Here is a 461,373-nt window from a genome sequence, read left to right on the forward strand (position 1 = left end):
TGAAATGGCTCAACCGGATAGTGCTATTGTTTATTATAAACGTGTACTGCTACACCAAAATGAGGCTGACAAACCAGTTCTAGCCTTGAGTTACAATGCACTAGGTGTTGCATTTCAAAGGCGCGGCCTTTTCGACAGTAGTATCCACTATTATGAAGGTGCCTATTTGCTTTACAACGAATTAGGTGATTCTGCAAATTCCACCACAGTAGACACCAACCTTTCCGGTATTTATAAAAATAAGGGCTTGTATGAAAAGGCGCTGGAATATTCCTTTAATGCGTTGGAAAAACTCGAAAGAATGAAACCAGATAGGGCACTGGCGTCTTGTTACAATACTATTGGTGCTATTTATTCCAACACAGGCGATTTTCATAAAGCCCTGATTTATTATCGCAAATCATTAAATGTTCGAAAGCTAATTGGTTATCAAAAAGGAATCGGGCAATCGTTAAACAATATAGGTGAGGTACATATTAGTTTGGTACAATATGACAGTGCGCTTTTCTATTTAAAGAAATCGCTGAAAATAAGAGAGGATATTGGCGAGAAAGCACCAGTCGTTTTAAATAACCTGGGAGAGGTTCAGTTAAAGTTAAATAATTATAATGAAGCTGAAACTTATTTTCAACAATCGCTGATATTGCAAAAAGCAGCCTATGATCAGTCGGGACAGTTGGAGGCACTGCTTAGCATCTTGAAGATTAAAATACTGAAGGGTGATGTAACACAAGCTGAAAAAATTATTAAAGAAATTGATGGACTTGTTTATCAGGTAGGTTCACTCAAATACCTGAAGCAATTCTTAGAGTTGAAAGTAAAAGTATTTGACTTGAAAAAGGATTTTAAAAATGCCTTCCAATCTTCACAGGATTTACTGGTTATAAAAGACAGCTTGCTCACCAAAGAGAAAGCTGAAGCGCTGCTCAACATGCAGATACGCTATGAAACTGAGCAAAAGGAACAACAAATTGATTTACTCGAAAAGGAACAAGTTCTTCAAAAACTTGAATTGGAGAAAAACAAACTTTGGATTGAGGGTTTAATCATCAGTGCATTACTATTGCTGGTAATAGCCTTGTTGGTGTTTTTGCAATTCAAATCATCCCAGAGAAATAAAAAGAGAAATGATTTTTTGCTGAAAGAATTGAATCACCGTGTAAAAAACAACTTACAGATTCTTTCAAGTCTCTTAACCTTACAGTCGCAAGAGTTAACTGATGCCAGTGCCATTAGCGCTGTAAAGAGCAGTGAAGGCCGGGTTAACGCCATGGCGCTGATTCACAAAAAGCTGTACACTGAAAATCAAAATCAGCAGATCAATATTAAGGAGTATATAAGTGAATTAACTCAATATCTCGCGCAATCTTACGGTTTTAATAATAGGGGATTGGTTACTCATCTTGACATAGATGAGATTCAATTGGAAGTTGATAAAGCTATTCCTCTTGGATTGGTTATTAATGAATTACTTAGTAATGCCTTTAAATATGCCTTTGATGGAAAAGACAAACCTGAGTTAACAGTTAATCTTAACTTCAACGGCACACACGCTTTAATTGTACTGATTCAAGACAACGGTTCAGGCATGCCAGAGAATACAGAATCATCCGCCTCTTTTGGACTGAAGATGGTGCGAACACTGGTGAAGGAGTTGAAAGGTAAAATGACTATTAAAATTGAAACCGGAACACAAATATTACTGCAAATCCCTATATAGTGTATGGAAAATATAAAAGTACTTATTGTAGAAGATCAATCACTAATAGCAGCAAGCATCGCTTCAACACTTAAACAGCACGCGCTGGAAGTTGTTGCTATCAGTGATTCAGGGGAAGAGGCTATTGAAAAAGTAGGGGAAGTTAAACCTGATCTGATTCTGATGGATATAGAGTTATCAGGTGCTCTTGATGGTATTGCAACGGCTAAATTTATTCAGGACAAATACGATATTCCTATTATTTACCTTAGCGACTACACCGATCAGAAAACAGTAGACAGAGCCAAGAAGACTATGCCTGCCAACTACTTATCAAAACCCTTTATGGCGCTTGACTTAATACGTGCCATTGAAATCGCCTTTCATAATGCAAATCAGGCAACAAAATCCGAAACAAATCAGATTTTGAAAGACCGTATTTTTTTAAGAGTTGATAATCAATCTTTTATTAAACTGGACTATGATGATATTTTGTACCTCGAAGCTGATCGTGCTTATTGTTGTGTTGTAACAACACAAAAAACCTATAAACTGGCTAATAATATGAAGCATATTCACGAACAGCTTAATAACCATCAATTTGCGAAAGTACACCGCTCATTTATTGTCAATGTAAATAAGATTACTTCGCTGGAAGGTAATACACTTCATCTTGATTCACATGAAGTACAAATGAGTATGGAATTTAAAGAGGATTTGCTGGAGCGGTTAAAACTGGTAAGGTAGGTTTCGGAAAGAATATACTGTATTTCGGAAAAAGGATTTAGTTCTTGTAAAGTGTTTGTTTATAGTTGTTATACTGTAAAATTAGATAATGCCCAAAGCATACGAATACGATGCCTTTATCTCTCATGCGGTAGAAGATAAGATACCTATTGCCAATGAGCTTTGCGATCGCCTTCAAAAAGCTGGCTTGAAAATCTGGTATTCAGGACGTGAGTTGAATGCTGGTGACAGTATTTCAGCTACAATCAGTGATGGATTAAATCAATCAAGATTTGGAATTGTTATTTTAAGCAAACACTACATTTCAAAAACCTGGACAATACGCGAGTTTTATCATTTCATGGCCAGAGAAAAAGAAGGTCAAAAAGTGATTCTCCCTGTTATGTACAACGTGGGTCTGGAGGATCTTGCACAAAAGGATTTAACCATGGCCGATCGCTTTGGTATTAAAGCAGAGCAGGGGCTTGACCATGTGGTTAGCCGACTGTTGGAAGCCATTTCCAAGGAAAAGGATTCAGAGAAAAAAGTAAAACATGGTAGTAGACGATGGCTGAATATTGGTCTTGCTGTTTCAATACTCCTGGCGCTTGGTTATGTCGGTAAAACAATTTTAACGAAGACTAGTGAAAAGCCTACTATCGAAAGTATGGAGGCAGCAGTAAAAGCACGCGTAGCGGCAATGGAAAATACAATTCTGACAACCAACTTGTATAATATCAAAAAAGCAGGAGCAAAACCAACCACTATCGAGAGCATTGATTCACTATATACGGCTTTTAAAAATATGAAGTCTTATTACCGGAACGAGTATGAATTCAACAATGGACTTACAACTGTGCGTGCAAAGAAAAATGTTGCAGCTATTTTGCAAACAGATGTAGAAGCATTACGTCCTGCCAACGCCTATGGTCTGATACTTCCTCAAATTTTTCTTTTACAGAAGGGACAATCGGTAAAGTACACCTTGCTCAACACACAACCCTTACATTATTCAATTTCTGAAAGCCGCCAACTAAATGATTCTACCTATTCTATACTCGTTAAGTACGACAACAATATTCGGCTTATTGAAGTAGACCTTACATTTGCTGAAAAGGCTTCTGGTATGAAAAAGCACCAGATGTTACTGATGGGTTTTCGCCATGAAGAAGTTTATTCTTTACTAAAACGTAAAGGTATATGGAGTTTGACTGATAAATGATATCCATTGGGAAATGGAAAATAGCGATTAGGAAAATTATAGGACTAGTCTGGAAAATTTATTTCGTTGTAATCGCCAGATATTATTCCTTCATACCATAAATGTAAATTTTAAATTATGGGAAAAACTGGTGAAAAATGTCAGCAGAGTGGTATTTATAGATGCAGCATGCACTCATCATATGAGATACCTCTTTCAAAGGGTGAAACTTTTCCTCCATGTAATAGTGGTGGTGGTTCACATGCAGCTACATGGATTTTAGTGCGAAAAGCTTGAGTCTCCGTTATCAGAAGCGGGTAAATCTGGGTAAGGGCCTTGGCTTGAATGTAAGTCCATCCGGACTTACACCAAGCTATAGAACCAAGCATGGTTCTATTAGCACAAAAGGTTTCTCCATTCGTACAGGTATAAGCGGACTTAGTTTTCGCAGCAGTTGGGCAAGAAGTAAAGAGGGGTTGGTGTTGATGCTGCTCTTTGGCATTATTCTTATAGGAGGCTTAGTAATTTATAACCTGATTCACTTTGTGCTTTACCTTTTTAAAAGACTTTATCATTTTATTCAAGATAAGCGTCAACAACGCGAACTAAAACGAATGAGTTGAAACTAAATGGTTCAAAATGATGAGACATCTACACCATATTTACTTTGTAGTTTTGCTCTTTGCTTGCGCATATACAAGTGTTGAAGCACAGACGGTTTACATAACGAAGACAGGTGTAAAATATCACCTTTCTACCTGTCATTACCTGAAATCAAAAATTAAAATCTCATTACCAGAGGCAGAAAAGCAAGGCTACACACCTTGCAGTTATTGCAAGCCATCAAAGACTCTTCAACGTAATAGCAATAAGCAAGTAATCAAACCAGATTCTACAGCACTAGAGCAGAAGAAAACAAGTTCAAGTCAATGTCAGGGAACTACGCAGGCGGGCACCAGGTGCAAGCGCATGACTACCCATTCCAGTGGCTATTGCTATCAGCATCAATAGTACGGGAAATAGAAGTGGTGCTTTCGGAAGAAAAATCGAGGACACGGGAAATATAAATTTCAATAATGGATGTGCCTGTGTTACTTCAGTTCAGTAAAGAATAGTATGCTTAGACTTTTTATAGTTATTGCCACCTTGCTTTTGTTTGGAAAATGTGAAACACAAAATCAGACACTTTGCCCTGATGCTGAATGTGCCGACTATATTACTCAACAAGCTGCACAGGCTGCTTACGATCGTGACAAAGAATGTTTGAGGGAATTGGATAAAGATAATGATGGAATAGCCTGCGAGCACTTACCTGCTTCCGGTGGCGGAACAGGTTGCCCCACAACAGCCAACTGTGGTTGTTCTAATAAGAACCAGAGCGCTTGTGCCAGTGCTTGCTGCAAGTGGGTGGTGGGGACTGGATGTAGATGTAAGTAGATAAAAAAACAAAAATTTGAATAATATGAATAATATACTGCTTTTAGGGATTGGCGGGACTGAAGCATTTGTCATGCTCTTACTTGGTCTCGCAATTATTATAATCATATTTCTAGTGCTCCGCGGCTTAACACTTTGGTATTGGAAAATTGATACCATCGTTTCTTATCAAGCCAAGCAGATTAAGTTGTTGCAGGAGATACTTGAAGTTTCTAAGAAACAGAATGAAAATGTAAATAGTTGATTTATGATATACTACGTAAATGATGAGGCACAAAAAAATGGTGACCACGAGGTTCACACTGCTACATGTTTTTACCTCCCGAAAAGCAAAACATATTTAGGGGATTTTGCTTCGTGCAAACCAGCGGTACAAATTGCAAAAAAGAAGTATCCCCAGAGCAACGGATGTTTTTATTGTTCAAAGGATTGTCATACTACCTAGTATGTCTTCTCAACGAAAGAGATTCTATACAGGTAAAGTTCGCTATGAATCTCTTAGAAATACGAGGTATAAGAGTATAACCTATGGCAAAAGTTCCTTTTCAGAAGGTGAAGACGAAACAGGGAAGAAACCTGCTCATGGGACTTATGGAGCATTACTTTTTGATAAGCGTTGGGTTACTAAAAGAGCTGAGATATTGGTACGGGATAATCATCAATGCGTTATTTGTTCCACACGGGAAAATTTACAGGTACATCACAGACAGTATCATTATGTAAAAGCGCTAGAGCAGTTTAAAGCTCCATGGGATTACGATAATTACCTTATGATTACCCTTTGTGAGCGATGTCACTCAAGAGGCCATGACAAATTTAAAGTACCAAATGTTTATCTATAATGGGTTTGTTTAGTTTGTTTCGAAGGAAGCCGGAGGAATCAGATGAAAGATCAGATACCATTTCCAACAGCATAGTTGAAGAGAAAGTTGTAGGCGAATACAAACAACCAGATTCTGAACAGGTACTTCCTGAAATCCGAGAGGAAGTTTTTATTGAATATGAAAAACCTAGAAAGTCAACTATGAATAACAGTGAAACGGGTTCAGAAGTAAATAACTTGCAGACCTTGTACAAATTTCTTGAAAAGAGCTACGAAAAGGAAGGCTATGAAGACGCCCTAGTCAACCCTGATACGAGCTATTTAAAGCAAAATATTCTTAAGATTCAAAATGAACTTAGTTTAAATATAGCAAAAGTAAAAACATATTATTCTAGTCACTTGCGCCAGATCAATTTCCACATTGAGACAAGAAAGCGTAATGGCATGATCGAAATCGTAGAAGAGTTAGTGACACATCGGGAAACAATAGAAGAGGAAATAAATACAGTTGCAATTATCGAATCCGATGCCAAAAATAACGAAGGTTTATGCTCGAATTTGTTCCTTAGTTATACCAGGGGATTCAATAATGGTTTTGCAGCCATTACCTATAATAAGATTCTAGGATTATCAAATGATAGCGAATGAAGCATTTTCCACTACGACAGCAATGGATTAAATTAGGTTGTTTCCTCACAGGTTATAATCCTAACATATTGGCAGGATGCAGTGAGATATCTACTAAACGTGTTCTGCGGTATACTTCAGCAATTACCATTATCTGTTTTTTATGGGCATTTATTGGTTATTGTTTCTCTAGCCGCTACCTAAAGCTTGATTGGTACTATTCAATTGTTAGTGCTTTGTTTGCTATTACAATAGTAGTTCAAATTGAACGTCAGGTTATTCTATCACCTAAAGGAAATAATCTTCCGCTAGTTTTTAGAATGGTAATAGCTCTATTAATGGCTATCATCGGATCAGTGATCATCGATCAGATAATGTTCAAGGATGACATTGAGCAGCAAAAGATTATTATGATGGATGATAAAATAAAGGTGGTGTTGCCTGCTAAATCCGAGGAACTCAAGCGCCAGATTCGTTCTATTGATTCAGCAGTCATGCAAAAGGAAAATGAAAGAAGCCATTTGATTGATGACATTAACAAGCATCCTACAATAACTATCTTTTCAAAGAAAACCACCCAGCTAAATCCTGTTGGAAACAAGGCAGATAGTTTAAAGAAAGAAACAGTAGTCAGAGCTTCCCAACAAATTCAAAATCCGAAGATGAATCTTTTGAAACCATTAGATGATCAAATAGCAAGTTTGCGTGACGAAAAATATAAGAAAGACAGTTTGCTTTTAATGTTAAGGCCTTCAGTTGAAGCTGAACTTAAAGAGAAAGTAGGTTTTCTAGACGAATTAGACTTGATGTTCCAAATTTTAGGAAATTCGAATATAGCATTAATCACCTGGTCAATCTGGTTTTTACTTCTTCTAGGACTCGAGCTATTTATTGTTGTGAGTAAACTTAATGAGCCAGAAACAGACTACGACAAAATGCTTGAACAACAAACCCTATTGCATTATAAGAGGATAGAGTTATTAGGGAAGCATTGAATGATATTTGTTAACGATCTACTCTAATCATCTTCTCTCAATATCAACAATAAAGAAGGAGAACAAGTCCATAATATTTGAAATCATTATATGATACAATACTGGCGAATTATAGTCGCTTTCATTTTCTCCCTTTTCATCATTACTTTCAAAAAATATTTTTATACAATTATAAAGCATACATCTATGCTTTACACTTATACTTCTATGCCTTTGTCTTATATGCAAGGAGATTGACACAAGCAGCCTGATTTGTGTTGCTACAAAATGTATTTACTTTTAGGATATAGTAATTTGTATCTCTTTTGCATTCAATCTTAGATAAAATGTCATATCCACATGTATTACTCGACCATGTTCAGCTTATCTTACTCTTGCTAGGCGAGGAGCTTAAGAGCTATAAGTTTTTCAGCACACTGCGCAGCATAGGTTTAGATGATGCCTTTTTTCAATCCGATCTCGGCAGTTTTATTCTCGTTAAAGTCGGCCTCGATGAAGACAGTAATGAAGTACAGGATAGGTACTACCACTTGCTGGCACAATACAGCGAACCTTTACAAGCCTCAGAAGCTTCCGTTCGCGAGTGTGCCTTTAGCTGTTATCTGGCTTTGGTGGCAAAAGCTTAGTACAGTCAAAGCAGGGTAGGATGCTAAAACAGTATACAAACCAAAGGATATGATCCATAATCACTCTATTTTTCACGAATTTTTACCTGCTGTCGATGGCTGATAGCTAACTAATATTACCAGTTTGTTAAGTTTGCTTAACCTGACCTTAATCAGCCAAAACCTACCTTAAAATTTTGCTTTTTGCATTTTTTTAGCGCTTTGATCAAATGGATATTTTTAATGTTTTCTTAATCATACTTTTCGCTACCGCTTCGGTAGATTTGATTGTAGGCGTAAGCAACGATGCCGTTAATTTCCTGAACTCGGCCATAGGCTCACGTGTAGCCTCTATTCGTATCATTTTAGTGGTGGCCAGTGCCGGCATTCTGTTGGGAGCATTCTTCTCAAACGGCATGATGGAGGTTGCCCGAAACGGTCTTTTTAATCCGGAGTACTTCACTTTTCGTGAAGTGATGTACATATTTCTGGCAGTGATGATCACCGATGTGATTCTGCTTGATATCTATAATAATCTTGGGCTGCCTACTTCAACCACCATATCCCTGATTTTCGAATTATTGGGTGCTGCTTTTGTTGTAGGTATTTTAACTTCCCTCGACCGGGGCATTAGCTGGTTTGAAATCCCTTTCAGTAACATCCTGAATTTTTCCGGAGCCATCACAATTGTCAGTGGTATTTTTCTCTCAATTTTTTTAGCCTTTTTCGTTGGTTCATTTGTGCAATACATTTCAAGACTTGTATTCACGTTTTCATTAAAAAAATCAATTAAAAAATACGGGGCCGTATTTTCAGGTTTAGCCATCACTACCATTTTTTACTTTCTACTGATCAAGGGTGTTAAAGGCAGCATATTCATAAATGGTGATCAGGCTAATTGGATAGTAACCAACAGTTGGATCATTACGCTTATCTCATTTTTTGTTTGGAGTATAGCCATTCAGTTGCTTCTCAAGTTTACCAACATTAACCCGCTCAGGGTAGTGGTGTTGTTCGGCACTTTTGCATTAGCCATGGCTTTTGCCAGCAACGACCTGGTTAATTTTATAGGTGTAGCTATTGGTGGTCTGGTGTCATTTCAGTCATGGCGTGCTTCTGGCCAGTCTGCAGATGAGTTTAACATGGGTGTTTTGAATAACCAGTTGGCAACACCAGCATGGATATTAATTGTGGCGGGCGTTACCATGATGCTTACGCTTTGGTTTAGTGCCAAAAGCAGAAAAGTAACCGAAACAGAAGTCTCCTTAGGCAGACAGGATGACGGAGATGAGCGGTTCAGGTCTACCTGGTTTTCGAGAATAGTAGTAGGTGGGGCAATTTACGCAGGCACATTTATTCAATACCTGATACCACGCATGGTGTTGGCAAGTATTGATAAAAGGCTTACCAAGCCTAAACTGAAAAAACAGGAAAATGAAAAACCTGCTTTTGATCTGGTACGGGCATCCGTTAATCTTTTAGTAGCAAGTATTTTGATTGCCCTGGGCACCTCTATGAAACTTCCGTTGTCCACAACCTTTGTTTCTTTTATGGTGGCTATGGGTAGTTCTTTTGCAGATCAGGCTTGGGGTAGAGAAAGCGCAGTATACCGTGTGGCTGGTGTGCTGCAGGTGATTGCCGGATGGTTGGTTACGGCATTAATTGCTTTTCTAATGAGTGGCCTGCTTGTTTTAGTAATTTATGAAACAGGGGCAGTCGGAATTTTTTCATTAGCAATATTAGCCGCCTTCCTACTTATTCGCAGCCACATTGTTTTTACACGCAAACAAAAGACGGAGAAATTGAGTAACCAGTTGTTTTCAGGCGAGCCGCAGAGCATAAAGCAGGCGATTGAGGAGAGTAAAGAACTGACAATTAAAAATCTGAAATTGGCCAACAAGGTTTATGTCGCCTGTCTTGATGCAGTGGCTGTGGGCAAACCGAGTATTCTGATTCGTGCACAGCATAAGAATAAAGATTTTTGGGAACAGAACAGTAAACTGCAAAACAAGATTATTAAGTACGTAAGAAAAATGCCCAAGGCCGACCGGCCATTGAGCAGAATGTATATTTTACTTTTTAATCACATACAGGATCTACAACAGAGTATTAAACTTATCAGCGATAGTTGTTTAGATCATTTGGATAATCATCACTCAGTGCCATCAGGCGAATATTTGGAGGCAGCTAAGGAAATAGAAACATTACTGACCACTTATGTTGAGGGAATATGTGGAGCAATTATGCAACCGGACAATAATCAGCATGAACACTTCCTGTCTATACAAAACACACTATCTTCAAAACTGAGTAAAGCATTAGACCTGATAATTAGCGACATACAGCAAAAAGAAGTTGGCAATAGGATTGGCCGTTTGCAGACTAAACTTTTACTTGAAACAAAAGACATACAAGATACCCTTACCGGAATTTACAACTTGTATAGAGACATTGGGCGATAGAAAACTGTTGACAAAGGATGTAACTGATGTTAGTTGTTGAAACTAAACTAAATTATCTATAACAGATTTACATTAGCTTTGCAAGTTCTGAGTTAATTGCCTGGTTAATGATTTATGTAGTAGGAATTGTAATAACACTCTTTCTGTCCTTTATCCTTTTTACAAAAAGAGATAAAACTTTCGCTGATAATATTCTGTTTATCTGGTTATGCGTTATTTCCATACAGTTGAGTTTGTTTGCGATAATTTCATCTCAGGAATATTTACAATTTCCATACCTGCTTGGACTTGAAATCCCTATTCCATTATTGCACGGGGTATTTCTTTTTATCTACACAAGATTACTCACTTCTCAGCAGCGAACTTCATGGAAAGGATTACTACATTTTATACCTTATACCCTGGCTTTTATAGCAACAATCCCTTTTTTACTATTAAGTCCACAAGAAAAAGTAAATGTTTATCGTAATGAGGGAGAAGCCTATGCAATACTAACAGGTATTATCTTTTTTGGAATTATTGTTTCGGGAATAACGTATACCATTTTGTCGCTTAAGGAATTAGTAAAGCATAGAAACAAAATCAAGAATAATTATTCTTATACAGAAAAAATAAATCTGCAATGGCTTTTCTGGTTAATCATAGGATTGTCGTGTATTTGGGTGATCGTATTTTTTGCAGATGATAAATACATTTTCTCCTCGGTTGTTTTATACGTATTATTTATCGGGTACTTTGGAATAAAGCAGGTTGGCATTTTTACTAATCAATTGCCTGTTGAGCAGCCGCTACCTGCATCGACTGAGCAGCCAGCTGTAGCCAATAAATTGACTGAAGATTCGAAATATGATAAGGCTGCACTTACTGACCAACAGCTTAAAACAATTCATTACGAGCTGATGCAATTGATAACACAAAAAAAGGTGTACCTGATGCCCGAACTTACCCTTGGAATGGTTTCTCAACAGCTAAATGTGCATCCGAATATACTTTCGCAGGTGATTAATAGGGTAGAGCAAAAGAACTTCTTTGATTTTATTAATACCTTAAGGGTTCAGGAATTTAAGGAACGAGTAGCAAAACTCGAGCACGAGAAATATACCCTGCTGGCCCTTGCTCACGAATGTGGGTTTAATTCAAAAACTTCCTTCAATAGAAATTTTAAGAGCATTACTGGCAGTTCTCCCTCCGAGTACCTTAAAGACCTTAAAGTAGTATTGAATTAATAGCTTCAATGCTCACTTCTTAGGTTCACTTTTTTCAATAATCTGATTTTTAATGGATTACCACTGAAAGGCTATGTGCTTTAAATGGGTGCCACCTTACATTTTGGGGCGATTACCCTTTGTAGTTCTATGATTTTTGAGTCAAATTTTAATTGTTAAAATATGAACTTAAAAATCCTGACTATTACAGCAATGACTTGTGTATTGTCTATGTCTTGTGAAAATGAGCAATACATAAACAAATCAGGTAATCTCGTACCTAAAACAGTTGAGGAAGATCCCAACCTGCCGTCTGTCGTTGTAAATGGAACCGTTTTACATGCTGAAGCACACGGAAACAGTGTAAACCCGATGGTTGTGTTTTTACATGGCGGCCCGGGTTCAGACTATAGAAACGGACTGAATGCAAAACAATTGGCTGAGAGCGGATATTATGTGGTTTTCTACGACCAACGCGGTACCGGCTTATCTAAAAGGCATCCTAAAGAATCGTATTCCATCCAGTTGTACCTCGATGACCTTGCTGCTGTTATTCAGTACTATCGAACATCTGCTAATCAAAAAGTATTTCTGTTCGGGCATTCCTGGGGTGCCATGCTAACTGCAGCTTACATCAATGCCTATCCGGATAGAATTGATGGAGCCATTTTCGCAGAAGCAGGCGGTTTCAATAAGCAGTTGCTGGATGAGTACGGGGAAACAAGCCGTAGATTAAAGCTTCTGGCTGAAACAACTAGTGACGTTTTCTATTATGACCAATTCCTGACCGGACGAGAAAAGGATCATGAAATATTAGATTACAAAATGGCACTCGCTTCAAGCTTTTCTTATGCTAAAGGAAATGAAGAGGGAGTTGAAACAGCCTCTCCATTTTGGAGGAATGGCGCTGTCGTGTTACGAGCCTTTGTTGATATTTCTGAAAATGACGGTTTTGATTTCACAACAAACCTTAATCAGTATGCTACCCAAACATTGTTTCTGTATGGCGAAAATAATAAGTCATATGGATTAAAGTTCGCGCAAAAAGAAGCAGCCTTTTTCTCAAACACGGAAATAGTACAAATTGATGATACCGGCCATGAAATGATTCACAGCAAATGGAATTTGGTATATCCTGTAGTAGTTGACTATTTAAACAAATTGAATTAAAATCATGAAAACCAGATTAATACTAATAACACTTCTTTACCTGTTCGGAATGCATTCAACTCATGCACAGACTATGAATTGGAAAACGCTTGGTGAGTCAAAACATATCGTAAATGTTGGTTTTGGATGGGATCATAGTCTGTCGTACAATGTTGGCTATGTGTATCAGATCAAATCTAAATTGCCGCTTATTCTTAATGCTAACTTTTCGATACCATCCGGAGATAACCTGGTGGATGATTTTAAGACAAAAATAGGTGGTCAACTGGTTGTCTTGAATAATGAAAAACTTAAGGGCAGTGTTTCATTGCATGGAATTTTCAGAAGATACGAGAATCCATTGGTACGATTAGTCAATTTTGGTAGTGAAATGAAAGGCGTATTTGGCTACTATAAAACCAATTACTTTGTAGCTGGCGAATTTGGTTTTGATAAAGCCATTGTAACGCACTTTAAACATTCGGAACTATTCAAGGATAATGTTTATGCCGAGGTGACTGATGGTTGGTACCAACCTTCAACAGGCGGTAACTTTAATTATGGTATTCAAACAGGTTATTCTTTTAGTAGATATGACTTAACACTCAATATTGGTAAGGTTGTAACGCAAGACTTTAAGACCACGCCATTAATTCCTTTTTATTTTATGCTTGGCTTCAATTATAAACTAAAGTAATGGACTCTATTATAATCTAACACCACACGAGTTAAGTTAAGAAACTGTCTATAAATTACCCGTTGTTCAATCAGCGTCTCCAAAGAGGCGCTGATTTTTTTAAGTAGGTGATAAAAAGCTGGTAAAGGAAACGGTGTTGGTTTTGTGTAATACAGCATAAATATTATCTTGTATTGCTTAAATCGTATTTCTCCCTGTTTGTATGTATTTGATTAGATTTGTATTGATTACAATCTTATTGCTCCCTGCTATAGTTTTTATCACCACTGCTCAGGATCCTGAAACGGTGGCATTTAATCAGCAGTTAACTTTCACCTGCGATAATAACTTTCTTTTGTTTAATGGTGAAGATGGTTACTATACCAGTGGTTTATTTGTACGGTATGATCGCCTGCGAAACAAACCATCGCCTAATGTTGTAAAACAGGTTTTCTCTTATGAGCTGGCGCAACAAATTTATACAGCACACAGTAGAAAAATATTACCCAATCCTACGCAGCAATTTCCTGGTGGTTTAGATGAAATAGACCGCCCGATTGCGGGATATCTCTATGTTAAAGCCTCGCTCAGCTCTGTTTTTAAAAATAGTAAATTACTTGCAGTAGGATTAAGTGTTGGTAGTATTGGCAATAATTCTTTTGGTCGTGAGTCTTATGCCTTTTGGCACCGTGTAATTGGAGTAAAGGAACATTGGAATTGGGTATGGGATTATCAGGTAGAGGATTCCTGGGGTGCGAATGTGCATGGTACTTTTGCTGCGCCCTTGCTTAATAAGACTAAACACTTTCAGATTACCCCGATTTCTAAGGCTACGGTGGGTACAAGTTTTACAGATTTCACACAAGCTGTAATGTTGCAGTATGGAAAGTTATTGTCTATTGCTGGAAGCAGTTACTGGAATACAAGATTAGCAGCTTCTCCAAATGCAGAAAGTAGTCGTACTGAACTGTTTGTATATTACAAGCCCGCGCTTAGTTACCAGTTGTATAATGCCACCATAGAGGGAGGTAGGTTTAATGAGATACAACAAGGTATAATTGCAGCGCCTGAACCTTTGGTGTTGGCACATGAATTTGGAGTGCGTTTTTCTACTTCACGATATTGTTTGGCCTATCAATTAGTTTTGCAAAGTAAAGAAGCTAAGAGTCAGTTTAGGACTCACGCCTATGGAAGTTTAGTAGTAGCATGTCGTTTTGGAAGTCAAAACAAGCGTTGAATCAATAACCAATATAAACCCTTCGGTTAGTTTGTGTATTAACGAAAAAGATAGGATTGCACAAACTTTTAAACTCTAATTCATGTCTTTACCTAAAATCCGTCTGACCGCTGTTTAATTTAGTATTCAGCGGTCTGAAGGATAGGGCTACTTTTTTTGTTACATCAAAATTTGTTGGCGCAAACTTTTCTATACAACACTAATTTTATTTCATCTTACAGACCTATAGTTGTAAGTGTTTTACTATAACTGGAATCACCAAGGCTATTTAATATAGCTGCGGATTGTCGGAGCATATATTGATCTAATCGCTCGACTGTTTTGTTTTCAGCAATGTTTATTATCGCCTGATCGTAGTAGAAATTGAATAATTGCTCGGTGAAATCTTGAGCAAACTTAGTATTACCAAGTTCAATCAGCAATTCTGCAACGTATAAATCAGTGAAGGAAGGAAGTAAATGTGGATAGTGTAATTTTTCTAATGACACTTTGATTACCTCAACGGCTTTTTCATTATCACCTTCCAAAATATAAGCTTCGGCTAATGTGTTAAAAGCTTGTCGCAGCGGCACGATCATGCGGGCATGGTAATCTTCATAATTAAAGTTGACTTGTTTATCAGCTAGGTTGGAGAAGTCTGTTAATTCAATAAGATTTTTATAAGTTAAATCGATGTTTACAGCAGGACCATTTTCACTTTTCGTTGGAGATAATCTGTAGAGTAAGCCTTCTTGCACCAAATAAGGTTCTAATTCAATACCCAAACCATTCATAGAAGTAACATTAAAATAGAAAGGCCTCTTCCATTCATTGCTTACGATCAGGTCAAGTATAGCCAATGCATTTTTCTCTAGGTAATTTCCGCTTACTCTTAAAAAGAGTGGTTCGGCAGAATAATTTGATGTTTTTAGTTTTAATAAACGTGAAGGCAATAAGTGGTAAGCATCGTCTTTTCCAGTAACGACTTTTAATGCCGGATGTTCTGCGCTGATCAGACTCAGGTACTGCTGCACATCGATTCCTTGTTTAATTTTGTCATCGATATAGAGTACATCATTTAATCCGTACTGATGATAATCTTTTTCAGTTAGCGTGAGTTGTAACGGAGCTGATTTATAGTACTGTTTTTTTAGTTGGTTAATGTACCAGTCTGTATTAAAATAGCTCAATACCACTACACGAACATCGGTTCTAAACCCTTCAACCTCTTGTAAGTACCAAAGTGGAAAGGTATCGTTATCGCCACCCGTAAACAGTACAGCATTAGGCGCACAAGTATTTAGCATCGCTTTGGCATAATCCATTTGAAAGGTTCTGCCAGCTCTAGTATGATCATCATAGTTTTGATAACACATCCAGACGGGAAGCAATAGACCTATCGCAGCACCTAGTGTCAGGGCAATGCCAGGCTTGCGGAACAATTGTACAATCGACAATACACCCAGACCTACCCAAATGGCAAAAGCAATGTACGAAGCAACATAAATGTAATCGCGTTCGCGTGGTTCAATAGGGGGTGAGTTGAGGTACAGCGCCAGTATTAAACCTGTGCAGAGAAAGAATACAAGGTTGACAATAAATCCTTTCTTATCCTTTCGAAACTGTGTCCACGCACCAATTATACCCAGCATCAACGGTATCATCCAATACTGATTTCGAGCACGTTCGAAGTTGCCTTTGCTTAACCTATCCCAGGGCTTGAGCCAGGCACTATCTTGAATATCACTTTCTCTGCCAACAAAATTCCATAGCAAATAGCGTAAATACATATGGCCAATCTGATAGCTGAGCATGAATTTTATGTTATAAGCAAAATTTGGTTTTTCGTTGGGTTTCATCCCCATCCATTGGCGATAGGCTTCAACGTGGTGTGCATCCCGACTGTACATACGGGGTAAAATAGTTTGTCTCGATTTTTCAAATTCATAATTTGCTCTGTTGCCTGCTACTTTGTATCCACTATCATCTTTGTAATAAGCTTTATTCTTCGTTGTTACATTTTCAATTTTTGCATCAAAGTAGGGCCCATACAACAATGGACTTGAACCATACGACTCTCTGTTCATGTAAGCTTTAATCTGGTATAGATCTTCGGGATTGGTTTCATCGATTGGTGGATTCTGATTAGACCTGATGAAGAGCATGAGATATGGCAGAAAACCTAGTATAAGAAAAATGACAGCCCAGGTATACATTTTATACGTATTGAATTTTATCAGTAAGAAATAACAGGCTATCACAAAAACAAACAGCAATATGAAAACACCTGAGTAAAAGGGGAGTCCAATATTATTAACAGCAATGCGATCAAAAGTAAAAGCAAGATCGAAAATGCCAATAGCCACAAAACGGTTGATCAATAAAACAAGTACTAAACCCAATCCAATCTTAAGCAGTGCAGGAAATAACCTGAAATGGTTATCTTTTGTGTACCACACAAATGGAAGTATCGGCAAGACAAGTAAGCACATGGGATGAATGCAATAGGCCAACCCACTCATGTACGCCAGTAATATGAAAAGTCGGATACGAAGGGATTCTTCGCTATCCACAGCTTTTAGCATGATCCAAATGAGCAGTAAAAGGAAGAAACTGGCAATACCATAGGTTTCAGCCTCGACTGCGGTATACCAGAAAGTATCGGAAAAGGTGAGGCATAAACTCCCGCAGAGTGAAGCCAATATTAAAACAATGTGATACCAACCCTGTTGAGACGACATCAGTTTTGTGCCAAAGTGAACGATGATATGGTAGACCATGAAAACAGCTAAAGCAGAAAAGAATGCACTCATCGAATTTACAAACCAAGCAACTTCCTGTACATCGGGAGCTAGCATTGAGAATAATCTTCCGAATAGTAATGAAAGCGGTGTGCCGGGTGTATGAGGCACTTGCAGTTTATAAGCCGAGGCAATAAATTCAGCGCAATCCCATAGACTAGCAGTTGGTTCCAGGGTAATCAAATAGGTTATCAATGCAATTAAAAAGACAAGTAAGCCGATGGTATTTTTCCAACTAAACCAATGCATACTATTTTTCTTTAAACCTGCTATATTTTCAATACCTATAATACCAAGTACAGGTAGAAAGAATCCAAAGAGTAAAAGGGGAGGTGCCACCCATAGAGTGGCTATGCCAAATCCGTTCGCTTCCGTGTCGAATGCCATGCATAAATAGGCGGTAAAAATCAGAAAGGCTGAAATGGCAAAGAGAATAATACTTCTTGTAGAAAACATAGTAATGGTTTGTTCGTACAAGTCTAGTGTTATTGAATAGGCAGGAATGTTAACAAGTGTAAAGAAGTGTTAACAGAGACGCGATGCTCGCGTCTCTTCGATGCTCGCGTCTCTACTATAAACCCAAGCATTGGGTCTTTGCGTTAACGAAGTGTTAAAAACCAACATCAACCAAAATTAAAGACCTATTCCTTTTGGCACTGAATATAAAATCTGCAATTTGGGAGCAGGATTAAGCATTATGATCTGCATTTTAATATCAATCAATCTGCTAGTCCGTTTTGATACCATTAAGTTTGAAATAACAAAAATTAACCTCCAATGCCATCCGTCAGACCGCTCTATTGCGCATCAAACAGCGGTCAGACGGATTTTAGGTAAAGACGTGGACTAGCATATTAATAAACTAGTGAACTATGAAAAGCAAGTATCTTAGGAGCATAATCATTTGGGGAACCTTCCTGTTAATTTGCCTTTTCAGCGTTCAATTATATTGGTTTAATAGGGCTTTTGATGTAGCCGAAAAGCAATTTGATCACACCGTACAAGTGGCATTGAAGAAAGTTGCGGATTCAGTGGCGAAGGATACAGAGATTAAAAAATTATCCTCAAACTTCTTTCTGGCTACCACCGAGAGTGAACTCAATAGCGAGGAAATTGATAAGCTGGTAAAAAATGAATTTGAGTTACGCAGCCTTACTTTAGATTATGAGCTTGGTATCTATAATGCAGATGATGATACCCTCGTGTATGGAAATTACGTAGCGGCCACAAGACAAAAGTTATATAACGATAAAAATGAATCTGTTGAGGCAGGTGGTGCGAAGAACTTAGCCATATATTTTCCTGGAAAAAGAAGTTACCTGGCTGCAGAAATGAAAATCTGGATATTCTCCACTGCCATTCTTTTGCTCATGTTTACTTTCTTCGCCTATGCCATTGTTTCCTTATTACGGGAGCGAAAATTCTCGGAGCTTAAGAACGACTTCATCAACAACATGACCCACGAGTTCAGAACCCCAGTAACCAATATTGGCATTGCTGCGGAAATTCTGAAAAAGAAAGCACATGTGGATAATCAATTGTATATAGATATACTGATGAAAGAGAACGAAAAGTTGCGGCAGAAAATCGATCAGGTGTTACTGGGGGCTTCGGTAGACCAACTGAAACGTCCGTCATTGGCGCAGTTAAATCTTCACCAGTTGATTATTGATTGTGCAGAAGCTTTCCATTTCAAATTACAACAGAGAAATGGTGATATTCAGTTAGAGTTTAAAGCAGCGAATCCAGAGATTATAGGCGACCGTGAGTTGTTAACACAGGCCATTGCCAATTTAATAGATAACGCAGAAAAGTATTCGCCACAGAACCCAAGTATAATAGTGCGCACACAAGATACCGGCAAGGGGGTTGAAATTCAGGTAATTGACAAAGGTATTGGTATTGAATCTTCAATGACCAAAAAAGTGTTCGATAAGTTTTTCAGGATCTCTACTGGTGATGTACATAATGTAAAGGGTTTTGGACTAGGGCTTAATTTTGTAAAGCAGGTTATAGACTCGCATAAGGGTCATGTTAATTTATGGAGCGAACTGAACCAAGGAACCGAAGTAAGAATATTGTTACCGAAATGATGAAGCAACGCGAAATAATGTTGGTGGAAGATGATGAAAGCCTGGGCTTTCTAATTAAAGATTCATTAGATGCACATGGTTGGAAAGTAAAACACTATTCAAGCGGTGAGCAGGGGCTAACTGCTTTTCATAATAACCAATTCGACCTTTGTATTTTGGATATCATGCTTCCACAACAGGATGGTATTTCACTGGCTACAGAAATTAGAAGGTATAATCAGCATGTGCCTATCGTGTTTTTAACAGCTAAGAGCCAAACGGAAGACCGTATTCGTGGATTTCAGTCGGGTGCTGATGATTACGTGTGTAAACCCTTTAGTATTGAAGAATTTAAATACAGATTGGAAGCTATTTTGAAAAGAAGTCATGAAGATGATACTACCAGCAAGCATTCTGTATTGAAACTTGCCAATACAACATTAGATATTCATAATTTACTTTTGAATGCCAACGGAACCACTACACGCCTCACTCATAAAGAATGTAAATTGTTACAATTGTTTTTAAGACATGCTGGTAAGCTTATAGAGCGAGAGGTTTTTCTGAAGTCCATTTGGGAGGACGATGGATTTTTTGTGGCACGCAGTATGGATGTTTTCATTTCCAAACTACGGAAATACCTAAGTACTGATAAGCAGTTGCGCATTGAGAACGTCAGGGGAGTAGGTTATATTTTGAAAGTAGGAATGGAGCTGATGGTTGATTAGCGCTTTCGTGCTTGATCAAAAGACATTCTGCTCGCTATCTAAGGTTTAGTCTAATTTTATCAATCTAATTCTATGAGATCGGCACTCATTTAGCTTATTTTAGCCGGATGTTGGTAAAACTATAGATCATGATCACTAATATATTTGGATTCTTGTTTTGCGCTGCATTGATTACTTTTAGTGGGATTAAATTATCTAAGTATGGTAATCTTTTGGCCGAGCTTACAGGGTTAAGCAAAGCGTGGATTGGTTTAGTCTTAATGGCAACTGTAACTTCATTGCCGGAATTAGTAACAGGACTGAGCGCAGTTATTGTAGTGAAGGCACCTGATTTGGCTGTCGGAAATATCTTAGGTAGTTGTGCCTTTAATTTATTGATTCTTTCGTTGCTTGATGTAATGGTCAAAAAGCCAATTATATCCCTTATTAGAACAAGTCATCTTATTACTGGAGCGTTCAGCATAATATTATTATGTACTGTTGGTGTTGCGCTATTACTAACTGACGTAACACCCAATCTATTATGGTTAAGTCCATTTAGTATTTTGATAACTTTACTATATTTTGCTGCTATACGTGGAGTCTTTTTGCATGAAAAGACTCATCCATCTGTGGATGATATAAAGCCAAGTGCTAATTCTGAAAAGATCAGCATGTTACGCGCAATATCAATATATAGTATTCATGCTGTTTTGGTGATTCTGGCAGCGTTATTTTTACCTTACTTTGGTGAAAACATCGCACAGCAAACAGGTATAAGTGATTCATTTTTTGGAACTTTATTTCTAGCTATAATTACTTCCTTACCGGAGCTTGTGATTTCTATTTCCGCTTTAAAAATGGGAGCTTTGGAGATGGCAATCGGTAACCTATTAGGAAGCAATGTTTTCAATATTTTGATACTAGCGATTACTGATATTTTTTATACGGCTGGGTCATTGTTTGAAAGTCTGTCTGAAACACACATGCTATCTGTTTTTATATCAATTATGATGACTGCAATTGTTGCACTCGGTTTTGTAACGCGTCCTGAAAAAAAGCTTTGGCGTTTGAGTCAGGATGGTTTCATGATTTTAATTTTATATATCGGGTTGGTAATAATTTTATTTCTTAAGGGATAATTTCATCAAGACTGTATACGATAAACACTACCCCGAAAACTGTTTTCGAAAACGCTCAGGTGTTATGTGTAAGTATTTTTTAAAATAGCGACCGAAATATGAGTTGTCAACAAAATTAAGTTGGTAGGCGATTTCAGCCACCGACAATTTTGTGTGTGCCAGCAAACGCTTGGCCTCAAGCAGTACACGTTGCCGTATCAATCCTCCAGCAGATTTACCAGATTTCTTTTTGCAAATGGCGTTAAGATGATTCGGTGTAATGTTTAACAATGCAGCATAGTCCTTCGGTGCTCGCATGGTTACATAATTTTTCTCAATCAACTCCTGAAAAACAAAAAGTAAATCCTGATTAAGGTTTTCATCTGGTGCTACACCAATATATAAACGCGATGCACGTACTAATAAGGTTCCAATAGAGTAGAATATAGCATCACGACTAAAGGTATCCTGGAGTTTTGCTTCACCTTCCATAAAGCGAAGTTCTTCTTGCCAATTTTCTGATTCTGCAGCACTTAAATCGATAAAGCAGGGTTGATCCAATCTAAACAGTGGCCAGTTACTCATAAGCTTGCGGCCTTTAGATAAAGCAACAAAGCCATCGGTGAAGAGTACAACAAAGCCTTTGATATTTATCAGCTGATTCCAGGCATGCACCTGACCTGGGGCAATTAAGAATAAGCGATTAGGTTTTAAATCGTAAGTGGTAAAATCAATATCGTGACTGCCACCACCACCTGTAACCAAAATGAAAGTGTAGAAAGAATGTCGATGAGGCGCCTTTAGGTGCTCAATGTCCTTCGCAAAATATTCAAACCTGAAAAACTCAAAATCCCTCGCTTCTTCTTCAGTGCTTACTGTTCGAAGCGATTCAATGGAGTAGGCGGGTATTTCGTCAATAAAATCAGTCATCAGTAAAAAGTGCCATAATAGCTCGTTTTTCTTCCACAGTCTAATGGTTATTATGGCCTAAATTTGCATAAAAATAAGGAATATTCTATTGTCACTGTAAATAAGTACATTATGGAAGCTTACGAAATACGAAAAATTCTGGTGCCGGTCGATTTTTCTCCGATTGCCAGCAATGCACTTGAAACGGCCATAGCCATGTGCAAGCGTCAATTGTCTACGCTTACGCTGATTTATGTAATTGAGAATTCATACTTATTGTTTCCACCTGAAGCGGGTGGTGCTGGCGCTGAAGTTTTTCCGAAGCTACAGAAAGATGCAAACGACAACCTTGCGAATTTATGTAAGGAGTTACGGGTGAAACATGATATAGTAATTAATCACATAGTGCAAGCAGGAAATCCTGCCGATGAGATTTGCCGTTGGGCGCTGCATAAAAAATATGATCTGGTGGTAATGGGCACACATGGTGCTTCTGGTTTACGTGAGTTCTTTCTAGGTTCTAATGCTTACCGTGTTGTAAAAAATGCGCCTTGTCCGGTCATGACTATTCCGGGTACTCAGCAGTGGCTTGATTTTAAGAAAATACTCTTCCCAATACGCATGGTGCCTCATGCCTTGGACAAGTATGAATATGTGCGTCCGATTATCCGTAAGAATAGCTCTACGCTGTTAGTAGCCGGTATTGTTAAAAAGAATGATACTGGTGATTTCATTGAAATGAAAAAACTGGTGGATACTGTTAGAAACAGGATTACGGAAGACGATGTTGAGTGTAACAGCGAAGTACACAATTGTGAGAATGTAGCAAGAGAAGTGTTAGACATAGCCAATGCTGTTAAAACAGATTTAATTGTAATTACGGCTACACTGGATAACTCGCTGAAGGATTTCTTCCTTGGGCCTTATACACAAGATATTGTTAACCATGCTAAAGTACCTGTGCTGAGTATACGACCGCAACAAGGTATTGATCCAAATGTGGAAATGGAGAGTATAACGAGTACTTCTTTGCCTTTACAACCTTGGGCGCTCTCTTAAGCACCAATAATTATTTAATACGAGTATCAATTAATCTAATCACTCACTACTAAATTATTACATGAACTTTGCAAGCTATTTCGAAACAGTTAAGAATAACCTGATAAACTGGTTAAGCGATGATGGCCTTAAAGTACTGGGAATTGCCATTGCTGCATTTATTATTATTAAAGTAGTTAATAAAGTAATCAAGAAATCACTTAGAGTAATGCTGGCCGTGAGACGCGAAGCAGAAAGTTTAGGTGAAGTCAAACGCCAGCAAACACTGGAACGCATAATGATGGGCGTGGCAACTGTGAGCATTTCAACAATTGCCTTGTTAATGGTATTGCAACAAATGGGTTTAGATATTGGCCCCATATTGGCAGGTGCTGGCATTGTCGGACTAGCAGTAGGTTTTGGTGGACAGTATCTTATCCGTGATATTATAACAGGCTTGTTTATTGTATTGGAAAACCAATACAGAATAGGCGATGTTGTTAACCTGGACGATACAGGTGGGTTAGTAGAAGACATAACATTGCGAATGACTACGTTACGGGACTTGAACGGTACTGTGCATCATGTGCCACATGGGGATATCAAACGTGTGGCAAATTTGTCAAAAACCTTTTCGCGCGTAAACATGAATATTGGCGTTAGTTACAGCGCTGACCTGGATCAGGTTGTGACCGTAATCAATAGGGTAGGCAATGAATTAGCCCTTGATGAAGCCTGGAGTGAAAAAATTATTACACCACCACAGTTTCTTCGTGTTGATGATTTTGGAGATTCTTCTATTGTTATAAAAATTGTTGGTGAAACCCAACCTATAAAACAGTGGGAGGTATCCGGGGAATTTAGAAAACGTATTAAAGCAGCCTTCGATAAGGCTGGAATAGAAATCCCTTTTCCGCAACGTGTTATTCATCAGGCTACAGTGGCTGAGTAATAGTTCCTTGGTTTAATACTCCTTTAAACGTTAACAACAAATTACTTCTCTAAGCAAAAATTCATGTCAGACAAAACATCAAGATTACTTATTATTTCGAACCGTTTACCCATTCAATTAACAGAACGAGGTAGTAAGGTAAGCATGCGCGAAAGTGATGGAGGTTTGGTGAGTGCCCTGAAGAGTTACTTTGACAAAACAGCTACAAGCAACTTGTTCTCAGAAAAAATATGGATTGGTTCAGCGGACTTTCCCGAAGAACGATGGACGCGCTATAAAGCAAAAAATACCGGTGGAGCAACATTTGAGATAGAGCCACTATTTGTTCCGGCAAAAGAGTATAACCATTACTACAATGGCTTTTGCAATGCTACACTCTGGCCATTATTTCATTACTTTCCCAGTTATACAGAGTATTCAGACGATACCTTCAAAAGTTATGAGGAAGTAAATGAATTGTTTAGTGAAAAAATTCTCTCTATCCTAAAACCAGGAGATACTGTCTGGATACACGATTATCAACTCATGCTGCTGCCGGGAATGATCCGCGAAAAGAGACCTGATGTATCCATCGGTTTTTTCTTGCACATTCCTTTTCCGTCATATGAGATTTTTCGTTTGCTGCACAATCGTTGGAAAGAAAGAATTATCCATGGTTTGTTAGGAGCTGATTTAATTGGTTTTCATACACATGAATATGTGCAGCATTTTTTAGACAGCGTTCAGCGAACGATCGGTTTAACCCACAAGTTCAGGCAATTAAACTGGCAAGGCAGAAAGGTAAAAGCCAACATTTTTCCATTGGGCATTGACTACGAGAAATTTCATGACATGCCTGATACACCTGAAGTTAAGGAAGAGAAGAAAGCAATTATTGATAAGTTTGGACAGCTCAAGGTTATCTTCTCAGTAGACCGACTCGATTATACGAAAGGCATTACACACAGGCTTTCTGGTTTTGAACGCTTTCTTGAGTTATATCCTGCGTGGCGTGAAAAAGTTATTTTTATTTTAGTTGTTGTTCCCTCACGTCAGATCATTTCTAAGTATAACGAACGTAGAAAAATGATTGAAGAGCAAGTGAGTCGGATTAATGGGCGATACAGCACCTTGCAATGGCAACCCATTCTATATCGCTACAACACACTCAAGTTTTGGGAGCTTAATGTTATGTATCAGGTGGCGCATGCTGCACTGATTACTCCTTTACGCGATGGTATGAACCTGGTAGCAAAGGAGTTTGCAGCAAGCAGAAAGCAACAAGATGGTGTTTTGATTTTGAGTGAACTGGCAGGAGCGGCCCATGAGATGACCGAAGCCATATTGGTAAATCCAACAGATAAAAATGAAGTAGCACATGCTATTTCGCACGCTTTGGGCATGGACCATGGTGAACAGCGTGAAAGAATGATTGAATTGCAGAAGCGACTAAAGAAGCAGAATGTTGTAAACTGGGTAGCTTCTTTTTTCGATGATTTAGATGCTATTACAAAAGCGCAACGCAATGCAGTTACGGTGTTGCTTAGTGATAAACATATATTAAACATCAAGGAAGGATTTGAAAAAGCAAATACAAGACTAATATTTCTCGACTATGATGGAACACTGGTCGCTTTTCAATCTTCACCGGAGGCAGCAGTCCCTTCATCAGAATTATTGAACTGGCTTAAGGCAGCAGCTTTAAATCCACAGAATCAAATCGTTATCATTAGTGGTAGAAATTTAGATGCATTAGAAAAATGGTTTGGAGATTTGCCGATTCATCTCATTGCCGAACATGGTACACGTATACGACAAGTTGGAAGTGATCGGTCAACAGAAACAATCGCCCCTTTTGTAGATAAAGAATTAATACGCGATACCTTTGAGATGTTTACAGAACGCTGCCCCGGATCATTCATAGAAGAGAAGCGACACTCCCTTGCCTGGCATTACCGAAATGTAGATGAAAAAACAGGATTTCTTCATTCAAGAGAATTAATGGATTGTCTTTTTCATCTATTGAGAAACTCTTCATTTAACCTGATCGATGGTAATAAAGTAATTGAGGTGAGACCTTCTACTGTTGATAAAGGCACCGCTGCTTTGCTCTTGAAACAACAAATTAATCCAGATATAACCATTGCCATAGGCGATGATGTAACTGATGAAGACATGTTTGAAGCTTTGCGAGAAGATGCCATCACTATAAAAGTAGGTGAGGGGGAAACAAAAGCAAAGTACAGATTACCCGCACAACAACATGTTAATCCTTTTCTTCAAACTGTAATTAAACGCATTAATGACTAAACATCAATACAATCTGGGAGTTATTGGCAATTGTTCTTACCTGGCTTACATAGACAAACAAGCGAGTATAAAATGGTTATGCTGGCCACGCTTCGATTCATCTTTTGTATTTGGTTCTCTGCTCGATAACGAAAAAGGAGGAGAGTTTTCCATACAACCTGAAGGTGAGTTCACGACCGAGCAATTTTATTTTGAGAATACCAACGTACTCTGTACTGAATTTACAACGCCACAGGGTAGGTTCAGGGTATTGGATTGCGCACCAAGATTCAATCAGTACGAAAGAACCTTTCGACCGCTTATGCTTGTGCGTAAAATTGAAATACTGGAAGGGGCACCTTCAATTAAGATTGTTTGTAACCCACGAACAGATTATGGTCAAGGTGGGTCTGCACATGTAGTGGGCAGTAACCACATAACCTTTACCGGTTACGACACCCCCATGCGACTTACAACGAATGCATCGTTGAGTTATATACAAGAGCAAACTTCTTTCATCCTGAATAAAAGCCTTTACCTGGTACTCACTTATGGTGAACCTTTGGAAGCGCCATTAAAAACAACTGCTGAGGATTTCATTAACAAGACCATAAGGTATTGGCAGGATTGGATTAAGAGTACTTACATCCCTGATATCTATCAGGCGCAAGTAATCCGTTCCGCCCTCGTGCTTAAGTTACACCAGTATGAAGATACAGGAGGCATCATCGCTTCCGGAACTACCAGTTTGCCAGAGCATGATGGTAGTCAGCGTACATGGGATTACCGCTACTGTTGGTTCAGGGATTCTTACTACACATTAAAAGCCTTTAATGAGATTGGTCATTTCGATGAACTTGAAAAGTACTTCGAGTTTATAGAAAACATACTTATGCGTAATCAGGAACGAATAAGTCCTTTATATACTATTAAAGGGGAGGAGCCACCTGAAGAGATTCATCTTCCTCTGGCTGGTTATTTAGACAATCAACCAGTACGCATTGGTAACAAAGCTTTTGAACAAATTCAGAATGATGTCTACGGGCAGATTCTTGTTGGTTTACTCCCCTTGTTTACAGACAAGAGATTAACGCTTAATAAGAGAAGTTCATTTCGTCCACTTATTGTAAGGCTGCTGGATTGGATAGAAAAAACCATGGACGAACCAGACGCAGGTTTGTGGGAGTTTAGAAATGTTAAACAAGTACACACCTACACCTTGCTTTTTCATTGGGCAGGATCGGAGGCTGCTTGTAAGCTGGCAAGAATACTTAAAGATGAGGAGTTGTTTGAAAAAGCAGACCGACTACGTAAGCAGGCAGCTATTCAATTAGAAATGTGCTACGATACCGAACGTAAGGTGTATTCTCAGGCCATGGGGGTTACGCATCTCGATGCCAGCACACTTAAGATGATCACCATGAATTATCTTGATCCAACGTCAGAGAAAGCAAAACTTCATTTAAGAGAATTAGAGAGCCTGTTGAAAACCGAACAGGGTTTATTTTACAGATACTTACATCCTGATGATTTTGGTAAACCGCATGCAACGTTTCTGGTATGCGCATTTTGGTATGTAGATGCGCTGGCATGCGTGGGGAGGGTAGACGATGCCCGAAAAACCCTTGATACGATCTTATCCTTTTCTAATCACCTGGGTATCTTCAGTGAAGATGTAGGTTTGGATGGTTCGCAATGGGGTAATTATCCGCAGACCTATAGTCATGTAGGATTAATCAATGCTGTGTTCAGAATTGCCAAGAAAATGGATTTACCGGGCTACTTAAATTAATAGGTCAAGTATCGCCTTCCACAAGGGACGATACGAACTTTTGATCTCAGTTTTATTCGGTTCTATTTTCCACCAAGCTAAGCACATTTACGAATTGGAGGTGTGCCGTTGATGCTCCTCGTCTCCTGCGGGAGGCGGGGAGTGGACAATGTTTGTTTACACCATGTCAAGTATCGTCTCCCGCTTCAGGGAGATACGAACATTTGAAATGTATTCAAGTGATGAAGGCCTATTACTTTATAATGTGCTGATTATTAGCATATAAGAAGGGCTGAGCTGCAACAGCTTCAAAGAACTTATAAATGGCAAAACTACCTTTCTGAAAGCTTTTAAGTTGCTTTAAATCAATGATTTGATTTAACCAAACAATTAAATAGGTTTCCTTTTTGAGCATTGGGATAACTGTCGATACACCACGGAATCCCCACCAATTATTAGTAATTAATATGTGCGTTTGTTGGTTATAACCATTCTCCAAAAATCAGAAGGCAAAATCAAGTAAGGATAAAAATTGAAACTTAGTATATCGCTTTAATCCTTATTAATCCAAATTTTTAATTGCTACGCTTCAAGGGGTTGTAATCTAAAAAGCTTTGCAATTTGAGAATGCAAATGGAAACTTTAGGGATATTCTGGAATTGATTAATACTACTAAACAAGATTAGAAAGTTGAACACATGCCATAAGTTAGAAACTGTCTGTAATTTAGTGGTTGGTAAATGTTATCTTTCAATTAATATTGGGTTACAGTAAATGGTCTTGCTATAGCTCAATAGCATCGATTAACGATAGAACTTAGCCCCTATGAAATTCCTTAGCAAGCGCCAAGATCAATTTGATTATGAAGCTGAGCGCACGTGTTTAACATGTGATAATAAATTTCAAGGCAAATATTGTGGTAGATGTGGAGAGAAGATATTACTACCAGAAGAAAAATCTATCAGGGAGGTTCTTGGCGGAATTCTTAACGCCTTTACTTTTCTAGAAGGAAAGTTCATTAGAACATTAAGCTTAATTATTAAAAATCCAGGTAAACTATCTAAGGATTTTGCAGCAGGTATTCGACAGCCCTACATGAAACCTGTTTCTATTTTCTTTGTAGCCAATTTTATTTTCTTTCTCTTTCCGTTCATGACTAGCAATTCTTTAAGTACACCATTGCAATATCAATCTACCATGTTGGTTTATGGTAAGTATGCGAAAAGTATTATTGACAGTAAAATAGTTGACGAACAAATAGCCTTTGAAGTTTTAGCTAAACGCTACAAAACAAAATCCGATAGCTTAGCTAAAATGTTGATAGTGATAATGGTGCTGCTTGCTGCCATACCGTTAGCATTGCTGAATTATTCTTCCAAACGATATTTTGCTGATCATGTTTACCTTTCATTTGAACTTAATGCATACTTTTTATTTGTGAATATGATAGGCTTATCTATTTTTTTAATGATGTTGGTGGCTGTGTTTGATATGCTTCAACTACCTCCTCTTCAAATAAGTGATAAATTCTTTGGTTTCGTCTCACCTTTAATTCTTTTATATTTCATTATTCGAGGTTTTAAAACCCATTATGGATACAAATGGGTTACCGCAACTTATAAATCTTTGCTAATGTTATTGTCATTGTATATAGCGAATATTATTTATAAAGGAATTTTATTCTACATATCTATACGAACAATTTAAGTTACAATTTGGTTTTTTCAGTATGTGCCTCATTTTTTTATCCCTCAATAACCACCCAAAATACAAACTCATTGTCGCGGCTAACCGCGATGAATTCTATCAACGTAAAACAGCAGCAGCAGAATTTTGGCCTGATCATCCTGAAATTTTAGGTGGTCGCGATTTAGAAGCCAGCGGTACCTGGATGGCCATGAACAAAAATGGCCGCGTGGCCTTGGTAACAAATTACCGCGATTTAAATAATCTTAAACAAACAGCACCTTCACGAGGCGCGTTGGTTTCTGATTTTTTGCTAACTGACATACACGCTAACGATTATTTACAAGGCATTGAACCGAAAGCGTCTGTGTACAATGGTTTTAATTTGTTAGTAGGTAATACTGATGAGCTTTATTATTTATCAAATTACAAACGAGGCATTGAGAAACTGAATAATGGTATTCATGGTTTAAGTAATGCTTTGTTAAATACCCCCTGGCCAAAGATAGAAAGGGGTAAAGAGCATTTTGCTTCATTTATCGACAAGCAAGATGTTGACCCTGAGGTTTTATTCAATATGCTTTACAACGAAGAGCGAGCAGCGGATGCCTTGCTACCAGATACGGGCGTGGGGATTGAGCGTGAACGTATGCTGTCTGCTATGTTTATTAAAAGTCCCAACTACGGCACGCGATGCTCTACCGTAATGCTTGTAAATCATAATAATCACGTGCAGTACTATGAACGTGTATATGATCTGCAAACTTTTGCATACAGTACCCGTACTTATGAGTTATTTGTGTAGCACCTCGGTGATATTTAAAAAATGCTATACTAAGAAGGCAAAGCCGTTGATTACAATACAATCCGTCAGACCGCTGAATACTGAAGCAATCAGCGGTTAGACAGGTCTGAGGTAATGGCATGCCTAACTATATTTTTTAATTCTTATCCGTAATTTCAAGTATGAGTAAAAAATCCAAATTGCCTTTTGCCTTACGTTCTATACAGTGGTTATTTCCTAAGGTTGAAGCCGTTTCACCTGTATTGGCTGCTCGTTGGTTTCAGCACTTATTTTTTACACCGATTCGTTACAAGTCGCCCGAAAAAGAACTAGAGATTGCGCGTAGTGCTCAACAATACAAACTTCTTGTGGGAGAAAAGAATATTCAAATTTATACCTGGGGTGAGGGCGTTTCTGTTTTAATGATCCACGGTTGGGCAGGCAGAGGTACACAGTTCAGAAAGTTTGTTGAGCCCTTTACAGCACAAGGCTTCAAGGTTGTAGCCATTGATGGTCCGGCTCATGGAAAAAGTGATGGCAGCAAGACTGAAATTATGGAGTTCGCCAGGGTAATAGAAAGTGTGTACAATAAAGAACAAGCCGTAGCCATTATTGCCCATTCATTTGGGGGGGTGGCAAGCTTGTATGCCATGGCAAACGGACTTCAAAACAAAGTTCAGATTAATATTGCCAGCCCAACTATTGGGGAAGAAATCATAAAATCCTTTCTTAAAGCATTAAAGGCCTCAGAACGAATAGGTAAATTGTTTCGCGACTTTATTCTTAAGCAGACAGGCAAGCGTTTTGAAGAATTTTCTGCCCTTGAGATAGTCAAGCAAATACCTCATGAATTTGATCTTATGCTTGTGTATGATGAAGACGATGATGAAGTGACCATGGAGCATGCTCATGCCATTAAAAAGGTTTATCCACAGGCCAATTTATTCCAAACCAAAGGGTTAGGGCATAATAGGATTCTGAAAGAGGACAGGGTGATTAACCGTTGTGTAACATTTATCCAGCAAAAAACGTCAATACAGCAATAATTTTGATCTGAAATTGTAATTTTTAAGACTTAACGCTACTTATTATACATGAAAATCATCGAAACCAAGAACATTTCACGCGAGTACAAAATGGGTGATAACATTGTGCGTGCTTTGCAGGATATTTCCATTACCATCGATAAAGGTGAATATGTGGCCTTTATGGGCCCTTCAGGTTCTGGTAAGTCAACCTTAATGAACATCGTAGGCTGTTTGGATACACCCAGTGGTGGATCGTACATTCTAAATGGTCAGGAGGTAAGCGATATGACAGAGAATGAACTGGCCATGGTACGCAATAAAGAAATTGGTTTCGTTTTTCAGACTTTTAACCTCTTGCCAAGAGCTTCCGCTTTGGAAAATGTAGCCCTTCCGCTTGTTTATGCCGGATACGGTAAATCAGATCGTGAAGAAATAGCAATGGAAGCACTAAAAAGTGTTGAATTGGATAACCGTTGGCACCATAAGCCTAACGAATTATCAGGCGGACAGAGACAACGTGTGGCCATTGCCCGAGCTTTAGTGAATAGCCCCTCTATTATATTGGCAGATGAACCTACTGGTAACCTCGATTCTAAAACATCGTACGGAATCATGAACCTATTCCAAGAGCTTCATGATAAAGGTAATACCATCATTATGGTGACACACGAAGATGATATTGCTCACTATGCGCATCGTATTATCCGTTTGAAAGATGGTTTGATCGAGTGGGATAGAAAGAATGAAAATGTAAACAGGGGAGAACCTGTTGAACACTAATCCTGTTTCAGTGTTGAAAGTCAATATCCTTTTTGGATATTGTTCATCATTTTGAAACGCTTATGAAAATCTATACAAAGACAGGAGATCAGGGAACGACATCATTGTTTGGAGGCAAACGTGTGTCTAAATCAGATTTACGTATTGATACATACGGCACAGTAGACGAATTAAATTCCTACATCGGTTTGCTTAGAGATCAGGAAGTGAACCAGAAACGGCTAAATGATTTACTGGAAGTTCAAGACCGTCTTTTCACTATTGGCTCTATACTTGCCACTGAGCCTGGTAATCAAAAAGTTAAAATTCCTCACATTCAAGAAAACGACATTGATTTCTTGGAGAAACGTATGGATGAAATGGATGCTAACCTTCCACCTATGCGATTTTTTGTGTTACCGGGCGGGCATCAATCAGTTTCATTTTGTCATATCGCCAGAACAGTATGCAGACGCGCTGAACGTTTAACGATTGCACTTAATGAAACCGATACGGTAGATCCATTGGTTATCAAATACCTCAATCGCTTATCAGATTATATTTTTGTGTTATCCAGAATGATGTCACAAGAACTTAATATTTCAGAAAGTCCCTGGAAACCAAGGATGTAGCTTTTCTACTTTCTATTCAATGTCGTTTATATAAGCTTCCATATTCATCCTCTCCTTTAGAGCGGAGTTGGTGGTGAGGCAAGAAAATGGCTTAACTCAACGACATTCACTCCCAAATTCCTAACAATCGTTAGTCGTCTTCGGATTATTAAATTATCTTGCCGAAAAATCAGTAAAACGACATGATAGCCACTGAAAAGATCAGCATTCAAAAAGTATCGAAAAGCCGTTTACCGGAAATTGATTTTTCCAACATCCCTTTTGGAAAGATTTATACAGACCACATGTTTTTGGCTGATTATAAAGAAGGCGAATGGCAGAATTTCAGAATTGTGCCCTATGGCTATATGCCTATTAGCCCGGCAACACCAGCCTTGCATTACGGCCAATCTATTTTCGAAGGTATGAAAGCCATTAAAAGTAAAGACGGATCGGCCTACGTTTTCAGGGCACTCGATAACTGGAAACGCATGAACATTTCTGCTGAAAGAATGTGCATGCCATACATACCCGAAGAACTTTTCATGGAGAGTTTAAGCGCTTTAATAGAGCTAGACAGATCATGGATACCAACTGCCGAGGGTAGCTCACTCTACATCAGACCTTTTATGTACTCTGCTGACGAGTACATCGGTATAAGACCATCAGAGAATTTCACTTTTCAAATTATACTTTGCCCGGTAGGTTCTTATTATTCAACTCCGGTAAAAGTAAAAATTGAGAAACACTATACAAGAGCAGTTGCAGGAGGAACCGGTTTTGCGAAAGCAGGCGGTAACTACGGAGGTGCTATTTACCCTGCTAAAATGGCGCAGGATAAAGGTTACCATCAACTTGTTTGGACAGATGGTGTTGAGCACAAATACATTGAGGAATCAGGAACCATGAACGTAATGTTTGTGATGGACAATACGTTGATCACACCAGCGTTAAGCGATTCAATTTTGGCAGGTATTACACGCGATAGTGTTTTGAGCCTTGCACGTCATTGGGGCATGAAAGTAGAGGAGAGAAGAATTTCTGTAGATGAATTAATAGCCGGCTTGGAAAAAGGAATAGTTACAGAAGCCTTTGGTGCAGGAACAGCAGCTACAATAGCGCATATTGAATTGATTGGACACGAGGGCAAAGACTATCACCTTCCTCCAATAGAAAAACGTGAATTTTCTAATAGAGTTTATAAAGAACTAGATGCTATAAAAAGCGGAAGTCAGCCTGATCCATTTGGATGGATAACAAAAATATAAATAAAAAGCGCCTTTAGTCAGGCGCTTTTTTTATTTTAAGACGATGATAAGATTCTTTCTCTTTGTGTTTTTGTTGGTTAGCATCAACAGCTTGTGTCAAAACCAATTACTGATCATTAAAAATGACAGAGTGATAGTGCGTTACCAGCCAGGTGATGAATTCGTGTACAAGCGAAAAAGCAAGAAGGAGAAGACGCGTTCTTTCATTATATCCATAAATGATTCAACTATTGTTACCAACGTAGATACAATAGCTACACATCAGGTTGAACGAGTTTATTTCAAACAAGGCAACTTTCTAAACGTTGTAGGTGGCTTTTTGGTAACAGGAGGTGTTCTTATTTTTTTAGTTGATCAGGTAAACGTACTATTTGTCCAAGGAGATGAGGCTTCTATTAACGAAAATGTAGCCACAATTAGTCTTGTTTCTATTGGCATAGGATTACCAATGATGTTAGCAAAGAAGAATGCGCACAGGGTTGGTTTTAAAAAGAGATTAAGAATCATCGACCGCAATTCCCCATTTTACTATACTGAATCACGTTTTCAACCTAAAGGATATATTTCACCTCACATTCCCAGAAATTAATACCTTTGCCAAAAATTTTTTATCATGACAAACGAGCAAATCAAAGACCTTAAGAACCGCGTGGTTGCCTTAAGGCGATATCTTTGACTACGATCGCAAGAAAGTAGAAGTAATTGATCAGGAGCTGATCACTCAACAAGCCGATTTCTGGAATAATCCTAAGCAAGCTGAGGCTACGTTGAAAACCATGCGATCTGTGAAAGTGTGGACAGATGCCTTTGATGCTGTAAATAAACGCGTAGAAGATTTAGAGGTGCTTAACGAGTTTCATGATGCTGGTGATGCATCTGATGAAGAACTGGAACAAGAATATCAAAGAACAGCCAAGGCAGTTGAAGAACTAGAGTTTAAGAAAATGCTTAGCCGAGATGAAGATCAGTTAAGCGCCATTCTTGAAATCAACCCTGGAGCTGGTGGTACCGAAAGTAACGACTGGGCAGATATGCTCAACCGCATGTATATTATGTGGGGTGAAAAGAGTGGTTACGATGTAAAGCAAATTGATTACCTGCCTGGCGAAGTTGCTGGCATGAAATCTGGTACGTTGGAGATAGACGGGCCTTTTGCTTACGGTAAGTTGAAATCTGAAATTGGTGTTCATCGTTTGGTTCGCATTTCTCCCTTCGACTCAAATGGTAGAAGGCACACTTCTTTTGCCTCTGTTTTTGTCTATCCTAAAGTTGACGATACAGTTGAAATTGAAATTAACCCAAGCGATGTCGAATTGCACACCTCTCGCTCAGGTGGAGCTGGTGGACAGAATGTAAACAAGGTTGAAACCAAAGTACAGCTTACACATAAGCCGACTGGTATCGTAGTAGTATGCCAGGTGGAACGTTCACAGCATGCAAACCGCGAACGAGCCATGCAAATGCTAAAGTCGCGCTTGTTCCAAATGGAAATGGAAAAGCGTAACAGCGAACGCGATAAAGTAGAGGCTGGTAAAATGAAAATTGATTTTGGTTCACAGATTAGAAATTATGTGTTGCATCCTTATAAATTAGTGAAAGATGCAAGAACCGCTGTAGAACGCACAGATGCACAAACGGTGTTGGACGGAGATTTAGATGATTTTATAAAAGCATTTTTATTGGAAGCACAAGAGCAATCAAGTACAAAAAATTAAGTTAATTCTTGAACATGTTTAAGCTCATATTAAGTTTATGCCTTCTGAGTTCTATGGCTTTTAGTCAGGCTAAACTTGTGGAGGGTAAAATCATAGATAAGGATACAAAACAACCAATACCCTTTGCTTCCATAGGCCTCTTGGGTACTAGCAAAGGCACAAGCTCTAATTTAAATGGTCAGTTCTCATTATCAGTTATTGATAACTTTTCAATTCGTGTAAGCTGTCTTGGTTATAGAACATTACAATTAGATAGTATTCCTAAAGATCAATTTGTTATTGTTGAACTAGAACCCAGTGCCACCCAATTAAAAGAAATTGTTGTTTTTAATAAACAGGTTAATGCTCGAAAAGTTGTTAATAAAGCATTCCGATCAATCTCTGATAATTTTAACACGGATCCTTTCTTTCAGAAATTCTTCTACCGGCATTATTGCAAGGACGACTCAGTTTACGGAAGACTGATAGAGGCATCAGTTGACGTGTGGAAACGAAAAGGGTATAAGTCAACGCAAAGTGTGGCGGGTATTACTGATGAAATACGTGTAACACAATTGCGTAGGAGTTTTGATATGACAAAGGCTTCTCAAGGGCATACACCAATTGCTATTAAAAATATTTTACAAGCTGATATTGCAGGTTATCAGGCGAATGCACCGAGTGATCATATTTCTTTTTTTGCTGAAGTAAGCAGTTTAAAAGCAGACGCAGGCAAGTACGATTTTACTTATGAAGGCCTTACTTATTATGATGGCAAAGAAGTGTATGAAATTGGCTACAACCTTCGAAAAGATTCTGTACTCACAACACAAGGGTACGAGTTGCGTCCTGGTAATAAAGGTTCACTCTTTATTTCAACTAAAGACTATGTGTTTGTTAAGCTTGTTGATGTTAAATTCTGGGACCAGGATACGATAAAAACGACTACTTACTATACCCCTTACAAAGGCAATTATTATCCATACCACTTAATAAGAGATGGTAATAGTGTAGCAAGAAATGGCAGCACCCATTTGTTTCACGTTGAAATGATGGCTACAGAAATTTTAACGGAAGGCTTTGAAACATTCTATGGAGACGAACCAGGAAAATTCGACCTACTTAAAATACCGCATGACTCTATCTACTGGAGTAACAATACTATTTTAAAAACTACTCCACTGGAAGACGTAATTATCAGCGATTTGGGTGGAGGAGAATCTTTGTCCGAACAATTTAAGCGATACCAACACCAGGAATTAAATCAAATTGAGAGTGGTAAAGCAGATGATAGGTTCAACTGGTTTAAAAACGAAAATAAAGATAAGAAGATTATCTATTTAACTTTCTGGAATAGTGATTGCCTGTTATGTCTTCAACAAATAGAATATCAGAAGAAGTTGATTAAAAAATATAAAGAGAATGTCGCATTTGTCTTGCTCTCTATAGATAAAGATGAAGCTAAATGGAAACGTACAATAGAAAAATACAATTTGAAAATTGATGGTTTTACTAACTTCAGAATAGGAGAGCAATCAACCATTTCACAAATGTATAACTTGACTCAGATTCCTCGCACAGTTATTATTGATAAAAGCGGAAACGACTTTAAAGTCAATGCTGGTCTTCCCAATGATGTTGCGTTGAAGAAAGATTTTGATTTATTAATCAGTGATAAAAACGAGTAGCTCAACAAAAATTTATACAACACAGTTTTGGCTGGTATGCTTAAGCGCGGCTCTTTTCTTCGCCAGCTTTAATATGCTAATACCTGAGTTATCCGCTTACCTCACATCTCTTGGAGGTGGAGAATACAAAGGTCTAATCATTGCACTATTCACTTGTACGGCTTTATTATCCAGACCATTTAGCGGAAAGCTGGCCGATACCGTTGGTAGAGTTCCTGTGATGATGTTTGGTGGAGTTGTCTGTATTATCTGTAGTCTATTATATCCTTTACTTACTTCGGTATCCGGATTTTTATTATTACGCTTAATGCATGGTTTCTCTACAGGTTTTACACCTACAGGTCTTACAGCTTATTTGTCGGACATTATACCTGCACACAAAAGGGGAGAAGCAATGGGAATGTTGGGAACCGCAGGCTCTGTTGGTATGGCTGCAGGTCCTGCCATTGGTGGTGTTATTGCAAATCAATTTTCACTGAATTCACTTTTCTATACTTCCTCATTATTCGGATTTATATCAATTATTATTCTACTCTCTATCAAAGAAACACTAAGTAATAAAAAGCAATTTTCCAGGACATCGTTAAAATTAAAGCAAAAGGATTTATTTGAGCCACTGGTTTTAGTGCCTTGCATCATCATGCTGTTGTCAGCCTATGCATATGGTGCAGCCTTTACCTTACTACCTGATTTGGGAGATTATGTTGGTATAAAGAATAAGGGCTTACTATTTACTTTCTTAACAGTTGCTTCTTTAGCTGTCCGTTTGATAGCAGGCAAAGCTTCTGACCATTTTGGAAGGGCTAATATATTGAAAGTCTCAACCATGCTTATCGCTTTAGGTATGCTTGTAATAGGTTTAGGTTCAACACCTGCGCATATTATGATTGGTGTATCCATCTATGGAATGGCACAAGGCATGACCTCGCCAACTTTGTTTGCCTGGGCTACCGACTTAAGTGATGAAAACTTTAAAGGAAGAGGTATCTCCAGTCTCTATATTTTTATGGAGGCAGGTATTGGTATTGGGGCACTGTGTTCCGGTTTTATTTACGCCAACAATCCAAAAAATTTATTCTTATCATTTGCGATTTGCTCGAGCTTTAGTGTTGTTGCTTTTCTATATTTAATGTTCGTAAAAAGGGCCGAAAAAATTACTATTTGAAATTGCTTATACATGAAAAAGTTAGCGCTGGCATTGTTTCTACTGGCTTCCGCCACAGAACTTACTGCACACTTATTTAATTGGCCAACTGTACGTCATTTCTCTAAGCCGTTGTTGATGGCTTTTTTGGGACTTTACTATTATTTATCAGTAGAAAAAAGTGAGTTATCCAAACTGGTTGTTCTTGCATTGGTCTTCTCCTGGGGTGGTGATGTTTTGCTTATGTATCAGCCTAAACATGAATTGTATTTTATTTTCGGACTAGCTTCATTTTTGGCAGCACACCTTTTTTACATTTTTACGTACAAGCAATTTAGAAGCGAGGATACTAGTAATGCATTGATGGGTGTTCAGCGCTTTCGATATTCGTTTCCCGTTATTTTAGCTGGCACAGGGCTAATTACTGTTTTGTATAATCATCTGGGTGATTTAAAAATACCGGTTGTAATATATGCCTTGGTATTAGTGCTGATGGTATTGAATGCTCTATTTCGTTTTGGCCGCACAAGTTTGAGCAGTTTTTCAATGGTTTTTTTTGGTGCTACACTTTTCATGATTTCTGATTCGCTCATTGCCATAAATAAGTTTCTGATGCCAGTGGCCAACAGTGGCTTATGGGTAATGATAACTTATATTACCGCTCAATACCTAATTATTGAGGGTTTGCTCAAGCATAAACAATAAAGGCTGCTTCATTCCTGAAGCAGCCCATATCTTGCGTCTTGTGTCTTACTACTTACGTCTTATATTTAACATCAAAACTTCCTTACAGAACCACTACCAGCCGCATTGCTATTTACTCTTTTTGGATCGCCTTTATAGCGCACATCCCCACTTCCGGCAATGCTCACATTTAATTCGTCCTTAACATGGATATAGACATTACCTGAGCCCGCCACTTTAATGTCGCAGACCTCAACTTCAAAATTTTCACCTTTTATACTACCTGAACCGCTTATCCTGCTGATCAATTCCTTGGCACGACCATCCACAATAATTTTACCAGAGCCTGCAATACTAAAAGATGATTTCCCTGTTATTTGCACTGAGGCAATTACATCACCCGAACCACTAATATCACTTTCAAAACTGTGGGCACTTGCTTTCAGTTCAATGTTTCCAGATCCGGAAACATCACTTTCCAAATCACCACCTACGGTAGCTTCAACCTTTAATGAACCAGAGCCACTAACTTTAAGATCTAATTCATCTGTTTTAATAGCATTCTGGCCAATGATATCACCAGAGCCAGAGACTGCCAGGCCAGTAATGTTTTCAACTGTTATGTAAACAGTAATATCATCATCATCTTTCCAGTTCCAATTATTCCACCGCTCTTTGGGTCTTATACTTAATTTGTCCCCTTCAACTATGGTTTCATACTTGTTCAGGGTTTCTTGGTTACCTTCTAATTCTACCTTTTGAGGACTTCCTTGCTTAATATAAAGCTTACCTCCGCCTCCAAAACCTACTTTTTTAAAAGTGCCAACATTTCTGGTTTCTTTTTTCTGAGCCAGAGCACTTAAGCTGATCAATAAGACTGCCGTTAATATGAATATTCTTTTCATCTTGTTTTGGGTTATTACTAACCATAGACGCGGTTAAAATGCTGAGGTTGCACGCAGCATTACATTAATTTACTTTATTTGCGAATCATGACCACATCTTACCGAACGGTTATAAGTAAGTCTGCAGGGCAGTATAAAGAGAAGGGTAGCAAGTTTTTGGCTTTTTGCTATCCTGTAGCAAATGAGGAGGAGGTAAGTGGCCATCTGGCTTCCTTGCGCAAGGAGTACTATGATGCCAGACACTATTGCTATGCATGGGTGTTGGGGGTTGATCAATTAAGACACAGGGCTAATGATGATGGAGAGCCCAATCATTCAGCTGGTGATCCAATTTTAGGACAAATCCGCTCAAAGGATTTGACCAATACACTAATTGTTGTAGTGCGTTACTTTGGTGGTGTTAAACTCGGTGTAGGTGGTTTAATTAGTGCATATAAATTAGCTGCAGAAGATGCGCTTAATAATGCAATTATTGAGGAAAAAACAGTTACCGCAACCATCAAGCTTTACTTTCCTTATGAGAGTACAAGTGAGATTATGAGGATTATTAAAGAATTTGATTTAAAAATTCTGGAACAGACTTTTGATGAAGCGTGTTACCTGCTGCTGGAAGGAAGTGTGATTGATATACCACAGGCATTAGAACGTTTTGAGCTTTTGAAAAAGTTAGGTGTTAAACTGGCAATTGAAAGTTAGTTCTGAAATACATTTAAATTTATAGTATTGTCGATCAATGAAAAAGTTGATTATGTGTTTCTTATCCATCAATTAATTTTAATGACTTCAGAATATTTCAAAATGTTCTATTTTTATTAAAGAAAATTCAAAACAGGCGATGCATACCCTGATAGTGCCGAAAATGTTTTAGGTGGCTTGTTAGATGGTACTTTATCTATTGAGACAGAAGTATTAGAAAATGGAGATTTTGGATTAGTTGATCCTACGGAGGTGAAGAACATTTTACTTGAACTAATAAAGGTAGATTTGAACGAAGTTAAAAAAAAGGTTCAGGATGCCGATCCAGATGAGCTTGAAGAACAAGAAGTGGACGATTGGGAAATACTTACCGATGACAATGAAAATCCGGAGAAAGTCTTAATGTCGGATATTAAAAGGCTTGTTAAACTTTATAAAGATGCAGAACAAAATGGATTAGGTATTGTGATGTTATACATTGTGATTAAACATTGAGATGTCACAAGAAATAGAAGTGGTCGAAGAGCGTATATGTTCTAGATTTTAGAACAATTCATTCTTCCAATTTGCCAAATGATATAAATAACGGTAGCATTAACCCATGATTTTACCTGAGTTTGGGAAAGCATAGAATTGTTTTAGTATCCTAAATAACTAAAACTTGATAATTAAGTCGTTCCTTAAATTGGGGGCCATGTATTCATTGTTTTCAATCTAGCTATATTGCATGCTTCAAAATAATTTGTTGCATGAATACAAATCGACAAGCTGCTGTAGGTTTTATTTTTATTACGCTACTGATAGATGTTACAGGCTTAGGCATTATCATTCCTGTTATGCCCAAGCTAATACAAGAACTTACTGGTGGCACAAATAGCGAAGCAGCTAGCTATGGCGGTTGGCTCATTTCAGCATATGCCATTATGCAATTCTTATTTGCGCCCATTATGGGTGGCTTAAGCGATCGCTATGGCAGAAGACCCGTGTTGCTTGCATCGCTCTTCGGGTTTGGTATTGATTATCTTTTTCTGGCTTTAGCACCAACACTGGCGTGGCTTTTTGTGGGACGTATTATAGCAGGCATCATGGGTGCGAGTTTTACCACTGCAGGAGCCTACATGGCTGATATAAGCACCCCCGAAAAACGGGCCCAGAACTTTGGGATGATCGGTGCAGCTTTTGGTTTAGGTTTTATCATCGGGCCTGTTATTGGTGGTTTGTTGGGTGGCATGGGCTCTCGTGTACCCTTTATTGCAGCAGCGGTACTAACATTGATCAATTGGTTATATGGTTATTTTATTCTTCCTGAATCTTTAAGCCAGGAGAACAGAAGAGCTTTTGAATGGAAACGAGCAAATCCAATAGGGACACTGAAAAGTTTGTTTCGCTATCCTGTTATAACTGGTTTGCTTGTTTCTCTATCATTTGTATATATCTCTTCCCATGCAGTACAAAGCAATTGGGCTTATTATACCATCGAAAAATTCAAGTGGACGGAAACCATGATTGGTATTTCGTTGGGTGTAGTAGGACTTGTTTTTGCAATTGTGCAAGGTGGACTAATCAGGGTAATTATTCCAAAGTTAGGGCAGGAGCGGAGCGTGTACGTTGGCTTGGCGTTGTATGCTGCGGGCTTTATATTATATGCGGTTGCAACGCATAGTTGGATGATGTATGCCTTTACAATTGTTTATTGCATGGGAGGTATTGCAGGACCGGCTTTGCAAGGTATTATGTCAGGGATAGTGCCGGCAAATGAACAAGGCGAGCTTCAAGGAGGCTTTACTAGTCTGATGAGCCTTACTTCAATTTTCGGTCCCTTTATAATGAATGGCTTATTCTCTTATTTTACAGGACCAACAGCACCCTATTACTATCCAGGTGCCGCACTTGTATTGGGAGCTGTGCTTACCATGATTAGCGCAATTTTTGCGAGAAGAACACTTAAGAAATCGATGCTGTAAATTTAGTTTTTAAGTACTTTGAATTCTACCCTGCGGTTTAATTCTCGTCCTTCTTCTTCGTCATCATTGCTGGCTAATGGTCTTGATTTACCATAACCCACAGCAGTAATTCTTCTGGAATCTACACCCTTCTTCACTAAGTAATCTTTCACGGCTTCTGCTCTTCTTTTTGAGAGACGCATGTTCACTTCTTTAGATCCATAATAGTCAGTGTGGCCGCCAATCTCAACAGTGAGGTTGGTGTTTTGCTGCATCATGCTCAGTAACTTATTCAATTCAGGATAAGCCTCAGTAGTGAAAGTAGCTTTATCAAAGTCAAAGTAAATATTACGAAGTATGGATACTGAGCCAACCTGCAGTTTTCGCATATTAACAGTGCGGCTAATGCTCTTCGGATTAGCAGATGCACCATCTAACTTAACATTTATGTTTTGGAAAGAGTATCCTTCAACTTCTACAGCCAAACGATAGTCTCTAGTTTGTGCAGCACTGATGGAGAAAATGTATTCTCCAGGTCCATTGCTCTTCATAGGCACAATAATGTTGTCTCTTAACCCTTTCAATGAAATCCTTGCCTCAAGGGCGTCATTAGTGGTGGCATCAGCAACCTTAACAGTGAACGTAGACGGTAATACTTGTTTAACTGGCTCCTTAACAGGTTCCTTAATCGGTTCTTTTACAGGTTCCGTTACCATGACTACCGGCTCCTCTTTTACGGGTTCCTTTACCGGTTCAGTGACAACCGCCACTGCTACCGTATCTTTTTTAGGAGGATCAACTTTAGGAGGTTCAGGTTTTTTAGTTTCTGCTACTGTTGGCTCAGGGTCAGTAATCATATAAATGTCAGTGTACCCAATACCATCTTCCCTTACCGATGAATAATAGGCTCGCTTACCATCCTTACTTCGCACATAGAAAACATCATCATCAGGTGTATTGATGGGATAGCCGAGGTTTTCTGGTTCAGACCATTCTTCAACATTACCCTTTACTGTAAGTGTAGATTTAAAAATATCGTATCCACCCATGCCTTTACGACCTTCAGTACTAAAGTACAGTGTTGTCTGATCGTAATCTATAAAGGGACTAGTATCATCGGCAGTGCTATTAATTTTGGGACCAAGGTTTTTTGTATTACTCCACTCGCCTTTCTCATTTTTGGTGGCTTTGTAAATGTCCAAGCCTCCATAACCTCCAGGTCTTCTGCTGGAAAAATAAAGCGTTTTCTCATCCCTCGAAATTGAAACAGAATTCTCTTCGTAACTTGAATTTATAGTTCCTGGCAAGGGTTCCGGTGGCATCCATTGCCCATTAATACGTTCTGAGGCATAAATATCTCCAGCATTATCATCGTTATAGATAAAAAGTGTATTACCATCTGAAGAAAGCGCAAGATTTGAGTCATGGTAAGGGGTGTTTACCTGGCTACCAATATTTTTTGCTCTAGTCCAAGTATTACCAGATTTAGTAGCAATAAAAATATCTTCATATGGTTTGTTATCCTCAAACACATCCTGATTTATGTTGTCGTCTTTCCTTCTGGAGGTGAATACAATCTCGTCTTCGTCTTCATTTAATACGGGCGCATAATCTTCGTATTCTGAGTTGATTTGATTACCAATATTAATAATGGAGAATTTGCCAGGATTATTAATAAACTCTTTTCCGTTTTGACATTCGAAAATTCTCCTTTCAACCTCTGCGGGCAATACCCGATCTTTACCTTGATAATTGGGTTTGCTTTTCAGTTTGTTCTGATAACGAGTATAGAAGTCAATAGCTTTATCAAATTCTTCTCCGTATTGATAGCTTTGTCCTATCCAGTATTCAAGTGCAAAATTATAAGCAGGATCGCGTTGATAAACCCTTAGGAAATACTTTACTGCTAAAGATTTGCCAATGGTTTTTAGTCTGAGCTCACCTGCAGAAAAATTTGCCTTTAGGTTATTGGGATCATAATTGGCTGCAATTTCCATCTGATCTCTTGCATCGTCTGCAGCGAGATTTGCTTCCAGTATCATCTCAGCTTGTAACTGGTATTCCTTTGATAAGGCTACACTGTCCTGATCCTGAGCACTTACTTGAGCGAAAAGACCTAGTGAAGCAGCTAAAAAAATAATACTCCTTAGTTGGGGCATCGCTTAAAAAATTTAATTGCTCTTAAAAATATCACTTTTTAACGTTTCTGAGCACACTAAGGTAGAAAAAACTCCTAACTTTCAAAGCTTTTTAATATTCGTAAAGAGTCAATTGTTATACAATTAGGATTTTATGGTGCAAGTAATACTTTAAGTGTGATGGAGATTCTACAAGCGACTTTTATTTCAAGTGTGGCCGACCTAGCAAAATGCCCCCCACCAGATAAGCCTGAATTTGCTTTTATAGGCCGCTCCAATGTGGGTAAATCTTCGCTGATTAATATGTTGGCTAATCGCAAACAGTTGGCAAAGACCTCTAATAAGCCTGGTAAGACACAGACAATCAACCACTTTATCATCAACGATATTTGGTATTTAGTTGATTTACCCGGCTATGGTTACGCCAGTGTGAGTAAGAGCCTCAAAGCAGGTTTTGGAAAAATCATCGATAACTATGTGTTAAAGCGCGAAAACCTCGATTGCCTTTTTGTACTTCTTGATGCTAGATTAGAGCCCCAAAAAATTGATCTTAGTTTTTTGGAGTGGGCAGGTACTGCAGGTGTTCCTATTGCCCTTATTTTTACCAAAAGCGATAAGCTATCTGCTAATGAGCTTTCCAAAACCATGAAACGCTTTAAAGATGTGCTAACACAATATTGGGAAGAGGTACCCCCAAGTTTTATTACATCAGCAGAAACCAAAAGAGGGCAGGCAGAAGTGCTAAACTTCATTGATGAAGTAATCCGCAATTCTCAGGAAAATAAATAGCTTTGCCCGCTAATTTAAATTTGATATGACACTTTCAGAAATAGCCACCATTACTGGTAAAAGCACATTGTACAAGGTTTTAAAACCTGGCAAGGCAGGCGTAATACTTGAATCTTTAGACGATACAAAGACAAAAATTATGGCTAATGCTAGTCATCGTTTGTCTGTGCTCAGTGAAATTTCTATTTACACGACTACAAAAGAAGGTACTATTCCTTTGGAAGATGTGCTAAAGAAAATAAATAAAGAATACGGAGCAGACTTAGGTTTAGATGCTGATGCAGCAAATAACGAACTGAAAGCTTTCCTAAAATCTGTTGTACCCGACTATGACGAAAGCCGTGTTTATGTTTCGGATATGAAGAAGCTTGTACGTTGGTACGGTGTTTTGTTAAAACACGTACCTGAAATATTCGAAGAAAAGGAAGAGAAGAAGGAAGATTAATCAATTTCAAATTTCAAATCTGAAATTTGAAATTGTTAAAGAAGTGACTCAGCTTTTTCTACCATCTCTTTAGAACCTACATAGAAAGGAACCCGCTGGTGCAAACTGGTGGGTTCTATATCTAAAATCCTATTCTTTCCATCAGTAGCCTTACCGCCCGATTGCTCGGCTATAAAAGCAAGTGCATTGCATTCGTACATTAAACGCAATTTACCGTTACTATCTTTTGCAGTAGAAGGATAAATGTAAATACCTCCCTTTAACATATTTCTGTGAAAGTCTGCAACTAATGATCCAATATAGCGGGCGGTGTATTTTTGATCTTTGCAGTATTGAACATACTTTTTCACACCTTCACTAAAAGAATTCGCAGAACCTTCATTGATAGAGTATATCCTTCCATCTTCAGGCATGATTAATCTTTCTTTGGATAAAAAGTACTCACCCAGGCTTGGCTCATGCGTAAAACAATTCACACCATGTCCTGTGGTGTAAACCAACATAGTACTGGACCCGTAAAGTATATAACCGGCTGCTACCTGTTCGCTGCCTTTTTGTAGAATATCTGCTTCTGTTATCGGAGTACCAATCGGGCTCTTTCTTCTGTACACTGAAAAAATGGTTCCGATAGAAACGTTAACATCAATATTGGAAGAACCATCCAATGGATCAATAGCGATTACATATTTACCATTATTATTAAGATCGGTAAAGCTTTCTTCTTCTTCTGAAATCAGTGCACAAACTTCTCCGCCTTTTGCTAAAGCCCTTGTAAAACGAATATTGGCCAATACATCAAGCTTTTGCTGATCATCACCAGTATTGTTTTGTGAACCAGCACCTCCCATAATATCTATAAGGCCTGCTTTATTGATTTCGCGGTTTACCACTTTTGATGCAAGGGCGATGTCTCTGAGTAACTGCGATAGCTCCCCACTGGCATAGGCGAATTCATCCTGATTATTCTTGATAAAGCGATCAAGGGCAATTCCGATCGATTGGGCGATGCGTGAACTCTCCATTCTTGGTGAGTTTGCTTTAAACGTAGTACTTTGCGTGCTCATATTAGTTGACAAAGATAGATCGCAAACGTTTTAGTACAATCAAATGAGGGTTTTTAAGTTTGGCGGAGCTTCTGTTAAGAATGCTCCTGCCGTTGTTAACACAGCTTCCATTATTCATGCCAATGTTAATGGGCCATTAATGGTAGTAGTATCAGCTATGGGTAAGACTACCAATGCTTTAGAACTAATTGTTAATGCGATACTAAGTAAACAAGATTATAAAAACGAACTACAGCGTCTTAAAGATTACCATTTAAATATTACTAATGAGCTTTTTAAGGCTGAACATCCTATCCATAAAGAGATAATTACTGTATTTGACTCAATTGATGACCTTAGTATTAAATCATTTTCGGAAGATCAGCTCTACGATCAGGTAGTGTCATTGGGGGAAATTTTATCTACACTTATCGTTGCTGCTTATGTTAACCAAAATGGTGACAAGTGCACATGGTTGGATGCCAGAGAATTCATTAAAACAGATTCGAATTATCGGGAAAGCAAAGTGGATTGGGATAGCAGTAAACTGGCCATGACAAGTATCAATTTTGAAGTTGTCAAATGCTATGTAACACAAGGCTTCATTGGCAGATCCACTGATGGATTAACCACTACTTTAGGCAGGGAGGGATCAGATTTTACGGCAGCTATTTTTGCTTCCTGTTTAGATGCAACGTCAGTAACTATTTGGAAAGATGTTCCCGGTGTTATGAATGCCGATCCTAAGCGTTTACCGGCTGCCATCGTTTTTGAAGAATTGCCATTTAAGGAGGCTGCCGAAATGACTTATTATGGCGCTTCTGTTATTCACCCAAAAACTATTAAGCCACTTGCGAATGCCGGAATACCTTTATTGGTTAAAAACTTCGACAATCCTAAACTGCCGGGCACACGTATCCATGAATGCAATGTAGATGATTTACCACCATTGATTGTCTTTAAAGATAACCAGTGCCTAATCTCTTGTAAAGTAGTCGATTATACATTTATAGATGAAGCACAGCTAGGTATTATCTTTAAAGCACTTGCTGAGTTAAGTATTAAAATAAACCTGATGCAGAACTCAGCTATTTCATTTTCATTTTGTGTAGATTTTAGAGAGAATAAAATATTGAAATTGATTGAGAGCCTGCAGCATCACTTCGAAGTTTATTATAATACAGGATTAACCCTGATTACCATAAAAAATTACGATGAAAAAACTTTTGATTTCTACAGAAAGCAGAAGGGAGTAATGCTGGAACAATCTTCGCGATCTACTTTACAGGTTTTAATTAAAGCTTAAGTTCATTTTGGAGTTGAATAACGAGTTGTTCGTTGGCTCTCTCTAGTATATCAAATACATTTTGAAAATCTTGTTCCTCTCCATAGTAAGGATCAGGCACTTCCTCAGCATCAGCCATAGGATCGTATCCACGCATTAGTTTTATTTTATCACTATGCTTGTATGCATTGGGCAAACGATGGATGTTGCGTAGATTGCTATCATCCATGGCTAATATTAAATCGAATTGCTCAAGGTCAGTGTGGTGGAGTTGTCTTCCAAGGTGATCGATATTAACACCATTTTTATGTGCGTTGCTAATGGTGCGTGGATCAGGCGTTTTACCAACATGATAGTTAGCTGTTCCACAAGAGGCTACATGAAAATATTTTGTTAATCCCTTCTCTTCAATCTTTTTCTTGAAGATAGCTTCTGCCAGTGGTGAGCGACAGATGTTGCCAAGACAAACAAATAACACTTTTGTAGTAGAGGAGTCCATAATGCTCAAAAATAGGACTATGGGTTACTCAAGGCAACTTTCTTGTATTAAAAGCATAAGCAAAACGATCACCTTTTTTTGAAAAGCCCCAACTAGAAAGACGGGGCTTTTCGCTTTTTTATACTCTTTGGTTGACGTAAGTTAGCGGAATAAATCGACCATCATGGAATTCATCAAGCTTACTGAACAGTTCGAAAAGCATGTCGCACTGATTGAATTAAACAGGCCCAAAGAGCTGAACGCACTTAACCTGCAATTGATGCAAGAACTAAGGGATACGCTAAAGCAATTAGATAACAATACCGAAGTAAGAGCGATTATCATTACTGGAAATGAACAGGCCTTTGCCGCGGGGGCAGATATTAAGCAAATGGCTAATAAGACTGCAATTGATATGCTATTAATAGATCAGTTTAGCACTTGGGATCAGATCAGAAAAACTAGAAAACCAATTATTGCGGCAGTTTCTGGTTTTGCCTTGGGTGGTGGATGTGAACTTGCCATGACCTGCGATATGATTATTGCATCGGAAACCGCGAAATTCGGACAGCCAGAAATTAAAATAGGGGTAATGCCCGGAGCTGGAGGCACGCAACGTCTTACAAAGGCCATTGGCAAAGCAAAGGCCATGGAACTTGTATTAACAGGCAGGTTTTTATCAGCTGAGGAGGCTAAAAGCTACGGGTTGGTTAATAAGGTTGTGCCTGTTGAAATGTATATGTTTGAAGCCACTCAATTAGCAAAAGAGATTGCAGCGATGTCGCCAATAGCCACTATGTTGGCCAAGGAAGCAGTGAACAGATCGTTTGAGACTTTTTTAGATGAAGGTTTGCACTTTGAACGGAAGAACTTTTACCTGGCGTTTGCTTCAGAAGATCAGAAGGAAGGTATGGCAGCTTTTGTGGAAAAACGGAAGCCAGACTTTAAAGGAAAATAGAAATAAAAAAAGAGACTGTGCTTGTTAACACAGTCTCTTTTTTGTTAATAAGATTTTTATCTATCGCACAGAAAGACCTAAGCCTACAGTTAGTGTGCTATACTTTTGTAAAGTGTAATCAGCATGGATTGTTAAAATCAAGAGTTTCAATCTTAAACCGGCAGTCATACGTGGACTTACTACTTTTTCTTCAACACTTACAGGGTCTTTAGTTTCAGTAGAACCATTGCCATCAAGATCGTATTGTCCTTTTACACTTAGTGAAGAAGTACCAGTTCCAAAGCCAATAGCGGCATAGGGGGTTAATACTGATATTTTTTTAGAAATGATAGCCTGCACACTGGTTCCCTGCACTGTAAATTCTCCTCTTTGTGAACCGTCATCGTTAAAGGCAACGCCAATATCCATTTTAGAATAAGCAATCATCGCAGATAAATCAAAAGGCAACATTTTAATGCCTGGAATGTGTTGTTTAATATCATGCAAAACACCAAAGCCTATCATTTTTATCTGACCATCACCAAAATCAATCTCTGGAGTCCAACGTACTTTTAATTCAAAACCTTTTGGAAGACCAATACCTGCATTAAATACTGGAACCGGAACACGACCATTTAAGTAGTCATCAAAAACATCAGTTCCTTGCGGTCCGTCAAAGTTGGTTCCAGGGATAGGAACATCAGTATTCGGATCTTTTGATGCATAGGTAGGCGCAGCGGCTTTACCAAAAATTGTAGGGACACTACCCGTTCCTGTAGCTGCTCCACCGCTAGTAGTTCCTGTTAAATAGATATTATTCAATCTACTATTGTCTACAGTGTAGGTTCTGTCAGCACCCGGTATAGTAACCATAGCTGCAGAAAGGGTGAAGTCAATTCCGCCAATTTTATGAGGTTTGGCTGTATTGTACCAGCCCTGATTAATACCGGCTGCGTAGGTGCGTAGGAAAGGACTGATATAACCTTCTGCCAGGTATTTGGCATCAGCTTGTGAACCTCTTAAAAGTTCACCAAGGTCTCCCTGAGCAAAGCCAGTTTGAGCGCCTGCCATCATTACTGAAAGGGCAAGTATTTTTGCGATAGGTTTCATTCTTTTTTGTTTAAGGTATGAAATAACTAATAAAAACGATAGCAACATCAGAATCAATAAAAAAAGTAGTAGACAAAGTCCTTTTTCTATTTTTGCAGCATGAATTTCATTTATAACCTGTCGATTAAAGTCATTTCAGGTCTTTTTGCCATTGCCTCTATTTTCAACTATAAAGCTAAGCTATTTGTAAATGGCCGAAAAGGCTTAATCAAAAAGATTAGTGCAGAACTAATGCAGAACACAGCCCCGGTACTCTGGATTCACTGTGCTTCTCTAGGTGAGTTTGAACAAGGAAGACCTATTATTGAAGCTTTTAAGAGGGAGTTGCCTACATATAAAGTGCTACTAACATTTTTCTCCCCATCTGGATATGAAGTAAGAAAAAAATATGCTTTGGCTGATTGGGTTTACTATTTACCCATGGATTCAAAAAGTAATGCCTGCCAATTCGTTGATATAGTAAAACCTACGCTGACAATTTTTGTAAAATATGAGTTCTGGTTTCATTATAGTAACGAACTGCACAAACGATCAATTCCATTGATATCAGTTGCCTCCATCTTCAGAAAAGATCAGTTATTCTTTAAATCTTACGGAAGCTTTTACAGGAGTATATTAACCAAGTTTTCCTATTTTTTTGTTCAGAATCAATTATCTCAGGATTTATTAAAGAATATTGGTTTAACAAATGTGTCTATTGCCGGTGATACTCGTTTTGATAGAGTAAATGCTGTTGCTAATTCTTCAGAACCACTTCCAATTGTTTTGAATTTTAAGAATGATACAAAGTTAATGGTAGTTGGAAGTGCCTGGCCGGAAGATATGGAGGTATTGTCTCCTTTTATTAATGAACAAGGTTCAAAGCTTAAATTTATTATTGCACCACATGAGATCAGTGAGCCTTCATTAAAACAGATTGAATCTCAATTAGCACAAAAGTATATACGTTATTCACAGGCTACTTCAGACATAGAACAATTTAATGTGCTTATTATTGATAATATAGGTTTATTATCAAGACTGTATAGATATGGTGAGTTTGCTTTTATAGGCGGAGCGTATGGAAAAGGTTTACACAATATTTTGGAAGCAGCTTGTTATGGAATCCCTGTATTTTTTGGCAACAAAAATTTCGAGAAATTTCAGGAAGCAAAAGATTTAATTAACAGGGGAGGAGCATTCGATATTGCTGATTATAGTGACCTGCTGACTAAATATGAAATGGTGAACGTTCCTGAAAACTTTTTGCTTGCTTGCGAAGTAACCAAATCGTATGTTCAGGAAAACCTGGGTGCAACTGATAAGATTATGAAATACTGCCATTCAATTATCAAAGTATGAAAGGGCTGGTGCTAAAATCTACGGGCAGTTGGTATTTGTTATTGGGTGAGGATAATAAACGTTATCAGGCGAGGATACGTGGTAAGCTCAGGCTCGAAGGGATTAAAGAAACCAATCCTGTGGCCGTTGGTGACTATGTTATGTTTGATATTGAAGGTGAGGAGGGGATAATTTCAGATATTGTTGATCGTGAAAATTACATAGCCAGACAGTCTGTAAAAAAAACTGGGCATTCTCATATTCTTGCTGCCAATGTGGATCAAGCTTTGTTGGTGGTAACATTAGCTTTTCCCAGAACTTCATTAGGCTTTATTGACCGTTTTATTGTTTCCGCTGAGTCGTTCAGAATTCCTCAGGTAATTGTATTTAATAAATCAGATCTTTTAACTGAAGAACAGCAAGCAGAAGCGGAGGATCTTATGAAACTTTATCAGCGCCTAGACATACGTTGCCTGCAGACCTCCGCAACCAAAGCTGATCAACCAGAATTAGAAAAATTGCTACAGCATAAAAAGACGCTTATTTCTGGCCATTCAGGTGTTGGTAAGTCAACATTGATTAACCAACTCTCGAAAAACATTCAGCAAAAGACAAGCGAGATTTCTGATTTCTCAGCTAAAGGAACACACACTACCACCTTTGCAGAAATGTTTCAGTTAAATGAACATACGTTTATCATTGATACACCAGGTATTAAAGAACTAGGCTTAGTAAATATGGAGCCTGAAGAACTCTCTGATTATTTTGTAGAGATGCGCGCACTCCGATCGTCTTGTAAATTTGGTGGGCGTTGCTTGCACATCAATGAACCGAAATGTGCAGTGCGTGAGGCGGTCACTAACGGAGCTATTGCGCAAAGTCGGTATGATAGTTATTTGAGTATGGTAAGAGGAGATGATAATAGGAAGTAGTTGTTATCTTCTAGTGAATTTTTCAAGTGACTGTATATACGATCAGGAATAAAAAAAAACGGTACAGCAAGTGTGTAAAAATGAAAAACCCTATAGTCAGTGGTAGATAAAGTGACGTGGCCCACCATTTTCTTTTGTATACTTTGCTTATGGCTTTCCAGGTATAGATTAAAATAGCAGCTCCGAAAAAAAATTTAATGCCTGAAAGCAAACCAGTGGAAAGAAAAGATAATAAGTGCCTATCAATAGCAAGTACCAAACCTACAGAAAGGGCAATCAGTAAGATGAAACCAAGAAGGTGTAAGGCAAATAAAAAATTGTCAGCATAAAAATACTTATTCCTATAGAAGAGTAAGAATAGAAAAACTGCCATTATTGGAATATGAAATATGATTAAGCTGTTAGCATATACAGCGCTCTTTTTATTGTAAACTTCTGAGTAAGCTTCAAGTGAAATGTTTTTAGTAGCTAGTTTATTTATAACCATTTCATTGGCGAAGCCACGATAAGGCGAAAAATGCGTTTGCTCATACAAGGTTTGATTAAAGTCTGAAAAGGGCGTGTACCAGAAATAGAAAAGATTGATTAGTAGAAAAAGTGAAAAGGGAGGCATCCATCTTTTGCGTCTGCCCTCTATCATGTCAATAGTTAGCTTGCCAGGTTTTGTAAATAATGTCCAGATGTTTTTTAAGAAATTATTTTCCAAAAAGAATGCTGAGCCAAAAAACTGAAATATGAAATGTTTTAGCGTTCGCTCTTCTGGTTCGAGAATTTTTTGTCCGCATGCATGACAGAATTTGCCATGAAGTGTTGTATTGCAGTTCAAGCAGTAAGTGACTGATTTAGTCATATTGCATTTTATTATTTTCTTGAAACAATTTGAAGTAAAGCCAAACTAACTGCCAGTTTAGAAGGCGAATATTCATCCTTATCTCGTATTTTATTCTTCTGTTTAATGCCTGTTTTTCTTCATCTGCTCTATTAAGACACATTATTTTTTTACAAATAAGATAAGTGCTGTATTGGTGGTTAGAGCGTAAAGAAAATTGCTTGTGCGACAAAGAGCCCGGTACAACTCTCCGTTTTATAAGCGCTTCAGATGAATAACAGTATTTCCATTTGCGTGAAGACCGGATCCATAAGTCGAAGTCTTCATAACTAAGTTCTTCATCGTAACCGTTCAACTCCTGAATTAATGCTTTGCGAAACATCATGGTAGGGGAACAGATGAAATAGCGTTCAATTAAATCTTTATAAATGTCCCCATGTGGAATACTTTCGTGAGGAAATTTGTCTGAATGAAGACCAAGCTGCCTACCTTCAGCATTAATGATTATAGCATCACTAAATTGTAGACCATAATCTTCTCCGCATTTTTCTAAGGTATCCAGCCCTTTTTTAATCCTTTCAGGGAGTAACACATCATCCGCAGCCAAATCAATTATAAAATCACCATTTGCACTTGCTAAAGCAATATTTAAGGCTTTGCAACTGCCTACATTTTCGGAAAGACTGATGTATTGTATACCAGGATGTTGACTTACAAATTCTGTGATCACTTTTTGACTGCCATCAGTACTGGCATCGTCAACAATAATCAGCTGTATATTGGTATACGTTTGTTGCAAGACCGATTGTAGTGCCTCTTTAACAAAAGCTTTATGGTTATGACAAAGACAAATAACAGAAACCAGTTGCATACTCAGTCATCAAGTTTCTTTTGGAATGTAAATTTAGTATTATGGGTTGCGCCAAGATGTTGTTTAAAAGCAAGTAAATTGAAATTAGGTTTACCCTGTAAAGTAGCTGTTCCAAGATCAAGTATCTTGATTTTGTTTTGAAAGCTGTAGTGGTAAATCCCTTCTATCAACATAACCACTGGACTTACTTTTTTATAAGCAGGGTTGTGATCATAATAAAAAGTATAGAGAATAGTTGGACTTACTTTTATGGCAATACAAGCAGCTACATATTCTTTGTTAAGTTTTATCGCAAAAAGCTGCAGTGCACCAGGTATTGTTGCTAGTAGCTTTTTTAGCTCTTTCAATGGCATCGATAATGCGTATTGCTTCTCCGTTCTACAGGCTTCAATGAAGTTATATACTTCTGTAAGTTTATTCGATTTTAATATTTCGAAAGTAAAATTCTCCTTTTTGGCTTGCTTGAGTTTGCGCTTTTCCCAGGCGTGCAGTTTAGATTCATAATTATCCGTGTCTACCAATATTAGATTGGCTGCTTCGGCATTAACAATAGAGAAACCAAGATTAAGGAGCAAGGTGTTAACGATAGCATTATTGCCTGGCTGATAACCATCAGGACTTTGCTTAATAGAAAGCTCCCTAATTCCTTTCGCTTTTAAATCGTTAACAATATATTGGACAAAATCATGAAGTACTATAGCATCCAGTCCTGCAACAAACTCAATCGAACCAAATGGTGCTTTTAGTGGAGAGGATGCTTTTTGTTTTTCAAGGTGCAGCCATACAAAAGCTACGCAGTCCTTATTTTTATCCATTGCATAATAACATTTCCAACCGTCTTTTGATTGAAGCTGGACGTGATTATAAGTATTGAATAAAAATTGGGCTGCAGGTTTGTAGTTACCCGAATGGAATGTGAAATTTTTCAATTAGTAGGGTATGCCTAACTTTTTATAAATAAAATGCATAAGCCATGCGGGGCCAACCAATAAAAATTGAAGGTCCTTAAAAAACGAAGGTTTCTTCCCTTCCACTTTATGTCCATAGAATTGCCCTATCCAGGCAACAACAAAAATAATGATACTAACCATCCACAGTGGAGCAATATCAAAAGACACTATGACTTTAGCCAAATAGAGACAAAGCAAAGCGAATAGCACCATGCCAATGCTTAAGGGGATGGAGAGCGAAACATAATAAGCTGTAACTACAATCAACGTAACGGTTGCCCAGTTGGCATAAACATTTCCCTCACCAAGAAATGATTGTACAAAGCCAGACGGGATCGATGCAATCAGACCAATAATGCTGAAGAAAATAAGCGGCACACAAATCCAGTGAATGGTTTTGTTGGTTGCATTCTGATGGCTTTCTCCATATTCAGAAAGGAGTTGATCTATCTTTCTCATAGTATTCGTATTTGAATGGTACTAAGATAATAAAACTAGGCTTTGGTTTTTACTTTTGCCCAATCCTTTACCTGCCAAAAAACTTTACCTGTAGTCAAGTGATTTCCTTTGCTATCGTGAATCTTCACTTCGCAGGGAATAATAACAGATTCTTGTTGCATTAATGGCTGATAGATTTTTTCTTTCAACCATTCTTCAGAAATGCTAAACGAAGCAAAGGCATCCATTTTACCCTGGTAGTGGTAGTCCATTTCAAGTCGTTGCATGATTAAGCGGTATTTTTTCGCATCAAGTCGTGAAATCAATAAAAAGCCAGTTGTAAATTCAGATACAGTGGCCATAGCGCAGGCATGTATCCCACGTATATGGTTAAAATTTTTTCTTCTATAAGGTAGTAGTGTTTTTAAACTGTAATCGTTAACCTCAACAATTTTGAAACCATGTGGCTTATTAAAAGGTATCATCCGGTCGAGTGCAAAATTGAGTATACCTCGATAGAATGATGATGTTTTTGCTTTTTCGACTAACTTATTGGGGTCTAACATAGTGCTTAATTGATTTGGGTAAGTTAAGGGAAATTCTGTTTTTGCATCCTTAAATTTTCCATTTTAAATAATCTTCCTGATTCTTAGAACCAATCAGGAAGAAGGATTCAATGTTAACTATTATGAAAAAAGTAATCGTTTTGGGTGCAGGTTTGGTTGGCAAAGTAATGGCAGCTGACCTGGCTAAATCATTTGATGTAACAGCAGTAGATTATAGTCAGGATGCACTAAATGAAGCCGCCAAGCTTGCGGTTAAAACCAAGCAAGCAGATCTTTCTAATTTGACAGAACTGAGCCAACTACTAAAACCTTTCGATCTGGTTGTAGGAGCGGTGCCGGGTTTTATGGGATTCAATATTGCTAAAACTGTTATTGAAGCAGGCAAAAATATGGTCGATATTTCCTTTTTTCCTGAAGATCCATTTTTGCTAGATGATTTAGCGAAGAAACATGGGGTAACCATAGTAACAGACTGTGGAGTGGCTCCGGGAATGGGCAACATCATTTTGGGCTATCATAATAAGCGCATGCAAATTCAGCAATACGAATGCCTGGTTGGTGGTTTGCCGCTGGTGCGCGAATGGCCCTACGAATATAAAGCTGTGTTTTCACCAATAGACGTTATTGAAGAATATATTCGTCCGGCCCGCTATGTACAAAATGGTGCGCTGGTTGTTAAAGAGGCTTTGTCAGATCCGGAACTTGTTCATTTTGATGATGTTGGCACACTTGAGTCCTGGAATTCCGATGGACTTCGATCTCTAATCAGAACTATGCCGAATATTCCCAATATGATTGAAAAGACTTTGCGTTATCCGGGGTGTATTGAATACCTGCGGGTACTACGCGAGACAGGTCTTTTCTCTTACGAAGAAATTGATGTGAAAGGTATTAAAGTAAGACCGGTAGATGTAATGGCTAAGCTGTTATTTCCAAAGTGGAAATTAAAACCAGGTGAAGAAGAGTTTACTGTAATGCGCATTGTAATGGAAGGTGAAGAAGCAGGGGTGAAAAAGCGTTATCAATACAATTTGCTAGATCGGACTAATAATGGAACCTTATCGATGGCGCGCACTACCGGCTATACTTGCACAGCCGTTGTACACCTGATAGCAGATGGTAGTTATAGTCGTAAAGGCATTAGTCCTCCAGAGTTTTTAGGAGAAGAAAAAGCACATTTTGACTTCATTTTAAGCTATTTGAAGGAGCGGGAGGTTCATTATTCAATCTCCTGAGCAATCATATTTTTTGTATCTTCAAGCCTTTATTTTGTTCATTTGACCTTATTTTTTCATGACTGAAACCAAGCGTGTTCCTGCTCTTTGGCAGGCTCTCATCCCCATAGCTGTTCTGGTGTTATTATTGGCGGTTAATGTGATCATTTTTGGAGTTGATGCAACGGGAGGTCCCAATCAGGTGGCCATGGTAATTGCAGCGGGTGTTGCGGGTTTATTCTCTATTAGTCTTGGTTATAAATGGTCGGAAATTGAACATAGCATTGTTAAAAGCATAAGCTCCGCGATGGCAGCTATTCTTATTTTGATGGTTATTGGCGCTTTGGCCGGTACATGGTTACTAAGCGGAATAGTGCCAGCCATGATTTATTACGGTCTTAAAATTTTGAATCCAACCATCTTCTTATTTGCAGCAACCATTGTTTGCTGTATTGTTTCGGTAGCAACCGGTAGCTCGTGGAGCACAGTAGCAACAGTGGGTATTGCATTATTAGGCATTGGAAAAACCCTTGGAATTTCTGAGCCCCTGGTTGCGGGAGCCATTATTTCTGGGGCCTATTTTGGCGATAAAATGTCGCCATTGTCGGACACGACCAACCTAGCGCCCGCTATGGCTGGCACAGATTTATTCACGCACATCAAGTATATGATGTACACCACGTTCCCTACACTGTTAATTACTTTGATAGTTTTCTTTATATGGGGTTTTACTTTAGATACAACTAATACAGCTACAGAAACGGAAGCTGTTTTGAAGGCTATTGATTCAGCTTTTAATTTAAATCCCATACTCTTTGTAGTTCCGGCCATCGTTATTTTTATGATTATAAAGAAGGTACCTGCATTACCTGCTCTACTGGTTGGTTCTTTATTGGGCGGTATTTTCGCTATAATTTTTCAACCACATATAGTTAATCAGGTTTCGGGGATCACAACAGATTTTGCTAAATCATCTTTTCTGGCAGTAATGAAGTCAATGTCAATCAGTACCTCAATTCAAACTGACAATGCCATGATTTCAGGCTTACTCTCATCAAAAGGTATGTATGGCATGATGAATACTATCTGGTTGATTATTTGCGCCATGATGTTCGGAGGAGTAATGGAATCTTGTGGTATGTTACGTGTTATCGCTGAACGCATCATCCTGTTTGCACACTCTACTGGCTCGCTGGTGGCATCTACGGCTGCGACTTGTATATTCTTCAACCTTACCGCATCCGATCAATACATGGCCATTGCTGTGCCAGGTAGAATGTTTGCCGAGACCTACCGCAAGCGCGGACTTAAACCAGAGGTGTTGAGCAGAACACTGGAAGATTCAGGCACTGTTACTTCTGTGCTGATACCTTGGAATACCTGTGGAGCTACGCAATCAAGCGTGTTGGGAGTTTCAACGTGGGCCTATGCGCCTTTCGCAATTTTTTGTTACATCAGTCCGCTCATGACGGTGCTGCAGGCATATTTGAATTTTAAGATCAGACGGTTTAGTGATGATGGGGCAAAACAAGCTTAACGAGGACAATATTTTTACCAATTCCATAACGCACGAAGAGATACAGACTTTACCACTTCAGGCGTTTAAGGGTCACGTTTCTGTTATTACAGATCCTGTAAAACTTACGCGGTCACTAAAGGAGATGGAAAAAGCCATCCATTTGGGTTTTGATACAGAGACCAGACCTGCTTTTGTAAAAGGACAGCGATATAATGTTGCACTCTTACAGTTTGCCACAGAGGAGAGGGTCTGGCTGGTTCGCTTACAGCAAACTGGTTTTATTCCTGAACTCAGAGCTTTTCTAGAGAATACAAATGTGCAAAAGGTAGGTGTGGGATTAAGAGATGATTTAAATGCTTTACAGCGCTTGCAACCCTTTTCACCCGGTGGTTTTGTAGAGCTTACCCAACTTACCAGACAAGTAGGTGTAGAAGTTGAGAGTGTAAAAAAACTAACTGGCCTTCTTTTGGGTTTTAGAATATCAAAGAGTGCACAAACTTCCAATTGGGAGGCACCAACGCTTACCGAAAAGCAAATAGAGTATGCTGCAACGGATGCCTGGGTGTGTTTACAGATGTATAGAAAAATTGAACAGCGATTATAACATGGCGGTAGTACCCTATAAAGAAGAGAGCGGAAGTAAGAAGGAACAAGTGGCTAAGATGTTTGACAACATTAGTCATCGCTATGATTTTCTTAACCATTTTTTAAGTTTAGGCATAGATAAAGGTTGGCGGAAAAAGGCCATCAACTTTTTAAAGCCTTTTAAGCCTAAGATGATGTTGGATGTAGCCACCGGAACAGGTGACTTTGCTATACAAGCGTTGGATCTCAACCCTGATAAGATTATCGGTGTTGATATATCTGAAGGTATGCTCAATGTGGGTAGAAAAAAAATGGTTGATCGTGGGTTCAGTCATAAGATTGAGATGAAATCAGGCGACTCTGAGAACTTACCTTTTGATGACAATACCTTTGACGCAGTTACAGTAGCATTTGGTGTACGCAATTTTGAAAACCTTGAAAAAGGATTAGCCGAAATAAGGAGGGTATTGAAGCCTGAGGGCAGGGTAGTGGTTTTGGAGTTTTCAAAGCCGGGTTCATTTCCTTTTAAACAGTTGTATGGATTCTATTTTAAGAATGTATTGCCAAGGGTAGGCAGTTGGTTATCTAAAGATAGTGCTGCCTATACTTATTTGCCGGAATCAGTTGATGCCTTTCCATACGGAAAAGATTTTTTGAACGTTCTAAACAAGGTTGGATTTGCTGAGACAACAGACAGGCCATTAACATTTGGGATAAGTTCAATTTATACAGGTAAAAAATAAGATGCGGCAGTTTTTTTCGACAGATATATTTTTAGTGGCCTCACCAAGGCTTTATAGATTTTTTGTCGTCTTGTTTTTAATTGTGTTGTTGTCAATTCAGTTGGCAACAGCCCAATACTATACCAACAAAAGACACGAGAATAAAAACAACCCAAATTACGATCAGCGTAAGAAGTTAACCTATGGTTTTTTAATCGGGTTGCACACAACTGCTTATCAGATAAAATATTCAGATGCCTTTGTAACACCTGCTTTTGATTCAGTTTATTCTGTTGATCCTGAGTGGAAACAGGGTTTTGTTTTGGGCTTTATAGTTAATTATAAAGTAGCTGAATTTTTAGACCTAAGAATCACACCTCAGGTGGCTTTCTATGAACATCAGTTAGCTTATCGTTATTTACGAACCACTGGGCAGCCCACAAATGAACAAGTCATTGAAACAACAATGGTTGAACTACCGATATTGGCAAAATATCAATCCATTAGAAGAGGTAATTTTAGAATGTATATGATTGGAGGAGTGAAACCAGGCATAGAGGCTTCCGGTAAAAAAGAACTAGATGCGATTACCAGTAGGTTGAGTGTGCGCGAGTTTAATCTGGCGCTCGAGGGTGGGGTAGGCTTCGATTTTTATTATCCCTTGTTTAAGTTTTCACCTGAGATCCGTTTTTCAAGAGGTATTAACAATTTGTTAAAAGATCCTAACAACCCTTTCGGACAACCACTTTCGAGAATCAATACCAATACTATTACTGTTTACCTGGTTTTTCAATAATGACAAAACGCATTGCACTGATTACAGGCGCTACATCCGGCATAGGCGCTGCAACGGCCAGGCTATTGGCTAAGAACGATTTTAAACTAATCCTTTGTGGTCGTAGGGCTGAGCGCTTACAGTTGATTGCAGATGAACTAAAGAACCTTACTGAAGTACATACCTTAAGTTTTGATGTGCGCGATCAGCAAGCAACTGCTAAAGGATTACAAAATCTTCCTGCAGATTGGAAAGCCATTGATGTGTTGATCAATAATGCCGGTAATGCACATGGACTTGATCCGATACAAACGGGTGTTATTGCTGATTGGGATGCCATGATTGATATCAACGTTAAAGGCTTGTTGTATGTGTCAAAAGAAGTGATTCCCGGCATGACAGATCGCAGACAAGGACATATCATTAATATAGGATCTATAGCTGGTAAGGAAGTATATCCGAATGGCAATGTGTATTGCGCTAGCAAATTTGCGGTGGATGCACTTACCAAAGGCATGCGTATGGATCTTAACCCTTTCGGGATAAAGGTAACAGGTATACATCCGGGCATGGTAGAAACTGAGTTTTCGGTAGTTCGATTTAAAGGGGATGAAGAAAAGGCCTCTACGGTTTACAAAGGCTTCGAACCACTCAAACCGGTAGATATAGCAGACGTTATTTTATACACCCTACAGGCACCCGCTCATGTGGTGCTTGCGGATATCACCATCTTCCCGACAGCACAGGGGAGTGCTTCTATGGTGAAGAGGAGCTAGGGTAGCATAATTCAATAGATAAATTCAGCCCAGCGGATAATTGACAATGGTCAATGGACAATTGTCAATCTATGCTTGTGTAAAATAGGTTAACCACTATTGTCAATTGTACATTGTCAACTGTCAATTTTAGCTAATTAAATTAATAAGGTTAAAGATGATTCCTCAGACGAGTCTTTCTAGAGTAGCGTCATCAATCTCATGGCCACCATCGAAAGTAATTACCTCAGCGGGTACGTTCAGTTTTTGTGTCAATGTTTCCATGTGTACAAGTCTTTCATCGTTCAGAAAAGGATCTTGTTTTCCATATACCAGCTGAATTTTCTTATTAAGCAACACTTCATGGCCTTTGGCAAAGTCCATGTCGTCAGGGAACATGCCTGCCCATAAGAGTAGTCGGTTAAATTGTATTTGATTCTCCAACACCCAACGAGAAGCTGTTGCAGCACCTTGAGAAAAACCAAGCACCGTGATGTCAAGGTCTTTTCGATCTGCAATTTCTTGCTGATAGATTGTATTGAGATAAGTCAAATAGTTTTCAATATCAACTAGGCGGTTTTCGCGCGTCATCCAGGTAGCACCAACCCGCTGACTGCCGCCCTGACTTCGTTTTGTTACATCTTCGATATAAAAGCGGGAGAGGCCCTCTGGCGCAATTACGTAGATGCCCTTTTCTTCAAGGCTTTTGAATTTTCTCAAAAAGTATTCTGCTAACTGACCGTAACCGTGTAAGACAAACCAGACTTTTTTTGTATTGACATCAATGCTACCAGAAACTTCATATCTAGCCGTAAAATCAAATCTTATCACTTTTTTCATAGAAATGTTTTAGTCCGATAGTGCAAGACTAAAGAATACTTAATTACATCATCTTTAACTAAAACAATTTATTATGAAGGCACTGGAAAATTTTGAAAAATTTCAGATCGATCAAGAATCGCTTCGGAAAGTAAAAGGTGGAACAAGCTATTACTTTGCTCTATTCCCAGATGGTTGGCACTTGTGCTCAATAGATAACAACGGAAATGCCGTAGATCACGGTCTGGTTCATATTTTCTAATTACTGCCAGATTATGTTACAGGGAGATAAGCCTCGCCCTGTAATTTTAGCCTTAAAAGACTTTCAAAATCCATGTTACCACTGCCTCCTTTGATTTTCTTTAGGTCAGAGCTAATCAATATTTTTAGGCTAAAGGACTTTTCATAATAAAAAGTCTCTCTTAATCTAGAAAATGAAATAGGAGCGTTAAGCTCCTCTCTCATTTCCCGAATATGTTCCATTAGAACACTTCTTGATATACCTAATTTCTTTGAAAAATCTGAAGCACTTCCAGTTGATTCTTTCTCTATCAACTTATGTATTCTTTCAATTCTATCTAGGTATTTAAGAAGTCCCATTTATCTTTTAAATCCTAAGGCACTTCCACCGCAGTATGAAGCGGAACCATCAAAAGTGTATTGGATGTAATAGATACCGGTAGCATTGCATGGATAGGCAATAGAAGAAAAGAATTGTCCATTGGCTTTGCTTGATGCAACCTTATTTCTGTTAGAGTCATAAAGACTTACAACAATACCGTCATTATTAGCACCGTTAGCACAAAGGTTAATAAGATATTGTGTGCCTTTTGTAAATACGTAGCTATATTCTACTTTGTCTTTAGTGCCGCCAACGCCATCTATCTTATAGCTCTTTAAGAAATTGAAACCCCCAGCTAATTTAGGAATGCACTGGTTGCTTAGTCCTTCGGCATCACACTGTCCGATTACCGTTGCTGAACTGGCAAACAAAACAAGGAATGTAAAAACGATTAACTTTTTCATATTGGTATTGAAAGTATGCTTAGTTGATAATTTTATTTCTAACCGCTTTTATGGCACTGCCAATGCCAGCAATGTTTTCGGGAGTAATATCGATAGTAGTCGTGCTGTTATCTTTAATGATCATAACACCGTCAACAACTTCAAAAGTTGATTCCTTATAAGTGTAAGTAATGTTCACTTTTTCGTACTCCTTTTTCACTGCTTCCATGTCATTCAACAATGATGCCATATTAGGATCCGAGTCTTTGTAGAAAGAAAGGAGCAGCATAATATTCTCTAAAATTACCTTTTGTTCGCCAATAGTTTCCTGTAATTGTGTGTTGGCAAGGTTAGATTGAGCCACATTGCATACAATATGAACTGCTTCCAACCAACCACCTGCTAAAAGCAAAATGCTAAGGTTGGCTCTACTTTGTGTTTGTAAATAGTGGTTTATGCTATTAAAGTTTTGGGTAGTAATCAAAAGCAAAGAATCAAGGTTTTTGCTATTGGTCGCAAGTCTTCCGATAGTCTCAATATCAAAAAACTGACCAATGTTTAAACCATCGGCTAGATCCTTTATAGATGCCATGTACTTTACGCCATCTTGATTTTGCTCATAGATGTTGGTGTAACCCAAGTCCGTACCATAGATTCCCAAATTTAGAGCCTTCTTGTAAGATGAATTGTACTTAGAAAGGTTATCGGGGGTATTTAAGTATGATACATTATACTTTTGGCCTGACTCCTTCAATAAAACAGAAATTTCAAGAGGGGCAGGGATTTGTTGAAGAATATCACCTATTACTTCTTCCGAAATGGATGGTCCTTCAACTTTAGCGGAATCAAGGCTTTCGAGAAACTCAGTCTCTGAAGGTTTTTTCCCACCGCAGGCAGCTAAAGTAGCTGCTAGTATTACAATTGATAGTTTTACAATTCTCATATTGAAAATTTGACTGTACAAAGTTATAAAATCGCCCTTCCTAACCAAACGCTCTTTTACTTCTTGCCAGGTAGTTTAATGTTCAGATTTAGATTACTGGCCTTATCCAAACCCTTTTTGAGCAGCTCGAAATATAGGGTAATATATAGGATCAACGACATTAACCAGATGACAATTAAATCAAACCAGAAAGTGTCTATTTGCGCCCCCAGAAAGTTTTTATAGGGAGCAAAAAACTGTGCCCTGTAATCCAACGGACCTTTGGTTTTAGGATCCATGAAGACAGGGTTAATCTGCTGGATAAGTTGGCCATCATATTCTATGATGCGATCCTTTACTGAGATATTCATTACCAGATCAGCCAGGCTTTCATTGTAATACCTATTCTTGAAGTCGTTAAGGTTATAGTCCATTTCCTTGTTGCTCTCGAAATAGGCAATCATACGTTCGCGCAAGGCAATTTTCTGGTTATACGTTTTTTGATACAGCTCTTTGTAATCAGCCAAATAGGTCTCGATACTTTTATAGGTTGCTGTTGAGTATCCCTTTGCTGTTAAAGCTTTGTCCAGGTCGATTTGTTCCAAACCGTTTTTAAAGGGCTCGTGCTTAATTTCCTCTTTTAGTATCTGCAGTTCTTTATCAACAATGCTTAATATAGAATCATTTTTACTTTCGAAGTGATCATTAGCATAACGATTTCTTTTCTTGAGTTCTTCTACCAGAAAAGCAGTTTTAAAATCGGCTTGTGCCTCTTCCTTTTCCAGTGAATAATAAGGCGCTTCATAGCTGTTATTCTTAAATTGATAAACAGCCAGGGCTTCGTATGCCCATCGGGAAGCCATCATATCAGCAATAACTGGTACTTTACCCTTTGTACTAATAATATTGTTAAGCTTATCAAAACTAAATAATAAACCACTCAGAATCATTTGAGGAATGAGTAGGAGGGGAATCATTACATAGACCGTTACAGCTGAGTTGAAGGCTGAAGAAATATTAAGCCCTAAAATATTAGCAAAACAAGATGTTGTGAAAAGCACAAACCAAAAGGGGAGGAGCATAGCCCACTCTATTTCTAAAATCAGGTTGCCGATCAATACAAAAGTTAGCGTTTGTAATGCAGAAAGTGAAAATAGAATAATGATTTTTGATTGCAGATAACTATTCCAGCTTAAGTTCAGGAATGATTCACGTTTAAGAATTTTCCTGTCTCTGATGATTTCCTCAGCACTCACGGTTAATCCCATGAAAAGCGCTACGATAATTGACATCAGCATAAATGCCGGGAAGTTGTCATTAAAGCGGAACATATACTCTCTTCCACCAGGTGCACTTCTATACTTTATAATAAAAGCAAGAATAGCGGCTAATAAAGGCGCTTCCAGTAAGTTAATGAGTAGGTATTGCTTATTGCTGAGTTTAGCAAGCGTATCGCGAGTAGTAAAAATTAAAGTCTGCTTCCATTTACTTGGTAGGAATAGCGATTGAGCAGGTGCTTCTTTGATGTCTTCAACACGGCTAATCTTGAAACGCTCAGCGTATAAATCGTACCACTGTGGTGGACTTACTTTTCGCTTATTAGTTGGCTGACCGTATTCATCAACAACCTTTGCCTCAATAATATTGAAAATTTGTTCAGGGTTTACATTACCACAAGTCTCACATTGACCACGGTTGCTGTCTACCTGATGGGTTGATTTTTTAAAATAAGTAACTGCTTCAACTGGAGGGCCATAATAGGCAGGGTAGCCACCCGTGTCCATAATGATCATCTTATCAAACATTTTATAGATGTCTGACGATGGTTGGTGAATAACAACGTAGATCAGTTTTCCCTTTAAGGAAAGTTCTTTAAGTAAGTCGATTACGTTTTCAGAGTCACGTGACGATAAACCTGAAGTAGGTTCATCGAGGAATAGTACTGCCGGTTCGCGAATCAATTCAAGGGCGATATTAAGACGCTTACGCTGACCACCTGAGATAGTTTTCTCCAGGGGATTACCCACTTTTAAATCTTTACGCTGATCGAGGCCCAGGTTTTCCAATACCTCCATCACACGCTGATGCAATTGCTCTTCGGTAAAGTTTGCGAAGCAAAGTTTAGCGTTGTAGTAAAGGTTTTCGTAAACTGTTAATTCTTCAATGAGTAAATCATCTTGTGCTACATAACCGATAACACCTTGAATCTTATCTTTCTCTTCAAAAATATTGAAGCCGTTAATAATGATTTCGCCTTTGGTTGGTTTAACCAAACCAGCTAAAACATTTAACAAGGTTGTTTTACCTGCACCACTGGCGCCCATTATACCAATGAGTTTACCAGGCCCTTCGGCAATCATTACATTACGTAGACCAATGGCTCCGTTAGGAAACTGCAACTCGTCAATACGTGCATTGAAAGAAAGTCTCGCAGTTTTAAGTTCTTCATTAAAGTTGGCAACGGTATCGCTATAGTAGATAGCGTTACCAGCCTGTGTTTTGATGGTGCTGCCAGGCGAGAATAGATAGAGTCTGCCCATGCTCATGGGGAAGCCATTGAGCATGTTTATTTCCGGGCCAAGGTACCGGACAAAGAACATATCAACACTTTGCACACGCATAAAAAACAGAAGACCTTCTACATGTCCGTGCAAGTGATGGTAAACAGCATTAGGATCTTTGTCACCTTCTTCTACAACAAGTATATCGGTAAATTGTAAGGCTTGCTTGTCGGCACCGGTAATAAAACTTTCTATGAGGTTGTACTCAGTTTCTACAATGTTAAATACAGTAGATACCGTATTGATAATTTCTTTGCGTTGGGGGGAGAAGTTTTTATCCACACTTACCAGTTCCAAAAGCTTGGTTAATACAACTACTTTTTGCTTTTGGGTAAGCGTTTTATTGATCTTCTTACAAATACCAAGTGTGCGAACAGAGTCCTTAACGGAAGTTAGTTTCTTTTTACCATCCTCTTCTTCGGTTTTTCCATAGCCCACAAACTCATCGTACAGTGCTAGGTATTCCTTCACTGTATCCTGATCTAATTCAGTCTGGAAGAAGTTAATTACATATTGTCGCTCGCGCTCTGTAACCCCACCATCTTGTTTGGTAATAATGGCAAAAAGCTGGGTTAACGCCTTGAGTATTTCCTCACTCATCCTCTATAAATTAAAAAATTCAAGATTAGAGATTCAAAATTTACCAATGAACCCTCAATCTTGAATTGTGAATGTTGAATCTTGAATTATTAGTAGGTTTTGAATTCAAAAGGGATCTCAACCAATTCAGAGAATTCCTGTCCGGCTTCTTCCATATCCTCATCGTCTTCATGGAAATACCACACGATTTTCATTCCTTTAATATCCTCTAATGCAGAGAGTACATCAAGAATAAGTTTAGAAGATGCAGTATTGAAATATTCCAGTTTTAGTGTAAACTCGGTTGATGGGTTGGGATCTTTACCGTAGCTGGTGATCCAATCAATAACAGGACGATAAAATTCAGCAGAATCTTCTGGCAACGAACGGCCTGAGATCTCGAAAATACCATTCTTTTTATCGAGCATTATTTTTGGTGTATCTTCTGATCCTTCGAGATTAAGAATTTCCATTGTATGTACAGTTTATAGAGTTCAACATTTTTTTGATTAGGCTTCGCGCGGTACGTTAACCTTTAAGCAGAAGAAATTATATTCGGCATTCATTTCAGGGAAATCAAATTCTAATTTCTCGCCTGACTTACGTGCCATGTCAACAAAGCCAAGTCCTGCACCACCTTTTTCAGAGATTTGAGTGTTCTTGATGATCTCTTTATACATCTCCTTTAGACCTTCTTTATCCAGCTGGTTCAATTCATCTAGCTTGCGCTTCAGATCAGCGGTGACCGATTTTTTAATTGGGTTCCCAGTCATGATAGAGTAGCGATCGGCCTGTTTACCGATCATAAAAATAGCGCTTTGGCTTGTCAGGTTTCCGGCCGCGGCATTGGCTTCGCTACTGTGCTTAACAATGTTTTGTAGCGACTCAACCATTACGTTGAATACCTTCCTTTTAATACCTGATTCTTCTCCCGAGGAATCAAGGTTGCGTTCAGCCATTGCAAGAATTGACTTTGTGGTTTCCTGGGTGAATTCCCCCTGGTAAACGATAATCAGGTTCTGCGCCATCATGGCGTTGTGCAAGTCGTAGATGTAGTTCATTGGCCCATTGTGGGTTAAGTGGGAATGAGATAAAGTTAACTAAGTTTTACTATTTCAGTGCCCTTTCGGGCTCAAATCTGCATTATTTTCTAAACTTTTCTAAGTTTGGCTTAAGTAGGTGATCAAAAGTTTTTAATCAACCTGCTGTAGACCTATTCTATTTAAAATTTTAGTATTGTTCGACTAAAAATAAACTGGTTTATAACCACTTGATTTTCTTGATACTTCTCTGATTGGCCTCACTTCTACCTCTCTCCAAAGGAGAGAAATAACAGAATCAAGAAAATCAAATGGTTAAATAGGGTTTATCAATTTTAGTCGGACAGTAGTGTTAAAATTTAATACCAATCAAGAGTACGTCATCTGTTTGTTTTTGCTCGCCTCTCCAGTTCTCCCACTCTTCATCAAATATAGTATGGGCATCAGGCATAGGCAACTTGTGTACCCGTTCTATAACCTCCCTTACTTTTTTAGGACCAAACTTGCGCCCTTCCGGTCCGCCAAACTGATCAGGGAATCCATCAGAGCTAAAGTAAATGGAATCGCCTTTGCCCAGTGTAAGCTTGGTATTCGTAAAGTTGGTTTGGTTTTTATAAATACCACCACCTATCGGGAACTTGTTACCTTTTACCTCCTCCATTACACCATTCTTCATGGCATAAAGCGGACGGTGTGCACCGGCATATTCAACTTCACGGGTATCCATATTAATCTTACACAATGCGATGTCCATACCATCTTTGGTAGTGGAGTCTTCATCTTGACGAAGGGTTTTAGTGACACCCTCATCTAATAAATCCAGAATAATACCTGGTTCGGTAATTTTCCGGCTTCGCACAATATCATTTAGTAAGAAATAACCAATCAATGAAAGCAAGGCACCTGGTACTCCATGACCTGTACAGTCAACGGCTGCAATATAAATGTCTTCTTTTACCTGCATGTACCAAGGGAAGTCACCACTTACTACATCTCTTGGCTTATATAAGATAAAGGAGTCGGGTAGGGTCTTATTGATTACTCGGTTATTTGGTAAGATAGCAGTCTGGATACGTTTAGCGTAGTTAATACTTTCTGTGATCTTCTTGTTTTTGTTCTGGATTTCAAGTTCGATCATCTTACGCTCTGTAATATCATGCGATACAACAAGCACCGATTCTAATTTACTATTCTCATCAAATTCGGGGATGGCGTTTACCTGCATAACGCGTTGACCGAGTTCTGAAGGGAAGTCCATTTCAGTAGCTACTGTTTTGTTAGTCGTGTTTACTTCCTCCAATACCCTTAACCAACCATCGATAATCGCTTTGTCGATATCTGTTTCCTGCATTTTTCTATTGAGGAACAATGAAGGCTTCTGACCTGTATAAGATTCTATAACCGGGTTGATGTAGGAGATGGCTTCGTTCTCCAGACGTGTAATAAGGTCGGGAGAGTTTTCGGATAGCGCCTGCATTTTAGAACGCATACGTGTTTCCTGTTCAGCTCTTCTACGTTCAGTAATGTCGCGTGAGTTAAGGATGAAACCGTGAATGGCCGGATTCGACATGGCGTTCGTACCAGTAGTTTCTATCCAGATAAATTCACCACTCTTAGTTTTGTATTCGTATTGAACGGAAGCTCTTTCCTCAGGATGTTCTCTAAGTTTTTGGAAGAAGCCCTTCATTACTTCATGATATTCAGCTTTTACATTTTCGATATCGCTGTGGCCGATTAACTCTTTTTGTTCGTAGCCCAGAATGGTTTCAACAGAAGGAGAGATGTAACGGATCGATTCATCATCTTCATAGATGGTAATAACCTCAGAAGCATTTTCGAGCAATAACTGCATTCGTTTTTGCGTACGATTTACCTCTTCAATTTGCTCTTCCAGCTTTTTGTTAGAGCGCTCCAACTCTTCGGAGGTAGCCTGCATCTCTTCAGCGTTCTGACGCAATACTTCGCCTTTCTCCTGAAGTTCGTTACTCATTTTTTGAGACTCTTCCAGTAAGTTGCGAGTACGTTCGTTTACTTTAATATTAAAGATGGTTCGCGCCAAAATCAAACTTAATTCTTTTACAAAGTTGATCTGAGATGGCGTGAATTTTTTGAAGCCTGCAAATTCCAGCACACCATATACTTCTTCATTGGTAATTAGTGGTACAATGAGTAAAGCTGTTGGGCGCTGGTCACCTAACAAGCCTGAAGTTAGTGTTACATATTCATCAGGAATTTCGGTTCTTACAATGGTGTCTTTTTCTGCTACTGCTTGTCCTACTAAGCCTTCCGCAAAGCGGAAAGAACGTTTCAGGTATTTTTTACGGCCATAGGCATAGCTGGCGCGCATTTCAATTAGCTTTTGTGCTTCATCATCATCGTTCACCACATAGAAAGCACCTTGAATGGCTTCAATTTTATCAAGGATAAACTTGATAACATCATCGCCCATGCCTTCAATGCTATCGTGCATACGTAACACCTCACTGATACCAGCCACACCACGCACGATCCAGTTTCTTTCGTTATCGCGCTTTTCATTTTCTACCAGATTCTGGCGCATATTAATCAGCGACATACCCAGCAAATCGTTTTCGCTGGCTGGTGTAAAATGCGAATCGTATTTACCTTCTCCGATGCGCTGAGCAAACTGGGCATTGTTTTTAAGTGTTACTACCAGTTCGTCTACTTTGTAGGCCATTTGGCCAAACTCATCTTTGCTATGTTCTTCAGTGGTTTCGGGTAGAACACCTTGTGCTACAAGATTAAGTGTGTTGCGTACATCTAGTAGGGGGCGTGTTAGAGCACGGGATAATGTCATGGTAAGCAAGAGTGCAAGTGTCATGATGCAAATGCCAGCATACATAAAAACGCGTGTTAGACTTCCATCTATGGAATCAGCTTCGGCTTTTGAAATCTTAGTTAATAGTACCCAACCGGTATTGTCAATTTTTTTCAGGATACGATAAACTTCTTCGCCTCTTGTATCTTTTGCCTGATGCAACTTTTCTTTTGCCTTGTCTTCAGTCTGAAGTGTTTCAACCAATTCTTTATTTTCGACTACGCGTATTGGGCCATTAGGATCAAGGCGAGTAGGGGTAATAATGGTGAAGGTTTTAAGTATGGGGTCTTGGCGAAGTAAAATGGTTTCACCGGTTTTCCCCAGACCTGTATAATTTGTCAGGTAAGCATTCAGGTCGTTTAAGGAGTAGCGGATAACAATCAGTTGCGTTTCTCCACCGATCTCAATAGGGGCAGTTGCAAAACCGAAGTAATCCTTTGCTTCCTTATAAACAGCGCTAAAATAAAATCCCATTCTACCCTTGTCGAATGTAGCTCCATCAGGGTCAGTGAAGTTACCAGCTTCACCTTCTGTTGATTTTATAATACTTCCTTTCGGTGTAATTATCATTATGGATTCAAAGCCAAAGAGCTCTTTCTGAGTCTGTAAAAATGAAATTACAGGGTCAGCACCTGCCAGACTATCGCTTTCACTTTCGTCAGCAGCTTCATCTCCACCACCAAACATATCCATCAGGTCCATACCACCTTCTTCTGGGGCAGGAGAATTCTGATTTTTAAGCACATCGGAGTTTTGAAGAATGACAAGTGCTTGTTTAATGCGTTCTGCTTGTTGATCTACATAATCCGATTTTGTTTCGGCCAGTGCACCCAGTGTTGCAGCATACTTTTCGTAAATATTTTTCTTATTATAATCCTGAGTGAAGAAACTAATAGCCACTATGGCAAGTCCTGTAAGCAGTAATACTAGCAGACTGATCTTCGTACTTATTTTTATATTCTTCAGCATAATATCTTACCCGTTTGCGCTTAAAAGGTTAGCAGCATCTTCTACAAATTTTCTTTGATTCTCGGTGAGTGGCTTAAAGCTGGATAGCTCCCAAACACCAACAACTTTTTCATCTTTCTTCAATGGTGCAATTAACAAATAACGTGGAGAGGCCATGCCTAGTCCCGATGCTATTTTCATGTAGCCCTCAGGGACTTCATCTATATACAAGGTTTTACCTACAACAGCTGACTGACCAATAAGACCTTCGCCTAGATCGAACTTTACACTTGTATTTTCACCAATGGTGAGTGCATAACCACCTGATAACTCAATCCACCTTTTGTCATCTTCTTCCTTTAAAGTGTAAAGTGCTCCTTGCCCTGATTCAAGTTGCCTGCAAATGGTTTTCAATGCCTGTAATGTAGCATCCTTTCCACCTTTCTGTGCAATTTGTTTAATTTCTGTCAGGTCGATATTACCATCTTCTGTATTAGACGACTGAGTATTATCGCTGTTATTGCTGTTCGACTTTTCTTTGAAAACCAATATTTCCTTTTTGTTTCGAAGCGCAATGATTAATGAAGCACCACCAAGGAGTGCGCTCAGGCCCATAAAAAACCAAACCTGCCCTGTATTTTCTGTTTGAAGGGAATAAACCGAATAAGCAGTTGCTCCTAGTCCTAAAACAAAGAGTACGGCAAGGAGAAGGCTTATACGGTGAGGATCAATTGCTTTCATCATTATTTGTATTGCTTGTCTAACTCTTTAAAAAACTCCACAATTTGGTCAACCTTTAGGACATGATCAATTTTTGTTACAGCTAAGGCAGCTTTTGGCATAGTATCAATCATGCATTCGCTAGGCTCCTGAACAATAGTTAATCCACCCCGCTCACTAATATGCTTCATACCTAAGGCACCATCTTTATTAGCACCTGACAATAAAATACCTATCAGCTTATCTTTATACACATAAGCACAAGTGCCCAGGGTAATGTCTATTGCCGGGCGGGAGTTGTTCACCATTTCCTCAGTTGACATGGCAAAGTAATTCCCCAATTCTACTGACATATGGTAGTTAGCCGGTGCCAGGTAGATACCGCCCTTTTTAATCGATTCTTTATCATAAGGTTCCGTTACGGGCGACACGCTTTTTAACGACAAAGCTTCCACGAAGCCATGGCGAACATGCTTTAGCCTGTGTAAAGCCATTATGATTGGTAATGGAAAATTCTTCGGCAACTGCGAGAGGATTTTTATCATCCCCTGAAAGCTGCCTGCTGAACCTCCAATTACAACCGCCTTATAGCTGTTATCTAAATTGAATTTGTTCATCGCTGACAACTTCGCTTAGTCTTTTATCTTTTTATAAACCTTCTCTTCATTATTTACCACAATAAAGCGGCTTGCATAATCGCACCAAATCAATGATTCTTTGGAGCCGATGGCCAGGTATCCATACCTGAACAAGCTTTCGTGGAACTTCTTCAGCACCTCATTTTGGAGGGTTTGATTGAAGTAAATCATGACATTGCGGCAAAGGATGAGGTCGAATTTGTTGAAAACTTCGCCCATTACCAGGTCATGTTTTCTGAAGGAAACATTCATAAGCAGGTTTTTATCGAACGCTGCATTGCCATTTTCCTCTTTATAATAATCTTTTAAGCTTTTTGTGCCTTGAAAGCGTATGTAGTTTTTCTCATTCAGTTCCATACTCTTCAATGAGTAAGTTGCCGCTTTGGCACGTTCAATAATGTTAGTATCTAAGTCGCTGGCTATGATGGTAACATCCTGGTGTATCCCCATTTCTTTTAAAAGAATAGCCATGGAAACAACTTCTTCTCCAGAGGAACAGCCGGCATGCCAGATTTTAAACTGCTTATGATTTAGCATAATACCGGGGATAATTTCCTCGCGTAGAATGCGCCAGAAGCCCGGGTCTCGAAACATTTCTGTTACGTTAACGGTGAGTTCGTCCAGAAATTCGTAGATAAACCCCGGATTATCAGTTAGCTTTTTGATAAGTCCATCAACGTTCAGTTTTTTAAGTTCCAGAATGCGCAAGACCCTGCGCTTGAATGATGACATCGCGTAGTTGCGAAAGTCGTATCGGTATTTTTGGAAAATTACTTCCGTTATCCGCTTGAGGTCTGCAATGTCAATGTCCTGCATAGAGAACGGTTTAGCTCGGTTTAAGTCAATGTTTTAGTGCCTTGCCAACACATTATCGATACAAGCCACTAACCCACATAAATGGGAAAACAAGATAGTTATTTGATGTAAATCGCTAACGATTTTATAATTAAAAATGAGTTTTAGTTTTCAATGTTAGTCAAAGCATAAGATGGGGAGTCTGTAGTTATGACAAAAGTACAAAGGCAATTATAAGCAAAATGCTGATAAGAAGAATACTTGTGTTATCAACATAATGACTATTAAAAGCGTAACTACCTGATTATTTGTTTTTTAGACTCTCCTGAGTCATTCGTAAGGCTTCCAGCTGTATACGAAGGTCATGCTCAACCGATTCAAGACCTTTGCTTGTTGCAGATTTTGCCCCTGGTTTTTCAAGGGAGGCAATCGTTTGCTGGTAGCCTACTTCTTTTTGCTGCATTTCATCCTGCATGGCAGATAGACGTTGCATATTTTGTCGGAGGCTCTGCTCTTGCTCTTTAAGTGCCTCTGATTTTCTTTCCGCCTCAATCAGCATCTCTTTCATACCCGCAGACTTATAGGCAATGGTTATAATATCCGCTACAGATTTTGCAAAATCAACTTCCTCGGGTGACCATGGCTTTTGAATGCCCTGATGCTCGCAGCAAATAACGCCTCCAACCTTTCCGTTTATAAAAAATGGAACATCCAGCATTGATTTAATATTAAGTACATCGAGATATCCGGTTTTAAATTCGGCAATGGCTTCATGGTTAAATGCATCTTGGGCAACGATTACTTCTTCTGTTTCAATTGACTCGAAGTAACGGGGTAAATCTTTTTTATAAAGCGTCATGCCGGCAGTGAAACTATTCTTTTCCTGTTCATAGAGTTTTACAAGCTCTATGCTTTTTGTTTCACTATGGTAAGCCCAAACGGCTGATCGTGTTATACCAAATCTTTGTGTAAGTGATTTGGTCACTGCTTCAAGTGCCAAACTCAAATCTCCATTCTGAACATGTTCGTTGCGTGTTAGGTCAAGCAGTAGTTTACGATTAGCCAGGATTTCCTCAGCTTTGCGGGATTCCAACTTGAGTAGTTCTTCACTTTTGTTTTTCAACAACACATCATTAGTAATGTCTTTTGTGAACACACAAGCACCCATTATTTCATTTTCCTGATTGTAAACGGGTGTGGTGGTAATTTCATAATGTTTACCGAAGTACTCTTCATTGAAAACAATTGTTTCGCCATGGAATACACGATCGTATCTATCTTTAACTGCGGCACGATCTCCTTTGGTAAACGAAAAGACATCCATGCCTTCTTTCAACTCAATACCCTGTACTTTAAAACTCTGGTAAATGAATTTGTTGATTACCGCTACCTTATAATTGCGGTCTATGGTCATCATGGCATCTTTAGCTGCATCAAGAATGCTACGCAGGTAAGCTTCTTTGTCTTGCGATTCTTTGGCCACACGTTCCATACTTTCTTGCGTGGCCTGTAACTCTTCCATGTTCTGGCGCATCTCCTCTTCCTGTGCGCGCATTTCCTCAGCTTGTTGCTGTGACTGGTCTAGTAAGATACGCGTGCGCTCGTTAACCTTAACGGCAGAGAAAGTAGAAGCAATGCTCTCGCCAATTTTTTCACAAAAGACGATTTCATGTTGTTCAAAATCCCTGAATGATGCAACCTCAAGAACACCCACTACTTCTTGTTCAATTTTTAGGGGAACAAGTATCAGTGTGTGCGGGTTTGCTCCTCCTAATCCTGAGGTAATGGTGATGTAATTTTTAGGAATTTTCTTGAGATGTATGGTTGCTTTTTCAAGATATGCCTGACCTACCAAACCTTCGCCAATGGCAATTTTACGTGTCAGGTATTTCTTTCTTTCAAAGGCATAAGAGGCTTTAAGTTCGAGAAATTTATTGTTTTCGTCTTCATCATTTAAGATGAAAACACCACCTTGATTCGCTTTTAAATATTTAACAACGAAGATAATAACTTCTTCAGATAGTTTGGTCATGTCGTGGTTGGCAGTACGCAATAACTCACCGAAATTTGCAAGACCTTCGGTTGCCCAAACACGCTTTTTCTCTTCCTCGGCACTGGCTTTCATTTGAACCTTCATGCTTACGAGTTCGCCAGCCAGGTTTTCTTTATTCAGATCGAAAGTTTCATCAGTGATACCCTCCAGACGGGCATTGAAATTACCCTTGCCAATTTCTCTTACAAATTCCGTTGCATAGCGAAGGTTATCTGTAATGTCGGACACAACATTATCAGAATTAAATGGTTTTCCGTTATTGAGCAACTGTTCGCGATTGCTATTGTCGAGCGCTTTCAATTGCAATACCTTGAGTTTCTCAGTCTTTCTGATTTGGATGAGAAACAATACAAGAAAAGCCATAATGACTGGACCAATGATGTATGCAGCAATAGTAGCTGCCAGTATGGTGAGTATTAACACTAAGATAATGCTTGCACCTAGGAGTACTTCCGAAGAATTCTTTTTTATCCAGGTAATAAAATCGCGCCCCATATAAACAGCTTATTGAAAGCCGAATATATCTAAAATCAACTTAATAAGCCGATGGATTTTTGAATAAAATATTTACTTGGTTACGGGCAGTTCCATAAAGTTTTAAATGGCAAGAATCCCTGGGTTTTATTACTTATAGTTCTTCTGAGCTTCGCTTATAGAACGACTGTCTCTTTCAGCTTTAGGATTTACATTCAAAGCGAATGATTGTATTTTTTTAATGCCTGTAAGCCTGGTTTATAAATTAACCTTGCTGAAAGCAAAAGGAAGCAATGAAGCAGCAGAAGGCGCCACAACCCATTCATGATCATGAGATAACATAATAATTTCGAAAGGAGTCGCCTGACGTTTCTCGCTTTCCAACATGACTTGGCGACAGCCACCGCAGGATGCTGCAGGTGTCAATTCTTTATGGTCTTTCTTGCGGGCTACAATAACAACCTTCTTTATTTTTTTATCAGGATGTTGAGCATTAGCTGAAAAAACTGCTAGTCGCTCAGCACATAATCCGGCAGGGTAGGCTGCATTTTCCTGATTGGTGCCCAGTATTACATTACCATCTTCCAGTAGTACAGCGGCAGATACATGAAAGTTTGAATAAGGTGCATAGGCATGTTCTAGCCATTCCGTAGCGCGATGTGCCAAGTATTGTGTTTCAGGATCTAAAACATCCAGGCTTTTAAAATATTTAAAATCACTCATGAAGACTGTAAGTTAAGCAAAAAAAGTATAAGGATATCAACGTTGTATTTGACGTTCGAAACAAGAAAAAATTACAGTAATTTGCTGCTCATGAAATGTATACTTGTACTGGGTGCCGGTCGCTCTTCTTCCTGTTTAATAGATTATTTGCTTAAAGAAGCAAAGCTTAATGATTGGCATATTGTGGTAGGGGACTTATCAGTTGAAGCGGCCAGAGAGAAGGTTGGAGAACATAAGAATGGTGAAGGCATATTCTTCTCCATTGATGACGTAGCCTTGAGCAGCACATGGATTGCTAAAGCCGATTGCGTTATTTCACTATTGCCAGCATTTTTACATCTCAAGGTGGCTATGCTATGCCTTGAATTGAACAAGCATTTACTGACGGCCAGTTACATCTCGCCTGAAATGAAGGCAATGCATGAAGAGGCAGTAAAGAAGAATTTGTTATTCCTCAATGAATGTGGTCTTGATCCCGGCATCGATCACATGAGTGCTATGCTGATTATTGATAAGATTCACGATAAGAAGGGCAAGCTTATTTCATTTGAATCGTATACTGGTGGCTTGATTGCACCTGAGACTGATCCTGAAAATCCATGGCGATATAAATTTACATGGAATGCACGCAATGTAGTAATGGCTGGACATGGTACAGCCAGGTTTTTGGAAGCTGGACAATTTAAGTACGTACCTTATCAGCAATTGTTTACAAGAACTACATCAATAGAAGTGCCTGGCTTTGGTGCCTATGAAGGTTACGCCAATAGAGACTCGTTGCAATATATTGATACCTATGGATTAAAGGATATCCGTACCATGATACGCGGTACCCTGCGTAACAAAGGCTATTGCGATGCATGGAATGTATTAGTTCAATTGGGCTGTTGTGATGAAGGCTATGTTTTGGAGAACCTACCTGCAATGACGCACCAATCCTTTATTGAGACATATCTTAGGTCGGGTTCAGGTACAGTTGAAGATCGTTTGTGCCAACAGTTTAAACTAGATAAAGAAGGTGAGGAGATTAAACGTTTACGATGGTCTGGTTTCTTTTCTGATGAAAAAATAGGGATGATGAAGGGGACGCCAGCTCAGGTGGTTGAACACATTCTGTCAAAGCGCTGGACTTTATCACCACTGGATAAAGATATGATAGTGATGTGGCACAGGTTCATTTATTCAATAGGTGATCAGTTATATGAAGTGCAAGCCTCACTGGTTGCTAAAGGTGATGATTCAATATCTACGGCTATGGCTAAAACAGTTGGATGGCCACTGGCTATTGCCGCCAAACTTTTGATGTTGGGCAAAATTACGGAACGTGGTGTTTGTATGCCCATAATGCCATCGTTGTATGAACCAATATTAGAAGAGCTTGATGGCTTAGGTATTCGTATGCATGAAGATGAGAGGAGGATAAAATAATACTAGTTTCTTTTCAGTTTTGTATAAGTAAGTAAGCTAAGTGGTAGCGATGCCAGGAAAAGAAATGTCAGCTTGCTGTCTTTTGTTATCAGATAAAAAAGAAGACTTATTAATCCATAATAAACAGGTGTAGTAAAAACTCCCAGGGCAAACTTTACTGAACTGATAAACTGCGGGTCTTTGATTTTATTTTTAATTAAAGCCTTTATCCACCAATACTGAAGTCCATGCGATAGATAGACATAGAGTTGTATTGGCAGAAGTAGAATTGAAAGCACGGTATTAGGCTTCTTTACATCCGATTTTTCAGGATATTGAGCTGCCACTTTGCAGTCGGCATCAAACTGCTTGATCATATCTGAATGATATTCTCTGTTACTGATTAAATGTTGTTTTCGCTCGAGGTACTCACTTTCAGGTTTTAAATCTAAAGCAAGTGATTTAATAGCTTTATACGCCTCTTCAACCAGCAAGTCGAGTTTCTCTCTTTCAGTTTCTGCCTTTGCAATAATGGAATTAACCGATAGTGAATCACCAATGTTGAGAAGTACACGCGCATTAAAACCATGATGTTCAGTGTAATGAATACCGAAGGGAACGATGCGCAAGGGTACATCAGGATGCTGGCTATTAAACATTAGGGCTAAACGCGCAAAGCCTTTTTGAAAATTACGCATGCTCCACGGTTCATTGTGATTGGCCTCAGGGAAAAGCAGAATTACTTCATCCTTTTTCATCAGATCAACACAATCTTGTAAAATGATGTCGTTGTTTTTAAGTGTACCAAAACCATCGCGAAAGCGGTAGATTGGTTTAAGGTGAAGAATGCTTAATAATTTGGCAGCCCATGGTTTATTAAAAACACCAGCTCTGGTTAAATAATATGGATTTCGTGATCCAGAGCAAGTCATGAGAATAGCATCAATAAACGCATTTTGATGATTGGCTATAAAAATGAGTGGCCCCTGAGTTGGTATTTTTTCTTTACCCTTTACCTGCCACTGCTGATAATAAAATCTTAGACCAAGGCTGCAATACGATTTTAAGAAACGATAGGTAAAAGAAGGATTCATGTAGATTGAAAGATCGCTTTACGCCTGATTAAATAAGAAAAAACAAAACCACTGATTAAATGCCAAACGCCCCACCAGGCAGCTACTAATGCCATGGAGCCATTTCCATCAAAAAATGTGAAGATCAGTACAAGACCAAGTCCTGAGTTCTGTATACCGGTTTCTATAGCAATTGTTCTATTAACAGCCTCGTCATTTTTTAACAGGTAACTAAAAAGGTAAGCACCCATTAATCCAAGTGCATTGTGTAATACAACAATCCAGAATACGGTTAATATATGGTTGGTAAAGGCTTCTTGGTTATTGTAAAGTGCCACCAGTATAAAGGCAATCAACATAATTATAGATAAGATTCTTACTGTCTTTGCAATTTTTAAAGTTGTTTCGCTTAAATAATGTGCGAAAAGCATGCCTGCTAAAAGTGGTAGTAGTAAAATACCAATCATGTTGTAGAACAAATCGAAAAAATTAATTTCAAATGATTTGATGTGAATACTTAATTCAGGAAAGATTGAAGCCCAGGTAAAAAAGCTAAGTGGAGTAAGTATAAATGCGAAGAGTGATGAAAAGGCAGTAAGAGTTACAGATAAGGCAAGATTTCCTTTTGCTAACAATGTAAAGAAGTTTGAAGCATTGCCCCCTGGGCAAGCAGCAACTAAAATCATTCCTAATGCCAACCCAGGTGCGGGCTCGAAGAGATAGATTAAAACAATAGTACCAAGTGGAAGCAAAAGGTATTGAGACAAGAATCCGGTTAGGAGTGCCTTTTTATTATTGCGCAATTGAAAGAAATGAGCGGGCTTTATTTCCAGGGCAACCCCAAACATAATAAAAGCCAAGCACAGATTTAGCGCAAACAGGGAAGAAGGAGAGAAGTGCAGTTGTGGTTCCACTCGCTTAATTTGTTTGAAAGATAAAAATATCTTTTCAATTTAAACCCTGCTCGTAGCCAATATCGGCAGGCAAGTGTGTGCCATTTGCGGCATTAACGGCCAACTGGTCACAACGCTCATTTTCAGGATGTCCGGCATGGCCTTTTATCCAGGTGAAACGAGGTTTTAATTTTTTGTGGAGTGGTATATAACGAAGCCATAAATCTACATTGGCTTTGTCTTTAAAGTTTTTCTTTTCCCAGTTCCATAGCCAGCCTTTCTCCACTGAATCAACTACATATTTGGAATCAGAAAATATCATGACAGGCAAGTCATTTTTCTTAATGGCCTCTAATCCCGTGATTACAGCCAGAAGCTCCATTCTATTATTGGTTGTTAAACGAAAGCCCTGTGATAGCTCTTTTTCGTGGGCACCAAATTTAAGAATAGTACCAAAACCCCCAGGCCCAGGATTGCCCTGTGCGGCCCCATCCGTATAAATGCGGATCATGCTTAAAAGCTAAAATTACTTTTGAAAATCTTAACAGCAATGGCGAGTAGAATTACACCAAATACCCGCCTTAATACTGCGAAGCCAGATTTACCGATTACACGTTCAAGCCAGGCCGATGAACGCAAAACCAGATATACAAAAGCAAGATTTACCACAATGCCAACCAATACGTTGACCTCGGCATACACCGCACGTAGCGATAAGATTGTTGTTAAAGTTCCGGCACCTGCAATTAAGGGAAAAGCCAACGGTACAACCGATCCAGAGCCCGAAGCTTCCGGATCATCTTTGATTAGTGTGATACCCAGAATCATTTCCATGGCTACTATAAAAATCACTATGGCACCAGCCACAGCAAACGAAGCGACATCCAGGCCAAAAAGTTTTAAAATGGATTGACCAAGGAATAAGAAGCCTACCATTAATACAGCTGAGATAATGGTTGCTTTTTCAGATTGAATGCGCCCCTCTCTTTTTCGAATGATGATAATAAAAGGGATAGATCCTAAAATATCGATTACAGAGAAAAGGATCAGTGATACTGAGAATATTTCCTTGAGGTCTAGCATGGCGCAAATTTACTATTTATTTTATGTGTAGCTTCATTTGCCACAGATAACACAGATTGCCACAGAAAGAATTTTAGTTATCTGATACTTTTGGGAGACCCTAGATATTTTGATAGCAGTACTTTGGCAAAGAAAATTCCTTTACCAATACCCTTGTCTGTATTTTATTTTGACTTGAAATCCGATAAAAACTTTTGCAATGCCTTAATTTCTTTGGTTTGAAGTGCAGGGAAGTTGGCTATTCGAAAAGTAGTTGACTTCAGGTCCCCATATCCCTCGCCAAGTATGTAACCTGCCTTTTTTGCTTTTGATTTTATTAAGCTTACATTGAATGGATCAGATATAATGGGCAGTACAGTTTGCGACTGTACAGCGGAATTTTCAATCAGCAGACTTAAACCTTTTTGCTTTTGTATGAAATCTTTCCATTGTTTAAATCTTGCTTGCGTTTGTTTGTGAATGGCTTTAATACTTTCCTGTTTCTCCATAACCCGCATGAGTAAGTAAATGGCCAATACATTAGGAGTATGCGTAGTTTGCCAAACTTCCATCATGTTAACCATGGCTGGTAAGCTGTTATAATGAAGTCGCTCGTTAAGGTTGCGAACTCTTTCAATAGCTTTAGGAGAACAAACCATCACAGCAAGACCTGCAGGTAAGCCAAAGCATTTTTGAACGGAAGCAAACCACACATCTGCCTGTTTAAAATCCAAGAATATACCAGCCATTGACGAAGTGGCATCTACTGCAATGATAGCTCCAGGGTTGTTTGACCTGAAGCGCTTAAGGATATCGTTGCTTACCTGTGTACCATTGCTGGTTTCGTTTTGGGTAAGACAGATTAAAGCCTGTTGATAAGGAAATACGTATTCTTCTGGATGTAATGCCTCTTCCCGGCTAAAAAGGATGCCCTCTGCCTGATGATTTAAGGCAACAGTATAATCAAACCATTTTTTACCAAATGCCCCGTTGAAAAGATGATAACTCTTTTCGCCACTAAGGGATTGTGCCAGAATTTCCCAACATTCGGTAGCAGACGAAGTATATAGAATGGTGTAGTTTTTAGGAATAGAAAGTTTTTGCTTGAGCAGTCGATCAGTTTTTTTGGCCAAGGCAATAAACTCCGGACTTCTGTGATTTATGCTTACAATACCTTCTTTCACTGCATCCTTAACATAGGCAGGAATGGTATCATAAACGCGTGAGGGGCCAGGATAGAAAGAAACCATTTTATAAATTCTTGTAACGTTCAAAATATTCAATGGCCATCGCATAGCCTTCTAATCCGAAACCAGAAAGCAGTCCAATGCATTTTGATGTAATCAGACTTTTATGCCTGTATTCTTCTCGTGCATAAATATTGGAAATATGAACCTCGATCGTCTTTATTTTAACAGCACCTAAAGCATCGTGCAAAGCAACGGAAGTATGGGTATAGGCACCGGCATTCAGAATAATACCATCAAATGAAAATCCTACTTCATGAATTTTGTTAATCAGCTCACCTTCAATGTTGGATTGATAATAGTGAAGCTCATTTGCAGGGAAACGTTTTTGTAGTTCCTCAAAATAATTATTGAAATCACGACTTCCGTATATGCTTTCCTCTCTTACCCCCAATAGGTTAAGGTTGGGGCCATTAATAATTTGGATTTTCATGCTCCAAATTACAATGTTTTAGAAGCTGATAATGCGTAAAACTTATTTTTTTGTTTGAAAAGTTAGTCGTTAAGACCCCAATCGTATTCCAGGTAAGAAATGTCTGCCTTGTTCGATAACTGAACTTTGGAATGGTTGTTTATAAAGCTTCTGACGCTTGCGCCTTTCTTATTAAAATCCATACTATACCATTTAAAAATCAGACTCAGCTGCCCTTTATCAGCGGTTATCTTGTTTCTAAATGAATCGGCAAGGTATGCGCTTGATTGTTTATTCAGTTGTGCATTGAGTTTGTCAGCCGTGTATGCTTCATTCAGTAAAATGGGGCATGACTTGCTGGCACAAACGAGTGCCATGTGTATGCGAGGATCGTCAAAGTTCTTTCTAAGCTGGCCATGCTCAATATTGTTCAGGTCCATTTTCTCTTTTCCGATACGAATAAACTTGATGTCCCATGGCGTGTTTACAAAAGGAATTTGAACCTTGCTGCCTATATCTTTGATGCTTGCGATAGGATAGTAGTTAATAACCAACTTTATGGTAAAGGCATTGTAAGCGTTAATCCAATATGCCATTTGTTCGTTTTTGGTCCATGTTGTGGGATTGGGTGCATTCTTACTGATGATTGTTAGGTATTGATTCAACACAACCGAATCTTTTATGAAACCCTTGTAATTCACCCTTCCCTCGGGTGAAACATGCTTTTTTAACAAAGCATCATAGATGGCATGCGAGGGTGAGCCTGTTTGTGACCAGCTTTCTGTAGATAAGTTGAAAAGTATAAATAACAAAATACTACCTCGTAGGGCGTTACCTATGTTTATTTGAGAATTTATCATTAGTCTGTTCAACATTGTTGAAGAATACTTAGTTTTGGACGACTGCATATATGAGATCACTATTTTTACTAACAACTATACTTCTATTGGGGTTCAACTTTTATGGCTATTCTCAAAATGATACAATTAACGATGTGCGAAATTTTGACATAAAAGTGGCTGGAGTAATTGTAGGTGAAATGAAAGCCACCAAAAAGCACGAAGACACAATTACCCATTACACCATTAACAGCAAAGTAAAGTTCTGGTTTTTCGTAACTGTGGCTATTGAGCACACGGCTGAGGTGCTATATTATAATGATAAACTGATTTACTCTAAGTCTACCTCTGTTACTAACAATGGTACTTATCTAAGTACAATAATTTGGAATAAGGATAAATACGATGTTGAAGTGAATACTTATGATTACGTAAACAAAAGGAGTATTAACAAAGTAATAAAACATAATGTGGCAACGCTCTATTTTGAAGAACCAAAAGCAGTGAAAGAGTTATTATTAGATAGCTTTGGTGAAATGGCTACTGTAACAACAACTAAGGTAGGAACGTATCTGGTTGAAGTAAGTGGGAAAAAAAATTACTTTGAATATAAAGATGGAAAGCTTGTACTTGCCAATGTGCATAGCAAATTTAAAAATTATAATGTAGTCGCCCGGGCCTATGACGATTAGCGTTATTATTCCAACGGTAAATGAGGATGCGATTATTAGTGAAAGAATTTATTTTATCCGTGAACATGGGGGATCAACTGTAGTAGAGATAATTGTATGCGATGGCGATAGTGATGATGAAACTGTTATGCGTGCAGAGAAAGCCGGTGCACGGATTATTCGTTGTGCCGAACGAAACAGGGCCCTGCAGATGAATGCTGGGGCAGAACATGCCAAAGCTGATGTACTTTATTTTGTTCATGCAGATACGCAGTTAAACAGTAGCTTTGTAACAGATATATCAGGTGCTCTGACTAATGGTTTTGTCTCCGGTTGCTATCGCTATGTATTTGATTCAGAAAAGCTTATGCTAAAAGTAAATGCCTGGTTTACCCGATTCGACCTTATGTTTTGCAGGGGAGGAGATCAGACGCTTTTTGTGAAGAAAGAGGTGTTTAGAGCTTTAAATGGCTTCAATGAAAGTTTCGTGATCATGGAAGACTATGAATTTTTAAAGCGTGTGCAACAACAAGCCTCATTTCTGATCATTCCAAAATATGTAATTGTTAGTTCGCGTAAATATAATGACAATTCATGGTTAAGGGTTCAGTTCAGTAATCTGGTGGCCTTTTCCATGTATCGTTTTAAAATGTCACCAAAAAAAATTAAGATTGCCTACAAAAAAATGCTTAACTATCGGCACGATGGAATATGTAATTAGTGGAATACAACAGGTTGGTATAGGGGTTAGAGATGCTGAAGAGGCGTGGACTTGGTACCGTAAGCATTTTGGTTTTGATGTACCTATTTTTAAGGATGCCGCACGTGCTTCTTTGATGACACGTTACACATCGGGCATAGCTGAGACCCGTTATGCAATTTTGGCGATGAACCTGCAAGGCGGAGGGGGCTTCGAAATTTGGCAATATACCTCTAAGGAGCCCGTTGCAGCATCAGCTAAGCATGTTTTAGGAGACACTGGCATATTTGCGGTTAAACTTAAGTCGAATAATGTAGAACAATCCTATCAGTCACTTAAGAGTAAAGGCGCACATGTTTTAGGTAAACCAGAGAAATCACCTGATGGCCGGATGCATTTCTTTGTGGAAGATCCATATGGTAATTTATTTGAAATAACAGAAGGGCACAGTTGGTTTAAGCGTGGTACTTTCCCAAATGGTGGCGTAAGCGGTGTAGTTATTGGCGTATCCGACATGGAAAAAGCACTGCCACTATATAAGAATATTCTAGGGCACCAGTCTGTATGTTATGACAGCACGCAGAAATTCAGCGATCTGGAGAATCTGGAGGGAGGAAAGGATACTTTCAGAAGGGTGCTTTTAAAAGTTTCAGGTCCATGCCGAGGTGCATTTGGTAACTTACTGGGTAGTACTGAGATTGAATTGGTTGAGACAAAAGAACGTAAACCAGCCAAAATTTATGAAAGCAGAAACTGGGGCGACCTGGGTTTTATCCACGTTTGCTTCGATATAAGAGGCATGAAATTGTTGGCGAAGAAATGTACAGAAGTGGGCAATGCCTTTACAGTCGACAGTAGTAATTCTTTTGATATGGGTAAAGCAGCAGGGCACTTCTCTTACATTGAAGACCCTGATCAAACCCTTATCGAGTTTGTGGAAACACACAAATTACCAATTATTGAAAAACTTGGTCTTTTCCTGAATATTAAAAACAGAGCTCCTGAAAAGCCGCTACCTAACTGGATGTTGGGTATGTTGTCGTTAAACAGAGTTAAAGATTAGTAAGTTATTTCTTAATTAACTGATTATTTGTTTTGTAAGTAACTCAGCCATCTACAAACATTAGTTTGGTGTAACTTGTTGTTATACTAACTCAAGATATTATTTTCTTGATGATTCGAGCCAGATTTAAGGTATGCAATGTGTACTTTTTTGGTATTGAGAAATAATGCTGAGCTTAGTTAAGACATCAATTGCTGTTGATAAATGAATAAAGGTCTGTTAATCTTTTGTCTGTTGCTCACTGGCACAGCAGAAGCTCAAAAATACAATTCTACCAAGGGAAGTATTTCCTTTCTATCCGATGCTTTAATTGAAGACATTGCCGCAGAGAACACCGCTGCATTGGCAATCCTTGATGCAAGTTCTCGACAATTGGCTTTCTCTGTCCCAGTAAATGAATTTCAATTCGAAAAGAAGCTCATGCAAGCGCATTTTAATGAAAAGTACCTGGAAACAGAAAAATATCCCAAAGCTACTTTTCAAGGTTCACTTTCAGATTTTTCAATGACCAGCAAAGCTTCGCAACAAGTAACAGCCAAAGGTAAACTTACGATACATGGTGTTACTAAAGATGTTCAGATTCCAGGAACGCTTCTAATAGATGCAAAGAGTGAAATAAAAATCAATGCTGCTTTTGTTGTGGCATTAAAGGATTACAATGTTAAAATACCGAAATTGCTTTGGGAGAATATTGCAGAAGAGGTAAATGTTAAAATTGATTTTACACTACAACCTAAATAGTTAAGCAATGTCATTGAGTGTTAGGTCTGCATTAAAATTATTTAGCGTATCTGTTTTATTAATGTTAGTTGTTGATGCTACTGCGCAAGATGACTTACTTAAAGAATTAGAAGAATCAGCGCCAGTAAAAGCGGTTTACACCGAAGCAACATTTAAAGGAACAAGGGCTGTTAATGGCCACTCAATAGAGACAAAACGAGCAGGGGAGTTAGAATTTTTGATCAGTCATCGTTTTGGTAGACTTAATTCAGGTGCCTATGAATTTTGGGGACTTGATCAGGCGTTTATCAGGATAGGTTTTGAATATGGTATTAATGATCGCTTAGGAGTGGGCATTGGACGTAATTCATTTAACAAAATTTATGATGGTTATGTTAAGTACAAAGTACTGCGTCAACAAATTGGTATAAAAAACATTCCTGTCACCATCACAGCCTTTTCAAGTTTAGCAATACAATCAGTACCTCGCGCCAGCGATAAGCCTGATATTTTGTTTAGTGACCGACTGGCCTATACTGCGCAATTACACATCGGAAGAAAGTTCTCTCAAAATCTATCACTGCAACTATCGCCAACAATTATTCATACCAACTTAGTCGATCAGCAAATATTGAAGAATGATCAATATGCGCTTGGAATAGCTGGAAGATATAAGTTAACCAGAAGTCTTTCACTTAATGCTGAATATTATTACCGTGTAGATCCTGTAGAACAAACGCCTTACTACAATTCATTAGCTTTTGGCTTGGATATTGAAACGGGTGGTCATGTATTTCAATTGATTGTCTCTAATACACAAGGTATGGTTGAGCGAACTATTATTAACGAAACAGAAGGCGATTTTTTAGCAGGCGATATCCACTTTGGATTTAATATTACACGCACGTTTCAACTTGTTAAATAATTTCAAATTTGAAATTTGAAATTTAAAATTGAAGAGACACATCCCCGTTAATGGGAAACCCTGTGCATGTTAGTATTCTTCCTTTAGCAAGATCAGCATCGGTCAATACTTCATTGCGTTGCATCCACACTTCCCCCTTTGTGCAAGTGGCTGCACAAGCGCCACAACGACCAGCTTCACAACTATAAGGCAAATCGATTCCATTCTCTTTTGCGGCTTGCAAAATATTAATTGGATATTGAGTAGTTATTTTATGCATTATCCCTTCAAACTGAATAAACACATTATGCCTATTTGTTTCAGGAGGAAGGGTTTGTTGGCGTGCAGGTGGTGTGTGGAAGACTTCTTTGAATACTTGAGTGGGCGGAATACCTTGAGCAATTAATGTAACTAATGCCATCTGCCGGTAATCTAGTGGGCCACATACATAAGCTAAGGTTTTTGAAGGTTGCTCAACATAAATTTGAAAGAGTTCTTCCAATACACTTTTGCCTAATCGCGCACGCATTAAGTTTTTTGCATCGCTAAACAAAAATTCTATTTGCAGTCGTTCTAAGAACTTATTTTGCAGTTCTCTTAACTCAGTTAAAAATACGGTACTCTTTTCATCATGGTTACTATAAATCAAAATCAGTCTCAAGTATGGCTGAAAGTGCAACACTTCTTTTATTATTGAAATCAGAGGCGTGATGCCACTGCCAGCTGCCAATAATAAGACAGTGTTAAATTGAGTTGTTTGTTTTGGTAAAGTGAATAGACCTGAAGCGCCATTGCTCAATACATGGTCACCCACTTTTAGATCATCAAAAAACCAGCGTGATATTTCCCCATTATTGATCCGCTTAACAGTTATGGTAGGGAAGAGATCAAGAACCGGATGCGAGGAGAAAGAATATTGTCTGCGTATTTCTTCCGTTAACCCTTTTTTAATAATAGTTAAAAACTGACCTGGTTGGTACAATAACTTCTGATGATTTTCGAAAACAAATGACTTTGTATCAGCTGTTTCTTCTCTTATCTCCTTTACTTTTAATTCAAACATCTTTAACAATTTCAAATTACAAATTTCAAACTTGAAACTTGTAATTAATTAATCTATTTACCAAACGCTATTCCCTTAGCCATTTTAGGAAAGATAAGTCCATGAAAGGGGAGCACGGCATACCAATACAATCGTCCCCAAATACCCAGCGGTCGAAAGGTAGCAGTTTGAATAAGAACTTTTTTACCTGCATGTATCTTTAGTTTAAATTCAAGCCACGCTTCACCCGGCAATTTCATTTCAGCATATAATAAAAGTCTGCCTTGTTCCTTGTCTGCGACCAACACTCTCCAAAAATCCAGAGCATCACCAGGTTTCAAATCGTCTTCACTTCTTCTGCCCCTTCCTAGTCCTACACCACCAACCATTTTATCAGCCACACCACGCAAGCGCCACATCCAGTTTCCAAAGAACCAACCCTTTTCTCCACCAATTCCCCACAGTCTTTTAATAATCACTTCATTTGTATCGGTGTAGGGAACAACGCGTTTATCCAGGAAGCATCCAAAATAAGGAACCTCAACATAATTTAAGAACTGCGAGTTAATGGATGGGTTATTGACTGCATCCTTCCAACTTGAAATTACATTCCGTTGTTGAATCTTACCAAATGCCATTTTAAGTGCTTCCTCGTAAGTAAATAAGTGTATGGGCACAAGTTTTTGTATGGCATCATCCTTACACACCACTTCATTACGCAGACTACTTACTAACGTTTTAGCAAGAGTTAAGGAGGTAGAAGTAACAAAATAAAGCCAATGAGAAGAAAGCTTAGGAGAAAGAACGGGCACAGGAATAATCCAGCGCTTTAACTTTCGGATGCGTGCGTAAGTCATCAGCATATCATGATAACTGAGTACATCTTTACCGCCCACATCAAAAGTTTGATCATAAACAGCAGGCTTAAGTAGTACACCACGTAGGTATTCAATGATATTGCGTATGCCGATGGGTTGACATTTTGTTTTTAGCCATTTCGGGGCCACCATTAGCGGTAATTTTTCTACTAAGTCGCGAATAATTTCGAACGAAGCACTACCCGAGCCTATAATAATGGCTGCCCGTAAAACGGTTAGCGGTGCTTTAGCCGATTTTAGAATTTCTTCAACTCCTTTGCGGGAGCTTAGGTGTTTAGATAGCTTACTGTCATTAGCAATACCGCCTAAGTATATAATTTGTTGCGCTGAGGTTTTATCGCAATACCTGATAAAATTATTTGCTTGTAAAGCTTCTTGTGATTGAAAAGAACTAAGGTTATTACCCATAGAATGCACCAGGTAATAGGCAGCATCAATATCAGTGGTCAAGTGTTGAAGTGAATTGGCATCTGTTAAATCGCCCTCCAGGACTTCAATATTTTTCAGGTGTGCTTCTGAAAAATCATCAAAGTCGAAACGTCTTTTATCGCGCACTAAGCAAAGTACATGATGTCCGTCTTCCACCAGTACAGGCAGTAAGCGTCTTCCTATGTAACCAGTTGATCCTGTAAGAAGTATTTTCATATAGTGCGCATCTGCTGTTAGTAACAGCAGATAGCTCGGATAGTTAATTATTCAGCCAAGGCTTCTTTGTACGTTTTTAAAACACGATCTCGAGCAAAGGTGTGATCAACAATTGGAGTAGGGTAGTCAGGGGTACCAAATTCGGGTACCCATTTTTTAATGTACTCGAATTTGGGATCAAATTTTTGGGTTTGCAACGTAGGATTAAACACGCGGAAATAAGGAGCGGCATCGCAACCTGAGCTCGCTGCCCATTGCCAGCCACCATTGTTTGCGGCCAAATCAAAGTCTAGTAATTTTTTAGCAAAGTATGCTTCGCCCCAACGCCAGTCTATTAATAAATGCTTGGTTAAAAAGCTAGCTACAATCATACGCACACGATTATGCATAAAACCAGTAGTATTCAGCTCGCGCATACCGGCATCAACGATAGGGTAACCCGTTTTGCCTTCGCACCATAAGGCAAATCGTTCTTCATCTTTGCGCCACGGAATATTGTCGTATGCGGGTTTAAAGGCTTTATCTACAATATGTGGAAAATGCCACAAGATCATGTGGTAAAAGTCGCGCCAAATGAGTTCGTTTAACCAAACTTCATTTTTCTTCACTGCTATCTGTGCAAGCTTTCTAATACTCACTGTGCCAAAGCGTAAGTGTACACTTAGGCGGGTTGTTCCAACTATCGCAGGAAAATTACGTTGCGTATCATATTTTTCAATGATACTTTGTTTGATGATGCGCTCTGGAAAAGTCGCTTCTACATCTTCAAAGCCCAAACTTTTTAAAGATGGAATTGAAATAGCTTCGCATTGTTTAAAATGCGAAAAATACTTTTCAGTAGGATAGCTCTTTAAATAAAACTTGTTCAGTTTTGCTTTCCATTTGCGACTGTATGGTGTAAAAATAGTATAAGGTTTACCATCATCTTTTAATACCTCATCTTTTTCAAAGATCAGTTGATCTTTATAGGTTTTAAAATCAATTGCTTTAGTGCTTAAGATATTGCTAACTGTTGCATCACGCTCTAAAGCGTAAGGCTCATAGTCATGATTGGTATAAACAGCTTTAGGATTTAATTTTTGATAGATGTCTACAGGATTACCATGTAAGACTAATAATGAAGAGCCAAGCTTGATAAGTTCTTCGTGTATTTGCATTAAACTCTGATGAATGAATGCAACACGTTTATCAGCCTTATCCTCGAGTTTATCCAGGATAGTTGAATCAAAAATGAAGAGTGGAAGAACGGATTTATTTTCTTTGAGTGCGTAATAGAGTGCCGCGTTGTCCTGCAGGCGCAAATCTCTCCTTAGCCAAACGAGGGTAGTATCTTTGCTGACTAACTTGTTAAGATTTTGAGTTTCTAAGGTTTTCAATTTCTTTTTCGAGTTTATCGATGGCTTCCATTTTTACAGCGTATAATTTTAAGTCTCCACTGCGTTGAATATGCATGGCTTCTTCTAAAAGCTTACTACGCTTTTTCTCAAGGCTTTGCACAGGATTGGATTTGAATAAACCGAACATATTTTAAAATTTGAAAAGTATAAAATCAAATGGCAATTGCTGCCATTTCAGGATGCTGCATGATCAATTTGAACCAGGCTGTGTATTGATCAGGATGCTGGCGTATGTCTTCTTTAAGCTCACTTAAATTTATGTATTTCCAATCTTCAACTTCATCAGGGTTGACTTCAGGCACACCATCAAACTGGCCAATAAAAACATGGTCACATTCGTGCTCTGTTAAATTCTTGTCGAGATCGGCTTTATAAATGAACTTGTAGGCAAACTCCAAGTCAACCTCAATACCCATTTCTTGCGCAAGCTTACGCTTTGTAGCCTCCTCCATCGTTTCATCTGGAAGGGGATGACTGCAACAAGTGTTAGTCCACAAACTACCACTGTGGTATTTACTTGCAGCACGCTTTTGCAATAATAATTCTCCTTTAGAATTGAAAAGTAAAATAGAAAAAGCACGATGCAGTAAGGCTTTTTGATGCGCCTCAAGCTTTTCCATTGTTCCAATAGGGCTATCGTTGGTATCTACCAGTACTACGTGCTCCATCAGATTAAATTCAACTGGTGTTTTACATAAGAATAGGCTAACAAGCGGATTTTATGCCTGTTTTTTACGCGTATTCTATTATTCAATACAATTTCTGAGGGGGCATTTTGAATCTTTTTGAACAATGACAAGTAGTAGACATAAGCAACGTAAACGCCAAATCTTGCGCCTTTCGGTAAGTTTTTGATACCGATCAAGGCGTTATCGAAATCTTGCTGTATGCTATCTTCTATTTGTTGTTTATTCTCTTCATTTAAATTATCAAGTTCCAACTCAGGGAAATAAACACGCCCCATACTAAAGTCTGCTTTTAGATCACGAAGGAAATTTACTTTTTGAAAAGCTGAACCAAGGCTCATGGCCGCTGGCTTCAATTGTTCGTATAAAGCATTGTCACCTTTACAAAAAACACGAAGACTCATTAGGCCTACAACTTCAGCAGAGCCGAGTATGTATTCCTTCATGCTTTGTTCATCGTAAATCGTTTTTGAAAGATCCCATTCCATACTTCTTAAAAAAGTATCGGTAAGTTCCTTCTCAATTTTGTAAGTATTAACAGTATGTTGAAAGCTATTAAGAATTGGATTTAAACTGATTCCTTCTTCAATGGCCTGATAAGTATCTTTGCGAAAACGCTCCAGCAAAGTCTTTTTATCAAAGTCGTGAAAAGTGTCTACAATTTCATCGGCAAACCTAACCCAGCCATAAAGTGCATAAATTGGATCGCGGTATTCGGGTTTTAAACAGAAAATACCCAGGGAGAAAGAGGTGCTATAGGCACGGGTAGTCATACGACTTGTGCGAATAGATACTTTATCGAAGAGTTGTTTAGAGGTCATTTGTTATAAGTTAGCCAATTTTATCGATCTCTTTTCATCAATTCTTCTGCAACAACCTGTCCAGAGATCAATGAAGGGGGAACTCCGGGGCCGGGAACAGTGAGTTGACCCGTATAGAACAAGTTATTTAGCTTTTTGTTTAAGATCGAGGGCTTAAGATTGGCCGTTTGTTTAAGGGTATTCGCCAAACCATAGGCATTTCCTTTAAAAGCGTTGTAATCAGAGATAAAATCCCTATGGGCATAGCTTCTCTTATAAACAATATTGTCCCTAAGGCCTTCTCCAGTCAGCTTTTCCAATCGATCAAGCACCATATAAAAGTACTTTTCACGTATAGCCTCATTGTCTTCTAAATCTGGTGCTACAGGTACTAAAATGAAAACATTCTCATGACCTGCAGGGGCTACAGTATCGTCAGATTTTGATGTACAGCATACATAAAAAAGCGGATTGCTAGGCCAGCTTGGGTCATCGTAAATCTCAACGGCATGCTTACTAAAATCCTGATCAAAGAAAAGATTGTGATGTAAAAGCTTATTTAATTTCTTATTTACCCCTAGGTAAAAAATGAGTGATGAAGGCGCCATCACGCGCTTATCCCAGTAAGCCTCTGTATAACGTCTATAGGCCGGGGGTAATAAAGTCTGTTCTACGTGATGGTAATCGGCACCAGCTACAACATAATCGAAAGGTGCGAAGGTACCATTTACCGTAACACCTTTAACCTTGTTGCCTTCTGTATCAATAGCTTGAACCCCGCTGTTAAATTCGAATTTTACTCCCTGCTCTTTAGCAACGCTCACCATACCTTCCACAATTTTATGCATGCCTCCTTCCGGATACCAAGTGCCTAATGCTAGGTCGGCATAATTCATTAAGCTGTAAAGCGCAGGAGTATTTTCAGGAGTAGCACCTAAAAACAAAACAGGAAACTCCAACAATTGAACGAGTTGGGGATGCTTGAAATATTTCTTGACGTATGTACTAATAGACTCGAAAACATGAAGTTTGAAGAGCCCTTTAAAAAGATCTATATCAAATAATTCAGTAAGGGAAAGCCCAGGCTTTCTTACTAATTTATTGATACCTACTTCGTATTTGAACTTGCCTTCTGCTATGAATTTCTTAAGATGTACACTGCTACCTGGCTCCAGCTTGTCAAACATTTTATACAATGCCTCTAATCCTGCAGGTACGTCAAGCACTTCTTCTTTACTGTAGTAAATCCGATAGGAGGGGTCTAACCTTTTAAGGGTGTAAAAGTCAGAAGCTTTTTTACCAAAGAAGTTAAAGTAGCTCTCGAACACATCAGGCATCCAATACCAGCTTGGCCCCATGTCAAACATATAACCATCTACTTCAAACTTACGCGCGCGACCGCCAGCACCCTCATTCTTCTCAAAAACAGTAACATCGTAACCAGCCTTAGCTAAAGTGCTGGCTGCAGATAATCCCGCAAAACCAGAACCTATTACAGCAATTTTCTTCATTCAAAATGTTTTCGGGAAGATACTAATAACCCTCCAACTGTTTTTGAATCTCTTTGCGTGCATGAAAGATTCTGTTTTTAACAGTACCGATAGGAATATTCAAATGATCAGCGATCTCATTATACTTATACCCTGAAGTATGCATCTTGAATGGGATCAACAATTCATCTTTCACGGTCTCAATCTTCTTCCAGGCATCTTTGTATTCGTAGCTGGAGTCAGGTGAATTAAAAGTATGATCATCTTTCACGTTCAGAAAGTATAACTCCTTGGTAGTATCGTGCGATGTTTTAGCACGTTGATTTTTTCTGTAGTTGTTAATAAAGGTGTTACGCATGATGGTGAACAACCAACCTTTTAGGTTAGTGTCATCGCGAAATTTGTCCTTATACATCAGGGCCTTCATAATAGTGTCCTGAACTAAGTCCTGCGATTCTTCGCGGCTTGATGTGAACCTGCGTGTAAAAGTCTGGAGCGTTGGACGCAAACCAGCAACTTTGTGTGAGAATTCGATGGCGGTCATATGCTTCTTTGTTTTTTGTTTAACAAATATGCGATATAAGTTGAACAAAACAAAAGAATACTGAATTATATACCATATTTTGTTTAATAATTTTATGAATGGTATTAAACAAAAAAAAGAGGCGTATGCCTCTTTCGTTTGACCGTCAATACTTTGTACTGATATCTTAAAGTAAATCTTTCAGTGCTAAGGCATTTTTAAACAAAATGACGTTTTCAGGAATAGGACCTGTGTAATTTGCGAGCTGCATTCCTGAGATAAAAAGCTTATTTTGAGGAAAATCAGCAGAAAGTTTACTTAAGTAAGCCTCCATTGTAATCAATTCGCTGCCACTGGTAATTGAAGTAATCAGTATTTCCGGCTTATGTTGTTGAACTACTTGGAATAAATCCTCGTGTGGTACGTTCTGGCCCAGATAATAAGTTCGGTAACCATTCTTTCTTACTACATAATGGTAGAATAGTAATCCAATCTCATGCAATTCCTTTTCTCTTAAATAAAGTACAACACGCTTCGATTCATGGGGTGGGATGGCTAAACCGTCAATAGCCACAATCATCTTTTGTCTGATCAGGTTTGAAATGAAGTGCTCCTGTGCCGGGCTGATGTTTTGCGTTTGCCACAACACACCTATTTTTTCAAGGAAGGGGTAGGTTATTTCTGTAATAGTCTTTTCAAAACCATAACGTAAAATTAAGTTAGAGAGTATTTTTTCGAATTGCTCTTCTTCCATATCAATCATAGCCATTACCAATTGGTCTATGTGTATGGACAAATCGCTTTTAAGCTCACTGATCTCGAGCACCTTTTTGTAAAGGTCGTCATTGCTCATGTCAGCAATTTTGGAAATCTTGATACCGTTGTTATTTAACAGCGATACACTGATGATCTTCTTTAATTCTGCATCAGAATAATAACGTATGTTCGTATCGGTTCTGGCGGGCTCAATTATTCTGTGCCGTTTCTCCCAGATGCGTATGGTATGGGCTTTAATTCCCGACAGTTGTTCCAGCTCTTTAATTGAATATGATCCCATTGGTTTGTTGGTTCAAGAAATTTGTTGGATAAACTTTGCTTTTAGCCAATCTTTAACCTTCTATAACAGTAAGTACTCTGTAATGTTTAAACCTTCATTATGCCCACCAAGTTAAGCCATAGTTCTGATTTGCTCAAACATGGTACCGATTGGTTTGATTCCAAGGGCTGGAAACCTTTCGCTTTTCAAACTGATACATGGCAGGCATACCTGAATGGCGAAAGTGGTTTAGTAAACGCACCAACAGGTAGTGGGAAGACTTATTCATTGTTAGTTCCGATAGCACTCGAGTATATTCGAACTCACCCTAATTATAAAAAGGATAACCCACAGGGTTTGCAAGCCATTTGGGTTACTCCCATACGTGCGCTATCTAAGGAGATTTATTTGTCGGCCAACAGAATGATGGAAGGCATGGAAATACCCTGGCAAGTGGGTATACGTTCTGGCGATACGAGCATTAAAGAACGGGAGAAGCAAAAGCAAAAACCACCTCAGCTGTTAATTACTACCCCAGAGAGCTTGCATTTGCTATTGGCACAGAAAGATCATGCTACATTATTTTCCGATTTAAAAGTAGTGGTGGTTGATGAATGGCATGAGTTGATGGGTTCAAAGCGTGGTGTTCAAGTCGAGCTTGCGCTTTCTCGTTTTAAAAAGTTATCACCTTCTTTAAAGATCTGGGGTATATCAGCCACCATTGGCAATATGGACCAGGCAGTAGAAGCCTTGCTGGGAAACACATTGGCAGTACCTGGTAAAATTATTCGCGCTGATATTAAGAAGAAAATTGAAGTCGTATCCGTTATGCCTGATGCATTGGAAAAAATGCCTTGGGCCGGTCATTTGGGTATTCATCTGCTGATGAAGGTGATTGACATTGTGAAAGCGAGTAAGACGACACTTATTTTCACGAATACCCGATCTTTTGCAGAAATATGGTATCAAAAGATGCTGGATGCAGCACCAGAGTTATCCGGATTGATTGCCATGCACCACGGTTCTATATCACAAGACTTGCGTAATTGGGTTGAAGAACAATTGCATGAAGGTAAATTAAAGGCAGTGGTTTGTACATCAAGTCTTGATTTAGGGGTAGATTTCCGACCAGTTGAAACGGTAATACAAATTGGTGCACCTAAAGGCATTGCACGTTTTCTACAAAGAGCGGGCAGGAGTGGACACCAACCTGGTGCTACCAGTAAAATCCATTTTGTGCCAACGCACTCCCTTGAACTTATGGAGGCCGCTGCCATTCGTGAAGCATTGGAACGTAACATTGTTGAAGACAGATTTCCTTATATCAGATCATTTGATGTATTGGTTCAATACTTAATCACGCTGGCCGTAGGTGGAGGTTTTACATCAGAGGATACTTTTCAAGAAGTAAAGAGTACCTTCAGTTATGCTTCAATTAGTGATGAAGAATGGGAATGGCTGCTCGCTTTTATAGTAACTGGAGGAGATTCTTTACAAGCTTATGATGAATACAGAAAAGTAGTTGTAGAAGAAGATGTATATAAAGTAGACAACAGGAAAATTGCCATGCGTCACCGTATGTCTATTGGAACTATTGTTGGTGATACTGCCATACTTATAAAATACCAGTCCGGAAAATTTTTAGGAACAATAGAGGAGTACTTTATTTCAAGACTAAAACCAGGAGATGTATTCTGGTTTGCTGGCAGAAATCTGGAGCTTATTCGTATGCAGGGCATGGAGGCACATGTGCGTAACTCCAAAAAGAAAACTGGTTTGGTGCCTTCCTGGCAAGGTGGACGTATGCCTTTGTCATCGCAGTTGAGCGAACTAATTCGTAACAAGATTCATGAAATGGTTACGGGCACAGATCATGATGAAGAGATGACTTTCCTTAAACCGCTATTTCAGTTACAGCAAGAAAGATCGCATGTGCCCAATAAGTCTGAGTTTCTAATTGAATATTTTGAAACCAAAGAAGGATATCATTTAGTAATGTATCCTTTCGAAGGACGTTTTGTACATGAAGGTATGGGGGCTTTAATGGCTTATCGCATTTCACAAATACAAGCCATTACATTCTCCATTGCCATGAATGATTACGGTTTTGAGTTGTTAAGTGATCAGCCTATCCCTATTGAACAAGCACTGGAAGAAAATCTTTTTGATACTGAAAAATTACTAAAGGATATTCAGGCCAGTATTAACGCTACAGAGATGGCCAGAAGAAAATTCAGAGACATAGCAGCCATTGCAGGTTTAGTGTTTAAAGGCTACCCCGGTCAGCCAATTAAAGACAGACATTTACAATCGAGTACACAGCTCTTCTTCAATGTTTTTAACGATTATGAAGCACACAACTTACTGCTACGCCAAGCTTTTGAAGAAGTAATGGATTTTCAGCTTGAAGAAGGTAGGTTAAGAAAAGCTTTGGATAGAATTAATAGCCAGAAAATTATTCTTAAAAGTCCAGAGAAACCAACACCTTTTGCTTTCCCAATTATGGTGGACCGCTTAAGAGAGAAAATCAGTAACGAAAAACTAGAAGATCAGGTGAGAAGAATGGTACTTCAGTACGAGTAATTTTCTTGGTCGTTGCTAAGCTTATTTCTAATTAAGAACTTTTTCATGAGTTATCTGATCTTATTAGAATAGTTTACACTCTAATCTATTTGAGTCTACTGTTTACATACCAACATTGTCTGGAATAATTTTAGTTGTCTACCCTTTGTATACGCCATTTTTTAGGCTTTACCTTGTATTGATAGCAAATTGCTTCATCAAAATATTTTTGATCAGTGATGGCAAACGTATTTTGATATTGGGTATTTCGGTTTAGTAAGACGCATACCTTTTAACATTACCTTCCGGTAGCGGGTAGATCTTTGTTTCCTGTGGGGGGGGCATCTGCAGGCAACCGCCCGCTATCAGGTAAGGTATTGTTATTAATGATTGATTGACCAACCAACCATACTTTTCTGCAAACAAAATGCCGGACTTAATCCGGCATTTTTTTTAAAATTTAACCGCAAAGCTTGCAGAGATTCGCGGAGTTATTGACTTCTTTTTCTTTGCGAATCTTAGCGTACTCTGCGGTTTAAAAAGCTAACCGCAAAGATCGCTGAGGTTTGCAGAGTGATTGTCTTTATATGAATACGTCTCCTTAATGGGCAAGAAAAATGATGCGCATAAAAAAAGCCGGACTTAATCCGGCATTTTTATTTCAAACTTTTTAATGTTAGTGAATAAGATTAAAAAACCTGCTCCACCTGATTTTATTAAAGAAGCTGGCGTTACTGTCTAACGACAACCAGATAAAGAAAGCTTTACCAACAATGTGATCCTCCGGCACAAAACCCCAATAACGTGAGTCGAGAGAATTATGACGGTTATCACCCATCATAAAATAATAATTTTGCTTAAAAGTGTAGGTGCTTAATTCTTTGCCGTCTATAAATAGTTTACCATTCTCCATTTTAACATCTTCATTATACTCATAACGCTCAATCATTTTACCATAAAGCGTAAGTGTTGTTGAATCAATGTTAATGGTCATGCCTTCCTTAGGTACAACCAGAGGCCCGAAGAAGTCACCACTCCATGGAAATTTAGCAGCATCAGGGTAAATGTTAAACTCTACGTTCTTTCTAGTTTCGAAAACGACTGAGTCAATGAAGGGAAGTTTTTTTAACTCTTCTGCAGTTTCTTGCGTGAGGGGCATGGCATACCTTACCTGATTATCTGTGTTGCTTAAGATTTGAAATCCATCGATTTCATACTTATCTAATATCCTGTCGTTGATCTGACTTTTAGCATAAACAGAATAATCATGTTGTAAACCAGGTTCCTGCTCGGATAATGTTCCGTTAATATAAACCTGATGATCTTTAATCTGCAAAGTATCACCGGCAATGGCTACACAGCGTTTGATGTAGTTAGTCTTCAAATCGACAGGATAATCTATCCATTTAGATTTGGGTAAGTACAAATTGTTTTCTTCTATACCGGGTACATTAAATACAACAACATCGTTACGCTTTACACTTGATATTCCGGGTAAGCGATATTGCGGTAGCTGAATGGCCTTGCTATAAGAAGGGATATTAGTGAACCAGATTTTCTGGTGCGTAAGCGGTAACTGCAATGGTGTTTTAGGCGTACGTGTACCATAATGGAACTTGCTAACGAACAGGAAGTCGCCCACTAACAATGATTTCTCCATTGAAGGTGTAGGAATGGTGTATGCCTCCATAATCAACCAACGGATTAGGGTAGCTGCAACTACTGCGAAAGCGATAGCGTCAACCCACTCACGTACTTTTGATTTAGGTTGTACTTCTTTCTTTTCCTCTTTGTTCTTTTTCCAAAACTGCCAGTTCATAATCAAATATCAGATTGCAAATAAAGTTAAATCTTTTGAAAACACGACTTTTAAGGGAAAGTACCTCATTTTAAATGAATGGCATCTTTACAGGAATATAGGTCGCTAATACCTTTCTATAATTTCAAAAAGTCATCCATATTTAGAAGACCTTGTTTCTTTTCTTGCACAATCCAGGTAGCCACCTCTATAGCGCCTAAGGCAAAACCTTCTCGCGTATGTGCAGTGTGTTTAATTTCAATATCATCGATAACTGAAGTGTACTTAACACTGTGGGTGCCAGGCGCGGGATCTATGCGGTGCGAGACAATAGAGAGTTGCTCATCATTTTCTTCGCTCTTATTTATCCAGCTGTTTTTGCGTTGCAGGTTTTTAAGAATGTCTTCTGCTATTGTAATGGCCGTTCCACTAGGCGCGTCCTTTTTCTGCGTGTGATGAATCTCGTCTACTATTACATTGTATCCAGGAAATCCATTCATGAGTTTGGCCAGGTGAGCATTCACCTTAAAAAAGATATTAACACCAACACTGAAATTTGAGGCGTAAAAAAAAGTGCCTTGTTGCTGTTCACAAAGTGCTTCAATTTCCTTTTTCTGCTCCAACCAACCAGTTGTGCCGCATACAACGGGTAGCTTCCTTTCGATACACCGTTTTACATTTTCGTAGGCTGCTTCGGGTCTTGAAAACTCGATAGCAACATCGGCTTCAATGTGTTTAATCTCCTCCTGATTATGAATGTCGATGATTCCAGCAATGCGATGTCCTTTTTTTACGGCCAGACTTTCAATGGTTTTACCCATCTTACCATAACCAATGAGTAGAATATTCATATTTAGAATCTAATTGAAACTGTAAAACCACTTTGTCGTCCAAGCAGCATGTCTTGTTTAAAGCTTGGCTCGACCCTTACCTGAAGGTTTGGATTAATGTCGAACTCTTTTAGATGAGAATCGACATGTGCGTCTACAATCTGTAAGGCATACCATAACCCTGTCAGGATAATAAAGAAATCACGTTCTCTGCGATATCGATCAGTAATAGTTCTTAAGCTAGGCCTGGGTAGACCAACTGAATTTGTGCCTGTATTTAGGTCTTTAAACAATTCACCACGATAGAAACGGTAGTTATCATTGTAGAAATCTATGTAGTAACCGAGAAAAACAAAACCGCCATAAACGAGTGGCACTTTCCAATATTTCTTATTGTAAACCTGACCTGAACCTGGTAAAATAGCCGCATATAATAGGGCTTTTTGTGGATTGAAGCGTTTAGCAATATAGGCCATTCTAGCAGAGTCGGCCTTGGTTTGAGCTTCTTGTTGAATGATAGCAGGGGAGGTATTGATAACCGTATTTCCCAAGCTATCCTGAGCCTGCATCGATGTGGGTAAGCTCAAAAACAAACAAATAGAAAGACTTGCAGTCACCATTTTTAGGGTCGCTGACAGATTCATTCTAAAATGCTTTTTGATACTGTTACACATTGAGGCGCTAAGATACACGAAGAATGTCGAGTATGCGATTCAAATCTTCAACCGACACGAAAGGTATTTTAATCTCGCCTTTTCTACCATCACTTTTTACCATTACCCTTGTACTGAAGTGCGATGATAGTTTAGATTGAAGCTGAGACATTTCTTTAGCAGCTGCACTGCCACCCGCCTGAATTTGGGCAGGGGCACTTTCGGTTTTAGCGCCACTCATTTCGCGCACCAATTCTTCTACTTTACGTACCGACAATTCTTCAGCCAAGGTCTTCTTAAAGATGTACAATTGCTGATCGGCACTGTCTACGTTAATGATAGCACGGGCATGCCCCATGGTTATACGGTTATCTCGTACTGCGATCTGAATATCAGGTGGGAGTTTAAGCAGACGCAAGTAGTTGGTTACTGTAGCCCGGTTTTTACCTACACGTTCTCCCAATTGTTCTTGCTTAAGATTACATTCTGTTAATAAACGCTGGTAGCTAAGGGCAATTTCAATGGCATTCAGGTTTTCACGCTGAATGTTTTCGATCAAAGCCATCTCCAGCATCTGCTGATCATCGGCAGCACGGATGTAGGCAGGAATCATTTCAAGGCCTGCTAGTTTAGAGGCCTGAAAGCGTCTTTCACCCGAAATCAATTGGTATTGATTGTGCGCTAAGCGTCTTACGGTTATTGGCTGAATAATGCCATGAACTTTAATTGATTCCGCCAATTCCAGCAAAGCATCTTCATCAAAATGGGTGCGGGGCTGAAAGGGGTTAGTTTCAATTTCAGAAATAAGAATTTCATTAATACCACTTCTGGGGCTACTTGGTGGGGCAACATTGGCTACTGCCATTTCTGCTTCCAGACGGTCGGTCGTATCATTATCGCTCAACAGAGCGTTGAGTCCACGGCCTAAAGCTTTTTTCTTACTCATTTCGACTTACCATTTTTCTTTAAAATCTCATTTGCCAGGTTCAGGTAGCTGATAGCCCCCTTACTTTCCGCATCATGCACAATTGCTGGTAAACCAAAACTGGGCGATTCACTTAACTTAACGTTACGCGGTATGATTGTAGCGAAAGTCATTTTCTGGAAATGTGTTCTTACTTCTTCTACCACTTGATTACCCAAACTTGTGCGTGAGTCATAAAGTGTTAATAAAATACCTTCAATTTCCAGGCCAGGGTTTAACCGGGTTTGAATAATTTTAATGGTATTCAACAATTTGCCTAATCCTTCTAATGCAAAATATTCGCATTGTACAGGTATAATAATTGAATCTGCTGCCGTTAGCGCGTTGATGGTAATCAAGCCCAGGGACGGAGAGCAGTCAATGATAACGTAATCGTAATCGTTTTTAATCAGTTTAAGGGCTTCACGCATTTTTTCTTCTCTGCGTTCTATGCTCACCATTTCTACTTCTGCGCCCACCAGGTCAATATGCGAAGGGATAATATCAAGCATTTTCAATTGCTCATTTTTTACAATGGCATCTTGTGCTTTCACCCCGTCAACCATGCATTCGTAAATTCCGTTTTCAACATCTTTTGGGTTAATCCCCAAACCAGAAGTTGAGTTTGCTTGTGGGTCGGCATCAATAAGTAGCGTTCTTTGTTCAAGCACTGCTAAACTGGCTGCCAGGTTGATGGCGGTGGTGGTTTTGCCTACGCCTCCTTTTTGATTCGCAATCGCGATGATTTTTCCCATTGTGCGGATAGAATAAGTAAAAAATAAAGCCCTGACGTCTCAAGATTTCGTCAGGGCTTCAAATATAGATGATTTGTTATGTGGTGGATATTTTATGTTCCACAAACGTTCCACGCTTTATCCACAATCAGACAATTCAAAATTTCAAATATTAAATTGCAAATTAAGTGTCTGGTATTCAGTTGATTAAAATTTTATGAACAATGTCGTTTAGTTAATCCTTCTTTATGGCCTCACCTCCAGTCCTCTCCAGAAGAAGAGGATGACCATGGAGGCTTAACTAAACGACATTGAATTTCAAATCTGAAATCTGAAATCTTAAATTACTTCTTCTTTGTCTTCTTAGCCTCATCCGCTTTTTTCCTCGCTTCTTCGCTAGCCTTCATCGCATTTTCAAGTTTACTCATGAATTTAGATTTAGTACCACCACCAGCGGCAATCTTCTTCCGGTTCTCGTCCATTACCGATCTAATCTTGTCCTCATCAACAAAACGCTTGATAACGACTTGCTGTACAATGGTAGCCATGGTTGAAACAAAGTAATAGAAGCTTAGCGCTGCAGGAAATGAGTTCAATACAAAAATGAATACTACCGGCATGATATACCCTAATGATTTCATCGGGCCTTGTACTGTAGTCATTTGGTTATTCTGCCAGGTATAGTAAAGTGTGGCAGCTGTCATTAATAACACAAACAAGCTGACGTGATTACCATAGAATGGAATGGTAAATGGTAATGTTAGAATAGAATCATAAGAAGACAAGTCTTCGGCCCACCACAAACTTTCCTGACGCAATTCTATGCTGTTCGGGAACAAATAGAACATGGCCATTAAGATTGGTAATTGAAGCAACACAGGAATACAACCACTGATTGGATTGACACCCACTTGTTGGTAAAGCTTCATTTGCTCTTGCTGAGCCTTAGCCATATCATCAGGGAATTTCTCCTTAATTTCATCCAGCTCTGGCTTTAATACCTTCATCTTAGCCATGCTCAGGTTAGAGCTGTAGGAGAGGGGCAGCAATACAAGACGTAAAATGATTACCAATACCAGAATTACTAAACCGTAATTCATGTTGAAATCAACCAACACATTAAACAGCGGGCGAATAGCAAACTTGTTAATGTATTTAATAGGTGCCCAACCGAGGTAAACGTTTTCGTTAAAACCTGTTGTTACTTTTTCTAATTGGTTGTAATCGTTAGGACCGAAATAGAAAGTGAAGTCGGCTTTACTATCGGTTACAGCTTTTAAAGGAATAAATAATTTAGCATGAGCACGTTTTACAACTGAGGTATCAGATTGGTTAACAGATGTTTGCACCTCACCACCGGCAAAACTTTCTTTAGCAATAATGGAGGCCAGGAAGAATTTCTGTTTGAAACTGATCCACTTCAATGGGTCGGCAAATGTTTCTGTTTCTGTGTCGGTAGAGCGCTCGCTGATGTAATCGAATTCACCAGCTACCGTATAAGAATTGATCGTGGTGTTATTACGGCTGTCAGCTAAATCCTTTTCCAGAGGACGAAGTATGTTAGTCCAGTTCAATGTAAGTTGCTCTGTGCTGAGCTGTTCTGCCAAGCCGCCATTTTTTAGACTATAACCAATTTCATAACCAACGGGTGGAATGCTATAGGTTTGGGTAAATGATCCAGTCTCATTACGCAAAGAGAAAGTTACTATGGTAGTGTCATTCTTCTTGCTGACCTGAGAACCGTAGTAAAGTGTGTAGAGGTCAAGTGGTTCACCTTTTACCTTTGTTGATAATTCAAAAGCGTTTGAACGTGGCTCAACTAAAACCAATGGCTTACCAAAATAGGTTTTATAATTTTTTAGCTCCAGGTATTTGATAACACCACCTTTGGTAGAGAATTCAACTTTAAGATCCTGTGTTTCAACACTTACCTTTTCCTCACGACCTGTTGCAAAAGTTCCAAATCCCTGCAAAGCAGAAAGTTTAGCGCTATCAAACTGTGAGGCGGTATTAGTTGATGTTGTGCTGTCCCCCGTAGTTGATGCAGACGCAGTGGCTAACTCAGTAGTAGCTGCAGGTATTGCTTCTGGCTTAGGCGTGGGACTAAACCAATAAAAATAAACTAGTAAGAGGGCGCCCATGAGGGTCATCCCGATCGCGGTGTTTCTATCCATTATTTCTCTACTTCTTTCTTATGATTAATAGCTGCTTCAACAAATTTTACAAACAGCGGATGAGGGTTCATTACGGTGCTTTTTAACTCAGGGTGGTATTGCACACCAACAAACCAAGGGTGATCTTTTAATTCAACAATTTCAACAAGACCAGAATCGGGGTTTATGCCAGAAGCTTTCAAACCAGCATCTTCAATTTTATCGAAATACTTATTGTTGAATTCGTAGCGATGACGGTGACGCTCTTGTATAGATGTTTCACCGTATATGGCGTACGCTTTAGTTCCTTTCTTGATTTTACAAGCATAGGCACCTAAACGCATGGTACCACCTTTGGTGGTTATTTTTTTCTGTTCCTCCATCATGTCAATAACAGGATGTTTGGAGGCAGGATTTAATTCAGTAGAGCTGGCATCTGCCCAACCTAATACGTGGCGGGAGAATTCAATAACGCAGCATTGCATGCCTAAACAGATACCGAAGAATGGTATTTTGTTTTCGCGCACAAATCGGATGGCTTCAATTTTACCTTCCATGCCACGCTCGCCAAAACCAGGGGCCACCAGCACACCATCAAGTCCTTTCAGGGTTTCTGCAACGCTTTCCTTATTAATATCTTCTGAAGAAATCCACTTCACGTTTACCTTACAATCGTTCTCGGCACCGGCATGTACAAAAGCCTCAGCAATAGACTTATAGGCATCAGGTAGGGAAACATATTTCCCCACAAGTCCAACAGTTACTTCTTCATCCGGGTTTTTGAGTTTACCCAGAAAATCCTTCCAGCCTTCTAAGTCAGGTTCACCTTTTATAGGAATTTTAAGTTTAGAAAGTACTCGTTCGTCCAACTTCTCTTTACGCATAAGTAGAGGCACATCGTAAATCGTGTCTGCATCCATCGCTTCTATTACAGAGTTGATGTTTACGTTGCAGAACAGTGCCAATTTCTTACGAATATCCATTGGCAAGGGTCTGTCGGTACGACAAACCAATATATCAGGCTGAATACCAGCCTCTAAGAGTTCTTTTACAGAGTGTTGTGTTGGCTTTGTTTTTAATTCTTTGGCGGCAGCCAGATAAGGCACAAGCGTTAAATGAATCACCAATGAATTGCCGGGACCCAATTCCCACTTCACCTGACGCACTGCTTCTATAAAGGGAAGTGACTCGATATCACCCACAGTTCCGCCTAACTCAGTGATAATGAAGTCGTACTTGTCATCTTGCCCAAGCAACATGATGTTACGCTTAATTTCATCGGTTATGTGCGGGATAACTTGAACAGTTTTACCTAGATATTCGCCTTTGCGCTCTTTTGTGATAACATTATTATAGATGCGGCCGGTAGTAACGTTGTTTGCCTGAGAGGTAGGTACATTCAGGAAACGTTCGTAATGACCAAGATCAAGGTCGGTTTCAGCACCATCATCGGTCACATAACATTCGCCATGTTCGTATGGGTTTAAGGTACCTGGGTCGATGTTAATGTAAGGGTCAAACTTCTGAATAGTAACACGATAGCCCCTGGCTTGGAGCAAGCGCGCCAGGGAAGCAGCGATAATACCCTTTCCGAGGGAGGAGGTTACCCCTCCGGTAACAAAAATGTACTTAACGTTAGACATGCGTGGTTGTGAAAGCAGTAAAAAATCGCGTGCAAAGGTAGGCTTTTAAGGGGAATGCCGAAACTGAAAACGAGATTTCGTGTAGGCCTAGGGTTAGAAATTAAAAGACCCCTCTTATGTTAGCTTTTCAGCACATTATTTTGACTTTTAGCTTATATTGGAGCTTATTTTTGGTTACACACTTGGCTTTTTGATTATTAACCACTCGTAAACCTGTACTGCCTCCGCATGAGATTACTTTATAACGCACTTCTAGTAGTATTACTTACTATCGGATTATATTCCTCGGCTTATTCTCAGGCAGTACCTACACCGATTGCCCCTAGAACCTATTCGATATTTCACGAAACAGATAATCAACAGGTAATCACAATTACCTGGAATAGCAATGTAACCATCACTGGTGCTGCAGGTTGGACGATCACAGTTGGAGGTGTTCCGGTAGTTCCATCTGGAAGCGTTAGTGCTGGAACCACAACGAACATTATTTTGTCTTCAGCCATTTTGCCCGGCCAAGCGGTTACAGTTCAATGGAGTGGTGGGAACGGTGCAGATCCTTTTGGTCCCTCAGCTTCTCAAAATAATAAACGTATTTTATGCACTGATTTTACCTTTGCAGCATTGAACGGTAATACACCACCTTGTGCTCCCGTGGATCCAAATAATCAAATGGTTTTTAAAGTAAATCCAGCAGCAAGGAATTCAAGCTTTTGGGATCTTTCCAGGGTTACAGGAAGGGTAACATGGATAAACGAATTTGCTGCTCCATTTTCGGTTTTGGGAGCAACAGAGACTAATTTATCAGGGACTGCGCTTGCAAATGGAGGTTTTGTCGCTTTTGATTCTGAGAGTGTGCCTCTTGCTGCATCCTCTCAGCCTGGTGATTACATTTACCCGGCCAATGATCCTGTATGTGGGTACACTTCTAATTGGTATGTAAGACTTACGTATCCGGTTGCACAAGGTGAAACGACTAATTGTCCGCGCACTTCTCCTAACCAAACGATTGTTTACGCCTCTCATAATAATGATGATTCAGGAGTAGGGGGAGATGTTAGAATGCCAGCAACGATCGCTAACTCCGACCTTGTTTGTTTAGGAACAAACGTGAACATGACATTTACTGATAATACGGATTTAAATTGTAATCCCACGACTACTCCAATACCAACTAATAACGGAAGAAGATGGGTGAGGGTGGTTTACGGTTCTACAGATCTTGGAGGAGGGAATACTGCTGCGGATAATATTCCAAATATACATGTAGATGGCGTAGAAGTAACAGATGCAAATGGTAACCTGCTTTTCCCTGGAGGATATATACCTTCCGCCTATCCCTTTGCAGGCGTGCCGGATGCTTTTGGTGTAGTGGAGATTCCTGCCACTGTGGATCTACCTCGTGGTATTTTAAATTTAATTACAACAACATCCCCTACAGGTCAGGCAGTTGGTCAGCGATTTTGGGTGAGGTTAGATTACTGGAATGGATGCAATGCTTATGATGGGATTGGAGATGCGTTGAATCTAAGAAGGTCAGTAGAAAACGAAATTGAAATTATTGGGAAACCCGTTGCCCTTACAACCACAGGTTTATCTACATGTTATGATGCAACTAATAATTTAACAGGTATTAATTTCACAACAACCAGTACCCTTGGCGGACTTCGCACGGGTGTAAATTGGTATGCGTCTTTAGCCAATGTTGGAACAACAACAAAAATACCAAACGGAGTAAATAACTTATCACTCCCTGCAAGTGCCTACACAACAGCGAATGGTACTTCAGTGAATTTCAGAACTGACAATACTGGTGGACGATATTATTCTGTGTGGACTACACAGGTTCAAGGAGCAACCAATACTTGTGAGAGTGATCCGGTTGAGGTAGTCATCTATCAACAACCAAGAATAAGTGTTGCCCCAGATTTACCCACAACACCAGTTGGTGACAATTCAGTTTGTATAGATGCCGTAGAAATTTATACTACAAGTGCACCAGGTACTAAAACAATCGCTGCAACAAACTCAACTAATGGGGCAGCAATCAATTTTCAACTAGAGAATTTGTGGAGTGATGGATTTGGTGCGGATGTTTCCGTATCGCCCACAGCTACAACAACGAATTCAACGACTGCCACCTTCAGTTTTGGTGCACAACCCAATCCATCTGTTACCAATAATATTAGTGTTAGAAGAAGGTACAGGGCTACAGTCGCTGATGCTGTCAGTGTAATTAGCCCGCTTCCAGCTCCATTTACATTACCAACTTACCTTATTACTCCCCAGACCTGCCAAACAAATGCGGTAAATCTATCCGTTACCGTTTTTGGTGAAAGTAATGGTGGTACCATTAATGGAAGTCCGACTATATGTGATGGTGTAAGCACTGGTAATATGACCCTAACAGGGCAACGTGGCGCAGTATTGCAATGGGAGAGAAGTTATGATGATTTTGGGGCAGCTCCAGCTACACCGTTTATCGCAATAGTTGGGACAACAGGACTAACAACTTATAGCGAAGTACCCCCTAATGGTCCCGGTACTTATAAATACAGAGTATTAGTGCAAAACCAGAATGCAAGTGGTCCTTGTGCCGCTGCCTATACCATAGTGGCGAATCAGAATACTGTAACAGTTAATCCTGTACCACCTAAGCCAACGATAACCCCAAGTGGTATAACTACTTTTTGTGTGGGTTCGAACGTTACTTTGTCTTCAAGCACAAATGATGCAGATAGTTATCAATGGTTTAGAAATGGTGTGTCAGTTGTTGGGGCGACAGGCCAAAATATTGTCCTCTCTACAGTTGCGCAAAGTGGAGACTATACTGTGCAAACAAGAGGTATCGCACCTACTGTTTGTTTAAGCACAATCTCAGACCCGGTAACAGTAACGATCAACCCGCTTCCTACGGCTTCAAATCCAGTAGGAGGAGGCTCAGTTTGTAATGGCACAGCTGCCCCTGATATCGAATGGACCTTGTCAGGCACACCGCCATTTGATTTTACAATAACACGTTCTGTGGAGGGTCCATTAGTTGTATCAGGTCATGGCAGCACCACCTATACTATTGTTGCACCCAACCCGGCTTCTTCTCAAACATATCAAATCACTTCATTAACTGATGCAAATGGATGTTCTGCGACAGCATTAGGTACTGCTGCCACCGTTAATGTCATAGCAACACCACCGCCTTCAGTAGAACTATTTACAGGAACAGCTGCAGTTTGTGACGATGGCGGTACAACCAATCCACCAGATGCTTTGCTGGATTTGCTTCCTAACCAAGTTGAGACTTATAGCATTAGGTATCGACTAAGAAATTTATTAACATCTGTTGATGGTCCGATTATCCATATCCCTTCAATTGCATCTGACGTAAACGGTGTAATTACTATTTCACCAACCTATGCTCAAATGGGTGGAGTTCCATTGGAGGATGGCTATCAAGTTATTATTACAGAGATTTTTAACACTACAACATTATGTGCTGGTGCTGTCCCTATTTTTGGTCCTACTTTAATAGTTAATGAAAGACCAGTTGCACCAACATCTAATGGTAATGTTATTGCCTGCTCGGATGTAGTGGCTACCACAGCCATTAGTGTTGTGGCGCCCGGTGCTGGTTTTGAAATAGATTGGTATGCTAATGCTTCTGGTGGCGGGGCATTATTATCAAATAACAATTCATTTACACCTGGTGCAGCTGGCACCTACCATGCTGAGATGCGTAATGCTACAACTGGCTGTGTAAGCAGTTCGCGTACCGCTGTAGAGCTGATTTCTGATGCAAGACCAACTGACCCGACAGTGGGAGGTAACTTCGATACCTGTAGCGATGCCGCTGTACTTTCGGGTAGCGTACCTGACAATGGTGGCACAGGAACCTGGACGGTCGGTAGTGCTATTTACAACCAGACATTTTCCAGTGCAGAAAATAATATAGGACTTAATGGTACAACAGTTGGTTCGCCAGCTACCCTTGTTCGACCTGATTGGACTTTAACTGTCGATCCATCACTGTACAGTGCTACTGATGCCAATGATTATTTTAAAGTTACAGGTGGTGTATTCTCAGGGCAGGATTTGAACGATGGTACTATGACCTGGGAAAGCCGGGCAATTGATATCACAGCATTCTCAAATGTAAAAGTCTCTGTTCGTCTCGCTGAATTTGGGGCACAGGGAGGGGCAGATTTTATTCGAGCTACTTATACCATTGACGGAGGCGCTCCTCAGTTAATTGGTGAAATTGTTGACGATGCTACTGATGGTGTATTTCAAAACTTTTCTGTAACCACAGCCCCGGCAGGTACAACTTTAAAAATTTATGTCTCTGTGCATAATAATGGAAATAGCGATCATCACGATTTTGACGATGTTCAGGTGTTTGCGACAACCACCACAGCAGTCCCAGTTATCGCAGATGTAAACAATCCTGCATCAGCTGTTACTAATTTGCAAGACGGACCGAATGTTTTCACATGGACAGTTAACAGTGTCTTAGGCGCATGTACTGTACCTCCTGCAGTACTCACTATCACAAAAAATCCCCAACCCATCACACAAGACATCAATTTTGACTTGTGTGAAACAACGGAAGGAACACTTGATCATTTAAACTATGATCTTACAGTTCATAATCTGGCAGTGGCCGATGGAGATCTTACAGACAGGGCAGTAACCTGGTTTACAAATGCGCTACTGACTATTGCTGTACCTGATGCTACGGATGTAACCGTGAGTGATGGAGATGTCTTCTACGCACGCGTAGAAAATACAGTTACTGGTTGTACGAATGTTACTCCTATCCTAAATCCTGGCTCTGTTACTTTCAATGTCAATCCTTTGCCAGTTGCCAACGATCAGGATGATACAAATACTGAAACTGTTTATTGCGAAGAGTTTCCTGTTGGCAGTGGTGTAGCTAATAATATTGACCTTACTATTCTTAATGACAATGTAATTGGTGGCGTTGTGCCCAACAGAACGGTTGCCTGGTTTGAGGCTGATGGTACTACGCCCGTACTTACTCCGACTGATGTAGATGCCGTAACGGATGGGAGAATTTATGTAGCCCGTGTTACAAATACGTTGACCAACTGTATTAATACAGCGCAGGTGGAAATCACCGTCAACCCGCTTCCTTTGGATAATGCCATTATCACCCCAAGCGGAACAACCCCGGCAACATTCACTGTCTGTGCCAGTACAACCATTTTGTTATTCCAGGTTAGCCCCACATTAAATTCAGGTTCAACTTACTCTTGGTCAATACCAACCGCTGCAGGAGAGTTTGAACAGTTTGGTGGAGGTGGTGTAAACGACTTCTTCGTTTTATTAAGATTTCCTAATGCAGTGCCAGGTGGCTTACCGATCACAGTAACAGAAACTTCTGCTGATGGTTGCGTGGGTAATGTAAATACATTGACTATCATTGTTGACAGCGCACCTGCTGCTCCTGTAATTGTAGGGGATAACAACGTATGTGCAACGGAAAACAATGTCAGCTATACGATTGCTGCTCCCGGTATATCGACCTATACCTGGACAGTGCCTGGTACCTTGGGTTCTATTGTCAGTGGTCAGGGTACGGATGAGATTATTGTTAACATCAGTAATACCAGTGGAAATATTACGGTAATTGAAACGAATGCAACAGGCTGTGTGAGCCCCGCAGCCGCTCCCTTTAACGTAACGGTTAATGCAAGACCTACTATTACATCATTAAATACTGTAGACATTTGTAGTGGCGAAGTAGTTAATGCTAATCATACCATAACGGCAGTGCCTGCACTTGGCACAGTCTTCGATTGGGTAGTAACAGCAAAAGTCGGCCCCGTTGGTGGTGCCAGTGTTGGTAACAGTGGTACAGGGCAGATTAATCAGACCTTAACCAATACATCCGCATCATTAGGTCAGATCATTTATGATATAACCCCTAAGATAGATATAGACCCAACAGCAGGTGTTGAATTTTGTAACGGCCCTACACAAACCTTTACAGTAAACGTTTATCCGGAACCTGTTGGTAATGACCAAGCCCTGAACATTTGCAGTGATAATCTCTTTACTTATGATCTTCAGGTAACGAACATTGATGGATTAGGTAATGGACTTCCTACCGTGTTTGAATATTTAGTTACTTCCTCTAATTCAGGTGCTGTGCCTGCAGAGCCAAATCGTGTGGCAGCAACGAATCTACCGATCAGCCATACTTACACCAACACAACAACAGCTAACGTAACAATCACTTATATTGTCTTTCCATTCTATGACGATCCACAGGCATGTGCCGGAGAAGATTTTACAATAACCTTAACTGTACAACCTGAACCACAAGGTATTGATGATGCCGATATTGTTTGCGGAAGCGCGGCTGTGGGCTATGACCTTGTAGCTAATATAGCAGCAGGTAATAACCTTACTGCAGGAACAACTTTTAGCTGGGTTGCTGCAGATAATCCGGATGTAACAGGGGAGAGTCTTGTACCTCAAACGGGTAATACCATCACTGATGTGATAACCAATGTTACAACAGGAAACGAAGATGTGGTTTATACAGTCACTCCAATTAGTGCATCTGGTTGCTCAGGTAATACTTTTACAGTTACAATAACAGTTAGACCTACTCCCGTAGGTGCCAATAATTCTATTGTAAGATGTAGTGACGAGAATGTGGGGATTATTTTATCAACCAATCCAGCTGCTGTTGCTGCAGCAACTTATACAATAGCAGTAAATGCAAATGGTTTAACACTTAGCGGTGGAGTTGATAGTAACGGACCACTAAAACTAGCCAACGAAATTAATGACGATGCATGGTTGAACAACACATTAAATCCTGTTAATGTAGTCTACACCATCACACCTGTAAGTGCCGATGGTTGCCCTGGTGTTAGTTTTACGCTAACCGTTCAGGTTAATCCAGAACCTATTGGTATTGGTAACGCAGTAACAAGATGCAGTGGAGAAGCTGCGGCTGTAAACCTAACAAGTAACGTTGCAGCTGTAGCTGCAGCCACTTATAACATTAGTGTTAACGCCAACGGACTTATACTCGAATCGGGTACAGACAGCAATGGAAACGGAAAAGCTTCCAATGAATTAGCAGATGATTTTTGGAGAAACACAGGTTTAAGTCCTGTGAATGTAGTTTATACTGTTATTCCGGTTAGTGCTGTTGGTTGCTTGGGTAATGCAGTAGTTGTTACGGTAACTGTTAATCCTGAACCTGCAGGTGTAGATAGTGGTTCATCGTTCTGTAGTGATGATGCCCTTGGCATTAACATTTCAACTTCGGGCACTTCAGTTGCTGCGGCTACTTATAACATTGTAGTTAACCCTAACGGTTTAATTCAAAGCAGTGGCACTGGCAGTGGTGGTAACAATAAATTAGCCAATGAACTGGCAGCTGATGCCTGGAGAAATATTGGATTATTGCCTGTAGATGTTGAATACACCATAACTCCAGTAAGTGCAGATGGTTGTGCCGGTGATAACTTTGTGATTACGGCAACAATTAATCCTGAGCCTGTAGGTAATACCAGTGCAGCAACAGTATGTAGTGATTCCCCTGTGGGTGTAACAATTACAACGGCCGGTACTTCAGTGGCAGCTGCGACTTATAACATTTCAGTAAATGCTAATGGTCTAATCTTAAGCGCGGGTACAGATAGCAATGGTAATGGAAAGGCTGCTAATGAAATAGCGGACGATCAGTGGACTAACACAGGATTAAGCCCTGTTAATGTAGTCTACACGATTATCCCAGTAAGTGCGGCTCCCGAAAGCTGTTTAGGTGATCAATTTACGATTACTGTAACGATAAACCCTGAACCAGTTGGTGTGGTTGCTGCGGCCACACGTTGCAGTGATCAGGCTGTAGGATTAAATATTACTAGTAATGCTGGATCTGTTCCGGCAACCAGTTATAATATAGTTGTTAATAACAATGGCCTTACGTTAAGCGATGGTACTAATAGCAACGGAATTAATAGGGCAGCAAGTGAAATTGCAGACGATGAATGGACAAATACGGGATTACTCCCAGTAAATGTAGTTTATACAATTAATCCTGTTACCGCTGCTGGCTGTATTGGTGATGCTTTTACTATTACAATAACTATAAATCCAGAACCAGTCGTCAACAATGTTGTAGATACGAAATGTAGTGACGAGGTATTGGGGATAACACTTTCAGGTGTTGGCACCTCAGTAGCAGCAGATAATTACACTATTGCTGTGGCTAATAACGGACTAATACAAAGCGGTGGTACTGCCAGTGCTGGTGCATTAAAGGCAGCAAATGAATTAGCAGATGATATTTGGCGTAACACAGGATTGCTTCCTGTGGATGTTGTTTATACGATCACACCCGTAAGCGCAGATGGTTGTTCTGGTAATAGTTTTACGGTTACAGTTACTATTAATCCGGAACCAGTTGGTGCAAATAGTGCAGTTACAGTTTGTAGCGATAATGCTGTGGCTACCAACTTAACAACCAGTGGTTTTGCTGTAGCAGCCTCATCGTACAACATAGTAGTTACAGATAATGGACTTACACTTGCTTCAGGTACGCCAAGTGGTGGTAATGCAAAAGCTGCCAATGAAATTGCCGATGATGTATGGCATAACGAGAGTAATGGCGCTGTTAATGTAATTTATACTGTTACGCCCATTAGTGCGGATGGTTGTGAAGGCAATCCTTTTACGGTTACAGTAACTGTTAATCCAGAACCTGTATTAGCGGCTGGACTTAATGATACAGTTTGTAGTGATGCTATCGTTGATTTAGTACTAAATACAAATGGCGCAAGCGTATCAGCGTCCGGGTATAATATTCTAAACAGAACAGTTGCAGGCGGACTAACTCCTGTTGCACAAGTAACTGTGCCTACCAATGGTGTGGCAGCCAATTATTTGCGAAACGAAGTGTATAGAAATACAACAAATGGAGCTCTGACTGTTACTTATCGTGTAGAACCTGTTAGTAGTATCGGTGCTTGTTTGGGTAATTTTCAAGATATTATTATTACTATTAATCCTGAACCTGTTGTCGCAGCTACTTTAAATAACAATGCTTGTAGTGACTCACCAATAAATCTAATCCTTAGCGTTGGCCCGGGCAGTGTTCCTGCTGTTGACTATAACTTGGTGAATAGAATTGTGGCACCAGGTCTTATCCCTGTAGTTCAGCAGCCGATTACCAATAATGTTGCAGCCAATTATTTACAAACTGAAGTGTACAGAAATACAACCAATGCTGCGCTTACAGTTCAGTATATTGTAGAGGCTACAGGTTCCATTGGAGCATGCGTTGGTGATCAACGTACTATTACGATTACAATCGATCCGGAACCAGTTATTGCTACTACTTTAGATGCTAACCGATGTAGTGATGCAACTATAGGCTTGGTTTTAAATACCAATGGAACAAGTATAGGTGCACTTGATTATAATATTGTTAGTCGTGTAGTTGCACCTGGATTAACACCTGTGGCGCAAGCGGCTGTTCCAGCCAATGCAGTGTCGGCTACACATCTCCAAAGTGAAATTTATAGAAATGAAACTGCAGGACCGTTAACCGTTACATACGTAGTTGAAGCAAGAGGTACAATAGGCAATTGTCTGGGTGATCAACGCACGATTACAATTACAATCGATCCTGAACCGATTGTATCCTCAACTTTAAGTGCAGCTCGATGCAGCGATAGCATTGTGAATCTGATATTAGATACACAAGCAGGAAGTGTAGCCGCTGTTAACTACAACATAGTGAGCAGAACAGTGCCGGTAGGTCTTACTGTGGTCAGTCAGGCTATTGTTCCAGCCAATGCGGTTTCAACTACCTATCTGCAAAATGAAATTTACAGAAATACAACCAATGGTTCTATAACTGTTCAATATGTAGTAGAAGCAGTAAGTTCAATAAATGGTTGCTTAAGCAACCCTAGAACTATTAATATTTCAATTGATCCTGAGCCTGTAATTTCCACAACTTTAGATAATACAGTTTGCAGCGATGCAAATGTTGGTTTAGTGCTTAATACTAATCCAGGTAGTGTTTTGGCAGCCAGTTATAATATTGTCAGCAGAACGGTAGCGGCTGGTCTTACCCCATTAAATCAGGTTGTAGTGCCAGCGAATGCAGTGGGCGACAATTATTTACAGGCTGAGCTTTATAATAATGTAACCAACGGACCACTTACGGTTCAATATGTAGTAGAAGCTACCGGAACTATTAATGGCTGTCCTGGTGATCAACGTACTATTACAATTACCGTTAATCCGGAACCTGTAATTTCGCCTTCTTTAAACAGTAATGTCTGTAGCGATAATGCAATAGGTTTAATACTGAATACAAATGGCAGCAGTGTTACTGCACTAAATTATAACATTGCTGGCCGTGTAGTGGGAGCAGGATTAACACCAGTGACACAGGTAATAGTGCCGGCCTTGGGTGTATCAAGTAATTATTTACAAACTGAACGATATATCAACACTACTGGTGCACCCATTACAGTAACCTATACTGTGAATGCAATAGGTACAGTCAATAGTTGCCCTGGTAATGACAGAATTATTACCATTACCATAGATCCTGAACCAGTAGTGGCTACCACACTTGATGATGATATCTGTAGTGATCAGCCCATAAATTTAGTGCTAAACACAAACGGAACAAGTATTGGAGCCTCTTCGTATAATATTCTCAGCAGATCTGTTGGTGCAGGTTTAACAGGAGTAAGCCAGGTATTGGTACCTGCGGCTGCCGTTTCTGATACCTACTTGCAAAATGAAATTTACCGTAACACAACAAACGCATCAATCGATGTTGTTTATGTTGTAGAAGCAAGAGGAACTATTAATAATTGTCTTGGTAAAACAAGAACCATCACCATTACAATAGATCCTGAGCCGGTAGTGTCTGCTACTTTAAATGATAATACATGTAGTGGTGAAGATGTAGGTCTGATACTTAATACAAATGGTATAAGTATCGGTGCGGCTTCTTATAATATTGTGAGCAGAACAATGGCCGGTGGTCTTACCCCGATTTCACAAGTTGTTGTTCCATTCACTGGTGTTGTCAATAATTATCTGGAAACAGAGGCTTATGAAAATACTACCAATTCTGCCCTTACGGTGGAGTATGTGGTTGAAGCTACAGGAACTATCAATGGTTGTGTGGGTGATCAGCGTACCATTGTTATAACAGTAGATCCACAGCCAGTTATTTCTCCAACGCTGAATGCATCAGTTTGTAGCGATACCCCCGTTAATTTAGTACTGAATACAAATGGAACAAGTGTCAATGCGCTTAATTACAACGTGCTTAGCAGAAATGTTGGTGCTGGACTTATTCCAGTAAATCAAGTGGCAGTAGCGAACGGAGTTTCTGCGACTCATTTGCAAAGCGAACAATACATAAATCGTACTAACGCTTCGATTCCTGTTACTTATGAAATTCAAGCAAGAGGTTCAATTAATGGATGTTTGGGTGATCCGGTGTTCATTACCATTACTATTGATCCGGAACCTGTTATTGCTACTACTTTAGATGAGGATGTTTGTTCTGATAACGTTGTAGGGTTAATCTTGACTACAAACGGAACAAGTATTTCAGCAGCTAACTATAATTTTTCAAATAAAATAGTAGCCGGTGGCTTAACACCTGTTGCGCAGGTACTTATACCCGCAAATGGAGTGGCCGCTAATTATGTTGAAAACGAAGTTTATAATAACACGACAAATGGACCTTTAACAGTACAGTATTTTGTTACCCCAGTAGGCACAATCAATGCTTGTTTAGGTCAATCGAAAACAATTATCATAACTGTTAATCCAGAGCCGGTTCTATCTACAACACTAGATGATGCAATTTGTAGTGATGAAGAAATTAACCTTGTTTTGAATACCAACGGAACAAGTATCGCTGCATTAAACTATAATGTTATTAGCAGAACAGTTGGTGGTGGCTTAACACCTATTGCAGAAGTTGGGGCACCTGCTTTGGGTGTTTCAACAACCTATTTCCAAGATGATATTTATCAAAATACAGGAGCGCTTTCTGCATCAGTAGTTTATGTAGTGGAGGCGGTAGGCACAATAGATAATTGTTTAAGCAACCCAAGAACCATTACGCTAACCATAAATCCTGAGCCTGTAATGTCTCCTACACTTGACATAGCTGGTATTTGTAGTGACCTACCTACCAACCTTACGTTAAATACAAATGGTACTTCTGTAGCGGCAAGTGAGTATAATATAGTAGGTATATCGGTACCAGGAGGTTTAACGGCTAATGCTGCAAATACGATTGTTCCCTCAAACAACGAATTGGACAACTATTTGCAGAACCACCGATTTAACAATACAGGTTCAACTGATTTAGTAGTAGAGTATAATGTGATCCCTGTCAGTGCCGCTGGGTGTTTTGGAAATGCCTTAACAATTGATGTAACGATCAATCCTGAACCTGTTGTGGATACTAACCTTGATGAGATACAGTGTAGCGATATTGCTTATGGTAATTTGTTAATAACAAATGGCACTTCAATTGGTGCTGCAACGTTTGATGTTACCGCATTGGTTGAAGCTGGCTTAACAGGAGCAGCGAGTACAGGTTTAGCTCAACCTGCCAACCTCATTCAAAACGATGCCTTTACTAATCTTACAGCCACTCAGTTGAAGGTCACCTACTCAGTTATTCCAAATGGTACAAACGGATGTATTGGAGAAGCAAGAGCAATTGAATTTAAGGTTAACCCGGAACCGGTGTTGGATGTGCCGGCACCAGATGCTATCTGTAGTAACAATACAAATCAGCCAGATCAGACTGAAATTGTATTAAGTACAAATGGTACTTCGGTTAACGCTACTAACTACAGATTATTGAATGTAGAGTATAGTGATGGCGGACCTTTTTCAACGATAGCACCTGCAGGTTTATCACCTAATCCAAGTAATCGATCTATAAGTGCAGTTAGTGGTGTAAATCTTGTAAGAGCCGATAGGTATAATAACATATCTTTAAATGCGATAACAGTTCGGTATACCGTAGAGCCAATTGGACCTACCGTTGGAGCCTTTACTTGTTTGGGAGATTCGGACATCATTGAAGTAGTGGTTAATCCAGAACCTGAAATTGATCCAAGCATTAGCCCGACCGCAGTGTGTAGTGATGTGCCAGCAGGTATATCTGCAGAACTGGGTGAAAGTCCTTCATCCATTGCCATTGCTACTTATATCATTAAAGCAATTAATTTCCCTGACCTTACTGCAGGAACATCTAACACTGGTATAGGAAATAACAAGCCATTCAATGCTTTAGTGAATGACAGTTATACAAATGTTTCTGAAGTTCAGCGTGCAGCTACATATACGATTGCACCCGTTTCAGCTGCTGGCTGTACAGGTTTGGATGATCAGATTGTGTTAACGATCGATCCTGCACCAAACTTGGCAGATAACTTAAGCCGTATTGTATGTAATGATGCTACAGCGAGTATTACTCTGGCTGTAAGCACAACAGTGGATGCGAACGGTGGTTTTGATATACTTGACATTGACACAAATGGAGGTCAGAATAGTTTAACACCTAATGGCGGAAATGCAGTTGTGGTAAATGGAAGCCCTGCTAACATATTAGCAGGAGATCGATTTGTGAATACTTCTGGTGCTACAGACACAGTTCGTTATGGAATTAAGCCAGTTTCGGCTGCAGGTTGTAAAGGACCTCGTGAAGTGGTTACACTAATTGTAGAACCTCAAATTCAGATGAATGTAGGTTCGGACATAGAAATATGTAGCAATGGTTCAACAAACTTTACGCTAACCTCACCAACTGTTGCATCGGCTGGAAGTATTACATTTAACTATTCTGCGTCATCAACGTCTCCTCAACTTTCTGGTTTTAGTGTTTTCCAAAATAGCTTACCGAATAACCATACGATAAATGATTTATTGACAAACAACGCTAATGCTGCGCACACGGTTACTTACAACGTTACACCACGTGCAGAATCCGCTGCAAATGGTGTAGGTTGTGCAGGTACCTTAAGCCAATTCTTAGCCAGGGTCCAGCCAAAGCCAAAGCTTGTACCAGTACCTGCATCATTCACCATTTGTGAAGGTGAGCCATTAGGTGTCGATTTATCAACAGCATCTTCACCTACAAATGGAACGGCAGTACCTATTCCGGTTTCCTTCAATTTATTAAGAGTTGAAGAGGAGTCAGGAAATATACCAGATTCTGTTCTTGGATTTACTAGTGTTTGGCCAACTGCTTTTAATCCTGGTATTGATGTGTTGAATGAAGTATTGACAAATATTGATACAGTGCAACGGACAATACGCTATTTCTTTGAACCTCGTTTTGATATAGTGGCAGGAACTTGTCTTGGTGATGAAACAAGCATTTTGGTTACTGTAAATCCACGTGCGCAAGTTGTGGGTTTAACTGATGTAGAGGTATGTAGTGGGGAAGAGTTTACGCAGAACATTGCGGTAACTGGTGCTGAAACTGCATCCACCCTTATTACATGGACCAGAACTACACCACCACCAACTGGTTTGACGGGTTCTTCTAATGGGGCAGGAAATATTATTACGCAAGTGCTATTCAATAATAATAATTCCAACGCTTCAATTACCTACACGTTTACTCCACAATCATTTAATTGTGTGGGTACAGCAGCTTCATTTGTCACAACCATTTTACCTACCCCAAAAATTGTAGGACTTGCTTCATCTTTTAACATCTGTAACGATGCAGATTTTGAGATTAACCTTGATAATTTTAGTCCGACTACAAATGCTATCTTTAACTGGACAGTCGATAATACTGATCCTCTTCTTTTAGGATCAGTAGGGGGTAATGGACTAGCAATTGACGACACATGGTCGAATGCTACAGGTTCATTAGCAACAGCCACTTACACTATTACGCCAATCGTTGAGAAAACGGATGGCTCCGATTGTATAGGCCCTGAAAAAATTGTCAGTCTTAATGTTGCGCCAGAGGTAGGGGCAACCCTATTTAGTTCTACAGGAGATAATGATGATTACTTGTGTGAAGGTAGCAAGGGTTTCTTGTTCTTCGAAAATACAGGTCTGCCATCTTTTGATATGACGTATCGTGTAGATGATGGAACAAGCAGCAATGATATTACTCTGACAAAACAAGGCATTATTAAGCTGTTAGAAGTTCAACCTGCTGTTACAACTACTTACACCATCTTATCTGTTAAAGATGCTTTTGGTTGTGAGTTTAATCCAACTAGCGATAATGTTGTAGTTGTAAATGTTGGCGATACTGACGCAAACTTTAGTATTGTTGGAGATCCTGTCAACTGTAGTCCTTTCCCAGTAGATTTCGAATACAATCAGCAAAGCGGTGTAGTCTATAACTGGAAGTGGTTTGATGGAGAGCCTGACTCAACATATACCGCTGGTACAGATGTCACAGATCAGATAGTAAGACATACCTTCTTTAATCCTGCACCAGGCGCAACGGTTAAATACAAAGTATTTTTAGAGACTGCTTTTGCGGATGCTGCTGATCCGGATGACAATTATCCGGGTGCTTGTTTTAATACAACGTTCAGAGAGGTACAGGTATATCCTACAGTTGCTACAGCTGTTTTCCCTGATAAAACAGAAATCTGTAGTGGCGATGAGGTTAGATTCGTCAATACATCGCAAGGCGTAAGAGAAGATAAGTGGTTCTACCGTGTTCAAGGTTCTGGTGGTGAGTTGGAGTCACGCACAGGTTCATATACTCCTCCGCAACGACCTGCTACTAGCCAGATTTATAATTTGGAAAATATTACATCCACTGATCCGATTATTATAGAAGTCGTTTATCAGGCTGCTAATTTAAATTGTCCTGCAGCTGATGTTGTAATACCAATCACCGTTTACCGAGGTGTTGTCGCAAACTTCGAAACAAGTACACCAACTGAATTTGTAGGTGGTCACTCATTTGTAGATGTTACAAACACTTCAACTCCGATTGACGCTACTGACTTTACATACGAGTGGAATTTCGGAATTGATGCAGCACCCGCTGATTTGAATGGCACCACACCACCAAATCCGATTGATTATACTACTCCAGGTTTAAAAGAGATTTCATTACTGGTTACGAATATCGATGCCTTGGCGAACGGTCTGGTGTGTTCAAGTGAAATTCGTAAGACAATTGAGATTGTGGTTCCTCCATTGTTGGCAAACTTCAGGGCTATACCATTAGCGGCATGTTATCCGGTGGATATAACGGTAGTGGAGAACCTTGCCACTGGTGATGAGTTTGAGTGGACTGTAATTGATGAAGCGGGTAGAATTTCTGCAACATCTAATGCTAACCTACCAGTATTTGCCATACCGAATCCAGGTAAGTACACTATCATACTCGTAACAACTAACTCTTTCACTGGCCAACAAAGTCCACCAAGCGTGAGAGACATCGAGATATTTGAAAGTCCGGTTGCCTCATTTGAAGTAAGACCAACCACAGTATTTATTCCGGATCAGGAGATTACGACCTTTAACTTTAGCAGTGGGGCGAATCAATACGATTGGGATTTTGGCGATGGTAATACCTCTATCGACTTTGAACCAAAAATTACTTATCGAATTGAAGGCGAGTACCCAATCACGCTGGTAGCCGGATTTAATAATGGATCGCGGGATATTGATGGAGATGGTATATCAGATGGAAGTATTGTATGCTACGATACGTTAACCCGAACTGTACAAGCACGTGACGGTGGTTTAACCAGAATACCAAACTCATTTACACCTAATCCGAACGGACCTGGTGGTAGCGGAGGCAACGGTGGAGCTGGTTCTTTCAACGATGTATTCTTGCCAATTACAAAAGGTGTAGAAGAATTTATGATGCAGATTTTTGATCGATGGGGTTCACTGGTTTTTGAAAGCAGGGATAAAAATCAAGGTTGGGATGGTTACGACAGAAACAGAAATCTTTTGCCAGCAGGTGTTTATGTGTATAAGCTGGAGTTACGCTTGTCTAATGGAGACAGAACGACACAAGTTGGAGATATAACCCTCATTCGCTAATTTTCAATGATGAAGAGAATTTTAATAAGTCTGCTTTGTTTACTAATGATTGGAGAGCTTGCAGCGCAAGATCCTCAGTTCTCACAGTACTACCAGGCACCACTTTATCTTAATCCCGGCTTCACCGGAATTACACCTCAGCAACGCTTGGTGGTTAATCATCGTGTGCAATGGCCAAACTTGCCGCAAGCATTTTCTACCTATGCAGCTTCTTACGATATTTTTGTAGATGAACTGCGAAGTGGTTTTGGTATTTTAGCAACAACCGATAAAATGGGATCAGCAGGTTGGCGCACAACCACAGCAGGATTACTTTATTCATTTAAAGTAAAGCTTACTGATAACATTGTTTTCTCTCCTGGTTTGTATTTTGGTTATGGTACTAACGGTTTGGATAGAAACCTATTAACACTAGGGGATGGGTTAGAATTTCAGGGTCAATCATTAGATCCGGAATTGAATAAATTAGGCAGACAGGATTATTTTGATTTTGGTTCGGGCTTTCTTTTCTATAACAGGAATTTATGGTTAGGCGCTGCCTTTCACCATATGAACCAACCTAACCTTTCTGTTTTGGGTGATGTTAGCAGATTGCCAATGAAAACTTCCATTCATGGTGGCGCCAGGCTATCTTTATACAATGGGCCTCGTACCCTTGCTAAGGTTTCGTATTTAACACCATCATTTATATTGCGCAAACAAGGCAAGTCATTTACACAGTTAGATGTTGGTATTAACTATCATATTGATCCCGTATCAGTAGGCTTCTGGTATAGGGGAAAACCATTTGAGAAAACGGTGATTAATTCTGTTGCACAGGATGCGCTCATTCTCTCATTAGGTATGTATTTCAAAAATTTATCAGTTGGGTATAGTTATGATTTTACAGTATCAGAACTTCAAACTGCCGGTGGTGGCGCGCATGAGATTGCCCTTACGTACGAGTTTGTAGCAAAGCCCTTAAATAGAAATATCAAGCGGAAATACAGAATGATACCATGCCCATCCTTTAATAGCAAAGAGGGCTTTTGGAATTAGAACAGCAATATCAGTTAGTTAAGCTTCCTTGGTCATCCTCTCCTTTGGAGAGGACTGGAGGTGAGTCCACTAAGGAAGCTTAGCGAAACGACATTGAATTAGAATAGAGCCTTCTCATCTTATAAATCCTTGTCGTAAATTGCACCAAACCTGGTGTAACTATTTAGTCCATGAATTTAGCTGAATCAATACAAGATCCTGTTTTTAAGACAGTTAGCCGCTGTGCTCAAGAATCAGGTGTAAGAGCTTTTGTAGTGGGGGGTTATGTTCGTGATCTCATTTTGAAAAGACCTTCGAAGGACATAGATTTTGTATGCGTAGGGAGTGGTATTGAACTGGCGGAACGAGTTGCAAAAGCCCTGGGACCAAATGTACATGTCAACGTTTTTAAGAATTTCGGAACAGCACATATACCCTTTCAAGACTTTGATCTTGAGTTTGTAGGAGCACGAAAAGAGTCGTACCGATCCGATTCCCGCAAACCTATTGTAGAAGATGGAAGTTTAGAAGACGATCAGAAGAGGCGAGACTTTACGATAAATGCTTTTGCCATAAGCCTGAGTGTTGAAAACTATGGTGACTTAATTGATCCTTTTAATGGTTTAGTTGATCTTGAGAATAAGATAATCCGCACACCACTGGAGCCGGGTATAACTTTTTCTGACGATCCATTGAGAATGATGCGCGCGATTCGTTTTGCCTCTCAACTCAATTTTGACATTGAAGCGGATACTTTTAATGCAATTATTCAACAAGCTGAACGACTTGCCATTATATCGCAGGAGCGTATCATCGATGAACTTAATAAAATTGTTTTAAGTAAAACACCATCTTACGGTTTCAAGCTTTTGTTCCAGAGTAAATTACTCCATCAGTTTTTTCCTGAACTGGTTGCTTTGCAAGGAGTAGAGTACGTAGGGGGGAATGCGCATAAAGATAATTTTTATCATACACTTCAAGTGTTAGATAATGTATCGAAAGTATCGGATGACCTTTGGCTGAGGTGGGCCGCCATTATGCATGATATTGCCAAGCCTGCGACAAAGCGATACGATCCTAAGGTTGGCTTTACTTTCCATGGTCATGAAGAAAAGGGAGCACGCATGACGCCAAAAATATTCAGAAGGTTAAAGTTGCCTTTAAATGACCGGATGGATTTCGTTCAAAAACTGGTGAGATTACATCTTCGTCCGATTTCCCTTGTTAAAAATGTGACAGATTCTGCCATTAGACGCCTTCTCTTTGAAGCAGGCAATGATGTAGATGCGCTTATGATGTTGTGCAGAGCAGACATCACTTCTAAAAACCACGAAAAAGTATCACGCTTCCTTAATAATTTTGATAAGGTAGAGGTGAAGATGAAAGAAGTAGAGGCCAAGGATAGCGTACGCAATTTTCAACCACCTATCTCCGGAGAAGAAATCATCAAAATTTTTGAATTACAGCCGGGCCCACTTATCGGAGAGATAAAAGAGTATATCAAAGAAGCAATCCTGGAAGGAGAAATCAAAAATGATTATGAAGAAGCGAAAGCATTGATGATAAAATTTGCTTCGACCAAAGGATTACAAGTGAAGGGAGGAGTTTGATGTGATGATTCGTTGATTAGTTGATTCGTTAATTGATTTGAAGACCTGCCTACCGCAGGCAGGTCTGATAATTTGATAATTTGAAAATGAATGACCGTGTTTGCGAAACGAACAACCAACAACCAGCATATCTTCTCACCTCTAACTACTAACCTCTCGTTCTCAATAAAATTCTCTTAATTTTTCCTTATCCATGCAACCCTTTAATTGTTATCTTGTCTTTAAAGGCAAACTAAGCGCTTGACTGATTATCAACATCTTCATCAGGATTTAATTGATCGCTGCAAAAATGGCGATGACCGTGCTTTTCAGTCATTGTATAAGCTTTATGCCAAAGCCATGTACAATGTCAGCTTCAGGATTACCGCCAGAGAAGAGGATGCACAAGACGCTGTGCAAGAGTCATTTATCAGTGCCTATCGTAATATTCAACACTATCGAGGGGATTCCTCCTTTGGTGCCTGGATAAAGCGGATTGTAGTGAACAGGTCTATCAACATTATTAGAACAAAGAAAGCAGAGCTATGGCCTGAGGATGAGCGTTTTGATATTGAGGAGCAGGAAGCGCCTGAGGTCTACAAGGAAGACATGACGGTGGAACGTATTCGCATGGCTATTATGAATTTGCCTGATGGCTATCGGTCTGTAGTTAGTTTGTACTTATTAGAAGGCTATGACCACGAAGAAATTGCCACCATTTTAGGTATTTCAGAATCTACATCAAAGTCGCAACTTAATAGGGCTAAAGCACGCTTACGGGAACAGCTAACAATGAAAGTATGAAAGACGAATTGAAGGATTTTATGGAGCAGAACAGGGGCGCTTTTGATACAAAAGAAGTTCCTGAAAAAGTATGGACAAATGTTAGTCAACATTTGTTTGGGAGACAGCAATTTTGGCAACCCATCCGCTATTGGCAGGCAGCTGCTGTGGTGTTTTTTGCATTATCCTCCTTTCTTTTTTTACAAGATAAGGTGGGCTTGAAACAACAAGCAAGCATGAAAGAGTTTAGGGCCACTGAAGCATTTTACATAGAAGAGATTTCGGAAAAAAAGAAGATGATTCATGCTGTAAGTGCCAATGACCTGAACGGTTTTACGCAGGACTTTCAGCAGTTGGAAGCCATGTATATGGTTTTGAAAGAGGAGATGAATCAGAAACCCAGTGAAAAGGTTAAGGATGCACTTATCCTTAACCTGATTATCCGGATTAACTTATTAAATAAACAACTTCACGAAGTGGAAGAATCTTCCAGGGCTGAAGATGAAGCTGTTATCAGTTAATTGCGCGTACTAATTTTCGTTTTAAAATACCGTGGGTAGGTGAGAAGACAAAGGCTAATGCAAAGAGCAAACCACACATTGTGGCTATAGCCGCTGCAATGGAACCGTCCATCCAAACCGCCAAGTAATATCCTGAGGCCGATGCCACAACGCCAACACCACTGGAAATTAGCAGCATACGTTTAAAATTATCGGTAAGTAAGTAGGCTGTCGCGGGTGGTACAATCAGCAAGGCCACCACTAAAATTGCTCCGACAGATTCGAAAGAAGCAACTGTTGTGGCAGACACCATACCCATAAGTAAGTAATGCCAAAAAGCGGTTGAGAAACCTAAGGCAGTGGCATAACCCGGATCGAAAGAAGTCACCAATAATTCTTTGTAGAAAAAGTATATCACCAATAAAATACTGATAAGCACGCAACTCATGACTACAATAGCTTTAGGAGCTAATAAATAACCACCCTCAAGTATAATCATGTCAAGTGGCGTGTAGGCAATCTCTCCATACAAAACGCAATCCTGGTCTAAGTCAACCTTCCCAGCAAAAAGTGAGATTAACACTACACCAATAGCAAAGAGCCAGGTAAATGTTACACCAATGGCAGCATCACTTTGCAGTTTTGCTTTTTTGTGAAAGAACTCGATTAGAAAGGTAGTAATCAAGCCAAGCAGACCTGCACCAATTACCATCGTTAATGAATCCCTTGACCCTGAAAATAGAAAAGCCAATACGATTCCAGGTAACACAGCATGCGAGATTGCATCGCCCACCAAAGCCATTCTTCTTAAGATAAGAAAGCAGCCTAACAGCGCACATGAAATGGCTACTAAAGAACCTGTAAGAATAATCCAAAAGTCGTTCATGTCAGTAAGGAATTTTTGTTTTATGAGGATCTACAACCGGGTAATTCAAAATCTGTTCTAAATCTGCTTCAAGCTCAGGTGTAAGAAAGTGTTCGATGGTATCTGCATCTTCATGCACATGATCAGGTGCAATGTGTACGTGTGTTGTTAAATATAATTCCCATAGCCTGTGAATTTTTACAATTCGTTGTGCCCTGGTTTTACCCTCTTGAGTTAATACACAAAGCTTACCTATTTTTTCAAGGTAGCCCTGGCTACATAATCGTTGAATCGATCTGTGCAATCCCTTTTTATCAAAACTACGCTTGCGAATAATTTCATCTGCATAACGTTGCACGAAAAAGTTTTTACTACTTTCTCCCAATTGATACAAAACTTTTAAAACGTTTTCATCTTGTATGGTTCTGCGGAACCTTCTTTGTTTAAAATAACGATTCAGTATTCCTTTTTTGGGCGCTATCATAAACGAAAGCAGTGCAAGGGTAGAAACAACAATGACGATCCACGGGCCTGTAGGCATAGACGGTGCAGTGTAAGAGATGTATGCTCCTGCCAGCCCACTAAACGCACCCACCAGTGCTGCAATTATAAACATAATGCGTATTGAGTTGGTCCAGAAGCGCGCAACCGCAGCAGGGGTAATTAACACTGCAGCCATCAACACTACACCTACGGCTTGTATGCCTACTACGACTGCCAAAACAATCATGGAAGTCAAGAGTAGCTCTAGTCTTTTTACCGGTAAGCCCAATGCCACAGCATAATTGCGATCAAATACCAGAAGTTTAAACTCTTTGAAAAATAAAAGCGTAAAAGTTATTAGCAGAATGGAGACAATCGAAAATGTAATTAAATCTGCACCCACTAAAGATGCAGCTTTACCAAAAATGAAATGATCTAAGCCAGATTGATTTGCATTACCACTTTTTTGAATATAGGTTAAGAGCAAAATACCGAAACCAAAAAACACGGACAGAATTAATCCAATGGCAGTGTCTTCTTTAATCCGACTTTTTGCAATTATATATTGAATGGCATAAAGCGATAGCCATCCCGTTATAAAGGCTCCAGCAATCAAGTAAAGTGGATTCTTGGTGCCACTTAATAAAAAACCTAGACAGATGCCCGGCAATACGGCATGCGCAATGGCATCACCAATTAATGATTTCTTATTCAGAAAAGTAAAAGAACCAACCAACGCAGAACTTGCCGTTATTAATACAGCTCCTGCCGTAACGTAACGCACATTAGGATCTGAAAAGGAAAAGAAGTCAGTGAAGTTACTCATAATACTTTCTCCTCGCGGTTTGGAAAATTCTCTCTGCGAATTAAATCGCCCACATCCGATAGTAGTGTAAGTTTACCACCATATGTTTCCTGAAGTTTATCCTGCGTAAAGGTGCTTGTTGTTGGTCCGTTTGCAACCAATCTTGTGTTTAACAGAATCACCCAATCAAAGTAACTGCTTACTGATTGTAAATCGTGATGCACCACAATAACAGTTTTATTAGCTGCTGTCATTGTGCGTAATAAATTGATGATGGCTTTTTCTGTTGCGGCATCCACACCTGCAAAAGGTTCATCCATAAAATAGATATCTGCCTGTTGTGCCAATGCACGAGCAAGAAAAGTTCTTTGCTGTTGTCCACCCGATAGTTGGGCTATCTGTCGGTTAGCAAAAGATTCCATACCTACTTTTCTAAGGCAATCCATGGCTACATCTAAATCTGCTTTACGAGGTCGCTTGAGTAAACCAAGTTTACCATAACGTCCCATCATAACCACATCCAGCACCGATACCGGAAAATCCCAATCCACTGATTCACGTTGTGGCACATAAGATATGCGATGTCTCACATCATCAATCTTCTCATCAAATATTTTACAATAACCACTGCTAAGTGGCAGCAAGCCCATAACCGATTTGATCAAGGTAGATTTACCGGCACCATTCGGACCAATAATACCAACTAGTTTTCCCTGGGGTATTTCAAGGTCGATATTCCACAATACAGGCTTGCGATCGAAAGCAACAGTAAGGTCGTGTACTTCAAGTGCTGATACCGCACTAATATTCTTATTCATATTATTGGAGAGCACTCACAATGGTGCTCACATTTTTACTAACCATGCCAATGTAAGTTCCTTCAGGTGTGTTGGCTTCACCCATGGCGTCTGAGTATAGGCTTCCACCTATACTTACTTGCCAACCTTTATTCTGACAACCCTCAATTACTGCATTAATTGATTTTTCAGATACCGATGTTTCTACAAAAATTGCTTTGATCTTTCTGCTGATGATAAAGTCAACTAGTTCAGTTACATCCTTCAATCCAAACTCTGAAACTGTTGAAATACCTTGTAAACCTCTAACTTCCATAGCATAAGCATCACCGAAATACCCAAAAGCATCGTGGGCAGTAATAAGCACCCGCTGTGTTGCGGGTATAGTTTGAATTTGCTGAGAAACTGCGTTGTCGAGCGAATCTAATTGTGTTAAGTAGCGTGCAGCATTTACTTTGTACACATGTTGTTTTGCAGAGTCTACTGTACTTAAATTTTTTTCAACTTCAACCACCGCATTTTTCCAAAGCTTTACATCAAACCAAATGTGTGGGTCATGTATGCCCTCCGTTATTAATCTGAGCTCATTTTCCTGAATAGCTTGGGTTACGGGAATTACCGTTTTTGTTCTGCCCAATTTCTCCAGTACTTCTGCCATTTTTCCTTCGAGATGTAGCCCGTTATAAAAAATAACATCTGCATCTGTTAATTTTTGTAGATCACCCTGTGTGGCTTTATAAAGATGAGGATCAACACCAGCGCCCATCAGTGAAATAACGTCAGCGCCATCGCCAGTTACATTCTTGACTGCATCAGCAATCATCCCGGTAGTCGTTACAATCATTAAGCGTTCACGCAGCTCACCTTTTTGCTTTGGCTTACAAGCTATTACCAGCGTAAACACCAGAAAAAATGGAAGTGTTGCATTTAAGAATTTGAAATTTGAAATTTGAAATTTATATAACATAGTCTATTCTTTTACTAAGATGTTTTCTGCAGCCTCACGTGAAATCAGCTGTGGCTTTTTATTTTGAATACTTACTTCAAGTGAACCATCAAACTCAATGCGTTCGCGCACCGTGATGGACACACCAATAGATACTCCTATTTTACTGAGATATTGAAGAAAAGGAGAGGAGCCATTGCGCACAGCACAAACAACAAGGGGTTTATTGACAAGTGCTTCTTTTAGTACAATTTGCTTCTCTTGCTTAATTTTGCCATGTTTATCCGGAATAGGATGGCCATGTGGATCAGCAGTCGGGTAGTCTAGAAACGCATCAAGCTTTTCAATTAACAAGCTCGAGTTAATGTGTTCCAGTTGTTCGGCCACATCATGTACCTCATCCCAGGCAAATCCAAGTTTTTCTACTAAAAAGGTTTCCCATAAGCGGTGCTTGCGTACAATGGTCAATGCATGCGCTTTGCCTTTTTTAGTAACATTTACTCCATAATATTTCTCATAAGTGATAAACTCCTTCAACGAAAGCTTTTTTATCATGTCAGTAACAGTGGCCGCTTTGGTAAGCAAAGAGGCGGCTATTTCGTTGGTGAGCACCGATTTATGCCCGCCTTCCGACAAGTGATAGATGGTTTTTAGATAGTTTTCTTCAGTGTAGCTAAGCATATCTTTTAATATAAACGATATGCAAAAATAAAAGTTTAGACTAATCTAAAAAAAATTTTAAAGAGAATCTATTATCTTAAAAAGCTGTTTTTCGGTGAATCTCCAGAAATGAGCATCGGGTAAGGACTTGCTAATCGGTAAACTGATGATTTTGGTCAGCACTTCTGTTATACTTTCATCACCATCAAGTACCCAGCCTAAACCGAATTCATCAACCATGTTGGCAATAGCTTGGTCATTCCAGGTGAGTATTGGTAAGTTCAACGAACTGTATTCATAAAACTTGGTGGGCATGCGACCGGCAGTATGTTTAGCAGGTGGATAATAAATGAAACCGATATCTGCCTGGTGTATAGCTTCAACGATGGCGCTATGCGAAACCTGAGTTTCATTGCCTTTCAATGAAATATAGTCCAAGCCAGTACAAGCAGCCTTAATCTGCAACTGCTCTTTTACCGAAGGGGCAAAGCCACAAATAGTCAGGTTTACAGTTGAATCAATAGAATGGAGTGCTTTAACAAGTTCGATAACTTTATAAAGCCCTGTACTCTCAGCCAGGGTGCCTGTGAAAAGCCATTTGCTATAACCCTGCTTTTTTCCAGGAGTAGTCACAGGTTCGGCTACTGTATTGGGTATAATACTATAAGCTCTTTTAGTAAAACCAAGCTGTTCAACATAAACACTTTCTGCCAGGAAAAAATGATCTATGAAAGTTGCTGACAGATTTTCTTTTAGCCTTGTATAAAAAGCTATTGGAAAGCGAATGATGGCAGGAAATGCTGAAGTGTGTAATACATTCAGGTAGTAGTTCTCTTGTACATCGTAAATCAGTTTTACTGGTTTTAAGAGTTTGTAAATCAGCGCCACCATCAATAGCTCATGAGTACATATTATCAATATGGCTGGTTTAACGGTAAACCATTTACGTAACAAATGCCAGGGAATGATCAGGCGCTGTAAGCTCAGCCTTTTTTTTAAGCTGTGATCATGCAGCGTTATAGTGCTGTGCTGAGATACTTGTGTGGCAGAACTTCCGTAAACATACACATCATGACCACGACCTGCCAATGAAGTAGCCATTTTACCGTACATGCGAGTTTCATCGACAGGTTTTAATACTGAAGCGATTACAATTTTCTTTTTTTTTCTTTCTTGCATGCTTAATTCAATCGAAAGATAAAAGAAATGAGAGAACTAATAGAAAAGGCCTGGGAAGACAGAAGCATGTTGCAGGATGTAAGCGTACAAAAGACTATCAGAGAAGTAATTGAGCAACTAGATAAGGGTGTTTTGCGTGTTGCTGAACCAGTAGACAATGAGTGGAAGGTGAATGACTGGGTAAAAAAAGCTGTGATTTTATACTTTCCAATTCAAAAGATGGAAACCATTGAAGTAGGCCCGTTTGAATTCCATGATAAAATGGCGCTTAAGAAAAATTATGCTGCCCTGGGCGTACGTGTAGTTCCTCATGCTGTAGCACGTTACGGAGCTTACCTTAGCAAAGGGGTAATTATGATGCCTTCTTATGTAAACATTGGCGCATATGTTGATGAAGGTACTATGGTAGACACATGGGCAACAGTAGGAAGTTGTGCACAGATTGGCAAAAATGTGCATTTGAGTGGTGGTGTTGGTATTGGTGGGGTATTAGAGCCGGTACAAGCCGCACCAGTAATTATTGAAGACAATGCATTTTTGGGTTCCCGCAGCATAGTTGTTGAAGGGGTGAGGGTTGGTAAAGAAGCTGTCTTGGGAGCAAATGTTGTACTTACAGCCAGTTCTAAAATCATAGACGTAACAGGATCATCTCCAGTGGAGTATAAGAGTTATGTTCCTGAGCGCTCGGTGGTTATCCCTGGGTCTTATACAAAGAAATTCCCCGCGGGAGACTTTCAGGTACCCTGTGCATTGATTATAGGCAAGCGTAAAGAAAGCACCGATAAGAAAACATCACTAAATGATGCTTTGCGTGAAAACAATGTTGCGGTTTAATCGCAACGTTGTTTTACCTTTTCACAGCTATTAAGCGGCAATTTCAAGCACTTGTCAGTTTTACAGTGTTAAATCAAGTGGGAAGTTGTAAAATTATGTGTTTTCTTGATTTGGCATCTCTTTTGTAAAATGGTAAAGATCAGATCATCTACGCTTTGAACAGAATCCTTAATTTTACGCCCAGTTATATGTTTAAGATACGGATACTGTTACTTTATGCTATTCTTTTATTCGGTTTTACTACCGAAAAGGAAGAGATTTATCCAACGGTAAAAAACGACAGTTTTAAAAGAGGCGAGTTTATTAAATATAAACTCACTTACGGAATTTTCAATGTAGGCCGGGGTCATGCTGTAATCAGCGATAAATATTATAGTTTAAATGGGCGATCGTGTTTTAAACTGGATGCATATGGCACCACTGCCGGTATGCTGAGCTGGGTTACAAACGTAGATGATCATTGGGGAGCTTACATTGATACTATATCAATACTTCCTGAGGTTTCTTACCGGATTATAAGAGAGGGTAATTATAAGTTAGACGAGTACACCTACTTTGATCATGAGAACAAAAGAGTAGCTGTAAAAGTAATTGATAAAAATACAGGTAAGTTTAAAGAACCAAAGGAGTATGAAACCACCCTACATACCCGCGATATGGTGGCAGGTTTTCTTTACATGCGTACACTCGATTTTACTAATATGCAGAAAGGTGATACCGTTGTGATAAAAGGGTTCTTTGAAGATACCTTTTACAAACAAGCTATTGTATATTATGGAAAGGATGTTGTAAAAATGAAATTTGGAAAAGTAAGGGCACTAAAGTTTAAGCCTGTAATGCCTGATAATAAATTATTTGATGGCGAAAATTCAATTACTGCCTGGTTCTCAGACGATAGAAATAGAATACCTCTAAAAATTGATGCTGAGATGTTTATAGGCTCTGCAGGAGTGGAGCTAACCGATTACGGAAAACTGAAACATCCCCTGAATTTAGTTAAATGATTTTTCAATAAGCTCTTTAAAGCCTTCCCTTGATATAGGTTTTATAATATAGTCCTCAACCGATTGATTGCTTTTTGCACGATTCATATCAACAGGATCTATAGATGAACTCACCATATAGATTTTAATTTTCTTAGTTAGCTTTCCCTTTAGATGCGCATAGTCATTTAGGAACATCCAGCCATCTACATGGGGCATGTTAATATCCAACAATAGTATATCGGGCAATTTATTATCTTCTGCTGAGTGATCATTCAGATATCGGAGAGCTTCTTCACCATTCGAAAATTGTAATACATTTGCTGAAGCATCGGCAGCTTTTAGTAAGCGTGATGCTGTTAACTGAAAAATGTAATCATCATCAACTAAAGCAACAATTAGAGCGGGGGCTTCTACCATAGACTATCAAATTTAATAAAATCAATACGCTATGTATACCTTATTTTTTGGGTACTTTCAAAATAAAGAACATTTTAAAAGTAAACATTTATTGCCCAATTATTGCCCAATAGCGTTGGAGCACGATTTTGCACTTTGGCTGTAATTGCTTAAAATTAGCGTAAGAACAAACCTGAACACTATGTTAAAAGAATTCAAAACCTTTGCCCTGCGGGGTAATGTTGTAGACTTGGCTGTTGGTGTTATTATCGGTGCTGCTTTTAGTACTATAGTTAACTCATTAATTGCCGATGTGCTCACACCTTTGTTATTAAAGCCGGCCCTGGATGCAGCGCAATTGAGTAAATTAGAAGACCTCACTATTTTTGGTGCAGTTAAGTATGGCAAATTTATATCAGCCACTTTTAACTTTGTTATTGTAGCCTTTGTTTTGTTTTTAATTGTAAAGGGCATCAATGCCACCAAGAAAAAAGAAGAGGCAAAACCTGCACCTATTGCTGAACTCCCTGCCGACATTATGTTGCTGACTGAAATTCGTGATCTGTTAAAGTTAAAGCAGTAATTACTTAATTAGTGGCAACATTAAACCTTCTTATCATTCCTGTTGTTGAAGTTTTATGAAATGGATAGATGTGTTGCAATGGGCAACTAAAGGTAATTTAACACCACCCCAACGCGTTGAAAAAACGGATGAAGAGTGGCGAAAAATCCTATCGCCTGAAGAGTTTGCTGTAACCAGAAATAAAGGAACAGAAAGACCTTGGACGGGAGAGTATTGTGAAGCACACGAGCCAGGGTTGTATGCCTGTCGCTGTTGTGCTACGCCTTTATTTGATTCTAGAACTAAGTTTGAATCGGGTACCGGATGGCCAAGTTTTGCTGCACCGGTAGAAGACAATGTTATTAAGTATACGAAAGACACTAGTTATGGTATGACAAGGGTAGAGGTAGAATGCAGTGTATGTGACGGACATTTAGGACACGTTTTTCCCGATGGACCAGAACCAACTGGTTTGCGGTATTGCATTAATTCAGCGTCAATTAAGTTGGTGGGTTAGAGTGTTAAAGGGTTGAAGTTCTGAGGGGGCCAAGTCTTTGGGCAAACCTTGGTTAATAATTCATTTCTCTTAACCTGCCACAGATGACTCGCAGCTAATCCCTCGAAGCTCGCAGTTTTAAAGGTTTATTGAATAATATCTATCTATCTATTTCTCTATCAGATTCTTATAAAGATTTTTCTCTTATTTATCCATTAGTATAACTTTTGTAAAAGATATCCGTATATTAGTTTTACAAAACATATACAAATGAGTAAAGAATACCTTGGTGAGTTCGAAGAGCTTGTCTTGATGATGGTTGGCATTTTGCAGGAAGATGCTTATGGCAATGCAGTAGTTGAGCTGATAAAAGAGAGGGTGGGAAGAGAAGTTAACCTCAGCGCTGTACATGTTACGCTTTATCGTCTGGAAGATAAAGGACTTGTTAAATCAGAAATGGGCGGAGCTACACAATTGCGTGGCGGCAGACGTAAGCGCATCTTTAAAATTACCAATGCGGGTTTGGCAATGCTGCAAACCATGAAAGAGATGCGAATCGATTTGTGGAAACTGGTCCCTCAATTAAAAATGGTGGGCATCTAAACCATTTTTATTGTCAAGACATCTTTTATCCATGCATAAAAACTCCTCTAATCATACGGCACCTGCCTGGTCACTTCGCTTTTTGCAATGGTATTGTCCTGATTACCTGTTGGAAAGTATAGAGGGTGATTTGGAAGAGCAATTCGAACAGGACGTTTCTTCTATAGGGCTCAGAAAGGCGAGACTTCAGTATACAAAAAACGTATTCCTGTTTTTCAGACCAGGCATAGTACTCCGAAATAAGTTTTCATTACAATTATTCAATTCAAGTATGTTGCAAAATTATTGGAAAGTAGCAATTCGTAATATGGCCAGGCGTAAGCTCTATGCTTTTATTAACTCTTTCGGTTTAAGCATTGCCATTGCTTGTTGTGTGTTGATTTATCTCTATGTGATGGACGAACTCAGTTTTGATCAGTTCCATGAAAATAAGGATAGAATCGTGCGTATCCATAGCACTTCTTTTGATGAAGAAAAGTATAAAGAGGGCGATCCATTACCATACAACACCAGTGCGTGGTTGCCTGGTGTACTTGCGGATGTAATGCAAGATGAATTGGCTGAAGTTGAGTATGTAACACGCTTTAATAGTGGAACCGAAGGTGTGATGCAGCATGATGATAAAATATTTAAACAATCAACGGCATTTGTGGATAGCGGTTTTTTCAGGATGTTTTCTTTTCCGGTTATAAAAGGATCCACTCATAAAATCTTTCGCCATACGAATGAAGCCGTTTTAACGTCAGCAGTGGCAGAGAAATTTTTTGGTAAGGAAGATCCTATTGGTAAAACTTTTAGTTTTTTTATTAATGAAAAAGCTGATTATGTTGTAGCAGCAGTAATTGAAGCACCTCCGGCAAATTCCAGCATTGACTTTGAAATGATTTTGCCTTCAAGTTCAAGACCTTATTTTGAAAATAGTGCAAAACAGTGGAATAACTTCTCTTATCCGACTTTCGTTCAGCTCAGGAAAACATCGGATCTTGTTACCTTTAAGCCTCACCTCGACTCGTTGATACAAAAATACATGGGGCCAAGTTATGATCGTACGCGGGTACGTGAGAAAATCCCTGCTGAAATTAAAGTGGGTGAGTTTGATTATATTCCGCTTACAAAAATACACTTAGCCCCACACATCAGTTGGCATAAAGTAAGTGATAAAAAATATTCCTGGATATTGGCCGGCATAGGATTACTTATTCTCATTATCGCTTGTATTAACTATATCGTTTTATCGCTGGCAACATCTAACGCTCGCAAAACTGAAATTGGTGTGCGTAAGGTCGTGGGAGCCAGGCCTGGACAATTGATTAATCAATTTTCCTTTGAATCCCTACTGCTCTCCTTTATGGCCATGTTTACCGGTATTGTTCTGGTAGTCACCTTACTACCCATGTTTAATGAATACACTGCTAAATCTATTGTACTCACTTTTGGTAATATGTCAACCGTGCTTGCAATGATGCTAATATTAACAATTACCATTGGATTGACAGCTGGCTTTTATCCGGCCTTTATACTCTCTTCATTTAAACCAGTAACAATTCTGAAGGGTAAGAATAGTGCCAGACTGCAAACACCTTTTGCAAAAGCCATGGTTGTTTTGCAATTCACCTTGTCTACACTATTAATTGTCAGTTCAGTGATTATGTACCGGCAGATGGAGTACATTACCAGCAAAGATTTGGGCTACGATGCTGATAAAGTGATAGCCATTGAAACAAACGCAGGTTGGAATAGAACCTCTGATGAAATGATTCCGCTTTTCAGAAATGCCTTAAGCCAAGAGCGCGATGTTATTTCTGTTGCCGGAACTTCGGCATCTTTTAACAGAGGTTGGTCCCGTTACGGTTGGCAAGTAGCAGATGAAAATAAGTGGGCTTATGTCTTTCGTGTAGATGAAGCATATCTGGATCTGTTTAGTATTGAATTATTGGAGGGTAGAAATTTTGATAACACAGCTGACTCCAGTGCGGTGATTGTTAATGAAGCTTTTGTTAGGGATATGGGTTGGACTGATCCTTTGTCTGAATACGTGAACTGGCAGGAAGACACTGTAGGTAAAGGTTCACCAGTGATTGGCGTGATGAAGGATTACAATTTTCTATCATTGGAAAGCGAAGTTGAGCCTCTCTTTTTGGGTTCTAAACGACCTGATTTCGGAAGACTTACTACTATTTTAGTAAAACTTGGTCCTGGTAAAACACCAGAACAGTTAAGTAAAGTTGAGCAGAAGTGGAAGCAGACCTTCCCTGATAAACCATTTGAATACTCTTTTGTAGATGAGGATGTCGCAAGGCAGTATCAATCCCACGAACGTTGGATGAAAATTATGGGCATTTCTACAAGCTTTGCTATTATTATCTCTTGTCTAGGTTTATTTGGCTTGGCAGGAATAGAATCGCTTAACCGTGTAAAAGAAGTTGGCATACGAAAAGTGATGGGGGCTTCAGTCTTTCAATTAATGGTTTTATTGAACAGAAAATACATCATGCTTGCCTTCATCGCATTTGCAATTGCTGCCCCCATTTCATGGTGGATGATGAAACAATGGCTCGATGCATTCAAATACAGGATTACGCTTTCCTGGGAGCTTTTTGGTATTACTTTATTAACGGGTCTGGCAATAGCACTGATTACCGTAAGTTATCATGCTTTGAAAGCTGCCAGAACTAACCCTGCCGATACGCTTAAGTACGAATAAGTATAAGGATTACCTGACTATATTTGTTGAAAGCAATATGGCTAGCGTTTTCTATCATTCAATTTTGGTTAAGTCCGAAGACATTGATAACATGAATCATGTTAATAATGTAGTCTACTTACGCTATGCACAAGAAGTAGCCGAAGCCCATTGGTTTGCCAAAGGAACAGAGGAGATTCGTAAGCGATTTTTATGGGTAGTGCTAAGGCACGAAATCGATTATTTGACACCGGCAGCATTAGGACATGAAATACAGGGTAAGACTTGGGTTGATGATCCGGAAGGTCCTAAAATTGTGCGTAACGTTGAGTTGTTTAATGTTACTCTAAACAAAGTGAGCGCCCGAATCAAAACAACCTGGTGTCTATTAGATGCTAACAGTTTGCGGCCTAAAAGAATTGAAGGCGAAATGATTGACTTTTTTAAATAAGATCAATTTTCCGCAGCTATCTTTGCGGCCGAATGCCAAAAATTGCTACCTATAAAGAAGCTGTCGACTATCTCTACAGCAACCTCCCGATGTTTCAGCGGGTAGGATCAGTGGCTTTCAAGAAAGACTTAACCAATACCCTGGCACTCTGCGAAGTGTTGGGCAATCCACAAAACAAATTTAAGTCGGTTCATATTGCCGGCACCAATGGCAAGGGTAGTACCTCGCATATGCTCGCTTCTGTTTTACAGGAGGCGGGCTATACAACAGGTTTATATACATCTCCTCACTTAAAAGATTTTACAGAACGCATTCGAATCAATGGCGTAACGGTTGATCAACAATTCGTCATATCCTTCATCAATAAACTTCAAGAGATCATTGAAAAAATCAAGCCGTCTTTTTTCGAAATAACTGTAGCGATGGCTTTTGATTACTTCGCACAGCAAGGTGTTGAAGTGGCCGTAGTTGAAGTAGGCTTGGGCGGAAGACTGGACTCTACCAATGTAATCATGCCAGAGTTGTCGCTGATTACCAACATTGGTTGGGATCACATGGATTTGCTTGGCGATAGCCTCGATAAGATCGCTTACGAGAAGGCAGGAATTATTAAAAATAAGGTGCCTGTCATTATCAGCGAAAGGCAAGCCGACATTGAAGAAGTATTTAAGCACAAGGCAGAAGGAGAGGAGGCACCCATTTGTTTCGCGGAAGACTTTTATGAAGTGGTATTAAACAGTGATCATGCCTTTAATGGCTTCAAAGTATATTGGAACAAAGCATTTTTCCTTGAACTAAATACCTTTCCCTTAGGTGGAATATATCAACGTAATAATATTCAGGGTGTATTAATGGCAGCTGAAATATTGAATGAACAAGGTTTTATTATTCCCGTAACGGCTTTGCAAAATGGTCTGAGTAAAGTAGTAGACAATACCGGATTAAGAGGACGTTGGCAAAAGTTGGGCGACAAGCCAATGATCATTTGTGACACAGGTCATAACAAAGATGGTATTCAACAAGTGTTAAAGCAGCTTACTTTATTATCCTATAACAAACTGCATATTGTAATGGGCATGGTGAAGGGTAAAGAACCTGAAGCTGTTTTAGCCATTATGCCCAAAGATGCCACCTACTATTTTTGTGAAGCAAAAATACCAAGAGCCGAAAAAGCACAAACACTTGCTGAACAGGCAAAGGTATTCGGATTACATGGTCAAGTAATTCCTGATGTTAATGAAGCATTAGCAGTGGCAAGGTCGAACGCCAGCGAAGCAGATGTCATTTTTATTGGAGGCAGTACTTTTGTAGTAGCCGAGTTGAATGACTTGTAAAAGCAAATTAAATAATTAAGATAGCATATACATAAGTGAAAAGGAAGAAAGAAAGATTCAAGATAATTGAAGAGCGAGCCAATGTAATTGAGCCCACCAAGGAAAACTATCACGATATTAAAGGTGAATGGAATAAGCAATACTTTAAAAAAGAGCATCCGATTACCATAGAATTAGCTTGTGGCCGTGGTGAGTATACTGTTGGTTTAGCAGCTTTGTTTCCGGATCGCAATTACATCGGTATTGATATGAAGGGAGAGCGCATTTGGAAGGGGAGTAGCTGGGCAGTAGAACGCAACCTTACGAATGTAGCCTTTTTGAGAACACACATTTTGATGATCGAAAACTTCTTCGCACAAAACGAAATAGATGAAATCTGGATTACTTTTCCAGACCCGCGCCCGAGGATACGTGATATGAAAAGAAGAATTACGAGTCCACGTTTTCTGGATATGTACAAGCAGTTTATCAGACCGGGTGGTTATGTAAGGTTAAAAACTGACAATACTTCTCTATATCAGTACACACTCGAGGTATTAGCCGGGCGTAACGACATCGAAGATCTTCAACACAGCAATGAAGTTTACAATTCTCCATTAAGCCCCGAAGTATTTAATATCAAGACCAAGTACGAAATGATGTTCGCTGAGAAAGGAGAGACGATTAAGTATTTGCGGTTTAGGTTTAAGTCTTAACCTGCTTGTGCAATACTTGACTTGTCTATTAGTTCGATTGGTTAGTTCAGTGAAGACGAAATGAGGATGTAGCCAATTAATAATTAGGGTTATTAACTGCTAGCTTCTTGAAATACCATGAGCAAGAGGGTATCATAATAATGTTTGATCAACAAATACAGCATCCTTGGAGAACGCTGTATTTATAGACTCTTTATAATCTTTGCTTTACAGAATAGAAGTTAAACTACCATGCATATCTTGTTTTAATTATTGAGATTCCCCATTGCGTGAACGATACCTCGGCAGGAAACCCTGTTGATTCACTAAAATCCTTTTGTTTTGTTTCTTTAAGGTTGGTTTGAAAGCGTAGTTTATAGAGATTGGTTTTCTTTATTACAAAACTTACCTCAGCCATTGCGGACGGTAAAGCATAAATTACACCAATTCCGCTGGCTATTGGAGCCTCAGTATAACCTGCTATTGTTTGATAGCCAATGCCTATTGCTGCACCTACTTTCTTTTCAAATGTAGTGCTTTTGCTCCATGTAGCATCCGTTCCAGTTTTTAAAGTAATGAATATTGGGATGTCTGCATGCACACCATAACCACCAGTTAAACTAATGCCAACACCAATATTTGGATTGAAGCCTATTGAAGTATGATCTGCTAATATTAAAATAGGAAAATTCCATCCTGAGTAACCAATCAATCCATAAGATGATTTGGCATCAAGCTCGTTATAAGTTGGATTCGAAATAGGGTCGGGAATGGCAAAACCTTTATATTGATTGTAGTTAAGTCCTATACCTGTATCACGCTGTTTTGCGTAATCGTAGAAACTTTGAGAATAAAGGTTTGTCCAGCTGACGAAAGTTGTTACAATCACCAGAAAAGTTTTCATGTGTGTTAGTTTATTTTAATTTGTATTTCCTTTTTACTTGTTTAATAAGCGCTTTTTTCATCAGGCCTGTATAATAGTAAACAAAGTTCTCACTCACGTTATCAATTATATAAGTATCAGTAGTAGTTAAATCATAAATATATAGTGGAAAATAAACGGTCACTTTTGTAGTTGAATGTCTAATACCTTGCCTGATATCTACAAAAGGCTTGAAATCTAATACGTATTTATACCCCAGTTCTTTATAAGCGAGAACATTCTCTCTTGAGGTTATGACGTATTCAAAGGGATACTCTTTTGCTGCAGTTCTTAACTGCAAATTGGATCCAGCAACATTGGTATTGTGATTTTTTTTAAGGGCATGCCTTATTTTTTCGTCTTGACCCTGGCCTCTGGGCTTTTCAGGTTCAACTTCTGTAGAATCATGCTTTAAGAAAATGATCTTAGAAACATTTAAGTCATCAGGTAGTCCCTTGAATTGTTTTTGTGCTAAAACTGGTCTTTGAGTGAGAAATACAATACTAAAACAAGATAGAATTAAGAGGAAATTCTGTTTACACATAGGGTATAGAGTTGGAATTAGGCAATTAAATACTAAAGTGATCTTAGTTGTTAACTAAACAATAAGATTAAAAAAGAATTTAGACTAAGAGCTTACAAAGTATTAGACAAAAGCCGGTATACCCGTAATCTTATTACCCAATATCAACAGGTGAATATCATGTGTACCTTCGTAAGTCACTACCGATTCAAGGTTCATCATGTGGCGCATAATGGAGTATTCTCCAGTAATACCCATACCACCATGTATCTGTCTTGCTTCTCTGGCTATTTCTAAAGCAACGGCCACATTGTTCCTTTTCGCTAATGAAATCTGTGGCGTAGTTGCTTTGCCTTCGTTCATTAACACACCAAGTCTCCAGTTTAATAACTGAGCTTTGGTTATCTCGCTAAGCATTTCTGCTAATTTCTTTTGTATTAACTGGAATGAAGCTATTGGCTTACCAAACTGTATACGCTCAGCCGCGTAACGTCTTGCGCTTTCATAGCAATCCATAGCAGCACCTATTGCACCCCAGGCTATTCCATAACGCGCTGAGTCAAGGCACATCATCGGTGCACCTAAACCGCTCTTACCTGGTAATAGGTTTTCCTTAGGTACTTTTACATTATCAAATACTAACTCGCCAGTAGCACTAGCGCGTAACGACCATTTGCCATGTGTTTCTGGTGTCGAGAAACCTTCCATGCCACGCTCTACAATCAAACCATGAATACGACCTTCTTCATTCTTTGCCCAAACGACAGCAACATCTGCTCTAGGTGAATTGGAAATCCACATTTTCGCGCCATTCAGCAGATAATGGTCACCCATATCTTTAAAATTAGTCACCATCCCGCTAGGGTTTGAACCATGATCTGGTTCGGTCAATCCAAAGCAACCCAACCACTCGCCAGAAGCAAGCTTTGGTAAGTACTTTTTACGCTGAGCTTCAGATCCGAATTTGTAAATCGGGTACATAACTAACGACCCTTGCACTGAAGCTGTCGAGCGCATGCCTGAATCGCCACGTTCAATCTCCTGCATGATAATGCCGTAAGAGATGTAATCCAGGCCACCGCAACCATACTCTACGGGCAGCGTAGGGCCAAAGGCACCAACATCACCAAATTTCTTAACGATTTCGTATGGAAAGTGTGCACGCTGTGCCCAGTCTTCAATGTATGGGGAAATCTCCTTTTTAACGAATTGACGAACGCTGGTTCTGATCAATTTATGCTCTTCCGTCAGAAGATCATCAATTTCGTAGAAGTCAGGGTGTTCGTATAAATCTTGTTTTAACGATTTTTTAGTATGTGTACCATTTTCGGTCGCGTTAGCCATAGGTTTGACGTTTATGCGTAATTTTCGGAGCAATTTACTACATAATCCTTAACTGATGCCAACCACATCCTTTGATCCAGTACTGATTGAGCAATTAAAAAAGCTTCAGGAGAAATACGCTGTTATGGGACAGGACTTATCCAGCTATCTGGATGGTTTGCTGCATTCCGATTATCTCACTTATTGGGATTATATACATGTGGATACACTATTGAGTTTACAAAATCCCAAGACCAGTTTTCCAGATGAAGAAGTGTTTATTATGTACCATCAGGTCACTGAATTGTACTTTAAAATGATCTTACATGAGATGGGTCAAATAGGTAATAATCAGCAACTTAATGCTACCTTCTTCATGACAAGGATTGATCGCATTATTCGTTACTTCCGTCAATTGGAAAACTCATTTGATATCATGGTGGATGGCATGGAAAAGGAGCAATTCCTGAAATTCCGGATGTCATTATTACCCGCTAGTGGCTTTCAATCGGCACAATACAGAATGATCGAAATTGCCTCGACTTCTTTGGTGAATCTATTGGATGACGAAAGCAGAAAACAGGTAAAATCAACTGATACCATTCGCCAGCAAATGGAAAAAATCTATTGGCGAAGTGGAGCAACTGAATTAGCCTCCGGCAAGAAAACACTTACACTTCAGCAATTTGAAGAGAAATACCTGGATGATTTTTGCGAACAGGCAGAAAGATGCAAGGATACAAATCTCTTTACTATTTATCAGAAACACTTTGCAACATCTGATGTAGCTGAGGCTATAAAAGATCGTTTACGCGAATTGGATGTGTTGGCAAATGTTAAATGGCGTTTGGCGCATCTTCGTTCTGCGGGTCGCTACTTGCAGAAAAGTCCTGAGGATATTAAAGCAACCGGAGGTACCAATTGGCAGAAGTATTTACCGCCTCGCTTTCAGCGAATCATGTTCTTTCCTGAACTCTGGTCTGAAGAAGAAAAGAGCAATTGGGGTCGTGCGGCTTTTGAGCAATAGACATCAATCCGCTATACACTGTTTTTTCGTAAATTGCTCATAATTAGTGTGCTATGCGTTTAATAACTGTCTTCCTGCTATTTATTATAACACTTCCACAAAGTGCTGTAGCGCAGCTTTATAATCGCACCAGTTATCACGACCTCGAAAAGCGTCATATAAAGGAATTCTATCAGGTAAAAGATACCCTTAAGAACATTTTACATGGTAGATACATCTCCTTTTACCTGAACGGGCACCCTGAATCAAAAGGGCAGTTTATCAATAATGAAACCAGTGGTGTTTGGGAGTTTTTCTATGAAACAGGCAATTTGAGGATGCGGGGTATTCTGCGTCAAAATTCTAACTATGGCCTGTGGGAGTACTTCTATGAAAGTGGACAAAAAAGCATGGAGGGCACCATTAATGGAAAACTGCGCGAAGGCGAATGGAAATCCTATTATGAAAATGGTCAACTTAAAGAAATTGGTAGTTATGATAAGAACAAACACATAGGCTTATGGAAAGCTTATTTTGAAGATGGGGCTTTAAAAGGTGAGATTGATTATGTCGATGATTTTGGTCGCTACATAGAATACTACCATTCTGGTAAGGTATATGGCGAGGGCCCTAAAATGAATAATAAGAACAGCGGACATTGGCGCTATTTTGCTGAAGATGGAACATTGCAAATGGAAGGAGAATTCGTGGCAGGCAAAAGGCAAGCCGAATGGATTCATTACTTCAGTAGTGGCAAGCAGCACTCAAAAGGACATTACGAAAACGATATACCTGTCGGTACTTGGGAATATTATTACGAGACCGGAGAACTGCACAAAAAAGGTGAGTATGTAAATGGCAAGAAATCGGGTGATTGGAGAACCTATGATCAAAGTGGCGTTGTGGTAAGTGAAGCCAAGCTTACTGAGGGCAAAGGTCTTTATAAAGAATATTATGGCAATGGACAGGTCAGGGTTGTGGGTAATCTGAAAGATGATAAACGAGAAGGCAAGTGGGAGTTTTTCTATGACAATGGTAAAAAAGAAGCAGACTGCGAATATGTAGAAGGAAGAGGTACCTACTATGGCTATTACGAAGATGGTGCTATGCAAACCAAGGGTCAGATGGAAGACGATAAGAAAGTTGGCACTTGGGAAATTTTTGAGCGTGATGGTAAATTATCCGGATACTATAAACCTTTTTATGATGATAAAGAATCTGGAAAGGATATTGCGGCAATGGCAAATAGGAAATATGAACGCACCAACGCTTCACGCACCAAGGGGATGTCATATTTTGATCCGCGTCACAATGAATTTAAGGGTGTGATAGTGGGAGCCAATCCTATCTTTTCAGTAGTAGGCCGTTTACCAGTAGCCATTGAGTTTTACTCACAAGAACGACTAGGACATGAGTTTGAATTTATTGGTATCAGAGATCCATTCTTTAAAAAGGATGATGATATTTCTTTGGGTAAAAATTTTATGCGAGGTTATAGCATCGGTATAAAACAGAAAATGTATAATCCATTGAAAGCAGGCATGTGGTACTTCGGACATGAAATTCGCTTTACTAATCTGGGCCACTTTATAAACATCGAATGGCCACTTTCTCCGGATAAATTTTCTACAGTGAGCTCTGCTGAGCAACGTATTGCCTGGGGGATATTAACAGGTTATCGTATCATGAGAAAAAACAATGCGAAAGGATTTACTATGGATATTTTTGGTTCGTTTAATCTGGGTTACAGAAGTTTTGTAACAGATGCGCAACACGAAGATTTGTTTCAGATTATTGATCAGAAACCATTCTTTACCTCCTTTCACTTCGGCCTAAATGTTGGAAACGTTTTTTCTTTCCGATAGTCTAAGACAGTATTTGCTATCTTTGCAGAACGATTACAGAGTTTAACACTAAAGTGATCCAATTATAAGTAACAAAAAAACTTGAAGGATAAACACCTTCCGTATGCAGGTAAAAGAATTAATACTAACGCCCGAAGAGGCATTCGATGAAGCGCATCTACTAGGCACGCTTTATCAAAAGTTGTCCGTTCCACAAAACGGAGATTTAGTCGTTCAGCCAATTAAGAGATCAATTGATGCAAGAGGTCGCGAGATTAAAGTGCGCATGCAATATGAGGTGCTGAACAAAAAAAATCTTATACCCTTACGTGGCAAAGAGTATAATTCTGTACACAACAAAAAACCTATTTTAGTTATAGGCTCAGGACCAGCAGGATTGTTTGCTGCCTTACGACTGATTGAGTTGAATTATAAACCTATTGTTTTAGAAAGAGGAAAGGATGTGCAGGCACGCAGACGCGATCTGGCTGCTATCAATAAGGATCACGTAGTAAATCCAGATTCTAATTATTGTTTTGGAGAAGGTGGAGCAGGTACTTACTCTGACGGTAAGCTATATACAAGATCAAAGAAAAGAGGTGATGTGCACCGCATCATGGAAATCCTAGTAGCGCATGGCGCTAAAGATGAAATCCTATATGATGCACATCCACACGTTGGTACTAATAAATTACCTCAACTGGTAGCCGCTTTGCGCGAAAGTATACTAGCAGCAGGAGGTGAAATTCATTTTAATACAAAGGTTACTGATTTTATTATTAAGGGTGATACAATTGAAGGTATTATAACTGAAAAGGGTGACATCATTAAAGCGGATGCCACTATTTTAGCTACAGGGCATTCGGCACGTGATATATTCGAATTGCTCGATCAGAATAAAGTACTCATTGAAGCGAAGCCATTTGCATTAGGAGTTAGGGTGGAACATCAACAAAATTTAATCGATAAGATTCAATATCACTGCAGTATAGATCGTGGCGACTATTTACCTGCATCCGCTTATGCATTGGTGCATCAAGCTTCGATCAACGGTAAGGATAAAGGTGTTTTTTCGTTTTGCATGTGTCCGGGTGGATTTATTGTTCCCGCTGCCACAGCTCCGGGCGAGTTAGTCGTGAATGGTATGAGTCCTTCGCGAAGGGATTCTAAATTCGCCAACTCAGGTATTGTGGTAGCGATAGATGAAATTGATTTTAAGCCATATCAGAAATATGGTGCGTTGGCAGCCATGCATTTTCAGGCGGAAGTAGAACAGAAAGCCTGGGCCTTGGGTGGTAAAACGCAAACCGCTCCAGCACAACGACTAATTGATTTTGTTGAGAAAAGAGAATCCTCTTCTTTATTGGATACTTCATATCAACCGGGGTTAGTTTCGGCAGACATGGGTGTATTTTTACCGACTTTCGTAACTGATGCCTTGCGTCAGGGTTTTAAGGCATTTGGTCAAAAAATGAAGGGTTATTTAACCAATGATGCACAAATTATTGGTGTTGAAAGTAGGACCTCATCTCCTGTGCGTATTCCACGTGATAAGGAAAGTCTTCAACATCCTCAGATTAAGAATTTGTTTCCTTGTGGTGAAGGTGCAGGCTATGCCGGAGGCATTGTTTCAGCTGCGATGGATGGCGAGCGCTGTGCGGAGGCGGTTGGGAGATTGGTGTTAAGGTAGCAGGCAACAAGCTTCAAGCTACACGCTGCAGGCGGTGTAAAACTATTTCTGCTCCTTGTCTCCCGCAGGGGACGAGGAGCAATAAACAGATTACTTTTTCAAATTAATCCATGTCTTGCCTTAAAGTTAATAGAAAGGAACAAAGCTTGACAAAATCACGGTCCCTTCGGAGACGGTGATTAGACTAGAGAGGACAAGGCGTATTAGACAGAACACTGTCCGTTCTTTAGTGCAACGGCTTGTAGTGTGAGGCGAAATAGCCTACTTTTGCACTCCTTTTAAAAATTACATCCTGTGAATTACCTTTCAGCTGAGAATATTTCCAAAACCTATAACGATCGTTGGCTTTTTAAAGAGATTAACCTGGGTATTGGTCAGGGTGAAAAAATAGCTTTTGTAGGTAATAACGGGGTGGGCAAATCCACTTTGCTTAAAATTTTAACAGGTGAGGTTATCTCAGATTCAGGTAAGGTCGTTTTACGCGATGGTATCCGTTTTGGCTACCTTACGCAACAACCCAACGTTGATGAGAACCTGATTGTAAAAGACATACTTTTTAGCGAAACCAACGAGGTTTCTAAAGCGGTAAAAGAGTATGAAGATTGTTTACATCACCCGGATGTATCTCCTGAAAGAATGCAGGCTGCCCTGGAAAAGATGAGTGATCTGAATGCATGGGACTACGATAATAAAGTACAAGAAGTAATTGGAAAATTGGGCGTGCCCGATATGGACAAGCGCTTTGGTGATTTATCGGGCGGACAGAAGAAACGTATTTTTCTGGCGCAACTCTTATTGCAAGAGCCTGATTTGATTATCATGGATGAACCGACTAACCACTTGGATCTTACAGCCATTGAGTGGTTAGAAAATTTTTTAGCGGGACCTGGTGTTACACTCATCATGGTTACCCACGACCGTTATTTTCTGGATGCTGTTGCGACTGAAATTATTGAGTTGGATCGCCAGCAGCTCTTCAGGTATAAAGGCAACTACGCTTACTACTTAGAAAAGAAAGCCAATAGAGAGGAGATATTAAAATCTGAAGTGGCTAAGGCGCGTAATCTGATGAAGAAGGAGTTAGACTGGATGCGCAGACAGCCAAAAGCGCGTGGTACTAAAGCCAAGTACAGAATTGAAGCCTTTTATGAATTGCAAGAAAAGGCATCTACCGATTTGCGTAGAGAAAGATTAGAACTCGATATTAAAGAAGCCAGACAAGGCGGTAAAATCCTTGAGTTAGAAAAGGTTTCTAAAAAGTTTGGCGATCAGTTGTTGGTCGATAATTTTTCTTATGTGTTTAAAAAGAAAGACAGAATTGGTGTGGTAGGTAAAAACGGCATCGGTAAGTCTACTTTTCTGAACATGATTACGCAACGCCTGAAGCCAGACAGTGGAGAAGTAATTCCTGGGGTTACGACCAAGTATGGTTACTTTACACAGGATGCCATGAATTTGAATCCTGCCAATCGCGTGATTGAAGAGGTTAAAGACATAGCGGAATTTATCACACTATCTGATGGCACACAGATTTCAGCTTCAAAATTTTTGGATAACTTTTTATTCGCACCAGAGAAGCAATATACCTATGTTGAAAAACTTAGTGGAGGTGAAAAGAAGCGATTGCAACTACTGAAGATGTTGATCACCAATCCGAACTTTTTGATTTTGGATGAACCGACCAACGACTTTGATATTGATACGCTTAACGTATTAGAAGAATTCCTGGATAGTTTTACCGGTTGCTTAGTACTGGTATCTCACGACCGTTATTTCATGGATCATTTAGTTGATCAGCTTTTTGTATTTGAAGGTGACGGAAAAATCAGATTATTCCCCGGCAACTATACCGACTATCGCGATTGGTTAGAAGAGGAAGAGGCGATGAAGACATCACCAAAAGCTGAGAAGAAAGAAGTAGCGCCTGTTGCAAACACTGGAAGTGAAGCAAAGAAAAAACTTACTTTCAAGGAAAAACAGGAACTTGAAAAATTGCCGGAAGAAATAAACCAGCTGGAAGCGAAAAGAACAGACCTGACTACTTTATTAAATAGCGGAACTACCGATCACACGCAGTTACAGCAATGGGCTTCAGAGGTAAAAAAGACAGGTGAGCTGATTGATGAGAAAACTATGCGCTGGATGGAATTATCGGAGTTGGCTGGCTAACCACTGACTGTAAAGCAATTTCAAAAAATGTTTACAGACGTCTGCTTGCTAAAGTTAGCAAGCCGTAAGACGCCTCAATATCATTTCATTTATAGAGTATTCTTAGCATTAAACAAAACCAGCTTTCTTAGGTTTGTATATTATGCAAGTCATTTCTAAAGAGACCATTCAAAGCTGGGAACGCTTTTATCGCGGTAATTTTGTTAACAGTCTGTCAGGTTTTAAATCAGCCAGTCTTATTGCTACCATTAACAAAGAGGGCATTCCTAACCTAGCCATATTCAGCAACATTGTACATCTCGGTGCTGATCCTGCACTGATTGGTTTTATTAACAGACCACTTGAAGCTGCTCCGCATACTTTAGCTAATATTGAGGCCACTGGCTTTTATACGATCAACCACATTCATCCTGACTTTGTTGCACAGGCACACCAGACTAGTGCAAAATATGCATTAAGTGTGAACGAGTTTGTATCAGTCGGTTTACATGAGGAATATCTCAATGATTTTCCTGTGCCTTTTGTAAAAGAGAGTAGGTGCTCCTATGCCATGAAAATGGTTGAGATTATTCCTATCAAGCATAATAGTACTTTTTTTGTGATAGGAGAGCTACAACAAGTAAGAATTGAGGAAGGCATCTATGCAACTGATGGTTTTATAAAGCTCGAAGAAATTGAGAGTATAACATCACTTGGTATTGATGGTTACTATAGCGTAACTCCGATGGGTAGATATAATTATGCGAAGCCAGGGGTTGCACCAGTTAGATTGAAGGAATAGAATTTGATGAGGTAGCGGCAATAGGCAAGCCATTTCAGAAAAAAAACTTGTCATTGCGAGCCCCATGGATAGGCTTTGCGTTGAGCTAGACGAAGCAATCTAGCTCGTTGTTGAAAAGTATATCAATAGATTGCTTTGTCATACCAACGCACTATCCAAGCTATTCCTCGCATAACATGCACCTTTATTTTCAAATCAATCAGCACATCAACTAATTAACTCATCAGCACATTAAAAGATTGCTTGCTCACCCCAGCACACATTCAGCGCTTCGTTCCTCGCATGACGCGATTATATTGTTAGAAGTATTTTTGAACTGACTTCTAATATTTCACCAGCTTACCCCAATCAACCAAACCTCTTTCATCTTCAATAATGTAATGATAAAGCCCAGTGCTTAGCGTTGAGGCTGAACAAGTATGCGGTAATCGTACATGTTCATGTAAGGCAATATCGCCCTTAATATTAATAAGCTTAAAAGAAATACTGCTATTAGGTTTTCCATCAAGATTAATAACATTATCAATCGGATTAGGAAAAACACGAATCATCGCTTCTTCTTTTTTCTTCTTAACATCAGTCACTGTATTTTTGATAAAGCGAATAGAATCGTTGCTTAGTATGCGATCAACCCATGCTTTATACATTTTGCCAGAGGGGTGTAATCTGTCTCCAGCTACCAATTCCGGGTCTTGTAAACCAAGTCTAGAAATATCCGTGATGTTGATATAAAGCACGCCTTTACTAGATGTAATACTTTTGTTAATACGATTAAACTCATCAAGCTGCGCGCTTATGGTAGCTTGGTTGGATTCACCAAAAGGGGTATACCCATAATCAGGAATCGAGACAACAAATACACGTTCTTTATTTCCGGCCAGGTCAATAGCCATTTGCAATAACTCCTCAAACTCCTGAGCGTACACATTGACAGACCTGCCTTGGTACTGGTTATTTACTCCAATTAATAGGGATATTAGATTATAACTTCCAGGGGTAATAGCTGCATTTAGAATAGCAGCCTTCAGTTGGTCAGTACGCCAACCTGTAGTAGCAATAATCCTTGGATCATCACTAGTCAATTTCTGATCACTCTTGAGGTGTTCAATTAATTGAACAGGCCAGCGTTCTGCCACAGGCACACTTTGTCCTATGGTATATGAGTCACCGAGAGCAAGAAACTTCACCTTTTCTTCAATTAACAAGGTTTGGCAGACAGCAGCTGAGGAAACCAACATCAGGAAAAGAATCTTTTTCATAACGCTTAAACAACTAAGTACTAAACAAGTTCAGGGCTTTCAGTATTGCATTGCATTCCTTAACTTTCAAGCCTATGCCTAAAGTAAGTACATGTTCCTCAGGTAAAAAAGTATTCCTCTCCATGAATCTGGCGGAAGAAGCTTTATTATCTGCGCATGTGCAGTTTAATTTCGGGCAGGGTAAGGGGCCGGTGGCAGTTTATCAATGCGATGATTGTGGCCAATTTCACCTTACATCGCGTGGTACTATAAGTGTAAGACTTAAGGATTTTTTAGCCTCTTCAGATTTTAAAAGGCAGAGACAGGCTGCTGAATGGGCAGACAAACTAAAACATAAATATTAAATATATAATACGTGAACTGGATTGAATTAATGGGCCACTCGGGCTCGCTGTTGAGCAGCATTACATTTATGCCTCAGGTATATAAAGTTTGGCAGACAAAGCGCACACAGGACTTAAGTCTGAGTATGATGCTGATTGTTTTTTCCAGCACTATTGTCTGGATTATCTATGGAGTTGGATTAATGCTTTGGCCTGTTATCATTTGCAACAGCATTATCTGTCTCCTCAGTTTGATGCTTATCTATTTCAAATTAAGTTTCGAGAAGAAAAATGGCTGAAATAAAAATAGGTACTCCGCTTAGCTCCACTGCTATAAAAGCCATGTTACTTGGTTCAGGCGAATTGGGTAAAGAAGTAGTGATTGAATTTCAGCGCTTTGGTGTAGAAGTGATTGCTGTTGACCGTTATGCCAATGCACCTGCTATGCAAGTGGCGCATAGAGCTTACGTTATCTCCATGCTGGATAGTAAAGCATTACGGGAAGTGATTGAAAAAGAAAAACCTGATTATATCATTCCGGAAGTAGAAGCTATTGCCACAGATACACTGGTTGAATTAGAAAAAGAAGGTTACAATGTAATTCCTACCGCAAATGCTACACGCCTAACTATGAACAGGGAAGGTATACGCTCATTAGCAGCCGAAACCTTAAAAGTAAAAACTTCTCCTTACCGCTTTGCAGGTACTAAAGAAGATTTTGATAAGGCTGTTAAAGAAATCGGTATACCCTGCGTTGTAAAACCCATCATGAGTTCATCGGGTAAAGGACAAAGTGTAATAAAAACAGAAAACGATATCGATCACGCCTGGAAATATGCACAAGAAGGTGGACGTAGCGGAGGCGGTCGTGTAATCGTAGAGGGTTTTGTTGATTTCGATTATGAGATTACGCTCTTATCTATACGCCATAAAGGAGGTGTTTCTTTTTGTGAGCCCATAGGTCATCGTCAAGAACATGGCGATTACCAGGAGTCGTGGCAACCTCACCCCATGAGTGCACAGGCCTTGCATGAATCGCAAGACATTGCGCGTAAAGTTGTGGATGCATTGGGTGGTTACGGCATTTTTGGAGTTGAGTTTTTTGTAAAGGGAGATACGGTATACTTCAGTGAACTATCACCAAGGCCACACGATACAGGTATGGTCACCATGATTTCTCAAGATTTGTCAGAGTTTGCGTTGCATGTGCGTGCCATTTTAGGTTTACCGATTCCAACCATCCGTCAATTAGGACCATCCGCTTCAAGTGTAGTGTTGGTGAAAGGAAATTCTACCACGGTCGCTTTTAGTGGAATTGAAAAGGCACTGATTGAAGAAGATACACAATTGCGTTTATTCGGTAAACCGGAAGTACAAGGAGAAAGAAGAATGGGTGTGTGTCTTGCTAAGGGTAAAAGTATCGAAGAGGCTAGGGCAAAAGCAAACCGCGCAGCCGCAGCGATTAAGTATACTTTGTAGTTAGATTAAAGTAAATTGTTTAGGATGAATCAAGAAAAGCATTGGAATACGATAGGAACATCATACAAAGACGAAATCTTCGATGTCTTTGCCAGCGATAAGAATAAAATATTACCGAAGTATTTCCAGAAGCATGCCAACAAAAAACATACAGCTATAGATTTTGGTTGTGGTATAGGTAAAGCTTTCCCTCATTTGTCTCCTTTGTTTAAAAAAGTAATTGGTACTGATATTTCAGCACGCTTACTCAATCAGGCTAAGAAACAACCCTATACAAACATATCGTTGATTAAGGCAGATTTATCAAAACCTGATTTGAAATTCCCTAAAGTTGATTTTGCTTTTTGTTGCAACGTTATCATGCTTCCGGAAATCGAGAAGAACTACACCATGTTCAAAAATATTCAACGTTCACTTAAACCAGGTGGACATGCTTTACTGGTATTACCATCAATAGAATCCATGATGTTTGCCAGCTGGCGTTTAATCGACTGGTATCAAAAGGAAGGTGTTGCACTCGATGATATCCCCAACAGTGAACTAGCTTATTTTAAAAGCCCGAAGAAAGAAATTTTAAGAGGTAATGTTCATATTAACGGAGTGCCAACCAAACACTATGCTGCACCCGAGTTGGAGGTCATTTTACGAGAAGCTGGGTTTCAAGTTAAGGCTATAAAGAAGATAGAATATGACTGGAACACTGAGTTTTCAACCGTTCCGGACTGGATGAAGTCGCCATATCCTTGGGATTGGCTCGTAGAGTGTAAAAAAGTGGAGACAAGTTTGCTTGTGATCTGAAAAGCTGACTATCTTACTTCTCGCTTTTACCTATGCATTCAACTCTTTACCATTTTAAAAGCTTTCTAAAAGCGTGGAGTAGTATCATCTGGAAATTTAGCGTACAACGCTACCAACAGCTAAGGGCGTATTATAGTACACACCCCAAACAAAAATGGTTGTCCATAATAGCCGCCTCCATTTTTGGTCCACCCTTACTTTTATTGTTTATTGTCTGGATTCAAGTACCCAGTAAAAGTGCATTACGAAACATAAGCAATCAGTTGCCATCTGAGGTTTACACGGCAGACAGTGTTTTAATTGGTAAATTTTATATTCAGGATAGGACAGAAGTTGCTTACGAGGCCATTGCTCCAGTAGTGTTAGATGCTTTAATCGCTACCGAGGACATACGTTTTAAACAACACAGCGGTATCGACTATGCCAGCATGGGGCGTGTATTAATCCGCTCCGTTATTATGGGCGATGAATCTTCTGGCGGGGGAAGCACCATTACGCAACAACTTGCTAAAAACTTATATCCGCGAAAGCGATTTTGGATTGCTTCAATGTTACTCAATAAAACACGCGAAATGATTACGGCCATTCGCATTGAGAACATTTATTCCAAAGAAGAAATTATTACTATGTACCTCAATACAGTCTCATTTGCAGACCAGACTTTTGGAATTGAATCAGCATCAAATCGTTTTTTTTCTGTGCCAGCTTCAATGTTACAACCTCATCAGGCGGCATTGCTTATTGGTATGCTTAAAGCTACGCATTCCTATAACCCACGGCTGTTTCCTGAAAGAGCTTTGACCCGAAGAAATGTTGTTATTGGTCAAATGAAAAAGTATGAGTTCATTGATTCGTTACGGGCTGATTCTCTTAAACGTTTGCCACTATCACTAAAATATTCTAAGACAATAAATCAAACACCTTTGGCGCCCTACTTTAAAGAATATTTACGTATAGAATTGCAGCGATGGTTTAATGAACATCCAAATGAAGATGGTGAAGTTTACAACATTTATACTGATGGTCTGAAGATTTATACTACACTGGATTCAAAGTTACAACGCTATGCCGAAAAGGCTGTGGTTCAACAAATGACAGAGGTGCAAAAGCAATTTTTAGCACATTGGGGACAAGATGGTATCTTTAAAAGCAACCCAGCTATTGCAGAAGATGCACTGAGAAGAACAAATCGATACAAGTATTTAGAGGAAGAAGGCTTGACTGAAGAGGAGATACTAAAAGAGTTAGGTAAGAAAATTCCGACACGCCTATTCTCCTGGCGTGGAGACAAAGAGGTATTAATGAGTCCTATTGATTCAGTAAAACACCACTTGCAATTTTTAAATGCTGGTTTGCTGGCCATGGATCCGCAAAATGGTTATGTAGTAGCCTGGGTAGGAGGTATTGATCATGACTTTTTTCAATATGACCATGTACGGGAATCAACCAAGCGACAGGTGGGATCAATTTTTAAACCCATTGTGTATGCCACAGCCGTTGAGCAAGGTATAGCACCTTGCGATTTGGTGATGGCTAACCGAGAAACTTACATTGATAAAGAAGGTGAAGAGTGGACACCAAGAAATTCACAAAATGATTATGAGGTAAAATATTCAATGCGTGGCGCCATGGCATACTCAGTTAATACTATCGCAGTCAAGGCCATTTTAAAAGCAGGTGTTGACAATACCATACGTCTCGCCAGGGAAATGGGAATAGTGAGTGAGCTGCCTGATGTGCCTTCTATCTCACTTGGTTCTGCTTCCGTTTCGTTAATGGAAATGACAACTGCTTATACCACTTTTGCCAATGGTGGTGAACGCGTAATGCCTGTGTTGATATCCTCTATTACTGATCAGGACGGCAACGTATTTCCAGCCTTGATGCCGAAAGAGCCAAGGAAAAAAGTATTGTCGGATAAGGCAAGTGCTATAACAAATGCTATGCTGCGAACTGTGGTGACAGAGGGAACTGCTTCACGACTTCGTTGGAAATATGGGGTATATAACATGGAGGTAGGGGGTAAAACGGGTACAACACAAGCGAATGCTGATGGTTGGTTCATGGCCGTTTCACCACGCTTGGTAATTGGTTCGTGGGTAGGAGCTGACGACCCACGCATCAGGTTTAGAAGTACTGAATTAGGGCAGGGGGCGAGTACTGCTTTGCCTATTACAGGTTATTTTTTAAATCAAGTGGTGAACGACAAGCAATTTGAAATGATTGCCGAAGCTAAGTTTCCTGAACTGGAAGAAGATTGGAAGAAAATGCTTGATTGTGATTTATATGAGCTTGACTCCACACTTATCAAAAAAATAGAATTGAGCGCCTTTAAAAGAGATTCTTTAATTGAAGCTGATACGACTGCTAAAGCAGGCGAAAGTTTTCTTGAACAGCTTTATAATAGAAAACTTAGAATGCAAAGGCAGCAAGAGAAACGCGACAGCATAGCACGAGCGAACTTGATTAAAATTGTTGAATCAGAAAACGAAACCGATAGTGATGACAATTGATAAAATGTTAGGTATTGATTACCCGATTATTGTAGCGCCAATGTTCTTAATATCCAATACAGCTATGATTAAAGCTGCACTAGACAATGGTATTACCGCTGCATTTCCTGCTTTGAATTACAGAACAGATGATGAGTTGAGAAAAGCAATTGATGAGATTAAAGCGTACACAAACAAACCCTTTGGCGTTAATCTGATTGTAAACAAATCAAACCCAAAATACAAAGGACAATTAGATATTTTAGTTGAAAAGAAAGTAGCCTTTATTATCACCTCTCTAGGAAATCCAAAGGAAGTCATTGCACGCTGCAAACCAATAGGCATAAAAGTTTTCTGCGATGTGGTAGACCTGGCTTATGCAAAAAAGGTAGAGGAATTAGGTGCTGATGCAGTGATTGCCGTGAACAGTGAAGCAGGAGGGCATGCGGGCAACATTAAACCTCAGGAATTGATAAGCCTCTTAAAGGCTAATTTAACGATCCCCATTATTTCAGCAGGCGGTATAGCTAATGCTTCACATTTGAATGAAGTAATGCGCTGGGGGGCAGCAGGTGTATCGGTAGGTACTATTTTTATTGCCAGTGAAGAAGCACCGGTAACACCAGATTATAAACAAGCAATGATTGATTATGGAGCTAAAGATATTGTCAGAACAACCAAACTCTCGGGTTCAGCACTTACTGTTATTAATACACCTTATGTGCAAGAGCTTGGTACAGAGGCGAATTGGCTGGAACGGTTAATGAATAAAAACAAACGCTTAAAGAAATACATCAAATTGTTTATAGCGCTGAAAGGCATGAAGGCGATTGAGAAAGCGGCTTTTGGTGCGACTTATAAAACGCTTTGGTGTGCAGGTCCTTCTATTGAATACGTTAAAGCCATAAGACCAATGAAAGAGATTGTTGCAGACCTTACCAATGGATATAAGGCTTAGACTTACATGGAGTATCAGGTAATTAGCTGCGGGCTTCGACCCACTAGCGACTTGATAATTGGTATTTTAAGGTAGAATTGTATTCTAAATTAATGAGTAATCTTTAATGATGCTTTATAATGGAGGTAGTTGTACAGTAAAACAGGAGCCTTCTCCAATCTTACTTTCAACTTCAATTGTACCTTGAAGTCTGTCGACAGATCGTTTTAAAATGTATAGCCCTAGTCCGCTACCCTGTGCATGCTGACTGGCTCTGTAAAACATTTCAAATATTTTACTTTGGTATTCTTCAGAAATTCCTGCACCATTATCTTTCACTTTAATGTTTAGTCCCCTCTCATCTGTTTTAACATAGATATGCACATAAGGATTTACAGTACTACAATATTTTACTGCATTCTCTATTAAATTTTGAACAATAGCATTTAACAGTGTCCATTCAGTATGATAGGTAGCATTAATTTCGATATCTCGTTTAAAAGTGATCTTTTCAAAACTGTGTAGACTGCGTGATGATTCAATACAATCGTTTATCAATTTTTCAAAATCGATAGCCTCACGTTGTAAAGTAGCATTATTGAGCCTGGTGAGATTGATCAGTCCATTTATGATTTGATTAAGTCTTTCTACCTGACTGTGGTGTTTATTCAAGTAGTCTAGTGCCAACTCATCCTTTATGTCCATTGTGGCCAGCGTATTAAGGCCAAGGAGAGAGGCAATCGGACCTTTCAGGTCATGAGAGATTCTGTAGAAGAATGCATCTAGTTCAGCATTTTTATCTTCAATTATTTCTTTTTGAAGTTTGATGGTATCGAGTGTCTGCTGAAGTTCTTCCGTCCTTTCTTTTACCTTTAACTCCAGACGCTCATTAGCCTCTTGCTGTAATTGAAGCGCCTGTAATTGTATTTCTTCTTTCTCTTCTTTATAGCGTCTGTACCGATCACCCAAAGCAATGGCAATAATAGTAGTTTCCAGCACTGCTCCAATCTCTACAAAGTGAGTCGTCCAAAAATTAAAAACGAGCACACCTGAGTTGCGAAGTGTAAGAAGAAGTCCGCCTACCAAATAAAAGCTCCAGGCAGCAATAAAAAAGTTTGCAGTCTTGTTGCCTTTTAACCGACAAACAATACCAGTAGCTAAATAAACAAGCGTAGAAATAGAAATTAAATTATTATTGGCCGAAGACATAATGCCAGTAGCGGTAAGTACTCCCGTAATGATTGCAAGGAAAGGAAGTGAGTATAGAATATAATACATCGTTTTGGAGTATTGCTTTACTTCCAAAAAACGAATAGTAAAAATGGCCAGAAAAATAGTGATGACTGTTAAGGACAGCCGTCCTGCATAAAAATTCAAATCAGGATATTCAGGCCATAAGTATTTTCCTGCATACCCTGTTGCTGAAGCAAAAATGAAAAAAGTACAAACAATGGTGCAGATGTACAATAAGTAATTAATTTGATTTAGTGTCAGGTAAATTACAAGGTTATAGAAAAACATGACAAGGAGAATGCCAAAGAAAATGCCATACCCAATATCTTCAAACCTTGTCTTTTGATAAAAATGTTCTTTTTCAAGAATGTAAACCGGGAAGGTTTTTGGACTTCTTCCGGCTATTTTTATATACACATGACTTAATGAATCACTTCCAAACACCAGCGGCTCTAAGTGTGAGGTGTGAGAAATAACTCTTTTGCTTTGCGGTCTGTAGTAACCGGACTCATGGTGTGACCAAGTACTATCTGTTTGTAGTTGATAGAAATCAACGAATTCAAGAAAAGGTGCAGGAAGTTCAAGTAGCCACTCAGCATCAGAGGTAGTTTTTTTCACAGAAAACTTCAGCCAAATGGTAGCTTTACTATAACCGAATTGTAAATCGCCACTACTGTTTATAAATTGTTGTTGAATATCATTTTTTAATATATCTGGATGACTTAATTTCTCGCTGTCATCAATATAGATTTGTACATGAGCATCTAAGCGATGCCTCTCAGTATCATGCAGGCTATAGTTTACCTGCGCATAGGTGAGTGAAGAAATAAAAGCAAATAACCCTAAGAGCATGTAGCACTTGAGGCTTTGTGGTGTTAAGAACATGATTAAAGCATTACAAACCAGCGTAATTTAACTAAATCAGAGAAAAATTCAGCATGTATTTTTTTTGACGGAATTTAATTTGTTTGCTCGTTTTATGACCGAGCCAGGAGTAATTCAATGACGCAAGCAACATTAAACAAAATGCATTGTTCATTTTTGCATAACATAGGGTTTCTATTGGTAATCAAGATATTAAGCCTTGCCTTTAAGAGGATCCAAAAGGTAGTCCAGTCCGTTTAATTTAATCTCAAACATGGTTTGTAGCAGCATCCCTAATTTACCATTCGGGTAGCCCTTCCGTTGAAACCATTCAAGGTAGGATACAGGTAAGTTGCACAGGATTACACCTTTGTATTTGCCAAAGGGCATGCGCATGCGTACCAAGTCTAATAAAAGGGTGGGATCAAACGACATATTTGTCTAACGGTGAAAGACAGAAGAAAAGTGAATAAGGCCTTGTTTAACTTCCAGCATTTCACCAACATAAAGGTCATCCTCTTGGTCAACGCGCCTGGTATACTCCATAAACACCCGATCCTCAAAAGGTGTTAGTCTGATTAGCTCATATTGCAGGCTGGGTAAGCGGTCGAAGGCATCTTGCCACCAAATACGTAGGTTTTGCTTGTATTGAATAAGTCCTTTTGTTTCTGGTTGCCTAACTTTTAGTTTAGGACTATAATGCTGTGCGTCCTCATGGTACAATGCTAGTAATGCCTCCAGATTTTTGCTGTTAAAAGCAGCCATCCAGTTTTTAGCCAGTTTTATGAGGTCTTCGTTTGTCATTTCAGCGTAAATATAATTGTATTGAAAAGAAGCACGACAGACCTTGTGATTTCTTTTGCAACATGTTTACATTTACCACAGATGGCCTTATATACAGCATCATTAAACTCAGGAAGTAATGGCAATTGCTATTATGTTGGGAATGCGCATGAAGCAGTTTTGATTGATGTAGGTATTTCATGCAGAGAGGTTGAAAAACGAATGAAGCGACTCAACCTGAACCCTAACCAAGTTAAAGCCATTTTTGTGTCGCACGAGCATGGTGACCACATACATGGTGTACCTGCTTTCGCATCGAAATTTGATATTCCTGTCTATATAACTCCGGCCACTCATCGCGCGGCAAATCTTTCCTTATCAAAAGTACAGGTACATGAATTTGTTAAAAACCAAACAATAAAAGTTGGTGATTTACAAGTTGTACCATTTCCCAAAAAACATGATGCTGTTGATCCGCACAGTTTTGTTGTACACCATAATGGTATTCGTGTTGGTGTAATAACCGATATTGGCAGAGCATGTAATCATGTAATTGAGCATTTTAAAATGTGCCATGCGGTATTTCTCGAATCCAATTATGATACGGAAATGCTGGATAAAGGTGGCTATCCTTTATCGTTAAAAAACAGAATCAGAAACGGATTTGGCCACATTTCAAATCATGAAGCAGCTACTTTGCTGATGCAACACAGGCCTGATTTTCTCAGTCATGTATTCTTATCACATTTGTCGCGAAATAATAACTCTCCCGAGCGAGCCCTGGCGGCTTTTCAAAATTTCGAGCATAAAAGCCAAGTACTTGTAGCACCCAGAGATAGAGAAACACCTTTGTTTCTTATTGATGGAAGTATGAGTGCGAATGCTAAACCAACGATTGTAGTCCCAGAAGGATTGCAATTGAACCTGTTTTAAGTCCACATAAACAAACCTACTAATACCGCGATGGTAATGGCTATTGCATTATTAATCCACATGTTAGCAGCTTCATCCAGCTTGTAAAACTGTTTTAGTTTTTTTGTGTTCATGAGTACTATTGGCAAAATCAAAGCGAGTATAGCTAAAAGATAAGTGAGAGAATTGATTGAAGGGAGCAAGTTATCTAATTCAATAAGCACAGTAATAATTGCCCCCATGAGTGAGTAAAAGAATTGTGTCGTTAAAATCCATCCCTTTGCCTCTCTTACCACAAGTCCTGTTGCAGATAATAGTATAAGCAATAAGATTAGCAGGTCTTCTTTTCTGTAGTTAATAATATAAGACCAACTCAAGTCACCTTGTTTGATAAGCTGATTAAAATCGAAGGCAAGGTTATATAAAACTAAAATATAACAGACACTCAACATGAAGATGATAAGTCCGATGCTAATGTTTTTCATGGGAATAGTTTATTGTTTATTCAAAATTTCAAATTTCAAATTTTGAATTATTACCTCTATTCCTTATTCACCATAAACATGGCTGTAGGAATAAGTCTTTGCATCATGTCCTGCTTTATTTTTTCTTCTATAGGTAAAGTATTAATGGCTTGCGACATGCATGATAGCCAGGCTTCTGCCTCCTTTCCACCAATGGGATGAGGCATGTGTCGTGCGCGCATTTTAGGATGACCATAAACATCAGAGTATAAAGAAGGCCCACCAAAAAATTGAGTAAGAAACATCCTTTGCTTTTCTTTAATCAATTCCTTGTCCGTTTTGAACAAGGGAGCAATAGTCTTATCCTCAAACACAAGGTCGTAAAACCTTGTGACTAATAAGGTGATATTCTCTTCTCCAATTTTATCAAAAAAGGTTTGCTCCATTACTATTCAGAAGGCATGACAACAGCCAGGATTACATAAAGCAATAAGCCGGTTCCAAAAAATAAAAGTGCAATCAAAAATGCAATGCGCACTAGTGTAGGGTCAAGTTGAAAGTAGTCTGCCAAACCACTACATACACCCATGATCATTTTTTTTCCTTTAACTAATTTTTTAGACATAGCTTTATTTTTAATTGATTAATCAATTTACAAATTCCTAAGTGTTTAAGCTTGATTTTTCTGGATGTTTAGCGGTAAACTGCCTATAAAAATTCTGAATGGCAATCAAGTCCTTTTCATAATCACCAGTGGGGTAGAAAAGATCGCCAAAGCCTGCAGTTTTTTTTCCATAGTCGAGGTAGCCCATAACGATAGGTACTTTTGCACCAAGAGCAGTATGGTAAAATCCTGACTTCCATTCCTTCACATAACTGCGCGTACCTTCTACAGGAATCATAAGGATTAACTCTTCATGTTCTTTAAACATGGCAATCATATTATCGACCAGATTATTATGCTTTGAGCGGTCAACTGGTATGCCGCCTGTAGCACGCATGAGTATACCTAACGGAAAATTAAAGAGCGATTTTTTACCAAGAAAGCGAACCTTAACACCATTTGCATAAAGGGTTGCCAGAGAGATGGGGTAATCCCAGTTGCTGGTGTGTGGCGCAGCTACCAAAACGCATTGTTTTACAGATGGATCAAGAACACTGGCTGTCTTCCAGCCAATCATCTTCAAATAAAGTTTACAAAGCCACTTCATCGGTTTGCTGTCTATTGACTTGCAAAATGCAACTTTGCTTTGAATGAATATAGACCAGACTGAAAATAATTTAGTGGTTTAAGGAAGGTTAATCTCGATGGAGCTATGGATTTTCCTATGGTGTAATTCTTATTTATGTTTTGGCCAATTTAAAGAATATAGGAAGTACAATTCTTTGTTTTACGGGCTTGCCGCGTTGTTTGGCTGGCTGCCAATCAGGCGATAGCTTCAAGATTCTTATGGCTTCTTCATCGCATCCGGCACCTATACCTTTTACTATAACAATATCACCTATTTTACCTTCTTTGTCAACTACGAATTCAATGAATACTTTCCCTTCAACATTCATTCTTCTGGCTTGTGCAGGGTACCGTAAATTTTCTGAGGCCATTTTATAGAAAGCCGGCATGCCCCCATTGGGTACCGCACTTTCTTCCACCACAATGAAAATCTGATCTGCCTTTTCAAGTTCATCATCAACAACAGTTGTTGCAGTAAGTACTATTTCTTGCAACTTTGTATCAGCACTGATTTCCACATCAAAGTTAACATCGACTTCTTCCAGAATTTCAACTTCGTCAGGCACCTCGGTAATTTTTGGTAATAGTATAGTTGGTGGTGGTGGTGTAATTGTTGTAGAGGGTATTTCTAGAATTTCCTCGATTGCAACATTGGTGTTGCCCAACTGGGTTAGTTCTTTGCTGTTTTTAGTTTTAATCTGAAAAGCAAAAATAACCAAAAGTAGAGACGTGGTTAAACCTAAACTTAAAAACAATGGTCTGTACTCTAGCAGATCAGCATGTTTATATTTTTTAGGTTCCATATAGGGGTGTATGTCTGTGTGTGTCATATATCGAAAGTATTTTAATATGAACACATCAGCTATGAGATAACTTAGCCCGTCAACTGATATTTGTAAGGTGAGTAATAACTGAGTATTATCATTTTGATGACTGACAATGATCAGTGCTTTTGTGTGACTGTAGTTACACCAAATGTTGTGTTGTGTAGTGAAATTAGTATTAACAAAAGCATAAGACTATGAAAACCAGGCAAATTATTGTTTTAGGAAGCAACTTTGGTGGTGCCACTGCTGCTATGGAACTTAAGCGTAAACTAAAAGAAAAGGCAATCGTTACCGTGATTTCACCAACGACTGATTTTACCTATATCCCTTCAATGATATGGGTGCCATTTGGAAGGCGAAAAATGACTGATATTAAATTTCCAATCAGTCCCATCTTTGCTAAAAAGGGTATTGATTTTATTCAGGATAAAGCGGTAAGCGTTGATCCTAAACTCAACGAAGTTCTGACTGAACAACATGGCAAATTAACCTATGACTATCTTGTGATATCAACAGGTATTCAAATGAACTTCAATATAGTAGAGAACCTACATCCAGAAAAAGGAATGATTGAGAACATTGTGTTGCCTAAGTATGGTGAAAGAGCTTTAGAACGTTTTGAGGAGTTGGTTAAAGATCCCGGCCCTGTGGTTGTAGGTGCCACACAAGGTGCTAGTTGTATGGGTGCAGCCTATGAATATCTGTTTAACATGGATAAAGAATTGAGAAGAAGGGGAGTTCGGAATAAAGTTAGCCTTACTTGGTTTACGCCCGAACCTTATCTGGGGCACTTTGGTATTGGCGGCATCACTGGCGGTCAAACCATGTTGGAGGCTTTCATGAAAATGTATAACATCAATTGGATTACTGATGCGTCTGTTGACAAAATCGAAAAGGATAAGATTTATCTTAAAAATGGTCAGGTACTTCCCTACAAAATGGCCATGATGATGCCGCCTTTTATTGGTGCTGAAGCCATGAAACAGTCTCCGGAATTGGTGGATGAAAAAGGTTTTGTCGTTTGCAATGAAGGTTATCAGCATATAACTTATAAAAATGTTTATGCGGTTGGTTTGGCTGTCGAAGTAAAAGCACCTTTTAAATGTGTAGTGCCTTTCGGTGTACCAAAAACAGGCTTCCCAACGGAAGTATCAGCCAAGATTGCGGCTAAAAATATTATTGCAGCAATTGAAGGCAAATCAGAATTTAAGAAACGGGATTGGGGAAAAATACCTGCTGTGTGTGTTATGGATGCCGGACACAAAGAAGTTATTATATTCGGAGATCGTCTGTTTCGGCCAAGAAACTTTGCAGTAATGATACCCAACATTTTTAACGACTGGGGTAAAATGCTTATTGAAAAGTACTTCTTGTTCAAATTCAAGCATGGCTTATCAATGCTTCCGTAAAATTATCTGATGTTGCCTGGTAGGTGCTTAAGTAATATTCTCTGTACTTTAGCAACATGACAACGTTGCAGTATGTGTTGGAATTGCTTGGCACCTTCTTCTTTGCTATTTCGGGTGCTTTGGCTGTACGCGATCAGCATGATGATTTATTCGGTGCGGGTTTTATGGGTTTTGTCACTGCTATAGGTGGTGGTACCCTAAGAGACATCATGCTGGGAAGTTATCCATTGGTATGGATTGGTGATATTAATTTTCTCTACGCCATTCTGCTTGGTGTGATCACAGCTTATTTCTTTTTCAAATACCTGATACAACTTAAGCGAACCTTTGTTTTATTCGATACCATTGGTATATCCTTTTTTACCATTATCGGGGTAGAAAAAGCACTTAGTCTTGGTGTTCAGCCTGAGATTGCCGCTATTATGGGTATGTTTAGTGCAGTTATGGGAGGTGTTATCCGCGATGTGCTAACCAATGAAACACCGGTGCTTTTTAAAAAGGAAATCTACGCAACGGCCTGCCTGCTGGGGGCAGTAGTCTATTTAATTTTGGTTAAGCTTAACCTTGACAGGGATATCAACCTGATTATTTCGAGTGCAGTAATCTTTGTTTTTCGAATAGTGTCTATTAAGTACAAACTAACCTTGCCTAATTTTAAACGCTAAGTCCTTCAGTTAGTTATATTTGCATATTAAGAGATGCCTAAGACGACTAACCTATATTGACCCTTAATTTTTGATTCATGAAAAAGTTGGTATTTATTGTTGAAGATAATCTAGTGCAACAAAAAATGTTGCAAGTTCATTTTGAAGAAATTCTGGGTGATTATGCCGTACAGACCTTTGAGCATCCGCAGGATATGCTGCCTAAACTCAAAGAAAAACCTTTTGCTGTGGTGCTTGATCATTTTTTTGGTGATAAGGAAGGTAAAACCGGGTTGGATTACCTCAAGCAATTAAGACTAAGTTATAAGAGTATTCCTGTAATTTATTACACTTCGCTTGATGATGAATCTATAAAAGCAGAAGTAATGCAACTAGGTGCAGAACAATACATTATTAAAAATTCAGCTTCTTTAGTTAGACTGAAGACAGCATTGGATTCACTTCATAAAAAGGATGCTGACAAAGGTTTCTTTAAAAAGTTATTCTCTTAAAGTTTAAGCCAAGGGTAGTGTGAAGTAGAACACTGAGCCTTTGTTAAGTTCGCTGCTAACTCCAATTTGTCCTCCATTCTTTTCTATAAAATCTTTACATAGAATCAAACCCAGTCCGGTTCCCTTTTCATTAGCTGTACCTTTGGTACTATGTTTACTGTCAATGCGAAATAGCTTGTCCATTACTTCTGGACTCATACCCACACCAGTATCGCGAACGCTGACTTTTACAAATCGATTTTCTTTTTCCATGTTCAAACTAATGGTGCCGCCCTCAGGAGTGAACTTTATTGCATTGGAAAGTAGATTTCGAACGACAGTGGTAACGGAATGCCTATGTGCCTTTAAGGGCATAGGCTGATGAACGAGTTGTTCTATATTAATATTTTTAGCGTTAGCCTGTGCCTCCAGCAATGATTTGTTTTCATTCAGAATCTCAGTCAAGTCAATTGCTTCCGGTTTAAACTCAATATTACCGGTTTGAGAACGCGACCACTCTAATAGATTCTCAAGAAGGGCAAAGAGGTTTTTTACAGATTTATCAAGGTCAGTGGCCAGCATCTGTATGTCTTCTTTGCTGAGTTTATCTGTATGGTTAATTAATAAGCCTGAGAAAGAGGTTAAGGAATTGAGCGGTCCTTTTAAATCGTGACTGATAATGGAAAAAAACTTATCCTTTGTCGCATTTAAGTCCTGCAACTGCAGGTTTTGTTGTTGTATTCTTTCATTAGATGCAGCCAGTAGTCTGTTAGCCCTGCGTTTAGAAATGTAAAGTATAAAAATTAGTGAGGCAATAATGGCAACCAATGCCATACCGATCATGAGAAGTCTCCTGAATTCTTTTTGAGTTTGTAGTTCCTTCTCTCGTTGAAGCCTTTCTATTTCAAGCTTTTCAACTTTAGATTCCTGTATGGCTATTTCTCGTGCTGCTTCTTTTGATAATATACTGGATTGATCATTTTCCTGCTGCAACATTTCATTATAGCTTGTAAATTGTTCCAGATAATACAATGCCCGTTGAAAATCGTTTAGGTTTTTGTAGCATAGATATAGGTATTCATAACTTCTTCTTGTTTCACCAGTGGCATTAATTTCCTTAGCTTCTGCCAGTGCCAACTCAAGATTAGGGATGGCCTGCTGTATATTTTGCTTATCAAAATATAGAATAGCTACATCGTTGTATGTCTGCGCAATGCCTGGTTTATCTTTTAGACTTTGTCGTATTTCAAGCGCAGCATTATAGTTGGCAAGGGCCCGTTCATAGTTTTTATTATTTTTATAGAGTTTGGCTATATCATTAAGCGCAATAGCTTCTCGCTTTTTTTCCTTCACTGAGCGGTATTCATTCAAGGCCATTTTATAATACTTCAGTGCTTTTTCAAAGTCACCATCAATAGAGATAGCATTGGCTATATTGTAATAAGCTTCTCCTTTTAAACTTGGTTTATTAATATCAGCTAGCAGTTCTAAAACTACTTCGTATTGCTCTATTGCCAAAGCAGTATTATTATTGGCCAAGTATTGTTTACCCAATTGCGTGTAGTAGTAAACACGAAGGTTGAGATCATCCGTCTTCTCCTGAAAAGCAATTCCTCTATTTAAAGTCTGAAGACTTTTGATGGGTTCCTTAACCTGATGGTATAACTGGGCTATGGCCAGATAAGTAATAGTTCTTTCGTAGTTAAGAGAAAGAGAGTCCTCTATATCGAGCGCCTTAGTGAAAAAATCGTATGCCTGCGCATAGTTGTGTGTGCGAGTTAAGGCTAATAAGCCTTGTTCTTTATATTCACTTGCCTGGCTTGCTAAATCCTGTATTTCTATTGCAGTCTGTAAGCGTTTGCTACTTTCTTCAATCAGCAGGGCCGGATCCTTTTTACTGTAGTCCAAAAAGCCCAAATACCAGGTCAGGTCTTGCTTTTCTTGTGCGAGTACTCCAGTAAGGGTGATCAATAGTAAAACAAAAACAGAAAAGAATCGAAACAGCATGATTTAGATGTATATTCAAAGGTGGAAAAAATCGGAGAGATTCCTTCTATCTATTTGGATCAAAATCTTACATAAATTTATTTGTAATTGTAAACAAAGACTTTAACTAACCAAGGAATTCCCCAATCGTATTTCACTTAAATACTATCGCTTATGTTTCTTTTTTTTAAATCCTTTTTACTTTTTATAGTAGCCTTGCAATCATCATTTCAGGAGAGTGTTCCACTCAAGCCTGCTGAAGAATACATGTGTAAACTGAGCTTGACATTTAAGACCAGGAGTAGTGAACCCAATAAGGTTGCCAATTTTAATGAAACGTTTGCAGAAAGGGAAAAACGAACCTCAACCACACCCTTGCCTTACTTAAAAATTAATTTGAATCTTATAAAACTTCAACCAGAAGAATTTCGCCTACATGTATTGACAAAAGATAGAATATTTAAAAATAAAAAAATAACTGAGGGTGAGGTGGTTGAACTTGACCTTGGCTATACCGATGATATTAAAGATGGTATTTCACCGAGGGAATATACAATAATATTGTTAAGTAAGGATAAAAAAAGGATTTCCAGAATTGATATCAGATTTGAAGAGTCTGGGGATTTTTTTGTGAATGAAGAGAAAAGAGGAAGAATCTGAATCGCTACTCCGTTCATACTGAATAAGTGCTTGTTTGTCAAAGCCATAATACCTATTTCCTTATTTCTACGTTTATTCGCAAAACTGATTTTGCATGAGATTTATTTTACTCGCTTTAATACCCTTTTTTGTCAATGCCCAAAGCAAACCGCAGCCAAATGCAGCCGAGATTAAACTGGGACTAAAAAAGCTTAATTTCTTAGGTTCAGTCTTGTATGTGGCAGCACATCCTGACGATGAAAACACCAGAGCCATTACATATTTCGCCAATGAGAGATTAGCAGCTACCGCTTACTTATCAATGACGAGAGGCGATGGGGGTCAGAACTTAATTGGCCCGGAAATCAGGGATGAGTTAGGCCTGATTCGAACACAGGAATTATTAGCGGCCAGACGTTTAGACGGTGGACAACAGTTTTTTACCAGGGCAAATGACTTCGGTTTTTCTAAATCGGCTGATGAAACCTTTGCTATTTGGGGTAAAGATCAGATCCTGGAAGATGTAGTACGCATTTACAGACAATTTCAACCCGATGTAATTATTACACGTTTCCCACCTGATGAGCGAGCAGGTCATGGACACCATACAGCCTCAGCAGTGTTAGCTCAAGAAGCTTTTGATGCAGCGGCATCGAAAGATCGCTTTACTAAACAATTGTCGGAATATTCGACTTGGCAGGTAAAACGTTTGTATACCAACACAGGTCGCTGGTGGAACCAAAGCATTAATGAGAATACCCCCGGAGTGCTAACACTGAATGTAGGTGGTTATAGCGCTCTATTAGGCACTTCCTATTCCGAGTTAGCTGCTATCAGCAGAAGTCAGCATAAGAGCCAGGGCTTTGGCTCAAGAGGTACAAGAGGTGACCAACTTGAGTTTCTTGAATTCGTAAAAGGAGAGGAAGCGAAGAAGGATGTATTTGAAAACGTTAATACAAGCTGGACGAGAGTAAAAGGTGGGGAGAAAGTTCAGACATTAGTAAATAAAGTAATAGTTGAATACAATGAGGAAAAGCCAGAAGCTTCTGTGCCTGTATTAATTCAAATCAAACAACAAATTATTGCTCTTGAGAAAAGCGTGTGGCGTGATAGAAAGTTGGAAGAGGTAAATCAATTGCTGCAAGCTTGCTTAGGGCTTTACCTGGAAGCCACCGCAGATCATTTTTGGGCAACTCCCGGTAATATAGTTTCTGTCAGTATTGAATTGTTAAACAGATCAACATTACCAGTTTCTATTAAGAAATTAAGTGCGACAGCATTAAAGTACGATAGCACGTTAAATACTAATCTGCTTTCTGGAAAAACACTTAATGTTAAAGTTAAACATGATGTCGAAAGCACTGTCCCTTATTCATCGCCTTATTGGTTGCAGGAAGAACACTCCATTGGAACCTTCACCATTCCTGATGAAAAATTAGTAGGCAAACCAGAAAGTGATCCAGCTATTCAATTCACAGCCGATGTAGAAATTGAAGGACAAGTGGTTTCCTTAGTGATACCATTGATTTATAAAAATGTTGATCCTGTAAAAGGCGAATTAAACAGGGCGGTGGAAGTTGTGCCTCCTGTTTTTGTAAACCTGGCAGAGTCAGTTATCATCTTTGCTACCGATGCACCGCGCCAGGTACAGGTTGTCGTTAAATCATCGGGCAAAGAGAAAGTTCAGGGCAATGTAAACCTGCGCTTGCCCAACGGTTGGCGTTCAGAACCTGCAAGTGTTGCATTCGAACTAAGTAAACTAGGAGAGGAGCAAACAAAAAGCTTCACGGTGTACCCTGCTATTGAAGAAGGTAAGTTTACGCTTGAAGCTTATGCCGTGATTAATAATAAGCTGTATGATAAAGAATTGAAAATCATTGCATACGATCATATACCCACGCAAACCATTCTGCAAAAATCGGATGCAGCTTTGATAAGAATCAATCTGAAAAAAGAGGGAAATACGATTGGTTATATAAAGGGTGCCGGTGATGATGTACCCTCAGCCTTGCGTAACATGGGTTACGAAGTATGGGAAATGAAAGATGAAGAAATTACTGAAGAGAATTTAAAGCGTCTGGATGCCGTGGTATTAGGTATTCGTGCCATAAATACTAACAACAGATTACAATTTGCCATGCCAGCCTTACTTGATTATGTAAAAAATGGTGGTACACTCGTAATGCAATACAATACTAATTTTGGTTACGAAACAGATGTATTCTCTCCTTATCCAATTACTTTATCACGCGACAGGGTAACAGAAGAGGATGCCTTAGTAACTATTTTAAAACCGGAACATCCATTATTGAATTACCCGAACAAAATCAGTTCCACAGATTTTAATGATTGGGTACAGGAACGTGGCTTATATTTTCCCAATAAATGGGATGCACAGTTTGATGCATTGCTTTCAATGAATGATAAAGGAGAGCAACCAAAAGAGGGCAGTTTACTAGTGGCTAATTATGGAGAAGGTAAATACATTTACACTGGTTTGTCTTTCTTCAGGGAATTACCAGAAGGTGTGCCAGGTGCTTATAAGCTTTTCGCTAACCTTGTATCAGGTGGAAAGGTTAAGGAAGCGGAACCAACATTAAACGTAAAAGGAAAAAAGAAATCAGGTAATGGAAGAAATTGAGAAACCACCCTTATTTAAAAAATGGAGTAGTTGGTATTACCTTGTTTTGGTGTTTATGCTGATACAAGTTACTTTCTATTTCTTCTTAACTCGATATTTCGCATGAATTATATAGACTGGATTGTACTATTTGGTACACTTATATCCATTGTATCGTATGGCGTTTATAAAACAAGAGGCAGCCAAACCATACAAGGTTATTTAAAAGGTGATAACTCTATGAAGTGGTGGATGATCGGTGTATCCATTATGGCAACACAAGCAAGTGCCATTACTTTTCTATCAACACCTGGTCAAGCCATTGAAGATGGCATGCGTTTTATTCAATTCTATTTTGGTTTGCCTTTGGCGATGGTGATTATTTCAGTAACCATGGTGCCAATCTATTATCGGTTAAAAGTTTATACCGCTTACGAATATTTAGAATCTCGTTTTGATTTAAAAACGAGAACCTTAGCGGCAATACTTTTTCTAATACTACGCGGTTTATCGGCCGGTATAACCTTGTACGCACCTGCCATTGTGCTCTCTACTATTCTAGGTTGGAATATTTTTGCGACTACCTCACTGATTGGTTTGTTTGTGATCGTTTATACGGTATCAGGCGGCACTAAAGCTGTGAGTATTACACAACGCCAGCAAATGACCATCATTATGAGTGGCATGTTTCTGGCGGGCTTTGTGGCGTATTCTATGCTGCCTGAATCTTTGTCTTTTGGCGAAACGTTAAGCCTGGCAGGGGAGTTGGGTAAGTTTAATATTGTGAATGTATTGCCATCAGACATCGAGCAAAATCTACCAGAAGGTGTTGCTACGGTGGGTGAACTAAGTTTATTTCAAAAAGTAAACCTGATTTTGAGTGATCGGTATAACATCTGGACAGGTTTAATCGCTAGTACTTTTTTATTCTTATCGTATTTCGGAACAGACCAGTCACAAGTATCACGCTATTTAGGAGGTAAGTCAATTAGAGAAAGCCGCATGGGTTTAATCTTTAACGGCTTGCTTAAAATACCTATGCAGTTTTTAATACTCTTCATTGGGGTGTTGGTATATGTTTTCTTCTTGTTCAACCAGCCTCCCGTTTTTCATAACACATCACTTTACCAGAGAGCAATGCAGACTTCCAGTCAAACGGAGCTTGTAGCACTGGAGCAGGAGTACAAAAATGTATTAGATCAAAAGGAAGTATCTACCAAAAGACTGGTAAAGGCCATTGAGAATGAGGATGAGCTAGTAAAGAAAAGCGCGAGGGCAGAAGTGCTGGCGTATCAACAACAAGAAAAGGAAATCAGGGATAAAGTAAAGGCTAGCATTGCCAAGGCTGTACCCGGCTCGAAAACGCAAGACAGAGATTATATCTTCCTGAATTTTGTGTTGACCTACTTACCTCACGGTATTATTGGTTTGTTATTAGCCGTTATGTTTTCAGCAGCTATGTCATCAATGGCCTCTGAGTTAAATGCACTGGCATCTACCACAACAGTAGATATCTACAAGCGATCGTTTAATGCAGATGCAACTGATAAACATTATGTAAAAGCATCGCGTAGTTTTACACTGATGTGGGCCTTGTTAGCGATGGTATTTGCCATGTTGGCCGGCTTTGCTGAAAACCTGATTCAATTCGTAAACATTGTGGGTTCGCTTTTCTATGGAACTATTTTAGGTATTTTCTTATGCGCCTTCTATGTAAAACGTGTACATGGCACAGCAGTATTCTGGGCTGCATTATTGGCTGAAGCTGTTGTATTGTATTGTTATCTGTTTACAGATCTGGCTTTTCTATTGTACAACATCATCGGTTGCATGTTGGTGGTGGTAGTGAGTTTGATTGTACAAGGATTTATTAAAAAAGAAATAACGACTTAGGGGAGTAGTTGTTTTTAGCTACTAGTTACGAGCTGCGAGCTATTAGACATGCGGGTTATGTGATTGAATACTAAGTTCTACTAGATTTGAAAGAAGAACTATCCGTCAGACCGCTGAAAGCGAAAGTAAACAGCGGTCAGACGGATTTTAGAAAAAGACACAGATTGACAGAAAAGAAAAAGGCTGTTCCGGATTATTTCCGGAACAGCCTTTTCAATTAGAACTCAGATCAATTACTTGATTGTCTTCAAGAAATCTTCATTCATTTTTACGTAACCGAAGTCGTTACCATTTTCTTTTGCTAAACGGATAGACTCATTGGCAGTCTCGCGAGCACCTTTGTTGTCACCCATTTTAGCTTGGATTTTTGCCTTTTGGTGAACATACCAGAAAGCTTTCGGATTTGCTTTAATGGCTTCGTTAATCCATGTTAGCGCCTGATTTAAATCCTTGCCATTTTCAGCGTAGTATATCGCTGCATTAGCATAATTACCTGGAGATACTTTTGTAGCCGTCTCGATAGACTTCATAACTTTAGTATCATAATCTACAGCGATACCGAATTTTACTGAGGTATTTTCCCAGGCAATTTCAATTTTAGCTGTTTTGCTGTCATCAGAAAGGTCAGTGATGTTCATGGTGAACATGTCAACTTTCTCAGTCAACTTAGCAGGTTTCACTTTAAACTTAGCTACTTCGTTTTCAGCTTTGTAGCCATCAGTATTGCCACCAATGCTTAGATCTTTGTATAAAGAAACAGTCCATTCGTTAGCACCAGGCCATGTGAATAATAAGTACTCACCTTTAGCAACTTTAGTACCTTCTACAGTTACATCATCAGAGAAAGTGATTTTAGTACCATTGTTGGCACCTGTTCTCCAGATTTTACCATCAGGAACTAATACATCAGCACTTTCACCAAAAATTTTGCGGCCTTTCGTGCGAGGACGCGCATAATCGATCTTTACATCTGTAAGACCCACCACTGTAGATACAGAGGCTGAAGGGCTAGGCTGGGGCGTTTGCACTTGTGCTTCCGCTGTAAGAATCGCAACAAATAGTATTGCGAAGAGTAATTTTTTCATGGTAGTATTGATTTAATTTAGTGTTTGTAAGCGCGCCAAAAATAGGCATTTTTTACATAGCGGAGTGCCCATGTTATGAAGTTGAATCAATCCTTTTACGAACGGTCTAATGTAGTGCTTATAGCAAAGCAATTACTTGGAAAACAGTTAGTTAGTAAGGTAAATGGCCTAATTACCGCAGGGATTATTGTAGAAACAGAAGCTTACTCGTGGAAAGAAAAAGGATGTCATGCCTACAATAACAAGAGAACACAACGGACTGAGGTGATGTTTGCTGGTGGTGGCGTGGCTTATGTGTATCTGTGTTATGGCATGTACAATCTATTTAATGTTGTTACCAATAAACAAAACAAAGCAGAAGCAGTACTGATAAGGGCACTGCAACCCCTTGAAGGCGTTGAACATATGCGGAGCCGCAGGGGAAATGTAAAGGATAATCAACTTAGCTCTGGTCCTGGTAAACTAACGCAGGCAATGGGAATTTCCCGAAAATACAATGGAATCCGACTGGATGATGAGCATCTTTGGATTGAGGAAGGTTTTAAGGTAAAGCCAGCTCAGATTGTAGCCAGTGCACGTATTGGCATAGACTATGCAGGAGAAGATGCAAATCTGCCCTGGAGATTCTATCTTCGCGACAATATATGGATATCAAAAAAGTAAAGTTTCTTTTATACGCTTGTCTGTTGTTATCGGCAAGCGTTCATGCACAATTATTAACAACCGCGAAGGTTGCTGCATTTAATTCAACTTTCGATGAACAAAACCCTGTATTGAGTGCTGATGGTAATTATTTATTTGTAACCAGGAGTAATCATCCTCAGAATATAGGCGGACTCAAAGATCCGGGTGATATATGGATTGCGCATTTCAACGGTGCTGAATGGTCTGCCCCGGTGCATGCAGGTAGTGAATTGAATGACAAAGGTTATAACACCGTACTAGGCACTTCTCCTGATTTAGCTGAGCTTTATATAGGCAATCATTTCACAAACACAGGTGAAGCAGCCACCACACAAGGTATAGCCATTGCAAAATTTGAAAATGGTAAATGGATTAAACCTAAAAATATTAGTATTCCTTATTTTCATTCTAAGTCAAAAAATATTCAAGGGCAACTTTCTTATGACGCCCAATATTTTGTGTATGCAGCAGAAACTTATGGAACCTATGGAGTTGAAGATATTTATGTAGTGAGCAAAACTTTAAATGGTTGGTCAGAACCGAAAAACCTTGGTAAAGTAATCAACACCAGTTTTCAGGAATTGTCGCCATCACTGAACCGTAGTAACGACACACTATATTTTTCTAGTAATGGAAGAAAGGGTAAAGGAAGTTTCGATGTGTATGCTTCAGCGCGTCTTGATGATACATGGCAAAACTGGTCTGAACCTGTAAATATAAAAGCGATTAATACCGATGGAAGAGATCTGTTTTATAAAAATATAGGAAGGGGTAACGCTTTATACACCAGTACTTTTGATAGTGATGGTTATGGTGATGTTCGCTTCTATGACGCAGGTGTTCCTATTATTGTGGATACGATTAGTCAAGTTGCTACACCAACCGTTCTTACAAAATCAGATGAAACAATTGTGTCAGGTGCCATAACCAATGCAAAAACAGGACAAAACATCAATGCAAGTCTGTCATTTGTTTCTAATGCTAATACTGCAAAGACTGAGGCAAGCCTGAGTGGATATCAGCTTCCACTGGCAAATAACAGTACTTACAGAATAATTGTAGAGGCAAAAGGATATATCTCTTACTTTCAGAATGTTGTTTTAAATGAGGATCAACCTGAGCTTGAACTTGACTTTGCTTTGCAGCCTATAGAAGTAGGCACAACAGTTAATTTGAAAGGTGTACTGTTTAAGCAGAGCTCAACAGATCTTTTACCAGAATCTAAAGATGAACTGAATGTGGTGGCATCTTTTATGAACGCTAATCCTAAAGTTAAAATTGAATTATCGGGACACACAGATAACAGAGGTGTTCAAAAAGACAATGAGAAGCTATCGCAGGCAAGGGTACAGAAAGTGAAAGAGTATTTAGTGGCCAATGGTGTTTCGGCTAAACGAATTTCAGGGAAAGGCTATGGAGGTGCTAAACCTATAGCTGCCAACGACACAGAAGAAAGCCGAAAGCTTAATAGAAGGGTAGAGTTTACCATTATTAAAAACTAGGTAACATGTCTTCAGGAGTAAAGCTTATGCTTAAAATCTTTGCAGGACTATTCTTAATTGCCATTATACTTATCGTCATATCCATTGCTCCAATTGACAGGACACCTATTGAAAAACAGGATTTTTATAAACAGTCCTTTGCTGCTGTAGACGCTGCACCAATCAAACATTTTACAGGTAATGATAGTCTTCAAATTGGTTGGGCTACTGTTAACATTACGCCAGACCATAATTTGCCTATGGCTGGTTATCGGCCTCGCGATCATTTTGAAGACATACACGATTCTTTATTCGCTCGTGTTATGGTCATTGATAATGGGGCAACAACTGTGGCCTTGATAACAGTTGATCTCTTACTTTTTCCGCCACAGCTAAAAGCAGCACTAAATGAAGTACTGAAAGATAAAATTGACTTCATGTACCTAAGTGCTACGCATACACACAACAGTGTTGGCGCATTTGATAATACAGTAGGAGGTGAGTTGATCTCAGGTACTTATGACCAAACATGGGTTAACACCTTAAGCAACAAAATTAAGGAGGCAGTAAAACTTGCCAGTAGCACTAAGCTAAGGGCCAACATGGCTTATGGTGAAAGTTATGCCCAGGATTTAGTGGCGAATAGATTAAGGCGAAGTGGACAGAAAGATGGTACGGTGCGTAGTATATTGATTGAGAGAGCTGATGGGACGAAGGGAGTATTCTTTACGTTTAGTGCACATGCCACCAGCATAGATAAAAAATCTATGACCTTATCAGCAGATTATCCGGGAAGAGTGATTGAAAATTTAAGAATACATGAAATTGATTTTGGTATGTACATGGCAGGCATGGTGGGTAGTCACCGTGTTGAATATAAAATGATTAGTATGAAGGGGTTTCCTTTAATGGATACTTTCAGCAATGAGCTGACCAGACGACTATTGAATACTCACTATGCTGTGTCCGATTGTAAAGAGAGTATTCGTTTTGCCGAGGTGCCTATTTCTTTTGGCGAATCGCAAATGCGTATTTTAGAGAATTGGCGAGTGAGACCCTGGTTATTTAATGCTTTGCTGAGTCCGCTGGAAGGAAGCTTAACCTATTTAAAAATTGGTGACATAACGCTGGTAGGTACCCCTTGCGATTTTTCAGGGGAGCTTTATTTGAATCACTTGAAAAGTTATGATCATCCTTTGATGATCACGAGCTTCAATGGCTCTTATGTTGGTTACATCACTGAAGATGCTGCTTACGATGAAATTAATAGAACTGAAGTGAGAAATATGAATTGGGTTGGCCCATATCATGGAAAATTTATGGCTGAACTTATTGAAAGGCTGATCAGTAAAGAGTAAGATTTCAAAATAGTACTAAGGATGAGAGCTGGTTCGTAAGTACACGAACAAGGGCTGGGAATATCTTCGGTCAACGGCTCCTCCGAATTTATAAACGGCTCTTCCGAATTTGTAATTCGGAAGCAGTATCTCAGGATTTTTAATCCAATTAGTATTAGCCTTTGATTGGTGAGAACACCGACCACTTTCATTTCAAATTTCGCTCACTCTTGTTGGTGAGCCAGAGATAAAGCCTATGCACAACACTAAAAAAGGCAGGGGAAGTCTTATGTTCGTCTTTTATATCCTGCCGTTTAGAAACTCACTCTTAAATACTTTTTATTTTCGTAAGACCTGAATTCACTCTGGTCTTTGCGTCTTGCTAAGACCATTATATTTTTGAGGTTTTGTTTTATCTTAATTTGTGTGTTTCTAGTCGGTCGTAGGGAGACCCTACGACCAGAGGGGGATCGTTTTTTGAAATGCATTCACTAGTGCCTTTTTAAAAAATCAAAAGTCCGGCAAGGCAAACCATAACTTAGTTTCAAAATTTAATAACTAAAACTTTCCAGTTTTTAGTACCCGATCTGCTAATGTATAAGCTTCTGCTAATGTTTTAACAACGGTGTGTGGGCAAGGCGGAGGATTAAATAAGAATACACCTTTTAACATCATTGACATAACCATTGAACTATTAACCATAATTAAGCCTGTCTTCATTTTTTTTACTATTTCACTTCGTTTCTTCAAAAAGTTATTTAGCTCTATACGATATTCTGAAGACATATACTTTCCTTCTGACAACACATGGATATCAACGAAAGGTTTTCCTCCGTTTAACCACGAGTCCATATACTCAAGATACTCGCCAAACAGTTCATTGGTAAGCTGAATATCGGTTAATGTAGTTACAACAATGGGGAATTTTGAATCGTCTACTTCGTAATATTTTTTCATACAGGAATCTCTTAATTAGTAGCTAAAACGTATTAAAGATAGTTTGTTGAATGCAAATTGGACAATTCGATCGCCATTGTGCCACCCATTTCGGCCATGTCCGTCCGTTCACTATTCATCGTCATGTCACCATAGGGTATGCCGGGTGGGAGTAACTCTACAAGAGTGGGTGTGCTTGTTATCTTTGAAAATGGATATTGAGCACAAGCTGCTAGATGCAGAAGACAAATCGAGGTAGATAAAATCAAGAAGCTTTTTTTGTTGATCATATTTTTTTACGATAAATGCTGTGCAAATTGACGGAACGAAATCAGAATAAACCTTTTAAGATGTCCAAATTTCATCTTGATGCGTTCACCCTCTGGTCTTAGCGTCTCGCTAAGGCCGCTAAATTTTTACGGTTTTTGTTTTATTTTAAATTGTATGTTTCTAGTCGGTCGTAGGGAGACCCTACGACCAGAGGGTGTTAAAAGGTTTAAAGGTGACTCCAAATTGAATAGAGTATAAAAATGATATGAACAAAAGAAAATAAAATTCTTAATGGTAGACTCGTTAATGGTTTTATGTTTAGAATAATTAAAGACCCCAATGTCATGAGTATTAGAAAAATATTCAAAGAATTTACAGAATTAAAGAGATACCAACCGTCAAGAAAAAAATCTACTCTTTCTGACTGCGATGAGTATTTATTAAAAGCATAAGCCCATAAAATGAAAGCGTAAAAGTTTAAAATAACAACAACTGTACTGAAAATGGTTTTGAATGTTTTCATAACTGTGCTGGTTAAATGATAAGTAATTACAAGGAGAGAGAGGTTAAAATATTTTTATTAGTCCCCAGACAATAAGTGCAATACCACCATACTTAAAGAAATTACCAAATTTTTTATACATAGCTTCTTCTTTTTCTTTTGTAAACGGCCTGTACACTCTAAACCCAATCAATGTCATTGTTGATCCGAGAACTAAGTTAAAGTATCCGTAAAAGCTATCAATTGATTCCATTGCTTGTTATTGTTTTTGGTTCGACTCGCTTTTGTTGGTGTTGCGCGTTGATAAGTAGGGAAGGCTCACCAACAAATTTAACATGCTTGTTGGTGAGCCAGCGCTAATGCTTACACGAAACACCAACAAGGGCAAGGACGGACTCGTCAATAAATTTAGCATGCTTGTTGGTGAGGCAGCGCTATTCCCTACACACAACACCAACAAGGGCAGAGCTTAAGTTCCGATCGAGTGCCACACGCTGATATACAAAAAATGCAACTGATGATAATTCTTTTCATAAATGGCTACCAACTACTGGCGATATTCATTGTCTATACTTCCTATTACCTACTGCACACTCCTTCACTCATAGTAAATATACTAAATACTGCTTTTTTAAAAGCAAAGAGAATCTACTAAAAATCAGAAATAACCAAACGCAATAGACAACATGAGCTGTAAAAGCTAGCTGAGTGGGAGAGAAGGGGCGGAGAAAATAAAAGATTAATAAATCACCATACTCGCATCCACCTCTTGTGCCCAGGCGGTGATGCCACCTTTTAAGCTGTAGAGGTTTGTGTAGCCGTGATTCTTTTCGAGGTATTTAACTAACTGGCTGCTGCGATTACCGCCTTTGCAGTGGATGATGACCTGTTTGTCTTTTTGGATGCGGTGCAGGTTAGGGATCACTTCATCTAAGGGAATAGACTCAGCGTTGATATTGCAGATGCCGTATTCAAGTGTTTCGCGGACATCAATCAACTGAAAATCAGCTTTTTTGTCCATTAACTGCTTAAGTTCAAGTACGGTTATTTCCTTCATAGCCCAAAATTAATGACTCTTGAGCAAGAAAAAAAGCGACAGCTTTCGCCATCGCCTTTTCCACCTGAACCTAAAACTGTTTACTTCAATTCAAAGAAATCGTTTAATGTAGCTGCTGAATTGCCACCGACCATTACCTGAAAGCGCCCAGGCTCAGTAACAGTCTGTAAGGCTTCATTGACAAAGCTTAACTGATCTTTGCCAATCGTAAAAGTGATAACCTTTTCTTCATCCGCTTTGATCAATACTTTTTGAAATCCTTTTAACTCCTTCACAGGTCGCGTAGTACTTGCCACCAGGTCGCGGATATAAAGTTGAATCACCTCTTCACCATCTCGGGCACTTGTATTTTTTACGGTTACACTAATACTTACGGTTTCATTATCCAGCAAAGATTTTTTGCTTAAGGATAAGTTGCTGTATTCGAATGTTGAATAGCTTAAGCCAAAACCAAATGGGTACAAAGGTGTATTCGGTACATCTCTGTAACGCGAACGGTATACGCGTTCTGTTAAAGGTTCTTCATGCTTGCCCAGATAAGGTCTGCCTGTGTTTTTATGGTTGTAATACAATGGCAATTGTCCTACAGCCCTAGGGAATGTAATGGGTAGTTTACCTGCAGGGTTGTAGTCACCAAAAACTACATCGGCCACAGCCAGGCCTGCCTGTGAACCTAATGTCCATGTTTCTACAATGCCCTCAATATTTTTATCCATCCATTCAAGTGCTAAAGGGCGACCGTTCAGTAACAATACAACGATAGGTTTATTGGTTTTATGAATAGCTTCAAGTAATTGTTGTTGCACACCGGGTAAAGTTATATCAGCCCTTGAAGCGCCTTCACCATTCATGACTGCACTTTCGCCTAACACCATTACCACAACATCTGATTCCTTTGCGATGCGTATGGCATCTGCAAATTTGCTTTGGTCATTGTCGTATAGATTGCAGCCTTCAGCAAATGAAATTTTAGTTGATGATGATACTTTCCCTTTGATGCCCTCTAAGATAGATACAGGATGTTGTGCTTCACCGAAGAATGACCAGGAGCCATTCATGTCTTCTTTGTTATTGGCCAATGGGCCGATAACTGCCAGGCGTTTAACGTCTTTAGCTAATGGCAATATGTTGTTTTCATTTTTGAGGAGCACAATTGACTTTTTAGCTACTTCATGTGCTGCCGCCAGATTGGATACAGACCTGATTTCATTTTGCTCACGTACGGTATCGGAATAGAGATAAGGATTATCAAACAGTCCCAGTTTAAATTTTAGTTCGAGTACACGTCTTACCGCCTGATTTAAAACCTTTTGATCAAGCTGACCATTCGCAATCAGTACAGGTATCTTTTTCAAATAGATATCAGCCATCATGTCCATGTCTGTTCCTGCTTCCATCGCTTTTTTAGCGGCTTCAAGACTATCCGCCACAAAACCATGATCAAGCATTTCACCAATGGACTGCCAGTCTGAAACAACCATGCCACTAAAGCCCCATTGCTTGCGCAATACCTCTTCTAACAAGTAGGTATGTGCCGTGGCTGGTATACCGTTCAGTTCGTTAAAGGAAGTCATGATGGTGGCACTACCAGCCTCTACTGCTGCCCTGTAGGGCGGGAGATAGGTCTCGTGCAAAGTTTGCAACGACATGTCTACTGTATTGTAATCGCGGCCACCCATAGGTGCGCCATAGGCGGCAAAATGTTTTACACAGGCTGCCAGTGTATTGGCATTACTTAAGTTGGCACCCTGAAAGCCACGTACACGCGCTGCTGCGATTAATGATCCTAAGTAAGGGTCTTCACCTGCACCTTCAGACACACGCCCCCAACGGGCATCGCGTGCAATGTCTACCATAGGAGCGAAGTTAAAGTTAATGCCCGCAGCAGTTGCTTCAATGGCAGCCACACGAGCTGCCAATTCAATGGCTTCAGTATCCCAACTCGCAGCTTCGGCAAGGGGTAGGGGAAATACTGTTTTGAAACCGTGTATCACATCGGCTCCAAATAGCAAAGGAATACCTAAGCGTGATTCTTCAACAGCAATTTTCTGTAACCGGGCAGTGTACGTTGCTCCATGTACGTTGAATAGTCCTGTGATTTTTCCTTCTTTGATTAATTCATTGAAGCGTGTAGACTCGGCAGTGCGAACTGTCGGCCCTGTATTAAATAAATCGCCAACCGGAAAATTGAGTTGACCAACCTTCTCTTCAATGGTCATTACGTTAATGAGAGAATCAACTTTCTTGTTTACGGATGAGCTTGATTTCTCTTCGGTGTTACAAGCGAGAAAAAAAAACACAAGTATAAGTGCTGAGGAATAACGAGTAATCATTTTTAGTATTTCAATTATTGGTAAACGCGTACGTAATCAATTTCCATTTTCTGTGGCCAGATGGATTCATCTATTCCCATCTTGCCTCCCCAGTTTCCACCAACGGCTATATTCATGATTAAGTGAAATCGTTTGTCAAATGGCCATTCTTTGAATGTATCGTTTTCACTTCTTGCCGCTGTGTAATAGAGCTGATCATCAACAAAAAAATCTATTTTGTCTTTAGTCCAGTTTATAGCATAGACATGAAATTCTTCTGCTGCATCATGAACAAGTACCTTACCGGATTTTTCTGTGTGTTTGATGTGGTTGTAGGAGGCCGTGTGAATAGTACCGAACACAGAGTCTTGATTGTAACCGACATGTTCCATGATGTCTATCTCTCCACTGGCAGGCCAGCCTCCGTATTCCCAATCAGTGGACAACATCCAAATGGCAGGCCATGTACCACGACCATACGGAAGTTTGGCGCTGACCTCAATTCTTCCATACAACCAATCGCCTTTATGTTTTGAAACGATTCTAGAGGAACTAAAGGCTTTGCCATCAATAGAATCGAGATGCGCCTCTATGATGAGATGACCATCTTCAACCCTTACATTTTTAGATAAGCGTGTATAGGCTTGTTGTTCATTATTGCCCCAGCCATTATTGGCACCTAAGTCATAATTCCATTTAACAGAATCCGGTATGCCGGTGTAATTAAACTCATCGCTCCACACTAACTTTGGTTTGCAAGAGGCAAAAGCAAGTATTGTGAGGAAAGTCATCAAGACTATTCTCATGTGTATTTTTTTTAATATGTCTTAAATCAATTATTGAAACACGCGCACGTAATCCACGATTAATCGTTGCGGAAATTGTGTAGAAGCATTAGGATTACCAGGCCAATTACCACCTACTGCAATATTAAAAATCAGAAAGAATGGAGCATCAAATTCACTCAGTTCAGCAGGGGTGATATCAATTTCATGGTGCATAACATTATTCACATACCAGGTAATCTTGTTGGCGTTCCATACAATAGAATACACATGGAATTCACCAGCAAGTGTTCCAGTAGAAATGGTGTATCCATCATCTCCACAAGTACAAGCATGTGATCCATTATTATCCCAATGTAGCGTTCCGTACACTGTGTTATCCTTTCCAGCACCACCTACCATTTCCATAATATCGATTTCCCCACATTTAGGCCAGCCTACAGTAGGGAAGTTATTTCCTAACATCCAGAATGCAGGCCATATGCCTTGTCCTTTCGGAAGCGCAGCACGAATGTCAACGCGACCATATTGGAACGATTTCTTATCCTTAGTGATTAACCTTGACGAAGTATATTCCGCACCGCTGAAATTTTCCTTTTTAGCTGTAATGACTAAATGACCATCAACAATAGAAGTGTTTTCCTGACGATAGAATTGTAATTCATTATTGCCCCAACCATTACTTCCTCTTCCTGTTTCGTATGTCCAATCGCTGGTATTAAGTGTTGTACCATCGAAATTGTCCTCCCACACGAGTGTGAGTCCATCGTAACTTGTTGGGGAAGTGTAACCTGTGCTTGGAATTACAAGTTCGCCACTACCCAAAGTAATGTTAACTTCTTTTTCCTCTTCAATAAATTGAGAAGCAGTTGCATTTGCTTGCACCTTTATTGTAAAGGTTCCTTCGGTGGAATAAACATAGGATGCTTTACCATCGGTTGATTTAATTGGTGTCTCGGTTGTCTCCTCACCAAAGTAGATCGTATAGAAATTAGCATTCGTAGCACTGGCTTCAATCGATACATTTCCAGAGCCAGTGGTACTGGTCAGCGTTACAACCAGATCAGAAGGTAAGAGCAGTTTGCCGTTTTCTTTCTCATCATCACATGCAAATAGTAGTATAGAGGAAAGAAAGAACAGCAAAGAATATACAATATTCATCATCTTTTAGTTAAGGATAATAATTGTCGTTCATACTTATGAACGACAATTATCAATAAATTTTTCAGTGGTGATTTTAATTAATCTAACAACTCGAGGTCATCTATAAAAAAGATACCACCGGTATGAATTGCTTCACCACCAATTTGAATCACAATTTGATCAAAATCAGTGCGATCACTGAAGGCGCTGAAGTCAAATTCCAATTCAAGCCACTTATCGGTTTCCAGACCAGCAAATTTAACTTCGGCCTGGGTAGTATATGCGTTTCCGGCTAATTCACGATTTTGAAGTTTTAACGCCACTTGTTTTTGCAAAGTGCTATACGATTGCCATGGTTCTCCGCCTTCCGTTGTATAATCATTGTAACTTGGAATAAACACTTTCAATTTGAACTTATTACGTGTTGTAATATCCATTTTATAATCAAGGCGTATTTGCACATTGGCAAACTGAGAAGCAGCACCGTTTGCTTTTATGTACATGGCCACCTTAGACGAAGTATTTAATCCAACGGGCGCAGGGTTGTCGTAGTTGGTAGTCAACGAACCACCGCCATCATTCACAAAGGCAATAGTAGACGCTACTTGAAAATTATCTTCGATGTCCTCGATTTTGTATTCTAATGGTTCTGGAGGTGTTACAGGTCTGGTAAATCCTTTTCTGATTAAACGCTGATACCAGGTACAGCATGGATCACCACCATTAGGGTCAACCGCCTTGATATGCATCTCATCATTCGACAATGAAATTATTGTATAGGCTGTTGCTCCATGATAATAGCCAATAAATTCAGGATTCGATACCGTAAGACCGTATGTTCCATCCTCATTATCAGTTAGCGTCCATGTGCTTGTTTGTGGAGTCCAAGGAGCAAAGAAATCACCACCGCCTGGTTCTTGAACAGAACCGGGCAGGGTTGCACCGTATCCGCCATTGGCGTAGAAGAAATTATTTACAACATGGCTATAGTTGAAACCATCTAGTTTAAACGTCATTTCATCATCATAGAAATTTCTATTTTCCTTTTCGAAGGGTGCGGCAGAATACCATTCAGGGAAGGTTCCGCCATTTGGACCAACCCCAAGATGTCCTGGTGTTTCTTTGTCAATGATCCAGGTTTTACCATCAACCGCATCTACACCACCTGTTAGCATATTGTAAGAAGGTATATCCAGCATCAAGGGGTTTGTTTCAGCGATATTAACTACCTGCGAACTGTTGGCAATACCGCCAGCTGTAAGTAGTGTTAATTTTACATTGTAATCACCCTCAACAGGATAAGGAACTGTTACTTGATTTGCAGTAGATATCACACCGTTTCCAAAATCCCAGATTGGTTTAAAACCGATAGCCGAGGTATTGGTAAAACGCACAAGGTTAGGATTTGAAGCATCATATTCGAAAGTAAAGGTAACATCAGTACTGCTTGGAGCAGGACCCAGTTGCGGATCGTCTTCTTTACAAGCTGTGATGACTGTTTGCAGGCAAACAAACCACAGTAAGGTGTATAGTATCTTTTTCATATTTATTACAGCTAAGTTCAATTAATTATTGTAACCTATGTTTTGTGCCCAACCAGCAGACGCCAAATCAATTTCATCCTGAGGTAAGGGGAACAATTCATTTTTGTTGGTTGTAAAACCATCTATTTCAGCAGCAGCTCTACCTGTTCTTACAAGGTCAAAGAAATGTAAACCTTCACCTGCAAGTTCAACTCTGCGTTCATGCCAGATTGCTTGTGTAAGTGCACTACCGGTAACATTTACTGCCGGCATATTTACCGATGGTCTCTGTCTTACTTCATTTAAATATTGAAGTGCCAAACCATCATTCGGAGCACTTTTACGATTGTGTGCTTCTGCAGCCATCAGTAATACATCTGCATAACGAATTACTTTGTGATTAACAGGACTTGTCAAGTCATCATCGCCAGCACCAAGTTCATCCAATCTTTTTAAATACTTGTTATTGAAATAACCAGTATGTCCGCCTCCGCCAACACCATACAGAACTTCAGTAGGAAGTTGTGCGGTTTTAAAGGCTTCAATATCTAAAACTGATGCCGGTAAACGAGGGTCACCAGGTTCAAACTCATCAACTAAGTCCTGGGTTGGTAAGTTGTAGCTGTTACCACTAGTGTATATAGGGCCAGTGTACTGACGAATTCCATGAAAACCAACAGCTGCAAAGCCTTCCAAACAAACAAAGCAACCGTAGCTACCGCCTTCTGTTCCTACGTATTCAATATCGAAAATAGTTTCACTAGAGCCTTCATTAGATGCGCGAAATATTGTTGCAAAGTCTGCAGACAATGCATAAGGTCCATCATTAATTACCTCATCAAGTGTGGTAGCAGCTTCTGTAAACTTATCCTGATAGAGGTAAGCTTTTCCAAGCAACGACAGCGCAGCACCTTTTGTAATTCTACCTTTTACAGGTGTAGACCAACCCAACACTTCAGCGGCAGCAATTAAATCATTTTGGATTTGAGTATAAACCTCTGCCTTTGGTGTTCTGGGTAAACCAGAAACTTCAGTAGCGGAAAGCCTTCTGTCTAATACAACAGGAACATCTCCAAAGAATTTAACCAATTCGAAGTAGTAGTAAGCACGCAAGAAGTGTGCTTCCGCTAAAATCCTGTCTTTGCCATCGAATTCAAGTTTGTCTTTATTTTCAAAAATGTAGTTAACACGGGTAATACCGGCATACATAAACCTGAAGATGCTTCTTAGTTCTGTGTTTACGCCACCGTGTGTCATAGCATCTATTTGATGAAGACCTTCACTATCGGTAACACTTTCACCTCCGGCAATTGAATTATTCGAAGCAATTTCCCCAATCCAGATATCCAGATATGAAGTCTGCATTAAGTCGTAAGCACCAACCAACGCGCGTTGGTAATCGTCAGGACTTTTAAAATAGTTCTCAGCATCCTGAGCGTAATATGGATCAATATCAACAAAGTCATCGCAGCTTAAAGAGACTAAGCTGATGCCAGTGGCTAGTAAGATCGTTCTTATAAATAGTTTCATTTTTTTAAAAATTTAGATTGAAACCTGCCATGAAAATTTTTGCTTGCGGATAAACACCTTGATCAACACCACCAGTCAAAGGACTACCAGAGGAGAAGTCAGGATCGTAACCCATGTATTTTGTGAATGTTGCCAGGTTATTGGCAGAAACGTACACACGCAATTTGCTGGCACCGATTTTCTCACTTACACTTGCTGGAAGTGTATAACCAAGCTGAATATTTTTAATACGAAGGAATGAACCATCTTCAACAAAGTAATCAGACAAAACATTATTTCTGGTTGGAGCGGTAGTCAAGCGTGGGTGTTCATTGGTAGAACCTGCACCTGTCCAACGGTTAATACGGTAAGCAAGTTGGTTGGCCAACGGTTGATCACGCTCGTAGTTTCTCAAAATCTCATTGCCGATAGATGCATATAATAATCCTGATAAATCAAATCCTTTATAGTTCACACCTAAATTAAGCCCCATGATTACATCTGGAATTGCGGAACCTAGAATTGTTTTATCAGAATCATCACTGAAGTTAATGCTGCCGTTACCACTTAAGTCAGCATAACGTAAATCACCTGCTTCTGCGCCCGCTTGGGTCACACCGCGTTCGGTAACTTCTTGTGAACTTTGATAAACGCCATCAGTTTGATAGCCAAAGAAATAACCGATAGGGTAACCTACCTGCATACGTGTGGCAGTACCACCACCAACGCCGAATCCACCAAATTCATAGAAGTCAACACCTTGTTGTAATGCAGTAACTTCATTTTTAATAGTAGTAAGGTTATAACCAATGTTGAAGTTTAAATCTTTACCAATTTTGTTACGGTAAGTAACCATAAACTCAAGACCACTATTTCTTACATCACCACCATTTACAACCGGAGGGCTACTTCCTGCTCCGTAAGCACCAACTACTGCTGATACGTCAGGCACGAACAACAAGTCACTCGTTGCTTTGATATAATAATCTGCTGTTACGTCAACTTTGCCACCCAAAAGCGTTAAATCAACACCAATATTTGTTTGTTGAGTTGTTTCCCATTTTAAATCCTGATTACCGAAAGCGCCTATGGCAATTCCTGTTACCAATTGATTATCGAATGGATAAACACCTTCACCGTTTAGCAATGCTCTGTAACGAAACAAACCAATTTTATCATTACCTGCTACACCAAAACTTGCCCTTACTTTTAAGAATTCAATAAGGTTGGAATTAAAGAAAGACTCTTCTGAGGCTACCCATGCTGCTGAAACGGCAGGGAAGTAACCAAAGCGATTGTTTGCACCGAAATTAGAGGATCCATCTCTGCGGATAAGTGCTGACACAAGGTATTTTCCATCGTAACCATATTCAGCTCTTAAGAAGAATGATTGCAAACGCGTTCTACTCTGAAAAGATGAATTATTTCTTAACAAATTATTACCATCGGCAATAGAGATGTCTCCAAACTCAACTGAATTATAAGGGATTGTATAGGCAGTTGCCGAAAGCCCTTCACTGTTGTCCTCAATAAATGAGGTCCCTAAAGTTCCCTTCACTGAATGTACATCATTGAATACTTTATTATAATTTAAGAAAGCTTCTGCATTATAGTTAAAGTAAATCTGCTGTGATTCAGTAACAGTACTTGTGCGAGGCATTTTAAAGTTAACTATTTGCTGTGTCCATTGACCATTTACAAAGACAGAATCAATTGTTTTTGTAAAGAGAGTTACCGAATCTGGAACTAATTGAGGATTGTTAACAGAGTTCTGAGCTTTACCATTTCCATAGTAAACCAATGGATTAAAAGTCTTTGAACTTACAATTGCATAGTTATAACCTATACGTCCTGTTACTTCGAAATTGTCATTGATCTTATATGTAAGCTCTTGTTTACCAACGATTTTGTTAACCTTAGTATCGTTAAAAGTATTTGCCATTTGGGCAAATGGGTTAATGATATCGCTGAATTCTTCCAGGTAAGTATAACTTCCGTCTGGTTGAAGGATAGTATTAGCTGGAGAAGCATTTGCTGTATTATAAAGAACGGATCCAATACCAGATTCCGGTAAAGACTTACGCTTTTCATGTGTATAGAGCAATACGTTCTGAAGGGTAAGTTTAGGGGCAATCTCCGTTGTGAAATTGATACGTGCATTATAGCGACTATAGGTTGCTTTGTCAGCACCAACAATTCCTTCCTGATCAAAATATGAACCACCTATAGAGTAGGTACTCTTTTCTGTTCCACCGCTGATATTCAAATTATAGTTCTGAATGGGAGATTGTTGAAAAAGCTCGTCTTGCCAATCAGTTCCATCGCCAATGTTTACATTATTAAAAGGAATAGGCTGACCACCCGCAGCAAATGCTTCATTCTTTAATACAGCGTATTCATAACCATTTAAAAGGTTTATCTGCTTGGTGGTACTTTGTACACCTGAGTAACCGTTGAAATCAAGACTTGGTTTAGTGTTTTTCTTGCCTTGTTTGGTGGTAATAATTATAACACCATTGGCAGCTCTCACACCATAAATACCAGCACTTGCATCTTTTAAAACGTTGATTGACTCAATATCTGATGGATTTAGCGCATTTAAACCCTCAGTGCCGTAAGGAACACCATCAACCAAAACTAAAGGGTTGTTATCACCATTTGTTGAAAGTCCTCTAATGCGAATATTCAATGCTCCACCAGGAGAGGCTGAAGCCGTTGAGATTTGAACACCAGCTGCCTGACCTTGTAATGCCTGGTCAATGCGTTGCGGATTCAAAGCCATTAGCTCACTTCCTTTTACAGAGGATACAGATCCGGTCAGTTCTTTAACAGTAGATGTACCGTAACCGACTACCACAATCTCTTGTAAGGCGGTAATGTCTAATACGAGTTGTACAGTTAAATCAGTTTGGCCGTTAAACACAACTTCTTGTGCTGCGTAACCAATGAAGCTGAAAACTAATGTTTCATTGTTATTAACATTCAGGGCAAAATTTCCTGAAGCATCAGAGACTGTGCCCTGGGTGCTTCCCTTAATTAAGACATTCACTCCAGGTAGGGGCATCCCGCCTTCATCAACTACCTTGCCCTTTACCTGGCTTTGTGCCTGGGCAAAGAGGGAGAGGAGTGTGAACAAGATCAGTAACTTTACTTTCATAGATTGTGGTTTAAGTTTGTTGCACTTGTTTGCAATGGGTGTTTATCGCAATCGTTTGTAATTATGTAACAAACATCCTGTTTACCGATTGTATTTTCAATTAATTAACCTCATCAATACTACTACACACACCTTAAAAGGATACATCAAAAATACATCACATCTTCGAAATTCATTCAAATTATCTTTAAATCAATGATTTAACTATATATTAGCTACTACAATGCAAATTCAAGTATTATACATATCGATTTTAAAGCTGTGAGAAAATTTCAACTATTACTTCAGATAACAGTTGCATTGCTAATCGGTTCAAATGGCGTTTTACAGGCTCAAAATAGTCTTAATGGCCTTCCCTTCATTAAAAACTATAGCCCACAACAATACAAGGCCGGTATTCAAAATTGGGACATTGTGCAAGACACTCGAGGAGTCATTTATTTGGCCAATAACTACGGGTTATTAGAGTTTGATGGGCATGAATGGGAAACCTATCGTACTCGAAATGGGAGTAAAATGAGGAGTGTTGCCCTCGCGAAGGATGGTAAGATATATGTTGGCTGTCAGGGTGATTTTGGTTTTTTCTTTCCTGATCATCAGGGGAGGCTCACCTATACTTCTCTGGCCGATAGCCTGCCAAGTACTGTGCGTAACTTCGATGAAGCCTGGAATGTATTCATTGATCAGGATAAGGTCTTCTTCTGTACATTCGGAAGGATCTATATCTATACACCTAAAGGTTTTGTGCTTGTAGAATCTAACTATCCCCTGGAATTATCTTTCTATGTTAACCGGCAGGTGTATGTGTTGGAGCAGAATAATGGCTTATCCCGATTGGTTGGCGAGCAACTTCAATTGATACCAAATGGCGAATTCTTTGCCAAGAAAAGTATTTCAGCCATGCAAGCGCTTTCCAAAGATAAGATACTCATCAGCACTTTTCAGGATGGTATTTTTCAGTTGGAGAACAATCAGATAAAACCATGGACAATGGCTTTGCAACAACGTTTTAAAGAGTCTATTGTTAACTGTATGCAAATGCTGCGTAACGGTAACGTTGCTATTGGTACGCAAAACAACGGCCTGCTATTGGTAAATGCTAACGGTGATTTACTTATGGAACTCTCCAACGGAAAAGGCCTACAAAACAGGACCATATTGAGCCTATATGAGGATGACCTCGGCAACTTGTGGATAGGTCAGAACAATGGTATTTCGTATGTGGAACTTGGTTCGCCCTTCAGCCACGTTAACGAACAAAGTGGTTTGCCTGGCACCGGTTATGCTGCTTTGTTGACAGGAAATAAACTTTACTTGGGTACAAATAATGGTTTGTATCTTAAAAATTTGGATAATCCATTACGAGCAGCTGATTTGGTAGAAGGAACAAGAGGTCAGGTTTACCACATCGGCAAATACGATAATGACCTTTTGATAGGGCATCATACTGGAGCCTATCGGATAGAGAGTTTGCAAAGTAGAAGAATTTCGGATGAACCTGGTGCATGGGTTTTTGCTACTATTCCTACTAACCAAAATATGTTGGTGGGTGGTTTATACAACGGGCTTCAACTATTCAAAAAGGAGGGCGGACATTGGAAATATGAAAAGAAGCTTCAAGGGTTTTCAGAGTCGTCACGTGTAATGGAATTCGACAGGTCAGGGGAGTTGTGGATTACCCATGGCTACAAAGGAGCCTTTAAAGTAGTAATGAATAGAGACAGTCTGCTTAAGGTTAATTATTATGCCAGCAACAAAGGCTTCCCATCCAATAACCTCATCAATGTATTCTCCATCAGAAATGAATTGACTTTTACCAGCGAATATGGTTTGTATAAATATGAACCTTCTTCCGATGCTTTTGTAAGTGATGAGTTTTATTCAAAATTATTAGGATCGGTCTCGCAAATATGGATGATGCGTGAAGACTCCTATGGCAACATCTATTTTATTGGTAGTGATAAAGTGGGTGTTTTAAAAAGAAATTCAGTTGGTGAATATGTTGTAGAAAGTAATTCTTTTAATCGGATAAGAAGTTTCCTAAATGATGATTTGGAGAATTTGCATGTATTGAGCAACAATGAAGTACTCTTTGGTTCAAAAGAAGGCTTCATTCATTACGACCCTAAGAAAGAGCCTCCAAAAGATTTTCGCTTTCAAAGCTTAATCCGAAGGGTTACGATTATTAATAGTGGGCAAGACTCCGTACTTTATTATGGTAATGAATTAAAGCAGGAGGATGTTAAGGATAAACCATTCGTTAAATTATCGTTTGCTCAAAATTCAATACACTTCCGCTATGCAGCTACTACTTACGAAGGAAGTGAAATTCAGTATCAATATTATCTAGAGAATTTTGAAAAAGATTGGTCAGAATGGACAAGCACTTCACAAAAAGAATACACCAACCTTCGAGAAGGCCGTTACGTATTTCATGTAAGAGCACAGAATATTAATGGTCAGGTTAGCACCGAATCAACTTATACTTTTTATATACAACCTCCTTGGTATAGGTCCTTGTTGGCAATAGCCGCTTACATTACAGTAATAGTAGCCTTGTTGCTGGTGGCCTTTCTTACAATAGATAGAAAGTATAAACGTGCGCAGCAAATGATGCGCTTAAAACAAAAGAAAGAGTTGATCAGGAAAGAAAATGAAATTGAAAAAATATCACAACAATCGCTTGAGGAAATTAATCGTTTACAAAATGAAAAACTAGAATCCGAATTGATGCACATTAATAAAGAACTAGGCACATCTACTTTTCACTTGTTAAATAAAAATGAATTTATCTCAGGCATAAAAACTAATTTAAGCGCCATTGTAAAACGAGAGAAAAATGCTGATGTACAAAAAGAGCTTAATAAGATTGTAAAAGAAATTGAAGAAAATATTTCAACCGATAGCGATTGGGAACATTTCCAAATTCATTTTGACAGGGTACATGGCGATTTTTCTAAAAGATTCAAGGCAACACACATTAATCTGAGTCCGCAGGAAATAAAATTAAGTGCTTATTTACGTATGAACCTTTCGACAAAAGAAATTGCTCAACTACTTCACATTTCAGTGCGAGGTGTGGAGATCAGCCGGTACAGGCTACGCAAAAAACTTCAGTTGGATCGTAGTATAAATCTTCAGGAATATATTCTGGGTTTTTAATAATTTCCCTTCACTTCAGGCGCAAGCATCTTACCATAGTTATCAGGTTAATCTTGTAAGCCCCTGTCCGCTCCTTGTCTCCCGAAGGGAACGAGGAGCCTAAAACACCGTGCTATGTTTTCGTCATGTTCTTTATTCTTGAGGAGAAGTAGGGGAGGCTAATTTTAACTAAACGACAGTGATTGTGGAGTCAACTAACCCATTGTAAGGTAGCCTCTTATCGTTTTTATTCAACCGATGGTTTAATAAAGCCTTTGATGTAATTCAATTGATTATTTGTTAACAAATAGCTTTCTTACTTAACATTTAAATTGCTTATGAAGAGACAATACCTCCTGGTCCTTATCGCAGTCTTTGTTGCCTTTGCAACCCTGGCGCAAGACGATAAAAAAGAAAAGTCGGATTCGACTAAGAAAGAAAAGCCCAAAAAGAAAAAGGATCTTCCTCTGGAAGTAGGCAGAACGGTGTCTATTAAAACAACTGAAGGTACTTGGATGTCATTAGATGTTAGTCCTGATGGAAAAACTATTGCCTTCGATTTTTTAGGTGATATTTTTACTATGCCCATAACTGGTGGTAAGCCAACACAGTTTACTAAAGGCATGGCCTTCGATTCGCACCCTAAATTCAGCCCTGATGGCACAAAGTTATTGTTTGTGTCTGATCGTAGTGGTGGAGAAAACATCTGGTGGTTTTCTTTAGACGGGAAAGATTCACTTCAAGTAACAAAAGGTAACACCGATCATTATCAATCCGCAGAGTGGACACCAGACGGTGCTTACATTATTGGTTCAAGAGGCACAAGAAATTTAAAATTATGGATGTTTCACAAAGACGGTGGAACTGGTGCACAAATTATCAGCAAACCAGATAATCTTAAAGTAGTAGAACCTGCTTTCGGTGCAGACGGCCGCTATATCTGGTATGCACAACGAAATGCTGCCTGGAATTACAATGCGCAATTGCCGCAATATCAACTGGCTGTTTACGATAGAGACAATGGTGAAACCGAAGTGAAAACTTCTCGTTATGGATCAGCCTTTACACCAACGCTATCACCCGATGGTAAGTGGCTGGTGTATGGTTCACGTTACAACGACCAGACAGGTCTGATTTTACATGACCTTAGGACAGGCGATGAAAAATGGCTGGCTTACCCTGTACAGCGTGATGAGCAGGAGTCGATTGCACCGCTTGGTGTATTACCGGCCATGTCATTTACACCAGATAGTAAAGAATTAGTGGCTTCTTACGGTGGTAAATTTTATCGCATACCAGTTGCCGGGGGCGCAGCCGTTAATATTCCTTTCCAAATGGAAACGGACTTCTTAATGGGCCCATTAGTTGATTTTAATTATCCGATTAAGGATGACAAAGATATGGTGGTTACGCAAATTCGTACACCAGTTGTTTCTCCAGATGGCAAACAGGTTGCTTTTACAGCATTGAACAGACTGTATGTAATGGATTTACCTAACGGTACACCTAAACGCGTTAGTACTTCGAAATATACTGAAGCACAACCAGCCTGGAGTACAGACGGCACACAGTTAGCCTGGACTACCTGGGAAGATAATGGAGGTCATATTTATAAAATCAATTTTAAAGCGAAGGGCGCTAAACCACAGCGTTTAACCACTGTACCTGCACTTTACTCCGAGCCGGCCTGGACTTTCCAGGGAAATAAAATTGTTTTCTTGCAAGGCAGTTCCTACAACTTTAAAGAAGACCCAGATCCAGTAACTTTTGCAAATCAAAATTCTATCGCATGGATTAGTGGCGATGGTGGTAACATTAATGTAATTGGCAAAGCGAAGGGAAGAAGTAATCCGCATTTTGTGAGAAGCGATGACCGCATTTATTTATACAGTGGTCAGAAAGGTTTAGTATCAATCCGATGGGATGGCAGTGATGAAAAAGCACATGCCAAAATAACGGGTATCATGACCTACGGTGCGGCACTGGGTGAACAACATTGTATGTTATACGAATCTGCTACAGAGCCTCAGCGCGAACCATCTAATGCCAACGTTATTCTTATGGCGCCAGAAGGAGATAAAGCCATTGCACACATCAACAATGATATTTATGTGGTAACCATTCCTAAAACAGGTGGCGAGGTACCCAAGATTTCGGTAGCTGATGCTGACAAGGCTTCTTTTCCAGCCACAAAATTAACCAAAATAGGCGGAGAGTTTCCAACCTGGAGTACTAATGGTAAGCTAGTGTATTATGCTTTAGGCAATGCTTTCTTTACTTACAGTTTGGAAGAAGCTAAAGCCAAAGAACTGGAATTGAAAAAGAAGAAAGCAGAGGAAGAAAAAGATAAGAAGGCAGAAGGAGAGAAGAAGGAGGCAGATAAAGATGAAAAGAAAGATGAAGGCTATAAACCAGCTGAGTTAAGGATTAAAGTTATTGTTCAGAAGGATATTCCTTCAGGCAGTATCTTATTACAGAATGCAAGGATCATCAGCATGAAAGGTGATGAAGTAATTGAAAGTGGTGATGTATTGATTGAGAATGCTCGCATTAAACAAGTTGGTGCTGCTGGTTCTATCAGCGTTGGAAGCAATGTGCAAAAAATGGATTTAAGGGGAAAGACCATTGTACCAGGCTTTGTTGATACACATGCACACATGTGGCCAGCGTGGGGTATTCATAAAAATCAGGTGTGGATGTACGCAGCTAACTTAGCCTATGGTGTTACTACAACACGCGATCCGCAAACAGCTACAACTGATGTACTGACGTATAGCGACATGGTTGAAACTGGTGATATTATTGGTCCACGTGTTTATAGTACAGGTCCTGGTGTTGGCTTTTGGTCTTACAACCTGAAAGACTATGAGCAAACCAAAGACATCTTGAAACAGTATTCTGATTACTATAACACCAAGACAATTAAAATGTATTTGACAGGTAACCGTCAGCACAGGCAGTGGGTAGTACAGGCTTGTAAAGAACAAGGTTTAATGCCAACAACTGAGGGGGGGTTAGATTTTAAACTCAACGTTACTAATCTAATTGATGGTTACTCAGGACACGAACATGCTTTCCCGATCTATCCATTGTATAGCGATTTTGCGAAAGCAGTTGCAGAATCGAAAATGACCTACACACCAACGTTGCTAGTTGCATACGGTGGTCCGTGGGCCGAGAATTTTTACTATGCAACAGAAAATGTAAATGGAGATTCGAAGCTCAATTACTTTACAGCTAAATCTGAGTTAGATCAGAAGTCAAGAAGAAGACCAGGATGGTTTATGCAAGAAGAGCATGTGTTTGATGACCATGCACGCTTTGTAAATGATCTCGTGAAAGCAGGAGGTAATGCGGGGGTAGGATCGCATGGCCAATTGCAAGGTCTTGGTTATCATTGGGAATTGTGGAGTGTCGCTTCAGGCGGATTAAGTAATCTGAATGCGCTAAAAGTTGCGACTATTCATGGGGCAAAAGCATTAGGCTTGGCTAACGACCTGGGTAGCATTGAGCCAGGCAAATTAGCTGACTTATTAATTTTAGATAGCAACCCGCTTGAAAATATCCGTAATACAAATACAATTAATAAAGTAATGAAGAACGGACGCTTGTATGAAGGCAATACTTTAGATGAAGTATATCCTACACAACGTAAGGCACCTTCATTTGCGAATGAACAAGCTAAGCCAGAAGGCTTACCGGGTGTTCAGAAATAGGTAGTTTGATTTTTATAGTGAGAGGTCTTAATTCTTGCGAATTAAGACCTCTTTTGTTTTTTGCAAACTTCTAATGAATTATGCTGATTAACAGAAACAATTATTTTCACAAATTAGCAAATGATACTTTTATCCTAATCTTTTCCCACGACATAATAAGAGCATTTTGTTTGTTTCCTGTTTCATTTAAATAGTAAGCGAGCCTCTCCTGATTTTTATTGCTCTTGCCGGCCTTCACTTTTATTCTGATGATATCTTCATTTTGATCATAATCATCAGCCAGGTGTTGATCCCAATTTTTATTTAAAATAAATACCCACTCCTTTTTACCAGGTATAGTGAACACACCATACTTACCAGCAGGGATACGTTGTGTTCCAATCATGATGTCCTTATCAAACTGCCAATGAGTAGCACGATGCGCACCTGTAACCCAAACCTCACCATATGGTACCAAGCCACCCCAGATATCACGTCCGCGAACAGCAGGCGCATAATAGTAGATCATGTGGTGAGAATCGCCTAACTGTGCATGAACTTCCTTTGGAATACTTTTTTTAGTAGTATCTATTGGTGCTTTTGCCTCAATTCCAGATTCGTGAACATGTTGAGCAACAACAATATGCATGGTAATCAATAGCGATAAAAGCGTAATTAAAGATCTTTTCATAAAGCTTCAATGTTTGGATATAAAGTATAATCTGTTTCCAACTTAAGTAAGGTACAATTAATGTGCAAGAATGTGAAATTTCTTACATCTGTCCAATAATAATGCTGATATGAACCTAAATAAAGCATAACTAAAATTAATGGTCTTACATTTGCATACATTTCATTTTCATTGCTAAAGTATGCGACTGTATTTTTTGTTCTTAATCGTTTTATTACAGATTACGCACAACCTTGATGCGCAATCTGTAAAAGAATTAATAGGTACTGCCGATCAGTTATATGGCAAGAAAAATTACAGTGCTGCCCTTATTACTTATCTCAAAGCATACGAGGTTAACCCTGATGATGCTTCGCTAAATTTTAAAATAGGCTTAACTTATTTGTATTCTGATACTAAATCAAAAGCCGCTCTGTACATTGATAAAGCCTATAGACTCAATCCGGGCGTGCATCAGGATATTGATTATCATTTAGGAGTAGCTTTTCGAAACACAAATGAGTTTAAAAAAGCAATAAGACATTTTGATGATTTCAAGCGAAAGAATAAAAAGCTTGCCTCCATAGCAGACGAAAAGATTGCTGAGTGTATGATGGCCGACTCTTTGGCACAGAACGAGTTGAATGTTGTGATTGAGAATGTAGGAGATATCATTAATACTAAATTTAGTGAGTATTCACCAATAGTATCTGCCGATGGCAATACAATGATTTTTACCTCAAACCGATCCGATAACGAAGCGAGGGTAAGAGCAGGAATGAATTTTGAAGATATCTACATTACAACAAGATCTGGAAATAGCTGGTCCACACCCAAAAAAATAAGCGAGAATATTAATACTGACAAGTACAATGAGGCAGCCGCTTCTTTATCGCCCGATGGGAAGACGCTCTTTTTATACAGTGAAGAGGGTGCAGGTGATATCCATGTTTCTAAACTGGTAGGAGACACTTGGTCTAAGCCCGTGCCACTCAATAGGAATATAAACACGGGTATGTTTTGGGAAACCAGCGCAACATTATCGCATGATGGACAGAAACTTTATTTTACTAGTAATAGAGACGGTGGATATGGTGAGTTAGATATTTATGTGAGTTTGCTTGATGGAAAGGGAGAGTGGGGCAAAGCTGTAAATGTCGGTCCAACTATTAATACAAGTGAAGATGAAGATTCACCTTTTATCCATACTGATGGTGTAACACTTTATTTCTCATCTAATGGCCACAGAAAGTTGGGTAACAGTGATATATTTTTCAGTGAGCTACGTGGAAATAAATGGACCAAACCAGAAAACATAGGTTACCCAATAAATTCGTGGGAGTATGACGGATTCTTCTCTATCTCGACCGATAAAAAGAAAGCTTATTATTCAACTGTAAGAGAGGGTGGTAAGGGTGAAACTGACATCTACTCTATTACCTTTTTAGAACCCAAGTACAAACCAAAGCCTACACCAGTTGTTGTGGTAGCCGCTCCTCCGGTTAGAAAGAATGACGATTTTGTGGCGGCATTTATTCAAGAGCAAAAAAATAAAAAAGTAGTAACTATTCTTAAGGGAAAGGTTATAGACGAATTGACCGCAGACCCACTTAGCGCCACCATTAGCTTGGTGGATAACCAAACCAATACGGTTGTCGCTAAGATAAGTACAGAGGAAGGTAGTGGGGATTTTGAATTGATTATTCCTCATGGGGGAAACTATGGTGTAACTACAGAGAAGGCAGGTTATTTATTTAACTCCATTAATTTTAGTTTGCCGGCCTTTGCCGAATACCAGGAAATTGATACGCACATCATTATGGTAAAAGCAGAGATTGGTTCAAAAGTAGTATTGAAGAATATCTTTTTTGATCCGCGCAAGACTGAACTTAAAACTGAATCAGTTGCCGAAGTTGAAAAAATTAAGGAGCTATTAATGGGTAATCCCGTATTGCGAGTACAGATTAACGGACATACCGATAATTCAGAGTTAAGTACTAGCGGTAATGCATCAAGTTATAAGGAACTATCTCTGAAGCGCGCTAGTGCTGTAATTACATACTTGACAAGTCAGGGAGTTGAGCATAGCCGATTAAGCGCTAAAGGGTTTGGTTTGGAGCGCCCCATTGTATCTAACGATGATGAAGAAAGCGGGCGTGAGATCAACAGAAGAACGGAGATAGAGATTATTCAGTAGTGGATCAATGCATTAATTATCTATTTTTATTATAAAGCTGGGCTCAAGATAAAGCATGCATTTCTTTTAAAAACCAATTATCCCTTACTGAAAAGAATAGTAAATCTATGTTTACTATCCAGGTAAGTATAGGTGATAGCATAAGAAAGTTCTTGGCAGATTTGCTTAACCAGCGCCAGACCTAATCCTGTACCGAAGGTTGACTGATCTTCCTTGCTGAATCGATTAAATAGAGATGAAGCGTTTTTAAATGCCTGCCCATCATTTTCAATATAAAACTGCTCTTGCGTGATACTTACATTAATCTTGCTGTGGTGCGGAGCATAACGCAATGCATTGGTTAGTAAATTGGAAACCAGAATTTCGATAAGTACCTTGTTGGCATGCAAGATCACTCGGTCGTGCTGAAGAAAGTGAACGCTTAGGTTGTGCTGCTCCATAACCTCTTTCAGCTGGTTAATTAAACCATCAACAACGTTTGTGAAATCAATGTTTTCTCTTTCACCAAATTGTTGATTATCTATTTTAGCTAAAAGGAGTAAACTTCTGTTTAGCTTAGAAATTCTCTGAGAGCTGTTCTGAATAGAACTAATGAGTTCAGCCTGATATTCCGTCAGTTCTGTCTGCATAAGCAAATCAATTTTACTATTCAGTACAGCCAGTGGGGTCTGAATTTCATGAGAGGCATTTTCTGTAAACTCCTTTTGTGATAAATAGGTGTTTTTGTTTTTCTCGATAAGTTGATCAATTGCCTGGCTTAAATCACGAAACTCATGAGTCGAAGATTTTGGCAGATTAATGAAGTTGTCCTTGTCAATTCTGTAATTTTTTAACTGATCAACAATTCTATAAAACGGACTCCAGACCGTACTCGATAACTGACGGTTAATGATAACAAGTGTAGTAAACAGCAACGTTAGCAGAATACATTGAATGAGTACTATAGCCATAACCAGGTCTTTACTGCTTACCATGGATTCACTTATTTTAAGCTCATACACAGCTCCGTGTAATCGCACGGCAGTTCTGAAAGTTCGATAAGGATGGAATTCTAAGGCAATAGAGTCAAATACTTTCTCTGTATAAAGACTATCGTTGATGATGTTACCATGAGGCACAAGTGTAAGATTAAATTCTTTATTAAGCTGTTCGTGCTGGCGGAGTTCATATTCTGTATGAATGAAAGGTGCAGCATTAACAAAATCACGTTTATGTTCTTGAAGCATCTCATCCATTTGTTTTATAACAAGACTATATATAGCCCAATAAAATAATGGTGTGGAGATAATAAATAGTAAGGCTGAGACCAAAGCGTAGTTCCGAATGGTACGAACCAATAATTTCATGCTTCAAGTTTATAACCTAGCCCATAAACCGTTTTAATATAATCCTTACAATCGGCATCGCTCAGTTTTTTCTTCAGGTTTTTCATATGTGCATAAATAAAATCGAAGTTATCAAAAATTTCAGCATCATCGCCAGACAGGTGTTCGGCAATCGCATTTTTGGACACTACACGGTTTTTATTGGATATTAAAAAAAGCAATAAGTCGTATTCTTTACGAGTCAGCTCAAACGGCTTATCATGAATCTTTACAGTTTTACCCAGGAGGTCAATATTTATCTCATTGAAAGAAAATTTAGTTTTACCATCAAAATGCTTACGCCTGATAATAGCCGAAATGCGAGCACCAAGTTCTGAAAGGTGAAAAGGTTTAGGTAGATAATCATCTGCACCCAGGTTAAGTCCTTTAATGCGGTCGTCAACGGAGTTCCTGGCAGATATGATAATGACACCGTCCAGTTTGTTATGTTGTTTCAAACTTTCAAGAATTTTAAGGCCATTGCCATCAGGCAATGTGATGTCCAAGAGAATGCAATCGTATTCAAAGCACTGTACTTTCTCTAGAGCATCTCTTACATTATATGCTAGCTCACAGATATAACTTTCCTGACGCAGGTATTGCGCTATGCTGTTAGAGAGTTCTTTTTCATCTTCAACGATGAGGACTTTCATATTTTGTTTTAGCTCGCTATAATTTAAGCTTATTGTTTTTATACAGATAACCAGCTGCTTCATACCAGCTGATACCTTCACGTGTTATCTTATACCTTTTAGCCTTATCAGGAACACCCTTTCCGGTGATTTTATTATTGGCAACAGGATACACCAGGGCTACATGTTGTGGAGATAAAATAAGAAGCGAGTCCTGTTTCATATAACCCAGTCGTTGGTACGTGCTGATAAAAGCCCGTTCCACACCACGCTTCAAATGTAGCAGATCGTACCCCATAAATTTACTTTTATAGGAAAAATTAAGAAGTCCAAGTAAGGTAGGGGCGATATCTATTTGACTCATCAAACGTGTTTCAACAGCAGGTTTAATAAAAGCCGGAGCATAAATCAATAGGGGTATTCTGTATTTTTCAATGGGCAGTTCTTCTTTCCCTGCACTTGATGCACAATGATCTGCTGTGATAACAAAAACAGTATTGTTGAACCATTCTTTCTTACTGGCATTTCGTATAAATTCACCGATAGCGTAATCGGTATACTTAACGGCTCCAATTCTGCTGGTGTGTGAGGGTATATCAATTCTTCCTTCAGGATAAGTATAGGGTCTATGGTTAGATGTTGTCATAATGTGTGCAAAGACACGTTTCTGATTGGCAGCACGCTGATCAATTTCCCGTATCGCAAGTGTGAATAAATTTTCATCGGCCACACCCCAGATGTTTTCATAGTCAATCTCTTCGCTTTCAAGTGCAGTTCGGTCTATTACCTGATAACCATTATGACTGAAGAAGTAATTCATATTATCGAAGTAACCATAGCCACCATAAATGTAAAGGCTCTCATAACCCTTACTGTTAAATACACTTGATAAAGTGAAAAGATTTTCATTGTTAGGTCTGCGAACTATGGATTGTCCGGGGGTTGGGGGAATGGACAGGGATAAAGCTTCTAGGCCCCTCACTGTTCTGGTTCCTGTAGCATATACGTTGGTGAACAGGTAGCTGTGCTCCGCAAGGGAATCTAAAAATGGAGTAACGCCTTTACGAATGCCTTCGTAAGCCAGAAATTCCGCGCTCAGGCTTTCTACACTGATCAGGATTACATTGAGTTTTTGTTCTGGTTTATGCTCAGTTACGCTAAATTCCAAATTCTTGATTGGCTTATCCTGCTGGAGTGATTTTTGTTCATAAATTGAATGTAATGCATATTGTATAGGAAGGGTGGGGTAAAACTGCTCGTAGTTTAGTTCATTGTTTCGATAAGCTGAGAATAATTCATACATACCATTGCCCGCCAGTTCATTGACGAACTGATTTTCATTTTCCTGGTGGAAGGTGTTGTTAATAAATAAGTAATTTAGGACAGCAATAGTGAACAGTGTAATGCCTAACTGAGTTCTTTGTTTGAAATTTAAATGCCGATAGGTTTTAAGATTAATCTTTCTGAAGCCTATGTAAGTAAGTATGATGCTAAGAAGAAGCAGCAAAGCGATGATCCATCCTATTGGATAGGACTGCCGGATGTTTCCGATAACTTCGGTGGTATAAATCAGATAATCCACTGCAATAAAGTTGAAACGAGTTGAGAACTCATCCCAAAAGAGCACCTCTCCAATGGCATTAAAGACCAAAATTGAAACTGCAATAAAATTAAGTACTAATAATAAAACGTAGTGCCCTTTTCTTCCTGTAAATCGGAAGGGAGTCAGCCATATAATAAACATAAAGGGCAAAACAAACAGAGAAGCATTGGCCAGATCATAGAACAGGCCATAACCAATAGTGTGAAGAAAATTGTTTACATGAAGGCTTGCTTCCTTATAGCTGAGGCTCCACAAAAGAAGTCTCGTTAGTGTTGATAAGAGAACAAGTGAAAGAAAAATATTTGTTAAAAATTTGCTTTCAATTGTCAATTGAGGATGGCTTTTCATATGATACAATAGTCATGTTAATTACATCCGCAGCCCCCTCCGTTTTTTCCACCATTTGCACCTGATGCGCCTTCGCGGTAGAGTTGAAAATTGGACTCAAATTTTTGGACTTTACGTGCAGCCAGTTCCATTTCAGAATCATTCAGCCTCATTTTTTGATACTCTTTTACACTACTGCAGGCACTGAGACTTAAAGCAACAAGCAGGAGAGGGGTTGCTATTTTTTTCATAATTATGAGAGCTTAATATTTTTCGAATGAAATACCTGATCATGATCATCGATAATGATGCAGGCAATGTCTTTTAACTGATCAATCAGATACAATCCTTTTTTTACACCCATCACTGTAATGGGAGTAGCCATAGCATCTGCCAGCTCAGCGCTTTTGCAAATGATAGTTGTGCTTTTTATGCCGTGTACTGGATATCCTGTACGGGGATCGATATTGTGTGAGTACTTCTTACCATCAATAATCACAAACTTCTCGTAGTTGCCGGAGGTAGCAATTGAGGCATCCTTTAATTCAAGTGAAGCGAAAGGCATATGTTTGTTTTGTGGATCGGCAATACCCACTGTCCAGTTTTTTCCGTCAGGCTGGGTTCCCCAAACAGTTAAATCGCCAGAGGCATTTACAATTCCGCTCACAACGCCTGATTGTTGCAAAACATGCTTGGCACGATCTGCTGCATAACCTTTTCCTATACCACCAAAACCTATGCGTGTGCCAATTTGCTTCACGAATACGGTTTGATTCTCCTTGTTGAGAATGACGTGCTGGTAACCAATTCGATTTACAGCATTTTTGGCATCTTCTGGTTTAGGCAAGCTTTTCATTTGCGTATCAAAATTCCAAAACCGCTTATCCAGAGATCCATAGGTAATATCAAAAGCCCCTTGTGTAAGCCTCGAAATTTTCAGACTTCTTTCAATCAGGTCAAACACTTCACGATCTACGGCAACCGGTTTTATGCCTGCCTGTTCGTTAATCTGATTTGTCTGACTGGCTGCATCAAATGTGGTGAGTAGTTTTTCAATCCGCTGTATTTCTGCAATGGCCTTTTCAATAACATGCATGGCTTGTTCTTCATCTTCTGCAACAACCGAAATTTCGAAGCGGTTGCCCATCAGGCGCGTTACTTTGTTGAATACTTTTGAAGCCATGGTCACACTCATGGATTAATTGTTTTCCTGAGTTCACTGAGTACTTTGTCCTGACTGGCAAAAACGTAACCATCCCACGTTTTAATAATACTTCCATCTGAACGTAATAGTAGTGTGTAAGGAAATTTGCCTTCAGGATTGTACCGCTCAGCAAGCTTTTCATTGTGCAAAATCTGTTCTTTCGGGAGTTGATTTTTTTTACTTCTCGGAAAGTCTGCACGTACTAATATTAATTCCTGACTAGCCAACTCATCAAAATCGGCTGACTCAAATACTTCCTGTTTCATCTTAATACAGGGAGCACACCAGTCCGAACCGGAGAAGTTGAGCAGGATAAGCTTTTGCTCTTGTTTGGCTTTTAATTGTGCTTCTTCAAAATTTGTAAACCATATTCCGGAAAAGATACTGGTGAAGAAAAGAAAACTGAAGATGACTTTCATGTGTTATTTTTTATTTTTTAGTTTGGTCACATGGAATATCCAAAAAATTAACGCCTATGTGGATGCACCAAGTGCATGGATATTTCATATTATTTTATTTTGATAAGAATGGCAACTGTATTAGCTGTAAGACCGGTCGATCGCGTGTAATGTCCATAACGTAATTCCAGGGCATTTGCTTTAGATATGCCCAGTATGCCTCCGGGTGGAGATAAGCGGATACCCATACCCATCAGCTGACTGCTTAGCGTTGATAAATCATAATCACTGGTGTAGTAGACTTCATCCAGACTATGTTCCTGATAGGGTGCAAAATACTTCACACCTTGCTGGGTATAGTAGCGGTAAAAGGGACTTAGTGAGAAGAAAGGTGTTATTTTAATGGGCGTTTCAATATCAAAGGTATGGGCCTGAAGTCCCCAACTGTCCTGATAGTAACGGTAATAACTTCTGAGGATGAACCGGTCGCCAGCAAAATAATGAACGCGTAGCGCTACAGGAAATTTAAATCGTTGATCGGGTAAGTTTTCAATCTGGTGCGATCCATTATTGAAATAAGTTCGGTGATAGAGCGTAGCCAGTTGACCTGATTGATAAGCGAAATCAGTTAACAATAACAACTGCATGCGTTTGGAAACAATCTGACTAAGGGTAAATGAGGTACTGTAAGAGTTACGCGGTTCTTTCTTATCCCTTCGGTTTGTTGATCGAAGTTCAATAGGAAGAATCACAGACCATGTATCCAGAAAAGCCTGTGCCTTTACAGCAAACTCCCGGTTTTTATCTTTAGACAATTTGCTCCAACCGGCACCAATACCTTTTGAGAGATAATCATACTCTGTTGAAACAGAACCTACAATACTATAGCTTGTTCTTTTTTGATCATTAGTTACTGAGTAAGTGATGGAAGGATAAACACGAACGTCACTTGTCGAAGCAGAAGAGATGGTATAAGGATCAATTTTATCTGATGAAGCAGATGTGTAAACATCTACCCCAAATTCACCAATGAGTGTGTGCTTGCGTTTTCTGCTATCGTAGGTTGAAAGTTTAACGTCCAGCGTAGTACCCAAATCAGTCAGTTTTTCTGTTCCGATTCCGCCAGTTACTGCAGAGTTATTACCTTCTTGATGATAGTAGCTGGATACAAAATTTACTTCTTCTAGCTTTAATTTGCGCAGGGTATAACGGCTGCTGTCGTTGGTATGTTGAGCGAAAGAAAAAAGGGTTTGAAAGAAGATGAACAGGGCAGCAAATGTGATGCGAAGCATAGTCGAAACTTTTAATAAAGGTGATTATTGATTCTGAAGGAATTCTGAATTACTCATCCCCAGTATTTTTTAAGAGCCCCAGAAGCTGAAAAACCCCCTTAATAACAAATTTCTGATCAGCCTGATTTTTGTCAGCTAAACTGATCATTACCTTATCCTGACTGTTTTCTACTATTGTGAGCACAATAGCCTGGTATCTGTCTGGTCCCAATTCAATAAAAGCATAATCCTTTCCTTCATAATGAATAATGGCTTCTGCTGGTAAGGTTATGCCTGAGCGTTGACCAACATCAATAGTTGCTGTTACATAACTTCCGGGTATAAAGCTCTCATCTTCTTTAACAAGATGGCAATGCACTTGTATGGTTCTGTCTTCACCGATAGATTTGCCAATCAGGAACACATTGGCTAGTACTGATTCTTGAAAAGCCGGACTGCTCAACATAACCTTTTGCCCTTCTTTAATTTTTGAAATATCTGCTTCAAAAATTTTAAGTTCAGCGTGTATATGTTCCATATTAACTAATTCGAAAAGCACTTCTGTTTCCTGAACATAACGTCCGGCATTCACCATCACTTTTGTAATGTAGCCGTTGCTTGGTGCAAGTAATTTGATAGTCGGTTGTATGTTGCCCTGCTGAAGGGCGGGAATGGAAATATGCGCCAGTTGTAACATAGCTTCGAGTCCTGCCACCATCGCTTTGGTTCCTTCATAGTTGGCCTTTGCTTGCTGCGCTGTTTTCAGGGCATTGGCATTTTGTTGCTGCAGTTCTTCCTGCCTTATATATTCAGCCTCAAGATATGCCAATTGGCTTCTTTTCTCGAGGTAGTCTTGTTGCAGTTTAATGTAATCAGGGTGTTCTAATATTGCCAGTACTTCGCCCTTCTTTATCTTCATGCCTTGCAACATGTTTGTACTTTTTACAAAGCCACCCAGTGGAGCCATAATGGATACAATGTTTTGCGGGGGCACATCCAATTGACCTCTTGCTTCGAGACTCTCTTTTAAAATAGTACTGTCTGCTTTTCCAACTTCAATTTTTAAACTGACAGCCTGTGCGGGAGTCAGTTGTAATACATTTTGCACTACTGTTTTTTCCTCCGCCAATTGTATCTCCTGCTTACAAGCGCCAAGACTTATTAAAATGAGTAATAGTATGCTTGAATTTTTCATGATTAATAATTGCCTGTTAAATGCTCAAGTTGTGTGACGTTCTGATGGTAATGAAGTAGTGCGAGAAGATAGGCTTCCTGCACACTGAGTTCCTGCTGACGGTGCATGGACAGATTTATAAAGTCAATGTCACCTGCTATAAAGGCTTTCATACTTTGCGATGTCAATTGTTTTACCGTAGGTAAAGCATATCGTTTGTAGTAGTCAATTGTACTTTTATCTTTTTGAATGGATCGGATCAACTTTTCATAACCAATACCAATGTTTAAGCTGGTATTGGCATCTTGTTGCCTGGCTATGTCTTCCTGAATTTTAAGAGAGCGGATTTGTCCTCGCGTATTGAAGTATAGTACAGGTATCGATAGCCCTATTTGCAAACCTTGAAATCTTTTGCTGCCATCGAAGTACTGATCCTGACCATTGATATTTTGAGTACCAATTAAGGTTTGGCTAAAATAACCCAGCCGAAGATCGGGGAGAGCCCGGGCCGCTTCCAGTTTTCTGGCTTCAACTGCCAGTGTTATATTCGCAGCGGATAATGCTTTCTCCGGGTTATTGTCCAGATTGATTGTATCGATTAAAGGCACTGGCAATTGTTCGATTAAACCACTGATGTCGAACTGATAATCAACTCCGCAAAGTAATTGAAGCCGGGCTTGCGCGGATTGCAAATCCTGCAAGGCCATGCGCCACTCGTTACTTATTTGTTGCTGCTGACTCTCCGCAGAAAGTTTGGTGAGTTCACTTTTTTCACCTGCTTTGTATTGATAATTGGCGATTTCAGCTGTACGCTTTAATAAGCTATCCTGTCGGAGTAAAGCATCAGCTCTTGCCTTCAGGTAAAGCATTTCAGTCATCAGCAGGCGTGTTTCTAATATGCGTTGACTCAGACTCAGCGCTTCCTGCATTGTTGCTTCCTGTACGCTGGCCCTGGCAAAATTTCTTTGCCTGTAGACGACCGTTGGAAAAGGGATGCTTTGAGAAATAGTAATATTATTATCACGCTTTTGTATACTGTTGTATTGCCCCAGCGTCATAGAAAAATCCGTTTTGGGCACAACAGGCCCGCCCTTCAGAATCTGTTCCTGTTGCGACACCTTAAGACGAGCTCCAAGAAGCTCAGGATGATTTTGTTTTACAAGAGACAGCACTTCAGCTGTACTCAATACAGGAGTCTGAGCAACAGCAAACAGACTGAAAAAAAACAGTGAAGTGAAAAGGAATTGAATTTTCATGGCTTGCCTTTAGACTGTTGATATAATCGAATCAGTAGTGTGCTGCCGGAAGCATCTTTTTGCGCCAGGGCAGCGTAATCTTTTTTAAACTCTTTTCGAACAGCTTTCACAAAGACAGGATTATCTTTAAAAGCTTTTTTGATTTCACCCATGGTCAGCATTTTTATGGGTGCAGTAGCGTTTTCACTGAAAAAATAATTAATGGCAGGGCCTCCTTTGCGATGATGAATCTTGCGACTGTAGAGTACGATATCATTTGCATCTAACACCTGATAATAGCCATACCAGTTAAAAAGTCCTTTATCTCCTTCAGCGCGATACTGCTTTTCTTCTATAGCGTAAGCATAAATACTTCCATAAGGAATCACCACTTCACCTGCAGTACTGTGCATAACAAGTGTTTGCTTGTTTTTTAGCTTAAGCGCTTCACGATCATTCTCCAAAGAAATAATCTGGTCAGGTGCTTGCTTCAAAAACTGAGTTTCATTTTTAAAAATGCTTACCTGCTGATTTGTTTGAGAAAAAGCAGGGAAAGCAGATATTGTGAGTAGCAGTAAAGTGATACTCAGATACTTATTTATCCTCACTTTAATTCCTATCGATTCTGCGAGGTAATAAAGAATTGGTAACAATATCAATGTAAGCAGCGTAGCGCTTACTAATCCGCCAATAACTACAGTAGCAAGTGGTTTTTGCACTTCTGCACCACTTCCGTTTGAAAGTGCCATAGGTAAAAAACCAAGAGAGGCAACCAGCGCTGTCATTAGAACAGGTCTGAGCCTGGTGAGTGTTCCTTTCATAATTAATTCTGTTAAAGTGTTCGATTCTTCTTTTTTCAATCGGTTAAATTCAGCAATCAGCACAATGCCATTGAGCACCGCTACACCAAAGAGTGCGATGAACCCTATTCCGGCAGAGATACTAAAGGGCATGCCTCTGATCCACAAAGCGAGTATGCCTCCAATAGCAGACAAGGGAATGGCAGAGTAAATAAGGAGGCTTAGTTTTATGGAGTTAAAAGTGAAATAGAGTAAGATAAAAATGAGTAAAAGTGCAACAGGCACAGCAATAGCAAGTCTGGCTTTTGCTTCTTCCAGATTTTTAAAGGATCCACCATAGGTTACATAGTAACCTGGTGCCATGGTAAGGTCACTTTTAATGATAAGCTTAAGTTCTTCAATAATACTTTCCACATCACGTCCACGTGTTTTAAAGCCAACGACAATACGTCTTTTGGCATCATCACGCTGTATTTGATTGGGACCGGTTTCTACAACTACATCAGCTAGTTCATGCAATGGAATTTGTACACCCTCATTATTTACAATCAATATATTCTGAACATGATCTACCGATTTTCTGTGTTCGGCACTAAGTCGGATTACAACGTCAAAACGTTTTTCACCTTCAAATAGCTGACCAGACGCTTTGCCTGCAAAGGCTGTATTAATAACAGCATTTACTTCTTTCATGGAGAGTTTGTAGTAGGCGAGTCTGTCGCGTTTGATGCGAATAATGATTTGTGGTAAGCCTGTCATGTTTTCAATAAATAGACTTTCTGTTCCCTCAATTTTTGATACCAGGGAACCCACTGTGTTAGCATATTGTGTAAGCAGTTCAAGATCTTCTCCATAAATTTTAACTACTACATCTTGTCGGGCACCCGTCATGAGTTCGTTAAAGCGCATTTGTATCGGATGTTGAAAGCCAAACCATACACCGGGAACTTGCTCGTGTAAAACAGCCTGCATTTTTTCAATCATTTCATCCTTTGTGTGTGCGCTTACCCATTCCGATTTATCTTTCATAACCACCATCATGTCGGCCGCTTCAATGGGCATAGGGTCAGTCGGTATTTCGGCTGAACCAATCTTGGCTATTACTTTTTCTACTTCCGGAAAGTTTTTGAGAAGCACTGCTTCGCCTTTAAGCGTAGCATCAACAGTTGAGGTAAGACTACTGCCGGTAAGTAAGCGTGTATCGACTGCAAAATCACCTTCATCTAATTCAGGCAAGAATTCTCCACCCAGCGAGAAAAAGATCATGATGCTTACCACCAGGGCGATGGCAGCACTGAGTACAATGCTTTTTTTCCAATGCAAAGCCAGTTGTAAAGTAGGGATGTAAACTTTCTTTATTTTATCAATTAATCGATCCGACAGATTTTTCTGATGTGTGGTTTTCTTACTCAGGAAAAGGGAAGAGGCGAGGGGCACATACGTTAACGATAATAGAAAGGCTCCGGCAATGGCGAAGATTACTGTTTGCGCCATGGGTCTGAACATTTTTCCTTCTATGCCCACTAAGGAAAGTATGGGCAGATAAACGATAAGAATAATCAGTTGACCAAAAGCAGCAGCACTCATCATCTTTTTTGCCGAACCTCCAACCTGCTCATCCATTTGTCTTTGATTCAGTACACCATGAATACCGGAGATAGTCATATAATGCAGCGTTGCCTCAACAATGATGACAGCACCATCGACTATTAATCCAAAGTCAATGGCACCAAGACTCATTAAATTGCCTGAAACACCAAAAAGATTCATCATGCTTACAGCAAAAAGCATGGACAAAGGAATGACGGACGCAACCACCAAACCTGCTCGCAAGTTGCCAAGCATCAACACTAAAACAAGAATTACAATCAGGGCACCTTCTGCCAGATTTTTACTTACCGTAGCAATTGCGTTGTTTACCAGTTTAGTGCGGTCAAGAAAGGGTTCAATCACAACGCCTTCAGGCAACGCTTGTTGAATCTCTCTGATTTTATCTTTTACATTTGCAATTACCTCAGAGGAGTTCGCTCCTTTTAACATCATTACTACAGCACCTACGGTTTCACTTTCGCCATTTTGTGTCATGGCACCATAGCGCAGCGCATTCCCTAGCTGAACGAGCGCTATATCTTTAACAAGTATAGGGGTGTTGCTTTTTGCTGTGCCAACAATTACATCTTCAATATCATGGGCAGAGGTAAAAATGCCTTCGCTCCTGATAAAGTAAGCCTGATTATTTTTTTCGATGTACGCTCCACCAGTATTTTCGTTGTTTTGCGCTAAGGCATTAAAAACATCTTGCAGCGTGATATTAAAACTATTCAGCTTATCTGGATCAATGGCTAGTTCATATTGTTTAAGTAATCCACCAAAACTGCTCACATCGGCAATGCCTTTTGTACCCAGCAATTGTCGTCTTACTATCCAATCCTGTAGTGTACGCAATTGCATAAGACTATATCGGTTTTCATAACCAGGTTTAGCCTTGACGATGTATTGATAAATCTCACCTAGGCCAGTAGTAACTGGTCCTAATTCAGGCACACCAATCTCCGGAGGGATTAGCTTTTGAGCAATAGAAAGACGTTCTCCGATCTGTTGTCTGGCCCAGTATACATCGGTGTCATCAGAAAAAACCACCGTTACTACCGAGAGGCCAAAGCGCGAGAACGAACGAATCTCAATAATGCCGGGCACAGTGGCCATAGTCTGCTCCACCACAAAAGTTACTTGCCTTTCAATATCCAGCGCTGATTGAGATGGTGCTGTGGTGATGATCTGTACCTGATTATTAGTGATATCAGGCACGGCATCAATGGGCAATTGAAATAACGAATAAGTACCCCAACCTATAAGTGCCACTAAGAGTATGCCAACAATTAGTTTGTTGTGCAGGGTGAATTGTATAATAGAAGTTAACATGATAGAGAAGTAATTGTGTGATAAAGCAAGACTATTGCCTTGCACTAAACCCATTTTAATGGATCACACTTTTGGCGGTTGCCAGATATTGTTTCCATCGTTTGATGGAAGTACAAAAGAGGGTAATACAGTTTTGTCCGACTGATCAGCCGGAATTTGATTATCCGGAATTTCCTGTGTACTGACGATGGTTACCCACAAGGCATGTAAACTTATTTCGCAATTGCCTTGAAAGGGGAGTTGGTCATGCGTCTTTTGTGTCTCATGTGTGTTGGCGACATCACCATAATGTAATGACAAGAATTCAAAAAAACTGAGTGAGGACGTGCTTGCTTTATGTTCGCTAAAATGTGTCAGCAATACAGGCATACGCACCAATTGGTGCAACTCCGTAGAAGTAAAGAAATGGAGTATCAGAAATAATATGGCTGCTTGTTGTCGCATATTTAACTATACAAATCAACGAAGCAATTCTGAAGGAATTCTGAATTAGTATCTTATAGTTCTACTAAATTTTAAATTATACTGAATAAAATTTTGACTATCAGGATCTTATCATACATTGATAACTTTAATTTCAGTGTTTCATGAGTACCAGATCACTAAAATAGTGCTTACAGTCGTAATACTGATGTTCAATTGTAAGACCGCTTACTTTCGCCAATTGTTCAATCATTTGTTGATCGTATTTGATCGAAACTTCGGTGTGGATATGTTCCCAACGTTTGAACCGAACTGTTTTTTGTAAGGCTTCAAAATAAACATCTTGCTGCCGTAAGCTGACCAAATAACTTTTTGCTTCACCTGTTTCTGGATTATAGGTAGGATAATGACTGAATTGGTCAAGCATAAAATTGGCGCCTAATTCTCTGTTTAATCTTGCCAATAGGTTAATATTAAAACTTTTGGTAATGCCTTGTGAATCGTCATACGCACGCTGAATCATGCGGGGATCTTTTTTAAGATCGATACCCACAAATAAAAGGTCGTTCGCGTGCATCGATTTTTTGATGCGTAGCAGAAAAGCACCTGCTTCTGTAGCCGAAAAATTGCCAATATTGGATCCCAGGAATAGAATTACTTTTCGCTTATTTGATGAAAGATTTAGTTTTTCTAAAGCTTTATCGTAATCCCCTTGTTGTGGGAAGAAGGGTAGGTTGGGTAAGGAGGTACTCAATCGATCTTGTAACTGTGTAAGTACTGCGGCAGAAATGTCAATGGGATGATAGGTAAAGTCAGCCTGTTGTTGTGTGAAATGCTTTAGTAATATTTCTGTTTTTAATCCATCACCGGCACCCAACTCAATTAATTGAAAAGCACCTTGCTGCTGAAAACGCTTTAAAATAGCAGCAGCATTCATTTGTAAAATCTCGTATTCACATCCGGTAAGGTAATATTCAGGCATGCCCATGATTTCCTGAAAGATGCGATCACCTTGATTGTCGTAGAAAAGCCAGCTTGGTAAGGTTTTTTGTTCTTTAAACAAACCTTCTTCTACCGCTTGTGCTACCTGAGCCGATATTGTACTAAGATTCATGTTTTGTTTTTACTTTTTACAAAGGCGAATACCTGTAAACTGCCATTGCATAGATGGATGAAAGAAATTGCGATACGTTTTACGCGCATGGTTCTGAGGTGTAGCAATAGATGCACCACGCAAAACCATTTGGTTAATCATAAACTTTCCGTTGTATTCTCCCAAAGCTCCTGGTGGCTTTGCATAGCCAGGATAGGCTAGGTAGGCACTATTGGTATGCTCCCAACGCTGTCCCCACTGGAAGTGTTCAGCAGCGGCCTCCCACTCAAACTCTGTCGGTAAACGCATGCCACTCCATTCAGCGAAGGCTGCAGCTTCGTAAAAGCTAATATGTGTAACTGGTTCATCCAGAGGCAATAATTGAAGGCCACTTAATGAATAGCGATGCCATGCTCCATTCATATTATGCCAATATAATGGACTATTGATCTTCGTTTCTTGTAACCAATACCAGGCATCGCTATGCCAGTGAGTAGGATCAGCATATGCACCTGATTCAACAAAGGCGAGATATTCACGATTGGTAACTAAAGACTGCCTGATTTTAAAAGCATTAAGAAAAACCTGATGTTGTTTACCTTCATTGTCAAAGGCAAATCCGCTTCCTGCATGACCAATGTTATACATGCCACTCTCCAATTCTTTGAAGTCATGAGTTTTCTCAATTACATGAGTTTCTTTAAAATCAGTATGATATTCAGGAAAGAGCGGGTTATGCCCAAGTATAAATTTTATGTCAGTCAATAGAAGTTCTTGATGTTGTTGTTCGTGATGAAGTGCAGTTTCGATCAAAGACAATACATCTGTATCAGCTTGTGGAATAAGTTTGAGCATGTACTCATCCACGTACTCCCGATACGCCAAAATCCCATCAACCGTGGGTCTAGACATATTGCCGCGTTGAGGTCTTAAAACCCTGTCGCCCAAAGTATTATAGTAGCTATTGAAAAGAAAGGCATAACGTGGATGAAAACGTTGATAATCTTGCAGGTACTTAGCCAACAACATCTCTTCATAAAACCAAGTAGTATGTGCTAAATGCCATTTGGGTGGGCTCACATCCAGACTTGGCTGCACCACATAATCTTCACGTTGCAAAGGTTTGCAAAGCTCAACAGAATGCTTGCGTACTGTCTGGTATTGTACTATCATAGAATGAAAAGGAAAAACAAGATAATCAGGCTGTTAAGAATAAAGTATGGTTTTAATTTCTTTCTGTCCATCAATATAGCTTATCGTGAGGCTACAAAAATCTAAAAGTTCTCAAATATAGGACTTAGGCATCTGTGAACATTAGTTAAATCTATGGCATGCAATATTACAATTACTTGGTAACCTGAACCCCTTTCCAAAAAGCAACGCGTCCTTTTATTCCTTTAGCTAATTCGGAGGGCTCTGCATAATACCAAACGGCATCTTTATTCTCCTGACCATTTACTACTAAGTTATAGTAGGATGCAGTACCCTTCCATGCGCAATGCGTATGGGTATTGCTAGGAGTTAGATATTCTTGTTTAATGCTTTCGAGTGGGAAATAATGATTACCCTCAATTATAAGTGTGTCATCACTTTCCCCAATAATCTCGCCATTCCATAATGCTTTCATGTAGTATTAACCACTAAGGGAGCAAAATAGTTTAAATAACAGGCCAACAGAATCTTCTTTGGGGCTAAGGCAATGAGAAATGAAACTTTTTTGCTCAGATAATCTTTATCTATTAATATTATTAAATATTATCAATGTCCGCGAAAAGTCCTAAAATAAGAATTCACGTCATTGCGAGGGAGGCACGACCGAAGCAATCTAAGTTTTTGCAGATTGTTCCCCTTTATTTGTAATGATCAAGTGGTCAAGGACTCTAAATGGATATGCATATTAAATATTACCCCCTTACATGGTAAAAGATGTTTTTCATTTATTAAAGCAGGTACCTGAGTTTGTTAATGTTCCCGATCAACAACTTCAATGGCTGGCTTCCAATGGCACAGCCAATCATTATAAAGAAGGTGATAAGGTATTCAGCAGTGGAGACACCATTGATGGCTTTCAAATTGTAATGCAGGGCGGTGTTACACTTTTCGTTAATCAACCCAATGGCCGTAGAAATCTGGGTACGTATGAGCCCATGGAAATATTAGGTCGTCTACCTTATTCACGCATGAAAGCAGCTGTAGCTGAAGGCTTTGCAGAGGGCGATCTCATTCTTTTCTTTCTGCATAAGGATCATTTTCCGGAGTTAATCAATCAATGTCATGAGATAACAGAAGTGTTAGTGCATAACATGACGGATCGTGTGCGTGACTTCACCAAGCAACAACAGCAGAATGACAAGATGATGGCCTTGGGTAAACTTTCTGCAGGACTGGCACATGAACTCAATAATCCATCAGCGGCAGTAGTGCGCAGTGCGCAAGAATTAAAAAAGCATTTGGCACATACCCCGGAAAATTTTAAGCGTGTAATCAAAATACAGGCTGATGATGCAATAGTGGATCAGGTAACCAATTTTGTTTTTAAAAGAACACAACGCTATGGTGATGTCTCACTTTCTTTGATGCAAAAAACTGCATTGGAAGACGAGCTAACAGATTGGCTGGAGAAAACAGGGCTAGAAAACCCCTATGATATAGTTGAAACCTTCGCAGACTTCTCTATAAATACTGAAGACCTCGAAGAAATAAAGGGTTGGTTGAGACCCATTGATGTTCCTGCAGTGTTGTATTGGATTAATCAGGTGCTGACTACTGAAAAATTAGTTTCCGATATTGAGGAAGCCTCAAAACGAATCAATACGCTTGTTACTTCGGTAAAAGGCTATACGCACATGGATCAGGCAACCGAGAAGCAAGTGGCTGATATACATCCGGGTATCCGAAATACTTTAACTATGCTTAATCATAAGCTGAAAAAAAACAGCATTAAACTTGTTGAAAATTTTCAAAAAGATTTACCAAAGGCATCAATCTTCGTCAGCGAAATGAATCAGGTATGGACAAATCTGATTGATAATGCTATTGATGCAATGGAAAATACAGATGAGAGAGTACTCGAGATCAAAACTCTTCTCGATCGGGAGTTCATCAATGTCTACATCATCGATAGTGGGCCAGGTATACCCAAAGAAATACAAGATAAAATATTTGACCCGTTCTTTACGACCAAAGCCATGGGTAAAGGTACAGGTCTTGGTTTAGAAGTAGTACGACAAATTATTAATCAGCACAACGGAAAAATTGAATTGACTTCAAAGCCTGGCAGAACAGAATTTAAAATTTGCTTCCCCATTAAATAACTATGAACAAAGCTATATTAATAGCCGTAGATGATGATCCTCAAGTACTGCGTGCTGTTGCACGTGACCTGCGTAATAAGTATGGAAAGGATTATCGCATACTCAGCACTACTTCGGCCAACGAGGCATTGGAAACCTTGAAAGATTTAAAGAACAAGAATGAAGTAGTCGCTTTATTTTTGTCTGATCAACGTATGCCTGAAATGTTAGGTGTTGATTTTTTGCAACAAGCCAAAGAGTTATATCCAGACGCTAGACGTATTTTGTTAACGGCTTACTCAGACACCGATGCTGCTATTCGTGCCATTAACGATGTACAACTTGATTATTACTTAATGAAGCCCTGGGATCCGCCTGAAGAAAAATTGTATCCAGCGTTGGATGAACAGTTGGATGAGTGGATGAGTAAGCATGTTCCTGTTTTTCAAGGTATACGTATTGTCGGTTATCAATGGTCACCGCGCTCACATCAAATTAAAGATTTCTTATCAGGAAATTTAATTCCGTATCAGTGGTTGGATGTTGAGAGTAGTCCTATAGGGCAAGAGTTAGTAGAACTTAATAAGATTGATGTAAAATCATTACCTGCTGTATTTTTTGAAGATGGTGCTTTTCTATTAAATCCAGATTTGCCTACAGTAGGAGAAAGGACTGGTATGCGTGCTAAAGCATCAAAGACTTTGTATGATGTAACTATTATTGGTGCTGGTCCTGCCGGTTTAGCAGCTGCTGTATACGGTGGTTCAGAGGGCTTGAATACTTCCATGGTAGAAAAGCGTGCCCCCGGTGGACAAGCAGGTACAAGCTCACGTATTGAAAATTATTTGGGTTTCCCAAATGGTTTAAGTGGTGCAGAGTTATCGAGGAGAGCCATTTCTCAGGCTACACGTTTTGGTGTTGAGTTGCTATCACCACAAGAGGTAGTTGATATAACCATTAAAGATTCTTATAAAATTATTACGCTACGTGATGGTAGTGTAATTAATACACGAAGTGTAATTATTACAACAGGAGTGGATTATCGTTCTTTAGATGCGCCAGATATAGAGAAATTTACGGGAGCAGGCATTTACTATGGAGCCTCAACTACCGAAGCACATGCTTGTCGGGATCGTGATGTCTACATAGTTGGTGGTGGGAATTCAGCCGGACAATCTGCTATGTACCTGTCAAACTTTGCAAAAAAAGTATTTATGGTTATTCGCAAAAAAAACTTGTCGTCTACCATGTCGCAGTATCTGATTGATCAAATCAGTAACACACCTAACATTGAAGTACTCGGTGAAACCATAGTGGGGCAGGTATACGGCAACGAAAAGTTGGAGGAAATCTGTCTGGAAAATATTGTGACCAATGTACGTAGGCAAGAAAAGGCTGCTGCCTTATTTATTTTCATTGGTGCTAAACCAGTAACTGATTGGCTGAAGTTAGATATCATCAGAGACGATAAGGGATATATAGAGACTGGTCGCGATTTACTGAAGTATGATAGTTTTAAAAAAACATGGAAGCTGCCACGGGAGCCCTATTTGCTTGAGACTTGTAGTCCTGGCATATTTGCTGCCGGTGATGTAAGAGCCGGTGCTATGAACCGTGTTGCCTCTGCTGTAGGCGAGGGGGCCATGGCAATTAAGTTTGTGCATGAGTATCTGGCGGAGAATTGATATTAATTTCAAATTTCAAATTTGAAATTAATTTAAACTGTAAATTAGTGAAATGAAAGCAGTACGTTGCGAGCACCTGAGCACATTGGAAATCACTAAATTTCCTAATGATTATGTGTGTGATGCTTGTATTAAAACGGGCGATGAATGGTTGCACCTGCGTACTTGCCAGACTTGTGGTATTACTTTGTGTTGCGATTCTTCACCTAATAAACATGCTTCTAAACACGCTAAGGAAATGCAACATGCTGTAGCTATTTCTGCTGAACCGGGAGAACGCTGGGCGTGGTGCTACGAACATGAACAAATTGTAGGCTATTAAATTTGAGCAGGAGTATCAGTTGTGGAATTGAGTGAGGTTAGAAGTTCGAAACTGGAGGCTGGATGTTAGTGGCAAGAATTGTGTGGCTTGAAGCCTGAAGCGATTCTTGTAAAGGCAAAATACAGATGTTAAAAATTGAAAAATGATATTATACGAACCCAACAACAACTGGTTTAGAGATATTGGTAATCTAGCCAAAAGCTGGACTATGCAAAAAATATTAAGAGGTGTATTGCTAATCGGTATTATAGCCAGTGCGGTAAGTTTTAGCATGTATTTTTTTCAAATTGAACCAAGGTTAAATTCGAGTATCTTTTCTTTACTTGGTATAGTACTCAGTATTTTGCTAGTCTTCCGTACCAATACTGCCTACGACCGGTGGTGGGAGGGCCGCAAGCAATGGGGGAGTTTGGTTAATAATACCCGAACTTTAGCCTCGCTCTTGCAGGCAAGCCTGCCAAACAACGACAAAGAAAGCCGTTTCTATTTCGCCAAGCATATTGCTAATTTTTGCATAGCCTTAAAAGAGCACCTGCGCAAAGGAGTAAAAACAGAAGAACTGATTCACCTCGATTCAACTGAACTGAATGAGTTGAATGTCAAGCAGCATAAACCTGGTTACCTTGCAACCTTAATCTATGGTAAAATACATACGATCTATCGGGCTGGTGCCTTAACTGATGCTGACTTAATTAATGTGAAGCAACACTATTTCGCTTTGATTGATGTAATGGGAGCTTGCGAACGCATTAAGAAAACACCTATTCCATTTAGTTATTCTGTGTATATCAAAATATTCGTTTCCGTATATGGTTTGATTTTGCCTTTTGGCTTGTTTAACGATTTTGGTTTTTATGCTATACCACTTACCATGTTTATCTTCTTTGCTATGTTAGGATTAGAGTTAATGGCAGAGGAGATAGAAGAACCATTCGGTCTTGATTGCAATGACTTGCCTACTGGTGATATTGCACTCACTATTAAAAAGAATGTATTTGAGATACTGGAACAAGAATCTATAAAGGAAACGAAACCTGCTGAATTATATACGAAGGTTTTTTAAGCAGTTAGTAAGACTTATCCAGGAAATTGATAAGTAATCCGGTGCCAACCGCCAGACCAAAACTTAATAAAGTACCGATAAGCACATATTCAGTTAATTTCAATTCGCGTGAATCCTTTAAGTCACCGAAGCGGAAAACAGATTTGGCTGCGATTAAAAACCCTACAGCCTCCCAATTGTCGGTAACTACGAATGTAAAAACCAATAATCTTTCCAAAACGCCAATATATTTTCCTGCGTGTTGTAGCGAAATATTTTTTGGTTTATTACTTACAGGACTCCATTGAGATATTAATGTTTTAATAATGATGGACGCAGGCGTTGTTATAAATATAACTGCTGTAATGTATAGTAGATTTATTTTACTAAGATCAAATACTATTACGGGACTTTCGACATGATACCATACAGTTACAATGATTGCCAAGTGAAATAATTGATCCAAAACAAACCAAATTCTTTCTGTTGATTTCTTTTGGTAATGAAGTTTTACAGCGTCAATAATGCCGTGACTAAGAGTAATGGATAGGGCAGGGACCATAAAAGTAATATCCCAAACCAATAACATAATTAAAATAAAGTGGATAAGCATATGTGCATACAACTGCCATGCTTTTAGTTTCTTTTTCTCTTTCGCTTTTACCCAACTGGCTGGTTGTAAGATGAAATCACCAAGAAGATGTGTCAGCACTAATTTTATCAGCAATATCATACAGTGCGTATTAATTGTTCAACCTTTTCTCTGTACAGAATTTCAAGATCTTTTACTTCATTATAATACGCTCTCTTTTGCCTTCCACTCACTGCCGACTGTGTAATCTTTAGTTTAGTGGCCAGTTTGGTTTGTGTAATCTCCGGATTATCCAATAGCATTTTAATTAAGTCCGCAGCCCCCGTACTCCAATTATCCATGGCAATTAAAGCAAAACGAATATAGAGATTCATCTCGCGGTCAAAATCAAGCCATCTGCTTTTTACAGCCATGTTTTGTTTCTCCTGTTTCAGGTTTTCAAATTTTTCACCTGAGTAAATAAAAGCCTCACCGTTTGATTCTGTTATACTGGAAGCAGAAAAATCTTTTTCGCCTATGCCGATGGCTATTCTTACATCTGCGTTTTTAATTGTTTTTATATAAGCTTTGATACGAATCGCAGTCAATAATGTATCGGCCGGATTCTTTACCTCCAATTGAAAGCTATCCCCCCTGTATATTTCCCAGGCTTGAGGGCTTTTTCCCGTTAATGCAAGGGCTTTTTTGAGCACAGGAAGCCACTGCCTGACCTTACCACCTCTTGAGTTAATGATGTCCCCTGTAATAATGCCGGTAATTACTTTTTTTCTGACCATACAATTTCAAATGACTCTGGCATGACGCGCTTGAATGAATACTTTACTACTAGTATTAAAGATACAAATAAAATTATTATGTAAAAACCTAATATTTCAAATTATTACGCAATTACCTAATATTTTCAATTATTACATATAAACCTAATAATTATGATTGGAGGTAAAAACCTGGTGGCTTGCAGCGCAGCATAATGCTGTTTCAAAATGGCCTGCCTCGTATTATTATATAAAAGCATAATAATTGCAATTATCGCACAAAAACCGAATATGCTGAATTTTGCCTGATGTCTCTTTATCATGCACCTATTCCTTTCAATCTGCCGTGTGCTTTCCCTGAACTCACCTTGCCAGTATAGTGTTTGCTTCGCAACGAACTCAGAAGAAAATTTAACCCTGAGCAGTTATTCGTTATATAGTTTCAGGACAGACGCCTATACTTGTATATGAAATCCACAATCTTGCTCTTTCTATTTATAGCATGTTCTTGTTTGTCGTTGCTAGGTCAGGGTAATGTACATACGCAATCAAGTCAGTATCAGTGGCCGGAAGATTCTCTTGTGAAAATAAAACTGGAGAAATGGCGCGATCAGAAGTTCGGCATTATTATCCATTGGGGGCTTTATGCTGTACCCGGCATTGTGGAATCATGGACTTTATGCTCGGAAGATGTAGACTGGATAGGTCGTGACAGTTCAATAGCATATGATGATTATAAAAAATGGTATTGGGGATTGAAAGAATCCTTTAACCCCCGGCAATTTGATCCAACGCAATGGGCCAAAGCAGCCAGGGATGCCGGTATGCGTTACGTTGTATTTACGACCAAGCATCACGATGGTTTTGCCATGTTTGATACCAAACAATCTGATTTCTCTGTTGCTAACGGACCTTTTGCTGATCATCCTAAGACAGATGTGGCCAAGCATGTATTCGAAGCTTTTCGTCAGCAGGATTTTATGATTGGAGCTTATTTTTCTAAACCGGATTGGCATTCTGAATTTTACTGGTGGCCCAGATACGCTACCGCAGATCGCAATGTAAACTACGACATCAAGCAACATCCCTGGCGATGGAATCAATTTAAAACATTTACGTTTAATCAGCTCAGTGAATTGATGCACAACTATGGTGTTATTGATATTCTCTGGTTAGATGGTGGCTGGGTACGTCCGCTTGAAACGGTGAATGATGAAGTCCGCGCCTGGGGAGCCAGGATACCACCCTTCAGTCAGCACATAGATATGCCGCGCATTGCACAAATGGCGCGTAAGGCACAACCTGGTATTTTAATGGTAGACAGAACGGTGCATGGTGCTTACGAAAATTATCGGACGCCTGAGCAAAGTATACCCAAGGTAAAGTCAGATTATCCCTGGGAAAGTTGTATTACCTTAGGCAATGCCTGGGGCTATGTACCTAATGATCAATTTAAAAGCAGTACAAAAATCATTCATATATTAATTGAAGTTGTGGCGAAAGGTGGAAGTTTGTTACTGGGTGTCGGACCAGATGCACAGGGCTTATTGCAAGATGTACAAGTAAAGCGTCTGCAGGAAATAGGTAGCTGGCTTAAAAGTAATGGTGAGGCCATCTACAATACACGTACGGTCGATCAGGTGCAGGATGGAGAAACTTTTTTTACCAGGGCTAAAGACGGAACACGCTATGCCATGGTACGCTTGCAGGAAGGCACTGCGCTGCCAACTAAAATAAGCTGGTATGGAAACGCTCCTGAAAAAAATGCAAAACTCACAATGCTGAGTGAGGGCATAGCGCTTAAATGGAAACAATCAGGAGAACTTACAACTGTTGAAATACCTCCTTCACTGATTAAAAAATACAAAACTTATCCAGCCTTGGTATTTAAATACTAAGGCAAACACTATTGGTATGAAGTATACAGTACCTGTTCTTTACCTCACCCTTGCTATATCGTTATTGTTCAATACCGATTCATCAGCACAGCAATTTCCTTATAAGAATGCCACACTTCCTGTGGAAGTTCGGGTAAAAGATTTATTGAACCGGATGACAGCCGAGGAAAAGGCCTGGCAGCTTTTTATGATACCCGGTGACTTAGATCACCGTGAACCAGAACAGTACAAGCATGGTATATTCGGATTACAGGTAAGCGCAGCCGCACAGGGTACTGAAAACACACAACAGCTCCTGCGGTATAATACTACCGAAAATGCCTTGGCTTTGGTGCGTAAAATCAACAGCATTCAAAAATTCTTTGTTGAAAAAACAAGGTTGGGTATTCCTATCATCGCATTTGATGAAGCCCTGCATGGATTGGTGCGCGAAGGTGCTACCAGTTTTCCGCAGGCCATTGCTCTTGCTGCTACTTTTGATACGACATTAATGAAACAAGTTGCTCATGTAATCGCCATGGAGGCAAAAGTGCGTGGGATACGCCAGGTATTATCACCAGTGGTAAATATTGCCAGCGATGTGCGTTGGGGCCGTGTAGAAGAAACCTATGGCGAAGATCCATTCCTCACTACCGAAATGGGTGTTGCTTTTGTAAAGGCTTTTGAGCAGATGAACATTATCACCACCCCAAAACACTTTATTGCCAACGTAGGAGAGGGCGGTCGCGACAGTTATCCGATTCATCACAACGAACGTCTATTGGAAGAAATACATTTCCCGCCTTTCATCGCCTGTATTGATAGAGGTGGTGCGCGTTCTTTAATGACGAGCTACAATTCTATTGATGGCACAGCAGCCAGCATGAATGAATGGTTGTTGAGAAAAAAATTAAAAGAGGCATGGGGATTTTCCGGTTTTGTAATTTCAGATGCCAGTGCCGTTGGAGGTACCACTGTGTTGCATAATACAGCCCAGGATTATCCGACCTCAGGCGAGCAAGCGCTTAATGCCGGTTTGGATGTTATTTTCCAAACACAGTATAAACATTTTGATCTGTTTAGTCCTGCATTACTGGGTACTACTGTTGATCATGCAAAAATTGATGAAGCAGTAGGTCGTGTTTTAAAAGCAAAGTTCGAATTAGGTTTGTTTGAAACTCCTTATTTATCGGAGAAAGAAGTTGAAAAATTAATTGATCAAAAGCTTCATAAGAAAGTGGCGAGAGAAGCAGCATTGAAATCTATTGTATTACTGAAGAATGATAATGTAATTTTACCACTCAAGGCAAATATCTCAACCATAGCTGTAATTGGTGAAGAGGCTAAGGAAGGAAGATTAGGTGGCTATAGTGGTAAAGGAAATGGTGTAGTGAACATACTTGAGGGTATTAAGCAACGTGCAACAAAACAGACTGTAGTTTATGCTGCAGGATGTGGAAGAACCAGTGAGACCTTCACAGTCGTTTCTGGTCAATACCTCACGAGTAATAATAGTGCAGGATTGGCCGGTGAGTATTTTAATAACCTCGACTTCTCAGGAAATCCGGCATTGAAAAGAAATGATGAACGCATTGATTTTCATTGGACACTTTACTCACCGGATAAAGTAATCAATAATGGCTATTATTCAGTGCGTTGGTCAGGTCAAATTCAGGCACCTGAAACTGGTTCTTTTAAAATTGGCTTGGAAGGTAATGATGGATTTCGTTTATACCTGGATGACAAACTGATTATTGACCGATGGGGAAAACAAAGCTACAGTACGAGCTTAGTGGATTATGCATTTGAAAAGAATAAAAAATACAACATTCGAATTGAGTTTTATGAACCTGTCGGCAATGCCCACATCAAATTGGTTTGGGATGTTGGTGTGCCAAATGACTGGCAAGCTAAAATTGATGAAGCTGTAAATGTTGCAAAAAAAGCAGATGTTGTTATCATAACCGCAGGCATAGATGAAGGCGAGTTTCAGGACAGAGCCATGCTTCAGTTGCCGGGACATCAAGAAGAATTAATTAAACAAGTGACTGCCACTGGCAAACCCGTTGTAGTGGTCTTGGTTGGCGGCAGTGCCATAACCATGAATAACTGGATAGAAGAAGTGGAAGGTATTGTTGATGTCTGGTATCCGGGTGAAGAGGGCGGCCATGCACTGGCTCAGGTTTTGTTTGGAGATTACAATCCTGCAGGAAGGTTACCCATCACTTTTCCCTTACACGAAGCGCAACTACCACTGATTTACAATCATAAGCCTACTGGCAGGGGAGATGATTATAACAATTTGAGTGGCTTACCATTATTCCCTTTTGGATTTGGTTTAAGCTACACAACTTTTGCCTACCGGAATTTGAAACTTGAAAAAAGTGAAATAGCATCAGGTCAGCCTACTACACTTTCATTTAGCATTACCAATACAGGCACTCGCGATGGAGATGAGGTAGTGCAGCTGTATCTAAAAGATGTATTGGCTTCAGTGGCGCGACCTGTTTTAGAACTCAAAGGATTTCAGCGGATTACGCTAAAAGCAGGTGAAACGAAGAATCTAACATTTACCATAACACCTGAGATATTAAAGATGCTGAACGCCAACATGGAATGGGTTATAGAACCCGGTAATTTCGAGTTATTGATTGGCGCTTCGAGCAGAGATATAAGATTGAAAGCTGTACTGACTGTAAAACCCTAAGCATATTCTTTAAAACTTCAGGTATTCTTTAGCGTTATAATAGCAAACGTCACCTACAATTTTACCCAGCCATTTTTCATCATGTGGTAGCTCACCACGCACTACATCATCACCCAGCATATTGCACAGTATCCTTCGGAAATATTCGTGGCGGGGGAAAGACAAGAAGCTTCTTGAATCGGTGAGCATGCCTATGAAGCAACTGAGTAAACTCATATTCGAAAGTGCATTCAGTTGTTTAGTGATACCATCTTTTTGATCTAAAAACCACCAACCTGATCCGTATTGTATTTTTCCTTTTATGCTACCATCATTGAAATTACCAATCATGGTTGCCATTACTTCATTGTCTGCAGGATTGAGATTATACAGTATGGTTTTTGTTAGCTGATTTGTCTTATCCAATTCATTCAGAAATAAACTCAGGTTTTCAGCCTGACTATAATCTCCGATAGAGTCAAAACCTGTGTTGGGGCCAAGGGTGCTCAACAAGCGGCTATTGGCATTGCGTAAAGCACCAAGGTGAAATTGTTGCGTCCAGCCTTTGGCATGGTAAAGTTTCCCTAGTTGCAGGAGTATGTCTGCTTTAAAGCTTTCAATCTCCTTCGCCTCAAGCGAAGCACCAGACAATACCTTTGAAAAGACATGCGCAGCATTAACAGTTCCACTTTTAACGAAATAGATTTTCTCAAGTCCATGATCGGATAGTCTGCATCCGGCTGCTTGGAAATAGTCAATACGTTTGCTCAACGCCAGCAACAGCTGTTCATAGTTGTTAATACTGATGCCTGATACTTCGCTGAGTTTTTGTAAATAGCTTTTGTAAGCTACAGGATTTTCAATAGCATAAGCAGCATCTGGCCTGAAAGCCGGAAGGATTTTGCATGCGAAGCCTTCGCGCTTTATAGTTGCATGCTGCTCTAATGAATCAATAGGATCGTCTGTTGTGCAGATTAACTCAACATTCATTTTTGAGATTAATCCCCGGGTGCTGTAATTCGACTGGTTCAGTTTATTGGAGACCTCATCATAAATAGCACGTGCTGTAGCGGGTGACAACAATTGATCAACATCAAAATATCTTTTCAATTCCAGGTGCGACCAGTGGTATAAAGGATTACGCAAGGTGTAAGGCAGCGTGTGTGCCCACTTTTCAAATTTTTCGTAGTCGCTGGCTTTCCCTGTTATATAATGTTCATCAATACCAAGTGTCCGCATGGCTCTCCACTTGTAGTGGTCACCTTCAAGCCAGATACTTGTCAGATTTTTAAATATTCTGTCCGTTGCTATATCATCGGGTGGCAAATGACAATGGTAATCAAGTATAGGTAAATCTTTTGCATAGGTGTGATACAAAACTTTGGCTACAGGTGACTGCAGCAAAAAATCATCGTGTATAAATGATGCCGTGTTTGTGCCTGACTTACTCATTTGTGTTATATTATCTGTCTTGCTTGTATTGTAAACTTGCCAAACCTCTTTCCAGGCCTCGTAATTCTGCCAGCCCTTTCAGTCGGCCAATGGCAGAGTAACCAGGGTAGGTTTTCTTTTGTAAATCATCTAACATCTGATGACCGTGGTCAGGGCGCATGGGAATGGACTGCTTCGTCTTATTCATCAAGGCCAATACTTCATTGACAACGGCCGGCATATCGGCATCACCCTCCAGGTGATTGGCTTCATAAAAATTACCATACTCGTCACGTTTAGTGTTGCGCAAATGAAGGAAATGAATGTGTGCTCCCAGTCGCTTTATCATGCCGACTAAATCATTGTCGGCTCTGGCACCAAAAGAGCCTGTGCAAAAACAAAGGCCATTGGCAGGAGAGGGGGCAGCTTCAATTAGTGCCTTTGCATCTTTTTCATTACAAACCACGCGGGGTAGTCCTAAAACTGAAAAGGGTGGATCGTCAGGATGTATGGCAAGCTTCAGGTGAAGTGCTTCTGCAACGGGTACCACCTGTTGTAAGAAATAAAAAAGATGCTGTTGCAATTTGACCGCATCAATATGTTTGTATTCCTCTAAGGCTGCAAGAATTTGTGCAGGTGTAAAACTTTCATCACTGCCTGGTAAGCCCAGCAATGCATTTTTAAACAGTGATTGTTTTTCTTCCTCGCTGGCGCTTGCAAAAAAATCTTCTGCCTCCTTAATTTCTTGTGCAGAATAGTCTTGTTGTGCTCCGGGTCTTTTTAATAAGAATAAATCGAATGCTACAAAAGCAGCTTTTTTAAAATACAAGGCTTTGCTTCCGTTTGGTAGAGTATAGGATACGTTGGTGCGCAACCAGTCGAGGATGGGCATAAAGTTGTAGGTAACAACTTTTAGGCCACAGGCAGCAACATTGTGTAAACTCTGCTTGTAGTGCTCAATGTATTGCTTGTAGTTGCCGCTTTGCTTTTTAATGTCCTCGTGTACGGGCAAACTTTCAATGACAGTCCAGGTTAGTCCTGCAGCCTCAATTATTTTTTTTCGTTTTTCAATTTCTTCAATACTCCAGACTTCACCTACAGGTATGTGGTGCAATGCCGTTACCACGCCTGCGCAACCGGCTTGTCTGATATCGCTTAAGCTTACCGGATCAGCAGGGCCGAACCAACGCATGGTTTGTTCCATCAAAATCATAGACGATGCTGTTATGTTAGAATCCTATAGAGTTACCACCATCCACAGGCACAACTGTGCCTGTTAAATAACTGGCTTCATCAGAAGAAAGATAATAGGCTGCATTAGCAATGTCTTCCGGCATACCAAGTTTACCCATAGGGGTACGTGACAATACCTTTTGTTTTCTTGCAGGATCATTATCGAGCGCTGCCGATGACATGCGTGTGAAGATGAAACCCGGAGCAATGCAGTTTACCCGAATACCCAGCGGACTTAGATCCACCGCCATGGCACGTGTCATACCTTCAATAGCAGACTTGGAAGCGGAATAAGCAATGACCTGAGGAATACCGTACTGCGAAGCCATTGAACTGATATTGACGACACTACCACTTTTTTGTGCAATCATTACTTTGGCTACTTCGCGCGACAAGCTGAAAACGCTATTGACATTAGTGAAGAGAATGCGTTGAAAGTCTTCATCGGTTACTTCAACTAAATTTTTCTTCATGTTAATGCCGGCATTGTTTACCAGTATATCAATTCGGCCTTTTTTGCTAACAATATTGTTGACCAGTTCCGGAATGCCTTTCAGGTTAGTGAGGTCAAAAACAATGGCTTCACAGTTAGCACCAAACTCTTTGCAGGCATTGTCAAGGTTCGCTTTATCACGACCGATGATGAAGGTATATATGTTATTGGCTGTAAATTTTTTGGCTATAGCATAACCTAATCCTGATGATCCTCCGGTTACGATGGCAATTTTTTGCTCCATTTCTATTTAATATTTAGTAGTTGTTACCACTCTGACTTAATGCCAGGTGCATAGGGATAGGTGAGGTTTTTGTAATACTCTAATGAATGCTTGGGTGATGGTAATGTTGATGGGATAGGTTTTTTAGAGAATGTCTGGAAATAGAGTAAGCAGGCATCGCGCCAGATGCTGGCTTCTTCATATTGCAAAGCCAGCAATGATGTTACTTCATCAAATCTTTCTTTATCTACTTTACCTTTCAGTGATTGCCAGTTTTCCTGCATCCACTTAACAGAATCTACACCCTCATAATAGCGATGGCATAGTTCATCCCACAATGTCCTGCCTGACTTCATTTGGTGATCCCAGGGAACATGGTGAAACCAAAGTAAAAACTCTTCGGGACAATCTTTTAGCGATGAGAATTTAGCAGCTACTGCCTTGGAGTATTGTGATACGGCATCACTTCCTGTAGCCGTACGGTTAAATCCTATGCCTAAGCTATCCGCTTTGTGGTAATAGACCGATGTCCAATCTGCGCGGTGTTTATCTTTAATCCAAGGAGCGGGTCCGTGGTGGTGACTCCAACCCATGAGGTGATGCAAACCCAGCGGAGTCATGTAGTTGACTGTAATTTCACGGGAAGCCATCATTACTTCCTTAACAGGTTTTATCACGGCCTCTTCGTTAGAGAAAGTCATGCGTATCCATTCATCAGCAATGGCTTCTGATGATCGTGTGTGGTTCCATGCCAATCTGCCGAATGCATACCAGTTGGCTTGTGCGAAAGGATGTCCGCACCAATTGATATCGGTACCGATATTTGCAACACCGGCAATACCGGTTAATGCATGTTTGTCAATTGTGCCATCAACGATGCGGGCCACACTAGCCATCTGATCACTGGTTTTTGTATCAGCCTCAAGGCATTCTTTAAACATAGTGGAGAGATAGACCAGGTGTGTGCTGAAGCCTAGATATTCTTGTGTGATTTGAAACTCCATCATCAAAGGTGTTTTTGGCATCGCACCAAATAAAGGATGAAATGGCTCGCGCGGCTGAAAATCAATAGCTCCGTTCTTAACCTGCACCAATACATTTTCTTTAAAAGTTCCATCTAGGGGTTTAAACTCTGTATAGGCTTGCTTGGCACGATCGTCAGGTACATTGTTGTCGTATACAAAAGCCCTCCAGATCACTACGCCTTTATATGGCTCAACAGCTGTAGCCAGCATGTTGGCACCATCTTTATGTGTTCTTCCATAGTTTTGTGGGCCTGGTTGCCCTTCTGAATTTGCTTTTACCAAAAAACCTCCAAAGTCCGGAATGCGCTGGTAGATCTCTTTTGCTTTATCATTCCACCATTGTTGTACCCGTTGATCTAACGGATCGGCTGTAGGTAAGTCACCTAATTCAATAGGGGCGCTGAAGCGGGCAGTTAAATAAACTTTTATACCATAGGGGCGAAAAGCATTCGCAAGTGCTTCGACTTTTTTCAGATAATCTTCAGTTAAGATATTTGCGTTGGCATTTACGTTAGTCAGTACTGTTCCATTAATGCCAATAGAAGCATTGGCTCTCGCATAATCCAGGTAACGCTGATCTATATATTGGGGCAATTTATGCCAATTCCACAAAGAGAAACCTGCATAGCCACGCTCAACAGTTCTATCAAGGTTATCCCAATGATTTAAAACGCGTAATTTGATTTTAGGTATTTCAGTTACAGCAAGTTGGTGAATGGGTTGCTCAGTTTGAATCAAACGCAGCAAATGGAATACTCCGTATAAAACGCCAATATCTTCATTGGCAGCAATCAGTGTAATTTTTTGTTTGTCTTTAGTAATTGTTTGAATGGTGTAACCTTCATTACCCAGCGTAGAAGCGGAAGTGTTTTGTAAGTATTGTTTGATAGCAGGTGATTCAATACGCCCGCAAATAATTAAATTTCCTTTGCTACCAGCGTTTTTGTTTTGTGTTATTGATGATCCGAATAAACCCAGTAGACCTCTGCTGAGTTCATCAGACGCAATCGATAGGGTAGGACTGCTGCCTTCAATTCTGAAACTGGTAATTTGCTTTTTGTATTCAGCAAGCTTTTTATCATTTGTCAGCTTTGCATAGCGCAACCAAAGATCATAGCCATTTTCTGATTTTCCTGTAATGAAAATTAAACAGCCTAATAGAATGAGGTAGGATAGTCGCAATGGTTTGGGATTTAGTGTTTTCTTTTTCGTAAAGAGGAGTCCCGGATAATTAAATTATGCCTGAGTACAATGGTGTTTAAATTACCGCTGGGTTGCTTTTTAAGTTTATTGATCAGCGTAGTGGCCGCGATCTCACCCATTTCTTTTCCGGGATAATTAATGGTAGTGAGATTGGGTTCGATGACTGTAGCAATGGGTTCATTATTAAAACCAACTACGGCAATATCTTCAGGCACACGAACACCGGCACGTTTTAATTCACGTATACAGGATACGGCAGAGATATCATTGGCAGTGAAAATCCCATCAGGCAATTGCTTCATGGTTAAAATCTTTTGAGTGGCCACAGCTGTTGCCTGATCAGTAAGTTCAATGTTCAATACTAATGATTGATCAAATTCAATATTATGTTGTTGCAAGGCTTGTTTATATCCTTCAAGACGGTCGGCATATACATTTCTGTTCACGTTACCATCTATGTGAACTATGCGTTTGCAACCTTGTTCCAATAGGTGGATCGTTGCATCGTACCCCGCCTTTTTATTGTCTATAACAATGCTGGTACAATCCGGGTGTTCAATTACGCGGTCGAAGAATATTAATGGCACCTGCTTCTTAAGCAACTCTTCAAAGTGATCAGTGGTTTTGGTTTCGTTAGCAAGTGAAATCATCAAGCCATCAATACGACTATTATACATGGTCGAAACACTATTCACTTCTTTTTTATAAGATTCTTGCGACTGACTTATAATCAAATTGTAACCGTGTGCATTGGCTACCTTTTCAATACCGGATATAACAGTAGAATGAAAATAACTTTCAAGGCGGGGAATGATTACACCGATTGTATTAGTGTTCTTTCTTCTTAAGTTAGTAGCAAACATGTTTTGCTGATAACCCATTTTTCGGGCGGTGTCAGCAATTCTTTTCTTGGTGTCCTTTCCAATACCGGGATGATTCTTAAGTCCACGGCTTACAGTAGCTGGTGAGATACTGAGTGCTTCTGCGATGTCATAAATTGTTATTTCCTTTTTTGTCATATCAATCGCTTACGTGGGAAATTCGAAGTAAAAATAGGAAAATTTGGCATTTTAAAAATAAATTTATGCAATCGGTTGCATTATAAGTTCAATTTTATTCCTTTTATACTTCCTTAAAAAAGGGTGTTTCAAGCAAAATAGAGCCTAAATACGAACCGAGCGTCAATTAAACAGTAGTTTATGCAACAAAAATACATTTTTACCCTTGTTTTGATAAGCCTTGTCAGTCATTGTTTGGCACAGGATACTCCCGTTTTTCGGGACGTTGATAAACCCTTAGAAACAAGGGTGCAAGACCTTATTAATCAGCTTACTTTAGAGGAAAAAGTGTATCAAATGATGCACAATAGCCCGGCAATTCCGCGCCTAAATATGCCAGCGTATAACTGGTGGAATGAAGCGCTGCATGGTGTGGGCCGTGGCGGTGTAGCAACGGTATTTCCTCAGGCTATTGGACTGGGCGCCACCTTCGATGAAGACCTAGCATTTCGTGTTTCTTCCGCCATCTCTGATGAAGCGCGTGCTATGTTTAATGCATCGGTAGCTAAAGGATTTCATAAACAATATGGAGGCCTTACTTTCTGGACACCCAATATCAATATCTTTCGTGATCCACGTTGGGGAAGAGGTCAGGAAACATATGGCGAAGATCCATACCTCACTTCGAGATTGGGAGTCTCATTTGTAAAAGGGCTTCAGGGTGATAATCCTAATTATTTAAAAACAGCTGCTTGTGCCAAACACTTTGCCGTACACAGTGGGCCTGAAAAATTAAGACATGAGTTCAATGCACTCTCATCATCTAAAGATCTGTGGGAAACATACCTGCCTGCTTTTAAAGCACTGGTTGACGCAGATGTAGAAGCTGTTATGTGCGCATATAACCGTACGAACGATGAGCCTTGCTGTGCCCACAATTTTTTACTAACGGATGTACTTAGAAAAAAATGGAACTTTAAAGGACATGTTGTAAGTGACTGCTGGGCTGTAGTAGATTTTTATCAGGGCCACAACGTAGTTAAAACAAAAGCTGAAGCAGTTGCACTGGCCGTTAAGAATGGCGTAAACCTGAACTGTGGTGATGAATATCCTGCCCTGGTGGAAGCAGTCGAGAAGGGACTCATCACTGAAAAAGAAATTGATGCTGCACTTGCTGTATTATTGCGCACCCGCTTTAAATTAGGGTTATTCGATCCTGCTGAAAGCAACCCGTATAATGCTATTTCGACAGATGTAATTAATAGCAGTAAACATCGTGCCCTGGCCCGCGAAGCTGCGCAGAAGTCAATTGTTTTGCTTAAGAACAATGGTGTGCTGCCCTTAAAAAATAATCTCGCCAAGTATTTTGTAACCGGTCCGAATGCCAGCGATGTACAAGTGTTATTGGGTAATTACTATGGCGTAAACCCGCAGATGGTAACAGTATTGGAAGGGCTTGCGGGTGCCGTTGAGGCAGGTAGTCAACTTCAATACAGGCAGGGAATATTACTGGATCGGGATAATGTTAACCCGCAAGATTGGACTACCGGTAACGCTGCTAACAGCGATGCTACATTTGTAGTATTAGGTATTTCAGGTTTACTGGAGGGAGAAGAAGGTGAGTCGATAGCCTCACCTTACTTTGGTGACAGACTTGATTATAACCTTCCAAAAAATCAGATTGATTTTCTGAAAAAGATACGCGAGAAGACTACAACATCGGTTATTGCTGTGGTTACAGGTGGTAGCCCCATGAACCTTGCCGATGTACATGAACTGGCCGATGCTGTTTTGTTAGTATGGTATCCGGGACAGGAAGGAGGAAATGCAGTAGCTGATATTGTATTTGGAAAAATTTCTCCTTCCGGGCGTTTGCCTGTCACGTTTCCTAAATCGCTGGATCAACTTCCTGCCTACGAAGATTACACCATGAAAGGCAGAACCTATCGTTACATGGAGGCGGAACCATTATATCCTTTTGGTTTTGGATTAAGCTACACCCAATTCGAATATTCTAACTTAACACTATCGAAGAGTTCCATTAAGAAAAATGAGAAAATTGAAGCGCAGGTAACACTTACCAATAAGGGTAATGTTGTAAGTGAAGAAGTAGTACAACTTTACTTAACGGATGTAAAGGCGAGTACAACAACGCCCTTATATTCTTTAAAAGGAATTCAACGAATTACGCTTGAGCCGGGAAAATCTGTTGTGGTCTCTTTTACGATCACACCTGATATGCTTATGTTAGTAGATGATAAAGGAAACTCCATACTTGAGCCGGGAGCTTTCACTGTTTCAATTGGCGGTTCATTACCCGGAAACAGATCTGATCAATTAGGCGCTGCCAAGACCTTACAAACCAATTTTACAGTAAAATAATTTTAATGATTTAAACATGGAAATTCTATCAACATTAGACTGGGTAGTTATTGCCCTTTACTTTCTTGTTATTGCCGGTATAGCAGCCTGGTCGATGAAGAAGAAAAAGGAATCAACGGAAGATTACTTTTTAGCAGGACGGAATATAGGTTGGTTTGTAGTAGGTGCGTCTATTCTTGCCTCTAACGTGGGCAGTGAACACGTAGTAGGTTTATCCGGTACAGCAGCTGAAACAGGTGTGATCATGGGACATTATGAACTGCACTCATGGATTGTATTACTATTAGGTTGGGTATTTATTCCTTTTTACATACGCAGTGGTGTGTTTACTATGCCTGAGTTTTTAGAAAGGCGGTACAACTCTTCGGCTCGCTGGTTTCTTTCGGTAGTCTCATTACTTAGTTATGTTATTACAAAAGTTTCAGTAACAGTGTATGCTGGTGCTGTAGTAATTGCAACCTTCATGGGTTTTGATTTCTGGACAAGTGCTTTAGTGTTGGTTGTGTTAACAGGTATCTACACTGTGTTAGGTGGTATGAAAGCCGTTGTGTATACAGAAACACTTCAAGCTATTCTGTTGATAGTAGGATCAGCTATTCTAACCGTTCTTGGCTTAATTGAATTAGGTGGTTGGGATGCTATGATTGCAGCAACACCTAAGGAGAAGTTAAATATGTTTCCTCCTTTAAGCCACCCGGAGTTTCCATGGGCAGGTATTCTTTTCGCTTCGCCTATTGTTGGTATCTGGTATTGGTGTACTGATCAATATATTGTACAGCGTTGTCTTACGGCAAAAAATGAACAAGAGGCCAGGCGCGGGACTATCTTTGCAGCGTACTTAAAACTTTTCCCTTTCTTCATTTTCCTTGTGCCAGGTTTAATAGCCACCGCATTAGTAAGTGCTGGTAAATTAGAATTAACGAGTGCTGACAGCGCTTTCCCAACGTTAGTAAAAACATTGTTACCGGCAGGTCTTCGTGGTTTGATAGCAGGTGGATTGTTGGCTGCTTTGATGAGTTCATTAGCCTCTGTATTTAATTCATGCTCTACTTTGTTCACTATGGATATTTACAAAAAGGTAAGACCAGAGAGTTCAGAAAAGAAGTTGGTAGCTGTAGGCAGAATTGCTACAGGTGTAGTTGTTATACTCGGTATTTTGTGGATTCCTGTAATGAGTGGTATCTCAGGTGTGCTGTATCATTATTTGCAAAGTGTGCAATCGTATCTGGCTCCTCCAATTGCTTCAGTCTTCCTGCTAGGTTTATTCTACAAACGCATTAATGCAAAAGGTGCAATGGTAACTTTAATCACGGGTGCTGTTATCGGATTTTTACGCATCATACTAGAACTTAATAAGAGTTCATTAAGTGGCTTGGTTTACGAATTTGCCAATCTTAACTTCCTGTACTTCTGTATTCTGTTGTTTGTTTTTTCAGTGGTGTTATTATTGGTTGTTAGCTTACTGACAGACAAACCTTCGGAACAACAAATTCAGGGGCTAACGTATGCCACTATTGTTGCAGAAGACCGTGAGAAAACAAGAGCAAGCTGGACAAAGTCTGATGTTGTGCTTTCTGTTATTGTGCTGTTTCTTATTGCAGCCATTTTCATGTACTTCTCTCCAATTGGTGTAGGTGGATAATCAACGATGAAATGGCATTTAAATATTTTGCATCAACAACAAAGGATTATTTTGGCCATTCCATGTGACCTTAAATAAAAGCTACAGACACATGAAAAAACTAAGTCTTTTAATTCTCATGCTTGTATTGTTTGCCTGTCAGACAAAACGAGAACAATTCACTAATCCGATATTGGCTGGCTTTTATCCTGATCCCAGCATTTGTAAAGTAGGTGAGTACTACTATTTAGTGACTTCTACTTTTGTCTACTATCCGGGTATTCCAGTTTTCAGGAGTAAGGACTTAGTGAATTGGAAATTGATTAGTTATGTGATACACAAACCCGAAATTTTTAATGTTGAGGGTTCCAGAGTATCTCGTGGCTTATTCGCTCCATCTATTCGTTACCACGATGGTCTATTCTATGTAAGTTGTACCTTGATAGATCGTGGCGGTAACTTCATTTCCACTTCAGCCGATCCGGAAAAGGGCTGGTCTGATCCTACGTGGTTTCCACAAGTCAATGGCATTGATCCATCTCCGTATTTTGATGAAGATGGACGGGCCTATTTAATTTATAATAGCATAGCTCCTGATAACGCACCATTGTACGATGGCCATAGAACCATCCGCATCATTGAATTTGGCATAGATAGTTTAAACGCTATTGGTGAAGAATCAATTTTGATTAATGGTGGTACCGATTTAAGTAAAAAACCAGTCTGGATCGAAGCACCTCATATTTTTAAAAAAGATGGCTACTACTATTTGATTGCTGCAGAAGGAGGCACTGCCTATCAACACTCTGAAGTAGTGTTCAGAAGCAGGTCACTTACTGGACCTTATATTTCATATGAGAAAAATCCAATCCTTACCCAACGTCATTTGGATCCAAAACGTACTAACCCGATTACAACCACGGGCCACGCTGATTTTGTTGAAACAGAAAATGGTGAGTGGTGGGCTGTGTTTCTTGGCTGCAGACCTTACGTTGATAAAGATTACTACAATAATGGGAGGGAAACATTTCTGGCACCAGTGAAATGGATTGATGGATGGCCTGTAATTAATCCTGATTTTGATGAAGTGCGATACACCTACGACTATCCTCTTCCAAAGGCAGAAACAGGTAGCCGACCGCAAAGTGGAAATTTTATCTTTAAAGATGACTTCAGTACTGATCAACTTGCATTGGAGTGGATGTTTTTACGTGCTCCCAAAGAAGCCTGGTATTCGCTATCAGATAAAACCGGCTCTCTTAACTTGAAGGTGAGACCCGAACAATGTACAGAATATGTTAATCCAAGTTTTGTAGGTCATCGCCAACAGCACTTGAATAGTAGCGCAAGCACTTCGCTGAGTTTAGAAACACAAAAGGAGAATGAAAAAGCTGGCTTATTAATTTTTCAGAATGAGGAGCATTTCTACTTTTTATGTAAGTCAGTTGCCGATGGTAAACCTGTTGTTCAACTATATCAATCCGGAGTAAAGGATTCAAGTATGTTATTACTCGTTTCAAAGCCTCTTGATATAGCAACAAGGGACATTCGCTTAAAGATTGAAAGTAAAGGTGATCAATATGCTTTCTATTATGCAACAAATAATGTTGATTGGATTTCAATGGATAGAAATGTTGACGCTAAATTTCTAAGTACACAAGTAGCAGGAGGTTTTGTAGGATGTATTTATGCCATGTACGCAACTTCATTAGGTGAACCAAGTACGGCAACAGCAAGTTTTGACTGGTTTAGTTACGAAGGTGATGATGATGTTTATAAGCAGAAGCAATGATTGTTCGTGCTAACGTTGCAATCGTTTTCGTTATTTACAGGTTTTAAGATTGTATAAAACTTTATAGTCATGTGCTTATTGAATAAGATGCTTGTGCTTTAACTTTATAACATGGCAAAAGGATTATTAATTGATATGGATGGTGTGATCTACGGAGGAGATACACTTATTCCCGGTGCTGATCAGTTTATTGATCGCTTGTTGAAACAAGACATTCCTTTCATGTTCATGACTAACAATAGTCAGCGAACACGTTTGGAAGTAGTACGCAAGCTTAAGAAGTTAGACATACATGTTTCAGAAAGTCATGTCTACACAAGTGCTATGGCTACAGGAAAATTCTTATCAAGTCAGATACCGGATGGTACTGCCTTTGTATTAGGTGAAGGAGGACTGGTCAGTAGCCTGAACGAAAATGGCATTACCCTTGTAGATACCGAACCTGATTTTGTGGTATTGGGTGAAGGGAGAAATTTCACCCTGGAAAGTGTGCAGCGTGCTGTGGATATGATCTTAGCAGGTGCAAAATTGATCACCACCAACCGTGATCCCTCGCCCAAAAAGAAAGGCTGGGCCAACTTAGGTATCGCAGCGACTACTGCGATGATTGAAGAAGCTTCAGGAGCAAAGGCATTTGTGATTGGAAAACCAAGCCCTGTGATGATGCGCTCTGCGCGCAAAGCCTTGGGCCTTGAAACTGCAGACACCACGGTGATTGGCGACACTATGGATACCGATATACAAGGAGGGGTGCAGATGGGCTATCATACCATTTTAGTATTGTCAGGTGTTACAAAAAGAGAAGACCAACATAAGTTTGCCTTTAAGGCAGATTTGGTTGTTAATTCAGTGAGTGATATTGAACTTCCGCTGCCATGGTGGCAGTATTGATGGTTGGCAGATATCTGTTTAGATACTTGCAAGAATAAAATTTCAAATTTCAAATTTCAAATTTCAAATTTTAATAAAATAAGCAGTCGGAAGGATTTTAAGTACATTGGTTATGAAAAAAATAATTTCACTATTCTTTCTGGGATTTTGCTCCCTTGCTTTGCTGGCGCAAAACAAAATCGTCTTGCATGTTGACTCCGCTAAGACCACCATAAGCAAACACATCTACGGTCATTTTGCTGAACACTTGGGAAGATGTATCTACGATGGTATCTATGTGGGAAGAGATAATGCGAAAATTCCGAATACATCGGGAGTACGCAATGATGTTATAAAAGCACTTAAAGATTTACAAATCCCTAATCTTCGTTGGCCTGGTGGATGTTTTGCAGACACTTATCATTGGAAAGATGCCATTGGCCCTTTCAATGAAAGAAAACATATCGAGAATTTGTCATGGGGTAATGTGCGCGAAGATAATAGTTTTGGCACCAATGAATTTCTTGATCTATGTGAGTTGTTAGGCGCAGAACCTTATCTCGCACTAAATATGAACAGCGGTACTATTCAGGAAGCCATGGAGTGGGTACAATATGCCAACCATGCAAATGGTACAAGCTATTTAACTGACATGCGTGCGAGGAATGGCCGCGCTAATCCCTGGAAAGTGAAGTATTGGGGAATAGGAAACGAATCATGGGATTGTGGGGGAAATATGTCGGTTGATCACTACATCAATTTGTACAAGCAATATGCAACTGCCATAACAAGTTACAGCAACACAGAAAAACTATTCCGAATAGCAGTAGGCCCAGGCACACCTGACTATGCCTGGACTGAAACACTTATGCGTGACATACCAGCGAAACGATTAGAGGGTATATCTATACATCACTATTCAGTAATTAATTGGAGTGCTAAAGGTTCTTCTTTTCAGTTTAGTGATGAAGAGTATTTTAAAACCATGCAACAGGCATTTCGCATGGAAGATTTTATTACCAGGAATAGTGAAGTAATGGATAAATACGATCCTGCTAAAAGAGTTGCTTTAATTGTTGATGAGTGGGGGGGATGGTATGAGGAAGATCCATCTGGAAAAGGACAGCTGTATCAACAGAACACCATCAGAGATGCCATGATTGCCGGCCTTACCCTAAACATCTTTAACAATCATGCTGATCGGGTGAAGATGGCTAACCTTGCACAAATCGTTAATGTGCTTCAGGCTGTCATTCTTACAAAAGAAGAAAAGCTCATTCTGACACCTACCTATCATGTTATGGAGATGTATAAAGTACATCAGGATGCCCTTTTAGTCCCGGTTACTGTTCAGACTAATAATTTTGTTGTGGGTAACAATCAATTGCCAGCGATCTCCGCTTCTGCTTCAAAAGATACAGCCGGCAAACTGAACATTTCCTTAACTAACATTGATAATAAGAAAAGCCAGAGTATAGAACTTAGTGTAGGTTCTTTTAAGGTAAAACAAATCAAAGGCAGAATACTAACATCATCAACAGTACAGGATCATAATACATTTGAGAACAGTAATAAAGTGAGTCCACAAGAATTCAAGAAAGCATCTTTCGCTAAGGGAACGGTAAGTTTAACAATGCCTCCCAATAGTGTTGTTGTACTGGAATTGAGTGAATAACCTAAAGCTTGAATACTATTTTACGTACTGATGTCAATCCATCAATTCCAGTTAATCGGTGATATCATCGAGTATTATGATAAAAGACTACTGAGTAGAAAATTTATACACACTGGTTTGTTTATATGTTTCACCTGGCTGCAATATCGTATTGGGAAATAAAGATTGATTCGGTGAATCAGGAAAACGTTGCGGCTCCAAGCAGAAACCTGCATGTTTCTTATAAATGATATCGTTAGTTCCTTTTAGTGTTCCATCTAGAAAATTACCGGAATAAAATTGTAAGCCAGGTTCGGTAGTGAACAGTTCCAGTTTTCTCCCACTTTTACTTTCAACTACAGTAGCGGCCAAAGCAAGTTTGTCTTCCCGGTTGTTTAGCACAAAGTTATGATCGTATCCGCCAGTTACCTGATCAAGGTCTCTTCCCATAGTTTTAAACTGATTAAAATCGAAGGCTGTATTTGCTACGGGTGCTAAAATACCTGTTGGAATTAACATACTGTCAACAGGTGTTATCTGATCAGCGTTAATCATTAATTCATGATCTAAAATTGTCTCACTGCTGCCATAGGCTAAATTAAAATAAGCATGATTCGTAAGACTCACGGGTGTAGCTTTATCAGTAGTAGCAGCGTAATCAATCTGCAGGGCATTGTCTGACTTCAGGGTCATAATCACTTCTGCAGTCAGGTTTCCAGGAAACCCTTCTTCACCATCCGGACTCAGGTAGGTGAATTTTATACTACTGTCAGATAGTACTTTTACATCCCAGATCTTTTTATGCAAACCTTCTGCACCACCGTGCAAGGTATTGCCATTGTTATTAGCAGTAAGTTGATAAGTAGTGTCATTTAAGGTAAATGTCGCTTTCCCAATTCTGTTGGCAAAACGTCCTATAGTGGGGCCGATATATGGATTAGTCTCTTGCAGGTAACCTGCCAGCGAATCGAAACCTAACACTACATTTCCTGTAACACCTTGCTTATCGGGCACAAGAATTTTCGTGATAGTGGTTCCGTAGTTCAGCACCGTTACCTGCATGCCGGATTTACTCTGAAGTGTGTACGCAACAATTTCTTTATTATTTATCATACCGAAAGCTTGCGTGTTGATTGATGCATCAGTTTCCTGTTTTGACTGACAGCTCCATAAGCAGGCAACACCAACTAAAACAATCAGATTCTTTATTTGAGTAATAGTCATAAACTTTGGTTATGATAAGTTAAAAAATCAATTTTATAGAAATAGCGAAAGGTCTTCTCCATAATGTTCGCATAACTCGCGATGGAGTTCATGTACTGCGGTTAAACCTTCTTCACCTGTCGCCATCATACATACTGTTCCTCCATTACCACCACCTGTAATGCGTGCACCTGCAATTCCTTTTTTAGTCAGGGCCAGTTTTACAATAGTATCTGTCCGCACAGTCCCCAGGCCACAAATGGAATAACTCTCGTGCGTCTCCAACATGTAGGTGCCCATTTGTTTAATGAGCCCACTTCTGTCTGCAGTATTTGGAGTCGTATCTAAAACAGCAAGACATGCAAGAAATTGTTGAACACGGTAATTCTCATAAACCGGATGGATAGTGCAGGCCTTTACCTGATAGGTCTTATCCGGATCCACAACGGTAACACTATCAGTAGTTATGCCATATTGCTCAAGAAAGGTGATCCCTTTAATACTTTCAGGAAGTAAATGCTCGAAACGTTGTTTAAACTCATCGATTGTAATGTTACATAAATAGCCATTGTATGGAAGTGTTCCTAGCTTTTTTGAACGGATAACATCGTGGTTATTTAGTCCCAACGCATGGGCCACAATAGCATAGCCCATAAAGGCGGCACAACGGACATCGCTATACGAAGCGCCTGCTACGCTATGCCTTATGCCACTGTCAATACCGATAAAGTGAATGTCTTTCGGTATTTCAATACTATCTTTTACCTGATCGGGTTGGCAAACAATGGGCAGCAGTGTGCCGGGTTTCCCGAAACATGAAGCAAGCTGATCCATTAAGCCACAAGGTGCACCCACAATGAGGTTCTCTACCCGTTGAGCCAATACAGGAAGTTCTGTAGATGAGAAGGTAAGGTTGAAAGCTTTTGCGATGGCCTGCATGCTAGCCACTTCAACAGACGCAGAAGAGGCCACACCTTTTCCATTTGGTACTTGTGAAACCAGTTTCATATCGGCACCTCTGAAGTCTATTCCCTTTTCTTTTTGTAAGACCAATGCACAACCTAGTATGTAGGCAACCCAGGCACTTGGTTGGTGTTGCTTAAATTTTTGTTGGGCGTAATCGTATTGCACTTCACTACTATTCAGATAATCTCGGAAATCGCCATTAAATATTAAGCTTTCACCTCCGCTTAGTTGACTAACTATATAGCACTGATAATCATTACGTAATACAAGCTCAACGAAAGTTTGTTGCGTAATGGCTTTCTGTAAAACAAGTGAGCCTGAGTAATCGGCTATGCCGCCCATAACGTCTAATCTTCCTGGTGCCGATGCTTTAATTATTGGTTCATTCATCGCTTACAGCAAGTGATATTTTTTTAATAAGTCAATAAAAATCGTTTTCACTTCTTGTTCAATACGTGCATTACCATAACCTACCCAGTTAATCTCACTGTGCAAGTCGAGCGGTGCATTTAAAGTCTGTCCATGGCCATCTGTAATGATGATACCCGCTTCTTCACCAATCAAATGAGCGCAGACATCGTAAGGGTGACAAACATGACCACCTTCTTTACCTTCACGCTTCATTTGCTGATATAGTAATCCGCGAACATCTGCTACGAAACGATCATGTCCCATCAGCAATTCATACAACTGACCACCGCTTGAAATATATTGATCTTCAAAAACGAGGGCTTTACCAGATGGATTAGGTGGGGCGAGCTGCTTTATCAAGTCATCTTCGATAGCGGCCAGTATCTCACGTCCCGGAGGAAAGAAACGGGCGAGTTGGGCAAAGCCACCGAGTATGGTTCTGGCATTTGTTGGACTGATATCTTTTTTCTGCTTTTCACCCGTTAAAATATTATCGGTATAAGTATAACTACCTTTCCCTTTAACAGCCCAGAGCACATCAGATTTGTATTGTTTGCTTGTTGGCAATTCCACCATTACGGCTACTTCAATATCAGAAAGGTTCGTCTTCAAACCCTTATTTGGGGCTGCCCCAGCTAGGTAAAAAGCAGATCGTTTATCATACATTAAGCCACGTGTACCGTCAATGGGATCAATGATCAGTTTTATTGCTGCTTTTTCGTGTGTACAGGTTGCAGGTAAAACCATCCCCTGATTATCATCTCCAATTCCTTCAGCTAAAAGAATAATCCCTCCAAGGCCAGCACTATATTTTTCAATAACCTGAACAAGAATATCCTCCACATCCCGATCAATCACATAGATGGTATCTTCTTTCTTTTCTTCATGCACTGCTGACAATGCCTGATGAGACGAGACAGCTAAGGCCCGAATGACATGTTGCCTCACTGCTTTACCAGCCTCAATAAGCATTTCTTTAATCAATGCATGATTCATCGCTCATAGGGATAGTTGTGCGTGTTTATTTTTCTTAATTCAGTAGCTTTGTCTTCAGGCATGGTATCGGCCATAAAGTTTCCTCCTCCAATTTCAGGGCCAGCCAGGTACTTAATCAGACCGGGTTGCCGATAAGGTGGTTGTAACCATAAATGTGTTCTGAATTCGGCATAGTTTCCGCCATCTACCGGAGCCTGCATGATGGACATTACGTAAGGGAAGTCCATGTTGAAATTCATGTCCATTCTGCGAACTGTTTCATGAAAGACAGCAGACAGTCCTATGATCTCTTCTTTACTCATGCTTATTAAACTTGAGTGCGCTTTCTTCGGAAAAATCATAGTCTCGTAAGCATACCTGGCGAAGAAGGGAATGAAAGCGATCGCAGAGTCATTTTCAGCAATTATTCGAACACCATGCATCCTTTCGGTAGTAATGATGTCTTCAAAAATATTGCGTTGATTTTTCTTCTCATATTCTTTGGCAACCCGTATCTGTTGCTCAATAAACTTAAAAGTGAAATCGGTAGCGTAAACCTGACAATGGGGGTGGGGATTACTTACACCTACGGCCTCTCCCTTATTCTCAAAAAAATGAACGTACTTAATGGCTGGATTTTTTTCAAAAGCCGCCATCTCCTCTTGAAAGGACTCGAATACCTTCACCACATTATCCAGTTTCATTCTTGACAGGGTCATATCATGACGCGGATCATAACATACTACTTTAGCAACACCCAGGGCACTGGCGCGTTTATAAAGTCCGGTATGGTCAGACTCCTGAATGATTGGGGCTTCCAATCCAACTACGGGCAAGTCATTCTCAAAAATAAAGATGTCCTTGTATTGCGGATTTAACTTTCCGTTTACGCGGCTATTTCCAGGACATAGATAGCATCCGGGATCATGCTCATATGTTTTTTTTGTAGTTAGTGGTGGAGCGCCCTGCCAGGGGCGACTATTGCGATGAGCTGAATAGACAACCCATTCTTCTCTTAAGGGGTGCCAGCGTTTTTCCCACTTGCCTTCTGTAGTACTCACTTTTTAAAAATTCAATCTATATGGTTCTATTTTTTACTTTTCTAAAGAATCTTGGATTTTATCCATCAGCGATTATAAAACAATACGCTTTCCTGTTTTAGCTGCTTCGTAAATAGCCATTAATAATTTTACATCGCGTTTACCCATTTCACCAGGCACACGCGTTAGTTTATTTTGTTTTACACATAGTGCAAAGTCATCCATTTGTAAGGCCTGTTGATTTGTTGGTTTAAAATCCAGTGTGCCCAGAGAACTTTTACCATGAATGCCATTGTAGCTGAAAGCAGACTTTAGTTCAAATAAACCCTTCTCAGTTTTTGCGTTAATGAAATTCATGCCGTCTTCATAACTGGTACTTCCTTCAGCAATTATTCCATCAGGCATTTCGAAAGTCCAGCTTATTGATTGCTCAACTTCTTTAAAACGTTTAAGGTCCGTCTTTACACCTTCCTTGGCAGTTACAGCGAGGGGCTCTTTTCCACTGAGGTAGCAGAATGCCTGGACACAATAAATACCAAGATCCATTAATGGGCCGCCACCCGCTAGCGTTTTATCAAGACGCCAGACATTGGGTGCTATGCTAAAACCAAAACCGGCTGACATGCTTTTCAGCTTGCCAATTGAATTCTCTTTCACAAGCTTTGTCAAAGCAAGATGATAAGGATCGAAATGCAAGCGATAACCTATAGAAAATTGCACTTTAGCCTTAGTGCAAGCCTGAATCATACGATCACAATCTTCTACTGTAGTGGCCATGGGTTTTTCACAAATAACATGCTTGCCTGCTTGTGCAGCACGAATTACAAATTCAGCATGCATGGAATTTGGCAACACTACATAGATGATATCAATGTCTTTGTTATTTGCAATGCTATCAAAGTTTTCGTAGCTGTAAATGTTTTTGTCCTCAATGCCATAACGTTCTTGCCAAGGCTTAATTTTTGAAGGAGTGCCCGTAACAATTCCGGCCAGGTAACAATGTTCGGTTTGTAGCAGGGCAGGAGCCAGCTGACCTTCAGCGTAGGAGCCCAGTCCCACAAGGGCAACACCGAGTTTATTCTCTTTACGCTTACTTATTTTTTTTTCCGCTTGCATGGCTGATAATGGAAATGAACTCAACAAGGGAATAGTAGCCGCCATGCCGAGTTGTTGCAAAAATTCTCTCCTGTTTTTTGTTAATCCTGTTTTCTCTTTCATCGTTCGCTAACATCAAATTGCTCAGTGGTAAAGGGTGATGCAGGCAATCCTTCTTTATTACAGAGGTTGGCCCCCTCAGGATTATCGGCCCATGCATAGCGCACAAAGGCAGGATTAGGTATGGCATCACTCCACACCACTATTTTATCACCCTCTATTTTTGCTTTAGCCCAAACGAACTTTTTGTCAGCCCCTGCAATGGCAAAGTATTTCAATTCTTTTCCATCACTGCTTGTTAAGCCTTTTCCGGTTGATGAAAATGTAAGAATGACTTGATTGCCCTTTATCGCAGATGATTGATATAAGGGTCCTGAGGCAACAATCTTTTTATCCCCATAGACAATGCGTTGTGCCTGAAATGCTAAACGCTTACCTACATCTTCTTTATTTAGTGGATGTATATCATTCCATTCGCCAATGTCTATGATAACAGCCATGCCAGTAGCCGGTACATTTAGCGTTTTCAACTGACTTTGACGGAGCGCTGCCCAGCCACTTTCGGTCGGTTCTGTTTTAACCTGCATAAAATTGGCAAGCTGAACAAATAGAAAAGGAAAGTCACCCTGCTTCCAATTTTCACGCCAGTTGCTTATCATGGCAGGAAATGAAGATGCATACTCAACAGGATTTCCGGTATTAGATTCCCCCTGATACCAAATCACACCTTTGATGGGAAAGGATAAAAGTGGCGCTATCATGGCATTGTATAAACCAACCGGTTTCCATCGAATAAAAGTCGGACCTTGCAAGGGGGGCATTATGGCACCTACCTTAATTTTCCATTGTCCTTCCAATGAAAGCGTATCACTTGCAGAAGCTATGAAGTAGGGCTTATCTTCCACAAAACCACCGCGCCCTGCACTATTAATAACTCGTACAGCTATGGTGTTTTCACCTGCCTTTAAAATACCTGCAGGTACTTCATATCTTCTGGGAGGATATTGATAGCTGGTTGTACCAACAAATACATTATTAACAAATACAGAATCAGCGTCTACAATGCGACCTAACCATAAACTAAGTTTTGTGCCCAGCATGGCTGATGGAATATTGATTTTCTTTCGGTACCAAACCACTCCATTTACATTTCCAATTGGACTGCTGGCCCAATACGCAGGCACATTAATGGATTGCCAGTCAGTGTCATCCAAATCAGTTTTATGCCATGCTTTCAGTCCCTTATCTGTTGCGTTGGCTGTTGCGTACCAATCTTGTGCGCGTTTGTTATCGCTGGCTTCGATAGCGCGAATAACAGAATCACTTTTAAAGCGTTGTGCTTCTTTATAATGGTTTGGAAACTTCTTTAAGGCCTCTTCACTCATCCAGGCCTCAACCGGTGAGCCCCCAAGGGCTGAGTTGATCAGACCAATGGGTACCTGATATCTCGCATATAGATCTTTGGCAAAGAAATATCCAACGGCTGAAAAATTAAGAATGTTTTTAGGATTGGCCGCTTCCCAGATACCACCGGAAACATCTTGCTCCTCCTGTTTAAAATTATAACGGTCAGGCACAAGGAAGTGTCGTATAAATTGGTTTTCTGACTGAGCAATCTCAGTGCGGTATTTTTCTTTAACGCGCTCCATGGGTAATTCCATGTTGGATTGACCAGAGCAAACCCAGACATCACCAAACACTACATTTTTTACTGTAATGGAGGTTGTGCCGCTAAAGTGTAAGTCATAAGGACCGCCAGCCTTTTGTTTGGGGAGCTGAATAGCCCATTTACCAGAAGCATCGGTTGTGCCTTCATACTTTTTGTTTTGAAAAGTAAGTTGAATTTTTTCTCCGGGACTGGCCCATCCCCACAAGGAGAGTTGTATATCCCGTTGAAGCACCATACCATCACTGATAAGACGTGGCAATTTTATTTGAGCATGTGTTACCACAATGCTTGAAACAAATAATAAAATGATTAACAAGGTATTCCTCACCATCTTCATGAATGTAACTTAAAATTTAATTACTTCGAAATAAGCCTTTTTGGGTTTGAGTGCTTTATCAAACAAAAGCGGATAATCTTTTCTGTCCCTAACCGGAAAATCATCGAGCCAGCTACGTCTGTCCGAAATATTCCAGAATGTAACGCTGCTGATGGATGCTTTATGCTTCCTGAAAAGTTCAAAGCATGTTTTATACATTTCAATTTGTTCTTGCTCTTTAGTCGAAGTAAAGGTAGTATCGTAATCTTCTGCTTTCCGATCTCTGGCCTGATGTTCTTTAGGATATACAGAAATATCAAGCTCAGTGATTTGCAGCTGTAGGCCAGTCTTGGCAAAATCAGTAAGTGTAGAATCAAGCTGAGTATAAGAAGGCTCATTCACCGCCCAGTGCCCTTGCAAGCCAACACCGTGAATTGGTACACCAGCTGCTTTTAAGTTTGTGACTAAACGAATTATTTTTTCGCGCTTAACCGGATTAATCTCATTGTAATCATTGTAGAATAATAGGGCATCAGGATCAGCCTCGTGCGCATATTCAAAGGCCTTGGCGATAAATTCTTCACCAATAATTGTAGTCCATGGAGAAACACGCAGGTACTCGTCCCGTTTGTCGGATATGGCTTCGTTCACAACATCCCAGGCATATATTTTTCCTTTATACCTGGATACAACTGTGGTAATATGATCCTTTAAACGCTGTAGCAGTACTTCTTTAGTTACCGTATTTCCTGCCTCATCTTTAAACATCCAGTCAGGTGTTTGATTATGCCAGCATAATGTGTGGCCACGTAACCTCATGTTGTTTCGCTCAGCAAAAGATACAATAGAATCACTTTGTGACCAATAGTATTCGTTTTCTTTTGGGTGAATAGGTCCCATCTTCATAGCGTTCTCAGCAGTCATGCTATTGAACTGTTGGCGAATAAGTGAAGCTTCATCCGTCTTTAAGGCCCAGGGAGAAACGGCCACGCCAATCGTAAAATAATCCTGATAATAATCTTTCAGGCCTTTTTCCTTTTCCGTGTTTCCAGCTGTATCCTGCCTGGACTGGCAGGCCCAGAACAATAAAAGCACAAAGAAAAAAATGAAATTTACTACATATTTCATAGCTACTTACTTAATTATATAAGGTTGAACAGCTTCAATGCTTCCATCTTCATTATGCTTTAGCTCCGTTACTTTTACATTACGCAAATGCGTTTTTCCAGAAAGTTGTACATCGTGGTAGAACAAATACCATTTGTTATTGATCTCCACTATTGAATGATGATTGGTCCAGCCCTGTACAGGATGCAGTACAACACCCTTGTAGGTAAATGGACCATAGGGTGAATCTCCTACGGCATAGTTAATAAAGTGCGTGTCACCGGTAGAGTAGCTAAAATAATATTTACCATTATACTTATGCATCCAGGCGGCTTCAAAAAAGCGTTTGTCATTTTGTGTTTCAGTAAACAGATTACCATTTTCATCAACCAACTTAATTTCTTTAACCTTTTCAGCGAATTGCTTCATATCAGGTGATAATTTGGCCACTCTGGGAAGAACGGCAAGCTCTTCTGCTTTGCGTAGCGCTCCAGCACTATCATAAATATTGTTATCCCAACGTTGTAGCTGGCCTCCCCAAATGCCTCCAAAATACATATAGAAAGTGCCATCGTCATCTTGAAACACTGTGGGATCAATACTATAACTATTGGCTATGGGCTCGGGTTCAGCAATAAAAGGTCCTTCCGGTTTTGTGCTGGTGGCTACGCCAATGCGAAAGATGTCCTGCTTGTCTTTTACCGGAAAATATAAGTAATAGGTATCGTTGGCAAAAGCCGCATCAGGTGCCCAGAGCTGTCGTCCTGCCCATGGAATGTTTTTAATGTCCAAGGCCACACCGTGATCAGTTATTTCTCCACCAATGGAATCCATTGAAAGGATATGATAATCCCGCATATCGAAATGATCGCCATTATCATTCTCGGGCGTACCGGCTTCAATATCGTGTGAAGGGTAGATGTAAATACGATTATCAAATACATGGGCAGATGGATCAGCCGTGTAAATATGACTTACCAGGGGTTGTGACAACAAGGAGTCACTCGAAGTAATGTTTTCTGTGCTCTCTTTTTTGACACATCCTGAAAATAATAAAGTTGAGGCCAAACCGATTGTTAAAAATGCTTGATCAATTCTTTTCATGTATTTTTTATTATTTGTTGTTAAACATAGTTTCAGGTGGGCCCAGGTAACTTGGTTTTACACCACCAAAATCAAGTACAAGTTTTTGTAGCACAGGGCCAGCATGTATCATCCAAAACTTAATGGTGTGTTTACCCGGTTTTGCCAATTGGTGAGATGAAGTTTTGATGATAATATTATTAGCTGCCCATCTATTCCAATACCGTGGATCTGAGTCCTCTTTATTCAGACTGAAAATTTGGGCTTGTTCATCGTCAATAGAAACAGCGTATTGCAAACCCTCTTTGCGGTGATGAAAATTAAGGGTAGGCGAGAAGAACAACTGTAATGTTGCAGTGTCTGCACTGTAAGAATAGAATTCATAAGCAAGGTGAGGTGAACTTGACGATAAGCTTTGTTCAGGAGCCGTAACCGGAAAAGCTGTGATGGCAGATCCGGTCTTTCCATGATTCGGCAATACTTGCCAGGTTATTCCCGAGGTATTGGAAGCATGGGTATAATGATCGGCCTCTATAGACACGTATTGGTCTCTTTCAATGAATATATTTTTTATACTGGAAGTGGGAACAAGGTTCGATGCATCCAACGATGGGGGAGTGTCTTTACTTGTTTGCAGGCTACCTGTTGTTACATATTTAACTTCAGGCATCTTGTTAACGGGAGGCTGTTGCCAGTAGGTATAGCCAATGTGAGTCTGACTCATCATGTGATTCCATTTGCCATTGTTGCGCGTGTGATACTCAATGGTAATCAGAGAATCTTTTTTGTAATTCTCTTTAGCCTTATCTGCATATCCATTCGCCTTGGCATCGTTATTGGCTGCCGCCTGATGGTTGAGTGCAACATTATAATATAATTCGTAAAGATTAGCACTGGCAATAATGGGATGAAGTATTAATTGATAATAAGCTTCTTGCTTTGAAGCGTCCAGTTTGCCTGCAAGCGCTTCGGCCTTCGTTCTCAATTGCTGATACTCGTTTACTACTGTTTCAAATTCATTGTAGTTTTGCAGGCTATAGGTTTTCTCGTTAAGCAATTCTGGTTTAACGCGTCCGTTATATTTTAAATACAAGGAGAGGAGTGGCGCTATCTCCTTTGCATAGTTATTCCCAAATTGCTGAGCACACCATTGTTCAGTATAAGTTAATAGTTCATCTGCTTTGATGGTAGTTGGATTCCACGCATAATCTAAAAAGAAAGAAATGGGGAATTCCATTGGTTTGATATCGCCTACATTAACAATCCAAAGCTCTGTAGCTTTATGTTCATAGGCCAGATGCATTTGTTCCCACACACGTTCAATAGGATTGGTGTTGATCCACTTATAATTACGAGGTCCGCCTACATAGTCAAAATGATAATAGATACCATAGCCACCTGCTCTTGGTTTTTCCCCGACTTGCGGTAGTTTTCGAATGTTTCCCCAGTTGTCATCGCACAACAATAAAGTAACGTCATCAGGTACACGCATTCCTTTGTCGTAGTAGTCTTGCACTTCTTTGTACAAGGCCCACACTTGCGGGGTTTCAGTAACTTTGCGTTTGGTTACTTCTTCAATAATGGCTCGCTGGTCAGCAACAATCTTTTGGAGTAAGGCGATGTTGCTGTCTTCCGACATAGGCTCGTCACCATCACCACGCATGGCCAGTGTTACCACACTTTCATAATCTCCCATACGGGTGATACCTTCACGCCAAAATTCGCGTAAGGCAACTTCATTGGTAGCATAATTCCATTTGCCTTTATTGTAGCGTTGCCACTCTACATGGGCACGCATCATGGGTTCGTGATGGGAAGTGCTGATAACAACACCGTACTCGTCAGCTAGCTTTGGATTTAATGGGTCCTCAGTATAAAAACTTTGTCCCCACATGGCTGGCCACAAAAAATTGCCTTTCAGGCGAAGGATGAGTTCAAATACTTTGGTGTAGAACTTACTGTTAAAGCCTCCATAATTTTCTTTCACCCATCCACCCAAAGCAGGTTGTTCATCATTAATAAAAATGCCTCTGTATTTCACCGCAGGTTCGCCAGAATATTGTCTTACTGCAGCGATGCTCACATTCTTGTTTTTTGTTGGTGTTACATCAGCCCACCAGTTCCAGGGTGATACACCGATTTGTTTGGAGATTTCATAAACACCAAAAATGGTTCCACGCTTATCGCTTCCTGCAATGACTAAAGCTCTGTCGATACCCTTAAACGGTTTTTCAATAACCTGAATAATATAAGTTTCCCATTTGCCGCTTACGTCAGAAACATGCAATTTTTTTGAAGTGACGAGTTGATCTATAAAACTATTCTTGCCAATAGTACCGGCAATAATAACAGTCTTTGTTTTTGGTAATTTATCTGAGACAAGTTCTGGCTTTTTATCGGTTACAGCCAGAATATCTAGTTGTAGATTTTTAACAGCATGCAATATGCTTACATGATCTGTATTTGTGGTAAGAATAGGCACAGCTTCTTCAGCAAATATTATTGAAAAATTATTTTCTGTCTTATCGCTGTTAACGCTCGTACTTGTAGTCTGTGCTTTGCTTGTTGATTGAAGAAATAATAATGAAACAAAACAGATTACACTTGAAATTAATATTCTCATAGTGGTTATGAAAAAGAAGAGGGCATTAGCGCCCTCTTCTAACTAAAACTAAACAAACTATCTAATAATTTGGATTCTGCGGATACTTTCCATCAGGTGAATTTGGATCCACACTTGCATCAATTTGCGACTGTGGAATAGGTCGTAAGATATGATGTGGTAGTGGATTAGGTACCTGAGCGCCTGGTCTTGCAGGAGTACTGTTGTACAGTGTTAATCTGTCAATCAATTTTCCTGTACGAACCAAGTCAAACCATCTCATTTGCTCACCACACAATTCACGTGCACGCTCGTCAAGTATATAGTCAATACCATTGGCCGTCAGGTCTGCAAGTGTTGTTGCGGTAAGGGCTGCTTTGGCAGGAGCGGTATCACCAGCACGGCTTCTTACAACATTAATTAGATTTGCCATATCTGCTACTGATTGTCCTGATTGAAGACCTGCTTCTGCTGCAATCAGATAAGTTTCAGCAAATCGATATACGATGAAAGGTCTCACTGAAGCAATGTTTACATCATTACCAGATCGCGGTTGAGTTGAATTATACTTTTTCAGGCTTGGATAATATTTATTCTGACCATCATTGTATCCAGCGTAATCGGCATATCCAGCGCCACTTGGTCCGAAATAGGTACCTGGATTAGTTGCTGAGTTTGGCAAAAACACAACATAGCGTCTGCTATCTTTTGTAGGTTCAACTGCGGCAGCCAGGTGATTAGGAACAATCCACATTGCGGTGTCACCTAAAGCAAGTCCTTTTGGATTTAATGTAGTAGTTGAATTAACATACCAAACAGATTGAAAGGATTTTTCAAAACGGGAATCATTAATCTTATCTGCAAAAGCGGTATTTAACAACCATGCTGTTGGCTTGTAGCGAACAAATGAACGACCATTTGCTATATCCCTGACCATGCCAGGGACGTTCTGATTGTAAAAGCAGCGGAATAAGAAGAGACTCACATTTTGATAAGCAGGGCCACCGAAGGCAGTATTGTTATTGAATGTAGTATTGTCAATCCAGTTTACCTGAAATAAAGTTTCAGCATTATTTTCGTTTCCTTGCTGATGAACACTTGCATAATCGGGTAGTAATGAAACACCATAAGATGCACTGTTGTTAATCAAATCCATTGCTGTAGTGTAGGCATTTTGAAAATCTCCAGCCACTGCAACAGAAGTATAGGCACGTGTCAGGTATACCTTGGATAATAAGTGCAGTGCACTTGCACGCCACACTCTTCCAGGTGTTGCTGTAGGTTTGGCATTGGGTAAATCATCACTATTTGCCCCATCAGTAATGTCAACAAGATCCTGAACTATGGCAGCATAAATATCAGCCAATGAAGCTCTTGTCGCAAAGCTGCTTGTATTTGAGTTGAACCTGAGTGGGCCAGAACCTAAATCCAATGAGGCGCCACCATAAGTCTGAACCAATATAAAGTACCATTGAGCTCGTATAAATTTGGCTTCAGCGATAAGTGCATTGCGTTGCACTACAGTTAAATCTGTTGCTTCAGAACCTAAATCCACAATACCATTGCAAGTATTTATAGCAGGGTAAGCTCTTGCCCATGCAGGACCACTTCCGTTAGAAGGGTTTAATTGCGGTCCATAAACACTTAAAATTGGGTTAGTCTGTTGTTGACCATGCGTAAATTCATCTGTTCCATAAACAGTAGTGTTCATACCACCTTCATTGGCATAGAAGTACCTGAAAGAAGCATAAGCAGCTGTAATACCAGCATTTAAACCTTGCCCTGTTCTAAAAAAATCAGGAACTAAAGCAGATCGTGGTTGTTCATCCAACACATCGTTACAACCGATGGTTAATACCGCAAGCAGCGTGCATGCGATAGTAATATATTTTTTTACAGTTGATTTCATGAGTATTAGTATTTGATGTTAATGCCAACAATGAATGATTTGGTAGGAGGTGTGTTGGGCTGCACGGTCAATCGGTTTGTTCCATTAGGACCGAAACCTTCAGTAACAGAACCGCCAGCACCCGATGTTTCAGGATCTAAACCACCAGCCTTAACATAATCGGAGAAAAAGGCTTTGAATGGGTTTTGCGCCTGAACATACAAATGACATTTGCTGATACCGGTTTTTCCTAACCAGCTGGTTGGTAAGTTATACCCTAATGATATAGTTCTGATCTTCATGTAAGTGGCATCAAAATAACCGAGTGTAGAACCAAAGTCAGGTACTTGTCCTAAGCCAGGACTTGGATACGCATTTGTAGGGTTAGAGGGTGTCCAGTAGTCAACTTTAGGACCATTTCTTCTTCCTTCTAATGAGTTAATAGGATTAGAAATGTTTGATTGATAGAATGTACTCACTAACATACCACCAACTCTCCAGAAGAGAACAACAGAAAGATCGAAGCCTTTGTATGTGAAACGGTTAGTTAAACCACCTGACCATTTTGCTTGAGCACTTCCCAAAATAACGCGATCCTTTGCATCAATGATACCATCAGGGCCATCAATTTCGCCATCACCATTATTATCTGTATTCTGATCTTTAATTTTTATTTCACCTGTATTAAAGCCTGCCGGTGCACCGGTTTCACCAGTTTGCCACACGCCAATTTTTTCATAATCAAATATGGCGTCAATCGGATGACCAACGTGCCAGCCATTAGTAATGTCTTGTGTCACACCATTGGCCAATTCAACAACTTCATTTCTGTTAAGAAAAATATTTAAGTCTGAATACCAGTTAAAACCTCCGGCTTCACTACTCTCAACATTTACACTGTTTAGCATAAGTTCAAAACCTTTATTCTCAGTCTTACCAACATTTTTTACAACAGATGCCACACCAGATGTATTTGGTAAACTTACGCGCTGCAATATGTCTTCGGTGTTTTGCTTATAAAGTTCTACAGTACCGGTTAATCTGTTTTGGAATAATCCAAAATCAAGAGCCACATTGGTAGTTGTTGTAAATTCCCAACGTAAATCAGGATTTGGTAAGGCATTAACAAAGAAACCGTATAGACCATTATTACCATAGTTATAAGGCTCAGAAGCCAACGAACCTAATGAAGCGTAAGGGTTAACTGCCTGATTTGAAGTTCTACCTGTGCCGAAGCGGAGTTTCAATGAGGAAACAACGTCCTGACTATTCATAAAAGATTCATTACTGATAATCCAACCAAGCGCAAGGGCAGGGTAGTAGAACCACTTATTGCCTTCTGCAAGTCTTGACGATCCATCCGCACGGGCTGTTGCTGTAATTAAATAGCGATCAGAAAAAGTATAATTTGCTCTACCCATGTAAGAGAGTAATCCAGACTTTGCATAATAAGAAGTTCCTGCAGGCACAGAGGTGACATTACCTAGGCCAAGATTGTAATAAAATGTATAGTCAGCAGGTAAAGTGTTTGCATTAGCACCACTTCTGTAATCTTCTGTTTCTTGAACACTAAAAAGGCCAGTTAATCCAAGCTTATGCTTTTCAGCAAATGTTTTCTCATAGAGTAGAAGATTTTCAATTGTGTAGCTCCAGCTATTTGTATTCTCTACATCTGCTGTGTTAGTACCTCCGTTTGCAAAAGGTGTGTTAGAGCCTGTGTACTGGCCATAGTTATCTTGGAAAAGATCAAGACCTACATTAATTCTGTACTTGAAGCCTTCTGCTAATTTAACTTCTGAATAAAGGCTGTTGAAAGTTCTTAATCTTCTTCTTTGTTGTTTCCATGTATTGTCTCTGTAGATCAATAATGGATTTCTTGTTTCAGGGTTTGCACTTCCAAGGGCAGGGAGTTCCAATATTGTACCATCAGGATTACGAGCACTATAGAGTGGGCTTAATGTCAAAATTGAGAACATTGGGCTAACACCCTCACCATCATTAATATTAAACGAGTTCATGGTATTTAGTCCGACCTTAATGCGTTCACCAATTTTTTGATCAATGACACCTGATAAGGAATAACGAGCGAATGCCTGTCCGGGAAGAACTGTAGTCTGCTTAAAGTAACCTGCAGAGATTGCAAATTGTGTTTCATCAGTTCCTCCACTGGTTCCAATAGAGTGGTTGGTAATGAATCCGCTTTTGTAAAGCTCATCTTGCCAGTCAGTTTGCCTTCCGGCAGCTAGATTGGCTACTTCATCAGCAGTAGGCACATATGCAGCGCCAGCGGCAACGGCCGCGTTCCTGAAAGCATCAAACTCAACACCATTATATACATCGTACTTGCCTATTACATTTGACACACCATAGTATCCATCATAAAATAATTGCGCTTGACCACTTTTACCACGTTTTGTAGTGATCAGGATAACACCATTTGAACCTCTGGAACCATAAATGGCTGTGGCTGAAGCATCTTTCAAAACATCAAGCGAAACAATGTCGCTTGGGTTAACGTCATTAATTGTGCCATTGAAGGGAATTCCATCTAATACAATAAGCGGATCATTTGTGGCTGAAAGTGACCTGCTACCACGAATACGAATTTGAGCGCCTGCCCCAGGTCTCGATGAAGTTGAGTTAATTTCAACACCGGCAGCTCTTCCCTGAAGTGCTTGGGAAATATTAGCAACAGGAACTTCTTTTAACGACTCCTCTGTTACCCTGACAATTGAACCTGTTACATCACTCTTCTTCTGAGTTCCATAACCAACAACAATAATTTCGCTTAGTTCACTTGCACTGAACGGCATAGAGACATCAATAATAGTGCGACCATTTACAGTCTGTTCTTGCGTAACGTGACCAATAAATGAGTAAACAAGAACAGTCTGGTTGCCGGATACCTGTATTGAGTAGTTTCCATCAGAGTCTGTTGTTGTTCCGGAGGCGGTTCCTTTAATAATAATATTGACCCCGGGCATACCAACACCACTCTCATCTGACACCTTTCCCTTAACAAGCCCTTGAGCTTGGAGTGAAGCTGACAACAAAATTAGTGTTACAGTCGCCAAAAGATACCGGATCATACCGGTAGGCGGAGCTGGGGGCGTGAGCAATCGCAGTAGTACTTTCTTCATAAGCATGGTTTTTGAGTTATTCAAGGTTTATGTTTAGTCAGTGACCCCAGCGCTTTTGCCGATAGGGTATACTAATGTCTGAGAATAATTTTAATCATGCAACCGATTGCATTATTATTTTTTTAGAAATCGGTTTTTTGCCATATAATTGACATAATTTAATGCAACCGATTTACATAAAATATGGATATTTGAGCCTTTCGCAGTATCTTGAACCACGTAAATACTTATTTTTTAGACTAGTTTTAATCCTATGGCTCACTACTTATTAGGAATAGATTTGGGAAGTTCCTCTGTAAAAGCATCATTGATAGATGCCGACACCGGCAAATCAGCAGGATTTGCTTTCTCTCCGCAACAAGAAATGGACATAAGCAGTCCCCGTCACGGCTGGGCTGAGCAAGACCCGAATGCCTGGTGGGAAAATGCAGTTATCGCTGTACGCTCAATTTGTAAACGTGTAGATGCCAAACCTGACTCTATATTATGCATCGGCATCTCATACCAAATGCATGGCTTGGTTGTGGTGGATAAAAAAGGAGAGGTGTTACGCCCAGCCATTATCTGGTGCGATAGCCGGGCTGTTAAAATAGGAGAGGACGCCCTCAATCAGCTGGGAGAACTCTATTGCATGGAACGATTGCTCAATTCTCCCGGTAACTTCACAATTTCAAAATTGAAATGGGTAAAGGATAATGAACCCTCCGTATATAATAGTATACACAAGGTAATGCTGCCCGGTGACTACCTGGCCTTTAAACTTACCGGAAGAATTGCCACAACCGTTTCCGGTTTGTCGGAAGGCATTATGTGGGACTACCAAAAGAAAACAACACCCGAGAGACTCTTTAATTACTTTGGTATCGATCAGGCATTGGCGGCAGAAGCATTACCTACCTTTTCTGATCAAGGTCATCTGTCAGCAACAGCCGCAAGTGCACTGGGTTTAAAAGAGGGTGTGCCTGTAAGCTACAGAGCTGGCGATCAACCGAATAATGCTTTCTCTTTACAAACACTTCATCCTGGGGAGATAGCTTCAACTGCAGGTACCTCTGGTGTTATTTACGGTATCGTTAAAGAACCGCTGGCCGACAAGCTATCGCGGGTTAATACTTTTATACATGTTAACCATACGGAAGAAGAAGCGCGCCATGGTGTGTTAATGTGCGTGAATGGAACAGGCATAATGAACAGCTGGCTTCGTAAAAACTTGTTTACCGGACAGCAAGTCAGCTACAAAGACATGAATGCACTAGCCGACAAAGCACCTATCGGTTCTGATAAACTCAAAGTACTTCCTTTCGGTAATGGTGCTGAACGCATATTCAGGAATAAAGATATAGGCGCCAGCTTCAACGGACTTGATTTAAACCGCCATGGTCATGCACATATGTGCAGGGCAGTGCAGGAGGGAATCGTATTTGCACTTGGCTATGGATTTGAAATTTTAAATCAGCTAGGTGTGGAGTCGAGTGTAATACGTGCTGGTCATGCCAACATGTTTCTCAGTGATATATTTTGCGAAACTTTTTCAAATATTACAGGGGCACGACTAGAGTTATATAATACAGACGGGTCGCAAGGTGCTGCCCGAGGTGCGGGTATTGGTATTGGTCATTATAAAAATACAAGTGAAGCTTTTGATAGTTTAAGCTGCATAAAAAGTTTCGAACCAGTTGCTGCCAAACAACCTGCTTATATAGAAGCTTACGCTGAATGGAAAATAATTTTAACTAAACAACTTGAAAACCTGTAGAACCACTCATTATGAAAACAACAAATAAATTTTTTAAAGATATTCCTACCATTAAATTCGAAGGAAAGGAATCTAAAAATCCTTTCGCGTTTAAATACTATAACGCTAAGAAAAAGGTAGGTAAGAAAACGATGGAAGAACACCTGCGTTATGCTGTTGCGTATTGGCATACCTTCTGTGGCACTGGTGGTGATCCATTCGGACCAGGTACTAAAATTTATCCATGGCTTCAGCACAGCGATCCTATGCAACGTGCTTATGATAAAATGGACGCTGCATTCGAATTCTCTGCCAAGCTCGGTATAAAATTCTATTGCTTCCACGATTATGATCTGGTAGATGAAGCACCAACATTAAAAGAATCTGAACAGCGGTTGGAAAAAATTGTAGACTATGCCAAACAAAAACAGAAAGCAAGCGATCTTAAATTGCTTTGGGGTACAGCCAATTTATTTTCACATCCACGTTACATGAATGGCGCTGCCACCAACCCGAATTTCGATGTGGTTTGCCATGCTGGTTTGCAAGTAAAAAATGCCTTGGATGCAACCATTGCTTTAGGTGGAGCAAATTATGTTTTCTGGGGTGGAAGAGAAGGTTATATGTCATTATTGAATACTGACATGAAGCGTGAGCAAGAGCACCTGGCTAAATTTTTAACCATGGCGCGCGATTATGGAAGGAAGAATGGTTTTAAAGGTACTTTCTTAATTGAACCTAAACCGATGGAGCCATCAAAACATCAATACGATTTTGATTCGGCTACTGTTATTGCCTTTTTACGTGAGTTTGATTTAATGGACGATTTCAAATTGAACATTGAAGTTAATCATGCTACACTGGCGCTACATACTTTCCAGCACGAACTGCAAGTAGCTGCCAATGCGAATATGCTAGGCAGCATTGATGCTAACCGTGGTGATTATCAAAATGGTTGGGACACTGATCAGTTCCCCAACAATATTTATGAACTTACTGAAGCCATGCTGGTATTCTTACAAGCTGGCGGCCTGAAAACAGGTGGTATCAACTTCGATGCAAAAACACGTAGAAACTCAACAGACTTAAAGGATATTTTCTATGCACACATTGGTGGCATGGATATGTTTGCCCGTGCTTTGCTTACTGCACAAGCTTTGCTTGATGATGGTGAATATATGTCGTTGCGCAAACAACGCTATGCCTCATTCGATAGTGGTAAAGGCAAGCAGTTTGCGCAAGGTAAGCTTGGCTTAAACGATCTGCGTTCACTCGCATTGAAAAACGGTGAGCCTGAAGCACTGAGCGGTAAACAGGAATACTTCGAGAACCTGATTAATCAGTTCATTTAGAAAAATTGAGTTTGTTGTAACTCAAAGAATCTGACCAATAGACATGGATAAATCGTTGATTGGTTTTTAGTAGACTGAGAGGGGAGGCTTTTGTTAGTTTGGCCTCCCCAATTGGTTTAAAGCACTCATCAATCACTTTTTACTTACATGTAAATCGTTAGTATCTTTGCAATTAACATTCGTTATGCGCAAGGCCACTTTAGCAGATAAACACTTTATACAGAATCTACTCACACAGTCTTTTAACGACAACAGAAGCGTTAACTATGTAGTGAAGCAAGATAAGAACAGGGTAGAACGCATCAAAAAACTTATCCACTACTCCTTCAACATGTGTCTGGCTTATGGTGAAGTATGGGTATCAGACAATCAACAGGCATGTGCACTGATTTTATTTCCTGATAAAAAACGTCTTTCCCTCCGTTCTCTTTTTTGGGATATGAGGTTAGCCATCGGTGCGATAAGCATTGATCGTATAAGTATTGTTTTAAAACGCGAAGCTTTAATCAAATCAAGCTACCCCAAAGAAAGAATAGCTTATTTATGGTTTGTTGCTGTCGATCCCACCGTGCAGGGTAAAGGCATAGGCAGTAGTTTTATTCAGGAATTAATAGGGGAGTACCAGCTAAAAGAAAGACCAATCTATTTAGAAACCTCTATGGGAAGAAATCTTCCATTCTACACCAGACTGGGTTTTGAAATAATAAGAACTTTTGATTTTGGTTATACACTGTATCAATTGCGAAAGGCTTGAGGGATAAAAGCCCTGCAAACTGTCATGGCTATTCATACTTCAATATTTAATACGCATTGCCGATTCCTTATTCAATTAGTATTTCAGAAAAAAGCCATCTCAAAACTTGAGATGGCTTACGTTTGCTTCATTTCTGAATACCACTGTTGAGTACTCGGTATTTTAAAAAATCAGGTTACTTGGCTTTGATCACCCGCTTGACTTCACTGGTGTTATCAAACTTAAAAATAAATAAATAGACTCCATCCGGTAAGTGACTAAGGTCTATTTGATTTGATGAAACATCCTTACTGCTTTGCTTTGATAGTATTTCTCCTATGCTGCTGCTCACAGCCAGTTCCCATATTGGTTTATTAATTCTGAGTGTGTATAATCCATTTCCTGGATTAGGAGAAACCTCAATTTGCATATTGCGTTCTTCTACCCCCAAAATAATATTCAGAACCTCCGCAACGCCAGATGCATTACTGCCGGCAACATTATAAGAGAGTATACGATAGCGATAGATACGCGTTTCCATCAGATCAGCATGCAGGAAATTTGTTACACCAGCTGCAACGGTATCAATACTTACGAACAAATCGTTTGCAAAATCATAAGTTTGAATAATAAAACCCTTTTCATTAGAGGATTGATCTGTCCACTGCAAACTAATTCTTGTTAAACTATCTCGAGTAGCTGTTACTTGAGTAGGGGCATCAGGTGCAGGAATAGGAGCTATAGTTTGAACTCCACCATAAACAACACCTGCTTCGTTAAATGCACCAATTCGAAATGTGTGGTTTTCTAATGGAGAAATCTCCTGTATTGTATAACTGACACTATTCGCTTCGATAGTTGCTATTGAAACAAATTCCCCAGATGCATTGAGTTGTTGAACTGTAAATCCGTTTTCATTATCAGCATTGTCTGTCCATTCTAAAAGCAAACTATAATCTGACGGCCTTGACAATGAAAGTTGAGCAGGCGCAATCGGAAGCATTTTAGACAAGATTGTTTCAGTGAACGTGGGTAATGAATTGCCCCCTGAGCTAAATGCCATAATTCTGTATTGGTAATAATTAATAGGTTCAACTGTCTCATCCAGATATCCCCGTTGATCTATTGGCAACGTAGCAATGTTAATAAAACTATTTTCTTCCGGAGTTTCACCTAATGTTTGTAGCAAAGCACGCTGTACAATAAATCCATCTTCATAAGTGGGGGTGGTGTAAGTCCAACTGAGCTGAATACTATTATCACTAATCAACAAAGCCTGGGTACTTGTAGGTGCTGTTGGTATAGCCTCAAGCGTAATGATCTCAACAACAGGAGAAGTATCTGATATCGTGTTAAAATTCTTCGAAGCTATTTTAACATAATATTTTGTACCATTTTGAAGGCCTGTAATCGTTGCGGATGATTTGTTACTATAATTTTGTGAGGAAAAGGATTCATTATTTAAAGAAAGAGAAATAACACTTCCTGTTATAGATTCTTCGGAATTTACCATCCAGCTTAGAGTAATGCTACCCAATCCTGCATTCACCACTTCAAGATTAGTTGGCGCAGAAGGTTTTAATCCGGGTGATATAGTAAAGGCTAGTGCAGTAAAGGCTGAGTATCCACTTTCATTAAATGCCCTGACTTTGTAGTAGTACTGCTTATTTTGAATAAGCCATTTGCTATCTGTAAATGTTTCAGCATTTGGTTCTGTTGTTCCCACTTTAATAAATGCCGGATCATTGTAGCTAAACTCCGACCTCCATATTTCGAATCCAGACTCATTCTCAGCGTTATCAGTCCAATTTAATGTTATTCCGAATGAAGAGGATGCGGGAGTTGCATTCGTAATTGTAGGAGCCTCAGGCACCTGTTTTGTATAAAAGGATATCGTATTGTATGGCCCATCAGTTTCGAAAAGTTTGGTTCGTATACGCACAAAGTATAATTTGTTAGGCAATAGACTGGTTAGGCTATATGATGTTGTTGTGATAGGCAGTGTTGCCAGAGGAGTAAAGTTTAAACCATTGTCTCCTGAAAGTTCCAGTTCTAATGAGGTAGACAAGCGGCCAGTTATCCAGGTTAGTTCTGTTTCGGTATCTGATTTATATGTTGCTTTCAATTCACTAACCAGGCCAGGCGTTGTTGGATGGTTCAAGTTTAGTTCTTGTATGTCGGCCAAGAAGCTACCATTATAGCCTGTTCCTACATAAAGCTTATCACCAATAGCAAATGAAATGGCATTAGCCCTTGCTCCTGTAATTTGATTTCCTGATTCTACATAGAAATAAATATTATCGGGAGCAACTAAATTAACATTCGTATAGGATGGCGTAAAGGTTGTAGAGACATCGCCACCAATAATGCGTAATTGATCCAAGAAGTTAGTTGCTGTACCGTCTTTTCTGGGATTGTTCGCATTATATTGTTGTACCCATTCGTTTGTTAAAGCATGATACCTCCAAAATTCTAAAGATGGATTAAGTACTCCACCTAGTCCAACATAACCAATGTTGTTAATGGCAATACCGAACCCCCCACGCACTAAGTTACCTGGGAAATTTAGTCGCTTCTGCCATTCATTTGCTTCAGGATTGTATTCCCATAACTCACGCGTCATTACTCCGCCAGTTCTGCTAATCATCGTCACGTATCCTTTTCCGTTTGCAGCAAATGAAACAGAACTTAATGCCCCAATATTACCAGCTTCATCGTCAGGGAAATCCGCCAGGGCTGTCCAAGTATTTGTTGCTGGATTAAATGAATAAAAATCTTTCAATCCATTATTGCCTGGTGAGGCCCCTCCGCCTACATAAGCAAGACCATTAATAACAAAACTAAAGGCTTTACTTCTGGCTGCGCCAGGAAAATCAGCAATAGGTGTCCATTCATCGCCTATAGGATCGAAGCGATAAAAGTCATCCAGATAGGCGCCATTATAGCCAAGTCCAGCATATCCATAAATTCCTATTGCAAAAGCTGAGGCATCATATCGTGCAGCAGGCATGGGTGATTTTGCAATCCATGTACCCTGACTGAAGTTCGGAAGTGAAACAGTTGCAATTGGTGAGTATTGAGAATAACTCACCTTATCACCTTCGGGGGCACTCGACCTGATCGTATAGCTATATTGAAGTCCCCCCGAGGCGGTTTTATCAATAAAAAATGTATCCTCAAGCACAGCCAGTTGTTGTAGAAAATTACCACCACCACCAACTCTGTACACAGTATATTGTTGGGTAGCTTTTACGGTATCTTTCCACTGAATTAATATGTCACGACCTACTACTAGCGCCTCTACATCAAAAACAGGTCTTAGGTTTACAGCACCAGTTTCTATGTGAACAAATTCTGTAAAGATGGATGAATCAGAAACGCTTATGTTCCTAATGCGAAAGTAGTAGTCTTTGTTCGGTTCTTGCCCATGAACTACAAATGTGCTTTTAGCCGCGTTAGCAAATGTTGAAAAAGTGGTAGCTGAAGATAAATCTGATAAGTCAGTTACTCTTTGAATTTGAACATTACTCTGAATGGGATTATTCCAGGTCAGTTCTACTGCATTAGTAAGATTCGGCTGCCGGATTGAAGCAGTTAAATAGGTGGGAGAGGGCATGGAAGAGGTGAGTGTAATTACAGACACCGTGTTTGAAAAATCACCATATCCTGATAAACTGGAAGACCTTACTTTATAATAATTTGTACTTCCCTGAATTGCATCATGGTCGACATAATTGGCACCTTTTAATGCAGCTATCTTAATAAAGCCATCTGTTTCATTATTGGAACGAAATACTTCAAACGTTTCATCTCCTGTATATTCCCAACTCAGGTTAACTTTCGAAGGTGATTGAACTACAGCTTGAAGATTGGTGATTTGACCTGTATTAGTAGCCGGGATATTGTACGCAAAGATACTCCCAACAGGTTTGTTACCTGCTATTTGTATGTTACCAACAATTAGAATTCTTGTATCGCTTATAGGGATAATCTTTTGCACCGAACCGATAATAGAAATAAATGGCAGCATTTCTGGGTTTCCGGTAGAATCTATAAATCTTAAACCGTTTTGAGAATTGTTAACTGCTGAGCCCCCATATATAATTGCTCTATTACCGACTTGATAGGTGGTAGTGGTATGGACAAGTGTTTTAATCTTTGATTGAAAATTCTTAGGTGAACCATCTGTGTTTAAGTATACTATCTGATCCTGGGTATTCCCTGAGTAGCTACTTGCAATGCGTCCACCAATAAGTAAACCATCTTCTGTTAATGCTATGCTTCTGGGAACAATACTGGATGGCGGAATACCAGTAGAAATTTTGTCCCACGAAAAATCAGGATATAAATTACCAGTTTGTGTGAGTGCAATTAGCTTTCCGGGTTGGCCGGCCAAATACGATTTAGAACCTCCGACAATTATTCTGTCATTTGGCAGAATGAGTGCAGCATATGGTCTGAAGTCGAGTACTTCAGGTTCGACAAAAAAGGCAGGATCATTTGCTCCATCTTTTTCCAGCATGGCAAGATCGCCTATTAAATTCTCACCATTGCCTAAATTGAAATCTCCACCTACAAGAATTTTATCGTTTTGCTTTACTTCTAGAATATTAATCTCGCTATATGATTGAATGCTTGTTACAAAAGTTGGATCATAAATACCTTGAGGGGATAATCGTACAATTGACTTAGTACCACCTACACCTTCTACTTCCATACCTGGGATGGAAAGGATGATTTTACCGTCTGATTGAAGTCTAATTTTTGCATTTGGATTTTCCAAGCTTCTTACATTGGTTGGAAACTTAATTGAAGGAGGGGTGAAGGAGGGAATTAATTCACCATTTACATCAATCCGTGCTAAAAATGGTTGTCTTGAATTATTAACATAGTAGAAGTTTCCCAGTACTAAAAGCGATCCATCAGCATCTTTCACAGCATCATAAATCGTGGCAGGATCTCCTAGTTTAGGCAAAGGAAGAGTGGAGAAGGTACCATCCATATTCAGGTTGAAAAGTGCTTCATTTTTTTGATCAATAACAAGATTATTACCACCAAGCCACATGGTACCATCAGGGTGCAATGTAATACTTGAAAGGGTGGCGCTGTTATTACCGTCAGCCAGCGATAAAGGAGTAAAGCCTCCATCTACTGAGCCATCAGCATTTAATCTGATCAGGGATAATTGACTATTGCCTGAAGCAAGCATTAATTGACCAGATGGCGTTTTTCTTATTTTTTGGAAAGCATTAGATGTGGAGTAAACATTAAAAGACTCATCCTTTGTACCATCGCTGTTAAACCTCACTACCCGTGTAACATTCTGATTCCCTTCGAATTCTGTAAAACGACCAGCTATGATAAACTTTTCATCTTCTACCTGTACTGCAGTGGCTCTAAAAGGTCTGATGTCCGATGGAAAATTGAAAGTTTCGTCTAAAGTACCGTCTGCGTTAAGTCTCACAATCCCCTTACCCAGACAGTCTGTATAAAGTATTTTATTGTCTGGCGTTATTGTAACAGATGCATCCAGACTGCAGGTTCCTGAGGCCCCAATATAACTTCCTGCATTTGGATCAAAATTCTCATCAATTGCTCCATTTTCGTTTATGGCAAACAGGTAGCTGGTGGGTTGGTTATTGTAATTATTGTATGTACCAAGCAATAAACAGCCTCCATTGGGCTTTTCGAAAATTCTATAGATAGCACCACTTGCACCTGTTCCTCCTGCATTAAAGGTGTTGTCAAGGCTACCATCTGCGTTGAGACGCGCCAGGTATTTAACGGGTAATCCATTGTAAGATGTAAAATTTCCGCAAATGAGTATTTTACCATCTGCTTGAATAAAAATATCATAAACCAAATCATTGGGACCTTGTCCGGTATCAAACGAATCATCTATAGAACCGTCTACATTAATTCTTAAAATCCTGTTTTTGATTGAAGTTCCTGCATAAGAAAAACCACCACCAATTAGAGTCTTCCCATCTGGCTGATGGCGAATAGCTTGTACGTTACCAACTTTAATAAAGCTGGTATTAAAATCAGGATCAACCTGTGCTTGTAATTGTGTAAATGCAAATAAATAAATTATTACTGCTAGCGAGTATTTAATAGGGGCGCCCATAGAAATTTAGATTCAACATCAAAAGTCGCACTTATTTTTTTTCTAAAAAAGTACCAGAATTGATTTACCAATGAATAAATCCAAATTAACTTTATATAGCAGGTAAAATTGCCTTAACATTAACTCACTTAAACTTTAGAAGATTTTAAGAGTCAAGGCAAATCACATAGAAAAGCGGCCACTTTGATTAGTTTAGAAGAGAACGTAATTAAAATCAAATAAATCTACTGACCATTCGATCCATTGGCACCAACCTGTAGCATTTGTGCCATTTGCAGGTGATGCTCCAGGTTAGGGATTTTTGCTTCAGCCCATTCTCTTAATCTTTGTTCACCACCGCTATTGTATAGCGTGCGAAATAATTCAATTGTCTCCTGATGGCTGGCAACCATCAATGTGGCATAGGCTTGATCGAAGTCGTTGCCTTTCTTCTGCGCTAGCTCATTATATTTATTTTGACTGGTTTCGCTTAGTGCATCAGGAATTGAAATGTTAAGTCCGTCCGCAAAATTCTTTAACTCACTATTGGCTTTTTCATGATCTATAACCATTGTACGACCAAACTCTATTACCTTAGTTGACGAGCCATTTTGAGTGGCTAGTTTTCCAAGACGAACTTCAAGAAGGCCACCATCCGAAGCAGTTTTAAAAAATTTAGTATCATCCATTCCATGCATTGAATGCATGTTTGTGCTATCCTCAGTCATGCTATTATTGCCTGCAGTGGATTCCCCATTAGTCTTGTCTGAACCGCCAAACCCGGTTTGTTCACCTTTTTCAGATTGAGAATCGAGATCATTGCGTGCATCTCTTCCACATGCAACAGACACAGACGCGATTACTGCAAACGCAATTATTTTAGATAAAAATTTCATGCTTACTTTTTTGATAGTTAATGATAGGATTGAGAAAAGCATGCCAGCTTAGTACTAAGTAGACTAGCTTAAATTGTAAGAGATATTTTAAAAACCTGATGAAAAGTTTTCCCGTGCTGATTTTATCGGGTAAAGAATTCTACTATCTGTTATCTGCTTAGCCTAAAGTTTAAATGTAGGAGATAAGACTCTCAGTAAAGCACTGCCACTGAATTTTGGAAAATGTTAATCATGAATCTCTGCAGTTACCATTGTTCCTTCACGTTTTACGATGAACGTACTTGTCGATTCATTCGAGCAAAAGTGAGCAGTCTTATATGTCGACTTGTTGGGGTTAGGAGAGGGGCGCACTGTAAAACCATAACATTCTGAATCACCGTTAGATTGCATTTGAATGGTTTCAATCCGTACCCAGTCATATCCATCACCTTCCTTGGATCCCGTACCGATGCTATCAATTTTAAAGTGATCACCGCTTATCGGTTGACGATGAATAGGCTGACCTTCTGCATTAACCAATACAAATTTTGCCATAGCTTTTCCTGCCAGAAGATGCCAGGCGTTTACATCAGTAAGGCGTTGTTTTGCAGTCTTAAAGAAATCTTGAGCCAACGATTTCTCTAAAAAATCCCTAGAGCTTGCTGTATCTATCGCCTTACCATTATGTTGCTAAGGAATCAGTTTTTCCATATTAATGATAGAAGTTAAGCACTAGCATCTTTCTTATCCATTCGCTTAATAGGGATCAGGCTCTTTTCCTTATCGCTTTTAGATGGTTCATTGTTACCGGAACCATCGTTTTCACCTACATCAGCATCAGATCCCAAATCTCCAGCCGCGCCTTGCCCTGTATCAGGAACTGTTTGCTTTGTACGTTCGCTAGGTTTTGCTTGTCCATTACTTTTATGTTTGCTCATAAGAATATCTGTTTAAATTACTAGTTGTGGCAAAAATCAATCTAGATAAACTAAATAACTGCTTACATGGATGGGGAAGGATCCATTCGGACAATACCTATAGAATCGTATGCCAATAACAATTAAGCTCAAATGTTGTGTTGTTACAGCTTAATAGCCGATCGTGAGTTATTTATGACAAACATGTAGGGATTCATTTCCTCAGTGTGTAAGTAAAAGATAATTTATTCTACAACATCACCGTGAATGATCAGCGTTGATTTGATTATTAAAAGCGTATTGAATCATTCATGTGTGAAGATTTTATTGGGAGCACAATTGTAGGTCAGAAGCTGAGCCGGTTTCGTCAGTAGAGCAGCGTAAACCGTAAGTAGAAATGTCCAGTCGTTTTTAAAAAAAGCGTGTTATTTATCCCAATTCGCGGGAATTCATAAAAAGTTAAATTGTCCAGCAGTTAGTAAAACACTGATTTTCAATTTGTTAAAGAAAAGATTCGATTCAGGTACGTAGCTGAATTTCAAACCATCTTGTCTGATGACATATGTAAATCCGTTGAAATACTAGATAGGTATGTAAAGCCTTAACAGTATTCAACTGCAATTTTTTAATCTTAAAAGCAGAATTAAAAACGTATTTTCCATTTATTGCGAATGGGGATTTATCTTTTGAGATAATCTCCTCGGAATAGCCAACTTTACTTCGCACTCATTGCGTTTTAAGATATCCTAGTAGGAAATGATGCAATGAAATTTGAGAAACACATATCTGTTGATACCTTATTTCTCTTTACTGTATCGATAAATTGACCATAAAAAAAGCACTGTTTGATGTACAAAAGATAATGGCATTAATTGCAATTCCCTCAGAAGGTAAACGATTAAAAAGCCATGCCTTTGCTTTTCTATGGACAGATAACTTAAGTTTACGTATCTCACGTTATTTAAAATAACTCAGTGGTTTCACCACACTTCGCATATGTTTAAATTGATTGTGACATCATGATTTTACCAAACATGACAAGGACTGAGGTTATGGAGCAGCTCTCTAAAATTGCACCTCAACTATTACAGAAGGGCTTCGCTAAAATGGGCTATTTGAATAAAAAGCCCTTACGCAAACTTCCAAAAAAAATGCGGAGCAAATACACAATTGAAGGCCAAGAGACGATTGTATACTATTTCCCTCATTTGACAGGATGGTCTGCATGGATCAAATTTAGAATGGATGCAGAAGTTGCTGGTAAAATCTGGAAAGATTACCCTATGTATGCCTTGGTCGAATGGGTAAATGGTAGTTTTGCAGACATTATTATTCACAGAAAGCATTCGCTTGATCGATATAACCAACGCTTACACCTAGGGCTAAGTAATGTTTATGATATTCTGGAAGAAATGAGTTATTCAGACTGCCAGAGGGTATATAATTTTAAGGAGGTTGAAGGAGATCTCAGATTTTTAATTGCTAACTCTCCAAACGGTTTGTTCCTTGGTTTCTTTGACAGAAATAATAGCTATAAGGAGGTCTATACATTTATCACCGACCAAATGGTTAAGGATGGGCAGAAGCCAGAACCCACAGATGATCTTATGGAAGCAATCGCTAACCATGAGAAGAAATTAGGCAGAGGAAGTATAATTGATGTTCTGCAAATTTTGACCAAGTAGTTTAGCATTTAAAACTTTGAACTCTGGCATAGGCGATTAAAGCCTACGGTCTAAGTATGATCAATTCATGGTCAAGTGGCACTTCAGTGAATGACTTAAGTTTTGCAAGTTCAGCTGGTCTGCCGACTGGAAAAAAAGTTGCTAACCGAGGCAAACCGCCAAATGGACTTACGTGAATCGTGTAGTAAGCGCCTCTGAAGATAAAGTGAATACTGTTGTTCTGGAAAAGTGTCGAGTCACCTGTACTGCCAACTTGTTCAATAATGTCTTTTAGAAATGAAGGAATCTTTTTGTAGTCGATATTGGTATCGAAGTGATAGGTTTTTCCAAGTTGATATTCTTTTGATAGTTCTGCATAGTGACGAAATATAATGTGGATATAACAAAAACTGTCAATGGTGATATCTTTCCCAAAGATTGAAACGGTTTCGCCTGTGTGTCCAAATTCTTCGTAAAACTCTCGTACGAGGTAGTAAATGAATTTGCTGTGGAGAATAACTGATTTTAAAAGGTAGTCTTTATAGAAACCTCGGATGCCGCGGGTCCTGCAATATCGTTCTAATATTTTTAGTTGATGGCGATATTCAATTTGTGAATGCTCAATGATAATGTCAGTAGCAGGAGACTCCAGGATAGCTTTCCACGATTGGTGCACGCCCTCTAAGAACTGAGCATCCTGCATTCGTTCCGCATATGGAATTTCTCCATACATGTCAATAGCTGGCTTATGTCCATTGAGATTTAAATGATAGTTGAGATACGTATGGCGATAGTGGTAGTTTCGACATGCTGGGTGACTTTTCGTATCATGAAGATATTCTCCGTCCGGACCTCGCAGAATCGTCATCTTTCTGCACACAAATTCTTCCTCGGCAAGAGTTAATGCGACTCCATCCGTTACCATTTGTAGAAGTGTTTGCAGCGCTATCTGGAGTGGTGCGCCAAAGTTTTTATCAACAGTTTCGAGGTGATCTCTGGAATACATTTCAGATAGGCTTATTCGGCCGGTACTCAGCCGCCCTTGCAAAGATAACGTGAAGACTACAAAATTAAACACTTGATTTTTGCTGATTATAGTAGATCGCTGTTAGGTCAGTCCAATAACATTGCAACCTGTCAGGCGCCGAGGTTCTTGTTGAAAAAGTGCTTTCTAAACCAGCCTTACAAAACTCAAAGGGTATTTCTGAAGCTTATTTCAAGGCAGCAACTTGTTACAATATATTTTTGCCAGTGTTGGGTAATATTTCTTTTTGAGGCTGTCTCCAATAGATAGAAGAACGTCCTGCTTTCCTTTTAATAAATCAATGATTCGAGATTTTTATGCCGCAATTACCCACATCGGATTAAATTGCGAATAGTCAAAATCTAAGGGATTTAAAATCCATTGTTCAAGAATACTTAATCCTAGAACCGCATTTAACCTGGGATATTCAAGTGAAGTTTTTAGAAAATGGATCAGCATACAGAAGTTATAGAATGTGACATCAACCATTTTGAAGTTGCTGTCTTTATAGGTATTGACTGACTGTGAATGTCCTGCATTCTTGCTACACGATATTTCTTTTTGAACTACAGATTCATCAAATAATGGTAGCCGTTTGGGTATATTTGGGAGTTGTTTGAAGTTGTGGGATCAAGGGTTAGAAAATGAGTATTTTTGTTTGAAGTTAGTTAGTTCTTATTTTGAGCAGATCAAGCCACCTTATTTTTTTAAAATACCAAATTCTAGTAGCGCGTCTTTAGCTGCTTCGTAATCAGGATTAAGTTTATTTCTGTTCAATGTGATATTGAACGGCTTTGGAAACAACGAATTCTTATAATTCTGCTTCAGCAAGTCCCACCAGTCCACTTTTTTGGATGACACATGAAGTACAATACGTTCAAAGTCTGCAATATGAATAATTGTCAGAGGCTTAATTTCAAGTTCGCCAAAAGCCTCTTTACCTATTTCCTCTGAAAATTTTAGACTAAACATTACAGGCATGAACGGTGTTTGGAAAATCTTTTCATTTACTATCAACACAGGAAAAACTTGTACCGGTTTTCCCTTCGGAAATTTTTCATCAAATTTTTCAACCTCGTCACGGATATACCTAATACTATCTATAAGCTGATAAAGACCGAATACGCCATAAAAGTCATCTTCCTTGATGTCAAACAACGACTGTGCAGTTCCATACTGCTGTTTAGCATAAATCCCAGTCGATTTAATTTGGCCTACACATACTTTTCTACATTGACGAAAGTATAGGTCCGCTATCTCCACCAGATTGCCTTTGATCTTCACTTTTAATTCATCAAGGCATTTTAAAGCTGGGTATTTGATAAAGGTAAAAGTCCGTTTCAAAACCTGCGCTGCATATGATTCAAAGAATAAGCCTATTCGGCCCCTATATTGTTTAATGTCAACTCCGTTCGGTTTAACTGTATCAAACCAAAAATCATTGATAAACAGTTCGTACAATTTATCAATGATGAAGATTGTATCAAGGATCACGTAGTAGTTCGATATGTCTTTGAATACCGGTGATTTCTTTATTTCGATGACATCTAGTTCATGCATTTTCTTTCCCAGTCTTCTTTTGCTAAAGTACTCTAGAGCCTTGACTGATTCCTTCTGTTCGGGATCGTTGCGGTCTAATCGATAATAGAATTTGTGATCTTCTTTATCCCCTTTGTGGAAATAGCACATGGAAAATATATGTCTAGCAAAATCACTTGGCGACAACCCGATGTCAGAGAAGTGTTTACTTACTGAAGGTGAGAGTAAGTCGTCCTGTTCTAGGTACTTTATTAAATGGATGAAACGTTTAACAGTATATATTGGGTCATTGATTACTGTCATTTCATTCAAAAAGCCACTGCCTGCTGCCAATTTTTCAAATGGACGATGTGAAAGATCTTCCTCCTGTTTGTCATATGCAGAGATGACATCATTTACACAGAGATAGTATTTAAGCAAGTTTTCCCAGTCTGTCATGCCCCATTCAAACTTTGGAGTCTCTACTTCAGGCAGTCGGTCAAAAATCTCTTGCAGTGCAAATACGTTAGCTGGACGACTGAACATGATGGGGGCACCACCTTGTTTTCTTTGCAATTGGACATTCACTTTTCTCAAAGCTGCATAGTATGGCAACATCATTTTTTGATCGCTCTTGCAGAAGTATTTCAATTGTTCAAGTTGGTCTAAGAAACTTGTTTTGAATTGCTTCTCCAGAGGTGGACGAAGACGCAAGTTAAGTCCTGCAAGCTCATATAAAACAAAACGTTGTGGAATGTTCTTAAGTAAATCAAGGCGATCACCAGCGTACTTTTCTCCAAAAACGATTTCATATCCTACAAACAGAGCCGATTTAAAAATTTCTTTTTTTGCCATTAATTTTAATTTACATGAAGTCGAGAGAAACGACTAGTATTTGCTTATGCCCTCTGTTTGCTGTGATGGTTAGCGATAATACAATCAGAGAGTACCATATAGATAATTCCTATGTTGTTGGATAAACGCTCAAGCCGTGGAATCCAGTCTTTCAATTCGTTTGTACTTATCGCACGTTCTCCTTCGTCTGTTGGAACGTTATCTCCCGATGGAGAAAATAGTTTATGCGTTGAAAGCAGAAAATCAAAGAACTCGAACTTAAAAGTTTCGCTCTCGAATGTGTATTTCTCTTTGTTACACGATTCTACTAAATATCCAAAAAGGTCCAGGGCTTCCTGAACGTTTTCTTGTAACTTGGAAGTAACGTTTGCTAAATAGGGCTCCAACACTTGTTCTCCAAGTGGATTTGATTCAACTCCCGAAAACTTCATGAACTGAACGAAATGAAAAGCTAGCTGATGCGCAGTTGCTGCACAGCTTAAAATCCGATCAATTTTTTCAAATTCTGGCAGGATTTTGTTCCAAGACTGAATCTGGTATTTAGCTATGATTTCATTCGGAATGTCTTGAGGTATCAGGTGGAATTGCGCAAGCTCCTGAAATTTAGAGTCCATTATCTTATAAAATTTAAATTCATAGCATTTGCCGTTTACTGAGTTAATCCCCATTAGCGGAATCACTAAAAAAGATTTATAGTATTTCGAGAGAACACCATACCTTACGGAAGTCGGATCAGGTTTACCTAAGGCGCTGAAAAACAAAGAATAGACACGTTCAATTGCACCGTACATTTTGATTGACGACTCACCGCGAATGAATATTATTACTCTTCTTTTTGCTTCATCCCATTTTACATCAAAATTACAGTCAAGCTCTTTTGCTAGCGATGTAAAATCATTTGTAACTTTTTCAGCAAAGGATAGACGGGCTTGATTCACATGCTCATGAGCCATTTTTAAAAGGTTGCCATTAATAAATGATTTCGAATTAAGGAAGTGTCTATAGATAAAACATAATGCTGCTACATAACTTTTTTCCTTGGCTTCGATGTCTGCAAGAATTTGAGGTTTTACAAATTTATTGAAGTGCAGCTTAAATTGCTCTTGAAATTCCTCAATAATCTCGTATGCTTTAAAAAGATTTCCTACAAGGGAAACACGCGAGTAATCATTCGATTCACTTGTTTGTTGATTCGTTCGCTTGCGAATCTCTGTAGATATTTGGGCAGTACTTTGCCAAAGATAATTTGATATAGCATTGTCGTATTCCTGGTAAGATGTTCTAAAGGTTTCGAACCTTTTCAATGATAAAGTACTTCGTTGATCAAATTTATCGTTGTTGGCGTTTAGACCTTTTAAATCTGCTCGGTTTCCTTCACCTGTTAGTCCCCATTCATCCAAGATTAATTTAGGAAGAGAAGGCCTCGATTTTTCTTCCAGTCTTGGGCGTAATGTATTCCAAAATTTCTTTGTAAAATCAACAAGAGGGTTATAGGTTTTTTTCTTATGGTAGACGGCAAACGAATTGATTGATTCCTGCAATATGTCAATTTGCATAACTCTCCGTTCTACGACCTGATTGACATACTCTGCCCAAGTTGAAAGCCTCGTGCTATAGTCAAAAAGATTTATAAAAATCGAATTAACCTCGACAAGGTAATCAAGGGGAAGATTGCGCTTCGGTATTCTCTTATGTGAGTCGTCATGCATGTCGGGTATGAACGAGAGCTTGTGACCATATCCATCAGTACCGTAGGTATCTTTGTTTGGGTAGACAAGTCGCAGTTGATTGATAATTTGAACTGAACGATCATGGATGAAATTACCTGTGTCGTATTTATTCCGATTCTCTAGAATGTTGAAAAAATATTCACATACAATTTCATTGTTCGCATCATTGAGTGCTATTACGTTATGGGTGATAAAAAAACGATCAAGGAATATTTGCAATGTATCCTGATGCAATGGCCTTAATTGTGTATTTAATTTAAGTGCAAACAAGGCCCTGGACAATGCATCCAATGTATGCTTTTTGAAGCCGTCTATGATGCTCTGTTTCGAGATCGAGATGTCTATGTTTGAAGCTCCAAGTTTATCTGTCCAGAAGATAAATGAAGCGAATCCTCTAAAATCTTCCTCGGTCATTGGATCAATAGCAATTTGCTTTATTGTTCTGATCCAAGAAATACAGTGGTCATAGATATTCTGTGATCCTCTCAATTGGGCATTAATTTCTCTTGCCACTTTTTGTTGATCTTCAGAAAAGAGTGAGTGAATACTTGTAAATTCGTCACCCACTAGTGCATTGGAAATATCTACGTTAACGACAGTAACCCATGCACGACCAAAATGTGTCACGGCTCGGTTCAGTATTTCTTTATTGCGTTCGATAAAATCCGAGACACCCATCCAGACTAAACTTTTCAGTACTGCATTATAGTAGACCCATGATCTAGCGTTCACAGTTTGCAATTGTGCTATAAGTTGACTGACGTTGATCTTGGTGTATCTGAATGCACTTCGTAGAAAGGAATAGATTGTTGATGGATCCAAGAAATGCAAGCATTCAATAACAAATTCAGATTCATCATGTAATTCTGGATCGAAAAGCAATTTTTTTAATAACCCAGATCGCACAGGATGCAGACCAGTAAGAAATGATTTTCCATCACTCAATTTGATCAAGTACTCGCGCTCTAGAAGTTCGGTTAGTCTGGAGATGTTATCTAGTTTGAGGTGACTCGCGATCTCTTTGTACAAAACACGAGCATTGAAACAGTCCGCAATTACTACAATACGTAAAAGTTTGATTTTGTCTTTCGAAATTTCGTTATATTCCTCAATAATCCTGTCGATTTGCGACTTAAGTTTAGCGGGCAGACTTTCGCCTTGTGTAACCAAATACACAAATTCGAGCAGTGGACCCGATTCTCCAAATACATTCCACGCGTCTTGAAAATCAGTGAATTGTAAATCAAGATCGAATTTATTCAATGCCTCGTAAATTAGCTCAGCTTCTTTCTGATCCAGCCCTAATTCGATTTCAGAGTAGGTAAACTTGTCCTCAATCTGAACAGAGTTCCAATCCTCTTCCCGTACTGTTAGTAGGAAATTAAGATTATTCTTTGTGCCAAGTTGCTGTAAAGCGGTTATCCAATCAGTGTGTCCAGGAATAATATCTATGTAGAGGGTGATTGGGAAATTGATGTTTGCTGAAAGGGCGTGTAAGGTGTTGATGATTTCATAAAGCGTTGCAACATCGGGAGGTAATGTGATAATAAAAGCAGTACTTAATGTACAGTAATCGTGAAGATACCGGTATGCAAGTGTACTTTTCCCTTGACCAGAAGCTCCATGTATAAAAAGCGTGTTTGCTGTTTTAAACGATTTTGATATTTGCTCTAACTTTTCCTTACGCACAACATCAATTCCTGCAAGAATATGTGCATAGCTCGCGGAAATTCCCTTATAGAAATCACGTTGCAGTTTCTGGATGTCATCTGTACCACCTTCGTCAACTAAGGGGCGAATTAGTGTTCCAAATGTGTTGTGAAAGCTAACACGGTCGCTTTGGAATTTTCCAATGACCGTTAATTGATCATGGAGTGTTATGATATCTATTATTCGCTGGTTTATTGCTGAATTGTATAACCAATAAATCAGGAGGTCAAGAGAGACATCTGTGTCTGCAAAAATTTTAAGATCTTGAATTTTTAGTTTTGTTTCGCGGATTAACGTGTCTTCACTCACAATTTCATACCGAAAATGTTTATTAATTGTATCGTTTTGTTCTTCCGTCAAACCAAATTTTTTAAGCTTATTATTTAAGGATGTTGATAAATTATTTTCAGCCAATCCTCTTATATCATCGTTCACTTGTCCAAACGATACTAAGGTGATTTTTGGTCGAAATCCATTTTTATGAGCTTCAAGAGCTCGTTTTAGGAATGAGGAAGTTTTTTGTGAAATAATATCGGAAAGGGTCAAGGTTTCTCCAAGACATTTGACCTGAACGATTTCAATAACTTTGTTGTGTTCGTCATAAATGTCGAGATCCTCAAATTTACCTTCGGGTCGAAATGTCACTTCATCAGATTGATGGCAAAGTATCCTGCTCAACGAATAAACAAACTGAGCTCTGTATCCCTTCAGTGCGTTAACCGCTCCAAAGTTATTTGCGGTCGAATGAGTTCTATTAATGTTCATCTGCTGAGCAAAAGTTTAAGTTGATACTTCCATCAAGAAGTCATGGTAGTAGGTTTGTATAATAAATTTTTGCCAATGTTTCGTCATATTTTGTTTTAAGCACGTTTTCTATACATAAAAGAACCTCCTTTTTCCCTTTTAACAAGTCAATAATTCTGGTTTTTTCTGCTGCGACAACCCACATCGGATTAAATTGAGAGTAGTCAAAATCTAAAGGATTCAATATCCATTGTTCAAGAATGCTTAATCCTGGAATCGCCTTTAATCTGGAATCATTTAGTGGAATTTCTAGATAATGGACCAGCATGCAAAAATTATAGAACGTGACATCATCCATTTCGAAAATGTTTTCTTTGAAAGTAATGAATGATCGAGAATGATTGGTATTTAAAGAAGTCATCAATTGGTCAAAATAATTTCCACTTTTCCAATCAAGAATTTTGCGCCATAGCAACTCTTTATAGAAGTAGCTGTCAAATTTATCGTTAAGAATACTTTCAGCCTCTGAGACTATTGATTTTTGATAAATTTTGTCAACTACAGGGTATATATGAAAGAGGATTTCAAATTTTAAACTATCATCCTTCGCATATGAGGAAGAAAGGACTTTCTGATAGAACCGCTGGGAGGAAATAGATTTATCTGGGTAGTCTCGAGTCAAACACTTACAAAGACTCTGAATCAGGTGTTGGTATTTATTGATGTTTACTCTGTAACGATCAACTGCGACTTCTAGCAAGCTCAGTACTTCCTCGTATGTGAATAGATGTGCTTTGGTCTCTATAAATCGTGCTAATTTCTTGAGATCAAACCAGTAAAGAATATCTTCAGTTTCAACGAACTTTGTGAGGTTAGTTATTAACCCAGCTTGCCAATCTTCGCGCTTCCAAACGATTCTTTCCGATACGATAAAGATGTTGCTAAATATTCTTCGAAATGATTCCTTGAAATAATGGCTCTTTAGCAGACTTTCCATTTCTTCATTAGCTTCGCTTTCACCAAACAAAGTGTTTCTGTGAATCTGACTAAAAAACGAATTGATAAGCGTAATAAACAATTTCAGTTCTTTATCTGAAATTCCTATTTCCTTAATGTGCCTGAGAATTGTTTCAAGGTTTTCTGTATGAATGTGAATGATTGCTGTGCGAATAGTAAATAAGTCGAATGATTCAAATCTGTAACGATACCCAGATGTAGCGTGCGACAATATCAGACCTTCATAGGATTTTTCGATGGCATAATTAAATCGGCCACTTCTATCGTAAAACAAGAAATTGCCTGTAGCATATGTTACAATCAACCTAAGATTGAAGTTTAGCTCATTCGTATAATTAGGTACCGAAATATAAGCGGAGCCGCCCTTGTATTTTTCATAAATACTTTTCATCTCATCATAAGCAATATCGATTTTGTTAACTACTCTTTCGAAAAGTTTTTCGTCTTTAATTGATCGCAGAAGTTTATGTACAGGTTGGCTCTTAACATTATAGAACTTATCCCAAATAAGTCGATCAAGGTCTAGATGCTTAACGTCTTTAAGAATCTCAGCAGAGATTTCGTTCGCGTACCATGACAGTGGCCCTTTTAGTTTGAAAAGATTCAAATGAATGAGAAAATGCATTACGATAGACCGATCTGCTGAGAAGTCCTCATCTAGGCACTTCTTTAGTATATGATAACATCGTTGGAATTTATCGGTGCCTAATAAGTAGTGGCCATAAGCGAATTCAATTGCTTCAGAAGTAGATTTTGGAATTTTATTAACTTTATTAGCGAGCTTCAGAAAATCGAATGAGTTGAAGGTGCATCGTACGCAATCGCACATGGTGTCATGACTAACTTCAATCTTTTTGGTTATACCTTCTCCTTTCGTTTCATCAAAGGAAAATATCCTAGTAACAACGAAGCCAAACTTGTTTGATCCTGTATTTTGTTCTTCTATTTCCCTAAAATTTGAGACTGCCGAAATCCAAATGACTCCGCTATTAGCCAGAATTCTAAATACTTTTTCCAGCTTTTCTTTTGGATTAACTATAGATAAATCTAGGCACTCCTTAGATAAACTATCACTTAATTCAATTTCATCATTCGAAAACGATATTTCCTGCAATAGATGATAAATCTTTTCATTCAATGTGAAAATGTGCCAATGCTCAAAGTGTTCAACGGTCTGGTTCAAAATGTTAAAAGGCTTTTGGTTTGCTATGTAGTATGGATCGAGTACACGCAGTCCTTCAAAAGCGTTTGTGAAATCGTAAAGCTCATCAATGATGTGGTGATGTGACTCTGGCAATACGTTTACTGGATTTTGGATGTGCTGGCTTTTTACAAGTATGTCATCAATATTTTTATGAATTCCGTTCAAAACCGAGACTGAGTGATAGAGATAAAGGAATCGAGATAGGTTTACCTCTTCAATCAAATCCAAAATATGAATTTTGTCATGAGACCGCAAAGATCCGTTTTTATAGAATCGGATTTCTTTCATGTTCGATACGAAAATCCATTTTGCCTCTGTTTTACCTGCATATTCGTATGCTTGAGTCACTGCAGAAATTGAACTTTTTGAGCTCTCATCAAGATCTGTCATTGAGTCCTTAATTTCAATTACAGCGTATATCTGGTCAGGCTCAAAACCATTCGACTTAAAAACGAAGTGGCCGAGTCCTGCATCTGCCTTCGTCCCATCAACGAAAGTTTTAAGCTCAATAACCATCGAGGAATCTCCACCCGAAATTCTGAATCCAAGAATGGTAGAAAAGAAATCGATTAAAAATTTGGGTTTTATTGACTCCTCTTTCTGTGAGTCTATGCGGCCAGATTTAATTTCATCAGCCCACCAGTTCACAAGTCGTTTAATCCTTTCAAGGTCTGGAACATGTGATAGCAAGAAGCTATCAGACATTTCTTTTTGTATAATAGATTCATTAAATAGCGCCTGGCGTTTGGACATGTTAGCAATTATTTCGAAGTTATTTGTGAAGCCGAAATGCGCTCAGTTGCGATTTCGTACTTATTGAAATACAAAAATACCATAACATTATAATTATCAACTGCTTACAATTATATTTTTACAATAAATAAAGTAGAGCCGGTAGCTTTACTCTAAAAAGACTCATTGAGCAGACTCGCTAAGAAATGGGTAACAGCCTTGATTTAGTTTATGACCAAGCAATTTGCAAGCACCTTAAGTAACAAAGGCTTGGTTACAAAATACAATACCTTAAATCAGGTTGGAGGAAAAAGTTTAATTTTTTTTGCTGTGAGAAGTTGCCAGTTGGCATCTGCATTATAAAAATCGTTATTTTAGTAGGATCTGATCTCTTCCTCTATATCTTAAGTAGTTAACGATGCTTCTTACCAATTTCAAAACCCCAATTGGCAAAATTCAAAGATTAGTGCTATATGACATTTGAAGATTATGAAATGTTAGTAAAGTCTCTTCTTGAAAAGAAGATTAGGAAATCTTTCAAGAAGAAGGTACCGGTACATCATCAACGGAACTATACGACTGTGACTGGTCACGTCTATAACATCGATCTTAGCTATACATTTAGTATCGGGCATGCAGAGCACTTCGTAATCATAGAATGTAAGAATTGGCAGAAGCGAGTAGAGCGGGATATCGTTTTGTCGTTAGAAGCGAAACGGCGGGAACTCAGCGCTCATAAAGCGATAATTGTTAGCTCCGCAGGATTTCAGAAGGGCGCTATTGAGCTAGCCCTTAATCTCCGAATAGGAATGTTTCAGTTAACTTCCTTAAAATCTCTAAACATTTTGTCTCACTTCAGGGGTAATTTTAATCCTTATAGGGAAAGATTAGAAACAGCTGTGGAATTCGAAAATAGTCAATTCGATCAGCTCTACGGAATAACTACGCACAGTCAGAGCATATCAGATTATTTACGCCTAAGATTCTGCCTAAGGCTAGACAACATATTCTCAGAGTCAGTTCAGGAATTACAGCCTCAAGTTCTAGCTCAATTGAGTCGACTACCGGCAAATTGGTATAAGGAATATCAATTATTAGAAACTTGCGGGATTCCTCTAATTCTCGACAATGCCAATGATATTCGAGTAATAAATTTACTCAAGCTAACCTCAACAATAAAATAAAAGATTGCCTATGCCTATCCATAATTTCTCAGGAACAACATTTGTCGCATTTACTGATATTTCTGGTTTCAAAGAGCTTATGAAAAATGATAAGAGAGCACTTGACGCACTAAGACATTTTTACCAGGCTGGATATGACTCGTTAAGTAATGACCGAGGTATAGAAGGGTTCTTTATTTCCGATAGTGGAATTCTTTTTGCCAGGGAGGGAAACAATCAAGAAAAGCTTACCAATCTCTTACTATCAATAAAAGAGATAAATCGGTTGGTGCTCGAGAGGAACTACATGTTAACAACTTCGATCTCGTTCGGGGCTTTTGACTACCATGATAAACTCGAATTTGAGGGAATTGAAAAAAATCCAATTTACGGCTATGCGTATGTTCAGTCGTTTTTAGATAATGAAACAGGTAAACCAAGAATTCAACCTGGACAATGTAGACTTGTCAAGAAAAACCTTCCGTTAGATATTGTTATAACACCGGAAAACTTTCCCTTATTGAAAAGTGCCGGAGGGCATTATTACTATTACTGGAATGTCGAGTCACCCAATGAAATTGAATCGTTTGAAAATAGATATAATGACAGCTATAGTTTAAAGTATGAGGGAATGTTAAAAGCTCTAAAGGGTTAATTACATTTTGTACTTACTGTTACACGTATGAAAATGCAAGAAAAATTTAGTTTCCTAAATCCATAAGCGTGATTAGTGAATTTAATAAATCAGTGGTTGAAAGACTTAAGCACTATGTGTATTGCTTAATAGATCCTAGGACGTACGAAGTTTTTTATATTGGAAAAGGGTATGGAAATAGAATTTTCCAGCACATGAATGCTGCCCTAAATTCTAACTTAAGATCTGATAAACTAGAACAGATTAGATCAATTAAGCAGAGTGGAGCGGTACCAGATTACTACGTCTTACGATACGGACTTGAGCATGACGAAGCCATTCAAATCGAATCAATCATAATCGATTTCTCCAGCCTTTTCCAAAATTCATCTCTGAATCTGAAAAATTTAGTTAAGGGGCACAATAGTTTTCTAGGTATTATGAAGGTAAGCCAAATTGTACAAATGTACGATGCGAAGGTCATTGAAATTACAGAGCCGTGTTTGATAATAATTGTAAACAGACTGTATTCAGTAGGCATGACCGAAACAGAGCTGTATGAAGTGGTTCGTGAAAAATGGCGCCTGAATCGAAGGAAAATAACGAAAGTAAAATACGTCATAGCGGCATTTGTCGGATTGGTAAGAGAAGTGTACCAAGTGAATAAGTGGTATGACACCTTTGACGAAAGAACCCAAAAAACAAGAGTTGGCTTCGAGGGAATTGTTGCAAGTCCCGACATAAGATCAAAGTATGTCAATGGAGCATTGGATAAATATAGATCGAACGGTACTCCTTTTCTTTACGTTAATTGTTAAAGAATTCAATAAAGGTTATGGGAATATGTTCCAGTCATTTTTCAGATAGGTATATAAAAAAATTTATTGACAAGAATATCTCTGAAACATTTTGTGATTATTGTGAAGATGAAAAGCCATCTGCAAACTTTGACAAATTCTACGAATTTATTGAAGAAGCAATTTACTATGAATACGTAGAGCCCTACGAGTCGTCCGCGCCCTACGATCCGGAACCAGCCTATTACCAGGACAGATTTCCTGGTTTAACAGTGAAGTGGAAATACGAATTGATAGATGAGCTGCTGGATACGTATGATTATTCAATTGTTGAAGATGTTGCTGCCTCTTTTCCTAACGACTTCTTAGTTGAACGAGATAGAATCTGGGGGCCAACAAAAAACGAGTATTTCAGTTGGGGATGGGAGAAGTTTAAGGAAATAATAAAACACAAAGTTAGATTCCTCTTCTTTGATTCCAGTCTTAAAACTTCCTTCGAGGACGAATACGATGAGTCTTTAAATCCGACTTCTGTTTTAGACGAGCTAAGAAAAGCTATCAATGAGCTTGAGTTAATAGTCTATATACCATTGCACGATTTAAATGTCTACAGAGTTAGGCAGCATTCTCGAATGGAATATATTTCATCAGCTGAAAAACTCGGAGCAGCACCAAATAAGAGTGCTAAAGCAAATCGGATGAGTCCAGCTGGTATTTCTATGTTCTATGGAGCTTTAGATGTGGAAACAGCCAAGAAGGAGGTGATAAATGATTCATGGAAAAATAGCGCCACAACAACTGCAGAGTTTGTAAATATTAAGCCACTTAGGTTAATTGACTTTACAAGTTTGACTGAGGTGCCCAGTCTTTTTGATAAAGCGAACCGTCACAAGCGATCAATTATGGGTTTCATTTTAGCATTTATCGGTGACTTAAGCCTTCCGGTGCAGCCTGACGATAGCGTCCACATTGAATATGTACCTACACAAGTTGTAACCGAATACTTAAGGCTTAAGCTAGGGAATGAGTATGGAGTAAATGGTATTTTCTACAATAGCGTAAAAAATCCAGGAGGAAAATGTGCAGTAATCTTTGCTGATAATGAGCAATCAATTGATCATATGCGACTATCTTCGGCCCAAGACTCCCATTTGCTAGTAATGCTCAACGATTCGATAATAACAGAGTTTATCTAGTCTGAGTTATTCTTTTCTATTCAAAATTATTCATTCTTGCCGACTTTAATATTTACATGTAATCAATCAGTCAAATTATTAGTGCTGAAAATTCTTGGTATATGGCGTTTGAATTTAAATTCTGATAAATTCCATTATTGCTTTCCGTGCCAATGGCTCATTACGCTCCAATTCAGTGAGGCTATCAATCAACCAGATAATAGTTAACTCTTCCAAGTTAACTTCAAGCGCAGCAGCAATCTTCTTAACTAGGATCTTATTGCAGTTTTTTTCACCTCGCTCTATCTTACTTAGATAAGCAGGATCAACACTTAAGCTGGCCGATAATTGCCTAAGCAATAATCTCTTTTCTATTCGTTTCGTCCTTACGTATTCTCCAAACCTACTCATTAGACCTTTTTAGACATGACCTTTTTAGTCCATAACTTTCGTATAATCAATCACTTGGGTGGATTGCAAATTTAGTAATTGGTTGTATATTTATATAACCTTTTGTTTTATGAAAACTAAAGATCCAGCACCTAGGCAAGTAGTTGTAAAAAAAGATTTTATTGTACAGAATCCAACCAAAAAGGGATACTTTCATAAATGGTGTGAAACCTTTCTTTATGATAGTGGAGTATGCTTTGTTAAAACTTTGGGACTTGTTGAGTTCGAGGACGGTTCTGTAAGAATGGTCGAACCTGAACTGATTAAGTTTGAAAAGAATTAGTGATTACTCAAGTAGACTTAATATTTCTTTAGGCGGTACATTAAGAAGTCTTGCAATTTTGTAGAGCGTATAAATACTAGGAGTTTTCAGACCGCGCTCAATATTTGATAAGGAATGACGATCTATAGCGTTTTCCATGACTTCAAAGTGCTTTAAACTAATGCCTCTTTCAAGCCTTAGCGTCCTGATTTTCTTACCTACCAGCTTTGCAACTTGTTGCTTTGTTTTTAGCGTCATTACTAAGCAAGCAACAAAGAAGTAGAGCGGTTAGGGTTATATAATTATCTAACCCACAACCAACCAAAGCTTTTCCAAACGTTTGAAGATTATGAAAATAGATCACGTTTTCTATGCTTACCAAACCAGAAGAAAGTGAGCCAATTGTTAAGTTATAGAAAGGATACAAGACCTTCAGTCAAAAGAATTTTAAATATATTAGTATTATAAATGCCCCTCATGTTAGTTCAATTTACTGATTCTCATCTGCATTCCTGCATACTTAGCGGTTATCGCTATTTGCAGTATGAACCCCATCAAAACTATGGAGTAATCAAGGCTTTAAATTCAGACAGACCTTTAAGCAATCCTAATTTCAACAACAGTTACATTATTCCTATTACTGATGAGCAAGGATTACAAATGGCAAGCGGTGGTGTTGATTTAATGGAGGATTTTACATTTTATATTTCACTAGAAGACCATGTGTAATAAGTTTGCCAATATCGAAGGGGAAGAATACTATGCCCAGTATTACGAAGAAATGGCTAGCATACATCGCTTTGACCAATTTGCTTCCAGTTACATGATAGATGGCTTTGTTCATCCTGAGGTTTTGGTTGCTACACATGATGGCCGCTTGACCACCATGAAGTGGGGTCTTATTCCACGTTGGTGTAAGGATAGGGAACAAGCCAAACAAATGGCAAAGTTTTGCTTAAATTCTGTGAGTGAAACAGCCTATGAAAAACCATCCTTTAAATATGCCATCCAACATAATAGATGTCTGATACCTTTCTCGGGCTTTTATGAGTGGATGCATGTGGGCAAGCTTAAGTACCCTCATTATATTTATTTGAAGAACCTCAAGACTTTCTCCGTTGCAGGCATCTATGAGCGCTGGGTTGATAAAGAAACAGGGGAGGAGATTGAATCTGTTTCGGTATTGACGACAAAGGCAAATCCATTGATGGAGAAGATCCACAACACAAAGAAACGTATGCCTGCCATTATTCTACGTGAATATGAAAAAGATTATTTGAATCCTAACCTAACAAAGGAGGATGTATTCGCCTTGTGTGCACCAATAGACGATAAGTTAATGGATGCGCATACGGTAAGTAAATTAATCACAACTCGTGGAACGCCTAAAAATGTCCCTGAGGTAATGGAAAGGTTTCATTATCCAGAATTGGAAAATGCAGTTTGATACAGGCTATCTTTGGATATATTTTCTGTTTTCAAATAATGTGATGACAAACCTTTAGTATTTATAGTATTATGATACTTGAGGGTTTTCCTTTAAATGTTCTTTAAGTGATTTTCTCAGGATGGGTATTTCTCTTGGACTCCCTTCAAGTGCTCCAAAGAATTGTATTTGCTGCTCTTCATTGAGACTTATTTTCATCCTAACAGATTTATTACCAGGTTTTAGTAAGCCAGCTTCAGTTACCTTGGATGGGCTTTCTTTGCTTTTGCTTTTAATACCTGACTTGCTTGAATAAATCTTTACCTTTTTTTTCATCTTAGCCATGTTTGAGTAAATAATACCTGTCAGGTATTTAATGTACTTGATAAATTTAGGCAGAATTTTTGAAAGTAATATGGTGAAAAGGGAAATGCTTTAACCTTACCCTAATGGTCGCCAGATTCATTCCTAATTAGTTAATACCTTTACCAGCATGAAATTCGTGTTAATCAGTGATACCCACAATCGGCACGAAAAGCTCAAGGTCCCTGAAGGGGATGTGTTAATACATGCTGGGGATATTACAGGAGCGGGTTCACTTAAAGACACCTTAGAATTCTTTCGATGGTTTGGAAACTTACCACATCAACATAAAATCTTCATTGGCGGTAATCATGATTTTCTTCTAGAGAATACCTCTTTTGATCTGAAGCAATATTTGCCTGCGGGTGTAACATATCTTCACGATGAGCTTATTGAAATTGAGGGTATTAAAATATATGGATCCCCCTATACGCCCGAATTTTTGAATTGGGCTTTCATGAAGGAAAGAGGGGCAGAAATAAAAGCTATTTGGGATAAAATACCTGATGGTATTGATGTGCTAGTAACTCATGGACCGCCTTTTAAAATTCTGGATATGACCAGCAAGGATGTTAATGTTGGCTGCGAAGATCTCTTAGATAAGGTATTGAGAATTAAGCCTAAAATACATGTGTTCGGACATATCCATGAGGACTACGGAAGGCATCAACGAGAAGGCACACAATTCTTTAATGCTAGCGTCCTCAATCAATATTATGAATTAGTGAATCCTCCTTTTGTTGTCGAACTATAACAATTATAATCTATATCCACTTTTCAGCTTTCACCTTCATAATTAGTAAAATAATTATGCCTGTGTCTGGCCATTCGGCTTCAAACTCCCCCCAATTTCTTCCAATTCCTTTTTCTGAACCAGAGGTAGTTTCTTCATTGACTTTACTTCAATGATGGGTACACCAAAATCATCTACAACCTTTCCTCTAATGCCATAAAAGCCCCGCCCCCTAAAGGGAAACTCCCTGGCTACATCCGGAAAATGTACTGTATCGAATACAATTCCGTCTTTATCATAGAAGGTACCAAAGTACATGAGCTGTTTCTTTTTGGTTTGCGTTGGTTTAATGGTTACTAGATATCCAACGATAGCCACTTCTTGCTGGAGTTTATTCATGAGTTCACTGGCAACGGAATCACCTCTGTGGGACGTCTTAAGCAAATCATAAGGATCGCACAGCGGAAAACCCAATAGCTCAATTTCATCAAAAGCATCTTCAATATTGTTCCGTTCCAGCACTGGCAACATGAAGTTAGTGTTGTCTAGCTCGAAGAGCTCATGGTTGGCAATGACTTTGGTTTTTACCTCACTATAGTAAAGCATGGCCTCCCAGAGGAGTTGCTGCTTACTTTTTCTTGTGAACCGAAATGCACCGATGCGGATCAAAATGCGTATTTGCTCTAACCCAAGTTTTATCCGGTTTAAAAAATGGGTCATGCTTGTGTAAGGCCCATTTACGGATCTTTCTTTTTCAATGTGTTTAGCAACTTTCCCCTCCAAACTTTTTAGGTGAATGAATCCAATGTAAATGGTTGTTCCACAAATTGAAGTCAGGTAAGCGCCTTGGTTAACGCAAGGTGGTTCGATGGAAGCGCCACTCATCCTTGCCTCATGGAAATAGAATTCAGTGCTGTAGAAGCCACCAAAATTATTAATCACCCCAACCATAAACTCTAGTGGATAATGTGCCTTTAGATATAGGCTTTGATAGCTTTCGACTGCAAAGCTTGCCGAGTGACCTTTGGCAAAGGAGTATCCTGAAAAGCTTTCTATTTCAAACCAAACCCGGTCAGTAATTTCCTGCTTGTAGTCTCGCTCTTTACAATTCTCAAAGAAACTTTCCTTTACACGTTCAAATTCTTTCCTGGATCTATATTTCCCAGACATTCCACGTCTTAATACATCGGCTTGGGTCAGTGTAAGTCCGGCAAAGTGATGGGCAACTTTAATGACATCTTCCTGGTATACCATTACACCATATGTCTCTTTCATTAATTCATCCATTTTAGGATGGATAGATTCATAGGTACCACCATTTCTAACGGCATGGAAACGCTCAATGTAGGCCCGCATCATGCCACTCTGTGCTACACCAGGTCGGATGATAGAGCTAGCTGCTACAAGCGTTATATAGTCTTCGCAGCGAAGTTTGCCGAGTAGTTGTCGCATAGCAGGTGATTCTACATAGAAACATCCCATGGCTCGGCTGCTACGTAATAATTCCTTTACTTTAAGATCTTTCTTAAACTCGTTTACCTGGTAGATATCAATGTCCTTGTTTTGATTCTGTTTTACAATTCTTACTGTTTCCTTAATATGCCCTAACCCTCGCTGGCTAAGGATGTCAAACTTGTAAATACCAATATCTTCAGCGTTGTGCATCTCAAAGTGCGATACCGGATATCCTTTAGGTGGCATTTCGGTAGCAGTGTAATGATAGATGGGTTTTTCAGTAATCAGTACTCCACCGGCATGTATCGAAATATTGGCAGGTATTTCCAGCATGCGCTCAGCATAGCGGAATATTAACTCACGGATTTGATCTCGTTTTTTGTTCTCATGCGGAAACATCACAATTTCATCGATCTCACTTTTGGGCAATCCAAAAACTTTACCTAGCTCTCTTAACACAGATCTTTTTTGGTAAGTCACATGGGTACCCAACAGGCAGGCATGATCAGTAGTATATTTAGAAAAAATATATTCATAAATATGGTCCCTGTCCGTCCAAGAGAAATCAATATCAAAATCTGGCGGTGATGTTCGTTCCGTATTTAAGAATCTTTCAAAATATAGATCAAGTTCTATTGGATCGACATTAGTAATCCCCAGGCAATAGGCTACCATGCTATTGGCACCACTACCACGCCCCACATGGTCATAACCATGTTCATCTGCAAAACGCACGAGGTCATAGGCTATCAAATAATAGGTGCAGAAATCCTTTGCCTGAATGATATTAAGTTCCCTTTCAAAACGCTCACGCATTACTGGATCAGAAGGGTCATATCTTTTCTGAAAACCTTCCCAGGCATTGGTAATCAGAAAATCCCAATCCTTGGCTCGATCACTGGTAAACGTTTTTTTGTTATGATCCACATAGAGATCAAACTTAATACTACACTGTTCAATTAAGTTTTTAGTGTTTTCAATGATCTCAGGGAAATTTCGATAGTGATAACAAAGCTCTTTTTCAGGCATCATCATCTCATCCGGATAACATTGTTGGTTGGGAGCAAGTTTGCTTAAAAGCGTGTTATGATGAATAGCCCTGAGCAGCCGGTGTACATTGTATCCTGGTTTGTCTACAAAGGTTACAGGATGTAGAATAACATACTTATGCTTATGATGTTTATAACTTTCATTGAGCACAAGATTGTTCACCTGTGCTAGCCGTATACCAATAAACTCATTGTCTTTTAGTATTTCAGGTTCAAACCTGCCTAATGGATAAACAACAAAAGTATGATCAATTACCGGACAACGGTCTGGCTTCTTCGCATCTTCACGATTTAGAAAAGACAAATACCGGTTTATGTTTTCAAAACCCTCATTATCTTTTGCTATGGCAATGAATTGAAAATTTGAATCTTCTCTAAACTCAATTCCTAGTGCAATTTCAACAACGGATTCTTCACCGCGTTCCTTGAGTAGTCTTAATATTTCTATATAAGAAGCTGTGCTGTTAATTTCAGTAACAATAATCTTTTTGACACCATGCCTTTTTACTTCATCAAGTAGAGAAGCGGGGGATAGGGTGCCAAACTTAAAACTAAACCAGGTGTGACAATTTAAAAACATTATCCTTTAAAAGCATTCATATTCATCTTCACTCTTCCTCCCACATCTATGGTGCTTGCCCGCATCAGTTTATCTACACCAAAGCGATGTTTGATGTGGTCCATTCTCTCATAGAGGCTAATATCTTCCTCTGTATCGTTGAATAAATCTATCTGATGGTTACCGTGTACTAAATTGGATAGCCTAACACCAATTAAGCGAATCAATAACCTCCTGTTGTATAGCTTATCAAAAAGCCCCATCACCGTATGCATGATTACATGATCAGATGAGGTGTAAGGCACGTGTACTTGTTTGGTTTCAGTTTGAAAGTCAGAATATCGAATCTTCACCGTAATACAACTGGTTAGCTTTTTCTCCTCTCTTAAAGTGAAAGCAATCTTTTCAACCATAGCTGTAAGAATGTTCTTCATCGTCTTTACATCAATGCTATCTTCTTCAAAGGTTGTCTCAGTTGAAATTGATTTCTGCTCACTATAAGGAACCACCGGTGTTGGGTCAATACCGTGAGCTTTATTCCACAGGCTCATACCATTTTTACCAAAGGCACTGATAAGAAGTTTAACAGGCATCTCCCTGAGTGTTTTTACTCTGCGCACACCCATGTCGTGTAAGAACATAGCTGTTTGTTTGCCTAGCATTGGAATTCGTTCTACCGGCAGCGGGTCTAGAAAGTCTCGCTCTGTTCCTACCATAATTTGCTGGGAAGCTTTAGGTTTAAATTCCTTGGTAGCAATTTTGGAAACCGTCTTAGTAGATGACATGGCCATTGAGATAGGCAAGCCAGTATTTATGATAATCTTCTTTTGTAGCTCCTTAGCCCATTTGAACGCTCCAAAGAATTTATCCATTCCGGAGGCATCGATATAAAATTCATCAATTGAGGCCTTCTCGTAGGTGGGGGCCATGTCTGCAATTACCTCCGTTACCAGATGTGAATGCTGACTATAGGCTTCCATATCCCCCGAAATAACGGTAGCATCGGGGCATAACTGAAGAGCTAAGTACATGGGCATGGCCGAATGAACCCCAAAGTGCCTGGCCTCGTAACTACAGGCCGCCACAACACCCCGCCTCCCGTGTCCGCCTACAATAAGGGGTCTGCCATTGAGTTTCGGGTTGAGTTTGCACTCTACCGATACAAAAAAGGCATCTAAGTCCATGTGAATGATGTTCCGATCCATGGGACAAATGAACTAATTAAAATAGATTGTGATCTTACTATTTTACTAATTAAATTAGTTTTGTGAATTAGGAGTTATGGAGAAGATTAGCGCGAATATTCGGTATTTAAGGAGCCAGGAGGGGTGGACCCAGAAGGAGCTGGCCGCCAGGTTAGACGTAAAACCACAAGTAATTGGCTCTTATGAAGAAAATAGGGCTATTCCGCCATTGCCGGTGATTATCAAAATGGCAGACCTATTTCGAATGGACATCTCCGCGCTTGTTAGGCTAGATCTTTCAAAAGGTAAACCGCAAAAGAAAGAGAGTTTGCTGCGTGGTAAAGAAGTACTGGCCATTACCGTTGACATTAAAGGGAAGGAGAACATTGAGTTTGTGAGTGAAAAGGCATCTGCGGGTTATGCTTCTGGATACAGCGATACGGAATACATTCGGGACTTACCTAAAATGCATATACCGAACTTACCAAAGTCTGCTACCTATAGGGCTTTTGAGATTAAAGGAGACTCTATGTTACCTGTGCGCTCAGGGGATATCATTATTGGAAAGTACCTGGAAGACCTCTCAACAATTACCAATGGGAAGACCTATATTATTGTTACTAAAAATGATGGGGTTGTGTATAAGCGAGTCTTCCACAAACTGGTTAAGGATAAACTTTTGCTGATTTCAGATAATAGAATTTACCAACCCTATGTAATTGAAATTAGGGATGTACTAGAAGTTTGGGCTTTTACGGGAAGGCTTACACTTAATGAAGATGAGGTTGAGCTTCCTCAAGATAGGGTACTTAACCTAATAGCTGGTAAGCTCATTACAGCTTTTTCTGAACAGAAGGTTGGAAAGAAGTAGGGATTTTCTATATATTGTTTTAGTTAATTAACGTTGTGCTGTTGTATTTACCTACTCAATTTAAAAAAATGTTTCAATTCCATCCCTAATTTACAGATTATGTGATCGAGTATTGAATATATTCTATCCTTGAAACAATCCGAATGGTCTTTATAAAAAGTAAAACCAATGACAACAAAAGATATCGAGCAAAAAGAGGAAATTTTTACGCGAGATTTTTTACTTGCTTTGTCAAAATGGCAAAATGGATGGGCAGAAAATCAAGAAGAGAGGAGAAAAATTGCGGACGAATTAGTTCGACAGTGCGAAAAATTAGCACAAAAATTTAAAACAGTAAATCATCCTTGCTACAGGAAAAGATTTATTAAGTCAGGAGAATTAATACCAATATTAATAGATAATTATTTTTTTGAGGGAGTTGCTAGCTGGACAAAAGACATTGAATATGCAAAATGGTTTAAAGGAAGAGTGAAACCTGATGTTAAACATGTAATGGTCTTCAAACATTTGCCTTTACCTCAAGAGATAGTTGTTAATATTATGTCCTTATGGGAGGATGAAGAATTTAAAAAAGTAGCTGAAATTTTTAAAACTGAAGACAGAGAAGCCTCGAGGGCTTTGTTTAATTTCAAGGACAACCAATCTGAAATCGTATTACGTTCAACACTAAAAGGAAACGAAATAGAAGACATGGTTGGAATTTCAAGCTCTTTTGATGAATTGTGTGACATGGCAGGAATTCCAGATGATAAGAGAGAACAATTATCAATTAAATACGCAAGAGATCCTAACGGTTTAGATATAGAAATACCAATATTTGGAGGAGCTAGACCAACCAAAGAAGCAATCCAAAAAACTTTGATAGCATTTAGAGAATTGATGGAGACATCAAGAAAAAATAATACATATGTTGATTTTAGTAAAACTGCAATTCCTCACGCAGATGATCTAAAACATAAACTCGATTAGCCAAGGCTACAAATCGAAAGTAGCTTTAATTTGAAAACATAGCAAAAAATGATAGGGAAAGAAATTGTAATTAAGTTGTTAGACGACAAAGCATATTTGACGGAGGACAAATTTTTAACCTTTCAGCAAATAGGATTACCAAATTTTGTCAAACAGTTTAAAACTCCAACAGCCTGGACTATTAAAGTATTGAAACAATTCCCGATAGAGCAAAAAATATTCGCTGAGATACTTTCTTACACCAATGAAAAACTACCCTTTAGTCATTATCAAGTTTCAGGAAGCAGCGATATCAAAAATATTGAAAAAATCACTTTTAAGAACATTGACACAGAAGCACTTGTTTTGACACTTGCTGGAAAAGCTACATCACATACCATTGTACCTACTATTGAGAGGGTAGCCAAAGTTTTGGATTATGAACAATCTCCCTATCAAACACCAGTTCAACTCAAGCGAGAATCACAAATCAAAAAAGTCAGCGAAACATTCTTCATTCCTTTAAAAAATGTGCGATTTAAATTGGGAGGAGTTTCTTTTGACAAGCTAGTAGCTTCTATAAACCGGACAATTGAGTTTACTGTTGTTAATGGTGACATTCGAGAAGAGTTTGATGCTGTTAAGAATTATTTTGGCAATGTTTTACAGACTAAGAAAATTCAATTCATTATTGAAATTCAATTGATTGATGGAGAGATTACAAAGATTAAGGCGGAATCACCAGAAATTTCACGCATAGACAAGAAGTTAATTGAAAGCGTTAAGTTTGAGATTGTAGAATCACTCCACAAACCAAAAATTGATGTTGAGATGGAGAAATCCATTTTTATGATGGATGAATTCTTTGACACCATTACAAATCAGCAGGTTAAAGCAAGTGTTTTTTATGATAACGAAAACCAACTCCTTGATGATTTGCTTCAAATCACAGCCTCCAAACATTATAAGCACCTTCGCTTTCTTTCTAGCAAGCACGCGCATTCGGTTATGAAACTTCGGTTTGTAATCAAACCATTTTCGTTCATTTTTCTCATTGAAGGAGAGCGTAATTACCACATTATTTGGGAAACTCTTGACACAGAAGAGGCCACTTATGTCTGGCATGAAGTCAAGAATTTAAATAAACTAGAGCTTACCTTGAAAAAAATTGACCATACATTAAACGTAATAAAAGCCCAAGGAAAAAAAACTTACATCAATTCGACACAGGATAATTTTAGAAGAATTTATCATGACTACTCTGAGCTTGTTGATGGATTTTTAAAATGGAAAGTTGAACTTGAAAGTGGGCTAACTTGAAACTTAACATTTTGATTAGAAAGAAGTATTACAGTCGGTAATAAAAGCTATGACCAAGTGATATTTACTATACGCTCTAAAGATTTAGTATTTAAATCATTCATTCCTCAATTTTAGCAAAACTGAGATTCGATGTGTATCTTGTTTCGGCTGCCCTGAAGTACTTAAAATTATGAGTAAATATATTTTATTATTGTTGCAAGAGTTTGGACTGTATCGCGATCTTACACCAGAGAAAGTAATACACATTTTTTTTAAAGTAGCAACAAACATTTTTTTGATTACAGTCTTGTATTGGCTTTTGCGCTGCCTATTCTTTTTGTTAATACCAATTGAAAGTATATTAGCGTGGGAGATGTCAAGCAAATTGTATGAGAGCAACATTTTTGAATTGGCATTTAGAGTAATTTTATTTTGCATGTTTTTAATAGCTTTCTTTAGGCTATTTTTTGAAGTTAGATTCTCTGGTAGAGTAATTATTCCAATAACTATAATTGCTATTGTTCTTTTGTTTGAGGATAAATTTTGGAATGATTTTTATTTCTACTCCTTTAAAGACACTGAAATAGATTATTACACAATTTTATTTCTTGTTCCAGCGATTGAAATAGCTGTACGTCTCCTCTATGTTTTTCGAGGAAAAAGAAAGCGTTCAAATGGAACTATACTTATTGAAAATCAACCGATAAAAAAAATAGCTGAATTGCAAAATACCCGTAAGAGTGTTGTGTCGGCTCTTGTTGGGGAAATTAATAACTCAAGATTTGAGTCTGCCTACTCAATTGGTATTGTGGGAGAGTGGGGAGTTGGTAAAACATCCTTCATAAAAGCTATTGAGGGTTCTCTAGATAGTTCCTCAATTATAGTACACTTTAGTCCATGGATGTCTTTAGGAAATAACTCGGTACTTCAGGATTTCCTAAGTTCAATAACTGAAAAACTCCGAGATTTTGATAGTAGCCTCGTTAATAACATGACCCATTATATCAATTCAATGGTTGAAGTTGAAAAAAGTACCCAAACAAACTTCATCGGAATTGCACGTGAACTGATTGGGAAAGAATCTTCAAAGGAGGCTAGATTTGAACAAATTAACAGAACAATTTCACGAATGCAAAAACGGATTATTATTTTTATTGATGATCTAGATAGACTTGATGCTTCAGAAATTATTGAGGTGCTTAAATTAATTCGGAATGCTGCAAACTTTTCAAATGTTGTTTACATCTCTTGCTATGACAAAATATACCTACTTCACGCATTAACACGCTTTAACAAAAGAAACTTAGGTATTATGCTTGATAAGTTTTTTGATGTTGAAATTTCTGTTGCTCCGATTATTCCTGAGGACTTAATTGCAAAGATTGAATCGGTATTCCTATCTAAGATAATGGTTGACAAGGAAACTGAAGTTCAACTACTTAAGAACTTTATCCGCGACAATAAGCCGTTTTTACAATTCCGAGAGGTGAATAAATTTTTAACCTCTTTATGGCTGAATTATAATATATATGGATCAAAGCTCTGTTTGCAGGATTTCTTCATTTTTGAGATTATCAAAGTTAAATACACATACCTACCATCAATTCTTTTGGCGTCAACTGACAGATATTTTTCAGAAGCTAGTTCTCCAGTATCCAAATCATTAAAGTCCCATGGAGACAATGGTGAGTTAGTGATTATTCACGATCTTAGGATGCGAGATAATGAGTTTGATAGACTTTTTCTTCGGCAAGATGATTTTAATTTGCTAACTGCTTTATTAAACAAACTATTTACAGACAAAAACGAACACTATCTTGCTATTCGACAACCTAGTTTCTTTCAAGCTTACTTTTATCATGAGATACCAGATGCTGATGTAGATCAAACCACATTTGATTTAAGAACTCTGATCAATACCGAAAGCTATAGAACTCATAGTTACTTTGTTACAGGTTATGATTTCAAAAAAGAAACTTTTGTAATAAATGAGTTCCAGCAACAGTTTGGAGATGAACCAGATTTGTATGAGAACGGTCTTAAAGTGTCATTTTTTGCCATTTTTTTAATAGATTGGTCTAGGGGTGCCATTAATCAAAGATTCATCTCTAAATGTTTCCACTTAGCGGGTGACTATGCTACTTACAGAGAGTTGGTAATTAGTGGACTAATGAATGATCTGACATTTGAAAGTACCTTTTCTCGGATTTACTTTCTATCCAATCACTTGCGAAGTTTAATCTATAAGGAAAAAGATACTGCTGCAATACTAGAATTTGAAGATGTCGTCCGTATGAATTCGAAGTTATTTTATAGATTTCTAGAATTATCTTCTTCACTTACCAATCATACTTTCAGTGCGCTATTTCACCAAATAACTGATATAGATTTAGTTACAAAGAAAGTCTTATTAGCTTCTTCAGCTCTTCGATATTTCAAAGAATTTGCTCTCAAGCACATTGAGGATTATTTAGACCTAATTATCCGATCTGCACAGATACCTAACTATGAATTAACATTTGTTTTTGCACCTTACACTTTTCAGATATTTGAGGTTGAAGAATTTAAGAGATTACTCCATGAATCCGAATACCCTCCAAGAAAAAAAGTAAAAATGCTAGAATACTTTGATAGATCCATAAACAATTCAGAAGGTATACGTGAATTTAAGGCTGAAGACACCGATCTTAATTCAATGCCTGTTGATTTTCTAAATGCGTGGAATGACATTCCACAAAATATTCGGCAAAAGCACCGCTATATTGATTCAACTCTGAAGTTTAGATTTAACTCACAACAAACACCAATGCATTATAATGATCGGAATGATCATATGTACCCTGAGATTTTTGTTTTGAAAAATACAACCTTCATACAAGTAACCCTGAAACCAATTGAAACCGAGTTCTGGAGATTTGGACTTAGCTTCCTTAAACAAAAGCAATTTCCTACAGTTAACGGTGGGCGACATCATGACACTGAAAAAGCGGATGTTCATATTTCAGTAGGGGAGCAAGTTAATGAAGAATGGGCACTTCAAAATCAGGTTGAATTAAGAGAATATCACATCGAACCAACCTTGAGTGAGTTTAGTCGATTTACAAAGTACATTCCTGGAGAACAATTAACTATCCATCTTGCACATGAGGATCTAAATAGTAGTGTCTGGAAGGTCAGCATTAATGATGGGAAAAATCAAGTGCTCGGCATGCGAAGATACGACCTTAAAGGATTTAGATATGTATTACTAAGCGCATGGTGTGATAGAAAAGATTTTCAGCTAGAATCATCCATTACAATTACACAAGTTTCAGACAGAATCTAGTTAGATTTTTTTTAAATTCATTGATTACCTTAAAAATTAAGTTCTGGTTCATTAAATATTAAGTGGATAATCTTAAGGTAAAGAAACGGCATTTTGTCTTCTCTAAGGGTTAAAACCTTTTTAACCTTTTAAAATAATTTCTATCGATAGCTTTTTGAGCATAGATCATAGTCGTACGCATATCAGCATGCCGAAGTGTTTTCTGGATAAGCTCCAAAGGTATTTTCTTATCGTACATAATTTGCCCAGCCGTATGCCTAAGACTGTGAGAAGTAAACTTGCCCTTAATTCTAAGCTTGTTTAGATACCCCGTCACCAAGTCATCTAATTCAACTCTCTTAATCGAGGGGAATAAAAGTCCTCTTTTAATCTTATTCTTAACCAGGTAAGACTTAATTTCCTTCTTAGCAATGCTCGATAATTTAATAGACTCTTTTGATTGTTCACTTCTCCCTTTACCCCAAACTACAAGCTTCCCCTCAGTTAGCTTTATATCGCTTACTGTAAGTCGTAGCACCTCAATTGTGCGCAGTCCATTCCAAGCCATTAAAGCAATAATAGATCGATCACGTGCGATCTTTATTGATTTTAATAGCCGGGCCCTTTGAGCCTCTGTGAGACTGTCTTTATGATATCTGGAAGAAACAGCGCGCGGAATCGAAACACGAATACCTATAACCTCCTTAATTGATTGCTGACTAATAATTTTGAGTCCTCTCTTAATAGTTTTTTGTTCTTTAGAAAGGTAATCAGATGAAGAGTTAAGCATTTCCATTACCCACTCACAGAATGATTTAATGGCAGCCTTATAAAGACTTTTGGTATAATCTGAAAGCCTAGGATCTAAAATATACTTGGCAGCAGTGCGTTTGTTAATTCTTGATGGATCATCCTTAATTGATTTAAAGTATCCATTTAAAATAGTAGCATAAGTACTTAAACTTGATTTAGATCTAAGTCGATCCTGTGCACTCAGAAGGTAAAGCTTGACAAACACATTGGATATGGGAAGCTTTGATTCATTAAGGTCATTAAGGATAAGAGTGACCTGCTTTTCTTCCAAAAAGCTTCCAAATCGTTTTAATATCGAGCGTAGGGTAGGGGCTTTGGCAGTTGAATAGTCATCTAATTGCGATAATACATTACCTCCCTGTCTGTAGCCTCTTAGAAAAGTCTTAGCATTTGTAAGGTAGGCTCCAGTTACACCGTAATATTTCTTTAGCCAGTATTCGTAATCCACTAAAAGCTGAGAAGCCTTTGGAAGCTGGACACCAACTTGAGAATTTCTGACTGAAATTGCTTTCATTTTCTACATGTTGAAAAGAGATACTTATAAAAATGTACTTTACTAAATATTATAAAGATACATTTATTATTTAGTAAATTAATATGTACTTTAACAGACTTGTTAGACTAGTAAATTGAAAACAAGTACTATTCTTAAATCAAAAAATAAGCTTTTTAATAAGTGAATTATTCCAAGGACCGATAGATCCAATTTAAAATTAGGGGTCGAGACCAGTTATAGATTAAATGTTAGGAAATAGAATCTTTATTAATGAAGAAATTGAACTTTGATTTCTATTGACGGGTTGTTAATTAGTATGCGAAGTTTCAAGTGCTATTCTCCAATTCAGAAATTGTAATACTAGCGATTGTTCCTTTTCAGGAAGAGACTTAACTTTGGCAATAGCCTCATCTAATTCAGACGACTCACCGAAGGCTAAGTATTCTGGAGTAGTTTCTAAAACCTTAATAAGCTTCATCATAACATCGAAACCTGGAGACTGAAGATCCCTTTCATAATAAGAAATCTGAGCCTGCGATATCCCAACCAATTGAGCCAGTTTTGTCATTGTTAATCCTTTGCCCTCTCTCAAAATCTGAATTCTTTTCCCCAGTGTCATCACTGCAAATTTCTCTGTTTTGGTCATAATTTCGAAATTTTAGTGTCCTCAGAAAATATTTTACAACTTCCACGTTACTAATTTGACTTGAATTATAATTATTATTATAATTGTTCATCGGTAACGCAATAATTGTTATTGCCAAAGCGATAAAAGCGTTATTTGGGATAATAAATGTTATCTATTTGCCTTAAATATAATAAATATGATACGTATATAATTAGTGTTATAGTACTTTTTGCAATTTTTCTTCATTCAACAAGCCACATTTGACTATTTCTAGGATGAATCTCCCATGTTGATCGTTTTAATTAATAATAATTCGAGAAAAAGACTAAAAATCCAAGGGCATTATAAATCAAGAATCCTAATTCTCTTAAGAAAAGAAGATGTTAGTAAGATCGTATACAACTAAAGAAATCGGCATTGATCTGATCCGCCAAATTTTGACAAAAAATCAAAGATCTATTAATGGAAAGCTTTGGATATCAACACTATTCTTTCAGGTGTTAACCGAATCCCAAAACTATAATGAGTATAATCTTTGTATCATCAATGGTAATCAATACATAGAAATAGCATCAATTCCAAAAGAAATTCGAGATGAGCTTGGACTATTCTGGACTGAAACTCGGGAAAGATTGGTGATCAATGAACCGACTCTAGGTTTGCCAATTCAAAAAACTCCAATAGCAGAGAGATTGGCAAAAAGTGATGTTAAAGCCGCCTTAAGAAACGAGAAAAGATATCGCCATGAATTCATAGATCACTATCATGATCTTAATACAATTAAGATCAAAGCGAGGACTCTATCAATTTTAAGATCCATACCTAAAGATGAGAAATCAAAGGAATACTTTGAAGCAGTTTACAATGTACTAGTAGCCTGGAAAGTTCCTTGCGATTTTCCGCTTGATAATTTCAAATTGTTTTATGAAAAATATGAGTGGTACATGAGAACCGGTCTTGTACCTGGACTGCTCAATACTAACTATAACCCAAATTTTTAAATATGGTTTTTTACACTAAAACAGAATTAGCTTTAATTACTAAGCTTTTTAAAGTAAATTTTGATAAGAAGCGAGGTGAACCAGAAATGTATTATCATTCTTCGTTACCCAAACTTCTTTCAGGAAAAGGAGACCCCGATACTTCCCCTAAGTTTATTCCATTGCGGCTTGCCCCTGAAACAATTAAAAAGCATTTGTCACCTGAAATTTGTAAAAATATTTTTCAACAGCTTCAAGGCATCAATTATCAAGCTGCCGTTCAAACTATAACCTTTGAATCATATTTTCTTACGCGCTTAAGAGAATTATTCCTCACATCTGATTACAAGGAGGATTTTAGAAGTTATCAGCCAATATATGCATCGTATGATTTCTTGACAGGAGAAAAGATTGTTGAATTATCAATGCTCCACGCGATGATCGTACTTATTGATAGATTTTTATATGATCCAACAAAAATAAAAATCATTTATCAGCATTTGTGTGAGTGTAATTATGGAGTTGAAATACCATTGACAAGTTTAGTATCGTTTAAAAAATATATAAAGAGAAAAAAAAATAATCTTCCTGACAGCATTATTCACGGTTTGTATCAGCAGAAGTCAAACAATCATGAAATTTCCGAGCTAATGCAATATCTAATTATTTGGATTTATGTTATGGTGCCAACAAGGAGAGCATCCTTTTCCATCAAAGAGGATGTAGACTACATAATTCAGACAATGCCAAATGCTGAGGAACAAGGGATTTATACGTTATCTGAAAGTAAAATTGCTAAATTTCTTTTAGAACCAAAATCAGTGAATCTCATTTCTTATGCAAAAGATAACAAAGAAGATTTTCGTAGGAAAGTTTCAGGCGTAATGAGATTTATTAGAGCTTCTGCGCCTTTAGTTCGCATTTACCTAGATGGTTATGTCTTTCAAGTTGAACACAAGGACGGTAAAAAGGTAGGTCGACTTACAGGGTTATTTATTTCTGATGATTTTAGTGATTATATTATATCGCACGTAATTGGAAACAGCGAAAACTTTGAACTTGTAATGCTTGCCCTTGAGGAGTATTTCCGTAAAACTAAAAATGCTTTGCCTCGTGAAATCGTTGTAGACAAGTATACCTACAAAATACTTAAAAAGAATACAGCATTTATTGATTTGCTGAAGCGTAACGGAATTGAAAAGGGTAGGGGCCTAACTGTTTCGTCCAACCCAAATAGGAAATCAAGACTTGAGCGATTCTTCAATACATTCCAGCAGAAATTCATGCAATCCATTATCCATTACATTGGACCAGGTATAAAGGCAAGGCTTTCTAATTCGCACCCATTTAAGGAGTTCCTAATTACATTAAAAAAGGATTTGCCAGATCAATTCGATATAACTTTAACATTAAATAGGTTGATAAAATACAGTTATAACAAAGAGTATATTTCACCTTCTCAAGAATACCTTTCTACTCCTGAAAGCAGATTCAAAAATGAAGACCCAAATCCGCATTGCATCGTTGACCCTAAGGTTATACCAATGCTATTTTATGAGCTTCATCAGGTGATGTTTAAAGCCGGAGCTATTATGATTAAACGAGGTGTGGAGTTTCACCTTTTTTACATGAGGGATTTTGAATTTATTAATCAGTACAATGGTAGAAAGGTTGATGCATACTATAATAAGAATAGTAGTGGTACATCCATTCTAGTATACGAAAAAGATACTTCTAATTTTATTGCAGAAATTCCATTGTTCAAGATCATTCCTTCCGCATTATATGATAGAAATGAAAAGCATAATGAGATCTTAAAAGGCTTTTCGAAGCAAACGCGTGAACTATTATCCTCATTTAAAAATGAATTTATAAAAATGGAGGAGACACTGAAAAGTGCTTTTAATGGTAGAGATATTCGTGCATTCACAAAACTTGCTAAGATGAAAAAGGAAGTGAGCAGCGAACAGGAAATGGCACAAGAGATGAATTTAAAAGAAAACAAAGCCGAACCTAAGCTTTACAATTCGAACCTTGGTCGAAGAAAAACAAAAAGTAGAAATGAATTGGAAAGTCTTGGTATTACAATTACAGATACTATCTAAATTCTACATATGATAAATGAAGTGTGGGAAACACTGAACCAACTAAAAATGAATGAGGGTTTCAGAGCTGCTTTGAAAGAAAAGAAGATAATTTGTATTATTGATCACCCTGGAACAGGCTTCAAACATGCCTTTAGAAGATTTTCAAATTTAAACTCTGATGTCCGTTCGGTATTTGTCGAAATTCCAATAGGCAAGAAGTCAACTCGTGAAATAACCCTTGATATGTTGACCCAAATAATGACTATACGTTTTAATAATTTCAAGTATAAGACACCGAGCCCGTTTGACCTTTTAAGGGTGTTGGGGGAACGAGTTAAACAAGACCTTAGAGGAAAGAAAATTCTTATAGTCTTTGATGGTATTGATAATCTGTCAAAGAAAAAGCTGGCTGATTTTATGTTAATAATTAAAGGAATAAATTTTCCTTGTGGAATTGTTTTGAGATTTGGAGCGGATTATTATAAAAAAATTAAATCAAATGAAAAGCTTTATAATGAGTTCTGGCTGTTCACCGAGTGGCGAAAAGTAACTACTCCAAATACACCTGAAGACATAGAGAAACTCTGCCGTTTCTATGGACTCGATAATCCTATTTTTATCAGAGAGATTTGTGATCGAACAACAAGTTTCACAGTTGCAATGTCTTTTATTAAAAAGCATAATAACTATCGTCCACCTTCTCAGCTAAATCTTTTTAGTCAAAACCCAGTCAGGATTTAAAGTCAGGGCAGAGGTTTAATTATTGCTATTATCCTCCCGGTTATATCTAACAGCCCTGAATGCTTTCACTCGCTCCTAAAAGTTTACAAAACCCGCATTTTTAGGCAAATTAATAAGCCTGGACAATTTAACTGGACAAGTTAACTTACGGGTTACGGCAGTAGACAAAGTGTGATAATTCTATTTAACATAATGTAAATTATATAACTTAATTTAAGATAAATTATTGACTTTCAGCCGTTAATAAGCCTATTTATTGGTACCTGTTTAAGTTAGCTTATGTTCCGGTCATATTATTTTTAGGATACAGGTTATTCAATTTTTAGGACAAATGAGAACAGTAAAGGTTATGGCATGAAAAGTACTAAACGAAGTCTATTAATTAGTCTCTTGACTTTAAGACTGGACTTGATCCTGAGCTTCCTCAGCTTTAAGGATCTTAGATTTTAATACGGCTATACTATTAAGGCTTGCGATAAATCTCTACCTACAACAATGCTGGTCATCATACAAAAACTGTAAGGCGCATAACTTTCGTTTCAGCTTTTGGAAGCAAGAAAAGAATAGCTAAGGTTTTTCAACATTAGATTTTCGGGATATGATCTATCCAATTAAAAATAATGATCCAGCGCTTTCTGAGAATGCCATACGACTTTTGCAAAGCCGCTATTTACGTAAAGGTGTGGACGGCCTTAGCCTCGAAACACCTGACGACATGTTTCGCAGAGTAGCCAAAGCAGTGGCACAGGCTGAATTAAGCTGGGGTGGTTTACAAGAGGTTAAACAATGGGAGGATGCATTTTATACAACCATGCGTCACTTATTTTTTTTACCCAACTCCCCTACACTCATGAATGCAGGCACTACCGCAAATCAATTGAGTGCTTGTTTTGTACTGCCAATACAAGATAGTCTCGAAAATATTTTTGACATGCTTAAATGGACTGCACTGATACAACAAAGCGGTGGTGGCACCGGCTTCAATTTTTCGAATCTCAGGCCTAAAGACGCATACCTTAATAAAACAAGTGGTACCGCTTCAGGGCCGCTTTCTTTTATAAAAATTTTTGATGCTGCCACTGAGTATATCAAACAAGGGGGCAAACGAAGAGGCGCCAATATGGGCATACTGTCTATTACACATCCGGATATCGAAGTGTTTATCACCAGTAAGCAAAGCAATGGTGTATTAAGGAATTTCAATCTTTCAGTGGACATCACAGACGACTTTATGAAAGCAGTTGAAAATGATCTATCGTGGCAACTGGTTCACCCTATGAGTCAGCAGGGAGAAAGAAAAATAGCGGCACGCACTTTATGGGATTTAATAGCACAATGCACATGGGCCTCGGGTGATCCGGGGTTGTTGTTTCTCGACACCATTAACAAGTATAACCCTACACCTTCCATTGGCCTGATCGATAGTACAAACCCTTGTGGTGAGGTGCCACTCCTACCCTATGAATCGTGCACACTTGGCTCACTTAATCTACCAAAATTTATACTAAACACTAAATCATCAAGAGAATTCAATTGGAACTTGCTAACTGAAACAATAAAAACAGCTATCCGATTTCTTGATGATTGTGTGGAGATCAACAACTATCCTATGCCTGAAATTAAAAAAATGGCATATGCCAACAGGAAGATAGGTTTGGGGGTAATGGGTTGGGCGGACGCATTGGGTATGTTATCTATCCCATACGATTCTGAAGAAGCTGTAAAATTGGCGGAACGATTAATGAAGTTTATTCAAGAGCAAAGTCATGAAACATCCAGACACTTAGCTGATCAGCGTGGCGCTTTTAATAATTGGAAAGACAGCATTTATGCACCTGACTACCCTATTCGAAATGCAACTTGTACCAGCATTGCTCCTACTGGCAGCATCTCAATTATTGCAAACACCTCTGCCTCTATTGAACCCTGGTTCGGACTTGCCTATCAACGAAAACATGTGCTGAACGATGAAACCTTACCAGAAATAAACTCAGTCTTAAAGGAGCACTTCCAAACATACTACCCCGAATCGCATGCCATACTAGAGGAAATACTACTCAGTGGATCGCTTAAAAACCTGGCACTTCCCACTGAAACCAGAAGACTATTTAAAACTTCCTTAGAGATAGCACCTATCTGGCATATCAGGCATCAGGCAGCGTTCCAGCATTTCACGGATAATGCAGTTTCAAAAACGATTAACATACCGGAATCAAGTTCGGTGGCTGATATAAAAGAATTATACTGGACAGCGTGGAAGATGCAATTGAAAGGCGTTACAATTTTTAGAGATAAATGTAAACCCTCACCTATAAGTCAAGGTCTTAGTGCCCATGCAGAAGTCTGTAGCATGTGCACTCGTTAGAAATCCTTCTTAACCATAACTATTATCATTTCACACAACGAAATAATAAGTGTATTTCATATTAAAATATAAATATGAAAGCGACACTTACTTTTCTTACCATTATTTTCGGTTTGGTTCTTATCACAAAAGGACAAACTGAAATTACCCCTTATCCTAAAATAAATGGCGGTGGTGGCGGATTTACTATCGGGCTTGGCGCAATGGATATAGCAACAATGCATGTTTTTGTTCCACAAGATGTCTCTTCTTTTAGCAAGCAACATCTGCTGCTAGGAGGTTCTGGTTATGGAATAGTGAACTCATTTGTACTTGGTGGCACTGGTACAGGCATATTGAGTGAGAACATAACAACTGATAGTCTGAAAATACAGCTTGGTGGTGGTTATGGCACTTTTGATTTCGGATACCTAATCATCAATAGGGATAAGCTCAGATTATTTCCTACGTTGGGGATAGGTGGTGGTGGCTATTCGGTGAGTATTGCTAAAAATAAAAACATTTCTGCGAATGCGATTGCCAGTGACCCCGGCAGAGAGGTGAATATAAATAATGGAGGTTTTATTTTTGATGCAGCCATAAACCTTAACATTATTCCTTTTTTAGAATTAGATGAAAAGAATAACTCATATGGAGGATTGATGCTGGGAACAAAAATTGGTTATGTCTACGGTCTGCCTACAACAAACTGGAGTTTTGCAGGAGGCGATATTACCAACGGGCCAGATTTCGGTATCAAGATGTTTTATGTAAAGCTATTCATTGGTGGATTTGGGTTTGATAAACACTAAATTTTAGTGTTCTTTAAATGCCACCAGGTAAAAAACTTTTTTAAAATTAAAAATACAAGAAGCAAAAGCATACCCGAAAGTAGCAATCAGCATTTTCCATGTTGCAGTACACCGCCCTTTACAATACCCATAACCATCGATAAAGCAAATTTAGACCGATTCATTCTTTTCAGTCTGGGAACTGTTCTTTACTGGTTCTTTTAGATTGCTTGTAAATGAAGTCAATAGTTCTTCAAATTTCCGGTCGATTTTGTCGTTAAGTGCATCGGCCAAATCTTCTCCTTTCTTAGCGATTTTTTCGCGTGTGCTCCTACCCTTACCTGGAGCGAACAGCATGCCAAATACAGCACCAGCCGTTACACCGGCAAGTACTGCTAATATTGCTTTTCCATTATTCATAAAATGAGCAGTTATTGTTCTGTTAAAGTATTAATGTCTCCCCCCACTGGACAATGATGACTATCATTTACACATAAGATTAGTGTTGAATCTGTCAACCTGAACGTAGCCTTATAGAGGAACTTGATTTATATAACTATTCATAAGCTCAAGATACTTCTGGACTTCTGATAGTTGAAGTGCGGCTTCTTTTTGGTTTTCAGTCTGTTCGAATTGCAAGGCATGTACTTTAGCACGAATATTGGCGCGTAGTGATTTGAAATAGATAAAAAGTGTATAATCCTCATTTACCTGAAAAGCAGAAAAATACTGTCCATACGCTTGTAAAAAAGCCTGTGATAAATGTTTTTGATGAAATCGCTCAAAATCCATGCATAAAAAAGCCAACTCATATAAGACATCAATTTGTCTGAATTGATCATTAAACTCTATACAATCAAAAAGCACCGGCTTGCTATAAAGAAAAATATTGCCACAATGAAGATCGCCATGTACATCGCGTTGAAAACCGTTTGTAATCCGCGTCTGTATCCTGTCACCATAGTGTTTTAAAAATCGATCACTCCATCTAATTGCCTTCAAAACAATATTCGCATGATGAGTATCAATGTGTTCTTTAACAGTAGGGATGATTGTACTAATTTCATTGAAAATTTCGCGATGCTTTTGAATTTCAAATCGATTGAATGTCTTCATGGCTTTATGATGAAAGCTTGCAATCTGCATCGCTAAAGATTTAATAGATTTAGCTTTTACCTTTTGTAGGTGGAACATATTATCCAGTCTCTTTGATACCTGCATTTTTTTCATCTGAACACAATATTCAGAAACAGGACCTTTAGGGCTCTCTCCTATTACCCACTTTTTGTTAACAAATCGTATTGGTAAAACCGCAAGATAAATAGATGAAAAGCGTCTATTAAGATCTAATTCTTTTTCGCAATTTTTCTTACGAAGGCCGAGCGTAGAAAAATCAAGAAAATCCAACTTAAGTGGTTTCTTAATCTTAAATGCATAATCTTTACTCAGAATCACCCATGAAATATGAGTTTCCTCAATTCTACCCCTAAGCCTGTGGTTTAGATAACTACCATCAACCGCCATTATTCTTACATCAATTTCTTTCACTGCTTATATAATTTTTAGCGGTTTCTATCATTGCCTCCAGATTATTATTAGTGGATTGCAGTGTAATATGTGGCATTGTTATTTCTTCGAAATCATCACGAATCTTTTCATATACACTATAATCGGCCTCGCTGTACATACGTGGTTTTTGTAGTCTTTCTCTAATGATATTTTCATCCGCAATAACCTCAATAACCCAAATGGAAGCTCGGTTAGCATAAGCAAGCCTGACGAACATTTCACGCATGGTGTGATGGTAAAACGTAGCATCTACAATCACATTTCTATTTTCCTCAATCGCATGCTTCGTTTTTTGCAGCATTTCTTTGTAAACAAGGAGCTTATCTTCAAATGTGTATCGACTAATGGCTTGCAATTGATGTCTTACCTGATCACTATTTATGTAAATAAAATCAAGTGCTGCTGCCAGTTTTTCCGCAAAGTAACTCTTACCAGATCCAGGTAAGCCAGAAACGATAATGATTTTACAGGGCATTTCTATCTTCCATAACCATTTAACAGGTACCTGGCTTTGTGAGAGAGCCTTACATTTTCACTTCTTGCAAAAATTTCATTTTTTACGCATCGGAATTCTTTTTTGAATTCAAAAATTAATATTTCAAGTTCAGCATATTCTTGCTGACAATCAGGAATATTGCTGATGTACTTGTTCTCTCCAGCGATTGTTACTTGCTTTACGAGGCGACCTAGTCGCTGTGATAGAGAAAATCTTTTTTTCTCAAATTTAGTAAGATCGGAAATCAGTTTTCGTGTGTCTTCAATGTATTTTTCGTCAATAAACCACATAAAATAATTATCCATTAGTTTACGGTAGAAATTAATTTCATCATAATAGAAATTAATTTCAGATTGCCATTTTTCAGTATTAATCTTCATCTCTGCTAAGGATATTTCTCTTTTCGTTTGTAAAACCGGATATAGTTCTATTTGATTTTTCCTGAAGTCCATTTTTTCGGATGGTCGTTGTACAATAGTTCGTTTCGACATGACTTTATCACTTATCTGTAGTGAAGATTACAATCTTTAATATTTTTTATAATGACCATTATCTTACTAATCTGATTCTTTTATCATGTAAAGAAAAGATATTGAACATTTTTCTGTGGCTCATTCATCATTTTATGCTTTTCTAAAATCAGATACATTGCCAACAAGTAAAAAGTCTTGATATGTTTACAGACAGAAAAGATGCCGGATTACAACTCGCGCACGCATTAGATAAATACCGACATAAAAAAGTGCTTGTGCTGGGAATTCCACGGGGTGGCATAGTACCGGCTTATTATGTGGCTTTGCACCTTAGCGCTGAATTTTCCACAATTGTTGTAAGGAAGTTAGGACATCCTGATAATCCTGAAGCTGCTTTCGGTGCTATTGCCGAAGACGGAAGCATCTATCTGTCAGCAGCATCTTCTGATTCCATATCGGATAGTACAAAGACTATGATCATTGAAGAACAGCAAGCAGAAATTAAGCGGAGAGTACGAATACTAAGAAAGGGAAAAGCTTTACCTGAATTAAAGGGTAAAACTATCATTCTAGTTGATGATGGTATAGCCACGGGGGCCACGCTTTTTGCGGCCATCGCCATGTGCAAGAAACAAAATCCGTTAAAAATTATCGTTGCGGCTGCTGTTGCTTCGCAGAGCATGGAAGCAGAAATTAGTAAACTCGTAGATGAAGTAATCATTCTTGAAAAGCCATTTTCATTTTATGCTGTTGGTCAAGGATACAAGCATTTCCAGAATATGAGCGATGAAGAAACCTTGTCTTATATTGATGCCTGGGAAAGCAGAAGTATCAAAAAATTTGATGTGTGAGAAATACCTGCATACCCAACATTTCAAATAAAATTGCCATAAAAGAAATCATCCGTTCCTCTAGCTTGAAACGGATGAGTTGTTCTCTGTTTATGGTGTCCTGACTATTTAATCTCCTTCTTCACCGCTTTCCACTTGGCAATTTCCATCTCATTGATTCTTACATAATCCTCATCGTTTTTTTCCCGAGCTTCTTTAATTGAGAGCTGAGCAGTCTCAATAGCTTCACGGTAATTTCCCATCTTCGCATATATTTCTGCCTTTGTGTGTGTCATCCAATAGGCGCCTGGCGCAAGCTTCAGCGCTTTATCTATCCACTCCATCGCTTGCTTGAGATCACGATCGGTATCCAGATAATATTTGGCGGATAAATAATATTCTCCTGCTATTCTTCCTTCTGGATTTGTAGTGAATTTTTTGATGTCCTCCATTACTTTATCATCTATAGAAGATGAAATGCGGAAGGAGACTTTCGTATAGTCCCACTTGAGTTCAACTTCTGCACAACTCGAACACACATTGGCAAAATCGATGGTAAATGTTTCAACTTGCTCTTTTAACTGCTGAGGTTTTACTTTTATGCGAATGGCATCAGAACCTTCATTGTATGCGAAGTTCCCCCAAAGCCAGGCATCTCTATTGAATATGATCGTCCACTCCTCCTTACCTGGAATGGTATAAATAGCGTAAGTACCGGGAACAAGTTTGTATTGATCCTGAATAGTCAGTTCTTCACGAATAAACATTTTTGTAGATTGGTTAGCTCCTGAACGCCAAATTTTATTGTAAGGTACTAACTCACCAAAAATTACCCTGCCTCTTACACTCGGCCTTGAGTATTCGATGCGAACTTCATTGAAGCCTATTTTTTGGGTTATTGTTGAGAAGGGACTAAGATCAGGCAATACTATCTGCGCCTGTACCAGACTACCAGCTGCCAGTAATAGCACCAGCAGGTGAATAATAGCATAAAACTTTTTCATGTTGTATTTTTTATTAGTTACTCCGAAACTACCCTCAGCGTAATAACATCACCATGATCATTATCATCTTAGCTGGGGATTCCTGATGAGGATTGTTTTTTTATCCGCTTGTAAACGTATGTTGGCTAAAAATCATTGTTTTAGATAACCATTGTCATCAAGACAATAAAAGTTCGTGAATAGATTCATGTAAACATAAGTCCTATGAAAATTGAAGTTTTAGAACGCATTTTTTCTGAGAAAAAAGGTTCGTGCTTATCCATTATTATTCCACAGCATACTCTATCCCGTGAAAGAATGCTCAACGTGGAAATATATCGTAAGGCCATTCGAAAGGCAAAATCCTTGTTGAAGCGAAAGGAAAATGACCCTGTTATAATTGAAACCATGCTTGCCAAACTTGAATCACTTAACAATGCATTTAATCCGGATGTAGCATTAAACGGAATTGGTTTGTTCATTTCCAAAAACATTGCAGAAAGGGTTAATTTTCCCTTTGCTGTAAAAGAAAAAATTATCGTTGATAGTAGTTTTGAAACACGAGACCTGTATTACTTAAGACAACTGATGACACCTTATTATATCGTGGCGCTCACCAAAAAAAGTGTTCATCTATATCTAGCACAGGGTGAAGACTTAACAGAGATTAAGGATGGACAATTTCCTATGCAATACCAGGAAGAGTATGAGTATGAGCGGGCTAGTTTTGGAACTTCTTTTGGATTCTCGCAAAAAGGTTTTGAAAAAGATAAGCGGACTGGTATAAAGTCAAGAATAGATTTATTTTTCAAAAAAGCAGCTGAGCAGCTTACACCTTATGTTGAGAAAAACCATCATCCGCTTATCTTGGCCGGGACTAAAGAAATGATCGCTGAATTTAAATCGCAGTCAGTTCTTCCAAAGAAAATTGATGGTGAAATCATTGGACCCTTCAAAGAAGATGAGCTTTATAGATTAAGGACTAAAGCGTATGCAAGTCTGATTAAACATCAAAAGTTAGAAATAAACGCCAAAATTAATGACTTTATCGAAAAAGACACAGTGAAACATCTTGCCAAAGGCATTCAGGAGGTGTGGCAAGCTGCTCATCAAGGCCGAGGTCTGACACTGTTGGTAGAAAAAGACTATAAGCAGATTTCTTATCTGCGTGAGAGTGATCCTTCGCTTTATTTGCGGGCACCAAAAGGTAAATACACTCTAGTTCCAGATGCTGTGGATGAGATCATAGAAACCGTGCTGGAAAAAGGTGGTCATGTTTTTTTTACAGAAGATAATAAACTTCGGAGTTTCAATTCCATTGCGCTGTTACTCCGGTATTAATTGTTAAAAACAGTATAGTATGCTTGTTTGATAATTATCTAAAGGTATAGTGACAATTGTCATCGCATTCACATGGTCGAATATTATATCTTTGAATCAACATAATTAAAGTCTTGTCCGGCAAAGTAGGACATCAGATATTAAGGCTTTTAAAAGAGCATGAAACTGTTGTTTGAATAACAGAATAAAAACTGTGTCTTGGCCAAAGTGAGATGATGACTTATGTAGATTCAGGTAGAATATAATATTGCAAAAGGTATTTAAAACTATCTGTTATCCAAAAGGCGAAGGATGTATAATTCTCCGCCTTTTTTGTTTAAAAAAACGTCACGAATATTTCTCAGGTTTATAAACCAACATGGTGCTAAGGCTACATATCTTTCTTAAGAAGATGCTTATTTCAACTATTTTTTGGTGAATAATCGCTTTAGCTCTTTCCATGACAGCGTATTTGCAATATGTTCCGGTTTACACCAGGCACGTCTGGCCACAGACAGGCCTATTTTCATAAAATCATAATCTGAAGCTTTATGGCTATCCGTGCTAATGACCAGCTTTACTCCTTTTTCTTGTGCAAGCAAGGCATATTCATCGTGAAGATCCATCCGGTTGGGTTGTGCATTTATCTCCAGCAATGTTCCTGTTTCCTTTGCTGCCTCGAGAAGCTTATTAAAATCAATTGGATAAGACTCGCGTTTGCCAATGAGGCGCCCAGTAGGATGCCCTATACAATGCACGTAATTATTTTGGCATGCGCGAACTAGCCTTTTGGTATTATCATTTTTGAAGCCAACGTGAATGGAAGCCGTTACCCAATCCAATTGTGCCAGCACCTCATCGGATAAGTCGAGTGTTCCATCAGAAAGGATATCTACTTCCGCCCCTGATTTCAAAAATGATGTTCCCAGGCGTTTATTGATTTCTTCAATAGCTGAAATTTGTTTTAAAAATTTCTTTTCATCCATACCTTTAGCGATTCGTGATGATTTTGAGTGGTCGGTAATAGCGATATACTCGTATTTAAAATTGGTGCGCACATACTCAACCAAGTCATCTAATGACAATTGCCCATCGGACCAGTTCGAATGCATCTGTAAATCTCCTCGAATGTCTTGTAACCTAACCAATGAAGGGATATTATGATTTAAGGCTAATTCAATTTCACCATGATCTTCCCTCATTTCAGGTGGGATCATTTGCATTTGCAGACTATTATAAATTTCTTCCTCTGTTCTACCTCCTATTCGTTTAGTAGTTTTAATATTGAAAACACCGTATTCATTTATTTTAAAGTCTTTTCCTTTTGCAATTGATCTAAGATGAATGTTATGTGCTTTTGACCCTGTAAAATACTGAAGAGCACTCCCCCATTCTTCTTCTTCCACAATACGAATGTCAGCTTGGCGTTGATTGGCCTTGAGAATAATACTGGCCCTTGTTTCTCCGCGTGCCAATGTTTTAGAAGCAAGCGTTGGCGAAACAAAGAAATCAATTATCTTTTTTCGTGCTTTAACAGGCGCAGCAATCAGGATGTCGATATCTCCAATCGTTTCTTTTCGTCTTCTCAAGCTTCCGGCCATTTCAATTTTTTTGACATTTGTTAATGGGCTAAGCAAATTAATTATACCTTCTGCTTCAAGTAAAGCATCATATAATAACATCCGACTCTCCAATGTTTTGTGAAGCTTTAAGTTTCTTAACAAGTTCTCTACCTTTCGTGGACCAAAACCCTTTAGCTTTTGAATTGAACCATCCTCTAACGCTCTAATCACTTCTTCTTTTGTTTGCAGATGAAGCTTTTTATAAATTGTTTTTAGTGATTGTGGTCCAAAGCCCGTAATGTCCATTAACTCAAGTAATTCAATAGGAACTTTATGTTTAAGCTTTTCCAATTTGCCGATTACCCCGGTAGTTAAAAATTCTTTAATGTCTGACTCAATACTTTTACCTATACCTTGTATATCAGTAAGAGTACCTTGCTTGTCATAAAAAGAAATATCTTTAGATAACTCTCGAACGGAACGAGATGCATTTTCATACGCAATAGCCCTGAATGGATTGTCACCACCCAAAAAGCGATAGATGGAGGCTAGCATTGACAAATCAGCAGATAACCTTTTATTTTTGTCAGACATATTCTAAATCAAATAAATCTGTAGAGCGTTTTCAATGATCATTGTCACCAAGCTTTGTCTGATTCATCACCGTCATTTTTTGATACATGCGAGATAAATACCGCTTCAATTATGGGAGCCATATTCGCTTAATAAGTAATCTTATTGTGTGCAACCATTGTACAGACGCTGCCTGGCCACTTTCTATTTAATCTGCTAAGAAAGTAAGATACAGGTTATGCAAATTGTCTCTATATTATTATATGACTATCGTACAAGCCTGTTGACATATCAAACCCTCATCCACTTGTTGCTTTTGTTATTGGGTGTCAATTCTGTGTAAATCAAATGATGCTTATCATAGCGCTAAGACACAACTTGTACTAAGTTGACATTGATTATAAAATATAAAAATGAGAGCAAAACCAAATATAAAAATCATACTAATAGTCGCTCTACTCATGCTGGGTTGCTATCCGGAAGAACCAACATATGTTGATGAATTGGATATTGTGTACACAAATTATAATCCCGCTTTTGATTTTAAAGGGGTAAATACATTTGCACTACCTGAACACGTAATTAAAATTGACGATTCAACCTTCTTTAATCATAATGGGAATACTGAACCGGAATTTGTTTCTGATCTATATGCGAATATTATACTGAATACGATTAGAAATAATATGATAGCATTAGGCTGGACAGAAGTTAATAAAAACTCAAATCCTGATGTAATTCTCCTTATATCTGTATCCACCACCACAACAATTTATTACTACTATGACTGGTATTATTGGAACTGGTGGTATCCCGGCTGGGATCAAGGATGGGGATGGTACTATCCTGGCTACTATAATCCAGTATATGCAGGAGGCTATCGGTCAGGCACGCTTCTTATTCAAATGACTGAAGATGTAAATACTATGGTTGATAAGAATGTGTCTGTTCCCTGGGTTGTAGTAATCAATGGCCTACTGGAAGGTAATCCAACGTCAATTGAAAGTCGCTTGAGTAATACCATCAATCAGGCATTTAAGCAATCACCCTATTTACAGCAATAAACTCTTTTGCTATGAAAACTTTTTTCAACTCTCTTTTAATTTTATTCTCTTTTCTCTGCTCCATTAATATGCAGGCTCAAACCTATGGCACTTTAGAATACGTAGTAGCGATGCCCCTGCAAGATATGAAAGACTATATAAATAAGACAAGTTTTAGAGGAATTGCTTTTGACTATCAGCATAAAATTGACCCTAAACTTTCTGTAGGGTTGAATGTGGGCTTAAGTTTATTTTATGAAAAAAAGTCATATGCCACATACATCGATGGTACGTCCTCCATTTCTGGCATTCAATACAGATATTTAAGTGCAATTCCAATTTATGCCGGAGGGATTTACTTCTTAAATGAAGATACTCGCATGAACCCCTTCGTTGGATTTTATATAGGTACCACTTATACCATACGTGATACTGATATGGGGCTCTATCGTTGGCAAGAAGAAAACTGGAGCTTTAGCATGCGCCCTGAGGCTGGCGTTATATTCAAGCCTGTTAAAACTTTCGCTATAAAAGTTTCTTTGAGGTATAATGAAGTATTTAGAACAGAAAGTATGGGGAATCAATCATTTTTGGCGATCGTAGTTGGATTAGTAATTATTAAATAGACAACTTATGCAGCAGTTTAAAAAATTGTTTAGTCTTCCTTTTATGATACTTCTTTCTATTACTATAGGAGGATGCGAAGCACAAATCAATAAAGAAGCCGAAAAAGACAGAAGCATTGATAACCATACCATATCCATTGAAAAGAAACAAAGCGCAGGCAAAGGAAAGATTGATACAAATCAGTTTGAGATTAATGCCAAGTTACCCACAACTGATTTCAGGTATGCAGCAAGTAAGGTAACGCCTGCCGTGGTACACGTTAACTGCACATGGAAAGCAAATGAAAATCAGGAAGAGCTTAGACAATACGACCCATTCAAAGATTTCTTTGGTGATGATTGGTTCAGATTTTTTGAGCCCTTTCGGCAACGTGGTCCGGTGGAAGGTTCTGCCTCAGGCGTTATTTTAACAGCCGATGGGTACATTATTACCAATAATCACGTAGTTCAGGATGCCGATGAGGTGGATATAATTCTGCACGATCAGCGTTCTTATAAAGCTAAAATTATTGGTTCTGATCCGACAACCGATCTTGCCTTATTAAAAATTGAGGAGACTGATTTGTCATTTATTGAATTTGGTGATTCTGACAATGTAGAGGTTGGTGAATGGGTGCTGGCTGTTGGTAATCCCTTTAACCTGGCCTCTACTGTTACTGCTGGGATAATAAGCGCAAAAGCAAGAAACATTGGCATACTGAAAGACCGAGAAGCGGTAGAATCATTTTTACAAACGGATGCAGCTGTTAATCCTGGAAATAGCGGTGGAGCCTTAGTAGATCTGAATGGGAAATTAATAGGGGTTAATACAGCTATTGCCACGCCAACTGGAACTTATGCAGGATACTCTTTCGCCATACCCGTAAATATTGTAAAGAAAGTTACCAATGATTTACTGAATTACGGTGCAGTGCAGCGAGGATATCTTGGCATTATTATTCGTGATATGACTGGAGAGATTGCTAAAGAATTAGATATACGATTCACGCCTGGTGTATACGTAGATAGCCTTACAAAAGATGGTGCGGCCAGTATTGCTGGGATTAAAGCAAAAGATATTATTATAAAAATTGACGAAAGAAAAATTGAAACATCACCTGAGCTCCAGGAAATTGTAGCGAAGCACCGTCCGGGTGAAAAATTAAATGTTACCTTTCTTCGCAAAGGAGAAGAGCGGCAAGCCGTTGTAATTCTTCAAGGTGCACAGCAAATAGCCAGTGTGTCGGGTAAAGAATATAGCAAAATATTAGATGAGCTCGGTGTTGAAGTACAAGAGTTAACAGCAAAGGAGCGAACACACTATAAGCTAAAAGGAGGCATTAAGATAACTAGCATCACAAAAGGGAAAATTCAATCATTCACTAACATTAAAAAGGGTTTTATCATCATTAAAGTAAACCATACTCAAATCTTTACAAAGGATGACTTTATTCGAGCTCTGGAAAACATGAAAGGTCAGGTAATTATTGAGGGCGTCTATCCATATTCCTCTGGATATTTTTCATATGGATTTACAATGTAGTATCTGTATATGGCCTTCTACAGATAATTAATCATTAACTTTTTTTTCTAATACTTCTGATTACTTTTCTTTAATTATGCTTTCTATTCTTGCTTTTGCTTCTTTATACCTTTTCGTAACAGAAATGAAAATTGAGCGGCTTTAAGATCAATATCCAGGTTTTTCGAACTGCTTTCCAGGTTTTTAAGAATCAACTTCAATCGTGCACCCTCTGCTTTATCGTGCATAAGCATTCCTATGGCAGTAGTGCTATCACTACTGATGGCTTTGAGTTGTGTTACAATGAGTAGCGTTGTATCTGCAATTTGCTTAATTTGTTGCACAATTCCACTGATGGAATTAAATACTACAGTATCGGTAGCCAAATCATTAGCCAGCGTTCCTTCCTGATTTAACTGGGCTGCATACCTATTTAAATTGAGGAGAAATTTCTGTGCATTGGAAGAGGTTTGCTGGATAGATTGAATAGCAAGATTGACGTTGTTATATAAAGAATTATCGTTAAGCAATTTCCCCATGCTTCCTTCACCTGACACCATCCTCTTACTGATGATCCTAAGGTCATTGGTCATAGATTTCAAATTCTTATTACTTTCCTGTAAAACTTTAAGCATATCTACCTGTGATACTGATTTTTCTACTTCCAGTGTATCTCCCTCCTGCACCGCTGCAACCATCTCGCTTCCTCCATAAATAACCACTATTTTGTTTCCAATAAACCCATCGGTACTGAGTTTAACCTTTGCGTCTTTACGTATATACCCCTGAGCTTTTACATCAACACTCATCCTTACTTCTACCGAAGAACGACTGTAAAAAAGAATTTCTTTGACTGTTCCTACCTTAACGCCCGATAACCAAATATTATTCCCAGTTTGTAACCCATTGACATCTTCAAAAAAAGAAACGATGACCATTTTTTTTTTGAATGGTTCATGCAGGTTACCAACCATGAGAATTCCACTAATCAGAAAAATCAATCCGACAAAAACAAAAAGGCCAACAATAACAGCACGTCTATTAGGAGATTCTCGCATGACTTTCTTGAATAAAATTGTAATTGTAAAAACTTTTTATCGCTTCATCCTTACTTGCAAATACATTTTCGAAACTTCCAATTTTTATAAACTTTCCATCCAGTAGCATAGCAATCCGGTCACCCGTGTGTTTCGAGCAGGTAAGATCATGTGTAATGATTACCGAACTGGTGTTGTATCGTTCCTGTACTTCCCTGATCAAGTTATTTATTTCACCGCTTGTGATGGGATCTAATCCCGAAGTTGGCTCATCATAAAGAATAATTTCAGGTTTAAGAATTAACGTTCTGGCAATGCCTATTCTTTTTCGTTGTCCACCCGAAAGATCAGCAGGCATTTCATTTACTTTCTCTGTCAGACCTACAGCATCCAACGCTTCATACACTTCTTGATCTACTTCTTTTTTGGTAAGTTGTTTCTTGGTCATCACTAAAGGAAACGACAGGTTTTGGTACACATCCATACTGTCGTATAGCGCGCTGCTTTGAAATAGGAAACCTACTCGTAAGCGTAATGCATCCAGCTCTTTTCTTTTCAGCTCGTTAACTTCCTTGCTCAGCACCCACACTTGACCTGCATCAGGACGGAGTAGTCCAACCATAATCTTGATCAATACGGATTTGCCTGAGCCCGATTTGCCAAGTACCGCTACGTTTTCGCCCCTGTACAAAGTAAAATCCACGCCTTTCAACACATCCAGCTCATCAAATGATTTTTCTAAGCCAGTAATGGCGATAACTGATTCTTCAAGATTGATTTGATGTTTAGCTTGCTCTTTCATATCAATAATACCGGATCCAGTTGGTTATTTGAACAATTACTATTTCTTCCAGAAAGATGAGAAACATAGAAACGATAACAGCCTGATTTGCCGCTCTTCCTACACCACGCGTTCCTTTTCTTGCATTATAGCCTTTGTAACAACCAACCAATCCGATTGTCAGACCGTATACAATAGATTTGATTACCGAAGTATTGATATCCAAAAAGGAGACAGATGAAAATGCATTGTGATAAAAGGTGACAAATCCCGTAGCCTCCTGAGCATGTACATTAATATATGATCCAAATAGTCCTACACAGATACAATACAACGAGAGTACCGGAATAGTGAGTGTAGTTGCAAACACTCGCGTGACTATTAGGTACTTGAATGGATTAATGGCAGATACTTCCATAGCTTCAATTTGCTCTGTCACTTTCATGGAACCAATTTCAGCTCCAATACTGGAACCTACTTTTCCAGCACAAATCAATGCAGTTACCAAAGGACCCAATGCCCGAATGATGGCAATGCCCATTAATGAAGGTAACCATGAGGTTGCACCAAAATCTTCAAGTGAAGGACGAGATTGTTTAGTGAATACTATTCCTATGATAAATCCTGTTACAGTAATTAGTGAAAGTGATTTAAGACCTATCTCAAAACTTTGATTTATAACTTCGTGAAAATGAAACGGTGGTAGAAAAGATTCCTTGAAAAAACGCACTGTAAATGTTGAGGCATCAGTCACACCCTTAAGAAAAGAATCGATACCTTTTGTAAATAAATAGGTCCTGGAACCGGTTGTATTCATATTGAGTGGGTCAGAAAAGTGGCAACTCATAAATTGATTGTCCGAAATATGTATCAGTTACCAAAATCAAAAATCTAACTACGTAACATATATAACAATGACAGGTATCCTTATAACATATGATACCAATCATCAATACCAAGCGCTAAACTGAGGGATAAAAGCTTTAATTTAGACATATGCACCAAACGAAGATCGGCATCAAAAGTCTTTATGAATAAGTCGTTTCCATATTGGAGTATTAGCTTATCAGAGTTAATTAAAGATTTAGACACAACGATTCTAGGGATAAGCGATGAAAAAGCATCTGATAGAAATAATAAAAGCATGATCACACCAATGCAAAGTATACTGGTTAGTGATATTCGTTTACTATTAACTCAGTTTAAAAGTCCGCTTGTACTCTTACTAATCTTTGCAGTTATTCTTTCTGCTATTCTGGGTGAATACACAAACACATTCATTATTTTAGGAATTATATTTTTAAGTGCCTTGCTTGGATTCTGGCAGGAAAGAAAGGCGAATCATGCATTAAGAAAATTACGAGACATGGTTCAGGTTAAAGCTACTGTACTCAGAAACAATATAGAGAAAGATATACCTGCATCACAAGTGGTTTATGGTGATGTGATTTTATTAAATGCGGGTGATATTATACCTGCCGACTGTATAATAGTTGAATCAAACGACCTTCACATTAGCGAAGCTTCTCTTACGGGTGAGTCCTTTCCAGTTGAAAAAGAGATTGGTTTAATGCCCATCGATACACCACTTAGTAAAAGAAAAAATTGTGTTTTTAAAGGTACAAATGTTATTAATGGTACCGCAAAAGTATTGGCAGTGTATACTAATAGCAAAACCGAATTTGGAAAAATATCAGGTGCTCTTAGTTGGCACGAGCCTGAAACCGCGTTTGAAAAAGGAATAAAGAAATTCGGCTACATGATTATGCAGATTACTATGATACTTTCAATTATTATATTTATTATTAATATTTATCTGGGTAAAAATGTTATAGACTCTATACTTTTTGCGTTAGCATTAGCAGTAGGTATGACACCTGAACTGCTGCCTGCTATAATAACTATTACGCTTTCGGCTGGCGCAAAGAGATTAGTCGATAAGAAAGTTATAGTAAAAAAACTATCTGCTATACAAAACCTAGGAGCTGTAAATGTTTTTTGTTCGGATAAAACAGGGACTCTGACAGAAGGAAAAATATCTGTCCAGTATACTGTTGATAGTAATGATAATGATTGGCCAAGAATAAAGACATTTGCGTACTTAAATTCAAGATTTGAGACTGGTTTTACTAATCCTATGGATGAAGCTATACGCAACCTTACGGACATAGACATTGATGGCTATCAAAAAGTAGATGAAGTGCCGTATGATTTTATTCGTAAAAGATTAAGTATTGCCGTAGCATTTCAAGGTATGCATTTATTGATTACAAAAGGAGCCTTAAAAAATATTCTTGAAGTGTGTGATTCAGTTGAGCTTGCTAGTGGAAATAGACTTCCACTAAATCAGATGAGAAATAAAATAATAACTATTCACGAAAAATATAGTAGACAAGGCTTCAGAACAATTGGCCTTTGCTATAAGGACATAACAGGCGATCCTCTTATTAATAAAAAAGATGAAAGGGATATGACCTTTTTAGGTCTTGTTATTTTAGCCGACACTATCAAACCCGGGATAGCTAACATTATTCACGAATTGAAAAGTTCAGGCGTAACATTAAAATTAATTACCGGAGATAATCAACTGGCTGCCGCGTTTGTGGGCAAAAAAATTGGCTTACAATCTGAAAATGTACTTACTGGTGGAGAGCTTAGAAAAATGAGTGAAGAGGCTCTTGCCATAAAAGTCAATGAGATCGATGTATTTGCCGAAATAGAGCCTAACCAAAAGGAACGATTAGTAAGAGCATTGCAAAAATCTGGTAATGTAGTTAGTTTTATCGGTGATGGTATTAATGATGTATCTGCACTTAAAACAGCAGATGTGGGTATCACGGTTGATAATGCCGTAGATATTGCTAAAGAAACAGCTGATATTGTCCTCATGGAGAAAAATCTTGAAGTACTGCAAGAAGGAATTTTAGAAGGAAGAAAGACGTTTATCAATACACTGAAATATATATTTATAACAACAAGCGCCAATTTTGGAAATATGTTTAGTGTGGCTGGCACATCATTATTTCTACCATTCCTCCCACTCTTGCCTAAACAAATACTCTTACTAAATTTTCTCTCTGATTTACCAGCCATGACCATTGCCTCAGATAAAGTGGATGCCGAATTACTTAATAAGCCAAGAAAGTGGAACGCCATGTTAATTCGTAAGTTCATGATTGTTTTTGGTATTGAAAGTTCTCTTTTTGACTTTCTAACATTTGGTACATTATTGTGGCTATTTAAGGCTAATATCGAGCAGTTTCAGACAGGTTGGTTTATTGAATCCTGTATTACCGAAATTCTTATTCTTCTTGTCATCCGTACACAACGCTCATCTTTCAAGAGCAAGCCAGGAAAATATTTGATTTACATGAGTATCATTGTTTCCATTGGAATAACTACTCTACCTTATTTTTGTTTTTCCAGTTTAATGGGTTTTACCCCACTACCAATCACAATATTTATCGGTATGGTGGGTATTGCATTCTTGTATGCATTTATTGCTGAGATAACAAAAAGGATTTTTTTCAGAAGAGTAAGTTTATAACGGCCTCTACCTATTAAATTAGTTTATATCTAAAAATATCACTTTGATAAACTCAGGTCGGATCAGTTTAAAAGCTACATTAAGCCTCTTGTTGTAGCCTTATCATATACCGAACCTGACCATATTATTTCTGATTCTGTTACTATCATAGCATTACTATTGACTGCTTGGTGGGAAATCTTATTATCAAAACAAGTATTTCCTGTTCAAGAACATTTAATTTTTTTTTCATTAAATTTTTAAGAAAACATAAACAGGATATAAATCACACACCAGTGGTAACATTGATCATGGTAAAGTAATAGACTTCTTGGCAAATTAATAGTTGGATAATGAGTCTACTCAATATGTTAATATGAAAAATAAGCTACTTCTTTTTTGCTTAATACTATACAATTGTAATGGCGATAGCGACAGTGTTATAAGTGAATCTGTGTGGGATATAGATAAGCAAGGCATACCTCAATTTGTAAGTACAAACTATATCGAACTGGATAAGATTGCACAAATATCAAAATTCAGGTCATCGGTAGGTCATGACTATTCAGATGCTTTTGAGCACTGCCGAAGTATGAAACATTATTTTAAACCCTTTGATGACATTGTATGGAGTACTGTTAACATTTATTCCCCTATTGACGGTATCATCACCCGCATTGAGCAAGAAATTTATGGAACAAAGATTGAGATTGAATCTAAGCAATACCCAGCTTTTCGGTTTCAGCTTTTTCATCTCACACCCGATCATGAAATAAAAATTAACGATGAGGTTGCAGCGGGTGAGTATGTCGGTAAACATGCAAGTCAGGATACTTACGCTGACATTTCGGTGATCGTTAATGATCCTAGCAAACAAGGACGTTTTATTTCCTGGTTTGATGTTGTGACCAATACTCTATTTGAAGCGTATAAGGATCGGGGTGCCATTAGCCGAAATGATTTTATTATCAGCAAGGAACTTCGTGACGCATACCCTCTTGATTGCAATAATTTTGGTTTTAATGATCCGCTTGAAAAATGGTTTAATCTAAATGAGAGGCTACGATAAGTAACGAGTAAAGTATATTTGCTTATGCTACATAAACAGACGTAAGGACAGCAGGCATTTTTAAAAATAGACAATTATGAATGTAGGAAAAATTTGTACGAGAAATACAGTTACCATACGGGAAGATAAGACTGTTAGAGAAGCTGCCAAACTTATGAAGGAGTACAATGTTGGATACCTGATTGCCACATTGGAGCAGAAAAATATACCTATACCCGCAGGTATTTTAACTGACCGCGATATTGTAGTGAAGTGCCTCTTTAATGGCTATAATATCAATGAAGTAAAAGTCGGGGAAATTATGAGTACACCTGTGTTAACCGTTTCCGAATCTTTTTCTATTCTGGATACACTTATGAAAATGCGTTTGCGTTATAATAGTATCAGACGCATCCCGGTAGTGGATGAAAAAGGACACCTTACGGGCGTCTTATCCCTGGATGATATACTTGATTATATCTCAAAAGAATTAAATGAGATAACTCAAATATTTCACAGAGAGGAACCCTTGGTCTGACAAGCAAGCCCCAAAAATCGATCCGTCAATAGAAGCTTGCTGCTGTTACTGTAACCAAAATCATGTAGATTGGGAAACAACAGTCATTGAGAAGCCTTGTATAGTCAACTACATTTATTTATGCGTGATGTAGCTGCACAACCTGCCATAACACCCAATATTGAAGATTATGATTCAGTATATAACTTTTTTAATTGGGAGATAGCATACAGGGGACTAAATGGATTACCCTCTGGCAACGGTCTAAATATGGCTTATGAAGCCGTTGAACGCCACGCGGAAGTATCAATAAAAAATCACACTGCTTTGCGCTTTATCAAAAGTGATCGCACAACAATTGATATTTCCTATGCAGAACTTTCCCGCTTATCCAATCAATTCGCCAACCTGTTAAACTTCTTAGGTGTAGCAAAAGGAGAAACTGTTTTTACGCTTACTGGTCGTATTCCTGAATTATATATCGCAGCATTTGGCACACTAAAAAAGCTTGCTTTGTTTTGTCCGTTGTTTTCGGTATTCGGTCCTGAACCAATCTATCAGCGATTGTCAAGAGGCAATGCTAAAATTCTGGTTACCACCCTTGACTTATTTACAACAAAAGTAAAGCCCCTACTCGATCGTTTACCAGCACTTAGCCATGTTCTGATTACAGACATCGAAAAGGATATTGATGATTTAGCCATATCCCTGCCACTAAGAATGTCGAAGGCTTCATCAGCTTTTACTATTCCCGATACCAAACCAACTGATGATGCGTTGCTCCATTTTACGAGCGGTACCACAGGTATGCCAAAAGGAGCAGTACATGTTCATGGTGCTGTACTTACTCACTTAGTAACCGGAAAACAAGTATTAGATTTTCATCCGGGTGATATCTATTGGTGTACAGCCGATCCCGGCTGGGTAACAGGCACTTCTTACGGAATAATTTCACCATTGGTAAATGGTGTGACAAGCATAATCGATGAAGAAGAGTTTGATGCTACCCGCTGGTATTCAGTGTTGGAGGAACACAAAGTAAGCATATGGTATACGGCCCCTACTGCTATCCGCAGACTTATGCGGATGAATATAGAACCGAAAAAACAATTCAACCTCGAACACTTGCGCATGATACTAAGTGTTGGCGAACCACTCCATGCTGATGCCGTAAAGTGGTGTCAAAAAACATTTGAGGTTCCGGTACTGGACAACTGGTGGCAAACTGAAACAGGAGGTATTATGATTTCCAATTTCAGAAGCTTGCCGGTGCGTCCCGGCTCAATGGGCAAACCGCTACCTGGTGTAAAAGCAGCGATTGCAGCAGTTACTGAAAGTAGTATTCAGATCATTAAAGAGCCAGACAAAGAAGGACACCTTGTATTGAAACGAGGTTGGCCATCCATGTTTAAAACATATTTGCATGAAGATGAACGCTATGCAAAATGTTTCCGTGGCGAATGGTATCTCACTGGTGATTTAGCACGATGCGATGCCGATGGCTATTACTGGTTTGTTGGTCGGGCTGATGACATCATCAAAACTTCTGGTCACATGGTGGGGCCGTTTGAGGTGGAAAGCTCATTGATGGAACATTGGGCTGTATCCGAAGCCGCAGTGATCGGAAAACCAGATCCACTCATAGGAGAAATAGTCAAGGCTTTTATTGTGTTAAAATCCGGTACTACAATCAATGAAAATTTAAAACTTGATATCATGGCGCATGCGCGTAAAAAACTGGGGGCAGCTGTAGCACCAAAAGAAATTTCGATTGTAGCGTCTATTCCAAAAACACGGAGCGGTAAAATTCTAAGAAGATTACTAAAGGCCAGAGAATTAGGGTTACCCGAAGGTGATCTGTCAACACTGGAACCATCATGAACACGAAAATTACTATAGAAAACAAAACATCACCGGTTGATCAGGAGACGGCCAAAAAACTATTGTATCAAATGATGTTCATCAGGCGTTTTGAAGAAAAGTCAGCCGAGCTATATACAAAAGAAAAGATTCGCGGGTTTCTACATTTATACGTGGGCGAAGAAGCGGTAGCTGTTGGCATCATGCATGCATTGAATCCGGGAGACAACCTCCTCTGTACCTACCGTGAACATGGTCAGGCTCTTGTGCGTGGACTAGATCCAGGAGTCATCATGGCCGAGATGTACGGAAAACAGGAAGGTTGCTGTAAAGGAAGAGGTGGTTCCATGCATTTGTTTGATGTATCCAGAAAATTTTTTGGTGGTAACGCCATAGTAGCTGGTCATTTACCAATGGCTGTTGGCATGGCACTCGCAGATAAGAAAATGAAGAACAATCAAATTACTTGTTGTTTTTTTGGTGAAGGTGCTGTTGCAGAAGGCGAATTTCATGAAGCATTTAATCTTGCCTCACTCTGGCAAGTGCCGATATTATTTGTGTGTGAAAATAATTTGTATGCTATGGGAACCGCTATTCGCTACTCTCATGCCCAGACAAATCTGGAATTAAAAGCAGCAGGCTATAACATTAGCGCTGGATCGGTTGATGGAATGGATCTGCTTGCTGTGATACAAGCATCACAACATGCCGTGGAAATCATACAGCAAACTGGTAAGCCCTATTTCTTGGTATGCAACACTTATCGCTTTCGCGCTCACTCCATGTTTGATGCAGAACTCTATCGAGAAAAACAAGAAGTAGAAGTATGGAAAAAACGAGACCCAATCCCCGCCTTTTCCAAACTACTATTGGAACATCAACTGGTAACAGAACAGGCCATAAAAGAACTAGAGAAAAAGATTGATATGGAAATACAACAGGCAGTAGACTTTGCGGAAGCAGGAACCTGGGAACCAATTGATCAATTAACAAATTTTGTTTACAGCAATTCCATAATATAATACTTATGGCAACCATCATCCATTTTCACATGAGTGCCGATAATCCAGAACGTGCAAAGACTTTTTATAAAAAATTATTCAATTGGAAATTTGATGCGGCCCCTGGTTCCATGAACTATTCTATGATTAAGACAAATGATCTAACCGGCCAAAAGGGCCTTGGTGGTGGAATGGCTAAACGTGACAAAACAGAGCGACCTGGAATAATTAATTATGTAGGGGTAGTTTCCGTTGATGATACTATTAAAAGAGTAGAGTTGCTTGGCGGAAAAATAATTCAACCTAAACAAGCTGTTCCCGGGTTCGGCTATTTAGCTACTTGCATTGATACTGAAGATAATTTATTCGGGTTATTTCAAGAAGAAATACAAACAAGATAAATATTTTAGAATTACTTATATGAAATCGCCATGAGCTGGCGCAAACCCAGGAGCATGATAATGAGGCGATTCCGTGTGTCCTAAAGCAAAAAAAAATATTAACACATGAAAAAGATAATTCTCATAGGCTTAGCAGGCGGCATACTTGTGTTGGTTATTGGAATGCTCACCGGAAAAATTTATGAGGTGTTGGCTCCTTCTATTAAAACAGAGTTTCAAAACACCAATCTTTTCAGACCCTGGATTGATCCAATCATGTCATTATATTTTGTTCACCCATTTTTGTTAGGCATCATATTGGCATGGGTATGGTCAAAAGTTAATCCTGTTATATCTGCTGATACCGATTTAAAAAAAGGTTTGTGGTTTGGACTTTTTGTGTGGATGGCCGCTACACTCCCCGGTATGTTAATTTCGTATGCTTCCTTTCCTATCTCTCTGCTAATGATTATTGCCTGGACAATCAGTGCACTTTTAGAACTTCTTTGTCTTGGAATTCTATTTTCAAAAACACTAAAATAAAAATAGCATGAACGAAGTCATTAAAACAATCTACGAACGAAGAGCAGTTCGAAAATATAAAGATCAGCCAGTTGATCAATCCCTTATAGACCAGATTCTTGATGCGGGAAGAATGGCTCCATCAGCCATGAACCGCCAGGTTTGGAAATTTTATGTACTCACGGATAAAGAGCAAATCCGTTCTTTATCACCGCGCATTGTTAAGGTAGCCAACAAAGTATTAAGTTGGGCACATGGTGTTGATCGCTCGAAGACAGAAGATATTATTTTCCACAATGCACCAGTAGTAATTTTCGTTACAGCCCCAATGAAAAATGAGTGGGCTGCACTGGACATTGGCATGTGCTGCCAGAACATGATGTTGGCTGCGAAGTCATTGGGTCTTGATACCTGCCCAATTGGATTTGCTAAATTTTTAGCGAAAACAGATCGGATTTCAATACTTGGAATGCCCTCTTCAGAGCAAATTCAGTTAGCAATCATTGTAGGATATGGTAATGAAAATCCACCCGTTCATGAACGGAAGAAAGATAATGTAAAGTATGTAACAGCAGAATTGGAAATGATCTAAATGGAAATGTCTGCACCATCAGTATCTATAAAACTTTCGTATCGCGAAGCACTCAAACAATCTTTGCGTGACGCACTGAAGAATGACGACCGTGTATTTTTAATGGGCGAAGATGTCGGTCGCTATGGTGGTGCCTTTGCTGTTAGCAAAGGATTGCTGCAGGAGTTTGGAGCCGATCGCATCATGGATGTGCCACTGTCTGAATCCGGATTTGTGGGTGCAGGTATTGGCGCGGCACTCAATGGCATGCGGCCGATCGTTGAAATAATGACGGTAAATTTCAGTTTGCTGGCTTTCGATCAGATTGCTAATAATGCTGCTACGCTACTACACATGTCGGGTGGGCAATTGAATGTACCGGTTGTCATTCGCATGAGTTGTGGTATTGGCCGACAGCTTGCGGCACAACACTCCCACAGTTGGGAACCTTTGTTCGCCCATATACCTGGATTAAAAGTGCTTTCCATTGGCACGCATGAAGATGCTCGGCTCATGCTCCTCACTGCATTGAAGGAGCCCGACCCCGTAATCATATTTGAATACACGGCCATGCTTAATCTTGAAGGAGAAGTACCAACAGATACAATTTCGGTCGACAGCATCTATGCTAAAGTTCGCAGAACAGGAAAAGACATTTCTATTATTACATACGGTGCAGGAGTTTACAAATCATTGGCTGCGGCTGCTGAGTTGGCACAGATTGGTGTGGAGGCCGAAGTAATTGACCTTAGAGTACTGAGACCATTGGATGAAAAAACAATTGTTGCTTCTGTAACCAAAACACATCGAGCGCTCCTTGTCGAAGACGCCTGCCAGTCAATCAGTGTCTCATCGGAAGTGAGTGCCCGAATAATGGAGAAATGCTTTTATGAACTGGATGCGCCTGTCTTAAGACTCTGTGGTGTGGAAGTACCTATCCCCTACCCAAAGCACCTTGAAGACGCGTGCATCCCGCAGAAGGAACAAATAGTAACCGTTGCAAAAAAAATAGTTTGCCATGATTGATTTTCGGATGCCAAGCCTTGGGGCTGATATGGAGAGTGCTTTTCTTAGAGAGTGGAAAGTAAAACCCGGAGACGTTGTAAAACGTGGGGATATCATTGCAGAAGTAGAAACACAAAAAGGAATTATTGACATTGAAGTGTTCAATGACGGAATAATTGGTGATCTTCTGGTTAAGATAGACGAAAAAGTTCCAGTAGGAACATTGATGACGCAGATTTTTTCCTTAGAGGAAGTTAAAACAGAAGTTAAAAAATCCGGTGAAGCAGAAGTACCAAAAGAAAAACCCAACATACACTTGGAAGTACACCGAGCCTCTCCGCTGGCAAAACGGATAGCAGCTGAGAAAGGAATTGATCTATCATTAGTAAAAGGTACAGGAACGGATGGTGCTATTACCCGAGAAGATGTGGACAAGGTTGTAGTTGAACAGACTTCGCCCAAAGCTACATCAACAAAAACGGCAGGTGAAAATATACGGGCAGCAGTGGCGGCCGCCATGAGTAAATCCAATCGAGAAATTCCGCACTACTACCTCCAAACAAAAGTAGATATGAGTGGCGTGCTCAACTGGCTTGCACAAGAAAATAAACAGCGCGGAGTAAAAGACCGTTTGCTACCCATCGCACCCCTCATTAAAGCGGTTGCAAAAGCTTTAGTAGAAATTCCGGATTTGAACGCCTGGTGGGAAAATGGATTGCAACGGAAATCAGGTATTAACATCGGTTTTGTCGTGTCTCTTCGTACCGGTGGCATTATCGTTCCTGCTATCCATGATGCGGATAAGAAGTCGGTTGGGGAAATTATGCAAACACTGACTGACATTATTTCCAGAGTCCGATCTTTAAAACTTAGAAGTTCTGATTTATCGGATTCAACTATTACGATCACAAGTCTTGGTGATGGAGCTGTTGAAACAGTTTATGGTGTCATCTATCCTCCCCAGGTTGCGTTAGTGAGCTTCGGTGGTATTACAGATCAACCCTGGGCAGACAATGGAATGCTTGGCGTAAGACCGGTACTGAACATTGGTCTGGCAGCAGATCATAGGGCAAGTGATGGGAATACCGGCAATTTGTTTCTTACCTTATTAAAAAACCTGCTAAAAAAACCTGATTTGTTATGAGTAAGGAAGAAATAAAAAAAAGGGTATTCAAGGCGCTGAAAAATATTGCTCCGGATACTGAACCCGAAAAACTCAGTGAGAATAGTAATATTCGAAAGAGTCTGATGATTGACTCATTTGACTTCCTGCAATTTATTGTGGCACTGGACAATGAATTTGCGATACAAACACCTGAAGAAGATTACGGTAAAATTGGAACGCTGGAAGAACTTACAAGTTACATCCTGGAGCAAAAAAGCAAGAATGCTATAAGTTAATCCTGGCAGCCAGCAGGAATATACATTGCACAGTAAATCACAGTTCATCGCAATTCTCTGCTAAGACTAAGAATCAAAGTCTTAGCGATCGCTGACTGGCATCATCGACATTCGGCTGTTGATGAAATATTTTTGAATCAAAAAAAATATTTCCACATTTAAAACCAAAAAAATTATGAACACGTTATTAAAACCAGCAACCGGCCTGTCCAGAGTATTTTCTGATTGGCTGAGACCCGATTCATTGTTCGATAGAGAGTTTTTTGATATCGAATCAGATTTATTCCCTGCAAAGCCAGGCGTAAATGTTCCATCAGTGAACATAAAAGAAACGCCTAAGGAATTCACCTTTGAACTGGCGGCTCCAGGTATGGAACGAAAAGATTTCAACATTGAGTTGAAAAATCACTCTTTAACAGTCAGTGCTGAAAAAGAAGAGGAAAATGAAGAAGGAACTGAAAAAAGTGATTATTGGAGAAAAGAATACTCCTACAATTCTTTCACCAGGTCCTTCATCTTGCCAGAAAATATAAAGGAGGGGAACATCGATGCGAAATACGAAAATGGCATTTTAATGATCCATGTGCCCAAAGCAAAAGAAACACCGGTTGAAAGTCCAAAAAAGATTATGGTCAAGTAAAGTGAAAATAATAAAGTTATCTGTATGAAAACAAATGATGAACTTCAAAAAGATGTGATGGAGGAACTTAAATGGAGTCCTCAATTACGGAGTGTATATACTCAAATTGGAGTATCTGCTAAAGATGGTGTAATCACGCTTTCAGGTATTGTTGATAGCTACAGCAAGAAAATTGCAGCTGAAAAAGCTGCTCAGAACGTTCATGGAGTAAAAGTGGTTGCTTCTGATGTGGAAGTTAAAATTGGAGGACTTGGCGTTAAGACTGATACCGAGATTGCTGAAGCAGTAAAAAATGCCTTACGTTGGAATAGCGCTGTCAATGACGATAAGATTGAGGTAAAAGTCGATAAGGGTTGGGTGTATCTCAGTGGTGAGGTTGAGTGGGCATATCAAAAAGTTTCTGCACAAGAAAGCGTTGAAGACCTACTTGGAGTTAAAGGAGTAACTAACACCATTAACCTGAAAAAAACAAATATTGATGCCAAAGAAATTAAAAACAAGATTGCACAAGCTTTCGTGAGGAGTGCATCAGTTGATTCAGCGTCAATAAAACTTGATATTGCAGGAAGCAGGGTTACATTGCATGGAACTGTCCGTTCATGGGCAGAGAAGAAAGAAGCAGAAAGAGTGGCTTGGTCATCTCCTGGTGTGCTTGCCGTTGATAATAAGATTGAAATAGACACGGAAGTATTTGCATGAAAGACAAGATTCAATTGGCTAAAACAAAAGGCGGAAATTTCCGCCTTTTTTATTGTGCAGGCTGTATGCTTCTCTTTGAAAGAAAGTAGACTTAAGCAAGCATAGAACCCAGACTTAAACTACGCTTAGATTCAATGAAAATTTTTAATAGTGTGCTCCTGAGTTTGGTATTTTTTTAAAATGACAAAAGTCTTATTCCTCAAAAATCAACGTCATTTCGCATTAATCGTTATCATTCTATTTTTAAAAAAATAAAGAAAAAACGATATGAAATACTTTAATATACTACTGGCAATTATTTTGGTTTCTGCTTGCTCTCCTCAGATACAAGTCTATTCAGATAGCGATCCTGGATATGCAGTGCAAAATTTAAAATATTTTGATTGGAGTCAAAAGAGTGATATCGAGAAAAGTAAGAACCCACTCTACTATAATGAATTAAATGATAAACGTATCAAGAATGCTATCCTAGAACAACTTACAATGCGTGGATACACTTTATCTGAAGTATCCCCAGAAATGCTTATTCATTATCATATCGTTGTGGATGATCAATCTACAATTGTGCGTACAGAGCCCTATGGGTATTTTTATGGACCCTATTGGATGAGGACACGAACAGACGTCTATTCTTATCGAAAAGGTTCTCTAATCATTGACCTAATGGATGCCAAAACAAATAATTTAATTTGGCGAGGATGGGCAACAACAAACTTAACATCAATAACACCAGATGAAGCAGAGGAAATAATAAATCTTGCCATTTTTAAGATATTCAGGCGATTTCCTCACTCGAATAAAAAGCAACACCAGGAAGTGTCAATAATACGAAATGACTAGGTATATGAAGAATAAAATTAGTACGCTTCAAGATGCACTTGCTTACCAGCTCCAGGGATTATTTTTTGCTGAGGACGAAATCAGGAATGAATTAACTACTTGTATCCAACAGATTAGGTCAATTGAGGTTAGGAACGAAATCGATCACTATGTCAAGACCGCTAACGAGAAATTACAAAAGCTGGAAAGAATTTTTACTTATTTAATGCAGGAGTCTAACCCACGTAAAAACGATGTGGTTTCCAAAATGATTCATGAAACACATCATTTGCTAAAACTGACTTCCTCAGCACATTTAAAAGATATACTGATGATTTCATGTGTGCAAAATATTAATTCTTACAAAACAGCAAGCTACAAGAGTGCTTACCTGTTTGCCGTGGAATTGGAGCTTGATACAGCCATAGATCTTATTCAGCAAATATTAGAATGGGAACTTGCAACAGGTAAACGTTTGGCACTGCTTTCTATTCATGAGTTTAACAAGTTAAATGAATCCAATAAAATTCAATAGTATGCTTGGCACGCTAAGTGGAGAACAAATAGAACATGTATTGCGCAATCAGATAATCGGACGAATTGGTTGCTATGCTGCTGATGAGGTTTATGTTGTGCCCGTAACATATGTTTTTCATGAAGGCTATATCTATGCACATTCAAAAGAGGGTCGAAAAATTAAGATGATGCGTAAGAATCCGAATGTATGCTTTCAGATTGATACTATGGAGAATATGACTAACTGGCGTAGTGTTATCGTATGGGGTGTGTATGAAGAACTAAAAACTGAAAGTGAGCAGGTAGCAGGCATGAAAATCATGATGGATAGACTTATGCCCCTGATAACAAGCGAATCTGTCCGTCCCACGCAGGGAAATGCTCATCCTCCTGAAATAATAGAAAAAGGCTTTAAAGCTGTTGCTTATCGAATTAAAGTGACTAAATCCACAGGCAGATTTGAAAAAACCAGCGCCTACGACCTTGAATAATTCATTACCCTAAACTGATATGACACTTGATTTTAACAAATATGCAATGAAGGGAAATGAATTCCTTAATCACCTGGAGAATAATCTTGGTGTCAGTGATCGGGCTCATGCGGGGAGAATACTACGATCAACCTTGCATGTTCTGCGAAACCACCTGACTTTTGAAGAATCCTTACAGTTGATTTCTCAATTCCCTATGGCCATCAAAGGTGTTTATGTAGATGGGTGGACAAAAGCGGGCCATAAAAAGATAAAAACAGTAGATGATTTTGTCCAGGAGATACTGATGGAAGATGCTAATATAGCGTGGAAAGATTTTAGCAGCAAGGATGAGATCATTGATTGTGTAAGGGCAGTAATTGCTACCATAAAATTATATGCCAGCGCTGAAGAGGTTGAACAAGCTTTAGGCACTCTACCTAAGAAGCTTCAGGAAATGTTTGAGTCCTCAGAACTTTAACATGGTGCTTAACTAAACAATTTTGTATTAGCAATTATACGTTTACCAACCTGTCCGGTGATGCTATAGTGCTTAGTTTAGAACTCATATTACACAAAACAATTATCTAGTTGGAAACCCTACTGTCATGCGTTGTTCCATAAATATAATCCCACAAAGGTGAAGAAACTCCAAACAAAACTTCTCCATCTTTATAGTGATGAATGGCATGATTTTTCCAAAGTGTCCTTAACCATCCTTTGGGGGGAGGCACTGCATGCACCATGTAATGAATTAATAAGTAGGACGCATAACCTACCAAAAATCCAGGCATAAATGCAAATGCATAATCTCCCAAAATATAACGGAAAACAATAAAGAAGAATGTTGCAACTGTTATACTTAATAATGGAGGCATGGCCAGTCGTTCTTTATCTTTTGGATATTCATGGTGAACTCCATGTACAATATACTGAAACCTTTTCTTCCGCTTGGTTGACGTAGCAATGTGAAAAACATACCGATGTACATTGTATTCTACCCAGGTGAATACAGCCAAGCCAAAAAGGCTAAATAGCATCGTTAACCCAGGTGATATTTCAATATACCTGATACTCCAGTACATGATTCCTGTGGCATAAAGTAAAAATATTATAACGGGTATGGCCACATGAGTTCTTGATATGCGCTCTAAGAGTGGCGAAGCAAATATTCTTTTTGATTTACCATCAACGAACTTTATTTCTTTTGTTGTCATGCTGTCCATAGCTATTAATTTTATTACTATTAAACTATATACCTTTTCTCTTTACAATAATTAGTATAAGATAGTCTGCATTAACCGTCTTAATCCCGTGTTTCTAATACGAAAGTATTACTATTTCGAATTCTCATATATGATAACAGTTACTGATCTTTGATGACAAATATTCTTTACTTCTATTAATGAGATTAATCTTAAGTGAGGAAGAAAATAATCATAGAACCAAGTGTTTAAAAAATATAGGTTGCAGTATGCCGGAGGTAAAATCAGAAATAAAATTTCTTCATGGACCTCAGTCCCGATGGGAGGAGTTTTTATTTACAATTAAGGTATTATTTGAATTTATTCGTGGGTTTAGAGCACTGCATTTTATTGGACCCTGCGTAACCTTTTTTGGATCTGCCAGGTTCGATGGAAATCACGAATACTATCAATTGACAAAGAAAGCTGCTGGTGAGGTGGCCAAGCTTGGTTTTACGATATTAACAGGTGGCGGACCGGGACTCATGGAAGCCGCCAATCGTGGAGCGAAGGAAGTTGGTGGTAAATCGGTAGGCTGCAATATTATGTTACCAGTGGAGCAAAAACCAAATGCCTATCTGGACAAATGGGTAATGATTAAGTATTTTTTTGTACGGAAAACCTTATTAGTCAAATATTCATTTGCCTTTATCGTTTTGCCCGGAGGCTTTGGAACACTTGACGAATTCTTTGAGGCATTGACACTAACCCAAACAAAAAAGATTAAACAATTTCCGATAATCCTTTTGGTAAGATCCTATCACAGCGATCTATTGAACCATATTGAACAAATGAAAAAAAATCAAACAATTTCAAAGGAAGATCTTGACCTTATTCTGGTTACAGATTCCATTGAGGAGGCGATAACTTTCATTAAAAATCAGAGCATTTCCAGATATGGGCTAATTCCTAAGCATAAACACCCACCCATTAAATGGCTCTTTGAAAACAACTAAATCTGATTTTTCATGCAACGAAAGCCTCTTTCTATTATAATAGTTTTGATTATCATATTGATTATTTGGTTCGTTATTAATCTGTCTAGAATCTGCTGAACAAGCGAAATTTAAGAAATCGAATTACAAATTAAATTAAACTGTCAGGTGTGCCATAAAGCGATCTAGCATAAGTGATCAATCTTTTGCTTTTCACTTTAAATAGCGATGAGTTTTAGTTTCGATCTAACTTTTTGGCTAATATTTAGTCTCTTGGAATTAGGTGAAATAATATTTTCAATACAAAAATTATCAGCACTAGAATTGCAAAAATCACCATAATTTTTGCAAATGGACCTGATATTATTTTGCTAAAGTATAAGACGAGCACTATAATTGACAATGTTATTTTAGCAATCGTATCTGCAGTTTCAAGATTCTTTGTCATCTACCTTTTTTGATTTGTCTTATGAATTAAATTCTTTTTCTTTTCATTCACACTGATAACAATCATGCATTATGAACATATTATTATTATTCTGTAAATGATCAAAATCTTTCATCTGAAAATCATAGCTCATAGATAGAATCTAACATTAAGATGAAATTAGATTTAAAAGTTTATGAAAAGCAAATTACCTTTTGAGTCAACTGTAGCTGAATATGAGCAGTGGTTCACAGACCATCCATTTCTTTTTAAATCGGAGGTTGAGGCTTTACGAGACATGCTACCAATTGGTGAAAGCCTTTATGGAATTGAACTGGGGCTTGGTACAGGTAAAATATCTGTAGCCTTGGGTATTAAAGAAGGTGTAGAGTCTTCTCCAGCCATGCGTGCCATGGCAGTAAAGCGAGGAATTGAAGTAATCGATGGATCTTCAGAACAGTTGCCCTATAAGGACATGCGCTTTGATTTCGTGCTCACAACCTTGTGTACGAGCTACTTTAACGACTTACATGTAGCATTTAAAGAAGCTTATCGTGTGCTTAAAAATAAGGGTGTATTTATAATGGGGTTTATAGATAGAAATAGTATAATCGGCCGTGAGTACACAAAACGTAATGATGATATTAGCTTTTATAGGTTTGCAATGGTTTACTCGGTGGATAAAGTAATTTTTGAATTAAACTGCGCTGGCTTTAAACATTTTAAATTCTGCCAAACACTATTTCATCCAATAGAAGAGATCACTCAGTTAGAGCCTGCTAAACCAGGATATGGTGAGGGTTCTTTTGTGGTTATTCAGGCGAGAAAATGATAATTACACCCATTAATAAAACTAAAAGTACATTTACAAGTACTGACTGAAAGCAAAAAGTTTAATACTATATGATAGTAATGTACAATTCCACAAAAGGATTAATTTTTAGTCAAGTACGAAACTGACTTTAGCGGTTATGCGATAGCCGATAATTTTACCGTTTTCGACTGAGGCACTATGATCTTTAATATAGATTTATTTAACATTGTGAATGGTTTTTGAAGCCTTGGCAACTGCTTGTTGCGCAGCACCTTCCCAACTTATTTTTGAGTCAGCCTGGATTTCAATTACTTTAATAACAGACATACTATTTTTGTTTATAAGTACACTAATTTATTATAATCAATTCTATGTACTGATAAGCAATATCATCACCGCTCAAGATTATTTACAGTCAATGCAGTAATTTCTCCAACTTGGCTCTGTTTACTATTCTAATACCATCATCAGATATCTGAATGAGTCCGTCATCTCTAAATTCTGCAAGCATTCTGTTCAAAGACTCAGTAGCTGTTCCGACAATATTGGATAAATCTCTTCTCGCTATAGTGATCCTATTATCTTTATCAGTGTTATCCAGCTTTGTTTCCATTTTAATCAAAACATTTGCAACACGCTGCCGAACAGATTGATAAGCAATGTCTAATAACCTGCTCTCCATTTCTTCCAGGTTATTGGATAGCATTTTAATAAACTTATGAGCCACTTCTTTACTTGTATATATCAAGGTAATAAAATCACTTTTGGGAATGATGGTAATGCGAGCATCTTCCATCACTTCAGCATTTTCATAATAAGCTTTTTCTTCTAATAGCGGTACGAATCCCAAAAAATCACCAGCTTTATAAAAACCTGTTATCAGTTCTTTACCATCATAATTCACCCTATACGTCTTGACTTGCCCTGATTCAATATAGTATAAATCGTTAGGGGTCTGCCCTTCCATGAAAATAATGTCTTTTCTTTTAAACGAGCGAGTTGGTCTATTTTCTGAAAGCTTCTGAAAATCTTTCAGCTCTCTGGTTTTACTAAAAAAGGCACTAACATCTGAAGAGCTGTTACCCAGCGCAATTTTCATAAGCTCATTTTTTTTAAGCCTAGTTTCTACAACTCTTAGCAAATCCACACCTTCAAATGGTTTTACGATGTAGTCATCTGCCCCCAGATTCATCCCAACGCGAAAATCACTCATGTCAGCTTTTGCTGTTAAAAAGATAAATGGAATACTGGCCGTCTCTGGATCTTTATTCAAAATATGCAACACACCATAACCATCCAGCTCTGGCATCATTATATCACACAGTATCAAATCAGGGCGGTGTTGTTGAATGAGTTCAACTCCAATTTTTCCATTTGGAGCTTGCATCACTTTATATTTTGCCAGTAGCAAAATCCCTGTAATGTTTTCAACTACTTCTTCATTATCTTCGATTATAAGAATTGTGTAACTCATAACTTTGTTGTTAAGTTTTTTGATTCAATTCAGTGGTCCTTTTCAGGGGTAGTATAACGGTGAATATTGTCCCCTTGTCAAGCCTACTTTCGAAAAATATTTTACCCGTTAATAATTTGACGTATCGCCTTACAATATTGAGACCTAGTCCGGTTCCTTGTATTTGAATTGTATTTTTTGCTCTAAAAAAGCGCTTGAAAATAAGCTTTTGCTCATCAGGCGGTATTCCTATTCCTTGGTCTGATACTTTGAGGGTGATATTTTTTGATGCTACACTTATGGTTAGACCTATGTTACTGGATATAGGAGAATATTTAATTGCGTTTGAAAGCAGATTCAGGAGTATGTTTCTTAATAAGTGTTTATCCATAGCTATTTCTGTATCCTCTCCTTCAAACTCAAATACAATTTTTTGACCTTCCTTTTTGGTCAGCGATACTTCCTGAATTAAATCCTCACAGAAGACTTTTAAGTTCATTGATTTTAACATAAGATGAACCTTACCTTCCTCTAGCTGACCAAGAGAGAGGAAATCATTTAATAACTCGGTAAGGCCATTGACGGCCCGCTTAATTCGTTCAAGATGTTTTTTCCTTTCATTCTCCACCTGTTGGCCAGTGTAATTTTCTACTAAAAAGGCAGATGAAAGAATTGTGGTAAGTGGAGTTCTGAATTCATGAGACGCCATTGTTACAAACCTGGATTTTAAAGTATTTAACTCTTTCTCCTTTTCCAGCGTCTTCATTAATTCGTACTCAAGATTTTTATGAACGGATATATTTTTTACCACGACTAAAATTTCCTGGATCGGATGTCCCGGGCTTTCAATTGGCACTGCGGTTACATTATAAAAGTCACCTTTCAGCTCAATATCAAATGAAACCTTTTTCCCATCGAATACTTTTACGAGGGCTTTTTCTGCATAAACAGACATTGATTGGTAAATATTATCAAAAATGATATCGTTAATTATAGACTTTGAGTCTAATCCCAATGCGGACAGGCCTTTTCCACCTACTAAAACATACTTTAGACTTCTATCCATTACTCCTATAAAGCCATCGGGATAATTATCTGCAATTGAATGGTAAATAGCTTGGTTGCTAATTAATTTTTGGTTACTACGCGCAAGCTCCTCAGTTCGTTGTTTTACTTCCGATTCAAGCTTTTGATTATATTCATGCATCATTTTTAAGTTGGCCTTTGCGAGCTCATCATTTTTAACTCGATCAGTCACATCAAGAATAAATACAATCCAAACTATAGCTCCATTCTCATGGAAATAGCTAAGATTTATGTCAATATAAAATTCGCTCTCGTCCTTTCGTTTACATTTCAAACTTTCACCTACTCTGGGCGATAACGGATTACTGATATTTTTAAAATATTCTTTTAGTATTATGGCGAAATTCGGAATTAATTCATCGATGACTTTAGTTAATATATCAATGGATTTATAACCAAATATCTTTTCTACAGCTGGATTTGAACTGTAAATTTTTCCATCTTGACGTATCATCAGAATACCTTCATTGGCATATTCCACTATTGATTTAAGTTGTTCCTTTTCTTTTTGCTCGATGTGATAAAGATTTCTAAGGTGGATAGTGAAGAAAACAGCTAGCCATATGATAAGTATTGACATTAATCGGTTTCCTAGTATGGTAATATCATTAATTGAATGAATAACAGGCAAGAAGAAAATACTTAGTAGAAAAAATGACGACACTACCCCAGTCATTACAATGAATTTAGATAGACGAACAAACCAAAGTATATATGGGGTGATCAGTAGGTAAACAACTGTTCCTATAAAAATTTCGGATTTTATTTCAAAAAGTAAGGTCAGCAGCATTAACATAATGCCGAAAAAGAAATGTAGCAAGGGAATAACATTGACTTTCATAATTACCCATAGTAAAAATGCAGTTAGCCATCCTAGACAATACGAAAATAGAATACTCCATATTATAATAAATTGATTACCATCATATTAGGCTATGATTAACTTCATGCTGATTATACATGATAAGAACTGTATAATCCGTAATTATTCTGAGGCCAGTTCATAGAGCATTCTTTATTTACCTATAGCCTACATTAATGCTTCTGGCTACTTTTCTCACGATTAAGGGCTTCATAACTACTGGATCCATTTACCTGAACGGCAATAGACAATTTAATTTACAAGCCCTAATGTTGCTTTTGTGTTCTCCTGGTCACATGATTATTATCAGGTATTACACATGATTTTTATCTGATCTAAAGGCTGCCGATAGTTATCATGATAAATAGCAACAGTCATCATTTTGAATAAGAATAAGAGTATTTAATTTTTGGAAAAACAACGATATGCAACGAATACTCGTCCCTACCGATTTTTCCAAAGAATCAAAAGAAGCATTTAAGGTTGCCATACAACTGGCGTCTAAAACAAAAGGTGAGATAGTTCTTTTAAACATTCTTACTATACCTAATTTATCTTCTACAGGCTTTGCAGGTGAAACACTTCCCTTCGATCCAGCTTATTTTACAGAAGTAATTGATGATATAAAGAAAGAACTATTAAAAATAAAGGAGATGAATAAGGAAAAATCGATAAAAGTTAACATAGAGGCTGTTTACGGAGACTTTGTGATAACCATAAAAAATATGATTGAAAAGCATAAGATAGATTTGGTTGTCATGGGTACTTCTGGGGCTTCTGGTATTGCTGAGATTTTTATTGGGTCCAACACAGAAAAAGTAGTCCGATTTTCACCTGTTCCAGTGCTGGCTGTACGAGAAGCTATTGACATAAAATCTATTAGAAATATTCTGTTACCGTCTACACTACTTTTTAATCAAATACATTTTATTAGAAAATTGAAAGAATTGCAGCTATTCTTCAATGCAACATTACATATACTTTTAATTAATACACCGCTTCATTTTATGCGTGATGCTGACGCACACGAATCGTTAGAAGAATTTGCGATACATTACAAACTAACGAATTACAAACTGCACTTTAGAAACTATTTGCATGAAGAAGATGGGATATTATCATTTGCTAATACAGAGGGAATGGATTTGGTTGCCATGGGAACGCATGCCAGGAAAGGTCTAGCACATTTTTTTAATATCAGTATAACAGAAAATGTAGTAAATCATATTAAGATTCCTATCTGGACTTACAGCTTAAAAGAATCCTGACTTACTAAATTTAAAGCTTATTCGACAAATTGACTTTAAGCATCCAGTTTAGATAAGGATGCTTATTTTTTATTATTACCTATGTATTTGGATTGATTATTCAAGTCACGGCCAGTGCTTTATTTGACTTCCATTTTATATTCAAAAGCAAACCTCCGAAACCCATACAAGCAAGCAGTAGCATAATCAAAGGACCGATAAATGGTGTGAAAGAAGCTAGCTTCAGAAAGATGAAAATTGCAAATGCTGCACCCACAATTTTGATGTTCTGCCATGATGATTTATAGTAGGTATTATTAATCCAGTTTGCAATAAGTAATGCAGTAATGACAGTAGCATGAAGTAGTATGGTCAGGTAAATAAAAAAGGTAAGCAGGCCTAGCGGAATACCAATCAAAGTGAGGAAACCGATTACAATAGCCACAGGAACACCAAACAAAAATAGAAATCCGGCACCCAATGACTTAATTGAATTATTTTTAATCGTATTAACCGCATTCATAAAAGTAAGCCTGAATAGATATTGAATTATTATCAGCATAATCAACGCGGCACCTAAATACCACAAGACCATTACAAGAGAAGCAAAACCAAGGTAATACCAATCAGTGCCTTCAATTTCAAGACTGGGATCGTAGGAGGCTGTGCTCGCATTCAGTGAATTTCCGAAATCAAGAGAACCCGCCTGATTCCAATACCTTACAGTGTCTTTAAATTTTGCAGAAGCGCCAATTTCAATAGTTTCGGCTGCCATTACTGTTGTACCACCAATAATACCATTTATTTTTATTTTGCCACCTTTTGAATCCAAGCCCTGCGCTACTGTTCCATTCAGGTCGAAGGCACCCGAGGCATTTTTCACACTTCCTTTTACTGCACCATCCAATATTACTTTACCCCCAATGCTAAACATATTGCCAGCTATAATGCCACCGCTTAGTATGTTTATTTCACCACCGCTCACAACATAATCACCAGACACCACGCCTGAAAGCTGAACGGTTCCTCCGGCACACCGTACATCATCGGCCACATAGCCATTTAAGGTAATATTTCCACCACCGATTAGAATGTCTTGCGTGACGGTATCATTGACTATAACTGTACCCCCGGCTATGATTAAATCACCTCGGATCGGAGCATTGATTGTAACTGTTCCTCCTGCAACATAGAGATCGTGCGCTACCTCTTTATTAATCAAAACATTTTCACCTGAGCGTATTTGTGCTGTCAGCTTTTGATTTATTAAGATGAATGCAGACAATAAAATTAATCCTATAAATTTCATAATTGATATCTTTAATGATCACTATTTTTAAACTAAGGCCACTATACACATTCCCTAGTGCTGGATAATAAGAGTTAAGGATCGGCCACTGAGCACGTGAAGAAACACCATGGTGTTTTCGCTAAGTAGCTTAACAGTACCATTGGTTTCTTTTTTATTCTAAACTAAGAGTTGGTTTGAATACTGAGAATGAGCAGCGTCAGTATTGTTAGAGACTTTTAAAGCCGGTGCGAAGTAGAATGCTATATTTTGAAGCTACTTTTCCCTAAATAAAATTAGCGTGTTGTATATTTTTTGATTTGAGAAAATAATTAGGCAAAACATTCATTGATCTTCTCTATTAATTCATTTACGTCAAAAGGTTTTCTTACGTAGGCGTTCGCGCCCATATTCATTGCTAATTTGACTTCACTTTTTTCACCGCTGGCTGTAACATAGATAAATGGAATTTTGGCTGTAATGGGGTGGGCTTTCAACTCTTTAATCACGCGATAGCCATCAATATCCGGCATGATAATGTCACATAAGATAATATCAGGCTTTTCAATTTCAGCCTTTGCAATTCCTTCTTTTCCGTTTTCTGCACTAATAACACTAAATCCCTTTAGCTCAAGAATCTCCACGGTGTTCTCCCGTACCTCAAGATTGTCTTCGATAATCAGAACTTTTCTCATAAGGAAACATTTTGTTCAGGATAAAACTCAATGTTGTTCCCTTACCGGGATACGTTTCGTCTGAGATTTTCTTATATGACTAGTCCTATGCATAAGTTGCCTTGTTTACTTAATCCTGATTCTAATTGTGCTGAAGGACGGCAGCCACATCTATGCTTTCCAATTAAAGTAAGTTCATGTTAAAACAGGATACAAACCAAGTGCGCGCACATAGAAGAGAGCTACTGCTCTTCGCAACATGGAATTTTGTTTAAACAATTTAGATAAAATGTTCAAAAATGCAAGTCGAAATTCCACAATTTACGTCCAAATACCTGATTTTTAAGGTATATAAACCTTGTAGCCCGCTTATTTCAGTGGACAACAACGTCCTTTTTTATAAAAAGACATTGCAAAAAATAGTCTCTTTTGCAATTGTGATGAAGCTGATTAACAAAAAAGCATTTAAAAAGAGAGAATGAGAAAGCGTTTAAGATTTATGTAAAGTATTCCAAGGTTTATATTGGAAGTTAAATTCCGCTAACCTTAACTTATAAATCGTTCAACACATTGGTTTGTTGTTCACTAAAGAAAGCAGCATTTTGCTTATTACTTAAAATGGATGATTCCTTGAAGTATTCTTTATCAGGGTAATAGACAAACAAGCAGGTGTTATTTTTAATCATATTAATAAGTTGAGTATGAACCCCTGTGGCCACTGCAGGGCAACCATGACTTCTCCCCAATCTTCCGTTGCGTGCTATGTAGTTTTCGCTTACGTAGTCAGCACCATGAATAACTATCGCCCTGGCTTCTGCCAAGTCATTAATACCTGGCTCAAAGCCATTCAGCTTTAGTGATAAACCATGCTTGCCTGTGTAGGTTGCCCCCGTTTTATAAAAACCCAAACTACTCTGAAGAGAATTTATTTTATTGGAAAAAAGATGAGGTTTTATTTCCCCGCTATTCCTCCCGTGAGCCACGAGCGTGTGTAGCATTAATTCTTTCGTTTCCATGTTCACAACCCATAGACGTTTCAAATTTGAGGGTCTGGAAAAATCTATAATGGTTAAAAATGGTCTATTAAATCGACCAAGGGAATCCTCCAAGAAATTATATCCCTGAATAGCAGAGTTAAATATACCAGAGTCCAGCGGCTCTCCTAGCCAATCTATCTCCTTATAAAAGGAGGCAGTAATTTCTGTGTCAGCTAATTTTGTAACCGGAACGGGAGCATGATCAGGAATGCTTTGCAGCCATCCAGAAATGCTGAACAGGAGGTTATAGAGGACGTATATCAGAATAATGGCTTTGCCTTACTACATAGATTACATTGTAAAAAGTTCCCAAAACCAATATTTCTTTCTAATACCGTTATTTTGCCAGTCCTAATCTACCTGCCCAATTCCTTTAATCTCCTTAAGTGAGAAAACAGAGCATCCTTAAAAGTCGGTTTCAGATTATAAACTAATCCAAATTCCTTCGCTGTATTCTCCACGATGGGTGCAATATTTCGATAATGAACGTGACAAATGGAAGGAAATAAGTGATGCTCTATTTGAAAATTTAACCCTCCTGCATACCAATTAAGAAAAACATTATTCCTGGCAAAATCAGAAGTTGTTTTTAATTCGTGGACAGCCCATTCATTCTCAATAATACCTTCGCTATCAGGTAATGGCTGGATGGCTCCTTCTACTACATGTGCCATCTGAAAAATAGTGCTCATAATACAAGCCCCTACCCAATGAATAACAAAGAAACCAATCAATACCTGCCACCAACTAAATTCAGTAAACAATATTGGCAATCCGATAAACACAAATAAATAGATCAATTTTATGCTTATCATTTTAAAGTATTCAAATTTAGTATTAACGTGTTGTTGTTTTGTTAACCCCTCCCTATTATACCTTGCTAATTGTGAAAAGTCCTTAGTCAATTTTGAAATGGTCATTAAACCATAAAATAAAAACGCATAAATATATTGAAATCGATGAAATCGATTACGTGGAGCATGCTCTGATAACCGTAAAGGGCCCCGTACACCAATATCTTCATCATTTCCCTCAATATTTGTATACGTATGATGCAAAACATTGTGCTGTATTTTCCAATTAGTGACGGTGCTGCCTAAAAGATACATTGTGCTACCCGCTAAGTTATTAACCCATTCTTTTTTCGAATATGCTCCATGAACACCATCATGCATAATGCACATACCAACACCTGCCATTCCAATGCCTATTAAAACCGTCATGAGCAACGCTAGCCATACACTGATTGGTATAGTCAGTATGATGACAAACGGTAAAATATATATAGCTAATAAAACTATAGACTGAACTACAAGAAAAGTATTTCCTTTTTTGGAGAGGGCGTTCTCAGTAAAATAATCATTAACATTTCTTCTTACAGCAGATGCAAATTTTCGTTCCTGTTCATTGGTAGTAATAAACTTTACTGTTTTCATACTTTTCAATTTTGAAATAATTTAATTGAATTTGAAGCGAGAGCTAAATGACAGGGATCAAGAAATGAAATGATTCTTATCAAATATGAGCCTAAATTCTATCGTGCCGATAGTTTGAAGTAGTATGAAGAAAAGTAAAGTGTTGAGGTGTTTACAATAATTACTATAAATCAATATCGTTTACCCCAGCAAACAGCAGATCAAAAAGAACCTCATCTCTTGAATAAATATCCGGATATGAAAAAAAAGTATTGTTTTTAAACTCACAGGTGAAATACCTGATATGAATGGGGATAGGATATTTCAACCGTACCCATTTCTGCTGCTTATCTTTCAATATATTATCTACATACTTAGATTTCTTATCTGGCTTTCCGGTCATAAGGAAATGTGCTAGCTCTGTTGCCTTTTCCATGCGTATGCATCCATGACTTAAGGCTCTTGTCTTACTGTTAAACAATTTTTTGGCATTTGTGTCATGAAGAAAGACTGCGTAGGGGTTTTCAAAAATAAATTTAATAATGCCAAGCGCATTATCAGGTCCCTCCTTTTGCCGGAAAGTCACTGGAAAATAATTTTCATGAAAATTAGCCCATGGCACACTATCTATATTCAAAATTCTTCCTCGGTGATCAAGGATATCAAAATTATTGTTGGTTATAAAGTCCTTGTTATTTTTTACCAAGGGGAGGAATTCTTCAATGGCTATCTTTTTGGGAACATTCCAGTAAGGGTAAACACTAAAGTATTCGACTGTACTGCTTAATTCAGGTGTTTGATTTTCAACAGTGCCTACAATAACTTTTGATGTAAATAAAGCTGAGTCATTTTCAAGCACATAGAGGTAGTAAGATGGGATATTGATGAAAATAGAACGTTTCTTCATGTCTTGTTTTTCAGTGCGCCACCGCTCTAGATTTATGGCTATAAGCCTAAAGTTTCTTTGTAATGAAATTGAATCAGTAAACTGATAGCTTGTGGAATCTAACATGAGTTGCAAAGCTTTTTTCAGACCAACATATCCCCCATGCTCTGGCTCTTGCCCTTCTAAAGTCTTTTTTAAACCACTTCCTGATAAAACAGTATTGAGTAATTCTAAACTGGTTGAGTCTTCTTTCCATCCTTGTGAACCATTAACACCATACTTCAGATTTTGTGCCAGATCAATGAAAGCATCGGTTAACAATATATCTTTCCTTATCAAATCGGGCTTATGGTTAATTGAATTACTGTCTGCCAGTTCATGTAAATGATAACAACCTTGCGGGAATCCATAGTATTGAACCCTATGAATAAGCTGGATTAAGGAATCTGCTAAAAACGTTAATTTACCACCTTGTATCCATATCAGATTTCCGCCCTGACTTTGATAGTACTTAACAACTAATTTTTTTCTTTTTAATCCCTCAAATACGGCATTTGTTGTGTCCTGGCTGATCAACAAATCTTCTTTACCATCAATTTTAGGTAAATGCTTTTGAACACTGATTACCTGGTGATGCACGGTGTTTAAAGACTTTTCGCTCTTGCAACTGCACAAGCATATAGCCACAATAAAAATATTGATGTAAATAAATGAGGTCATTATAGAATGAATGCTCATAAAAAGAATAGAATTATTTTTAATTCACTATGATGTCTATCAGTATCGCAAATGACACGAATTACACTGTTTCCAGTTTTTCTTTAGCACTATGCTCAGCTGTGTAAATATTTTGTATGCCTGTAATTAGTGCATCAGGATTAAAGGAAATGGAGTCTATTCCACAGGAAACTAAAAAGCTGGCAAACTCAGGATAATCACTGGGCGCCTGGCCACATAAGCCAACACTGGTACCGTGCTGGTGTGCCACTTCAATAAGGGTTCTGATAAGCATTTTAACAGATTCGTCATTCTCATTAAACAAGTGGCTTACTATCGCAGAATCTCTGTCAAGTCCAAGGGTTAGCTGTGTAAGGTCGTTGGAACCAATAGAAAAACCATCAAACAATTGGGCAAATTTATTGGCCAGCAGAACGTTACTTGGTATCTCTGCCATTACATAAATTTGCAAGCCGTTTTCCTTACGCTTCAATTGGTTAGCGGCCATTACCGCCAGCACTTTATTTGCTTCTTCAATCGTTCGACAAAAAGGAATCATTATCTTGACATTTGTCAGCAGCATATCATCCCTGACTTTTTTAATAGCAGCGCATTCCAATCCAAATCCCGCTGCATAATTTTCGTGGTAATAACGGCTGGCGCCACGGAAGCCGAGCATGGGATTTTCTTCTTCGGGTTCGAAGAGCTTTCCTCCTAAAAGTTTTGCATATTCGTTTGTTTTAAAATCACTCATACGAACAATTACTTCTCGCGGGTAGAAAGCAGCAGCCACCAGTCCTATAGATTCCGCGAGTTTATCGATAAAAAATTGCTGCTTATCTATATAATGTCTCGTCAGTGCTTCGATTTGTTTTTTCTCTACATTATCCGGTAGTGTGTTATACTTAACAAGTGCCATTGGATGAATTTGGAGTGTGTTAGAGATAATAAACTCCATACGCAAAAGCCCTACACCCTGATTTGGATACGTGGCATATAACAAAGCTTTCTCAGGATCTGCCAGGATAAGCATCGCTTTTGTTTTTGTAACAAGCAGTTTGTCCAACGGTGTTTCTTTCTCTTGCCATTGAAGCTTGCCATTATACACTGCACCAACATCGCCAGTCGCACAAGAAACAGTTACTTCCTGCCCATCAGTAAGAATTTCAGTTGCTGACATTGTACCAACAACTGCAGGGATACCAAGCTCACGGGCAATGATCGATGCATGGCTGGTTCTTCCGCCTTTATTTGTCACAATGCAAACTGCTTTCTTCAAGAGTGCATTCCAGTCAGGGTTTGTAATATCGGCTACTATAATGTCTCCGTGATTTACTTTTCCACCATCGGCAAGTGATTTAATAATGCGCACCTTTCCGCTGACAATAGCGCGTCCAACGGCTTTGCCAGTCAGCAAAGGTTGCTCTTTGCTCATTAGTGAAAATTCTTTCAGAGTTATAGCCTTATGCTGCGAGTGTACAGTTTCTGGCCGGGCTTGTACAATAAACAGTTTATCAGAAGCACCATCTTTCGCCCATTCAATATCCATGGGCATTTTATAATGTCTTTCAATAGCCAGACACCATTTTCCTAATTTTTGAACTTCATCATCAGTTAAGATAAACTGATCACGCTCCAAGGGAGTCGTTTGAACCCATTTGGTATTTTTTGTCGCTGGTTCAGCATATATAAGCTTCTGCTCTTTACTTCCTAATTTTCGATAAACAATGGCTTGCTTATTATTTTCAAGGGCAGGCTTAAAAAGATAAAATTCATCAGTATTCACTGCTCCTTGCACCACACTTTCACCTAAGCCCCATGCACCTGTCAGGTAAATGAGATTTTCATTTCCATTTTCAGGTTCAATGGTAAAGATGACACCCGCACTGGCTTTGTCGGATCTTACCATTAATTGAACGCCTACTGAAAGCGCTACTTGCATATCTTTAAATCCATTATCTTGACGATATTTAATTGCGCGATCATTAAATAAGGAAGCATAACATTTTTGTACGGCTTCAATTACTTTTTCTGCACCGCTTACATTCAAGTAAGACTCATGCTGCCCTGCAAAGCTTGCCGTTGGCGAGTCTTCTGCAGTAGCGCTACTTCTAACCGCAACAGCATGAATAGGACCAGGCAGGGTCAGGCTTTCGTAGGCTTTAATAATAGCCTCGCGGATGTCTTCAGGAAATTTAGCATTCAGAACTAAACTCCGACACCTCTCTCCTATTAACGCTAAATTTTTTAAGGATTCACGCTCTAGTTTGTCAAGCTCATTTTGCAATAGATTTGTTAACAAATTCTCTTCCAAAAATTTTTTATAAGCATCCGTGGTAATTGCAAAACCATTTGGAACATGAACTCCAAAAGAGCTCAAATTGTTAATCATAACTCCTAAAGAAGCATTCTTACCTCCAACTTTTGAAACATCATCGGCTGATATGCTTTTGAAATTTTTTATGTATTGATTCATATTGCTCAGCAGTTACTTTAAATAGCGATAAATAAATCTATATAGAAAGTATGCATATTTGAATGACTGATATCATCAGCGATGCTGACTATTATCTTAAAAAATTAAAGTTTGATTACATAATTAGTAATTAAACTAGATCGGCTGATCTAAAGGCTTGGCAATAGCTATTCACGTAGAGAAATAGTATGCTATGATAATCCATAGCTCGCTTTTAAGAAACTAATCATCTGGGTGGATAATAAGCAAGAAGCTACCTTCAGATAAAAATCATTTACAGTAAAGAACAACCGTCATACTTGAAAGTAGCTCGTGTACTTAGTTTTGATAAAAGTTATTCAGGTCTTATTTATTTAGAATACTTTTTGATTATCAACTAAGACCACCACTTGTATTCTATTACATTTTTTACTTTAAGTATGTGAAAGAGGATGTTATTAGCTAAAAGAAAAGGTGCAATTCTAAGAAAAAGAAAAACGCGAAATGGCGACTTGATCGTAAATTATGATATACATCCATCGCACCCATCGGCTAAGCTACCTTCACTAAATTTTATTAAAGAAAAATCCATATCCAGATTTATAAGCAGAAAAATCTTCCAAGTAAGGACAATAAAAAATATTCGCTTAGGGAATAGTCTTGCCCATATTAAAATTGGTATTGAAAAATACCTTCATTCACCGTTCAATGATTTAGTTAGAAAACTGACAAAATGGAAATTAGCTGAAAGTCCTTCAGCAAATTCAGAAATAGTTTTTAGAAGAGCCATTGAAAATCCTATTCTTAGACCTAAGGTTAATAACCGCTGGGAATCTAATGCTGTTTTCAATGCAGCAACGGTCTATCTTGGTAATAAGGTGCATTTTATATACCGCGCCATAGGAGAATCAGGTCTTTCAGTCTTTGGATATGCATCTAGTAAAGACGGTCTCAGAATAGATAAGAGATCAGATGTGCCAGCCTTTATCTGTGAAAAATTATATCAACGTGGGATTAAAGATTATACGAGTACTAAGCCTAAAACCTATCCTTACGCGTCTGGAGGTAGCTGGTGGGGCAGTGAAGATCCACGCCTGACTGTAATTGACGATACAGTATATATGACTTACACCGCTTTTGATGGTTCTAATCCGCCTTGTGTTGCGCTCTCTAAAATTAGTGTAAGCAATTTTATCAAAAATAATTGGAACTGGACAAAGCCTATACTAATTTCTGAACCAGGTAAAATAAATAAGAATTGGGTAATCTTTCCCGAAAAAATTAAAGGCAAATTTGCTTTACTCCATAGCATCACGCCCAATGTTAGTATTGCTTATCGAAATAGTCTGGAGTTTGAACATGGTGATTATGTATCCAGCTATTACCAATCTAAAGGAAGAGAAGTTCACTGGGACAATTGGGTGAGAGGTGCAGGTCCACCCCCGATAAAAGTTGGAGAAAACTGGCTTCTACTTTACCACGCTATGGACAAGCATGATCCTGATCGGTATAAAATCGGTGGTATGATCCTGGATGGCAAAAACCCTGAGAAGATTTTATATCGATCCAATAAACCACTCCTTGAACCTGACATGTGGTATGAAAATAACGGTTATAAACGAGGTGTCGTTTATACATGTGGCACTGTGGTGATTAAGCATAAGCTATTTCTCTATTACGGTGCCTCTGACAGTTGCGTCTGTATGGCACGTGCAGATATTAATCACTTGATAAAAGGAATAATGAAAGGAAAATCTGTGCTGCTTCAAACGCCACGACAAAAATCATTAACAAAAACCTATCATGGTACAATTCCATCGCATTAATGAAAATCCAATAATTGCTCCAGACAAAAGCGTAGCTTGGGAGGCATCGGCTACTTTTAATCCCTCTGTGGTTAAAGTTGATAATTGCTTTCACCTACTATACCGTGCACAATCTTTACCGATGGAGCTTGAAGGTATAAATATGCCTATTTCGAGTATTGGATATGCCACCAGTGTAAATGGCATTGCTTTTAGTGATAGAAGACAAATCATTAAACCTGAATTTGATTGGGAGCGATATGGTTGTGAAGATCCCAGAATAACTTTTTGTAATGGAAAATATTACATTTTCTACACTGCGCTTTCTACTTATCCCTTTTCAGCTAATGGAATTCGTATCGGATTGGCCATAACAAAGGATTTTAAAACATTCGAAAAACATCCGGTTACTGGATTTAACTCCAAAGCCATGGCAATGTTCCCTGAAAAAATTAATAATAAATATGCTGCCATACTTACAGTGCATACTGATCTCCCTCCTGCTAAAATAGCCCTTGCGCTATTCGACCGAGAGGAAGACTTATGGAATGAGGCCTTTTGGATAAATTGGTATTCCAATCTTAACCAGCATATAATTTCGCTTCTCCGCGATTCTAATGACCATCTTGAAGTAGGTGCACAACCCATAAAGACAGATAAAGGTTGGTTGATGATCTTCTCGTATATAGAAAACTATTTTACTGATACAAAACATTTCAAAATTGAAGCAGCGTTGCTGGATATGGAAAATCCACTAAAGATTATAGGGAGAACTGAGGAACCGCTTCTGTTTCCTGAAAAAGAGTATGAGTTGCATGGTGAAGTGTCCAACATTACTTTTCCATCAGGCGCAGTGCTTGACAATAAAAATATATACCTCTACTACGGTGCAGCTGATACTTTTAGCTGTCTTGCTATTGGAGATGCCCAGACACTTATTGAAAAACTAAGCTTGAATGAACCCATTCAATTCAATGAAAGCAAATGGATCAGGCAGGGCTTTCACCGCTATCATCGCAATCCTATTATAAGTCCACGACCGGAATTTGAGTGGGAAGCCATGGCCACCTTTAATCCAGCAGTCATTTATGAAGATAATAAATTTCATATTGTTTATAGGGCCATGTCATTTGAGATGACTTCAGTTTTTGGCTACGCATCATCCAGCGATGGTGTTCATATTGATGAACGATTACCCAATCCAATCTATGAACCCACTGCCAATTTTGAGCGAAAACTAAGACCAGGGAATTCAGGCTGTGAAGATCCCCGTCTCACACTTATTGACAATGAATTATACATGTTTTACACGGCATTTGATGGGTACACACCGCGTGTAGCATTTACTTCTATAAGCATTGCCGATTTTATAAACAGACACTGGAACTGGAAAAGCCCAAAAGTTATTACTCCACCCAATATACCAGACAAAGATGCTTGCGTATTGAGTAAGAAAATAAAAGGTAAGTTCATGTTGTTTCATAGGATGAACGATTTTATCTGTTTAAACGCAGCGGATGATCTTAACTTTGAAGGCGATCGGTGGCTCAATGACAGTACCGCTATAATTAAGCCACGTAAATCTTATTGGGATAATTCTAAGTTTGGCATTGCAGGACCTCCCATTGAGATCAAACAAGGTTGGCTAATGTTGTATCACCGCGCGACCCTGCCGTCACCCAGTGTGTATAAAGTCGAAGCCGCTCTTTTAGATCTGCAAGATCCTTCTATCGTTCTGGCACAAACTGACGCCACATTACTTGAACCCGAAACTTGCTATGAAGAAAAAGGTATAGTGCCCAATGTAGTATTTCCTTGCGGAGCTGTCTTGCTAAATGGCATGATTCATTTGTATTACGGAGGCGGTGACAGAGTTGTCGCGGTTGCTCGAATGGAATTGAAAAATATCTTGAAAAGATTCGGGATTTGTGAATAAAATAAATTTACCTAATTAAATATTATCAATAATCGGGCATTATAAATTTTGCACTCAAGTTACTAACCATAATTTACCATATCAGGCTTCCCTGTTTACAGCCACTAATTCTTTGTTTGTGATGTTAACTTACTTAGATTCAATTCCCAATAAATACCCCTTACATTCGCTTTCCACTCCGGCAGCATAATGACCAAAATAATTTCTTCAATTAATTGAATAGCGGTCACTGTCACAGCCATCATAAATAGTAGATATGAGGGACCAAGACCAAAGAAAAATGAAATAAAAAACAAGCCCTGTGACACTGCGGCTACTTTTGCCATGTAGGTATGAAAACTAGTTACTTTCTTATAGGCTATCAGAGCTGCAACGGTCTGTATGCCAAAAAGAAAAAAGAGCCCAACAAAAAGCAACCACTCGCTATGAACAAATTCTGGACTTATGATCCATAATCCTAGAGTGGAAACCAAAATAGTTGCATCGTCCGCTACTGAGTCAAGCCTTGATCCGAATACACTGATCACATTAAATCTTCTCGCTAAGGGACCGTCAACTGCATCTGTAAAAAAACTAAGCGCTACTAACCATTTAAATGCCAACACCTCACCTGTATAAACCAGTAATAGTAAAAAGGGTGCAGAAACCAGACGATACATGGTAATACTATTAATAAGATAGTACGGGATATTACTATTTGTCATATGTCTAACAAAAATTTGAGTAGGAATACATTACTAAAATTATGAGCACATGAATCTGAAAGAATATTAATGAAATTAACTTTTACCATAATAATCGCGCATGATAATGATCACTTATCAAAATGATACATATCACCCATTAAAAAACTGACTCACCTTATTTTCAATCACTTAATTACTTGAAAATGTGGAAGATTTCTCTGTATTGCATATTGAAGAAGTGTTTCAAAAAGTGGCAGCTAAGGCATCAGGTCTCACCAGTGAAGAAGCTCGAGAAAGACTTATTGCCTTTGGCCCAAATGAATTGCCAAAAACAGAACAACATTCAATTTTCTATTATTTCTTCAAGCAATTTAAAAGTGTCCTGGTCATTGTTTTAGTGCTCGCTTCTATCTTGTCCTGGATTACAAATCACAAGACCGATGCCTACATTATTCTACTTGTCATTTTTGTTGATGCATTGATTGGTTTTATACAAGAATGGAAAGCTGAGCAGGCAGTCTCTGTTTTGCAAAAAATGCTTTTACCTCAGGCAAAAGTGATAAGAGATAATCAACAGCTTTTGGTTAAAGCATCTGAACTTGTCCCTGGTGACGTTATTATTCTTGAGGAAGGCGACCATGTTTCTGCTGATGCACGACTTATTGAATTAAAACACCTACGGGCTGTTGAATCTTCACTCACTGGTGAATCATTGCCAATCCTAAAAACAGTGGAAGCATTAAAGCCGGCTTCCTCAATTGGCGATCGAAAAAATATGGTGTGGAGAGGTACCTTTATTTCCGGTGGTTATGGTAAAGCGGTGGTCATTGGAACTGGGCTCAAAACAGCTATTGGCAGCATTGCCTCTTCTTTATCAGCCATTAAAGCTGAACCCTCACATTTTCAAAAAAAAATTAACAAACTGGCAACACAAATGGGACTTGCCTCAGTTGTGGCAGCAACCATTCTTTTTATCGTGGGTTATTTCACACTCGACATGCCTATAAACGATTTGTTCTTGCTTGCAGTGGCCGTAATGGTATCAATCATCCCGGAAGGTCTTCCCAGTATTATTGCCATAGTGCTTGCCATTGGTTCACGAAGAATGACCAAAAGAAATGCCATAGTAAGAGAATTTACTGCCACAGAAACCTTAGGTGCTGTAACAACCATTATTACTGATAAAACAGGTACGCTTACAGAAAATGCTTTGACAGTCAGAAGAATATTTTTGTATGGTCAGCCTGAAGTTGAAGTGTCAGGTGAAGGCTGGATACCTATTGGCTCGTTTCAACAAAGTGAAGCTATTATAGAGGCCTCAAACAATTCGGTCTTAAAAAAATTGTTACTCATTGCTGCCCTTTGCAATAACTCTTCAGTAAGGCACAAGCCTGCTGAAAATACTTATGAATTGGTTGGTGATCCCACCGAAGGCGCCTTGCATGTACTTTCCAAGAAAAGCGGAATTGATATAAATGTCATCACCATAAAAAAAATTGATGACTTACCCTTTGATTCAATTTTAAAGTTGAGGGCATCTGTTGTTAAAATTGGATCATCCAGAGAACTATTTGCCATTGGTGCACCTGAAAGAATATTGTCTAGATGCAAAAACGTACTGACGGAAAGTCGTATTGAACTGATAGACGATGTTATGCAAAATAAAATAAAACAAAAAATTAATTCATGGTCGCTGGACGCCATGAGGGTGCTTGGGCTTGCCTACAAAGAAACTTCCACATCAGAAATTCAGGAAGATGAACTAAAGCAATTCACCTTTGTAGGAATAGTTGGTATGATTGACCCTCCAAGAGAAGAGGTAAAAGAAGCAGTAAAACGATGCAAAGAAGCCGGCATACGCGTAATCATGGCTACTGGCGATCATATCAGCACAGCGGTTGCCATTGCCAGTGCTGTTGGTATCATCAATCATAAAGAAAAAGATGTCATGGCGCTGTCCGAAGAACAGTTAATGGTATTAGATGAAAAAGAGTTTGAGGAAGCCATCAAAAGCGTAAATGTATTTGCGAGACTTAACCCGGAAACAAAGCTTCATATTGCGAGTCGCCTGCAGAAAATGGGGGAATTGATCGCCATGACCGGAGATGGTGTTAACGATGCGCTAGCATTAAAGAAGGCCGATGTTGGAATAGCCATGGGTATAATGGGTACAGATGTTGCCAGGGCTTCTGCTAAAGTAGTATTGGCAGACGACAACTTTGCCAGTATTGTATCTGCCATTGAAGAAGGGCGAATAGTTTTTATGAACGCCAGGCAGGCTAGCTTTTACCTCATAACAACCAACTTTGCAGAGATTAGTACACTGATTGTTACCATCGCATTTGGATTGCCTATGCCACTCACCGCTATTCAAATTTTATGGCTTAATCTCGTTACCGATGGTATTGGTGACATGGCCTTGGCCGCGGAGCGGGGGCATGGGGAAGTGCTACAAGTAAAGCCATTAAAGAAAGATGAAAAAATAATTAACAGAAGCATATTACCTTTTTTGGGAATCAATGTGGGCATTATGACAGCTCTGGCAATTGCTGCTTATGTGTACTTTTTACCTTTTGGTGTTGAGCATGCGCGAAGTTCAGTATTCGTGGTCATGGCTTTCACGCAGCTATTTAACATGTATAACATGAGATCACTAAATAAGTCAATTTTAGAAATTGGAATTTTCTCAAACATTTATGTTACCATTACTATGGTCTCATCTGCAATTATGACTATATCAATTATAAACATTCCGTTTTTTCAAGAAATTTTTGGTTTTAAAACGATAAGCTACATTCACTTAATGATTCTTATACTGATGTCTTCTCTTGTATTATTTGGTGGTGAGGTGTATAAATATTTCAAATCCCATGTCTTATATAGTCATCAGTTAACACGCCTACCGTAGACTGAATTGTAAAACTCCAGCTGAAATTAGTAGGTAAATAAGGCTAAATAAAAGCATTACTGTAACTGAAAAATCCTTTTAGGAAGCCATAAGTTATAAAAGAGCATTGTCATATCATATTAAGACAACGATCATTACAGGTACTTTTATAATGAATTATTTTGCATAAAAAAGGAAATGAAAAATATTCTTGTGCCAAGCGATTTTTCAAAACCTGCTGAAGAAGCATACAAATTTGCCATCAGTATTGCAGGCCAAAGTAAGGGCTGCGTTCATGTATTGCATGTGATTGAGACTACATTTCTAAGAGGCACACCAACCTTAGCAAACTCGTATACCTTCAGTCTAAATTTTATTGAAGAGTTTGAAAAAGAAATAGATAAAAAATTTCAGTTTATGTTGGATCGGCTGACACCTTTTACAATTAATGTTAGATTTAAACATGTTATTAGCTCACTATCATATGAAATTGAAAACTATATAGCAGCCAACAAAATAGATTTAGTCATTATGGGCACACATAGTGCACAGAATATTACGGCCGGATCAAAAACAGAGAAAATTGTAAGGAGTTCTCCTGTGCCAGTGATAACATTACTGAAGGCTCCTGAGCGTATAACGAATATTGTCTTTCCAAGAGTGCCTGGCCAAGCAGATGATCATTTTGTTGCCAGTATTAAAAGAATGCAGCTTTTTTTTGATGCCAAAATTCATCTCCTTCATGTCAACACGCCCACTGACTTTAAAAATGACCCGGACGCTGAAAGCGAGCTGAATAAATTTGCCATCGCTAAGCAATTCCATAATTATACAATCAATCTTCGGTCTGACTTCAGTATTGAAAGCGGAATAAGCCAATTTGCAAAAGATATAAAGGCAGACATGATTGTTATGGGTACACATGGACGAACTGGGATTTCTCACTTTTTCATTGGTAGCACAACGGAAGAAATCGTTAATCATGAAGAAATACCGATCTGGACACAAGCCTTGAAAACATGAGTATGTACCCGAAGCCCTTGGATGTTGCTTCACTGGAAATAACTAAAGCCAACGGAGAAAAATCACTCTTTGATCCCTCGAAGCTTTTGAATTCAATGACCCGATCCGGGATTCAGCCCGATGAAGCTCAAAAGATCGTTGATACCATCAGTAAAGATCTATACCCTGGCATTTCAACCAAGCAGATATACAAAAGTGCTTACCAATTATTAAAAAATAAATCGAGGCATTTTGCAGCAAGATACAACCTGAAAAATTCAATAATGCAACTTGGGCCTTCAGGCTATCCCTTTGAAAAATTTATTGGAGCGCTCATGACTTATCAAGGTTATATTGTTCAGGTTGGCCAGATTATGACAGGTAAATGTGTGCCGCATGAGATTGATGTGATCGCCTCTAAAGGAAAGCAGCAAATTCTGATGGAGTGCAAATATCATAATCGTCCCGGTAGTATTTGTGACGTAAAAATTCCGCTTTATATTAATTCACGATTTCTTGATGTTCAAGATCAGCTACAGGTTAATCCTGGATATACTAAAATAAAGCATGAGGGCTGGGTTGTAACCAACACACGTTTCACAAACGATGCCATAAAGTATGGCAATTGCGCAGGGCTACAGTTACTGGGATGGAATTATCCTGTAAAGAAAGGTCTTAAGGACTTGATTGACAATTTTGGCTTATATCCGATCACAACATTAACCTCCCTTAGTTTACACGAGAAAAAATATTTACTTGATAAGGGTATTGTTTTATGTGTTGGATTACCAAATGCCAGGCATATACTAAAGGAATTACATATTAGCTCTCAACGATTAAAAGTCATTCTTGATGAATGTGATAAACTGTGTCAGCGCTTAGGTGGCTCTTAATCGTTTAATCATGAATTAATAGCCTGTCCAACCACCATCTGCAACAACTACTGAAGCGTTTAAAAAGCTCGCATCATCAGATGCCAAAAAAACAGCAAGGTTAGCTACCTCCCGGGGTTGACTGGTTCTTGGGTTTAAAGCCATTCCAGGTGAAATTCTATCGTTAAATATTTCAACGGCTGGCAGTTTAGAAAAATCCATACCTTTCACTATGTCAGTGTCCATGGCACCGGGTGCAATTGCATTACAGCGGATCCCAGATTTACTATACAGGTATCCTGTATTTTTGCTAAGCCCTATAAGGGCGTGTTTGCTTGTTGTATAAGCAGCACCTGCACGTCCTCCTTGAAGGCCACCTATAGAAGCAATGTTTAAAATTACACCAGCACCTTTTGCCAACATAATTTTTAGTACACCTCTCATTGCCCTCATGGGGCCATCCACATTGATCTTCATGACTCGCTCCCATTTTGCATCCGTAACATAACCTACAGGGCTGAAGTCATCCATAACCCCCGCATTGTTTACCAGAATATCAACCGTGCCATATTGATCCACGGCAGCTTTGATCATAGCATCAACATCACTTTCAAGGCTAATGTCACCTTTAAACACTGCAATGGGTAAACTTTTAGAAGATATTTCTTTTTTAAATTCCTTTAGTGTCTCTTCATTGTAATCGGTAGCCAGCACTTTAGCGCCATGCAGAGCAAATTGAATGGCTATTGCTTTACCCAAACCAGCTGCAGCACCCGTTACTATGGCCACTTTATTATCCAGTTGTTTCATTGAATTATTCTTTATTACCTACTACTTTTTTAGCATAAGAATTGACCTTTGCCAGTCAATGGTTCAATCATAATTCAACATAGGAATAATCAACTTATATCAGTATGATAATGGTCATCTGGAGCAAGTGGTATTTATCATCTTAAAAAACAGCTTATCCCTTTATGTTTTTTTAAGTACTCAAACTAGTCAGGCTTGTCCGATTAAACCTTAAAACCATGTGTTAGTCAATATAGACATGCATGATAATAATTGAATCTTCTTGTGATTATTCTCACTGGTCAAAAACTTTGGATAAATTATTTTTAGCCAGGTTAAAGTATTTCACACACTGGTCAATAAATCTCATTTTTATGAAAAAGGATATTGGATTTCAGGATGAAGTATTGGATAAAATTGATGTCGATTCAGGTCAACAACAGTCCGCTTCATCGTATAAGCGAAGAGTGATTGAGTTATTTGAACACGCAGGTATTACCGTAAATGGTAAACAGGATTATGACATTCAAGTAAAAGATGAGCGGTTTTATCAACGTGTACTTGCGCAGGGATCCTTAGGCTTGGGAGAGTCATTTGTTGATGAGTGGTGGGATTGTAACAAGCTTGATGTACTTTTTGCAAAAATTAGTCAGGCTAAACTTAATCATTACGCCCCACACAATGTAAAGCTGTGGTTGGCTTCACTTGAAGCTAAACTATTTAACTTTCAATTACCCGAAACAGCTTTAGATAATGCATCATTCCATTATAATATTGGCAACGATCTCTTCATGGCTATGCTTGACAAGCGGCTTACCTATACTTGTGGCTATTGGAAAAATGCTTTAACATTAGATGAAGCACAGGAAGCGAAACTAGAACTTACCTGTCAAAAACTTCATCTAGAAAAAGGTATGCGGGTGCTTGACATTGGTTGTGGTTGGGGAAGCTTTGCCCGTTATGCAGCAGAAAAATATGCTGTTAATGTTACAGGAATAACCTTATCCAGTGAGCAGGTAAAACTTGGTCAACAATTATGCTCAGATTTACCTATCACCCTGGAGTTAAAAGATTACCGCGACATTCGTGATAAATATGACCGGATTGTTTCGCTCGGTATGTTAGAGCATGTTGGTTCTAAAAATTACAATACGTACTTTCAGGTGGTAGCGGATTGTCTGGAGAAAGATGGTCTTTTCTTATTACATACGATTGGTAATAATATTTCCTCCCCTGGCACTGACCCTTGGCTGGATAAGTATATTTTCCCAAACTCACACATCCCTGCTCTGACGGAAATCCTGCCAGCCTTTGAAAATTATTTTGTGCTCGAGGACTTGCACAATTTTGGTGGCGATTATGATACCACACTCCTAGCCTGGCATAAAAACGTTAGTAAACATTATGATGGATTACGGAAGAACTATACCAAGCGTTTTTTCAGAATTTGGAAATACTACTTACTAAGTTGCGCGGGCCTTTTCAGGGCTCGCCAACTTCAATTATGGCAAATGGTCTTCACGAAGGGAAGACCAGGGGTATACTTGTCAGTAAGATAGAAAATCTATAATGAATAAATACTGCGCAGGAGAATCACGATGGCTGATTTCAAACCATCGTTACGAGATTTTTATTAGCCTAAAAGTTCCACTTTAAACGAAGATAAACACGATGCATAATGCTATTAAAACCATTTGTCTGACCAATAAAAAAAGATTGCCAAACAAGATCGAAATCAATGTTTGCAGCCAGATTGTATTTAATAGCAGGCAAAGCAAACACCAGATCAGTGCCCGGTGCATAGATGAGTGAAAAATTACCTGATAATAATGGCGTAATTTCTTTTGAAATGATGGCAGCAACATTCCATTTTGTAGGCATTAGGTTTTGCGGTGAACTTTGGAAATTTATAAGATTCCAATTAACCAAAGATTTATCAGTTCCAGTACTATTTATCAGTATGCCTATATTGGTGTACCACCCTCTTTCGAAAACGTAGTCCGCTTCCAGCACAGCATTCAACTGTTCTTTATTACTTTTATTCCTTGCAAAATACTGGAGTTCTCCTTTAAAGCCTGCTTCATTTACACTTCCGGACCACCCCATACCGATGGTAGCCATTTCCTGATAAATACCTGCTGAGAATTGAAAATCATAATTTGATACATTGGTAAAATACTTGATGGCAGCCACTGAATTGCCAATCCGTTCACTCGCTGCTATAGCCATTTCAAAGTTCGACATTCCAGATACATGATAGCGAAATTTCATAGCATCTCGTCCTGGTCTTTCTTCATAATCAAAATCAAGAAAATTATAGGTATTGAAAATATCATTCGGGTTCCAAAGTGTACCAATGCCCCAATTAATTCGCTGACGGCCGAAACGCACTTCCCATTTTTCAGCCGTATACTCCAACCAAAGTCGATCAATATTTGTTTGCAGTACCATACTCTCTTCCTCTATCCAGAAAATGGACATATTTACAGCCTCGTGGTTGTTACGGATGAGTGTAGAAAAATTAGGTATTAAACGAATCTCTTCACCCCAGAATAAGCGTGTTCGAAATTCTGCGGCAGCCCTTATTTCTTTGGTAGCTTGCCACTTAATATTAAGACGATTATGAATCAGGTTACCAGTAGTCAGACTATCATAATTTCTATCAAAGGTAAGGGATTGGATATCCTTGAGATAACCTCTCACTTGCCACTTCCTTTCAATGGTAATACTGTCGTTGTTTTGAGCAAGAATAATGTTGATATAGCTTAAGGATAATAAGCTTACGCATACCAACATTAATGTAGCTTTCATGTACTACAATTTTAATTTATCTACCTCATGCGGAACATTAGTTTCAACACGCGCTGTATCGGAATGGATTTGTCCATCTACTAGCGTAATCACTCTTCTGGCCCTTTCAATAACGCGTGCATCATGTGTAGAGAATATGAAAGTTATTTTTTCCTCTACATTTAATTTAGCCATCACATCTAAAAGGTTGGCAGCTGATTTAGAATCGAGATTGGCTGTTGGCTCATCAGCGAGCACAAACTGAGGCTTAGACGCCAGAGCCCTTGCTACGGCAACTCGCTGTTGCTGCCCCCCTGAAAGCTGCGCTGGCCGCGTATTAACTTTATCTTCAAGTCCTATTTGATGAAACAGAATTTTTACGCGCTCAGCAATCTCTGTTTTTTTTCGGTGCTGTAACTGCATGATTAGCTCAACATTTTCTTTGGCGGTAAGAACAGGTATGAGGTTGAAAGACTGAAACACAAAGCCTATGTTGTGCAATCTAAAATCAATCAGCTTGTTAGCTGGTAATTTTGTTATGTCTACACCATTGATATGAATAATGCCCTTATCTGGCTTATCCAAACCACCAAGCAAGTTCAGAAGCGTAGTTTTCCCTGAGCCTGAGGGCCCAACTAAAGCAGTAAACTCACCTCTCTCTAAGTGCAGGTGTACATCATCCACCGCTAGTACCGGAATGGTTTCAGGGTTAAATGTCCTACTGACTTTGTGCGCGTCAATAACTGTGCTCGTGCTCGTATTCATATTATTATTTTATTGTCTTAATGCATCAGCAGGTTGAAGTTTAATAGCCTTTAAAGAAGGGAAGATCGCGGCAAGTAATGCCGTGCTGATTACAATCATCATTACCATTAACAGGCTGGATGATGGAAATTCAGGAAATATCATGCTACTAAAACCAAATCCTGACATTGCTGCCCCTGAAAATGACGATATATCAATACCCACTTCTTGAAAATAAGCTAATGTTATCCAGGAAAGGAATAAACCAAGGGGTACACCCACCAGGGTGAGCATTACTGTTTCTAAAAGTATGAGCAGAAATACCCTTGGCCGGTTCATACCCAGCGCTGTCAGCATCCCAATTTCCCTTGTCCGTTCCAGCACAGACATTAGCATAGTGTTGATAATTCCAAAAGCCAGCGCTATCATAATGATAACTATGATGATTGCTGAATATTGATCAAGTGTACTTACCATTAAGTCCGTTTCTGGTGAGCATTCTCTCCAGCTTTCAACGACATATTGTGGAAACTGAGATTGAAGCGTAAGCTTAACCTGTTCGACATCTTCATCACGATGCAGGCGTATGGCCACTTCATGGCAGGTTTGCTTTAAACCCAAGTATGTGTTAAGTGTTTGTTGGTTTACAAATATGTTTAATTCATCTATAGCAGCATTAATCGTTTGGTAAATGCCAACGATGCGGAAAGCACCTGCTACCATGTTACTTTCTTGATCTGTAAAAGTGAGCACTACTTTAGAACCAAGTTTTACTTTAAGTTTATCCGCTAACTTTTTTCCAATTAGCAGGTGACTTTTTGTTTCCTCATTTAAAATTTGCCCCTCAATAATCTTAGTATTTAGGCTAGACACTAACACCTCGTCTGCAGGCTTTATACCATTAATTTGTACACCAGCGCTTCCTGTAGCAGTTGATAACATACCCTGTGTTACCGCTCGGTAAGCGATAGACTGAATACCTTGAACACTACGTAAAGAATCTTTAAGGAGGTTTTCATCCATAACCAAGGCAGGATCAAAGTCATCCTTAAAATTTTTATGATGAATTTGAATGTGTGATACTTCGCTATCAATAACGGTACGTACCCTGGAGCGCATCATACCTGCGTAAAGCCCTAGAACAAACAGGCCTGCAAATAATCCAATGGCTACAGATGTCAGGATTATAAAACTCCTTGACCTATTACGCCAAATATTACGCCATGCCAATGACAAATTCATAGTATTATTTTTTCATTGCTTTTACAGGATTAAGCCTTGCTACTTTGACTATTGGATATAAGGCCAGTAATAAACTTAGTACTAGTATTATCAGTCCTTGTTTGATGAAGATACTTGCCTCTATTGAAGTTGGAAAGATGGGCTCAAAACCGAAGTCAGCGTAAGCTTTGGCAAACTCCCCTGTAAATTGTATTGGATACACATACAAATAGTAAACAATAGGAATACTAAAGATAATTCCTAAAATACACCCGCTGAATACTGTCATTATTGATTCAAACATTAAAAGTTGCATTAAGGTCTTTTTTTTCATTCCGATTGCCACCATCATACCCATTTCATACTTCCTCTCTACCATCATCATCAGCAATGTGCCTAAAATACCAAAGCAGATAAGTAAGTATAATATGCCTTGTATAATAAGCATGCTTCCTTTATCAGTATTGATATGCTGGATCACTTCCGGCATCATTTCCTCCCATGTCATTGCTTCATAATTACTACCAATGGTTGCTTGTATATGTTGGGCTGTTTCACGAAGTAAGGATGGATTTTCCAGGGATAGCACATAACTGGTCAGCATGCCCTCAGCACTATATAATGTTTGTGCAGTAGGGAGTGCAAGAAACAATACCTGATTATTCAGATCTGGTGAACCAAATTTGAGAATGCCCGCAACCATATACTTACCTGCCGCCATGGCACCATGAAAGCCTTGCCCTATTAATACAATCGTATCTTGAATATTTATTCTTAATCGCTTGGCAAGCCCCTGTCCTACTAATACCCCCAAATCATTATCGTTTAGGTAATTGCCAGCAACAAGTTTGCTGCTCAAATTCGTAATACTATTTTCGCTTTCTGGTGAGATGCCAACAACCATGCAACCTTTCGTAAATTCATTCGAAGATGCTAAAGCAAACGATTCGACACGAGGTGCTACCGCTTTGACGTTTGCTTGCTGCAGTATTTTATTTTCCAGTAAGGTAGTGCTTTCAAAAGTATTATCCAGAATTCGTTCATTCCAGTAGCCTTGTTTGTGCACTTGAATATATCCACTGTAAAAACTGACAACGTTCTTGACAAGGTTATCGAATACGCCCTCTTGCAAACTACTGGTAAGTACAGCCAGTATCACAGCAAAGAAAATAGCAGCCATGGATATGGCAGTTCGATTTCTGTTTCGCCACATATTTTTCCAGGAAAATTTCAGTAGCCACATATAAGTAACGATCAGTTTAACGATCGCATTTTATCAAGCGTGAAAAACGAATCGTCTATTGGACGATTAAATAATACCTTTTTATATATAATTTCTGTTTTTTGATTATTCTTTCCTGATGGAATCATCTCTATTCTGGTCGGAATTAAACGCCCATCCATTTCTGTGATATCATAGGCGTTCATGGTGTTAATCAACTCACCTTCTTCATCATAAAAGCGGCAATGAAGTTCTAATAGATCTTTTTTATCAATGAATACGATCAATTTGCCCCAAACAACTGCCGCATCCTGTTTCGGAATCATTTGAATGATATAACAACTTCTCTTTTGAAAAAGGGTATCTCCTATCAATGTGTGCTCATAATCTTCAACAACCGATGATTCCTTTACCAAATCATCATTTGTAAAATCTGTACCCATCCAGGATTGACTCATCATAGATGGCGGTAGTTTAATTGAACGTTCTAGCGTAGGCAACCAGTTCCACACCTCTTTCTTACGCTTTAGAAACACAATCCCTTTATCCTTAACAGGTGATAGAATCAAAATAATAGCAAAATCATTTCCTTTCATCCAGGCTTTGAGGCTCATTTCCCGAGTCCAGGTAGCGCGCATGGTCTTAATAATCATTTCTGATTGTGAAGTATTTCCTCGCATTCTATTATCTGCTTGCTTTACAATATCTTTAGCGTCCTGTGCTGAAACATACTGGCTTATACATGAAATCATTACAGCTGCTATGCAAAATATTTTGGGATAAGTCATATAAGAAATAATGTTCGGTTTGTAAACCCGATTAAATATATTCTTAAATGCTGTTCGAAGAACTGACAATAATCAGTTAGCCACGATGAGAGATATCACTCAATGAAATACTAAGTTCCCGTTATTAGATCAGATAAAATATCATAAAAAAAAGATTCATTTATTACATTCTTTTTTGAATATCATTGAATGAGTGCTGATCATATTATGAAAATCTTAAGCGCTATTCAGTATGAAGAATGGTATAATCGAAGTAGTAATACTAACTTTCAATAATCGATTCCAAAATGTTTCATTACTCTCAAAGCCCTGAGTGTATTCCATCTGCTTGGTTTGCCAGCTTTTTCCATCTTGAAGTGCACCTGTCCGGCATGAGCCGTGGCCATATTCCAAGTTCCCTCCTTATTTCTTTTTGATTTAAGAATACCTAATGCGGCTTCCATTCTGTTATCCCATTTAATTCCAGCATATTGAAAAAAATCCATTGCTCGAAGAATATCATACCTCCATCTGCACGGGAAAGTTAGTTTCAAAAAATCCTTATTAATAATTTGACCGCTTCTGTCAGACAGAAATAACTGATGTAACAATATAAACGCTAATGCGCTTTCATTTGCGCGTAGGATTTCATCTTTTCTATAAGTGTAGCCTGCTTTTTGAAATTCCGTCAAACCTTCCAGCACTGATAGTGAAGTATGTAAAGAACTATGTTTAGCTCCACTTCTTGTTGTTCTACAGTTAAATCCTCCATCTGGCATAATTTGATCTAAAATACTGTCAATAATGGAATGCAACTTCTTTTCAGGTGTACTGAAATAGGAAGCATAATTTAAAAACATACCGTTTGCACAAACATCAATATACCGGGTTGTGGATGGTCCCAATGGAATTCCCCCATCATCGGCTTTACCATTTTGCAAAACAAGTTCAATTGCTTCTTTGGCAATTTTGTTGTTTGATGGGCAATTTAAATTGCGAAGATCAAGTAATGTGTAAAAAGTAGAGGTCCATTTCGGCTGATAGAATGCAGCGCCCCAATGACCATCTGAATTACGTTTCGACAGGAATTTCAGACCCCATCCTTCATTCGCTATCCTGTTCTGTAGTTTCTTTTTGTTTACTCCCAACAAATCACGCCAGACTTGATATTGTATAGAAACATCTCCTTCCAATAACCAGTCTAGTATTTGTTGTTTGTCCATTTACTTTTTTTATAAAAGATGTATTGGCGTAATCATTTCCATCGCTCAAGTTTTGGAATTGATCGGGTAGCCAACCAGGCATAGAAACCGTAGATTCCGTCTTTTTTCATTTCCTGTATGCAAAACTTCTGCATCTTTTCTGCACTATCAATTTCAGATGGCGTTAGAAATTCACCATTCTTATAGCACATTGAGCAAAACTTTTTGCTTCTCGTTCCGTCTTTTTCGGACCCCCCGCCCTTTTTATCTTTCTTTAATGGAAATCCGCAGCTCTGGCAAAATTTATATTCTTTCATTGTTATAAATGTTATTAATGGTATTTATAATCAGAGCTAACAACAGGTATCAATAGCATGCATTGTTTCAAGCTATGAATATGCTAGAGATTAAGGATTTAATAATCCCGGAATCAGCTAAGTACAAGTACCGGAGTATCAAAATGTTTAATCAAATCTTCTGCCACACAATGTGAAAATATGTATCCTACACGGTCGTGACGTGTAATCGCAATAAGATCAGCTTGAATTTTATCAGCAAATTGGTTAATAGCCCACTCTTCATCTGTGTTTTCTACTAGATTAATTGTAAAGGGTTTGTCAGGATACTTGGCTTTAAGTTTATTTAGTAATGTATAAGCTTGCTCTGTGGTGACTGACTGACTCTCGAGATTTACAAAAAGTATATGCACTTTTGCAGACCACGATTTGCTTAGCTTCAGCAAAATTCCTAATGCCGTAGATGGATCCTCTACAAAAGTAGAGGCAAAAACAATATTCTGAAATTTGAATTTACCTACTGGTTTTTTTAGCACTAAAACTGGAACTGTAGTGTGCTTTATGATACTTTGCGTATTAGACCCGATAACGAGCTCACGAATTCCAGTTTTGCCATGCGAACCCATGACGATAAATTGAATCTTGTAAGGTTTAATGTAATCTTCAATTTGATCATTGCCCTTATCAAAGACCAATACTTGCTTCCCCTCAACACCTTGGCGTTCTGCTTGTATAACCAACTCATTAAGCTTGGTGCGAGCTTCAGCAACTTCTTTATTTACTTTATTTTTGGTGAGCACATTTCCCGGAACATGCAACTCATCATCCGGTTCAGCAAGCAAGTGTAAAAAGTGGATTGTAGCATCCATTTTTGCAGCCAATTCTATAGCTACTGTTGCTGCTTGTTGCGCACATACAGAAAAATCTGTAGGCACTAGTATATTTTTTATTTCACTATTCATAGCTCAATTATTATGATTATTATTAAATCTGTTTAACATTCTTTGCATGCTATCTTTCACGCAAGGAGCAGGTCCAGACAGGAGCTGTGCCATGATTCACTACATCTTCTGCAATACTCCCTGTTAGTAAATGGAAAAGTCCTCTTCTACCATGCGTAGCCATGGCGATTAAGTCTGCCTTAACCTCTTTGGCAAAACTTAATATACCCTCCATTTCATTGATATCAGTACGTTTGTTTAATGTATAATGTTCTAAATGATAGTGTTGAACATAATTCTCCAGGGCTTCCTGCAAGTCCTTATCACGTTTGAAATCTTCAGGTGTATTGATCACAATTACATGTAACATGGCACTGAAAAAGCTTTGTAATTCTTTTACCTTTTTTATTAATGCCGTCTGATTTAGATCAAGTGTAGTGGCAAATACGATATTCTTAATTTTTTCAATTGGTATACAAGTACGGACAGCGACTACTGGAACATGAGCATGCCTGACAATTTTTTCCGTATTTGACCCTACCAGATATTCTTTAAGGCCACTAACCCCGTGTGTGCCCATCACCACAATGTCCGGTTTCTGTAAATCTATTTCTTGCTGTAACATAGGTGTAACAGCTCCAAAAGGGTTAACAAAGAGCAAGTCTCGATGCCCTTCGCCATACGTTGATTTAAGCGATTCAAATTTTTCTTTGGCATACTTCTCCAATTCCTTAATGAAAGATGGATCAAAAGTATAAGGTTGCATACCAAATGTACTCTCATAAAAAATTGGCAGATCGATAACGTGTACAACAATCACTTTCCCTTCACTTTTTTTTGCCAGTTTTACAGCAAACTTAAAAGCTTCAATAGAAGGATCAGAAAAATCGCAAGGCACTACTATCTTTTTCATCTGTTGAATTGTTTATAGTTTAAAATTTATGGATATGACCCAAGATCTGGTCACATTAAATCTTTCGGATTATCCTGAGCGTGTGTCTATACACTTCTTTTATCTTGTCTTTAACCTGCCCCATTTTTTCGCTTTCTTCACCAATTTGCTCTCTTATGTTTGCTGCTATGCCTTCAACTTTCTTACGAGCCTGTAAAAGACCTTCTTTCACTTCATCCTTTAGCTCAAAATTTTTTAATCCAAACTTGAGCCACAGTATTTCCATTTTAAGCTTATACTTTTCTATCTCGTGCGAGAGATAATTAACAGAAGCACTCCTTTCTAACCAATCTTTAAGTTCATGCTCAACCTCTTCAAGAGCTTGCGCTATTTTTTTTTGCTGATTTGTAAATATGATTTTGTTATTAACTTTACCATCGTTCAATGAACTTATCAAGTCATCTAGTTTTTTCCTGGCTGGTATTGGTAATGCATCCTTAACTTCATCTCTTATCAACTTCTTAAACTCTTGTATCGCATGCCTTAAATCCTGCTTGATCTCTTCAAACTTATCTTTTGCTTCAGCTTTTCCCAACGATAGTTGGAGCAATAATTCATCAATCTCCTGCTGTGCTGTTAGTAGGCTATCAGCAATCCTCTTTAATAATTTCGTATTATTGGAATTTCTTACCTTGGTTTCCATAGGCTTGTAACTATTGTCATTTTTTTAATAAAAAACTCATTATTGGTATATCTGATTTTAAAAGAAGAGTTTCCGCTATGCCCAACGCATAGGTCTTTTTGGAACGATGCCAATGTGTAGTCAGAGCAATTACATCCGCCTGTATTGATTTAGCTACCCTCATAATTCCGGCTTCCTTACTTTCAGCATTTGTAATATGCAATTTGAAAGGTATTTCACCTTCTACCTGCAAACACTGTTGAATCAATTTCAAAATCACTTCATCGACTTTAAAATCCTGTTTTGTATTTACATATATTAAATGAACGGTGCCTTTAAAATAATTCGAAAACTCCACTAATGTGTTTATAATAGGCCTTACAGCTTCATCAAATGAAGAAGCAAAAACTATCGTCTTTAAGGGGACTGGAATATATTTCTTTTTAACAAAAAGTACAGGACAGGGCGCGAAGCGAAGAACTCGCTGTGCAGTCGATCCGATAGCTGGTTTTTTTGTTTCACCAAGTCCATAAGCACCCATTACAATGAGATCCGATTGGTGGGCCTCAGGAAACTGGACTATCTGTTCAAACGGAACATCACCTTCTAAATAGGTTCTTACTTTAATGCCTTTGAAAAGTGGCATCTGTGCAAAGTTTAATAATTTTGCCTCTCCTGTCATAAGCATTTTTCTCTGCTTAGGGTCACTCATTTTTATTTCTGTAGGTAATTGATTCCAACCTGGTGTCAAATCAGTTATGTGTAGCAGTTGAATTGATGCCTTTAACTTTTTAGCAATTATGACTGCTGTTTCTGCAGCTTTCATGGAAATGTCTGAAAAGTCCGTTGGCACTAAAATGTTTTTCATGATCTTATGTATTTTAATACCTTGTTAATTCTTACTAATGTTTTTTTTAATCACCATTACATTAGTTTTGAGTCTGGAATCTTGGCTTGATCAATTCCATCATCTCCTCTTTTACTGGTGAAGGAAAAATGGCAATAACATGCCGCATTTCTCCAAAAGAAACGTAGTTGCTTAAAGTTTTCATTACAGCTTTTAAGGCAACAATAGCTTCATCCCTACCAGAGAAATCTCGCCATGCAGCCAAACCGTCCTGCCTGATTATCTCATCCGAGAGATCATAAATACTAAAGACGGGCTGAGTATCTTTAACAGGCTTCCATCCATCTACGTAAACTGCCTTTAAAGCCATAGGTAGCTGTGATATCAAATCTATTGATTCACTAACACTTAGCTTTGATCGAATAGCTCGAAATACACTTCTTAAAATTCGGCTAGCGTATTCTCTTCCCTTATTCCCTAATTCATGATCTAGAGAATTGATAAACTCATTACCCTTGGCAACAAATTTTTCAAAATCGAGTGGCATATAATATTTTTTTAAAAGTTTTATCTCTGAGGATAAATGCATGAGACTTTACTTAAATATGAACTATTAAAAATAAATATGCGATGAGGAATGTCGATAAGTCTGATGATATCAGTCAAGGTTCTTAGATAGATATTAGAAAATCCTTTTTTAACTAGCAATCTCTTTCCATTAAAGTATTGGATTGATAATAAAAATCAGCAACCTATTAGATACTTGTCATGTTCAAAAAAGAAGTAAAGCTTTAGATTGGATGCTACAACATCAAAACAAATCAGCAATTAATTGAACAAGCTCACTTATGAAATTTATATTTAAAATATTCATCGTGCTGCTCATTCTTGGCGCAGTCAGCGTATTGTTTTATTCCTGGTATTTGTCTAAATATTCTATGGATGAAGTAAAAGAATTTGATGTAAATACCCGTGAACAAAGTAATCACATTCTTATTGCCTCTCAGGGAAGCAAGTTTAAGGATGAGGTAGTAGCACAAGTAATCCAACAGTTACCTGCAGGTTATGCTTATATAAAAGTAATTGATGTTAAATCTTTAACAGATATTAAGGAAGAAAATTGGGATGTAATTGTAATTCTGCATACATGGGAATATGCTAAGCCTCCTGACGCTGTAAAGTCCTTTGTTGACAACATCGATGATAAGAATAAGTTGGTTATGATTAGCACGTCTGGAAGAGGTACATACCTTATCAAAGATGTAGACGGGATCAGTTCAGCCTCCCAATTGGATGAAATCACTAACATCTCAAATGAAATAGTTCAACGAATTCAGAATATACTTAAAAAAAAACCTGAAAATATAAATAATGAAAACAAATGAAGAACTACGTCAGGACGTACTAGCTGAAATACAAATGGAGCCACTTACAAGCCCCATAGCTACGCAAATTGGCGTAGCTACTAAAGAAGGTGTGGTTACCTTATCTGGTTTAGTTGATACTTATGGGCAGAAACTCGCTGCCGAGCAGGCCGCGCAGCGCGTTGCTGGAGTAGCGGTTGTGGCTGTCGATCTGGAGGTAAAATTACTGCATGAACATCAGCGTAACGACACTGAAATTGCTGAGGCTGCTATGAATGCGCTTAAATGGCATAGTGCTGTAAATGAAGATGCCATTGAGATTAAGGTAGACAATGGATGGGTCTACTTGGATGGAGTTGTAGAATTTGATTATTTAAAAAAGGCCGCTGAAATTGGCTTACGAAATCTAACTGGCATACGTGGTATCAGCAATAGAATCGTTGTGAAACCGGATGTGGTAGCATCAAAAGATATAAAAATTTCAATTACCAAAGCCTTACACCGCAGTGCCGCGGTAGATGCTGCCAACATTCACGTTGACGTAGTTGGTAGTAAAGTAAAACTTACTGGAAAAGTAAGGTCTTTGGCTGAAAAAACTGATGCTGAAAATGCATCCTGGTCCATGCCAGGTGTACAAGAAGTTGAAAACAAAGTACAAGTTGACACAGAGTTATAATTCCCCAGTGGGAAAGTGGCTATAATGGTTAACTGTTCCTCGACCAAGAAGAAGAAACGATTCTGAAAATAGTAATCGGCACTGTTCCGGCAAACTTGCTTAAGTCAGTAAAGAGTGACAAGGGTCAATCAATCCGCTGTTATTTAAATTTTACCCTGAAAATGATCATTTTTAAGCTATTTCAAGGTATCTGATAGATTCCACTCCCGATGCAAAAAAACGTCAAATTGCAAAAATCCTTTGCTTTATCCCGATTTTTTCCCGTTCGGTTTGAAAGCCTTAAAATTCGATTTTTTAAAAGAATATTAGCAATCTGGAAGCTGCCCTCTACTCACGCTAGTCCTAAAATTCGTTCGACCGGAACATATATCAGGTCTCCCTGGAAGATATTTGCTTTGAAGCCATATCTAAAACCATGGTTATGAAGAAATTTTCTAACCATCATCTCCGGCATAGTTTTTTTATTAAAGCAAATCCAGTACTTTAATCAGTCCTAGTTTGACCTCCTCCATTTCCTTTGTTGACAGAGACCCCAGGTACTTAACAAATCTTTCTTTAGAAATTGATTTAACTTGAAAGCAATCAGCGACACTTTCTTTTAAAATACCATTGACCTTTGACGGATTTAGGGGTACATGCCAATCTCGAATTGACCGGACTGCATCTGTAATAGGAACTACAACTTTTAATTGAAGAGCTCCCATGCTATCATGATTTACAATTACTGCAGGTCTTACTTTATCGATTTCTTGTCCAACTTTTGGAGCAAAATCAACTAACCATACTTCGCCATGCTTCATTCTTCAAGGATGTCAAGATCAACATCTGAAAAATTGTTAGAACTCTTAGCATAGTAGTTTATAGTTTCAGGATCATTAGCCTGGGATTCTATTCTCTTGTAGAGAGCAGCTTTGTTCTTCCTCAATTTTTCGATGGCTTTTTGAAAATTCGTATTCTGGACTGCTGAGCGTATCAATATCCCATCGTCTGTTTCTTCAATTATAACCTTTTCGAGTTTGTATTTTTTAACCATTTCCGAAGGTAAAATAACGGCCTTGCTATTTCCTACCGATGTTAATGTTTTAATCATATTCAAATATACGAATAAAGTTATAACATTGTTATAACAATCTAATGCTTTTTGTAAGTCATTGATTTATAGCTGAATGAGCCAAATTTGGCCTTATCCCATCGCAGCAACACCCATTGTGCAGGCCGCGCTTCCCTCCCACTTCCAAAGCCTACCCAAAGAGTGTCACTGCCCCGTGCCTTCGCTGAAGCTACGGCAGACAGGCCAGCCCGGTGGGGTGATTGATGAAGATGGGTTACTAATCCAGCGCGCTAAAAAACTTTTTATGAAGATTTCGGTAGAGCCCGGAGCCAAAGCTACATAACATAACGCAAGTACATTATATAACTCCCGCCTTGCTAAGTTCCTGACGCACAGTTCTATAATTATATTATGTTAACCATCCCAGTGTTCCGGTCATATTATTTTTAGGATACAGGTTATTCAATTTTTAGGACAAATGAGAACAGTAAAGATTATGGCATGAAAAGTACAAAGGAGGTTTATTAATTAGTCTCTTGACTTTGAGACTGGACTTGATTCTGAGCTCTCTCGGTTTAAGGATCTTAGATTTTAATACGGCTATACTATTAAGGCTTGCGATAAATCTCTACCTACAACAATGCTGGTCATCATACAAAAACTGTAAGGCGCATAACTTTCGTTTCAGCTTTTGGAAGCAAGAAAAGAATAGCTAAGGTTTTTCAACATTAGATTTTCGGGATATGATCTATCCAATTAAAAATAATGATCCAGCGCTTTCTGAGAATGCCATGCGACTTCTGCAAAGCCGCTATTTACGTAAAGGTGTGGATGGCCTTAGCCTCGAAACACCTGACGACATGTTTCGCAGGGTAGCCAAAGCAGTGGCACAGGCTGAATTAAGCTGGGGTGGTTTACAAGAGGTTAAACAATGGGAGGATGCATTTTATACAACCATGCGTCACTTATTTTTTTTACCCAACTCCCCTACACTCATGAATGCAGGCACTACCGCAAATCAATTGAGTGCTTGTTTTGTACTGCCAATACAAGATAGTCTCGAAAATATTTTTGACATGCTTAAATGGACTACACTGATACAACAAAGCGGTGGTGGCACCGGCTTCAATTTTTCGAATCTCAGGCCTAAAGACACATACCTTAATAAAACAAGTGGTACCGCTTCAGGGCCGCTTTCTTTTATAAAAATTTTTGATGCTGCCACTGAGTATATCAAACAAGGGGGCAAACGAAGAGGCGCCAATATGGGCATACTGTCTATTACACATCCGGATATCGAAGCGTTTATCACCAGTAAACTCACCCCTGTTTTCTGTCCTCACGAACCAACACTTATCTTACCCAAAACTACATCTCCACTTAATCAAAAATCCGGCTAACTAAGGTCACGATACACACGCTCGCAAGTATTTAACATACGCGACTACTGGGTAGTAACTGTTTATACAATTGGTTCGTAGAGACACGAGTCAAGGTGTGGGGGTCGTTATTAAATAGATGACGTAATCGTTGGTAACTCAATTGCAAAGGTTGTTCCTTTACCTGGAGTACTTTCAACTGAAATATCACCCTTATTTAACTTTACAAAGTCGTAAACCAGATTCAGACCTAAGCCTGTCCCCTTTTCGCCCTCTGTTCCTCGTGTTGTCTTATTTTCGTTTACTTCAAATATTTCTGTCAATTTATTTTCGGGAATACCCACACCACTATCCTGAATTTTAATGGCAACCAAATCACTAATTTTTTCAGCCGAAAGTATAATGGTTCCACCGGATGGCGTAAATTTTAGAGCATTGCTGGTTAAATTCCGAAGTATGGTCATGAAACTATTTCGATCAGCCCACGCTGTAATATTTACATCTGCCTTAAGTTCTACCTGAATATGTTTTGATAGGGCTTGAAGCTCAATAAAAGTCAGATTCTCCTTTAAACATTCATGAATATTCAAGACCTGCGGATTATAAGGCATCATCCCCTCTTCTTTTAATGCCCATGTTATTAAGTTGTTGAGTAACGTTGTAAGTTGATTCCCTGCTTTTTTTAGAAGACCTATCATATCATTGAGTTCGCGATCATCATGAGCTTGATATTTTTGATGGAGATGCAAACTGATTAATTCAAACATTCCAAAAAAAGTATTAACCGGACTTCTGAGGTCGTGTGATATTATGGAAAAAAATCTTGTCTTAGCGTTATTCAATTTAACCAACTCATCTCTGTGTGATTTTATTTCCTCGTTTTTTGCAATCAGTGCCAGATTGGATTTTTTCTTTACTTTATAGAATTGGTATAGGATAACTAACAGGGTTAATAATATTGCAACCCCACCAAAAGATGTATACTGGACAATCCGCTCTCGCTTTAGTTCATCCAGTATAGCCACTTTCTCCATTTCAATCGAGTCTCTTTCAATTTGAAATTTAAATTCAGCTTCTTTTAGATCCAGTTCCCTTGTCTGTTCTTCATTAATCAAACGGTCTGACAATTCTTTGTACCGTACATGAGCTAGATATGCCGCTTTATAATTACCCGCCTTTTCCTCAATTAAAGCAAGGCCTTTTAAACCTTCATTTAAGTTTGATAATAATTTTGCTTCTTCTGAAAGCTTTATTCCTTCTAAAATATACTTCCTTGCATTTATTAAGTCATCGGTCATAATATAAGCGAGGCCAATACCGATAAGAGGATAAGTCATAGACCCTTTATCTCCAAGTTCTTGGTAAACTGAAAGTGCTTTAAAATAATATTCCTGGCCTAGATTGTAGTCTTTAATGTGGTCGACATAAACAACACCAATGTTATGATAGTTTCTGGCAACATCTGCTTTATTTCCAATAGCTAGATTTATTTCCAGACATTTTTTGTAGTAGTCTAACGCTTTTTGAAAATCCTGTTGAGCCACATAAACTATTCCTATGTTATTATAGCTTACTGCAATTTGACGTTGATCGCCTGATTCAATTCGTAATTCAAGACCTTTGGTATAATATTCAAGTGCTTTAGAATATTCCTTTTGTGCATAATAGATAATGCCAATATTGTTTAAGCTTGACGCGACTCGATTCTTGTCTCCAAAGCTCTCTCGCAATTTTAATGCCTGTAAATGATGATCAAGAGATTCTGTGTAGTTACCCATATTTCTATTGGCATCTCCAAGTCCATTGTGTGCATTGGCCTGTCCTTTCAAATATGTTGACGCAACTGAAATGTTAAGAACCTTACTGAAAATGTCAAGTGCTTCAGTATTATGCCCGAACACCATTGTTACCCAACCGATGGCGTAATAGGCATCCGCAACTCCTTCTGTATATTTTATTTTTTCAGCAAGTGAAATTGCCTGGTTGGCATATTTGGCTGTATTGATCGAATCATAGCTTAAGTATTGGAATGCAGTCTGATTCAACGCATCGACTTTCTCTTTTTCAGGAATGTTGGCTCTAAGTAATGAGTCAATTTCAAGATTTTGAGCAAATAAGTTAAAGCTAGTAATAACTAAGAGTATTAATACTGGTAAAAACTTGTGCATTGCAATGATTTAAGTTCAAGTGAATTGCAATTAAGGATTATCAAGTAAAGAAGTAAAGAATTAAAGAAATATCAATAGTATTTCAAATATAAATAAATTAACCACTGCTTGGTTCATTGCTTTACTAAAGTATAAGTGAAATTAGATTTGAATACTAATAACAGAGTCAATTAGTTAAGACAGTATCTCAAATTAAGATTAACATCTCTACCATCATTATGTGCCTAACATTTAACATGCAGTACCCTGATCTCACAAAAAGAACTTTTACAGTTTTTTGAGGGATGGAAGGGCGCAGCTTTCATGATATCTTTTACTGATTTTTCTTTCAATTTAGTGGATTTGTCAAATTAACTTTTTTTGTCATGAAGGTCTTTGCGCAACGCAACACTCATTGTGCAGGCCCCACTTTCCTCCCCCTTCCTAAACCTACCCAAAGAGTGTGGCTGCCCAGCCGTTGTAACTGATGGAGATTGGATTCTGAAATACCCGCGTTAAAAAAAATCTTTGAAGATTGAGTAAGGCCCTCAGCCCAGGTACGTGTCCTCAGGAACCAGCGCTTGCTTAATTCAAAAGCCTCTTTCCTATCACTCAAATAAATCTCAATACTTAACTGGACACTACCATATGCCCCATCCTAAACAATGAAGTTTTAACTGCTCCTCCAAGTAGTTAGTGTCCTCATGCAACAGATTTTATCTTATTCAATACTGCATCTCCACTCATTCAAAAATACGGCTAACTCAAGTCACGGGTACACAAACTTCCCAGCATTCAAAATCCACGACTATAGTGTATACTGTTTTTACAATTGGTCATGGAGACAAGAACCAAGTCTTGGAGATTTAATAAAAAACTCCAATAAATTTTATCCCCCTGTTTGGAAATTTCAAATCTATTTAACACTATTGCACTGTATTAGTTAAGTAATACAGTAAATCACGTGTAATGGTATCTATCAAAGACTTAAAATTTAGGTATTCTAAAAGGCAAAGCCCTCTTTTTGAGGAACTTAGCTTTGAGCTACCCTCAGGCAGCATAGTTGGGCTACTGGGTAAAAATGGAGCTGGTAAGACAAGTTTATTAAAGCTGATGGTGGGTTTGCTCAAACCAACGGAAGGGTCGGTGCGCATACTCGACCAGCAACCTTCAGCCCGCCAGGCCTCGCTCCTTCAGGAAATCTACTTTCTACCGGAAGAATTCCATCAGCCTTCCATCTCCATCAGAAAGTTTGTGAAGGCAAACGCAGGTTTCTATCCAAGATTTGATAAAGAACTGTTGAAGCGCTTACTCGCTGACTTCGAACTACCCGATAATAAACAACTGAATCAGTTTTCTTACGGTCAGAAAAAGAAATTCCTGATTGCCTTCGCCCTATCAACCAAATGCAGGCTATTGGTTTTTGATGAACCAACCAATGGTCTCGATATACCCTCAAAGGCAATTTTCAGAAGGGTAATGGCAGGCTCGCTGGATGAAGATCAGCTTGTGATCATTTCTACGCACCAGGTAAGGGATGTAGAAAATCTGATTGACAGGGTGCTGATGCTGGAGCAAGGAAAGTTTATCATGCAAAAGGATCTTCATGACATTGCTTCAAAACTTCAATTTGCCACCACGTCCACACCACACGGTGAAAATGTTTTGTACCATGAAATGGTACCGGGTGGTTATAAAGTGATCACACCTCAGACAGATGGAAGTTCCTCTGTCGACATTGAATTACTATTCAATGCGATTTCTAATGGAAGCGAAAAACTTAAAGAATATGTCAAATAATATATTCAGTGGAAAGCGATTTCAATTGTTATTGAAGCAACACCTTATTCATAACGCGCAGTTTCTGTTGCTGGCCGCTGGCGCTTATGTCGGGGTTATCTTCATTATATTGTCTATTGCTCAGGTCGGTAATAATTTTATGCCTCACGGTGTCGACCACTTTCAGGAGCTAATGGTTGTGTTCGTGACGATATTTAGTGTTCTCTATGTTGGCCATTCATTTCCTGCGTTTCGATCGAAAGAAAGTACGATCACTTACCTGATGATGCCTGCATCGATATTGGAGAAATTTGTTTTTGAGTTTGTAAGCCGCATTGGGTTTATCCTGTTAATACTACCCTTATTGTTTTGGATGAGCTTCAACCTACAGGGGTATTTTTTTTCCATATTCACTGAACATTTTTTTGAACCGATTGGCTTAAAGCATACGGTAAAAATTGATGCACCTGAAGACTACGTATACCTAATTTATTCATTGTTAATTGGAGGTGGATTACTTGCGCTTTCCCTCGCTTTCGTGGGATCAGCCATGTTTACTAAACAACCTTTGGTTAAATCACTTTTCGCGGTAGCCTTGGTGGTTATGTTATTTGGTGGATATAGCTACATTATTATCGAGCATGTTGGCGTAGGAAGGTATAATCCGCCTGACACGATGCTGTTAATTCCTATGGAAGAAAAATTGTTGCTGAGATTTTTTGCCCTTGCGCTATTTCCAGCATCAGCAGTCATGCTTTTTGTGGCCTATCTTAAGTTAAAAGAGCGGGAGGTGTAGTATGCAATTTCAGGATGGTAAAAGCATTTTTCTGCAAATCGCAGATTCGATCACCGAGAAGGTAGTGAGTGGGGAATTTCCCGCTGGCGAAAAAATTCCTTCAGTACGGGAACTTGCAGCAGCAATGGGGGTAAATCCCAACACCGTTATGCGTACATACAGTGAACTTCAGGCAATGAATATTATAGAAAACCAAAGAGGCATAGGATACTTTGTGAATCCGGAAGCGAAAAAAATTATACTGAAAGAAAAGCGGCAGGAATTTTTTAATAAAGTATTACCTGAATTTTTAAAGCAGGCTGCATTGCTCGGCATAGAGGCCGATGAATTAAAAAAAGAATTGGAAACTTTGAATGGAACAATATGAAGTTAAGCAATAAAATACTCTTGGGATTTTTTGGATTGATCTTCCTCTACCTTAACGCAGCATTCATAGAAATAAGACTGACAGGTTCTCCAAATATTATTAACGATAAGAATAGCATTACAGAAAAAGTAGACTTTAATGATATAACACATCTGGCTTTAAACGGACTGGAGAAAACGGTACGCGTTATCGGATCAGATCGACCAATGTTAGAAGTGCGTAGTATCAAGGGAGACCTATTGAAAAAACTTAAGTATGTGGTGTCCGGTGATACACTTACATTAACTGGAATAGATGCAGATGACAATAGGAATTTCATAGTCACTGTGTTTGTACCTATAGCAAGTTTTAAATCCATTCATGTAAATAATTCCGTGGTTAATTTTAAGGACTTACAAATACCACATTTAAGCATTTATCAAAGTAAAGGAAGAATTGCCATGAATGACTGCCGCATTGGTACGTTAGCACTCGATGTGAATACTGCTTTTCTGAATATTACGGATACAAGCGCGGATACAGTGTCTGTTAATATTGAGACATCAACTGTAAATATTTATTCTTCTCTGATACGCTTGCAAGGCTCAATCAAAAACCAAACATTTTTACACATTAGAGATGCTCAGGAAATTCAGTTGAGAAAAGATGAAAGCAGTAACCTGGTCATGTATAAATGAATATCAGCAGGTATTGTAACAAATCATTAATACAATCTTCTTTTCAAAGAATGCCCACTACCACCCTATCTGAATATGAACATTAAGATAAAAGGACTTTCTAAAATTTATCCCAACGGCCATGCAGCCATTAAAAACATTAACCTGCAAATAGGCAGTGGTATGTTTGGACTGCTTGGGCCCAACGGAGCCGGCAAGTCCAGCTTTATGCGCATACTGGTTACGGTGCAAAAAGCAACTTCCGGAACAATTCTCATGGATGGAATGGACATTAATGAACACCGTCATGAGATTAGAAAACTCGTAGGATACCTTCCTCAGGACTTCACTTTTTTTTCTAAGCTAAAGACTTGGGAGTTTTTAGATTATGCTGCTCAACTTTCAACTTCACTGAAAAGAAAAGAACGGCTGGCCAAAGTTGACAAGCTACTAGATCAAGTGGGCTTGCTTGATGTGCGTGAACGCATGGCCAACAAACTTTCGGGTGGTATGAAACGAAGACTTGGTATAGCGCAGGCTCTCATTGGTGAACCCAGGTTGTTAGTCATTGATGAACCCACCACTGGTTTGGATCCTGAAGAGCGTATTCGCTTCAGAAATATTCTTTCCGATTTGAGTCAACGAGATGTTACTATCATCCTATCAACACATATTGTTGGCGACATCAGCAGTACTTGTCATAATATGGCTATGCTTAATAAAGGCGAAGTGGCTTTCAAGGGTTCTCCGGAAGGCATGATTGATCAGGTGCGGGGGCATGTGTGGCAGATTATACTAGACGACTCAGCATTCGACAGTTTAAAAGCAAAGTATCCTGTAGTTTCTACCATTCCTGTGGATGGAAAATGGGAAGTGCAACTTATTTCGAATGATCAACCGCACCCTGATGCTAAAGTGGCCAATCCAAACCTGGAGCACGCATATGTATATTTTATGGAGAATGAATTTGGTGTATCACTGGTATGATATCAATTAAAAATATATTAACGATCTCAACCTACGAATCAAAAGTTCTTTGGCGAAATTGGTTTTTCCGTATAGTTGGCCTTGCCGGAATTTTTTTTATCAGCATTTTTAATCTGGTTGAAATGTCTTCACTGGATAACCCATCGTGGTGGGCCATGCTCAACGGTTATGTTCTCCCCTATGCCAGCCTAATATTCATAAGCATTCCGCAAGCAGCAGCCGTTATTTTTTTGGCAACCGGGCTTATCAAGAAAGATAAAAAACTGGATACGAATGAAGTCTTTTTTGTGAGGGCCATCAGTAACCTGGACTACGTCTTAGGGAAAGCACTGGCCATGTTTAAGCTTTTCTTTCTGTTAAATTTTGTCATACTGGCTATTCCCTTTATTGTAGGTTTAACCAACCCACTGGCTACTGTCAATCCGATGGCCTTTATTGTCTATCCACTGATCGTCAGTATTCCGAATATTGTTTTTACAATGGGGATTTCATTTCTGCTGGTTACTGTTATCCGCAATCAACCCATTTCGATCGTATTGCTCGTTGGCATAACGGGGGTACAATTGATTTATTATTTCGACAAGTTCTCTAATATCCTCGATTTCACTGGCTTCAGAATCTCAATGTTGGCATCAGAGATGTCCGGCTTTGTTGATATTGAATTTGCACTGTGGCAACGTGCGTTTTACTTTCTCACAGGCATTGCTTTTTTGTTTCTCACTGCTTTTCTACTCGAGCGCTTGTCGGGACATAAAGCTACGCATCGTGCTACAGCTTTGGTCGGTATGGTGCTACTGCTTATTTCATCTTTTATTATGGTCAACATTTGGACAATACGCCAAAGCCCAATTGACTTACGACAAGAAATGATTACAGTTAATGGTAGGTGGGCGAATGAACCTAACCTTTCCATCACCTCACACGCCATCGCACTGGAGTGGGCAGGCAACGAGATCATCAGTACATCAGACTTAACGTTAAAAAACAATACTCCTGAGCTGCTCGATACGATCTACTTTTCTCTGAATCCGGGCTTAATCGTGGATACTGTTATCGTCAACGAAGCACCTGCGCCATTCAACCGAGACCTGCAAATCATTCACATCAACAATGGTATCAGCATTGGCCCTGGTCAGGAGGTAAACGTCCGCATTAAATATCACGGAGCGATCATGCAGGCCGCTGCTCACCTGGAGGTAGATCAGAAAAGGTATGAGACGTCAAATGATTTCATCATGTTCTCATTAACAAAAAAGTACGCCTTTCTCGAAGATGATTATGTGTTACTGACGAATGATGTGCTCTGGTATCCCGACACTGAGGTTGGCTATAACCGAAAGGCAGCTACAAAGGAAAGACAATCATTTATCGATTTTGAATTAAAGGTAAAAGTACCAGAAGGCAAAACAGCGATTTCACAGGGAGCAGTAACCGTAAGTGGTGATGTTCAACAATTTAAACCAGAGTACCCGCTACCCTACATCTCACTCGTGATTGGTGATTATCTTAAAAAGGAAATCATTGTTGACAGTGTAACCTATTCCGTATTTCATTATCCAAAGAACGATTATTTTCTTAAGCAACTCGGTCTGATTGCAGATACACTCAGCTACCTGATTACAGATGTGGTGAACGAATATGAAGATGCTCAAAAGCTCTCCTACCCTTTCAAAAGAATGCAGTTTGTTGAAGTTCCCCTTCATTTCACTGCATACAATAAGATATACGAAAGCCATCAGGCATTTCTACAACCCGAAACAGTTTTTTGGCCTGAAGAAGGTGCCGAAATCAGACAGTTTGATTTCAGCCGACAACTCAGAGACATGAACACTCAGGCTAAAAAAACTAATCAGGTTTTAACTGATAAACAAAAGCAAGCGAATGTTTTTAATGACCTGATTAGAAAAGTATTTACAAAACAGATTGGCTCCAGGTGGGTGTACGATGGTAAGGATATCGATAATCCAGACTATTCACTATTTCCAAATTATTATGATTTTAATTCAGGAATCGTAAGCAGAGACTTGGCCATACTCAATCGTTGCATTGCCACTTACCTCAGAAATGACAAGCAAGTGCAAAATGATTACTCCAGAGAAATAAATGGAATCTCTTTTACAGAGGAGTGCAATAATCTAATGCGAACTACTCCCCTTTCAAAAATTCTGACAGCATCAGATTTCAGTAAAATCAGTAAATCAGTTGCGCTGAAAAGTCAGTACCTCTTCTCTTACCTTGGCCAAACGCTGGGCGAAAGCAATTTTAAATCCTTTTTGTATGAATGGGTAAACAAACATCAGCACCAGCTAAACAGCTACGAAGAATTCAGGAAAGCCATGCTTTCGCGTTTTCATGTGGACATTGATCCGATTATACGCACTGTGTATTCCGAAACTTCTCAACCTGCTTTTGAAATTTTGGATGTGCAGAAATATGAAGTAACGGACGGTGACCGTAAACGTTACCAGGTAATGGTAAAAGTAAAAAATTCAGGCGATAGTGACGGTGTGCTCGAAGTAAAGTTCAACCACAAAGAAAATAATGATGATGAAGACACCTATTATGCAAAGGTTAATGAAGAAGTAGCTGTGGAAGCTCCTGGCCGGCTGTCTGTAATCAAACAAGGGGAAACCAAACTCTTTGGGTATGTGCTGGACGAAAAACCAAATGCGATCACAATCAATACCATCATTTCCAGAAATATTCCTTCGGTGATTAACATGTCATTGGGAACTTTGTCAAACCGTGAAGGAGGAATGCTCTTCGATGGTGAGCAAGTAGTTGACAACGAAAAGAATTCCGCACAATATGAAGTGATTGTGGATAATGAAGATAAACAATTCACTCACTTCAGCCCGATTGAGCCTACGTTGTTGAAGGCATACTTAGACAATCGTGACACGGTCGTTAAAAAATATTATGGCGAATGGAACACTTCCTATTCCAGCTGGCTGGCGACAACAGGTTCCGATTTTTATGGAAGCGTTATTCGTTCAGCTCACTTTACAAGATCAGGAGGCGGTGAAAAGCTTGCGACCTGGACACCCGAGTTCAAAGAAGAAGGCTTCTATGACATTTATGTTTACATGAGGGGCAAAAATCAAAACGAATTCGTAGGACGTGAGAGTGCAAGCAAACAGTTCGATTATAATTATATTATTCGCAACGGTGATGGAACAGATAACATCAAGTACAACATCACCAACGCTGAGCCAGGCTGGAATTACCTTGGATCTTATTATTTCAATAAAACCGGAGGAAGTATTTCGTTAACGGATAAATGTGAACTCTGGAGGGTATATGCAGATGCAGTAAAGTGGGTGAAGCAGTGAGAAAAGTAGTAAGACGTAAGACATAAGTAGTAAGTAGTAAGAATAGAAGGAGCAATCAGAAATAGACAATAATTGTTAAGGATAATCTTTAAACTTAATTCCATGAGTTTTATAAAAACAATGAAAGTGAAGTATGTGAGTATGAAATTGTTTAAGCGCATTGGCTTCAAGCACCAAGCTTCAGGCTTCAGGCCTTTAAGAATAACATTCATACTTGCAGCTTGTAGCTTGAAGCCTGCAGCCCAAACTGTAAGATCATTGGTGCTGCTTCTGCTGATCACACTCGGTGTTGCTACTTCAGAAGAAGCCATCGCCCAGGAAAAACTTACGCTCGGTGATGCTATCAAAATTGCGCAGCAAAGTAGTCGTAACATAAGGAAGTCTCAGTTAAATCTTTATGGAAGCCAACGCAGTCTGGATGCGCAGCGTTTGTCATTGAAATCAAAATTCGCCTTAGACGTAACCCCCTTCGATTACAACCGGAATCGAAACTTCAACGATTTGTTCTCTACCTGGAACACCAATGAAGACTACAATTCATTCGCTAACTTATCCGTTAGCCAACCTATTTTCGCAACTGACGGACGGATTTCTTTAATCAATCGTCTTGGCTACCGGGATAACTATTCGGAATTTCAGGATATCCGAACCAAGACCTTTAGCAATAACCTATACTTACAATTAGATCAGCCAATCTTTACCTATAACCGAACTAAGATACAGTTAAAGGAGTTGGAGCTGAATCTTGAAAATGCCACCATCAGCAACGCACTGGAATTATTAACGCTCGAGCAAAATGTAACAAGGTTATTCTATACATTTTATCAGCGACAAAACAGTCTGCAGATTTCAAAAGATGAATATGAAAATCAAAAGATCAGCTATGAGATCACTAAGAAAAAAGTAGATGCGGACTTGCTTGCACAGGAAGAACTCTATCAGGCTGAACTCAACCTGGCTACGTCAAGGTCGACACTGGAAAACAACGAAGTACTGCTAGCCAATGCCGCTGATGACTTTAAGCTTTTACTCGGTATGGATCTCACACAGGAAATTGAGGTAGATATTGACATCAATTTTGTGACAAGGAAAGTAGACCTCAACCAGGCCTTAGCTTATGCACTTGAAAACAGAATGGAACTGAGGCAGCGCGCGATTGATATTGAACGTTCCCAGTTTGAATTGATTCGTACAAAAGCATTGAATGAATTTAAAGGTGCTGTTGCCTTGTCACTGGGTGTGTTTGGTGATAATGAACGCGCACCGGATATCTACAATGTTCCATCCGTAAATCCACGCATCGCCATTTCATTTTCTATTCCCATTTTCGACTGGGGAGAAAACAGAGCCCGAATGGATGCGGCCAATACCTCGCGAGAAATAAAAGTGATAGACCTGGAAATAGAGAAAAATGACATCATGATCAACATTCGGAAGGTGTATAGAAATCTGCAGAATCTTGAAAACCAGATTTCTATTGCTGAGCAAAATGTGAAGAATGCAACATTGACCTATGATCTGAATCTTGAGCGGTACAAGAATGGTGATTTAACCAGCATTGACCTAAACCGCTTTCAAAGCCAGCTTTCAGAAAAAAAGGGCACACTCGCTGATGCCTTAATTAACTATAAGATGGAGCTGTTGAACTTAAAAATTCTTTCGCTTTACAATTTTGAAACACAAGAGCCTGTCATAGCTCCGCAAAAATAAATATCCATTGAACTAAAATTATTACGCATGAAAAAGCTGATCACAGGAATCGTCCAAGCAAGCTGTCAAGTATTACTTCCATTGTTGGCAATGATGGTCGTTTCGTCCTGCAGTCCCGAAAACTCAAACATAAAAACGGAAATCAAAATACCTGTTTCTGTAGTAACTATAAAACCACAGAGCATCTCACGTTTCATCGAGACTACAGGTACTGTTTATTCTTTTAAAGAAGCATCAATAAAATCTGAGCTGACTGGTATCTATACACTAAAGCGTAATCCGAATACAGGAAGACCTTTTTCTCTGGGTGACCAAGTAAAGGCCGGCCAGGAGCTGATACGGATCGAGGATAAAGAATTTCAGAACACACTTCAGATAGAGGGTAAAAGATTAAACCTGGAGTTGGCTGACAACAACCTTAAAAAACAACAGTCCTTGTATGATAAGGGAGGCGTAACCCAAACGGAATTAAAAAATTCAGCCATCTCGTATGTCAATGCAAAGTACGCTTTCGAAAATTCAGAAATACAATTAATGAAGATGTCAGTACGCGCTCCATTCGATGGTGTCATTGTTGAATTACCATACCATACCGATGGCGTAAAGATTGATCAGGGACAGTCACTTTTAAAAGTTATGCAATACGACAAATTGCTGATGGATGTAAAACTTCCTGAAAAATATTTGGCAGAAGTTACTCTGAATCAAAGGGTGCAAATCGCTAATTATAATGTAGCGAAAGATACGATCTACGGAAGAATCAGTCAGATATCCCCCGTCATCAATGCGGACACCCGAACATTTCAAAGCGTGCTTCAAATCGATAATGAGAAGCGATTATTACGTCCCGGCATGTTTATCAAAGCATTTATCCTTTCCGAAAAAAGAGATGGCACCATTGTTATCCCTAAAGAAACAGTTATCTCCCGTCAGGATGGAAAAGTTGTTTTCACGGTGGAAAATGGTATTGCTACTGAGAAAAAAATAACAACTGGTCTTGAAAGTCTGGATGTGATAGAAGTGGTCAGCGGCTTAAAAGTTAATGATAGGCTTGTTATAACAGGATTTGAAACCCTGAGGAACAAATCGAAAGTGAGCATCATTCAGTAATATTTTAAACAAGCTATTGTGAAAAAGATCGTCTCGCTGGCCGTACATTACCCTGTGTCAATCCTCATGATGGTGTTGGCCGTCATACTGCTGGGATTTATTTCGTTTGGTAAACTCGGTATAGAGTTAGTGCCTGAATTAAAGAATCCAACCTTGTTCGTTGAATTAAAGGTGGGCATCAAACCACCCTCAGAAGTTGAAAAACAATTTATAGAATCAATTGAGTCCATTGCCATACGACAAAATGGTGCTGTTGAAGTAAGTTCCATAAGCCAGACAGGTTATGGGCGTGTTACAGTTCAATACGACTGGAGCAAAGATATGGACGAGGCTTTTCTCGATCTTCAGAAATCACTCTCCTCTTTTTCACTCAACGATGAGATTGACGAATTCGTCATCTCGCAGTTTGATCCCAATGCAGCACCCATTATGATCCTCGGGATTTACAACCCCGCGACTGATGATACAGAAGCACTGCGTCATATTGCAGAGAATAATTTCAGAAATGAATTCGTTAAACTTCCTGGCATTGCTGAAGTCCGACTTTCAGGTGAGCAGGATAAGGAGGTAGTGTTAGAAACTGATCCGGACTTGTTGGCTTCGGTGGGTTTAACCGTAAATGATCTTGTTACAAAAATTCAAAACTATAACAGAAGTGTTTCGGGTGGATTCATCGAAGAACTTGGACGCAAGTATGTGATTAAAGGATTGGGCATCATAGAAAAGCCTGAAGACCTCGGAGACCTGGTGGTGGGCTACACTTCTCGCAAGAATACAGTGGCAAGTCCTGAAGCGTCTGCTGTCACCACACCAGCAGCCATGAATAATACTGCATCTTCTGATCAGGTGCCGGTGCTGCTTAGCGAAGTAGCCACGATTCAAATTTTGGATAAAGAAGCGAGCAGTATCGTTCGGGTAAATCAGAAGCGTAGCATTGGCATGTCCATCTACAAAGAGACGAATTACAATACCGTAAATGCCGTCAATGAATTGATGGCCTCACTCGAGGAGTTGAAGAAAACAGTTCCGGGGTATGAATTTGTTATCATCCAGAACCAGGGTAGATTTATTCAGGGCGCTATTGATGAAGTGAAAGAATCCGGTCTCTTTGGTATTTTTTTCGCAGTGATCGTGCTATTTCTTTTCCTGCGCAGAATTGGCTCTACACTCATCATCAGTATTGTTATTCCCATCTCGATCATCGCTACGTTTAACCTTATGTACTTCAATGGTCTTACACTGAATGTAATGACATTGGGAGGCTTGGCCCTGAGCGCAGGCATGCTTGTGGACATTGCCATTGTAGTAGTGGAGAATATTTTCCGCAAACGCGAAGAAGGAAAGAATGTATTTGATGCCGCCATTGAAGGAACGGCCGAAGTAAGTGGTGCCATCACGGCATCAACGCTCACCTGTATCGTTGTGTTTCTGCCAATCGTTTATTTGCAAGGACCCTCCGGAGAACTTTTTAAAGACCAGGCCTGGACAGTAGCCTTTTCACAAATCGCATCACTCTTTGTGGCGATACTGGTTATCCCCATGCTCTTCGCTCAGTTTTTTCGCAAAGACAAAGTGTTTGCGAAAGAAAGAAAAGTCTTCTCTGATGAAAAGCACACAAGCTTTAAGAAGTATAGATCAGTCTTGGAAAAAGTATTAAATCATAAGACGGCCTGGATTGTAACATCAACAATAATGATACTGGGCACTGCCCTGCTTCTTCCCGTGATCGGCAGCGAATACATGCCGCAATCCGATACGAGAGCGATATCAGTGGATGTAACCCTGACCAATGGAACACCCCTCGCGAGAACTTCAGCAACCGTCAATCAGATTGAAAGCCAGCTGCAACAATTATTCGAAGGGCAGCTTGATAAAATCTATACGCATATCGGACCGCAACAAAGTCAGTCGGGTATTAAAAACGAAAACGTCTACAATGAAAACAAGGCTACGATCAAGCTTATCTTCCGTGAGGACATTAAACTTGACATAGTACCTGTAACAGAGAAACTGTCATCTTATTTTCAAGCGCTACCCGGCATTGAAGCTACTTTCTCCAATGATGAAAGTGCGCTGTATGCTGTGATGGGCGAAGATGAGATGCCATTGGTTGTAGAAGTAAGCGGTGCAGACTTTGAAAAGTTAAAACCCCTCTCGGATTCGATTATGCTGGTGATGGCTTCCAATCAACATGTTTACGATCCTGTCTCCAACCTGGAAGAAGGCGTACCGCAAATTCACGTTGATGTTGATAAATACAAAGCAGGAATTTTTAATTTATCGATCGATGATATCATTCTTCAGATCAAGGATCAGCTGGAAGGAAAAAATGCGGGCACGATCGAGCGCGGTGGTGAAATGCAGGATATAAAAATAAAAGTACCTGAAGTAACCTTAGCCGGATTGCAAAACATAAAAATAAAAAGTGGTCAACGCGAATTTCCGTTAAGTGAGATTGCCGGTGTTGAAGTAGCCTATGCCAGCAACTCCATTCACAGGAGAAACCAAACCAGAACAGTGTCGGTTGGTGCGCGTGTCAATCCAGACGAGCCTTATGATCAAGTGGTCAAGTCCATCCAAACTTCACTCTCCAAACTTTCAGTACCTCCCCAATACAAAATAAGAGTGGCTGGGCAGGAGATCAGGCGGCAGGAATCAGTAGACAATCTGACGTTTGCGCTCATCTTGTCGATTGTACTGGTGTACATGGTGCTCGCTTCACAATTCGAATCGCTGCTACATCCTTTCACCATTTTGCTGACCATCCCCTTTGCAGTTGTAGGTGCCATCCTCGCCTTCTTTATTCTGGGAATGCCACTGAACATGATGGGGTATATCGGCATCATTCTGCTGGGTGGTATTGCTGTCAACAATTCAATTATGATTGTAGACTGCATCAATCTGAACAGAGAGAATGGGATGCCCCTGCGCGCTGCCATTCTTGATGCAGCCGAGCGCAGACTTCGCCCCATTATGATGACAACCATGACTACCATTCTAGGATTACTTCCCTTGACCCTGGGCTTTGGAGAGAGCGCTGCCTTGAGAGCACCAATCGCCATTGCCGTGATTGGTGGAATGGTAACCTCAACGCTATTAACACTCATTATTATTCCTTGCTACTACGAAGGCATTGAAAACATAGTAAGTCGCATCAGTCGGAAGAAGGAAGTGAAAATCGAAGTTTCCAATGGGTAATACTAGTCTGTTAAAAACGATCATCAGGAGGAAAGTCCTCATCTCGATGTTGTTCATCGGCTTTACGGTGATGGGTTATATTTCCTATACGAAACTTCCGGTTGAACTTTTTCCCAACGTTGAATTGCCTATACTGATTGTACATGTGCAATCGGCAACGGATGTTGATCCTAAGTATATGGAACGGCAAGCGATTGTTCCGCTCGAGAGCGCCATCAGTACACTGGAAGGCGTTGCTGAAATTACTTCAAACGCGGATAGCAGGCAGGGCATGATTTTCATTTCTTTTCAACAAGGTGTGAATATTAAATACGCTTACCTGAAGCTTGAACAGAAAGTGGGTGCGATCAAAACGAGCCTGACACCAGAATTTTTTGTCAACATCATCAAGGTTGATACGGACGAGTTTTTAAATGGCTTCATGTCCTTGCAGGTTTTGGGTAGCGGTGGTGTAGACCGGGTCCGAAACATTACAGATCAATATATTACTGACAGACTCAATGATGTTGATGGCGTGGGAGGCGTGGAAGTTTTTGGTGGACGACAAAAGACCGTAGAAATTATCATGCATGAAGCCATTTGTGAGGCCAATGGAATTACACCCAATACGATCAGTAACGTACTTTCCCGCAACTCAAACAAAAGTGCCTTTGCCGGACAGGTAGAAATGGAAGGGCAGAAAGTTTTTGTCAACGTAACGGCTGAGTTAAAAGACATTAAGAACATACAAAGTCTTGTCGTGTCGGAGAAGGGACCACTCCTGCTGAGCGATGTAGCAGATGTATTCTTCGGTGTGAAGGAACAAACCTCCCTGAGCCGTGTCAATGGAAAAGAAGCGGTTTCCATCCGCGTTTCGAAAGACCCTCAGTCTAATTTGATTGCCTTATCTGAAAGAACACTGGAAGCAATTAATGCCATCAATAAAGATCTTGAGCCGATGGATGTCAAGATCATCGTAGAGAATAATCAGGCAGAGATGATGTCGAGAAACATTGATCAGATCAAAGAGCTGGCCATTACAGGTGGCCTACTGGCCATCTTTGTACTCTGGGTTTTTCTCCGCAGGATGAAATTCATTCTTAGCATTGCCTTGTCTATTCCCATCTCGATTTTCACGGCATTCAATTTCTTTTACGCCTACGACATCTCCATCAATAGCCTTACACTTATCGGAATGGCACTGGCCATCGGTATGCTGGTGGATAATAGTGTGGTGGTGATTGAAAACATTTACCGGCACGTTGTCAATAAAGTTCCGCGCGAAGAAGCGATTGTGAGAGGAACCAATGAAGTGATGCGCTCGGTGATTGCTGCCACACTCACGACAGTAACTGTTTTCTTGCCGTTTATCTTTTCTACTAATTTTCTTGTCACACTCATTGGTACACATATCGGTGTGTCCATTATTTCTACATTACTGGTTTCGCTTGTGGTGGCCTTGGTGTTGATTCCGATGCTTGCTGATTCGGCCATCCGAAAAGAAGATGCGCACGAAGCTCCGCTGATTAAGAATGCATCGATCCGTCAACGGATCATTCAAATGTACATGGTACTTTTGAAGTCTTGTTTCAGAAGGCCGATGTTTACGGTTGTAGGAGGCTTGGTTTTATTTTTTGTAACCATTGGGATCAGTCTTATTGTCAGCATTGCTGGCTCATCGGAAGTGGAAACGCCCGAGATGAATCTCTTCGTCACTATGCCGCAAGGTAGTACGCTTGAATCGACCGATCTTAAGATCAGGAAGATTGAGGAAAAAGTATTGGAGATTCCGGTGGTTGAAAAAGTGATCAGCCAGGTTTCAGAAGTCGAAGGTGTAATCACCATAAAGCTTGTTGAAAACTTTAATGATCTTGATACCATTTCTATAGGCGATGTTCGAAACAGACTTTCCGGATTATCAAAAGATTTTAGTGATGTCAATATTTCGTTGGAAAAGCCACCGAGCCAGAGTAGTGGAAATGGTGGAGCGGGAAATGCTGCCCAGGATGATTTTCAACGCATGTTGGGTATTGGTACTGCCTCAGAACGCATTGTGATCAAAGGTCAGGACTTCGAGTTGATGCAAACCCTTGCGCAGGATCTCAACGCCCTTGTAAGTGGTTTGCAATCTGTTGAACAGAGCGCTGTGAATTTAAGTCCGGAACGCCCCGAGGCGCATCTTGTGTTCGATCAAAAAAGAATGAGTGAGAATCAGGTGACGTTACAAAATGTAGCGGTAGCCCTGAATGATTTTCAGCCATCATTTACATCAGGATCTAACTTTATAAGCGGTGGTGAGGAATATGAAATAACGATCCGTACACAAAATCAAGTTGCCACCAGAGCAAAAGAAATGCGTGACTTACGCGAGATGAAAGTAAGCAGCACTACAGGTGCGACCCACGGATTTTCGGATATCGGAACTGTTCTTTATTCATCAGGTGAAAGTACCATCACCAGAATGAATCAGGAAAAACGCATTCAAATTACATACAACTTCATTGAGGAAGTGTTAAAGTCAAAGTCCTTACAGGAATCTTCTCGCCTGGAGATTGATCAGATCGTAGCAGGTATAAACATTCCCTCTGGTATTGTAGTAGAAGTCGTTCATGATGAAGGTTTGTATGACGATTTCTTCTTTTTCATTTTTGCCGCCATCGTCATCATCTTTATGATTCTCGCGGGTGTATTCGAATCATTATACTTGCCGATTGTCATTATGTTCTCCATTCCCCTGGCTGGTATTGGCGCACTGATGGGCCTAACACTGACGGGCAACTCCATGCTGAGTGCAAACACCTTGATCGGATTTCTGATCTTACTTGGCGTTGTGGTCAATAATGGCATTGTACTTATCGACTATTCCCGCATTTTAAGAAGAGAAGGATATACAAAATACCGCGCACTGATCATGAGTGGTATTTCACGACTGAGACCCATCCTGATCACATCTATAACAACCATCATAGCGATGTTACCGTTGGCACTGGGCGAAGCGGAATATGTGCTGAGCATTGGTCAGCCGTTCGCAGTTACGGTGATGGGTGGACTTGCCTTCGCTACGATACTGACATTGTTTTATATTCCCACCATGAGTGCTGGCTTAGAAAGTGTGCTCGATTGGTTCAGAAATTTAAAGCCAGTTATTAAAGCCATACAGATTGTGCTCATGGTTGTGGCCGGAACATTTATATCCTTGCAAGTAGAAGGACTCATCTGGCAAATGATGGCATACATCGGAGCCATTATTTTAATTCCGGGTGGTACACACTTCATCATGTCATCCTTACGCCAGGCCAATGCCGAAATGGTTGCACCGGGTGAAGCAATGCACATAGAAATTCAAAACCTGACCAAAGTATATGGCAGAGACAAACGATGGATAAGGGAATGGAAAGGAAATTTAAATCTCTTTCGCGCCAGAGGTGAAGAGCCAGTAACCATGCGCGTAGTATTGCAAGACCTCATATGGCAGCTTGCATTGATTAGCTTTTTGGTTTATTTTATTTACTTCCATTTGGATAAAGCCTTCTGGCAACTGGTCTTTATGATTTCCCTGCATGCACTATTGCTAACCATGCTCAACCGCGCAGGACAATTAATTGCTCATAAGCAGAAACTGTTGAACATCAGTTATAGGTTACTCTATTGGGGCTTTCCGATGCTTAGCGCCATCTATCTTTACAGCGATGTACAGATCAAAGCCTTCGGAATAATACTCATCATCTTGTGGTTTATAGGATTGCTGCTGGTACGCACTTCCAAAAAACTGAAGGAGCATCCTGTGGATGTGATGGAGATCAAAGGACGATTCAGAAAAATTCGAAAACTGTATTATACATTATTACTCTCAATTCCTTTTGTGAAACCGAAGCAGGCCGAGTTCAAGGCACTCAAAGGCGCTAACCTCACAATCGAACAAGGCATGTTCGGATTACTCGGACCCAATGGTGCCGGTAAGACAACCTTGATGCGTATCCTTTGTGGTATTCTCGATCAGAGTTATGGAAAGATCTGGATCAACGGCCACGACACTACTTTGCGAAGAGAAGAACTGCAAGGCTTGATTGGTTATCTTCCGCAGGCTTTTGGTACCTATGAAAATATGACGCCTTACGAGTTCCTGGATTATCAGGCCATTTTGCGAAAAATCTCCAATCAGGGGGAGAGAGAAAAAAGAGTGCAGTACGTGCTCAAGGCGGTGCACATGGATGAGCATCAGCATAAGAAGATTGGTTCCTTCTCAGGCGGAATGAAACAACGCATTGGTATTGCGCAGATTCTCCTTCATCTTCCAAAAATATTAGTAGTTGATGAACCTACTGCTGGTCTCGATCCATTAGAGCGTATTCGATTCCGCAACTTGCTGGTGGAACTCAGTCGTGAACGGATCGTGGTGTTTTCCACACACATCATCGAAGACATTGCGAGTAGCTGTAACAAGCTGGCCGTGCTTATTTCCGGAAATATAGAATACATCGGAAGTCCTACCACCATGGCCGAACTAGCTAATGAAAAGGTGTGGGAATTTCACCTGACACCTGCTGAATTTGAAATGGAAAAAGAAAACTACATGATCGTACACCATATGCGCGAAGGTGAGCTCATCCGCGTGAAGTGCTTGTCAGACGAACGTCCTCGCATGGATGCAGTTCAGGTACGGGCGAATCTTGAAGATGCCTATTTATGGTTAATGAAAAGTAAATCCAAAAAGAAAAATGAAAAGCTACCTCCTGCTGTTGTATAAGTTGATAACCTACAACGTAAAAGTAATTTTTGGAAACAAGTTCGTTTACTTTGTAGTCGCGGCATTTTTGTTCTTTGCCTTCATCATCACGATTACCATCTTTGATGATCCGCAATTCAATGAAGCCGTGATTTATGGCTTCCTGGTTTTCCCGGGCTTGTTGCTGATCTTCTACCCTATGGCTTATGGCATACAAAATGATGATGATGCCAAAATGCTGGAAACCATTTTCGGAATTCCGAATTATAGATACAAAGTATGGTTAGTTCGTTTTGTGTTAACGATTGGTATTGCGGCTGTCATTTTGTTTGTGCTCGGCAATCTGGCAAACCTCACCTTATACCGATTCAATATTCTTCCGATGATTGGTCAGGTACTTTTTCCCATTACATTTTTATCCTCAGTTGCTTTTATGTTCTCTACACTGATAAAAAATGGCAACGGAACAGCAATAGTACTTGTAATCGTTTCATTCATATTTCTCCTTTTTGCAGAGCCGCTGGAATATAGTGTTTACAATATATTCTTAAATCCCTTCGAAGAACCGCGCGACATGAGTGAATTTATCTGGCTGACCATCATTTACAAAAACAGAGTGTACCTCACCATCCTGAGTGTGCTGTGTCTTTTATTTGGGATGTTCAATCTCCAATTCAGAGAGAAGTTTGTGTGAGATTGAAGATAAATGATTAAGGGAGACGGCTCAGGTTAAAATCACTAAGACATTGCACATTTATGCAAGAAGGTTTTACAATTGTTATCTCGATTTCAAGGAACAAAACCAGGGATTTCAACATTAATCTACTATTCAAAAAATCGGGATAACGTGATCCATTTTCTTAAAGTATTGTAAAATTTCCTAAAATAGTAAGTCACACTTATTATTTTCAACGAATCTCCATATCAACTGTATATGTTTAGGCATATGCACAAATGCAAACACTTCACTTTTACCATCAGCTCTTAAATATGCCGAAGACCTTATAATTAAATCTTTATATCCATCCCTTCTAAACAGTTTCTGCCATCCATTTATGGTGGCTATCAAAAGTATACCTCGCCATTTTCGATACGACTTACATTTATACTCAAATATACTTTTGACCATGTTCAATCACTTTAACAAGACGAACTTCCAAAGCAAGTGTACTATTTATTTTCGTGTGATATGATCAGGGCAGCCCCTCGTACCTCGGGCCGGGCTATCGCTTCAATCTTTTTGCCCCACGCACTTGCTGACTGCAAAAAGGATTTCCGCTACTATCCCTGCTGCTAACTTGCGTGTAAAAATAAATTAGAGGTATGTTGAAAGACATTAGTTTCTGAAAAATTCTGGCAAGTCTTTAGTGCGTGACTTTCAATCCCGCAACATCAATAGTTCGACATAAGCTGCGCTAAAATTTCGACCAATTATTGTTTTAATCCAGGTTTACTCTTCTTACTCCATTCAAACCCTATCCGGACATTAATGCGATCTGCATAGGGACTATGTTTTTCAGGATTGTATACATTGTACATCATCTGAACATTGCCTTTTACTTTTTCAGAAAACTTGAAACTCTTTTTTACACCGGCAAAGTAAGACCAGATGAGTACCCTGTTTTCGTATTCGCGTAATTGACCGTTAATGATGCGTGCAGGATAAACACCATTGACACATTCTATATCGGCTTTGAAAGCAAAATCCTTTTTTGCCTTCCATTCAAAAGATGCTCTGGGTCCATAAATTTTTTCTTTCGGTCGCCAGTCTCTTTCTTTTATGTGGTATGACCAGCGTGTAGTCCAACCTGCACCTGCAGCAATCTTATCTGAAAACTTATAAAGTACGTAAGGATTTACATCAAGCCACAACGCTGACGGCTTTTGAAATTGTAGGCTGACTCCGTACGTTAAGCGTTCGTGCCATTTTTTTCCACGTTGTGTATTTTGTCTTTTGGCAAACAAATCGATTACTCCTTCAGGGTCAGGAATTTTTGCCTTTGCTGCTGAAAGTTTCTCCATCACAGCCACAAGTTCACTTTCATGTCCAGCAAAGTGATTAACCGCTTCCAGTTTAGCTTTATTCAGCATTTCTTCTTTGGCTACCTGCGGATCGTAATACTGTTTTGCTTTATCAGCTGCTGATAATTCTTTACTTAAGGCTTTTACCTGATCTGTATTGGCAATAGCTTCTTCAGCAACTTTACCAGCACCTTCTTTCTTTACAGATTCTACTTTACTGCTAACATCCCTGATTACCTCAGTTTTCTCCTGCAGTTCATTCAGTTCTTCAAATTGGCCGAGCTCTTTAATGCTTTCTTTCTCATTTGTAATTTTCTCAGATATACCTGCCTTGACTTCATTGGTCTTATCCAATTCAATATTGGGTATGTCCGCTTTAGGCAAATCGGTAGGTAAGGTTCCTTGTGGTAAGTCGGCATTTAATCCATTAGCAGAAGGTAATGATGTCATATTGACTGCTCCGGTCTCCGGCAGATTAATGTTAGGTACTGCTGCACCTTGTTCCTGAAAGGGTGAAGTGACTTTAGCTATGGATGATCCAACTTTTTGAGTGGCACCAGTCACTGATGATTTTACGTTATTAAATTTTTGCTGAAGCGTATCCTTTTTTGCACCGAGCAATCCATTGAAGATACTGTCTGATTTATCCTTGAGTTGCGCCATACCTTTATCCATTAATGCAGAAGGATCTAAAGCATGCGCTACACTATCTGCTTTCGCTTGCACCTGTTGACGAATAGAATCTGCTTTTTCTTTTTGCAGTCTTACTTGCTGTACTGCATGCAGACTATCCTTGCTGTTAATAACACTATCTGTTCTGGATTTATGGTTATTCAGTTTTGTTTTTACTTTTTGCAAACGCGTAGTATCTGCTGCAACAGTTTCTTTTGCAGCAAGGTTTAAGTTATTAGCACTAGAAGACGCCTGCGCAGCTAAAGGTGATTGTGCATGTGCCTGATAAAAAGCAAGTAGAAAAAATATAAGTACTTGAATCCTCATATTAAATTTTGATCACGCTTCGTATTTAAAACTTTCAATATTTCTGACTTTACTTTCGCTCACCTAAAACCTATTTAATAATATCAATCATGCGACAAACTAAATACTAAGCAACCACATCACGGGTCGTAGCGAGACGCTACGACCAGTGTGTGCAAGCAGAAAAAATATAAATACCTGAATCCTCATGTTAAATTTTGATCGCGCTTCGTATTTAAAACTTTCAATATTTCTCACTTTACTTTCCCTCACCTAAAACCAATTTAAATAACATAAATCATGCGGCAAACCAAATACTAAATGACCTCAAGGGTCGTAGCGAGACGCTACGACCAGTGTGTGTGTGTGTGTTTACCTTAGCAGTAGGTCAAAATTCTCGACTTGGGTAATAGGAGTGAATGATACATTTGTTATCTTATTCTCAATTAACACCTCCTTAGCTCTCCTTGTGATTAAGGTATAATAAGTTCCTTCTGGTGAGAAGAAATCACTACCGTCCCAGCTTTTAAGATCGAAATACAATCCCGCCCAAGTCTTATATGTCCTTGAGGGGTCGAGAGGGAAGGGCCTATCAATCTGTACGCTTAATGAATCGATCTTAGGCCCGCATTTTCCGACTATAGAACAAAGTCTATACTCAGAATCATTTAAATCCGGGCTGGAAACTCCAATGGATCTGATACCGATAAGGTTATGTTTTTCAATAACATTCCAAAACTTAGAAGAAGCAATATTCAAGTAAGCAAAACCAGAAGTTAAGAAATCATACTTCTTCTTACCCCTAACCTGATTCAATAGAATAACGTCCTGGCTATTTACTTGATTATACTTAAATAAATCTTCGGGTTTAAACCTAGTATCTGACATTCGGAACTGCAGAGCGCCTCTTGAATCTCCCAATGCCATTGAAAAAAAATTACCAAAATCAATTGATTCCATAAATTATCATCATCTGTTGTGCAAATTTACGTACTTCATTGCCAGTTCTTGGCTGGCTAAAGAAAGCTCTCCCCATCTGGCGCGGAAGTTACTTCCGTGCCCCGAATGTTGAACTATATATTTTGTTTTTCTCATACAAATACAGTCAGTTGTAGGCACGGATGAACTGCGCACATTCCAACACACAACATCCGCGCCAGTTAGGGGGGCTAAGGCAAGCATTCCTTACAGAATGCATTACTCGAAAAACGCTTTCGCCCTTTTAATTTCAAATAACGTTCCCCTTTTTCATTCAGAAGAAAAATTGCTTCATTTTCTAAAAAACCCTTCTTGATATAATTTACTTTAATAAGAGAACCAGAGTCAAAACCCGCTTCATTTATTCTAAAGAAAATCGAATCACCATTTAAAATGTAGTTTCCCTTTTCAAAATATATGTTATCAGGGTGCTGTTTTCCCATCACTTCAATGATACAAAAGGTTGATATATCTTTGGTGTCTAAGCACAAATAAGTAGGGAAATATCCTGGATCATTGGATTTATAATAACCATTCATTTGAGAGCATGCAGCTTGAAATTTCAAGGTGAGCACTAAAAAAATTAAAAATGATTTTGTCATATTTTAAAATTCAATAAGGAAACGGGGTACCAACTCTAGTTTGCCACGCATTCAAGTATCTATTAAGTTCTGTTGTGTACATAGATTTTCTGTACCCAAACTGAATATTTGCTCTGTAGCCTCTAATCTCGGCCCATACCTTTGTTTTCCAAGGTGAATAGCTCGTTTGGGAGTTATAAAAATTCCCCACATCTCCATAAAAATAGTCATTCGCATGAACCATTTCATGCCTGAAAGTTGAAGCTAAGGCTCTTAAACTCCTGCCTCTATATTTTAAATAGATGTTTGACTTGGTGCCCTCAGGATTATTTGTCATTGCATATTCCAATGTCCGCTCTCTCCCATCTATAATAGGTCTTGTCTGTGCATTTGTCGTAGTGCCATTAAACTCATCCGTTAGCGTGGCTGACATAACTCCTCCGGCTAAATCCAAGCCTCTTACAAGATCATTAACAAATGCTTGTTTACCAGCTTTGGTGGCATTGCCAAACAAAATATTCCTTTCATATTTTGATTGAGAAGCATTGATACCCCCTCCTATACCACCTAAAATTCCTCCAGATATAGCACCTGATCTGAAGCCATCGCCAAAGCTTCCGCCACTCAATGAGCTAATCCCGCCTGATATTAATCCGCCTGTTCCTGCTCCGTATAATGCACCAGGAACGACACCCTGTACGTTGGCAAGACTTGCAGTTGAACCAGCGAGCCCACCGATGGCACCATAAAGCGCTCCTTGTCCAATATCACCTCCTCCTAATCCAGCCATTGCGGCTCCATTTATTGACCCAGCTACAGTTCCTCCCACCAAGGTACTACCAGCTGCACCAAATGTTGTAGTGGTGCCCGCTGTTACTGCCGTGCCGATACCAGCAGTGGCAGCCCCAATTCCTGCTCCAGCAATCGTATATGCGAATAGATCCCAACCTGATTTACCTAGTGCCTTACCAGTGACAAAACCTCCTATTCCACCTACAACTGCACCAACTACGAAATTTACCCATTGACCATCAGGATCTATTCCAATAATAGGATTATTTCCCATTGCCAGATAAGGACTTGAAAATTGATTAGCTGGGTCAGTTGCAAACCATCTTCCTAACGTTGCGTCATATTGCCTTGCATGGAAGTTGTGCCACTCTGTTTTGTTTTCGTACTCCTTACCCTGGAAGTTGTAGCGGTTGTCCAGCTCGCCATCTCTTGTCCAGTTCAGGGCTGTCATGCCATAGGGGTAGTAGGCATTGATTTGTACTATAGGGCTTTCTTGATACGTAATCTTTAATTCATCAAAATGCACTTCGCCTGCTGTATTATCGAAACTTAAGTAGATAAAGAGGTAGCCCGTTTCTTTAATGCTAATAGACGGCAACACTACGGCATGCAAGGCATTGGCAGTATTGCCCACGGGCTGACTCTTCGCTTCTATGGGCTGGTAGTGTTCATTAAATAAAATGTAATTCAGAAAAGCCGAAGGTTTGCCACTGCCCTGGTCAGGGCTAAGTAGAAAATTGGGATTACCAGCTGAGCTCGCGTATGAACCATTGATACCATCAATAATAACTGTGGTTCCTCCACCCAATACTGAAGCGACTGCAGCTCCCATCGTAGTCAAACTGTTTTTTGCATAGGTGCCACCACCGGGGTACCAGGCCATTACACTCGCATCAATTACATCGCCTGGCAACACACGGAAGCTGCGCGCTGGCCCGGTTTTGTTATTCGCATTCATCAAATAAGCTTTGCTGCCACCAGGTGTAGCATTGCCGGGTGATGGAATTTCATTAACACTGCTCAGGTTAAAGAATTGCGTATTCTCCTGCGCATGGTTGGCACTTTCCATGGTGGCCACATAGGTGAAGGTATGTGGTGTGGTTTGTAGCACTACACGCGTACTACCCAGGTGGTCGTTGAGAAAATACTGGTACTCCCAATCTGTTTTATACAAGGCAATGCGGTTAATGTAAAAGGTATGCCCGCTGCTTACGCCATTCCATAAAACACCAACGGCAATTTGTGTTACACCGGCAGGTATAGTAAAGGTTGAAGTTGCCAAGGTTTCAGCACCCGAACCAATCGGTAAGGTTGCACCCGGCCAGAGGATATCGCCACCATTAACATTTTTAACATATAAGGCTGCTGTGGAGCCTACGCTTTGGTAACCTAATACTTTCAGTGAATAACTTTCTCCTGGCTTTACGCTAATGGTTCCTCCTATAGGGTAAACACCGGGCGTACTGCTGCTTTGGTTGCTTACTACTTTTATGTAGGTCTCGTTGTTCAGGTTCTCCTGCGTAATGGTTACGTTTCCATTCGCTGAAAAACCAGCAGTTGTATTGGCCTCTCTTATAGCCGTATTGGTAATGAGATTAGTAAAGCTTGCGGGCACTAAGCGACCCTGACTGTGGTGAAGCAACACCGGCTCTGTATTTCCACTGCTTCCCTCCCCGTAGTAGACAAATCCACCAACATATTCTCTTCTGTATTGTTCCTCATGTGACACATTATAATACACTTCTTTCAACTTGGCTCCACCCGCATCATAGGTATATTGTATATAGGAATTGTCGCTTAGCGTGATACGTTTCGGCAGATCCAGTACGTTATAAGTAATGGTGATGCCTTTGTTTTTATCTTCGATCAGGTTACCGTTTACATCATAGACATAATCATCCCCTGAAGTATTGCCATCCGTAAAGCCATCAACTCCTGCTCCTCCGGCTTGCAGTTCGTCTACCTTCATTAACTGGTTACCTTCGCTTGCGCCATAGTTGTACGATAAATCGTCAATCTTTTGGGCGTTGGTTGTTTTCCAGGCATACCGATCCATTTCTTTAATGTTGCCATTCAGATCGTATTTTATCCCTTCTTCTGTATAGGCATTTACTTCAGTATCAGCTGAGGCCATTAAAGTTTTGTAGGCACCTTGTGTTAAGGATTTTTTATCGTAGGTATAGTTGTAAACCCTGTCCTTATTACTCAGGTCATGCTTCCATTTTATGCCGGTAATGGAGCCATCAAATTTTTCGAAGTTACCTGTATTTAAGCTGTTATAGTAAGCCAGCTCCATGCTGAAGTAATCTACAGGATCTCCTGCCTCAGGATTGGTGTAGTTGATATTGGTGAGGCTACCTTGGATGTTGTAGCGATAATCAATGGCCTGCAGAGCTCCCTCCTGGCCTCCTCCGGGAGGAGAAGTAGTGTGCAGTTCTTTTTTTACAACCTGGCCTAATTCATTGTATTCAAAAGCGGTCAGCAACACCTCAGGCTGACTATCAATTTTATGATAGCTCTTCAGTAAACGCCCTGTCGGGTCGTATTCAAAACGTTCCAGAATACTGGTTGAGTTTGCACCTTTGGTATGAACGTGTTTGGTTTTTAATACCTCGCCCGTCCAGTTAGCGTATTCGGAGGTAAAACGATCTGTGTTGTTAAAAATGTTTTTGCCGATTGTTTGCAGGGGTCTTAACTCGTCATCATACCATGTTACGCTATTCAGCCATCCTATATCTGAATCCAACACACGGATTTTACCACCTGTTGCTAAATCCAGTACTTTATCGTTGACACCATCTCTGGCAGTGCCTGTAAAACCCACTTCATTTACAAAGTTGTAATTGTTGCTTTGCGGATCCCATTGATTATTGTTGAGGAAGCTGTAATCGTCATAATAGGTAATGCTTAACAGATCGGCCTCTGTGGCAGAGGGAAACGTTGAAGTAAGCGTATAACCAACAGCAGTTTCATTGGTTGTTTCATAACGCCCGGCAGCCGCTGCAACGGCTGAGCGCACATTGGCCTCATTGGTTTCGTTGGTTTTATAAATACCTGTAACAATGGGTCTGTTAAAGGCATCGTATTTTACAAAACTCCATTCTCTTGGGCTCTTGCTTCGTTGATTGGCATCTTGTGTCAATACGACACGATCCCATTGATCATATGCGGTGTATACCCAGCCTGCCCCCGGGGTTTTACTGGCAATTTTGCGTTGCTGGTCATCATAGCGATTTTGAAAATACCAGCGGTCGGCATAGGCTTGATCAGGTGTGTAATTTGTTGCAGCAGCAGGGGGAATTACGTATAACACATTACCATATTCATTGTAGACATAATAGGTTATTGCCCAACGATTTTCAGTAGTTTCCGATTCAGTCATTACTGTTCTACCTAGCCAATCGGAGTATGATCGTGTCTTAAAATTTTCCGTGTCTTCTGTTTCCTGATAAGCCAGCATACCTGCCGCGTAAGTATTGTTGGAAACAGGCAGGCCATTGGCATTGATGGTCCACTCACGCACAACACCCGCATCATTCAATCTTACTCTTGCAAAAGTTGATTTATTAGCATAGGCAGCACCAATATTTTTCACTTCGCTTACACCAGGGGCAGGGTCGTAAACAACAGCGCTATAGGGCCTGGTGAATTCATCCGCTACTTTATCATTGGTATTGCTATAGAAAGCCTCCTGCTGTGCGAGGGCATTGTTTTGAAATGCACCACCCGTTGCCCCTATCGTGTACGGTGCATAACTTCTTTCCGGGCGACCGAGTGCATCGTAGTAAGCAGGTTGTATCACATCATTCAGTGAAGGACTACTGGCCACACTTATGCTTTGTAAGGGTTTGCCCGCACCATCCGAATAGGTAAACGTCACTGATTTATCCAGGTTATTTAATGATCGTACTTGATCTTCGCTAGTCATGCCCTCAACCAATATGGACTCCGTACGCACAAAGTTTTGATCATTGCTTGGTGTACTGGGTACGGTGGCATTCGGGTGTACTTTGGCATAGAAACTACCTTGTGTACCATTAAAAATAAAGCCAGGCTTTAAGGTAAGGCTTTTTACAATCAGGTAATTCTTATTTTCGTAAGCCGTTTTTTGGGTTGTCTCAGTTATTAACTCAACCTGTTGCGCCACAGCCGTAAAGCTTAGTTGTATCAGGACAAACAGTGGCAAAAATTTATTAAGTATATTTTTCATTGCTAATTATCAGTTAGTTTTCAATGCCTACGCCTCCACTACCACATTGCGGATTGCTTTTAAATCTTATAATATTATAACTTCCAGTGTATGTTTTGCCACAGCCATCAGTTACAACACATTCTATAATGTATGTTCCCTCATTAAGTACATCATACAACGTATACTGATTTGAAGTTTCAGGCGAATAAAACCAATAGGCATCCTGAACCTTTTTATACTTCCACGCATAAGTATATGATGAAGGACAGCCCCCTGTTACATTAAAAGTAAAAGTTACAGGAGAACTTGGGTAGGTATTTTGATTACCCGGGCAATGGTCAAAGTAAGTATCTTCACCACCACAAAGATCAAGTTGAATTGGGCCATCAGCACAGATAGAACCTGAAACAACAGGATAAACAGTTATCTGTTGTGTTCGGGTTACCGGTCCATATTCCGGGTTTAGACCCGCCAACTTCACTGTATAGGTACCAGGAGCAGCATAAGCATGCGAAACCTGTGTGCTATTGTTATCAACCACGCGTCCATCACCCATATCCCACACAAGCTGCGGATTCCCTCCTGCTGAAGCAGCTACATCCGTTGCATAATAGATTACATTATCTCCTGGGTTAGACTCCTTGATCGAAGTAATTCTGAAACCAGGTGTTTCGTTTTGATAATGATAGCGATACTGTTTCATGATGTGATTATTCTCGTCTTTCACTTTGGACAAGCGATTGAATACATCATACTCGTATTTTATAGTAGTACCATTTGCATCAATCACGGAAGTAGGGCCTACATGCGACTTATGTACATAATTGGTTGTTCTAGTCGTGAGGCCTAGGGTAGATATAGAAGTCGATAATTCATTGAGTCTATCTGGTGTCCATGTGTAATTGGTCACTACTCCATCTGAAGAAGTTGTTTGAAGTAATCTACCGGTTGAATTATCATACGCATCATAAGTAACTTTTTTACTAAATTTAGTATAGTCGTAAATGAATTCTCTATTTGAGTTAACTACTGAATAATCATAGTTACTCTCTTGAACCCCTTCTTTTAGTGACCAAATCTCAGCAAGGAAAACTTTAGGAACCGTTGATGGAATTGTCTTTAAAAGCATGATATTAGCATCCAGAACTTTTGAGTTTGATCCGTTCTGATAAATGGTTGTCGTCTCAATAGGGATGCTTATCTGATGTCTTCTCTTCAATTCTAAAATTGAAGACTCCATGGGTGTAGAATATACGGGTTGCGAATCAATACATGTATAATAGCCGTTATTACAACCAAGCTGGCATTCTGATTTCTCAAAAGGGTCGGCAATTGAGTTACAATTGTCGTAACAATTATTTTGTTCTTGTTCACAGTCAAGTCCGTTGGATAAAATTGAATAGTAATCTGGAGAGGAAACAAATTTATTCTTTGTTATAAACTTTTCTGTTGGTTTAGCCTGATTATACTTGGCAGTTTTAGTTAGTTGATACGTAGTCGGATCATATTCGAAATCATTAACGATTCTGATAACTTTAAGTGTGTCTAACGGGTCAAATTGCTCTAAAATCTGGCTACTAACTACAAAGGGACGGGAAATAATATCATATCGACTAAACCTACTGCCGCCATTAGGATTGCAATCATAACTATAACTCGAAGTACTAACACCCTTCATAGATCGCTTTACAGGCAAAGTAAAGTTGTAATTATTAGTTACTCTTGAAACAAGTCTATTCAAAGAGTTATAAGTCTCTTGCTTTTTAACATTACCTCTTTCCCAAGAATACGAATCAGCCACTCCCCAAGTAGGTCCAAAAATATCAATAGTAGCAGGACTAGAATCTTCATAATTTGAAAATGTATGTACATTAGAACCTTGGCCATCAATTTTTTCGATAACTCTCGAATAACCTATGTGAGATCCATTGAGGTCAAAAGTAGAAGTAAGTGAGTGAGAAAATCTTTTGAAAGTTCCACCAAAAGCAATTCTGTAAGCATAATAGATCGGGACGTAGAATACCTGTCCAGAAGTAGTAATATTATCCTTTTTTAGATAATGATATGACTTTACAATTGATTGATTTATCCCATCATTATATTCAATATATTTTATTCTCAATCCTCCAATACCTATATAAGTATTTGGATACTGAATTGCATCATGTGGTTCGTAGGTGAATAACTTATAACCTCCTCCACGGGACTCTATTTTGGTTAAAATATTGGCCATGCCTTTTGGGAAGCTTGGTTGTCTTGATGCGCCAGAAAAAGAATGATTTTCTTCGTTAAGGATCAAATCGTAGTGAAACGAACTAGGCAACCAAGTGTCAACAGAATTAGAATTGTAATAACCCCAATGATCAATATTAGGTGAATCCTTAGAAGGTAAATTAGTCTCAAGATTATATGTGAAAGTCGCTATAGGATCTGGGGAAAGATCATAAACCTTATCTAATCGCAGCCTTTTACATTCGGAGTCACCTTTAGTGCAGGTTGGGTCATAGAAATAACTGTATTCAAATCTTGTTTTTGAAATCTGAGAATAGCTGCTATTCTGAAGAATAACACTCTCTAAGCGCAATGCTCCAGGGAAATCAATCCTCTCAGAGCTCCATTGAAATGCGATACTTCCGCTCGGAGAAGTAATCTGATAAGGATATTTTGTTGCAACGGTAACTAGCGTACTTTCGTTTTTTATCGTGCCAACATTTGGAGCACAATTACCTGCCCCCTCTACTTTAGTATAGTAGTAATTCATAAAACTAACAGTAGAAGATGTATAACTAAAGTCAAGGTAGTCTGTCTTATTAGGACTTTCTACCCTACTTAAATGCCAGGACGAAACAAAATTTGTAGAAGGACTGCCAGCAGGGAATACCTTTTTATAGGTACTGGTCTCTCTATGAGATGCAGATGATCCGAAAAAATAACTGATACCATTCTCATCAATTATTTCCCAGCTATCTCTACCTGATCGGCATATAGCAGGTTTAATTACAATATCTTGATATGGAACTGTGTAGACAATTCCTGCAGCATCCAGAAAAAACTTTCCTGATCTCCCCATAAAGTTGAAGAAAAAAATATCTGGCTCACCATCCCAAATTCCGTATGCTACATTATCCCTAAAAGTACTTGATAACGTAGTTGCGTTAGCCATTTCTCCACGATTATTAACACCACAATAACCATCAGGGAGTTCATCAGGAAGTCCCCTTACCATTCTAGTGATCGTGCCTCCGGCATTTAACGACCAACCTAAGCCTACAGACCCTGACTCCTCTTGAACTTTATGCCCTGAGGCATTATAACTCAAGCTTACAGACGCAGTCAATTCTCTACCACTTAGTTGGGTAATAGGTAAATTTACATGCGAATTACCAGTGTACAAATTAACTCCAGTACTTGCCAGTTTCGCCATTCCCAACGCATCAGGAGATGGTGGAATATAGTTCTGAGCCTGTACTTGAGATAGACAAGTAATCAGAAGTAAGGATGTGAATAAAATTACTCTCATACTTTTTGGTTTATTTATTTTCAAATTGATTTAATACTTTTTCAATTTTTATAAGCCTGCTTTGTAGAGCATCTGCTTGGGCTTTCTGCTGTTCTATTGTTTTATGTTGGTCAAGGATGTACAACGTCAACTCCTCCACCTTCTTCAGCAACAGCATGTTCATCTCACTCAAATTAATACCATTGGTTTCCATCTCTTTGGCAGATGGTACTTCAGGTAAATGCTTGTTGGCTTTTATGTAGTTTTCTATTTCGGTGAGTGAGGGCAATTGGTAAGTAGGCTCGAAAACGTAGTCGGGGCCGGTGCCTGGAGTCAGTGAAACCTTAACTTCTTTACTGTGCACTGCTCCATTACTCACGATAAAATCTCCATTTGTTTTAAATAGATAATTAATGGAGTTTTCCTTTTTGATTTTAAGTCCATCAGATTCAATCTGAAAATGGTAAATCATACTTGGCCCATAATGTGTATCAGATAAGGCAAGAAGTGATGGAACCCAGGCATCTGTATTAATGTGTAGTTTACCAGACGGACTAATTAATCCTAAGCCAAGATTTCCCGCAGTGGTTAAGTTCATTGCATCCGTGCCTGCACCTCCTCCAATATGAAATTTCAAATTGTTAGAAGCATCACTTTCAATGAATGCTCGAGGCGCTCCTCCAACTGTCTCTAAAAATTGTATTTTATTTCCTCTAACCATACTAATGGTTCCATTAACCTCTAATTTAGAGGCTGGAGCCACGGTTCCAATACCTAAGTTTCCTCCATTAATAAAATTATTTCCCTCTGAATTAAGTTGTACATCCGCGTTTCCATTTTTATCTCTAAGCAGGAAATAAATATCTCCATCACCATCACTGACAAAACCTGACTGGTTAGAAAGTCCATTCGTGCTTATCATTAAAGGCCAATGTATATTTAAATTGTTACTTGTGATTTGAAAAGCATTCATATACGGTGCGCTTGCTGAATGTGTTAGCACCAATTTAGCATTAGTCAAGGCTGAGCCGCCTATGCCTACATTTCCGAAAATATTTGCATTGGAGGAAAGAAACAGGTTACGCCATTTTAAGGAAGAAGAACCTAAGTCTCGTTCACTGTCATTATTGGGCCACCAATGTGAAACTAAACGAACAGCATTATCTGGAGAGTCATTGTCATCTATAATACTAGCGGCTAACAGAGAGGTATTGGAAACACGCACTGTACCATCGGGACTGGTGCCTACCGTACCACCGGGTGTTAGTAATACCTGGCCATAAAGCGAGCCAACACTTAGGATTGAAATACAAACAATTAATACTCTCATATTTTTAGTCTTTTCTATTTAGAAACTCGATGCTTTTTTTAAGCTCCTTATTTTCTACTTTCAATTCTTCTACCTGTTTACTGGTCTTAATCATGTACAACGTCAATTCCTCCACCTTTTTTAGCAACAGCATATTCATCTCACTCAAATTAATACCATTAGTTTCCATCTCTTTAGCAGAAGGTACTTCAGGTAAATGCTTGTTGGTCTTTATGTAATTTTCTATCTCGATGAGAGAGGGCAATTGGTAAGTAGGTTCGAAGACGTAGTCGGGGCCGGGCACTTGTAAGTCTACCTTTACTTCTTCTGCATGGATAGTGCCTTTTACTGCGAGTTTGGCATCGGGGTTGGTGGTGCCGATGCCTACGTTACCAGAACCTACAATTTTCAAGACTGCATTTCCATTGGTATTTGCCTGCTCATTTGCTATAACGCTTCCTTTCTTTGCATAAAAAGTTACATCACCATTGTAGCTCATTTGAATAGTAGAGAAACCATGATTATTGCTATTAAGGACTCTTACCACTGAGTTATCTGAAACATCTAAATATTTCGCCTGGACGTTCATGCCCAAAAACAAATCTCCTGAAGATTTTAAGCTTCCAATGTGAGCATAGCCTCCCATACTAATCAAACCATTCATCGTGGATTGACCTATTTGCAAATTTGCTGTTGGTGATGTTGTGCCAACACCAAGCTTACCATCATTCTTAAAAACTATCTGCGGCAGGTAATTAGTTATCGATTCATCAAGTGTTGCTCCATTATACATTTGAAATAACATATTACCTGTATGATCAACAGCTATTGACGCTCCTCCTTGTTGGGACGTACCCCCAAGTTTTCTAAATTGATTTGGCACTACTGCAGTATTCACTACTGCATTAAATCCTATTTCACTACCGTAAATACCGTTTCCACCATTACTTTTTATAATAACAGGTCGTTCTGTATTGACTTGAAATTTTCCTTGAGGTGCAGTTGTATTTATGCCCACATCTCCAGTACTATTAACTATAGTCATTCGTGTTGAAGTATTTGTTTGAAGGTAGAGATCATTAAGATCATAACTTCCTATACCACCGAAAACTGTAACGGGCTTATCAAAGTAAAATCGAGGACGATCCGTTCTAAAATGCATCCATGCGGTATTGGCAGAACCTATGTCAACATACCCTGTTGGTGTATTAATTCGAAGTGCTCCACCTCCGGCATTACCCCTGATTGCTCCATTGATGTGTAGCTTCTCCAAAGGAGGGTCTACTCCTATTCCAACATTCCCGGAATTTGTATGGAGTGTGTTGGTGACAGAAGTATTCCATTGAGCATGCACAACAAAACTACAAGCTGTGAGCATGAAACTAATGAGGAGGTTTTTCATTTTACTTGATTTTCGTTTTTAACATTTCAATCTCTTTTTGTTGCTCTATCAAATGCAACGTCAACTCCTCCACCTTCTTCAGCAACAACATATTCATCTCACTCAGATTAATGCCATTCGTTTCCATCTCTTTAGCTGAAGGTACTTCTGGTAAATGCTTGTTGGCTTTTATGTAATTTTCTATCTCAATGAGAGAGGGCAATTGGTAAGTAGGTTCGAAGACGTAGTCGGGGCCGGTGCCTGCATTTACATCTACCTTAACTTCTGTGGAGTAGACTGTACCATTGACAGTGAGTTTTTGAGTGGGGTTGGTGGTACCGATGCCTACTTTACCAGAGGCATGAACGGAAAAATGGGGCTTCCACTCTCCCCCATTCCAATGATGAGTACCAATCGTAAACATATCTTCCTGCTGACCGAAATCATCCCCAAGGTTTAATCTCAGCTCTGATTTATTAGCACTATTATTATAGCGTGATATCCATAAAGGATCTCCATTTAATGAAGCTCCTAAAAAATTTAATGTAGCACCATAACCAAGAACAACTGAGTTTGGACTCCCCACATTAATATTTCCATTGACTTCTAACTTTGCACCTGGTTGAGAAACACCAATACCCACATTACCATTAAAAAAAGCATTTCCTGAATTATAAAGAATGGCATTTGGAGTGGTATAAGGACCAAGTTTAAAATCGCCATCAAATAATCTTAGGTTAAGGGTTGCTGTACTATTTCCAAAAAGCATAAGATCATGATTTTCTCCATTTGGAGGAGAACTAATCATATAGGGGGCTGAATCGCCAACTAGCGATGTCCCATAGCTCCCAAACGAGAGGCCATTGGTTCTAATATTACCTGTTCTTTCAATCTGTCCATTAACATCCGGGCTGCCTGTCCATTGCTGTGCCTGTGAATAATGTGTAAGTGCGCTGAGAATGAAGTAGGTTATGACGAATTGGTATTTCATTTTAGTTTTCATTTGTTGTTCTGTTTCGTTTAGAGGTGGTCTGAACCATGATGATTGGGATGAATTGGATGAATGAGATGGTTGACATCCACAAACTTTTTATTTCTAAGTCGATGAAATTCTAATCTGGTGCTTCCAAAGTTGAGTAAAAGACCTACCTCAAGGTTATAAGCTTCCAGATAATTAAGCGCTTGTGCCATATGTACTTTCTCTAATTGTATAAGCGCTTTAATTTCAACACAGATTAAATTTTCAACTAAAAAATCTACACGTCTTGATCCAACTTGTTTTTCTTTATACACAACCGGCATTTCGTATTCCCTTGCAAAACCAAGTTTTTGCAATTCCATCTCATACGCAAGTGATCTTTGGTAGATGACCTCCTGAAATCCATTACCTAAAAAAGTATGTACTTCCATAGCACAGCCAATCACCTTGCCTGTAATTGCTGAGTATTTGAGTTCGTCATCTGCCATATTAAATTTCAGACTTATATCATTTTGCATTTAGATTTTCCATCCTATTAATCCCAATCATCCCGGTTTTTATCCCAACCATCGTGGTTCGGACGTCCTTCAACACTACTCCTCCTCTCTTCTTTTCAATTCATTGATTTCTTTCCTTTGCAACTCATTCTCTTTTTCAATTCTTATCAAATGCAACGTCAACTCCTCAACCTTTTTTAACAACAGCATATTCATCTCACTCAAATTAATACCGTTAGTCTCCATCTCTTTGGCAGAAGGTACTTCGGGTAAATGTTTGTTGGCTTTTATGTAGTTTTCTATTTTGGTGAGTGAGGGTAGTTGATAAGTTGGTTCGAAAACATAGTCGGGCCCGGGGACTTGTAAGTCTACCTTTACTTCTTCGGCATGGATGGTGCCTTTGACTGCGAGTTTGGCGTCAGGGTTAGTGGTGCCGATGCCTACTTTACCAGAGGCATGAACGGAAAAATGGGGCTTCCACTCTCCCCCATTCCAATGATGAGTACCAATTGTAAACATATCTTCCTGCTGACCGAAATCATCCCCAAGGTTTAATCTCAGCTCTGATTTATTAGCACTATTATTATAGCGTGATATCCATAAAGGATCTCCATTTAATGAAGCTCCTAAAAAACTTAATGTAGCACCATAACCAAGAACAACTGAGTTTGGACTCCCCACATTAATATTTCCATTGACTTCTAACTTTGCACCTGGTTGAGAAACACCAATACCAATGTTACCATTTTGCAATAGACTCAGTCTGCTAACACCTGATTTGTTATAAAATTCAAGGCTTGCATTGTCATTTTCTTTCCCAATGATTCTCCATTGTTCAACGGAATTGGCTGAAAAGGATTGCCATGTATACGAATTACCTTCTGATAAACCAATAAAATCCAGCCGAAGTGTTCTGTTAATGTTTGACTTGATATGTAAAGGGCTTGATGGAGAACTCTCCCCAATCCCCACATTCCCACCATTATAGTAGATATTACCAGTAGTAGCCCCATTAGGATTCCATTGAGCAATGGCGTGACAGGCTACAAGCAATAGCAGCGTCACCATGAAGATAAATTTCATTGATGAAGGTTTAGATAAGAAAGTAAAAAAGTAATCGCTGCACCAATCAAGCCCGGGGCAAATAAAATTATTATATCTGTGGCTGCAAAATGAATGGATGAATTAATCTTGTTAAAATGATAAAACTCCGAAAAATCAAAAATTGCCGCATTATCGATACCTTAATTTTAAGGTATACTCATGCTTAAATCTGTTGAAATGGCTTTTTAATAAAACTAAAACCTTAAAATTAAGATAGGTTGTAATGATAGTAAAGGGGCATTGATAATCCGGGAGGAATAGTAAAGATATAGAATGGACTCAGGCTGCTCAGCAATTGAAACATCATTAAATAAGTGAGAAACAAAATGCTTAATCTGCTTTTAACAATAATAAATCAACCAAATTTTTTATCCCGATTTCAAGGGACAAAACCAGGGATTTCAACATCAATTTACTCTTCAAAAAATCGGGATAAATTGAGCCATTTTCTTGGATAATTGTGAAATTTTTGAAAAGAGTGAGACACATTTTAATTTTCAAGAGTGTTGAACGCTCAACTTCATGCCAACACACTTGCCACCAATAGCATCCATGCTGGCAGTTACCCAATAAAGCTAACTTCCGGAAGTGATGATAATTATTCATTCACGTTAGTGTAAGGCACCCTAACAATAGAAAAGCATTTCTAGAATTAATTGCAAGCAGTGAAACAAAAGCATACCCATTCCTTGTTTAGAATGTTTTACGCTATCACACATTCTCCTTTACTGAATGATGTATGTATTCAAGATCGTGATCTGCCGGACCGTTAAGTACTTTCCCTTGAATTGAGTAGCGTGCACCATGACAAGGACAATCCCATGATTTCTCGGCAGTATTCCACTTTACAATACACTTCATGTGCGTACAGACAGCACTTACAATATGTATAGAATCAACACCATCACTGTATACACCTATTGGATGATTATCGATTTTTAAAACTTTTCCTTCTCCGGGTGGTATGCTTTCAAAATTTTTATCCTCATACAATGAAAGCGCTTTTGACATCAGCTGTTTTACTACATCAAAATTGTGTTCTACAAAATTCTTAAAGCCCGCAATCGGTTTTAGCCGTGAAGGAGAAAAGATATCAATCAATTCATTTTTTTCCTGAAAAATTATACACTGAATAACTTCTGCAGCAATGTGACTATAGGTCATTCCATTTCCACCAAACCCTGTTGCAACTAATACCTTTTCGTTATGGGACGGTAAATGACCTATGTAGGGAATTCCATCAGATGATTCATAGTATTGCGATGACCATGCATGTGAAATGGAACTTATATCAAAATGAGTTCTTATGGTTTGCTCCAGACTTTCGAAGCATGCATCGGTCTCTTGTTCATATCCCGTTTTATGATCTTTACCTCCTGCAATAAAATACTCTTCACCATCGATTAATTGTGTACGATAGTAGTGATAAGGATCCGCCATGTCGTATATCAAATCCTTTGGATATTGGCCCGACTTTAATCTCGCCACCATGGCATAACTTCGGTAAGGTGTACAGCGTAAATGAAGCAAATTAATACCGGGAGGAATGTGAGTAGCATAGACAAGGTGATCGCATTGAAAGTTACCCATCTCCGTCTCAGCCTTGATTAATTCACCACTTTCATCTGCTTTTATAAGCCTGCAATTCTCGAGAATTATGCCACCTGCTTTTTCAAATGCAGCAGCCATTCCATACACATAGTTGACTGGGTGAAATTTACCCTGGTCGTTGATTACCATCGCTTTTAAAAATGCAATGGGTACAGGAATATCTTTACTATGCGCTGCATGAACACCTACTTTTATACAGGCGTCTAAAATTTTATCCAGTTCATCCACTTGCTTTTCATTCTGGGCAAACACAAAAGCTTTACAGTCTTCATATCCACAATCGATAGCAAAGGTGTCAACAGTTGATTTTATCTTTTTTATTACATCTTTCGCAGCCTTAGCGATATGCCTGGCAACTTCAAGATTAAAATTATCAATAATGGTATTATACGGTGTATCCAAAAAAGTATTGATGTGTGCCGTTGTTCCGCCTGTAGTTCCGTAGCATAAATTTCGTGTCTCCAGCACAAGACAGTTTTTTCCTCTTGTCTGTAAGGCCAATGCAGTGGCAATTCCTGTTATACCACCACCTACAATTATTACATCAAACTTCTGTGAATGCACAGACTCGAATACTGGTTTATAGGTTTTTACCTTTTCTTGCCAAAGGCTGAGATGTACTCCATCACGTATCATTATCGAATACTCGTTTAGTTATTTGGCACTACACAATCTGCGAACCAAATCTTACTAAGCGTAAATTATTCCCAAAAAGAAGTAAAGATGAGAATGGATTGTGTAGAAAATTCTCCATCCGGAAGGACTTTGCGTAAACCAGTGCCAATAGTGACATCAGCCTCCTGAATTATTACCATGTGTTTAAACCCTACAAAAGAAAAGAGGGCCTACATAAGACCCTCTTTAAAATAAATAATGCACTCCTTAATTATTGTACTTGTGTGGTAATTTGACCTCGGATTTCTCCGTTGGTATTTGTTGCAGTATTATAGCCGTAATACATGTTACCTCCCAAAAGCTGTTGCTCCTGTGATTCTGTAAGTGTCATATTACCAGAACTACTACCTGTTGCTGTTGTGCTACCATTATATGCCCATGGTGTTCCTACTGTAGCACCGTTTACGCCTGATGCTCCGCTATAAAAACCACCACCAGTTGGTGCGCCACTTAAGCCAGCCCAACTATTAGTGTAATTTAATACACGGGTATTCGGATTATAAGTACCTGTCATCGTTCCCGTACCTGTTCCACTGATTGCCGGAACAACCTGAGTGCCGTTCGCACTTCCGGTGATGTTATAATTTTTCCCTGTTGCATTATTATCATCATCGTCATCGCAACTCATTGTCATTACACTTAATGCTACGACCGCCATCATCAACATCACCTTCCATCCCTGACCTACTTTCATAAATTGTTTGTTTAAATTAGTTTATACTGTGCTGTGGCACAAAGTCGGTGCCTCCAATAACTATGCTTATTAAAGACTTGGAATGCTGATTAAGGGATGAAGTAACTATTCAATTGGGGTAAAGGGTCACAAAAAGTTCCCACTTTGTTGACTTTAATACAGTATGGAGGTGGCTCATCATTCTTTCTATTGAGTCGATTGTTTCTCGCAGAGGACCAGGAATATGAAACAAAGTAACATACTTTCAATCATCAGTAATTGTTGAATTTGCACAGAATAAATATCAGCATACCAAAACATCGCTATATAATGTAATACTTTAAACCATCTTAATTAAATGAGCGAATTCAATTTACATAACCTACTCATTTACAATCACCTATTAGCATCCTGAATTGACAGCAACAGCGTATACTTCATTTCCAGTCACAAACAGTTTAAACACTTTTCCAGAATCATTGTAAGTAGCAGTATTCCATGTCGGAACAAATACCAACTTTCTTTCCGCCATACCGGATTGAACCAACTGCCATGTTTTGCCCATATCAGCCGAACGATAAATACCATCCGGATGACCACAGAGTAAATTGTTACCTACTTGTTTGATGGATGAAATGGATAAAGCAGGCTTAAGTCCTTCATCAATAGTCTTCCAGGTTATTCCTTTATCCAATGATATAAATATTCTTCTGGATTGGTTAGCAGAACTATAAGCTATGGCAGCAAATCCTCCTTCTATACGTTCAATAGCTATACCTACTCCACCTTCGCTTATTACCCATTCCCAATGTTCACCGTTGTCTATCGAACGCATAATACCATTTTGACCAGTACCGATAAGAACACCATCAGACTCAACGATATCCATTACCCAACCTTCATTTTGTACTTGCTTCCAGCTTTGTCCCTTGTCCGCAGATTTGTAAAGACCATTTCCTGAACCTAAGAACAACGTACCATCAGAAGTTTCAATAATATTGTTCATCGACTGCTTTTTAGAATTTGCATATACCGGTAACCAGTTGTCTGCAGCCGATGCTTTTCTATAAATCTTTCCATCATAATTGTAAGCCAGTACACCCGAACGATTGAAAGCAATTGAAGGACTTCGTAAATCAAGGCCATTCTCTTTTTCCCAAACAGGCTTGGTAAGATTAGTTTTACTACGATACAAATCATTTTTTACACGCATATAAACATCAGACTCACCTGCAAAAAAGTCTTCAGGTTGTACATTCACAGGCAAACCCTGACTGATGTCCTGCCAAGTCTGTCCACCATCTTTTGATTGGTAAATAATGCTGTTTACTACTGGTGCAAGCACATTGCTTGTGCTACATTTTAAAGGCTTTGCCGCAGTTAATTGGGCATGTTCCAAAGTCGGTTCAGCAAAAAATGTACTCAACATGCAATAAAAGGTCAGCTCTAGTAAATCCATAATCGATTTGATTTTAGTAAAAGAATGCATCAAAACTAGACGGCCAGTGAATCAAAACGCCATTTCAGATGTAAAATGATGTAAACGGATATGTAAAAAGATTGTAATTAAGGTTTATGGTAGGTTATTGAACTCAATTGTTAGCGCTCCAGATCAATTAAACTAACAACTATGAAGATTTTCAACAATAGTAAAACGAATCGCTCAGCAAAGTTTACTTCTGAATTTAAAACAAAAGACAATAATGAAACACATTTTTTACTATAAGGGCAATGCCTGCGGCCCGGGCTATCCACTACAAGTCCGGCCTCGCTCCTTCCCGCGCGCTTCGGGCTTTCCGTTTCTATCCCTATTGCATTTAACAGCGCGCCTTGAAATAGCTGTTACTAAAATAAAACCATTACAATTTTATCATATCATATCAAGTTTAGCTCACAAAACGCACTTGACTAAAAAGTATTACTACCTTAAAAAGGTAAAAGATTATATGTCAATCTGGACATATGTCTAATATTCATAACAGTATTAATATTCCGTTTCTTAAGAAATGAATAGTGCAAAGAAAAAACGGCTTGAAGCAAAAGGTTGGAAAGTTGGCAGTGCAGCAGAATTCCTGAATCTATCTTCTAAAGAAGCCTCTTATGTTGAGCTTAAAAGAAAATCTAGATAGAACGTGATAGGAATGTTGGCAACCTAAATAGGTAACTCACTCGAGTTTGGGCATAACTAGTTGAAGAAGCGAAATATCAATTCGCTACTTCAACCTTTACTTTAATATTTTTTAGTTTTTCTTGCTGTATTGCCTCCAGCACCTTTTTCACCAAGGGTCGCTTTATAGATACATAAGAAGCATAGTCAAGTGGCATGATCAACCCAATGTCATCTCCTGTAATTCCGCCTTTTTTTGTCAAAAAGCCAACAATGTCACCCTTACTCACTTTATCTTTTTTGCCTGCGCTTATGTATAAACACGCATAGGCAGGTGGTGGTGGCAGTTTCAAAGTTTTGGGTACGGGTATGGTTTCAATCTTTTGCGTGAGGTATTCAGGTAATGATTCATCATCGGCAAGAATCAAATACGCTTCGCCATGCGCATGCATACGTGCTGTCCTTCCATTTCGGTGAATGAATGCATCTTCTTTCGGAGGTAATTGATAATGAACAACATGTTTAATGTCCGGAATATCCAGTCCGCGTGAAGCCAGGTCAGTTGAAATTAAAACATTGTGTGCCCCACCCCTGAACCGGATCAGGTTTTTCTCACGATCAATCTGTTCCATTGCACCATGGAATGTGCCATGTTCAAAATTCTTGCTCTTAAACAGCATACTGATTCTTTCTACGGCTTCGCGATGGTTACAAAAGACAAGGCACACCTCCTGGTTAAAACTGGCTACCAGTTTCATCAGCGCATCAACTTTATCTGTGCTATTGGTGTGGAGTACTTTTAATTCAAGCTTAGGGTCCGGAACGGAAGTCAAATAATCAATCGTGTTCAGTCGCTTAAAAGGAAGAAAATCCGGTAGCGCTCCCTGATTAGTAGCAGAGGTTAGTATATGTTGCTGACGTTGGTTCAATGACTTGAATAGGATGTCCAGCTGATCATGAAAGCCCATCTGCAAAGATTTATCAAACTCATCAAGCACTACAATCCTGACACCTGATGGATCAAATGATTTACGATCGATATGATCTGCTAGTCTGCCCGGTGTTGCAATAATTACTGCTGGTGCTTCACTCAGGCTATTCTGTTCCACTTGAAAATCATGACCTCCATAACAGCAGGTAACTTTATAAGAAGTCTTCATTGCTCTGAAAACCTGTTCGATCTGTAATGCCAGCTCACGCGATGGCGCAACAATAATCGCTTGCACCAACTTATCCTTAGCGGAAAGCTTGCTAAACACAGCGGTTAGAAATGCCAGCGTTTTTCCAGAGCCTGTTGGTGCTAAAAGCATAAGATTCGTACCCGGTTCGGCCTTTTCAATCAGCTCAAGCTGCATTGGATTAAAGGCTGGTATGGACAAATTGGCTAAGAAATCGCTATAAAGTGTATTAAGGTTGGGCTGCATGGTGCAAAGATAGGGCTATAGCCATTGGGATACTATTGTGAATGTTGGTACAACGCTTTTGGCAGTGCAGCTATGCCTTTACAAAACACCTTCTGGTCTTAGCGTCTCGCTAAGACTTCCTTGCAATACGCACTCAAGACCATATCAAGGATCGTAGCGAGACGCTACGACCTTAACTATAATTCTGTCAATCAATAACAACGCTACAATTTATTTCTAAAACAAAAATAATCTCTTGCGCTACTGCATCTTAAAATAAGATATAAAAAATGATACGTTATGTAGCCTTTTCAAGGGTCGTAGCGAGACGCTACGACCAGTGTGGGGAGCCTTTATTTTCAAAATATTGCTTAATCTTCTGCATATCATCGAGGAGATAAGTGTTTCCAGCATACAGTTCTTCCAACCTTCGTAATAACTTCTCAATATCTGAGTCATTCAACAAATAGGAAGCTGCTACACAGCTTAAAACTTCTCTTTTCCCAATGATCTTCTTGACTTTTTCATTTTTGAAAAATAAGTCAGATAAATATTTGTAAATCCCCTGAAGAGAATTCACTTTCTCAAAGAACGGTAACCCCACTTTCTCCATGTAATTCACATGATCAGCAACTAGTTTGCTTAAATCACTTTCTTGGTCAACTTTATAAGTAGTACCGTTATCAACATCATCTTCATTGTCTCCTAGGTAATCGTATTCATGAACCCCAAATTCTTGTGCAAGCCGACAACCTGCAAGCCGACAAATTGTAAGACCAAATTTCTTCTCCTCAAACACCAACTGTAAAGTGTTTTGTACAATGTCCTCTACGACACATAACGAGGGGTTAAAATAAATGTAGTCAATGTTTTTTGCTGACACCCCCCATTCAACTTCGAATCCATCCTTTTTAAAAACTCCATTTGTTTTGCTAAGTTTAAAACCCTTCGATTCGTAAAAAAACAATAGTGCCTCATGAACCTTTGCTCTTAATCTCTTTTGTTCTGTACTGTTCATTAGTCAAAAAGATTGATTACTTCCTTAACTATACTAATATCATCCGCAGCACTGCCAAATATTTTCAATGAACCTATTTGATTTGCAGGAATGGTAAAACTTCCATTTATAAAATCATCTGCATTGATATCAAAATCTCGGTAAATAGCTCTTAATTTATCAGGATCAGATGCCTTTATTTTTAAATCTTTTCCTTTCATAATTGGGAAAACGGTTTTTTGATTAGTGGTTGCAGCTTCTAACCAGTCGTAGGACCAATTTTTATCTTGTGTAGAAAACGTAGCATCTCCCAAATGAAACAAGCCATCATCTCCCACTAGTCTTAGCGTCTCGCTAAGACCTACAAGCTTGACCTTTTACCGTACTAACCCAGCAAAACCTTATCCGGAGTAATAGGCAAATTGCGTAAGCGCTTACCCGTTGCGTTATAAATGGCATTGGCTATAGCAGCTGCACATCCTATTATACCTACTTCACCTAATCCCTTAGAACCCATTTGATTGATGTTGGGATCTGGCTTGTCAATGAAGGAAACCTCGATGATGGGAGCATCTGCATTAACAGCGAAGTGATAACCTGCAAGATCATTTCCTAAAAGACTGCCAAACTTAACATCAGCCTGTTGCTCTTCCATTAAGGCCATACCAATGCCACCAACCGCAGCTCCTGAAACCTGGTTGGCAGCAGGTTTCTCATTAATAATTTTTCCTCCATCTGCTACACACACCATGCGATCAACTTTCACTTTGCCTGTTTTACTGTGGACGCGAACGATGCAAAAATGTGCGGCTGATGAACAGAAGGCAAATTGCTGACGCTCTTCACCCGGAGCTGACGTAGCTTCTGCTTCAATGGTAGGCTCATCTACTTTCTTCCACAAGTCTGCGTAGCTAATAAATTGTGCATTGGCTTGCTTGTATGAAATTCCGTTTTCTGAAAGCAAAATATCGGCAGCAGCTGCATCTTTGTATTGAGCATTAATTGCAGCTGCATAAGTAGCAAGCTTTTGTTTCAACAAGGTGGCAGCATCCATCACAGCACCGCCTAAAGAAGCAAGTCCGGTGCTACCCCCCTGACTGGGAGCCGGAGGTAAATTTGAATTACCTAGCTCAACCTTGATTTTGTTTTTCGGCATACCCAGACTTTCGTGGGCAAGGTTTTGCATCGCGGTTCCTGTTCCTGTTCCAATATCAGTCATAGCAGTACGAACGATTATTGTTCCGCTTTTATCCAGCACAATGGAAGCACTCGCCTGGGTTCTTCCTGATGTCCACATGCCAATAGCCATACCGTAGCCGATTTGCCAATCGCCTTCAGTAACCTGACCAGGTGTTTGTTTTCGGTTTTTCCAGTTGATTTTCGTAGCCCCTTGTTCCAGACATTCATCAATGAAATGCGTTGACCAGGGTTTACCCGATTCCGGATCATTCTTTAGCGCGATATTTTTCAGTCGTAAAGCAATCGGATCTTCATTCAGCTTATAGCTAAGTTCATCGATAGCACTTTCTATGGCGAAGTCACCTGTGCAATCGCCCGGCCCGCGCATCCAGGTAGGTGTACCTAAATTTAATGGAACAATCGCTGACTCCGTTTTTAAGTTTTTAAAATCATAAACAAGGCGCGCAATACGGGTAATGTTCTCGTTAAAGTTTTCAAACACTGAAGTAGTATGCTTCGCCTGGTGGATCATGCCTGAAAATTTACCACTGCTATCCGCGCCAAGCTTAATTTTCTGCCACGATTCAGGACGATAGCCAACGAGCGAAAACATTTGCGGCCGTGTTAGCATAAGCTTAACAGGGCGTTTCACTTGTAGTGAGGCCATCACAGCCATTAACGTATTGGACCAAACCCGTAAACCAGAGCCAAATCCCCCACCCACAAATTCACTGATAACTTCTACGTTTTCTCTTGGTATAGAAAACAATCCGCTTATAACGCGTTGCACTGAATTTACACCTTGCGTTTTTTCATATAACTTCACTTTGTTGTCACCCACCCATTCAGCAATGGTGGCATGCATCTCCATAGGATTATGCACTTCTTCTTTAATCGTATACTCTGCTTCAACTATATGTATAGCATTCGACCATTCATCAACTGTGCCTCGCTCCTTCCCTGCTGCCTTTAACGGTATACTAGGATGTGTTTTTACAAAGTCAACATTAAAAACCTCTGCTGTATAATCGGCAGTAATCAGTGAAGCAGCGTACGTTGCTTCTTCCAATGATTCAGCAACAACAAGTGCAATGGGCTGGCCCTTAAAATAAATTTTATCGGTATAAAAAACTGGTAACCCAACTCTGGATTCTCTTATTTTTGTTTCATCTGCAAATCCCGGAACAACAGGTTTATTCTGGTGGTAAAGAATATCAATTACGCCAGTGGCCCGCTTTGCCTTGTCAACCTGTATGGCCTTAATTGTTCCAGCCGGAATGCTACTGGTTACCAACACGGCATAGCATACACCAGGTACTGTGTACTCTGCTGCGTACTTCCCTTTACCTGTTACTTTAGCGATGGCTTCTACGCGTCCTTCGGCTGGCATTAAAGTGCTTAGTTCATTATCAAAGAATTCCATAAAGTCGGTCTAGGCAGTTAAACAATTTTGTAATGCAACTTCAATTGCTCCTTTAAGCATAGGCACTTTAAATGCGTTGCCCTCAAGTGGCTTGGTCTGCTCAGCAGCGATCCGTGCAGCTTCTTGAAAATTGGCAGTATTGGCTTCTTTACCTTTCAGGAAATTCTCTGCATCTGACCATCGCCAGGGTTTATGCGCCACACCACCCGAAGCTAACCGGGCATCAACAATGCGATTATTCTCAAGGTGCAATGCGGCCGCCACAGATACTAAAGCAAATGCATACGAATCGCGATCCCTGAGTTTGAGATAAGCATAATGCTTATTGAAAGGATTCACAGGAACTTCAATTGCCGTGATGATAGCATTGGCCGGAAGATTATTGTCCTGGTGTGGTGTATTACCTGGCAAGCGATGAAAATCCTTGAATGGAATAATACGTTCCTTTTGATTTTTCTCTACCACTTTAACGGAAGCATCTAAGGCAACTAATGCAATGCAAAGATCAGAAGGATGAACAGCAACGCAATCTTCACTCCAACCCACTATTGCACTCATGCGATTATTTCCATGAAGCGCACTGCAGCCGCTTCCTGGTTCTCTTTTATTACAAGGCATATCCACATCATAAAAATAGACACATCGGGTACGTTGCAGTAAATTACCACCCGTGGAAGCCATGTTTCGAATTTGCGGAGAAGCTCCTGCTAGTATTGCTTTTGCGATTAAAGGATACTTCGTTAGAATTTCATTGTCTAAAGTAAGTGTGCTGTTGCGAACCATCGCACCAATTTGTACTCCGGTTTTGAGTGGTTTGATGGATGATGATATCGTTGTTATGTCTACTAACATCTCTGGCTGAGCGATGTGCTTCTTCATCAGATCAAGCAGGTTTGTACCACCGGCTATATATTGCCCTGTATCTTCCTTTTTGGTTATGCCGTCCTTGACAGTTGTAACCTTGGTAAAATTGAATGGTCTCATTTGGCAACTTTTTGAATAGCTTCTACAATTCCGTTATAAGCACCGCAGCGACATAGATTGCCACTCATGAATTCCTTTATTTCAGCAACCGATTTAGTGTGTCCTTCATTTACACAAGCTACTGCCGACATAATCTGCCCAGGTGTACAATAGCCGCATTGGAACCCATCGCATTCAATAAAAGCTTGCTGCATTGGATGTAGTTTTTCACCATCGGCAAGGCCTTCAATGGTGGTTACTGTTTTACCTGGCAACATGGCAGTAAGTGTTAGGCAGCTAAGTACACGTTGACCATCTACATGAACTGTACATGCGCCACATTGACCATGGTCACATCCTTTTTTTGTACCTGTAAGCTGCAGTTCTTCGCGCAACAGATCTAACAAGGTGCTGCGCGTATCCGCTGTTACCTTATAAGGCTGTTTGTTTATGGTTAAGGTGGTTGGTAATGTTTCCTTTGGTGGAACAAGGAAGCTCTTAACATCCTGATAAAAAGCGTGTACCGTTGAGGGTACGGCAGCCAGCGCAACAAATGCACCGGACACTTTAAGGAAAAAGCGCCTGCTGAGAGTTTGTTCATTCATATAAAGATGCGTTTACACTAAAACTAGTCAACCTAACCCATATTTGACAAACCAGCCATCAATTTAGTGTCATTCAAAATAGTCTTCTTTAAAATGAATTGATGAAATGTGTATTGTAACTGGCTTGAGAAGAATCTAAAAGTCCTAACTTTCCGTTAGTAAGCTAAAAACTCAAATAGGTACCTTATGGAAGAAAAGCTTTTTGAATTCATTGCACAGTATATGCCGCTTAAAGACGAGGAAAAGCAAGCCCTCATCGACTTGAATATTTTCAAGTACTACACGCGGGGCACTATTCTGCTTCATGAAGGAGAAATCTCTGATATTGGGTATTTCGTAATGGAAGGAATGATCCGATGCTATTATGTTATTGATGGAGAAGAAAAATCAACGGCCTTTTACACAGAAATGGAAGGCCTCAATCCCATTTGTAGCATTAACAAGAAACCATCCGCCTATTTTGTTTCCTGTGTAGAAGACTCTATTCTCGTTGTTGCTAATTCTGAAATGGAGAATATAATGTTTGAAAAATTCCCTAGGTTTCAGATCCTATGTCGAATTATGGCAGAAGAGCTGTTGGCAAAAAATAAGGTTGAATTTGACGATTTCAAGACCTCTACACCCGAACAGCGCTATTTAAATTTACTTCACTTAAGACCTGATCTGCTTCAAAGAGTGCCACAATACCAATTAGCGAGTTACCTCGGTGTAACGCCTCAATCCCTCAGCAGAATGAGAGGTCGTTTAACAGAAAAGGAAAGGGCAAACTAATCTTCAACCTTCAAAAATCATTGCTTTGCAAACAGGTCATAGTTGTGCATTGAGTCTTGTCTTGTAATTATAATATTTGACTTATCCAACCGGATAGCTTTTACTATTTTCTTTATTTTCCAATCACTTCCTGATCATGAAAAAAATTGAAAAAAAACAGTTAAATGAAGCGTGATCTCTACTTGGCCAACTCCTTTATTAACTTTAGTTAACGACTCACTGGTAAACATCCCGCTACTTTGTAAAAAACTAAAGGCACAAAGAGTCTGCACCTTTGCCTTAATAATTAAAATGAGCAACATTTAATTATCTCCATGAAGAACCACAAACTTATAGTACGCTTAGTTCACCTCCTTATTTTACTGGTATTGTTTGCTTGTAGCGAAGACGATGCAAAGGCTGGTAAAAGCCGTGATATAAAATTTGAAATTAGTGGCACTTTCACCGGAACACTTGATGCGACTTACATCACAGCAAGTGGAGGAGGAACTAATGAATCTATCACTTCTTTGCCATGGACTAAAAATATTAAGTACTTATCCACCACTGTAAGTACTTCTATCACAGTTGGTGGTGATGGTGGTGTGGCTGGTCAAACGCTTTTTATTAAAGTCTTTGCTGGTGGTACTTTAGTATCGGAGACGTCTGGTATATCTAACAGTTCCGGGATATTGGTTGTGGCTTCTCCTTCATACATATTTTAAACATTCAGATAACTTTAAATAAGATGATTGACAATACACTTATACTCCGCATAGCACTGGCTATTATTCTTCTATCGCATGGTTTACCAGGGATGTTTGATGGAGGGGTAAACGCTTTCGGAAATTCATTTTTAAACCAAGTCGGATTCTCACCACTGGGTGTGCCCCTTGCCTGGGCTATAAAAATTTCGCATGTACTTTGTGCTATTCTATTGATCGTCAACAAATACATTAAACCAGTTTCCATCGTTACTATTTTAATTTTACTGATGGGAATCATTATGGTTCATGCCAGCGAAGGTTGGTTTGTAGTGGGTGGTGGAAGAAATGGCGTAGAGTATAATTTTCTGTTAATTTGCGTCTTTCTATACCTGATGTTTCCAAAAGGATTAAAATTAAAATCATAATCTTAATCAAAGCACAGCGCCTTTATTCGATCGCTTATTAGATTAATTTTTCAATGAAACTGATATTGAAGAAATGAGAAGCTTTACCAGAGAGTAAGCTATAAACTATGGCATCAGCTGTAAATTCTTACGGAATATGATGAAATCAAAATTCTAATAATTTTAGTTTAAACTACTTTCCACTACTAAGTAAATTGTGTCGATTAGATGTTTATACAAAGCCTTGAAAACTAATATTGCTAAACCTATCTTTCATGCAGACATCCTAGTAAAATTTTATCATAAGTATTATGGCCGGCTTAAAAATAACCGTAGCTGCTATTATGTAAGTTGATAGCGTTCCAATACTTATATTAATGTGTATACATCCATATCTCCATTATGGTCTTTCTCAATAGGTACTTGATAATCAAGTACTGTTGGTACGCCTTGTTTCGGTGAACCATCAACATTAATCGTAGCTGAATTTGGAATCGTAATTGTATAGAATAGGTTTTTCTGTTCTATGGGCTCTCCATAGCCATAAACACTTTTTGATATGTTGTTATGATTGATGTAGTAAACTAGTGTTATCCGGCTAAAGGTTGCATCAGCCGTCTGTAGTTGTCCTGTAATAATTGCATCAGAATAATCCTTCATTCGCCAAACAAAGTCATCGCAGGAACTTATGCAGCTATGATTAGTAACAACAAAAATATTTTTCAGTGATAGACTTTTGCAGAAGGTATAATCGGCTTTAGATCACAGCCGTAAGAGTCACGACAAAAAACAGCGCATGCTGGCAAAAAATCGCGATACTCAAGCTGCTTGTACACTTCACTTTTCCTTATTGGTGAAACCCAGTTTTCCAGGCGAGGACTAAACCAAAAGGAATAAGGCCGAATACGGTCGCTTTCAATTGAAGGTAACTTCTTGAATCGAACACTAAGGTCATAAAAAGGTCTTTTAACCAACACAGCAAGAAGTGGAGTAATTTCTGATCCTCCCCAGTTATTCTGTACATCAATGACCAGGTTGTCAATGTTGTTTAATTCTGTGATGGATTTTTGAATGAGTTGCACATCATGACAGAGCGTATTTTCTTCAGCGGGCGAAGTACATTGTATGTCCGATTCAAATACACTGTAGCCAAAATTAGTAAACTTTAAAACGAGCGTATTTGCATTTTTTAATAATAAAAATTTATCCCCTTACTGATTAATTCCCAGCCCTGCAGTGAGTCTTTATACCTTTTTCTTGCATCGGTTGGTGGAATTCCTTTTGTTTAATAAAGTTTACTGCTAGCCTGCTTTTATCGGAAATGGTAGAGGACGAATGATCATTTTAGCATAAGGATTGCCTAGGAAACTATTTAAGGCATATGGATAAATTTAGAATAAATCCGGAAGTTCTTCAACAGATCACCACCTCTTTCTTATAACAGGCAGGTTATAAATAATTTCTTTCATTCAATTATACTAATAGCTTCAATCCAGATAACTAGCATTATTTATAAAACTCTCCGAAAAGACACTGAGGATAATTGTTCATTGGATGTAGATAAATGACCCTGAGGCTTGCTCATAACCTTCACCTTACATGAAGCAAAGAGCAGACTTCATACTGGCACGAAAATTCTTAAAGTACGATTAGAATTTAAAATGCTATGGAAAAACCTAAAGACTTACCAGGAAAAGAAGCGCCCTCAGTGGAAGAGCCAATAACAAATCCAGTTTCGCCCGTTATTGAAACTCCGGAACCACCACAAATCATAGATCCTTCTGCCCCACCCGACATCGAAAGGAAAAAAATAACACCCCCTCGAGAGAAGCGAAAAGGAAAACCGCTAAAAACATCCAGCCGGGTTTTATAAAGCAAACGAAAAAAGAAATTGAGTAAACAATAGTCTACTAAAGCTACAGGCAGATGCAAAAGCAATCCAAATCAAAGCAGTTGAGAAAAAAGCAGATTCAAAAACGGCCAGGACTTGAGAGTAAGATGAAGCCACAACCTCTTTCTAAACTTCCTGAATCTACTTAAGGAAAACTATTCGGGAAAGTTGCACTTATTACAGGTGGTGACAGCGGTATTGGAAAAGCCATTGCTGTTCTTTTTGCTCAGGAAGGTGCTATGATTGTGATCAGTTACCTGAATGAACATAGTGACGCCAAACAAACTCAGCGAGAAGTAGAAATGCATACTGAATGCCTGATTGTTCCTGGAGATTTAAGTAAGGAAAAATATTGCAGAGAAATAGTAAAAATGGCTATTAAGCGTTTTCAGAAATTAGACATCCTAATTAACAATGCTGCACTACATTATGAAACTGAGAAATTGCAAGAACTTTCAACGCAACAATTATTGACAACTTTTGCTACCAACGTATATCCTTATTTTTGGGTAACAAAGGCAGCACTCCCATATATGAAAAAGGGCAGTTCTATTATTAACACATCTTCTGTTACTGCCTATCGCGGAAGTGCTTCCTTAATCGATTATGCCTCAACAAAAGGTGCCATTGTTACTTTTACCAGAAGTCTCTCATCCAATCTGGCCAAAAAAGGAATACGTGTTAATGGTGTTGCTCCTGGCCCTATTTGGACACCTTTAATCGCTTCTTCATTTTCCGTAAAAAAATTTCCATGTTTGGCAGTGAAGTACCCGTGGGGAGAGCCGGTGAACCCGCAGAAGTAGCGCCAAGCTATTTGTTTCTTGCTTGTGCAGACTCAGCCTACATGACTGGCCAGTTCCTACATCCCAACGGAGGCGAAATTGTAAATGGGTAACCTTAAATTAAACCAATTTTTTCGAGACAAACATTGGGCATATTCATCCACACTCAGTAGTAACATTCTCTCACCTTATCTCAATTTAATTCTCTTTCAAGTTAAATTAACACCAATCCAGAATGGCTCATAATGTGCTTACTTAATTAAGTACTCAATAATTTAGACAACAAGATTGTGTATCACTTGAAAAATATTTTCGGAACAAACTCAAAATAATAATATTATGATACAGAAAACGATAGAATTGAACATTGGATTAAAGAATAAGTTTTCTGGCGTATTGGTGATAATAATGCTGCTTTCGATTACTTCATGCTCTCAGAAAATTCCCTTTCTCACTTCATCAGTTGTACCCTCTGCTGAAGGGGTAGTTACAGTAAAAAGTGACGACAATAAAAATTATATTATCGATTTAAGTGTAATGCGTTTGGCTGATCCAACAAGGCTTACACCTTCAAAAGTGGGTTATATAGTATGGATGGAAACAGAGAATAATCGTGTGAAAAATATAGGACAATTAAAAACATCAACTGGATTTATGTCTAAAACACTTACAAGTTCTTTGGCAACAGTTACCCCCTTTAAGCCTATTGAAATTTTTATAACTGGTGAAGAAGATGTTGCTACATTACATCCAGGGTTAGTAGTGCTAAAGACGGGGACTTTTTCAGTTAAATAAATAAAAGCGAATCAAAATTCTAATCATGAAGCAAAGTGTAAAAAAAATAACCGGCTTCGCTATGGGAGCAACAGATGGCGAAATTGGAAAAGTGAAAGAGTTCTATTTTGATGATGAATCATGGGTAGTTCGATATCTGATTGTGGACACAGGCAATTGGTTGTTTGGCCGGGTAGTACTCATTTCTACGGAAGCAATTATTGCTACGGATTGGAATAATAAAATATTTTCTGTTAACCTCACCAAAGAACAAATAAAGAATAGCCCGGATATAAATACGGACTTACCTGTTTCACGACAGGAAGAGATCAAACTACAAAAATATTATCCTTGGGTTAAGTATTGGGGTGGTGGATATTATGGTGGCGGTGGTGATGTATTAGCGATAAGTCCTGGACCGGTAATCATGGGGTTGCCACGAACTAATCTTACTGAAACAGAAACCGAACAAGAGAAAAATGCCGATAAGCACTTACGCAGTACTGAGAAAGTAACAGGCTATAAGATTAAAGCGGTTGACAGTGAAATTGGAGATGTTGAAGATTTTATAATTGACGAATCCAAGTGGGAAATAGATTTTTTATTGATTGATACAGGTAAATGGTTACCTGGTAAAAAAGTGCTGATCTCTCCAAAATTGATCCATGAGATTGACTGGGAGACTTCCACAGCATATGTTGAAACCTCTGTAGCATTTATAAAAAGTAGTCCCGCATATGATCCTGCGCAATTAATAAATGTTGTTGATCTTGATAACCTTAACAAGCACTATGGTGAATTAAATACGAATTCGTAAGATTTAATTCCTATCTGCCTAATATTCTCCAATACGAAATCAGTTTAAGTTCCTTCTAAGTTCAAACAGAATTAATTAGGTAAGCTTATTAATCTATTACAACTAAGAGCAACCTAAGCAAGCGCTTAGGCATACAGTAGCGTTAATATTAAATTAGTAGCTAACAAAAAACACTTTCAAAACTTCAGAAAATGAAAATAAAACTAAAACTGCTTACTAAAGAATTGATTAGTGAGTTATTAACTATCACCGTATCGCCTTGTATATCACTTTACATGCCTACGCATAGAATTCATCCTGAGAATATCCAGGATCCAATCAGATATAAAAATCTCGTTAAACAAGTAAAGGAATCTCTAATAGAAAAATACCCAAATGCTGAGATTGAGACGCTGCTGGAATCATTCGAAACGTTAGCCCACGATGAAGACTTTTGGAATCATACAAGCGATGGACTTTGTGTATTGGCGGCACCTGCTTTTTTCGAAGTAATTCAATTGCAACTACCAGTTGAAGAACTTGTAATTATCGAAGAAAGCTTTCATAGCAAACCACTTCGTCAAATTTTACAATCAGAAGATCGTTATCAAGTTTTGGCACTTACCCAGGATACTATACATCTTTATGAAGGAAATCGTCATTCATTAATTGAAATCAAATTACCGGGTGGCTTTCCAAAAACAGTTTCAGAGGCGCTAGGTGATGAATTGACTGAAAAGCATTCTACTGTAGCTTCCTATGGAGGAGTAGGTAGCGGCAGCACAACTATACATCACGGACATGGTGGAAAAAAAGATGAGGTGGATAATGATGCTGAACGATTTTTTCGTTTAACTGCAAGTGCCATTTATGACAATTATTCTAATCCTCTGGGGTTACCCTTACTTTTGGCAGCCTTGCCAGAACACCATAATCTATTTAAGCAGGTAAATAAAAATCCATTCCTTTTGGCAGAAGGAATTGAGATAAATCCCCAGGCCGTTACAATAGAAAAATTGGCGGAATTGTCCTGGGAAATAATGCAACCTCTGTACTTAAAGAAATTAGAATTGTTAGCTGAAAAATTTAATCAGGCAAAATCAAATGGACTTGGAAGTGAAACGATAGATGAAGTGATTGAAGCAGCTGAAGCCAGCCGGGTAGATACAGTCTTTATTGAGGCGAATCGCGTAATTGCTAAAAGATTAAGAAATAAAGTAACAGGCACCTTTGAAACTGCAGATACAACACAACCTGTTCTGGACGATCAATTGGATGACATAGGTGAGTTAGTAAACAAAATGGGAGGTACTGTAATTATTATCCCAAAAGAACAAATGCCTTCAGAAACTGGTATTGCAGCCATATTTCGTTATTGAAAAAAATCGACACAAGTTAAACTTGCTATATGACTATACAATTCAACACAGATAATAATGTACATGGAACTGAAGAATTTATAGCTCTCTACATAGTACAGATAGAGTCAGTTCTTAGTAGATTCAGTGAACATATTACCCGTCTCGAAGTACATCTTTCTGATGAAAATGGGCCTAAAAATGGGATGAATACCAAACGATGTTTATTGGAAGCTCGATTAGAACACAGACAACCCATTGCAGTTTCCAATCAAGCTGATACACTTGATCAGGCCATGGATGGAGCACTTGTTAAGTTAACAGCTACGTTGGATACAATTATGGGTAAATTAAACAATCATAAATAAAGATTTGCAATGGCTACTCTTTCTTACTGTTACCAATAACCTTGGAGGATAGCGTTCTTAATAATGTAGGAACAATTAATCGTGTAAACCAGCCTGCCTTTCTCAAAAGCTTTTGCCCTACAAACAAATCAATGGCTAGTGAAGTGCCACCCTTCAACAGTGAGCTATTGCCACTTCCTTTGTTTTTAAAAATATTCACGATATTCATTACTGGTGTCAACTTCTCTTTAAAGCCATCTACATGTTCATTAATGATTCGCTTTCGGTCTGCAATAATTGTCTCAGTCATTCTTCGTGCTGCCACCAATTCATCATAATTATTAATTCTGTTCATAAATTTTCTTGATAATAAAATTTCTGATTCCTGGCACCAAAACTTTGCTTGAGGTAAGCAGTATCAAGGTAAAAGCTAGTGTATATACTCCTCCTACAATAAAAAATCCAGCTTTAATATTGTCCATGGCTTCACCGAGCCACCAAGCTGCACCGAATCCTATAAATAGTAGTATGAATAAGCCGAGTATTAACGATAAGAGGCCTACAACACTCGTAGATGCTCCTAAAGAGGTATATTCAATTGCTTTAATGGTAATAAGATCACGATAGGCTGCAACCAAATCGGTACCCACATCCACCAATTCTTCACTGCTCTTCCTTTGCTTACTCATAATAATTAATTTTAGGTATTTCTATAATCTGAGAATTCGGATTCTAGTTCATCTACTTCATTTTGCGCTTTTGATTTAAATTCAGATGCGAGCTCCTTGCCCATAACGATTAAACCTGAAAATTGACTTAGCCAATCTTTTGCTCCGTCTTTAATTTTCTTTTGAAGATCTGTTCCCTTTTCAGGTGCCAATAACATTCCGATGGCGGCACCTGCAGCAGCTGCTACTGTGATTCCAAGAATTACTTTTGTTGTTGTATTCATATAATTTGTTTACGGTTTAATAAATTTTTTTAGTGCTTTGATCAGTAATGCTGCCCAAAAAATTGAATTACTTTATTTAAGTCAGTTACTACTGCTTGAGCACGAATAGTGCCAGCTCTCAACTTTGACGTTTCTATTCGATTTTGATTAATCAATGGTCTTCCTTTCTACTTTCGTAAGTACTTGAGATCCTATTTATTGCAATTAATCGTCACACTCAGAGTATTATCATCAATTTGTGGAAATTTTTACACACCAACGGCTAAACTTTATTGAATTCACAAACAATAAGCTGGCTTGTTAATTGTATTTTTGAGGTTTGCTATTCCGCTATTAATTCAGAATTACTAAAGTGAAGGATGTTAAAAATGTAAAAAGGATACTATTTAAACTTTTACGCTGGACAGGAGGTATTTTAGGAGCCCTTCTTGTATTGCTAGTAATTCTAATATTAGTAATCCGAATTCCCGCTGTACAAAATAACTTAACACAAAGAGCAGTTACTTTTTTAGAGAATAAGATTAGCACTAAAGTCCAACTTGACCATATTTTTGTTTCCTTCCCCAAAAAAATAGTGCTTGAAGGACTGTATCTCGAAGACCAGTCGGGAGATACACTATTTTACCTAGGAAAGTTGGGTGTGGATACAGATTTATGGGGGCTCACGCAAAACCAAATGACACTCAATACAATCGAACTCAATTATTCTACAGGCTTCATCAAACGTTCTGCAATTGATAGCACATTTAATTTTGACTACATTATACAAGCTTTTGTCGGTGACACCACCCCTACTACTGATAAAGAAACACCCTGGAAATTTATTATTGGTACAATTTCAGTTTCAGAAACCAAATTTACCCTTAATGATAAGTACTCCGGTAATGATGCCTCACTAAAAATTGGTGAATTGGAATTAGCCATGGATGATTTTGATCCTGATAAATCAATTTATGCTATTGAGTCTTTTGAACTAACTGATACACAAGTTAAAGTTATACAAAACAAACCGACTGTCTCAAGTACCGATGAAGACATTCCTGTATCTCCGCTACCAGCCATAAGTTTTGAAGAAATTAAACTTAATAAGGTAAAAATTAATTACAAAAATCCTGTAGTAGGTCAAACCATCTATGCTAACCTTGGCACCTTAAACATTGAAGCAAATGAAGTTGATCTCAATTCGCAGAAACTTGACATTGATGAAATAGCACTGCTTGAGTCAGTCATCTCGTATCGTCAAGATAAACACCAAGATAAAAGTATCAGTATACAAAAAAAGGATAGTGTAATCCTTTTCACAGGTATTAACATTCCTTGGGATATTAAAGTCAATGAGCTCAAACTTGCTGGTAATAGTTTGCAGTACGATGACTTTAACATAAAACCAGAAAAGAGTGCTATCGATTTTAACCATTTATTGGTGTCTGATTTAAGAATAACAGCAGAAGACATAGCCATTAAAGGAAAAAACATAAGTGGAAACATTGATCAAGTGTCATTTAAAGAGAAAAGTGGTTTCGCTTTGGATACTTTTTCTACTGAGTTGGCACTAACTGACCATCAGCTTGATCTGAATAAATTCATTCTTGAAGTGGGTAGCTCTAATATTGAATTGAAAGGCAGTGCAAATTTTCCATCACTTGTACAATATGATCAAGCCTCTGTCAATTTTCAACTTAACAAAACTTCGATTGCACTAAAAGATATTCTACTAATTGCTCCGACCCTTTTAGATAGTATACCTGTAGATTTACCTGAATCGACTACACTTAGTATTGAAACGGATATAAGGGGATCATTAGCAGATCTGACCGTTAATAAATTTAATCTTAAAACACTTGATAGCACCGCAATAGCGTTAAAGGGAAACATAAAAAATCTGCTTCATATTGATCGTGCTATCCTAAATTTTGAACTCCAAAAATTTTATACTACTGCAGAAGATATTCGAATAGCGCTTGTAGATTCTCTTATTCCTACATCCTTGCAGTTACCAGAATGGATTGAAATGAAGGGCAAATATACAGGCACAACCAAAGCGTCAACAATCAATGCTGCTATTACATCTGATGTTGGTAATATAAATGCTGAAGGTACTTTAGACCTCTCAACAGTAGCTGAATATGATATCATTTTAAAAACTCAAAACCTTCATATTGGGAAAATTCTTATGCAGCCTGAAACAATGGGTACGCTCGATATTCAGGCCGCGGTTAAAGGTTCCGGATTTACAATGGATGTGGTTAACACAACCTTTGATGTGGCCGTTCAACAATTTCAATACAATCAATACAATTACAAAGATTTCAACTTAGAGGGGACACTCGATAAGTATCTCTTTTCAGGAACGGGATCTTTGCATGACGAAAATCTGGATTTTGTCTTATCAGGCGACTTAGATTATCAACAAGAAATTCCCTTGTACAAATTCACGTTTGATTTAAAAAATGCTAATTTTCAAAAACTCAATTTATCAGAACGCCCGCTTAAAGCAAGAGGAACGCTGAATATCAATCTGTCCACTTCAGATTTTCAAATCATTAATGGAAACTTAGCCATCCGAAAAGTAGCCATTTACAATGGCGAATCACTTTATACAGTCGACTCGCTTTTGTTTGCCAGCATCGATCAGGAAGGTGAAAGCAGTATGAACATAGAATCTGATATTATATCCGGTGAGTTTAATGGAACCTTTAATTTGTTCAGTCTCGGAACTGTTATGCGCCAACATATCAATCAATATTTTTCGTTACAAGACAAAACCTTAACAACCTATAAAACACCTCAAAATTTTAAGTTTAATCTTACGTTGAAAAACACTGACCTGATTACTGAGATATTGATACCGGAGTTAGACCCCTTTATTCCTGGAAAAATTAGTGGCGAATTTAACAGTGAAGAAAATAGACTCAACATAGAAATAGGCATTGCCAGTATAAAATATAATACTACAGCAATGGATTCACTTTCGGTACTCATTTCTTCCGATGCATCCGCGCTGAACTATAAATTTCGATTAAAAAACATCACGCAGGACACGCTCACCATTGATGCCGTACAGCTTACTGGAAAAATTCAGAATAACGTTATAAACAGTGCATTTCAAATTTTGAACTCAAAAGACGAAAAGAAATATGTATTAGGAGGTAATATTAAAAGTGAGCAAGATAATTTTCGATTTAGCTTTTTGCAAGATCAGGTAGTGTTAAACTATACAGAATGGACTGTACCCAAAGACAACTACCTTGATTTTAGTTCAGTGGGGCTACAAGCCCATAATTTTGCTATTACAGGTGGCGAAGAGAAAATAGCCTTGATAACAACTGTAAGAGACTCAACAGTCTCCTTAGAATTTCAAGACCTGCAATTGTCAAGCCTATCACGCATTATAAGAGGCGCAATGCCTGCCAGCGGAAAGCTCAATGGCAACTTTAAATTTACAACTTCAGATAAGGGAAATTTTAAGTCCAAACTTCGAATTGACAGACTGGAAATATTAGATCAACCTTACGGGGATTTGACCATGACTATGTCGCATACAAATAATCGATATGGAATTGATCTGCAAATTAAAAATAAAGATTCTAACTTAAAGGCTACCGGATTTTATCAATCCGATAAAACAACATCTGCATTTGATTTTTCTGTGGCTCTATCCCCTTTTAATCTTAAACTGATTGAACCACTTTCTTCCGGACAATTAAAAAATGTTGAAGGAAATGCTGAAGGAAATCTTCATATCACCGGAAACTTTAAGGAACCAATTGTGCGTGGTAAAATCGGCTTCCAAGATGCCTCATTTAATTCAACCTATTTAAATAGTACCTTCTTTCTTAAAAACGAAACCATTTCTTTTGAAGAGTCGGGCTTAGCCTTTAATGATTTTACCATAAGTGATGATAAAAAAAATAAAGCTGTTATAGATGGAGATATCCTTACGCAAGCATACAAGGAATTCCGATTCAGGCTAAGGCTAACCGCTAGTAATTTTCAGCTATTAAATACCACCCAAGAAGATAACGACCTATTCTATGGCAAAGTTAACGTGAATACTGTAGCTCAAATTACCGGTAATGCCAACCGTCCTAAACTTGATATAACAGCCAGTTTGAGTAAAGATAGTAAACTAACCTATGTAGTACCGCAGACGCAGAAAAGTGTTATGGAACGCAAAGGGATTGTACAATTTGTTGATAAAGATGCTGTACTAGATCCTTTCCTGGCTAACATTAACATCGAGGATACCGTTGCCTCCGTTTTTGGTGGTATGGATATATCTGCAAACCTGGAACTGAGCGATCAGGAAACATTGCACATTGTTATAGATCCACAAACAGGTGATAAACTTTCTGTGAAGGGAAACGCTACACTCAATTTTGATATGACTTCGTCAGGAAATATGAACCTATCCGGGCGTTATGAAATTACGGAAGGTTCTTATAATCTTTCTTTTTACAAACTAATGAAGCGAAATTTTGCTATTGAAAAAGGAAGTACAATAGTCTGGTCAGGTAATCCACTTAATGCACAATTGGATATTCGCGCCCGCTTCGAAGTTGAAACAACTCCGTTGGATCTCATCGCCAATCAAATTAACACCACCGATCAAACGCAACTCAACTCCTACCGTCAACGATTACCATTTTTTGTACTCCTGGATATCAAAGGACAGTTACTGGCACCACAAATTACTTTTTTACTTGATATGCCAGTGGAAAAACGAGGTGCCTTTGGTGGTGCTATCTATGCAAAAATAACGGACATTAATACAAGAGAATCAGATGTAAATAAACAGGTGTTTGCCTTGCTCATTCTAAAACGTTTCGTTTCAGACAATCCACTAGAAAGTCAGGCTGGTGCTGGTGTAAGCAACGCAACCCGTACAAGCGTCAGCCGAATCCTGTCCGATCAACTCAACAGACTTTCCGAAAACATAAAAGGGGTTCAGCTTAGCCTCGATATAAAATCATATGAGGACTTTTCAACAGGTGAAGCTCAGGGTGACACACAAGTACAGCTTGGTGTTTCTAAATCCTTACTAAACGATCGTTTGGTTGTAAAGCTTTCAGGGAATGTCGATGTCGAGGGGGAAAACACTTCACAAGAAACTGTATCAGATTATATCGGTGATCTGGCGCTGGAATACAAATTAACCAAGGATGGCAGGTTTAGAGTGACGGGCTTCAGAACAAGCAATTACGATATGATTGATGGAGAACTCATCGAAACCGGAGCAGGCCTCATTTACATCAAAGACTACAACACCTTAAGAGAACTATTCAAACGAAATGCAAAGGAGAAGTAAAACATTATTATCAGCTGCCTTACCTCCCTCCCTGCGAATTCTTGGCTATTTGCTTTGTTGCATATTCGTGTCGGGATGCACCGCTACCAAATTTTTAAAGGAAGGTGAAACGTTTTACGCAGGTGCTGATATTCAGTTAAAACCACAAGGTAAAATTGATGGACAACGTGAGCTAAGTAAAGCATTGGAAACGTTGGTACTTCCGGCACCCAATGGAACAATTTTAGGTATGCGCCCTGCTGTTTGGTTTTATTATTCCGCTGGCATAGTCGAAAAGAAAAAAGGCTTTCGCAATTTCGCTAAAAACAAGTTAGGTAAGACTCCCGTTCTACTTACTGACGCCACACCTACTGAAACAGCGAAAGTCCTGGAAGGTCAATTGAATAATGATGGTTATTTTAAGTCGAAGGTGAGTTTTGAGGTAAAGACTAAACGTAAGAAAAGTGAAGTAATATATACGGTCATACTTGAGCGTCCCTATCGAATTCGTAGTATCAATTACATTTTTCTTGATACAATGCATGCATCAAAACTTAATGAAATCAAAACTACTTCGCTGCTTAAAGAAAATCAACGCTATAGTCTGGAGCTATTGAGTGCCGAGCAACAGCGCATTCAAGAGGTAGTGGAAAATGAGGGTTATTACTATTTTGACGACCGCTACTTACTTTTTAAAGCCGATACAACAATTGGCAAACGCATGGTTGAACTTGATTTAACCATTGAACCCGGAATCCCCGACCGGGCGAGACGTATTTATCACGTAAGGGAAATTTACGTTTTCCCTAACTATACACTTTCCAACGATAGTCTGGCCACAACGGGTGACACTACTGTAGTTGATGGTTTCAAGTATATCGATAATCAAAATAACTTCAGACCAACAATAATAACAAACGCAATTAACCTTAAGCCTGATAGTATCTATAAACGAGTTAATCATGAGTATACACTAAGTCACCTAATGGGCCTCAACACTTTTAAATATGTAAACATAAAATACCGTGGAAACAGAAGCGATTCTTCCGGACTTTGGGCATATATTTACCTTACACCCCAGCTGAAAAAATCTTTACGCTTTATGACAGATGTTGTTTCAAAGTCAAACAACTTTGTTGGACCGGGTATGGAATTCACCTTTACCAATCGAAATATTTTTCGCGGTGCGGAAATGTTTCAGTTTAAATTAAATGGATCATACGAATGGCAGGTGCGAAACAAACAAACAACAAATCTGAATGCCCTTGAAATTGGCGTTGAGGCCAGTCTCTCAGTGCCTCGTTTTATCACGCCATTCAACATTCAGTACAATGCTGCAAAGTACCTTCCGCAAACACAAATCAAGGCTGGGTATAGTTTTCAACAGCGACTCCAATATTTTCGTTTGAATTCGTCAAACATAAACGCTGGATATACCTGGCGGGAATCCACCCTCAAAACACATCAGTTGCTTCCGATAGATCTTACCTTCGTTCAAAGCACTAAAACATCAAAGGAATTTGATGATCTGTTGAATGCGAATCCAACCTTGAAAAATTCATTTCAAAATCAGTTTATACTCGGTTCCAGTTATTCATATACATTCAACACCCAATTGAGTGATGATATAGATCAGAAATACAACATCAAAAACGTAAAAAGATCTGACTACTACTTCAATGGAAAAGTAGATGTTTCAGGAAATATTGCAAATGCTATACAATCCACAAAATTTACGGAGGAGCAGAAACCTTACTTACTATTCAATGTGCCTTATTCTCAATATGTACGTACGCAACTCGATGGTCGCTATTATCATCAGTTTGATAAACACAACAAAATTGCAACGCGTGTTTTAGCAGGTGTTGGTTACGCTTATGGAAATGCTGAAAACATGCCCTATATTAAACAATTTTCAGTTGGTGGATCGAGTAGTTTGCGAGCTTTTCCCGCACGATCAGTCGGCCCTGGTACATTTAATTTTCTTGATACTGATTCGATCTTATTTATCGATCAAAGGGCAGATATCAAATTGGAAGGAAACGTTGAATATCGCTTCGATATCATAAAAGTAATGAAGGGCGCTTTGTTTTTTGATGCCGGCAATATCTGGCTTATTAAAGAAGATAGTTTAAGAACCGGGGGGCAATTTAATAAGTCTAAATTTTTACAAGAGATTGCTGTAGGCACCGGCTTCGGGTTACGGTTTGACTTTAACTTTTTTGTATTACGATTTGACCTTGCTTTTCCTTTGCGGAAACCTTATCGTGAAGAAAAAAATCGTTGGGCAATAGATGAAATCAATTTTGGTAATAAAAACTGGAGAAGAGAGAATCTGATTTTAAACATTGCGATTGGCTATCCTTTTTAAAAGGATCATTAACAAATTATACATTTTATACTACAATACTGCACTAAAGTAGAAAACATATCAAAATCAAAGCAATTAATAAATTATTTTCTACTGGCATTCAATGATAATGTCGTATATTAGGAAGTGATCATCACCTCTAAATTAAAATAAGTTTCTTCCCTTCAGTATTTTTTCACTGTATACTGATTCATTATTTTTTTACTCATGTGTTTTACATCACAATGTCTGATCGACATTTTACTTTAAACCATTATAATGAGAAGATCCGGTATTGTAGGAATTACTGTTTTTAGTTGCCTCTTGTTGCTTACACAATATATATCTTACCAGCGATATTTGATTCGCAAAGAAGCTGAACAGCAATATGTAGCGAGGGAACTTAATGCTATAAGTAATAGACTCGAGGCTGTAGTAAGCTATAGCCAATCAGCCGTAAAAACACTTGCCTTTATTGTAGCGGAATATGGTATACCCAGAAACTTTGATTCCATAGCAAGAAATATTCTTCAATCTTCCCGATACATTGATGCATTACAACTCACCCAAAAGGGTATTATCACGCATACTTATCCGTCATTTGGTAATGAAGCAGCGATAGGTTTTGACATTCTAAGCGACAGTGTAAGGCGTCATGAAGCAAACCGTGCGATTAAAAAAGGAGAATTGTTCTTTGCTGGTCCATTTGAGCTAATGCAGGGGGGGCTTGGCATAGTAGGGAGACTCCCTATCATTAAAAAGGATGAGTTTCAGGGTTTTGCAGTAGTTATCATAAAGTTAAATACAATGCTGAGTGCAATAGGAATTGATACTACTCAGCAAGGTGAATTTTTATATCAATTATCTAAGACTAATACAACTACACAACAAGAGGAATATTTTTTATCTCAATCTTTTGATGAAGATCATGGTACGTATGCCAGTATAGAGATACCAGCTGGTGATTGGAAAATAATGGTGATGGCCAACAAAAAGCAGCGGTTCTTTTTTAACATCACATTTTCAATAGTAGGGTTACTGCTTTCTATGACCAGTGGCTTATTTGCCTGGTATTTCGCGCAGCAGCCGGAAAAACTCAAGAAGTTGGTAAATGAAAAAACAATATTAGTAACTGAATCTCAGAATCAATTTAGGACCACTTTAGAGCGTGTGAGTGATGGTTTTATCTCGTATGACCTCGAGTGGCGCTATCGGTATATTAATTCAGCTGCCGAAGATTTACTTGGGTTAAAACTTAATGAATTGATTAACAAAAATATTTGGGAGGAGTTCCCGGAACTTATCAATCAACCCATTTATGAAGCATACCATAAAGCAAAGGAAAATCAACGGTACGTGTTCTTTGAATCCTATTTACCAATCTCCAAAAAATGGTTTGAGAATCACCTTTATCCATCTGCTGATGGGTTATCAGTGTTCTTTAGAGATGTTACTATTCAAAAGAATACAGCAGAAGATATTTTAAGAGCTTACAAAGAGAAAGAATCAGTATTACAGCGCATCAGCGACAAAGTTATTTCGCTTGACACAGAATGGCGTTATACCTTTTTAAATGAGGCTGCATTGCAAGATCATCCGGCTGGTAGTGAAGGTGCACTTGGAAAAATAATATGGGATGTACACCCGGAACTTCAGGGAACAGTTTTTTGGGATAAATATCACGAAGCATACAACAACAAAACAACGGTGGCTTTTGAAAGCTTTTATGCTCCTATGAAGAAATGGTTTTCAGCAAAGTGTTTCCCATCTAATGATGGACTCACCGTTTTTTACCAGGACATTACCGATAAGAAAGAAAAGGACAAATTGATTGAAATTAATGAAGCTCGACTAATCGAAGCGCAATCTGTAGCCAACGTTGGTAGTTGGGAAACAGATTTCTTAACACTAAACGTAATTTGGTCACTGCAGACTTACCACATTTTTGAATTGGATCCAGCCAGTTTTAAACCATCTCATACCAGCTTCTTAGATTTTGTTCATCCACAAGATAGAGATAAGGTGGATAAGGCATTTACTGAATCTTTTCAATATGATGATGATTTCTTAATTGAACATAGAATAATAACCCAGGGCGGTAAAATCAAATGGGTGGAAGAACGCTGGAAAGTTTTTAGAAACGAAAAGCGTACTCCCTATCGGGCTGCTGGTACTTGTCAGGATATAACCAAACGCAAAGTTGCCGAAATTGAAAAGGCGCTTATGATAGATAATACAGAAGAATCATTTATTCTGGTGGATAATGATCTTATTATTATTTCTTTTAACAATCAATTTTACAAGCTACACGAAGAATACTTAGGCTTTAAGGTGGAGAAAGGAAAATCTATCCTAGCCTATGCACAGCCTGAGAGACAAAATGCTGTTAAAGAAATCTATTCAAATGTGTTAGGTGGAAAAACGAAAGAGTCAGAGATTAATTTTCCATTGAAAGACGGTACGGCCAAGGTGTTTTCAATAAAATACAAACCTGCCAGGAACGAGACCAATGAGATCATTGGTGTGTTTGTAACTACCCGCGACATTACTGAGCGCAAAAAAGCGGAAGCACAAATTCAAACAGAAAAATTTTTCTCCGATTCATTGATCAATAGCCTTCCTGGTATATTTTATTTATACGATGAGAAAGGTGTTTTTTCGCACTGGAATAAAAACTTCGAAGATATATCCGGATACAGTGCAGAAGAAATCAAAAATATGCATCCACTTGATTTCTACGATGAAGACGAAAAACTTCTGATAAAGAGTAGCATAGACACTGTTTTTTCATACGGACACAAAGAAATCACCGCTCATTTTTACACCAAGGATAAAAGGAAAAAACCCTATTATTTCAATGGACATAAAATCGTAATCAATGGAACCAGCTACTTGATTGGTGTAGGTATTGATATTACTGAGCGTATTCAGGCGGAGAAGGAACTCTTGGTCTATACTGAAGAAATTAAAAGACTTACAGCACATTTGGAACAGATACGGGAAGACGAGCGTACACGTATTGCTCGTGAAGTCCACGATGAACTTGGTCAGCAATTAACAGGCTTAAAGATGGATGCCTCTTGGTTGTCGAAACGAATTGATAAGGAACACACATCTATCCATGAAAAATTATCGGGAATGACATCACTCATGGACCACACGATTAAGACCATCAGAAGAATATCAACTGATTTACGACCTGGTATTCTGGATGATCTGGGGTTGGTGGCTGCCTTAGAGTGGCAAAGCACGGAGTTTGAAAAGCAATATGGAATAGTATGCGTTTTTAAGTCAGAGGTAGGTGATTTACAAACAGAAAGACACTTAGCTACCACGGTATTTAGAATATATCAAGAGGCACTAACCAATATTGCACGCCATGCACAGGCAACCGAAGTCGAGTCGATTTTTCAGAAAAACGCTACCCACCTGATATTGACGGTAAAAGACAATGGACAAGGTTTTAATTACAAGGAGGTGAAAAGCAAAGGTACCCTGGGCTTAATTGGGATGCGTGAAAGAGCCATAATGGTAGGTGCAGAATTGAGTATAAAAAGTAAAAATGAGACTGGAACCATTGTTAAATTACAAATTCCATTAACTTTACTATTGCCGTCTTCCCCAGGACAATAGTATGAATATTCTTATAGCAGATGACCACGCAATTGTGCGTAAAGGCCTTATAGAACTCATTCGTGAGGCCTATCCATCTGCAAACATTACAGAAGTTGTCAATAGCCATGAAGTACTTGATCAAGTTGCCAAACAAACGTGGAGTATAATCCTTATGGATATATCTATGCCCGGTAGAAATGGCGTTGAAACCTTGAAGCAAATACGCAGTAACGGAGTAAAAACACCCATCTTAATGCTCAGTGCGCACCCTGAGGATCAGTATGCTTTGCGTGTGCTCAAAGCAGGTGCTTCAGGCTTTTTAAACAAAGACATCGCTACTGATGAATTACTTGCTGCCATAAGTAAAATTCTATCTGGTAAAAAGTACATCTCTGCAGCGGTAGCAGAAATGCTTGCCGAATTTCAAACCGATACAAGTCATAAGTCTGCTCACGAACTTCTCTCCGATCGGGAAATGCAAATGCTTCAACTCATTGGTTCAGGAAAGACTGTTTCTGAAATTGCGGAGCAGATATCACTTAGCGTGAACACAATCAGTACCTACCGCACACGACTTTTAGAAAAACTGTGTCTCAAAAACAATGCAGAACTGATCAAGTATGCAATAGATCACGGATTAGTATAGTCTACCGTTGGACATAGTTGGTTTAAGTCATCCAAAAATCAATCTAGCTGGATTAACCGCTTTACTTCATAGTAACCCACCAATGTAGTACAAACCACTACGTTCTTATCATTATTCAACCTAGTTGATACTGCATTACAATTCATGTGTTTTGTAGTACAGTACAGCTTGTCAGAATTATTACTATTTAATTCTTCGCTGATTGGTAGATACCTCTGCTTTCCAATGATTACGCTTTAAACAGCTATAACAATTCGCTCTCAAACGATTGACGTTAATCGCAAATTTATGATAAAGAAATCCCTCTTCACGCTGCTCATTAGTTGTATTAGTCTACTAACAATAGGCCAAAACATTGGCATAAACGGCACTGGTGCATTACCCGACACGAAAGCCATGCTCGACATTGTTTCCACCACAAGTGGTTTACTTATTCCTCGCATGACTACCACACAACGCGATGCCATCACATCACCTCCGAATGGGTTGCAGATTTATAATATTACTACCAACACGCATGATATTTATAGAGGTACACAATGGGAATCTATGGCTTCAATCAATCCAGGAGCAAATTTAGTATACGTCTATTCCCTTGCTGATCTCCCTTCACCTTCTGGTGGTGGCATCACACTTGACGCTAACAAAATGTATGTCTTCTCTGGGATTGTAAATATTTCACCCAACTACCTTAATCTTAATGGCGCAGGTCTTAGAGGAACAGATCCTGCCAAAGATGGCGTTATGTCATCAGTAAGTGGTGGTGTTTTGAGAAGCACAGGCGTATCTGTATTTCTGGAAAATATAGCTGTTATACCATTTAGTGCGGGCACAAAAGCTTATGATTTTACTGATGCAACAGGTACTAAGTATTGTAACCTGTTTTCAGGTTGCTCTGTAGTAGAAATTGGTGTAGCCAGTTTAGGTGTAGGGCAAGTCAGTGGTTTTAAAGCCACTACAATTATGAAAAATTATTGGAGCTGTGCAGATGGCATTAAAGTAACCGGTACAGTGGACAAGTTTGCCTCAGCATATAATTTCATTACAGGAATTGCCAGTGGTGGTAAAGGAATAGAGTTTCTCTCCGGCTTAACTATCAATGATATCGATCTTTCAAATAACTATTTTATCTACACAGGTCAAACAGGTGTAAAGGTAAATGCAGGTGCAACAATTGATCGTGGACGTATGACCACCAATATGTTTCGCGGAGTAACAACTTATATAACAGGTTTTGACTCCTACACGCCTGAATGGGAAATGCGGCAAAATACAAACATTCCTAACTCAAGAGCATTCAGCTCTTTGTATATGAATAATAATGCAACTTCCACCTCACTACCAGTTGTGAGTACATTTTACAAAATAGCAGGTACAACTACACCACTCAATGAAAAGCGTTTCACAGCAAGCAATAACAGACTAACTTATAACGGTAAAGATGCTATTGCAGGCAAAATACTAGTGATTATTGGCGTCAAAGCACCAAGCAATAATTCCGACTTTTCGATTGCCATTGCTAAAAACGGAACTGCCATATCAATTCCCAATGGATCAATGGCAGCTACGAATGCTAATCAAAGCTTCCAAATTACGCTTGAGACTGAAGTTGACTTAAATACAAATGATTACATCGAGGTATTCATAAGAAAAAATAATACGAACACATCTAGCATAACAGTTGAAGAATTACAATTTAGAATTACAGACTAATTCGGCATGAAAAAAACACTTTTATTTTTATGCGTATTAATAGTCTGTTGTATTAATGAAAATAGTAACGCCCAAGCCAGGGTGATACTTAATGGTGCTTCTATTGTTATAGCAGAAGGGGCACAATTAGTTGTTGACAATTCAGCCCCAGATGCCATCACCCACAATTCGGGCTTCATTGTAAGTGAGGGCGAACACAATATTATTAAATGGAATATCGGCACAACTATAGGAACGTACACCATTCCATGGGGTTATAATGCAAATTACATTCCACTCACCCTTTTTAAAACAGCAGGCATTGGAAATGGTCATTTTCTATTCTCCACTTATCATACCGGATGGCAGAACAGTGCGGAATTACCGATTGGCGTTGCCAACATGCATGGTGCATCTGGCACGGACAACTCTGCTTTTGCTTCTGATCGATTTTGGCAAATCAATGCTCAAAATTATACAGCTAAACCCACACTTTCATCCCTTGCGCTTACCTACATCGATGTTGAGCACTCAACCGTTGGCAATACGATCAACGAAAATAATTTAAGGGCAAATCGTTATAACAGCAATTTAGCTAGTTGGACAGATAACATATTAGAAAGTACACTGAACACTGCCGATAATACGGTAATCGTTAATTCAGTAGACGAGGCAAATCTAAACGATTGGTGGGTTGTCGGTATGTTGGGTGTAAATCTGTATTGGGTGGCACCTTCTGGTTCTACCTCAAATCTTTCTGCCAACTGGTCATTAACTTCTGGCGGTGTGGGCAATGCAGGTATTCCGAGTTTGGTAGATGCCATGATTTTTGATAGTAACAGCACAGTAGATAGTGAAATTGATGCAGATCTAACGGTTGCTAATTTTATTATTGATGCTGATTACACTGGAACTATTACACAAGGTGGAAGTAAAATTACGGTTACTAATATAGCTGAATTTTCAGGTGGAACGTTTACAGGCGGAACTGCCGACATAGTTGTAGATGGAACATTAACTCTTTCAGGAATCGACTTCACATCCACATCCACTACGCTAGAAATTAAAGAAAATTTAATAGTCAGCAGTGGAAGCTTTATCCACAACAATGGAACTGTACAATTTTCTGGCACTACAACTCAAAATATTGATGGACTAGTCGAGAATACGTTTAATCATATTAGTATAACAAACACTACTTCCAATCCTGGTGTGAGTATTGAAAGTAACCAAAATCTGGAGGGTGTATTAACCTTGGTTGATAATTCGATAGTGGATGCAGATGGAAGTAATAACACTGCGATATTCACCTTAATTTCCAATAGCGATAACCCTACCAATGATGCAGCTATTGGCATACTTCCTGCTGGAGCACAAGTTACAGGAAATGTAACGGTTCAGCGCTTCATGGCTAAAGAAGGACCTGATAACAATCGGATATACCGCTACATTTCATCTCCTGTTCAAAATGCGGCCGTAAGTGATTTTCAAAATGAAATTCCGGTAACTGGCACTTTTACCGGAGCCAG

The 461,373-nt window shown here is 38.9% G+C and carries 373 protein-coding genes and 3 pseudogenes (2 of these 376 running past the window's edge); 190 read left to right on the forward strand and 186 right to left on the reverse strand.

Annotated features, from left to right (window positions below; all coding sequences use genetic code 11):
• The 17 genes from SanaruYs_RS01620 to SanaruYs_RS01700 all read left to right on the forward strand — a co-directional run.
• On the forward strand, window positions 1-1,720 hold the 3' portion of the coding sequence (locus tag SanaruYs_RS01620; protein WP_127120759.1) for a tetratricopeptide repeat-containing sensor histidine kinase. The gene continues 161 nt to the left of window position 1, outside the view; only the last 1,720 of its 1,881 coding nucleotides appear in the window; its start codon lies beyond the left edge, outside the window; its stop codon occupies window positions 1,718-1,720.
• 3 nt (window positions 1,721-1,723) lie between these two features.
• Entirely contained in the window at window positions 1,724-2,446 is a 723-nt protein-coding gene (locus tag SanaruYs_RS01625) for a LytR/AlgR family response regulator transcription factor (RefSeq protein WP_127120760.1), read from the forward strand.
• An 88-nt stretch (window positions 2,447-2,534) separates the two neighbouring features.
• Window positions 2,535-3,647, forward strand: a complete 1,113-nt coding sequence (locus tag SanaruYs_RS01630; protein ID WP_127120761.1) for a toll/interleukin-1 receptor domain-containing protein — start codon at window positions 2,535-2,537, stop codon at window positions 3,645-3,647.
• A gap of 117 nt (window positions 3,648-3,764) precedes the next feature.
• Window positions 3,765-3,923 (forward strand): hypothetical protein, encoded by a 159-nt coding sequence (locus SanaruYs_RS20200; RefSeq protein WP_170177223.1) that lies wholly within the window; start codon window positions 3,765-3,767, stop codon window positions 3,921-3,923.
• On the forward strand, window positions 3,920-4,249 hold the full coding sequence (locus SanaruYs_RS01635; protein WP_127120762.1) for a DUF4236 domain-containing protein: 330 nt from the start codon (window positions 3,920-3,922) through the stop codon (window positions 4,247-4,249). The genes SanaruYs_RS20200 and SanaruYs_RS01635 overlap by 4 nt, the downstream gene beginning before the upstream one ends.
• Before the next feature lie 16 nt (window positions 4,250-4,265).
• A complete protein-coding gene (locus SanaruYs_RS01640) occupies window positions 4,266-4,637 on the forward strand; it encodes a DUF5763 domain-containing protein (RefSeq protein ID WP_127120763.1) in 372 nt (123 codons plus the stop codon).
• 105 nt (window positions 4,638-4,742) lie between these two features.
• Complete coding sequence (locus SanaruYs_RS01645) at window positions 4,743-5,063, forward strand: hypothetical protein (protein ID WP_127120764.1); 321 nt, start codon at window positions 4,743-4,745, stop codon at window positions 5,061-5,063.
• Window positions 5,064-5,088: 25 nt separating this feature from the next.
• The gene (locus tag SanaruYs_RS01650; RefSeq protein WP_127120765.1) at window positions 5,089-5,307 is read left to right on the forward strand and encodes a hypothetical protein; all 219 of its coding nucleotides are present in this window, start codon (window positions 5,089-5,091) and stop codon (window positions 5,305-5,307) included.
• Between the two features lie 202 nt (window positions 5,308-5,509).
• Window positions 5,510-5,905: an HNH endonuclease gene (locus SanaruYs_RS20230; protein ID WP_218022342.1), complete on the forward strand. Its 396-nt coding sequence runs from the start codon at window positions 5,510-5,512 to the stop codon at window positions 5,903-5,905.
• Window positions 5,905-6,534 (forward strand): hypothetical protein, encoded by a 630-nt coding sequence (locus SanaruYs_RS01665; RefSeq protein WP_127120767.1) that lies wholly within the window; start codon window positions 5,905-5,907, stop codon window positions 6,532-6,534. The genes SanaruYs_RS20230 and SanaruYs_RS01665 overlap by 1 nt, the downstream gene beginning before the upstream one ends.
• Window positions 6,531-7,508: a DUF4407 domain-containing protein gene (locus tag SanaruYs_RS01670; RefSeq protein ID WP_127120768.1), complete on the forward strand. Its 978-nt coding sequence runs from the start codon at window positions 6,531-6,533 to the stop codon at window positions 7,506-7,508. The genes SanaruYs_RS01665 and SanaruYs_RS01670 overlap by 4 nt, the downstream gene beginning before the upstream one ends.
• 326 nt (window positions 7,509-7,834) lie before the next feature.
• Complete coding sequence (locus tag SanaruYs_RS01675; protein ID WP_127120769.1) at window positions 7,835-8,134, forward strand: hypothetical protein; 300 nt, start codon at window positions 7,835-7,837, stop codon at window positions 8,132-8,134.
• Between the two features lie 209 nt (window positions 8,135-8,343).
• Window positions 8,344-10,575, forward strand: a complete 2,232-nt coding sequence (locus SanaruYs_RS01680; protein ID WP_127120770.1) for an inorganic phosphate transporter — start codon at window positions 8,344-8,346, stop codon at window positions 10,573-10,575.
• Window positions 10,576-10,682: 107 nt separating this feature from the next.
• Window positions 10,683-11,801: a helix-turn-helix domain-containing protein gene (locus tag SanaruYs_RS01685; protein WP_127120771.1), complete on the forward strand. Its 1,119-nt coding sequence runs from the start codon at window positions 10,683-10,685 to the stop codon at window positions 11,799-11,801.
• Between the two features lie 162 nt (window positions 11,802-11,963).
• Window positions 11,964-12,950 (forward strand): alpha/beta fold hydrolase, encoded by a 987-nt coding sequence (locus tag SanaruYs_RS01690; RefSeq protein ID WP_127120772.1) that lies wholly within the window; start codon window positions 11,964-11,966, stop codon window positions 12,948-12,950.
• 4 nt (window positions 12,951-12,954) lie between these two features.
• Complete coding sequence (locus SanaruYs_RS01695) at window positions 12,955-13,626, forward strand: hypothetical protein (protein WP_127120773.1); 672 nt, start codon at window positions 12,955-12,957, stop codon at window positions 13,624-13,626.
• 202 nt (window positions 13,627-13,828) lie between these two features.
• On the forward strand, window positions 13,829-14,842 hold the full coding sequence (locus SanaruYs_RS01700) for a lipid A-modifier LpxR family protein (RefSeq protein ID WP_127120774.1): 1,014 nt from the start codon (window positions 13,829-13,831) through the stop codon (window positions 14,840-14,842).
• 215 nt (window positions 14,843-15,057) lie between these two features.
• Here the strand turns inward: SanaruYs_RS01700 and SanaruYs_RS01705 are convergent, their stop codons facing one another.
• Window positions 15,058-18,078 (reverse strand): glycosyltransferase family 117 protein, encoded by a 3,021-nt coding sequence (locus tag SanaruYs_RS01705; protein ID WP_127120775.1) that lies wholly within the window; start codon window positions 18,076-18,078, stop codon window positions 15,058-15,060.
• Between the two features lie 416 nt (window positions 18,079-18,494).
• On the opposite strand from SanaruYs_RS01705, the gene SanaruYs_RS01710 reads away from it, so the two are divergent.
• The 3 genes from SanaruYs_RS01710 to SanaruYs_RS01720 all read left to right on the forward strand — a co-directional run bounded on the left by SanaruYs_RS01710 (window position 18,495) and on the right by SanaruYs_RS01720 (window position 21,543).
• The gene (locus SanaruYs_RS01710) at window positions 18,495-19,715 is read left to right on the forward strand and encodes a sensor histidine kinase (RefSeq protein WP_127120776.1); all 1,221 of its coding nucleotides are present in this window, start codon (window positions 18,495-18,497) and stop codon (window positions 19,713-19,715) included.
• Window positions 19,664-20,422: a response regulator transcription factor gene (locus SanaruYs_RS01715; RefSeq protein WP_127120777.1), complete on the forward strand. Its 759-nt coding sequence runs from the start codon at window positions 19,664-19,666 to the stop codon at window positions 20,420-20,422. The genes SanaruYs_RS01710 and SanaruYs_RS01715 overlap by 52 nt, the downstream gene beginning before the upstream one ends.
• Before the next feature lie 128 nt (window positions 20,423-20,550).
• Window positions 20,551-21,543 (forward strand): sodium:calcium antiporter, encoded by a 993-nt coding sequence (locus tag SanaruYs_RS01720; RefSeq protein WP_127120778.1) that lies wholly within the window; start codon window positions 20,551-20,553, stop codon window positions 21,541-21,543.
• A 27-nt stretch (window positions 21,544-21,570) separates the two neighbouring features.
• Here the strand turns inward: SanaruYs_RS01720 and SanaruYs_RS01725 are convergent, their stop codons facing one another.
• Window positions 21,571-22,452: an AraC family transcriptional regulator gene (locus tag SanaruYs_RS01725; RefSeq protein ID WP_127120779.1), complete on the reverse strand. Its 882-nt coding sequence runs from the start codon at window positions 22,450-22,452 to the stop codon at window positions 21,571-21,573.
• A gap of 111 nt (window positions 22,453-22,563) precedes the next feature.
• Here SanaruYs_RS01725 and SanaruYs_RS01730 point away from each other — a divergent pair, with 111 nt between their 5' ends.
• From SanaruYs_RS01730 to SanaruYs_RS01800, 15 genes are all read left to right on the forward strand, one after another.
• Window positions 22,564-23,490, forward strand: a complete 927-nt coding sequence (locus SanaruYs_RS01730) for a universal stress protein (RefSeq protein ID WP_127120780.1) — start codon at window positions 22,564-22,566, stop codon at window positions 23,488-23,490.
• A 61-nt stretch (window positions 23,491-23,551) separates the two neighbouring features.
• Window positions 23,552-24,421, forward strand: coding sequence for a mechanosensitive ion channel family protein (locus tag SanaruYs_RS01735; RefSeq protein ID WP_127120781.1), 870 nt, complete (start codon window positions 23,552-23,554; stop codon window positions 24,419-24,421).
• Window positions 24,422-24,484: 63 nt separating this feature from the next.
• Window positions 24,485-26,710 (forward strand): bifunctional alpha,alpha-trehalose-phosphate synthase (UDP-forming)/trehalose-phosphatase, encoded by a 2,226-nt coding sequence (locus SanaruYs_RS01740; protein ID WP_127120782.1) that lies wholly within the window; start codon window positions 24,485-24,487, stop codon window positions 26,708-26,710.
• Window positions 26,703-28,481, forward strand: coding sequence for a glycoside hydrolase family 15 protein (locus tag SanaruYs_RS01745; RefSeq protein ID WP_127120783.1), 1,779 nt, complete (start codon window positions 26,703-26,705; stop codon window positions 28,479-28,481). The genes SanaruYs_RS01740 and SanaruYs_RS01745 overlap by 8 nt, the downstream gene beginning before the upstream one ends.
• Before the next feature lie 804 nt (window positions 28,482-29,285).
• A complete protein-coding gene (locus SanaruYs_RS01750) occupies window positions 29,286-30,167 on the forward strand; it encodes a DUF3667 domain-containing protein (RefSeq protein WP_127120784.1) in 882 nt (293 codons plus the stop codon).
• A 22-nt stretch (window positions 30,168-30,189) separates the two neighbouring features.
• The gene (locus SanaruYs_RS01755; RefSeq protein WP_127120785.1) at window positions 30,190-30,951 is read left to right on the forward strand and encodes an NRDE family protein; all 762 of its coding nucleotides are present in this window, start codon (window positions 30,190-30,192) and stop codon (window positions 30,949-30,951) included.
• Window positions 30,952-31,112: 161 nt separating this feature from the next.
• A complete protein-coding gene (locus tag SanaruYs_RS01760; RefSeq protein WP_127120786.1) occupies window positions 31,113-31,976 on the forward strand; it encodes an alpha/beta fold hydrolase in 864 nt (287 codons plus the stop codon).
• A 48-nt stretch (window positions 31,977-32,024) separates the two neighbouring features.
• On the forward strand, window positions 32,025-32,738 hold the full coding sequence (locus SanaruYs_RS01765; RefSeq protein ID WP_127120787.1) for an ABC transporter ATP-binding protein: 714 nt from the start codon (window positions 32,025-32,027) through the stop codon (window positions 32,736-32,738).
• A 62-nt stretch (window positions 32,739-32,800) separates the two neighbouring features.
• Window positions 32,801-33,349 (forward strand): cob(I)yrinic acid a,c-diamide adenosyltransferase, encoded by a 549-nt coding sequence (locus tag SanaruYs_RS01770; RefSeq protein WP_127120788.1) that lies wholly within the window; start codon window positions 32,801-32,803, stop codon window positions 33,347-33,349.
• Between the two features lie 182 nt (window positions 33,350-33,531).
• On the forward strand, window positions 33,532-34,596 hold the full coding sequence (locus SanaruYs_RS01775; protein ID WP_127120789.1) for a branched-chain amino acid aminotransferase: 1,065 nt from the start codon (window positions 33,532-33,534) through the stop codon (window positions 34,594-34,596).
• A 43-nt stretch (window positions 34,597-34,639) separates the two neighbouring features.
• The gene (locus tag SanaruYs_RS01780) at window positions 34,640-35,185 is read left to right on the forward strand and encodes a hypothetical protein (protein WP_127120790.1); all 546 of its coding nucleotides are present in this window, start codon (window positions 34,640-34,642) and stop codon (window positions 35,183-35,185) included.
• Window positions 35,186-35,209: 24 nt separating this feature from the next.
• Window positions 35,210-36,311 (forward strand): peptide chain release factor 2 gene (gene prfB / locus SanaruYs_RS01785; RefSeq protein WP_127120791.1). Its coding sequence is split into 2 segments (ribosomal slippage): window positions 35,210-35,269 and window positions 35,271-36,311, totalling 1,101 coding nucleotides; the frame shifts between segments, so codons are not numbered across the junction.
• Between the two features lie 14 nt (window positions 36,312-36,325).
• Window positions 36,326-37,978: a carboxypeptidase-like regulatory domain-containing protein gene (locus SanaruYs_RS01790; RefSeq protein ID WP_127120792.1), complete on the forward strand. Its 1,653-nt coding sequence runs from the start codon at window positions 36,326-36,328 to the stop codon at window positions 37,976-37,978.
• Window positions 37,962-39,143 (forward strand): MFS transporter, encoded by a 1,182-nt coding sequence (locus SanaruYs_RS01795; RefSeq protein WP_246011811.1) that lies wholly within the window; start codon window positions 37,962-37,964, stop codon window positions 39,141-39,143. The genes SanaruYs_RS01790 and SanaruYs_RS01795 overlap by 17 nt, the downstream gene beginning before the upstream one ends.
• A 12-nt stretch (window positions 39,144-39,155) precedes the next feature.
• Window positions 39,156-39,827 carry a lysoplasmalogenase gene (locus SanaruYs_RS01800; RefSeq protein ID WP_127120793.1) on the forward strand — a complete coding sequence of 224 codons (672 nt, stop codon included), beginning with the start codon at window positions 39,156-39,158 and terminating at the stop codon, window positions 39,825-39,827.
• Between the two features lie 71 nt (window positions 39,828-39,898).
• Here the strand turns inward: SanaruYs_RS01800 and SanaruYs_RS01805 are convergent, their stop codons facing one another.
• The gene (locus tag SanaruYs_RS01805; protein ID WP_127120794.1) at window positions 39,899-40,711 is read right to left on the reverse strand and encodes a head GIN domain-containing protein; all 813 of its coding nucleotides are present in this window, start codon (window positions 40,709-40,711) and stop codon (window positions 39,899-39,901) included.
• Between the two features lie 87 nt (window positions 40,712-40,798).
• Between SanaruYs_RS01805 and SanaruYs_RS01810 the strand changes: the two genes are divergently transcribed.
• The 3 genes and pseudogenes from SanaruYs_RS01810 to SanaruYs_RS01820 all read left to right on the forward strand — a co-directional run bounded on the left by SanaruYs_RS01810 (window position 40,799) and on the right by SanaruYs_RS01820 (window position 43,371).
• Complete coding sequence (locus tag SanaruYs_RS01810) at window positions 40,799-41,407, forward strand: IMPACT family protein (protein WP_127120795.1); 609 nt, start codon at window positions 40,799-40,801, stop codon at window positions 41,405-41,407.
• Between the two features lie 174 nt (window positions 41,408-41,581).
• Window positions 41,582-41,902 (forward strand): annotated as a pseudogene (locus tag SanaruYs_RS01815) (DUF1877 family protein); the annotation flags it as partial.
• 254 nt (window positions 41,903-42,156) lie between these two features.
• Complete coding sequence (locus SanaruYs_RS01820) at window positions 42,157-43,371, forward strand: TCR/Tet family MFS transporter (RefSeq protein WP_127120797.1); 1,215 nt, start codon at window positions 42,157-42,159, stop codon at window positions 43,369-43,371.
• A gap of 2 nt (window positions 43,372-43,373) precedes the next feature.
• On the opposite strand, the gene SanaruYs_RS01825 is transcribed toward SanaruYs_RS01820, so the two are convergent.
• A complete protein-coding gene (locus SanaruYs_RS01825) occupies window positions 43,374-45,509 on the reverse strand; it encodes an OmpA family protein (RefSeq protein WP_127120798.1) in 2,136 nt (711 codons plus the stop codon).
• A gap of 159 nt (window positions 45,510-45,668) precedes the next feature.
• Here SanaruYs_RS01825 and yihA point away from each other — a divergent pair, with 159 nt between their 5' ends.
• Together yihA and SanaruYs_RS01835 are read left to right on the forward strand one after the other, a co-directional pair.
• Complete coding sequence (yihA, locus tag SanaruYs_RS01830) at window positions 45,669-46,277, forward strand: ribosome biogenesis GTP-binding protein YihA/YsxC (protein ID WP_127120799.1); 609 nt, start codon at window positions 45,669-45,671, stop codon at window positions 46,275-46,277.
• Between the two features lie 25 nt (window positions 46,278-46,302).
• Window positions 46,303-46,722, forward strand: coding sequence for a DUF5606 family protein (locus tag SanaruYs_RS01835; RefSeq protein WP_127120800.1), 420 nt, complete (start codon window positions 46,303-46,305; stop codon window positions 46,720-46,722).
• A gap of 35 nt (window positions 46,723-46,757) precedes the next feature.
• Here the strand turns inward: SanaruYs_RS01835 and fbp are convergent, their stop codons facing one another.
• Complete coding sequence (gene fbp / locus SanaruYs_RS01840) at window positions 46,758-47,744, reverse strand: class 1 fructose-bisphosphatase (RefSeq protein ID WP_127121306.1); 987 nt, start codon at window positions 47,742-47,744, stop codon at window positions 46,758-46,760.
• 85 nt (window positions 47,745-47,829) lie between these two features.
• On the opposite strand from fbp, the gene SanaruYs_RS01845 reads away from it, so the two are divergent.
• Complete coding sequence (locus SanaruYs_RS01845) at window positions 47,830-49,071, forward strand: aspartate kinase (protein WP_127120801.1); 1,242 nt, start codon at window positions 47,830-47,832, stop codon at window positions 49,069-49,071.
• Here the strand turns inward: SanaruYs_RS01845 and SanaruYs_RS01850 are convergent.
• Window positions 49,061-49,549, reverse strand: coding sequence for a low molecular weight protein-tyrosine-phosphatase (locus tag SanaruYs_RS01850; RefSeq protein WP_127120802.1), 489 nt, complete (start codon window positions 49,547-49,549; stop codon window positions 49,061-49,063). The genes SanaruYs_RS01845 and SanaruYs_RS01850 overlap by 11 nt on opposite strands.
• A 163-nt stretch (window positions 49,550-49,712) precedes the next feature.
• Here SanaruYs_RS01850 and SanaruYs_RS01855 point away from each other — a divergent pair, with 163 nt between their 5' ends.
• Window positions 49,713-50,486 carry an enoyl-CoA hydratase-related protein gene (locus SanaruYs_RS01855; protein ID WP_127120803.1) on the forward strand — a complete coding sequence of 258 codons (774 nt, stop codon included), beginning with the start codon at window positions 49,713-49,715 and terminating at the stop codon, window positions 50,484-50,486.
• A 60-nt stretch (window positions 50,487-50,546) separates the two neighbouring features.
• Here the strand turns inward: SanaruYs_RS01855 and SanaruYs_RS01860 are convergent, their stop codons facing one another.
• On the reverse strand, window positions 50,547-51,575 hold the full coding sequence (locus SanaruYs_RS01860; protein ID WP_127120804.1) for a DUF6588 family protein: 1,029 nt from the start codon (window positions 51,573-51,575) through the stop codon (window positions 50,547-50,549).
• A 99-nt stretch (window positions 51,576-51,674) separates the two neighbouring features.
• On the opposite strand from SanaruYs_RS01860, the gene SanaruYs_RS01865 reads away from it, so the two are divergent.
• Complete coding sequence (locus tag SanaruYs_RS01865; RefSeq protein WP_127120805.1) at window positions 51,675-52,916, forward strand: 3-deoxy-D-manno-octulosonic acid transferase; 1,242 nt, start codon at window positions 51,675-51,677, stop codon at window positions 52,914-52,916.
• Window positions 52,913-53,827 (forward strand): ribosome small subunit-dependent GTPase A, encoded by a 915-nt coding sequence (gene rsgA, locus SanaruYs_RS01870; protein ID WP_127120806.1) that lies wholly within the window; start codon window positions 52,913-52,915, stop codon window positions 53,825-53,827. Before SanaruYs_RS01865 ends, rsgA begins: the two co-directional genes overlap by 4 nt.
• Window positions 53,828-53,849: 22 nt before the next feature.
• Here the strand turns inward: rsgA and SanaruYs_RS01875 are convergent, their stop codons facing one another.
• From SanaruYs_RS01875 to SanaruYs_RS01895, 5 genes are read right to left on the reverse strand one after another with little or no spacing between them, the layout of a single operon-like run.
• The gene (locus SanaruYs_RS01875) at window positions 53,850-54,677 is read right to left on the reverse strand and encodes a DUF3667 domain-containing protein (protein ID WP_127120807.1); all 828 of its coding nucleotides are present in this window, start codon (window positions 54,675-54,677) and stop codon (window positions 53,850-53,852) included.
• Window positions 54,670-55,527 carry a glycosyltransferase family 2 protein gene (locus SanaruYs_RS01880; RefSeq protein ID WP_246011812.1) on the reverse strand — a complete coding sequence of 286 codons (858 nt, stop codon included), beginning with the start codon at window positions 55,525-55,527 and terminating at the stop codon, window positions 54,670-54,672. Before SanaruYs_RS01880 ends, SanaruYs_RS01875 begins: the two co-directional genes overlap by 8 nt.
• Window positions 55,528-55,529: 2 nt before the next feature.
• On the reverse strand, window positions 55,530-56,456 hold the full coding sequence (locus SanaruYs_RS01885) for a GNAT family N-acetyltransferase (protein ID WP_127120809.1): 927 nt from the start codon (window positions 56,454-56,456) through the stop codon (window positions 55,530-55,532).
• Window positions 56,457-56,936: an Mpo1 family 2-hydroxy fatty acid dioxygenase gene (locus SanaruYs_RS01890; protein ID WP_127120810.1), complete on the reverse strand. Its 480-nt coding sequence runs from the start codon at window positions 56,934-56,936 to the stop codon at window positions 56,457-56,459. It abuts the gene before it with no gap.
• A gap of 35 nt (window positions 56,937-56,971) precedes the next feature.
• The gene (locus SanaruYs_RS01895) at window positions 56,972-57,481 is read right to left on the reverse strand and encodes a DUF4442 domain-containing protein (protein WP_127120811.1); all 510 of its coding nucleotides are present in this window, start codon (window positions 57,479-57,481) and stop codon (window positions 56,972-56,974) included.
• A 122-nt stretch (window positions 57,482-57,603) separates the two neighbouring features.
• Here SanaruYs_RS01895 and SanaruYs_RS01900 point away from each other — a divergent pair, with 122 nt between their 5' ends.
• From SanaruYs_RS01900 to SanaruYs_RS01925, 6 genes are all read left to right on the forward strand, one after another.
• Window positions 57,604-58,716: a saccharopine dehydrogenase family protein gene (locus tag SanaruYs_RS01900; protein ID WP_174842758.1), complete on the forward strand. Its 1,113-nt coding sequence runs from the start codon at window positions 57,604-57,606 to the stop codon at window positions 58,714-58,716.
• A gap of 58 nt (window positions 58,717-58,774) precedes the next feature.
• The gene (nhaC, locus tag SanaruYs_RS01905) at window positions 58,775-60,232 is read left to right on the forward strand and encodes a Na+/H+ antiporter NhaC (RefSeq protein ID WP_127120812.1); all 1,458 of its coding nucleotides are present in this window, start codon (window positions 58,775-58,777) and stop codon (window positions 60,230-60,232) included.
• The gene (locus SanaruYs_RS01910) at window positions 60,210-60,818 is read left to right on the forward strand and encodes a 3'-5' exonuclease (RefSeq protein ID WP_218022343.1); all 609 of its coding nucleotides are present in this window, start codon (window positions 60,210-60,212) and stop codon (window positions 60,816-60,818) included. The genes nhaC and SanaruYs_RS01910 overlap by 23 nt, the downstream gene beginning before the upstream one ends.
• Window position 60,819: 1 nt before the next feature.
• A complete protein-coding gene (gene ubiE / locus SanaruYs_RS01915; protein WP_127120813.1) occupies window positions 60,820-61,542 on the forward strand; it encodes a bifunctional demethylmenaquinone methyltransferase/2-methoxy-6-polyprenyl-1,4-benzoquinol methylase UbiE in 723 nt (240 codons plus the stop codon).
• An 82-nt stretch (window positions 61,543-61,624) separates the two neighbouring features.
• Window positions 61,625-62,317, forward strand: a complete 693-nt coding sequence (gene porT / locus SanaruYs_RS01920; protein ID WP_160118561.1) for a type IX secretion/gliding motility protein PorT/SprT — start codon at window positions 61,625-61,627, stop codon at window positions 62,315-62,317.
• Window positions 62,317-63,072: an SDR family NAD(P)-dependent oxidoreductase gene (locus tag SanaruYs_RS01925; RefSeq protein WP_127120815.1), complete on the forward strand. Its 756-nt coding sequence runs from the start codon at window positions 62,317-62,319 to the stop codon at window positions 63,070-63,072. The genes porT and SanaruYs_RS01925 overlap by 1 nt, the downstream gene beginning before the upstream one ends.
• Before the next feature lie 165 nt (window positions 63,073-63,237).
• Here the strand turns inward: SanaruYs_RS01925 and SanaruYs_RS01930 are convergent, their stop codons facing one another.
• Entirely contained in the window at window positions 63,238-63,891 is a 654-nt protein-coding gene (locus SanaruYs_RS01930) for an alpha/beta hydrolase (protein WP_127120816.1), read from the reverse strand.
• Between the two features lie 73 nt (window positions 63,892-63,964).
• On the opposite strand from SanaruYs_RS01930, the gene SanaruYs_RS20045 reads away from it, so the two are divergent.
• Window positions 63,965-64,132, forward strand: a complete 168-nt coding sequence (locus tag SanaruYs_RS20045) for a hypothetical protein (protein ID WP_160118562.1) — start codon at window positions 63,965-63,967, stop codon at window positions 64,130-64,132.
• 11 nt (window positions 64,133-64,143) lie between these two features.
• Here the strand turns inward: SanaruYs_RS20045 and SanaruYs_RS01935 are convergent, their stop codons facing one another.
• The 12 genes from SanaruYs_RS01935 to SanaruYs_RS01990 all read right to left on the reverse strand — a co-directional run bounded on the left by SanaruYs_RS01935 (window position 64,144) and on the right by SanaruYs_RS01990 (window position 79,167).
• Entirely contained in the window at window positions 64,144-64,470 is a 327-nt protein-coding gene (locus SanaruYs_RS01935; RefSeq protein WP_127120817.1) for an HTH domain-containing protein, read from the reverse strand.
• The gene (locus tag SanaruYs_RS01940) at window positions 64,471-64,896 is read right to left on the reverse strand and encodes a hypothetical protein (protein WP_127120818.1); all 426 of its coding nucleotides are present in this window, start codon (window positions 64,894-64,896) and stop codon (window positions 64,471-64,473) included.
• A gap of 19 nt (window positions 64,897-64,915) precedes the next feature.
• Window positions 64,916-65,818, reverse strand: a complete 903-nt coding sequence (locus tag SanaruYs_RS01945; RefSeq protein ID WP_127120819.1) for a hypothetical protein — start codon at window positions 65,816-65,818, stop codon at window positions 64,916-64,918.
• 56 nt (window positions 65,819-65,874) lie between these two features.
• Window positions 65,875-68,958 (reverse strand): ATP-binding cassette domain-containing protein, encoded by a 3,084-nt coding sequence (locus SanaruYs_RS01950; protein WP_127120820.1) that lies wholly within the window; start codon window positions 68,956-68,958, stop codon window positions 65,875-65,877.
• Window positions 68,959-69,047: 89 nt separating this feature from the next.
• Window positions 69,048-69,410 carry a DUF1987 domain-containing protein gene (locus SanaruYs_RS01955; RefSeq protein ID WP_127120821.1) on the reverse strand — a complete coding sequence of 121 codons (363 nt, stop codon included), beginning with the start codon at window positions 69,408-69,410 and terminating at the stop codon, window positions 69,048-69,050.
• Window positions 69,411-69,446: 36 nt separating this feature from the next.
• A complete protein-coding gene (locus SanaruYs_RS01960; RefSeq protein WP_127120822.1) occupies window positions 69,447-69,998 on the reverse strand; it encodes a SiaB family protein kinase in 552 nt (183 codons plus the stop codon).
• 331 nt (window positions 69,999-70,329) lie between these two features.
• Window positions 70,330-73,785, reverse strand: a complete 3,456-nt coding sequence (locus SanaruYs_RS01965) for a PAS domain S-box protein (protein WP_127120823.1) — start codon at window positions 73,783-73,785, stop codon at window positions 70,330-70,332.
• Between the two features lie 6 nt (window positions 73,786-73,791).
• Window positions 73,792-74,508, reverse strand: a complete 717-nt coding sequence (locus SanaruYs_RS01970) for a GAF domain-containing protein (protein ID WP_127120824.1) — start codon at window positions 74,506-74,508, stop codon at window positions 73,792-73,794.
• Window positions 74,508-75,101, reverse strand: a complete 594-nt coding sequence (locus tag SanaruYs_RS01975) for a chemotaxis protein CheB (protein WP_127120825.1) — start codon at window positions 75,099-75,101, stop codon at window positions 74,508-74,510. The genes SanaruYs_RS01970 and SanaruYs_RS01975 overlap by 1 nt, the downstream gene beginning before the upstream one ends.
• Window positions 75,102-75,116: 15 nt before the next feature.
• Window positions 75,117-75,938, reverse strand: a complete 822-nt coding sequence (locus SanaruYs_RS01980) for a CheR family methyltransferase (protein WP_127120826.1) — start codon at window positions 75,936-75,938, stop codon at window positions 75,117-75,119.
• A gap of 283 nt (window positions 75,939-76,221) precedes the next feature.
• On the reverse strand, window positions 76,222-78,465 hold the full coding sequence (locus SanaruYs_RS01985) for a GAF domain-containing protein (protein ID WP_127120827.1): 2,244 nt from the start codon (window positions 78,463-78,465) through the stop codon (window positions 76,222-76,224).
• Window positions 78,466-78,702: 237 nt separating this feature from the next.
• Window positions 78,703-79,167, reverse strand: coding sequence for a cytidine deaminase (locus SanaruYs_RS01990; RefSeq protein WP_127120828.1), 465 nt, complete (start codon window positions 79,165-79,167; stop codon window positions 78,703-78,705).
• Window positions 79,168-79,257: 90 nt separating this feature from the next.
• On the opposite strand from SanaruYs_RS01990, the gene SanaruYs_RS01995 reads away from it, so the two are divergent.
• Window positions 79,258-80,595, forward strand: coding sequence for a saccharopine dehydrogenase family protein (locus SanaruYs_RS01995; protein WP_127120829.1), 1,338 nt, complete (start codon window positions 79,258-79,260; stop codon window positions 80,593-80,595).
• A 2-nt stretch (window positions 80,596-80,597) separates the two neighbouring features.
• On the opposite strand, the gene SanaruYs_RS02000 is transcribed toward SanaruYs_RS01995, so the two are convergent.
• The 7 genes from SanaruYs_RS02000 to SanaruYs_RS02030 form a co-directional block, all read right to left on the reverse strand.
• Window positions 80,598-81,668 (reverse strand): 1-acyl-sn-glycerol-3-phosphate acyltransferase, encoded by a 1,071-nt coding sequence (locus SanaruYs_RS02000; protein ID WP_127120830.1) that lies wholly within the window; start codon window positions 81,666-81,668, stop codon window positions 80,598-80,600.
• Window positions 81,665-82,561 (reverse strand): bile acid:sodium symporter family protein, encoded by an 897-nt coding sequence (locus SanaruYs_RS02005; RefSeq protein WP_218022345.1) that lies wholly within the window; start codon window positions 82,559-82,561, stop codon window positions 81,665-81,667. The genes SanaruYs_RS02000 and SanaruYs_RS02005 overlap by 4 nt, the downstream gene beginning before the upstream one ends.
• 34 nt (window positions 82,562-82,595) lie before the next feature.
• Window positions 82,596-83,051, reverse strand: a complete 456-nt coding sequence (gene rnhA / locus SanaruYs_RS02010) for a ribonuclease HI (RefSeq protein ID WP_127120831.1) — start codon at window positions 83,049-83,051, stop codon at window positions 82,596-82,598.
• A 2-nt stretch (window positions 83,052-83,053) separates the two neighbouring features.
• Window positions 83,054-83,623, reverse strand: a complete 570-nt coding sequence (locus tag SanaruYs_RS02015; RefSeq protein WP_127120832.1) for a MarC family protein — start codon at window positions 83,621-83,623, stop codon at window positions 83,054-83,056.
• A gap of 164 nt (window positions 83,624-83,787) precedes the next feature.
• The gene (locus SanaruYs_RS02020; RefSeq protein WP_127120833.1) at window positions 83,788-84,852 is read right to left on the reverse strand and encodes an aminotransferase class V-fold PLP-dependent enzyme; all 1,065 of its coding nucleotides are present in this window, start codon (window positions 84,850-84,852) and stop codon (window positions 83,788-83,790) included.
• A gap of 1 nt (window position 84,853) precedes the next feature.
• Window positions 84,854-85,282, reverse strand: coding sequence for a type II 3-dehydroquinate dehydratase (locus SanaruYs_RS02025; protein WP_127120834.1), 429 nt, complete (start codon window positions 85,280-85,282; stop codon window positions 84,854-84,856).
• Window positions 85,283-85,344: 62 nt separating this feature from the next.
• Window positions 85,345-86,121 (reverse strand): DUF547 domain-containing protein, encoded by a 777-nt coding sequence (locus SanaruYs_RS02030; RefSeq protein ID WP_127120835.1) that lies wholly within the window; start codon window positions 86,119-86,121, stop codon window positions 85,345-85,347.
• Window positions 86,122-86,171: 50 nt separating this feature from the next.
• Between SanaruYs_RS02030 and SanaruYs_RS02035 the strand changes: the two genes are divergently transcribed.
• The 5 genes from SanaruYs_RS02035 to SanaruYs_RS02055 all read left to right on the forward strand — a co-directional run bounded on the left by SanaruYs_RS02035 (window position 86,172) and on the right by SanaruYs_RS02055 (window position 90,179).
• Window positions 86,172-86,792 carry a DUF6134 family protein gene (locus SanaruYs_RS02035; RefSeq protein ID WP_127120836.1) on the forward strand — a complete coding sequence of 207 codons (621 nt, stop codon included), beginning with the start codon at window positions 86,172-86,174 and terminating at the stop codon, window positions 86,790-86,792.
• Entirely contained in the window at window positions 86,782-87,492 is a 711-nt protein-coding gene (locus SanaruYs_RS02040; RefSeq protein WP_127120837.1) for a TIGR04283 family arsenosugar biosynthesis glycosyltransferase, read from the forward strand. Before SanaruYs_RS02035 ends, SanaruYs_RS02040 begins: the two co-directional genes overlap by 11 nt.
• The gene (locus tag SanaruYs_RS02045) at window positions 87,476-88,534 is read left to right on the forward strand and encodes a VOC family protein (RefSeq protein WP_127120838.1); all 1,059 of its coding nucleotides are present in this window, start codon (window positions 87,476-87,478) and stop codon (window positions 88,532-88,534) included. Before SanaruYs_RS02040 ends, SanaruYs_RS02045 begins: the two co-directional genes overlap by 17 nt.
• A gap of 204 nt (window positions 88,535-88,738) precedes the next feature.
• The gene (locus SanaruYs_RS02050) at window positions 88,739-89,275 is read left to right on the forward strand and encodes a YceI family protein (RefSeq protein ID WP_127120839.1); all 537 of its coding nucleotides are present in this window, start codon (window positions 88,739-88,741) and stop codon (window positions 89,273-89,275) included.
• 7 nt (window positions 89,276-89,282) lie between these two features.
• Window positions 89,283-90,179: a DUF5777 family beta-barrel protein gene (locus tag SanaruYs_RS02055; RefSeq protein WP_246011813.1), complete on the forward strand. Its 897-nt coding sequence runs from the start codon at window positions 89,283-89,285 to the stop codon at window positions 90,177-90,179.
• A gap of 22 nt (window positions 90,180-90,201) precedes the next feature.
• On the opposite strand, the gene SanaruYs_RS02060 is transcribed toward SanaruYs_RS02055, so the two are convergent.
• The 9 genes from SanaruYs_RS02060 to SanaruYs_RS02100 all read right to left on the reverse strand — a co-directional run bounded on the left by SanaruYs_RS02060 (window position 90,202) and on the right by SanaruYs_RS02100 (window position 98,676).
• Window positions 90,202-91,221 (reverse strand): ferredoxin--NADP reductase, encoded by a 1,020-nt coding sequence (locus SanaruYs_RS02060; protein WP_127120840.1) that lies wholly within the window; start codon window positions 91,219-91,221, stop codon window positions 90,202-90,204.
• A gap of 53 nt (window positions 91,222-91,274) precedes the next feature.
• Window positions 91,275-92,723, reverse strand: coding sequence for an SDR family oxidoreductase (locus tag SanaruYs_RS02065; RefSeq protein ID WP_127120841.1), 1,449 nt, complete (start codon window positions 92,721-92,723; stop codon window positions 91,275-91,277).
• A gap of 47 nt (window positions 92,724-92,770) precedes the next feature.
• Window positions 92,771-94,099, reverse strand: a complete 1,329-nt coding sequence (locus SanaruYs_RS02070) for a cryptochrome/photolyase family protein (protein ID WP_127120842.1) — start codon at window positions 94,097-94,099, stop codon at window positions 92,771-92,773.
• A complete protein-coding gene (locus SanaruYs_RS02075) occupies window positions 94,071-94,247 on the reverse strand; it encodes a DUF6435 family protein (protein ID WP_127120843.1) in 177 nt (58 codons plus the stop codon). Before SanaruYs_RS02075 ends, SanaruYs_RS02070 begins: the two co-directional genes overlap by 29 nt.
• Before the next feature lie 25 nt (window positions 94,248-94,272).
• Window positions 94,273-94,788, reverse strand: a complete 516-nt coding sequence (idi, locus tag SanaruYs_RS02080; protein ID WP_127120844.1) for an isopentenyl-diphosphate Delta-isomerase — start codon at window positions 94,786-94,788, stop codon at window positions 94,273-94,275.
• Complete coding sequence (locus SanaruYs_RS02085) at window positions 94,788-95,627, reverse strand: phytoene/squalene synthase family protein (RefSeq protein ID WP_127120845.1); 840 nt, start codon at window positions 95,625-95,627, stop codon at window positions 94,788-94,790. The genes idi and SanaruYs_RS02085 overlap by 1 nt, the downstream gene beginning before the upstream one ends.
• Before the next feature lie 20 nt (window positions 95,628-95,647).
• A complete protein-coding gene (gene crtID, locus SanaruYs_RS02090; RefSeq protein ID WP_127120846.1) occupies window positions 95,648-97,117 on the reverse strand; it encodes a bifunctional phytoene desaturase/3,4-desaturase in 1,470 nt (489 codons plus the stop codon).
• A 22-nt stretch (window positions 97,118-97,139) separates the two neighbouring features.
• A complete protein-coding gene (locus SanaruYs_RS02095; RefSeq protein WP_127120847.1) occupies window positions 97,140-97,640 on the reverse strand; it encodes an RNA polymerase sigma factor in 501 nt (166 codons plus the stop codon).
• Between the two features lie 166 nt (window positions 97,641-97,806).
• A complete protein-coding gene (locus SanaruYs_RS02100) occupies window positions 97,807-98,676 on the reverse strand; it encodes a MerR family transcriptional regulator (RefSeq protein WP_127120848.1) in 870 nt (289 codons plus the stop codon).
• A gap of 99 nt (window positions 98,677-98,775) precedes the next feature.
• Here SanaruYs_RS02100 and SanaruYs_RS02105 point away from each other — a divergent pair, with 99 nt between their 5' ends.
• The gene (locus SanaruYs_RS02105) at window positions 98,776-101,238 is read left to right on the forward strand and encodes a ligase-associated DNA damage response DEXH box helicase (RefSeq protein ID WP_127120849.1); all 2,463 of its coding nucleotides are present in this window, start codon (window positions 98,776-98,778) and stop codon (window positions 101,236-101,238) included.
• Window positions 101,239-101,893: 655 nt separating this feature from the next.
• Here SanaruYs_RS02105 and lepB read toward each other — a convergent pair.
• The 7 genes from lepB to pyrG all read right to left on the reverse strand — a co-directional run bounded on the left by lepB (window position 101,894) and on the right by pyrG (window position 109,992).
• Complete coding sequence (lepB, locus tag SanaruYs_RS02110) at window positions 101,894-103,036, reverse strand: signal peptidase I (RefSeq protein ID WP_127120850.1); 1,143 nt, start codon at window positions 103,034-103,036, stop codon at window positions 101,894-101,896.
• Window positions 103,037-103,152: 116 nt separating this feature from the next.
• A complete protein-coding gene (dapB, locus tag SanaruYs_RS02115; RefSeq protein WP_127120851.1) occupies window positions 103,153-103,866 on the reverse strand; it encodes a 4-hydroxy-tetrahydrodipicolinate reductase in 714 nt (237 codons plus the stop codon).
• 2 nt (window positions 103,867-103,868) lie between these two features.
• Window positions 103,869-104,489: a DUF5683 domain-containing protein gene (locus SanaruYs_RS02120; protein WP_127120852.1), complete on the reverse strand. Its 621-nt coding sequence runs from the start codon at window positions 104,487-104,489 to the stop codon at window positions 103,869-103,871.
• A 37-nt stretch (window positions 104,490-104,526) separates the two neighbouring features.
• Window positions 104,527-105,444 (reverse strand): ParB/RepB/Spo0J family partition protein, encoded by a 918-nt coding sequence (locus SanaruYs_RS02125; RefSeq protein ID WP_127120853.1) that lies wholly within the window; start codon window positions 105,442-105,444, stop codon window positions 104,527-104,529.
• Window positions 105,441-106,217 carry a ParA family protein gene (locus SanaruYs_RS02130; RefSeq protein ID WP_127120854.1) on the reverse strand — a complete coding sequence of 259 codons (777 nt, stop codon included), beginning with the start codon at window positions 106,215-106,217 and terminating at the stop codon, window positions 105,441-105,443. The genes SanaruYs_RS02125 and SanaruYs_RS02130 overlap by 4 nt, the downstream gene beginning before the upstream one ends.
• Window positions 106,218-106,540: 323 nt before the next feature.
• Window positions 106,541-108,370, reverse strand: a complete 1,830-nt coding sequence (gene yidC, locus SanaruYs_RS02135; protein ID WP_127120855.1) for a membrane protein insertase YidC — start codon at window positions 108,368-108,370, stop codon at window positions 106,541-106,543.
• Complete coding sequence (gene pyrG, locus SanaruYs_RS02140; protein ID WP_127120856.1) at window positions 108,370-109,992, reverse strand: CTP synthase; 1,623 nt, start codon at window positions 109,990-109,992, stop codon at window positions 108,370-108,372. The genes yidC and pyrG overlap by 1 nt, the downstream gene beginning before the upstream one ends.
• Window positions 109,993-110,220: 228 nt before the next feature.
• Between pyrG and SanaruYs_RS02145 the strand changes: the two genes are divergently transcribed.
• From SanaruYs_RS02145 to SanaruYs_RS02165, 5 genes are all read left to right on the forward strand, one after another.
• The gene (locus SanaruYs_RS02145; protein ID WP_127120857.1) at window positions 110,221-127,080 is read left to right on the forward strand and encodes a PKD-like domain-containing protein; all 16,860 of its coding nucleotides are present in this window, start codon (window positions 110,221-110,223) and stop codon (window positions 127,078-127,080) included.
• A gap of 9 nt (window positions 127,081-127,089) precedes the next feature.
• Complete coding sequence (locus SanaruYs_RS02150; protein ID WP_218022346.1) at window positions 127,090-128,118, forward strand: PorP/SprF family type IX secretion system membrane protein; 1,029 nt, start codon at window positions 127,090-127,092, stop codon at window positions 128,116-128,118.
• A 170-nt stretch (window positions 128,119-128,288) separates the two neighbouring features.
• Window positions 128,289-129,707 (forward strand): CCA tRNA nucleotidyltransferase, encoded by a 1,419-nt coding sequence (locus tag SanaruYs_RS02155; RefSeq protein ID WP_127120859.1) that lies wholly within the window; start codon window positions 128,289-128,291, stop codon window positions 129,705-129,707.
• Window positions 129,708-129,947: 240 nt separating this feature from the next.
• Entirely contained in the window at window positions 129,948-130,490 is a 543-nt protein-coding gene (locus SanaruYs_RS02160; protein ID WP_127120860.1) for an RNA polymerase sigma factor, read from the forward strand.
• Complete coding sequence (locus SanaruYs_RS02165; protein ID WP_127120861.1) at window positions 130,487-130,990, forward strand: hypothetical protein; 504 nt, start codon at window positions 130,487-130,489, stop codon at window positions 130,988-130,990. Before SanaruYs_RS02160 ends, SanaruYs_RS02165 begins: the two co-directional genes overlap by 4 nt.
• Here the strand turns inward: SanaruYs_RS02165 and SanaruYs_RS02170 are convergent.
• Genes SanaruYs_RS02170 through SanaruYs_RS02195 form a run of 6 tightly spaced genes read right to left on the reverse strand, consistent with a single transcriptional unit; the run spans window position 130,983 to window position 136,704 of the window.
• Entirely contained in the window at window positions 130,983-131,855 is an 873-nt protein-coding gene (locus tag SanaruYs_RS02170; RefSeq protein WP_127120862.1) for a metal ABC transporter permease, read from the reverse strand. The genes SanaruYs_RS02165 and SanaruYs_RS02170 overlap by 8 nt on opposite strands.
• Before the next feature lies 1 nt (window position 131,856).
• Window positions 131,857-133,143 (reverse strand): metal ABC transporter permease, encoded by a 1,287-nt coding sequence (locus SanaruYs_RS02175; RefSeq protein WP_127120863.1) that lies wholly within the window; start codon window positions 133,141-133,143, stop codon window positions 131,857-131,859.
• A complete protein-coding gene (locus SanaruYs_RS02180) occupies window positions 133,140-133,940 on the reverse strand; it encodes a metal ABC transporter ATP-binding protein (protein ID WP_127120864.1) in 801 nt (266 codons plus the stop codon). Before SanaruYs_RS02180 ends, SanaruYs_RS02175 begins: the two co-directional genes overlap by 4 nt.
• A 1-nt stretch (window position 133,941) precedes the next feature.
• On the reverse strand, window positions 133,942-134,886 hold the full coding sequence (locus tag SanaruYs_RS02185; protein WP_127120865.1) for a metal ABC transporter solute-binding protein, Zn/Mn family: 945 nt from the start codon (window positions 134,884-134,886) through the stop codon (window positions 133,942-133,944).
• Window positions 134,887-134,889: 3 nt separating this feature from the next.
• On the reverse strand, window positions 134,890-135,546 hold the full coding sequence (locus SanaruYs_RS02190) for a metal-dependent transcriptional regulator (RefSeq protein ID WP_127120866.1): 657 nt from the start codon (window positions 135,544-135,546) through the stop codon (window positions 134,890-134,892).
• 57 nt (window positions 135,547-135,603) lie between these two features.
• Window positions 135,604-136,704 (reverse strand): glycosyltransferase family protein, encoded by a 1,101-nt coding sequence (locus SanaruYs_RS02195; RefSeq protein WP_127120867.1) that lies wholly within the window; start codon window positions 136,702-136,704, stop codon window positions 135,604-135,606.
• A 27-nt stretch (window positions 136,705-136,731) separates the two neighbouring features.
• Between SanaruYs_RS02195 and SanaruYs_RS02200 the strand changes: the two genes are divergently transcribed.
• Together SanaruYs_RS02200 and SanaruYs_RS02205 are read left to right on the forward strand one after the other, a co-directional pair.
• On the forward strand, window positions 136,732-137,538 hold the full coding sequence (locus tag SanaruYs_RS02200) for a 2,3,4,5-tetrahydropyridine-2,6-dicarboxylate N-succinyltransferase (RefSeq protein ID WP_127120868.1): 807 nt from the start codon (window positions 136,732-136,734) through the stop codon (window positions 137,536-137,538).
• A gap of 188 nt (window positions 137,539-137,726) precedes the next feature.
• Window positions 137,727-138,542, forward strand: a complete 816-nt coding sequence (locus SanaruYs_RS02205) for a DUF3108 domain-containing protein (protein ID WP_127120869.1) — start codon at window positions 137,727-137,729, stop codon at window positions 138,540-138,542.
• Here SanaruYs_RS02205 and SanaruYs_RS02210 read toward each other — a convergent pair.
• The gene (locus SanaruYs_RS02210) at window positions 138,531-138,941 is read right to left on the reverse strand and encodes a response regulator (RefSeq protein WP_127120870.1); all 411 of its coding nucleotides are present in this window, start codon (window positions 138,939-138,941) and stop codon (window positions 138,531-138,533) included. The two genes, SanaruYs_RS02205 and SanaruYs_RS02210, sit on opposite strands and share 12 nt — an antisense overlap.
• Before the next feature lie 181 nt (window positions 138,942-139,122).
• Between SanaruYs_RS02210 and mscL the strand changes: the two genes are divergently transcribed.
• From mscL to trmB, 7 genes are all read left to right on the forward strand, one after another.
• On the forward strand, window positions 139,123-139,503 hold the full coding sequence (gene mscL, locus SanaruYs_RS02215) for a large conductance mechanosensitive channel protein MscL (RefSeq protein ID WP_127120871.1): 381 nt from the start codon (window positions 139,123-139,125) through the stop codon (window positions 139,501-139,503).
• A gap of 55 nt (window positions 139,504-139,558) precedes the next feature.
• Window positions 139,559-139,999, forward strand: coding sequence for a peptide-methionine (R)-S-oxide reductase MsrB (gene msrB, locus SanaruYs_RS02220; RefSeq protein ID WP_127120872.1), 441 nt, complete (start codon window positions 139,559-139,561; stop codon window positions 139,997-139,999).
• A 249-nt stretch (window positions 140,000-140,248) separates the two neighbouring features.
• Window positions 140,249-140,581, forward strand: a complete 333-nt coding sequence (locus SanaruYs_RS02225; RefSeq protein ID WP_127120873.1) for a PadR family transcriptional regulator — start codon at window positions 140,249-140,251, stop codon at window positions 140,579-140,581.
• A 31-nt stretch (window positions 140,582-140,612) separates the two neighbouring features.
• On the forward strand, window positions 140,613-143,285 hold the full coding sequence (locus SanaruYs_RS02230) for an ABC transporter permease (RefSeq protein WP_127120874.1): 2,673 nt from the start codon (window positions 140,613-140,615) through the stop codon (window positions 143,283-143,285).
• Window positions 143,286-143,322: 37 nt separating this feature from the next.
• Window positions 143,323-143,715: an acyl-CoA thioesterase gene (locus SanaruYs_RS02235; RefSeq protein WP_127120875.1), complete on the forward strand. Its 393-nt coding sequence runs from the start codon at window positions 143,323-143,325 to the stop codon at window positions 143,713-143,715.
• Window positions 143,716-143,747: 32 nt separating this feature from the next.
• Window positions 143,748-145,049: a bifunctional folylpolyglutamate synthase/dihydrofolate synthase gene (locus tag SanaruYs_RS02240; RefSeq protein WP_246011814.1), complete on the forward strand. Its 1,302-nt coding sequence runs from the start codon at window positions 143,748-143,750 to the stop codon at window positions 145,047-145,049.
• A gap of 35 nt (window positions 145,050-145,084) precedes the next feature.
• Complete coding sequence (trmB, locus tag SanaruYs_RS02245; protein WP_127120876.1) at window positions 145,085-145,744, forward strand: tRNA (guanosine(46)-N7)-methyltransferase TrmB; 660 nt, start codon at window positions 145,085-145,087, stop codon at window positions 145,742-145,744.
• A gap of 226 nt (window positions 145,745-145,970) precedes the next feature.
• Here trmB and SanaruYs_RS02250 read toward each other — a convergent pair whose 3' ends face one another.
• The 3 genes from SanaruYs_RS02250 to SanaruYs_RS02260 all read right to left on the reverse strand — a co-directional run bounded on the left by SanaruYs_RS02250 (window position 145,971) and on the right by SanaruYs_RS02260 (window position 148,512).
• Entirely contained in the window at window positions 145,971-146,627 is a 657-nt protein-coding gene (locus SanaruYs_RS02250; RefSeq protein ID WP_127120877.1) for a hypothetical protein, read from the reverse strand.
• 10 nt (window positions 146,628-146,637) lie between these two features.
• Window positions 146,638-147,189 (reverse strand): hypothetical protein, encoded by a 552-nt coding sequence (locus tag SanaruYs_RS02255; RefSeq protein ID WP_127120878.1) that lies wholly within the window; start codon window positions 147,187-147,189, stop codon window positions 146,638-146,640.
• A 102-nt stretch (window positions 147,190-147,291) separates the two neighbouring features.
• Entirely contained in the window at window positions 147,292-148,512 is a 1,221-nt protein-coding gene (locus SanaruYs_RS02260) for an acyl-CoA dehydrogenase family protein (RefSeq protein ID WP_127120879.1), read from the reverse strand.
• Between the two features lie 55 nt (window positions 148,513-148,567).
• On the opposite strand from SanaruYs_RS02260, the gene SanaruYs_RS02265 reads away from it, so the two are divergent.
• From SanaruYs_RS02265 to SanaruYs_RS02285, 5 genes are all read left to right on the forward strand, one after another.
• Window positions 148,568-149,518 carry a tryptophan 2,3-dioxygenase family protein gene (locus tag SanaruYs_RS02265; protein ID WP_127120880.1) on the forward strand — a complete coding sequence of 317 codons (951 nt, stop codon included), beginning with the start codon at window positions 148,568-148,570 and terminating at the stop codon, window positions 149,516-149,518.
• Between the two features lie 53 nt (window positions 149,519-149,571).
• The gene (locus tag SanaruYs_RS02270) at window positions 149,572-151,362 is read left to right on the forward strand and encodes a toxin-antitoxin system YwqK family antitoxin (protein WP_127120881.1); all 1,791 of its coding nucleotides are present in this window, start codon (window positions 149,572-149,574) and stop codon (window positions 151,360-151,362) included.
• A gap of 103 nt (window positions 151,363-151,465) precedes the next feature.
• Window positions 151,466-153,031, forward strand: a complete 1,566-nt coding sequence (locus tag SanaruYs_RS02275; protein WP_127120882.1) for an NAD(P)/FAD-dependent oxidoreductase — start codon at window positions 151,466-151,468, stop codon at window positions 153,029-153,031.
• Between the two features lie 294 nt (window positions 153,032-153,325).
• A complete protein-coding gene (locus SanaruYs_RS02280) occupies window positions 153,326-155,200 on the forward strand; it encodes an ABC-F family ATP-binding cassette domain-containing protein (RefSeq protein ID WP_127120883.1) in 1,875 nt (624 codons plus the stop codon).
• 142 nt (window positions 155,201-155,342) lie between these two features.
• Complete coding sequence (locus SanaruYs_RS02285; protein WP_127120884.1) at window positions 155,343-155,981, forward strand: flavin reductase family protein; 639 nt, start codon at window positions 155,343-155,345, stop codon at window positions 155,979-155,981.
• Window positions 155,982-156,304: 323 nt separating this feature from the next.
• Here the strand turns inward: SanaruYs_RS02285 and SanaruYs_RS02290 are convergent, their stop codons facing one another.
• Window positions 156,305-157,240 carry an SGNH/GDSL hydrolase family protein gene (locus tag SanaruYs_RS02290; RefSeq protein WP_127120885.1) on the reverse strand — a complete coding sequence of 312 codons (936 nt, stop codon included), beginning with the start codon at window positions 157,238-157,240 and terminating at the stop codon, window positions 156,305-156,307.
• A 74-nt stretch (window positions 157,241-157,314) separates the two neighbouring features.
• Between SanaruYs_RS02290 and SanaruYs_RS02295 the strand changes: the two genes are divergently transcribed.
• The 6 genes from SanaruYs_RS02295 to SanaruYs_RS02320 are packed head-to-tail and all read left to right on the forward strand — an operon-like array spanning window position 157,315 to window position 163,290.
• Complete coding sequence (locus SanaruYs_RS02295; RefSeq protein ID WP_127120886.1) at window positions 157,315-157,584, forward strand: hypothetical protein; 270 nt, start codon at window positions 157,315-157,317, stop codon at window positions 157,582-157,584.
• 11 nt (window positions 157,585-157,595) lie between these two features.
• Complete coding sequence (locus SanaruYs_RS02300) at window positions 157,596-157,862, forward strand: SemiSWEET family sugar transporter (protein ID WP_127120887.1); 267 nt, start codon at window positions 157,596-157,598, stop codon at window positions 157,860-157,862.
• On the forward strand, window positions 157,855-159,042 hold the full coding sequence (gene purT / locus SanaruYs_RS02305; RefSeq protein ID WP_127120888.1) for a formate-dependent phosphoribosylglycinamide formyltransferase: 1,188 nt from the start codon (window positions 157,855-157,857) through the stop codon (window positions 159,040-159,042). Before SanaruYs_RS02300 ends, purT begins: the two co-directional genes overlap by 8 nt.
• 24 nt (window positions 159,043-159,066) lie before the next feature.
• Window positions 159,067-159,840 carry a class I SAM-dependent methyltransferase gene (locus SanaruYs_RS02310; protein ID WP_127120889.1) on the forward strand — a complete coding sequence of 258 codons (774 nt, stop codon included), beginning with the start codon at window positions 159,067-159,069 and terminating at the stop codon, window positions 159,838-159,840.
• A gap of 32 nt (window positions 159,841-159,872) precedes the next feature.
• On the forward strand, window positions 159,873-162,353 hold the full coding sequence (locus tag SanaruYs_RS02315; protein WP_127120890.1) for a transglycosylase domain-containing protein: 2,481 nt from the start codon (window positions 159,873-159,875) through the stop codon (window positions 162,351-162,353).
• Window positions 162,343-163,290, forward strand: a complete 948-nt coding sequence (locus tag SanaruYs_RS02320) for an NAD(P)H-dependent flavin oxidoreductase (RefSeq protein WP_218022347.1) — start codon at window positions 162,343-162,345, stop codon at window positions 163,288-163,290. Before SanaruYs_RS02315 ends, SanaruYs_RS02320 begins: the two co-directional genes overlap by 11 nt.
• 114 nt (window positions 163,291-163,404) lie before the next feature.
• Here SanaruYs_RS02320 and SanaruYs_RS02325 read toward each other — a convergent pair whose 3' ends face one another.
• From SanaruYs_RS02325 to SanaruYs_RS02335, 3 genes are all read right to left on the reverse strand, one after another.
• Window positions 163,405-165,354, reverse strand: a complete 1,950-nt coding sequence (locus SanaruYs_RS02325) for a sensor histidine kinase (RefSeq protein ID WP_160118563.1) — start codon at window positions 165,352-165,354, stop codon at window positions 163,405-163,407.
• A 225-nt stretch (window positions 165,355-165,579) separates the two neighbouring features.
• Window positions 165,580-165,801: a DUF3820 family protein gene (locus tag SanaruYs_RS02330; RefSeq protein WP_127120892.1), complete on the reverse strand. Its 222-nt coding sequence runs from the start codon at window positions 165,799-165,801 to the stop codon at window positions 165,580-165,582.
• 6 nt (window positions 165,802-165,807) lie between these two features.
• Complete coding sequence (locus tag SanaruYs_RS02335) at window positions 165,808-166,170, reverse strand: nuclear transport factor 2 family protein (protein WP_127120893.1); 363 nt, start codon at window positions 166,168-166,170, stop codon at window positions 165,808-165,810.
• 81 nt (window positions 166,171-166,251) lie between these two features.
• On the opposite strand from SanaruYs_RS02335, the gene SanaruYs_RS02340 reads away from it, so the two are divergent.
• Window positions 166,252-167,082 carry an MBL fold metallo-hydrolase gene (locus SanaruYs_RS02340; RefSeq protein ID WP_127120894.1) on the forward strand — a complete coding sequence of 277 codons (831 nt, stop codon included), beginning with the start codon at window positions 166,252-166,254 and terminating at the stop codon, window positions 167,080-167,082.
• Here the strand turns inward: SanaruYs_RS02340 and SanaruYs_RS02345 are convergent.
• From SanaruYs_RS02345 to SanaruYs_RS02365, 5 genes are all read right to left on the reverse strand, one after another.
• Window positions 167,079-167,546 carry a hypothetical protein gene (locus tag SanaruYs_RS02345; protein WP_127120895.1) on the reverse strand — a complete coding sequence of 156 codons (468 nt, stop codon included), beginning with the start codon at window positions 167,544-167,546 and terminating at the stop codon, window positions 167,079-167,081. The two genes, SanaruYs_RS02340 and SanaruYs_RS02345, sit on opposite strands and share 4 nt — an antisense overlap.
• A gap of 56 nt (window positions 167,547-167,602) precedes the next feature.
• A complete protein-coding gene (locus SanaruYs_RS02350; protein WP_127120896.1) occupies window positions 167,603-167,971 on the reverse strand; it encodes a globin domain-containing protein in 369 nt (122 codons plus the stop codon).
• Between the two features lie 2 nt (window positions 167,972-167,973).
• Window positions 167,974-168,150: a PspC domain-containing protein gene (locus SanaruYs_RS02355; protein ID WP_127120897.1), complete on the reverse strand. Its 177-nt coding sequence runs from the start codon at window positions 168,148-168,150 to the stop codon at window positions 167,974-167,976.
• Window positions 168,151-168,187: 37 nt separating this feature from the next.
• On the reverse strand, window positions 168,188-168,736 hold the full coding sequence (locus SanaruYs_RS02360; RefSeq protein ID WP_127120898.1) for a lysophospholipid acyltransferase family protein: 549 nt from the start codon (window positions 168,734-168,736) through the stop codon (window positions 168,188-168,190).
• Between the two features lie 133 nt (window positions 168,737-168,869).
• The gene (locus tag SanaruYs_RS02365) at window positions 168,870-169,586 is read right to left on the reverse strand and encodes an energy transducer TonB (protein ID WP_246011815.1); all 717 of its coding nucleotides are present in this window, start codon (window positions 169,584-169,586) and stop codon (window positions 168,870-168,872) included.
• 191 nt (window positions 169,587-169,777) lie between these two features.
• Between SanaruYs_RS02365 and SanaruYs_RS02370 the strand changes: the two genes are divergently transcribed.
• The 3 genes from SanaruYs_RS02370 (at window position 169,778) to SanaruYs_RS02380 (ending at window position 172,148) form a co-directional block, all read left to right on the forward strand.
• Window positions 169,778-170,992 (forward strand): NAD(P)/FAD-dependent oxidoreductase, encoded by a 1,215-nt coding sequence (locus tag SanaruYs_RS02370; RefSeq protein ID WP_127120899.1) that lies wholly within the window; start codon window positions 169,778-169,780, stop codon window positions 170,990-170,992.
• A gap of 56 nt (window positions 170,993-171,048) precedes the next feature.
• A complete protein-coding gene (locus tag SanaruYs_RS02375) occupies window positions 171,049-171,657 on the forward strand; it encodes a trimeric intracellular cation channel family protein (protein WP_127120900.1) in 609 nt (202 codons plus the stop codon).
• A gap of 77 nt (window positions 171,658-171,734) precedes the next feature.
• On the forward strand, window positions 171,735-172,148 hold the full coding sequence (locus SanaruYs_RS02380) for a response regulator (RefSeq protein ID WP_127120901.1): 414 nt from the start codon (window positions 171,735-171,737) through the stop codon (window positions 172,146-172,148).
• Between the two features lie 3 nt (window positions 172,149-172,151).
• Here SanaruYs_RS02380 and SanaruYs_RS02385 read toward each other — a convergent pair whose 3' ends face one another.
• On the reverse strand, window positions 172,152-174,134 hold the full coding sequence (locus SanaruYs_RS02385; RefSeq protein ID WP_127120902.1) for a tetratricopeptide repeat-containing sensor histidine kinase: 1,983 nt from the start codon (window positions 174,132-174,134) through the stop codon (window positions 172,152-172,154).
• 153 nt (window positions 174,135-174,287) lie between these two features.
• Between SanaruYs_RS02385 and SanaruYs_RS02390 the strand changes: the two genes are divergently transcribed.
• From SanaruYs_RS02390 to SanaruYs_RS02400, 3 genes are all read left to right on the forward strand, one after another.
• On the forward strand, window positions 174,288-174,773 hold the full coding sequence (locus SanaruYs_RS02390; RefSeq protein WP_127120903.1) for a hypothetical protein: 486 nt from the start codon (window positions 174,288-174,290) through the stop codon (window positions 174,771-174,773).
• 94 nt (window positions 174,774-174,867) lie between these two features.
• Entirely contained in the window at window positions 174,868-177,393 is a 2,526-nt protein-coding gene (locus tag SanaruYs_RS02395) for a PIG-L family deacetylase (protein WP_246011816.1), read from the forward strand.
• A 102-nt stretch (window positions 177,394-177,495) separates the two neighbouring features.
• Window positions 177,496-179,265: a sodium:solute symporter family protein gene (locus tag SanaruYs_RS02400; RefSeq protein WP_127120904.1), complete on the forward strand. Its 1,770-nt coding sequence runs from the start codon at window positions 177,496-177,498 to the stop codon at window positions 179,263-179,265.
• Between the two features lie 233 nt (window positions 179,266-179,498).
• On the opposite strand, the gene SanaruYs_RS02405 is transcribed toward SanaruYs_RS02400, so the two are convergent.
• On the reverse strand, window positions 179,499-180,350 hold the full coding sequence (locus SanaruYs_RS02405) for a DUF2911 domain-containing protein (protein WP_127120905.1): 852 nt from the start codon (window positions 180,348-180,350) through the stop codon (window positions 179,499-179,501).
• A 75-nt stretch (window positions 180,351-180,425) separates the two neighbouring features.
• Between SanaruYs_RS02405 and SanaruYs_RS02410 the strand changes: the two genes are divergently transcribed.
• Genes SanaruYs_RS02410 through SanaruYs_RS02420 form a run of 3 tightly spaced genes read left to right on the forward strand, consistent with a single transcriptional unit; the run spans window position 180,426 to window position 183,873 of the window.
• A complete protein-coding gene (locus tag SanaruYs_RS02410) occupies window positions 180,426-181,013 on the forward strand; it encodes a DNA-3-methyladenine glycosylase (RefSeq protein WP_127120906.1) in 588 nt (195 codons plus the stop codon).
• Entirely contained in the window at window positions 180,995-182,536 is a 1,542-nt protein-coding gene (locus tag SanaruYs_RS02415; RefSeq protein WP_127120907.1) for an OmpA family protein, read from the forward strand. The genes SanaruYs_RS02410 and SanaruYs_RS02415 overlap by 19 nt, the downstream gene beginning before the upstream one ends.
• Window positions 182,537-182,541: 5 nt before the next feature.
• Window positions 182,542-183,873 (forward strand): neutral/alkaline non-lysosomal ceramidase N-terminal domain-containing protein, encoded by a 1,332-nt coding sequence (locus SanaruYs_RS02420; protein WP_127120908.1) that lies wholly within the window; start codon window positions 182,542-182,544, stop codon window positions 183,871-183,873.
• A gap of 537 nt (window positions 183,874-184,410) precedes the next feature.
• Here the strand turns inward: SanaruYs_RS02420 and SanaruYs_RS02425 are convergent.
• Entirely contained in the window at window positions 184,411-184,809 is a 399-nt protein-coding gene (locus SanaruYs_RS02425) for a hypothetical protein (protein WP_127120909.1), read from the reverse strand.
• 815 nt (window positions 184,810-185,624) lie between these two features.
• Window positions 185,625-185,759 carry a hypothetical protein gene (locus tag SanaruYs_RS20385; protein ID WP_262708657.1) on the reverse strand — a complete coding sequence of 45 codons (135 nt, stop codon included), beginning with the start codon at window positions 185,757-185,759 and terminating at the stop codon, window positions 185,625-185,627.
• Between the two features lie 136 nt (window positions 185,760-185,895).
• Here SanaruYs_RS20385 and SanaruYs_RS20050 point away from each other — a divergent pair, with 136 nt between their 5' ends.
• Window positions 185,896-186,033: a hypothetical protein gene (locus tag SanaruYs_RS20050; RefSeq protein ID WP_160118564.1), complete on the forward strand. Its 138-nt coding sequence runs from the start codon at window positions 185,896-185,898 to the stop codon at window positions 186,031-186,033.
• 266 nt (window positions 186,034-186,299) lie between these two features.
• On the opposite strand, the gene SanaruYs_RS02435 is transcribed toward SanaruYs_RS20050, so the two are convergent.
• From SanaruYs_RS02435 to SanaruYs_RS02465, 7 genes are all read right to left on the reverse strand, one after another.
• Complete coding sequence (locus tag SanaruYs_RS02435; RefSeq protein ID WP_127120911.1) at window positions 186,300-186,617, reverse strand: rhodanese-like domain-containing protein; 318 nt, start codon at window positions 186,615-186,617, stop codon at window positions 186,300-186,302.
• Window positions 186,618-186,697: 80 nt separating this feature from the next.
• A complete protein-coding gene (gene bglX, locus SanaruYs_RS02440; RefSeq protein WP_127120912.1) occupies window positions 186,698-188,950 on the reverse strand; it encodes a beta-glucosidase BglX in 2,253 nt (750 codons plus the stop codon).
• A gap of 14 nt (window positions 188,951-188,964) precedes the next feature.
• A complete protein-coding gene (locus SanaruYs_RS02445; RefSeq protein ID WP_127120913.1) occupies window positions 188,965-189,735 on the reverse strand; it encodes a glycoside hydrolase family 16 protein in 771 nt (256 codons plus the stop codon).
• 30 nt (window positions 189,736-189,765) lie between these two features.
• Window positions 189,766-190,878 (reverse strand): glycoside hydrolase family 16 protein, encoded by a 1,113-nt coding sequence (locus SanaruYs_RS02450; protein ID WP_127120914.1) that lies wholly within the window; start codon window positions 190,876-190,878, stop codon window positions 189,766-189,768.
• Between the two features lie 77 nt (window positions 190,879-190,955).
• The gene (locus tag SanaruYs_RS02455) at window positions 190,956-192,401 is read right to left on the reverse strand and encodes a PKD domain-containing protein (RefSeq protein WP_127120915.1); all 1,446 of its coding nucleotides are present in this window, start codon (window positions 192,399-192,401) and stop codon (window positions 190,956-190,958) included.
• A 21-nt stretch (window positions 192,402-192,422) separates the two neighbouring features.
• Entirely contained in the window at window positions 192,423-193,910 is a 1,488-nt protein-coding gene (locus SanaruYs_RS02460; RefSeq protein WP_127120916.1) for a RagB/SusD family nutrient uptake outer membrane protein, read from the reverse strand.
• A gap of 4 nt (window positions 193,911-193,914) precedes the next feature.
• Window positions 193,915-197,046: a SusC/RagA family TonB-linked outer membrane protein gene (locus SanaruYs_RS02465; protein WP_127120917.1), complete on the reverse strand. Its 3,132-nt coding sequence runs from the start codon at window positions 197,044-197,046 to the stop codon at window positions 193,915-193,917.
• Window positions 197,047-197,307: 261 nt separating this feature from the next.
• On the opposite strand from SanaruYs_RS02465, the gene SanaruYs_RS02470 reads away from it, so the two are divergent.
• Both SanaruYs_RS02470 and SanaruYs_RS02475 read left to right on the forward strand, forming a co-directional pair.
• A complete protein-coding gene (locus SanaruYs_RS02470; RefSeq protein ID WP_127120918.1) occupies window positions 197,308-200,208 on the forward strand; it encodes a ligand-binding sensor domain-containing protein in 2,901 nt (966 codons plus the stop codon).
• Between the two features lie 317 nt (window positions 200,209-200,525).
• Window positions 200,526-203,903 carry an amidohydrolase family protein gene (locus SanaruYs_RS02475; RefSeq protein WP_127120919.1) on the forward strand — a complete coding sequence of 1,126 codons (3,378 nt, stop codon included), beginning with the start codon at window positions 200,526-200,528 and terminating at the stop codon, window positions 203,901-203,903.
• A 106-nt stretch (window positions 203,904-204,009) separates the two neighbouring features.
• Here the strand turns inward: SanaruYs_RS02475 and SanaruYs_RS02480 are convergent, their stop codons facing one another.
• On the reverse strand, window positions 204,010-204,573 hold the full coding sequence (locus tag SanaruYs_RS02480; protein WP_127120920.1) for a DUF2911 domain-containing protein: 564 nt from the start codon (window positions 204,571-204,573) through the stop codon (window positions 204,010-204,012).
• Between the two features lie 181 nt (window positions 204,574-204,754).
• Here SanaruYs_RS02480 and SanaruYs_RS02485 point away from each other — a divergent pair, with 181 nt between their 5' ends.
• The gene (locus SanaruYs_RS02485; protein WP_127120921.1) at window positions 204,755-206,749 is read left to right on the forward strand and encodes an OmpA family protein; all 1,995 of its coding nucleotides are present in this window, start codon (window positions 204,755-204,757) and stop codon (window positions 206,747-206,749) included.
• 77 nt (window positions 206,750-206,826) lie between these two features.
• On the opposite strand, the gene SanaruYs_RS02490 is transcribed toward SanaruYs_RS02485, so the two are convergent.
• The 14 genes from SanaruYs_RS02490 to SanaruYs_RS02555 all read right to left on the reverse strand — a co-directional run bounded on the left by SanaruYs_RS02490 (window position 206,827) and on the right by SanaruYs_RS02555 (window position 222,822).
• On the reverse strand, window positions 206,827-208,095 hold the full coding sequence (locus SanaruYs_RS02490; RefSeq protein ID WP_127120922.1) for a sensor histidine kinase: 1,269 nt from the start codon (window positions 208,093-208,095) through the stop codon (window positions 206,827-206,829).
• Window positions 208,092-208,766 (reverse strand): response regulator transcription factor, encoded by a 675-nt coding sequence (locus tag SanaruYs_RS02495; protein ID WP_127120923.1) that lies wholly within the window; start codon window positions 208,764-208,766, stop codon window positions 208,092-208,094. The genes SanaruYs_RS02490 and SanaruYs_RS02495 overlap by 4 nt, the downstream gene beginning before the upstream one ends.
• 16 nt (window positions 208,767-208,782) lie before the next feature.
• Window positions 208,783-210,696 carry an LTA synthase family protein gene (locus SanaruYs_RS02500; RefSeq protein ID WP_127120924.1) on the reverse strand — a complete coding sequence of 638 codons (1,914 nt, stop codon included), beginning with the start codon at window positions 210,694-210,696 and terminating at the stop codon, window positions 208,783-208,785.
• A gap of 17 nt (window positions 210,697-210,713) precedes the next feature.
• The gene (locus tag SanaruYs_RS02505; protein ID WP_127120925.1) at window positions 210,714-210,926 is read right to left on the reverse strand and encodes a DUF4266 domain-containing protein; all 213 of its coding nucleotides are present in this window, start codon (window positions 210,924-210,926) and stop codon (window positions 210,714-210,716) included.
• A 2-nt stretch (window positions 210,927-210,928) separates the two neighbouring features.
• Entirely contained in the window at window positions 210,929-211,870 is a 942-nt protein-coding gene (locus tag SanaruYs_RS02510; RefSeq protein WP_246011817.1) for an FAD:protein FMN transferase, read from the reverse strand.
• Entirely contained in the window at window positions 211,867-212,298 is a 432-nt protein-coding gene (locus SanaruYs_RS02515; RefSeq protein WP_127120926.1) for a thioredoxin family protein, read from the reverse strand. The genes SanaruYs_RS02510 and SanaruYs_RS02515 overlap by 4 nt, the downstream gene beginning before the upstream one ends.
• An 89-nt stretch (window positions 212,299-212,387) precedes the next feature.
• Window positions 212,388-213,569, reverse strand: a complete 1,182-nt coding sequence (locus tag SanaruYs_RS02520; protein WP_127120927.1) for a DUF3570 domain-containing protein — start codon at window positions 213,567-213,569, stop codon at window positions 212,388-212,390.
• Between the two features lie 49 nt (window positions 213,570-213,618).
• Window positions 213,619-214,743: an efflux RND transporter periplasmic adaptor subunit gene (locus SanaruYs_RS02525; RefSeq protein ID WP_127120928.1), complete on the reverse strand. Its 1,125-nt coding sequence runs from the start codon at window positions 214,741-214,743 to the stop codon at window positions 213,619-213,621.
• 2 nt (window positions 214,744-214,745) lie between these two features.
• Window positions 214,746-215,978 carry a TolC family protein gene (locus SanaruYs_RS02530; protein ID WP_127120929.1) on the reverse strand — a complete coding sequence of 411 codons (1,233 nt, stop codon included), beginning with the start codon at window positions 215,976-215,978 and terminating at the stop codon, window positions 214,746-214,748.
• Window positions 215,975-219,679, reverse strand: coding sequence for an efflux RND transporter permease subunit (locus SanaruYs_RS02535; protein WP_127120930.1), 3,705 nt, complete (start codon window positions 219,677-219,679; stop codon window positions 215,975-215,977). Before SanaruYs_RS02535 ends, SanaruYs_RS02530 begins: the two co-directional genes overlap by 4 nt.
• A 63-nt stretch (window positions 219,680-219,742) precedes the next feature.
• Window positions 219,743-220,123, reverse strand: coding sequence for a hypothetical protein (locus SanaruYs_RS02540; RefSeq protein ID WP_127120931.1), 381 nt, complete (start codon window positions 220,121-220,123; stop codon window positions 219,743-219,745).
• Window positions 220,124-220,256: 133 nt separating this feature from the next.
• The gene (gene egtD, locus SanaruYs_RS02545; RefSeq protein ID WP_127120932.1) at window positions 220,257-221,216 is read right to left on the reverse strand and encodes an L-histidine N(alpha)-methyltransferase; all 960 of its coding nucleotides are present in this window, start codon (window positions 221,214-221,216) and stop codon (window positions 220,257-220,259) included.
• A 9-nt stretch (window positions 221,217-221,225) separates the two neighbouring features.
• Window positions 221,226-222,368: an ergothioneine biosynthesis protein EgtB gene (gene egtB / locus SanaruYs_RS02550; protein WP_127120933.1), complete on the reverse strand. Its 1,143-nt coding sequence runs from the start codon at window positions 222,366-222,368 to the stop codon at window positions 221,226-221,228.
• 172 nt (window positions 222,369-222,540) lie between these two features.
• Window positions 222,541-222,822, reverse strand: a complete 282-nt coding sequence (locus tag SanaruYs_RS02555; RefSeq protein WP_127120934.1) for a DUF427 domain-containing protein — start codon at window positions 222,820-222,822, stop codon at window positions 222,541-222,543.
• 289 nt (window positions 222,823-223,111) lie between these two features.
• Here SanaruYs_RS02555 and SanaruYs_RS02560 point away from each other — a divergent pair, with 289 nt between their 5' ends.
• The 4 genes from SanaruYs_RS02560 (at window position 223,112) to SanaruYs_RS02575 (ending at window position 227,558) form a co-directional block, all read left to right on the forward strand.
• Window positions 223,112-224,509, forward strand: a complete 1,398-nt coding sequence (locus tag SanaruYs_RS02560) for an ATP-binding protein (RefSeq protein ID WP_127120935.1) — start codon at window positions 223,112-223,114, stop codon at window positions 224,507-224,509.
• Between the two features lie 2 nt (window positions 224,510-224,511).
• Window positions 224,512-226,173: a response regulator gene (locus SanaruYs_RS02565; RefSeq protein WP_127120936.1), complete on the forward strand. Its 1,662-nt coding sequence runs from the start codon at window positions 224,512-224,514 to the stop codon at window positions 226,171-226,173.
• A 52-nt stretch (window positions 226,174-226,225) separates the two neighbouring features.
• Window positions 226,226-226,495 (forward strand): UBP-type zinc finger domain-containing protein, encoded by a 270-nt coding sequence (locus SanaruYs_RS02570; protein WP_127120937.1) that lies wholly within the window; start codon window positions 226,226-226,228, stop codon window positions 226,493-226,495.
• A 142-nt stretch (window positions 226,496-226,637) separates the two neighbouring features.
• Window positions 226,638-227,558, forward strand: a complete 921-nt coding sequence (locus SanaruYs_RS02575) for a bestrophin family protein (protein ID WP_127120938.1) — start codon at window positions 226,638-226,640, stop codon at window positions 227,556-227,558.
• Between the two features lie 4 nt (window positions 227,559-227,562).
• Here SanaruYs_RS02575 and SanaruYs_RS02580 read toward each other — a convergent pair whose 3' ends face one another.
• The gene (locus SanaruYs_RS02580) at window positions 227,563-228,270 is read right to left on the reverse strand and encodes a DUF3307 domain-containing protein (RefSeq protein WP_127120939.1); all 708 of its coding nucleotides are present in this window, start codon (window positions 228,268-228,270) and stop codon (window positions 227,563-227,565) included.
• Window positions 228,267-228,905, reverse strand: a complete 639-nt coding sequence (locus tag SanaruYs_RS02585) for a transcriptional regulator (RefSeq protein WP_246011818.1) — start codon at window positions 228,903-228,905, stop codon at window positions 228,267-228,269. Before SanaruYs_RS02585 ends, SanaruYs_RS02580 begins: the two co-directional genes overlap by 4 nt.
• Window positions 228,906-229,351: 446 nt before the next feature.
• Between SanaruYs_RS02585 and SanaruYs_RS02590 the strand changes: the two genes are divergently transcribed.
• Both SanaruYs_RS02590 and SanaruYs_RS02595 read left to right on the forward strand, forming a co-directional pair.
• Complete coding sequence (locus tag SanaruYs_RS02590) at window positions 229,352-230,782, forward strand: alpha-L-fucosidase (protein WP_127120940.1); 1,431 nt, start codon at window positions 229,352-229,354, stop codon at window positions 230,780-230,782.
• Window positions 230,783-230,798: 16 nt separating this feature from the next.
• Entirely contained in the window at window positions 230,799-233,468 is a 2,670-nt protein-coding gene (locus tag SanaruYs_RS02595) for a glycoside hydrolase family 3 protein (RefSeq protein WP_127120941.1), read from the forward strand.
• A gap of 9 nt (window positions 233,469-233,477) precedes the next feature.
• Here SanaruYs_RS02595 and uxaC read toward each other — a convergent pair whose 3' ends face one another.
• The 5 genes from uxaC to SanaruYs_RS02620 are packed head-to-tail and all read right to left on the reverse strand — an operon-like array spanning window position 233,478 to window position 240,074.
• Window positions 233,478-234,899: a glucuronate isomerase gene (gene uxaC, locus SanaruYs_RS02600; protein ID WP_127120942.1), complete on the reverse strand. Its 1,422-nt coding sequence runs from the start codon at window positions 234,897-234,899 to the stop codon at window positions 233,478-233,480.
• A gap of 10 nt (window positions 234,900-234,909) precedes the next feature.
• Window positions 234,910-236,091: a mannonate dehydratase gene (gene uxuA, locus SanaruYs_RS02605; protein ID WP_127120943.1), complete on the reverse strand. Its 1,182-nt coding sequence runs from the start codon at window positions 236,089-236,091 to the stop codon at window positions 234,910-234,912.
• Between the two features lie 16 nt (window positions 236,092-236,107).
• Entirely contained in the window at window positions 236,108-236,848 is a 741-nt protein-coding gene (locus SanaruYs_RS02610) for an SDR family NAD(P)-dependent oxidoreductase (RefSeq protein ID WP_127120944.1), read from the reverse strand.
• Between the two features lie 23 nt (window positions 236,849-236,871).
• Entirely contained in the window at window positions 236,872-239,034 is a 2,163-nt protein-coding gene (locus SanaruYs_RS02615) for an alpha-glucuronidase family glycosyl hydrolase (RefSeq protein WP_127120945.1), read from the reverse strand.
• Between the two features lie 11 nt (window positions 239,035-239,045).
• Window positions 239,046-240,074 (reverse strand): LacI family DNA-binding transcriptional regulator, encoded by a 1,029-nt coding sequence (locus tag SanaruYs_RS02620; protein WP_127120946.1) that lies wholly within the window; start codon window positions 240,072-240,074, stop codon window positions 239,046-239,048.
• A 180-nt stretch (window positions 240,075-240,254) separates the two neighbouring features.
• Between SanaruYs_RS02620 and SanaruYs_RS02625 the strand changes: the two genes are divergently transcribed.
• The 5 genes from SanaruYs_RS02625 (at window position 240,255) to SanaruYs_RS02645 (ending at window position 248,393) form a co-directional block, all read left to right on the forward strand.
• Window positions 240,255-242,435: a glycoside hydrolase family 3 N-terminal domain-containing protein gene (locus SanaruYs_RS02625; RefSeq protein WP_127120947.1), complete on the forward strand. Its 2,181-nt coding sequence runs from the start codon at window positions 240,255-240,257 to the stop codon at window positions 242,433-242,435.
• 16 nt (window positions 242,436-242,451) lie between these two features.
• Entirely contained in the window at window positions 242,452-244,077 is a 1,626-nt protein-coding gene (locus tag SanaruYs_RS02630; protein ID WP_127120948.1) for a sodium:solute symporter, read from the forward strand.
• A gap of 91 nt (window positions 244,078-244,168) precedes the next feature.
• Window positions 244,169-245,848, forward strand: a complete 1,680-nt coding sequence (locus SanaruYs_RS02635) for a glycoside hydrolase family 43 protein (protein ID WP_127120949.1) — start codon at window positions 244,169-244,171, stop codon at window positions 245,846-245,848.
• Between the two features lie 111 nt (window positions 245,849-245,959).
• Window positions 245,960-246,739, forward strand: a complete 780-nt coding sequence (locus SanaruYs_RS02640) for an HAD-IIA family hydrolase (protein ID WP_127120950.1) — start codon at window positions 245,960-245,962, stop codon at window positions 246,737-246,739.
• Window positions 246,740-246,851: 112 nt separating this feature from the next.
• Window positions 246,852-248,393, forward strand: coding sequence for an alpha-N-arabinofuranosidase (locus tag SanaruYs_RS02645; RefSeq protein ID WP_127120951.1), 1,542 nt, complete (start codon window positions 246,852-246,854; stop codon window positions 248,391-248,393).
• Between the two features lie 87 nt (window positions 248,394-248,480).
• On the opposite strand, the gene SanaruYs_RS02650 is transcribed toward SanaruYs_RS02645, so the two are convergent.
• The 11 genes from SanaruYs_RS02650 to SanaruYs_RS02700 form a co-directional block, all read right to left on the reverse strand.
• Window positions 248,481-249,596 (reverse strand): aldose epimerase family protein, encoded by a 1,116-nt coding sequence (locus SanaruYs_RS02650; RefSeq protein WP_127120952.1) that lies wholly within the window; start codon window positions 249,594-249,596, stop codon window positions 248,481-248,483.
• Window positions 249,597-249,629: 33 nt separating this feature from the next.
• Window positions 249,630-250,931 (reverse strand): galactokinase, encoded by a 1,302-nt coding sequence (locus SanaruYs_RS02655; protein WP_127120953.1) that lies wholly within the window; start codon window positions 250,929-250,931, stop codon window positions 249,630-249,632.
• A 3-nt stretch (window positions 250,932-250,934) separates the two neighbouring features.
• Window positions 250,935-251,948: an FIG domain-containing protein gene (locus tag SanaruYs_RS02660; protein ID WP_127120954.1), complete on the reverse strand. Its 1,014-nt coding sequence runs from the start codon at window positions 251,946-251,948 to the stop codon at window positions 250,935-250,937.
• Entirely contained in the window at window positions 251,945-252,988 is a 1,044-nt protein-coding gene (gene galT, locus SanaruYs_RS02665; RefSeq protein ID WP_127120955.1) for a galactose-1-phosphate uridylyltransferase, read from the reverse strand. Before galT ends, SanaruYs_RS02660 begins: the two co-directional genes overlap by 4 nt.
• A gap of 72 nt (window positions 252,989-253,060) precedes the next feature.
• The gene (locus SanaruYs_RS02670; protein WP_127120956.1) at window positions 253,061-254,185 is read right to left on the reverse strand and encodes a Gfo/Idh/MocA family protein; all 1,125 of its coding nucleotides are present in this window, start codon (window positions 254,183-254,185) and stop codon (window positions 253,061-253,063) included.
• On the reverse strand, window positions 254,182-256,128 hold the full coding sequence (locus tag SanaruYs_RS02675; RefSeq protein WP_127120957.1) for a sialate O-acetylesterase: 1,947 nt from the start codon (window positions 256,126-256,128) through the stop codon (window positions 254,182-254,184). Before SanaruYs_RS02675 ends, SanaruYs_RS02670 begins: the two co-directional genes overlap by 4 nt.
• A 9-nt stretch (window positions 256,129-256,137) precedes the next feature.
• Window positions 256,138-257,235 (reverse strand): endo-1,4-beta-xylanase, encoded by a 1,098-nt coding sequence (locus SanaruYs_RS02680; RefSeq protein ID WP_127120958.1) that lies wholly within the window; start codon window positions 257,233-257,235, stop codon window positions 256,138-256,140.
• A 6-nt stretch (window positions 257,236-257,241) separates the two neighbouring features.
• Window positions 257,242-258,318 carry a glycoside hydrolase family 43 protein gene (locus SanaruYs_RS02685; protein WP_127120959.1) on the reverse strand — a complete coding sequence of 359 codons (1,077 nt, stop codon included), beginning with the start codon at window positions 258,316-258,318 and terminating at the stop codon, window positions 257,242-257,244.
• 10 nt (window positions 258,319-258,328) lie between these two features.
• Window positions 258,329-260,920 (reverse strand): glycosyl hydrolase 115 family protein, encoded by a 2,592-nt coding sequence (locus SanaruYs_RS02690; RefSeq protein WP_127120960.1) that lies wholly within the window; start codon window positions 260,918-260,920, stop codon window positions 258,329-258,331.
• Between the two features lie 61 nt (window positions 260,921-260,981).
• On the reverse strand, window positions 260,982-262,808 hold the full coding sequence (locus SanaruYs_RS02695; RefSeq protein ID WP_127120961.1) for a RagB/SusD family nutrient uptake outer membrane protein: 1,827 nt from the start codon (window positions 262,806-262,808) through the stop codon (window positions 260,982-260,984).
• Window positions 262,809-262,813: 5 nt separating this feature from the next.
• Window positions 262,814-265,927 (reverse strand): SusC/RagA family TonB-linked outer membrane protein, encoded by a 3,114-nt coding sequence (locus tag SanaruYs_RS02700; RefSeq protein ID WP_160118565.1) that lies wholly within the window; start codon window positions 265,925-265,927, stop codon window positions 262,814-262,816.
• Window positions 265,928-266,180: 253 nt separating this feature from the next.
• On the opposite strand from SanaruYs_RS02700, the gene SanaruYs_RS02705 reads away from it, so the two are divergent.
• The 3 genes from SanaruYs_RS02705 (at window position 266,181) to SanaruYs_RS02715 (ending at window position 269,768) form a co-directional block, all read left to right on the forward strand.
• Window positions 266,181-267,683, forward strand: a complete 1,503-nt coding sequence (locus SanaruYs_RS02705) for a xylulokinase (protein ID WP_127120963.1) — start codon at window positions 266,181-266,183, stop codon at window positions 267,681-267,683.
• 11 nt (window positions 267,684-267,694) lie between these two features.
• Window positions 267,695-269,014 (forward strand): xylose isomerase, encoded by a 1,320-nt coding sequence (xylA, locus tag SanaruYs_RS02710; RefSeq protein WP_127120964.1) that lies wholly within the window; start codon window positions 267,695-267,697, stop codon window positions 269,012-269,014.
• Between the two features lie 184 nt (window positions 269,015-269,198).
• The gene (locus tag SanaruYs_RS02715; protein WP_127120965.1) at window positions 269,199-269,768 is read left to right on the forward strand and encodes a GNAT family N-acetyltransferase; all 570 of its coding nucleotides are present in this window, start codon (window positions 269,199-269,201) and stop codon (window positions 269,766-269,768) included.
• A gap of 175 nt (window positions 269,769-269,943) precedes the next feature.
• Here the strand turns inward: SanaruYs_RS02715 and SanaruYs_RS02720 are convergent, their stop codons facing one another.
• The 4 genes from SanaruYs_RS02720 to SanaruYs_RS02735 all read right to left on the reverse strand — a co-directional run bounded on the left by SanaruYs_RS02720 (window position 269,944) and on the right by SanaruYs_RS02735 (window position 277,666).
• Window positions 269,944-275,874, reverse strand: coding sequence for a fibronectin type III domain-containing protein (locus SanaruYs_RS02720; protein WP_127120966.1), 5,931 nt, complete (start codon window positions 275,872-275,874; stop codon window positions 269,944-269,946).
• A gap of 224 nt (window positions 275,875-276,098) precedes the next feature.
• Window positions 276,099-276,749 carry a DUF4142 domain-containing protein gene (locus SanaruYs_RS02725; protein ID WP_160118566.1) on the reverse strand — a complete coding sequence of 217 codons (651 nt, stop codon included), beginning with the start codon at window positions 276,747-276,749 and terminating at the stop codon, window positions 276,099-276,101.
• 225 nt (window positions 276,750-276,974) lie between these two features.
• The gene (locus SanaruYs_RS02730; protein ID WP_127120968.1) at window positions 276,975-277,361 is read right to left on the reverse strand and encodes a hypothetical protein; all 387 of its coding nucleotides are present in this window, start codon (window positions 277,359-277,361) and stop codon (window positions 276,975-276,977) included.
• A 92-nt stretch (window positions 277,362-277,453) separates the two neighbouring features.
• Window positions 277,454-277,666 carry a hypothetical protein gene (locus SanaruYs_RS02735; RefSeq protein ID WP_127120969.1) on the reverse strand — a complete coding sequence of 71 codons (213 nt, stop codon included), beginning with the start codon at window positions 277,664-277,666 and terminating at the stop codon, window positions 277,454-277,456.
• A gap of 1,013 nt (window positions 277,667-278,679) precedes the next feature.
• Between SanaruYs_RS02735 and SanaruYs_RS02740 the strand changes: the two genes are divergently transcribed.
• Window positions 278,680-279,330 (forward strand): hypothetical protein, encoded by a 651-nt coding sequence (locus tag SanaruYs_RS02740; RefSeq protein ID WP_127120970.1) that lies wholly within the window; start codon window positions 278,680-278,682, stop codon window positions 279,328-279,330.
• 43 nt (window positions 279,331-279,373) lie between these two features.
• Here the strand turns inward: SanaruYs_RS02740 and SanaruYs_RS02745 are convergent, their stop codons facing one another.
• The 4 genes from SanaruYs_RS02745 to SanaruYs_RS02760 form a co-directional block, all read right to left on the reverse strand.
• Window positions 279,374-280,177 (reverse strand): hypothetical protein, encoded by an 804-nt coding sequence (locus tag SanaruYs_RS02745; protein ID WP_127120971.1) that lies wholly within the window; start codon window positions 280,175-280,177, stop codon window positions 279,374-279,376.
• A gap of 855 nt (window positions 280,178-281,032) precedes the next feature.
• Window positions 281,033-282,706 carry a hypothetical protein gene (locus tag SanaruYs_RS02750; protein WP_127120972.1) on the reverse strand — a complete coding sequence of 558 codons (1,674 nt, stop codon included), beginning with the start codon at window positions 282,704-282,706 and terminating at the stop codon, window positions 281,033-281,035.
• Window positions 282,707-282,750: 44 nt separating this feature from the next.
• A complete protein-coding gene (locus SanaruYs_RS02755) occupies window positions 282,751-286,911 on the reverse strand; it encodes a hypothetical protein (protein WP_127120973.1) in 4,161 nt (1,386 codons plus the stop codon).
• 40 nt (window positions 286,912-286,951) lie between these two features.
• The gene (locus tag SanaruYs_RS02760; protein WP_127120974.1) at window positions 286,952-289,864 is read right to left on the reverse strand and encodes a hypothetical protein; all 2,913 of its coding nucleotides are present in this window, start codon (window positions 289,862-289,864) and stop codon (window positions 286,952-286,954) included.
• 473 nt (window positions 289,865-290,337) lie between these two features.
• Between SanaruYs_RS02760 and SanaruYs_RS20495 the strand changes: the two genes are divergently transcribed.
• The 4 genes from SanaruYs_RS20495 to SanaruYs_RS02780 all read left to right on the forward strand — a co-directional run bounded on the left by SanaruYs_RS20495 (window position 290,338) and on the right by SanaruYs_RS02780 (window position 293,633).
• Complete coding sequence (locus SanaruYs_RS20495) at window positions 290,338-291,027, forward strand: restriction endonuclease (RefSeq protein WP_370684881.1); 690 nt, start codon at window positions 290,338-290,340, stop codon at window positions 291,025-291,027.
• A 10-nt stretch (window positions 291,028-291,037) separates the two neighbouring features.
• On the forward strand, window positions 291,038-291,661 hold the full coding sequence (locus SanaruYs_RS02770) for a hypothetical protein (protein WP_127120976.1): 624 nt from the start codon (window positions 291,038-291,040) through the stop codon (window positions 291,659-291,661).
• 68 nt (window positions 291,662-291,729) lie between these two features.
• Complete coding sequence (locus SanaruYs_RS02775; protein ID WP_127120977.1) at window positions 291,730-292,458, forward strand: LEM-3-like GIY-YIG domain-containing protein; 729 nt, start codon at window positions 291,730-291,732, stop codon at window positions 292,456-292,458.
• A 17-nt stretch (window positions 292,459-292,475) separates the two neighbouring features.
• Window positions 292,476-293,633 (forward strand): HEPN-associated N-terminal domain-containing protein, encoded by a 1,158-nt coding sequence (locus SanaruYs_RS02780; RefSeq protein WP_127120978.1) that lies wholly within the window; start codon window positions 292,476-292,478, stop codon window positions 293,631-293,633.
• Between the two features lie 114 nt (window positions 293,634-293,747).
• Here SanaruYs_RS02780 and SanaruYs_RS02785 read toward each other — a convergent pair whose 3' ends face one another.
• On the reverse strand, window positions 293,748-294,023 hold the full coding sequence (locus SanaruYs_RS02785) for a helix-turn-helix domain-containing protein (RefSeq protein WP_127120979.1): 276 nt from the start codon (window positions 294,021-294,023) through the stop codon (window positions 293,748-293,750).
• A 109-nt stretch (window positions 294,024-294,132) separates the two neighbouring features.
• Here SanaruYs_RS02785 and SanaruYs_RS02790 point away from each other — a divergent pair, with 109 nt between their 5' ends.
• Window positions 294,133-294,345: a hypothetical protein gene (locus tag SanaruYs_RS02790; RefSeq protein WP_127120980.1), complete on the forward strand. Its 213-nt coding sequence runs from the start codon at window positions 294,133-294,135 to the stop codon at window positions 294,343-294,345.
• A gap of 3 nt (window positions 294,346-294,348) precedes the next feature.
• On the opposite strand, the gene SanaruYs_RS02795 is transcribed toward SanaruYs_RS02790, so the two are convergent.
• A complete protein-coding gene (locus SanaruYs_RS02795) occupies window positions 294,349-294,582 on the reverse strand; it encodes a helix-turn-helix domain-containing protein (protein WP_127120981.1) in 234 nt (77 codons plus the stop codon).
• Window positions 294,583-294,801: 219 nt separating this feature from the next.
• Here SanaruYs_RS02795 and SanaruYs_RS02800 point away from each other — a divergent pair, with 219 nt between their 5' ends.
• Window positions 294,802-295,053, forward strand: a complete 252-nt coding sequence (locus SanaruYs_RS02800; RefSeq protein WP_127120982.1) for a hypothetical protein — start codon at window positions 294,802-294,804, stop codon at window positions 295,051-295,053.
• Window positions 295,046-295,771, forward strand: coding sequence for an SOS response-associated peptidase (locus SanaruYs_RS02805; RefSeq protein ID WP_127120983.1), 726 nt, complete (start codon window positions 295,046-295,048; stop codon window positions 295,769-295,771). Before SanaruYs_RS02800 ends, SanaruYs_RS02805 begins: the two co-directional genes overlap by 8 nt.
• A gap of 69 nt (window positions 295,772-295,840) precedes the next feature.
• Here SanaruYs_RS02805 and SanaruYs_RS02810 read toward each other — a convergent pair whose 3' ends face one another.
• Window positions 295,841-296,086 (reverse strand): hypothetical protein, encoded by a 246-nt coding sequence (locus tag SanaruYs_RS02810; RefSeq protein ID WP_127120984.1) that lies wholly within the window; start codon window positions 296,084-296,086, stop codon window positions 295,841-295,843.
• A gap of 157 nt (window positions 296,087-296,243) precedes the next feature.
• Here SanaruYs_RS02810 and SanaruYs_RS02815 point away from each other — a divergent pair, with 157 nt between their 5' ends.
• A complete protein-coding gene (locus SanaruYs_RS02815; RefSeq protein ID WP_127120985.1) occupies window positions 296,244-296,867 on the forward strand; it encodes a metallophosphatase domain-containing protein in 624 nt (207 codons plus the stop codon).
• A 54-nt stretch (window positions 296,868-296,921) separates the two neighbouring features.
• On the opposite strand, the gene SanaruYs_RS02820 is transcribed toward SanaruYs_RS02815, so the two are convergent.
• Together SanaruYs_RS02820 and dinB are read right to left on the reverse strand one after the other, a co-directional pair.
• Window positions 296,922-299,930, reverse strand: coding sequence for a DNA polymerase III subunit alpha (locus SanaruYs_RS02820; protein ID WP_127120986.1), 3,009 nt, complete (start codon window positions 299,928-299,930; stop codon window positions 296,922-296,924).
• Window positions 299,930-301,114, reverse strand: a complete 1,185-nt coding sequence (gene dinB / locus SanaruYs_RS02825) for a DNA polymerase IV (RefSeq protein WP_127120987.1) — start codon at window positions 301,112-301,114, stop codon at window positions 299,930-299,932. The genes SanaruYs_RS02820 and dinB overlap by 1 nt, the downstream gene beginning before the upstream one ends.
• Before the next feature lie 76 nt (window positions 301,115-301,190).
• On the opposite strand from dinB, the gene SanaruYs_RS02830 reads away from it, so the two are divergent.
• The 4 genes from SanaruYs_RS02830 (at window position 301,191) to SanaruYs_RS02845 (ending at window position 307,539) form a co-directional block, all read left to right on the forward strand.
• Entirely contained in the window at window positions 301,191-301,964 is a 774-nt protein-coding gene (locus SanaruYs_RS02830) for a LexA family transcriptional regulator (protein WP_127120988.1), read from the forward strand.
• A gap of 168 nt (window positions 301,965-302,132) precedes the next feature.
• Window positions 302,133-302,933: a hypothetical protein gene (locus SanaruYs_RS02835; protein ID WP_127120989.1), complete on the forward strand. Its 801-nt coding sequence runs from the start codon at window positions 302,133-302,135 to the stop codon at window positions 302,931-302,933.
• A gap of 48 nt (window positions 302,934-302,981) precedes the next feature.
• Window positions 302,982-304,232, forward strand: a complete 1,251-nt coding sequence (locus SanaruYs_RS02840; RefSeq protein WP_127120990.1) for a hypothetical protein — start codon at window positions 302,982-302,984, stop codon at window positions 304,230-304,232.
• 172 nt (window positions 304,233-304,404) lie between these two features.
• Window positions 304,405-307,539 (forward strand): KAP family P-loop NTPase fold protein, encoded by a 3,135-nt coding sequence (locus SanaruYs_RS02845; RefSeq protein WP_127120991.1) that lies wholly within the window; start codon window positions 304,405-304,407, stop codon window positions 307,537-307,539.
• A 109-nt stretch (window positions 307,540-307,648) separates the two neighbouring features.
• On the opposite strand, the gene SanaruYs_RS02850 is transcribed toward SanaruYs_RS02845, so the two are convergent.
• Entirely contained in the window at window positions 307,649-308,845 is a 1,197-nt protein-coding gene (locus SanaruYs_RS02850; RefSeq protein WP_127120992.1) for a tyrosine-type recombinase/integrase, read from the reverse strand.
• A 289-nt stretch (window positions 308,846-309,134) separates the two neighbouring features.
• A complete protein-coding gene (locus SanaruYs_RS02855; protein ID WP_127120993.1) occupies window positions 309,135-309,473 on the reverse strand; it encodes a helix-turn-helix domain-containing protein in 339 nt (112 codons plus the stop codon).
• A 362-nt stretch (window positions 309,474-309,835) separates the two neighbouring features.
• Between SanaruYs_RS02855 and SanaruYs_RS02860 the strand changes: the two genes are divergently transcribed.
• From SanaruYs_RS02860 to SanaruYs_RS02880, 5 genes are all read left to right on the forward strand, one after another.
• The gene (locus SanaruYs_RS02860; protein ID WP_127120994.1) at window positions 309,836-310,456 is read left to right on the forward strand and encodes a hypothetical protein; all 621 of its coding nucleotides are present in this window, start codon (window positions 309,836-309,838) and stop codon (window positions 310,454-310,456) included.
• A gap of 2 nt (window positions 310,457-310,458) precedes the next feature.
• Window positions 310,459-312,540: a hypothetical protein gene (locus SanaruYs_RS02865; RefSeq protein WP_127120995.1), complete on the forward strand. Its 2,082-nt coding sequence runs from the start codon at window positions 310,459-310,461 to the stop codon at window positions 312,538-312,540.
• A gap of 9 nt (window positions 312,541-312,549) precedes the next feature.
• Complete coding sequence (locus tag SanaruYs_RS02870) at window positions 312,550-313,263, forward strand: hypothetical protein (RefSeq protein WP_127120996.1); 714 nt, start codon at window positions 312,550-312,552, stop codon at window positions 313,261-313,263.
• 598 nt (window positions 313,264-313,861) lie between these two features.
• Window positions 313,862-315,628: an adenosylcobalamin-dependent ribonucleoside-diphosphate reductase gene (locus SanaruYs_RS02875; protein ID WP_127120997.1), complete on the forward strand. Its 1,767-nt coding sequence runs from the start codon at window positions 313,862-313,864 to the stop codon at window positions 315,626-315,628.
• Window positions 315,629-315,702: 74 nt separating this feature from the next.
• Entirely contained in the window at window positions 315,703-316,419 is a 717-nt protein-coding gene (locus tag SanaruYs_RS02880; RefSeq protein WP_127120998.1) for a hypothetical protein, read from the forward strand.
• A 150-nt stretch (window positions 316,420-316,569) separates the two neighbouring features.
• Here SanaruYs_RS02880 and SanaruYs_RS02885 read toward each other — a convergent pair whose 3' ends face one another.
• From SanaruYs_RS02885 to SanaruYs_RS02900, 4 genes are all read right to left on the reverse strand, one after another.
• Window positions 316,570-316,818, reverse strand: a complete 249-nt coding sequence (locus SanaruYs_RS02885; protein ID WP_127120999.1) for a YtxH domain-containing protein — start codon at window positions 316,816-316,818, stop codon at window positions 316,570-316,572.
• A 111-nt stretch (window positions 316,819-316,929) separates the two neighbouring features.
• A complete protein-coding gene (locus SanaruYs_RS02890; protein WP_127121000.1) occupies window positions 316,930-317,946 on the reverse strand; it encodes a hypothetical protein in 1,017 nt (338 codons plus the stop codon).
• Entirely contained in the window at window positions 317,933-318,442 is a 510-nt protein-coding gene (locus tag SanaruYs_RS02895) for a P-loop nucleotide/nucleoside kinase family protein (RefSeq protein WP_127121001.1), read from the reverse strand. Before SanaruYs_RS02895 ends, SanaruYs_RS02890 begins: the two co-directional genes overlap by 14 nt.
• A 2-nt stretch (window positions 318,443-318,444) precedes the next feature.
• Window positions 318,445-318,954 carry a hypothetical protein gene (locus SanaruYs_RS02900; RefSeq protein WP_127121002.1) on the reverse strand — a complete coding sequence of 170 codons (510 nt, stop codon included), beginning with the start codon at window positions 318,952-318,954 and terminating at the stop codon, window positions 318,445-318,447.
• A 182-nt stretch (window positions 318,955-319,136) separates the two neighbouring features.
• Between SanaruYs_RS02900 and SanaruYs_RS02905 the strand changes: the two genes are divergently transcribed.
• Window positions 319,137-319,787, forward strand: a complete 651-nt coding sequence (locus SanaruYs_RS02905) for a phosphoribosyltransferase (protein WP_127121003.1) — start codon at window positions 319,137-319,139, stop codon at window positions 319,785-319,787.
• Between the two features lie 104 nt (window positions 319,788-319,891).
• Here SanaruYs_RS02905 and SanaruYs_RS02910 read toward each other — a convergent pair whose 3' ends face one another.
• Window positions 319,892-320,770, reverse strand: coding sequence for a DUF2911 domain-containing protein (locus tag SanaruYs_RS02910; protein WP_127121004.1), 879 nt, complete (start codon window positions 320,768-320,770; stop codon window positions 319,892-319,894).
• A 204-nt stretch (window positions 320,771-320,974) separates the two neighbouring features.
• Here SanaruYs_RS02910 and SanaruYs_RS02915 point away from each other — a divergent pair, with 204 nt between their 5' ends.
• Window positions 320,975-322,090 carry a baeRF3 domain-containing protein gene (locus SanaruYs_RS02915; protein WP_127121005.1) on the forward strand — a complete coding sequence of 372 codons (1,116 nt, stop codon included), beginning with the start codon at window positions 320,975-320,977 and terminating at the stop codon, window positions 322,088-322,090.
• A gap of 404 nt (window positions 322,091-322,494) precedes the next feature.
• Here SanaruYs_RS02915 and polX read toward each other — a convergent pair whose 3' ends face one another.
• Window positions 322,495-324,225, reverse strand: a complete 1,731-nt coding sequence (gene polX / locus SanaruYs_RS02920) for a DNA polymerase/3'-5' exonuclease PolX (protein WP_127121006.1) — start codon at window positions 324,223-324,225, stop codon at window positions 322,495-322,497.
• A gap of 392 nt (window positions 324,226-324,617) precedes the next feature.
• Between polX and SanaruYs_RS02925 the strand changes: the two genes are divergently transcribed.
• Genes SanaruYs_RS02925 through SanaruYs_RS02935 form a run of 3 tightly spaced genes read left to right on the forward strand, consistent with a single transcriptional unit; the run spans window position 324,618 to window position 327,395 of the window.
• Window positions 324,618-325,268, forward strand: coding sequence for a DUF4136 domain-containing protein (locus SanaruYs_RS02925; protein WP_127121007.1), 651 nt, complete (start codon window positions 324,618-324,620; stop codon window positions 325,266-325,268).
• Window positions 325,269-325,279: 11 nt separating this feature from the next.
• Window positions 325,280-325,873 (forward strand): hypothetical protein, encoded by a 594-nt coding sequence (locus tag SanaruYs_RS02930; protein ID WP_127121008.1) that lies wholly within the window; start codon window positions 325,280-325,282, stop codon window positions 325,871-325,873.
• A 7-nt stretch (window positions 325,874-325,880) separates the two neighbouring features.
• Window positions 325,881-327,395, forward strand: coding sequence for a Do family serine endopeptidase (locus SanaruYs_RS02935; protein WP_127121009.1), 1,515 nt, complete (start codon window positions 325,881-325,883; stop codon window positions 327,393-327,395).
• 83 nt (window positions 327,396-327,478) lie between these two features.
• Here the strand turns inward: SanaruYs_RS02935 and SanaruYs_RS02940 are convergent, their stop codons facing one another.
• The 3 genes from SanaruYs_RS02940 to SanaruYs_RS02950 are packed head-to-tail and all read right to left on the reverse strand — an operon-like array spanning window position 327,479 to window position 330,009.
• Entirely contained in the window at window positions 327,479-328,432 is a 954-nt protein-coding gene (locus tag SanaruYs_RS02940; protein ID WP_127121010.1) for an MlaD family protein, read from the reverse strand.
• Window positions 328,416-329,213, reverse strand: a complete 798-nt coding sequence (locus SanaruYs_RS02945) for an ABC transporter ATP-binding protein (RefSeq protein WP_127121011.1) — start codon at window positions 329,211-329,213, stop codon at window positions 328,416-328,418. The genes SanaruYs_RS02940 and SanaruYs_RS02945 overlap by 17 nt, the downstream gene beginning before the upstream one ends.
• Before the next feature lies 1 nt (window position 329,214).
• On the reverse strand, window positions 329,215-330,009 hold the full coding sequence (locus tag SanaruYs_RS02950; protein WP_127121012.1) for an MlaE family ABC transporter permease: 795 nt from the start codon (window positions 330,007-330,009) through the stop codon (window positions 329,215-329,217).
• 213 nt (window positions 330,010-330,222) lie between these two features.
• On the opposite strand from SanaruYs_RS02950, the gene mgtA reads away from it, so the two are divergent.
• The 17 genes from mgtA (at window position 330,223) to SanaruYs_RS03035 (ending at window position 344,648) form a co-directional block, all read left to right on the forward strand.
• The gene (gene mgtA / locus SanaruYs_RS02955; RefSeq protein ID WP_127121013.1) at window positions 330,223-332,739 is read left to right on the forward strand and encodes a magnesium-translocating P-type ATPase; all 2,517 of its coding nucleotides are present in this window, start codon (window positions 330,223-330,225) and stop codon (window positions 332,737-332,739) included.
• 355 nt (window positions 332,740-333,094) lie between these two features.
• Window positions 333,095-333,787 carry a hypothetical protein gene (locus SanaruYs_RS02960; protein ID WP_127121014.1) on the forward strand — a complete coding sequence of 231 codons (693 nt, stop codon included), beginning with the start codon at window positions 333,095-333,097 and terminating at the stop codon, window positions 333,785-333,787.
• A 76-nt stretch (window positions 333,788-333,863) separates the two neighbouring features.
• Window positions 333,864-334,304: a CBS domain-containing protein gene (locus SanaruYs_RS02965; RefSeq protein WP_127121015.1), complete on the forward strand. Its 441-nt coding sequence runs from the start codon at window positions 333,864-333,866 to the stop codon at window positions 334,302-334,304.
• A 120-nt stretch (window positions 334,305-334,424) separates the two neighbouring features.
• Entirely contained in the window at window positions 334,425-336,164 is a 1,740-nt protein-coding gene (acsA, locus tag SanaruYs_RS02970) for an acetate--CoA ligase (protein ID WP_127121016.1), read from the forward strand.
• Window positions 336,161-337,165 (forward strand): pyruvate dehydrogenase (acetyl-transferring) E1 component subunit alpha, encoded by a 1,005-nt coding sequence (pdhA, locus tag SanaruYs_RS02975; RefSeq protein WP_127121017.1) that lies wholly within the window; start codon window positions 336,161-336,163, stop codon window positions 337,163-337,165. The genes acsA and pdhA overlap by 4 nt, the downstream gene beginning before the upstream one ends.
• Before the next feature lie 5 nt (window positions 337,166-337,170).
• Window positions 337,171-337,545: a VOC family protein gene (locus SanaruYs_RS02980; RefSeq protein ID WP_127121018.1), complete on the forward strand. Its 375-nt coding sequence runs from the start codon at window positions 337,171-337,173 to the stop codon at window positions 337,543-337,545.
• 105 nt (window positions 337,546-337,650) lie between these two features.
• Window positions 337,651-338,067 carry a hypothetical protein gene (locus tag SanaruYs_RS02985; protein ID WP_127121019.1) on the forward strand — a complete coding sequence of 139 codons (417 nt, stop codon included), beginning with the start codon at window positions 337,651-337,653 and terminating at the stop codon, window positions 338,065-338,067.
• Window positions 338,068-338,074: 7 nt separating this feature from the next.
• Window positions 338,075-338,638 carry a nitroreductase gene (locus tag SanaruYs_RS02990; RefSeq protein WP_127121020.1) on the forward strand — a complete coding sequence of 188 codons (564 nt, stop codon included), beginning with the start codon at window positions 338,075-338,077 and terminating at the stop codon, window positions 338,636-338,638.
• A 6-nt stretch (window positions 338,639-338,644) separates the two neighbouring features.
• Window positions 338,645-339,643 (forward strand): alpha-ketoacid dehydrogenase subunit beta, encoded by a 999-nt coding sequence (locus SanaruYs_RS02995; protein ID WP_127121021.1) that lies wholly within the window; start codon window positions 338,645-338,647, stop codon window positions 339,641-339,643.
• Window positions 339,636-340,766, forward strand: coding sequence for a dihydrolipoamide acetyltransferase family protein (locus SanaruYs_RS03000; protein WP_127121022.1), 1,131 nt, complete (start codon window positions 339,636-339,638; stop codon window positions 340,764-340,766). The genes SanaruYs_RS02995 and SanaruYs_RS03000 overlap by 8 nt, the downstream gene beginning before the upstream one ends.
• Window positions 340,763-341,023 (forward strand): acyl carrier protein, encoded by a 261-nt coding sequence (locus SanaruYs_RS03005; RefSeq protein ID WP_127121023.1) that lies wholly within the window; start codon window positions 340,763-340,765, stop codon window positions 341,021-341,023. The genes SanaruYs_RS03000 and SanaruYs_RS03005 overlap by 4 nt, the downstream gene beginning before the upstream one ends.
• A 175-nt stretch (window positions 341,024-341,198) precedes the next feature.
• Complete coding sequence (locus SanaruYs_RS03010; RefSeq protein ID WP_127121024.1) at window positions 341,199-341,663, forward strand: Hsp20/alpha crystallin family protein; 465 nt, start codon at window positions 341,199-341,201, stop codon at window positions 341,661-341,663.
• 24 nt (window positions 341,664-341,687) lie between these two features.
• Entirely contained in the window at window positions 341,688-342,362 is a 675-nt protein-coding gene (locus SanaruYs_RS03015; protein WP_127121025.1) for a BON domain-containing protein, read from the forward strand.
• A gap of 267 nt (window positions 342,363-342,629) precedes the next feature.
• Entirely contained in the window at window positions 342,630-343,202 is a 573-nt protein-coding gene (locus tag SanaruYs_RS03020) for a DUF4136 domain-containing protein (RefSeq protein WP_127121026.1), read from the forward strand.
• Between the two features lie 4 nt (window positions 343,203-343,206).
• Window positions 343,207-343,716, forward strand: coding sequence for a YciE/YciF ferroxidase family protein (locus SanaruYs_RS03025; protein WP_160118568.1), 510 nt, complete (start codon window positions 343,207-343,209; stop codon window positions 343,714-343,716).
• Window positions 343,694-344,188: a pyridoxamine 5'-phosphate oxidase family protein gene (locus tag SanaruYs_RS03030; protein ID WP_246011819.1), complete on the forward strand. Its 495-nt coding sequence runs from the start codon at window positions 343,694-343,696 to the stop codon at window positions 344,186-344,188. The genes SanaruYs_RS03025 and SanaruYs_RS03030 overlap by 23 nt, the downstream gene beginning before the upstream one ends.
• A 19-nt stretch (window positions 344,189-344,207) precedes the next feature.
• Window positions 344,208-344,648, forward strand: a complete 441-nt coding sequence (locus SanaruYs_RS03035; RefSeq protein ID WP_127121028.1) for a DUF2267 domain-containing protein — start codon at window positions 344,208-344,210, stop codon at window positions 344,646-344,648.
• A gap of 106 nt (window positions 344,649-344,754) precedes the next feature.
• On the opposite strand, the gene SanaruYs_RS03040 is transcribed toward SanaruYs_RS03035, so the two are convergent.
• Window positions 344,755-345,393 carry a sterol desaturase family protein gene (locus tag SanaruYs_RS03040; RefSeq protein ID WP_127121029.1) on the reverse strand — a complete coding sequence of 213 codons (639 nt, stop codon included), beginning with the start codon at window positions 345,391-345,393 and terminating at the stop codon, window positions 344,755-344,757.
• Window positions 345,394-345,572: 179 nt separating this feature from the next.
• Between SanaruYs_RS03040 and SanaruYs_RS03045 the strand changes: the two genes are divergently transcribed.
• Window positions 345,573-346,367 (forward strand): LOG family protein, encoded by a 795-nt coding sequence (locus tag SanaruYs_RS03045; protein WP_306307916.1) that lies wholly within the window; start codon window positions 345,573-345,575, stop codon window positions 346,365-346,367.
• A gap of 602 nt (window positions 346,368-346,969) precedes the next feature.
• On the forward strand, window positions 346,970-347,605 hold the full coding sequence (locus SanaruYs_RS03050; protein WP_127121030.1) for a class I SAM-dependent methyltransferase: 636 nt from the start codon (window positions 346,970-346,972) through the stop codon (window positions 347,603-347,605).
• A gap of 108 nt (window positions 347,606-347,713) precedes the next feature.
• Here the strand turns inward: SanaruYs_RS03050 and SanaruYs_RS20285 are convergent.
• The 3 genes and pseudogenes from SanaruYs_RS20285 to SanaruYs_RS03065 all read right to left on the reverse strand — a co-directional run bounded on the left by SanaruYs_RS20285 (window position 347,714) and on the right by SanaruYs_RS03065 (window position 350,706).
• Window positions 347,714-347,914 (reverse strand): annotated as a pseudogene (locus tag SanaruYs_RS20285) (dodecin family protein).
• Window positions 347,915-348,002: 88 nt separating this feature from the next.
• The gene (locus SanaruYs_RS03060; protein WP_127121031.1) at window positions 348,003-349,061 is read right to left on the reverse strand and encodes a response regulator; all 1,059 of its coding nucleotides are present in this window, start codon (window positions 349,059-349,061) and stop codon (window positions 348,003-348,005) included.
• A 10-nt stretch (window positions 349,062-349,071) separates the two neighbouring features.
• Window positions 349,072-350,706, reverse strand: a complete 1,635-nt coding sequence (locus tag SanaruYs_RS03065; RefSeq protein ID WP_218022351.1) for a sensor histidine kinase — start codon at window positions 350,704-350,706, stop codon at window positions 349,072-349,074.
• A gap of 707 nt (window positions 350,707-351,413) precedes the next feature.
• Here SanaruYs_RS03065 and SanaruYs_RS03070 point away from each other — a divergent pair.
• Window positions 351,414-352,256 carry a universal stress protein gene (locus tag SanaruYs_RS03070; RefSeq protein WP_127121033.1) on the forward strand — a complete coding sequence of 281 codons (843 nt, stop codon included), beginning with the start codon at window positions 351,414-351,416 and terminating at the stop codon, window positions 352,254-352,256.
• Between the two features lie 100 nt (window positions 352,257-352,356).
• On the opposite strand, the gene SanaruYs_RS03075 is transcribed toward SanaruYs_RS03070, so the two are convergent.
• The 6 genes from SanaruYs_RS03075 to ppsA all read right to left on the reverse strand — a co-directional run bounded on the left by SanaruYs_RS03075 (window position 352,357) and on the right by ppsA (window position 360,728).
• Window positions 352,357-353,544 carry a DUF8173 domain-containing protein gene (locus SanaruYs_RS03075; RefSeq protein ID WP_127121034.1) on the reverse strand — a complete coding sequence of 396 codons (1,188 nt, stop codon included), beginning with the start codon at window positions 353,542-353,544 and terminating at the stop codon, window positions 352,357-352,359.
• 311 nt (window positions 353,545-353,855) lie between these two features.
• Window positions 353,856-354,218, reverse strand: coding sequence for a response regulator transcription factor (locus SanaruYs_RS03080; RefSeq protein ID WP_127121035.1), 363 nt, complete (start codon window positions 354,216-354,218; stop codon window positions 353,856-353,858).
• A 530-nt stretch (window positions 354,219-354,748) separates the two neighbouring features.
• Complete coding sequence (locus tag SanaruYs_RS03085; protein ID WP_127121036.1) at window positions 354,749-355,504, reverse strand: murein L,D-transpeptidase catalytic domain family protein; 756 nt, start codon at window positions 355,502-355,504, stop codon at window positions 354,749-354,751.
• A gap of 86 nt (window positions 355,505-355,590) precedes the next feature.
• Window positions 355,591-356,670 (reverse strand): fatty acid desaturase family protein, encoded by a 1,080-nt coding sequence (locus SanaruYs_RS03090; RefSeq protein WP_127121037.1) that lies wholly within the window; start codon window positions 356,668-356,670, stop codon window positions 355,591-355,593.
• 163 nt (window positions 356,671-356,833) lie between these two features.
• Window positions 356,834-358,174: a L,D-transpeptidase family protein gene (locus SanaruYs_RS03095; protein ID WP_160118570.1), complete on the reverse strand. Its 1,341-nt coding sequence runs from the start codon at window positions 358,172-358,174 to the stop codon at window positions 356,834-356,836.
• A gap of 160 nt (window positions 358,175-358,334) precedes the next feature.
• Window positions 358,335-360,728, reverse strand: a complete 2,394-nt coding sequence (gene ppsA / locus SanaruYs_RS03100) for a phosphoenolpyruvate synthase (RefSeq protein WP_127121039.1) — start codon at window positions 360,726-360,728, stop codon at window positions 358,335-358,337.
• Between the two features lie 431 nt (window positions 360,729-361,159).
• On the opposite strand from ppsA, the gene SanaruYs_RS03105 reads away from it, so the two are divergent.
• Window positions 361,160-362,533, forward strand: coding sequence for a glycoside hydrolase family 130 protein (locus SanaruYs_RS03105; RefSeq protein ID WP_127121040.1), 1,374 nt, complete (start codon window positions 361,160-361,162; stop codon window positions 362,531-362,533).
• On the forward strand, window positions 362,511-364,448 hold the full coding sequence (locus SanaruYs_RS03110) for a glycoside hydrolase family 130 protein (RefSeq protein ID WP_127121041.1): 1,938 nt from the start codon (window positions 362,511-362,513) through the stop codon (window positions 364,446-364,448). The genes SanaruYs_RS03105 and SanaruYs_RS03110 overlap by 23 nt, the downstream gene beginning before the upstream one ends.
• A gap of 104 nt (window positions 364,449-364,552) precedes the next feature.
• On the opposite strand, the gene SanaruYs_RS03115 is transcribed toward SanaruYs_RS03110, so the two are convergent.
• Window positions 364,553-365,152, reverse strand: coding sequence for a CDP-alcohol phosphatidyltransferase family protein (locus SanaruYs_RS03115; RefSeq protein ID WP_127121042.1), 600 nt, complete (start codon window positions 365,150-365,152; stop codon window positions 364,553-364,555).
• A gap of 187 nt (window positions 365,153-365,339) precedes the next feature.
• Here SanaruYs_RS03115 and SanaruYs_RS03120 point away from each other — a divergent pair, with 187 nt between their 5' ends.
• The 3 genes from SanaruYs_RS03120 to SanaruYs_RS03130 all read left to right on the forward strand — a co-directional run bounded on the left by SanaruYs_RS03120 (window position 365,340) and on the right by SanaruYs_RS03130 (window position 369,916).
• The gene (locus SanaruYs_RS03120) at window positions 365,340-368,042 is read left to right on the forward strand and encodes a cation-translocating P-type ATPase (RefSeq protein WP_127121043.1); all 2,703 of its coding nucleotides are present in this window, start codon (window positions 365,340-365,342) and stop codon (window positions 368,040-368,042) included.
• 177 nt (window positions 368,043-368,219) lie between these two features.
• Window positions 368,220-369,044 (forward strand): universal stress protein, encoded by an 825-nt coding sequence (locus tag SanaruYs_RS03125; protein WP_127121044.1) that lies wholly within the window; start codon window positions 368,220-368,222, stop codon window positions 369,042-369,044.
• A complete protein-coding gene (locus tag SanaruYs_RS03130) occupies window positions 369,041-369,916 on the forward strand; it encodes an ATP cone domain-containing protein (RefSeq protein WP_246011821.1) in 876 nt (291 codons plus the stop codon). Before SanaruYs_RS03125 ends, SanaruYs_RS03130 begins: the two co-directional genes overlap by 4 nt.
• A gap of 15 nt (window positions 369,917-369,931) precedes the next feature.
• Here SanaruYs_RS03130 and SanaruYs_RS03135 read toward each other — a convergent pair whose 3' ends face one another.
• Window positions 369,932-370,705, reverse strand: coding sequence for an SDR family oxidoreductase (locus SanaruYs_RS03135; RefSeq protein WP_127121045.1), 774 nt, complete (start codon window positions 370,703-370,705; stop codon window positions 369,932-369,934).
• A gap of 353 nt (window positions 370,706-371,058) precedes the next feature.
• Here SanaruYs_RS03135 and cfa point away from each other — a divergent pair, with 353 nt between their 5' ends.
• Window positions 371,059-372,243 carry a cyclopropane fatty acyl phospholipid synthase gene (gene cfa, locus SanaruYs_RS03140; RefSeq protein WP_127121046.1) on the forward strand — a complete coding sequence of 395 codons (1,185 nt, stop codon included), beginning with the start codon at window positions 371,059-371,061 and terminating at the stop codon, window positions 372,241-372,243.
• Between the two features lie 79 nt (window positions 372,244-372,322).
• On the opposite strand, the gene SanaruYs_RS03145 is transcribed toward cfa, so the two are convergent.
• From SanaruYs_RS03145 to SanaruYs_RS03200, 12 genes are all read right to left on the reverse strand, one after another.
• Complete coding sequence (locus SanaruYs_RS03145) at window positions 372,323-373,495, reverse strand: hypothetical protein (protein ID WP_127121047.1); 1,173 nt, start codon at window positions 373,493-373,495, stop codon at window positions 372,323-372,325.
• Between the two features lie 3 nt (window positions 373,496-373,498).
• A complete protein-coding gene (locus SanaruYs_RS03150) occupies window positions 373,499-374,239 on the reverse strand; it encodes an ABC transporter ATP-binding protein (RefSeq protein ID WP_127121048.1) in 741 nt (246 codons plus the stop codon).
• 9 nt (window positions 374,240-374,248) lie between these two features.
• Window positions 374,249-375,460: an ABC transporter permease gene (locus SanaruYs_RS03155; RefSeq protein WP_127121049.1), complete on the reverse strand. Its 1,212-nt coding sequence runs from the start codon at window positions 375,458-375,460 to the stop codon at window positions 374,249-374,251.
• Window positions 375,461-375,464: 4 nt separating this feature from the next.
• A complete protein-coding gene (locus SanaruYs_RS03160) occupies window positions 375,465-376,682 on the reverse strand; it encodes an ABC transporter permease (protein WP_127121050.1) in 1,218 nt (405 codons plus the stop codon).
• 11 nt (window positions 376,683-376,693) lie between these two features.
• The gene (locus tag SanaruYs_RS03165; protein WP_246011822.1) at window positions 376,694-377,413 is read right to left on the reverse strand and encodes an outer membrane lipoprotein-sorting protein; all 720 of its coding nucleotides are present in this window, start codon (window positions 377,411-377,413) and stop codon (window positions 376,694-376,696) included.
• Between the two features lie 305 nt (window positions 377,414-377,718).
• The gene (locus tag SanaruYs_RS03170; protein ID WP_127121052.1) at window positions 377,719-378,651 is read right to left on the reverse strand and encodes a hypothetical protein; all 933 of its coding nucleotides are present in this window, start codon (window positions 378,649-378,651) and stop codon (window positions 377,719-377,721) included.
• A gap of 32 nt (window positions 378,652-378,683) precedes the next feature.
• Entirely contained in the window at window positions 378,684-378,947 is a 264-nt protein-coding gene (locus SanaruYs_RS03175) for a zinc ribbon domain-containing protein (RefSeq protein ID WP_127121053.1), read from the reverse strand.
• 113 nt (window positions 378,948-379,060) lie between these two features.
• Complete coding sequence (locus SanaruYs_RS03180) at window positions 379,061-379,888, reverse strand: universal stress protein (RefSeq protein ID WP_127121054.1); 828 nt, start codon at window positions 379,886-379,888, stop codon at window positions 379,061-379,063.
• 49 nt (window positions 379,889-379,937) lie between these two features.
• The gene (locus SanaruYs_RS03185; protein WP_127121055.1) at window positions 379,938-380,780 is read right to left on the reverse strand and encodes a universal stress protein; all 843 of its coding nucleotides are present in this window, start codon (window positions 380,778-380,780) and stop codon (window positions 379,938-379,940) included.
• A 55-nt stretch (window positions 380,781-380,835) separates the two neighbouring features.
• Window positions 380,836-381,462: a hypothetical protein gene (locus SanaruYs_RS03190; RefSeq protein ID WP_127121056.1), complete on the reverse strand. Its 627-nt coding sequence runs from the start codon at window positions 381,460-381,462 to the stop codon at window positions 380,836-380,838.
• A 16-nt stretch (window positions 381,463-381,478) separates the two neighbouring features.
• On the reverse strand, window positions 381,479-382,309 hold the full coding sequence (locus SanaruYs_RS03195; protein WP_127121057.1) for a universal stress protein: 831 nt from the start codon (window positions 382,307-382,309) through the stop codon (window positions 381,479-381,481).
• 61 nt (window positions 382,310-382,370) lie between these two features.
• Window positions 382,371-382,835 (reverse strand): DUF2267 domain-containing protein, encoded by a 465-nt coding sequence (locus SanaruYs_RS03200; RefSeq protein WP_160118571.1) that lies wholly within the window; start codon window positions 382,833-382,835, stop codon window positions 382,371-382,373.
• A 301-nt stretch (window positions 382,836-383,136) separates the two neighbouring features.
• On the opposite strand from SanaruYs_RS03200, the gene SanaruYs_RS03205 reads away from it, so the two are divergent.
• Together SanaruYs_RS03205 and SanaruYs_RS03210 are read left to right on the forward strand one after the other, a co-directional pair.
• The gene (locus SanaruYs_RS03205; RefSeq protein ID WP_127121059.1) at window positions 383,137-383,673 is read left to right on the forward strand and encodes a hypothetical protein; all 537 of its coding nucleotides are present in this window, start codon (window positions 383,137-383,139) and stop codon (window positions 383,671-383,673) included.
• A complete protein-coding gene (locus SanaruYs_RS03210; RefSeq protein ID WP_127121060.1) occupies window positions 383,660-384,328 on the forward strand; it encodes a BON domain-containing protein in 669 nt (222 codons plus the stop codon). Before SanaruYs_RS03205 ends, SanaruYs_RS03210 begins: the two co-directional genes overlap by 14 nt.
• A 464-nt stretch (window positions 384,329-384,792) precedes the next feature.
• Here the strand turns inward: SanaruYs_RS03210 and SanaruYs_RS03220 are convergent, their stop codons facing one another.
• Window positions 384,793-385,128 carry a type II toxin-antitoxin system PemK/MazF family toxin gene (locus tag SanaruYs_RS03220; protein ID WP_127121061.1) on the reverse strand — a complete coding sequence of 112 codons (336 nt, stop codon included), beginning with the start codon at window positions 385,126-385,128 and terminating at the stop codon, window positions 384,793-384,795.
• The gene (locus SanaruYs_RS03225) at window positions 385,125-385,418 is read right to left on the reverse strand and encodes an AbrB/MazE/SpoVT family DNA-binding domain-containing protein (protein WP_127121062.1); all 294 of its coding nucleotides are present in this window, start codon (window positions 385,416-385,418) and stop codon (window positions 385,125-385,127) included. Before SanaruYs_RS03225 ends, SanaruYs_RS03220 begins: the two co-directional genes overlap by 4 nt.
• A 704-nt stretch (window positions 385,419-386,122) precedes the next feature.
• Here SanaruYs_RS03225 and SanaruYs_RS03230 point away from each other — a divergent pair.
• Window positions 386,123-386,779, forward strand: coding sequence for a ribonucleotide reductase barrel domain-containing protein (locus tag SanaruYs_RS03230; RefSeq protein WP_246011823.1), 657 nt, complete (start codon window positions 386,123-386,125; stop codon window positions 386,777-386,779).
• Window positions 386,780-386,889: 110 nt separating this feature from the next.
• On the opposite strand, the gene SanaruYs_RS03235 is transcribed toward SanaruYs_RS03230, so the two are convergent.
• Window positions 386,890-388,926, reverse strand: coding sequence for a tetratricopeptide repeat-containing sensor histidine kinase (locus SanaruYs_RS03235; RefSeq protein WP_127121063.1), 2,037 nt, complete (start codon window positions 388,924-388,926; stop codon window positions 386,890-386,892).
• 948 nt (window positions 388,927-389,874) lie between these two features.
• Here SanaruYs_RS03235 and SanaruYs_RS03240 point away from each other — a divergent pair.
• From SanaruYs_RS03240 to SanaruYs_RS03290, 11 genes are all read left to right on the forward strand, one after another.
• Window positions 389,875-390,705, forward strand: a complete 831-nt coding sequence (locus tag SanaruYs_RS03240) for an ABC transporter ATP-binding protein (RefSeq protein ID WP_127121064.1) — start codon at window positions 389,875-389,877, stop codon at window positions 390,703-390,705.
• Window positions 390,695-391,480 carry a hypothetical protein gene (locus tag SanaruYs_RS03245; protein ID WP_127121065.1) on the forward strand — a complete coding sequence of 262 codons (786 nt, stop codon included), beginning with the start codon at window positions 390,695-390,697 and terminating at the stop codon, window positions 391,478-391,480. Before SanaruYs_RS03240 ends, SanaruYs_RS03245 begins: the two co-directional genes overlap by 11 nt.
• A 1-nt stretch (window position 391,481) precedes the next feature.
• Complete coding sequence (locus tag SanaruYs_RS03250) at window positions 391,482-391,847, forward strand: GntR family transcriptional regulator (RefSeq protein WP_127121066.1); 366 nt, start codon at window positions 391,482-391,484, stop codon at window positions 391,845-391,847.
• Window positions 391,844-392,524 (forward strand): DUF4097 family beta strand repeat-containing protein, encoded by a 681-nt coding sequence (locus SanaruYs_RS03255; RefSeq protein ID WP_127121067.1) that lies wholly within the window; start codon window positions 391,844-391,846, stop codon window positions 392,522-392,524. The genes SanaruYs_RS03250 and SanaruYs_RS03255 overlap by 4 nt, the downstream gene beginning before the upstream one ends.
• 75 nt (window positions 392,525-392,599) lie before the next feature.
• On the forward strand, window positions 392,600-393,490 hold the full coding sequence (locus tag SanaruYs_RS03260) for an ABC transporter ATP-binding protein (RefSeq protein WP_127121068.1): 891 nt from the start codon (window positions 392,600-392,602) through the stop codon (window positions 393,488-393,490).
• A 122-nt stretch (window positions 393,491-393,612) separates the two neighbouring features.
• Entirely contained in the window at window positions 393,613-396,822 is a 3,210-nt protein-coding gene (locus SanaruYs_RS03265; RefSeq protein WP_127121069.1) for a golvesin C-terminal-like domain-containing protein, read from the forward strand.
• A gap of 102 nt (window positions 396,823-396,924) precedes the next feature.
• Window positions 396,925-398,532, forward strand: coding sequence for a TolC family protein (locus tag SanaruYs_RS03270; RefSeq protein WP_246011824.1), 1,608 nt, complete (start codon window positions 396,925-396,927; stop codon window positions 398,530-398,532).
• A 27-nt stretch (window positions 398,533-398,559) separates the two neighbouring features.
• The gene (locus SanaruYs_RS03275; RefSeq protein ID WP_127121070.1) at window positions 398,560-399,642 is read left to right on the forward strand and encodes an efflux RND transporter periplasmic adaptor subunit; all 1,083 of its coding nucleotides are present in this window, start codon (window positions 398,560-398,562) and stop codon (window positions 399,640-399,642) included.
• Window positions 399,643-399,660: 18 nt separating this feature from the next.
• Window positions 399,661-402,840 (forward strand): efflux RND transporter permease subunit, encoded by a 3,180-nt coding sequence (locus SanaruYs_RS03280; protein WP_127121071.1) that lies wholly within the window; start codon window positions 399,661-399,663, stop codon window positions 402,838-402,840.
• Window positions 402,833-407,566: an efflux RND transporter permease subunit gene (locus SanaruYs_RS03285; protein WP_127121072.1), complete on the forward strand. Its 4,734-nt coding sequence runs from the start codon at window positions 402,833-402,835 to the stop codon at window positions 407,564-407,566. Before SanaruYs_RS03280 ends, SanaruYs_RS03285 begins: the two co-directional genes overlap by 8 nt.
• Window positions 407,538-408,239 (forward strand): hypothetical protein, encoded by a 702-nt coding sequence (locus SanaruYs_RS03290; protein WP_127121073.1) that lies wholly within the window; start codon window positions 407,538-407,540, stop codon window positions 408,237-408,239. Before SanaruYs_RS03285 ends, SanaruYs_RS03290 begins: the two co-directional genes overlap by 29 nt.
• 737 nt (window positions 408,240-408,976) lie before the next feature.
• Here the strand turns inward: SanaruYs_RS03290 and SanaruYs_RS03295 are convergent.
• The 13 genes from SanaruYs_RS03295 to SanaruYs_RS03355 all read right to left on the reverse strand — a co-directional run bounded on the left by SanaruYs_RS03295 (window position 408,977) and on the right by SanaruYs_RS03355 (window position 430,275).
• On the reverse strand, window positions 408,977-410,566 hold the full coding sequence (locus SanaruYs_RS03295; protein ID WP_127121074.1) for a hypothetical protein: 1,590 nt from the start codon (window positions 410,564-410,566) through the stop codon (window positions 408,977-408,979).
• 351 nt (window positions 410,567-410,917) lie between these two features.
• Entirely contained in the window at window positions 410,918-411,505 is a 588-nt protein-coding gene (locus SanaruYs_RS03300) for a hypothetical protein (RefSeq protein WP_127121075.1), read from the reverse strand.
• A gap of 209 nt (window positions 411,506-411,714) precedes the next feature.
• Window positions 411,715-412,125 (reverse strand): hypothetical protein, encoded by a 411-nt coding sequence (locus SanaruYs_RS03305; protein ID WP_127121076.1) that lies wholly within the window; start codon window positions 412,123-412,125, stop codon window positions 411,715-411,717.
• Window positions 412,126-412,135: 10 nt separating this feature from the next.
• On the reverse strand, window positions 412,136-417,106 hold the full coding sequence (locus SanaruYs_RS03310; RefSeq protein WP_127121077.1) for a DUF6443 domain-containing protein: 4,971 nt from the start codon (window positions 417,104-417,106) through the stop codon (window positions 412,136-412,138).
• Between the two features lie 13 nt (window positions 417,107-417,119).
• Complete coding sequence (locus tag SanaruYs_RS03315) at window positions 417,120-420,608, reverse strand: PKD domain-containing protein (protein WP_127121078.1); 3,489 nt, start codon at window positions 420,606-420,608, stop codon at window positions 417,120-417,122.
• A gap of 10 nt (window positions 420,609-420,618) precedes the next feature.
• Window positions 420,619-421,917, reverse strand: coding sequence for a hypothetical protein (locus SanaruYs_RS03320; RefSeq protein ID WP_127121079.1), 1,299 nt, complete (start codon window positions 421,915-421,917; stop codon window positions 420,619-420,621).
• A 4-nt stretch (window positions 421,918-421,921) separates the two neighbouring features.
• Window positions 421,922-423,298 carry a hypothetical protein gene (locus tag SanaruYs_RS03325; RefSeq protein WP_127121080.1) on the reverse strand — a complete coding sequence of 459 codons (1,377 nt, stop codon included), beginning with the start codon at window positions 423,296-423,298 and terminating at the stop codon, window positions 421,922-421,924.
• Window position 423,299: 1 nt separating this feature from the next.
• A complete protein-coding gene (locus SanaruYs_RS03330; RefSeq protein ID WP_148115035.1) occupies window positions 423,300-424,280 on the reverse strand; it encodes a hypothetical protein in 981 nt (326 codons plus the stop codon).
• A 17-nt stretch (window positions 424,281-424,297) separates the two neighbouring features.
• Complete coding sequence (locus SanaruYs_RS03335; protein WP_306307917.1) at window positions 424,298-424,774, reverse strand: GxxExxY protein; 477 nt, start codon at window positions 424,772-424,774, stop codon at window positions 424,298-424,300.
• A gap of 75 nt (window positions 424,775-424,849) precedes the next feature.
• Window positions 424,850-425,836, reverse strand: coding sequence for a hypothetical protein (locus SanaruYs_RS03340; protein ID WP_127121082.1), 987 nt, complete (start codon window positions 425,834-425,836; stop codon window positions 424,850-424,852).
• Between the two features lie 732 nt (window positions 425,837-426,568).
• Window positions 426,569-428,104, reverse strand: a complete 1,536-nt coding sequence (locus SanaruYs_RS03345) for an FAD-dependent oxidoreductase (RefSeq protein ID WP_127121083.1) — start codon at window positions 428,102-428,104, stop codon at window positions 426,569-426,571.
• Window positions 428,105-428,354: 250 nt separating this feature from the next.
• Window positions 428,355-428,837, reverse strand: a complete 483-nt coding sequence (locus tag SanaruYs_RS03350) for a CHRD domain-containing protein (protein ID WP_127121084.1) — start codon at window positions 428,835-428,837, stop codon at window positions 428,355-428,357.
• 382 nt (window positions 428,838-429,219) lie between these two features.
• Window positions 429,220-430,275: a WD40/YVTN/BNR-like repeat-containing protein gene (locus SanaruYs_RS03355; RefSeq protein ID WP_127121085.1), complete on the reverse strand. Its 1,056-nt coding sequence runs from the start codon at window positions 430,273-430,275 to the stop codon at window positions 429,220-429,222.
• A gap of 547 nt (window positions 430,276-430,822) precedes the next feature.
• Here SanaruYs_RS03355 and SanaruYs_RS20390 point away from each other — a divergent pair.
• Window positions 430,823-430,945: a hypothetical protein gene (locus SanaruYs_RS20390; RefSeq protein ID WP_262708658.1), complete on the forward strand. Its 123-nt coding sequence runs from the start codon at window positions 430,823-430,825 to the stop codon at window positions 430,943-430,945.
• A gap of 76 nt (window positions 430,946-431,021) precedes the next feature.
• On the opposite strand, the gene SanaruYs_RS03365 is transcribed toward SanaruYs_RS20390, so the two are convergent.
• The 6 genes from SanaruYs_RS03365 to SanaruYs_RS03390 all read right to left on the reverse strand — a co-directional run bounded on the left by SanaruYs_RS03365 (window position 431,022) and on the right by SanaruYs_RS03390 (window position 437,493).
• Window positions 431,022-432,347, reverse strand: a complete 1,326-nt coding sequence (locus tag SanaruYs_RS03365; RefSeq protein WP_127121086.1) for a DEAD/DEAH box helicase — start codon at window positions 432,345-432,347, stop codon at window positions 431,022-431,024.
• 310 nt (window positions 432,348-432,657) lie between these two features.
• Window positions 432,658-433,344, reverse strand: a complete 687-nt coding sequence (locus tag SanaruYs_RS03370; protein ID WP_127121087.1) for a response regulator transcription factor — start codon at window positions 433,342-433,344, stop codon at window positions 432,658-432,660.
• Window positions 433,344-433,661: a hypothetical protein gene (locus SanaruYs_RS03375; protein WP_127121088.1), complete on the reverse strand. Its 318-nt coding sequence runs from the start codon at window positions 433,659-433,661 to the stop codon at window positions 433,344-433,346. Before SanaruYs_RS03375 ends, SanaruYs_RS03370 begins: the two co-directional genes overlap by 1 nt.
• A 47-nt stretch (window positions 433,662-433,708) precedes the next feature.
• Window positions 433,709-435,925 (reverse strand): xanthine dehydrogenase family protein molybdopterin-binding subunit, encoded by a 2,217-nt coding sequence (locus tag SanaruYs_RS03380; protein ID WP_246011825.1) that lies wholly within the window; start codon window positions 435,923-435,925, stop codon window positions 433,709-433,711.
• Window positions 435,926-435,934: 9 nt separating this feature from the next.
• A complete protein-coding gene (locus tag SanaruYs_RS03385) occupies window positions 435,935-436,909 on the reverse strand; it encodes an FAD binding domain-containing protein (protein WP_127121089.1) in 975 nt (324 codons plus the stop codon).
• A complete protein-coding gene (locus tag SanaruYs_RS03390) occupies window positions 436,906-437,493 on the reverse strand; it encodes a (2Fe-2S)-binding protein (RefSeq protein WP_127121090.1) in 588 nt (195 codons plus the stop codon). Before SanaruYs_RS03390 ends, SanaruYs_RS03385 begins: the two co-directional genes overlap by 4 nt.
• 186 nt (window positions 437,494-437,679) lie before the next feature.
• Between SanaruYs_RS03390 and SanaruYs_RS03395 the strand changes: the two genes are divergently transcribed.
• The 3 genes from SanaruYs_RS03395 to SanaruYs_RS03405 all read left to right on the forward strand — a co-directional run bounded on the left by SanaruYs_RS03395 (window position 437,680) and on the right by SanaruYs_RS03405 (window position 439,375).
• Window positions 437,680-438,264 carry a Crp/Fnr family transcriptional regulator gene (locus SanaruYs_RS03395; protein WP_127121091.1) on the forward strand — a complete coding sequence of 195 codons (585 nt, stop codon included), beginning with the start codon at window positions 437,680-437,682 and terminating at the stop codon, window positions 438,262-438,264.
• A gap of 314 nt (window positions 438,265-438,578) precedes the next feature.
• On the forward strand, window positions 438,579-438,968 hold the full coding sequence (locus SanaruYs_RS03400; RefSeq protein ID WP_127121092.1) for a hypothetical protein: 390 nt from the start codon (window positions 438,579-438,581) through the stop codon (window positions 438,966-438,968).
• Between the two features lie 23 nt (window positions 438,969-438,991).
• Window positions 438,992-439,375, forward strand: a complete 384-nt coding sequence (locus SanaruYs_RS03405; protein WP_218022352.1) for a DoxX family protein — start codon at window positions 438,992-438,994, stop codon at window positions 439,373-439,375.
• Between the two features lie 348 nt (window positions 439,376-439,723).
• Here SanaruYs_RS03405 and SanaruYs_RS03410 read toward each other — a convergent pair whose 3' ends face one another.
• A complete protein-coding gene (locus SanaruYs_RS03410) occupies window positions 439,724-440,014 on the reverse strand; it encodes a hypothetical protein (protein WP_127121093.1) in 291 nt (96 codons plus the stop codon).
• A gap of 62 nt (window positions 440,015-440,076) precedes the next feature.
• Window positions 440,077-440,436 (reverse strand): hypothetical protein, encoded by a 360-nt coding sequence (locus SanaruYs_RS03415; RefSeq protein WP_127121094.1) that lies wholly within the window; start codon window positions 440,434-440,436, stop codon window positions 440,077-440,079.
• Between the two features lie 584 nt (window positions 440,437-441,020).
• On the opposite strand from SanaruYs_RS03415, the gene SanaruYs_RS03420 reads away from it, so the two are divergent.
• The 6 genes and pseudogenes from SanaruYs_RS03420 to SanaruYs_RS03445 all read left to right on the forward strand — a co-directional run bounded on the left by SanaruYs_RS03420 (window position 441,021) and on the right by SanaruYs_RS03445 (window position 445,323).
• Window positions 441,021-441,227, forward strand: a complete 207-nt coding sequence (locus tag SanaruYs_RS03420) for a hypothetical protein (RefSeq protein WP_127121095.1) — start codon at window positions 441,021-441,023, stop codon at window positions 441,225-441,227.
• A gap of 227 nt (window positions 441,228-441,454) precedes the next feature.
• Window positions 441,455-442,140: pseudogene (locus SanaruYs_RS03425) on the forward strand (SDR family oxidoreductase).
• A 226-nt stretch (window positions 442,141-442,366) separates the two neighbouring features.
• On the forward strand, window positions 442,367-442,822 hold the full coding sequence (locus SanaruYs_RS03430) for a hypothetical protein (protein ID WP_174842759.1): 456 nt from the start codon (window positions 442,367-442,369) through the stop codon (window positions 442,820-442,822).
• A 25-nt stretch (window positions 442,823-442,847) separates the two neighbouring features.
• On the forward strand, window positions 442,848-443,618 hold the full coding sequence (locus tag SanaruYs_RS03435; RefSeq protein ID WP_127121096.1) for a PRC-barrel domain-containing protein: 771 nt from the start codon (window positions 442,848-442,850) through the stop codon (window positions 443,616-443,618).
• 191 nt (window positions 443,619-443,809) lie between these two features.
• Entirely contained in the window at window positions 443,810-444,976 is a 1,167-nt protein-coding gene (locus SanaruYs_RS03440; protein WP_160118573.1) for a baeRF3 domain-containing protein, read from the forward strand.
• 29 nt (window positions 444,977-445,005) lie between these two features.
• Entirely contained in the window at window positions 445,006-445,323 is a 318-nt protein-coding gene (locus SanaruYs_RS03445; RefSeq protein WP_127121097.1) for an HPF/RaiA family ribosome-associated protein, read from the forward strand.
• A 13-nt stretch (window positions 445,324-445,336) separates the two neighbouring features.
• On the opposite strand, the gene SanaruYs_RS03450 is transcribed toward SanaruYs_RS03445, so the two are convergent.
• Genes SanaruYs_RS03450 through SanaruYs_RS03460 form a run of 3 tightly spaced genes read right to left on the reverse strand, consistent with a single transcriptional unit; the run spans window position 445,337 to window position 446,254 of the window.
• Window positions 445,337-445,657 carry a hypothetical protein gene (locus SanaruYs_RS03450; RefSeq protein WP_127121098.1) on the reverse strand — a complete coding sequence of 107 codons (321 nt, stop codon included), beginning with the start codon at window positions 445,655-445,657 and terminating at the stop codon, window positions 445,337-445,339.
• Window positions 445,644-445,991 carry a hypothetical protein gene (locus SanaruYs_RS03455; RefSeq protein WP_127121099.1) on the reverse strand — a complete coding sequence of 116 codons (348 nt, stop codon included), beginning with the start codon at window positions 445,989-445,991 and terminating at the stop codon, window positions 445,644-445,646. Before SanaruYs_RS03455 ends, SanaruYs_RS03450 begins: the two co-directional genes overlap by 14 nt.
• Window positions 445,992-446,002: 11 nt before the next feature.
• Entirely contained in the window at window positions 446,003-446,254 is a 252-nt protein-coding gene (locus tag SanaruYs_RS03460) for a YtxH domain-containing protein (RefSeq protein ID WP_127121100.1), read from the reverse strand.
• 352 nt (window positions 446,255-446,606) lie between these two features.
• On the opposite strand from SanaruYs_RS03460, the gene SanaruYs_RS03465 reads away from it, so the two are divergent.
• The 6 genes from SanaruYs_RS03465 to SanaruYs_RS03490 all read left to right on the forward strand — a co-directional run.
• A complete protein-coding gene (locus SanaruYs_RS03465; RefSeq protein ID WP_127121101.1) occupies window positions 446,607-451,562 on the forward strand; it encodes a translocation/assembly module TamB domain-containing protein in 4,956 nt (1,651 codons plus the stop codon).
• Window positions 451,546-453,912, forward strand: coding sequence for a translocation and assembly module lipoprotein TamL (tamL, locus tag SanaruYs_RS03470; protein ID WP_127121102.1), 2,367 nt, complete (start codon window positions 451,546-451,548; stop codon window positions 453,910-453,912). The genes SanaruYs_RS03465 and tamL overlap by 17 nt, the downstream gene beginning before the upstream one ends.
• 258 nt (window positions 453,913-454,170) lie before the next feature.
• Window positions 454,171-457,524 (forward strand): PAS domain S-box protein, encoded by a 3,354-nt coding sequence (locus SanaruYs_RS03475; RefSeq protein WP_127121103.1) that lies wholly within the window; start codon window positions 454,171-454,173, stop codon window positions 457,522-457,524.
• A gap of 1 nt (window position 457,525) precedes the next feature.
• Window positions 457,526-458,152: a response regulator gene (locus SanaruYs_RS03480; RefSeq protein ID WP_127121104.1), complete on the forward strand. Its 627-nt coding sequence runs from the start codon at window positions 457,526-457,528 to the stop codon at window positions 458,150-458,152.
• A gap of 288 nt (window positions 458,153-458,440) precedes the next feature.
• Window positions 458,441-459,865, forward strand: coding sequence for a phage tail-like protein (locus SanaruYs_RS03485; RefSeq protein ID WP_127121105.1), 1,425 nt, complete (start codon window positions 458,441-458,443; stop codon window positions 459,863-459,865).
• A 6-nt stretch (window positions 459,866-459,871) separates the two neighbouring features.
• A protein-coding gene (locus SanaruYs_RS03490) for a DUF8693 domain-containing protein (RefSeq protein ID WP_127121106.1) crosses the window boundary here: on the forward strand, window positions 459,872-461,373 show its 5' portion. 1,453 nt of this gene lie beyond the right edge of the window; 1,502 of the gene's 2,955 nt are visible here — the first part of the coding sequence; it begins with the start codon at window positions 459,872-459,874; its stop codon lies off the right edge, out of view.

Origin of the sequence: Chryseotalea sanaruensis (genome assembly GCF_003990915.1) — a bacterium.
Taxonomy (GTDB): domain Bacteria; phylum Bacteroidota; class Bacteroidia; order Cytophagales; family Cyclobacteriaceae; genus Chryseotalea; species Chryseotalea sanaruensis.

What these genes read in the sequence shown, in the direction of transcription:
- SanaruYs_RS01625 (WP_127120760.1), top strand. Translation starts at nt 1,724, where the DNA reads ATGGAAAATATAAAAGTACTTATTGTAGAAGATCAATCACTAATAGCA.
- SanaruYs_RS01630 (WP_127120761.1), top strand. Translation starts at nt 2,535, where the DNA reads ATGCCCAAAGCATACGAATACGATGCCTTTATCTCTCATGCGGTAGAA.
- SanaruYs_RS20200 (WP_170177223.1), top strand. Translation starts at nt 3,765, where the DNA reads ATGGGAAAAACTGGTGAAAAATGTCAGCAGAGTGGTATTTATAGATGC.
- SanaruYs_RS01640 (WP_127120763.1), top strand. Translation starts at nt 4,266, where the DNA reads ATGATGAGACATCTACACCATATTTACTTTGTAGTTTTGCTCTTTGCT.
- SanaruYs_RS01645 (WP_127120764.1), top strand. Translation starts at nt 4,743, where the DNA reads ATGCTTAGACTTTTTATAGTTATTGCCACCTTGCTTTTGTTTGGAAAA.
- SanaruYs_RS01650 (WP_127120765.1), top strand. Translation starts at nt 5,089, where the DNA reads ATGAATAATATACTGCTTTTAGGGATTGGCGGGACTGAAGCATTTGTC.
- SanaruYs_RS20230 (WP_218022342.1), top strand. Translation starts at nt 5,510, where the DNA reads ATGTCTTCTCAACGAAAGAGATTCTATACAGGTAAAGTTCGCTATGAA.
- SanaruYs_RS01665 (WP_127120767.1), top strand. Translation starts at nt 5,905, where the DNA reads ATGGGTTTGTTTAGTTTGTTTCGAAGGAAGCCGGAGGAATCAGATGAA.
- SanaruYs_RS01670 (WP_127120768.1), top strand. Translation starts at nt 6,531, where the DNA reads ATGAAGCATTTTCCACTACGACAGCAATGGATTAAATTAGGTTGTTTC.
- SanaruYs_RS01675 (WP_127120769.1), top strand. Translation starts at nt 7,835, where the DNA reads ATGTCATATCCACATGTATTACTCGACCATGTTCAGCTTATCTTACTC.
- SanaruYs_RS01680 (WP_127120770.1), top strand. Translation starts at nt 8,344, where the DNA reads ATGGATATTTTTAATGTTTTCTTAATCATACTTTTCGCTACCGCTTCG.
- SanaruYs_RS01685 (WP_127120771.1), top strand. Translation starts at nt 10,683, where the DNA reads ATGATTTATGTAGTAGGAATTGTAATAACACTCTTTCTGTCCTTTATC.
- SanaruYs_RS01690 (WP_127120772.1), top strand. Translation starts at nt 11,964, where the DNA reads ATGAACTTAAAAATCCTGACTATTACAGCAATGACTTGTGTATTGTCT.
- SanaruYs_RS01695 (WP_127120773.1), top strand. Translation starts at nt 12,955, where the DNA reads ATGAAAACCAGATTAATACTAATAACACTTCTTTACCTGTTCGGAATG.
- SanaruYs_RS01700 (WP_127120774.1), top strand. Translation starts at nt 13,829, where the DNA reads ATGTATTTGATTAGATTTGTATTGATTACAATCTTATTGCTCCCTGCT.
- SanaruYs_RS01705 (WP_127120775.1), bottom strand. Translation starts at nt 18,078, where the DNA reads ATGTTTTCTACAAGAAGTATTATTCTCTTTGCCATTTCAGCCTTTCTG.
- SanaruYs_RS01710 (WP_127120776.1), top strand. Translation starts at nt 18,495, where the DNA reads ATGAAAAGCAAGTATCTTAGGAGCATAATCATTTGGGGAACCTTCCTG.
- SanaruYs_RS01715 (WP_127120777.1), top strand. Translation starts at nt 19,664, where the DNA reads ATGGAGCGAACTGAACCAAGGAACCGAAGTAAGAATATTGTTACCGAA.
- SanaruYs_RS01720 (WP_127120778.1), top strand. Translation starts at nt 20,551, where the DNA reads ATGATCACTAATATATTTGGATTCTTGTTTTGCGCTGCATTGATTACT.
- SanaruYs_RS01725 (WP_127120779.1), bottom strand. Translation starts at nt 22,452, where the DNA reads ATGACTGATTTTATTGACGAAATACCCGCCTACTCCATTGAATCGCTT.
- SanaruYs_RS01730 (WP_127120780.1), top strand. Translation starts at nt 22,564, where the DNA reads ATGGAAGCTTACGAAATACGAAAAATTCTGGTGCCGGTCGATTTTTCT.
- SanaruYs_RS01735 (WP_127120781.1), top strand. Translation starts at nt 23,552, where the DNA reads ATGAACTTTGCAAGCTATTTCGAAACAGTTAAGAATAACCTGATAAAC.
- SanaruYs_RS01740 (WP_127120782.1), top strand. Translation starts at nt 24,485, where the DNA reads ATGTCAGACAAAACATCAAGATTACTTATTATTTCGAACCGTTTACCC.
- SanaruYs_RS01745 (WP_127120783.1), top strand. Translation starts at nt 26,703, where the DNA reads ATGACTAAACATCAATACAATCTGGGAGTTATTGGCAATTGTTCTTAC.
- SanaruYs_RS01750 (WP_127120784.1), top strand. Translation starts at nt 29,286, where the DNA reads ATGAAATTCCTTAGCAAGCGCCAAGATCAATTTGATTATGAAGCTGAG.
- SanaruYs_RS01755 (WP_127120785.1), top strand. Translation starts at nt 30,190, where the DNA reads ATGTGCCTCATTTTTTTATCCCTCAATAACCACCCAAAATACAAACTC.
- SanaruYs_RS01760 (WP_127120786.1), top strand. Translation starts at nt 31,113, where the DNA reads ATGAGTAAAAAATCCAAATTGCCTTTTGCCTTACGTTCTATACAGTGG.
- SanaruYs_RS01765 (WP_127120787.1), top strand. Translation starts at nt 32,025, where the DNA reads ATGAAAATCATCGAAACCAAGAACATTTCACGCGAGTACAAAATGGGT.
- SanaruYs_RS01770 (WP_127120788.1), top strand. Translation starts at nt 32,801, where the DNA reads ATGAAAATCTATACAAAGACAGGAGATCAGGGAACGACATCATTGTTT.
- SanaruYs_RS01775 (WP_127120789.1), top strand. Translation starts at nt 33,532, where the DNA reads ATGATAGCCACTGAAAAGATCAGCATTCAAAAAGTATCGAAAAGCCGT.
- SanaruYs_RS01780 (WP_127120790.1), top strand. Translation starts at nt 34,640, where the DNA reads ATGATAAGATTCTTTCTCTTTGTGTTTTTGTTGGTTAGCATCAACAGC.
- SanaruYs_RS01790 (WP_127120792.1), top strand. Translation starts at nt 36,326, where the DNA reads ATGTTTAAGCTCATATTAAGTTTATGCCTTCTGAGTTCTATGGCTTTT.
- SanaruYs_RS01800 (WP_127120793.1), top strand. Translation starts at nt 39,156, where the DNA reads ATGAAAAAGTTAGCGCTGGCATTGTTTCTACTGGCTTCCGCCACAGAA.
- SanaruYs_RS01805 (WP_127120794.1), bottom strand. Translation starts at nt 40,711, where the DNA reads ATGAAAAGAATATTCATATTAACGGCAGTCTTATTGATCAGCTTAAGT.
- SanaruYs_RS01810 (WP_127120795.1), top strand. Translation starts at nt 40,799, where the DNA reads ATGACCACATCTTACCGAACGGTTATAAGTAAGTCTGCAGGGCAGTAT.
- SanaruYs_RS01820 (WP_127120797.1), top strand. Translation starts at nt 42,157, where the DNA reads ATGAATACAAATCGACAAGCTGCTGTAGGTTTTATTTTTATTACGCTA.
- SanaruYs_RS01825 (WP_127120798.1), bottom strand. Translation starts at nt 45,509, where the DNA reads ATGCCCCAACTAAGGAGTATTATTTTTTTAGCTGCTTCACTAGGTCTT.
- yihA (WP_127120799.1), top strand. Translation starts at nt 45,669, where the DNA reads ATGGAGATTCTACAAGCGACTTTTATTTCAAGTGTGGCCGACCTAGCA.
- SanaruYs_RS01835 (WP_127120800.1), top strand. Translation starts at nt 46,303, where the DNA reads ATGACACTTTCAGAAATAGCCACCATTACTGGTAAAAGCACATTGTAC.
- fbp (WP_127121306.1), bottom strand. Translation starts at nt 47,744, where the DNA reads ATGGAGAGTTCACGCATCGCCCAATCGATCGGAATTGCCCTTGATCGC.
- SanaruYs_RS01845 (WP_127120801.1), top strand. Translation starts at nt 47,830, where the DNA reads ATGAGGGTTTTTAAGTTTGGCGGAGCTTCTGTTAAGAATGCTCCTGCC.
- SanaruYs_RS01850 (WP_127120802.1), bottom strand. Translation starts at nt 49,549, where the DNA reads ATGGACTCCTCTACTACAAAAGTGTTATTTGTTTGTCTTGGCAACATC.
- SanaruYs_RS01855 (WP_127120803.1), top strand. Translation starts at nt 49,713, where the DNA reads ATGGAATTCATCAAGCTTACTGAACAGTTCGAAAAGCATGTCGCACTG.
- SanaruYs_RS01860 (WP_127120804.1), bottom strand. Translation starts at nt 51,575, where the DNA reads ATGAAACCTATCGCAAAAATACTTGCCCTTTCAGTAATGATGGCAGGC.
- SanaruYs_RS01865 (WP_127120805.1), top strand. Translation starts at nt 51,675, where the DNA reads ATGAATTTCATTTATAACCTGTCGATTAAAGTCATTTCAGGTCTTTTT.
- rsgA (WP_127120806.1), top strand. Translation starts at nt 52,913, where the DNA reads ATGAAAGGGCTGGTGCTAAAATCTACGGGCAGTTGGTATTTGTTATTG.
- SanaruYs_RS01875 (WP_127120807.1), bottom strand. Translation starts at nt 54,677, where the DNA reads ATGACTAAATCAGTCACTTACTGCTTGAACTGCAATACAACACTTCAT.
- SanaruYs_RS01880 (WP_246011812.1), bottom strand. Translation starts at nt 55,527, where the DNA reads ATGCAACTGGTTTCTGTTATTTGTCTTTGTCATAACCATAAAGCTTTT.
- SanaruYs_RS01890 (WP_127120810.1), bottom strand. Translation starts at nt 56,936, where the DNA reads ATGAGAAAGATAGATCAACTCCTTTCTGAATATGGAGAAAGCCATCAG.
- SanaruYs_RS01895 (WP_127120811.1), bottom strand. Translation starts at nt 57,481, where the DNA reads ATGTTAGACCCCAATAAGTTAGTCGAAAAAGCAAAAACATCATCATTC.
- SanaruYs_RS01900 (WP_174842758.1), top strand. Translation starts at nt 57,604, where the DNA reads ATGAAAAAAGTAATCGTTTTGGGTGCAGGTTTGGTTGGCAAAGTAATG.
- nhaC (WP_127120812.1), top strand. Translation starts at nt 58,775, where the DNA reads ATGACTGAAACCAAGCGTGTTCCTGCTCTTTGGCAGGCTCTCATCCCC.
- SanaruYs_RS01910 (WP_218022343.1), top strand. Translation starts at nt 60,210, where the DNA reads ATGATGGGGCAAAACAAGCTTAACGAGGACAATATTTTTACCAATTCC.
- ubiE (WP_127120813.1), top strand. Translation starts at nt 60,820, where the DNA reads ATGGCGGTAGTACCCTATAAAGAAGAGAGCGGAAGTAAGAAGGAACAA.
- SanaruYs_RS01925 (WP_127120815.1), top strand. Translation starts at nt 62,317, where the DNA reads ATGACAAAACGCATTGCACTGATTACAGGCGCTACATCCGGCATAGGC.
- SanaruYs_RS01930 (WP_127120816.1), bottom strand. Translation starts at nt 63,891, where the DNA reads ATGAAAAAAGTGATAAGATTTGATTTTACGGCTAGATATGAAGTTTCT.
- SanaruYs_RS20045 (WP_160118562.1), top strand. Translation starts at nt 63,965, where the DNA reads ATGAAGGCACTGGAAAATTTTGAAAAATTTCAGATCGATCAAGAATCG.
- SanaruYs_RS01935 (WP_127120817.1), bottom strand. Translation starts at nt 64,470, where the DNA reads ATGGGACTTCTTAAATACCTAGATAGAATTGAAAGAATACATAAGTTG.
- SanaruYs_RS01940 (WP_127120818.1), bottom strand. Translation starts at nt 64,896, where the DNA reads ATGAAAAAGTTAATCGTTTTTACATTCCTTGTTTTGTTTGCCAGTTCA.
- SanaruYs_RS01945 (WP_127120819.1), bottom strand. Translation starts at nt 65,818, where the DNA reads ATGAGAATTGTAAAACTATCAATTGTAATACTAGCAGCTACTTTAGCT.
- SanaruYs_RS01950 (WP_127120820.1), bottom strand. Translation starts at nt 68,958, where the DNA reads ATGAGTGAGGAAATACTCAAGGCGTTAACCCAGCTTTTTGCCATTATT.
- SanaruYs_RS01955 (WP_127120821.1), bottom strand. Translation starts at nt 69,410, where the DNA reads ATGGAAATTCTTAATCTCGAAGGATCAGAAGATACACCAAAAATAATG.
- SanaruYs_RS01960 (WP_127120822.1), bottom strand. Translation starts at nt 69,998, where the DNA reads ATGAACTACATCTACGACTTGCACAACGCCATGATGGCGCAGAACCTG.
- SanaruYs_RS01965 (WP_127120823.1), bottom strand. Translation starts at nt 73,785, where the DNA reads ATGCTGAAGAATATAAAAATAAGTACGAAGATCAGTCTGCTAGTATTA.
- SanaruYs_RS01970 (WP_127120824.1), bottom strand. Translation starts at nt 74,508, where the DNA reads ATGATGAAAGCAATTGATCCTCACCGTATAAGCCTTCTCCTTGCCGTA.
- SanaruYs_RS01975 (WP_127120825.1), bottom strand. Translation starts at nt 75,101, where the DNA reads ATGAACAAATTCAATTTAGATAACAGCTATAAGGCGGTTGTAATTGGA.
- SanaruYs_RS01980 (WP_127120826.1), bottom strand. Translation starts at nt 75,938, where the DNA reads ATGCAGGACATTGACATTGCAGACCTCAAGCGGATAACGGAAGTAATT.
- SanaruYs_RS01985 (WP_127120827.1), bottom strand. Translation starts at nt 78,465, where the DNA reads ATGGGGCGCGATTTTATTACCTGGATAAAAAAGAATTCTTCGGAAGTA.
- SanaruYs_RS01990 (WP_127120828.1), bottom strand. Translation starts at nt 79,167, where the DNA reads ATGAGTGATTTTAAATATTTTAAAAGCCTGGATGTTTTAGATCCTGAA.
- SanaruYs_RS01995 (WP_127120829.1), top strand. Translation starts at nt 79,258, where the DNA reads ATGAAATGTATACTTGTACTGGGTGCCGGTCGCTCTTCTTCCTGTTTA.
- SanaruYs_RS02000 (WP_127120830.1), bottom strand. Translation starts at nt 81,668, where the DNA reads ATGAATCCTTCTTTTACCTATCGTTTCTTAAAATCGTATTGCAGCCTT.
- rnhA (WP_127120831.1), bottom strand. Translation starts at nt 83,051, where the DNA reads ATGATCCGCATTTATACGGATGGGGCCGCACAGGGCAATCCTGGGCCT.
- SanaruYs_RS02015 (WP_127120832.1), bottom strand. Translation starts at nt 83,623, where the DNA reads ATGCTAGACCTCAAGGAAATATTCTCAGTATCACTGATCCTTTTCTCT.
- SanaruYs_RS02020 (WP_127120833.1), bottom strand. Translation starts at nt 84,852, where the DNA reads ATGGTTTCTTTCTATCCTGGCCCCTCACGCGTTTATGATACCATTCCT.
- SanaruYs_RS02025 (WP_127120834.1), bottom strand. Translation starts at nt 85,282, where the DNA reads ATGAAAATCCAAATTATTAATGGCCCCAACCTTAACCTATTGGGGGTA.
- SanaruYs_RS02030 (WP_127120835.1), bottom strand. Translation starts at nt 86,121, where the DNA reads ATGATAAATTCTCAAATAAACATAGGTAACGCCCTACGAGGTAGTATT.
- SanaruYs_RS02035 (WP_127120836.1), top strand. Translation starts at nt 86,172, where the DNA reads ATGAGATCACTATTTTTACTAACAACTATACTTCTATTGGGGTTCAAC.
- SanaruYs_RS02040 (WP_127120837.1), top strand. Translation starts at nt 86,782, where the DNA reads ATGACGATTAGCGTTATTATTCCAACGGTAAATGAGGATGCGATTATT.
- SanaruYs_RS02045 (WP_127120838.1), top strand. Translation starts at nt 87,476, where the DNA reads ATGGAATATGTAATTAGTGGAATACAACAGGTTGGTATAGGGGTTAGA.
- SanaruYs_RS02050 (WP_127120839.1), top strand. Translation starts at nt 88,739, where the DNA reads ATGAATAAAGGTCTGTTAATCTTTTGTCTGTTGCTCACTGGCACAGCA.
- SanaruYs_RS02055 (WP_246011813.1), top strand. Translation starts at nt 89,283, where the DNA reads ATGTCATTGAGTGTTAGGTCTGCATTAAAATTATTTAGCGTATCTGTT.
- SanaruYs_RS02060 (WP_127120840.1), bottom strand. Translation starts at nt 91,221, where the DNA reads ATGTTTGAATTAAAAGTAAAGGAGATAAGAGAAGAAACAGCTGATACA.
- SanaruYs_RS02065 (WP_127120841.1), bottom strand. Translation starts at nt 92,723, where the DNA reads ATGAAAATACTTCTTACAGGATCAACTGGTTACATAGGAAGACGCTTA.
- SanaruYs_RS02075 (WP_127120843.1), bottom strand. Translation starts at nt 94,247, where the DNA reads ATGTTCGGTTTATTCAAATCCAATCCTGTGCAAAGCCTTGAGAAAAAG.
- idi (WP_127120844.1), bottom strand. Translation starts at nt 94,788, where the DNA reads ATGGAGCACGTAGTACTGGTAGATACCAACGATAGCCCTATTGGAACA.
- SanaruYs_RS02085 (WP_127120845.1), bottom strand. Translation starts at nt 95,627, where the DNA reads ATGACCTCTAAACAACTCTTCGATAAAGTATCTATTCGCACAAGTCGT.
- crtID (WP_127120846.1), bottom strand. Translation starts at nt 97,117, where the DNA reads ATGAAGAAAATTGCTGTAATAGGTTCTGGTTTTGCGGGATTATCTGCA.
- SanaruYs_RS02095 (WP_127120847.1), bottom strand. Translation starts at nt 97,640, where the DNA reads ATGACCGCCATCGAATTCTCACACAAAGTTGCTGGTTTGCGTCCAACG.
- SanaruYs_RS02100 (WP_127120848.1), bottom strand. Translation starts at nt 98,676, where the DNA reads ATGGGATCATATTCAATTAAAGAGCTGGAACAACTGTCGGGAATTAAA.
- SanaruYs_RS02105 (WP_127120849.1), top strand. Translation starts at nt 98,776, where the DNA reads ATGCCCACCAAGTTAAGCCATAGTTCTGATTTGCTCAAACATGGTACC.
- lepB (WP_127120850.1), bottom strand. Translation starts at nt 103,036, where the DNA reads ATGAACTGGCAGTTTTGGAAAAAGAACAAAGAGGAAAAGAAAGAAGTA.
- dapB (WP_127120851.1), bottom strand. Translation starts at nt 103,866, where the DNA reads ATGAATATTCTACTCATTGGTTATGGTAAGATGGGTAAAACCATTGAA.
- SanaruYs_RS02120 (WP_127120852.1), bottom strand. Translation starts at nt 104,489, where the DNA reads ATGAATCTGTCAGCGACCCTAAAAATGGTGACTGCAAGTCTTTCTATT.
- SanaruYs_RS02125 (WP_127120853.1), bottom strand. Translation starts at nt 105,444, where the DNA reads ATGAGTAAGAAAAAAGCTTTAGGCCGTGGACTCAACGCTCTGTTGAGC.
- SanaruYs_RS02130 (WP_127120854.1), bottom strand. Translation starts at nt 106,217, where the DNA reads ATGGGAAAAATCATCGCGATTGCGAATCAAAAAGGAGGCGTAGGCAAA.
- yidC (WP_127120855.1), bottom strand. Translation starts at nt 108,370, where the DNA reads ATGGATAGAAACACCGCGATCGGGATGACCCTCATGGGCGCCCTCTTA.
- pyrG (WP_127120856.1), bottom strand. Translation starts at nt 109,992, where the DNA reads ATGTCTAACGTTAAGTACATTTTTGTTACCGGAGGGGTAACCTCCTCC.
- SanaruYs_RS02145 (WP_127120857.1), top strand. Translation starts at nt 110,221, where the DNA reads ATGAGATTACTTTATAACGCACTTCTAGTAGTATTACTTACTATCGGA.
- SanaruYs_RS02150 (WP_218022346.1), top strand. Translation starts at nt 127,090, where the DNA reads ATGAAGAGAATTTTAATAAGTCTGCTTTGTTTACTAATGATTGGAGAG.
- SanaruYs_RS02155 (WP_127120859.1), top strand. Translation starts at nt 128,289, where the DNA reads ATGAATTTAGCTGAATCAATACAAGATCCTGTTTTTAAGACAGTTAGC.
- SanaruYs_RS02165 (WP_127120861.1), top strand. Translation starts at nt 130,487, where the DNA reads ATGAAAGACGAATTGAAGGATTTTATGGAGCAGAACAGGGGCGCTTTT.
- SanaruYs_RS02170 (WP_127120862.1), bottom strand. Translation starts at nt 131,855, where the DNA reads ATGAACGACTTTTGGATTATTCTTACAGGTTCTTTAGTAGCCATTTCA.
- SanaruYs_RS02175 (WP_127120863.1), bottom strand. Translation starts at nt 133,143, where the DNA reads ATGAGTAACTTCACTGACTTCTTTTCCTTTTCAGATCCTAATGTGCGT.
- SanaruYs_RS02180 (WP_127120864.1), bottom strand. Translation starts at nt 133,940, where the DNA reads ATGAATAAGAATATTAGTGCGGTATCAGCACTTGAAGTACACGACCTT.
- SanaruYs_RS02185 (WP_127120865.1), bottom strand. Translation starts at nt 134,886, where the DNA reads ATGTTATATAAATTTCAAATTTCAAATTTCAAATTCTTAAATGCAACA.
- SanaruYs_RS02190 (WP_127120866.1), bottom strand. Translation starts at nt 135,546, where the DNA reads ATGCTTAGCTACACTGAAGAAAACTATCTAAAAACCATCTATCACTTG.
- SanaruYs_RS02195 (WP_127120867.1), bottom strand. Translation starts at nt 136,704, where the DNA reads ATGCAAGAAAGAAAAAAAAAGAAAATTGTAATCGCTTCAGTATTAAAA.
- SanaruYs_RS02200 (WP_127120868.1), top strand. Translation starts at nt 136,732, where the DNA reads ATGAGAGAACTAATAGAAAAGGCCTGGGAAGACAGAAGCATGTTGCAG.
- SanaruYs_RS02205 (WP_127120869.1), top strand. Translation starts at nt 137,727, where the DNA reads ATGTTTAAGATACGGATACTGTTACTTTATGCTATTCTTTTATTCGGT.
- SanaruYs_RS02210 (WP_127120870.1), bottom strand. Translation starts at nt 138,941, where the DNA reads ATGGTAGAAGCCCCCGCTCTAATTGTTGCTTTAGTTGATGATGATTAC.
- mscL (WP_127120871.1), top strand. Translation starts at nt 139,123, where the DNA reads ATGTTAAAAGAATTCAAAACCTTTGCCCTGCGGGGTAATGTTGTAGAC.
- msrB (WP_127120872.1), top strand. Translation starts at nt 139,559, where the DNA reads ATGAAATGGATAGATGTGTTGCAATGGGCAACTAAAGGTAATTTAACA.
- SanaruYs_RS02225 (WP_127120873.1), top strand. Translation starts at nt 140,249, where the DNA reads ATGAGTAAAGAATACCTTGGTGAGTTCGAAGAGCTTGTCTTGATGATG.
- SanaruYs_RS02230 (WP_127120874.1), top strand. Translation starts at nt 140,613, where the DNA reads ATGCATAAAAACTCCTCTAATCATACGGCACCTGCCTGGTCACTTCGC.
- SanaruYs_RS02235 (WP_127120875.1), top strand. Translation starts at nt 143,323, where the DNA reads ATGGCTAGCGTTTTCTATCATTCAATTTTGGTTAAGTCCGAAGACATT.
- SanaruYs_RS02240 (WP_246011814.1), top strand. Translation starts at nt 143,748, where the DNA reads ATGCCAAAAATTGCTACCTATAAAGAAGCTGTCGACTATCTCTACAGC.
- SanaruYs_RS02250 (WP_127120877.1), bottom strand. Translation starts at nt 146,627, where the DNA reads ATGAAAACTTTTCTGGTGATTGTAACAACTTTCGTCAGCTGGACAAAC.
- SanaruYs_RS02255 (WP_127120878.1), bottom strand. Translation starts at nt 147,189, where the DNA reads ATGTGTAAACAGAATTTCCTCTTAATTCTATCTTGTTTTAGTATTGTA.
- SanaruYs_RS02260 (WP_127120879.1), bottom strand. Translation starts at nt 148,512, where the DNA reads ATGGCTAACGCGACCGAAAATGGTACACATACTAAAAAATCGTTAAAA.
- SanaruYs_RS02265 (WP_127120880.1), top strand. Translation starts at nt 148,568, where the DNA reads ATGCCAACCACATCCTTTGATCCAGTACTGATTGAGCAATTAAAAAAG.
- SanaruYs_RS02270 (WP_127120881.1), top strand. Translation starts at nt 149,572, where the DNA reads ATGCGTTTAATAACTGTCTTCCTGCTATTTATTATAACACTTCCACAA.
- SanaruYs_RS02275 (WP_127120882.1), top strand. Translation starts at nt 151,466, where the DNA reads ATGCAGGTAAAAGAATTAATACTAACGCCCGAAGAGGCATTCGATGAA.
- SanaruYs_RS02285 (WP_127120884.1), top strand. Translation starts at nt 155,343, where the DNA reads ATGCAAGTCATTTCTAAAGAGACCATTCAAAGCTGGGAACGCTTTTAT.
- SanaruYs_RS02290 (WP_127120885.1), bottom strand. Translation starts at nt 157,240, where the DNA reads ATGAAAAAGATTCTTTTCCTGATGTTGGTTTCCTCAGCTGCTGTCTGC.
- SanaruYs_RS02295 (WP_127120886.1), top strand. Translation starts at nt 157,315, where the DNA reads ATGCCTAAAGTAAGTACATGTTCCTCAGGTAAAAAAGTATTCCTCTCC.
- purT (WP_127120888.1), top strand. Translation starts at nt 157,855, where the DNA reads ATGGCTGAAATAAAAATAGGTACTCCGCTTAGCTCCACTGCTATAAAA.
- SanaruYs_RS02310 (WP_127120889.1), top strand. Translation starts at nt 159,067, where the DNA reads ATGAATCAAGAAAAGCATTGGAATACGATAGGAACATCATACAAAGAC.
- SanaruYs_RS02315 (WP_127120890.1), top strand. Translation starts at nt 159,873, where the DNA reads ATGCATTCAACTCTTTACCATTTTAAAAGCTTTCTAAAAGCGTGGAGT.
- SanaruYs_RS02320 (WP_218022347.1), top strand. Translation starts at nt 162,343, where the DNA reads ATGACAATTGATAAAATGTTAGGTATTGATTACCCGATTATTGTAGCG.
- SanaruYs_RS02325 (WP_160118563.1), bottom strand. Translation starts at nt 165,354, where the DNA reads ATGCTCTTAGGGTTATTTGCTTTTATTTCTTCACTCACCTATGCGCAG.
- SanaruYs_RS02330 (WP_127120892.1), bottom strand. Translation starts at nt 165,801, where the DNA reads ATGTCGTTTGATCCCACCCTTTTATTAGACTTGGTACGCATGCGCATG.
- SanaruYs_RS02335 (WP_127120893.1), bottom strand. Translation starts at nt 166,170, where the DNA reads ATGACAAACGAAGACCTCATAAAACTGGCTAAAAACTGGATGGCTGCT.
- SanaruYs_RS02340 (WP_127120894.1), top strand. Translation starts at nt 166,252, where the DNA reads ATGGCCTTATATACAGCATCATTAAACTCAGGAAGTAATGGCAATTGC.
- SanaruYs_RS02345 (WP_127120895.1), bottom strand. Translation starts at nt 167,546, where the DNA reads ATGAAAAACATTAGCATCGGACTTATCATCTTCATGTTGAGTGTCTGT.
- SanaruYs_RS02350 (WP_127120896.1), bottom strand. Translation starts at nt 167,971, where the DNA reads ATGGAGCAAACCTTTTTTGATAAAATTGGAGAAGAGAATATCACCTTA.
- SanaruYs_RS02355 (WP_127120897.1), bottom strand. Translation starts at nt 168,150, where the DNA reads ATGTCTAAAAAATTAGTTAAAGGAAAAAAAATGATCATGGGTGTATGT.
- SanaruYs_RS02360 (WP_127120898.1), bottom strand. Translation starts at nt 168,736, where the DNA reads ATGAAGTGGCTTTGTAAACTTTATTTGAAGATGATTGGCTGGAAGACA.
- SanaruYs_RS02365 (WP_246011815.1), bottom strand. Translation starts at nt 169,586, where the DNA reads ATGACACACACAGACATACACCCCTATATGGAACCTAAAAAATATAAA.
- SanaruYs_RS02370 (WP_127120899.1), top strand. Translation starts at nt 169,778, where the DNA reads ATGAAAACCAGGCAAATTATTGTTTTAGGAAGCAACTTTGGTGGTGCC.
- SanaruYs_RS02375 (WP_127120900.1), top strand. Translation starts at nt 171,049, where the DNA reads ATGACAACGTTGCAGTATGTGTTGGAATTGCTTGGCACCTTCTTCTTT.
- SanaruYs_RS02380 (WP_127120901.1), top strand. Translation starts at nt 171,735, where the DNA reads ATGAAAAAGTTGGTATTTATTGTTGAAGATAATCTAGTGCAACAAAAA.
- SanaruYs_RS02385 (WP_127120902.1), bottom strand. Translation starts at nt 174,134, where the DNA reads ATGCTGTTTCGATTCTTTTCTGTTTTTGTTTTACTATTGATCACCCTT.
- SanaruYs_RS02390 (WP_127120903.1), top strand. Translation starts at nt 174,288, where the DNA reads ATGTTTCTTTTTTTTAAATCCTTTTTACTTTTTATAGTAGCCTTGCAA.
- SanaruYs_RS02395 (WP_246011816.1), top strand. Translation starts at nt 174,868, where the DNA reads ATGAGATTTATTTTACTCGCTTTAATACCCTTTTTTGTCAATGCCCAA.
- SanaruYs_RS02400 (WP_127120904.1), top strand. Translation starts at nt 177,496, where the DNA reads ATGAATTATATAGACTGGATTGTACTATTTGGTACACTTATATCCATT.
- SanaruYs_RS02405 (WP_127120905.1), bottom strand. Translation starts at nt 180,350, where the DNA reads ATGAAAAAATTACTCTTCGCAATACTATTTGTTGCGATTCTTACAGCG.
- SanaruYs_RS02410 (WP_127120906.1), top strand. Translation starts at nt 180,426, where the DNA reads ATGAAGTTGAATCAATCCTTTTACGAACGGTCTAATGTAGTGCTTATA.
- SanaruYs_RS02415 (WP_127120907.1), top strand. Translation starts at nt 180,995, where the DNA reads ATGGATATCAAAAAAGTAAAGTTTCTTTTATACGCTTGTCTGTTGTTA.
- SanaruYs_RS02420 (WP_127120908.1), top strand. Translation starts at nt 182,542, where the DNA reads ATGTCTTCAGGAGTAAAGCTTATGCTTAAAATCTTTGCAGGACTATTC.
- SanaruYs_RS02425 (WP_127120909.1), bottom strand. Translation starts at nt 184,809, where the DNA reads ATGAAAAAATATTACGAAGTAGACGATTCAAAATTCCCCATTGTTGTA.
- SanaruYs_RS20385 (WP_262708657.1), bottom strand. Translation starts at nt 185,759, where the DNA reads ATGACATTGATTGGGTTTAGAGTGTACAGGCCGTTTACAAAAGAAAAA.
- SanaruYs_RS20050 (WP_160118564.1), top strand. Translation starts at nt 185,896, where the DNA reads ATGCTTGTTGGTGAGCCAGCGCTAATGCTTACACGAAACACCAACAAG.
- SanaruYs_RS02435 (WP_127120911.1), bottom strand. Translation starts at nt 186,617, where the DNA reads ATGAAGGAAATAACCGTACTTGAACTTAAGCAGTTAATGGACAAAAAA.
- bglX (WP_127120912.1), bottom strand. Translation starts at nt 188,950, where the DNA reads ATGATTACTCGTTATTCCTCAGCACTTATACTTGTGTTTTTTTTTCTC.
- SanaruYs_RS02445 (WP_127120913.1), bottom strand. Translation starts at nt 189,735, where the DNA reads ATGAGAATAGTCTTGATGACTTTCCTCACAATACTTGCTTTTGCCTCT.
- SanaruYs_RS02450 (WP_127120914.1), bottom strand. Translation starts at nt 190,878, where the DNA reads ATGATGAATATTGTATATTCTTTGCTGTTCTTTCTTTCCTCTATACTA.
- SanaruYs_RS02455 (WP_127120915.1), bottom strand. Translation starts at nt 192,401, where the DNA reads ATGAAAAAGATACTATACACCTTACTGTGGTTTGTTTGCCTGCAAACA.
- SanaruYs_RS02460 (WP_127120916.1), bottom strand. Translation starts at nt 193,910, where the DNA reads ATGAAACTATTTATAAGAACGATCTTACTAGCCACTGGCATCAGCTTA.
- SanaruYs_RS02465 (WP_127120917.1), bottom strand. Translation starts at nt 197,046, where the DNA reads ATGAAAGTAAAGTTACTGATCTTGTTCACACTCCTCTCCCTCTTTGCC.
- SanaruYs_RS02475 (WP_127120919.1), top strand. Translation starts at nt 200,526, where the DNA reads ATGAAGAGACAATACCTCCTGGTCCTTATCGCAGTCTTTGTTGCCTTT.
- SanaruYs_RS02480 (WP_127120920.1), bottom strand. Translation starts at nt 204,573, where the DNA reads ATGAAAAGATCTTTAATTACGCTTTTATCGCTATTGATTACCATGCAT.
- SanaruYs_RS02485 (WP_127120921.1), top strand. Translation starts at nt 204,755, where the DNA reads ATGCGACTGTATTTTTTGTTCTTAATCGTTTTATTACAGATTACGCAC.
- SanaruYs_RS02490 (WP_127120922.1), bottom strand. Translation starts at nt 208,095, where the DNA reads ATGAAATTATTGGTTCGTACCATTCGGAACTACGCTTTGGTCTCAGCC.
- SanaruYs_RS02495 (WP_127120923.1), bottom strand. Translation starts at nt 208,766, where the DNA reads ATGAAAGTCCTCATCGTTGAAGATGAAAAAGAACTCTCTAACAGCATA.
- SanaruYs_RS02500 (WP_127120924.1), bottom strand. Translation starts at nt 210,696, where the DNA reads ATGAAAAGCCATCCTCAATTGACAATTGAAAGCAAATTTTTAACAAAT.
- SanaruYs_RS02505 (WP_127120925.1), bottom strand. Translation starts at nt 210,926, where the DNA reads ATGAAAAAAATAGCAACCCCTCTCCTGCTTGTTGCTTTAAGTCTCAGT.
- SanaruYs_RS02510 (WP_246011817.1), bottom strand. Translation starts at nt 211,870, where the DNA reads ATGAGTGTGACCATGGCTTCAAAAGTATTCAACAAAGTAACGCGCCTG.
- SanaruYs_RS02515 (WP_127120926.1), bottom strand. Translation starts at nt 212,298, where the DNA reads ATGAAAGTCATCTTCAGTTTTCTTTTCTTCACCAGTATCTTTTCCGGA.
- SanaruYs_RS02520 (WP_127120927.1), bottom strand. Translation starts at nt 213,569, where the DNA reads ATGCTTCGCATCACATTTGCTGCCCTGTTCATCTTCTTTCAAACCCTT.
- SanaruYs_RS02525 (WP_127120928.1), bottom strand. Translation starts at nt 214,743, where the DNA reads ATGAAAAATTCAAGCATACTATTACTCATTTTAATAAGTCTTGGCGCT.
- SanaruYs_RS02530 (WP_127120929.1), bottom strand. Translation starts at nt 215,978, where the DNA reads ATGAAAATTCAATTCCTTTTCACTTCACTGTTTTTTTTCAGTCTGTTT.
- SanaruYs_RS02535 (WP_127120930.1), bottom strand. Translation starts at nt 219,679, where the DNA reads ATGTTAACTTCTATTATACAATTCACCCTGCACAACAAACTAATTGTT.
- SanaruYs_RS02540 (WP_127120931.1), bottom strand. Translation starts at nt 220,123, where the DNA reads ATGCGACAACAAGCAGCCATATTATTTCTGATACTCCATTTCTTTACT.
- egtD (WP_127120932.1), bottom strand. Translation starts at nt 221,216, where the DNA reads ATGAATCTTAGTACAATATCGGCTCAGGTAGCACAAGCGGTAGAAGAA.
- egtB (WP_127120933.1), bottom strand. Translation starts at nt 222,368, where the DNA reads ATGATAGTACAATACCAGACAGTACGCAAGCATTCTGTTGAGCTTTGC.
- SanaruYs_RS02555 (WP_127120934.1), bottom strand. Translation starts at nt 222,822, where the DNA reads ATGAAAGCATTATGGAATGGCGAGATTATTGGGGAAAGTGATGACACA.
- SanaruYs_RS02560 (WP_127120935.1), top strand. Translation starts at nt 223,112, where the DNA reads ATGGTAAAAGATGTTTTTCATTTATTAAAGCAGGTACCTGAGTTTGTT.
- SanaruYs_RS02565 (WP_127120936.1), top strand. Translation starts at nt 224,512, where the DNA reads ATGAACAAAGCTATATTAATAGCCGTAGATGATGATCCTCAAGTACTG.
- SanaruYs_RS02570 (WP_127120937.1), top strand. Translation starts at nt 226,226, where the DNA reads ATGAAAGCAGTACGTTGCGAGCACCTGAGCACATTGGAAATCACTAAA.
- SanaruYs_RS02575 (WP_127120938.1), top strand. Translation starts at nt 226,638, where the DNA reads ATGATATTATACGAACCCAACAACAACTGGTTTAGAGATATTGGTAAT.
- SanaruYs_RS02580 (WP_127120939.1), bottom strand. Translation starts at nt 228,270, where the DNA reads ATGATATTGCTGATAAAATTAGTGCTGACACATCTTCTTGGTGATTTC.
- SanaruYs_RS02585 (WP_246011818.1), bottom strand. Translation starts at nt 228,905, where the DNA reads ATGGTCAGAAAAAAAGTAATTACCGGCATTATTACAGGGGACATCATT.
- SanaruYs_RS02590 (WP_127120940.1), top strand. Translation starts at nt 229,352, where the DNA reads ATGAAATCCACAATCTTGCTCTTTCTATTTATAGCATGTTCTTGTTTG.
- SanaruYs_RS02595 (WP_127120941.1), top strand. Translation starts at nt 230,799, where the DNA reads ATGAAGTATACAGTACCTGTTCTTTACCTCACCCTTGCTATATCGTTA.
- uxaC (WP_127120942.1), bottom strand. Translation starts at nt 234,899, where the DNA reads ATGAGTAAGTCAGGCACAAACACGGCATCATTTATACACGATGATTTT.
- uxuA (WP_127120943.1), bottom strand. Translation starts at nt 236,091, where the DNA reads ATGATTTTGATGGAACAAACCATGCGTTGGTTCGGCCCTGCTGATCCG.
- SanaruYs_RS02610 (WP_127120944.1), bottom strand. Translation starts at nt 236,848, where the DNA reads ATGGAGCAAAAAATTGCCATCGTAACCGGAGGATCATCAGGATTAGGT.
- SanaruYs_RS02620 (WP_127120946.1), bottom strand. Translation starts at nt 240,074, where the DNA reads ATGACAAAAAAGGAAATAACAATTTATGACATCGCAGAAGCACTCAGT.
- SanaruYs_RS02625 (WP_127120947.1), top strand. Translation starts at nt 240,255, where the DNA reads ATGCAACAAAAATACATTTTTACCCTTGTTTTGATAAGCCTTGTCAGT.
- SanaruYs_RS02630 (WP_127120948.1), top strand. Translation starts at nt 242,452, where the DNA reads ATGGAAATTCTATCAACATTAGACTGGGTAGTTATTGCCCTTTACTTT.
- SanaruYs_RS02635 (WP_127120949.1), top strand. Translation starts at nt 244,169, where the DNA reads ATGAAAAAACTAAGTCTTTTAATTCTCATGCTTGTATTGTTTGCCTGT.
- SanaruYs_RS02640 (WP_127120950.1), top strand. Translation starts at nt 245,960, where the DNA reads ATGGCAAAAGGATTATTAATTGATATGGATGGTGTGATCTACGGAGGA.
- SanaruYs_RS02645 (WP_127120951.1), top strand. Translation starts at nt 246,852, where the DNA reads ATGAAAAAAATAATTTCACTATTCTTTCTGGGATTTTGCTCCCTTGCT.
- SanaruYs_RS02650 (WP_127120952.1), bottom strand. Translation starts at nt 249,596, where the DNA reads ATGACTATTACTCAAATAAAGAATCTGATTGTTTTAGTTGGTGTTGCC.
- SanaruYs_RS02655 (WP_127120953.1), bottom strand. Translation starts at nt 250,931, where the DNA reads ATGAATGAACCAATAATTAAAGCATCGGCACCAGGAAGATTAGACGTT.
- SanaruYs_RS02660 (WP_127120954.1), bottom strand. Translation starts at nt 251,948, where the DNA reads ATGAATCATGCATTGATTAAAGAAATGCTTATTGAGGCTGGTAAAGCA.
- SanaruYs_RS02670 (WP_127120956.1), bottom strand. Translation starts at nt 254,185, where the DNA reads ATGAAAGAGAAAACAGGATTAACAAAAAACAGGAGAGAATTTTTGCAA.
- SanaruYs_RS02675 (WP_127120957.1), bottom strand. Translation starts at nt 256,128, where the DNA reads ATGAAGATGGTGAGGAATACCTTGTTAATCATTTTATTATTTGTTTCA.
- SanaruYs_RS02680 (WP_127120958.1), bottom strand. Translation starts at nt 257,235, where the DNA reads ATGAAATATGTAGTAAATTTCATTTTTTTCTTTGTGCTTTTATTGTTC.
- SanaruYs_RS02685 (WP_127120959.1), bottom strand. Translation starts at nt 258,318, where the DNA reads ATGAAAAGAATTGATCAAGCATTTTTAACAATCGGTTTGGCCTCAACT.
- SanaruYs_RS02690 (WP_127120960.1), bottom strand. Translation starts at nt 260,920, where the DNA reads ATGAGAATATTAATTTCAAGTGTAATCTGTTTTGTTTCATTATTATTT.
- SanaruYs_RS02695 (WP_127120961.1), bottom strand. Translation starts at nt 262,808, where the DNA reads ATGAAATCAACTGTAAAAAAATATATTACTATCGCATGCACGCTGCTT.
- SanaruYs_RS02700 (WP_160118565.1), bottom strand. Translation starts at nt 265,927, where the DNA reads ATGAAGAAAGTACTACTGCGATTGCTCACGCCCCCAGCTCCGCCTACC.
- SanaruYs_RS02705 (WP_127120963.1), top strand. Translation starts at nt 266,181, where the DNA reads ATGGCTCACTACTTATTAGGAATAGATTTGGGAAGTTCCTCTGTAAAA.
- xylA (WP_127120964.1), top strand. Translation starts at nt 267,695, where the DNA reads ATGAAAACAACAAATAAATTTTTTAAAGATATTCCTACCATTAAATTC.
- SanaruYs_RS02715 (WP_127120965.1), top strand. Translation starts at nt 269,199, where the DNA reads ATGCGCAAGGCCACTTTAGCAGATAAACACTTTATACAGAATCTACTC.
- SanaruYs_RS02720 (WP_127120966.1), bottom strand. Translation starts at nt 275,874, where the DNA reads ATGGGCGCCCCTATTAAATACTCGCTAGCAGTAATAATTTATTTATTT.
- SanaruYs_RS02725 (WP_160118566.1), bottom strand. Translation starts at nt 276,749, where the DNA reads ATGAAATTTTTATCTAAAATAATTGCGTTTGCAGTAATCGCGTCTGTG.
- SanaruYs_RS02735 (WP_127120969.1), bottom strand. Translation starts at nt 277,666, where the DNA reads ATGAGCAAACATAAAAGTAATGGACAAGCAAAACCTAGCGAACGTACA.
- SanaruYs_RS02740 (WP_127120970.1), top strand. Translation starts at nt 278,680, where the DNA reads ATGACAAGGACTGAGGTTATGGAGCAGCTCTCTAAAATTGCACCTCAA.
- SanaruYs_RS02745 (WP_127120971.1), bottom strand. Translation starts at nt 280,177, where the DNA reads ATGACGATTCTGCGAGGTCCGGACGGAGAATATCTTCATGATACGAAA.
- SanaruYs_RS02750 (WP_127120972.1), bottom strand. Translation starts at nt 282,706, where the DNA reads ATGGCAAAAAAAGAAATTTTTAAATCGGCTCTGTTTGTAGGATATGAA.
- SanaruYs_RS02755 (WP_127120973.1), bottom strand. Translation starts at nt 286,911, where the DNA reads ATGAACATTAATAGAACTCATTCGACCGCAAATAACTTTGGAGCGGTT.
- SanaruYs_RS02760 (WP_127120974.1), bottom strand. Translation starts at nt 289,864, where the DNA reads ATGTCCAAACGCCAGGCGCTATTTAATGAATCTATTATACAAAAAGAA.
- SanaruYs_RS20495 (WP_370684881.1), top strand. Translation starts at nt 290,338, where the DNA reads ATGTTAGTAAAGTCTCTTCTTGAAAAGAAGATTAGGAAATCTTTCAAG.
- SanaruYs_RS02770 (WP_127120976.1), top strand. Translation starts at nt 291,038, where the DNA reads ATGCCTATCCATAATTTCTCAGGAACAACATTTGTCGCATTTACTGAT.
- SanaruYs_RS02780 (WP_127120978.1), top strand. Translation starts at nt 292,476, where the DNA reads ATGGGAATATGTTCCAGTCATTTTTCAGATAGGTATATAAAAAAATTT.
- SanaruYs_RS02785 (WP_127120979.1), bottom strand. Translation starts at nt 294,023, where the DNA reads ATGAGTAGGTTTGGAGAATACGTAAGGACGAAACGAATAGAAAAGAGA.
- SanaruYs_RS02790 (WP_127120980.1), top strand. Translation starts at nt 294,133, where the DNA reads ATGAAAACTAAAGATCCAGCACCTAGGCAAGTAGTTGTAAAAAAAGAT.
- SanaruYs_RS02795 (WP_127120981.1), bottom strand. Translation starts at nt 294,582, where the DNA reads ATGACGCTAAAAACAAAGCAACAAGTTGCAAAGCTGGTAGGTAAGAAA.
- SanaruYs_RS02800 (WP_127120982.1), top strand. Translation starts at nt 294,802, where the DNA reads ATGTTAGTTCAATTTACTGATTCTCATCTGCATTCCTGCATACTTAGC.
- SanaruYs_RS02805 (WP_127120983.1), top strand. Translation starts at nt 295,046, where the DNA reads ATGTGTAATAAGTTTGCCAATATCGAAGGGGAAGAATACTATGCCCAG.
- SanaruYs_RS02810 (WP_127120984.1), bottom strand. Translation starts at nt 296,086, where the DNA reads ATGAAAAAAAAGGTAAAGATTTATTCAAGCAAGTCAGGTATTAAAAGC.
- SanaruYs_RS02815 (WP_127120985.1), top strand. Translation starts at nt 296,244, where the DNA reads ATGAAATTCGTGTTAATCAGTGATACCCACAATCGGCACGAAAAGCTC.
- SanaruYs_RS02820 (WP_127120986.1), bottom strand. Translation starts at nt 299,930, where the DNA reads ATGTTTTTAAATTGTCACACCTGGTTTAGTTTTAAGTTTGGCACCCTA.
- dinB (WP_127120987.1), bottom strand. Translation starts at nt 301,114, where the DNA reads ATGGATCGGAACATCATTCACATGGACTTAGATGCCTTTTTTGTATCG.
- SanaruYs_RS02830 (WP_127120988.1), top strand. Translation starts at nt 301,191, where the DNA reads ATGGAGAAGATTAGCGCGAATATTCGGTATTTAAGGAGCCAGGAGGGG.
- SanaruYs_RS02835 (WP_127120989.1), top strand. Translation starts at nt 302,133, where the DNA reads ATGACAACAAAAGATATCGAGCAAAAAGAGGAAATTTTTACGCGAGAT.
- SanaruYs_RS02840 (WP_127120990.1), top strand. Translation starts at nt 302,982, where the DNA reads ATGATAGGGAAAGAAATTGTAATTAAGTTGTTAGACGACAAAGCATAT.
- SanaruYs_RS02845 (WP_127120991.1), top strand. Translation starts at nt 304,405, where the DNA reads ATGAGTAAATATATTTTATTATTGTTGCAAGAGTTTGGACTGTATCGC.
- SanaruYs_RS02850 (WP_127120992.1), bottom strand. Translation starts at nt 308,845, where the DNA reads ATGAAAGCAATTTCAGTCAGAAATTCTCAAGTTGGTGTCCAGCTTCCA.
- SanaruYs_RS02855 (WP_127120993.1), bottom strand. Translation starts at nt 309,473, where the DNA reads ATGACCAAAACAGAGAAATTTGCAGTGATGACACTGGGGAAAAGAATT.
- SanaruYs_RS02860 (WP_127120994.1), top strand. Translation starts at nt 309,836, where the DNA reads ATGTTAGTAAGATCGTATACAACTAAAGAAATCGGCATTGATCTGATC.
- SanaruYs_RS02865 (WP_127120995.1), top strand. Translation starts at nt 310,459, where the DNA reads ATGGTTTTTTACACTAAAACAGAATTAGCTTTAATTACTAAGCTTTTT.
- SanaruYs_RS02870 (WP_127120996.1), top strand. Translation starts at nt 312,550, where the DNA reads ATGATAAATGAAGTGTGGGAAACACTGAACCAACTAAAAATGAATGAG.
- SanaruYs_RS02875 (WP_127120997.1), top strand. Translation starts at nt 313,862, where the DNA reads ATGATCTATCCAATTAAAAATAATGATCCAGCGCTTTCTGAGAATGCC.
- SanaruYs_RS02880 (WP_127120998.1), top strand. Translation starts at nt 315,703, where the DNA reads ATGAAAGCGACACTTACTTTTCTTACCATTATTTTCGGTTTGGTTCTT.
- SanaruYs_RS02885 (WP_127120999.1), bottom strand. Translation starts at nt 316,818, where the DNA reads ATGAATAATGGAAAAGCAATATTAGCAGTACTTGCCGGTGTAACGGCT.
- SanaruYs_RS02895 (WP_127121001.1), bottom strand. Translation starts at nt 318,442, where the DNA reads ATGCCCTGTAAAATCATTATCGTTTCTGGCTTACCTGGATCTGGTAAG.
- SanaruYs_RS02900 (WP_127121002.1), bottom strand. Translation starts at nt 318,954, where the DNA reads ATGTCGAAACGAACTATTGTACAACGACCATCCGAAAAAATGGACTTC.
- SanaruYs_RS02905 (WP_127121003.1), top strand. Translation starts at nt 319,137, where the DNA reads ATGTTTACAGACAGAAAAGATGCCGGATTACAACTCGCGCACGCATTA.
- SanaruYs_RS02910 (WP_127121004.1), bottom strand. Translation starts at nt 320,770, where the DNA reads ATGAAAAAGTTTTATGCTATTATTCACCTGCTGGTGCTATTACTGGCA.
- SanaruYs_RS02915 (WP_127121005.1), top strand. Translation starts at nt 320,975, where the DNA reads ATGAAAATTGAAGTTTTAGAACGCATTTTTTCTGAGAAAAAAGGTTCG.
- polX (WP_127121006.1), bottom strand. Translation starts at nt 324,225, where the DNA reads ATGTCTGACAAAAATAAAAGGTTATCTGCTGATTTGTCAATGCTAGCC.
- SanaruYs_RS02925 (WP_127121007.1), top strand. Translation starts at nt 324,618, where the DNA reads ATGAGAGCAAAACCAAATATAAAAATCATACTAATAGTCGCTCTACTC.
- SanaruYs_RS02930 (WP_127121008.1), top strand. Translation starts at nt 325,280, where the DNA reads ATGAAAACTTTTTTCAACTCTCTTTTAATTTTATTCTCTTTTCTCTGC.
- SanaruYs_RS02935 (WP_127121009.1), top strand. Translation starts at nt 325,881, where the DNA reads ATGCAGCAGTTTAAAAAATTGTTTAGTCTTCCTTTTATGATACTTCTT.
- SanaruYs_RS02940 (WP_127121010.1), bottom strand. Translation starts at nt 328,432, where the DNA reads ATGCGAGAATCTCCTAATAGACGTGCTGTTATTGTTGGCCTTTTTGTT.
- SanaruYs_RS02945 (WP_127121011.1), bottom strand. Translation starts at nt 329,213, where the DNA reads ATGAAAGAGCAAGCTAAACATCAAATCAATCTTGAAGAATCAGTTATC.
- SanaruYs_RS02950 (WP_127121012.1), bottom strand. Translation starts at nt 330,009, where the DNA reads ATGAATACAACCGGTTCCAGGACCTATTTATTTACAAAAGGTATCGAT.
- mgtA (WP_127121013.1), top strand. Translation starts at nt 330,223, where the DNA reads ATGAATAAGTCGTTTCCATATTGGAGTATTAGCTTATCAGAGTTAATT.
- SanaruYs_RS02960 (WP_127121014.1), top strand. Translation starts at nt 333,095, where the DNA reads ATGAAAAATAAGCTACTTCTTTTTTGCTTAATACTATACAATTGTAAT.
- SanaruYs_RS02965 (WP_127121015.1), top strand. Translation starts at nt 333,864, where the DNA reads ATGAATGTAGGAAAAATTTGTACGAGAAATACAGTTACCATACGGGAA.
- acsA (WP_127121016.1), top strand. Translation starts at nt 334,425, where the DNA reads ATGCGTGATGTAGCTGCACAACCTGCCATAACACCCAATATTGAAGAT.
- pdhA (WP_127121017.1), top strand. Translation starts at nt 336,161, where the DNA reads ATGAACACGAAAATTACTATAGAAAACAAAACATCACCGGTTGATCAG.
- SanaruYs_RS02980 (WP_127121018.1), top strand. Translation starts at nt 337,171, where the DNA reads ATGGCAACCATCATCCATTTTCACATGAGTGCCGATAATCCAGAACGT.
- SanaruYs_RS02985 (WP_127121019.1), top strand. Translation starts at nt 337,651, where the DNA reads ATGAAAAAGATAATTCTCATAGGCTTAGCAGGCGGCATACTTGTGTTG.
- SanaruYs_RS02990 (WP_127121020.1), top strand. Translation starts at nt 338,075, where the DNA reads ATGAACGAAGTCATTAAAACAATCTACGAACGAAGAGCAGTTCGAAAA.
- SanaruYs_RS02995 (WP_127121021.1), top strand. Translation starts at nt 338,645, where the DNA reads ATGTCTGCACCATCAGTATCTATAAAACTTTCGTATCGCGAAGCACTC.
- SanaruYs_RS03000 (WP_127121022.1), top strand. Translation starts at nt 339,636, where the DNA reads ATGATTGATTTTCGGATGCCAAGCCTTGGGGCTGATATGGAGAGTGCT.
- SanaruYs_RS03005 (WP_127121023.1), top strand. Translation starts at nt 340,763, where the DNA reads ATGAGTAAGGAAGAAATAAAAAAAAGGGTATTCAAGGCGCTGAAAAAT.
- SanaruYs_RS03010 (WP_127121024.1), top strand. Translation starts at nt 341,199, where the DNA reads ATGAACACGTTATTAAAACCAGCAACCGGCCTGTCCAGAGTATTTTCT.
- SanaruYs_RS03015 (WP_127121025.1), top strand. Translation starts at nt 341,688, where the DNA reads ATGAAAACAAATGATGAACTTCAAAAAGATGTGATGGAGGAACTTAAA.
- SanaruYs_RS03020 (WP_127121026.1), top strand. Translation starts at nt 342,630, where the DNA reads ATGAAATACTTTAATATACTACTGGCAATTATTTTGGTTTCTGCTTGC.
- SanaruYs_RS03025 (WP_160118568.1), top strand. Translation starts at nt 343,207, where the DNA reads ATGAAGAATAAAATTAGTACGCTTCAAGATGCACTTGCTTACCAGCTC.
- SanaruYs_RS03030 (WP_246011819.1), top strand. Translation starts at nt 343,694, where the DNA reads ATGAATCCAATAAAATTCAATAGTATGCTTGGCACGCTAAGTGGAGAA.
- SanaruYs_RS03035 (WP_127121028.1), top strand. Translation starts at nt 344,208, where the DNA reads ATGACACTTGATTTTAACAAATATGCAATGAAGGGAAATGAATTCCTT.
- SanaruYs_RS03040 (WP_127121029.1), bottom strand. Translation starts at nt 345,393, where the DNA reads ATGGACAGCATGACAACAAAAGAAATAAAGTTCGTTGATGGTAAATCA.
- SanaruYs_RS03045 (WP_306307916.1), top strand. Translation starts at nt 345,573, where the DNA reads ATGAGATTAATCTTAAGTGAGGAAGAAAATAATCATAGAACCAAGTGT.
- SanaruYs_RS03050 (WP_127121030.1), top strand. Translation starts at nt 346,970, where the DNA reads ATGAAAAGCAAATTACCTTTTGAGTCAACTGTAGCTGAATATGAGCAG.
- SanaruYs_RS03060 (WP_127121031.1), bottom strand. Translation starts at nt 349,061, where the DNA reads ATGAGTTACACAATTCTTATAATCGAAGATAATGAAGAAGTAGTTGAA.
- SanaruYs_RS03065 (WP_218022351.1), bottom strand. Translation starts at nt 350,706, where the DNA reads ATGTCAATACTTATCATATGGCTAGCTGTTTTCTTCACTATCCACCTT.
- SanaruYs_RS03070 (WP_127121033.1), top strand. Translation starts at nt 351,414, where the DNA reads ATGCAACGAATACTCGTCCCTACCGATTTTTCCAAAGAATCAAAAGAA.
- SanaruYs_RS03075 (WP_127121034.1), bottom strand. Translation starts at nt 353,544, where the DNA reads ATGAAATTTATAGGATTAATTTTATTGTCTGCATTCATCTTAATAAAT.
- SanaruYs_RS03080 (WP_127121035.1), bottom strand. Translation starts at nt 354,218, where the DNA reads ATGAGAAAAGTTCTGATTATCGAAGACAATCTTGAGGTACGGGAGAAC.
- SanaruYs_RS03090 (WP_127121037.1), bottom strand. Translation starts at nt 356,670, where the DNA reads ATGAAAACAGTAAAGTTTATTACTACCAATGAACAGGAACGAAAATTT.
- ppsA (WP_127121039.1), bottom strand. Translation starts at nt 360,728, where the DNA reads ATGAATCAATACATAAAAAATTTCAAAAGCATATCAGCCGATGATGTT.
- SanaruYs_RS03105 (WP_127121040.1), top strand. Translation starts at nt 361,160, where the DNA reads ATGTTATTAGCTAAAAGAAAAGGTGCAATTCTAAGAAAAAGAAAAACG.
- SanaruYs_RS03110 (WP_127121041.1), top strand. Translation starts at nt 362,511, where the DNA reads ATGGTACAATTCCATCGCATTAATGAAAATCCAATAATTGCTCCAGAC.
- SanaruYs_RS03115 (WP_127121042.1), bottom strand. Translation starts at nt 365,152, where the DNA reads ATGACAAATAGTAATATCCCGTACTATCTTATTAATAGTATTACCATG.
- SanaruYs_RS03125 (WP_127121044.1), top strand. Translation starts at nt 368,220, where the DNA reads ATGAAAAATATTCTTGTGCCAAGCGATTTTTCAAAACCTGCTGAAGAA.
- SanaruYs_RS03130 (WP_246011821.1), top strand. Translation starts at nt 369,041, where the DNA reads ATGAGTATGTACCCGAAGCCCTTGGATGTTGCTTCACTGGAAATAACT.
- SanaruYs_RS03135 (WP_127121045.1), bottom strand. Translation starts at nt 370,705, where the DNA reads ATGAAACAACTGGATAATAAAGTGGCCATAGTAACGGGTGCTGCAGCT.
- cfa (WP_127121046.1), top strand. Translation starts at nt 371,059, where the DNA reads ATGAAAAAGGATATTGGATTTCAGGATGAAGTATTGGATAAAATTGAT.
- SanaruYs_RS03145 (WP_127121047.1), bottom strand. Translation starts at nt 373,495, where the DNA reads ATGAAAGCTACATTAATGTTGGTATGCGTAAGCTTATTATCCTTAAGC.
- SanaruYs_RS03150 (WP_127121048.1), bottom strand. Translation starts at nt 374,239, where the DNA reads ATGAATACGAGCACGAGCACAGTTATTGACGCGCACAAAGTCAGTAGG.
- SanaruYs_RS03155 (WP_127121049.1), bottom strand. Translation starts at nt 375,460, where the DNA reads ATGAATTTGTCATTGGCATGGCGTAATATTTGGCGTAATAGGTCAAGG.
- SanaruYs_RS03160 (WP_127121050.1), bottom strand. Translation starts at nt 376,682, where the DNA reads ATGTGGCTACTGAAATTTTCCTGGAAAAATATGTGGCGAAACAGAAAT.
- SanaruYs_RS03165 (WP_246011822.1), bottom strand. Translation starts at nt 377,413, where the DNA reads ATGATTTCATGTATAAGCCAGTATGTTTCAGCACAGGACGCTAAAGAT.
- SanaruYs_RS03170 (WP_127121052.1), bottom strand. Translation starts at nt 378,651, where the DNA reads ATGGACAAACAACAAATACTAGACTGGTTATTGGAAGGAGATGTTTCT.
- SanaruYs_RS03175 (WP_127121053.1), bottom strand. Translation starts at nt 378,947, where the DNA reads ATGAAAGAATATAAATTTTGCCAGAGCTGCGGATTTCCATTAAAGAAA.
- SanaruYs_RS03180 (WP_127121054.1), bottom strand. Translation starts at nt 379,888, where the DNA reads ATGAATAGTGAAATAAAAAATATACTAGTGCCTACAGATTTTTCTGTA.
- SanaruYs_RS03185 (WP_127121055.1), bottom strand. Translation starts at nt 380,780, where the DNA reads ATGAAAAAGATAGTAGTGCCTTGCGATTTTTCTGATCCTTCTATTGAA.
- SanaruYs_RS03190 (WP_127121056.1), bottom strand. Translation starts at nt 381,462, where the DNA reads ATGGAAACCAAGGTAAGAAATTCCAATAATACGAAATTATTAAAGAGG.
- SanaruYs_RS03195 (WP_127121057.1), bottom strand. Translation starts at nt 382,309, where the DNA reads ATGAAAAACATTTTAGTGCCAACGGACTTTTCAGACATTTCCATGAAA.
- SanaruYs_RS03200 (WP_160118571.1), bottom strand. Translation starts at nt 382,835, where the DNA reads ATGCCACTCGATTTTGAAAAATTTGTTGCCAAGGGTAATGAGTTTATC.
- SanaruYs_RS03205 (WP_127121059.1), top strand. Translation starts at nt 383,137, where the DNA reads ATGAAATTTATATTTAAAATATTCATCGTGCTGCTCATTCTTGGCGCA.
- SanaruYs_RS03210 (WP_127121060.1), top strand. Translation starts at nt 383,660, where the DNA reads ATGAAAACAAATGAAGAACTACGTCAGGACGTACTAGCTGAAATACAA.
- SanaruYs_RS03220 (WP_127121061.1), bottom strand. Translation starts at nt 385,128, where the DNA reads ATGAAGCATGGCGAAGTATGGTTAGTTGATTTTGCTCCAAAAGTTGGA.
- SanaruYs_RS03225 (WP_127121062.1), bottom strand. Translation starts at nt 385,418, where the DNA reads ATGATTAAAACATTAACATCGGTAGGAAATAGCAAGGCCGTTATTTTA.
- SanaruYs_RS03230 (WP_246011823.1), top strand. Translation starts at nt 386,123, where the DNA reads ATGATCTATCCAATTAAAAATAATGATCCAGCGCTTTCTGAGAATGCC.
- SanaruYs_RS03235 (WP_127121063.1), bottom strand. Translation starts at nt 388,926, where the DNA reads ATGCACAAGTTTTTACCAGTATTAATACTCTTAGTTATTACTAGCTTT.
- SanaruYs_RS03240 (WP_127121064.1), top strand. Translation starts at nt 389,875, where the DNA reads ATGGTATCTATCAAAGACTTAAAATTTAGGTATTCTAAAAGGCAAAGC.
- SanaruYs_RS03245 (WP_127121065.1), top strand. Translation starts at nt 390,695, where the DNA reads ATGTCAAATAATATATTCAGTGGAAAGCGATTTCAATTGTTATTGAAG.
- SanaruYs_RS03250 (WP_127121066.1), top strand. Translation starts at nt 391,482, where the DNA reads ATGCAATTTCAGGATGGTAAAAGCATTTTTCTGCAAATCGCAGATTCG.
- SanaruYs_RS03255 (WP_127121067.1), top strand. Translation starts at nt 391,844, where the DNA reads ATGAAGTTAAGCAATAAAATACTCTTGGGATTTTTTGGATTGATCTTC.
- SanaruYs_RS03260 (WP_127121068.1), top strand. Translation starts at nt 392,600, where the DNA reads ATGAACATTAAGATAAAAGGACTTTCTAAAATTTATCCCAACGGCCAT.
- SanaruYs_RS03265 (WP_127121069.1), top strand. Translation starts at nt 393,613, where the DNA reads ATGTCTTCACTGGATAACCCATCGTGGTGGGCCATGCTCAACGGTTAT.
- SanaruYs_RS03270 (WP_246011824.1), top strand. Translation starts at nt 396,925, where the DNA reads ATGAGTTTTATAAAAACAATGAAAGTGAAGTATGTGAGTATGAAATTG.
- SanaruYs_RS03275 (WP_127121070.1), top strand. Translation starts at nt 398,560, where the DNA reads ATGAAAAAGCTGATCACAGGAATCGTCCAAGCAAGCTGTCAAGTATTA.
- SanaruYs_RS03285 (WP_127121072.1), top strand. Translation starts at nt 402,833, where the DNA reads ATGGGTAATACTAGTCTGTTAAAAACGATCATCAGGAGGAAAGTCCTC.
- SanaruYs_RS03290 (WP_127121073.1), top strand. Translation starts at nt 407,538, where the DNA reads ATGAAAAGCTACCTCCTGCTGTTGTATAAGTTGATAACCTACAACGTA.
- SanaruYs_RS03295 (WP_127121074.1), bottom strand. Translation starts at nt 410,566, where the DNA reads ATGAGGATTCAAGTACTTATATTTTTTCTACTTGCTTTTTATCAGGCA.
- SanaruYs_RS03300 (WP_127121075.1), bottom strand. Translation starts at nt 411,505, where the DNA reads ATGGAATCAATTGATTTTGGTAATTTTTTTTCAATGGCATTGGGAGAT.
- SanaruYs_RS03305 (WP_127121076.1), bottom strand. Translation starts at nt 412,125, where the DNA reads ATGACAAAATCATTTTTAATTTTTTTAGTGCTCACCTTGAAATTTCAA.
- SanaruYs_RS03310 (WP_127121077.1), bottom strand. Translation starts at nt 417,106, where the DNA reads ATGAAAAATATACTTAATAAATTTTTGCCACTGTTTGTCCTGATACAA.
- SanaruYs_RS03315 (WP_127121078.1), bottom strand. Translation starts at nt 420,608, where the DNA reads ATGAGAGTAATTTTATTCACATCCTTACTTCTGATTACTTGTCTATCT.
- SanaruYs_RS03320 (WP_127121079.1), bottom strand. Translation starts at nt 421,917, where the DNA reads ATGAGAGTATTAATTGTTTGTATTTCAATCCTAAGTGTTGGCTCGCTT.
- SanaruYs_RS03325 (WP_127121080.1), bottom strand. Translation starts at nt 423,298, where the DNA reads ATGAAAAACCTCCTCATTAGTTTCATGCTCACAGCTTGTAGTTTTGTT.
- SanaruYs_RS03330 (WP_148115035.1), bottom strand. Translation starts at nt 424,280, where the DNA reads ATGAAAACTAAAATGAAATACCAATTCGTCATAACCTACTTCATTCTC.
- SanaruYs_RS03335 (WP_306307917.1), bottom strand. Translation starts at nt 424,774, where the DNA reads ATGCAAAATGATATAAGTCTGAAATTTAATATGGCAGATGACGAACTC.
- SanaruYs_RS03340 (WP_127121082.1), bottom strand. Translation starts at nt 425,836, where the DNA reads ATGAAATTTATCTTCATGGTGACGCTGCTATTGCTTGTAGCCTGTCAC.
- SanaruYs_RS03345 (WP_127121083.1), bottom strand. Translation starts at nt 428,104, where the DNA reads ATGATACGTGATGGAGTACATCTCAGCCTTTGGCAAGAAAAGGTAAAA.
- SanaruYs_RS03350 (WP_127121084.1), bottom strand. Translation starts at nt 428,837, where the DNA reads ATGAAAGTAGGTCAGGGATGGAAGGTGATGTTGATGATGGCGGTCGTA.
- SanaruYs_RS03355 (WP_127121085.1), bottom strand. Translation starts at nt 430,275, where the DNA reads ATGGATTTACTAGAGCTGACCTTTTATTGCATGTTGAGTACATTTTTT.
- SanaruYs_RS20390 (WP_262708658.1), top strand. Translation starts at nt 430,823, where the DNA reads ATGAATAGTGCAAAGAAAAAACGGCTTGAAGCAAAAGGTTGGAAAGTT.
- SanaruYs_RS03365 (WP_127121086.1), bottom strand. Translation starts at nt 432,347, where the DNA reads ATGCAGCCCAACCTTAATACACTTTATAGCGATTTCTTAGCCAATTTG.
- SanaruYs_RS03370 (WP_127121087.1), bottom strand. Translation starts at nt 433,344, where the DNA reads ATGAACAGTACAGAACAAAAGAGATTAAGAGCAAAGGTTCATGAGGCA.
- SanaruYs_RS03380 (WP_246011825.1), bottom strand. Translation starts at nt 435,925, where the DNA reads ATGGAATTCTTTGATAATGAACTAAGCACTTTAATGCCAGCCGAAGGA.
- SanaruYs_RS03385 (WP_127121089.1), bottom strand. Translation starts at nt 436,909, where the DNA reads ATGAGACCATTCAATTTTACCAAGGTTACAACTGTCAAGGACGGCATA.
- SanaruYs_RS03390 (WP_127121090.1), bottom strand. Translation starts at nt 437,493, where the DNA reads ATGAATGAACAAACTCTCAGCAGGCGCTTTTTCCTTAAAGTGTCCGGT.
- SanaruYs_RS03395 (WP_127121091.1), top strand. Translation starts at nt 437,680, where the DNA reads ATGGAAGAAAAGCTTTTTGAATTCATTGCACAGTATATGCCGCTTAAA.
- SanaruYs_RS03400 (WP_127121092.1), top strand. Translation starts at nt 438,579, where the DNA reads ATGAAGAACCACAAACTTATAGTACGCTTAGTTCACCTCCTTATTTTA.
- SanaruYs_RS03405 (WP_218022352.1), top strand. Translation starts at nt 438,992, where the DNA reads ATGATTGACAATACACTTATACTCCGCATAGCACTGGCTATTATTCTT.
- SanaruYs_RS03410 (WP_127121093.1), bottom strand. Translation starts at nt 440,014, where the DNA reads ATGAAGGATTATTCTGATGCAATTATTACAGGACAACTACAGACGGCT.
- SanaruYs_RS03420 (WP_127121095.1), top strand. Translation starts at nt 441,021, where the DNA reads ATGGAAAAACCTAAAGACTTACCAGGAAAAGAAGCGCCCTCAGTGGAA.
- SanaruYs_RS03430 (WP_174842759.1), top strand. Translation starts at nt 442,367, where the DNA reads ATGATACAGAAAACGATAGAATTGAACATTGGATTAAAGAATAAGTTT.
- SanaruYs_RS03435 (WP_127121096.1), top strand. Translation starts at nt 442,848, where the DNA reads ATGAAGCAAAGTGTAAAAAAAATAACCGGCTTCGCTATGGGAGCAACA.
- SanaruYs_RS03440 (WP_160118573.1), top strand. Translation starts at nt 443,810, where the DNA reads ATGAAAATAAAACTAAAACTGCTTACTAAAGAATTGATTAGTGAGTTA.
- SanaruYs_RS03445 (WP_127121097.1), top strand. Translation starts at nt 445,006, where the DNA reads ATGACTATACAATTCAACACAGATAATAATGTACATGGAACTGAAGAA.
- SanaruYs_RS03450 (WP_127121098.1), bottom strand. Translation starts at nt 445,657, where the DNA reads ATGAACAGAATTAATAATTATGATGAATTGGTGGCAGCACGAAGAATG.
- SanaruYs_RS03455 (WP_127121099.1), bottom strand. Translation starts at nt 445,991, where the DNA reads ATGAGTAAGCAAAGGAAGAGCAGTGAAGAATTGGTGGATGTGGGTACC.
- SanaruYs_RS03460 (WP_127121100.1), bottom strand. Translation starts at nt 446,254, where the DNA reads ATGAATACAACAACAAAAGTAATTCTTGGAATCACAGTAGCAGCTGCT.
- tamL (WP_127121102.1), top strand. Translation starts at nt 451,546, where the DNA reads ATGCAAAGGAGAAGTAAAACATTATTATCAGCTGCCTTACCTCCCTCC.
- SanaruYs_RS03475 (WP_127121103.1), top strand. Translation starts at nt 454,171, where the DNA reads ATGAGAAGATCCGGTATTGTAGGAATTACTGTTTTTAGTTGCCTCTTG.
- SanaruYs_RS03480 (WP_127121104.1), top strand. Translation starts at nt 457,526, where the DNA reads ATGAATATTCTTATAGCAGATGACCACGCAATTGTGCGTAAAGGCCTT.
- SanaruYs_RS03485 (WP_127121105.1), top strand. Translation starts at nt 458,441, where the DNA reads ATGATAAAGAAATCCCTCTTCACGCTGCTCATTAGTTGTATTAGTCTA.